Raw genomic sequence first — 437,718 nt, forward strand, 5'->3', positions numbered from 1 at the left:
GGGCAATAAATCTTCCTGCATGAATCCATGAATTTACTCGACGTTACCTGGGAACGCGAAGTGCGCCAGAGCAGCATTGTTATTCTGCCCTGTGACGACAGTTATCTGAAAGGCAGCGACATTAAAGTCTCGGCCATTATTCACCAGCTTGCCTTTGGGGAGGGGTTTGGTAAGCTGATGCATCAGTACCCCGGCCTTACCGAAGCCGATCTGCGGGCCTGCATGCTGTTCTCCTACCTGCGGGCTATACAAAAAGTATAGAGTTCCATTATTTCCGTGAAACCGTTACCCTGCCAGCTACGTGGTCGGCGGGTAGCGGCTCTGCGGCCGAACACATCCTTTTTTCCTATCCCATCGCATCAGGCCCACGTCATTATGACTCGTCTGTTCTACACTTTCCTGTTTATTGGCGCTGTTGGCCTGTCCGATACAAAGGCCCAGCTTTATGTCAACGGCAATCCCATCGATTCTGCCACTGTCTATTGCCAGCTGTTTTGCCAGAACGTGACCCCGTTGTTGCCCGCGCGCGTGGCCATCGACTACGGGCAACCGTTCCAGCTGTATCGGGCTCTTCGGCGACAGAAGATAACAGGACCTGATAAGAAACCCGTTTTTTTTGAATCGGCTGCCGGTGCGCTGAATTTTATGGATCGGAACGGCTGGGAACTGGTTTCCTTTCAGACGAACCTGTCGACGTACACCTACCTGTTGCGGAGACGCCCGCCCCTGCGTCGATAGCCCGGCCGCGCCAGACGGCGCACCGCAACGGTGAGGCTTTTTCATTGCCAACAACGTGGTGGTGGCAAACACCACGCAGGGCTACGTGGCCGCAACCATTGTCTGCAGCTCTGAAAGCCAGCGGCAGGTTACGTTTCGCAACAACGAGTTTTAGTGTCCGGCCCGCTGCGATCGAAGCGATAAAGGGCTCAACAGCGATGGCAGCCGCGGCCTGACCATCTACATGGTTACGCAGTCGGGTACGGTACTGACCATCTGCTAAGGCAATAGCGGGCTGCGGCACGCGTCTGGTCACGAAAGCCGCCTGCTTTCGTTCATCCCTTGCAGCGCCTATTGCGGGGCTCCGATCGTATACCCTTTTCCCACCACAGTCCGAATCAGGGGCTGATCGAACGGACTGTCGATCTTTCGACGCAACATACTGATGCACAACTGCGCACAGTTCGGCTTGACCCGCCCCTGCCAGACCAGCGCCAGCAGCTGCAGACACGACAGTATGTGCCCCGGTCGCTGCATAAGTACAGTCAGCAGCTGATATTCGCGCCGGCTCAGCGGAATGGTGCGCCCCTGCCGATAGGCCGTCTGCCGGGCGATGTTCAACCGCAGATCGCCCACATCGAGCCAGGCCGGTTCGGTCTGGTGCTGCTGTTCGATAGCCAGTAACCAGTCGCTGAGCCCGGCCCCGAAGCGGGGTCGGGGCATAAAGGCCGTGGCCCCGGCCAGCCGGGCCCGCTCCTCTTCTCCTTCGGACCGGGGGGTACCCAGTACCAGCACCGGCACCGTACTGCCCGCAGCCCGCAGCGACCGGATCAGTTCAAAGCCACCAATGCCGGGCAGGTTGGGCGTCAGAATAACGCCCTGGTAGGAACGTTGCCGGAACAGCCGCCAGCCAATAAATCCGTCGTAGGCCACATCAGCGGTGTGCTTTGTGGCGTCGATGGTGTCGAGGATACCCGGAATTTGGCGGGTGTCGCTTTCGATCAACAGGAAATGCATCATCGGGTCTGGATCAGTACACAATCGTCAGTACCCGGCTTCAAGCCCGGCCGTTGCAGGCCAGCCCCTGTTTTACTGCACAAGCAGCGCCCTGGTCAACTGGCCGGGGCGCTGCTTGTGCTGCCTGCCGGACAGTGACTAGCGCCTGATAAGCTTGAGTGTCTGCGTCTGGTTGGGTGTCACGACTGTAAGCAGGTAAATACCGGGGGTTGCACCCAGCCGCACCACATTTCGCTCCACCACATCGGCCTGTTCGATGTGCAGCTGACTGATGGTTTTGCCACGTTCGTCGGCGATGCGCAGGTCGAGCGGTTGCCCCAGGGCTCCATTTACCTCCACCGACACGCTTTGATCGATGCCCGGATTGGGCATCGCCACCACCCGAAACGTCGAGACAACCTCATCGGCCGCGCGCCGGGCCCCCAGCGGACAGCTGCTGACCCAGTTGAATGCATAGGTAGCCTCGCCCGGCGTACCGGCCTGGGTTGCTTTAAGGGTCACCACCGGATTGTCGCGGTAAACGCTCATGGTGTAAGGCCCCGCAGCGGTAGTGGGTACCAGTTCGTTGGCTACCCAGAATGTGATCGGCTGACCGCTGACGCCCGTGTACTGGGGGGTAAACGTTATCCGCCGTTGATTGCCATCGCCGACGGTGCAGGTTACTCCAGTGATGCCGATGAAACTAAAAACAGACGGGGTGCCAGACTGATCGATCCGAACCAGTCTGAAACGGTTATTGGCATCCAGGTAGCGGCCATACAGTCCGTTGTTGAAAATGGTCAGGACAGATGCTCCGAAGAAGCCCAGGCCATTGTCGGGGTTGGGAAGCAGGGTTAGGCGCTGACCATCGTATTTGGCCAGGTGCCCAACTCCGTTCCCGCTGTACTGTACATAGATGGCATGGTCGAACGCCACCATATTGCCGTATACGCCGGGATTGGTATCCGGGTTGTCGATAAGGGTTAACCGCGTCCCGTCGAACTTGACGAGGCATCCTTTGCCACGTGCATCCACATAGCGCCCATACAGCGCGTTATCCATTTCAATCAGGGGCTCAAATGAACCATTGTTGAACGGATCCGTATAGCCGCCCCCATTGTCTGGGTTGGGCATCATGGTTACTGTTTGTGCCGAAAGCACCGGGCTGATCAGGGAGCTACCCACGATCAGGCCGGCCATGCACAGGTGTCTGCGTAGCAATTTATTCATGACCTTATGGAGTTAGAAACTCAAAACTACCCTGAATCCGAGTGAATTGTGTGCCTACTCCGGGGCCATTCAATAAGGTTGTTTTAAAACGACCGCCCGCCGGGCCTTTGCCAGACGAAGGTGGCTCTCAGTTGGCCCGTGGACCGGTTCGGGTGCTGGCGACCCGGCTGTGAAGCGGCTGCATGGACCGGCGCCGGGACGGTGCAGAACCGGCTGGATTATCGGCATCTGTATCGGCTACGACGCTGAAAACCAGTGCCAGCAATGCCAGAATCAACAGGGCATGAATCAGCAGACCCAAGTGAAGCGATGTCAGCCCGAAGGGATCGAATACAAAGCCCAGTCCCCAGGCAGTTAACAGTACGAAGGACGTGTTTTTGCAGAAGGTATACATAACAGTACGGTGGACAGGTAATAATCAGACGCTATTCGTACGCTTCAGCCAGCAGGATGACCCAATCGGCCTACGAAACAAATAACACTATTATTACACTAAGTTATACTAATTCAATAAAACAGAAAACTTGTTATCAGAATTTTCTGGAAAAATTCAATCAAAACGAAATGGTTATCCTACCCAGTTCTGAACATGATCATAGCCGTTACCAGACTGACGGACGACTATGACCAGTTTCAAGGCCGGTATGGCCCGGTCGCTACTTGCGCCAACCGATGTCTCATCCCCAACCGATCGGATCAGACGAGGGCCTGACAGCCTGATCAGTCAAAATTCAGGGTTGAGACGGGCCTGACAACCCGACGCCACACCACTACATCACTATTCCCTCTTTTTTTTTAACATTTTTTTAATTTTTTGCTAGTCAACCAAAACTGAGCAAACTACCTTTTCGTATGTATCCTACTCAGACGTTCCAGGTTATAGCTTCCACATCAACAGAGCCTTATGAGCTATCGTCTACCCCGAAAACCTTCTACTTCTGCATGGGCTAAACTGCCCGTATCGCCTTCGCCCCTGTCGCAGTGGGCCGACGCACTCGACCGCTGTCATACCCTCCACGCTCAGTTGCGGCAACTGCTCGACCCGATCTGTTCGGTATCACCTGATAAAATCCCGGTCTACATCGGGCAGTGTGCCACGGCCGACATGATGGCGCTATGCCTGAAGTTCCGGCGGCTGATGCAGTCGTTGGCCGGGCAGCCACTGCCGCCTTCCGGCTTGCCGGCTTTCGCGGCCCTGCTCCGTGAACACACCCGCCAGCTGTCGCAGCTCAACGAACAGGCCGCCCGTTATCTGCATCTGGCCAGCCAGCGACCCAACTAGCGGCATCGGTGGCCGCCCGGTCAATCTGACTATTCCCAGTTCCGCTCAAGGGCGGCTGTATTTTTCGGGCGGCAGCGCAGGCCCCAGGAAAGGCATGTAGAAGCCGGCAATGATCCGCGCCAGTCGGGGCAGTAGTTCACCATCGTTCGAGAGTACGATGCAGGTATAGCCATCGGCCGGAAACCGCCAGATATCGCCTAAGCCGGGTCCGCCACTATGCCCCGCGTAGACCGTAGAACCTGCCTTTTCGTAGATCCACCCTACCCGCGTAAATTCCGACAGTGAGTCGCCCACCCGATCGCGCCCCAGGGCCAACGGCTCGGCAAACCGCCACGGAAACAGCTGGTCGCGGTCCAGCCCTACCGCCCAGCGGGCCAGATCGCTGATCGACGCGTAGTAGCCGCCAGCCGTGTAGGTGTGCTGGGGGTACAGGAATTTATACCCATAGGTCTGCCCCTGATCGCCTTCGTAGTAGGTAGTGGCCCGTTGCGGAATCAGGCCCGTTCGCCGGTACGACCCGACGGTGGTTTCAAAGTCGAAGCCCCCGTCGGTCATGCCCAGGGGTTTGGTTACCTCGTCGGCCAGCAACGTCGGAAAAGGCTTGCCATACCGTTGTTCGAGCAGGTAGCCGGCAAGCATGAAATCATGCTGGGCATAAGCCTGGCGGGTACCGGTTGGATAGGCCAGCGTTGAATCGCGTAGCGCGCGCACCACCGCAGCCGTGGGCGTGTTCGGATCGCCCGCGAACGCCCGCAACCCGCTTGAATGATTCATCAGGTGCCGTACCGTCAGCCCCCGCCAGGCTGCGGGAATGGAGTCGACATAGCGGCTTACCGAATCGTCGAGGGAGAGCCGGCGTTCGTAGAGCGCCTTCAGCAGCAGCGTCGAGGTCAGCAGCTTGGTACACGACGCGATCTGAAAGTTGGTGTGCGCCGTGACGGGCGTATTCCACTCCCGGTTGGCCACGCCGTAGGTACGCAGCAACACGATGTTGCCCCGGTGAACCACGGCCACCGCCAGACCGGGAACGCACAGCCGGTCCATGGTGGTGCGAACAAAGGAATCGACCCGGGCGGTGGCGGGGCCTGAAATCTGGGCCAGCGTTACCTGTGCCCACAGGAGCAAAATCGATACATAACGAGCGAACGCCATAGACGGATTTGAGGGGGTTAAGCAGCGACCAGACGCTGGTCTTGCCCGCCAAGGACCCTACTGCCCCCGCCCGCGTTGCACCATCTACGAAAAGATTCGTATATTTTTCAGCCCAGCCCCAATCTGTCTGGAACATACGGGCGACCCGATCAGGCCTAGCGGGTGGTGATATCGACAGTCCCCCCGTTTCTGAACAGGTCGTGGCTGATCAGGTAGCCGTCGATCGGCCTGCCATCGACCCGGATCGCCGTCAGGCCCCGCCCCCTGCCGGGCTTGCGGATCGTGAGCGTTTTACCGCTGCTGGTGGTCCAGACCACTTCGTCGAACAGCGGAGCCGTCACCAGATAGCTTGGATCGGTAGCCGAGAACGGATACAGGCCCAGCGCGCTGAACACGTACCACGACGACAGTTCGCCGGCATCGTCCATCCCGCACAGCGCCAGTTCGCCGGGGCCAATACCGTAGAGGGTGTTCAGAATCTGGTCGATGCGCTGCTGGGACTTCTCGGGTTTGCCGATGAAATGGTAAGCAAAGGGCGCTTCGTGGTCGGGCTGGTTGCCGTGGCAGTACTGCCCGATCATCGACTCGACATTGCGGGCAATATAGTGGGGGTTCCAGGGCACGGTAAAGAGTGAATCGAGTTTACGCTCGAACGCGGCCGGGCCGCCGTAAAGGCCAATCAGCCCCGGCATGTCGTGCGGAGCGTAGAAGGACACCTGCCAGGCGTTGGCTTCCCGGTACATGTATTCGTAGTACGGAAACTGCGGATTGAAGGGTGTAATCCAGCTGCCGTCGGCCAGCCGCCCCCGCATAAAGCGGGTTACCGGGTCGAACATGTTGCGGTAGTTCCGGGAGCGCTCCATCAGGACACGGTAGTTGGCCGTATCGCCCAGCTTACGGGCCAGCTGCGCCACCGAGTAATCGTCGTAGGCGTATTCGAGCGTTTTCGACACGCCCGCGCTGGCTTTGGTCTCGACCTGCGGATTGGCGATCACCGGCTCCGAAATAAACCCTTTCTGGATGTATTCGGCCACATGGGGCCGGGCACCACCGGGGGTGTTGGCGTTTTTCAGCAGAATCTGGTAGGTACCCCGCACGTCGAACTGGTCGATGCCGCGCAGGTAAGCCCCGACAATGCTCGAAGTTCCGTGGTCGCCGTGGAAAAACGTGGGAATAAATCCTTTCTTATCGCCGACATCCTTCATCGACTTAATCACGTCGAGGGTTACGTCGGGCGTCAGCAGTCCCAGCAACACGTCTTTGTTGCGGTACGTATCCCAAAGCGACGGTTCGGTATAGTAGCGAAAATTGCCCCGTACCACCTGATTAGCCGCATCGGTAAACTCGCCATTGACATCGCTGCGAAGGGCGGGCCACAGCAGCGACCGGTACAGGCACGAATACAGCATCCGCTGCTGCCTGTCGGTCCCGCCTTTGACCCGCACCGCCGACAGCCGCTGCTCCCACGTCTGGGTAGCCGCCTGCCGAATGGTCTCGAACGACTGGGTACCGATCTCGGCTTCGAGATTCTGCCGCGCATTGGCCACGCTCACAAACGACAGCCCGATGGTCAGTTCAACGGGCTGGCGGCTCCCGTTGCTGAGGTGTACGATGGCATGACCGTCGCGCCGGCCCGAGTCCTGGCGGGTGATGCGGTCGATGGGCGTGTTCAGCCGGGCGTAGAAGTAAATTTTTTCGCCCGTTTGCTGGTAACCCTGCACCGCCGTGGGGCCCACCTGCTCGATCGCCCAGTTGGACACGCGGTTGTTGGCCCGGCCCAGGTCGAAGAGCACTTGTCGGTTGGTCGGGTCGGCAAAGGTGTACTGGTGGTAGCCGCAGCGAAGCGTCGACGTTAGCCGGACGTCGATGCGGGAATCGTCCAGGTAGACCTGGTAGTAGCCGGGGGCTGCCTGCTCGCGCTGGTGGCTGAAGTGCGACGCCAGCCGCCTGCCCGGTTTCGAGAGGGGCAACACCGGAATGTTGCACAGGTTCCAGTGCCCTTTGTTGGTGTGGGTGAAACCGTAGATGAGCGTATCTTCATACTGGTAGCCGGCGCCCGACCCGTATTCGGTAACAGGGCTCAGCTGCACCATGGCGTTGGGCAGCGAACTGCCGGGGAAGGTCAGCCCCGCCCACGAGCGCCACCCCTTCGGGTACACGTAGCCAATGATGGCCGGGTCGTAGAGGGGCGCCGTACCGAGAAAAGGATTGACGTAACGCGTGTAAACGGGTTTGGGCTTTGCCAGGCTGCCGGTGGCCAGCAGGCCCACGAGCACCACCAGGGCAGCGCTCACGCTCAGGAAGTTTTTCATAACGGATGCAGGCAGGCGGGCCACGGAGCCAGTACCGGGGGCGCCTACCGACTAAAGCAGTTTTGCCCCGATTCTATCCCCATGGCGCGCCCAAACCGGCGTCCTATTGCTTCGGACTCAGTTCCACAGCTGGTTGGCCGCCGTCAGAATAATGGGTTCCCGATCGGTTACCACAATGGTATGTTCGTGCTGAACGGCCAGGCTGTTTTTGGCCACCATGGTCCAGCCATCCCCGGTTTCCTCGGCATACCGGGCCCGGGTCGACAGAAACGTTTCGACGGCGACCACCGTATTTTTTTTGAAGCGGTTTTTATTCGACCGGTCGGCGTAGCACAGAATATCGAACGGCGCTTCGTGCAGACTCCGCCCCACGCCGTGGCCGGCCAGGTTGCGGATAACGCGGTAGCCCCGCTTTTTGGCTTCGGTTTCGATCAGCTCGCCGATGTCGGCAATCAGTACGCCCCCGCGGATGCGGCTGATCGCTTTGGCCAGAATCTGTTTCGATGCGTCGACCAGGGCCCCGTGCTGGTGGATATCCTGCCCCACCACAAACGACCCGCCGTTGTCGGCCCAGAAGCCGTTTCGTTCGGCCGACACGTCGATGTTCACCAGATCGCCCTCGCGCAGCACGCGCCGGGCCGACGGGATGCCGTGGCAGACTTCGTCGTTCAGGCTGATGCACGTCCAGCCGGGAAAACCATACGTCAGCTTCGGGGCCGACCGGGCACCACTGGCGTTCAGCAACTGCCCCCCGTACTGATCCAGGGCCAGGGTCGACATACCGGGGCGGGCGTGTAGCTGCATGCGCCGGAGGGTGTCGCCCACAATCTGGCTGATGGCCTGCATACCCTTAAAATCGTCTTCGGATGTAAGCGACATAACGTTGATTGGTTTGTGTAACGGGCGGCTCCCGGTCGAAAACCGGTTAACGGTCCGTTACGGTATCTGCGGCAAGTTAATGCTATTCGTCTTGTTCGTTGCCATCAGCGCCCCACGGCCGACTGGCTTCTAAGGGCGGTCTGGTTATCTTTGGCGTCGAACCAATCGTATTTGTGTACTTTATGTCTTTTTCTACCTCCCGAGAGCTGACCATCCTCAAACTTGACTTATCGGCCAAAGCCAAAAACGGCATCAACTTCATTCTGGCCGCGATCATCGTCTGGTCGCTGGTAACCGTTGTCTGGACACTGCCCTACACCACCAACACCAAAGCTATTTTTACCTTCATCATCGGCTCTCTCCTGCTTCCGCTGGCGTGGCTGTTTTCCCGTTTGCTGGGCACCAGCTGGACCATTCCCGACAACCCGCTGCAACCGCTGGGCCTGTGGCTCAACCTAGCGCAGTTGCTGTATTTCCCCATTCTGATTTTCGTTTTTCTGCGCCACGTCGATTATTTCCTGCTGGTCTACGTCGTCATTACGGGCGCCCATTTCTTCCCCTATTCCTGGTTCTACAGCACGCGCTCCTACGCCGTTATGGCCGGTCTGATTTCGGTTGGAACGATGCTGCTGGGGCTGTACACCCAGCCCGAACAGGCCTTTCTGATGCCGGCGCTGCTGGTTGGCTGTCTGGTCATACTGGTTATCTGGAACGTGGCCGACTACCGAAAAAGTGCGCAATTGTACCAGGCCGCCCTGAACGCCTGACTGGTCGGCATCTCAACTATACGAAAGAACGCGTTGTGCCTGCAGGGACAACGCGTTCTTTGCTTATACGCTTCTCAAAATCGACCATCCGTAGGACAATTTCGGGGGACGCTGTATAACCAGGAATTATATATGGACAGTATTCCAGTAACGGAGCGTAGAGTCGGATTATGCCAATAGTATAAGTGTCTCCAGTCAGGGTGACTTCCGGGCTAACCTATCGAAAGGAGGTAACGGTTGGTCGATCACGTTATCTGAATCCGAAACTGATATGTGTGTCAAGGCAGCTAAGGCCATAGGGCTTGAGTTTGCCGGGGTTGATCTAATACGGGAGAAGATGGGGCAAACTTACGTAACAGAAGTGAATGGCAATCCGGGTACTGGAATCATTCACGTTACAGGTCAAAACTATTTCAATTACTTGATAAAACACATTGAGACACGGGCAAAAAATAACGAAGCAGTAACGATTCCTGTGCCTTTACCTAACGAAGAAAAGAATGAATAACAGGAACAAGAAAGAGAAGAAGAAGCGTCAATTAAAAGATACCAAGAACTTATTAGTAAGAAAAACAATAATCTTTTTTATAATGAAGGAGGACTTTTATCATTTCTAAAAATTAAGTTTAGCAACTAGTAGAAAGCTTATATGGGGACAACCTGATCTAAGATTGTTCCCATATAAGCTTTCTACTATTTAATACACGGATTGTTTTCAATATCGTCTATGATTATACTATTGTAATTGTTCTGTTCATATTCTTCGAATTTTTCTAACAAGAACTTTTTACAAGCAGAATTAGGCAGTTCATTTAAGAAAATTTTGAAGTCTGAATATGACCCAAATATTTGAGGTATAGTTGGGTCGAAAACATACTCGTTTTCCATTGGTGGAGTATATTTAGATCTTATAGCATATTTAATAAATTCAGTATAGTGACTCTCTAAGTAAGATTTCATCATCAAGTTAGCACTAGGATGGAAATTAATTCTTCTAGTTTCTGATGATACTGTGTCCCAGTTGAACGTATAAAGTTGTTTTATTTTACTTTCATTTTCAGGTTCACTTTTTATTGTTTCTTCCATCACTGTCAATAACATTTGTTTTACTTCTTGTACTTCTAAAATCTTAGGGTCTTCATTTCTTAAGTGAAACTTTAGAATTTCGTGCAATATTTTCCCTCTAATTAAACTATCGTAGTCTTCACTAAGAAGGGTCTCTTTGACAAACTGATCGTAATCATTTTCGTTTTCAAAATACGTATCAATATTAAATTGCTTTCTAACGATCAATACTGTGGCTTGATTTATAGCCCTTTCGTAATTATGAATCAATAATAAATTACGAACAACGTCTTTTAATTCTTTTACATTTTCAAATGTTACAATCATATCTATATAGTCTATCATTTCATCTAGTTTTTTATTATTTGTAATTTTTATAAAATAGTCTCTCAATGACGACTCTCCTTTCCTAAGAGAAGTGTTAAATTCACTAATTGAGATCGAACCAGCAAGTTGGTAAAAGAAATATATATTAAAATTGTAAGCTCTAATTATAGATCGGCTTGTTTGCTCCCTCTCTTCATCAAATAAAGTTTTTAAGTTGTCTTTTATATAATCAATTTTATTTAGTGGAATGTTTAGGCTTGCAGCCGTGATATCGTTTACATATTTTTTGAAATTATCTTCTGAAAATTGCCAAGTTTTACTGGCGCGAATAAGTTGAATTAAAATCTTCTCTTCAGAAATGAGCGAGTAAATACTTGGAAATCGATATTTTATAAGCTCAAGCGTAAATAAATCATATAAATCTACTTCGCTACCAATTGTCACATAAGCAAGCTGGAATGAATTCACAAATCTTTTGACATCTCTTAGATTATATAAATATTGGCTTATGAATATCTTTGGTGATGACCGTTTAGACGCACTAAAAAACCCAGTAAATGGGTCCATATCTGGGTTTGGAAATATTCGTTCAAATCTAGTTTTTTCGAGTAAAGGAAGAGAGTCTAATTTGAGGTAGTTTTTCAAAGCTTCTTCCACAATGTTTTTTCTAATAGGAGGTAAAGTAATTTCTAATTGGAAGACTTTCTGTAGAAAGTTTTCTTTGTTATTGTACGTTTTTCCATTTGCCAAAGTATTTAATACGTAGTTTTGATCGAATGCGGCTATAAAGAATGTGTTGGAAAAATCGGCAGTATTTCTAATAAGACGAATAATAGATATTAGCTCATCTGACATTAAACGATCAATGTCATCTATAAAAACAACGAGTCTTTTTCCTGACTTTATTATTGCTTTATTTAGAGAATCATACCTTTCTTTCAAACTTTTTTCCTTACCTGTAAGCTTTTCTATCGATTGTTTTACTATCTTAGAAAATTTTGAGTCATCAATTTCAGTCAGCTTGTCTGAGTAATCTTTTATTTTAGAAATAATATCATTATCGTCAAACTCGTCTTCAATGGCTTCGAAGAAATGAGACAACATTTGTCCAGACTTTTCAAATTTCCATGGGTTAAAATTTACAACCACGCTGTTTTTATCAAGGTTAGATTTGATGAAGTTTAAAAAAGTTGTCTTTCCATATCCCCATTCTGCTATAACCGCAATAGCTATTGCTTTACTTGGAACAGTAGAATTAATTATTTTGGATACGTGTATTGCATACTCCGACCTTAATAGTTTATCATTAGCAGAGTTTATAGTATCAGGTAGGTCTTCCAAAAGTTGAAAATTAGGGTCGGGTTCAAGAGGTGATTTGTTATAAGAGTAGGCAGAGGTTAAGAGTAAAAAACTGGTAAAAATCAAATCTCCCAATGCGACACTTGTATCTCCTATGTTGTAAAAGCTAAACTTATCAGAAGATCTGATTGTTAAATACACTACTAAAAAATAAAGAGTGTAATATAAAGTATAAGAATTCGGATATTTGTTCTCTCTTATATTTGATATGAAATAATATATCCCGTAAACAAAAGTGCATATAGATAAAGTAGAGACGATAAAGTCTACCTTAAAATTTTCGAATAGAGCTATAGAAACAGGTTTGAGAAGTTCTATAATCTTTATCCTGAAGAAGAGAAATATTGTAAGTAAAAACAAAGATGGTCTAATCTTTTTAAAAGAGAAATCGGACAAATAGATTTTCAATAAGCTCATATAGTTATTTTTTATAGTGTGATTCCTGCTTTTGAAGATTTTATAGTTAAGTAGCTTATTAATCCACAACAAGCTATCAGCGTAAATTGTGAGTCTTCAATGTCAACTGTATCATTTGATTTTAGAGAATGTCTAATTCCGCTCTCGTCTCCAGCCCATGCATAGAGACTATTAATTGTATTAATTATGCTAGGATGAATATTAATCAACTCGGAGTTTTTGATTTTTTTTATTGAATCTGTTAGAGTTGCTTTGGGAGATTTAACGACTAGTTTTAATAAAGATTCTAGAGCTGATATAGATTCTTTAGCTGAATTTCTATAATCAGGATTTTCCCTATCAGAAAAAAGTTGAAGAGCCTGTTTAAGATGAGTGTGTACAGTATTTATGTTTGCTGTCTTATCCAGACTATCTGCTATCGTAAATATCTCATTCTCGTTTGCAATTGGCACAAATAAGTCTTCAACAAGTCTATATGTGCAAAGTTCTTTTTTTAGGACTTTATTTATTCCACGGTGGAAGTTGTCTTTTGTTTCTGTATAAACGTCACTGTTAGAAAAGGTTTTAAATTCTTTTATCAGAAACTCTATAAAATCGTAGTATCTGTACCACGTACACTTATCTAAGAATTCATCGCAGATTCTAATAACTCTATCTTCATATTCGTAGTCACTGGGAAAATAATTTATCTTCAAGTTAAAAAAGCCTGCCCAAATTCTAATGAAGAAATTTTTAGGTTTATCGAACTCATCATTATTCGAATCATAGCTTGCCCTATACTCATCACCAAACGTGAGAATCCAACTGTGTATTTGATTCCACAATTGAATTCTGGTTGAATCGTTGATTGAGTCGATTTGAACTAACTTCTTTGTGTATTCGTACCTCTCAGAGAAACTCATTTGTCGAAGATCAACTACCTAGATATTTTTACACCCTATCTTATTACCTATAAAAAACCCCGAAACTGAATCAATTTCGGGGTTTTTTGCCTTTTTGTGGAGACGGAGAGATTCGAACTCTCGTCCAGTCAAGGAAACCGACGTGCTTTCTACATGCTTAGGTCTACTTAGGATTGTCGGGAATCCGCCCGGTGCAGACCAGACCAAGCTTCATCCGTAGGTGCTTTTGTCTTACCCGTTGTCAACACCATTATCCGGGCCAGCGCTGCGAGTCGATGCCTCCTGATCCAGCCAGCAGCACGTAGGCCGGGGAGACAATGGCTATTGCTTAATCCTCCGGATTAGGCAGCCATGGCGTAGTTATACTCGCCAGTTATTGTTTTGACGATTTGTTCGGGTCGGGAAATTCCGTCAACTCCCGGCATGCTTACCCGCGACCTCTGCAAGCTGTCAATTCCGGTCGTCCCCAGAAACGACACCCGAGTGGGGCGTGTATAGGCTAACCCCGCTACGCCCTGTTTAGTTCGTCCCGATCGCTAAAATCCTGTATTCGAATTGCACAACTTTTCCTAAACTTATTCGTACTTAAGATGTTAGACGCGTAGCCAGTTTCCGTATTTTTTTCTCCTACCCTGCCTGCCCCATGACGCTCTCATCCTTCGAAACCGAACTCTACCAACACCTGACCCCTTTTTTTGCCGCCCACGACTTTGCCCTCGTGGCCGACCGCAAACAGTATCGCCGGAAAACCGATACGGGGTTTCAGAACGTCATCTTGTCGCCCGCCTTTTACGGCGACGAAACCCTGCTCGAAGTCAACTTTGGCTGCCGCAACGAACAGGTCGAGCAGATTGCCCAGCAGTTTCTGAACAACCTCACCGATTACCGCAACGAAGCCAATACGGTTATTCTGTCGATCGGCAAGTTCAGCGGGGTGCATTATTTCCGCTATAAGATTCACTCGCCCCGCGAGATGAGTCAGGTGTGCGACGAGATCGAGTCGTTTTTCAGCGAACAAGGCTTTCGCTTCCTCCAAACGGCCTGTAGCCTGGCCCACCTCAACGAGTTGCTGAACGATGACCCCAGCGTGCCCTGCCGTTACGTATATAACCAGACGCACCGCTGTTACAAAGGCATGATTGTGGCCCGGCTGCTGCACAACCCCCACTTCGACGGGCTGGCCGACAGCTACCGGCACCTGATGAGCCGGCAAAGCAACAACCCCTACGAGCTGCTTCATTTCGAGCGGCTCATCACCTACCTCCGCCATTACTCGGCAAACTGAGCAGGCGAGCTACTGCCGGGCAAACGTGGCAATCAGCGACGCTACGCCCGGCGCCAGCGCCAGGCCGGGCTTGTTGTAGGTTTGCCGGTTGCCGGTCAGGCTGGTGCCGGCGTCGGCCTTGAGCTGGTGGGTCATCTGATCGACCAGCACGAACCGGTCGGCCGGGCGGGCGGCCCGCAGCCGCTGGGCATCGGCCGGGCTCAGCTGGGTATCGCGGCCGCCCTGAATGATGAGCACCGGCCCGCCAAACGCCCTGATTTCCTCGGCCGGATCATACCGCATCCAGGACCGGTAGATGGGCTGATAAACCGGCGCAAACTGGGCTTTAAACTGAACACTGCGGGGGTGCACCACCTGCCCGGCCCGCAGCGAATCGAGCAGCCCATCGATTTCGGCGCGGATATCGGCCGGGGCGCCCGGCGGGGCCAGCTGTTCTTTCAGCAGGTCGGCGAGGTTGCGCCCGGCCCCGGCCAGCGAGATCAGCCCGTGTGCTTCGGCCTGCCGCGCGGCCAGCATTCCGACCAGCGATCCTTCGTCATGACCCAGCACCAGCACCCGTTTGAAGCGCCTGTCGGCCTGCAGCAGCCGGATGAAGCCGACGGCATCGCTGACCGTTTCGTCGAGCGTGGGGCCCGCCTTGGGGAGCCGGGCCAGGGCCGCCGTGCGGTTGGTGCCGGCATATCGTTTGTCGTAACGGGCCACGGCCAGCCCCTGCCCCACCAGACTGTCGGCCAGTAGCTGATAGGCATTCGACGCCAGGCCATAAGCACTGTTGCCGTTGCGGTCGGTTGGCCCCACGCCCCCCACAATCAGGAGTACCGTTGGGGGGCCGGCGGGGTGCTGGGGCAGCGTCAGGCTCCCGTCCAGCGTCAGGCCGGTCTGGGCCGGCGTGGTAATGGTATAATGGATGGGTTCGGTCGACTGACCCCAGGTACGGGTCGCTAACAGGCTTGTCAGCCATAAAACAGACAGCAGTCGGGTAAAAGCTGGACGCATTGGAACGTATGGAGGTGGATGGCGGCAAATTACAACCGCCCGCCTTCTTTCGCCACAACTGGCTCCGTGAATCAACCAGACGGTCAGATCGGACGCACCTCGGCCAGTTGCAGCTGCACCGGCCCGATCAGCCCCGAATCGAGCAGGGGCGACTCGGCCGTGTAGTGCTGCCAGGTCGTAAAGGTTACGCGCCCCCCCGCCGGTTTGGGTTGCCCCGCCCGGTACCAGTCGGGCAGTGCCTCGATGGCGCCATTGCTCAGACTGGCAAACCCGCCCGCCCCGCCCCCCGGCGTATAGCGCGCTTCGGGCGGCAGCTGCTCGTCGCCGATTAGCCGGTTGGGCCAGAGGTTCGTCACCTGGATTTCCAGTTGGTTTGTCCCGCTCCTGACCACCCCTGTGATGTCGACCCGGTAGGGCCGTGTCCACAGAATACCCAGCGACTGGCCGTTGACCGCTACCTCGGCAATCACCTCCACCCGACCCAGATCGAGCCACAGCTGCTTGCCCGCGGGCCGTTGGGCATCGGTCAGCTCAACCGACAGCGTGTAGGTTGCCGTGCCCGAAAAATACCGCACCCCCGGCTCGGGGTGTTGGTTGAGGGGTAGCAGCGCGGGCAGGCTGATCTGGGCCGGTGCACCGAGGTCGGGCGGAAACGAAACTGTCCAGGGGCCCGTCAGTGTCCGGTCGGGGGCGAGCCCGGCTATGGTCAGGGAGGTTGTTTGCCCGCCTGTGTCGCGCAGCGTATAGCGGCCGTTGGCCCGAAACAGCAGCGCCGGCCGATCCTGTCCGGCCAGTGCCACCACCGGGAGCGCCGGTTCGGCCGGGCGCGGTTCGGCCGCCAGCTGCCGGATGGCAGCCTCGCTCAGGGCGGTGGGGTGCAGGCGCGGTGGCGTCAGGTCACCGTTGTAATACGAAGCTCCTTCCTGGAGGTAAGCGGGGCACGTACCCGGGTGTACCGTAGCGCCCGATACGGTACCGGTCTGCGCGAGCTGGCCGTCGACGTAGACCGACGGGATACCCGCGCGGTACACAAGCGTTACGTGGGTCCAGCCCGACAGGGGGCGGGCTGCCGCCAGCACCAGCACGGGCGCCCCACCCCCGTGTTGCCAGACCGCCACGCCGTTGCGCCCGATGGTGAGCCCGGCGGTCGCGTGGCCAATGCCGTAGAGCGCCTGGCCGTCGGGCGGGTAAATGGCGTAGTAATCGGTCCAGGGATCGGCAATCTGGCCCATATAGTTGCGGGTGCCGAGCATGCAATTCAGTTCGGGCTTAGCCCACAGGCTGATCGTAAACGAGCCCGACACGGTGGGGTGCAGTTGCCGGGGCGTGGGCGCAAACGGACGCGTTTGCAGCAGCGTCTGGCTGCCCCGCCCGACCGAAACGAGTGCGCGCGCAGGCTGCCCCGGCCAGATCACGATAAAAGCCGAGCCCGAAGGTCCCAGCTGTACCGGCAGCCGCAGGTGGGTACTGCCTACGCGTTCGCAGACGCCCACCGGCACCCGCTCACCCGTAACGGCATCCCAGCGTTCGGCCTGTCCGTTGGTGGTACGGAAGGTGCAGACCAGTTCTTCGGTGGTTCGGCGCTGATTGGCCAGCAAATAAACGTCGGTCTGATCGACCCGCCGGTGAATCCAGGTAATCGGCGCGTCGCCGGAGCGCGAACTGAGCTGCACGTCGGGCCCGACACCCGCCTGCGCCAGCACAGTAGCCAGCGAAGCAGCGGGCCGGATGTGCCGGGGTAGGGATGTATCCCACAGGGCTGCTACAGCCTTCGTAAATACCCCATCGCCCCCCGCATCGGGCCGGAGCCCCGGCGTCTGGGTCGGGGGGGCGCCCACAACCGCCAGCCCCTGCGCCACAAAGGCCGTGAGCCGGCGCACCAGGGCCAGGGTCATACGGCCGGCGGGCGGCAACACCAGCACCCGGTACTGCATACCGTCGGGCAGCGTCAGCCGGCCATCGACCACGCGGGCGCGGGTCAGCAGCGTTTCGGCGTTGATGAGATCGTAGTCGTAGCCCGCCAGCGGTGCGGGGGTCAGCTCGTCGGGGCTTACCCGGGTGTAGGTGCCGGCGTCTTCGCCGACGAAGTAAGCCAGGTCGGCCACGAACAGCCCCTGCTGCAGCAGGTACTGGCAGCGGGCTATGTAATCGAGCCAGCCCCGCCCCACCGACCACCAGGTTGTGGTGCGGTCGAAGTGGATGCCCCACGGCCCCATGGTCATGCCGGGGCGGGCAGTGGGGTGCGGCTGGTGGGCGTAACGGTGAAAAATAATTCGGTTGAGACCCTGCGTGAAGTAGCTATCACCGAGGGCTTTCATGGCAAACGGGTACTCCTGCCAGCGGGCCGATTCGGGCTCGCCCGTAAAAGCCTCGGCCCCGACCACGCGCTGCCCGTTGGTATGCGCAATCGACGCGGCCAGCTTGGTGGTCCGGCGCATCGACCGGTTGTTCTGAAACAGCGTCGACAGGCCATTCCAGAACTCGCCCATGTTTACGTCTACGCGCGCTCCGATCTGCATTTCCTCCATGGGTCCCCGGTCGTAGGGTTCGGCGTAGGCCGTCAGGCCGTGCTGGTGGCAGAGCGTTGTAAACGTGCCGTAGTAGGCATCGGCCATCAGGTCGGCCTGGGTACGGCGCAGGTCCCACAGGAAGCGTTCGGTGGTGTCGGGGCTGCCCACCCGGCGCCCCGTCAGCGCGGGCAGGTACGGCAGCAGGTCGTAGCCGGCCCGGCGGCTGAACTCCTCGGGAAAGCGGGCGGTCCAGTTCTGCATGCCCACCTCGTAGCTATCGATCAGCAACCCTACCCGGCCATCTTTGGCCAAGGGGCCAAGCGTGGGCAGCAGCTGCGCCATCATGTTCGTGAAATGAAACCGGATGGCGTCGGCGCTGTATTTATCGCACTCCAGGCCAATACCGGTATCGGGGGCCGAGCGGTTCAGTTCGCCCACGGGCGTGTAACCCAGGCGCAGGATGGTCCAGTTGCCGGCCGGAGCCGTCCAGCGCAGCACACCGGCCGCATCAACCTGATCCGTCAGGTCGACCAGCGTGGCGGGATCGATAGCCGGTTCGCCACCCCGGTCGGGCGGAGGGGGTGTGCCGTTGAAAACCGTGTTCGTTTTTTTGCGCCAGTCGACTAGCCGGGACGTACCCGATGGCCGTAGCTGCGTAACCGTTCGGGGCGACGTGCTGCTGATGCGCAGGTAGCGCGTCGTAGCGGTTAGCCCGTCGAACACCGTGCGCTCGGGTCCGGTGGCCGCACCGATGGGCATCCGGGCCAGGCTGCGGTAGGTTTGCCCGTCGTCGGATATGGCCAGTTCGAGGGTGATGCCGGGACCACCAAACGCCATAGCGCCCGCAGCCGGGGTGCCAGAGGGGTCGGCCACGGGCTCACTCACCAGCGAAAGCGACCGCAGGGCGTAGGGCTCCCGAAAGGTCAGTGTGAGGGCTCCGCTGTCAGCATTGCGCACGACCACACCACCGGGCTGTTCGCCCGTCAGGCGGGCATACGCCACCGCGCCATCGCCCGTTCGGGCTTCGGCCAGCAGCGCTGTCAGCGGAGCCTCGCCGGGCAGGGCCGGAAACGCCAGCACGCGCACCGCCCGGTAGTAGCCCAGGCGGGTCAGCGGTTGCGGCAGCGCCACGGTCAGCGCCCCGCCCGACACGGCGGTTTCGCTCCAGGTGAGTTGCTGCATGGCCCATTCGGGCGTGATCCAGGGCCCACCGCTCGACGACCAGCCGGGGCAGTTGTGCATGGTAAACTCCAGTCCGAGCCGCTGCGCTTCGCGGATAGCGTGCTGCTTGAGGGCCAGCCACTCGGGACTCAGGTACACCACCGGCCCTTTGGGAATGCCGGTGCCCGCGTCGAAGTTCTGGAAACCGCCCAGGCCAATGGCCTTCATGGCTTCGAGGTCGCGCGTGATGCCGTCGGCCGTTACGTTGCCGTTCATCCAGTGCCACCACGTCTGGGCGCGGGCCGTGCGGGGCGGCTGCCGAAACCCGTCGATCAGCGAATCGGCTCCGGGGTCGGCGGGGCTGGCCTGTATCAGACCGGTGGGCGTAATGAGGGTGAGCAGGCCGGCGGCCGAGCTTGTTTTCAGGAAGGTACGTCGTTGCATCGGTGGGTCGTGTCGTTGCCCAAGAAGCCGAAAACAACCCGTTCCTACCAGTCGGCATGGCCCTAAAAAAAGGCTGGCAGCCGACGAAGCCCCGTGCGGGTGCTTCGCTGGCTGCCAGCCGCCTATACCCGGGTCAGCGTCGAACCGGACCGATTGGCCCCGGCTACACCAGGGCGTGCGACCGTTGCAGCTGCCGGGCCGCTTCGACCATGTGCTCGAGCGCCTGCCGCGTTTCGGGCCACGCCCGGGTTTTCAGCCCGCAGTCGGGGTTGACCCACAGGTTGCGGGCGGGGATATGCACCAGCGCCTTTTCGAGCAGCGTCACCATCTCGGCAACCGTCGGCACGCGGGGCGAATGGATGTCGTACACGCCGGGGCCGATTTCGTTGGGGTACTGAAAATGGGCGAAGGCATCGAGCAGTTCCATCTGCGACCGCGACGTTTCAATGGTAATTACGTCGGCATCCAGCCGGGCAATCGAGTCGATGATGTCGTTGAACTCCGAGTAGCACATGTGGGTATGGATCTGGGTCTGATCGGCCACCCCGGCCGCGCTCAGCCGGAAGGCGTCGACGGCCCACTGCAGGTAGGCCGGCCAGTCGGCCCGGCGCAGCGGCAGCCCTTCGCGAATGGCCGGCTCGTCGATCTGGATGATCCGGATACCCGCCCGTTCGAGGTCCACCACTTCATCGCGGATGGCCAGGGCCAGCTGAAACGCCGTGGTCCGGCGGGGCTGATCGTCGCGCACAAACGACCATTGCAGCATCGTGATCGGGCCGGTCAGCATGCCTTTCATGAACCGGTCGGTGCGCGATTGGGCAAAGGCCGTCCAGCGCACGGTCATGGGCCGGGGGCGCTCCACATCGCCGTAGATAATGGGCGGCTTCACGCAGCGGCTGCCGTAGCTCTGCACCCAGCCGTTCTGCGTAAACACGTAGCCCGCCAGCTGCTCGCCAAAGTATTCGACCATGTCGTTGCGCTCGAACTCGCCGTGTACCAGCACATCGAGCCCAACGGCCTCCTGCCAGCGAATCGCGGCTTCGGTTTCGGCTTCCAGCGCCTGGTTGTAATCGGCAACCGTCAGTTCACCCTTTTTAAAGCGCGCCCGCAGCTGCCGGACGGCGTCGGTCTGCGGAAACGAGCCGATGGTGGTGGTTGGAAACAGCGGTAACCGCAGACTGGCCGTCTGCAGCACCTGCCGACTGACAAAGGCACTCTGCCGATTAAAATCGGCGGGCTCGATGGCCTGCACGCGGGCCGCCACCCGGGGCTTGTGAATCAGGGGCGAGGTGCGCCGGCTGTCGATGGCGGCCTGATTGTCGGCCAGCAACGCGCCCACGCTGTCGCTGGTTGTGGCCGTAGCCAGTTTGCCCAGCGTCACCACCTCATCGAGTTTCTGGCGGGCAAACGCCATCCAGCGCTTCATGGCGGGTGTCAGTACAGCCTCGTTCTGTTCAAGGTCCAGATCACAGGGGCTGTGCAGCAGCGAACAGGAAGGCGCCAGCATCAGCCGGTCGGCACCGAACCCGTCGATGGCCTGCCGAATGAGGTTGAGCGACCGAACAAAGTCATTTTTCCAGATGTTGCGGCCATCGACCACGCCCAGCGACAGGCACTTGACCGTTGCGGCCAGCCGGGTATCGGCCAGCAGATCGCCCAGCTGCGACGGGCACCGCACCAGATCGAGGTGCAGACAGTCGACGGGCAGTTGGGCACCGGTCTGGAGGTTGGCCCCCAGGCATTCAAAATACGTGGCCACCATCAGCTTCAGCCCCGGCACGGCCTGCCGGATGGTCTGGTAGGCCCGCCCGTACGCCTGCTGTTCATCGGGCGTGAGGTCGAGCGTCAGGCAGGGCTCGTCGAGCTGCACCCACTCCGCCCCGTGCCGGGCCAGCTCCTGCAGCAGACTGACGTAGACGGGCAGCAGGTTGTCGAGCAGGTCGATGCGCCGGAAGCCCGGCTCCTTTTCTTTACCGAGCAGCAGAAACGACACGGGGCCGAGCAGCACGGGCTTGGTCGTCAGGCCCAGATCCCGGGCCTCGTCGAACTCCCGGACAAGTTTGTCGCCGTAGCGCCGGAACGACTGGTTGCGGCTGAATTCGGGCACCAGGTAGTGGTAGTTGGTATCGAACCACTTGGTCATCTCCATAGCCGGTATGTCGACTCCAGCGCGCTGGATGCCCCGCGCCATGGCGAAATACAGCGTCAGATCGGGCCGCTCGGCCAGGAGGGGCTGGTAGCGGTCGGGCACGGCCCCCACGAGCAGGGCCGTGTCGAGCACCTGGTCGTAGAACGAAAAATCATTGACCGGCAGCAGGTCGATACCGGCCGCCTGCTGGGTGAGCCAGTTGGCCCGGCGAATGGCCTGGCCGGTGGCCAGCAGCTCGTCGGCGGTGATGCGGCCGGCCCAGAACTGTTCGCAGGCCCGTTTGAGTTCGCGGTGGCTCCCGATGCGCGGGTAGCCGAGGTTATGCGTCAGCATACGTACTGTGTGTTAAAAGGTGTTAGACAAACGCCCCTGAAACACCCACCCGCCAAAAAAACCGGTGGACCTACCCCGTTGGCACAGACCTCCCCCACACCCGCAGCCGGCCAGCCCGACGCGGCCTGTACAACGCACAGCCACGCCACGGCCGGCACGCCTGACGCGCGCGGTGTTGGCACTCTCCCTACGGTAGTAAATCAATGCGTGAACCGGGCCCCGGATCGTGAGGGCACAGCCATTGAGAAGGTCGGCAAGTCTCCTGGCTCGTATCATCGGTACCGCCCTTCTCATCCGGTACCGGACAATGGGCCTGCTGGGCAACGACTTGTTTCTGTTCAGAAACGGATACTTACAGTAGCACGTCTGCTCGTGATTTACACACGATTCCTTTTTTAATTCCTGTGGTGCCTGGTGAAGCGGGGCAACCACCGAAACCGACCATCCGATTGACGGGTGTTACAAAGAACAGCGCAAAGGTATCGAAATAAGCGTGTAAATGCCGAATGGGTAGTTTTTGTTTAGCCGCTAGTGCGCCGACCGGTATCTTTACGGCGTCTTATCCCCTGCCTGACCTATGGCTTTTTTGCTCGTCGGTATCACCCTTCCGACCCTCGCCGACCGGCAGTGGGCGCTGCTGCCCGCCCTCTTCGACGCGGGTCTCGATTACCTCTACGTGCGTCAGCCCGACACCCCTGCCCTGCGCAACCAGCTGCTCACCACCACCCTGCAGCCGTGGCAGTCGCAGCTGCTGCTCCCCTTCGATCGGCCCGCCGGTTTCTTCCGGCGTCACTGGACCGAGCAGGCCCGCCGGCAGGCACCAGCGGACCAACGGGCGTATTCGACCAGCGTGCATAGCCTCGCCGACTGGCCCGGACTGGCGGGGCGCGTCAGCCTCGCGTTTTTCAGTCCCCTGTTTCCCAGCCTCAGCAAGCCCGGCTATAGCCCCACGGTACCGCTGCCGGCGCTGGCCACCCACGTTCAGTTGCTCCGTCAGGCGTCGGTACCGCTGCCCCGGCTGATCGGACTCGGCGGGGTGCAGGCCAGCAACATCGATCAGGTGCGGGCGGCCGGCTTCGACGGGGCGGCCGTGCTGGGCACGCTCTGGCAGGCCCCCGACCCGGTCGCTGCGGTTCGGGACCTGCGCGCCATCTGTTGAGGGGCCGCCGGCCGAATAGCTATCATTCAGCGCCCCTGCATGCCCCCGCGCAGACTGGCAACCCGCTCGTAGCCGTGCGCCAACAGAAAAGCCACGGCTTTCCGGCTACGCTGTCCCGACTGGCAGTACACCACTACGGGCCGGTCGGCGGGCACCAGACCGGGATCGGCCAGCAGCCTAGCCAGGGGAATGGACTGCCCCCCCAGCGACGCCACAATCCGTTCGGCGGGTTCGCGCACATCCACCAGCAACAGATCGGGTTCCGTTTTCAGGCGGTACTGCAGGGTGGCGTAGGTCAGCTCGGGGAGAGTGGGCTCACAACCGGGCAGCGCGTCGGGCAGCTGGCTGCGGTTCTTATTAGCCGGGTCGGCCTCGAACCCAAACTGCCGGAACTGCAGGGTCAGCGCGTCGACGACCAGCAGCTGCCCGCTCAGCACGGTGCCGATGCCCGTACAGAGTTTAATGACCTCACTGGCCATCAGACAGCCCACTACACCGGGCAGTACGCCCAGCACCCCCGCTTCGGCGCAGCCGGGCAAATCGCCCGGGTCGGGATAGAGACAGCGGTAGGTAGGGCCGTCGCCCAGGTTCAGCACCGTTACCTGGCCTTCGAAGCGGTGAATCGCCCCCGACACGAGCGGTTTTCCCAGTACCACGCAGGCGTCGCTGACGAGGTAGCGCGTGGCAAAATTATCCGACCCGTCGACCACCAGATCGTAGTCGGCCAGCGTATCGAGTACCGTGTCGGCGGTAAGCCAGTGGGTGTGGGCCCGCAGTGTGATAAGCGGGTTTTGCGCCGACAGCCGGGCCACGGCTACGGTGGCTTTCAGGTACCCCACGTCGGCGGGGCCAAACAGAATCTGGCGCTGCAGGTTGCTCTCGGCCACGGTGTCGCCATCGATTACGCCGAGTGTACCGATGCCCGCAGCCGTCAGGTACTGCAATACGGGGCAGCCCAGCCCCCCCGCCCCCACCACCAGTACCCGGGCGTTTTTGAGCGCTTCCTGTCCGGCGTCGCCCAGTTCGGGCAGCAGCAGGTGCCGGCTATACCGGCGTCGGTCGGCGTCGGTTAGTGGCATAGCGGCATCAGCGAAGCATCCCAGTCTTTCCAGACCGGCTCGTAGCCCGCCCGGCGAATAACGGCGGCCATCTCGGCGGGCGACCGCTCGTCCGAGATGTCAAACTGTTCCAGCGACTGCGGGTCGACCACGTAGCCGCCGGGGTTGGTTCGGGAGCCGGCGCTGAGGCTGGTGATGCCCAGCGACAGCACATGATCGCGAAACCGCGGGCTTTCGCGCGTCGACAGCGATAGTTCGAGGTCGGGGCTAAACAGCCGGTAGGCGCAGATCAGCTGTACCAGTTCGCGGTCGGTCATGCAGGCGCCAAACGCGTGGCTGCTGACGCCCTCGGCCCCGAGCCGGTCGATGGGGCGCAGGCGGGGAAACGAAAGGCTGTAGCGGGTTTTCCAGTACGTCCGCTCGAGGTAGCGCAGGTGCAGGGCGGTAAACACACTGTCGGTGCGCCAGTCGGCCAGCCCCAGCAGCGCCCCCAGGCCCATGCGGTGGATACCGGCGCGCCCCAGCCGGTCGGGCGTTTCCACGCGGTAGCCGAAGTTGGCTTTGCGTCCTTTGGGGTGGTGCAGGCGGTAGCGATCGGGGTCGTAGGTTTCCTGGTACACCAGCACCGTATGGAGGCCGTCGGCCATCAGCTGTTCGTAATCGATCTGGTCCAGCGGCTGCACTTCCATCGACACCTGGGCAAACCGGCCCCGCAGCTGCCGCAGGGCGTTTTGCAGGTACGGCACGCCCACCGTCTGCTGGGCCTCGCCCGTCACCAGCAGCACGTGCTCGTAACCCATGCCCCGCAACGCATCGGCCTCGCGGCCCATCTCGTCGTCGGTGAGGGTGCGCCGGCGAATTTTGTTGTCGACGCTGAAGGCGCAGTAGGTGCAGATGTTCTGGCACTCGTTCGAGAGATACAGGGGGGCGTAGAGCTGCATGGTTTTGCCAAACCGCTGCTGGGTCAGGCGCTGGCTCTGGCGCGCCATCTCCTCCAGATACGGCGCGGCCGCCGGCGAGATTAGCGCCTGAAAGTCGGCAAGCGACCGGTCGGTACGGGCGAGGGCACGCTCCACATCGGCGCTTGTTTTGGTGGCCCAGGCCGCCCGGGTAGCCGCCCAGGCGTGGTGCGCGAGGATGTCGGTAAACATAAGAAGGGAAACAGACGGTGACTACAGATCCAGAAAGGCAGTGAGGGGGCTGCTGGCGTCGGCCCGGTCGAGTACGGCCCCCAGCCGGGCTTCGTAGGCCAGCCGGCCGGCTTCTACCGCCAGTCGGAACGCGGTGGCCATCTGCACCGGGTTATCGCTGACCGCAATAGCCGTGTTGACCAGTACAGCGTCGGCGCCCAGCTCCATGGCTTCGGCCGCGTGTGAGGGTGCGCCGATACCCGCATCGACCACCACGGGTACGCTGCTTTGTTCGATAATCAGCGCCAGAAAATCGCGGGTGCGCAGCCCCCGGTTAGAGCCGATGGGGGCACCCAGCGGCATCACGGCCGCCACGCCCACCGCTTCGAGCCGCTTGCAGAGCACCGGATCGGCGTGGCAGTACGGCAGCACCACAAAGCCCCGCTTCACCAGTTCTTCGGCGGCCCTGAGCGTTTCGATGGGGTCGGGCAGCAGGTAGCGCGGGTCGGGGTGAATTTCCAGTTTGATCCAGTTCGTTTCGAGGGCTTCGCGGGCCAGTTCGGCGGCAAAAACGGCTTCGTGGGCCGTCCTGACACCCGAAGTGTTGGGCAGCAGGTGCTGGTGGGGCGCGTTGAGGTGCGCCAGCGTATCGTCGGCTGGGTTGGCCACGTCGACCCGCTTGAGGGCCACCGTAACCAGCTCCGAGCCCGACGCCCGCAGCGCATCGGCCATCAGGGCCATCGAACTAAACTTGCCGGTGCCGGTAAACAGCCGCGACGTAAACTGCCGGTCGGCCAGGTAAAAGGGTTGTGCAGTCATAAGGTTGTCGGATAAGCGGTGATGGGTTGAATGCCCGACAGGGCAGCCAGCAGGGCTGGCACCTGGGCGTCGGGATCGCGGGTGATGGCCTGCGAAACGGCAATGCCCGCTACGCCTGTTGCCAGCAGGTCGGGCACGTCGGCGAGCTGAATGCCCCCGATGGCTACCACCGGCAGCGGCATACCGACCGACCGGCAGTAGGCCAGGATGCGGGTGTAACCCGCCAGCCCGAGCACCGGGCTGAGACCGGTCTTGGTGGTGGTGAACCGGTAGGGCCCCAGCCCGATGTAGCTGGCTCCACCGGCCCAGTGCCGGGTAATGTGCTCGGGGGTATTGGCCGTGCCGCCGATGATAACGCCGGGGCCCAGCAGCCGCCGGGCGTCGGCCACGGGCAGGTCGTCGTTGCCGACGTGCACCCCATCGGCGCCGATGTCGCCGGCCAGCGCCACGTTGTCGTTCAGGATGAAACGGGCGCCAAACTGCCGGCAGATGGCCTGCGTGTCGAGGGCCATGGCTTTCCAGTCGGCGGGACGAACGTTTTTCACCCGCAACTGTACCCAGTCGACACCGGCGCGGCAGGCGCGTTCGGCCTCGGCCGGGTGGGCCGTAATGTAGTGCAGCGAACTGATCATGGGATGGGCGGTTAGTGGTACAGAGCGCTTCCCTGTTCAACAAAGGCGCGGGCTTTGGCGGCCATGGCTTCCTGCAGGGCATCGGCCTCGGCCAGCCCCTGCTGGTCGGCGTAGTCGCGCACGTCCTGGGTGATTTTCATGGAGCAGAAATTCGGACCGCACATCGAGCAGAAGTGCGCCGTTTTAGCCCCTTCGGCCGGCAGCGTTTCGTCGTGGTACGACCGGGCCGTATCGGGGTCGAGGGCGAGGTTGAACTGATCCTCCCAGCGAAACTCGAAGCGGGCCTTGCTCAGCGCGTTGTCGCGGTACTGCGCGCCCGGGTGCCCTTTGGCCAGATCGGCCGCGTGGGCGGCAATTTTGTAGGTAATCACCCCGTCTTTTACGTCCTGCCGGTTGGGTAATCCCAGGTGTTCTTTGGGCGTCACGTAACAGAGCATGGCCGTGCCGTACCAGCCGATCATGGCGGCCCCGATGGCCGAGGTGATGTGGTCGTAGCCCGGCGCGATGTCGGTGGTGAGCGGCCCCAGCGTATAGAACGGCGCTTCGTCGCAATGCGCCAGCTGCTTTTCCATGTTGGCTTTGATGAGGTGCATCGGCACATGGCCGGGCCCTTCGACCATGACCTGCACATCGTGCTGCCAGGCGATCTTGGTTAGTTCGCCCAGCGTTTCGAGTTCGGCAAACTGAGCCGCGTCGTTGGCGTCGGCAATAGAGCCGGGGCGCAGCCCGTCGCCCAGCGAAAACGACACATCGTAGGCCTTCATGATGGCGCAGATTTCCTCGAAATGCGTATAGAGGAAGTTTTCCCGGTGATGGGCCAGGCACCACTTGGCCATGATGCTGCCCCCACGCGACACGATGCCGGTTACGCGCCGGGCCGTCAGCGGAATGTAGCGCAGCAACACCCCCGCGTGGATGGTGAAATAATCGACCCCCTGCTCGGCCTGCTCGATCAGCGTGTCGCGAAACAGCTCCCAGCTCAGGTTTTCGGCTTTTCCGTTTACTTTTTCGAGGGCCTGGTAGATCGGTACGGTACCCACCGGAACGGGGCAGTTGCGGATAATCCATTCGCGGGTTTCGTGAATGTTTTTGCCCGTCGAGAGATCCATCAGCGTATCGCCCCCCCACCGGCAGCTCCACACGGCTTTCTCGACTTCTTCGTCGATGCCCGACGTAACCACCGAGTTGCCGATGTTGGTGTTGATCTTGACCAGGAAGTTGCGCCCGATAATCATGGGCTCGCTTTCGGGGTGGTTGATGTTGGCCGGGATAATGGCCCGCCCGGCGGCCACCTCCTGCCGCACAAACTCGGGCGTGATACGGTTGGCTGGCGTATGGGCGCCGAAGCTGTTGCCGGGGTGCTGCTGCCGGAGCGGGTCGGTAGCCGGCAGGGCATCGATGCGCTGGTTTTCGCGAATGGCGATATACTCCATCTCGGGCGTGATGATACCGCGCCGGGCATAGTGCAGCTGGGTCACGGTCTGGCCGGCCCGCGCCCGCAGGGGCGGCCGGATGTGCTCGAACCGCAGCGCATCGAGTCCCGGATCGGCCTGCCGCTGCTGCCCGTAGGCCGACGACAGACCGGGCAGTTCTTCCACGTCGGCCCGGTCGCGAATCCAGGCCTCGCGCAGGCGCGGCAACCCTTTTTTGAGATCGATGGTCACGTCCGGGTCGGTGTAGGGGCCACTGGTGTCGTAGACAGTGACGGGCGGGTTGGGCGTGCGTACCGTACGACCGCCGACCTGACTCACGGTATCGGAAACCCTGATTTCGCGCATGGCGACCTGAATGGCGTGTAGCTGACCGGGCACGTAGATTTTGCGCGAGCCGGTCAGTGGCTGGCGGCTGATGGGCTCAGCCACGGGCGTTGGTTTCGATGACTGGCTCATGGCTATCCTCCCTGCGTGGCCTGAATAAGCGTGATCGAATCGTTTTCGGCCAGCTGGGTCTGTGCCCAGCGGCTGCGGGGCACAATGCGGTCGTTGCAGGCCACGGCCGTGCCGTTGCGGTCGGCAAGACCGAGACTGTCGAGCAGGGCCAGCAGGGTGCCGGCGGGCGGACAGTCGACGGGTTGTGAATTGAGTTGAATGAGCATGGTTTGGCAACCGGTTTTGGTTAGGCCAAACAGCAGGGGAAGAACAGCGCCGACCCGACTCGACAAACGCCAGGGGCGCGCCGGTACAGGCTGGTCAGCCGGATCACTTTTCCCTTCGCAGGCATTATCCTGTTCAGGTTCAAAGGGTATCATCTCAGCCCGCCCGAAAGCGAACACCCCTAAAGTCTGGCTTGAAGTAAGCAGCGGTAAAGGTAACCGTTTTTTAGAACGCCAAAAAAGTAAACGCCACAAAAAAGCCCGCTGCAGCGCAGTCGGGCTTTTCGTGGGATCGGTCAGCGGGCGTTGATAAAGCGGGCCATGGCCGTGGCCAGCCCGGGCGTCAGCGGCAGATCGGGCCGGACGTAGGTTTGCAGGTTGGCCAGCTGGTCGGTACCGTCGACGTTTTTGAGCATATGGGTCATGCCCGGAAAGAGCAGCAGCAGGGCGTCGGGGCGGGCGGCTTTGAGGGCCTTCGCTTCATCGACACCCACCTGCATGTCGCGCTCACCGTTGACCAGCAGCACCTTTCCCCTGAAGCCCCGCAGTTCGGCGGCCGGGTCATAGCGCATCCACGACATCATCAGCGGCTGGGTCGACGGTTGCAGTACGGCCATGGCCACCGGCTCCGGCTGGCGCACCGGCAGACCCGCCCGCAGCGAATCGAGGTCGGCCCAGACGCGCTGCCGCTGGGCCTCGGGCAGCCCACCATACTGGGTTTTCAGTACTTCGGCAATGCTGCGCCCCGCGCCCGAGAGCGAGATGTAGGCCGGCACCCCGGCCCGTTTGGCCGCCAGCATACCCACGAGCGACCCTTCGCTGTGGCCGGCTACGATGACCCGCGAAAAGCGCCTGTCGGCCTGCAGCTGCCGGATGAAGCCCAGCGCATCGCTGACGTAGTAATCGAACCGGAAATCCCTGATGGGCAGCCGCGCACTGCCCGCCAGCTGTTTGGCACCGGCGTAGCGTTTGTCGTAGCGGGCCACGGCAATCCCCAGCCGTGCCAGGCTGTCGGCCAGCATCCGGAACGGAGCCCCCTTCACCGTACCCAGCGTACCGAGGGGTACGGGGCTGTTGCCATCGCGGTCGGTCGGGCCCGAGCCGGCAATGAGCAGCACTACCGGCACGGGGCCTTTGGTGCCGTTCGGCAGCGTAAGGGTGCCATCGAGCGTAAAGTCGATGCCGGCCGGTTCGCTGATGCGGGCCGACATGGGCTCTTCGGTCTGGGCACTGGCCGCGGGCAATAGCCCCAGCAGCAGCATAAATAGTGGTAGAACAGGTCGCATACGCATAAAAAAATGGCGGGTGGCAGGAAAGCGGATTGATCGCACTGGCTATTGGTCGGTTAGCTGTCCGGCCTGCTCCTGCCGGTAATACACGTAGGAATACACCACGGGAATGAGCGCCGTTATAAGCACCATAGTCACCACCGCGCCGATCATGTAGGGCGCCGGCACCAGCAGGGCCAGCACACTGCTCAACAGGCCCCCCGCTACCATCAGCCGGCCACCCAGCCGGTTCGACCGCATCCAGACGCGCTCGCTGCGCAGGGTCCAGGGTGTGCGCACCCCCACATACGGATTCGGTTTGATGGAAATGGTGTAGTTGCCCACGGCCGCAATAAACAGCCCTGTCAGGGCCATGATGGTTACGTTGCCGGTGGCCAGTTGGTCGGTACCGGTAGCCATATAGAACAGTCCGGCCGGCAGGGCCGCCATAAACAGATTGACCACAAACCGCAACCGATCGAGCAGGTGCCGCTTTGCCGCAGGCAGCGACGGGCGGGCAGTTGTGCGCAGCAACCCGTACACGAATACACCCAGCGCCAGCGAGGTCAGCAGCAGGCCGGGCTTACCCATCCAGCCATTGGGCTGGCCAGTCAGATCGAAGTGGGTAGCGAGCCGATCGGGTATCTGGTGCCACACCAGGGCTATATAGGTCAGCGACAGTATCCAGGGAATAGCCATCAGGTATTCGTCGGCACTAGTTTTCTTGTTCATGGTTGACAGGGGGATTTAGATCGTTTCGGATGGAGCGCTGGTAGTCGATGGTTCGGGGGCAGGCACCGGGGCGGTTGATGGCTGCAGGCTCAGCAGCCAGCCCAGCAGTTCGTCGAGCACGGTGGTATTGAGGGTGTAGACCACAAACTGCCCCTGCTTGAGGGAGTCGACCAGGCCGGCCTGTTTCAGCAGGTCGAGGTGGTGCGAAATGCTGGGTTTCGACATGGCAAAACAGTCGGCAATATCGCCGGCATTGCGGTCGCCCCCGCGCAGCAGCTCGAGGATGGCCCGGCGGGTCGGATCGTTCAGGGCCTTGAAAAGCAGGTTCATAGCGGGCCGAATTGGTTGACGGATGAAATATTCGTTTAGTTATTTAGACAATCATCTAACTATATACAAACGGTTCGGCCGGCGGGTGGGCGGTCTGCTGCCGGCCGCCCACCCGTTACTCCCTTACTTTTTAGGCACCACGCTGACGCTGCCGCTGCCTTCGAGGTAGCAGGTTTTTACGTCGGCCGGGTCGTCGATACCATTGATACGCAGCAACCCCAGCAGTTCCTCCTCCGAAATCAGTTCGCGCTTCATGGTCTGGCGCTGCAGCACCCCGTTGTGCACCAGCAGGGCGGGCTCGGGCGTGCTAATCCGGTTAACGAACATCGATCGATACCCCAGCCAGTTGAGGGCATAATCCCAGCCTACCAGCGTACCCACCAGCACCACCCCTTCCGTTACCGACTCGTAGGTGCCGGCCATGGCATTCTGGGCCGCGTCGGAAATAAGCGTGATAAGCAAAATATCACTGATCATGAGCTGCCCCGAGCTGCGCCGGAAAAACCGGATGTAGAGAAAGCAGAACCAGTAGGTCAGCGATCCCCGGATAAGCATTTCGGCCACCGAGCTGCTCGGTACAAACATCGTTTCCCAATCCACTCCCAGTAGTTTGTCCATTTTTCGGCGCGTTTATCTGGGGGTGTGAACTGATTTCGGCGCGTTGGGTTTTCTTTTGCGTCTGCCATTGGGCCGCCACGCTATTTTTTCGACCGGGTGGCCCTGTCCGGGCAGCCCTGCTTATGCTTACAGAACGCGTACGTCACCGCATCGACAACAAAACAAAACCCCTGGGTGCTCTGGGTCAGCTCGAAACGCTGGCGCTCCAGCTGGCCCTCATTCAGCAAACCGAAACGCCGGTCCTGCGCAACCCCCACCTGCTGGTTTTTGCCGCCGACCACGGTCTGGCTGCCGAAGGCATCAGCGCCTATCCGGCCAGTATCACCTACGGCATGGTGCAGAATTTCGTGGCCGGGGGAGCCGCCATCAACGTGTTCTGCCGCCAGAACGGCCTTACCCTGCTGGTCTGCGACGTGGGTGTCGACGGCACCTTCGAGCAGAATACCGAAACACTCGTCAAGTTTAAAGTCCGCGCCGGCACCCGCAACATGCGCCACGAGCCCGCCATGACGGCCGACGAGTGCGCGGCTGCCCTCGACGCCGGCCGGACGCTGGTCAACGGCATTCAGTACCGCGACTGCAACGTGGTGGGCTTCGGCGAAATGGGTATCGGCAATACCTCGGCTGCCTCCCTGCTGATGCATCGCTTTACGGGGCTGCCTCTGGACCAGTGCATCGGGCGGGGCACCGGCCTCGACGACGCGGGCCTGGCCCGCAAGCAGGCGCTGCTGCACGAGGTCGCCGATCAGTATGCGCACCTGACCGACCCGCTGGCGGTGCTGGCGGCTATGGGTGGCCTCGAACTGGCGGCCATGGCCGGCGGTATGCTGCAGGCGGCCGACAACGGGATGGTTATTCTGATCGACGGGTTCATTGCCACGTCGGCGCTGCTGGTGGCCCTGGCGATCAACCCCGCCGTGCGCGACCACTGTGTTTTCTGCCACCTGTCCGACGAAGCAGGGCACCGGCTGCTGCTCGACTACCTGCAGGCCACACCCCTGCTCCGGCTGGGCATGCGGCTGGGCGAAGGCACCGGCTGTGCGCTGGCCTACCCCCTCGTTACGGCGGCCGTGGCCATGCTCAACGAGATGGCCGACATGGACGTGCTGCAGCGGGTTTAGTACCCCGGTCCGGGGATTTTTAGGCGACTGGTTTGTGGCCAGTCGTTGCTGTTCACGGTGGCCGAGTGCCGCCTTTCTGCTTCGCTATGCGCTTGTTTTTTACCGCCCTGATGTTTTATACGCGCCTGCCGGTGCCCAAATCGATCGACCACTCGGCCGACGCACTCAACCGGTCGACCCAGTTTTTTCCGCTTATCGGCTGGATCGTGGGGGCCATCGGCGCCGGCACCTACTGGCTGGGCACCCTACTGTTCCCACCCGGCTACCTGCCCGTGCTGCTGAGCGTGGCGGCTACGGTCTGGGCCACGGGCGCTTTCCACGAAGATGGCTTTGCCGACGTCTGCGACGGGTTCGGGGGCGGCTGGTCGAAGGAGCAGATTCTGACCATTATGAAAGACAGCCGGCTGGGTACCTACGGCACCATCGGGCTGGGGCTGCTGCTGGCCGTCAAGGTGGTTGCGCTGCAGTCGATGCTGACCGTCGAAGCCTTTGGCTGGGCTGCCGCCCTTAAATACGTGGTGGGGCACAGCCTGAGTCGCTTCACGGCCGCATCGGTGATCCGGGCGCTGCCCTACGCCCGCGAAGACGCCGACAGCAAGGCCAAACCCATTGCGCAGGGCATCACGGGCGGACAGCTGGCCGTGGCCGCCCTGTTCGGGCTGGCTCCGCTGGTGGCGCTGATCGTGGTGTCGGGGCTCTGGATCTATAGCCTCTTCCTGCTGCCGGTGGCGCTGGTGCGCGGGCGGCTGATCGGGTTTTTCCGGCGCTGGCTCGCGGGCTATACCGGCGACTGCCTGGGGGCCACCCAGCAGCTCACCGAGGTTGTCATTTACCTGTCGTTCGTGTCGCTGCTCTGGGTTTCGGTCTGACGGCCGGGCACGGCTTAGCCCCCTTCACGGAATTTATCGGGCTATCGCCGATCATTTTCCCGTTTCTGTTGTTCTTTTGTCGTACATCAACCGGCAGAGCCGATCGTTATGCAAATCACAAAACACAAAGTAGCAGCCATCCACTACACCCTGACCGATGATTCGGGCAACGTGCTCGATTCGAGCGAAGGCCGTGAGCCGCTGTACTATCTTCATGGCGAAGGCAACCTGATTCCCGGCATGGAAGAAGGGCTGGAAGGCCGGTCGAAAGGCGATAAAACCAAAATCGACGTAGCCCCCGAAAAAGGTTATGGCGTCCGGAATCCGGCACTGGTCGAAGAAGTCCCCATCCGGGCCTTTGGCGGACAGAAAGTTGAAGTGGGCATGCAGTTCGAAACCAACGAAGGCGAGCTGATTACGGTTACCAACGTAACCCCCGAGACAGTTACGGTCGATGCCAACCATCCCCTGGCCGATCAGAACCTGCACTTCGATGTCGAAGTAGTCGACGTGCGCGAGGCTACGGCCGACGAGCTGGCCCATGGCCACGTTCATGGCCCCGGTGGCGCTCACCACTAAGCAACGGATTCAGACGGGTCCCGTCCGTACCGGGCGACGTACCCTCCGTATTCCCGGCTGGCAGTATCCCTGCCGGCCGGGCTTTTTTTTAGCCTGTCGACGCTGGTCAGTCTTTCGTAAAAATGCCCTTGGCGATCAGGTAGGGAATAATCAGCCAGAGGAGTCCCTTGATTAGAAAGAACAGAAACCCCAGCCAGCCTACGCGCTTCAGCCACTGCTTTACCCGATCGTTCATAAACGGATTGTGTTTAAAGCAAAGATAAGCGCCCGGCCGGCCTTTGCCATACCGACCGCGTTTCCTGCGTATCTTTGCCCCCACATTATGACACAGATAGGGCAGGATATTGCGCAGGCCAGCAGCCTGCTGAAGCAGGGTGACGTGGTTGGCATACCAACCGAGACGGTATATGGACTGGCGGGCAACGCCCTCGACCCCGACGCCGTACTGCGCATTTTCCGGGTGAAGAACCGCCCCGCCTTCGACCCCCTTATCGTGCACACCAACAGCCTTGACCGCGTTACCGACTACGTGGCCGGACTCCCCGACGAGGCCCGACAACTGGCCCGTGCCTGCTGGCCCGGCCCGCTGACGCTGCTGCTGCCCAAACACGCCTGTATTCCCGATCTGGTTACGTCGGGGCTGCCCAACGTAGCCATCCGGATTCCGAACCACCCGCTGACGCTGGCCCTGCTGGCCTCGCTCGACTTTCCGCTGGCGGCTCCCAGCGCCAATCCGTTCGGCTACATCAGCCCCACCTCCGCGCAGCACGTTGCCGATCAGCTCGGTGGTCAGGTACCGTATGTACTCGATGGAGGCCCGGCGCAGGTTGGCCTCGAATCGACCATCGTAGGGTTCGAAGCCGACGGGCCGGTGGTATACCGGCTGGGCGGCATGGCGCTCGAACAGCTCGAGGGCCTCATCGGACCGGTGCGGGTGCAGGCGCATTCGACCTCCAACCCCCAGGCGCCCGGTATGCTCAGCAGCCATTATGCCCCCCGCAAACCGCTGACCCTGCTGGCCCCCGGCAGCAGCCCCGCGCCGGCCCCCCGCATCGGGGCGCTGGCGTTTCGCGAACCCTTCGGCGGTATCGACCCCGCCCACCAGCGCGTGCTGTCGCCCACCGGCGATCTGGCCGAAGCGGCTAAAAATCTGTTTGCCCATTTGCGCGCGCTCGATGCCCTCGACCTCGATCGGCTTTACGCCGAGCCTCTCCCACCCCACGGACTGGGACTGGCCATCAACGACCGGCTTCGACGCGCCAGTGTGCAGCCCTGAGCAGGCCGACGCCCGCATCTGCCTGGTCGATACCGATACATTACAACACCTGCGACTCCAGTTAGTTATACTGGTTGTAGTACCCTCAATCCCGACTGTAGTCGTACGGAGTCGGGCTACCCCGTCTTAACTTTTGTATGACCTACCGAGATACGGCCAATTCATTCCCTTTTCTGCCGGCCGAGGGAACCATGAGTACCCTGATTGCCCAAACCGACTGGGTGGCCGCTGGACTGGGACACCCCGACAGCTGGCCGTCGGTGCTGAAAACCACCCTGTCCCTGTTACTTTCGTGTCGACTGTCCAGCGTGTTGTTCTGGGGCGATGAACTGATCCAGCTTTACAACGACGAGGCCCGGCTCAGCCTGGAGCGCAGTGGCAAACACCCAGCCGGGCTTGGCCAGCGCGCCGACGTTTGCTGGGCCGACATCTGGCCAATGATTGCCCCCCTGTTTGCCCGGGCGCAGCAGGGGCAGTCGGTGGGTGGCGAAAACCAGCGCATGCCGGTTTACCGCAACAATCAGCTTGTTGATGCCTACTGGACCTATAGTTACAGCCCCGTTCGCGACGAGATGGGGGTGGTACGGGGGGTGCTGATTACGTTTAACGAAACCACCCAGACCGTAATGGCCCTGCAACAGGTGGCCGAAAGCGAGGCTCAGCTGCGTTTTGCCATCGATGCCGCCGAACTGGGATCGTGGGATCTGAACCCGCAGACCAACCGATTTACCGCCAACGAGCGGCTGCAAAACTGGCTTGGCTTTACGCCCAGCGCCGATATCAGTCTCGACGAAACCTTCCTCCGCATTGCCGAGCCCGATCGGGAGCGGGTGCAGCAGGCAATGGCGGATGCGATGAACAACCCCCTGACGGGCCATTACGACATCACGTTTACCCTGCTTGGCCAGGCTACTCCTGCCGAGCGCATTGTACGGGCCCGGGGCAAAGTGCGGTTTTCGCCCGAGGGTAAACCCATCCGCTTTAACGGCACCCTGCAGGATATTACCCGCGAAGTGGTTAGTCAGCAGCAGCTCGAGGCCATCAACCGGACGCTGCATCGCAACATCGAGCAGTTTACGTTCGTCACCGACTTCATGCCGCAGATCGTATGGGCCACGCAGCCCGATGGCACCCACGATTTTTACAACAAACGCTGGTATGATTTTACGGGCCTCACGCCCGATGAGTCGATGGGCCAGGGCTGGGCTTCGGTGCTTCACCCCGACGATGTGGAACGCACTACGCAGGTCTGGCAACACTGTCTGGCTACGGGTACGCCCTACGAGATTGAGTACCGGATGAAACGCTTCGACGGAGCCTACCGCTGGTTGCTGGCGCGGGCCCTGCCCATGCGTGCCACCGACACTATCCGTCGGCCGGGCGCCATTGTGCGCTGGTTTGGCACCTGCACCGACATCCACGACCAGAAAACACTGGCCGTCGACCTGGAGCAGCAGATTGCCCAGCGAACCAGTGCGCTGCTGCAGGCCAATGCCGACCTGCAACGATCGAACGAGAACCTCGAACGGTTTGCCTACGTGGCTTCCCACGATCTGCAGGAACCCCTGCGCAAGATTCAGTCGTTTGGCGACCTGCTCCGGGCCGATTATGCCGCGGAACTTGGTGGCGGCCTGCCCTACCTCGACCGCATGCAGCAGGCCGCCAAACGCATGTCGGTGCTGATCCGTGATCTGCTCCTGTATTCGCGCATTCGCCCCGACCGGGATCAGATTGGCCCGGTCGCGCTCAACGCTGTGTTTACCGGCATACTCTCCGACCTCGAGCTGGTGATTCAGGAGTCGGACGCCCTGATCGACGTGGGCGCGCTGCCCACCGTGCAGGGAAACAGCCAGCAGCTGGGTCAGTTGTTTCAGAACCTGATGAGCAATGCCCTGAAGTTCCGAAAACCTGACGTTCCTCCACATGTAACCGTCCGGGCCGCGTATGTGTCTACCGACACGCTGCCCGAAGCCATCCAGGCCCAGCTAAGCCCGGGTGCCTACGTGCAGATCCGGGTTACCGACAACGGCATTGGATTCGACAGCCGCTATGCCGAACAGATTTTTCAGGTGTTTCAGCGCCTGCACAATCGGAGTCAGTACGGCGGTACGGGCATTGGCCTGGCCATTGTACAGAAAGTAGCCGAGGCCCATGGCGGCACCATTGTCGCGACGAGCACCCCCAACCAGGGAGCCACCTTTGCCGTCTACCTGCCGGTGCCGGCCTAGTCAGGCATCGAGCTGGGGCGTGCGGCCCTGCAGCCCACCCGTGTGGATCGCCACGACCCGGGCATCCGGCGCGAAATAACCGCGCCGGGCCAGCTGCCAGATTCCGTAGAGCAGCTTACCCGTGTACACCTGCTCCAGCCGGATACCCGTTCGGGCTTCGAAGCCCCGGATAAATGTCAGCAGCTCGGGCGTGGTGCGGGCGTAGCCGCCAAAGTGAAAATCGGGGGCCCACAGGGCACCCGCCAGCAAAACCGGGTCGGGTTCCAGTCCCTTCAGCACCGGCAGCGCCAGCACCCGGGTCGCAGCCGGCGCGGCCCGCAGCAGCCCAGCCGTCGTGCCGCCCGTACCAACGGCACAGGCCACCACATCGGGCGCCCAGCCCAGCTGCGCTACCAGTTCAGTCATCCCCTCGGCCGTACCCCGAATAGCCAGTTCGTTGGTGCCCCCTTCGGGCACCACGTAGCACGGTCCCGCAGCGGCCTGCCACCGCGCCACCCAGGCCGCATCGTGCCGCTGGTCGTACTCGGCGCGGGACACGAACCAGAGCGTCATGCCGGCGGCTTCGCAGGCCGCCAGGGTTGGGTTGCGCGGACGACTGGCCAGCTCGTCGCCCCGCACGATGCCGATTGTGCGGAACCCGAATACCTGCCCGGCAGCGGCCGTGGCAAACAGGTGGTTCGAAAAAGCCCCACCGAACGTCAGGAGCGTGGGGCACTGCTGCCGGCGGGCTTCGAGCAGATTATACAGCAGCTTCCGCCATTTGTTGCCCGATACCAGCGGGTGCAGCTGGTCGTCGCGCTTCAGAAACAACCGAATCGGGACCGGCTCACCAAACGGATCGGGCAGCAACTCGACGGGCGACGGCTGCACCAAATCACGCAGCTGCCGTTCCAGTTCGTCCATAAAGCCGTATTTTTGTTTTCAACATAAGCCACAACACGCGTGACCGAAGCAGACGACGAATTACCGGAAGACGACGAATTATACGAACATCACCGCATCGTGGTCGATAAGGGACAAAGCCTGGTGCGCATCGACCGTTTCCTGATGGATCGGCTCCCGCACGCGTCGCGCACCAAAATCCAGGCGGGTATCGACGTCGAATCGGTTCGGGTAAACGACCAGCCTACCAAGGCCAGCTACCGGATCAAACCCCTCGACGTCATAACGGTATCGCTGCCGCACCCACCCCGCGAAACCGACATTCTGCCCGAGAACATTCCCCTCAACATTGTTTTCGAGGATGACGACGTGCTGGTGCTCAACAAACCCGCCGGGCTGGTGGTTCACCCCGCCCACGGCAACTGGGACGGCACCCTGGTCAACGCGCTGGTCTATCACTTTCAGAACCTGCCTACCACCCGCAACGGCGCCATCCGGCCGGGTCTTGTGCACCGCATCGACAAAGATACATCGGGGCTGATGGTGATTGCCAAGACCGAGTACGCCATGACGCACCTGGCGCGGCAGTTTTTCGAGCACTCCATTGAGCGTACCTACAACGCGCTGGTCTGGGGCATTCCCGACCCCGCCGACGGTACCATCACGGGCTATATTGGCCGCAGCGCCCGCGACCGCAAGGTGCAGATGGTGTATGACGATGAAACGAAGGGCAAGTGGTCGGTAACGCACTACAAAACGCTCGAAGCGCTGCGCTATGTAACGCTGGTGCAGTGTAATCTCGAAACCGGCCGTACCCACCAGATCCGGGCGCACTTCAAACATATAGGCCACCCCCTCTTCAACGACGCCATGTATGGGGGCGACCGGGTGCTGCGCGGCCAGCCGGTGGGCAGCTTCAAAGCCTTCGTCGAGAACGCCTTCAAGCTGATGCCCCGGCAGGCGCTGCATGCCAAATCGCTCGGTTTCATGCACCCCCGCACCAACCAGTGGCTCCAGTTCGACTCGCCCCTGCCCGACGATATGCAGGCTGCTCTAACCAAGTGGCAGGGTTTGGTCAGCAATTGAGGGAAAAGGCTGGGGTAGCTGGAAAGGGTTACAGGGTTGAAGGGTTGACAGTCGTAGGGTTATACGGTTGCCACCATTCTGTCGATCAGCTGGCTGCCCTGCTCGTTAACGCCCTAACCATGTAACGCATCAACACTGCCGCACAAGCCTCAAACGCGCCAACCACGCAACCGCGTAACCCAACAACAATTCAACCGCGTAACTCAACAACTCCCTATAACTTTACAACGCTACAACTTCCTTTCCCCCGTTCTCGCTATGATTTCGATTCGCCCGGGTACCCGCGCCGATATTCCCCAGGCTTTTGCCCTGGTCACCGAACTGGCCGTTTATGAAAAAGCGGCCGAGCAGGTTTCCAACACAGCCGAACAGATGGCCGAAGATGGCTTCGGCCCCAACCCGCTGTTCGGCATGCTGGTTGCCGAAGAATCCGACAGCCAGAAAATCGTCGGAATGGCGCTTTATTACTTTCGCTATTCGACCTGGAAAGGCAAACGGCTCTACCTCGAAGACATTATCGTGACCGAAGATTACCGCGGCTACGGCATTGGCAAACTGCTGCTCGACGCGACCGTGGAGATGGCTCACGAAACCAAATGCACGGGTATGATGTGGCAGGTGCTCGACTGGAATGAGCCCGCCATCGGCTTCTACCGGCAGTTCGGCACCCGCTTCGACGATGGCTGGACCAACTGCCACCTCGACTTTTAAGAACCCCGTGGCCCGTGGCCCGGCCAGTGATCGCGCCGGGCCACGACAATGACCGGGCGTCAGACCTGCCCCATTCTCGACAAAGACGATTATCTTTGTCGTACTGCGTACCTATTTTTTAAGCATGACGGATCGTCAACGTAAAGCCCTCCGGATCGCGGGCAGTATCTTCCTCAGTTTGCTGCTCATCGCCGGAGTCGGGGCGGGCATCGCTTTCAACAAACGCGAAAGCCTGTTGCAGACCGCCCTCGCCAAAGTCACCCGAAAAGCCCAGCGCGATTACCAGCTCGATCTGAAAATTGGCTCTGCCCGATTCACCGGCCTGACGTCAGTAGCCTTCACCAACATCACGGCCGTGCCCGAAGACCGCGACAGCCTGGCCCGGATCGAGCGCATGGAAGTGTCGGTACGGCTCTGGCCCCTGCTGTTTGGCAAAGTGGGTCTGTCGGCCATGAGCCTCGAAAACGGCATGATCCAGGTTGTCAAACGGGATTCGCTCACCAACATCGATTTTCTGCTGCACCGCCGGCAGGATTCCACGGCCACCACCCGCCCCCAGTCGACCCGCCAGACCGATCTGGCCGATGTAGCCGAAAACCTGATCGACAACATTCTGTCGAAGATCCCCAACGACCTGAACGTCAAGAACCTGTCGTTTACAGGGCGCGACAATGACGATACGCTGCGGCTGCTGACCACAACGGCTACCATCGACAACGAACAGGTGCAGTCGACCATTCTGCTCAACGGCACCGAAGCGACCTGGCACATCACCGGCACCGCCGATCCCGCCGGCCGCGAATACGATCTGGCGCTCTACGCCGACGGGCAGGCCGGTAAGCCCAGGCCCCTCGAACTGTCGTATATCCAGACCCATTACAACCTGCTGCTGCAGGCCGATACCCTGCGGGCGCAGCTCCGCGATGTCGACCGGTCGGGCGGTGAGTTCCGGCTCGACGGGGCCGGGTCGGTGCGGAATCTGCGCATCAACCACCCCGCCATTGCCCGTACCGATGTACTCGTGCCCGATGCCGCCATCGACGCCAAACTTTTTGTAGGCGAAAACTACGTGGGCGTCGATAGCGCGTCGGTGCTGCGGCTGGGCAGCGTGAAGGCGCGGCCGTTTCTGAAATACACCCTCCCCAGCGAATCGGCGGGTACGGGTAAACGGTACGAACTGCAGCTGCACACCGACCCGCTCGAGGCACAGGCGCTGTTCAATTCCTTCCCCCAGGGCCTGTTCGAATCGCTCGAAGGCATGCAGGTGACCGGTAAGCTCCGGTACGACCTGAATTTTGAGCTCGACATGGCGCTGCCCGATTCGCTTAAATTCAGTTCGGGCCTGACGGCCGACGGGTTCCGGATTCTGAAGATGGGGCGCACCGATTTTGGCTCCATCAACCAGCCCTTCGATTACACGCCCTACGAAAAAGGGAAACCCGTCCGCACGATTCATATCGGCCCCGGCAACCCCAATTACACTCCCCTCAACCAGATCGCCCCCGACCTGCGGAATGCGCTGCTGACATCGGAAGACTACAACTTCTTCACCCACAAAGGCTTCAACGAAAAAGCTTTCCGGGTGTCGATTGCCACCAACATCAAGGAAAAATCCTTTAAGCGCGGGGCCAGTACGGTTTCGATGCAGCTGGTCAAAAACGCGTTCCTGAGCCGCAACAAAACCCTCTCCCGCAAGGTCGAGGAAATCCTGATCGTGTGGCTGATCGAGAACCAGCACATCGTGCCCAAAGATCGGATGTACGAGGTGTACCTGAACATCATCGAGTGGGGCCGCAACATTTACGGCATCGGCGAGGCTTCCCGCTACTACTTTGCCAAAAGCCCCGCCCAGCTGTCGCTGGGTGAAAGCATCTTTCTGGCGTTTGTCGTGCCCCGCCCCAAAGCGGCCCTCAACTGGTTTGTGCCGGGCGGCTACCTGCAAACCCGCAACGTGCGGGGCTATTTTCGGCTTATCGGCCGCATTATGGCCAAGCGTGGCCTGACCGCCCCCGACTCCGGCGCCTACGGATTCTACGATGTGCGGCTGCGCGAAGGCCTGCGGCAGGCCGTTGTACCCGTCGATACCGTCAGTACTTCGGACAGCCTGATGGTCGACCCGATTGAAAGTGATATCGACGACGAAGCCGACGGTACGGGCATCGGCACGTTTTTCCGCCGGTTATTCAAAGGTCGCCAGGAGAAAACCACGACCGACGAGCCAGCCACTGTACAGCCCGACAACAACGCCGATGGTGCAGCGCCGGCCGATACGGTAAAAACCCGGAAGCAGCTGCGGCAGGAACGGCGCGAACGCAAACGGCGCGAGCGTGAAGCCCAGCAGGCCCTCGAAAGCGGGCAGTAGCCGGAGGTAGATCAGGCGGGCAGGTACACGGTAAAGGTAGTTCCTTCACCCGGTTCGCTCTCGGCCGTTACGGTGCCGCCGTGGTTTTCGGCCACCTTGCGCACCACGGCCAGCCCGATACCGGTACCGGCGTATTTGTTGCGCACGTGCAGCCGCTGAAACACCTTGAACACCCGTTCGCTGTGCTCGCTCTCGAAGCCGATCCCATTGTCGCTGATGCGAATGGCCCAGTAGTCGTTCCGGCGATTCATGGTAGCCGGCAAATGATCGGGCAACTGATAGGGCGTAATGCGTTCGCACTGAAAGGACACCACCGGTTTACGCCCCTCCACAATGAATTTAAGGGCATTACTGAGCAGATTCTGAAACAGCTGCCGCAGCTGAATCCGGTCGCCGTTGATCATGGGCAGGGGCCCTACCTCGACCAGCGCCCCACTGGTCTGGATCGGATACCAGAGATCTTCGATCAGTTCGTCGATCATGCCCCCCAGCCGCACCGGTGCAAAGGCTTCCTGCTGTGAGCCCACGCGGGCGTAAGTAAGCAGGTCGCGAATCAGGGCGGCCATGCGTTCGGCCGCGTGCTGCATGCGGCTGACAATTTCTTCTCCGTCGGCCCCCAGCTGGGGAGCATGCCGGTCGTGCAGAATCGACCCGAACGAAATAATTTTTCGCAGGGGCTCCTGCAAATCGTGCGAGGCTACATAGGCAAAGGCCTGCAGGTTCTCGTTCGACCGTTTCAGCTCGACGTTTATTTCCTCGAGCTTCTGCCGGTACTGACGGTCGGCCGTCACGTCGACGGTCGATACGACGACCCCATCGCCCGACCGGGCGGTGTTGATGTCCAGCACCCGATCGGCCGCGGTTACTTCGAATCGATCGGGCTGCCCCGTTTCGACCACCCGCCGGAATCGGCTCAGGTTTTCGTGCACATCATCACCCGTCATCAGTTCCAGATAGGTGCGGGTCATGAACTCTTCGGCCCGGCCGCCCCAGAGCTGCAGGGCCTGCCGGTTGGCCTGTACCGTTTCGAAGTCGATGATCTGCCCCCCGGCGTCGCGGATGGTACGGTGGAGCGCAATACCGGTCTGGGCATTGTCCAGAATATCCTGCAACAGCTGCGACTGCGACTGCACCAGTGCCTCGGCCTGCTTCACGGGCGTAATATCGAGCGAGGTCTGGATAAAACCATTGCCGTGGGGAACGCACCGGACATACAGCCACCGGTCTGTATGATCATCCTGGTAATGGGTTTCCTGAACGAGCGGCTCCCGTGTTTCGACTACCCGGCAGAACGCAGTGAACATGCCCGAAGCGCGGTCGCCCGGAAACGTTTCGAGCAGCCGCCGGCCCAGCAGGCTATCGCCGGGTGCCAGATTCCCCAACCGGTCGGCCTCGCTGCTGGCCAGCTGATACTCGAAATCGACGATCTGCCCGGTCTCGTCGCGCACGGCCTGCGTTACCACGATGGATACGGGCGAGTTGTCGAGCACCTTCTGCAAAAGGTCGGCCTGTTTTCTGTTTTCCTCCAGCACCTGGTGGTAGTTGGTGATATCCGAAAACATCACCATGAAGCCATCGTTGAAACGGGTACCGGTTACGTCGAGCCAGCGCTGGGTAGTGGTCGAATAGCGCTCGCGCCGGTTGGTCCTGTTGTTCTCGACCAGATCGACATAATGGTCGAACAGGTCTGGTTCGCGCCCAAAAAGCGTCCGAAACGACTGGGTCGTCAGCTCGTAGCTGGTTAGCCCGGTCATGGGCAGTACGGCCTGGTTGTGGAAAAGCAACTCAAAATCGACAATGTGACCGGCCTCGTCGCGTACCGCCTGCGAGATTATCACGCCCACCGAAGACAGTTCGATCAGCTGTTCGAGAAAGGCCGCCTGCTCCCGAATCTGGCCGGTGGTCTGGGTAATCCGGTCGTGCATAAGGGAGGCCTGTACCTGCCCTACACTGGCCTGGTGTTCGGCCTGCCAGCGCGCCAGCACCAGTTCGGTGATGTCTGTTTCGATCAGGCCGATGCCGGCCGACTGTGTATCGGTGGCCGGCAACACGGTAAGGGTAAGCGAGAGGTAGCGTACTGCCTGGCTGGGCCGGTGATCGACGGGCAGTTCGACGCCGGTCTGCGACTGCCCGGTGGCAAAGACCATCTCGAGCAGCGGTCGGTACAGGTGTGCCGTGGGCTCGCCCAGTACGCTCAGCAGGGGCTGCCCTGCTGCTACATCGCCCGGTTTCGCCCAAAACGTGGCCCAGGCTTCGTTTAGCGTTTCGATTACATAATCAGTTCCGCGCACAATGACCATCGGAACGGAAGAATGCTGAAAAAATGTAGTAAACGAATCCATTAAACGAGTCGGCTTAATGCAACGATCGGTACTGGTTAAAGCTACTAAACCCCCTGCACATTTACCATACCTTTTTTATGGTAATATAGGCAAAAGGGCATATGACTGATTCCAGGGGGTTACTTACCGGTAACAATCAGCGTTTTACCCACATACGTGCTACTGTCGAGCTGATCGAGCAGAAAAGCGGCCACATCGCTCCGACTGATCCGGGGCATGGCAAACAGCGGAAATTTCATGGATTCGGCCACGGCGATTTGCCCGGTGGCGGGGTCGTTGGTGAGCCGGGGAGGCCGCACAATGAGGTAGTCGAGGCCACTGCCCCGCACGGCCTGCTCCTGTTCTTCTTTCTGGGCGATGGGCCCACTCAGCACGGTTCGGATAAACAGTTTACTGGGCAGCGATGCACCGGCAAAACTGTCGCCTACGCCCAGCGATGAGACGACCAGCAGCCGGTTGACAGACGCCTGCTTCATGGCGGCAATGAGGTTGACGGTGCCATCGGCCACGGCCCGATCCGATTGCCCCGGCCGGCCACCCAGCGAACAGATGACGGCATCCTGCCGGCGAACGGCGGGCAGCAGCGCATTGGGATCGAGCACATCGCCCGTCACCACCGTCAGGTGCGGGTGTGTCAGCGGTAGCCGGGCCGGGTCGCGCACGAAAGCCGTGACATAATGCCCCCGGTCAAGTGCCTGCCCGACAGTTGCCAGTCCGGTGCCGCCAGTGGCACCTACGACAAGAATTTGCATGGTAAAACGGGTAGTTAGTTGTTAGTCAACAACTAACCAGCCCGCCATTTGATTAAACCCGGCGCCGGAAATCCCTCAGGAGTCGAGCAGATCGGGCCGGCGGGCACGGGTACGGGCCAGTGCCTGCTCGTGGCGCCAGTCGTCGATTCGGGCTTCGTGTCCCGACAGCAGAATATCGGGTACGCGGTGCCCTTCGAACTCGGCGGGGCGGGTATAGACCGGCGGGGCCAGCAGATTATCCTGAAACGAGTCGGTCAGGGCCGACGTTTCGTCGTTGAGTACGCCAGGCAGCAGCCGGATAATGGCGTCGGACAGCACGCAGGCTGCCAGTTCGCCCCCCGACAACACGTAGTCGCCGATGCTGATTTCTTTGGTCACGAACAGCTCCCGCACCCGCTCATCGACTCCTTTGTAATGGCCGCACAGAATGATCAGGTTCTGCCGCAGCGAGAGCGCGTTGGTTGTCTGCTGGTTGAGCCGGGCCCCGTCGGGGGTCATGTAAATAACCTCGTCGTAAGGGCGATCGGCCTGCAGGGCGCGTATACAGCGGGCAATGGGCTCGATCTGCATCACCATGCCGGCCCCACCCCCAAACGCATAATCGTCGACGCGCCGATGCTTGTCGAGGGTATAGTCGCGCAGGTCGTGGACCACCACCTCTACATAGCCCCCCTGCTGCGCCCGCTGCAGAATCGAGTGCGCAAAAAAGCTGTCGAGCAGCCGGGGCAGGCAGGTAATGATATCAATCCTCATCGGTATCGCTGTCATCGGTATCGCCATCGACCTCGGGTTTGTCGCTATCGTCGGCCATGTAAATGTCCAGCAACCCGTCGGGCAGCACCACATTGAGCTTCTGAGTCGCCCGGTCGACCGTCCGGACGATGTCGCTGTTGATCGGAATCAGGACTTCCTTACCCTGGTAGTCCATGGCAATCAGGTCCTGTGCATTCATGGCGTAGACGCCCTGCACAATGCCCAGTTCACCAGCCTCGGCGTCGACGACCTGATAGCCCACGATTTCGTGGAAATAAAAGCGGGTCGGGTCGGTAATGGGTTCGAGTTCGTCGAGGGGCAGAAAGGCCCCGCAGTTGATGAGCCGTTCGGCCTGCTCGATGGTATCGATGTCTTCGAAAGCCACGATCGCCCGGCTGCCTTTGACAATGGCAATCGACTCGATAAAGTACGGAATCAGTTCGCCCTTCACCTCCAGCAGCACTGAGTCGAGTTCGGCGTATTCACCCGGCTGGTCGACGTCAAGAAACAGCACCAGTTCACCGTTGACCCCGTGGGTTTTGGTGATGTGGCCTACCTGATAGCAATCGTCTTTGGTCATGATTGTTAGTTGGTATAAAAAGAGCCTGTCCAGTAAGGAACAGGCTCTTTGTCAACAGATCGCAGGGATAGCCTATTCAGCTGCCGGAGTTTCGTCGGCGGCTGCTTCGGTGGCCGGAGCCTCCTCAGCGGCAGGTTCCTCAGCAGGGGTTTCTGCTACGGGTTCTTCCACCTTGTTTTTCTTGGCAATCGCTTCAGCGCGGGCTTCGTTTACCTTGCGCTCAGCTTCCAGACGCGCGGCCCGGGCCTGCTCTTTGGTTTGCGTTTTGGTATCGGCTACACCGGCTTTACGGTTCTCCTTGTCTTCTTTCCAGGCGTTGAATTTCTCGTCGGCCTGCTCCTGCGTGATCGCGCCTTTGTTCACGCCAACCTGCAGGTGTTTTTTGTACATCAGCCCCTCGTGCGACAGAACGGCGCGCGCGGTATCGGTCGGCTGAGCGCCCACCATAAGCCAATAAACGGCCCGCTCGCCCTTGAGGACAACGGCAGCCGGGTCAGTGTTTGGGTTGTACGTACCGATTTTTTCGATAAACCGGCCATCGCGTGGAGCTACTGACTCTGCGATCACGATGTCGTACATCGCCATTTTTTTGCGTCCGCGACGCTGTAAACGAATTTTAACAGCCATTTGTGCTTGTTGGTTTTGATGAGGGGGCGCACCCCCCGCGTAAAACGTGGCCGCAAAGGTACGAAAAACTTTCCGGTATTCGGTATGTAGTTTTCAGTTTTAAGCAGTCCGTTCATTGGAGCGTCCGTTTCGGCGGGGCGTTTTCAGCGGGCGGCCGTCAGCGGGCGATATAGCACATTCGCCGATGCGGGGCAGACGCTTCTGAACTGACCCGTTTGCCGGATTGAATCGGGAACCTGTTCGCGCCCGATGGGCCGAAACCCCTGCCGTTCGAAGTACCCGGCCGCCGTTGTGGTCAGCAGATAAACGGCCGTCAGCCCCTCCGCCCGGGCCGCTGCCAGCCGGTCGGCAATCAGGCGGGCCGCCAGACCCTGCCCCCGAACAGCCGGATCGACAGCGACCGAGCGCAGGAGCCCTGCGCTACCGTACGATTCCAGACCCGCCACCCCCACGAGTGAATCGCCCGTTCGGGCCACTACAAAAGCCGCCAGATCGGCGGGCAAATCATGGGTAGGCAGGTTGACCTGACCAAGCAGCGCTTCGAGGGCGGGCCGATCAGCCGCCTGGGCGGGTTGCATTCGTATCATAACAGTACTTCGGTTTTGCAGGCCCTACTACGTTACGCACCTTTTTTTTGTCGGTCTAACCACGCCCGGCTGATGTAGAACGTGCCGAAGGGCACCACCGACGCCAGCAGTACCTTCCAGGTTGTGCGCCAGAACGACCAGCGTTCATCAATACTGACACTGATGGCTGCCAGCACGTAGAAAACAAACAGCAGCCCATGGATGGGACCGATTACCCTGACCAGGGTTGGATCGCCAGCCAGGTATTTGACGGGCATGGCGATGCCCAGCAGGGCCAGAAAAGACAGCCCTTCGAACAGGCCGATGGCATGGAGCCGGCCCAGGCCGGTTTTGAGCGATGAAAACATAAGTTAGAAAAAACGAAGATAAGGCCGTTGCGCCAATGGTGAAAATGGCCAGGGGATAGCAATCAGCAAAACCAGCAGCGCGCCGGCAAACCAGATTACCAGCGTGCGGAACTTAGCCGGATCGGTGGGTTGCCGTTTGGCCGCCGATGAGCCAATGGTCAGCAGCACAACGACCACTGTCATCAGCAGTGGGTGCAGCCAGCCGAAAAACCGGAGCGCGTTTGCCGGATGCGGCTGTGCCCCGGCGCGAAAGGCCGCGACCAGCGGACTCACGAAGTAGAGCGTATAGCCAATCAGCAACTGCACGTGGGCGAAGGTCGCCGTGAGGTGCCGTGCGGTGTTGTCGATGCGCGTAAACGACCGCCGGCCCCTCCAGCCCCGAACACCACGCCCCAGGGCAAACAGTACACTCAGCAGCACCAGCCAGCGCACGACGGCGTGCACCGAGAGTAGAAACAGGTACATAGATCGAACAAAACCGGGTGAAATGGCAGCGGCCGATGGCAGAACATTGTCCGGGTGCCGGTCCGGTGCCACAAAAGTCGGACGGGACAGGCCTGGCGGGTAGGACAAATGCCGCTAGGTACCGGACGGTTCAATCCGTCGCCGAAAGGCACTGGGGGTTAGGCCTTCATAACGCCGGAACAGGCGGCTGAAATACGAGGGGTCGGCAAAGCCCAGCTGGTCGGCAATCATCGCAATGGTATCCGGCGTTTGCGACAGCCGCACTTTAGCTTCGAGCAACAGCGCTTCGTCGATCCAGCGCGTGGGCGCTTTGCCGGTTGTTTCGCGCAGGACTTTATTGAGGTGGTTGGGGGTGATGTGGAGCTGCGCGGCATAGTCGGCCACGCGGTGTTGCCGGCACACACGCTCGGCCAACAACGCCTTGAAGGCGTGCGTGAGCCGGTGGGCGGCCGGCTGAATCGTGGCCGTGACCGGTTGGTACACCTGCGCCACTTCGCTCAGGAAAGCCATCAGATACGATTGGATCAGCAGCCGGCCCTGCAGGCCCCGGGCCTGATAACGCACCAGCATCCGCCGGCTCAGAAACAGCAGGGCCTCCAGCGAGTCGGCCGGCGGGCAAACCAGCAGGTTACCCCAGGGCGTCAGAAACTCAAAGTCGGCCGTACCGGCGCTGGCTACGGGCCGGTCGGCCAGGAAATGGGGATGGACGTGAAACAGGTAGCCTTCGTTCATGTCGTCGCTGCCGAACGAAAACACCTGCCCGGCCGGCACAAACAACAGCGAACCCGCCGTGGCCGTATAGGTATCGTAGCCGATGGTCATGGTAGCGGCACCGGCCGTGAGCAGCAGAAAACTGTGGGCTATCGACCGCGACGGGGGAACGGGCCGGGTTACCTGGCGGTACATCGCTTCCAGCCGGACAACAAAAAACTGACCGGGATCGGCCTGAAGTTGCGCGTCGCGCTCAGCCGACGGCGCCATAAACCGGCGCAGAAAGGCCTGTGTGTCGTAGGTCTGGATACTCATGCCCTGCCGGCCGTGCTCCGGCTACCGAAGCGGATCGCCAACCTGGGTGTCAGCGCCTGGATGCCGGCCATTTGTCAAAAAAAACCGATGTGGTACGGATCGATAAGCCGGGTTCTGTCGGCCGGTTTTGCAACCGGCGTCTTATCATTTATCTGGGATGGCCGTCACCGACCACCTCGTTCGACCTACCCGCTCCGGTTTTCACCCGACCGAGGCCGGGCTGCTGGCGACGAGCAGCCGCGCGTCCGGAGCTTATTTGGTCTTTCAGCCCATAAGGGTTGCCATGCCCCGCCGGTCACCCGCCGGGCGGTGGGCTCTTACCCCACCGGTTCGCCCTTACCAACTTTGTTGAGTGATGGAGCGGTTTAGTGATTGAGTGGATAAACCAGCGTGCGCTTTATTACTCACTCAACCACGCAACTACTCAATCGCCATTAAAGATTGGCGGTATATTTTCTGTTGTCCTGTCTGTCAGCCGGTCGTCGCCAACCGACTGCCTTGCCGTTAGCAAGTATGGCGCTCTGTGCTGCCCGGACTTTCCTCACCGACCCCAAAGGCCAGCGCGATAAGATGACCCGTACCACGTCGGTCGGGGCAAAGGTACGGGTTTCGGGGGTAGGTTGGCGTGTGTGGTTTGTAGTTTGGGGTTTTTGGTTTGTAGTTTTCTGTTTACAGTTTTCAGGGAGTCGTATGTGGGTATCCGTTGAACAGGGTATTGCCCGGCTTTCAGCATGCGATACTGAACGTACCGGCTGCGCACCATATGCCCGTCTGCAAGCATCATCCCCCACCTTGCCCCCACTAGCCCCACCAGGCGGTGGCATTACCCGAATACGGTAAACCGCAAACTGTAAACTACAAACTACAAACCACAAACTGAAAACCACAAACCGTACCCCTCGCCTACTCCAGCCCCTCAACCCGCACGTTGACGCGGCCGGTAGCGTTGACGACGGCCAGCATAGAACCCGGCGTCAGATAGACCTGGTCGGGCTGAATCCGGTCGATGGTGCCGTTGACCGTTACCCCTTTGGCCAGCTGGTTGTTACGGAGTCGCGCCTGCAGTTGTTGCTGTACGTCGGCCAGTTGCGAGCCAACGGGAATCGTCAGCTGTTTCTGGAGCGTTTTGGCAAAAGCCCCCTGCAGCAGCCAGCTGGCCGACCGCTGCAGAATGTTGCGCGTGTCGAGGTCGTAGGTCAGGTCTTTAAGCGAGATGGTCTGTGTCTGGGGGTCGTAGGCAGGCCGCCCTTTCAGGTAGATATGGCCGTTGATGGTGCCCGACAGGCCCGCTTTCACAATCAGGTTATCGTTCTGGCCGTACAGGTCGATATCGGTGAGCGTAACGCTGTAACCGCCCGAGATCGGAAACGTTTTACCCACAAAATTTTCCGACGCCAGCCGGGCCGCTTCTTCGTAGCTTATTTCGCTCAGCAACCCAATCCGGAAGTCGTCGGGCACCTGCGGCACCACCGTCAGGTCGGGCAGGGTCACGGCCGGCCGCACCTCGGGGCGCGCGCCGGTGCTGGTCAGCGTAAAGGCTTCGATCCCGATTGTCGACCGGATCACGCGCCCATCGAACCGCAGCGGAGTAATCAGCACCCGTTTCGGAACCACCTGCAGGTAGGTGCGGTAGGCTTCCGAAATCAGGTACGGCTCCCGCAGCAGATTCCAGGCCCGCAGCACCGGCGTTTTCAGATCGACGTTCTTGCGCACCTGCTGGTCGATGGCCGTGCTGATGCTGCTCAGGTTTTTATCGATGGTGCGGCTGACGAGGCCCGTAATTGGAATATTGAGCCCGATAAACCGCACCGTGGGCTGGCGTACCCAGCTGTAGCCATCGGCCTGGGTCTGGGTCTGTACCGTCCAGTCGGTACCCAGCTCGAATTTGCTGTTAAAGCGCAGGTCGAGCTCGAACTCGGTTTCCTTGTACTGCGTAAAGCCCAGCACCGACACCCCGGCCCGCACCCAGATCCGCAGCGGCACCGTAAACCGAAACAAACTGTCGTCGGCCGCAACCAGGATGGGGGCCCGCTTCCAGACCTTGGTCAGCAATTTATCGCCGTTGTTGTCGTCGGGGCTATTGTCTTCGTAGATCAGCCCGTTTACCTGGGCGTTGAGCTGCCGCTCGACATCGGCCAGGCCAATGCTGACGGGTACGTGGACGGTAGACAGAAAGCGTTCGCTGCGAACTTCCATTTCGGTGAATTTATACGCTTCTTTCGGGGCGGTGGGGTCGAGCCGGATGCCGGACTGACAGCCGGTCAGTAGTCCCATCAGCAGCAGCCATCCGACCCAGCGGCTGCCACCGGCCGGGACGACCTTACCGGAGCGTGACCTTCGTGGCCCCATAGCCAAACTTCTGTTTCTGGGCATCTTCAAAAAACCGAACGTGGCTGTGCTGACCGAGTCGTTTATGCAGCTCGGTGCGCAGAGCCCCCGACCCGACCCCGTGAATAAACGTAATATCGCTCATACTGCTGGCAATGGCGTTTTCGAGGGCTTTGTCGAAGGTATCGAGCTGCAGTTTGAGCAGATCGGCCGCCGAGCGGTTACCGGCCCCTTTGGGCAGCAGCGCTTCGATGTGCAGGTCGACAACCGAGGTGGGGCGTTCGATCGATACGGTGTCGGGATCGTTTTTCGGTTTCAGCATCTCAGCCTTCAGCTCGTCGGGCCGGATGGTCATGGGCTTGGGACGGTTCGACGCCGTCGCGGCTGGGGTTTGATCGGCGGGGTTGGCGTCGGCATCGAGCTGCGTAACGTAACCGGGCTGGTTGAGCACCGGTGCGGTGGCTTTCTGCTTGAAGAAGCTGGCCGCCCGGGCTTTGAATCGCTTCAGAAACGGTGGCCGCAGCGACGACTTGCCCGCCCGGAACCAGAGCCCCTGCACCACAAAGGTGGGCCAGTTTTCGAACGTCGCGTGGGTGTAGTGGTCGTTGAATTTCTGGCTTGACTTCGGCTTCAGCACGCCCGCCTGCAGGCCCCGAAACTGCACCCCGCCCGTGGGCGCGGCCGACTCTTCGCCCAGCGTGTAGGGAAACTCCCAGTCGGTATTGTTGATCAGGTGCAGCGCGTACTCCCGATCGTTGACCGGCATAAACGCCAGATAGATACCCTGGTTGGCCACAATGGCCGATGCGGCTGCCGTTGGAGGGGCCTGTTTCTGGGGCGCAAACGTTGTTGGCCGCAGCAGTTTCTCGGCTTCGAGGGGCGAGACCGTTACCAGGTCCGACCGCATCACTTCAATCCGAAAGCCATCCTCGATTTCAATTTCAATCATGCCGTTGGGCAGAAACCGGGATACCACGCCCTGTTCTTTGGCTCGCAACAGCCGCACTTTATCGCCAATATTCATGTGTTCTGTGTGTTTAACATCGGTTGCCAGACAAACCGGGCGCATTGCCCACGGAGCGCACCGGCCGAATACAAGTAACCCAAACAGACCGCTCTGAGTTTGCCGGGGCGCAAATGTATCGAACGGACTTCCCCCGTAATACTTTTTTTAATGCTTTTGCCGCCGGGCGCGTTAGTAAGGCATTCATCCGTTCTGCCGCTGCCTGCTTATGTGGATTCTTTTTTCGCTGGGTGCCGCCCTCACCGCGGCTACCGTTGTTACCCTCTCCAAAATTGGCATCAAACAGGTCGATTCGAGCCTGGCCTTTGCCATTCAGTCGGTCCTGATCCTGATCGTGTCGTGGACCACGGTGCTGGTGCAGGGCAACCTGAACGAGCTGAGCCGCGTGGACCGGCGCAGCTGGCTGTTTCTGATCGGGGCGGGGGTGCTTACCTGCGTGTCGTCGCTGCTGTCGTTTCGGGCGCTCAAGCTGGGCAATGCCTCGCAGGTATCGCCCATGACCAACCTCTCGCTTGTTTTTGCCGTGCTGCTGGCAGGCCTTTTTCTGCGCGAGAAACTGACCTGGCCAGTGCTGGTGGGCGTGGGGCTGATGGGAGCCGGCGCCCTGCTCATTGCCTTCGGCCGCGAGTAGTCCGGCGGCCCGAAAAACGCCCGAAAAGCCGTATCTTTAAGGCTCGCTAACGCCCACCGCTTCATGGCAGCCCCCGTCAACGAAACCCTCGAACTAGCCCACAATTTCGTTCTTCATACCAACCGCAACGTGTTTCTGACCGGCAAGGCCGGCACCGGCAAAACCACGTTTCTGCGCCAGATCCGGCAGCTGGCGGCTAAACGGCTGGTGGTCGTAGCGCCCACGGGCGTAGCCGCCATCAACGCCGGGGGCGTCACCATTCACTCGCTGTTTCAGCTGCCGTTCGGACCACTGGTGCCGGGAGCCGTACAACGCGACGCCCGCAAATTCAACCGCGATAAAATCAGGCTGCTGCGTACCCTCGATCTGCTGGTGATCGACGAGATCAGTATGGTGCGGGCCGACGTGCTCGATGGTATAGACGCCGTGCTGCGCCGGTACCGCAACCGCGACGAACCCTTCGGCGGGGTGCAGCTCCTGCTCATTGGCGACATGCAGCAGCTGCCGCCCGTGATCCGCGATGAAGACTGGCAGCTGCTGCGCCCCCACTACGATACGGGCTATTTCTTCGGGAGCCGGGCCCTGCGCGAAACACCCTACGTAGCCATCGAACTGACCCACATCTACCGGCAGTCCGACGAGCGGTTCATTGCCCTGCTCAACAGCATTCGCGAAAAGCGCATCACCCCGGCCCAGCTGGCCGACCTTAACGAGCGCTACCGACCCAACTTCGACCCCGACGATGCCGAAGGGTACATCACCCTCTCAACCCACAACCAGAACGCCCAGCAGATCAATACCCAGAAACTGGCCGCGCTGAAAGGCAAACCCCGCCGGTTTACGGCTACGGTCGAAAACGATTTTCCGGCGCACACCTTTCCTACCGACGAGGTGCTGGAGCTGAAAGTAGGCGCGCAGGTCATGTTTATCAAGAACGACCTCTCGCGCGACAAGCTGTATTACAACGGTAAAATTGGCCGCATCACCGCCATCGACGACGAGCTGATCTACGTGCGCAGCCTCGACGACGACACGGAACTGGCCGTGGGGCCGGCCATCTGGGAGAATATCCGCTACACGCTCGACGCCCAGACCAACGAAATCCGGACCGATATCATCGGCACCTTCACGCAGTATCCGCTGCGGCTGGCCTGGGCCATTACCATCCACAAAAGTCAGGGCCTGACGTTCGAGAAAGCCATTATCGATGCCTCGGCGGCCTTTGCCCACGGCCAGGTCTACGTGGCGCTGAGCCGCTGCAAAACGCTGGACGGGCTGGTGCTGCGCGCGCCCATTCCCTCGTCGAGTATCAAAACCGAGCAGATGCTCGAGGATTTCCACGAGCAGGTGCAGCAGCAGACCCCCACCGAACAGCAGCTGCACGACGCCAAACGCCTGAACCAGGAGCAGCTGCTCTACGAACTGGTTTCGTTCGAGGGCATCCATGCGCAGCTGTACCGCTGCCGCCGGGTAGCGGGCGAACACGCCGGTTCACTACCCGACGAACTGCTGCCGCTGCTCACCGAACTCACCGAACTGCTGACCGAGAAAGCCCGCGATGTGGCCCGTCGGTTTGCCCAGCAGCTGCCTACCTACTTTGCCGCCGATACCCTACCCGAAACTCACCCGGCCCTGCAGGAACGCGTGGCCAAAGCCGGCGCGTATTTCGACAGCCTGCTCGGCAGCGAAGCCCTGCCGCTCTTCTACCGATGCCCCACCGATACCGACAACAAACAGGTGCGGGAACTGCTGCTCGACGCGATGGATGAGCTGGAGAAAGCCCTGGTGAGCAAACAGCAAAGCTTCCGGCGGGTGCAACAGGGCTTTGAGGCACTGGGCTATCTGCAGGCCCGCAACCACGCCGAACTCGACTTTGTGCCCCTCCGCAAACAGCACGAGCCTGCCGGCAATGGCGGGGGCGGCAGCCGCGACGACCTCTACGGCGCGCTCATCAGCTGGCGCAACGACCTGGCGGGACAACACAACACCACGGGCTTTATGGTCCTGCCCGGCAAAACCGTTACCGAGCTGGCGCGCACCCGCCCCACCACCATGGATGAGCTGCTGGCCATCAAAGGCTTTGGTAAAACCAGAGCCCGGCAGATTGGGGCCGATGTGCTGCGCATCATTCAGGAATTCGGCCAGCGCAAACCCGCCCGGGAGTCGAAACCCAAAGCCGCTAAAGGCGATTCGCTGGCGACCACGCTGGCGCAGTTTCGGGAAGGCAACACCGCGGCCGAGATTGCACAGGCACGGGGCATGGCCCAGTCGACCATCGAAGGCCACTTGGCTAAACTCATTGCCGCCGGCGAACTGTCAGTCGACGATGTACTGTCGGACAGCAAGCTGAACGCCATCCGATCCTACCTGACCGACCATCCCGACAGCGTGCTGACCGACGTGGTCAGGGCGCTGGGCGACCCCATCACGTTTGCCGACGTGCGTATGGTGCTTAGTTCGATGCGGGTCGAAGAAGCGTAGCGGCTGATCACTACGCCTACAGGCTTTTTACCGGCCGGGCCGGCACCCCGGCTACTACCGTATTGGGCGGCACGTCGCGACTAACCACGGCCCCGGCCGCCACAACGGCGTTTTCACCGATCGTCACGCCGGGCAGGATGGTGGCGCCCGCCCCAATCCAGGCGTTGCGTTTCACCACGATGGGCGCCACCAGCAGCGTTTTCCGGTCGGCGGGATCGAGTGGATGGTTTTCAGTGGTCAGATTGACCCGGGGACCAATCTGCACATCGTCTTCAATGGTGATGCCGCCAATGTCCAGAAAGGAGCAGACGTGGTTTATAAACACATTTTTACCCAGACTGATGAACCGGCCGAAATTGGTATGAAACGGCGGAAAAATCGTGGTAGACTGATCAATCTGGGTACCAATGATATCACTTAACCGGCTACGAACCTGATCGACATCGGTGACGGTGGCGTTCATTTCTACGCACAGTCGGATGGTGCGGGCAACGGCTTCGCCGAACCGGGCATAGTCCGGGTCATCTTTTCGGAGCGGCATACCGGCTCGCAGCCGGGCAAATACATCGGTCGAACGTTCAGGCATATCAGATAAATGGGGTTGAAGCAGTGGCGCCCGGCCCACCCGGGTGCGCGCTGTGCTGACTAAAAAAGGGCCGGGTGTTTTGCGCCCGGCCCCGTCACGATGGTTATCAGCCGGTTACACCAGCTTCTGCATAACCTTATCGGGCGTAATGGGCAGGTCGCGGATGCGCTGGCCGCTGGCGTTGAATACGGCATTGGCCACGGCACCGGCAAACCCGATCAGGGCAATCTCGCCCATGCCCTTGGCCCCCATCGGGTTGATGATCGGGTCAGGTTTATCGATCATGATGGTTTCGATGGCCGGTACATCGGCATGCACCGCCACGTGGTAATCGCCCAGGTTGTTGTTGACAAACCGACCAAAGCGGTGATCGATCATCCCCTCCTCGGTGAGTGCCATGCCGATACCACCCGCTACCCCACCAATCATTTGACTGGCGGCCGTTTTAGGACTGACGATGCGGCCCGAATCAGCCACGCTGACGGCTTTCGTGACCCGCACTACGCCGGTCAGCGGATTCACCCGCACCTGCACGAAGTGCACCGAGAACGAATACATCGAGTAGTTGCCCTGCTCGGGTCCCCCCTTCGAGGCACCGCTTTTCGTGATCTCGGTGAGGTTGGCGGCCCGCATCAGGTCGGTCAGGCTTACCGTCCGGCGCGGCTCTTTTTCTACCAGCAGTGCCCCGTCGGCCAGCGTCAGCTCGTCGGCCTGCCGGCCCGCCAATGCCCCGCCCTGCCGGGTGGCCAGTTGGGTCAGCTGCGCCCGGATCTGGGTGCAGACATCGTGCACCGCCGAACCCACCGCCGACACAATGGCCGACCCGCCCTGCGTGGGCGCTTTGGGCAGCGATGTATCGCCGTATTCGACCTTGATGCGGTCGAACGGAATCCCCAGCACATTGTGGGCAATCATGGTCAGGGCGGTGCCGGTACCCGGCCCGATATCGGTTACGGCACTCTGCACCGTAAGGGAGCCATCGGCGCGGAGCTGTACGCGGGCCGTGGCATCCCAGCGAAACGCGTTGAACGTACCGGTGCTCATGCCGTAGCCCACGAGCCACTCGCCCTCCCGCAGGCTTTTCGGTTCGTTTTTGCGGTTGGTCCAGCCAATCGCTTCCGCGCCCCGCTGGTACGCTTCGCGCAGGTGTTTGCTGGAGTACGGGCGGTTGTGCTCGGGGTCTGTTTCGGTATAGTTGCGCAGGCGAAACTCGATGGGGTCGAGGTTGAGCTTGTAGGCCATTTCATCCATGGCCGATTCCAGCGCAAACGCACCCGTTGCTTCGCCCGGGCCGCGCATCCAGATGGGCACGCTCCGGTCGAGCCGCACCAGGCGGTAGCGCGTGCTGACGTTGGGGCATTCGTAGAGAAACTTGGTCATGTTGACGGTAGCCTCCGTAAAGTCCTCGTAGCTCGCCGTTTCGGCGGTGGCTGCGTGCGCCAGTCCGATGAGTTTCCCGTTGGTGTCGGCGCCCATATTGATGGTCTGCACCGTGTAGGGGCGGTGGCCCACCAGCGTAAACATCTGCGCCCGGGTCACCACCAGCTTGAGCGGCCGGCCCAGCTTGCGGGCAATGGCCACCACAGCCGTTTCCTGAGGCCAGGTACGAAGCCCCATCCCGAAGCCGCCCCCCATAAACTCCGTATGCACGTGCACGTTTTTGGGGTCGATTTTGAACGCCTGTGCCATGGCCTCCTGGGTAGCGTTGACACCCTGCGTTTTGGCATAGAGCATTAGCCTGTCGGGGCCCGTCCAGTGGGCCAGAATGCCGTGCAGCTCCATCGGGTTGTGCACTTCGATGGGTATGGTGTAGTTGGCCTCCAGCGTCACCGGGGCCGACTGGTACGCATCGGCTTTACCGCGCAGGTAATCGCCCTGACCGGGCCGGCCGGGGGCTACTCCCTCGCCCAGGTGCTTTTCTAGCTTTGTGCGGGCCGCCTGTTTCTGGTAGGCCACCTTCACCAGCGAAGCCGCGTAGGTAGCCCGCTCGAATGTATCGGCAACCACCATGGCTACGGGCTGCCCGTCGAACAGGATTTTGGGGCTGCTCAGAATACGGTAGGTTTCTTCGGTCTTGGGTTTAGGCGCCGGGCCGTCGGCCTGTCCGCCCACGGGCGCATCCCAGCCCGGAATGGGGGGCATGTTCTGGTGCGTAAAAACGCCCAGCACACCCGGAGCGGCCAGCGCCCGTTTGGTATCGAGGCTGGTGATGCTGCCGCGGGCAATCGCACTGCCGACGATCACGCAGTAAGCCATCCGGGGCAGTTCGAAATCGGCGAAGTACTGCGCCCCGCCCGTTACTTTCAGTCGCCCGTCGACGCGGTCGATCGGCGGATTTTTCGTTTCGTTGCGCATAATCAGGCGATGTTAGTAGCGGTTTTCAGGGCGTCGATCAGGGTATTGGGGGCCAGCGTCAGTTTAAAGTCATTTTCGCCGTAGCCTTTGGCGCCGGCCATGGCCAGCTGGGCGGCCTGCCGGAAATGGGCTTCCGTGGCGGGCTTGCCTTTCAGGTACCGTTCGGCTTCGGTCAGTCGCCAGGGTTTATGCGCTACGCCCCCCATGGCCAGCCGGATATCCTGGATGGTCCGTTCGCCCCCCCGCTTCCCGCTCAGATCGACCGCTACCCCCACCGACACCAGCGCAAAGGCGTAGGATGCCCGGTCGCGCACTTTCAGGTAGTGCGAATGCTCGGCAAACGGGTTGTCGGGCAGGTCGACCGACAGTATCAGCTCGCCGGGCAGCAGCGTGTTATCGCGCTGGGGCGCATCGCCGGGCAGGCGGTGAAAATCGCGGAACGGAATGGACCGGTCGCCTTTGGGGCCGGTCACGTTGACGGTGGCATCCAGCGCAGCCAGCGCGATGCACATATCGCTGGGGTGAACGGCGATACACTGACTGGCCTTGCTGCTGCCGGCGGCTTCGGTGCCGAAAATGGCGTGCATCCGGTTGGCACCCCCAATCGCGCCACAGCCCGTCGGGCCGTTGGCCTGGCCTTTGTCTGGTCCCGCCTGCACGGGGCCGCGCTTGTTGCAGGGCATCGACGGATCATAGAAATAAGCACAGCGGGTGCGCTGCATCATGTTGCCGCCTACCGTGGCCATGTTGCGCAGCTGCGCCGACGCGCCCGCGTTGAGCGCCATGGCCAGCAGGGGTGCGTGTTTTTTCACGAGCGGATGCTCGGCCACGGCTGAATTTTTGGCCAGCGCGCCCAGGCGCAGCCCGCCGGCGGTTTTCTCGATGGTGGCCAGCGGCAGGCGGTTGATATCGACCAGCCGCTCGGGAATCACCACCTGGCGCTTCATCAGGTCGATGAGGTTGGTACCCCCCGCCAGAAAGTACGTGCCGGCTTCTTTGGCCACGGTCGCCACCGCGCCCTTCGGGCTGGTAGCCCGGGTAAACTGAAACGGATTCATACTTTGCGCCCTCCCTGTTTTACGTCCATAATAGCGGCCACAATGTTGGCGTAGGCCCCGCACCGGCAGATGTTGCCACTCATGTATTCCCGCACTTCGTCGGGGCTGCTGGCGTGGCCCTCCCGAATACAGGCCACCGCCGACATAATCTGGCCGGGGGTGCAGTATCCACACTGAAAGCCATCGTGTTTGATGAATGCTTCCTGCATGGGATGCAGCTGATCGCCACTGGACAGCCCTTCGATAGTCGTGACCTGGCTGCCTTCGGTGGTCATCGCCAGCGTCAGACAGGCGTTTACGCGCTGCCCGTCGACGTGCACCGTACAGGCACCACACTGGCCGTGGTCGCAGCCTTTCTTGGTGCCGGTCAGGTGCAGCTGTTCGCGCAGCAGATCGAGCAGCGTCACGCGGGGTTCGATGCTGAGTTGTTGTGCGGTGCCGTTGATGGTCAGCCGCAGGGGCATCTGCTCAAAAGCGGTAGCCAGCTTTTCATCCAGCCCATTGTCGACAGCCGCGCTGGCGGCAGCGGGTGTCAGCGCCAGTGCGGCCAGCACCGACGACTGCTTGAGAAAATTCCGTCGGGACGAGTCGGCATCACCCGGATCGTCGCTAGTGTGTTGATGCTCAATCATACGAGTCTGTTTAGTAACCCTGCAAAATATGTCGTCCAGTGTACCGGATAGCCGGCTCAGTCAGGCTCAAAAGTGACTGTTACGCTGCCCCTACCCAGGGCAGCCGCCAGTGCGGTGCTCTTCGCGATACGTCCCAGGCTGGTATAACTGTAGGTTGTTGGAAACGTTTTGTAAAAAAGCACCAGCGTAGTTGCCCCATAGAGCATCAGATCGCCCGCCTGAATGGTGCCGGGGGTATGGGCGCTGACGGGCAAACCAGCCGACAGTTGCCCATACTTCTCGTTGCCATTTAGTTCGTTCAGTGTAAGGGTCATTGGCAACCGCGCGTAGAAAGCCGCTGCGGCCGTGGTAGTCAACAGCGCGCCCGAAAACGTTTGATCGCCTACCCTGATGCGGATGGAGTATATTCGGGCAGCAGGGTATCAGCCGAACCGGTTGTACGGGGGCCATCGTTTTCGGTGCCGGTCGGCACCGAACGGATCGGGTTGGTCATAGCAAGAATGAGCAGGAGTGAACCAAGAAATCCAGCTGATTTTTTCCTAGGCAGGCCAGTCAGACTAGTCGTGAGCACCGTTGTACTCGGCCTCCGTTACGGCCTCCAGCCAGTTCACGGCGCCCCCCTTACTGACATTCGGGTTGATGGCCAGGTGGATAAACGCGCCAGTGGGGCCTGCCCCGTGCCAGTGGGTAACCTGGGGTGGAATGGTTACGGAGTCGCCTTCCCGGATGATGCGCGCGGGCTGGCCGGCTTCCTGATAGTAGCCGATACCTTTCGTCACGACGAGCAGCTGGCCGTTGGGATGGCTGTGCCAGAACGTGCGGGCCCCGGGATCGAAGGCCACGCTGCTTACGATGCAGTCGGTTTCGGGGTTAGGGCCCCACCAGCGTGGTTACCCAAACGGTACCGGTAAAGCTGGAGGCTGCCCCCCGGGTCGCTGCCCCTGTGTTTCCTGTTGTTTTCTGCTGAGCCATAATCGATTGCGTTGTTCCCAAAAAACAGACACCCCAAAAGGCAGTATCTGGCCAGGCTTTTCGATGCTTTTTTAGCCATACCAACGGTCGCCGGTCACGTTGCTGGCAAACCGCCGATACGCCTGCAAACCTACCGGAACAAACGGGGATCGTTTATAGCAAAATCAGCGCTTTTTTTATGAAAATCGCACACCCCGCACGTACGTTTTTTTTGATCCGATCTCCTCCCCGATCACCCGAGCAAAATCGTTTTATGCTGACGACCAGCTTTTTGTACCGGTCATGCATCGCCCAATGGGTTAAGCCGTACTTTTGTCAATCAGCTATTGGTTTCAGGGTTTATGAAAACACACCGCAGCCGGGATGCCGGACCACGGGATGCCGGACCACGGAATGCCGGACCACGTCGAACCAGCGAAGCGCAGCCCATCACGATGGTGTACGATATGCCATCTGTCTTGCCGCCCGGCACCACACCGGTTAGCCGGCTTTATTACGAAGACTGGAATATCAAAGTGGTCGATCGGGAGAAAACCGGCTGCGACAATTACCTGACGCCCGACCGCCGTGATTTCTACAAAATCATGTTTATGACCAGCGGCACGGGTCTGAAAACCCTGGGCAAAGCGAATTACTTTATCGACGAACAGACCATTCTGTTTCTGCACCCGAATGAAATCGTCTGCTGGCGAAATGCCTCGCCCCAGGTGGGCAGAGGTATTTTCTGCATGTTCAAGAAGCGGTACCTCGACCAGCACCCGTCACTTAAACTGGTTATCGACCGGTATCGATTCTTCAGCGAGAAAAAGATTTTGCGCCTGTCGGCCGAGTCGGCCCGAATGATTCATCGGCTGCTGACCCAGATGAAAGCCGAAGCCGCCACCGGTGGCCCGCTGGCCGAAGAAGCCATGCAGGCTTATGTACAGCTCCTTCTGGTTGAGAGTCTGAAAGGCACCGACTACGTTCCCGTGGGCGAAGTTACCGGCGACTATCACCACGTGCATGCCTTTTTCGAACTCCTCGAACAGGAAACCAATCTGGCTAATCTGGACAACCCGATCCGTATACGGTCGGCCCGTGCTTATGCCGAGCGACTCAACCTGAACCCGAACTACCTCAATGGCCTGGTAAAAAAACACACGGGGCAACCCATCAGCACGCTGATCAAACAGCGGCTGGTGGAGGAAAGTAAAGCGCTGCTGATTCAGACCGACTGGCCCCTGCAGGCCATCAGTCAGATCATCGGCTTTGCCGACCAGCCCAATTTTAGTCAGTTCTTTAAAAAGTACGTGGGCGTCACCCCAACCGAATTCAGGCGCTCGCCCATATCACCCGACTACGAAGGTCCGGGGCCATCGGGCAACCCTGCCTGACTCGTTACGAGCCGGTCAGTAGCCGCCGTAAAATTTGCGCAGGCCCCACTCGGCGGTCATCAGCACCAGCAGTATCCCGAAGAGCCACCGCCAGTTGATCAGCTCGTTCATCTCTTCGGTGCTGGTCAGCCGGGCGGGGTGCGGCCGGGCGACCAGCGTGTTGACCAGCGCATCGACCTGGTTGGGGCGGTAGAACTGCCCGCCGGTCTGGCTGGCCAGCTGCCGCAGCATGCCATGATCGGCCGTGGTGTTGAGGGCTTCGAGCTGCTGATCGCGCACGACAAACTGCCCCGCCGACTGCTCGTTCTTACCCCGTAGCGATACCGATGCCCGAAACCGGTAGGCTCCTTTAGGCAACTGGCTGATCTCGTACCGGCTGTTGGCGGCCGTGGGCGTGTAGGTGTAGGTGCGGGTCTGGTTGCTTTCGTTTGTCAGTTCGAGCCGCACCGGCACGTCGTAGAGCCGCTCGTAGATGTCGTTATAGAGTTCCGTTTCGAACAGCACCTTCTCGCCCGTCACAAACTCATTCCGGATGGGGTACACCCGCAGCTTGCGCCGGTCTTCCTTCACCGAAATCAGCTGAATGACTTTCTGCATCAGCTCGTCGACCACGTCCTGCCGGTCGGTAAGGGCATATTCTTCGAGCCGCCACGACCACAGGCCTTCACCGGCCAGCACGGCCGTTTTGCGGGGGCTGGTCACGTTGAGCGCCAGCAGCGGTTTGGTCGTACGCACGCTGCCAACCTGCTGCCATAGCACCACTTCGCTGCCCGGCTGCAGGCGGTAGTCGCCGTAGGGCACATACATGGGCGGAAGCTTTGCCAGCAGTTCGAGTCTGGTCGGGTCGAAATTGAGTTGTTTGAAATCGGGATTGAATACGCCCGTCACCTTGTCTGACTGACCGGGCTGGCCCATCACCTGCATCACCGGGTTGGCCGTACTGAAAGGGCCCGTAGCCGACTGGGTACCCAATACGAAAAGTATAGGCGTAGGCTGCGCCAGCAATGGTTGCAGTACCGACGTACCGATGCCGCGGTTGTCGGGCAGCTGGTGCAGAATTAGCAGATCGTATTTTTTGCCGGCGGGGGGCGCGGGGTCGACCGAGCCGGTCAGCAGCCGCACGTCGACTTCGTAGTTTTGATTGCGCTCCAGCATGGCCCGGATGGCGCGAATGTCGGGGTGCGGAGCCAGGCCCAGCAGCAGCACCTTTTCCTTACCATCGATCACGTCGATGTACACATCCTGCCGGTTGTTCTGCGCGGTAAACTCACCCGACTGGGGCAGCACATCGACCACGTAATGCTGCACGCCTTTCTGGGTAGCCGTAGTCTGGAACGTCAGCTGGTTGAAGGTGTCGGTCCGCCCGAACCGGATCGTTTGCCGGCCCAGTTCGCGGGTGCCGCCCGCACCGACCTGCCGCAGCACCACCGTGGCGGCCCCGCCCTGAAAGCCGTTACTGACCACTTCGGCCTGTATGGGAAAGCTGTTGCCGAGATATGCGATTCGGTTGGCGACCACGCCTTTCAGCTGCACATCTTTTTTGGCCAGCGTATCGCCCAGCCCGATGGTGCTGATGGCGAAGGGATACTGCCCGAACGTGGGCGCGAGCCCCTGATTCACGATGCCGTCGGTCACGAGTACCACGTCGGTCAGGTTGCGTCCTTCGTAGTCGGAGCGAATGCCCCCCAGCAGGCTCGACAAGTCGGTGGTGCGCTGGGTGAAGGGCAGTTGCGTCAGGTCGGCGCTGCCGGCGCTCGTGTCGGTCAGGGTACGCACCGACACATCCATACCCTTGTCGGTCAGTTGCTGCCGCAGGGTTTGCAGCGCCGTGAGGGCCCGGTTGAGGGCCGGACGCCCGGCAGCCGCCACCGACTCCGAGTTGTCGACGGCCAGCACGATGCGTGGTTTTTCGGTCAGCGTGCGCAGGCTGCGGATCAGTGGGTTGAGCAGCAGAAAACACAGCAGACTAACTGCCACAAACCGCACCGCGGCCAGCCCGTAGGTGGTGCGCCGGTCGAAACCGCCGGCGGTAGCGCCCCCGGCCAGCAGCGGCAGGGGCCGGTAGAGGGCATAGGCATAAGCGGCCCCCACCCCGACACACACCAGCAACCACCAGGGCGACGACTGAAAAATAACGTTGGACAGCATGAAATCAGGTTTTCAGTATTCAGTTTACGGACAACAGTGTACGGGCTGCGCGCTCCATTCGGGCTCACCTTCGTAAACCGAATACCGAAAACCGGTAATGGCTACGTTAACATCCCCCCGTCGACCTGCAGCACCTGACCGGTGATGTAGCGCGACAGGTCGGATGCCAGGAAGATGGCGCAGTCGGCCACCTCGTCGGGCTGGCCACCCCGTTTCATCGGGATTTGCTGTTTCCATTCCTCAACGGCTTTTTCGTTTATTTCGCCGGTCATCTCGGTTTCGATGAAGCCCGGCGCAATGGCGTTGGAGCGGATGTTGCGCGACCCCAGTTCGAGCGCCACCGATTTGGTGAAGCCGATAATGCCCGCTTTCGAAGCCGCGTAGTTGGCCTGCCCCGCGTTGCCCCGGATACCGACCACCGATGTCAGGTTGATAATCGAGCCCGACTTGGCTTTCATCATGGGCTTGATGGCCGCTTTAGTCAGGTTAAATACCGACTTAAGGTTAACGTTGATAACGGTATCCCATTGCTCTTCCGACATCCGCATCAGCAGCCCATCTTTGGTGATGCCGGCGTTGTTGATCAGAATATCGAGTTTGCCAAAATCGGCGAGTACCTGTGTGATCAGGTCGTCGGCGGCTTTGTGGTCCGACGCGTCGGAGCGGTAGCCTTTCACCTGGCCGCCAAAGGCGCGGAGTTCTTCTTCCAGCGCCTGTCCTTTTTCAACGCTCGACAGGTAGGTAAATGCGATCGACGCACCTTCCTGCGCAAACCGCAGGGCCATCGCCCGCCCGATACCGCGGGATGCCCCCGTGATGAGGGCCACTTTTCCAGTTAGTAAGTTCATTGGTTAACAAGAACGAGTCGGGCTGATGAGCCGGCCGGGTCGCCTTCAGGTGCGCCTGACAACCGATTCATCAGCCCTTCTGCATGTGTATAATGTTGGCCAAAAATAGCGGATTAGGCTATACTGGACAACCGTATTCGTACCGATGCCCGGTACGGCTAGCAGCAGCCACCGCCATCGTAGTGCCAGGTCGAGGGCGAAATAAAGATATCGTCGCGGTTGAGCCGGGCCAGCGCACCCGCCGTTTTGTCGCAAACAGCCAGGGGTTGGTTGGGCAGCAGCACGTGGCCCTTATGGTCGTCGAAGTGATCGTCGGTGCCGTAGTAGATGGCCGTTTTGCCGGTGAAGATGCAGGGACCATCGGCCGGCATGGGGTCTTTGATGGCGCACACTTCCACGCTCTCGATATAGAGCAGCTCGTCGGTAGCGTACTGGCCCGGCGGCAGCACCCGGTAGGCGCGTTTGGCCCGTACCTCCACGGTACCGAATCCGACGCTCGTAATGAGATCGAGGTATTCCTGCAGCGGCACCGAACCGGTCAGGCACAGCGCCCGCAGCCGGGCGTCGTTGCGCAGCTCGTCGGACATGGGCTGTTCGCAGGTGGGGTCCGACATGACGAGCCGGCCATGGGGCTTCAGAATCCGGTAAGTTTCCTGCAGCGCCCGTTTCAGATCCTCGGTCTTGAAGATATTGAACAGGCAGTTCTGGGCGGCTACGTCGACGCTGTTGTCATCGACGGGCAAATCGAGGGCACTGCCTTCGCGCAGATCGATAAAGCTTTTGCTAAACCACTCGTTCTGCGCTTCGGCATCCAGCAGGTTATCCTGGCAGGCCTGAATCATTTCGGGCACCACGTCGACGCCGATGATGGCGCCCGGCCGGCGGCTGAAGTAGGCAAACTGGAGCAGCTCCATCCCACCACCCACGCCCACGTACATAACGGTGGGGCTGTTGACCAGATCGCGGGGGTTCACCGTGCTGCCGCAGCCGTAGTTCATGTCGAGCATCCGCTTGGGCATGCTCAGGCCCGGCAGTTGCCAGACCGGATTTGTGGTACAGCACAGGCCTACCTGTGGCTCTTCGGCAGCCTGCCGGTACACATCAACCGTTGTTTCAAGATAGCTCATGAACCAGAATACGCGTAAACCGGTCCGCTGGATTGACCGGGGGGTTAGTAAACAGGCTTAAATGTACTCATTTGTCCATGGTTCGCCAACCGCTCAGCGGGGTCGATTCAGGATGTAGCGCGCCGTGATGGCCTGCCCGGCGGGGCCGGCACTCAGCTGCGACTGCCAGTTTTGGTAACCTAGCCCGCCGGACGCCGTTTCGCGGTTTACGGTCAGACTGAGCAGGGCCAGCTCGAACATGAACCGGTCGCCCAGCCGGTAGGCCACGCCCAGATCGAGGGCTCCGCCAAACTGATGCACTACGGGGTCCGGGGTGTCCAGCGATCGTAGCTGACCGTACGCCAGCCCGATACGGCCAAATCCGCTGAGCCGCCCCGACCCGGTATACCGCTGGTAGTACGGATTGATGCGGACGGACAGCTGCGCATTGCGCGTAGTGGCCATACCCGCGCCAATCGTCTGGCGGGTCAGGCTAACCGGCAGGCGCAGTCCGATCAAACTGTTTTTGCGCACGAAGTACCCAACCGCCGGACTAATGGTCAGCGTAGTGGTGGTCAGGCGGCCAGCATTGTCCATACCGGTCAGCAGCTCTCCCTCCGTAGAAACCCGGTTGAGCCCGAAGGTGCCTTCGAGCAGCCAGTTGCCCGCGTTGGTCTGTGGCAACACCGCCTGATCGGCTGGCAGGTTGGCCTGCCGGCCAGCGCCCGTCCAGTAAACGAGCCCGGCCCCGAACGAACTGACGGGTGCCGGCAACGCCCCCTGCCGCACCAGCAGCTGCAGCGCCAGCCGCTCGTTCAGCGCGTACATGGCGCCCCCTTCCAGCTGCGGAAACAAGCTGAGCGCGTTGGCCCTGGCTTCCGGGCTGGCTGACTGGCGCAGCACCACGTGCCGCGAATACCCAATCCCTATGCCAGCCCCGGCAAACAGCTGCCAGTTGCCCACGTCAAAATACCGACGCACGTAGGGCCTTAGTTCAACCTGCGTCTGCCTGATTTGTGTCGCATCCGGGTCATTCTCGCCCCGCACCTGGCTCCAGCCTGCCTGCACCCCACCCCCAACCAGCCATCGATCAGACACGAAACGGCCGTATTCCAGATACAGGGCCGGCTGTATCGAGCTGGCCCTGCGCTGGTTTACCGCGTTTTTGGTCGTACTATACGAAGTAGTGAGTGAAGCGGTAAGCACGGCATCGCCCTGCCGGGTCTGGGCCGACGCCCGTGCGCCGAGTAACATAACGGTTACCACTATTAGTCTTTTTAGCATACTACGTTGAGCTATATCAAGATCGGAAAGATATAGACTCAACTGGCTGGTAGGGAGCCCACCAATGCTTAATAAACCTTAAATACACTAAACGGTCGTTGCGCCATTTCGCCGGGGGTTGCTTACCTTGCCCCCTCATCCAGCTACTGCCATGGTTCGTTTTTGTCTGTTTATCGTTGGCTACTGTCTCGCCACGAGCGGGTTGGCGCAGAAAATTTTCGCCCACAACGACTATGCCCAGCCGCAGCCCTTCTCGGCCGCCTATGCCCAGCGCGCCGACTACATCGAAGCCGACGTGTGGCTACTCAACGGGCAACTGGTGGTGTCGCACGAGCGGCCCACGGCGGGTGCCCCAACCCTCGACTCGCTTTACATCCGGCCCATTGCCGCCCTGTTTGCCCAGCACAATGGCCGGGTCAGCGCCGACCGTAGCTATACGTTCAGCCTGATGATCGACGTGAAAGAAAATCCCGACGAGGTGCTGCCTGCCCTGATGAAACTGCTCCAGGCCAACCTGCCGAGTTTCAACCGGGCGGCCTCGGCGCAGGCTGTGCAGGTTATTATCAGCGGCAACCGCCCCAAAATAGACCGATATTTCGACTATCCCCTGCTGCAATTCGACGGGCGGCCGAGCGAAGTGTATGACACCGAAACGCTGCAGCACATCGCCCTGATCAGCGACAGCTTCAGCTCCTACTCGCGCTGGGACGGCACCGGCGAACTGCCCGAAGCCGACCGCGACAAACTGAAACGGGTGATCAAACGGGCCCACAGCGACGGCAAACCCGTTCGGTTCTGGGCCATTCCCGATGGGCTCAATGCCTGGAAGCAACTGAAAAAACTGGGCGTCGACATCATCAACACCGACCACGTAGCCGAAGCCGTTCGTCAGTTGCGCTAGGCAGACTACCCTTACCGGATTTGTTGCCCAAAAAAGCGCAGGGCTTCGAGGTGTACGTCGATATCGCCGGGGTAGTCGTGTTTGCCCCCGATTACTTTCAGCAGCACAACGTCGGGCTTACCGGCTGCGTGGTAGGTATAGCGTTCGACGGTGCGGCCATCGCCCGGATTGGTGTCGGGCAGTTTTTCCAACGTGGGCTGCCCCGTATGGTGCGCCAGTCCGGCCCAGTACGCCAGCGTCTGCCCGGTCGAGCGCACCCGGCCCATATTCATGTTACCCCCCAGCACAACTGCCCCCCCTTCGTAGGGGTTGATGGGGTCTTCGGTCCCATTGACGATCATAACCGGCAGCGCCCGCCCCGACGGCACACAGTCGAGGTTGGTCGAGTCGGGCAGGTTGGCGATAATGGCCGTGATGGCCCGGAAAGTGCGCGGCATGGTCAGGCCCAGCTTGTAGGCCATGTGCCCGCCCCCCGACGTACCGACCACAAATACCTGCTTCGGATCGATGCCGTACTGCTTTTGCAGGGCGGCAATCATACCGCTGAAAAAGCCCTGCTCATCGACATCTTCCTGATTGGCAGCCGCCGGCGAGGCTTTACGGCATTCGTTCCAGAACCGTTTGTATGCGTCGGGATATACCACGAGTGTTTGCTGCCGGCGGGCTACCGGCTCGAGCGTGGGCACGGCCCGCTGCATGGACCGCCCATCGCCCCCCGACCCGTGCAGCACGAAAACCAGACTACGCGGCCGATCGGTGCCCGACGGTTTGGTGTAATGATAAGTCCGGTAATGCGGCCCCACCCGTACCGAATCGGACACGAGCTGCGCCCGTACCACCCCGACTGACCCAAAAACGGTCAGAAACCCTGCCAGTACATACCGCCCATACGAGGCCATTCCCTGAATCATAAGCTGACGTTGACGCGCTGAATCTGTGGTTTTGCACCCCTAACATACGCAAAAGTAAAGGGATGAGGGCGCCTGCCTATACGATAACGCTATTGAACGCTACTGGCCGGCGAAGGGCGTACCGAAGATACCAACGGCCAGTTCGAGCCAGACGAGCACAAACACCACCAGTACCAGACAGCCGATCGCCAGTCGGTAGCCGGGTATTTTGATTCGGTGCCAGACCAGATCGAGGCTCAACCCCAGCCCCGACAGCAACAGACCAGCGGCCAGGAAGTCGGCACCCGTCCACTGCACGTCCGGCGTGAACTGCATGGCAACGAGCGGAATAAGCAGCAACAGCGCGACGCCCAGCGCAATACCAATCAGGCGTTTAGGATATAGTGCCATATAATTGTTGTTTTTATTAAAAGCACTTTGCAAAACAAAGTTAGGAAATTAATCTGCTTGTTTGTACCCCTCCTTCCTAAAAATATCACCAGCGCTAACGTCGGACTTACTGACCTGAGCCGGTCACCTTTTTATAACTTCATGCGTATCCGCTACGCGGTCTCACCGAACGAGCAAGACAGTGCCGCGCTGGGGCGGGCGTTCAGGGTGGGTGTATAACGTGTACGGATACGGCCCCGCCGGCAGCAGAGTTCCCGCCAGTTGCCCATCGAACGGGCGAAACAGGATGGCCGATGACCGATAAATAACCGTTCCCCAACGGTCGTACACGGTCAGCACAGCTTCGGGGTAAGCTTCCAGCCCAATCAGCTGCCAGACATCATTGACCCCATCGTCGTTGGGTGAAAACGCATCCGGGATAAGCACCCGCGCGGCCAGCCGAATCAGCACCGACCGGGTGGCCGTGCAGCCAGCAGCGGTCGTCACGGTTAGCTCGTAGCGACTGTCGCCCGCTAGTGGCCCTACCCTGGGGGTGGCACTGGCGGGGTTGTCCAGATCGCGGGCCGGCGACCACAAAAACGAGATCGGGTCACCCGTCAGGGCTGGGCGCAGGGTCAGCACCGCGCCCGTCGCGGAGAGCAGCGTGTCGGGCAGTAGAATGGTGGGCAGCGGAGCCACAACGACCGTTCGCGAGGCTGTCACAGCGGGGCAGTCCGGCACCGGCGCAACGGTGTAGGTCAGCACGTGGCGCCCCAAACCCGCCCGAAGCGACTCAAAGTAAGCATCCCGAACACCCGGCCCGCTGTATGTGCCGCCGGCCGGACTGCCCAGCAGCTGAACGGGCGGGGCCTCGGTGCCGCAGACCGGCGCGATGGAATCGAGGGTGACCGGCGCACTGGCAACGCCCGTCAGGTCGACCACTGGCGCTGTTCCCGCACACCCGTCGGGCGCTACAGCCGTAACCATATACTGGCCCGGTGCTTTGACCACGAAGCGGGGACCCGTTATGCCCGGCACCGGCGTTCCGTTTTGCTGCCATTGGTAAGCCGCCCCACCCGTAGCCAGCAGCGCCACTGAATCGGCCGGGCAGAGTCGGGTTTTTCCACCAGCGGCCTGCAGCGTGGCCACTATGGGCGCTGACCGGGTCAGGCTGACCGGTTCGGTCGTAATTACGCAGCCCAGCGTTTTGTGGGTCAGCGTCAGGCCGTAGAGCCCCGGCTGGGCCGTGGGCAGCGAATCGGCCGTGCGGTTGGGCAGCGGCACGCCCCCCAGCAGCCATTGATAGCCATACGCGGGGTCGGGCCGGGTGCGGAGCGTTACCTGCCCCGATTGGGCACATAGGCGCCCCTCGGCCGTGATGGCGGCCTCGCCCCCTAACACCGACACCGTCAGGCTTTGCGACCCACTGCTCTGCCCGCACACCGCCGTTGCCGACACCACCAGACTATACTGCCCGCTCGTCTGCACCGCCAGCGTTGCTCCGGTCTGGCCGGCCAGGTTGACGCCGTTCTGCTGCCACTGGTAATGCAGCCCCGGATCGGCAAGGGCCTCCAGCGTAGTCGATTTGCCCCGGCAGATCGTGGTCGACTGCACGTCGGCCGATTGCCCGGTTAACCGCACCGCAGGCGTTGGCACCGCGGCAGGTCCGCAGTCGACGACCAGCAGTTGCAGCTCACGCCGAACCTCGCCGATTTTTACGCCCTGCCGAAACTCCTGCACGCTCACGGCGAAGGCAAACAGGCCCGTCTGGCTGGGCCGCACGGTAAGCTGGCCCGTCTGCGCATCGACCGACAGGGCCGGGTTGCCGGGAATAGCTTTGGTGGCACTGTAACCCGCCCCCCAGGTCACGTTGGGATAGGGCCCGGCCGTGGCCAGATTCTGGGCCGCCGTGGCGCTGCTGAGCGGATTGACCAGCGCGTAGCGCAGCTCGTCGCCATCGGGGTCGGTGCCGGCGAGGCTGGTGGTATAGATTTCGTTGAGACAGGCGACATCGCCATTGAGTGGCCCAAACCGGGGCGACGAGTTGGCAAACGGACGCGCGTCGCGGGTCAGGGGCGGAAATTCGAGGTAGAACGTAAAGCCACTCTGCGCTGGGTTGGCGATGTTGGTAAGTGCGCCCATCCGAAAGCGCGTCTGGAAACCGATGTAGTAGCCGTCGGGCTCGAAATACACGGCCGGATCGAGCTGGATGGTGGTTTCGTAGGTTACTTCGGTCAGGTTGATGCGGTTGGCTTCGGCGCAGCCCGGGTTGGCAAACACCAATGGCTGGCGTACACCGGTCTCACTCACGTTGAAGGTGGCTACCAGCAGGTTATCGCGCCGGCGGCAAATGCCCAGAATCACACCAGCCTTGTCGGGCGCAGCGGTATTGTCGATGTAGGTGGTAACGGTGATCCGGAAGCGCCCCGGCACGTTGTCGATGGTCTGCATCGAGAGGTGCCCGCCCGTCTGATTGCCGGCCCATGCCGGGCCACCCACGCCCCACAACACCCACCCGTAAACCTGACCAAGCAAAAGAAGCCAACGCATACCCCTGATTACTCCCTTATTTTTATCGACTAATACCCCTGTCGCCCTGTAAGTTACGTAAGTTTCGGCGTGTACCCTAGTAGGTCTTACGCCCGAAAGCCGGCCGGCAGCAACACCCCTCAGCCTAGTTGGACCGTCAGGCTTGTTTGCCAGAGGCCGCCATCGACCTGTTCGATCAGCGAAACCGTCCGGAAGAGCAGCCCCGTAGGCAGATCCATTGCCTGTATCCGGGCAAACTGCTCGTCGGTGCAGGTTGCATTGCGGGGATGGATGAGGGTGATGTGGGGTTCTGGCTGGGCAGGACTATCGACCACGCCCCGCAGCACCTGTTCGCGCAATTGCTGGTAGGGCAGATAGGGCGCTACAGCGGGCAGCAACACACCCGCCCCGCCGGCCACGCGCCGGACCGGGCCAAACCGGATCGGGATCGGCGCCTGCCGGAGCCGGACCATATTGGCCAGCACCAAGTCGAGCCGAAGCAACTCGTCATCCCGACACAGGGTAACGTGACTATCGATCAGGGCGTGCTGTACGGGGTTGAACTGCCGCCGGATCATGTCGATGGCACGGCTTTCGGTTGGTGACACAAACAGGGTCAGCTGGCGTCGGATATGGGTCATGGGCAGGCACGGTCGGCGTTAGTCCAGCGCTTTGACCAATCGGTCGGGTGGTCCGGGCAAAGCGCTACGGCCCGGTTGCTACGCCAAAAATACCACTCCACGCGGGTCCGAACTCCGTGGTGAAGGCCCGCTCCAGCACAATCCGGACGGGGGTCAGCGCATTGACATTGTTGATAGCCCGGCGTAGATCATCGACCGCTGTCTGGGCCGTGGCCCCCACCCGGTGGGTAACCAGGGTTGTCGCGGGCAGGTAAACCGGCCGGTTGGTACTGTCGTGCAGGGTATGGGTGTAGCCCAGCTTTCGCAGTTCCTGCGTGATGGCTGTCTGGTTGGTCGATACGTCGAAGGTAAGCAGAACGGGCATGGCTCGGGTCAGTTGGTCACGCCGGTTTATCGGCGATGGACGCAAAAGGTGATCCCCCCCGGCCCAAGCCTACGGCAGGCTGGCGGCAAGCTGACGGTGGTATTCGGCCTGCAGCCCCGGCGGCATTAGGTAATGAATAACCTCGGCCCGGTTATCCCGTGTGTCGAGCACCATACTCAGGTGGTAGACATAGATGGTGCAGACGGCGTTACTGCAGCGTCTGTTGTCGGACAGCAAAAGCGATTCGGCCGCCAGCAGGCAACGCTTGACGGCCCTGAACCGATGCTGCCTGGCCAGTTCGTCGGTTACCTCGAAAAGTTTGTACAGGGTTATGTAGAGCGACACATTGTCGGACAAGGCCATGAAGTTGGTTTCGGCTTCGGGGATGCGGGCGGCCAACCAGGCCCGCAGCGTTGATTGATCCATACTGGATTCCATAGACTGGATACACGATTTTGCCTGATCGTGCCAATGCAGGGCCAGTTCCACCACCAATCGCACAATAACCTGATCCGCTGCCGGTTAGGCCCGCAGGCCGCCCCCGCATAAAGGCAGAACCCTGCCATTCTGAAAGCCTTGTTTTTCAGAATGGCAGGGTTCTGCTTACCGGGCAGAACGGGTGGGCCGTCAGTCGGGCTCGACGTGAATCATTACGTCGTATATGTTGGGCCTGGCCGCCATAATGGTGCGTTTGACAGCGTGGGCAATGTCGTGGCCCTGCCGCACGGTGAGCTCGCCCGGCACATGAATATGCATGTCGACGAAGTATTCGAACCCGGTTTTGCGCACGAGGCATTTCTGCACGGTACGCACCTGGGGTACCGACAGGGCCAGTTGTTCGAGTTCGGTTTGCCAGTCGCCGGCCGGCGTTTCGTCCATGATTTCGCCAAACGAGGGCCGGAAAATATGGTAGGCGTTGACCAGAATAAAGGCCGACCCGACCAGAGCCGCCCAGTCGTCGGCACTTTCGTAGCCCGGCCCGCCGATGAGCGCGATGCTGATGCCGATAAAAGCCGTAGCCGAGGTAATGGCGTCGGAGCGGTGGTGCCAGGCGTCGGCCTTGACGGCACTGCTTTCAACTTCTACCCCCACCTGCGCAATGCGCCGAAACAGCACTTCCTTCACCAGCACCACACCGGCCAGCACAAACAGCGTAAAGGGTTTGGGAATGGCGTGGGGCTCCTGAATGTGCTGCACACTCTGCACGGCAATCATCACGGCGGCTCCGACCAGCGCCAGCGAAACCACCATGGCCGCCAGTGGTTCGGCCTTGCCATGGCCGTAAGGATGATTTTCGTCGGGCTCGCGGGCGGCCACCCGCAAACCGAACCAGACAAATACAGACGTAACGATATCGGTAGCCGACTCAACGGCATCGGCCACGAGGGCGTAGGAGTTACCCAGCAGGCCGGCTGTTCCTTTCACGAGCGCCAGCCCAACGTTTACACCGATGCCTACGAGGGTACTCTGCTGCCCGCGTTCAGCCTGCGTCAGTTTTGACGATTGTTCCATACTCAGTCGGGCGCTGGTTACTGTCAGCTACGCCCCCGCCCCGGGGCCGGCGCAACTGCATCCGATGAAGCGACAACCCGCCCCCCGTGGGCCGATTGCCTTTCCCTAGTAACCGCACTTTTGTCCGATAGGTTTACGGGGCAACGGCTGGCCACCTGCCCCGCTCCTTACCGCGCCAGCACCAGGTGTTCATCATCGAGCGGCTCCCGGTTGTCGAGCATCAGCTGTTCGCTGGTCGATGCCGCGTTCAGGTTCCAGCTTTTCGTTATGGTTTTCACCGGCTTGTCGTTGCCGAATGTGAGCGTTACGGTGGCCACCGCCGGAGCCGCCCCGTAGTAGGTTACGCCCCCCTGGGTCGACGACCAGCTGCCGCCAAATGAGCGGCCGTTCTGGGTTGCCGTCAGGGCACCGTTGCGGGCAAAAACAAACGTCAGGCCGGCAAAATCGCCCGTCTTGTCTTCGGCGCGCTGCCGGTAGCTGCGCACGGTCCAGCTACCGGTAGTCAACACCGGCGCTACGTCGGTCAGGGCGTTGGGGGCCGGCGTTACGGCCGGGGTCGTCGATGGGGAACAGGCACCGAGTAGCATCGGCAGCAGGAGCGCGGTACAGATGGTCAGCGTTTTCATGGTTATCCGGTTTACAGGGTTTGGCTCCTGTACGGACCCAGTGCTCAACGGGTTGCGTGGGGCCAGCCACCGGTGCGACAAACAGCTGATCACAAAATCACGAATCGGCGTGCAACACGAAGCCGGCAAAACCCGTATAGGGGGATATACTCAGGTAATTGTTCACTTGCTGATGACACGCTTCGACTTTTTAAAATCGCTCGGCTTCACCGGTGCCGCGCTGATGGCGGCCCTTACTTCCTGCGTGCATCCCGACGATTCGGTCGTGGACGCGCTGACCATTCCCGGTCCAAATGCCACGACGCCTGGCACCGCCACCACGACCCCGGTAACCACGACCACCACCACGGGCGGTGCCGACCTGAGCACCATCACGAATCGCCTGCTGACCCTCGACCTGAACAGTTCGGCCGCTGCGAATCTGAAAAGCGTGGGGGGCTACATTACCCAGAACGGCGTAGTTGTGGCGCAGGTCAGCCAGGGCGTTTATGTAGCGGTAACGCAGACGTGCAGCCACGAGCCCAAGAAAAATGTCATTTTCAACAAAACTGAATTTTACTGCACCGTCCACGGCGCCCGTTTCGACCTGACGGGTAAAGGCAAAAACAGCTTCGGCAGCCGGGGCATTGCCGTTTATAAAGTAGCCACCAGTGGCAGCACCCTGGTGGTCTATAGTTAATGCATCGTTCCGAACTTGTTCTCCCCGTTTATCCAATGAAACTCCTGCTTATCTCACTCCTTACGCTGTTTACCGTCGCGGCCCCCGGCTGGCAGCTCAATTTCGAGCAGGCCAAAGCCGAAGCCCGGCAGGACCATAAACTTATTCTGCTCAATTTCTCGGGCTCCGACTGGTGCGGCCCCTGCATCAAACTCAAGAAAGACATTTTTGAGTCGGCCGAGTTTGGGCAATTTGCCACCGAAAAGCTGGTGCTGGTCCGGGCTGATTTTCCGCGGCTGTCGAAAAACCAGCTCGACGCCCGCCAGACCGCCCACAACGAAGCCCTGGCCGAACGCTACAACCCACAGGGAAAATTCCCGTTCACGGTGCTGCTCGACCCTACGGGCAAAGTGCTTAAATCGTGGGAGGGCTACCCGGCCTCGCTGACCGTCCCTTCGTTCAAGGCCGCTATCGAAGCCGCCGGCCAATGAGCAGCCAGCCGGGTCTGCACCGACGCGTGCAGCGGTTGATGGGCAACCGGTTCGAGCTGACGGTGGTAAGCGATGATGCCGACTGGGCCAGCGACTGCCTCGACGCGGCCATTGCCGAAATCAGCCGCATCGAACGGCTGCTGACGACCTACGACGAGCGGAGCCAGACCAGTCAGATCAACGCCAGTGCCGGCCGCCGGCCCGTGCGGGTCGATGCCGAGGTGCTGGCCCTGATTCAGCGGTCGCTGCAGCTGTCGGTGCTTACGCAGGGCGCGTTCGACATCACCTACGGCTCGCTCGACAAGCGGCTCTGGAATTTCGACACCACGCTGACGGCCCTCCCCGACCCCAGAACGGCCCGGCGCCTGGTACGGCTGATCGATTACCGCAAGGTGCTGGTCGACCCCGCTGCGGGCACGGTGATGCTTGCCGAAGCGGGGATGCGCCTGGGCTTCGGCGGCATCGGTAAGGGCTATGCGGCCGAGCAGGCCAAACGACTGCTGCAGGCCCGGGGCGTTACGAGCGGCATTGTCAACGCGGCCGGCGACCTGACCACCTGGGGGCTGCAGCCCAACGGCAAGCCCTGGACCATTGGCATTGCCGACCCCGACGCGCCCTACCGCGCGGCCGATGGCGACCGGGCCTTCTCTTACCTGGCCATCAGCGACCGGGCGGTAGCCACGTCGGGCAACTACGAGAAATACGCGATCATCGACGGCCGACGCTATTCGCACACCATCGACCCCAAAACGGGCTATCCTGTAACGGGCATCAAGAGCGTGACCGTGCTGGCTCCCAGCGCCGAGCTGGCCGATGCCCTAGCCACCCCCGTGCTGGTGATGGGCGTTCGGGTCGGGCTCGACCTGATCAATCAGCTACCGCAGGTAGCCTGCATCGTTATCGACGACACCAATCGACTATACACCTCCACCAATATTCGGCTGACCACCGCCGGGCAACCGGCCAACGGCTGAACCAACCAGACACGTATGACCAGACAACGAACCGGCGCGGGGCTACTCCTGACGCTGCTGGCCCTGACGACCACGGCCTGTACCACCGTAAAAGAATACCAGAAAAGCCGTATCAACGATGCCGACATGGAGCTGTCGGCCCGCAAATCGGAAAAGTTCGAGCAGAATTTTTACCTCTACCGCGAAGGCGCGGCCGGGGCCAACGGGGGTAAAAGTGGGGGCGGCTGCGGCTGTAATTAAGCGATACCGACATGAAGAAAATCTGCCTATCGGTAAGCCTGCTGCTCGGTCTGATGCGGGCCGGCTATGCCCAGACAACCGCACCGGCCTACGAAGCCCGCAAGCTGAAAATTGAGGAGCTAAACCTGGTATCGAGCTACTACAACCAGGACGGTAACAACTCGGCCGTGACGGGGGGCATCGGCAGCGAAAAACTAACCGACTACGCCCAGTCGTTCGACCTCGTACTGAAATCGACCGACCGCCGGAACCGGCAGCACAGCCTGGTGTTCGACCTCAACATCGACCACTACACCTCGGCCTCGTCGGACAAGATCGATCCGCTCACCGTGTCGTCGGCGTCGCGGAGCGATACGCATATATACCCCACCGTGTCGTGGAGTGTACACGACGACGCCAGCCGCACCACCAAAGGCATTGCGCTGTCGTACTCCACCGAATACGATTACAAGTCGTATGGCATCAACCTGAGTTTTGTGAAAGCGTCGGCCGATAACAACCGCGAGCTGAGTGTGAAGGCCGGCGCTTTTTTCGATACCTGGACGGTGATTCTGCCGGCCGAACTGCGACCCGAGGGCTACGGCTCGGGGGCCGAGGGCGATACCGACCCCGTCGACCACAAACCCCGCAACTCCTACAACGCCGGCCTGTCGCTTTCGCAGATCGTCAACAAGCGGATGCAGGTGCTGCTGACGGTTGAGCCCGCTTTTCAGCAGGGGCTGCTGAGCACGCCCTTCCACCGGATGTATTTTACCGATGGGTCGGAAACGGTGGAGCGGCTGCCCGGCACACGGCTCAAACTGCCCGTGGGCCTGCGGCTGCACTATTTCTTCGGCGACCGGGTAATTCTGCGCAGCTTCTACCGCTATTACGTCGACGACTGGGGTATGCAGGCGCACACGGTCAACCTCGAAACGCCCATCAAAATTACGTCCTTTGCGTCGGTCAGTCCGTTTTACCGCTACAGCCGGCAAACGGCCGTGCGCTACTTTGCCGCCTACGGGCAGCACGCGCCCACCGACCGCTATTACACGAGCGACTACGACATTTCGGGCTTCACGAGTCAGTTTCTGGGGGCCGGCGTTCGGCTGGCGCCCCCCGGCGGCCTGCTCGGCATCCGGTCCTGGCAGAGCGTCGAACTGCGCTACGGCCACTACACCCGCAGCACCGGCATGGTAGCCAACAGCATCACATTACTGGCGAAGTTCAAATAACGTACCCCCCTCGGCCAGCTGAGCCGCACCGGCCTGACATTCATGGGCATCTGTTTGCCAAAAAGGGCCTGTACGCACTGTACAGGCCCTTTTCTTTGTCGACCAATTGCCTAGGGTTTTCACTAATTTTTGGGCAACTGGGGTTTCCCCTAGTAGACAGACACTCGACCAATCCTAATTTTGCTAAACAAAGTTCAATTTTTGATAGAGCTGTGCCCCAGCTTTGTCATCATTGGTTAAGTAGGTTTGCCTTCCTCTTTTTTTGCCTTACCGATTTGTACATGATCCGCTTACTGATCGCCGACGATCATGCTGTGTTTGCCGATGGCATTGGTGCCCTGCTGGCCGGAACAGCGGATATCAAGGTGGTCAGCTGCTGCTACAGCGTTCCCATGGTGCTCGACACCCTGGCCCGCGAACCGGTCGATGTGATTTTGCTGGATCTGTCGTTTCCGCAACTTACCGACGGGCTCGCCTTATGCGAGCAGCTTGCCGCCCGCCACCCCGCCCTGCACGTGATTGCGCTGACCATGCACGACGATGTGAGCGTTATCCAGCGCATTTTTCGCCAGGGTGCCAAAGGATACGTGCTCAAGAACACCACCCGAACCGAACTCATCCAGGCTGTTCGCACGGTCTATCAGGGTCAGCCCTACGTGAGCCCCTCGCTCCACCCCGTCATGCTGGCGGCTACAGCCGCCGATCAGGCAGCGGGCCGGACGACCAGCCGCCCCACCCTGACCTCCCGCGAAGCCGACGTGCTGCTGCTGCTGCGGCAGGGGCTGTCGACCCAGCAGATTGCCCATCAACTCTGTACCAGTGCCGATGCCGTGGATTTTCACCGGAGCAGCCTGCTGATGAAGTTCAACGTGCCGACCGTGCCCCAGCTGGTGCAAACCCTTGCCAATGCCGTCAATACCGATTAACCCGGCCCCTGCGGCCCCATGCTCCCGTTTATGACCAATACCCCTGCCTGCACAGGCTCCCCGACCCTATTTTCTACTAGTTCCATCACCTTACTCCATTAACCAACCGCTACCCCCTATGATCAACCGTTTTCTAACCGGAACCGTCCTGTCCGGCGCCATCCTGCTCAGCTGCTGGCAATCGGTACAGGCACAGGATCGGCCGGCCAGCCGGCGCCCGGCCGATTCGAACCGGGCTGCGCAGGCCCCCGCCCGGCCGGCAGCCGACAACAAAGCCCTTATTCGGGGCACCGTTTCCGACGAAAAAGGCAACGGCCTACCCGGCGCAACCGTATCGGTAAAAGGCACCCAGATCGGTACGACCACCGATGTCAACGGGGCTTTCGCGCTCACCATGCCCAACGGCGCCAAAACGCTCGTGATTTCCTTCATCGGCATGAAAACGCAGGAGGTGGAGCTGGGCAGCCGCACCAACCTCAACATCACGCTGCAATCGGGCGATCAGTCGCTCGACGAGGTGGTCGTGATTGGCTACGGTACGGCCAAACGGTCGGACGTAACCTCGTCGATCACGACTGTAAAAGCCGCCGACCTGAAAGACATTCCGGCGGCCGGGGTCGATCAGCTGCTGCAGGGCAAAGCAGCCGGCGTTACCGTTACGAGCAACGGCGGCCAGCCGGGCGGTGGTGTATCGGTAAAAGTGCGGGGCGTTACGTCCATCAACAGCAACGACCCGCTGTTTGTGATCGACGGCGTGCCGTTTGTGGGCGGCAACACCTCGGCCAGCAGTGGCTTCTCGGGTCTCGGTGGCAGCGACGGGCAGACCGGCAACTCGGTCATGGCCATGCTCAACCCCAACGATATTGAAAGCATCGACGTGCTGAAAGATGCTTCGGCGCAGGCCATCTACGGCTCGCAGGCGGCCAACGGGGTTATCTTGATTACGACCAAGAAAGGCAAACAGGGCGAAGGCAAAATCAACTACGAGATGTACACGGGCGTATCGGAAGTGGCCCGCCGGCTCGACCTGATGAAGCTGCCCGATTTTGCCCGCTACCAGAACGAAGTGCTGCCGCTGATCGGCAGTCCCCGCGCCGACGAGTTCAAGAACCCCGACCTGCTGGGACCCGGCACCGACTGGCAGGACGCCATGTTTCAGCGCGGCAAGATCAACAACCACCAGCTGAGCTTCTCGGGCGGGCGCGACCGCACCACGTACTACCTGTCGCTCAACTACTTCGACAACAAGGGTATCCTACTAGGTTCCGACTTCAAACGCTACGCATCGCGGTTCAGCCTCGACACCCAGCTGAAAACCTGGGCCAAGGTAGGCATCAGCGCCAACGTGTCGCGCAGCATCCAGAACATCTCGCTGGCCGATGCCGCCGAAGGAACCATCTGGTGGGGGGCCTCGACCAGCCCGCTCACGCCCGTCAAAAACCTCGACGGTACCTGGGGCGGTGGCCAGACGGTTGGCGGGGTGCAGTACTACGGCTCCAACCTGGTGGGCAACAGCCAGTATCGGGGCAATACCAAAACCACCAACAACATCTTCGGTAGCCTCTACGCCGAGTTTCAGCTGCTCAAAGACCTCTCGTTCCGCAACGAACTGTCGTACTCGCTGGGGCAGGACAACAACGTGGCCTACCAGAAAGCCGGCAACGTGGGCACCACGGCCTTCCGCAGCAAACTAATCGACTCGCGCTCCGACAGCTACTACTGGTCGCTGACGAATTACCTGACATACAACAAGTACGTGAAGAAACACGGCATCCAGGCCACGGTCGGGCATCAGGCTCAGAACTCGTACTACCAGGCCATTTCGGGAACGAAGGTCGACCTGCAGGCCAACATCTTCGACCTCAGCACGGGCAGTTCGGACCAGACCACCTGGGGCCTCAACGGCGGCAAGGGTCAGTGGGCCATGGAATCGTACTTTGCCCGCGCCAACTACACCTACGACGATCGCTACTCGGTATCGGCCAGCTTCCGTACCGATGGGTCGTCGAACTTCGGCCCCAACAACCGCTGGGGGTATTTTCCGGGCGTATCGCTGGGCTGGACGGTCTCGAACGAGAAATTTATGAAGGGTTCGATTGCCAACGTGCTGAGCTATGCCAAGCTGCGGCTGGGCTACGGGGCGGTGGGCAACCAGAACTTCCCCGGTGGTGCGCCTAACCCGGCCTACGTGGGCGCGGTGCAGTTTTTCTCGGGTCCGGTGGGCTTCGGCTCGTCGAACATGATCAACGGTATTCCCAACCCGAACCTGAAATGGGAGTCGGTGAAAACGGCCAACGCCGGGGTCGACCTGGGCTTCTTCAACGGCCGCATCGACGCGACGATCGACGTGTACAAGAAGGTAACGTCCGACATGATTATCTTCCTGACGGGTCCCAACCTGATCGGGGTAGGCGATCAGTGGGATGACCTGAAAGCTCCGCTGGGCAACGCCGGCCAGATGACCAACACGGGTGTCGACATCGGCATCACGACCAACAACATCAAGAAGGGCAACTTCAGCTGGAAGACCAACCTGGTATTTACCCAGTTTACCAACCGCTACGACAAAGCGGCCAGCGCGGCCTCGGCTCTCGATGGCAAGGTGTATTACAACAACTACCTCATCACCCACACCACCCCCGGCCGGCCCGTGGGTTCGTTCTGGGGCCTGATGACGGATGGGCTGTTCCGCACCCAGGCCGACCTCGACAAGAGTCTGCCGCAGTTTGGCTACAAGGTGAATACCAACGAAACCTGGCTGGGTGATGTGCGGTACAAAGACATCAACGGCGACGGAAAGATCGACGCACAGGACTACACCTTCATCGGCAGTCCGCTGCCGAAGTTCAGCTGGGGTTTTACCAACTCGTTCAACTACGGTGATTTCGACCTGTCGATTTTCCTGCAGGGCAGTCAGGGCGCCAAAGCGTTCAACTTCCTGCGGTGGCAGCTCGAGGGTCTCAACAACGCCTATACCAACCAGCTCCGCACGGTTACCGACCGCTACACCGAGCAGAATCCTGACGGCAGCCTGCCCCGCTTCACGGCCACCAACAAAAACAACACGGCCATGTCGGATCGCTATGTCGAAGACGCGTCGTACGCCCGGATTCAGAACATCACGCTGGGTTACCGACTGCCAAAGGCGCTGCTCAACCGGGTAAAGATTCAGAACCTGCGCATCTACGGCTCGATCCAGAACCTCAAAACCTTCACCAGCTATTCGGGCTACGATCCGGAGATCGGCTCGTTCAACAACAGCATCAAGCTGATGAACGTCGATATGGGCCACTACCCCAACCCCCGCACGTTTACCGTGGGTGCTAATCTTCAGTTTTAACGTTCATTGGGCGATTGAGGGATTGAGTGGTTGAGTGGGCAAGCCGTCTGGCACCCACTCCCGACACGATCACACTCATGCTCCCAATCGCTCAATCACTCATTTTATTTATGAAACGCAACTTCCTATATGCTGCCCTGGTGCTGCCGGCGCTGCTGTCGGCCTGCAGCAAAGACTTTATCGACCGCCCTTCGCTCTCGGGCACCACAACCGGCAACTACTACAACAATGCCGACGAGGTGCGGGCGGCTACCAGCACGCTCTACAGCGGACTGCCCTGGCGCAACTACGAAAGCCGGGCGCAGGATGCCATCGGCGATGTTATGGCCGGCAACATGTTTACCTACACCGACGTCGAATACCTCAACTTTACCGTTTCGTCGGCCTCCGACCGGATCGGGGCGGCCTGGGGGGCTTTCTACAAGATCATCGGCTACGCCAACGTGATGATCAAAACCTTTGAGGAAAAGAAAGCCGCCGGTGGCGATGCCAGCTACCTCGACCCCGCCATTGCCGAATGTCATTTCATCCGGGGCACCATCTATTTCTACATCGCCCGCACCTGGGGAGCCGCGCCCATCATCACCGACCCCGGCGCTACGGCCCTGTCGGGCAACTTCAACATTCCCCGTTACCGCCAGCAGGATGTGCTGCGCTTTGCGCTCGAGGAGCTGCAGATGGCCGAAAAAGGACTCCCCGACACCGACGCGCCGGGCCGCCTGACCAAGACCGTTGCCAGGGGCATGATGGCCAAGCTGTACCTCTACAACAAGGACTACGCCAACGCCAAAGCCAAGGCCGACGAGGTGATCAACTCGGGTAAGTACACGCTCGTGAACGACTACAACGGGATGTTTACCAAGAGCAGCATGAACAACAACCCTGAGGCCCTCTTCTCCATTCAGCACCAGTTTTCGCAGGACCCATGGGGTACGGGCAACATCAAAAACCCCGACCGCGGGGCCGGGGCCCTGCGTACGTCCGAAGCCGACGCCTGGGAAATGTACGTGCCCTCGCTCGACCTGCTGAACGAATACGAATTTGGCGACCTGCGCCGGAAATGGTCGGTGATGGAACACGGCTGGACCAACCCCACCTGGAAGCCCCAGCGCGCCAACGCCCCCAAATACAACGCCTTTATGGCCAACGGTTTCAAATACGATACCCTGCAGCCGGTTGAAGAGGGTGGTAGCCTGAGCCCCACCCGCGCCAACATCACCAAGTATTTTGCCGGTCCCGGCAAAACCTACGGAGGTGAGCCCGTGCTGGGTCAGAACTCGGGCAACAACGTGGTGCTGCTGCGCTACGCCGATGTGCTGCTGATTTACGCCGAAGCCGTGCTGGGCACCAACGCGTCGACCAGCGATGCCAAAGCCCTCGACGCCTTCAACAAGGTGCGGGCGCGGGCTGGGCTGCCGGCCAAAACAGCCATCACCCTGAACGACGTGCTGCACGAGCGCCGGGTTGAGTTTGCTTTCGAAGGCGACTACTGGTACGACATTCAGCGGCAGGGCTTTGCCAGGGCCAAAGCCATCATCGAAAAGCAGAACCGCGGCTCGAAGGGCAACCCCAACTACATCACCACCTTTACCCAGGACAAGATGTACCTGCCCATTCCGGCCGGCGAAATCGTGCAGGATCCCGAGCTGGGCAAAGACCCCGTTCCGTACTACAACTAATTCGTTGCCGGGTCGGGCGCAGCCACCCGCTGGTACGCGTCTGACCCGCAACCCAACCGTTTTCTAACAAGCATCGCCATGAATTTCCATACAATCAGTCGGCTGGCCGGCCTGTCGCTGCTGACCGCCTGCACCGCCCTGCTGACCACCTCCTGCGAAAAAGACACCGACGGTCGGCCGCCGATCAGTCCCGGCACGCCCGTGGCCACCAAACTCATGCCCGACTCGGCCGCCGGGGGCAGCGTGGTTACGCTGACCGGCACCGGCCTGGGCGACATCCGGACCATCGTGTTCGAAAAACAGGGTGTACCGGCGGCCTTTCAGCCCACGCTAAACACCGCCGAAGCCCTTATTTTCCGGGTACCGTCCGAAGCGTCGGGCGGGATGCAGAAAGTGACCTTTACCAACAGCGCCGGACAGAGCGTTGCCGTACCGTTCAAGGTATTGGCCTACCCCACCGTATCGGACGTATCGGCCTATGATTTCACGAAGGGATCGACCATCACCATCACGGGCAACAACCTCGACGACGTGTCGGCCGTGGCCTTTGCCGATTCGGTAAAAGGCATTTCGGATGCGGCAACGATTGTCTCGAAAGCCAAGAAGCAGCTGGTGGTGCAGATGCCGGCTTCGACGCTCACCCGCGCTACGCTGAGTATCACCAACGGTACGGGCCGCATCCGGACCCGCCAGGAGTTCATCAACCTCGACAAGGCCTATCAGATCGTGGCCGACGGGTATATGAACGGATTCCAGGACAACTCCTGGGGCGATGCCGGCACCATCAGCACCAAAGAAGCCAAGATGGGCACCTCGTCGGCCACCAAAACCTACCAGAAAGGCAACTGGCACCTGATCGGGTTTGCCAACTGGTCGGGCGTCGACTACTCGAAAGACTATACCTACATTGCGGGCTGGGTGAAAGGCGCATCGGCCGATTACTCGCTCTACATCTCGACCGACGTAAGCGCGGGGGGCATGGGCGGCTTCGACGAGAAAAACCGCATCGACGTGAAAGCCGGCACCTGGACGTATTTCAAGCTCAGGCTGTCGGACATGGACTTCTGGTCGGCGGGTAAAACCCTGAAGCAGATCGCCTTCCGGATCAAAGGCCCCGACAAGCAGGACGAAACGTTTTACTTCGACAACATCGTGCTGGTGAAATAAGCAGCCCGGTCCACCAAAGCCACCCGACCAGCAGTTTCCTGACGGCGGGTGGCTTTGTGCTGTCTGGACATTTAGGGCCGGCAGCTGGGGTAAAACGCTCCGGCCGACGCCTTTACCGCCACACAGCGCCGGCCCCGTCTTCTTCCTGGCCAATTGCTTTCCTTTCCTAAACTCCTCCTGCTATGACGTTGCGCATCTGCCGGGCCGTTCTATTCGGCCTGCTCTGTTTTTCATTGGCGCCCGGTTCGGCGCAGCCGCTGGGCCTCTTCGATGGCCATACCGACATTGGCCGGGTTCGCAAAGCCGGCTCGGCCCGCTTCGATGCCCGTACGGGGCAGTATCGGCTCAGGGGCGCCGGCTACAACATCTGGTTCGACCACGATGAATTTCAGTTTGCCTGGAAAAAACTCAAGGGCGATTTTATTCTCTACACCCGGGCCGCACTGGTGGGCAAGGGCGTCGATCCGCACCGCAAAGTGGGCTGGATGGTCCGCAACAGTCTCGACACCAATGCAGCTCACATCAACGCCGTGGTGCACGGCGATGGCCTGACCTCGCTGCAGTTTCGGCGCACCACCGGGGCCAACACCGAGGAACAACGGTCGGCACTCACCCAGGCCGATGTGATTCAGCTGGCCCGGCGCGGCACCACCTACACCATGTCGGTCGCGCGCTTCGGGCAGCCCTTCGTGACGCAGCAGGTTACCGACCTGGCGCTGGGCGATGACGTGTATGTGGGGCTTTTTGTGGGGTCGCATAACGCCGACGTGCTCGAAGAAGGTACGTTCGATGATGTACGGATCAGCCTGCCCGCCCGGCCCAACTTTGTGCCCTACCGCGAATACATTGGCAGTAACCTTGAAACACTCGACGTGGCCACGGGCCGGCGCACCATCCTGCACTACAGCCCCGAATCGCTGCAGGCACCCAACTGGACACCCGACAACCGTTCACTGATCTACAACAGCAACGGCCGGATCTACCGCTTCGATTTTAAAAGCAAAGCCGTTAGCCCTATCAATACCGGCACGGTTACCAGCAACAACAACGATCACGTGCTCTCGTTCGATGGCAGGCAGCTGGGGCTGAGCAGCAGTGTCGACGGCAAGTCCATCGTCTTTACGGTGCCGGTGCAGGGGGGCACGCCCAAACGCATCACGCCGGTGGGCCATTCGTACCTGCACAGCTGGTCGCCCGACGGGCAATCGCTCATCTTCACCGGCGAGCGCAACGGCGATTTCGACATCTACCGCGTAGGCGCCAACGGAGGTCCCGAAACCCAGCTGACCAAGGTCAAAGGCCTCGACGACGGAGCCGAGTACGCGCCCGACGGCCGGCATATCTACTTTAACTCGACCCGCAGCGGCACCATGCAGATCTGGCGCATGAACGCCGATGGCAGCAACCCCGAACCCATCACCAGCGACGGCTTCAACAACTGGTTTCCGCACATTTCGCCCGACGGCAAACAGCTGGTGATGCTGTCGTTCGGCACCGACGTATCGCCCGACGACCATCCGTTTTACCGGCATGTGTACCTGCGCCACATGAACCTGGTAAACGGCCGGCCCGACCCGGCCTCACTGCGCGTGATTGCGTATGTTTATGGCGGGCAGGGCACCATCAACACCCCGTCGTGGTCGCCCGACAGCCGCCGGGTGGCTTTTATCAGTAATTCGGCCCCGCTGCCCGCTTCCACATCCGGCCGCTAACCCCGATCGCTTCAATTCCATGTACCCGATGCTTGTTACCATGACCCGTTTTCTGTTCCTGAGTTTGTTGTTTGTCAGTTCCGTTGCCGGCGCGCAGGTGCGGCTGGCCCGGCTGTTTTCCGATCATGTTGTGCTGCAACGGCAGCAGCCCCTGCCGGTCTGGGGCTGGGCCAAACCGGGCGAAACCGTTACGGTCCGGCTGGCTGGCCAGCAGCAGACGGCCAAAGCCGATGCGGCCGGCAAGTGGATGGTGCGGTTCAGCCCCCTCGAGGCAGGCGGCCCCCATACGCTGGCCGTGTCGGCCCGCTCGGGTAAGGCCGGGGCGGCCGATGTGCTGATCGGCGATGTCTGGCTTTGCTCGGGCCAGTCGAACATGGAGTGGCCCGTGAAGCAGGCGGATCACTACGCTACCGAAAAAGCCACCGCCAACTACCCCCGCATACGCCACTTCCGGGTCGATCACCAGCTGGCGCTCACGCCCCAGGCCGACCTGACCGCGGGCGAGTGGGCTGTCTGTTCGCCCCAGACCGTGGGCGAGTTTACGGCCGTGGGCTATTACTTCGCCCAGGCCGTGGCCCGGCAGGTCGACGTGCCCATCGGGTTGCTGCACACCTCATGGGGCGGCTCGCAGGCCGAGGGCTGGATCAGTAAGGAAGCCATGCTGACCGATCCCGAGCTGCGCACCTACGCCGAACACCTGCCCACCAGCTGGGCCCAGGCCGACAGCCTGGTCGATCAGAAACTGCGCCGGCAACTGCTGGGCGCGGACAACCTGACCCCTACCCCGGCCGACGAACAGCGTTACCGCGACCCGGCCTACGACTTTTCGGGCTGGCGTAAAGCCGACCCCATGGGGCAGTGGGACTGGAAAGACATGAAAGGGTTTCGGGGGCAGGGCTACATGGCCCGCCTGATCGAGATTCCGGCCGAGCTGGTCGGGGTAGAAACCACGCTGAGTCTGGCCCAGAACGACAGCCCCAACCAGATTTACATCAACGGCCGGCTGGTGGCCAACGGGGTGCTGACCGGCAACCGCCGGCTTACGCTGCCGCCCAACACCTGGCAGGCCGGCACCAACCGCCTGCTGATCCGGATGGGCAACATGCAGAACCCGGCGTGGTTCGGGCTGGGCCTGATGGGCTCGGCGAACGATCTGGCGGTCGATGGCAACGGACAGCACATGGCGCTCGGGGGCGACTGGTTTTTGCGACCCGCCTTTGCCGAACCGCACACCTACACCCGGTTCATGAACAATGTAGGCGTCAGTATCTACAACGCCATGATTGCCCCCCTGTTGCCGTTCGGCATCCGCGGAGCCCTCTGGTACCAGGGCGAAACCAACGCCGGCCGTGCCTATCAGTACCGACAAACGTTTCCGCTGCTGATCAACGACTGGCGAAAACGGTGGGGCCATACGTTCCCCTTTTATTTCGTACAGCTGTCGAGCTACGGGGCCAACCAGAGCAGTAACCAGGGCAGTAACTGGGCCGAGCTGCGCGAAGCTCAGACCATGACCCTGCAGCTGCCGCAGACGGGCATGGCCGTAACGACCGATGTGGGCAACCCCGCCGATATTCACCCGACTGACAAAAAAACGGTGGGTCAGCGGCTGGCCGCCGTTGCCCTGAAACAGACCTACGGCCTTGCCCAGCCTGCTGGCTCCCCGCTTTACCAAGCCATGCGGCTGGAGGGCAGCAAAGCCCTGCTTACGTTTACCAACACCGAAGGCGGCCTGACCACCCGGGGACGTTACCCCTACCTGACCGGCTTCGAAATTGCCGGCGACGACAAGGTGTTTCATTACGCCGAAGCCCACATTCGCCCCGACAACACGGTGGAGGTGATGCACCCGGCCGTGACCAAACCCGTAGCCGTGCGCTACGGCTGGGCCGATGCGCCTGTCGATGCCAACCTGTTCAACAAAGCGGGCTTCCCGGCCAGCCCCTTCCGCACCGATACCTGGCCGGGCGTTACCGTGGCCGATAAATTTGACTGATGCCCAGACAGATCGGGATGAGCAAGCCGCATCTTCACCCCGACCGCCAAAGTGGGTTTCCTAAACCCCACCCGTCAGTGTTAAACGACACTCGATCCGCTACTGGCAACCAGGCGAGTCTGCACGTGTTCGGCTGGACGTCGAAGCCTATCGAATCAGCACATCCCGTTGAGTAAATACAATTTGTGCCTTAGTTACTTATCCCTAGATTCCGACTAAATGTGATGGTCACTTGATATCCAGATTCACGCTATCATGAAGTTTGTGCTTTTGACTTCTCTACTACTGATTGCTGGTAGCCCGTTTGCGCAGGGTCAGCGAAGCGATACCATTCGGGTAGTGCTGCAACATAAGCTTGGCAATAGAGATATGGTGCGTAGCACTATACCAACCTCGACCCGGGCCTTCGATTCAGTTTATACAGGGATGCCATCCTGTGAAGCCTCGCGCATTGGCATTGCAGCCATCAATGTCTATCAGCTTTGGTACAGCGAGTATGTATGTGGAAAACGGGACCGGACCACCTTCCTGAAGTCGGTCCGTGATTACAGAATTGACACAACCACCCTCTCCAGGAATTTCATAAAATCGTACGTCGGAATTTTCTCCGGGTTGAAAGGATCGAAAAAAATCGTTGTTGTCGATAGCAACAACAATCACGATTTTCTCGACGACACCGTGTATGCGTTTGATACGTTGACGGTGGAAAAAAGGTACCGGGATGATTCGCTGGAACTGGCTCCTACCGTACTTGTCACCTACGAATTGTTCCGTAATAACCGAATCGTTCAGAAACAGACGGCAGTCAAACTAAAACCATTCGACCTGGCTTATTCCTACCCCAATAAACTGGAAGGGAAACTTCAGGTTTATACGCTGAGCTATAGACAATCTCAGGGCACTTTTTCGGTCCGGGATACTACGTTTAAAGTTGTGATAGCCCCCAGCGTACCGGGCCAACTCGACGACCCCAGAAATTTCTGGATAAAGATTCAAAAAGAAAACCTGGAATACCAGCGCGAATCTCCCGATCGAAACGGAGAGGGCCTCTCCGTCGGTGGGCATCTATTCAGATCAGTGGCGTACAACCCCGAAACCAATACATTGACCCTGGTTTACAACGGGTATGACAAACGCCCGAACGGTGGGTATGTCACAAACCAGATCCCCGATTTAACGGGTACGACCCTGGATAGTGGAACGGTTTCAGTCAAGTCATTTCTGAAACGAAACAAATACGTCCTGCTCGATTTCTGGGGCTCCTGGTGCGGTCCATGCCTTCGAAGTATCCCACTGACTAAGAAGGTGTACGATGCCGCTGATCGTAACAAACTCGAAATTATTGGCGTGGCCAATGAGTATAAGGCCGCAGACTTCGCCAAATCAGCTTCGATCGTACGCGAAAACAACATTAAATGGCTTCAGATTGGTGAGCTGATCGGACAGGCTAATGCGCGACGGTTCAGCCATTTGCTAACGATCAAAAGCTACCCGTCTTATCTGCTCATTTCGCCGGAGGGTCAGGTCGTAAGTCGTGAAGTTGGCGAAGAGGGGCTCCGCAAATTACTTGAAACCCTCGCCAAACTAAACATCGTAGACCGACGGGTTAACTAGCCATTCCCCTGGTGTGGGCCTGACGCTTTCATTGGCTGCGGCAAAGCCGACACCCTTCGCCCGGTCTGTCTTGGAAAATCAGTCCGATTCCACAGCGACAGGAAGGCCATCGGGTTTGGTTACCTAAAAAAAGCCCGGCGCGTTGACCAACGTGCCGGGCTTTTTTTTACTCCGCCACGACGGCGGGGCGCTTCCGGCGTTTGAGCCGCCAGAGGTTACTGCCCGCTTCTTCGGGCGTCTGGTCGCCCAGCAGCACACCCCACGCCCGCAGGCTCTCGACCCGGTCGAAAATCACTTTCATAATGGCGATGGCCGGAATGGACAGAAACATGCCCGACACGCCCGCCAGCGCGCCCCCCACCAGCACGCCTACAATCGATACCAGCGCGTTGACCCGCACTTTGGAACCCACAATAAGCGGCACCAGCAGGTTGTTATCGATAAACTGCACGACGATAAACACGATCAGCACCCCCAGCATGATAGACGGGTCGGGCTGATTGCCAAACGTAACCAGTACCGTCAGTACGGTTGCCACCAGCCCCCCGATGTAGGGAATCAGGTTCAGAATGGCCGCAATCACGCTCAGGAGCAGGGCATATTGCACATTCAGAATCACCAGCCCAATGGCGTTGAGGCCCGCTACGGCGGCCGTTTCGATCAGCAGCCCCACCACATAGCTCTGGATAACGGCCTTTACTTCACTCATTACTTCTTTCACGCGGGCGGTGTGGCGCTCCGGAAACAGCACCACCACAAAATGCAGCAGCATGGTGCGGTAATACAGCAGCAGAAACACGTAGATCGGAATCAGGGTCAGCGTGCCCAGGGGGCCCGTAATCACACCCAGCGTATCGGGGCTCTGCAGTGTATCGAGCGTCTGAGTCTGCGCTTTCTGCAGGTATTTAGCCTGCTGCCGATAACTCACGTTGTACTCGTTACGCACCCAGCGCTGGGCTTTGTGCACCAGCTCGTTGAGGTTGTCGCGCAGTTTGGGCAGATCGTCGGTAAACTCCGAGAGCTGCATCGAGATCAGTACGGCCAACCCCGCTACCAGCACGATGGCCAGCAGCAGCGCCAGACTGATGGCAATAACCTTGTGAACACCCCAGCGGATGAGCCGGTCTTCGATGGGGCGCAGCAACACAGCAATCAGGCCGGCCATAGCCAGCGGCACCAGAATATCCTGCCCCAGGTAGATGGCGGCTGTGATGATTGCCACCGATAGTAGCGACAGGGAAAACTGATGATAATGCGGTCGGGAAGTAGTTTCTGGTAGCATAGCGCGTTTCGAATGGGAGATTGAGTAACGTAACGCTATTAACGCTAAAACGGGCCAGTTATCCTCGACCAGCCGCATCTTTGTCCGGTCGGTACCGGCCAGCAACAGGCTGATCAGGGGGTAGCCGCCGGGTTGAAAATCGCCCGCAGGTCGCGCGGACCAGCCTGAACCCTTATCTTCGATGTTCTTCTTTGGCTGTAAGCAGCCTTTACTCACGTTTGGAAGCGACCGTATGACGCAGCAAAGCAGTCGATCTGCCCCTCCCCCCAAAACCGATTTTTTCAGCCGGCTGAGTGCGCAGTTACGCGACCGGTTTAGCCTGGACGACGACAAGGAAGACGAAGCGGCCATCATCCAGTCGATCAGCCGGGGCGCCGAGTTCAGGGGCGTCAATCTCTGGACCCTGATCTTCGCCATCTTCATCGCGTCGATCGGGCTCAACGTCAATTCGGCGTCGATCATCATTGGTGCCATGCTTATTTCGCCCCTGATGGGGCCGATCATGGGTATCGGGCTGGGCATCGGCATCAATGACCTCGATCTGATTCTGAAGTCGCTGAAAAACCTCGGGATCGCCGTGTTTATCAGCCTGCTTACCTCAACGGTCTACTTCCTGATCAGTCCGCTCCACGTTGCGCAGTCGGAATTGCTGGCCCGCACCTCGCCCAGCGTGTGGGATGCGTTTATCGCGTTTTTCGGGGGGTTGGTGGGCATTGTAGCCGCGTCGCGCCGGGATAAGGTAACCAACGTTATTCCGGGCGTTGCCATCGCCACCGCCCTCATGCCGCCCCTCTGTACGGCAGGCTACGGCCTCTCGTCAGGCAACCTGTATTATTTTGCCGGCGCGTTCTACCTCTTCCTGATCAACAGCGTCTGCATCAGCATCGCCACCTTCCTGATCGTGCGCTTTCTGGGCTACCACCAGAAAGCCTATGCCACGCCCGAGATCGAACGGCGCATTCGCACTACCATCTGGCTGGCGGTGCTGGTCGTAGTCGTGCCCAGCAGTTACCTGGGCTATCAGATCGTCCGAAAAACAATCTTCGAGCAGGAAGCCAAGCGGTTTGTGACCCGAGAGTGCAACTTTCAGTTCCGGCAGGTGGTCAGCTACAACGCCCGCTTCAACCGAAACCAGTCGACCCTCGAGCTGACCCTGGTGGGCGAACCGCTGCCGGCCGACTCCATTGCGCTGCTCAAAGCCAGAATGCTGCCCTACGGTCTCGACCATACGCAGCTTGTTGTTCGGCAGGGTAGCTTCAAGGATGCCGAGATCGATGTCGACGCCCTCAAGAACACCATCACCGATCAGGTCATCAAATACAGCCAGGGCTCCATTGCCCGTAAAGATCAGATTATCGATTCGCTGCGCAGGTCGGCAACGACCTGGGTCTGACGACGCCCATGGTCGTTGCCGACCTGCGCGATGAACTGCGCACGCTGATGCCCGATGTGCAGGCGTTTACAGCAGCCCCGTCGCTGCTGATGACGGGCAACCGCACCCGGCCCGACACGGTTCTGCTGGTGTACGCCCGCTTTTCGCGACGCCATACGCCCGCCGAACGGCGTCGCATCGAGCAATGGCTACAGCGTCGGACTAAAAGCAAACGGGTCAAGCTGCTGGTCGACTAGCGAAAAGGCTCAGAATAGATCGGGCAGATCGACGAGCCACAGCAGCAGCACGCTCAACAGCAGCAGCACCCCAATCAGCAGCGGCAGCCAGTCGGGCTGGCGGGGCGGCTTGGGGGCGGGGCCGCCCGCCGTGCCGGGGGTTGGCTGCACGGAAACCGGCGGCAGGAAGGGCGAAAAGGCCAGGCGGTATTGAGGGTCGATCATAGGCTGGAGCCGACCCGTCTAGCGTGTGTCGACCGGTACAAACCTAGCCGTGCCGCCTTATGATTTCCTGAAAAACACCTTAGAAACTCCTTAGAATCCAATACTCAGCGGGGCAGCCAAATGGCAAATACGGTGGGTTGTCCGGCGGCCGACTGCACCTCGATCTGTCCGCCGTGAAGCCGAACGATACGCTCAACCAGCGACAGCCCTACCCCGTAGCCCCGTACCCCGGCGGTTTGCCGGCTCCGGTAGAAAGGCTCAAAAATATACGGTAGTTCGGCCGCCGGTATGGCCGGCCCCGTGTTCTGAATGCCAATCAGCAGGGCCGACGGGGTGTAGCGGACCTGCACCAGTGCCTGCCCGTCGTCCGAAAATTTACAGGCGTTTTCGGTCAGGTTTCTGAGCGCCGTAGCCAGCAGCGTCCGGTTGCCCGGAACCGTCAGCTGGTCGGGGTCGTCGGGCAGATCGTCGAGCGTTACCACCACATGGTTGCGGGGGGCCATCGCCGACACCACCTCCCGGATATCCCACACCAGTTCGTCTATCCGGACGCGGTCGGTCAGCAATCCGGCGGTATGGTCCTGACTAACCTGCGATAACTGCAGCAGCTCGTGGGTCAGCGCCGACAGCTGGGTCACGTCGTCGAGCACCGACCGAATGGTTTGCCGGTAGGCTTCGGGCTGCCGCTGGTTGAGCAGGCTTACCTCGAGCTGCGAGCTGATCTGGGTGAGCGGGTTCTTTAGCTCGTGCGATACGTTGGCCACGAACATACGCTGCAGCCGAAACGACTCGCCCACGCGGTCGAGCAGCCGGTTGATGGTCGTGGAAAGGCGGCTGATTTCGTCATCGTCGGCGCTGACGGCCAGCCGTTCGTCGCGGTTGTTGGGAAAAATAGCGCTGACAATGTCGTCGATCTGCTGCATGGGCCGGAGCGCATCGCCGGCAAAGAGCCAGCCGGCCAGCCCCGTAATGGCGGCAATCAGGCAGAACAGGCCAAACAGCGCCCACAGCAACCGCCGGAGAAACGCATCGCCGTAGGTGTTGCGGGCCCCGGCCACCACAATGTACTGCCCTGCCCCGGTCGAGAACCGGATGGCCGACACGTAGTAGCGGTTCGACTGATAATCGCGGTGAATATCGCGCCGGATCGAGGCCAGCCGGGCCGAGTCGATATTGAGCAGGTGAGCCTCGTCGGTGCCGAAGATCAGCGAATCGCGCGCGTCGAAGATCAGGATACGCTGTTCCGGGAGCTGGTCTTTACGGATCCGGTTGAGCTGCCGGACCAGCTGCGCGTCGAGCCGGTGCCGGATGAGCAATTCGCCGGCGGTGTAGGCCTTCCGGTCGAGCCGCCGGTAGAAATCCGACGAAATAAAGTACCAGCAAAAGGCGTAAATGCTGACAAAGGTGAGCATCAGAATGCTGCACACCAGACTCAGAAACCGGAACGTCAGTCGATTGCGGATGGTCATACCTGCGGGGCCAGCGTGGCCGTGCCTACTCCTCGTTCAGCATATAACCCATACCGAAGTGGGTATGAATCAGCTTCTTGGAAAAACCACGGTCGATTTTTTTACGCAGGTAGTTGATATACACTTCTACCACGTTGGTGCCCGTATCGAAATTCAGATCCCAGACGTGTTCGGCAATGAGCGGCTTCGACAGAACCCGCCCCTGGTTGCGCATCAGAAATTCGAGCAGGGCAAACTCGCGGGCCGTCAGCTCGATGGCCTGCCCGTCGCGCATCACGGTTTTGGCATCCAGGTTCATCTCGATCCCCCCGTAGCGCAGCGACTGCGCCGTGCGGGTCACCTGCGTGCCTCGCTTGGTAAGCGAACGCACCCGGGCCAGCAGCTCCGAAAACTGGAACGGCTTGGTCAGATACTGATCGGCACCGGCATCGAACCCCATTATTTTGTCGTCGGTTTCGCCCAGGGCCGTCAGCATCAGCAGGGGCGTAGTGATGCCCTCGGCCCGTAGCTGCCGGCACAGCTCATAGCCATTGAGCCCCGGCAGAATCAGGTCGGTGATAATGGCCGCGTAATTGTTTTTCAGGGCCAGCCGCTTGGCCAGCAGGCCATCGTAGGCGATGTCGACTTCAAACTGACTTTCTTCGAGCCCCTGCTGAATGGCCTGCAGCGTTTTGGGTTCGTCTTCAACAACCAGCACTTTCATATCCGATTCGGTTTAGGACCGGGGGTGGGCAGTCTCATGCAGACGGCAGCCCACCTCCGGATGCGCAATATTCGGAAAACCCGGTCAGTTGAACGCTATGTCACGCCCGATCGGCCGACGGGGAGTGTCCACTCAGGCCTCGACCATCGATTCGTTCAGCTGCTCCAGCAGCGTATCGACATCGCGCTGCCGGGCCACCCGGTACCGCGCATACGATTGTCCGGCACCAACCTTTACGGTATAGGCCCAGTTGGGCATCTGCCGGAACATATCCTCGTCGGTGGTATCGTCGCCGATACTCACGATGAAGTCGTAGGGGCGCTGCTCCAGAATCCGCAGCGCCACCGTGCCTTTCGAATGCTGGGCGGGTTTCACCTCGACCACCTTGCTGCCCTGGATCACCGCCAGCGCAACCGCCGACTCGGCTCCCCGCAGCTGCGCGGCCAGTTCAACCGCCTGTCCTTCGATATCGTCGGCCTCGGCGTTGCGGTAATGCCAGGCAATGGCCGTTTCCTTCTGTTCGATAAACGAACCCGGATACCGCGCCACCAGGGGTTCGATCAGCGCCCGGACGGGCATGACCCAGTCGTCGGTGGTCAGGTCGAGCCGCTCCCAGTCCTGATCGGCTTTTTTCAGGAAAGCGCCGTGTTCAGCCACCAGACAAATCGGCACGCCGGCAAACGTTTTTTCGAGAAAGGCCCGGTCGCGGCCGCTGATCACCACCAGGTCATTGCGCTCGGCCAGCTGCCGCAGCGTATCGAGGATGCCATCGGCGGGGCGGGCCTGTGCCGGATCGTTTACGAGCGGGGCAAGGGTGCCGTCGAAATCGAACAGCAGCAACCGCTGCGAGGCATGGCTGAAACCCGCCAGAAACTCAGGAATCGGCAGGTCGGTTTCGATAGTGGGCTGATCGGTCATCGTATGATTGAAGGCAGTGAGAAAGTCGTGACTCCACCGGAACACGGTGTGATTCTGCAGATGTCGGCGCATGGTTTTCATCCGGCGCGTCTGCTCGGCAGGCGGCATCGACAGCGCCTGCTCGATGGCGTCGGCAACCTCCTGCGTATCGGTCGGGTTAATGATGATGGCGTCGGGCAGCTCCTGGGCGGCTCCCGCCAGCTCGCTCAGAATCAGTACGCCCTGCTCATCCTGCCGACTGCCCACAAACTCCTTGCAGACCAGATTCATGCCGTCGCGGATAGGTGTAATCAGGGCCACATCGCAGCCCGTGTAGAGCGCCATCAGCTCCGTAAAGGTCAGCGAGGCATAGGAATACACAATCGGGCGCCAGCCGATACTGCCGAACAAGCCGTTGATGCGCCCCACCGACTCCTCGATCTCCCGTTTCAACTCCTGGTACTGCCCGATCTTGTCGCGCGAGGGCACCACCGTCATCACAAACGTAACCTTGTTCTGCCACTCGGGGTACTGAATCAGAAACCGCTCATAGCCCAGCAGCCGGCTGATGATGCCTTTGGTATAATCGAGACGGTCGACCGAGAAAATAAGCCGGTTGTTGCCCAGCAGCCGCAGATACCGCTCCCGCTTCTCGACCACATCGGGATCGACAGCGGCCTCGTTGAATTTATTGAAATCGATGCTGATGGGGTATTCGCCGACCTGCACACTGCGCTCGGGCAGCACAATGCGCGAACCAATGATGGGCCGGTTCAGTACTTCCGACACGCTTTGCAGAAAATGCTGTTTGTAGTCGGCGGTATGAAAACCCACCACATCGGCCCCGAGCAGACCGCCGATCAGCTGCTGTCGCCAGGCGCGGGGCAGCAGCTTCACGATTTCGTAGGTCGGAAACGGAATATGGAAGAAAAAGCCGATCGTGGCGTCGGGTACGGCCTGCCGCAGCATCTCGGGCAGCAGCATTAGCTGAAAATCGTGGATCCAGACCAGATCGCCGGGTTCGATCAGCGCTGTCAGCTCTTCCAGAAAGCGGGTGTTGGCCTGCTGATAGCAGTTGAAGTCGCTCTCCCGGAATGACGCATAGGAAGGGAAATAATGGAAGAGAGGCCAGATCAGGTTGTTGCTGAAGCCCTCGTAAAAGCCAGTATGGACGGCTTCATCCATAAAGACCGGGTGGGCCACAAACCGATCGTTCTCGAGCGCCGTGGACTGGTATTGCTCCAGGGCGGCATCGCCATGCCCTACCCAGTGAATTTTGGCGGCCTGGCTGCCAGCCGGGTGTCCCAGCTGTTCGGCCATCGACAGCACCGCCGATACCAGCCCACCTGAATTCTGCACCAGTTCGGGCCCATTGTCTGAGGGTTTTACCGCGAAGGGCAGCCGGTACGAAACGATCAGTAAGCGTTTGTTCATCGATTTGTCAGTTTGCATAAAGAGGATTGGCTATGTAACGCGCATGGTACGGCCCACAAAGGTCTTTCGGCGCACTTAGAACCACCTTAACCGGATCTTAGAAACTCCTTAGAAGCCCCACTGGCCCGGCTCCGGCGATTCATCCCATTTTCAGAGGGGTTCATCCCTTTTGGCCCCCATACCCCACCACGCCGTTTAGTTTTGGTAAAAAAAAAGCATGCAACCACCTAGTGTAACCCGCCGGTACGAGCTGATGTTTGTCACGGCCGCCCTCGCTCTCTACGTAGTCCGTACGTTGCTGGTAGCTGCCGATCGCCTGGACGGGCTGATCGGCCTGGCCTCGACAGGCAACGGTATTGCCGCTGGTACCTTCTGGCCCATGCTGGCGCACTACGATCATACCCTGAACCGAAATGTGCCGCTCATTGGCGGGGCGCTGCTCGTGCTGGGGGCCTGGTCGGTCGTGCATCAGGAAGCAGTACCGCGCCTGCAAACCAGCCTGGTCAACCGGCCCGCCTGGCTGCTGCTGGGCCTTGCCGCCGGACTGCTGCTGGCGGGCGTTGGGCTCTACCATTACCTTACCCTGTACGTTCGCTACCAGCACAACCAGGCCGGCGCCATCATCGGTCTGAAAACCTATTCGCTCTTTCGCCTGCGCACCGTGCTGGCCGATACCATTGGGTTTGGGATTCTGATGGGCGCCTACGAGCTGCTGTATCAGTACTACCAGTTTCTGGTTCGCCGAGCGACCCGCGACAGCGAGTCTCCTTCCGGTCTGGTGCGGTACGGCCTGCCCGCGCTGCTGGCGCTGTACCTGCTACATCTGGCGGTTGCCAGTAACCTGCCCGTTACCCTGTGGCGCGGTGACCTGCGCGATGGCCTGCTGCTGCTGGGCTTCGGCGAGATCATACTATTGGCACAGGCTTATCTGTACACCCGTGTGCTGCCCCTGCTGCGGCCACCCCGTGCCACCGAGTCGCAGCTGCTGCTCCGCCTGGGGGGCCTGGTGCTGGGCACAGCCGGGGCCACTGCGGTGGTCTTCCTGGCTTCGCTGAATTTTGGCTTCCGGGTCGTTGATCCTATTCTGGTGTTTATCGCCCTGATTCTGCTCAGTGCCGTTGGCATAGCCTACGGCCGGCAGGCGCTCAACCGCGAAAAAACGGTGCTCCAGGCCCAGGTGTCGACGGGAGCGGCCGAACTGGCCAGCCTGCGGGCCCAGATCAACCCGCACTTTCTGTTCAATGCCCTAAACAGCCTCTACGCCACGGCACTCACCGAAAAAAGCGAAAAAACGGCCGACGGCATTCAGAAACTCGGCGACATGATGCGGTTTATGCTCCACGAAAACAACCGCGACCGCATTCCGCTCGACAAAGAAGTCGAGTACCTGCAAAACTACATTGCCCTGCAGCGGCTGCGCATCGACGAAACCCACCCGATCGACATCCGGGTTACGCTGCAGGAGCCCGATCGCCCGATCTTTATCGCCCCCATGCTGCTGACACCCTTCATCGAAAATGCGTTCAAGTATGGAATCAGCCTGCGGCATGCATCCTGGTTGTACATTACGCTTACCTTCGACAGCACCCAGCTATACCTGAAAGTGCACAACAGCCGGCACCAGCGCCCCGCCGACCCGCCGGCCGCCCCCCGCGGAACGGGCGTTGGCCTCGACAACGTGCGCAAACGGCTCCAGCTGATTTATCCGGGCCGGCACGAGCTGATGCTGCAGACCTCCGATCAGGATTATTTTGTTTCACTCAGGCTGGTTTACTAACTATCGGCCGATTTTCACCAGCCACTCCTCCGCTACGTCATGCGACCTATTCTCTTTACTGCGCTGCTGCTGCTCTGGTTACTGCCGCTCGCCTTTAGCCAGCCGGTTGCGCCCGCCGTTACCCAGCGCATCCGTCAGGTCGAAACAGGCCTGATGCCGGCCGTTCAGCTGGCGGGGCAACCCGACCAGCATTACGCACTGGCCGACCGGATGCGCCACTTCCGGGTTCCGGCGGTAAGCATTGCGCTGGTCAACAACGGGCAGGTCGAATGGGCCCGCGCCTACGGTTTTCTGAGCAGCGACAGCACCCGCCCGGCCAACGCACAAACGCTGTTTCAGGCCGCGTCGATCAGCAAACCAATCTCGGCAATGGGCGCACTGAAACTGGTGGAGCAGGGCAAACTGCACCTCGACACCGCCATAAACCGGTACCTGACAAGCTGGCAGGTGCCTTCGTCGCCGTTTACGGCCGCCCGACCCATTACGCTGCGGGGCCTGCTGTCGCACTCGGCCGGGCTCACCGTGCACGGCTTTAGCGGCTACCAGGCGGGCCGGCCCGTACCGACGCTGGTGCAGATTTTGACGGGCCAGCCACCCGCCAACTCCCCCGCTGTGGTGTCGGATACCATGCCCGGCCTGCGGTGGTCGTATTCGGGCGGGGGCTATGTGCTGCTGCAGCAAGCCCTCGAAGACGTCACCGGCCAGCCGCTGGCGACCTTCATGCAGCAAACGGTACTGGCCCCGCTGGGCATGACCCACTCGACCTTCGAGCAGCCACTGCCCACCAGCCTCACGGCCAATGCGGCCATCGGCCATTTCGCTAACGGCCGCCCCATTGCCGGCAACTGGCGCACCCACCCCGAGCAGGCGGCCGCCGGCCTCTGGACAACCCCCTCCGATCTGGCCCGCTACCTGATCGAAGTGCAACAGGCCTACAACAACCGGTCGAACCGGGTGCTGTCGTCGGCAACGACCCGGACCATGATGACCCCGCAGGTGGGCGATCAGGGACTGGGCCCCGGCCTGGATACCACCCAGGGGGCATTTGGCCACAGCGGTGGCAACGTGGGCTACCGCTGCCTGCTCTACGCCTTTACGCCCAGCGGGCAGGGCGCCGTTGTGATGACCAATTCCGACGCCGGCATGGATCTGGTCAACGAGATTTTTCGGAGCATCGCTCACACCTACCACTGGCCCGCCTACCAGCCCGTTCGTAAAACCGTTATGCCGCTCTCGGCCGGGCAGCTGACCTCACTCACCGGGACCTATGCCGGACTGGGCGACCGTAAGCCCACGCTGACCATAACCGCCGTCGACGGCGGCCTGCAGGTTCGGCAAAGCTGGGATAACGCGACCTTCGTGCTGCTCCCGGAGGCCACCCACCAGTTTTTCATGCGTGAAACCGGCGCGCCGTTTACGTTTACGGTCGATAGCCGGGGGGCGGCAACCAGCCTGCTCGCGTTCGGACGGGATCGGTGGACCAAACTGGACTGATGGCGATGGCCCTCACGGCACTGGCCATCGACGACGAGCCCCACGCGCTCGACATTATCGGCCTGCACGCGGCTAAAGTGCCGTTTCTGGACCTGAAAGCCCGCTTCACCGATGCCTACGAAGGCATTGCGTGGCTCCAGTCGAATCCCGTCGATCTGCTGTTTCTCGATATCCAGATGCCCGACATTTCGGGTATCGAGCTGCTGCATTGTCTGGCGCGCCCTCCGCTCGTGGTATTCACGACGGCCTATGCCGAGTACGCGGTGCAGGGTTTCGAGCTCGACGCGGTCGATTACCTACTCAAACCGTTCTCGCCCGCCCGGTTTCTGAAAGCCTGCACCAAAGCCTTCGACCTGCACGCCTTTCGGATCGGCAACGCCCCCGACCACCTGTTTGTGCGGACGGGCTTCGACGACGAAAAGGTTTGTTTCGACGAGTTACTGTATATCGAGGCCGACGGTAATTACCTGACGCTGGTGCTGCCCACCCGCCGGCTCCTGACCCGCCAGACCCTCGCCGACCTGATGCAGCAGCTCCCGCCCGATCGCTTCGTGCGGGTTCACCGCTCCTTTGGTGTTGCGGTCGATAAAATAACGCGGCTGGGCCGGCAGGATATGACCATTGCGGCCAGCCACCTGATTCCGATCGGGGCGTCGTATGAAGAAGCCGTTGCCCGTTTACGGGCGCGGTTGTGAGGCCGGCCTTGTGGTATGCAGCCGTTGCGTACCTTTAGACCATGGAAACAAACCCCACCCTGGCCGACGATATTGCCCGCCTGGCGCGGCAGGAAGAGGCCCTGCAGTTCGACCATTTCACGGCCCATACCGCCTGGGAGCTGGGCTGCCGGCTCAAGGCCGCCGTTGAAGCGCGGGGCCAGGCCGTGGCCATTGCCATTCAGCTGGCCGGGCAGCCGCTTTTTTTCTACGCCATGCCCGGCACTACCCCCGACAACGGCGACTGGATTCGGCGCAAGGTCAACGTAGTCGAGCATTATCACCGCAGTTCGTATGCCGTGGGGCTGCACCTGCGCCACCAGCAGACTACGCTGACCGACAAGGCCGGTCTGCCCGCGCGCGACTATGCTCCGCACGGGGGTTCGTTCCCGATCCGGCTGCGCGGTTCGGGCCTGGTCGGAACCATTACCATCTCGGGCCTGCCCCAGCGCGACGACCACAGTGTGATTGTGGCGGTACTGGCCGACTACCTGGGTCTGCCGCTTGCCGACATGGCCCTCGACCCACTGAGCTAGCGGTCGCAGATAGCCCGGAAGTCGCAGTATTCACAGGTCGATAGCTGGGTGGTGCGCTGGAATGGTACATCAGGGTCCAGCATGGCCCGTACCATGTCGCGCAGCAGTTCTTCCGACTGCGTAATGTAATCGGCGGGGTTGTCTTCAGCGCTGAAGTTGACCGGGTTCGATTTAAAGCCGCCGTTGACATCGCGAAACGAGTAGAAGCCCGCTTCGACGGGCATCCCGGCGGCCGGATAGATGGTACGCCCCCCTTTGTCGAGGGGTAGTCCGCCCTTTTCGGCAATCGTTTTCAGGGCCAGGTAGCGATACAGCCACAACTGCCTGATTTTGTCTTCCTGCCCGTTTTCCTTCAGCAAGGTCGGCAGGTCGCCTGTTTTCTTTTTCACATCGACGGCACCGGTCTTGTAGTCGACAATCCGGATGCGGTGGCCATAGCGTTCGATGCGGTCGATTTTGCCGGCAATCCGCACCTGCAGGTCGGGCTGTCCCTTGATCATCGACACATCGAGCCGGGTCGAGAGCGTTTGCTCGGTACCCAGCACGGTCAGGTCGGTGAGCTGGCTCTGCTGTCGCTGAAAATCGAGCATCAGCTGTTTGGCCAGATCATACAGCAGCAGGTTCATACCCGACTCCACCACGCGGCCCTTCATACTGTTCGAGAACTCCTCGTCGAGCAGTCGCCGGACATCGGCTTCCTCAAACGTTTTGTTCTGCAGCCGATACTCCAGGTCGAGCCGTTCGAGCACCTTGTGCAGCCAGTCGCCAAACTCGGCCGCACCCATCCGCTCCTCAATGTCGTCGTCTTCGGCAATCCGCACCAGCCGGCTGAAATAAAAGCGCATGGAGCAGCTGATGAACTGGTTGAGCTGCGACGGATACAGGCCCCGTGTCGACAGCATGCTGCGCAGTTCGTCGATCAGGGCCGGCGTTTTGGGTACGGTTGGTTCGGCAGGGTCGTCGGCCAGCAGGTCGCGCTCCCGACCAAAGCGCACCTGTGGCCAGCTCAGGGTGATGGTGTTGCGGGCCTTCGGCACCAGTTCGTGTTCGATCTGACGCACAAACCGGCTGGCTTCGCCTTTACTGCTGCCATAGGCATCGGGCGAGGTCGTATGAATGAGCACGACATCGCTGGCCCGTTGCAGCAGGCGGTAGAAGTGGTAGGCCATCACGGCTTCCTGCTCCCGATACGTCGGCATACCCAGCTTGCTGGCGATATCGAACGGAATCAGCGAGTTCAGCTTTCGCGCCTGCGGCAGCACCCCCTCGTTGACCGACAGCACGATTACGCGGTCGAAATCGAGCGCCCGTGTTTCCAGCATCCCCATCAGCTGCAGCGACCGATCGCCTTCACTCGTAAACGGAATGCTCGTCTGCCGGATCAGTTCGTATAGAAAATGCCGAAAACTGCGCACCGTGACGGGCACGCCGAGGTTGGCTGCGGCCTGCCGCTGCAGGGTAGTTTCGAGCTGCCGGAGCAGCGTATGGAACAGGTAGAGGTACTCGATCTCGATGGCATCCTGACCCGTCCGGTACACCTCGCGCAGCAGGTCGATCAGGTCGTAGAACGACTGGATAGCCTGTATCGGGCTGTCGGCACGCCAGCGCCGGAACAGCACCCGCACCAGGGCATCGTCCTGCCCCAGCTCGATCAGTTCGCGCTCGGTCATGTACACCCGCTGGTCTTTCACGATGTTCCTGGCCATCCACTGAAACAGCGGCTCGGCGGGCAGCACCTCACCCGATTCCGAGAGGCCGCCCGGCCACTGGCAATTGTGAATCCGCTCGTACTGCTTTACAAACGGGTGATTCAGCAGTTTCACGATGTGGCGGTGGTGAAACTTCGGGATGCGCAGGTCGCGGCCGTCGCGGGTCCGGAATTCATGGACCGTGCGCTGCATTTCAAACAGCGTATCGACCAGGGTAAACAGCAGCGAGTGGCGCAGCGAGAGGCCCATCGTGATGTTGAGGTCGGTTACTTTTTCGTCGAGGGCGTAGAGTACCGGCACCAGCAGCGTTTCGTCGGCCAGTACGATGGCGGTACGCAGGGGCTGGCCGGGTGTGGCCGGGTTGCCGGCCGGTTGAGGACTATCAGCGGGCTGTCGGTCGGCGGCCAGCCAGTCCTGGTGAAGCTTACCCGCCACTTTAGCCTGCATACTGGCATTGGGCACCCCCACCACCCGAATGGTTTTAGGCACGTTGAGCAGCGCGTTGGCTTCGTTCAGATCGGCCCGGTTGGTTTCCGAGAACAGCAGCGGGTCGTCGCGGTACCGACGCAGAAAATTACCCGCTTCCTGCATCGGATCGTCGATGTAGTAGCGATCCGAATCCCAGATCAGCTCGGCCTTGCCGGCTTTGGTCAGCACCTGAATAATGCGTTCCTCGGCCGCACTGAGTGCGTTGAACCCCACAAACCACACGCGCTGGTAAGCGGCATTGTCGCGGATGGTTGTTTTTACCGTTTCGGCCAGCTGCCGGTAGGCCATGCCCCGGTAGGCAAGTCCCTGCGCCTGCAACCGCTCCCGAAGGGCATGGTAAGCCGTTTTCAGGTTCTCGAACAGCTGGAAGTACTGGCTGATCGTTTTGGTTTCGGTGATCGGACTGGCGCCTTTGGGCAGCTCCAGATTCCAGGCTTCGAGCCGTTTGATGGCGGAGAGGTTCTCAAACAGCTGATCGGGCTCGATCAGGTACTGGTCGATCCGGTCGAAGTCGGTTAGCAACACCGAGGCCCAGCCGACAAACTGTTCAAACTCGACGGCCGGATCGATTGTCCGAAACACGTCGTAGAGCTCGAACAACAGGTTGACGGAGTCGATCAGCTGCACGCCCGCTCCCTGCGTTATAAAATCATCGACCGCCAGGGTATGGGGGGCCAGAAAAGGCTTATCGGCGTGGCGGGCCAGCTCGTCCAGAAAAACGGTTACCGCCCGGCGCGTCGGCAGAATCACCCATACGTCGCGCAGATCGATTGGCCGGTCGGAATCGGCCGGCTGATGGTGCGTAAAGATGCGCTGGGCCGCCAGTTGAAGAAAGGTCATTGAGCAATCGGGCAGCGTGTGGGGCACTACCGGACTGTAAAGATACACAGCCCTCAGTGCATCCGGTCGCTGCGAACGGCCAGATTCGCCACGATATCGGCCTCTACGGCCAGAAATTCTTTCCAGCGCGCCCGCACCCGCTCGGCGGGCAGGTAGGCTTCGGCCAGTTCGATAAAGGTGCGGTAGTGGCCCGCTTCGGAAATCATCAGTTCGCGGTAAAACTTACGCAGCCCCTCATCGCCGATGTGCTCCGACAACAGCTTGAACCGCTCGCAGCTCCGGGCTTCGATCAGGGCGTTTATTAGCAGGTTGTCGAGCAGTTGCTCGCGGGCGTCGCCGATGGGCCGGCGCAGCCGACTCCGCAGCTGATTGACGTACTCATCTTTGCGCTGCCGCCCCAGCGGAATGTTGCGTTTCCGCAGTTCGGCGAGCACCCGGTGAAAATGGCCCCACTCCTCGGCCACGATCGGCGTCAGCACCGACACGATGGTTTCTTTATCGGCATACTGCACGATCAGCGAAATGCACGACGAAGCGGCTTTCTGCTCGCACCAGGCGTGGTCGATCAGGATGTCGCCGATGTTCATTTCGGCAATGCCGACCCAGCGAGGGTCGGTTGGTAATGCTAATCCAAGAGTTGTCAGTGACATAGACAAAAGCGGCCGAAACAGCCTTGTTTACGCCCGAAAGATACGCATTTGGTCACCGCCACGCCAGTTCTCCCGCCGAACCGATCACGGCTATAAACCGTTTAGGAGGCATGCAACGTATTTCACTGTATTTACTCCTGGTCCTGACGGGTCTGCTCATGGCCTGCAACTCGTCGTCGACAACCAAGACTACTGAAACGGCCAAGGATACCCGCCCGGCTACCCTGCCTACCCTGCAGCCCGGCGAAGCCGTCGCTACGCTGGCCGGGGGCTGCTTCTGGTGTCTGCAGGAAGAGCTGCAATCGCTGAAGGGCGTGCGGGCCGTCGTTTCGGGCTACGCGGGCGGCACGCTCGAGAACCCCACCTATGAGCAGGTAGGCACCGACCAGACCGGCCACGCCGAATCGGTTCAGGTGTATTACGACCCGAATGTGCTGCCCTTTGGGGTGCTGCTCGACGGCTTCTTTGCCGGCCACGACCCCACCACCCCCAACCAGGAGGGTCCCGATGTGGGTTCGCAGTACCGCTCGATTGCCTTTTACCGCACCCCGGCCGAGAAAGCCGCCATCGAGGCTGCCATCAAACGCGCCAATGCGTCGGGTTATTTCCGCGATCCGGTCGTGACGCAGGTGGTGCCCTTCAAGGCCTTTTACCCGGCCGAGGTATACCACCAGGGCTACTACGCTCTCCACCCCGACGAAGCGTATATCCAGCGGGTGTCACTGCCTAAAGTAACCGAATTCCGCAAGCGGATGGCGGCCTATCTGAAATCATCCACGGCGGCTCAATAAGTGCTGTCGACACGATTCAGCTAAACAGCCCCGGTCTGTGCAATGCGCACGGACCGGGGCTGTTGGCCGTTAAAGCGGTTACTAGCCCAGGCTCAGAATCAGTTCAAACTCATCGGGTCGCACGGGCATCACCGATAGCCGCGACTGTTTGATCAGCCCCATGTTGGCCAGCAGCGGCTCGGCCTTGATCTGCGCCAGGGTTACGGGCCGGGCAAGGGGCATCACCGGCTCCAGCTCGACCACCACCCAGCGCAGATCGTCGGGGCTGGTCGGGTCGGGATAGGCTTCGCGTACCACGGTGGCCAGACCCACTACACCGGGCTTCGTTACACTATGGTAAAACAGGACCTGATCGCCCTGCTTCATGGCATTGAGGTTGTTGCGGGCCTGGTAGTTCCGAACGCCATCCCAGACGGCGCGTCCCTGTTCCACAAATTGGTTCCACCCGTAGGTATCGGGTTCTGATTTGACAAGCCAGTAAGTCAAGGTCGTACATAAACGAGCCGACCGGCACCCTGTGGGGCACCGGTCGGCTCGTCGTTGATGGGGTTATCAATAATAATCGTCGTGGTCCTGTCCGGTGCCGAAGGGGTTGCCGTATTCATCCTCCTCGTCTTCGTAGCGCGAGCCGGCGTTCATATACGTCAGCGCTTTCTTCAGAATCATCACCTGACCGGTGTGGTACATATCGTGGTTGATGATACCGTGGAGCATGTCGTAGTAGGTATAATCACGGCCCGGCACGATGTCTTCCAGGAACTCATCGTCGTCGCGTTTGTCGAGCTCGTTGATCAGTTCTTCCTGGCTGAGGCTAAGCTCCATTTCAAGCGCTTCCCACTCAAAATCATCGATTTTATCGGGCAGGGCACCAAAGTTTTTTTCGGGCGTCAGGATATCGAAATCGGCATCGCCCTGCATTTTCTTCACGCAGAAAATGCGCCAGCTGGTCATGTGAAAAACAAGCTCGGCAATGCTGTGCGTATTAGGAGCAATCCGGCGTCCGGCCAGATCAGGTGTCACCCCACGCAGCGCTTCCACAACCGACGGGCCATGCCAGGCCTCCTCGCCTTCGTAGGTGGTATTCAGTAAATCAATGATTCGTATCAGTTCGTCATTCTGAACCATAGCACTTCGTTATTTCCGGGAGAATGGCGGCAAAGCCCGTCGCCTTCTCGTTGTTAATGAATTGTATAACCCACACGCGAGACCAGCGGTTCGGTCGGCTTCTGGCCTGACGCCTGCGGTGGGGTAAGCAACAGGGCCTGATCGCTAAAACGGTTCTACCCGCCGGGATTCAGTATCCTGCCTCAGACAAAGGTAAATTAATATTACCCGTGTCGCGCAAAAAAAAGCCGATCGACACGGCAAAAACTCCTTCGGCTGCCCCCGGCTCCGGCCTGCCCGGCCCCAGCGACTGGCCCCGACGCTGCCCATAGCAGGAACCCATGCTGACCGTACGCTCAGGAAGGCTACCCAACCAATCAGGTACGTCAACTTTTGTAACCTCTTCTATACAAAATATACTTATATTGCTGATATCAAAGTTTTTACTAATTTATTCATAGCCTCTTTCACCTTTACCGCGCTAAAGTTGTCATATTTGCCTAAACCTAAGAATAAGTAATTATTTTCAGTAATAATACTTAATTTTCAGGCACTTGTATCCTATTCGTTGTTTGCTTAACCCATGAAATATGTATCATCAACTGAAAGACGAAGAACTCATACGTGAGTATGTGCTGACGCGACAGAATAACTACTTCGAAACGCTGTATAAGCGGTACGTCAGCAAGGTTTATCGCCGGTGTCTTTCACTGACCAAAGACTCTGCCCGGGCCGAAGATTTTACCCACGACATTTTTTTGCGGGTCTACGGCAACCTCAACACGTTTAAAGAACGTTCGGCCTTTTCGACCTGGCTCTACTCGATCTCCTACAACTACTGCATGGACCAGCTGCGCCATGCCAACCGGACGTCGCTTGTTTCGCTCGACAGCGACCAGGAGTACGAGTTTGCCGATCCCGTCGAGTCGGATGGCGTTGACGGGCAGTTACAACAACTGGCGCAGGTGATGGGAACGATTTCGCCCGACGAGATCCGGATGCTGCGGCTCAAGTATGAGGAAGGGCTCGATATCCGCGAAATCGCCGAGCAGTTCAACCTGAAAGACAGCGCGGTCAAGATGCGGCTCAAACGCACCCGCGACAAGATCCGGCGTCTGTACGACAACCAGTCTTATTAGTCCTGAGCTACTAGTTGAGGTTCAGCCCGATCGTTACACCCAGATAAGGTTTGTTTCGATAGATCCAAAGTGGGTTATCCGAACTGGCCAGGTTTTCGAACCCCAGGGCCAGCCCCGCCGTGAACGTTTTGTAGCCTACTATGCTGGCCAGACCATAGTTCAGGCCGAGGGCTTCGTATTCGTCGGTGATGGCTCCGTTCGTCGTAAATGTACTGACCAGCGCCGACCCAACACTGGCGAATCCGCCGAGTCCGAAGCTGAACGACCGGATCTCCGACCGTCGCTCCTTACGGAAGAACAGCGTTCGGTACCCACCCCGGTCGTACCGCAGGCCCACATACACGCCGATGTTCGGATTGGTGTTGAGTTGACCGGGATGGCCATCCTGCCGAAACCGGTACTTGAAAGGCACCGTAAACAGGTCGACATCGAACGATTTGAGCTGGTAGTTGAACCAGGGACTTTCTTCCTTTATCCGCTTCAGCACCGGGTTGTGATGCACGAACAGAATAGCTGCCGAATCGGTGCGGTCGAGAGTTTCGGGGTCGTAATCGGCGGGGGGGAGCGATGCCGCAATAAACTCGGCAAAGAGGGTGTCGTTCCGCTCATAGAGCCCTGCCTTCGACAGGGTTCTATTCCGTTTTTCCTGCACCCGCCCACCCCTGTCGTAGGTAAACAGCGTCTGGTTGGGCCGCACCTGAAAAATATCGTTCAGCTCCAGAATTTCGGATCGCTGCCGTACACTGGCACAACCGCTCAGGAGCCCCGCCAGGAGGCCGAATATCAGGATAAGTCGTTTCATCGACGCTACTAACAAGGGCCACCCCGGCCCTGTTCCCGCCCCGGTAGATTTACGGGTGGGAACCAGTTGCCCGGATGGCCCCGCTACCTACCGCGCCGTACCGAAATCGGTTACCCAGTAGTGCTTGTACGTACTGGCGCTGTTGTAGGTGTAGCCAACGCCAACCTCCCTGAAATTAGCGCTCATGATGTTTTTGCAGTGCCCCGGCGATTTGAGCCAGCCGTCGACCACCGCCCGCACGGTGGGATAGCCAGCCGCAATGTTTTCGCCGGCGGCCCGCCAGCTGTAGCCCGCCCGGGTCATGCGATCCCAGGGTTGCGAACCGTCGCGACCGGTGTGGCTGAAGTAATTGTTAGCGGCCATGTCGGCGGCATGCCCTTCCGACGCCGTGTTGAGCAGCCCGTTCAGCGTCAGGGCCGGCACGGCCGGATAGGTCGTGGTACCACACTGGCAGGGCTTCGATCGGGCCTGGTTCAGGTAGGTAAGTAGTTCCTGTTGCTGCGCCGTGGTAGCCAGGCGGGCCCCACCGGTACTGGCCGGCGTGGTGGTGCTCCCACCAGCCACATCGGTATAAACCGAAGATGCAACCGGAGCGGGCGTCTGTACGCCGGTTTCGTCGGCCGACTGACAGCCGGTAAGCGCGCCCAGTACAAGCAGTGACGACAGTAGCGAATACGTAGTTTTCATAGGGTAGTTTACTTGGTCGATTTGTTGAGTAAACGGTAGACAATACCCGTTCAGTACATCAACACACCCAAAAAACTACCGTCTAATAAACAAACAGCGCTTTACCAGTCATAACGCCGGCGCTTTCAAAGAGTTAGGCGTAGTGGCTTATTTACGCTGCCAGTTGCTTGTTTCGACCGTAGGACGGAGCAGATACACGTCGAGGAGCGCGTAGGGCCGGGCCAGGTATTCGCGGACCAGCGTCCGGAACGAATAGCCGTCGGGCACATCCTGGGCGGCAAAGGCAATGGCTTCGATGCCCTCGTGGTTGCCGATAAACAGCGCCCGGGTGTTGTGAAAATTCTGGGAGATAATCGTGATCTTCTCTTGGTTGAACACCTCCTTGCAGCGCACCACCGAATCGAAGGTTCGGTAGCCGGCATAGTCGAGGGTCATGACCGATGCCGGTACACCCAGCCGCACCAGTGCCCGCTGCATATCGGCGGGCTCGTTGTAGTATTCAGAATCGTTGTTGCCGCTCAGCACCAGGTATTTCACCTTGCCTTCTTTCCAGAGCCGCGCCGAGGCTTCCATGCGGTACCGGAAAAACAGGTTTTCCTTCCCCGATCGAACAAACTTGCTGGTACCCAGCACCAGCCCTACATCGTTGGCCGGCAACTGGTGAATGTCAAAATACGTCTGATGCCGCGTATTGTAGACGACCCACCAGTTGCTCACCAGAATCAGTACGACGCCCGTAAACGACAGCACGACCAGCCCTTTCACCGTCCGTTTGACCACGCGCACCCACGTACCCTCGGTGTGAGGCATCTCATCGGTGTAATCGGTGGCAAACGTTGTATTCATGCGGTCGGTTTGTCGAGGCAGAAGCCGGATGCTGGCCGGCGTCGTTCTGCGATGTTACGAAAACAATCCCAGCTGCTGGGGTTCTTTCTGGTCGGACGCACTGCTGTCGGTTTCGATCGTATCCAGCAGGGTGGCCATTACCTCGGGCGGAGTATCACGCACCACCCTGGGCTCCAGCAACTTCACTTCTTTAATCCGGGCAAAGGGCAATTTGTTCCCCAGTGCTTTCCAGCCCCGGACTTCGATGAAGCCCTCGGGCTCCAGTATCATCTTCTCGACCGGTCCGCGCTCTTTCACCTGATAGATCAGCTCGATGCGCGGGAAGCGATCGGTGGTTACGGCCAGGTTTTTCGAGCCCTTGCTGTCGCCGATAAAGCTGAATTTCTTATCGAGCGAGGTCGTCTCTACCTTGAACCGTTTTACGTACCACGCTTTCTGATTCGCTTCGTAGTACACCGACGATACAACGGTTTCGGGGTCGAATTTGGTGAGCGACGCAATATCGCCGGGCTCGTAGCGGTTGGTGAGGTCGAAGCTGGTCAGCTCGTACTGCCCGTCTTTGTAGACAACCAGAATACTGTCTTTAGCCTCGAAATTGCCCAGCAGCCGGCCACGCTCGTCACGGTTGAGCCGGCCCATATGCTCATCGTACCAGATATCGACGCCCCCCAGGGTCGACACGCCCCCCGTTTTCTGGGTCAGCTTCCGGACCGGGTACTTGGTCAGGATGTTGCCCTGGGCCGCCCGGTTTTTGATACCCACGCTGGCAAAATCATAGTCGAACTGCTTGATCTTGGCCGAACTCTGGGCGGTCAGATTCACCGTAATGACCTCCGCTTCACCGTTGTCATTCGCACTAAAGTACGTAATTTTTGACTTCGGGTTGCCCATGGTCAGGTCATATTCGCGGTCGCGGGTAACGGCCGTTACGGGAAAACGCTTGGCCATCGAAATTCCCGACTTCCCATCGAGGTAGATCAGGTTGTAGATTTTCCGTTCGTCGTTTTTCTTAAAGACCGACACATACAGAATATCCTTTCCCACAAACACCTTCTCCTGTATTTTGGTGACCAGACATTTGCCATCGCGCCGGAACACAATCACATCGTCGATGTCGGAGCAGTCGCTTACGTATTCGTCTTTCTTGAGGCCGTAGCCGATAAAGCCGTTTTCGCGGTCGACGTAAAGTTTCTGGTTGGCCGCAGCCACCACGTTGGCAGCAATCGTGTTGAACGCCCGAATCTCCGTTTTGCGTTCGCGCCCCTTGCCATACTTTTTCTGCAGGTCTTTGAAGTAGTTGATCGCAAAGCGGGTAATATTGGCCAGGTTGTCTTCCGTCTCAGCCAGTTCCTGCTCCAGCCGGCGCATCAGCTCATCGGCCTTGAACCCATCGTACTTCGAAATCCGCTTGATCTTGATCTCGGTCAGTCGGATCAGGTCGTCTTCGGTAATCTCCCGGTAAAACTGTTTCCTGAACGGCTTGAGCGCTTTGTCGATGGTGGCCAGTACGGCTTCAAACGTTTCGCACTCCTCGATTTTGCGGTAAATCCGGTTTTCGATAAAAATCTTTTCGAGCGAGCTGTAGAGCAGCCGTTCCATCAGTTCACTACGCCGGATTTCGAGTTCGCGTTGCAGCAGCTGCACCGTCTGGTGGGTATTGACCCGCAGAATGTCGCTCACACTCACGAAATGGGGCTTGTCGCCGATAATGACGCAGGCATTGGGCGAGATGCTGACCTCACAGTCGGTGAAGGCGTAGAGCGCGTCGATCGATACATCGGGCGACACGCCGGGCTGCAGGTGCACCAGCACCTCCACGTCTCTGGCCGTATTGTCGACCACGGCGGCCACGTTGCGGCTGGGGGCCTTGATCCGGATTTTACCCAGCTCGGCCGCTTTCACAATCGAGTCGATGAGCTGTGAAGTCGTCACGCCATAGGGCACATCGCGAATGGCCAGCGTTTTCTTGTCGACCTCCTCGATCCGGGCCCGCACCCGCACTTTGCCGCCCCGGTGACCATCGTTGTAATTGCTCACATCGATAAGCCCCCCCGTCTGGAAATCGGGAAAGAGCGTCACGGGTTTGTCTTTCAGAATCTGGATCGAGGCTTCGATCAGCTCGTTGAAGTTGTGGGGCAGAATCTTGGTCGACAGCCCGACCGCGATACCTTCGACGCCCTGCGCCAGCAGGAGCGGAAACTTGACGGGCAGCGTGACGGGCTCGCGCTTGCGGCCATCGTACGATAGCTGCCATTCGGTGGTTTTGTCGTTGTAAACCGTGTCGTGGGCAAACTTCGAGAGCCGCACCTCGATGTAGCGCGGAGCCGCGGCCCCGTCGCCCGTCCGTACGTCGCCCCAGCTCCCCTGCGTATCGAAGAGCAGTTCTTTCTGGCCAATGTTGACCAGGGCTTCGCCGATGGAGGCATCACCGTGGGGGTGATACTGCATGGTTTGCCCGATCACGTTGGCAACCTTGTTGAAACGACCATCGTCCATCTCGCGCAGGGCGTGCAGAATCCGGCGCTGAACGGGTTTCAGCCCATCCTCCACGGCGGGCACGGCCCGTTCCAGAATCACGTAGGACGCGTAGTCGAGAAAGTAATTTTCGTATAACCCCGACACCACCGTCTGGTCGTGGAGGAGTTCGGTAGGTGGATTGATTGGCTGGTCATCGGCCCCGCTGGCATCGGGCGAATCGGCCGCAGCATCGGCAGGCGTAAGGTCGCCGGTCGGGTCGACTGATTCATCCATCGGGTCCAGATTTTCTTCGTTCATCATGAAAGACTACACAATACTATCAATGGAAACTGGTGGCCGAACGGTGGCCGCTCAGGCCCGTTGTTCGACTCCCTAAATATACGCAAAAAAGTTGAAAAAGCCGCTCTGCGTCGTCTATGGCTTTATTTGGACCAGCCCGGGCCTAGTAGCCGCGCCCCAGCCCGACCTCATTTTCGACCGGTTCGCCCCGCTCCAGCCGGTGCAGGTTGCGCAGCAGTTGCTCCACCTTACCCTGATCTTCGTCGGGCTGACCTCCCCCGGTATGCTGGGTCAGCAGCACGTTGGGCAGCGCCCACAGCGGACTATCGGCGGGCAGCGGTTCAGTGTCGGTAACATCGAGCACAGCCCCCGCCAGCCGGCCAGCCTGCAGCGCGTCGATCAGGGCCGCTTCGTCGGTGGTGCTGCCCCGGCCCACGTTGGCGTAAAGACAACGAGCCGGCATGGCCCCGATCACCTCGGCCGAAACAAAGCCGGTAGCCGTACCGGGCAGGCAGTTGATGACCAGATCGGTTTCGGGCAGAGCCGCCCTCAGTTCATCGACCGAGTGGATATCGGCCTGCGCATCGGTGCGGGCCAGCATCGTCACGCGGCAGTCGAAACCCGTCAGCATCTGCCGCACGGCGCGTCCGATGGTGCCCGTACCGAGAATGATGACGCGTTTGTGGCGCAGCAGATCGGTACGCTGTCGCATGGGCGCCCCGACCCACTCGCTACGGCTCTGTAGTACGGCCAGCTCCGGAATCCGGCGGTAGAAGGCCATAATGCCGGCAATCATGGTTTCGGCGCAGGGCCAGGCAAAATAATCGCCCATGTTGGCCACCTTCGCCCGTGTCTGCACCCCCCGGTATTTATCGAACCCGGCCGAGTCGAGCTGCCAGAACGCCAGTTTGTCGGTTAGTCCGGTCAGCCAGCTAACCGGTGGATTACCGAACAGGGCGTCGGCCGTTCGGAGCGCATCGGGCTGGGCGGCATCGGGCAGGTCGCTCCGAAAGATGGGCGTAACGGAAGCCGGAAGCTGACGGCGCAGCAACGCGGTTAGTTGATCGGTCAGGGCTGGGTAGATGAAGAGTTGCATAGGGGATCTACGAAAAAACGGGTCAATTGGTTGCCGGCTGCTCCTGCCACAGCGGGGTGCCGGCGGGCGGAATGCCGCCCAGCGGTTTGCCGCCCAGCGGTATAAACACGACTCGGCCGGCCACGGGAAAACGGGTTTGGGCAATGGGGGGGCCGTAGCGTCGATAAAACTGCCGGGTCTGGTCGGGTGTCAGGTAGTCGGGATAGAGGTTGATGCCGGCAAACCGGTTCTGGCGAAGAAACCGGTCGAGAAACTGCCAGTCGGTTTCGGTGAAGACGCGGCCGGGCGTCAGCAGCCGCGGCCACCCATCGCGCAGAAACGGCTGAATCTGATCGGGATGCAGCCGCCCCAAATACTGGCCTACCCCGCTTTTGTCATAAAACCGCCGGAAGGTAAAGACTGCGTTCTGATCGTAATAAGGGCAAAGACCCTGTTTCTTACCCACCCCGTCGGCCCCGACGGTGCAGAACGGAAAGTCGAGCACGGCCTCGCCCGGCTGGGCCCGCACCACGGCACAAAAGCGCACGACATCGGGCGATACCACCGATACGGGCACGATGCGCCGGAGTCCGTAGGCCGTCTGCCACTCGCTAACCAGCAGCACCAGCAGGGCCGTCAGCCCTACCCTACCCAGCGTGTGGCGGGGCCGGCGTACACCCAGCGCCAGCACGCCCAGCAGCACCGGATACACCAGCGAGGCCCGGCCGCCGTGCCGGTTGTAGGTAAACCATGGAAACACTTTGAGCGTCGGCACCAGCACCGGGTGGTAGAGCAGACACAGCACCAGCATCAGCACCACCGGTGACCAGACAGCCACCCGCTGGCGGTGCTGCCACCAGCCCCAACCGGCCAGTAGCAGCACCGCCAGCCCGGGGCTACCCTGCCCGAAACTTTCGTAGACATCGCGCAGCCAGGGCCCGTAATCGCGGTCGAAGGTGTGCAGCCCCGGCAGGTAGGGAATAACCAGCCGCGCCGGGTGCGACCATTGTGGGGCCGTGGGCACCTCGGCAAAATCGAACGACCAGGCCGTTGTGGCAATCTGGATCGTCAGGGGCAGGTAAAGCCACAGGCTCAGGCCGATGGCGCCCCCCACCAGCCACAGCCGCCGGTCGGCGAGGCCCGCCCGCAACTGGGCCAGCTGCGCGGACGGGCCCGTTGCGCCGGCGCTGGTTGCTACCGGTACACCCGCAATCGGAATCAGTTCCGTATCGTGCCACCAGCGCCAGAGTCCCCAGCCCAGCACCGGCAGTGCCAGCGTGGTGAAGGTCAGTGCGAAACCCGCCACGTAGGCCAGCTCCTGACTGAGTACCTGCACGTGCAGCCACACCCAGACGCCCACAAATACAAGCGATAGCGGCCGGCGGTCGGCCACGTCGAGCAGGAGCCGGAAGGTGGCCAGCATACACAGCACGGTCCAGTGGTCGATGCAGACGTTCATGTGCACCGGAAATTTCCAGACGGCGTAGGCGTTCATAACCGACACGCCCAGGGCCAGCAGGCCTGCCCGCACCACCCCGAACCGGCTTTGCAGCAGCGCCACCGTGCCCCCCGCCGATACGATCAGCGTGTAGAGATAGTACCACTGCAGATACGGGCCGGGGCCGCCGTGCAGGCGGTAGCAGAGTGCATACCAGTAGTCGCGCTCGAAGCCCCAGTCGAGAAAAACCTGCGTCAGGCCGTAGGGATAAAACGTTTGGTTGTTGTGAAGCGTCAGTTGCGGCCAGGGCCACAGGTGCAGGTTTTTGCCGAACACGTAGCCGACATATTCATACTGGTCGGTATCGGTACCGTCGGAAAGGGGGTGGCGGAAATCGCCGATCAGGGGGATGGCCAGGGCTGCGACCAGCCCCGCCACCAGCAGCACGGCTCCCCAGCGCCATCGACCGGGCGGGTGGGTCGGGCGGGCAGTACGGGCAGACCATGACAAGGGGGCAGAACGGTTCATTCGGACGGGTGGGCAGGCAACGGCCTGTTAGCAGCCTGATGGGCAAAAGTCTCGGTAAAGGGCTATTTTTGCAATTCATTCCCACCAGGGGAAGGCAAACCACCGATCTACCAATCGGAAAACAACGCAAAAAACGGATACCCGTTCCGTTTTCCAGACACATGGCCGAATACAATCACCGCGAGACCGAACAAAAGTGGCAGCAATTCTGGGATGAGCACCAGACGTTCCGCGCCAGCACCAGCAGTACCCGACCCAAATATTACGCCCTCGATATGTTTCCGTACCCGTCGGGCGCGGGGCTCCACGTTGGCCACCCGCTGGGCTACATCGCGTCGGACATCGTTTCGCGCTATAAACGACTCAAAGGCTATAACGTGCTGCACCCCATGGGGTTCGACTCGTTTGGCCTGCCCGCCGAGCAATACGCCATCCAGACTGGCCAGCACCCGGCCGTTACGACCGATACCAACATCAAACGGTATATCGAGCAACTCAAAAACATTGGCTTTAGCTACGACTGGACCGGGCCGGTGGCGGGCCGCGAGCTGCGCACCTCCGACCCCTCGTACTACAAATGGACACAGTGGATTTTTATGGAGCTGTTCCGGAGCTGGTACAACAAAGCTGCCGACCGGGCCGAACCCATCGAAACGCTGACGGCGGCCTTCGCCAGCCACGGCAGTGCAGGCGTCGACGCCGTGTGCGATGCCGACGCAACGGCCTTTACGGCCGCCGACTGGAACGCCATGAGCGACGAGGAACAATACCGCATTACGCTCCAGTACCGGCTGACGTTTCTGGCCGACGCGGTCGTGAACTGGTGCCCGGCACTGGGCACCGTGCTGGCCAACGACGAAGTAAAGGACGGCGTGTCGGAGCGGGGTGGCTATCCCGTTGAGCAGAAGCGGATGCGGCAGTGGATGATGCGCATCACGGCCTACGCCGACCGCCTGCTGACCGGCCTCGACACCATCGACTGGACCGAATCGATCAAGGAACAGCAGCGCAACTGGATCGGCAAATCGGTCGGTGCATCGGTGCGGTTTCCGGTGCAGGGTTTAGAATCGGCCGTTGGTGCGGCTGACACCGAAACCAGTACACCGAAAACCGCAAACTACATCGAGGTCTTCACCACCCGCGTCGACACCATCTACGGGGTTACGTTTCTGGTGCTGGCTCCCGAGCACGAGCTGGTATCGTTGCTGACCACCAATGCCCAGCGCGCAGCTGTCGACGCCTACGTAAATGCCGCCAAACTCCGCTCGGAGCGCGACCGCATGGCCGACACCAAAGGCGTATCGGGCGTATTTACGGGCAGTTACGCCCTGAATCCGGTCAACGATCAGCCCGTCCCCATCTACCTGGCCGATTACGTGCTGGCGGGCTATGGCACGGGTGCCGTTATGGCCGTACCCTCGGGCGACCAGCGCGACTACGGTTTTGCCAAACACTTCGAACTGCCCATCATTCCCGTCCTCGACGCGCAGCAGGGCCTCGACCAGCAGGCCGACAACACCAAAGAAGGGCACTACATCAATTCGGGCATCATCGACGGCCTGACCTATAAAGAAGCTACCGCCAAACTGATCGGGTTTCTGGAGGCCAAAGGTCTGGGTAAGGGCAAGATCAATTTCCGGATGCGCGACGCGGTGTTTAGCCGGCAGCGGTACTGGGGCGAGCCCGTACCGGTCTACTTCAAACCCGACAGCACGGGCGAGCCACTCCCCTACCTGATCGACGAAAGCGACCTGCCGCTTGAACTGCCCGAGGTCGATAAATACCTGCCCACTGAAACCGGCGAACCCCCGCTGGGCCGCGCCGAAGGCTGGCAGTATCAGGGTCAGTACGAGTACGAGCTGAGCACCATGCCCGGCTGGGCAGGTTCGTCGTGGTACTGGTACCGCTACATGGACCCGCAGAACGAAACTGCCTTTGCCTCCAAACAATCAATCGACTACTGGCAGAACGTGGATCTGTATGTGGGCGGCACCGAACACGCCACCGGCCACCTGCTCTACAGCCGTTTCTGGAATAAATTCCTCTACGACCGTGGCTACGTGCCGCAGGATGAGCCGTTCAAAAAGCTCATCAACCAGGGCATGATTCAGGGACGCAGCAACTTTGCCCACCGGCTCAAGGGTACGGGCGTCGAAGGTGTAGCGCCCGTATTTGTATCGCTCAACCAGCTTGGCGATCAGGACGTGACGTCACTCCATGTCGATGTCAACAGCGTCGATAACGATGTACTCAACGTCGACGCGTTCCGGGCTGCCCGCCCCGACCTGACGACCAGCCCCGACGGCCTGCCCGCTCAGTTCATCACCGAGCCCGACGGCAAGTTTGTAGTGAGCGCCGAAGTCGAGAAAATGTCGAAGTCGAAGTTCAACGTGGTGAACCCCGATGATATCGTGGAGCGCTACGGGGCCGATGTGCTGCGGCTTTACGAAATGTTCCTTGGCCCCCTCGAACAGGCCAAGCCCTGGAACACCAACGGCATTGACGGCGTGTATCGCTTCATCCGGAAATTCTGGCGGCTGTTCTACAAAGACAGCGCCACCGGCGACAGCCAGTGGATCGTTACCGACGAGTCGCCTACGCCCGCCGAGCTGAAGGTGCTGCACAAAACCATTCAGAAAGTTGAAAACGACGTTGAAACCTACTCGTTCAACACCTCCGTATCGGCCTTTATGGTGTGCGTCAATGAGTTGACTACGCTGAACTGCCACAAACGCGCGGTATTGCAGGAACTGGTGCTGCTGCTGTCGCCCTATGCACCCCACATCGCCGAAGAACTGTGGACCGCCCTCGGCAACGAAGCGGGTTCGGTATCGTTCGCCACCTTCCCCGTGTTCAACCCCAACTACCTGGTCGAAGACACCTTCGATTACCCCATCCAGATCAACGGGAAGGTACGGACTACGCTGAGCTTTGGGCTCGACCAGGCCCCCACAGCCATCGAACAGGCGGTATTGGCCGATGAGGTGGTGCAGAAGTGGCTCGAGGGCAAAACGCCCAAAAAAGTGGTGGTGGTGCCCAAACGCATTGTCAACGTCGTGATCTAATGGGCTGACCCGCCACCCATTCCGGCAGGCTAGCAAACAGAAAATATGCATATTAGTGGCGCCATTCCGCAAACGGAGTGGCGCTTTTTTCGTTATGCCCACCCACCGACTTCGCCAACTCGTACTACTCCTTTTTTTCCTGTCGGGCTTTGCCGCCCTGCTCTATCAGGTTGTCTGGCAGCGCCTGCTCGTATTCTACACCGGCTCCGACACCGTCAGCATCAGTCTGATCGTGTCGGCCTTCATGACGGGGCTGGGGATCGGGTATCTGGCGGGGGGGCAACTGGCCGACCGGGCCACGCCGGGCCAGAACCTGCGCTACTTCGTGGCGGCCGAACTGGGTATCATGGCCTTTGCCCTGCTGAGCAAGTGGATCCTGTACGATTTTCTTTACGCGTCGGCCCCGCCCCCCGGCGAAACGCCGGTACTGCTGTATCTGGTGGTGTTCGGCGTGCTGCTGATTCCGACCGGCCTGATGGGCGTATCGCTGCCGGTGCTGGCGCGAGCGTTCCGCTTCGGCGACCTGACTGATCAGACCCGCTACATCAGTCTATTATATTTCATCAACACCCTTGGGGCTTCTGTGGGGGCGCTCGTTACCGGCTTTGTGCTGGTGCGCCGGCTGGGATTCGAGCATGCCCTGTGGGTAGGTGCCGCCCTCAACGCAGTCTGTGTGCTGGGGGCCTGGCTGAACCGACCCCGTGCCCAGCCCATCGCCGAGGTTGCTGGCTCCGCCCCGGTTGGTGACACCGCTCCTACCGATTCGTCGGCTACCCGTCTGTTTGGGCTCTGGTCGGTGCAGTACTTTATATCGGGGCTGGCCGCGCTGTCGCTCGAACTGATCTGGTTCCGGGTACTCGAAACCCTGATCAAATCGGTATCGCTCACGTTTGCGGTGCTGCTGGCCATTTACCTGGGCTCGATGGCGGTGGGTACACTGGTGGGTACGCGCTGCATGGCATGGCCCGCCCGGGTGCGCGAACGCGCCTTTCTGCTGGCGCAGGCGGGTCTCTATGCCTACACGCTGGTGTCGATTGCCCTGTTCGTAAACGGCGTGGGTCAGTGGCCTGCCCTGCGCGTCCTGAATGAGTACTTTCTAAGTGGCGAACCCGTGCTGAGCCCCCGCTTCAGTGTAATCACCTACGGCTTGGTGCCGCTTTTTCTGCTTTTCGTCCCCACCTTTCTGATGGGATTCAGCTTTTCACTGTCGCAGTCGCTTATTCATACGCAGGCCGGTCTGGTAGGTCGGCGGGTGGGCTGGCTCCAGTTCGTCAACATCGTCGGGTCGGCGCTGGGCGCCTGGGCCGTTACGTGGCTGGGCTTTCCTCTGGTGGGTACGGCGGTGCTTGTGCGCTGCCTGGGTGCCCTGGGGTTCGTGTACATAGCTATCTTGCTGTGGCGTCGGTCGGGGCCGGTACTTGCCCCGATAGCGCTGGCCGGTTTACTGCTCCTCGGCAGCTGGCAGATGCCCGGCAACGCGCGTTTCTGGCAGTTGCTCAATGGGCTGGCCGATGCGCGGCAGTTTTTGTTCGACGAAAACGAATCGTCGGTATCGGTCATCAAAACCACCCCCGATCAGAAAGCCGGCACCGTCTTCGTCAACGGCCTCAGTCAGAGCGGCCTGCCCTTTCAGTTCGACGAGGTACACACCTGGCTGGGTGCCCTGCCGATGCTGATTCATCCGCGTCCCGAGCGGGTAGCGGTGATTGGGCTGGGATCGGGCGGCACCGTAAACGGCATCGCCGGCCGACCCGAAACCCGGCAGATCGACTGTTTCGAGATCGCCACCAACCAGGCCCTGGTGCTGGCCCGGTATGCGGCCGTGTCGGGCGATACGGCGGTAGAGGCTATCCTGCGCGACCCGCGTCTGCAGCTGCGCCTGCACGATGGACGCTATGCTATCCGCAACGGCGGGGTTCAGTACGATGTCATCGAAGCCGACGCGCTGCGCCCCATCTCGGCCTATTCGGGCAACGTGTATTCCCGGGAATACTTCGAGCTCATCCGCTCCCGGCTGAAACCGGGTGGGCTGGCGGTTACCTGGTGCCCCACGGCGCGGGTGCTCAACACCTTCCGGGCGGTTTTTCCGTATGTCGTGTACGGCGAACGGCTGATTCTGATTGGCAGTAACCAGCCCATTCAGCTCGACTGGAACCAGATTCGGCAGCGCGCGGCTGTGCCCTTCACCGACCGGCACTACCGGCGGTCGGGCATCGATATGGGCGCCCTGATCAGTCGCTATCAGCCGCATACGGGTCCACTCCCCCGCCCGACCGTGGTCGCTACCGAGATCAATACCGATCTGTTTCCAAAAGATGAATACAGCATTCGCGTGGCCGACCGGGCCAGTTTTTAAGGGTCGGAACGGTTAGATTGGTAACAACCACACCCTGCCGTGCATCCGTTTGGCTTATCTTTGGCCAAACTCCTGACAACTGACGTTTTGAAAAGCTGTTTACGCTGGTTGCTGTGCCTGTGTCCGTTGCTGGCCAACGGGCAGGCCGATACCCTGATTCAACGGGGACGCCTGTTTTCGGTGACCCCCCTGCTGGGCCTCTCGGCGCCCGATCAGGTGGTACCGGCCACCGGTAAGGTGCCGCTGGGTGCCGAGTTTACCTACAGCTGGAGCACCACCAGCCGCCGGGCCTGGGAGCAGGGCCACAGCTTTGCCAACGTGGGCATCTACGCCAATTACATCGCCTTCCGCAACCCGGCGGTGCTGGGTCGAACGGGGGGGGCGGGGCTGTATTTCGAGCCGCTGATTGCGCCCGCCCACCGCGTCTACTATGCGGTGCGGCTGTCGGCGGGCCTGACTTACCTGACGCGGGTGTACGACCCGGTGACCAACCCTACCAACCAATACGTTAGTCTGCCCGTCAGCTCCGAAATCGGCGCAGCGTTCAGCGTGTTTTATCGCCTGACCGACCGGGTCCAGCTAACGGCCCGGGGGGTATATAACCACATCTCCAACGCCGGAACCCGGCAGCCCAACCAGGGTATCAATATCCCGACAGTGGGGCTGGGCGTGGCCTACGCCCCCCGCCCGCTGCGCTACCCCGACACCCGCACCTGGCGAACACCCGCTCCCGCCCACCGCTGGATGGCGCGGGCCCTGCTGCTGGGCTCGGTACGGGTGCTGCCCCAGACCACCACCACGCCCGAAATGGCCCTGCCCATGCTCGGGCTGAACTTGGTGGGCGGCTACCGGCTCAGTAACTCGCACGTGCTGTCGGGGGGGATTGAAGTCACCGACGACCGTTACTTCAAGGAGCAGATCAAACGCTGGGGGTATACCGACCAGCGCTACGTGCAGGGCAGTATTCTGGGTGGCTACGAATTCTGGCTGGGCCGCTATGCCTTCACGGCGCACATGGCCTGGAACGTGGTACGTCCGCAGCCCTACAAACCGGCCAGCTACCAGAAATACGGCCTGCTCTACCGAACCGACCGGGGGCTTACACTGGGCTTTCACGTCAAGGCCTACGGCGAGAGTACCAAAGGCTTTCAGGCGGCTGCTGGCTGGACATTCTGAGCCGCGGGATTGGCCAGCGCAGGCCGGTTGCACCCGGTTTACGCGTACTTTTGGCCCACAATCAACAACGTATGAATCGACCACTTATCAGCCTGGGCCTGATCGTCAGCCTGTTGGGCTGTTCTCCCAAAACCTATACGCGCCTTTCGGCCGGCCAGGGCAGTTCGTTTTTCAGCTACAAGCCAAACCAGACGCCTAAAATTTCGGCCCACCGGGGCGGTGGCGATCTGAAAGGATACCCCGAAAACTGCATCGAATCGTTCGATTACCTGGCCCGGCAGATGCCCGTGATTATCGAGTGCGACATCGATCTCACCAAAGACAGTGTGCTGGTGATGATGCACGACCAGACCCTCGACCGGACAACCACCGGCACCGGCCGCCTGATCGAAAAAACCTACGCCGAACTGGCAACGGTACGGCTCGAAGACAACCTGGGCAACCCGACGCCCTACCACATTCCGACGCTGGAGCAGGTACTGCGCTGGGGAAAGGATAAAGTCACGTTTACGCTCGACGTGAAACGGAACGTCTCGTTCGAAAAGGTGGTCGACATGATTCACCGCACCGGGGCGGGCAATTATGCCGCCGTGATTACGTATAACGCGGCCGATGCCGCCAAACTGCACCGGCTCGACCCGTCGCTGATGATCTCGGTCACCATCCGGAACCGGGCCGAATACGACCGCCTGCATGAACTGGGCGTACCCGATAACCGCATGATTGCCTTTGTGGGTGTCAAAGAACCCGATGCCGAGCTGTACCAGTTTCTGCACGGTAAACAGATTGCCTGCATTCTGGGTACGCTGGGTAACCTCGACAAACAGGCCGTAGCCAAAGGCGATCAGGTGTATCGGGGCTTTGCCAGCCGGGGCGCCGATATCATGTCGACCGATCGGCCGCTGGAGGTGTGGCGGGCGGTACGGTAAATCCGTATCCAGCCTGAAGTCGCATCAAAACTGATAACAGCGTCGTTGCCGCTTCAGGCTGAAGTTTTTTCCAGTAAACGAAAACAAAGCATCGAGGCCATACCAGATGCTGATTTCGTGCGCCCCACCGGTTGAAAACCGAAGTGATGAGACGGTTATATCATAACTATACTGGACCATCATATTGGCCACGTGAAGCGCAAAAATACCGATCAATGCGTCGTTCTGATACGTCTGTCCCGTACGGCGAAGCGGTATACCCCGGTACCAAAGGCCCAGCATAACCGGCGAATAAATCAAGTTCAACCCTACGTCCAACTGTACATTATTACCCTGCTGGCGCACATACCCCGTTAACCCAATCGACTGATCGCGGTTTTGCTGATGGCCCAGTCCCTGGTTACCCAGTGTGCTCGTGAAAGGCAACCGAATACCGGCCATGCCGGTCAGGCGCTGTCCCAGCCAATCACCCCTCGCCTGCGACCGACCCATGTGATGCATGGAAGCGCCCATCCAGTAGGTTGCCATGTCATCGCCGAGTTCGTGTTCAAAGACCAGTCCACTCGAAAAATCCAGGCTCTTCTGCGTCAGCGTCCCCTGTGCCAGCGGGTCGTTAGTGATCTGACTAACTAAGCCGCCCGGGCCGTATTGGTCGGCAAAAGTCATTCCCGAAGGTGTAAACTGAGTACCGATATAGGCAGCCTGAATGCCCATTACCAGCCGCGCTTTTTCCTGTAGCAGCGGAACTGTATAATTCGCCATACCACTCAGCTGCGTTGCCCGAAACGAGCCGCCCTGATGGTCACTTATAAGTTGAGCGCCCAGCCCAACCCGCTGATCTTCGGCATAGGTATCGATCGAAAAAGCTGCCGTCTGGTAATTACCGGGTAGTGCTGGCCATTGGTTTCGGTAATTGGCCACTAAACGGGTCGTACCTGTAGCACCGGCAAAAGCCGGATTATGGTAGAGGGGGTTGGCGTAGAATTGGGAAAATTGCGGATCCTGCGCGAATGTAGCCCGTGAACTACCGACCAGCAGCAGGCTGGTACCAAGCAACGTAAGTAAGCGCATTGATGAACGATCTGGTGTGGGGGAGCAAAGAAACGCCGTAAACTGGGTTTTGCCAATAGAATAGGTATCTAATCGTCAGGGGCGCCAGCAAACATGATTATATTGCCAGCTCAGCGCCACACCGCCCCTTCTCAATGATTTCTTCTGTAAACTCCCTGCCCTTTCGGCACTGGCTGGCCATCGCTTTTCTGCTGGCCTCACTCCCTCTGTTTGGCCAGATCGGACCATCAATCAAGCCCAAAGACGGCCGATATGATATTTGCTTAAGGGAAGGGCAAACGAAAGTTACCGTTACCATTCTACTCGATGTGCCAGCGGGAGCTTCCTGCCCACTCAAAACGTATCGGATTGACTGGGGCGATGGTATCGTGGACCCATACCCATTCGATCCGGCCAAGCTCGAACTGACCCACGAATATGATGTCAAGGACTTTGTGGACCAATGTCGTAGCGACCTCGATCGTACCATTAAATTTAGGCAAACCGACAACTGTGGTACCGGTAACCCCGCCAACAACAGTTTCGATTTCACACTGCGCAACATACCCCGTCCGCGATTTACGGCCCCAGCCGTTTGTGCGGGCCAGACAACCACATTTACTAACCAGACCTGCCCGCAAAGCAGTCAGTACTCGTATAACTGGCTTTTTGGCGACCAGACCGCAGCAAGCCCTACCGGCAGCCACACCTATGCCAACAAGGGAACGTACACCGCTACCCTGAGCGTATCGGGTGTCTGTGGCCCCAGTACCCCCTTTTCGGCGCCAGTGACCGTACTTGATAAAGCGCAGGCTGCCATTAAAGACTCGGGCGCCGTGCAGACCAGCAACGATACCCTCTTTTTATGCCTCTCGTCGGGTGCGGTTCTCCGTTTCGACGGTACGCCCTCGACCGGCGCCACAACGTACGCCTGGTCAATTTCCGGACCCGGTCAGACGGCCTATCTCGACAAGACAGATCCACAATCCCCAAGACCAAAAGCCCAATTTCCACGCGCCGGCGACTATATGGTGACGCTCACGGTCGACAACCCCTGCCGTATTCCAAACCGTATCCAGCGTGTGGTTCGGGTTCTCGATCTGGCCAGTCCAACGTTAAAACCCCAAAACGACACCTGTCAGGCTTTCACCTACCGAATCGGCAACCCAATTGCCGGGGCTACCTATACGCTCAATGGCCAGACCTTCGACCCTCAAGCGGGCATTCCGCTGGCATTATCCGACGCGCCCTACGTCGTCTCAGCCTCAACCGCCAACGTTTGCGGCAGTCGGCCCGTCCAGATTTCGTTCCGGGTCAGCGCGGCTAAACCGGTTCGTATTGCGTTGCCCCGCACGTCAACTGTATGCGCCGGCAGTGGCCCCATTCGGCTGCGCGCCGACCGCCCCGGCGGTGTCTGGACGCTAAAAAATCCAATAACGGGCTTTACGATCAACGCCCAGCGGGCCGATACGAGCCTGCTTCTGGGTACTAACGGCACCGTTCAACTGCTCTATCGGGTTGGGCTGGGAGCCTGCCAAGTACTGGATTCCGTAGTCGTAACAGTGTCGGGTGTACAGGTATCGGTATCCGATCTAAGCGTGTGTGCGGGCCAGGCTAAAGTAAAGCTGCCCGGCACGCCAGCCGGCGGTAGCTGGTCGACTCCCAACTGCACAAACTGCATCAAGAATGATTCACTTCTGCTAACCGGGCTCACTACCAATCAACTGGTAGTAACCTACCAAGTCAGCGGTGCCGGGGGGTGTTTGGCATCGGGTACGTTTGCCGTTCGGGTTGGACAGCCTAAAGCTGCCTTTGCGATCGTTGGTCAGTGCACCGACAAACCCATTACCGTTACCAACAACTCAACCGGCGCCGATACCTTCGAATGGTTAGTCAACAGCATGACCGTTGCCACAGGCCGCCAGCCAACGCTTGTTCTGCCCCCCGGACAACAAACGGTAGTGCTGCGCGCCCGCTCTGGCAGTTGCGAAAACCAGGCCCAGCAATCGCTTACGCTTATTTCTCCCCCAGCCACACTGCGCCTGACAACCCCCACAGCGGCCGGTTGTGCCCCCCTGCCCACAACCTTCAGCGTAAACCCAGGGCCCCAGCCAGGCGTAGCCTACCAATGGCATTACGGCGATGGCGCATCAGCTGCCGATTTTTCAGCTGCCAGCCATACCTACCAGAACACCACCCAGACCACCCGTGTCTTTACAGCCACACTGACGGCCAGCAATGCCTGTGGCACGCAGGAGGCAACCACCAGCCTTTCTGTACGTCCCCTGGCCTTTGCCGAAATCGGAATCGATTCGACAACTATTCGCTGCACACCAGCGACTATACGGTTTGCCAATCGGTCGATTGGCCAGGGTCAGACAAGTTTGTGGGACTTCGGTGATGGCTCAACCCGGCAAACCTTGCAGGATACAGTTTACCACTTTTTTGCCGCTCCTGATTCAGCCCGTACCTTCCGAATCCGGCTGTTCGTTCAGAATAGTTGTGGGCGCGATACTGATGCTGTCAGTATTCGGGTTTACCCAACCTTTGTCAAACCGGGCATTGGCCTATCGGCCGACCGGCCGTGCGCGGGCGAGCCTGTTCAGTTTACAGATGCCACCGTACCCCGACCAACCGCCTGGGTGTGGCGTTTTAGCGATGGCACAATCGAGACTACCGAAAAAACCTTGCATCGGTTCGCTGAGGCCGATAAGCTGTATACGGTTACCCTGACGGCCTACACCCCCTGCGGCTACAGCAGCAAGACAGTTTCGCTGACTACCACGCCCCCCCCCACCGCCAGTTTTTCAATCAACAGTCCTTTTTCGTGTCAGGGGCAATTGCTTGCCGTGACCAATACGAGTGACCCAAGATACCGTTTCCGCTGGAGTTTTGGTGATGGTTCTCCCATCGATTCAGTCAACTATTCACCCCAACATATATTTTCAGGTATCCAGACAAGTGCTACGATCAGCCTGACGGTGATTGGTTCATCGAACGGCTGCGCAACCACTCAAGCCAAAACCATCAGCATTCGCCCGCGCCTTAAACCAGAATTTAGTATCGAGGGCGGTAATACTATTTGTACCAGTAATCCGATTCGATTGATAAGCGCAGAACCCAACGCAACGCAGTATCGCTGGCAAATCGGAAGTGGTCCCGCCCTGACAACACCAACACCAGAGGTCACTCTGCCACCAGGCCGTCACGACATAACACTGACCGTTAGTTACGACGGCGTGTGTGCTGACTCAAGTCTACGCACTGCGGCTATCCACGTGTTACCCTGCGAGGCTGTGGCGCCAGAGGCTTTTACGCCTGGCCCCGACTCGTACAGTCCTGTCTGGACAATCTTTGGCGATGAGGGAGCTACCCGTATCCAGCGGCTTCGGATCTGGAATCGCTGGGGAGAGGTCATTTTCGACGCATCTGATATTCCATTAAATAGCCAACAACCTGGCGAATGTTGGGATGGCACGAACCGCGGTGTACCGATGCCGGCTGGCGAGTATGCCTACGAAGCAGAAGTATTATTTAGGGGCAACAGAACAAAGAAACTAATTGGCAGCGTAGCCCTTGTCCGTTAGCGCCAATTCGATACTGCTACCTGATCGATGGTCCGACTAGTGGCAAACTAAGCTGGTAGTGCTGCCCATTTGTATTTACATCGCTTCTGTACTTACCTTTGTCGTCACTTCATTCCCCAAAAAAGCGGCACGCCCTGTGCCGCTTTTCCTGAAAACACAAATCTATAAAGTCGATAGAATTCAAGCACTATGAGTCAATCCAACGACCTTGTGAACGCTGCCCCGGCTCTTGACCTGACCGGACTGACCCTCACGGTGCAGGGTGCCAATGCAGCGCAGCAGGCCGAGGCTCTGCGCCAGTCGTTCCCCTCAGCGACCATTCAGCTGGCCAACACTACCCCTGCCCGCTCACCCCTGCTGCGGCCCCGCACCCGTACCGAGATTGCCATTTATGTGTTCTCGGCCCTGGCGCTCATGCTGGTGGGCCACTTGCTGTTCAGCTACTTCACCATCGACCGACTGACGTTGCTGGCCAGCCAGGTCGACCTGACGCCCGAGATTTTTTACTTTATCCTGGCGGGCTTCGTTGCGCAGATGATCGACGGGGCGCTGGGTATGGCTTATGGCGTTACGGCAACCACTTTCCTGACCAGCGTGGGTATCAGTCCTGTGTTTGCCACCGCCAGCGTGCACAGTTCCGAGATTTTTACCTCGGGGGTGTCGGGTTACATGCACCTGAAGTTTGGCAACATCAACAGCCGGCTTTTCAAGGCCGTTCTGATTCCGGGTGTGATCGGAGCCGCGCTGGGAGCATTTCTGATTACGAAACTGGCCGATCTGGAAATCGTGGCCAAATACCTGAGCCCGGCTATCTCGGTTTACACGGCCATTCTGGGTGTGCTGATCCTAAAGAAAGCCCTGACCAAACGGATCAAGAAACGGCCCGTTCGGCAGATCGGGCTGCTGGCCTGGTTTGGTGGTTTCGTCGACGCTATCGGGGGCGGAGGCTGGGGGCCCATCGTCAACTCGACGCTGATTGCTGCCGGCCGGCACCCGCGTTACACGATTGGCTCCGTTAACCTCGCCGAATTTTTCGTTTCGTTTGCCTCCTCGCTAGTCTTTGCCCTCTTTGCTGGTTTAAGCAACTACGGCATGGTAATTTTGGGCCTCATCCTGGGTGGCATGATTGCCGCGCCCATTGCCGCCCTGCTGTCGCAGCGGCTGCCCGTCAAAACCATGATGGTGCTGGTTGGGCTTGTGGTGATCATCGTTAGCCTACGCAAGATTATTCTGTTCTTTTAGCGGGAAGAGACCAGCGAAAAGAAGATAGACAGGTGCGTGTGCTGCGTTTTGTTTCTCAGCAACATCTTTCTCCTTTCCTCGCTCCTCTTTCTTCCAACTCTATGAAAAAACAAACCAAAGCCATCCGGACGCAGGCTGCCAAGTCGCAGAATCGTGAACACTCGGTTCCCCTGTACCTTACGTCGAGTTTTGCCTTCGAGAGTGCCGAGCAAGGTAAAGCGCTCTTCGACGAAAGCATCGAAGGCAACATCTACAGCCGGTTTTCGAACCCCAACGTGACCGAGTTCGTCGACAAGGTCTGTATGCTCGAAAACGCCGAAGAAGGCATTGCCACGGGTACCGGCATGGCGGCTGTGTTTGCCAGTATGGCAGCCCTGCTCAAATCGGGCGACCGGATCGTTGCCTGCCGCGCTCTGTTCGGCTCGGCCCACCAGATCATTACCCAGATTCTGAGCAAGTGGGGCATCACCTATACCTACGTCGATGCCACGGCGACGGAAGCCGACTGGGAGGAAGCCATCCGGGGCGATGCCGACAACGGCATCCCGACTGCGCGTATGGTGTACCTCGAAACACCCTCGAACCCCGGCCTCGAACTGGTCGACCTGACGATGCTGGCCCGCCTGAAACAGCAGTACGGCTTTATCCTGAATGTCGATAACTGCTTTGCCACGCCCATTCTGCAAACACCCATCGACCTGGGAGCCGATCTGTCGATTCACTCGGCCACGAAGTTTATGGACGGACAGGGTCGCGTGCTGGGCGGTATCGTGGTGGGGCGCGCCGATCTCATCCAGCCCATCCGGTTCTTTGCCCGCCATACCGGCCCGTCGCTGTCGCCTTTCAACGCCTGGGTGCTGTCGAAAAGCCTCGAGACGCTGGATCTGCGCATGGAACGCCACTGCCGCAACGCGCTGGCGCTGGCCGAAGCCCTGGAAGCACACCCCGACGTAGCCGTGGTCAAGTACCCGTTTCTGCCTTCACACCCGCAGTACGAACTGGCCAGGCAACAGATGTCGGCCGGGGGCGCCATCGTTACCATCGAGCTCGAGGGTGGTTTCGACCGCGTAAACGCCTTTTTCGACGCGCTGCAAATTCCCACCCTGTCGTCGAACCTGGGCGATTCGCGGACTATCGTTACCAACCCCAACACCACGACCCACGCTAAACTCAAACCCGACGAAAAAGCGGCTCTGGGTATCACGCCCGGTCTGATCCGGATTTCGGTTGGGCTCGAAGCCATCGAAGACCTCGTTGCCGACTTCACGCAGGCCGCCGAAAAATCGGCCAGCGCTGTCAACGCCACCGCAGCAACCGAGTAGCCGGCCACGTTGACCGGCTCATCTTTTAGGCGGGAGGTTCGGTGCCCGATTCTCCCGTCTGTGACCATACTCCACTACTGTTATGCAACAGCGCCTGACCTTCCTGTTTTTTCTGCTCCTCAGCACCCTCACCGGCCTTCGGGCGCAACAGCGCCCCCTGCGGGTTGGGGTGGCGGGGCTGGTGCATACGCATGTGCACCAGATCCTGAAAACGTATGGCAAACCGGGAGCAATCGAGGTAGTGGGTATTGCTGAACCCAACCGGGCGCTGGCCGAACGGTATGCCCAGCAATATGGCTTTCCGATGAGCCTGGTGTACCCAACCGTACAGGCCATGCTCGACAAGACCCGGCCCGAAGCCGTTACCGATTTTGGCCGCATTGTCGATCACCGCAAAACCGTTGAGGCCTGCGCGCCCCGCGGTATCCACGTGATGGTCGAGAAGCCCCTCGCCACCAGCTACGCCGACGCGAAGGCTATGGCGGCCCTGGCGCGGAAACACCAGACGCAGCTGCTGACAAACTACGAAACCACCTGGTATGGCAGTAACCACAAAGCCTACGCGCTGGCCAACACCGGCAACGCCCTTGGTGACCTGCGTAAGATTGTGGTGCACGATGGACACGAGGGGCCAAAAGAAATTGGGGTCAATGCTGAATTCCTCGACTGGCTGACTGACCCCGTCGCCAACGGAGCCGGCGCCCTGTTCGACTTTGGCTGCTACGGTGCCAACCTGTCGACCTGGCTTATGCACAACCAGCGGCCCACCTCGGTTTTGGCCGTAACGCAGCAGATCAAGCCCGATATCTATCCCAACGTCGACGACGAGGCCACGATTGTTGTAACCTATCCCCGTACCCAGGCCATCATTCAGGCGTCGTGGAACTGGCCCTTTGCCCGCAAAGACATGGAGGTCTATGGTCGCACGGGCTACGTGATCACCATCGACGGCACGCGGATGCGGGTGCGGCTCCCCGACCAGAAAACGGAGCAGGCGCTGGAAGCCACCCCAGCCGATGCACCGGCGCCCGATCCGTTTACCTATCTGGCCCGGCTGCTGCGGGGCGAAACTAAACCCGACGAATTGACGTCATTAGCAAATAACCTGATTGTGATGGAGATACTGGACGCGGCCCGGCAGTCGGCCAAAACCGGCCGGGTTGTTTTGCTGGAGCCCAGCCGCTGATTGTAGCCAACCGCCGGCCGGTGTTGCCCCCGTCCGGTTACCTTAGTTTACTTGTCAATTGTATGCAAACCGAACCATCCATACACACGTTTGACAGCCTGACCCAACAACTGACGGGGTTGTCGGAAGTCGATGCGCTGCGCAAACTGGCCGAGCTGTTTCCGGGCCAGGTCGTTTTCTCGACCAGTCTGGGCTACGAAGATCAGGTCATCACCGACATGATTCTGGCTAACGATATTCCCATCCGGATTTTCACGCTCGACACGGGTCGCATGTTTTCGGAGACCTATTCGGTCTGGAAAAAAACCAACGACCGCTACGGCGCTCACATCGACACGTACTTCCCGCAGTCGGCTGCCGTTGAGCAGCTGATGAGTCAGAAAGGGCCCTACAGCTTCTACGATTCGGTGGAAAACCGGAAAGAGTGCTGCGGCATCCGGAAAGTAGAGCCTCTGAACCGGGCGCTGGCCGGGCAGAAAATCTGGATCACGGGTATCCGGGCTGATCAGTCGGCCAACCGGCAAACCATGACCCAGGTCGAGCGCGACGACGCCCACGATCTGTTTAAATTTCACCCGCTAATGCACTGGAGTTTCGAGCAGGTGCAGCAGTACGTACGCGACAACCACGTGCCCTACAACCCCCTCCACGACCGGGGCTTTGTGAGCATCGGCTGTCAGCCCTGCACCCGCGCCATCCAGCCCGGCGAAGATTTCCGGGCCGGCCGCTGGTGGTGGGAAGACAACTCGAAAAAGGAATGCGGCCTCCACACGCACGAAGAAGCGTTTAAACCATAGCGATTGTGCGGTTGAGTGCATGAGCGATTGAGTGATTTTTCACGGCAGGTCCAGTCACTCAACCACTCATGCACTCATGCACTTATTCACTCAATAAACATGGATTATCTAGATCAACTTGAGTCGGAAGCCATCCACATTCTGCGCGAGGTGGCGGGGCAGTTTGAACGGCCTGCCCTGTTGTTTTCGGGGGGTAAAGACTCCATTACGCTGGTGCACCTGGCCCTGAAAGCCTTCCGGCCCGGCAAGTTTCCGTTTCCGCTCGTCCACATCGACACAGGACACAATTTTCAGGAAGCCCTCGATTTTCGCGACGATCTGGCCAACCGCCTGGGCGAAAAGCTTATCGTGCGTTATGTGGAAGACACCATCCGGACCAAAAAGCTGAAGGAACCTACTGGCCGCAATGCCACCCGCAATGGCTTGCAGACCTTTACCCTGCTCGACACGATCGAGGAGTTTGAATTTGACGCCTGCATCGGCGGAGCCCGGCGCGACGAAGAAAAGGCGCGGGCTAAAGAGCGCGTGTTTTCGGTACGCGATGAATTTGGCTCGTGGGATCCCAAGCGGCAGCGCCCCGAACTCTGGAATCTATACAACGGCCGGATTCACAAGGGCGAAAACGTGCGCGTGTTCCCCATCTCGAACTGGACCGAACTCGACGTCTGGAACTACATCCGGCGCGAAAAGATAGACCTACCGAGCATTTATTTTGCCCACGAACGGGAGTTGATCGTGCGCGATGGCAAGCTCATGGCTACGGCCGGGGGCGTTATCAAACCCGAAGCCGACGATCAGATCGTGACGCGCCGGGTCCGGTTCCGCACCGTGGGCGACATTTCGTGCACAGCAGCCTCCGAATCAGGTGCCGACACACTCGATGCCGTCATCGACGAGATTCAGGCCACTCGTATCTCCGAGCGGGGCGAAACCCGTATGGACGATCAGCTAAGCGAGGCCGCCATGGAAGACCGCAAGAAAGGCGGCTATTTTTAATTGTGGATGAGCGAATGGGTGAATGAGCGAGTACCTTTTGGTTGGCTCGTTTATTCGCTCATGTACTCATTCACTCAATCACTCATTGAGTTCATGGACCTTCTCCGATTTATTACCGCCGGTTCGGTCGACGACGGCAAGAGCACGCTGATCGGGCGGCTGCTTTACGACTCCAAATCTATTCTGGCCGATCAGCTCGAAGCCATCGAACGCGCCACCAAAGGCCGCGACGATGGATCGGTCGATCTGGCGCTGCTCACCGACGGCCTCCGGTCGGAGCGCGAACAGGGCATCACGATCGACGTAGCCTACCGCTACTTCCAGACCCCCGCCCGCAAGTTTATCATTGTTGATGCGCCGGGGCATATCCAGTACACCCGCAACATGGTGACGGGCGCGTCGAACTGCCAGCTGGCCGTTGTACTGGTCGATGCGCGGCACGGTGTGGCCGAACAAACCCGCCGGCACTCGCTTATTGCCAGTCTGCTCGGCATCCCGCACATCGTGGTGGCGGTCAACAAAATGGATCTGGTCGATTTCTCGCAGGATGTGTTTTCGGATATCTGCATCCACTATGCCGAACTGGCGCAGAAACTCCAGGTCAGCAACGTGACTTACATCCCGATGTCGGCACTGAACGGCGATAACGTGGTCGACCGGTCGACGGCGATGCCCTGGTACGAGGGCCCGACGCTGCTCGAGCACCTTGAAACCGTTGAACTGACCAACGACCTGGGCACCCAGTTGCCCGGCCGGTTTCCGGTGCAGTACGTGATTCGGCCGCAGACCACCGAGCTGCACGACTACCGCGGCTACGCCGGTAAAATTACCAGCGGCCAGTTCCGTACCGGCGATTCGGTGACGGTGCTGCCCTCGGGCGAAACCTCGACCATCGACGCCATCGAGATTGCAGAAACCCGGCTCGCCGAAGCCGCTTCGCCCCAGTCGGTAGTGCTGCACCTGGCCACCGATGTCGATATCAGCCGGGGCGACCTCATTGTCCGAACCGATCAGCTGCCCATCAGCAGCCAGACTGTCGAGGCCATGGTCTGCTGGATGGATACCAAAACATTCAGCGTGGGCAACAAATACGTATTGCAGGTGGGCACGGCCCGCACCCGCTGCTCGGTACGCGAGATTGCCTACCAGCTCAACGTGAACACCTACGAGCAGATCGAGGGTGTCGACAGTCTGAAACTTAATGATCTGGCCAAGGTAGTGCTGCGCACAGCCCAGCCCATCAGTTTCGACCCTTACCAGCAAAACCGCACCACCGGTGGCGCCATTCTGATCGACGAGACCAGCAATGTAACCGTGGGGGCCTTGATGCTCATCGGCGAAGCCTGATCTGAACTGGGCATCGCGTAGCAACCCAGCTAGTCCAGTTGCCCGGGGGCGGTCCGACGACCGCCCCCTTTCTGGTTACAGGCACTGTCGTGTCCGGGTGCGCACAGCCACTGGCGGGCGACGCGGCTAACCAGTTTCTGCCCTATCTTTGCGCCTTCATTGACACCGGGGCTGCCCAGACCAATACCGTAGCTGCAGACCGGACCCACTTGCATGATCGACTTTTTCAGGAAACCCTTTTTCAGTGACTTTCGCGTTATTTTCGGCCTCTACGCACTGCTTACCCTGTTTGCCAGTATACGCATCGTTTTCTGGGAGGGCTCCAACAACTACGATATTTTCTACTACTCACTGGAGCACCTGATTCAGGCCAAGAGTCTGTACCAGGTGTATCCCGAGCAGTATTCCGATCACTACCACTACGCCCCTACCTTTGCGGCTCTTTTCTCGCCCATTTTCGCCCTGCCCTACTCGGTGGGTCTGTTTATCTGGCATTTTCTGTTTACGGGGGTATGGTTGTACGCCATCTACCGCCTGCCCCTGACGCACCAGCAAAAAGCAGGGGCTTACTGGTTTAGCCTGCATGAGCTGTTTACGTCGATGGTCAACAGCCAGACCAATCCCCTCATTGCGGCCCTGTCGATCTTTGCGTTTTTAAGCTTCGAGAAGAAACAGCCGTTCTGGGCTGCCTTCTTCATTATGATTGGCTTTAACATCAAGATTTACAGCCTCGTAGCCGCCGGTCTGTTTATTGTTTACCCCCAGAAAATCAAGTTTCTGGCCTCAATGGTATTCTGGACCCTGGTGCTGGCTGCGCTGCCCCTGCTCTTTACTACTCCCGACCGACTGCTGTGGCAGTATGAACTGTGGGTGAAACAGCTGATGATCAAGTCGGATGGAGACATGTGGCTCAACATTTCCATTCACCACCTGGTACACCTGCTGTTGGGCCCCAACGTATCCACGGCCCTCATCATTGGCGCGGGCGTGGCTGTTTTCTGCACCGTGTACGCGCAGGTCCGGCAATACAGCCAGCTGGCGTTCCGGCTGATGCTGCTGGGCTCGGTGCTTATTTTTCAGGTCATTTTCAACCCCGTTTCGGAGTCGCCCACGTATATCACCGCCGTTACAGGCATTATCTGCTGGTGGTACGTAAGTCCGCAGTCGCGGCTCGACTGGGGGCTGATGATTCTCTGTTTCGTACTGACGGTTATGTCGCCCAGCGATATTTTCCCCGCTTACCTGCGCGACAGGTACGTAGTTCCCTATGCCCTCAAAGCCCTGCCGGTTGTGCTGATCTGGTTTCGCCTGATCTGGAACATGCACCACCCCCGCCATGAGCGCCTGGAAACCTTAACAAATGATCAGGTAGTCCAGTTAACCTAACAATCCGTTTTCCGATACCGATATACCCCTATGGCCGCCACCTGGCTCGACTTCTGGCAACAGCAGAATGAGTTCGACGACGCCATGTCGACGAACTACGCTTACTTTCTCGACCGGGTCGAGCAGTACGTCACGCTGACCCCGTCGACCCGCGTGCTGGACATCGGCTCCGGACCGGCCAACCTCGAAGATGCCTGGCATAACCGGGTGGGGGCCATGCACGGGCTCGATATTTCTAAGCGTTACAACGCGCTGGCCCGCGCCAAACATGCTAATCACCCGACCGTTTTTTTTCACGATCTGTCGGCCACCGATTACCTGAACTTCGACGCCGTTGCCGGCCAGTCGTTCGATTTGATCATCGTGATGAGCGTGGTCCAATACTACCGTGACCCCGCCGAAATTGAGCAGTTGCTGCGAACCATCCGCGACCTCGCGGCTCCGGGCGCCAGAGCCCTGCTCTGCGACCTGATTGTGCAGGAGGGGCTGCTGGGCGATATGATTAGTGTGCTGCGCAGGTCGTGGCAGGAAGGCAAGTTATGGTCGACACTGAGTTTACTGGCCCGGCTGCGCTTCTCCAGCTATTACAGGGTTCGCCAACAGCACGGCCTGCTGGTGGTACCCGAATCCCAGTGGCTGGCGATGTGCCGGAAACTCGGGCTGCAGGCCCGTTTTCTCGACGAACCCATTACCATGCAGTGGGAGCGTCGGAATCTGCTCATCCAGTTCTAGATACAGACCAACTTTCGGCCCGACCCTATACTGGTTAAACCCGGCCCGACGTTTGTTGTCTGACATCCAGCTAAACTTTACACTGTCGCCATGAAACCATTCCTGTCACTTCGTTTTCAATCCCTGGTCGTAACGCTGCTCTCGTGTCTGGTGCTGACCACCGCCTGTAAGAAATCGGGCTCGGGCTCCGATGTCGACCCGCGCGATCAGTACGTAGGCACCTATGATGGCGGTTATCAGGCTTCTACCTTGATCAACAACAGTCTCGAAAGCAGCCGTGAATCGGGCACGCTGGTCATCAACGTGACCAAATCGCAGGTCGACAATCAGCTGTATCTGGCCCTGACCTTCAACAACACAACGAAGCAGAACCTGACTGCCGAACTGAGCGGTGCCAGCTTCACCATCATCGACAAGCAGAAGGAAACCATTGCTTTCGACGGCAAATCGTACGACGCCAACTATTCGGCCACCGGTCAGTTTGTGACAAATACCATTGCCATCAACACCACGGCCGAAACGTTGCAGGCCGGCATCACGATTACCCGCCGGGGCGGACTCACCGGTACTAAGAAATAAGTACTTTAGCGGCCGGTTCCTAACTCCGGTTGTTTCATGAAAACATGCATACTCACCGGCCTCATGGCCGGTTTTTTTTGGTCCGCATCGGGCCAGTCGACGGCGGTGCTCAAACCCACTCGCCCAACCACTGCTACCACCCTGCAACCGGCTACGGCCGAATCGGTCGGGATGAGCACCGATCGGCTGCACCGGATGGATGCCATTATCAACGACTACATTGCGCAGGGCCGGCAGGCGGGCGTGGCGGTGCTGGTGGCCCGCAACGGGCGCGTGGTGTATCACCAGGCCTACGGGCTCGACGATGTCGCGGCCAAAACGCCCCTCAAACGCGACGCCATTTTCCGAATTGCCTCGCAAACCAAAGCCATCACCACCATTGGTCTGATGATGCTCTTCGAGGAAGGTAAGTTTCTGCTCGACGACCCGATCTCGAAATACATTCCGGCGTTTAAAAACCCTACCGTACTCGATAAATTCAACCCCGCCGATTCGTCGTACACAACCGTGCCGGCCAGGCGCGAGATCACGATCCGGCAGCTGCTCACCCATACATCGGGCATTAGCTACGCCCAGATCGGCACGAAAGAAGCCGTGGCGATCTACGCAAAAAACCGCATTCCGAGCGGCATTGGCACCCCGGATGGTACCCTGGCCGACGCCATTAACCGACTGGCCAAACTGCCCTTACTGTTCAACCCCGGCGAACGCTGGAGCTACGGCCTGAACACCGATGTTTGTGGCTACCTGATCGAAGTACTGTCGGGTCAGCCTCTCGATCAGTACCTGCGCAGCCGCCTGTTCGAGCCGCTGGGCATGAACGACACGTACTTTTACCTGCCTAAAGATCGCCAGAACCGGCTCACAACGCTGTATACCGAAGATTCGATCCGCACCCTGCGCAAGCAACTGACCCGCGGGGGTATGTCGCCCGACTATCCTAAACTGGCGGGTACGTATTTTTCGGGCGGGGCCGGTCTCAGCTCGACCCTGGCCGATTACGCAGCCTTTCTGCAGATGCTGCTCAACGGGGGCGAATACAACGGCAAACGGTTGCTGAGCCCGACGACCATCCGGCTGATCACCAGCAATCAGATCGGCGACCTGAACCAGGGAGCGGGAAAATTCGGGCTGGGTTTTGGTCTGACCACCGAGCGCAGTTCGGCTCGCCTGCCCGTTTCGGAGGGCACCTACGAGTGGGGCGGCTATTTCGGTACGACCTATTGGGTCGACCCCAAAGAAGGGATTGTGGCGCTGATTTACACCCAGAAAGCACCCAATTCATACGGCGACCTGTCCGATAAGTTCAAGGTGCTGGTGTATCAGGCCATTCTGCAGTCGCAGGCCATCGGACGGTAGAAGCGCCGGTACCGGTGCTTTTCTGGCTGTTTTACCCCCAACGCACACCCAATGATGATCCGCCTGACACTTGCCCTGCTTTTCAGCTGTCCTTTGCTCCACGCCCAGACTGCGGTGTCGACTTCAGCTGGCGCTACCACCGCCGTAACCACTACCATGACGGTTACCAAACCGTCGTATTCGCCTGCGGAGCAGGTGCTGGCCACGATCGAACAAAAGCGATTCGATGCCCAGGTTAGCAAAGACTACGCCGTGCTGGATCAACTCCTGGCCGACGACCTGTTCTATTGCCACTCCAACGGCGGCACCGATACCAAGGCTTCGTACATCCAGTCGATTCGCGATGGCAAGTCGAAATACGACGCCATCGATATCGAGGATCTAAAAGTGCGTGTGTATGGCAATACGGCCGTGCTCAATGGCATCTGTGTCATCAAAGCCACTAACAACGGCGAAACCATCAACACCCGGCTGCGCTACACCGATGTGTATGTCCGCAAGGGAAAACAATGGCAGATGGTCAGCTGGCAATCGCTCAAATTCCCGCCGGCCAAGTGATGGAGGTCATGTAGTGTTTGTTAGTTTGTAGTTTGTCGTTCAAACAACAAACTACAGACCACGCACTACAGACTACAAACCACAAACTACAGACCCCAAACTACAAAAAAGCAGCCCTCAGGCGCGAGCCGACTCCAGGAGTCAGTCTGCGCCTGAGGACTGCTTTTTTTAAGAACACCTACTCCACTTTCAGAAAGGCCCGGAGTTCGGTCGCGTCCTGCGGCTTCATGCGGCCGGCCAGCACGAGCCGGAGCTGCCGCCGGCGGAGCGCGCTGTTGTAGCGGTCTTTTTCTTCCTCGGTTTCGGGCACCACGGCTGGCACTTCGATCGGTCGCCCGCTCTGGTCCACAGCGACAAAGGTGTAGAACGCGCTGTTGGTGCTAACCCGGATGCCCGCCGGAATATCCTCGGCCCACACTTCGATAAAGACTTCCATCGACGAGCTGAACGCCCGGGTAACCTGTGCTTTCATGGTCACGATATTGCCCAGCCGAATGGGTTCGGCAAACGAGACATTATCGACCGAAGCCGTTACCACGATGCGGTTCGAATGTTTCTGGGCGGCAATGGCAGCCGCGATATCCATAAAGTGCAGGAGCCGCCCCCCCATCAGATTATTGAGCGTATTGGTATCGTTGGGCAGTACCATTTCGGTCATGACGGTACTGGACTCCCGGGCAAATTTGGGCTGGGGCATTGCAGAATGCGTACGTTTAGTTTGTGCGTGTAAGTTGAGTGCAAACCAACGACGGAAACCGCAAACGGCCAAAGAAACCCGCATCAACTCCCTATCTAGCCCCCTTGTGTCGACACTGCTTTCGTTTATATTTGTAAAATACCCCGTTAAACTTATACGAATCCAATGGAGCGTCTGGTCGATTACTTCGCGCACATTCCCTCATCGCACCGCAGCCTGCTACTGGTAGGCGGCATCACGGTTTTCTGGCTTATTGAAAGTGCCGTGCCGCTGTTTCACTTTCCCTACCGCAAGCTGCACCATGCCGGCATCAACCTGTTCTTTACGCTGACTACCGTTGTCATTAATTTCTGCCTGGCGTTTCTGCTGCTGCGCACCAGCGACTGGGCCGTTGCCAACCACGTCGGCCTGCTCGGCTGGCTTCAGCTGCCCCTTTGGGCCGAAGCCCTGGTGGGTTTGCTCGTGCTCGATCTGATTGGTGCCTGGCTTCCGCACTGGGTCGAACATAAGGTACCTTTTCTGTGGCGTTTCCACCTGATTCACCACACCGATACGTTTGTCGATACCACGACCGCCAACCGCCATCACCCCGGCGAAAGTGTCATTCGGTTTTGTTTCACCCTGGTAGCCGTTCTGCTCACCGGCGCCCCCATGTGGCTGGTATTTATGTATCAGGCGCTGTCGGTGGTATTGTCGCAGTTCAACCACGCCAATATTGAGCTGCCCCGCTGGGCCGACCGACTGCTGGGACTGGTGGTGGTGACACCCAACATGCACCATGTGCATCACCATTACGTGCTGCCCGTAACCAACACCAACTACGGCAATATCTTTCCCTACTGGGACCGGCTGTTTGGGACCTATCTGGCCAAGCCAGGCCGCGAGCTGCGTTACGGGGTCGATACGCACCTGGCCAGCCACGAGCATTCGGCATTGGGCAACCTGCTCAGGATTCCGTTTCAGCCCTACCGCCCACCCGTCGGCGAAGCGCCTGCCCACCCGACCACCAGCCCATCGGAAGCCCTTTCTCAGCCCGTCGGTCAATCGTAAATCGGAACTAAACGTATCGAAATCGGTTTATGGATGAGAAACAAGTTCAACTAATAAACAGATTAAAATCATGGCAGCAGGCTCGCACGCCGTAGAGGCAACTGATGCAAATTTTGACGAACTGATCAATTCCGATAAACCGGTACTGGTCGATTTCTGGGCTGAATGGTGTGGTCCCTGTAAGATGATCGGGCCCGTTGTTGAGCAACTCGCCGGTGAGTACGAAGGCAAAGCCGTTGTCGCTAAAATGGATGTCGATCAGAACGCCCGCATTCCGGCCCAGTTCGGTATCCGCAGCATCCCCACCCTGATGGTCTTCAAAAATGGCCAGATGATTGAGAAAGTTGTCGGTGCTGTTCCCAAAAACGTTCTGGAGCAAAAGCTACAGGCCGCTCTGTAATTGCGCACACCGCCTGACGGCTAAGCCGGGCTTTTGTCCGCTCGGGCGCTCAGGCGAATTCATAAAAAAGGGGGGCGTCAACCTAGGTTGACGCCCCCCTTTTTTATGGTCAGTACGGGTATTCAGCTGACGGGGCTGCCGTAAACTGAATACCGTGTACCCATACCTTATACCAGCATCCGCATCGGGTTTTCGAGCAGCTCTTTGAACGTCTGCAGGAAAGCGGCTCCGCTGGCGCCGTCGACCACGCGGTGATCGCACGACAGCGTTACTTTCATGACATTGGTTGGTTTGGCAACCGATGCACCCGTGTCGTCTTTCTCGAACTTCACCGACTGCTTGATAGCCCCAACCGCCAGGATACAGGCATCGGGCGGGTTGATAATCGCGGTAAACTCATCGATGCCGAACATACCGAGGTTCGAGATCGAGAACGTGCTGCCTTCCCAGTCCTTGGGCTGCAGTTTCTTGTCTTTAGCCTTACCCGCCATCTCCTTCACCTCGCCCGAAATGGTCGACAGTGTCTTCTGATCGGCGTTCCGCACCACGGGTACCAGCAGGCCTTCGTCGACCGCAACGGCTACGCCGATGTTAACGTAGTTGTACCGGCGGATTTTGTCGCCCAGCCACGACGAGTTGACCGTTGGGTGCTGTTTGAGCGCCACGGCGGCTGCTTTGATGACAAAGTCATTAAAGGATACTTTGACCGGGCTAACGCCGTTGACCGTACCGCGCAGGTCCATTGCCTTATCCATGTTGATCTCCATGGTCAGGTAGAAATGCGGAGCGGTGAACATGCTTTCGCTCAGGCGACGGGCAATCGTTTTGCGCATCTGGCTAACCGGCGTATCGACGAAATCGCCGGTAGCGGGGGCAGCTGCGGCCGGCTGGGGAGCCGGGGCGGGCGCGGCTGCCGGAGCCGGTGTAGCGGCTGGTGCTGGCGCAGCGGCTGGTTTCGGCGCTGGCGCGGCCGAACCGGGAACAAACGCTTCTACGTCGCTCTTCACAATGCGGCCTTCGGGACCACTGCCTTTTACCTGACCCAGGCTGATGCCTTTATCTTCGGCAATGCGTTTGGCCAGCGGAGACGCCTTCACACGCCCGTTGGCACCAGCTGCTTCGCCGGTTCCACCCGCATACGACAGGTCGCTGTCGGCGTTGGCGGGCAGCGATGCCTGCGGGTTCTGTTCGGCCGTTTCGCTGCCACCGGTAGCAGTGGCTGCCGGCTGGGCGGGCGTACCGCCATCGAGCAGTACTTTAAAATTGGCGCCTTTTTCGCCCACAATGGCGATGATATCATCGACAGCTACCGACGAACCTTCTTTCACCCCGATGTAGAGCAGCGTGCCTTCTTCGTAGGCCTCGAGATCCATGGTGGCTTTGTCGGTTTCGACTTCGGCCAGTGCATCACCGGCTTTCACCACGTCGCCTTCCTTTTTGAGCCAGCTGACGATGGTGCCCTCGGTCATGGTGTCGCTCATTTTGGGCATCCGGATCACCGTGGCGTTGACGTTCTCGGCCGGCGCTGCCGATACCGCGTTGGCATCGGGAAGCTTGGTGTTCACGTCGGCCGGGCTGGCTGCTCCGCTTGGGGCTGGTGCTTCTGCCGGAGCCGCTGCGGGTGCCTCGGCGGCTGGCTGGCTACCACCGCTCGATCCGTTGAGCAGCGCTTTGTAGTCTTCGCCATCGGCACCAATTACTGCCAGCACCCCGTCGACCGGAACCGAAGCCCCTTTTTCGACGCCAATGTAGAGCAGCGTGCCTTCTTCATACGATTCCAGGTCCATGGTTGCCTTGTCGGTTTCGACTTCGGCCAGCACGTCGCCAGACTTTACTTTATCGCCCACTTTCTTGTGCCACTCCGCAATGACCCCTTCGGTCATGGTGTCGCTCATTTTGGGCATTCGGATTAATTCAGCCATAGCCAGCTATCAGTATATCGGGTTTTCAACGAGACCGGGTTACAGGCCAAAATTAAGGTATAGCCTGTTAGAATACGCAATCGGAGCCGGTTTTCTCACCGAATGCGCCGTTTGAATCGACATTAATCCTACTCGACCCAAAGGACCAGCCCTTTGAGGTAACTGCCCTCGGGGTGAAACAGGCTGACGGGGTGGTCGGCCGGCTGGCTCAGGTGGTGCAGCACCCGCACCTGCCGACCTGCTTCGATGGCGGCCGCCACAATGGTATTGTAAAACAGCTCCCGGTCGATGACCTGCGAGCAGCTGAACGTAAACAGAATACCTCCGCTGGCCACCCGGCGCAGCCCTTCGGCGTTGAGCCGCTTGTAGCCCTGCACCGCCCGGTGCCGCGCTGACAGACTCTTGGCAAAGGCAGGCGGATCGAGTACCACCACATCGTACTGGTGATCGTGGGCTTTCAGGTAGTGCATGACATCATCGGCGTAGGCTTCGTGCGCCGACGCTTCGTCAGCCGCACTATTGGCGTCGATGTTCTGCCGCGTCAGTTCGATGGCTTTCTTCGACACATCGACCGAATGCACCAGACTGGCCCCGGCTTTGAGCCCGTAGACCGAGAAACCACCCGAGTAGCAAAACGCGTTGAGCACCCGTTTGCCCGGCGCGTAGCGGGCCAGCAGGGCCCGGTTGTCGCGCTGGTCCAGAAAGAAGCCTGTTTTCTGGCCCGTGATCCAGTCGACCAGAAAGGTATGGCCGTTCTCCAGCACCGGATGCGGTACCGGCACCTCGCCAAACAGGTAGCCATTGGTAACAGTAGCACCGTACTGGTCGGGCAGCGTTTCGGCACTTTTATCGTAAACGGCCTTCAGCTCATCGCCAAAAACGGCCCGCAGGGCATCGGTAATCAGCGCCCGTTCGCGGTGCATGCCGATCGAGTGGGCCTGCAGCACCGCCACCCCATCGTACATATCGAGAATCAGACCCGTGCAGCCATCGCCCTCGCCATGTACCAGTCGGTAGCAGTTGGTATCGGGCGTCAGCACGGCCTGCCGAATGGAGCGTATGTGGCGCAGCTTATTGGTCCAGTACGCCACGTCGGGCCGTACGGGACCGCCGGCCGTAGCGGCAAAGGAAAACAGGCGCACCGCAATGCTGCCGTCGTGGTAGTGTCCCGTGGCCAGGTAATCGCCCTTTTTGTCATGTACGTCGACCAGGTCGCCATCGTTGAGGTCGCCCTCGAAGCGGCCGATCGCCCGCGAGAACACCCAGGGGTGAAACCGCCGGACGGCTTCGTCGCGCCCTGCCTGTAGATATAATCTGGAAACTGTCATTCGTTTGTTGAAAGACCGCAAAGATACGCCGATTTCGGCCGAACCCCTACGCCCCGGCTGGTGCACCGCTATACCCGCTCGCTGTTGAGCAGTGTGGGCTCCTGCTTCGACATCCGCTCGCGCAGGGCCGTAACGGGTTTTTCGAAATACCGATACAACAGCGACGACAGGCCAATGACCAGCCCCCAGAACAGCCAGACCTTCAGCCAGCCCACCCGCGCCGAGGTGGTCGGAATCCGCTCGACCAGGTTGAGCATGATGGGGGTCAGGTTAAGCAGGTACATCGAATACGAAATCAGACTGATGTGGGTAACGATGCGGGCCAGTCCGAAACGGGTCCAGAGGCCAGTAGGTTGCCGCCAGCCATCCATATACGGCATCAGCAACGCCATACTGAGCCCGATGAGCGGGAAATAAACTGTACGTTTATAAAACACGTAGGCCGGATATACGCCCGCCTGCACGTAGTATTTCAGGATCAGGATCGACGCACTGAACGATGTAAGTACGGTCAGCAGCAGGCCCAGCAGTACGAGCCGCTGGCGCGTGGTCGGGCTCGTCCAGAACGTTGGGTAATACTGCTTCACGTAGGCCGTCAGCACACCGTAGGCAATGGCATCGAGCCGGGTCAGTACAATGCCGCGAAAGCCCAGTTCGCCCTCGGCAATGGGGTGTTGCACCGCCAGTATCAGCCGCAGGAGATTGGTACCGACAATAACAAGCAGAATGGTGATGAGCACCACCCGCTGCCGCGGCCACCGGGCGGGCAACACGTAATGCATCAGCAGCAGCAGTACGGGCAGGGTCAGATACGACCACTCCTCGATGGCCAGACTCCAGGTTTCGGGAAAGAAATCGGGGATGGCGGTGGCGAAATTCTGTACAAACAGGTAGTAGGAAACCAGCACGCCTTTGGCCGGCAGGGTGTGGTGCAGGCCACTACGCCAGGCCCGCACCAGCGCCATCACGATCAGGCCCGTCAAGACCAGGTAGTAGTTGGGCAGCGTGCGGAACCACCGGCGGGTCCAGAAGTTGAGCAGCAGTCCCCCGTCGAACCGGTTGTTTTTTTCGTAGGTCCGGATCAGGATCCCCCCGATCAGAAAGCCGCTCAGCACAAAAAACAGCTCGACCCCGTCGGGCAGAATATGGTGCCAGAAAGCTCCGTCGTAATAGTCCTTAAGCGCCACGGTCGAGTGGGCATCCACTACAATCAGCACGGCAATAGCCCGCATAATGTCGAGACCAAACACGCGGTTGGCCGTCGATGTACTGGGCCGGAGTAGATCGTTTAGCATACAGACTGCAAAGCTAGCGCATCTATACCGATAATACCCTTACCCCACCCACGCTTCGCCTGAGCGGACCAAGGGCCCGCTACCGAATTCGCCGGCGGGTGCTAAGTTTGCAGTTTGTTTCGTAACCCAACTGCCCCATGGTTCCTGACTTCGCACTGAATGCCGTTTATCGGTCGCCCTTCCGGTTTTCGCAGGCCGATGTAATCGATTTTGCCCGCGTTACGGGCGACAACAACCCCCTGCACCTCGATCCCGAGTTCGCGGCTGCCACCCCCTTCAAGCGCCCGATCATCCACGGGATGCTGGGGGCCAGCATATTCACCAAAATTCTGGGCACCGAGTTTCCGGGTTATGGCTCGGTTTATCTGGGCCAGACACTGGAGTTTCTGCGCCCGATGTTTGTCGACACTGACTATGAGGCTGTGTTTACGGTGCGGAGCATCAACCCCGACAAGCACACCGCCGAGATTGCCGGCGAGCTGCGCGATGCCCAGACGGGTAAGGTGGCGACCCGGGGCGTGGCTACCCTGATGCACCGGGAGAAAATTTAAGTAAGTCATCCAGACTACCAACGCAACGAAGCCCTGCCGTCGTCAGACAGCAGGGCTTCGTTGTGATAAATCGTCGGTCAGCGATTATGCTTTTTCGGCGGTGTTCTTGGTGTCCTGAACTTCTGCCCGAATTGCCTGAGCCAGCGTTTTCAGGTCCTGCATACCTTTGCGAACGCGGGTACCGGCAGCCTGGTTTTTTTTCTCGTAGAACTTCTCGAAATCGCTTTCCAGCGACATCACCAAATTCTTCACTTCATCGAAACGTGCCATAGCGCTTTGTATGGGGTTAAGTTAAAAAATGCCCAAATCCCGCTAAAAACGCGGTTTTGGTGGAAATTTAGTCATAATGCCATACAGCGCAATAGGCTCAACAAAAAATTAGCTGAAAAATGCAATTTCCAGGCAAAAACCCTACTCAGTGGCTGATTCGGCCGAAACTTCGAGGATTTCGGGCGAAACGGCGGGGCCACCTGGCTTGTAGTCGCCTTTCTTGATTTTTTCAGCAACAAGCGAGAACGCTTCGAGGGTCCGCTGCACATCGTCGAGGCTGTGAGCCGCCGTCGGAATAATACGGAGCATCACGATTTCTTTCGGAACAACAGGATATACCACGATCGAGCAGAAGATACCGAGGTTTTCGCGCAGGTCGCGGATGATAGCCGTTACCTCCGGAATGCCCCCCTGAATGTTCTGAAGCAGTACGGGCGTTACGGGCGACGTGGTTTCACCAATGTTGAAGCCCCGCTCGCGCAGGCCGCTCTGCAGCGCCCGCACGTTGGTCCAGAGTTTATCGCGGAACTCGGCCGAGTTGCGAATCATTTCGAGCCGTTTCAGCCCACCCACCACATACGGCATCGGCAGTGCCTTGGCGTAGGTCTGCGAGCGCATGTTGTATTTCAGGTACATGATGATGTCGTGGTCGCCGGCAATGAAAGCCCCGATAGCGGCCATCGATTTGGCAAAGGTCGAGAAGTACAGGTCGATCCCATCCTGGCAACCGAGCATCTCGCCGACGCCGGCGCCCGTGGGGCCCATGGTACCGAAACCGTGTGCGTCGTCGACCAACAGCTTGAACTCGTATTTTTCTTTCAGGGCCACGATCTTGTCGAGGCTACCCACTTTACCCGACATACCGAATACACCTTCGGTAATAACCAGAATGCTCCCGCCTTTTTCGGCCGCTTTCTTGGTGGCGCGCTGGAGGTTTTTCTCCAGGCTGGCCATGTCGTTGTGGTTGAACTTATAGTATTCACCCATTTTGGCCTTGTGGAGCCGGATTCCGTCGATCAGACAGGCGTGGCACTCGGCGTCGTAAACGATCACATCGCGGTGATCGACCACGGCTTCGATGGCCGACATAACCCCTTGGTAGCCGTAATTGAGCAGGAATGAATCTTCTTTACCGACAAACTGCGCCAGTTCTTTCTCGAACTGCTCGTGCAGGTCCGAATTACCCGACATCATGCGGGCGCCCATCGGATAAGCGAGGCCCCACTGAGCGGCAGCGTCGGCATCGGCCTTCCGAACCTCCGGGTGGTTACCCAAACCAAGGTAGTTGTTCAGGCTCCAGTTGAGGACGTCTTTGCCCTGGAAACGCATGTGAGGGCCAAGTTCACCTTCCAGCTTCGGGAATGCGAAATAGTGGTGGCCATTAAAATCACGAGCCGGTGACCCAATAGGTCCCAGATTGGTGCGCAGTTTCTCAAATAAATCCACTTTCTACTATCGTTTATTGGGCTAAACCCCTGTTTTTTTCGAAGTAAGTGCAAAAATACGAGTTAGTTTTGGTAGGCCAAATCTGGGGGGTAAAATTCAATTTGACATCCGTTTTGTAACAATTCGTTTACTTTGCTCCCGGTCCGTTTTAACGGGACCCATTTCATCAGCCAACAGGGCCCGTCTGGCGCACGTGAGCGCTTCTTTTATGACTCAGATCCGCAAAATCCTAGTTGCCAACCGGGGCGAAATTGCCCTCCGAATCATGCGTACCGCCCGGGAAATGGGCATTCAGACCGTGGCTATCTTTTCAGAGGCCGACCGCAACGCGCTCCACGTCCGCTACGCCGACGAAGCCGTTTGTGTTGGGCCTGCTCCGTCGGCCGAGTCGTACCTGCGGGCCGATGTAATCATCGAAGCCTGCCACCGCCTGGGTGTCGATGCCATTCACCCCGGCTACGGATTTCTGTCGGAAAATGCTTCCTTTGCCCGGCAGGTGCGCGACGCTGGCCTGATCTTTATCGGCCCCTCGCCCGAGGCCATCGAGATCATGGGCAGCAAACTGGCTGCCAAAGCCGCCGTGGCCGATTACCAGATTCCCATGGTGCCCGGCACCCCCGCTGCCATCACCGACCGGGCCGAAGCCAAAGCCATCTCAGGCCAGATCGGCTATCCCATTCTCATCAAAGCCTCGGCGGGTGGCGGTGGCAAGGGCATGCGCGTTGTCGAGAACGAAGCCGAATTCGACGAGCAGATGGACCGCGCCGTGAGTGAGGCCATCTCGGCTTTCGGCGACGGATCGGTGTTTATCGAAAAATACGTCACCTCGCCCCGCCACGTCGAGATTCAGGTGCTGGGCGATCAGCATGGTAACATCATTCACCTCTTCGAGCGGGAGTGCTCGGTGCAGCGCCGGCATCAGAAAGTGGTTGAAGAAGCGCCATCGGCCATTCTGACGCCCGCTATCCGCGAAGCCATGGGCCAGGCCGCCGTCGATGTGGCCCGCGCCTGCGGCTACTATGGTGCCGGCACGGTTGAGTTTATTGTCAACGATACCCTCGACTTCTACTTCCTGGAGATGAACACCCGCCTGCAGGTCGAACACCCCGTTACGGAACTGATTACCGGCGTCGACCTGGTGCAGGAGATGATTTACATTGCCGAGGGCAAACCACTGCGCATCCGGCAGGACGATCTGACGATCAAGGGCCACGCCATCGAGGTCCGGGTATACGCCGAAGACCCGACCAATAATTTCCTGCCCGATGTGGGTACGCTCGACACTTACGTGCGGCCGCAGGGCAACGGCGTGCGGGTCGACGATGGTTTTGAACAGGGCATGAGCATTCCAATCTATTACGACCCAATGATCGCCAAACTCATCACCTATGGCGACACCCGCGACGATGCCATTCGGAAAATGATCCGCGCGATCGATGAGTACCAGATTTCGGGCGTGCAGACCACCCTACCCTTCGGGCGCTTCGTTATGGAACACGAGGCTTTTCGGTCGGGCCAGTTCGATACGGGGTTTGTTGGCCGCTACTTCACGCCTGACAAACTCGATACCGCGCCCGACACCGCCGAAGCCGAACTGGCCGCCGTGCTGGCTGCCTACCTGTTTCAGCAGCAGCGTCCGCGCTCATCGGGCACCCCAACCCAGGTACGCCCAACCAGCAACTGGAAGAAAAACCGGCTCTGACGGCGGGCAGGCGGCCCATCCGTGCGCATTGGCTCCTGACGAACAGCCTCCCGGCTATGGCGTGGTCCATAGTCGGGAGGCTGTTCGTTTTGCTGGCTGTACCCGGTCGCTGGGGCGTTGCCAGTATGAAGCGGTGGCGCTGCTGTGCCCGGGAACCCCATAAAATAGGAAACCGCTCCCAAGTGGGAACGGCTCCATGAGTACAACAAAACCACAGTAAAGCTGCCGGTCAATATGGCCAGACAGAGTGCCTGTGGCTCTGTCGTTGTGTCTATGTTCGGTTTACGGTATTCTGTTTACAGTGCCCTGGTCATGAATTAACCGCAATCTGTAAACCGAATACGGGCCACCGGTTTTACGCTTCGATCAGGAACTCATCGTGCTGGCTGATGTCCAGACCCGATTTTTCGTCTTCTTCCGAAACGCGCAGGGGCAGAATCATATCGGTTACTTTCAGCAGCAGGAACGACATGGCAAAGGCGAAAGCCGATACGGCTACCAGAGCGATCATGTGGTTGATGAAGAGCGAGGTTTGACCGAAGGCCAGTCCTTCGCTGCCTTCTGCAACGGCCGAGTTAACGGCCCGGCTGGCGAAAATACCCGTCATAACCATACCGACCATACCGCCTACACCGTGGCAGGGAAACACGTCGAGCGTATCGTCGAGCGTCGATTTGGTACGCAGGTGAGCAACGTAGTTCGATACAACCGAGGCTACTGTGCCGATGAAAATAGCGGTCGGGATGGTAACGAAGCCGGCGGCCGGGGTAATGGCAACCAGACCGACTACGGCACCGATACAGAAACCCAGCGCCGATACTTTCTTGCCTTTAGCCGAATCGAACAGAACCCAGCCCAGACCGGCCGCGGCCGCAGCCGTGTTGGTGGTAGCGAAGGCCGATGCTGCCAGTGCCGAAGCGCCTACTGCCGAGCCGGCGTTGAAACCAAACCAGCCAAACCACAGCAGACCCGTCCCCAGCAGTACGAAGGGTACGTTGGCCGGTGGAAAATAGCTCGACTCGAGGTGCGACTTCCGGCGCTTCAGGTACAGGGCACCCGCCAGCGCGGCCCAGCCAGCCGACATGTGTACGACGGTGCCACCGGCAAAGTCAAGCACACCCAGTTTGAAGAGGAGTCCTTCGGGGTGCCAAGTCATGTGCGCCAGCGGTGCATAGACCAGCAGGCTGAACAGGACCATGAACAGCACATACGACCGGAAGTTGATCCGCTCCGCCATCGACCCCGTTACCAGGGCCGGCGTGATAACGGCAAACTTCAGCTGGAAGAAGGCAAAGACTACCAGCGGAATCGTGGGGGCCAGCGACCAGGGCTTACCATCGAGTACGCCTTTGAACATGAAGTGATCGAACGGATTGCCCACAAAACCACCAATGCTGGAGCCGAAGGCAAGGCTGTAGCCAACCACTACCCACAGTACGCTGATTACACCCATCGCGATGAAGCTTTGTAGCATCGTCGAGATCACGTTTTTGTTATTCACCATACCCCCGTAGAAGTACGCCAGGCCCGGCGTCATCAACAGTACAAGGGCCGTGGCCACGAGCATCCAGGCCGTGTCGCCCGAATTGATACCTTCGGTGACGATCTGAGTCGGCACACCGTTGAAGCCGGGCATAACGCCCAGGAGAGCTACGATTCCCAGCAGGATGAGCGGGATGTAATTTGGCTTTTGCATGGAGTTTGAGAGGTTTTTGTTGTACTGAAAAATGGTTGGTTAAGTACGGGTTATTGAGGGGGCACTTGTTAAAACTTGAAGATGGCAGCCATACCCAGCGTGGTCTGCGAAGGCGTCAGCGACCCGTTGTTTTTCTCGAATTTGTCGGCCGAGTAGCTGTCGACCCGCAGTTCGGGTTTCAGCAGCAGGTGTCCGTCGGCAGCGGTGATGTTGCCGGTAATGGTGATCGAGTTCACGCTGGCACCGTTGCCGGCCGCATCGGTCAGCGCGCGGGCGCCGTTTTTGTTGTCGAATACTTCGTAGCGGGCACCCAGACCGAAATGGTCGGTAAAGGCGTAGTTAGAATAGACGGCTACCCCACCCCACGTTTTGGCGCTCAGCGTACCGCCGTATCCCTGGTAATCGCCTTTCTGCGAACCCGTTGCGGCATTCAGACCCAGAAAGAATTTAGGGGTTACCTGGTAGGTCGTCGTTAGATCGAACAGGGCGTAGTTGGCATCCTCAGCCGAAACGGCCACCGTGCCGTTGGGGTTAGTCGTTGCTTTCGAGGCTTCGTTCGAGTAGATCGCGTTGAGATAAACGTTCCAGCCCGCTGCCGGCGACACGAACAGCTGCCCGATCAATCCTTTCTTCTTGTTGTTGTCGTAGAGGTTGTCGACGTTGTTGACCAGCCCCAGCATCAGGTACGCCTTGTCGCTGAATGCATACTGCGCTTTTACGCCGATGTGATAGAACGGACCGTTGTTGAAGAGGTTCGAGAGCGAGTAGTTGTAGTTGACCGGTGCGTCGATTACCTCGTAGCCAATGTGCGTACCGAACTGACCAGCCGTAAAGGAGAGTTTCGGCGTGGCCTTGTAAACAAGGTAAGCCTGTTTGATGGCCAGCGACGTGGAGCCGGGGCCAAGCGGCCCAATGTAGTTGCCGTAGTTGCCCAGATCCGAGAATGGGCCAAACGTCAGGTCAAACACAGCATCGACCTTATCGGCCGAATACATGGCTTTGGCCTGCACCAGACCGATCCCGAACTGACCGGCCCGCTGATCGAACGCCCGGGCGTTGCCGACGCCGGCGCCGTTCAGGCCCAGGTTCGACTGACTCTTGGGGTTGTTTAAGTTCCCGAAATAATAGGTATCCATGTAACCCGAGAAGGTAAATTTCCCGGGCGTTGTGGCGGTTGAATCCTGCGCCTGAAGCGAATAACCACAAAGCAAAGAAATAGCAAGTAAAATTCGTTTTTTCATCATTAATGTTTCGTGTAGTACTATCAGTTAGGCAATCTTATTCTGTGGCAAATTTTACCCACAAAAGATTCCCATACAAGCTTTTGTCCTAAAAAAATGTCCTAAATAGTAGAATAAAGCGTAAAAAATTCAAATAATCCCAAATTTTATGGTCTTAATGCTCAATTTCGCTTAAAATTCGCACCATATAACATATTCTGCCTTTTTATAAATTTTCAAAATATAATTCGCTTTGAAATAAAGGTATTTTTCGGGTGTAGATTCCGGCAGGGCAAAAAAAAACCAGACTGCTCGGGTCAGTCTGGTTCAGCGGGCCGGGTAGGCCCTGATTACGGAAATACCTATGCCGGGTGCTTACGCTTCGGCATGCAGCCAGGCCTTCTTGGCCAGCAGGGTTTCTTCGTCTTCAACGTGTTCGGGATCGGGTACGCAGCAGTCGACGGGGCAGACAGCTGCGCACTGTGGCTCTTCATGAAAGCCCATGCACTCGGTGCATTTGTCGCTTACGATGTAGTAGAACTCGTTCGAGACAGGAGCCTGTGGGGCTTTCCCACCTACTACCGTGCCATCGCCGAAGTCAACCTCCGTCAGTTCAGTACCGCCCCCCCAGGTCCACTCGACTCCGCCTTCGTAGATGGCCGTATTTGGGCATTCGGGTTCGCAGGCACCGCAGTTGATGCACTCGTCGGTGATCATGATGGCCATGAGTAGTACAGATTTATAGTAGCCTGAAAAATTGTTCCTTGTTTTGGACAACAAATATAATTATTTAAAGGTTGGGGCCAAACTAAAATTTAATCACTTCCGTTGATGGGGTATTCCATTTGTTAATCCGATTCATGCTTTTATCTGAACGCCTGCAAACGTTCGTAGCCCTGGGCGACTTCCTCAGCCGGGCCGATTCTGAACCCGAACTCGACGAGATTGCCCAGCGCGCCTACCACCGCAATAACTGGTTCACCCCCGCCAATACGCATCACGCCCTGCAGGCGATTGCCCAACAGTTTCTCACGGCCGACGCCCTCAACAGCTGGGTAAACGGGTATGGATTTGATCCGGCCCGTCCCTTTCACCCGGCTTATACCGGTTCGGCACCCCTGTCGGTAGGTGTAGTCATGGCCGGCAATATTCCGGCGGTTGGTTTCCACGATATGCTGTGCGTACTGCTGGCGGGCCACCGGCTGATGGCAAAACTCAGCACGCAGGATTTTGTACTTATCCACTATTTAATACAAAAAATAAAGGAGCTGAATCCTGCGTTCGATGGCTTCATCGAGGAGGCCGAGCGACTCAATGCGGCCGATGCCTACATCGCCACCGGCAGCGACAACACCGCCCGGTATTTCGATTACTATTTTGGCAAAAAGCCCCACATCATCCGCCGGAATCGTACGTCGGTGGGTTTGCTGATGGGCGAAGAGCAGCCAGCCGATTTCGCAGCGCTTGGCAGCGATCTTTCCGATTACTATGGTCTGGGTTGCCGCAACGTATCGACGCTGCTGGTACCCGAAGGGCCGCACGGCGAGCCATACGACTTTACGCCCCTGCTGCGCACCCTCGAACCCAACGGCAGTATCTACCTCAACAATCACAAGTACCAGAACAATTACGACTACAACAAGTCGATTTACCTGATCAACGGGGTTCGCCACTTCGATAACGGCTACCTGCTGGTGACTGAAAGTGACGCGCTGGTCTCGCCCATTTCAGTGGTTTATACGCACACCTACAAAACCCTGGCCGATGCCCAGGCCTGGCTGGCCCAACGCGCCGACCGGATTCAGACCGTGGCTACTGCCAAAGGCTGGCTGGCGGGCAGTGTTCCGTTTGGCCTGACGCAGCAACCCGGCCTTACCGATTATGCCGACGGGGTCGATACGATGGCCTTTCTGACCAGTCTCTAATCGTCAGTCTCATCCTTACGATAAAAGCGGGGCCCCGACCTGATCGGAGCCCCGCTTTTGTAGGCTTTCCTGTTGATGATAAATGGGTGATCCTTACCGCTGGCTGTTGCTGTTGACCCGTTCGAGCCACCGTTCACCCTGGGAGTAGCGGGCTTCCTGCACATCGGCCAGGTCCTGCTGTGAGTTGACCAGTACACCCCATACATCGGAGAAAAAGCGGTTTTCCCGACGCATGCGTTCAAAAAAAGCAACGGCCTGCGCGTGTGTCATTCCCCCGGTCGAGCGGGCGATGTTCATCAGCACGGCAAAAACCTCCTCCGCCATGCGGGCATCACCGCATACATAGTAGTGACAGTCGGGCTGGGCCAGTACCCGCCAGAGTTCCTGACTCTGCTGCTCGATCAGGTGCTGTACGTAGATCTTCTTCTCGCCCATCCGCGAAAAGGCCACGTCGAGGTGAGTCAGTACGCCGGCTTCGTGCCAGGTCTCCAGTTCTTCCTGATACAGATAATCATTCAGATCGTGGCAGCCGAAGTAAAGCCGGGTTTGCCCAACCTGCCCGATCAGCTCGTCGGAGTCAGCCATGTCGACCAGGTCGGCATCGGCCAGCAAGGCTCGTAACTGAACCTCCCGGTGCTGCAAAAAGCCAACCAGTGGCGCCAGTCCGGTTCCGGGCCCGACCAGCAGCATGGGCACCCGTGGATCGATCGGGGGGCGGAAATTGCTGGTTCGCACGGCCAGCCGGAGCCGGTCGCCGGGCTGCAGACCGGCCAGAAAATTTGAGCAGAGTCCCGGCCGCACCAGTCCGGTACTGGTTGGCGCATGCACCACCCCAACCGTAATGTGAATTTGCTGCGGGTGTACCAGCGAGCACGACGACACCGAGTAAAGCCGTGGTTTCTGGCGCGGCAGAATCTGAATAAGCTGATCGAAGCTAACGGCCGCCGATGGAAAAGCGTCCAGCAGGTCGGCAACAGTAAGGTACTGGTCGATCAAATACACTTTCAGCGCCTGCCCGGTTGGTTTGTCGGCGTCGCGGGTCAGCAAGCTGAGCCAGCCCTCCAGCTTGGCCCGATCGGCGTCGGGAGGCAGACTCTGTAACAGCAGGGTCAGTAGTTCGGTAATGGGTTCGCGCAGCGACAGATCGACCTCATCGGTGAGCACATCACCAATACGGACGGGCGACGGATAAGCCGTCGTCCCCGGAATAGCCTGTCCGTTGCTGTCGACCAGCTGGGTTATAAACCACTGAGTCGGGTCGGCATTGAGTCGCCGGCACAGGCGAGCCACCAAATCGGCCGGGTTACGGGGGTAAATGGCAATATGATCACCTGTTTCGTACGACAGGTCTGTATCGACGATGTCGAACGACAGGAACCGGGTGGAGCGGCTTCCGGCAATCACCTGTTTAAGCAGTTCCCGGTTCTCGACCACGCGGACCTCGGTGCCCGGCATCACCCGGGGGTGTTCGGCCTGAATCAGATCGGCCGCGCCCTCGGTCAGCAGCGTTACGGCCGTACGCTCTTCGGTTTCGGTCTGACGGCCCGCGCTGGTCGGATCTTCGCCAAGGAGCCGGGCCACCAGCTCGAGCCAGTGCCGGTAGGTATCGGCCTGTCCTTTCAGCTCATCGCCGAGGTGCAGGCTAACAGCCCGGTTACCGCCAATGCGGGCCAGCTCGCGGTCGAGGGCGATACCGGTGGCGCAAAAGTTGGGATAAACGGTGCTGCCCAGCCCCATTACGGCGAACGAAAAACGCCCTACCGAGCCCATCGGCAGCTGCCGGATCGCCTTCAGAAAACCAGTTGCATTGCCGGGAGCTTCGCCATTGCCGAAGGTAGACGCCACAACCAGCACCAGCCGCTCGTGGGCCAGTGCAGCCGGCTCAATCTCATCGAGCGCCATTACGCGGGGGTGATGGCGCCCCAGTCGCCGGGCCATCTGGCGGGCGTAACTCTCGGCCGTGCCGGTCTCCGAACCGAACAGAATAAGGGGCCGGTCGGTGACACCAGCGTCGGCATCGCCGTCTTCGCCCGAGATGGTCAGTTCGTCGCCCAGCACCGCCCATTTGTCGGCGGTGTAATGGTAGCTTGGGTTCAGGAAGAAATCGCGCATCTCGTGGTGCCAGACGGGCGTGGTGCTCCCCCCGGCCGCCGGTGTTACCCACGACCACTGCGCGGGGCACTCCCGCCCCGCCCGTTTCTCGCGCAGGTCGTGGGCCAGAAACTGCCGCGCTGCCGTCTGATGGTCGACGAGCGTAACCCGGGCCTTCGAATACGAATGCAGCACAGCCGCATTAAGCTCCAGAAACGTACGATCGCGCCAGAGGCTCTGCTCACTGGCCGTATCGAGGCCCATGGCTTTGGCAATGGGTTCGGCCTGGCCATACCGATCCTCTTCCCACAGATTGCGGGCAATTTCGGTTTCCATAAACCAGCCGTTGAAGGGCACACAGCCATACTGCACGCCCCCGATGGCCATTCTGAAATTGGCAATAACCGGAATAGCACACCACTGCAGTTTCAGGGCATCGATGCCCGGGTAGTCGGGGTGTTCGATCGGGATCTGGAGCAAATCGGCCGGGTCGAATTCGTACCGGCGGGGCGCATGCCCGGGCACATCGATTACCAGCGGCAGGCAGTCGAAAGCCGTGCGGTCGGCCGGGGGTGTCCACCCCTGCCGCATAATGGCCTGCGTAAGTTTCAGGTTGGCTTTGTCGCCCAGAATAGTGCCATCGGGCTGCTCGTAGGCCGCATACCGGATATACTGGCTGTTCCAGATCCGGGGTCCCCAGCGCTCACCGGGCTTGCGGGGCCGGAATACGTTCATCACGATCTGCACGTTGCCCCCGTTGGTTGCCATGCGGGCGTGTTCGACACACTCCTGAAACATGGTGTCGGGGTCGTTGACATGGCGCAGGTCGCGCACGATCATGTTGCGCCAGGCAATGCGCCCGATGCATTTGGAGGCATTACGCCAGGCCAGCTGCGCGCCATAGGCCAGCTCCTCGTAGGTCTGAATATACGTGCCCGTTGTCCGGATTTCGCGTTCGATGGCCTGCAGGCGCTGCTCGGTATTGGCCGGCTCCCAGGCCAGCTCGTCGCCCACCTGCCGGATAAACTCGGTAGCCTCGTCGATGAGCCGCTGCTGGTTGAGCATCGGCTGCCGCAATACCGCGCTTACCCGGTTGAGCAGGGTTATCCAGGCCGTCGCTTCCTCATCGGTGAAGTCGGGCACGCACTGCTGCATAACCGTAATCAGCGGAGCCGCAATGCTGGCGTAGGCATCGGGCGGAATGCGGTGGCTGGTGTGAATCCGGCTGAGTTCGCGCAGTTCAAACGCTACGTCCTGCCCCGCTTCGAGCGACTTCAGCAGAAAGGCAATGGTCTGCATCAGGTGGCGCGACAGACTGTCGATATCGGTACGGCCGAAATAGGCCATGATCTGCGGGTGACTTTCGAACAGCAGCCGGTAAAATTCGACCCCATTGCCCAGCGCATCGGCCGCCAGGCAGTCGCTTGTCCGACGCATCTGCCGGATCATATCGGCCGACAGCGAGGCATCGTACCGACGGGTGGCTACCTCAACGGCGGGCAGAATATGCAGGGTAAAAAACCGGTAGGCTGCCGAATGTACCCCTTTGGCCAGGTTTTCCCGGTCGTATTCTTCGAGGTGGGGCACCTGGGTCAGCATCCAGCTCCAGACCCGGCGGGCGGTTTGCCAGTGGGTTGGGCGCATGCCCAGATCAACCAGCAGCTGAGCCAGGGTATCGAACGGCTGACGCCCCTCCAGCGGATCGGGGTAGGCTCCGCGGTAGCTTTCCCGCAGTATGCGTTCGGTATGCGGGTTGATTCGGCGAACACTCCCGTCGAACAGCTCGGCAAAGTACCTGGGCACTAGGTCGATGGCTTCGCCAAAAGCATCGATCAGGTCGGGTTCTTCGTGCAGCAGCCGCTCGAAGAACATATCGATCAGCATGTCCTGATAGGCCAGCAGCTTATTCCATATATCCTTGACAATCACCTGCTCAACCGGTGTCAGGGGGGTGGCGAGCGGGTCGTCGACCGAAGCCGAAGGCGGTGGTGCTGCGGCTGCTGCGGGGCGTTGTAGCCGCCCCCCTTCGCCCAGCTGCCCAACGGGGCTGGTGCCGGTATTGGCCGGGATTTTCAGCAGGCGTACACTCAGCTGTAGCCCGGGGGCTTCGGCCCATCCGGGCAGCGGCAACTCAAGAACGGCCGAACGCGATCCGTTCAGACTGCGCAGCGGGTCAATGGTTAATTTCCCAACCGACTGCCAGGGCAGCGTATCGTTGCCGCGCGCCTGGATTGTTACAACGAGCTGGCCACGGCTCTGATGCCGCATGTTGACCAGCCACTCGGGTTTACGGCGCCCCTGTAGGGTTTGTTCGACCAGCACACGGCCCGTTTCATCGAGCGACCACACGACACCCCGGTATTCATATCGATTTTCCGGATAGTGGCTGATAAGCACCTCCGTAATGTGCAGTGAGTGGGGGTCGTCATTACCGCTCCCCTCTCCCAGACCCGGGTCGTTTGTTGTAACCGTATTCATTTTATGCGTTTATGGGTAGTAATCAAGCGGGCGTTGGGGGCGTATGCTGGCCACCGGGTTGGGAATACCAGAAAACTGACCAGAAAAAAAACCGGGTTGGCAACGTGCTATGCAGATTGGCCCGATTTGTTAACAAGGTAGTTGTATGATCGACGCTGCAAAAATAGATCGTATCCGATTAAGAGACAATTGACTATTACTATACTATACTACAGGCATTTACGTCACAAAAGCCGCTACGCAATCAAACCCGGTTCAATCGGCTCATTAACTCGGAGCGGTTGGCACGGCTCACCGGAATCACTTTCCCATCGATAACGATTGTGTTTTCCTCGATGTCGACAATTTTACGCAGATGTACGATGTAAGACCGATGCACCCGTAAAAACTGAGAGTTCAGTTTTTCTTCCAGGTGCTTCATGGTCATGTAAACAATATGGGTGTGGGTGTTGGTGACGATTTTGACGTAGTCGCCGATGTTCTCTATATAAGCAATGGTGTTGAGTGGCAGGCGCACGAAGCGCCCGTCGCTCTTCACATAAATATCCTGCGGCTCCGACGATACGCTCGCCTGCTGCAGATCGTATAATTCTTTTACTTTGGCAACAGCGGTTTCGAAGAAGGGTAAGGTAATGGGCTTCTGCAGGAAGTCGGTAACCTTATACCGAAACGCGTTGAATGCATATTCTGTTTTGTTGGTGGTCATCACCACAAACGGGCTGAAGGAGAGCTGCTCGAGCAGTTCGAAGCCCGACATCTCCGGCATTTCGACATCGAGCCAGAGCAGATCGACACGCTGCCCCGACAGAAACTCAAGTGCCTGACTGGCCGATTCGAACGCGCCGAGTACCTGCAGGTCGTCGTGTTGCTGGCAGAGCCGGTACAGCGACTTGCGGGACAACGCTTCGTCTTCGACAATGATGCAGGTCAGTGGCATGAATCAGGCTTGTGTCAACTTTTGTAATTCGCGTTCGATAACGGGCAGCATCGTATCCATACCCGCCATCACGTTCTGGCAATGCATTTCAATAATGTCGGGACGGGCCGTGGCGTTCACGTTCTTTTCGATCAGCGTTAATTCTTCCTCCAGCCGGGTCAGTCCCACCATACCCATGGCGGGTTTCAATTTGTGGGCCAGACGACCAATGGCGGGCCAGTTTTTTTCTTCACACAGGCGGGGAATCAGGTTTATTTCCGGCACAACATCGCTCAGGAACGTGGCAAACATGTCGGATGCGTAGGCATGGTCGTCGCCATACAGCTCCGTGAGCCGCTTCTTGTTGAGGTTGGGCGTTGCGGGTGCAATACTACGTTCTTTTCGGGGGGCCTTCGCATAGTGTTGCAGAATTGCGAGCAATTGGGCCGGGTCGAAGGGTTTGGTCAGGAAGTCGTCCATACCGGCTTCTATGGCCGTATGCTTATGATCGAGCATGGCCGACGCCGTCAGGGCAATGATTGGAACATGCTGGTTGGGGTTCTGCGAACTCCGGATGGCCACCGTCGCTTCATAGCCGTTCATGAGCGGCATCTGAATGTCCATCAGAATAATGTCGAACGGCTGACTCTTGGCCATTTCGACTGCCCGAGTCCCATCGAGCGCCAGCGCAAACGGAATCATCCACTTGTTGAGCAGGCTGCCGATGTACTTCTGATTCATCACGTTATCTTCGGCCACCAGCACCCGACACAGGGGCATATCGCCGGTTGGCACCACAGGCTTTTCGGCTACCGGCTTAGTTTCGGCTGTCGTAACGGCCTTGCCGAATGGCAGGGAGAAAAAGAACTGACTGCCCCGCCCCACCACGCTCTTCACCGAAATAGTGCCGCCCTGAATCTCGACCAGCTCTTTGGTGATGGCCAGTCCCAGCCCGGTGCCTTTGTGCTTATGCCCGTGCGGGTTGACCTGCCGGAATTTCTGGAACACCAGATCCAGTTTTTCGTCGGGAATACCGATGCCGGTATCGTTGACCTCAAAATCAATCCAGTAGCCCTGTTCGTCTTCCCTGCCAACTTTGGCAATAATCTGAATGCGCCCCTCCTCGGTAAACTTCTCGGCGTTGCCCACCAGGTTCATCAGAATCTGGTTGAGCATCAGATCGTCGCCCACTACGTTGCCCACGATGCGCGTGTCGAGCAGCACGTCGACACTGATGCTGCGGCCGTCGAGTTTCATCTCAAACACTTTCTGGGTGGCTCGCAGCAGGCCCGCCAGATCGAACGCCCGGGGGTGAACTTCAATACGCCCTGCTTCGATCTTCGTCATGTCGAGCAGATCGGATATCAGGCTGTGCAGAAAATCGGCTGAGGTTTTCAGGATGTCGATGTATTCGCGCTGCTGCATACTCGGCTGCGTGTCGAACAGCAGGTGCGACATGCCGATGATGGCGTTGAGGGGCGTCCGGATCTCGTGGCTCATGTTGGCCAGAAACTGCTTCTCGGCCATCCGGGCCTCTTCGGCAATCTGCTTGGCCCGGGCCAGCTGCTCTTCCAGTTCCTTACGCTCGGTCAGGTCGTAGTGGATACCGATCGACCCGGCCACGTCGCCCTGCTCGTCGAAAATAGGCACGTCGCTGACCAGCGTCCAGATGCGGCTGCCGTCTTTACGGCACAGCTGCAGCTCATACGAACTGGCCACCCCACTTTCGCGCAGCAACTGCTCGGCTTTGAACTCGGGGGCCACCAGCAGGTCGATGGCATTTTTGCCGATCAGTTCGCCTTCGGTGTAGCCCAGCATGGTGCAGCAGCGATCGTACACGCGTACGATCGTCTGCTGGGTATCGACTTCCAGCAGGCCCAGCTCCATGTTGTTCATGATACCGCGGTATTTTTCCTCACTGCGCCGGATCAGTTCGCGGGCCTGGAATTTCTCCGTTACGTCGGTATACTTCCAGAGGTAGCCCATGTAACGCCCCGCCTGGAAAATAGGAATGCCGTCGCGTTCGAGCATCCGGCCGTTGGTCAGGCTGATTTCTTCGCCCACGCAGATTTCACGCCGGCTCAGCAACTCGTCGATGCGGGCCAGAAACTGGGCCGAATCGGGCAGCAGGGTTGCCGCCATCCGAATCGGTTCTGCATGCGGCATATCGATCAGTTCGTCGGGCGTGACGGGTAATCCGAAAATTTCGCAGTACAGCGGATTGGCCAGGATGATGCGTCGATCTTCGTCTTCGACCAGCACCCCCGACTGCAGGTTGGTGATAAGGGTAGCAAAGCGCGTCTGCGTGGTTTTGAGCGCCAGCTCAGCCGCTTTCCGGGCCGACACGTCGCGGGCCACAGCCACCATCTCATTGATGTAGGCCTGCGTTTCGATCAGCCGTACAGTCTGCCCAATCCAGATCGTGCGGCCGTCTTTGGTCAGTACCGGAAATTCGTTGTAGGTGCTGTCCTGCTGCCGCAGCTGCATATCCTGATAAAAATCGGCCAGCTGCTGCCAGTATTCAGGGTGAACGAAGCGCGTAAAGTGTGCGCCTACGAACTCGTCCTGCGAATAGCCCAGCAGCTTTTCGATCATCGGGCTCACAAAGGTGAACACCCCACTGGGCGACATTTTATAAATAATATCCTCGACTGATTCGATCAGCTGCCGGTAGCGCTGTTCACTCTGGTGCAGTTCTTTCAGTTTGGCCTGAATTTCCTGCTCTAAGTTATCGTTGAGCCGTTTCAACTCCACGTTGGCATCGTAGAGTTGCAGTGCTTTTTCTTCCAGAATCGCTTCTGCCTGCTGCCGGGCCGCTTTCTCGCGCCCCAGTCGCCTTTTCATCAACTCCAGTTCGTGCATAATCAGTTTTTCTGAATATCGAACCGCACCACGCTACCATCGCCCGACAGGTCGGTTTTGGTAACCGTTGCCGATTCGCCGTAATAGGTCAGACAGCCCTCAATCATGCCGTGGGCAAAATCGGCCATCTTCCGTTCCGATTCATAGAGCATCACCAGCTGGCTGTCGGATGGATGCTCCATGGAAAAATGAGGCAGCTCGGCGTCGGGGTACAGTTTCCGTACCTCCACATGAATATAATGCTGCACGGAGTTGAGCAGTGCAAAAGCCGAATCGGCCCGTTCAACGAAAGGCCGATAAATCCGGGAAAACGACGTAAACATGTACTGACCATAAGCCCGCAGGAGTTCACTGGGGGTAAGACCGGTGTGCTGACTCAGCTTATGCAGAATCGTTACCATTTCGGCATGATCGTAGGTACCGATGGTCGTATAAATCCCCCCCGAAGGCAGATTTGATTCGGTCAGCAGCTCATCGACCAGCTGATAACCAAACTTATTCTCAACCATTTCGAGCAGTTCGGTAAAGACAATTCCTTTCATGAAACGTACAGGTTTCTCAAGTAGTTGATACTGGGCGTAAGTGGCGACACTTTAGTTACTGGGATAGCAAATAAGTATATTTTCATAGATAGCCGTGCAATTCTTTTACCAAAAAACGTACAAATATGCCAGTTCGTCGAAATGTGCATCCATTAGGCCGTGTTAACAGTTTATACTCATAATCTTTGTAACAGTTAACCAGCTTCATCCTAGCTCCATAGTAGTACTTGTATGAAAACCAAGTTAAACGACGAAGAAGTAATCAGACAGTACCTGGGTACCAGCCCAAACGATTGCTTCGAAACTTTATATACCCGCTACGTTCGCAAGGTTTACAACCGTTGCTTGTCCTATACTAAAGATTCAGAGAAAGCGCAGGACTTTACCCACGACATTTTCATCCGCGCCTTCTCACGGCTCGACCGCTTTCAGGAACGCTCGTCGTTCTCTACCTGGCTCTATTCCATCTCGTATAACTACTGCATGGATCAGATTCGGGTTGCCAACCGGATGAGCGTGACATCACTGGAAGACGACCTCGACTATAACCTCGCAGTTTCTGACGAGTACGAGCAGAAGGAAGAAAGCCTTCAGCAGCTGTCAGAAGCAATGAGCACTATTTCGCCACAGGAAGCTATGATTTTGCGCATGAAGTATCAAGAAGGTCTTGACATTAGCCAGATTGCCAAGAAGCTCAACCTAAACGACAGCGCCGTTAAAATGCGGTTAAAACGTTCGCGGGACAAAGTTCGTCGGCTTTGTGGCGACTCGCTTTTCTGATTCAGCAACAAACAAGCCAACCCTGTTTACGGTTGTAAATTTTTGGCAACTAGCATTTAAAAAAATCCGTTCCCTTCCGGAAACGGATTTTTTTATTGATCAATAAAAAGGCGAGCAGGCACGTTCAGTCAGGCAGGTTGAATGCTTTTTTTACAGCCTGGTAATCGTTAAGGTCGAGTGCACCCACACGGCCGGAAGCTACTCCTCCCGGAATAATAACGTACCGCATTTGCTGGTTCGAAAGTGCATAGGATGCCCTGAGTTCGATCCGGCCCACGTAGATCCGCTGGTGCACGGTGTACGTCGTTGATCCCAGCGTTTCGGCATAAGGCAGCGTCAGCACGCGCCCGCTCTCGCTCCAGTACACCCGGATGTCGGCCTTGTCGAGAACCTCCTGCGTGATCCTGGGCGCCGTGATGGTACCGACGTAACTGGTTCCGCTCCCGCTAAATGACGTAGTAATCCAGGGTGAATAAATAACGTTGGCCGTACCCACCGGCCCCGCGGGCCCCTGCGGCCCGGCCGGACCGGCTGCCCCCGTGGCGCCGGTATCGCCTTTGGGCCCCGGATCGCCGGCTTTGGGCTGACAGCCGGGCAGTGTGGCTAAACTACTGATAAGGGCGATGGCCGCCAGTAAACTCGTTGCTTTTTTCATGATAAGTTGTGAATATAAAGTAGGAATGGTGGTAACATCAACGTATGGTGCCACAAGCTGCACAACTGCGTTTTGCTGACTTCTGAAACGCAGCTGGCCCCCCGGGCAGTAACATGCCGGCGAACTGGAGACACTGGGCAGGCCGTCATTTGGATCAGACCGTACCGCACGCCGGCCAGGTTCCGAAATCCCGATCCGTTTAACCCAGCTGAACAGTCAGGGACGTGCCTGAACCAGCAGATCGGACTGGTTCAGCACCGTGGCCAGTCGGGTAGTAAGCCGGGCGGTTACCCGGCGCCGGTGCAGCGCCAGTCGGGGCCGCGCCAGGGTATCGGTCTGGCATTCAAGCTGGTTGGCATCATAATAGTGTACAATAACCAGTGGCTTCGGTCCGGGCAGAGTTTCGACCACCCAAAAACCCCGGTCGGGTACGTGGCCCTGTCGCCGGTGCGCTGCTGGCAGCCGGGTGACCGCAGCCTGTTCTGTGGATGCGCGGTTGAGCCTGGGGGCCTGCGACCAGGCCGAATGCAGCGATGCGCCCATGAGCAGTGAAATCAGTAGCCAATGCGTTTTCATGATTGATAGCCTGTTTAGGATATGGAACAATGGATGAGTTTAGCGATCGGCGTCGCCTGTCTGGGCCGGCCCATCGGCCCCGCGCCGGAATGTGCTGCGAACGCTGGCCAGCCCATTGCCATCGCGGATAATGCGCGACACCCCCACCGGAATCAGCGTATTGTCAGGGTCGTTTTTGCCCGTAATGAGCAGCGTCGTGTATAAATCCTTGATACCATCGGGCGTGATCTCCCCCGAAAAAATGCGGACCTGTTTAGCCGTTGCGTTGCCCGACACCAGGTCGATCTCGGCGAAGAAGGTAAAGGTGCTGCCGTTGCCAGCCAGAAAGCCCCCTACCCCGCTGCCCGTGCTGCCCGCGTTTTTCAGATCGACAGTGGCCGTCAGATCGGTGCTGTTCTGGTTGGAGAAGCGCAGAACAAGGTCGGCAAACGCATGCCCCACGGCATAGGTATCGTCGGGCCCATAGGGACTGACAAGCTGGTGGGGCGACGAAATGTAGATTCCTTCGATCGAGGGAGGACGCTGCCCTTCGTTGATGGGCATACCCCGCGCCCGCAGTTTCTCGATGTCAGCGGGCGAAATCAGGTTCTGGATACTGGCCGAAAAACCTTTCGTGGGGTCGACGGGGTCGTTCTGACAGCCGGTCAGACTGACCAGCACAACGGCCGGCAACAGGGCTAAACATACCAAACGATGTAAAATAATCATGATCCATCCGGATTAGTAGTGAATAAGTCAATCGACTGACGATCAATCTGATTGCCCACCAAAATTCCGACAGCCTCGCTCCATCTGAAATCCCATGATCGGGGTACCGGGAAACTACGCAGCGGTAGCCGGCAGGGTCGTTTACCCCAAAAAAAGCCCCCCGGCGGGTAGCCGGGGGGCATCACAGTTGGGTCGTAAGGGCGGGGCCTGGTCAGGGTCGGTATTTGGCGATGGCTTCGGTGACCGAGTGGACATGCAGCTTCTCATAGATCCGTTTGATGTGGGTACGAACCGTTTCAATACCGATCGACAACTCGGCCGCCACCAGTTTATAACTCATTCCCTGCGCCAGGTAGTGCAGCACCTGACTTTCGCGGCTCGTAAGCTGTTCGATAGCTTCGGCGGGCGCGCCCCGCCCCGGAAACGTCTGGATCACCTTGCGGGCAATGCTGGGCGACATGGGTGCCCCCCCGGCATACACCGACCGGATGGCCTCGAGCAGCTGGTCGGGCGGAGTCTGTTTGAGCAGGTAGCCCGATGCCCCGGCACACAGGGCCCGAAACACGCGGTCGTCATCGTCGAATACGGTCAGCATGAGCACGTCGATCGCTGGAAATTCGCGGTGCAGCCCGGCCACGGCCTGGATACCCGTTCGGCCGGGCAAGTCGATATCCATCAGCACCACGTCGGGTTGCAACTGGTATACCTGGTCGTTGGCACGCAGGCAGTCGCCAAAGGCCCCCACGAGCGTGCATTCTTCAGCGTCCTCGACCAGCGTGCACAGGGCTTCGCGCAGGGGCGTGTTGTCTTCGTAAATCAATACCCGAATGGCCATACCAGCGTCCGTCAAAAATCAATTCGTCACTATCTATTGAACTCAGGTTCCGGTTGGGCAGTGGCCCGATGCCTCAAACCGGCATCCGCAGCACCAGCGTCGTTCCCGTGCCTACGCCCGAGGTCACCGTGAGCGTACCATTGAGCAGGGCAGCCCGCGTGTGCATGTTTCTGAGGCCATTGCCGCCCGCCGGATTTTGCCGCTCCGGCTTGTCCACGCAGAAACCGCGTCCATTGTCCTGCACGGTCAGCTCCAGCAGGCCGGCTACCCGTTGCAGGGCAATGCGCACCCGGCTGGCTTGCGCGTACCGGGCCACGTTGGTAACCGCTTCCTTGTAGATCAGAAAAAAGTCGCGCCGGCACTCGGCCGACAGGCTCAGTTGCCGCACCTCCGGTGCCACGTCGATGTGCAGTGTTACGGCCTGCTCCGATGGGTCGGTATCACTAAAGAGCCCACCGGCCACATCGGTCATGCGGGCTACAACCTGCTCCATGGAATCGTGGCTGGGGTTGATGCTCCAGACAATATCGCCCATCGACTCCATCACCTGCCGGGCCGTTTGCCCGATGCGGTCGAGGGTATCCTGGGTTTTAACCGGGTCGCGCAGGGCCGACCGATGGGCCGTCTGACTCAGAATACTGATCGACGACAGGTAGCTGCCCATATCATCGTGCAGGTCGCGGGCAATGCGGTCACGCACGTGCTGAAGCCGTACCAGCTGCCGCAGGCGGTACCGGTAGAACAGGTACATCGCAATACCCATCACAACCAGCCCGTAGGCAAACAACATTGGCGCAAACCACCATTCCTGCCACAGCGCATTATCGATCTGAATGGCGCGCCACAGCAACGGCTTACCATCACGTCGTCGCAGGCGTATGCGATACTGGCCGCCCGACAGATTATCATAATAAAAGGTGCTGTGGCTATCGACGGAAAACCAGACCGTATCGCGCCCCTGCAACTGAAACCAGATGGCTTCCGTACCCTTCGGGCAAGTCAGATCGATACGGAGTCCGTGCTCGCGAGCGGGCAGGTGCAACGTTGGCCCACCGCCCGTCGGCTGTCCGTTGATGCCCACCTGCACGGCAATGGGCTGTTCGGCCCGGGCGATACCCAGCGTCAGCCCCACGAGCACCAGCCCGGTACGAAGCCCTTTCATCGTTAAATGGTCGAAACGGCGGATGCGCCCACGGCGACCGATCGGCGTCGGCTAAACCAGAATCCGGCCGTGTACAGCAACTTGGCTGCAATGCCCGCCAGAAACATCAGATCGTAGGTCCGCAGGGCCAGCGTCCGGGAGTAACTGAGCAACGGCTTTACAAAAAAATAGAGCGGAAAGGCCGTCAGACTAATCAGCAGCAGACCGGCGTTGATCAGAAACAGCGAATCGGTGCGGAGCGATGTCGATCGCGCGTCGGCCATTCGTTGCTGGCAGTAAACCGTTGCCAGCCCCGCCACCAGCAGACACTCAACGCCCGAGGCCACGCTGCTGATGCCGTTGTCGACGCCCTCACCAATCCAGCCATTGAGCAGACACAGGCCTGCGAATACAGCCCCTCCCCACCGGGCAGCGAACCGCAGCCGGGCCGAATCGAGCATCAGCCCATACATCAAGCCCATGGCCAGCGCATCGATAGCCAGGCTGATTGCGCCCAGAAAATTCTGGGGAATGTGCTGCTCCAGCAGGTATGCCGACACCAGCGCGATAGCAAACCGGTAGGCCATTAGCCCCGCAAAAATGCGTTCGGGCACCTGCAGCCACCGCCAGCGCAGCAATGCCATCAGCAGCGGCAGTATCACGATGCGCATCGACAGAAACGCGATAAAGTGCGATACAGAGGGGAAGTTCATGGCAACCGTATGGTTAGACCGACGCGTTTCCGTACGGTGGGTCGGGATAGGTTGGGGGGTCGGGTTGGGGACCGGGAATAGCGCCAGCTATGTAGGTGGTGGTGTTGGCACTTACCAGCAACCGGTTATCGACCGCCACTCCGCCATGATTAGTCGTGCCAGTGTCGGGCAGGCGGGTGTCGAATGCCCCTTCAACGATCAGGCGAATTTCACCATCCTTGTTGGGTCCCTCGGGGTTGCGTGTCAGCCCGAACGATATCCGGATGCCTTTGCAGTTGGCAAAGTCATTGTCCATCAGGCACTTCAGCTGTTCTTTGCCAATGTAGAACGACTGAATGTGCAGCATCTTCTTCACCTTGGCAGGCGGCAGCAGTTTATCGCGTTTGGCCGGTGCCTCACCGAGCGCCTTGCTCAAGGCTACATAGCCTTTCTTCAGGTTAGCGGCCAGTGCCGGATCAACCGGCAGCAGACCATTGTCATAATTCGCAAAAGATGCCGGGTCGCAGGATGCGGGATTGGGTGTGTGTGTCATAGGACTCCGTAGGATGGTGAAGCCAAGGTAAGCGTTAGTTTATGTCGACCTTCATTTTATTTTTACTGATAATCAAGTCTTTATCGAACGGCAAAATCAGTTCCTCACCACCTTACCAGCTACCCAAATGCCTACTATTCTCGTTAAATTCCAGGATCGGGTGTCGATAGCAGCCCTTATCGACGCTTATCCCAAACAGTTCGACCTGCGCAGGCAGGCGGCTGTTCAGGATACCCTAAACCAGTACGCCAGGGCACTCAGCTACCCTCTCGACTGGCCGATCGATAAATACCGCACGCAGTTCGACTTTTTTTTTGAGCTGGTTCGATCGACGGGAATCCCCCTCCGATTGCCCTTCGATGAACTCCCGTCCGACTGGCTCCCGGACGTACTATCGGCGGCTGGATCGCTGGCGGAGAAAACCGACACGCCCGACCGCTATGATTATGTCAACCTCATCAACTACACTAAACTGGTCTGCCCGGATCCGGGGAAAGCCGAGCGCCTGCTCAAGCGACTCAAGCGGTTTGTTCCTGCCAAACCCAGGTCAGCCGAGCCAGGTCCCATCGAGTTTGTTTACCTGCGCTCGCCGGCGGTACCGGTCCAGGCCATTCCCAGTACGGACCGCAAGGCTTTCCGGACCACGCACGCCCAGGATCAGTTGCGCGTTGACCTATGCGATGTAGCGATCCCCGGCCCCACTCGCCAGGATTTCTGGTCGCAGCTTGATCTGGCCACCTACTGGTCTACACCCGGACCAGTTGTCAAGGCGGTTACGATTCATGATCTCGAAATGGCCATGCCAGCCAATACCCGTACCAGCCTTCCCATTCAGAAACCAGCCGCAGCCTGGCTCCGGGAGAGTACGACCCAATTCAATGAACTTCACGGCTGTGCGGTTGCCGGCCTGCTGGTCAATGCCTGGAGCGCAGCCGCTCCTCCTTTCTCATCGGGCAGCATCAACGGGGTCTGCGGCCCATCGGTTCAGCTCAATCATTATGGCACCGATACGGTCGATCTGGACGATCCTCAGTACGATAACGCGCTGCTGGCCGCTATTTTCATGGCCCGAAACCGACCGGGCGACGTAATCGAGATCGTCATTGCCAACTTTGCCAACGGCAACATTCTCCCCCTCGAGACCGACCCGATGGTGTATGACCTCATCAAAGTGGCTACTGCCAGTCGGCTCAAGCTCACGGTGGTCGAGGCAGCGGGCAACAACAGTGTCGACCTGGACGCCTACGACCAAACCCAGATCGAACCGGGCCGACGCCCAGGGGGTACCCGTACCGTTCGGCTTCCGGCCAACGTTACCGAGATTCAGCAGTGGCAGCAGGCGCTTACGCTTCGATTCACCAATCGCTATTATACCTACAAGCCCGGCTACGACTCGGGGGCCATACTGGTTAGCGGAGCCCTGCCCAACCCAGACCACGCCCACCGAATCAATCCCTTTACGTTTGGCAGCCGCATCGATTGCTACGGACCGGCCGAGAAAGTACTGTCGACCTATTCGGCACCGACCCAGCAGACCGGGTACATCTGTAAGACATCGGCGGCTACAACACTGGTGGCCGGCCTGATCGTTGCCATTCAGTCGCGCAAAACGGCTATCATCAAAGCGGCCACCTTTCGGCAGGCACTCCGTAATGCGGCTAATCTGCCAACAGCCAATGCCCCCGTTACCATACCGAGCGCCAGCGCGCTGGCTGCCACCGTCTGATACTTTCCTCAAAGATAGCGGGGCCGGTACCGGCGCGGTATCCCATAAACGGGTGATGGGCCGGCGCTGCCCGCTGGCAACACCGACCCATCACCGGCCCGGCCGATCCGGCGGGGCTACTGATAAATACGGACGTAATCGACTTCCATGCGCCGGGGCCAGATCGTAGTATCGACGCCTTTGGCCCCGCCCCAATTGCCCCCCACGGCCAGATTGAGAATCAGAAAAAACGGCTGGTCGAACGGCCAGGCCGCTTCTGAACTGCCCAGCGCACTTTTATAGACGGTGAAGTAAGCCCGGTCGTCGACAATGAATTCAATCTTGTCGGGAGTCCAGTCGATGGCATACACATGGAAAGCCGTGGTGGCGTCTGTGAGCGTAACGGTGGCCGTTTTCTGGGTGTTCTTCACGTGGTTATACTGCTCACTGTGAATAGACCCGTGTACGACGCCCTCGTCGTAGCCTACGTGCTCCATAATGTCGAGTTCGCCACAGCGGGGCCAGCCGGCCGACGCGATGTTTTTGCCCAGCATCCAGACCGCCGGCCACGTACCCAGCCCGGCGGGCAGTTTGGCGCGAGCCTCGAAACGGCCGTACTGCCAGGTTGTTTTCCCCTGCGTAAGCAGTCGGGCCGAGGTGTACTGACTACCCTGCCAGGGCTCACGCCGGGCTTCGATAATGAGATTTCCCCCCTCGACCCGGGCATTGTCGGGCCGGCGGGCCGTATAATACTGCAGTTCGTTGTTGCCCCAGCCGTTGCCGCCCACATCGTAGGCCCATTTAGTGGTGTCGGGCAGGCCGGGTTTGTCGAATTCATCCTGCCAGACCAGCTTACGCACCACCGGCGCCGTTGTGCTGGCGGGTGTAGCAACGACCGGCGCAGGCTGCGCTACGGGGGGCGTCAGCGAGTCGGCTCTGGAGCAGCCACTCACCAACAGCATGGGGGCCAGTACGAGGCTGGCCGGGAGGTTTTTTAGCAACATACCGGGAAAGATAAGCCTTTTTCCCGGACTCCTTCACTCAGCGCCCAAAAGCCCAGGTCAGGAAATCGGGCATAATGGCGTGCCAGGTTTCCTGGTTGTGCTGGCCGCCCTGTACTTCTACGTAGCGGATATCGGTGTCGCGCCGGTAGCCTTTCTTTACCAACTCGTCGATCAGGTCGGTGGTGTCTTCGATCGCGTCGATGATGCCGTTGTTATTGCGGTCGCTGGTTTCGTCGTCGGTACCGGTTTCGAACCAGAACTGGAGCGGCTGCGCGCCCCCGCCCTGCCGCACCAGCTGATGCGCAATACGGTCAGTCTCGTCGGAATAGGCCCCGTCGAATGCCTTACTGCGCCACCAGAACGAACCCGAAAACACACCGACCCGGCTGAATCGCTCAGGATGATGATACACGATATCGAACGCCGACAGCCCGCCGAGCGAAAAACCCGCAAATACCGACTGCGCCGGTTCGGTGCTGACATGGTAATGGCGGCTGACGTAGGGAATCAGCTCCGTCAGCACAAAATCGGTGTACAGGGCGGCTTTGCTGCCCCGCTGCATGTAATCGGCCTGGGCTGCGGTGCCATATTCCTGAATGCGGTCGCCGGCATCGATGGCGACGAGCACAAAGGGCCGGATGGCCTGCCGGGCGTAGAGCGAATCGAGCACATCGCGCATCCGGAGTCGTTTGAGGTCCTGCCCGTCGTTGAGGTAAAGAACGGGGTAAGGCGCCTGCGCGGTATGGTAAGCGGGGGGCAACACGATGGTTAGCCGCACCTGGCGGTTCAGCGGTACGGAGACCAGCGAGTCGTCGCGGTGGAGTGTCACCGACGAAACGGCGGTCTGGTGAGGGGCCGGTACTGGTTCAGCCATACAGGAAAAAAGAACTAAAAGCAGGAGTATCACAACAGACAAAGTAGCCCTTTTTTTCGACACCCTCACGCCCGGGGTTGGCCATACGGGCTATTTGCCCTATTTTCAGCCGAAAATTCCTATCGTCTCTAAACTAACTACTACGTTGCAGGAAGACTATCGGAAGTGGTATTCGCACCACCTGGGCCGCGACATGGAGATGCTGGTATATGGCAACTGGGGCTACCCCGTGGTGCTGTTTCCGACCTCCATGGGCCACTACTACGAGTATAAAAACTTTGGCCTGACCGAAACCGCCCGATGGTTTGTTGAGACGGGTAAGGTGAAGCTGTACTGCATCAGCAGCATCGATAAGGACAGCTGGTATGCCAAGCACCTGCACCCCGGTGCCCGCATCTGGAACCACGTGCTCTACGACCGGTTTCTGCACGAAGAACTAGTGCCGGGCATTCAGCGCGAATGCAATGTCCGGAAGATCGGCGTCGCCGGGGCGTCGTTTGGCGGCTTCCACGCCCTTAATTTCGCCTTCCGCCACCCCGAACAGGTAGGCCACCTGTTCACCATGGGAGCCGCTTTCGACATCCGGTCGTTTCTGAGTGGCTACTACGACGATAACGTTTATTTCAACAACCCGCCCGATTTCATGCCCAACGCGCAGAACCCCGAGTTCTACCACATGAACATCGTACTGGGTACGTCGGCCTACGATTTCTGCAAACCGTCGACAACGGGCATGTCTGATATACTAAACCGGAAGGGCATCCGGCACCAGCTCGATATTGCCCCCTGGGGCGATCACGACTGGCCGGTCTGGAAAGATCAGTTTCCGCGTTATCTGAGTCAGATTTAACGGGCAACTTACCCACTGGCTCAGGAACATCGGCCCAAAACCTTGTTATACAGGATAGGCGGGGTCTGCCGCCCACAATCTCCCAACAATCAACCCCGGCCGGCACCCGTTGCCGGCCTTCCCAACGATGAAAAAAATAGGCATTCTTTTCGGCCAGGAAAACACATTCCCGCAGGCCTTCGTGGATCGGGTCAACGAGAAACAAAGCGATTTTACGGCTGAGTTTGTGCGAATCGATCAGGTCGAACAAAGCGTACCGACCGACTACGCCGTCATTATCGACCGCATTTCGCAGGACGTTCCGTTCTACAAAGCGTTCCTGAAAAACGCGGCCCTGACGGGGACCGCCGTCATCAACAACCCGTTCTGGTGGAGCGCCGACGAGAAATTCTTCAACAACGCGCTGGCCGTTCAGCTGGGGGTTCCCGTTCCGAAAACCATTCTGCTGCCCTCCAAGGAGCGTCCCGACGATACGAACCACAACTCGTTCCGGAACCTGCAGCACATGGACTGGGACCGGATTTTCAACCACATTGGCTTCCCGGCCTTCATGAAACCCCACTCGGGCGGAGGCTGGAAAAACGTCTACAAAGTCGACAATCCGGAGCAGATGTTCCGCGCCTACGATGAAACCGGACAGCTGGTGATGCTGTATCAGGAAGCGATCGACTTCACCGACTATTTCCGGTGCTACTGCATTGGCGGTAAAGACGTCCGGATCATGTCGTACGAGCCCCGCAATCCGCACCACCTGCGCTACGCGTCGGAGATGAAAACAACCGGCGACGCGGGCAAAAAACTGCTCGAAACCATGACCGACTACGTGCTGAAGCTGAACCACGGCCTCGGCTACGACTTTAATACGGTTGAATTTGCCGTGCGCGACGGCATCCCCATCGCCATCGACTTCTGCAACCCGGCACCCGATGCCGATGTGCATTCGGTTGGGCAGGATAACTTCGAGTGGGTCGTTGAAGCGGCTGCCAACATGGCCATCGAACGGGCCAAAACCGTGCAGGCCGGTAAAGACAACCTGACCTGGGGTACGTTTGTGCGCCATTCGATCGGTGCGCCAGCCGCTGGTACTGCCCCTACGCAGCCAGCCCCGAAACCGGCTCCAAAGGCGGCCAAAGCCGAAGCACCGAAGCCAGCGAAGGAAGAGAAGCCAGCCAAAGCGGAGAAGACCGTGAAGGCCGAAGCACCCAAGGCTACCAAAGCCGAAAAACCCAAGCCAGCGAAGGAAGAGAAGCCTAAAAAGGGCAAGAAATAGCCGGCATCTGATGAAACGGCATTATACCCGCCCGGTCTGCACCTACTTGTCTGGTGTGGACCGGGCGGTCTGTTAGGGGCGCTGCTGCTCGTGCCGGTCCAGTTCCTGCAGTACATCGGCCAAGGTTCGAAAGCGGTTGGCGTCGCCAATGAGCCGGAGGCCGGTCATGATCAGGGCAAAGCCGCCCGTGCTCACCCAGAACCACCAGGCATCGCCAGCCTGCCGCAGCCCCCAGCCGTGCAGCACAACCGATAGGCCGCTGCCCAGCAGCATGGCACCAATGCCGCCGTAAAGCCAGAATTTTATAATCAGTTTTTTCTCCCGTTCGCTGCGCATAGGCCTTTTTTTGGTTCAGTATAAGGCGTTAACAGCCGGCAAGGGGCTGAAGTTGGCAAAATTGGTGCCGGTTACGAAATATCTGCCCATATTGTCCTATAGAATCAGACGAATACAATTCCTGCCTACGTTTGTAGTAACAAACCCAACGCGCCCATATGAAATCAACTCGTCTTTTTGGTCCATTATTTCTGCTGACGGTCGTATTGCTGCAAGCCTGCAGTTCATCGAGTACTAGCGACCCAACTCCAGCCCCCGACCCCACGGCCGGTCTGCCTTCGTATCTGGTGGTGCCCACTTCCCTAGCGGGCTACAAAGGCTCGGGTCAGGTTACCGTAACGGGTGGCGGTCTCAACCTGAAAGCCGAAGGTACCGAACAGTTCAAATCGGCAACCAACACGTTTTCCGGCATTACCGGCGCCATCAACAGCCAGGGCAACACCACGGTTTACGTCAACTTTGGCCAGGCCAAGGCCTACTCCGACAATAACCTGGTGGAAGCGCAGTACCAGTCGAATGCTGTACTGACGCTGCTGAAAACAACGGCTCCCGGCACCTACCCGATGGGTAAGAGCCAGACCCCGGCGGCCAATGGGGGCCTCGCCGATCTGGTCATGAACCTGCCCGGCCCACAGCTCTACGTAACCAACAGCGGCAACCTGACCGTTACGGAGTCGACCGTTGTCAAAACAGAGGGTGCCCTTACGCTGAACCGAGTTAAAGGCACGTTTCAGGCGCAGGTTTACCGCGATGGGTTCGGCATCAGCCGCGACGATCAGACGCCCACCCTCAACGGCACCTTCGACCTGCTGTTGCTGAAATAATTATTTCTCTGCTTCAGGCAGGCATCGGCCGCCAGCACCGATAGAATCCGGTGCTGGCGGCTCTTTTGTTGGCCGCAGATACGCAGGCCAGCCCCGGGCCAGACAAGCCCATGACCCTGCGGCCGCACCACGATCGGCTACGCGGGCCAGGCCGGCTGGCAATTCTCCCGCTTTCGCGGTATATTGGATGAACAACCACCACGAAAAGCTGCCAGACCGGTCATGAACGGAATCGAACTGGATTTTTACCTGAGCCTGGGCTGCTTTCGCATGCACCAGGATATTTTCACCTGCCGCTACCTCCCCAAAGACGATCAGTTACATACCGTACACTGGCTGCGCATCGACCTCGACGCGGTAGTGCTGGGTCCCAAACAAAACCGCATCCTGCGCCAGAACGCCCCGTTTCGGGTCAGCGTGGTGCCCATGACCACCATCACCGATGAGCACGAAGCGCTCTACGCCCGCTACCGGGCCAGCATCGATTTCGACGCGGCCTACTCGGTAACCCAGTGCCTGCTCGACGGCGCCACCTCAACCGTTTTCGAGAGTTATGCCATCGAAGTACGCGATACCGATACGCTTATTGCCGTGGGTGTGTTCGATCAGGGTACCGACTCGATTGCCGGTATTCTCAATTTTTATCATCCTGACTACCGCAAGTACAGCCTGGGCAAGTTTCTGATGCTGCAGAAGTTGCTCCATGCCCGTGCGCAGGGCCGCTCTTACTACTACCCCGGCTACGTGGTGAGCCACTACCCCAAGTTCGACTACAAACTGTTCGCCTGCGAACCGGCTACGCAGCTGTATGATCCGGACCGGGCCATCTGGGTGCCTTTTTCTTGGGCCATTGTCAACGACGCACCGGTCCTGACTCATTCCAGCCCTCAGCAACCCTTCTAGCCTGCCCTTGCTTTAGTGCGTCAGCCAGCTGTCGGGCACCGGGGCCGGGGCCGATCCGTTGAGGCTGTAGAGCAGCTTCAGCGTAAAGCCACCCCCGCCCTCGATAAAGTCGACCACCAGCGGATGCGCACCGCGGCTCAGGGCCACCTGCCCACTTTTCTCGATCGGGTGATGATTGCCGTCGTTGTCGACCACCAGCCGGTCGGCGATGCGTAGTATACCACCGTCGTCGCAGGTAAAGAAAAAGCTGTACACCCCGGTTTCGGGCACGGTCAGCTGCCCCCGAAACTGAATACCGAAACTCGGCGCATTGACCGATCGGGGCACCACCAGGTTGTTGATGCTGTACGTACTGTCGGGCTGCCGTCCCTGCATGCCTTTCGTTTCGCGGAACGATCCTTTGTAGTAAGCACACTGCAGGCCCGGCGCGGTGGCTGTCGGCGACACGGCTGTTGCGTAAGCCTGCTGCTGGTAGCGCAGCGCATACACATCGCCGTGCAGGCCCGAGGGGGTGAAAGCCGCTACCTGCACCGTCTGCGGTTGGCTGATGGTTAGGGCCTCCGGCAGTTGGGGCGAGTTGGCCGTTGGCTGGCTGCCATCCGTCGTGTAGCGCAGGGTATAGCTGGGAATGGGTTTGTCGATATGCAGGGTTGCCTGATCGACAAATACGTTTTCCTGGGTAAAGCCCTGCAAATCGGGCAGCCGGTAGTGAATACCCATGGCCTCCATACGATCGTACTGCCGCAGCAGTCGCCGGGCGTAGGCCGGGTAGTCTTTTTGCCGGCTCCACCCCAGTTCAGCCAGCGCCGTCATGCGCGGCATGGCCATGTACTCGACCCGGTTCGTGGTCGGTATGTATTCGGTCCAGATGTTGGCCTGCACCCCCAGAAACTGCCGGGCCTGGTCGGGCGTAACGCCCTCCGGTATAACCGGCATCCCATACACGGCCGGCACCGACTGGGCACTGGGTGGCGTATCGAAATACAACGTGCTGACGGGTGTCATTACCACCGCGTTGCCGTTGCGGGCGGCCTTAAGCGGAGCATCCTTCACCCAGCTGCGCCAGTACATCACGGCGGCCGATGCACTCAGGCCGCCTTCCAGGGCATCGTCCCACACCATGAGCTGTCGCCCTTTACTGCGCACGAACCCTTCCATCCGGCGCACGAAATAGCTCTGCAGCTCCTCGACCGTTTTGATACCTTCGCGCTGCATCAGCGCCTGGCAGGCGGTCGATTGCGCCCAGGTCGTTTTTTCTACTTCATCGGCTCCGATATGGATGTACCGACTCGGAAACACGTTCATTACTTCAGTCAATACCGTTTCCATGAAGGTGTACGTCTGGTCGTTGCAGGGGCAGACGGGCACCGAAAACGTTTTCCCCCACCCCTGCTGCCCGGTGCAGCTCAGGTACGGATAGGCCTGAATGGCGGCCGTCAGGTGGCCGGGCATGTCGATTTCGGGAATGATCTCGATGTGCCGCGCGGCCGCGTAGGTTACCAGCTCGCGCAGCTGGGCCTGGGTGTAAAACCCGCCGTATTCGGTTTTGCCAGCCCGCTGCCGCAGATGCGCCTTGGGTAAATCAAAATCAGAGTTGGTGGCGGCCCGCTTCAGCACCACCGAATCCTGGTTGTTGAAGGTGCGCCAGGCGCCCTCGCTGGTCAGCTTCGGAAAGGCTTTTATTTCCATTCGCCAGCCCTGATCGTCGGTCAGGTGCAGGTGGAAGGTATTGAACTTGTAAAAAGCCAGCCAGTCGATAAACTGATGCAGGTACTCGATGGAAAAGAAGTGGCGCGACACGTCGAGGTGCATACCCCGCCAGGGATAGGCCGGCTCATCGCGGATCTCGACCGCCGGCAGCGACAGCGCCATGCCGCTGGCTCCGCCCGGCCGCTCAATGGCATCGGGCAGCAGTTGCCGGATGGTCTGCATGGCCCGGAACATACCCGCCGGCTGCGAGGCCGTGAGCGTAACCTGCCGCGGTGTGATCGAAACGGTATAACCTTCGGAAGCCGTTATGGCTTTGCTGTAGGCCAGCACGATTTTGTTCGACGGTGTAGCGGTACCGCCTTTCCGGCCCAGACCGGGCGCCAGCAGTTGCCGGAGGTAGCTGGCTTCGTTTTTAAACCGGTCCTGCGACCCATCCATCACAATAGCCGTCGACCGGCTGATTGTAAAAGTACCCGTAGCGGGTTTCAGATAGTCCGGATACGGAATGAGCGGATAGCGCTGGGCAGCGTCCTGCGCCATACTGGCGCTCGAAACAACCAGTAACAGCAGGCAGGCAAGTACGTTGGTTTTCATGCTGGCGGGGGCAAAAAAGCGCGGCCGACCGATGGCGTCGGCCGCGTATCAGAACGGATACGGTTAGCAGAGAATAGGTCTTATTTCGTCAGTACGCCCAGTTCGGCAACCGACACGCGGGTGTCGGTGCCGCTGGTTGTTTCGAGGGCCTCGAATTTCAGGTAGCGCACCGGATGCGGCTGCCCGAAGCGGATGGTTTGCCGAACGGGGTTGTTGTTGATGTTGCTGAAGGCGCCTTGGCTCACCGGTGCCGACCACGTTTGCCCGTCGGCGCTGACCGACACCGCATAGCGATATACGATGCCGTCTTTTTTGCCGTCCTGCCGGGGCAGGTAGGTGAAGCCGTGCAGGGGTAGCGACTCGCCCAGATCGAGCACCACGGCCGTTGGACCCTGGGTGGCTTTCGGCACTTGCTGGTAGGTATCGCTGTTGCCATCGATCATCTCCACGGCGTGTTTATCGGCCGCGGCTGCATTGACCGACTGGACCGACCACTTCTGTTGGCTGATATCGAATTCGGCCGTAACGGGGCTACTGGCCCGGCTCATGTTATCGACGAAAGCACGGGCTTTGACGATGCCCCCCGCCGGCAGTGCAAACGGCTGGGTAAAGCGGGTACTGCGGGCCGTGGGCTCCGAGCCATCGGTGGTATAGGTCAGTACCGGGTCGGTGGTGCGGGGCGACCGAATCGTAACCAGCCCCTCCTTCGACCGACTGATTACCGGTGTTACGATCAGTTCGGGCGCGTTGTACACTTCGATGTTACTGATGAGGGGAGCGGCCTTGGCTTCGTCGATGCTGATGCGCAGCTTCGTTGTCGTCAGGGTCGGAAAGCGGAGTATGCGCCGGTTGCCGATGGTCGTGCTACTGGCTACGGCTTGCCAGGCCCCCTGCTGCCAGGCCAGCAGCCTGAACGCCTTCACGCGCTGCCCCAGGGCGATATGCTCCTGAATCAGCAGCCGGTTCAGCGTGGTGGGCTTGCCGAGGTCGATGTCGAGCGTGGCCGGTCTGGCGCCATCGGCCGCGGCCCAGTAGGTGTCGAGGCTTTTATCGAGGGCATTGGCCGGAGCAAAAGCCGCTTTTTTGGCAAAAACGCTGCTGGCCACGATGGGTTTGCTGCCAGCCAGGTTGTGCGACGCCTTATCGGTATAGGCCTTGAGTTCCATGAGTCGTTTTTCATCGTTTTCATGTACCAGCCCCCGCCGGTCGACCGGCAGGTTGAGCAGCCAGTTGCCGTTGCGCCCGACCGAGCTGTAGTAAATATCGACCAAGTGCTCCAGCGATTTTACTTTACTGTCTTCGCTGGCGTGGTAGTACCAGCCGGGCCGAATCGAACAGTTCACTTCCGTGGGTACCCAGTGCGTGCCATCTTCATGGCCGGCGGTCAACTCCCAGTAGTTCGGATAGCCCGGGTACACCTTGTCGCGGTTGAGCGTACTCCAGTTGGTTTCTCCCCCGTAGCCGTCTTCGTTACCCACCCACCGGATGTCGGGCCCGCCATCGCTGAAAATAACCGCGTTGGGCTGGTACTTCCGCACCGTAGCCACAAAGCCCGGCCAGTCGTACACCTGCTTTCGGCCGTTGGGCCCTTCGCCATTGGCCCCGTCGAACCACACTTCAAACACATCGCCGTACTGCGTCAGTACTTCCCGGAGCGTATTCTTGAAAATATCATTGTACTGGGGTGTGCCGTAGGCCGGGTGGTTGCGATCCCAGGGCGACAGGTACACACCGAATTTGAGACCATACTCTTTACAGGCTGCCGACAACTCTTTCAGTACGTCGCCCTTACCATTGCGCCACGTGCTGTTTTTAACCGAGTGCTCGGTGTAGTTGCTGGGCCACAGGCAGAAGCCATCGTGGTGTTTGGCCGTGATGATAATGCCTTCCATGCCGGCGGCCTTAGCCACCCGCGCCCACTGCCGGCAGTCGAGCTGCGTCGGGTTAAACTGGTTGGGTGTTTCGGTACCATGCCCCCACTCCTCGTTGGTGAAGGTGTTCATGTTGAAGTGTACGAAGGCGTAGTACTTCATCTTGTGCCAGGCCAGCTGGCGGGGCGAGGGTACCGCCCCAAACGGAGCCGGCGTCTGGGCAGGGGCCGCCAGCGACAGGGTGGCCAGCGTGGCCAGTATGGCAAGTGAACGCATCATGCTTGGTAGGCTAATCGGGTAAGGTGCTACATATACAACGCTCCCCTTCGGGCCGTTTTGCCAATTGGCAACGCCCTCAACAGGAGCTTAATTTACTTCAACCGGTCGAGGACGGGCGTGGCCACCGTCGTTACCGACTGCAGCACGGTGGGATTCGTCTGATCGAATACAACGATGGTATTGGTTCCTGTTTTGAGCCAGCAGCCCGGCACGTAGAGGGTCTGCTGGGGACCTACCTGCCAGAACCGGCCCAGGTTATAGCCGTTGACAAACACGATGCCTTTGCCCCAGGTCTGCGTATCCAGAAACAGATCGGCCGGCTGCTTCATCGTAAAGGTACCCGTATAGAGCGTCGGCCGGTCGGCTTTGGCGGGTCGGGTAGCCGCGCTGCTTAGGTCGGGCATGCTCGCAAACGGCAAACGATAGTGTTGCCAGCCGCCCGTAAGCACCTGATCACCAAGCTGCACTGGGGCGACGACTCCTTTGGTATTCTCGTTGATACGGGCTCCGTAGTTGATGCGTCCCATGTTCTCAACCAGCAGTTCGAGCGTACCGTTGAACGGCACATCGACCGCCAGTTCGTACTGCTGCATAACCCGGTTCAGTTCGCCCACTTTCCGACCATTCACGTAGACCGTTGCAAAATCACGCAGGCCCGGTACTTTCAGCACGCCCTGCGTTGGCTGGGTGAAGCGTCGGCTGTAGAGTACGTAGCCATGTCCCTGGTCGAGCGCTTCGAAAGTCAGGGGCCCATCGGCCACCACGGGTTTGATTGTTTTTTTCAGCTCGTTCAGGTCGACGGCTTTCGTGAGGGCGATCGGGGGCAAGGTCGTTACGGGCAGGCGGGCGGGCACTGCCGGTATGGCATAACCCGCATACTGCTTCATCAGTGTCCGGATGGCCTGATACTTGGGTGTATCCCAGCCGGCTTCACTCACGGGGGCATCGTAGTCGTAACTCGTGATATCGGGCTGAATATCGTGTTCGTCGTTGTAGTTGGCGCCGGCCGTGAAGCCGAAGTTAGTGCCGCCATGGGCCATATACAGGTTAAAACTAACCCCGTTTTTCAGGTACGTTTCGGTTTGGCGGGCAATCGATTCGGCGTCGATCTGCGTGAAGGGTTCGGCCCAGTGGTCGAGCCAGCCGGGGTAGAATTCCGCCACCATATACGGGCCTTTGCCACCGTGGTGCGCATCGACGGCCTTGCGCAGGTTGTCGATATTACCCTCACCATTTGCCGTGGGCAGTACCCCCGGCAGGCCGCCACCCGCAAACAGGTTCGACCCATCGGAGGTGAACAACGGAACCGTAAAGCCAGCTTCGGTCAGTTGCTGAGCAATGGCACGCTTGTACTGTTCGTGCTTCGCCAGCGGAATGTCTTTGCGCTGGGCCACATACGAGCCAAACTCGTTTTCGGCCTGTACCATAATGATCGGTCCGCCGTTGCTTACCTGCAGGGGCTTCACCTGATCGGCGAGTTTGTTGATGTAGACCCGGCACGAATCCAGAAACGGCTTGTTGTACGTCCGGATCGTCAGGCCGGGGGTTTTCTGAAGCCACCACGGGTAGCCGCCAAACTCCCACTCGGCGCAGGCATAGGGACCCGGGCGGAGCATCACAAACAGGCCTTCCTCCTGCGCTGTTTTCAGAAACTGAACGAGGTTATGGTTGCCCGTCGAGAAGTCCCAGACCCCGGGGGCGGTGTTGTGAAAATTCCAGAATACGTAAGTTGCCACCGTATTGAGCCCCATGGCTTTAAGCATCTTCAGGCGATGCCGCCAGTAGGGCTGCGGTATGCGGGCATAGTGCATTTCGCCCGCGTGAATCTGAATCGGCTTTCCGTCGTATTGAAACTGCCCATCGGCAATGGCGAAGGTGTGGCTTTTTTGCGCTACCCCCGTGCCCGACAGCAGCATGCCTGCGGCCACGGCCAGCAGTCCCCTCCAAATACCCTTACAAACTGACATACGTAACTGGTTGATCATGACGCATCGGTGGTGTGCACGTCGGACACGGCACCAATACGATTTGGGCGTAACCCCCATTAATTGTGGCAATTTAATAAAAATTTTTAAAATATAATTTGGCTATATGGTGTGTTGACAGATGGTTTATTACCCCTCTTACCCCGTCAATCGGGCTTTTTCTGATCGTCCCTCAAAGCCGTTGACGAATTTATAACAGGGTATGTCTGTGTATATAGCCTGAAAACCATACTAGTTGAGTAGTCACGCCTATGTTTATCGGATTGACACAGTGCCTCTGCCAAAGGATACAGCGCCCGTGAAACAGGTTAAACAACCTCAGCCGACCGTGGCAATGGCCAACCACCCCGACGCGCTTGCGCATCCTGATGACCAATCGGGCGGAATCGGCCATAAAAAAAGCCTTCACATCGACTGTGAAGGCTTTCAAAGAGAGCCAGTGGAGGGATTCGAACCCCCGACGCGCTTGCGCATCCTGATTACAAATCAGGCGGAATCGACCACTATCCGACACTGGCAACGGTCATTGATTGTGGGGCAAAACTAAGCATTCTGGCTGTTTTGTCCAAATCCGTAGCAGGCTGGCAGGCCTGTTTTTTCCGGCCTGCCAGCCCACACACGCTTAATCCTGCGCTTCCCGCATTTCCTGCCGGAGGCTATCGAGCTGTTTCTCAGCGTCGGCGATCTTCTTGTCGATATCGGCGCGCAGCTTATCGGCATTTTTCGAGCGAGCGAAAAATTCGATGTTATTGCGGTACGTGGCGATGTCGTTTTCGATGGCCGTCATACGCCGGCGGATATCGCTCTCGCGTTTGTTACCACCCGAGTGACCGTAGTCGCCACCACGGTTGTAGTCGCCCCGGTCACCCCGATCGCGGCCACCGCCCCGGTTGCCACCGCGCGACAGCTCGGCTTCGCTTTGCTGAATGATCCGCTCTTTGTCTTTTGCCGGAATCTTACCCGTTGCACCCACCAGGGCGTTCACGGCATTGATGTAGCGCTTCTGGATCGACTGCATGTCTTTCTTCGGCACAAACCCAATGGCATTCCATTCTTTCTTGAACTCGTTCAGCTGCGACAGATCGGCGTTTTCGGTAGCGGCTGCTTCGATACGCTCGATCAGCGCTGTTTTGCTGGCCAGATTGGCTTCGAATTCGCGTTCGGTATCCTGATTCTTCGAGCGCTTCTTGTTGAAGAACGCATCGCAGGCGGCTTTGAACCGGTCAAAAATCGAGTTCTTCTGCTTCTCGGGTACCTGACCGATGTTTTTCCACTGCCGCTGCAAGTCGATAACCGTCTGGGTTACGTCGGGCGACTCTTCACCCGAGGCCAGAATAGCTTCTACCTGTTCGCACAGTTCGGTTTTGAGCCGCAGGTTTTCTTCGCGCTTGCTCTCAAGCTGCTTGAAGAATTCGCCCTTGTTGTGGAAGAACGTTTTCAGGGCTGCCCAGAATTTTTTGCTCAGCTCCTTGCCTTCGTCGCGGGGCATGGGGCCTTTAATCGCGTTCCAGCGGTCCTGCAGGGCCATTACCGCCTTCGTTTTATCGTTCCAGTCGTTGATGCTGCTCGACGTAAACGAAGTCATGGGCACCAGTTCTTCGTAAATAGCCGACTTCTCCTCGTAGAGCTGAGCTGACTCTTTCCGTTGCTCATTGGTCTGGCCCCGGCGTTTGTCATAAAGTACGTCGAGCGCTGCTTTCATACGCCCCCACAGCACTTCCTGCTCCGCGCGGGGCGCCGGGCCAATGTGCTTGTACTCTTCGAACAGTGCGTTGGCTTCGTCGATCATCTGCCGCGTCACCGGCGACTCACCAGCCGCGGCTGCCATAGCTTCGACCTTCTCGATCACTTCGGTCTTGAGGCCCGTGTTCCGCTTGCGGTCGAGGTCTTTCAGCTCGAAATAAATATTCCGGTTGCTGTAGTACCGGTCGACCAGGGCGTGGTAGGTAGCCCAGAGGGTAGCATTGTGCGGGGAGTTCATGTTCCCGGCCGCTTTCCACTCGTCCTGAATTTTCTTAAACTCGTTCCAGCTCGTTTTGGGGTCACCGGCGTTTGCTTCGTCGGTCTCAACCAGTTCGCGCAGGCGGGTCAGCAGTTCGGTTTTAGCCGCGAAGTTGCCGTCTTTTGCTTTGTCGAGATTCTGGAAATACGTGTTTTTCTGACTTTTTATCTGCTTGTACAGCTCGTCGTAGCGCTGAACGGCTTCGTCGTATTTAAACTCGAAACCATCTTCCGAACCCGTTTCAGCCACATACGCCTGTTGGGCCACCTCCCGATCGGCCCGCTTGAGCCCATCGAAATACGGCTTACTTTCCTTCAGCACCCGGTCGGCTTTCTTGAAGTCGCCCGGCGCCACCGTTTCTCCGCTGATGGCCGCCAGCTGCGCTTCGAGCAGGCTGACAAACTCGGCTTTGGTAAGCTGGCTGTAATCGGCGGCTGGCTGCGCGTGCGCATCGTCGTCGCTCTCTTCGGCCTCCGCTACATTGGCATACTCCGCACTGATAGCGTCGGCAGGTGTTTCGGCTACCGACTCGGCGGGTGCCGCATCAGTTGCCGCAATCGGCTGTTCATCAGCAGCTTCTGCGACATTATCTGTAACCGCTTCGGGCACGTCGGCAGTCGGCGCGTCTTCATCCGCGGCTACCGGCTGGGCGGGTGTTTGGGCCGCCGGCTCGTCGGCGGGTGCCGGTTCCGTATCCGGAGTGTCGGCCGGAACCGGTGCGTCGGCCTCAGCGGACACAGCCTCGGGGGCCGTGTCGGCGAGGGGTTGGGTAGCCGTAGCGTCCGCTGCATCCTCACCAGCAGCCTGCGGCTCGGGAGTCTGAACGGTTTCTTCGGGCGTATGTGCGGCCAGCGCGTCGGTCGACGGGGTGGGGTTTTCCGACGGCTGGTTGATTTCCTGTTCCTGATTTGCCATGTTAAAAACGTACCGATTACTTTTGCAAAACTACATAAATATGCGAATTTTCCTGTTTTTGACCGCTGGAAAAGGCGTTTAACCCGGATTCGATCATGTCTGCCCAAATCAGCGATTTACGAAAGGAATATACCCGTACTGGATTAGATATAGTAGACGTACTGACCGACCCCATTGCGCAGTTCCGACGCTGGTTCGATGCGGCTCTTGGCGCGGGGGTTGCCGAGCCCAATGCGATGCACCTCAGCACCGTTGGCGCCGACGGCCGGCCCGATGGCCGCATTGTGTTGCTCAAAGACGTTTCCGAAGCCGGCTTCACCTTTTATACGAACTACGAAAGCCGAAAGGGCCGCGAGTTGCTGGCCCGTCCTGTTGCCTGCCTGACTTTCTTCTACCCCGACCTGGAGCAACAGATCCGGATCGAAGGGCGGGTCGAGCGGGTGAGCGATGCCGAATCGGATGCTTATTTCGGCAGCCGGCCCCGCGGCAGTCAGCTGGGAGCCTGGGTGTCGCCCCAGAGCCAGCCGATTGCCGACCGCTCGGTGCTCGATGAGCGGCAGCAGCAGTTCGACGCTCAGTTTGGCGACAGGCCCATTCCACGCCCGGCCCACTGGGGTGGCTTTCGGGTCGTGCCCGACGCCATCGAGTTCTGGCAGGGCCGCCCCAGCCGCCTGCACGACCGCGTCCGCTACCGCCGGCCCGCCATCGATGCACCCTGGCACATCGACCGGCTGGCTCCCTAGCCAGCGCTTCTCCAGACTCCTTGCGCCACAGCATCAGGCCTGCTGACCCCCCGGGCTATACGCGTTACTGACTCATAGCCCGTTACCCAGCCCGAAGCGCCTACTACCGCCGGCCTTATGCTGCGCTACAACGGCCAGCCCCCGACTTGACATGGGGCTGGCCGTTGGCATGTACAACCCCGTTGCACCCGGCGCTTTTTCAACTGGGCACTAAAGAGAATTCTCTGGTGCGGCCGATGACGACCGGACAGCCGTGTCGCGCCCATACCCACCAGGCGCCCCCCTGCTGGATTCCTACGCCCGGAAAAACACCGCCTTTTCGACTTTGCTATAACATTCGGGTCGGTGCCCCGTGGTGGCGCCCTGCTGCGAAAAACCAACGACTCCCCTATTGACCGGTTCAGGCCGGCCCGGTAACAATCCCCCTCTGGGCCGGTTCGGTCTGGCGGCAGCGGCTGATCCGTATTCCCGTTCGGTTGGGTTGCACGGCGCCCCGGAGATGCCTTCCCGAAGTGGCTCTACTGCCAATCGGCCCGGCGTACCTCAACAGCTTCCCGAAAAAGTATTTCCGGTGATCAACAGGCAGGTAGTCTTAGGTGCAGAAACGCTTAGGGACGTAGTACCGGCTGGCTGGCAATCGAATCGCCATCCAGCGGTACGACCTATTCCTAAACCTCTCTTCCTTTTCCTGACTTGTTATGATTACCGAATCCGAAACGCCTGTTTCCAGTACCCGGAGTCTGATCAGTGTAATCGGAGCGTCGTCTGTCGGCACGCTGATTGAATGGTACGACTTTTACATCTTCGGTTCGCTGGCAACCGTGCTGGCCACTAAGTTTTTCCCCGAAGGCAATCCCACGGCCGCTTTTCTGTCGACCCTGGCCACGTTTGCGGCCGGCTTTGTCGTGCGGCCCTTCGGAGCGCTTTTCTTTGGGCGGCTGGGCGACCTGATCGGCCGTAAATACACCTTCATGGTTACACTGCTCCTGATGGGGGGCGCAACGTTTGCCATTGGCCTTATACCAGCCTACGAAAGCATCGGCTTTCTGGCCCCAACCCTGGTGCTGGTGCTGCGCCTGTTGCAGGGACTGGCCCTCGGGGGCGAATACGGCGGGGCCGCCACCTACGTAGCTGAACACGCACCGGCCGGGCAGCGCGGCTACTGGACGTCCTGGATTCAGACCACGGCGACCATTGGCCTGTTCGTATCACTGCTCGTTATTCTGATCACCCGCAAATCGATGTCAAAAGAAGCCTTCGACGACTGGGGCTGGCGCGTACCGTTTCTGGTGTCGATTCTGATGGTGTTTATCTCGTATGTGATCCGACGCAACATGAGCGAATCGCCCCTGTTTGCCAAGGCCAAGGCCCAGGGGCAGACATCGGCCAATCCGCTCAGGGAAAGCTTCGGCAATAAACTCAACTTCAAATTTGTACTGTTGGCCCTGTTTGGGGCCACCATGGGGCAGGGCGTGGTCTGGTACACGGGCCAATTCTACGCCATGAACTTTGTAAAAACCGTCTGTAACGTCGACGCCATTCAGTCCGATGAACTGATGACGGTAGCGCTGCTGATGGGAACGCCCTTTTTCGTTGTTTTTGGCTGGCTGTCGGATCGGATTGGCCGCAAGGGAATCATGATGGCCGGCATGCTGGTTGCCATTCTCTCCTACCGGACGCTGTATGAGAAAATGTACCAGACCACTAACCTCAAAAACAAGCAGGAGATTGCGGCCAGCTTCCGGGTCGACTCAACGGTGGCGCCCGATCCCAACGTGGCCGGCGGTAGCATTCAGACCAAAACCAGCCGACGCGCTTATACCGACGGCACTCAGCTCACCGAAGTCGTCAGGCTGAAGATAGCGGCCAGCCCCGCTGCCAGCCCGGCCAAACCCGAGGTAAAGAAAACCATACTGATCAACGATGCCGACCGCTGGACCCTGATCTGGCTCGTGTTTATCCAGGTACTTTTTGTCACCCTCGTGTACGGCCCGATCGCGGCCTTTCTGGTCGAGATGTTCCCGGTCAAAATTCGCTACACGTCGATGTCTTTGCCTTACCACATTGGCAACGGGGTTTTCGGCGGGCTGCTGCCGGCGGTAGCCACCTACCTGGCTACGGGGGCCAACGAAGCCAATACGACCGCCGAAAAAACCGGGGCGGCTCTGCCCTACGCGGCCCCTTACCTCGAAGGGCTGTGGTACCCGATCATCGTGGCGGCCGTGAGTCTGCTGATTGGGCTGGTGTACGTCAAAAACCGGCCGCAGGTTGTCGATTAGCCAACCGAGCCCGGCTTCGTTTTCGAACCAGGCCGGGCCCGAAAAAGCCCTTGATCCGGCTACTGTCTTTCATCTTTTTTTCTGACACCGTCACCGTCTTTCCCCAATCTGGTATGAATGCAATCAAACGTTATCTGGGTGTACTCTGGCTGGGCCTGGCCGCGCTGGCCGGCTATTTCGGTCTAACCTCGCTGGGCCTGCCCAAACTGGCATCCGGCAAAACAGACGATCTTGTTTTCGGCATCATCATCGTTTTTGTCCTGATGCCGCTTATTGTGGGTGGTCTGGCCTGCTTCGGGCTGTACGCGCTGAAGGGCGAATACGACGACTAACCACAGGGGGCCGGGTCGATGAAACCCAGCCATCAGCCTGTTCAACCCGCTTACGTCCAGACCACTCGGTTGCCGGTCGGCAGCGATCAGCGGGGTATCCGCTTTCTGGCCCCTGCCATCTCCGGCAACACGGTATTGCCAGCCCCTGCCCGATCAACGCCTGTTTCCCGCTATGTAACCGACTTAATGCCTGAACCGCTATGCCTTCACCGACCCGTTCCTATGCCGATGAACACCACCGCAGCCTGACCGATCCGGCGGGCTTCTGGGCCGATCAACGGCACCGCATTCCGTGGTACGCGGTGCCGACCCAAATCCTGTCGACCGACGACGAGGGACTTACCCGCTGGTTTGCCGACGGGCTGCTGAACACCTGCTATGCTGCCCTCGATTACCATGCCGACAACGGCCGGGGCGATCAGCCGGCGCTTTTCTACGACTCGCCCGTTACCGGCGCGAAGCAAACATTCACCTACAGTCAGTTGCGCCAGCAGGTTGCACAGCTGGCCGGTGCCCTGCGGGCTGCGGGCGTAACCGCGGGCGATACGGTAGTCATTTATATGCCCATGGTACCCGAAACGGCCATGGCGATGCTGGCCTGTGCCCGCATCGGCGCTGTACATTCGGTGGTATTCGGCGGCTTTGCTCCCCGCGAGCTCGCCATCCGCATCGACGATGCCCGGCCGAAGCTGATCCTGTCGGCGTCGTGCGGCATCGAATTCGACCGGGTAATTCCTTACAAACCCCTGCTCGATGAGGCTCTCGCGCTGGCCACCCACCGCCCCGCCGGCACGCTGATTTTGCAACGGCCCCAGTGTACGGCCGTCCTGCAGCCCGGCTTCGACCACGACTGGCAAGCCACCGTTGCGATGGCCCAGCCCGCCGACTGTGTACCCGTGCGGGCCACCGATCCGCTCTACATTCTCTACACCTCGGGCACCACCGGCAAGCCCAAAGGCATTGTCCGCGACAACGGGGGGCATGCCGTGGCCCTGGCCTACAGCATGGAAACGGTGTTCGATCTGGCCCCCGGCGACGTTCTGTTTACGGGCTCCGACTTTGGCTGGGCTGTAGGCCACAGCTACTCGGTCTACGGCCCCCTGCTGCGGGGCTGCACGTCGGTTATTCTGGAGGGCAAGCCCGTGCGCACGCCCGACGCGGGTACGTTCTGGCGACTCATCGACGACTACCGCGTCAAGGTGTTGTTTACGGCCCCGACCGCCTTTCGGGCTATCCGCAAGGAAGACCCTGAAGCGGCCCTGCGCCTGCCCTATGACCGGTCGTCGCTGCGGTATGTTTTCGTGGCCGGCGAACGCTGCGACCCCGCCACGCTTCACTGGCTCGAACAGGTGACGGGGGTGCCCGTGATCGACAATTGGTGGCAGACCGAATCGGGCTGGCCCATGCTGGCCAATCCGGTCGGTATCGAGCGGCAACCCGTAAAAGCCGGCTCGGCTACCTGGCCCATGGCGGGCTACGACCTCCGGATTCTCGACGAAGATGGCTATCCGCTCAGCGCAAACCAGACCGGGCTGGTCTGCCTGAAACTACCCCTGCCCCCGGGCTGCCTCCCCACACTCTGGCACGATACGCCCCGCTTTCGGGAAGCGTACCTGAATCAGTTTCCGGGCTACTACGTCTCGGGCGACGGCGGCTACATCGACAAGGACGGCTACGTGTTTATTATGGGGCGAGTCGATGATGTGATCAACGTGGCGGGTCACCGACTGTCGACTGGCGAGATGGAAGAACTCGTTGGGGCGCACCCGGCCGTGGCCGAATGCGCCGTGGTGGGTATCGCCTGCGAGCTGCGCGGGCAGCGCCCCGTCGGGCTGGTGGTACTCAAAGACGGACAGTCGATCGAACGCCGGGCGCTGGCGCAGGAACTGGTCGATCTGATCCGGAGCCGGATCGGGGCCATCGCCTGTTTCCAGCAGGCCATTCCGGTCCGGCGGCTGCCCAAAACCCGCTCGGGCAAAATTCTGCGCAAAACCATCCGGCAGCTGGCCGATGGCGAGCCGTTCAGCATGCCCCCCACGATCGACGACCCGGCTATTCTCGACGAAATACGAACCGAGCTGCAAACCGCCCGCATTGGGCTGGCGTTTAACGCCTGAGCCTGTCTGAAGCCGGTCGGCAAACTTTGCCCGCACCAAACGGGTCAGTTTTCCGACCACTGCTTTACCTTAGTGGCTCAATACAATAGTTCCTTCGTTACCTCATACCCTCATGCGTATCCGAACCTTTGACGAATATCAGGCCGCCTACCAGCAAAGCGTTACTGATCCTGAAGCGTTCTGGGCCGAAATAGCCCAGCATTTTCAATGGCGAAAACCCTGGACCAAAACGCTACAGTGGAATTTTGACGAGCCCATGATAAAATGGTTTGTGGGCGGCAAACTCAACATTACCGAAAACTGCCTCGACCGGCACCTGGCCGACAAAGGGGATAAACCAGCCATTATCTGGGAGCCCAACGACCCCAACGAAGCCGGGGTTACGCTTACCTACCGCATGCTGCACGATCAGGTATGCCGGTTTGCCAACGTACTGAAGCGGAACGGCGTCGTGAAGGGTGACCGGGTCTGTATATACATGCCCATGGTGCCCGAACTGGCCATTGCCGTGCTGGCCTGCGCCCGCATCGGCGCCGTACACTCGGTAGTGTTTGGTGGTTTTTCGGCCCAGAGCATTGCCGACCGCATCAACGACGCCCAGTGCAAGCTCATTATCACCGCCGACGGGGCCTACCGCGGCAACAAGGAAATTACCCTTAAAAACACCGTCGACGACGCCCTGATGGGCTGCCCCAGCGTGGAGCGCGTGATTGTGCTGACCCGCACCCGCACCCCGGTATCGATGCTGAAAGGCCGCGACGTGTGGTGGGAACAGGAACTGAAACAGGTAACGGCCGACTGCCCCGCCGAGGAGATGGATGCCGAAGATATGCTCTTCATTCTGTACACCTCCGGCTCGACGGGCAAGCCCAAAGGCGTGGTGCACACCTGCGGGGGCTACATGGTCTACGCTGCCTACACCTTCCAGAACGTGTTTCAGTACGAAGCCGACGGTCCGACGGGTCAGCAGGTGCATTTCTGCACCGCCGACATCGGCTGGATCACGGGTCACAGCTACATCGTATATGGTCCGCTGGCCTGCGGTGGCACCACACTCATCTTCGAAGGCACACCCACCTACCCCGACGCGGGCCGTTTCTGGGATATCGTCGACAAACACCAGGTCAACATCCTGTACACGGCTCCTACAGCCATCCGGTCGCTGATGGGCTTTGGCCTCGATTACGTAACCAAATACGATCTGAGTTCACTGCAGGTGCTGGGCTCGGTGGGCGAACCCATCAACGCCGAAGCGTGGCACTGGTACGATGATAACATCGGCAAAAACAAGTGTCCCATCGTCGATACATGGTGGCAGACCGAAACGGGCGGCATTCTGATTTCGCCCCTGGCCGGCATCACCAAAACCAAACCCGCCTTTGCTACCCTGCCCCTGCCGGGTGTGCAGCCGCTGCTCGTCGATGAGTCGGGGCAGCCGATCGAAGGCAACGGTGTCAGCGGCAACCTGTGCATCAAATTCCCGTGGCCGGGTATGCTCCGCACCACCTACGGCGATCACGAGCGCTGCCGCCAGACTTACTTCTCGACCTACCCCGGGCTGTACTTTACCGGCGACGGCTGTATGCGCGATGAAGACGGTTACTACCGCATTACGGGCCGCGTCGACGACGTGCTGAATGTGTCGGGCCACCGCATTGGTACCGCCGAGGTCGAAAATGCCATCAACATGCACACCGGCGTGGTCGAAAGTGCCGTGGTGGGCTACCCCCACGACATCAAAGGGCAGGGCATTTACGCGTACGTCATCACCGATCAGGTGCCCTCGGCCCACGATGCCGAACTGACCAAACGCGATATTCTGGCCACCGTAAGCCGCGTGATCGGGCCCATTGCCAAACCCGACAAAATCCAGTTTGTAACGGGGCTGCCCAAAACCCGCTCGGGCAAAATCATGCGCCGGATTCTGCGCAAGATTGCCGAGGGCGATACGAGCAACCTTGGCGATACCTCGACCCTGCTCGACCCGATCGTAGTCGATGACATCAAAGCGGGCGTGATCTAAGCCGTACCGCCACCTGACTGGCCGTGGCGCTCCGTACCGATTCGGGGCGCCACGTTTTTTTGCCTCCCACCGCATTCGACCCTATGCTGATTGTGGACTATTCACCCAACTGGCCCCGCGCCTTTGTCGCCATCCAGACGGTGCTGGCCACCGCCCTGACCCACATCGACCTACGGATTGAACACGTCGGCAGCACGGCCGTGGCGGGGCTGGCCGCCAAACCCATCATCGATATCGATCTGCTGCTTGGCCCCAGCGTCGATCTCTCTACCGTAGCCGACCGCCTGGCCCCGCTCGGCTACGTACACGTGGGCGACCAGGGCATTCCGGGCCGGGCCGTGTTCAGGCGCCCGCCCGGGCCCACTCCGCACCCGATTCTCGATACAATTCCCCATCACCTCTACGCCGGCCCCACCAACAGCCCCGAACTGAACCGGCATCTGCTGTTTCGGGATTACCTGCGCCAGCACCCGGCCGACTGCCGGGCCTATGCCCGGTTGAAACGCGATCTGGCCGAGCGGGCGGGTCAAGACCGCAAACGCTATGCGGCCCTGAAAGAGCAGGAAGCCAGAGCCTTTGTCGAAACCACGCTGGCTAACGCCCGCGACGGCCTGTAGTTCATACCCCGGCTTCGTACCAAACCAGTACCCCACCCGCATGGGCAAGCCTTTTTTTTAATACAACCGACTCAATAAGGCCGATTTGGTGTTGTGGACCCGGAAGCCATCCGCTTCAGCATACCACCTTCCTCACTATGCAACTCCTCTACAGTTACCTGCGCCGATACTGGGGCCTGTTGGCGCTGGCCCTCTTGCTGGCGGCCATCAACCAGATTTTCTCACTCCTCGACCCCTACATCTTCCGCAAGATTATCGACCAGTACGTGGTCAAACCGGGCGGATCACTGCGACCCCTCAGCTTCTGGAGTTTCCTGAAAAACGGGGCTGGCCTGCTGATTCTGCAGGCACTCGGCGTGGCCATGGTCAGCCGGATTGCCAAGAATTTTCAGGATTACTACGTCAACGTCATCACGCAGCGGCTCGGCGCGCAGCTCTACACCGATGGCCTGCGCCACTCCCTCGACCTGCCCTACCAGGTTTTCGAGGACCAGCGCTCGGGCGAAACGCTTGGTAAACTTCAGAAAGTCCGGTCGGATGTTGAGAAGCTTATCCAGTCGTTCGTCAACGTGCTGTTTACATCGGTGGTCGGTATCGTGTTTGTGATGTGGTATGCCGCCACGGTGTACTGGCCCATCGCACCCGCTTATTTTCTGACCATTCCGCTGCTGGGTGTAGTGAGTTCGCTGCTCAGTAAAAAAATCAAGACGGTGCAGCAGACGATCGTGGCCGAAACCACGGCGCTGGCCGGCTCTACCACCGAGAGCCTGCGCAACATCGAACTGGTAAAAAGCCTGGGACTGGCGCAGCAGGAGACCGAGCGGCTCAACGCCACCACCGGCAAGATCCTGAAGCTCGAACTGAAGAAAGTGCGCTACATCCGGTCGCTGTCATTTGTACAGGGTACGTTCGTCAACCTGCTGCGCAACGCCATTATGCTGCTCATGCTGTTTCTGGTGGTGCAGGGCCGTATTACGGTGGGTGAATTCTTCTCACTCTTTATCTATTCCTTCGCCATTTTCGGACCCCTGCAGGAACTGGGCAACATCATCAACATCTACCGCGAAACCGAAGCTTCGCTGGCCAACTTCCAGCAGATTCTGGACACCCCGCGCGATGTAAAGCCCGCCCATCCGCTGCCTGTCGGAACGCTCCAAACGCTGGCTTTCGAAGCGGTTCATTTCAAACACCTCACGGCCGAAACACCCGCCCTCGATGGCATCTCATTTCGGGCCCGCGTGGGCGAAACCATTGCCTTCGTAGGACCCAGTGGGTCGGGCAAGACCACCCTCGTCAAATTACTGGTCGGGCTTTACCGCCCCCTGAGCGGACAGATTCGCTACAACGGGATGGCCGGCGATGCGGTGAACCTCGACGAGCTGCGCGAACAGATCGGCTTCGTTACGCAGGATACGCAGTTGTTTGCGGGCAGCATTCGCGAAAATCTACGCTTTGTAGCGCCCAACGCTACCGATGCCGAATGCCTGACGGCGCTGCATCAGGCCGCGGCCGACTCACTGCTGGCGCGGGCACCCCAGGGGCTCGACACCGTCATTGGCGAAGGTGGCGTGAAAGTTTCGGGGGGCGAGAAACAGCGGCTGAGCATTGCCCGGGCGCTGCTGCGTAAGCCCAGCCTGCTCGTTTTCGACGAAGCCACTTCGGCCCTCGACTCGCTCACGGAGGAAGAAATTTCGCGCACCGTGCGTGAGCTCTCCGGCTCGCATCAGCACATCACCATCCTGATCGCCCACCGGCTTAGCACCATTCTGCACGCCGACCGTATTTTCGTGCTCGAGCAGGGTCACGTGGCTGAATCGGGCCGACACGATGAGCTGATTGCCCAGAAGGGGCTTTACTACGCCATGTGGCGGCAGCAGATTGGCGAACGGCAGGTTCGCTGATCCAGTAAATGCTTCTTAAACAGACGGCCGCCCGCTAACCCCAACTGGGTCTGGCGGGCGGCCGTTCGATGAATACGGTTGTAGGGTATGCCCAATTGGGCTTAATTCAGCGGGAGGTAAGACAGATCGAGGCCGCTGATTTGGGGTCTCGACCGTACTGTAACGCTGCTCTGCCGAAGGCTGCGCTGTGTCCAGTAGGGCTCCAGATGCTGCAGCTCTTTGGAGAGATGAGTGACATTGAGCGATTTGGACAGGTAGGCAGCACCGCCCAGCGCATAACAGCGCGACTTGTGCTCATCGTAGAGTGAGCCCGACAGCACCGCTACCGGAATAGCTTGGAAATCTTCGTCCTGCTTCAGTCGGCGCAGCAGTTCGAAACCGCTGAACAGGGGCATGTCCAGATCGAGGATGATCAGATCGGGAAGCCGGCCATCGAGCTGGTGGGTTAGCTGGATGAGCAGGTCGGAACCACTCTCGAACGCGCGAACCGCACAGCGTTCGTAGTGACTAGAAAAAACAGATTGTATCAGATAACGATCATCGTCATCATCATCGACAAGATATATCAGCGGATTTGACATCGTAATCAGTAAACCGTTTTTAAATAAAAAACTAAACTTCCTGCAGGCTTAAGGCAAAGATAATGCCGCTTGAATAACGTGACAAATGAACTTCGTTTAATAAAAACCGCAATTCTGTAAACTTAACGTTGCAACCAATCATATGTGCTTTCGAAAAACCCCGTTTGATACGTACAAATACTCAATACGTCCATTCACGGGAAATACTCATTCTTTTCAACAAGCGGCTCGCCACGACGATGTTATAGAACAAATTTACCAAACGGTAAGGCTATACGTGGAGGTAAGTTATCTGCTCAGCAGGATTTACGATATGGACCTGGTAATGGCGCGACTTTTGTAACCAGACAGTAACTGTTTCTTGGTTACTCACCCGTTTTTTTTACGCCGGCCCATCACTTTTTTTTGTCGGTCACCTCGTTCCCAGATTTGAGAATCGGGCGTCTACCGGATAGACGTCACCACTATCTGCCCGTTCATAAAGTGGCTGGTAAAGACGCCGGCTTTCGGAGCATGCCTGAGCAGCCTGACTACGTCTTACGCTTTTTTTTGCGGGCCGACGGGAAGAGTACATTATTGAGGATAAGCCGATAGCCCGGCGAGTGCGGGTGCAGGTTCAGATCGGTTGGGGTTCGGAAACCACCGCCCCCCCGGATCCCCTCGGGATCGTGCCCGCCGTAGAATGTCCACTGCCCTTTTCCCACTTCCCCATAGATGTAGCGGTCGGAGCTTTTGCTTTCGCCCATCACGAGCGTACTGGGCTTGACGGCCGTTTTGCGGAAAGCAGTCGTCTGCCCGAAAAACTCCTTGATGATCGACTCGTGGTTCTGCGTCAGCATGGCCGGAATAACATCCCACTTGGCCGAAAAATTGAACAGCTCGAAAAAGCCCCCGGGGCTGTCGTAACCCCGCAGACCAGCCGAGTTGATATCGGAAAAGGAGGAAAAACCCCGGTAGCCATTGTCGCCATCGAGGGTAAAGTTCTCGAAGGCCAGGCACTTGCCAAAATCGAGTTTCTGCTGCGCTCCCGCGTCGACTCCATCGCCGTCGTAGGCACTACCCACAATATCGACTCCCTCGGCAGCCAGGGCGATGTCGAGCGTTTCGGCGCCCGAGCACATGGCAAACAGATAGCCACCGCCCGCGCAGAACCCCTTGATGGCCTTGGCCACGGCCAGTTTCATCTGCGACACTTTGGCAAACCCGTATTTGCGGGCAATGTCTTCCTGCGCCCGGATATCGGCCAGGGTCTGGCGGTGCAGGTTGCGGCCAAACTGCCCCGTAAAGTCTTCGTGGTGCAGGTGCAGCCAGTCGTATTTGGGCAGGTCGCCCTTCAGTATTTCTTCGTCGTACACAACCTCATACGGTATCTCGGCATAGGTCAGTACTAGCAGCACGGCATCGGTATTCTCGAACTCCGACGGGCTGACCTTGATGGGCGAATAAACAATGATCTTGGCCGCCTTCTGCAGCGTTACCACGTTCATATTCAGATCCGGGTCGGCAAGTTGCTGGCGCAGCGCGGCTGCCCGGCTGTCGGAGAGCGGCTCGAACGATACGCCCCGCACCCGGCATTCGGTTTCGACAGCAGCTGTCTGTTTCACCAGAAAGCTGCCGCCCCGGTAGTTGAGCAGCCAGTCGACATCCTGATCGGCTTTGAGCACACCATAGGCAATACCGTAGGCCTTGAGGTGGTTGGTTTGCCGCTCGTCCATCGGAATCAGAATCGACCCGGCACGGGCCAGCAGCGACCCGCCCAGCAACAACAGCAGTACGTAGTAATTCATCGGATACGAAACGAGAATCGGCGGAAGAAACGACTTCAGCGCAGGACGGCGGGCGGGGCAGGCAGCCGGCTGACTATCAGCCGACTGCCTTCGTACGAAAGATACCTATTCCAGTCGGTAAAAGCCAGCGTTTGGGCAGCGGGGTTTATCAATTGTTGCCCGGCCGGACGAAATCGGCTATAAGGGCAGCGCCGGCCCTCCTGTTACGCCCGGTGGTGTGTATCTTGCCGACTGCACCCTCACCCTGCCGCCCCCATGCTGATTCGTTTCGGTCACCTGTTTAGCCTGTTGTTGCTGCTGGGCAGTTGTTCGCGCCTGACAACGCCCTCCGCCCCCCCAACCGGCGCCGGACGCACTACGCCGGCCGACCTGGACCAGCCGGGCGTACCCGAACGACTGGCGCAGCAGCGCCGGCAGCAGGTCAGCGAGCTGACCTATGCGCTCTCGTTTGCCATCCCGGATACGAAGCAACAGCCCATTGCGGCTACCGAACAGCTGCAGTTTGTCTGGACCCAGTCGCGGTTACCATTGCTGCTCGATTTCAAGGAGCAGCCCGACCATCTGCAGTCGGTGACGGTCAACGGGAAAACAAGCCCGATCGTATTCCGCAACGAACACCTGCACATTGCGCCCGACCTGCTCCGGGCCGGACGCAACCAGATCGACATCCGGTTTACGGCCGGCGACCTGTCGCTCAACCGCAACGACGACTACCTCTACACACTGCTGGTGCCCGACCGCGCCCGCACCGTGTTTCCCTGCTTCGATCAGCCCGACCTGAAAGCGTCGGTGCAACTCACGCTGAGCCTGCCGGCCGACTGGCAGGCCCTGGGCAATGCCCCTCTGCTCGACTCAACCCGGGCCGATGAGCGCAAAACGCTCCGCTTTGCCGCGTCTGAACGCATCCCGACCTACCTGTTTTCGTTTGTAGCGGGTCGGTTCACGGCGGTTCGGCAAACGGCGGGTGGCCGGGCTATGACGCTGCTGCACCGCGAAACGGATCCCGTAAAACTGCGGCTCAGCCTCGACTCGGTGTTTTCGCTCCACGCCCGATCGCTCCGGTTTATGGAGGAGTACACCCAGCGCCCCTACCCCTTCGCCAAATTCGACGTGGCGGCCATTCCCGATTTTCAGTACGGCGGCATGGAACACGTAGGCGCCATCGATTATAAAGCATCGGCCCTGTTTCTCGACAACGGGGCCACCCGCGATCAGGTGCTGGCCCGGGCCTCGGTCATTGCCCACGAAACAGCCCACATGTGGTTTGGCGACCTGGTCACGATGCGGTGGTTCAACGATGTGTGGCTGAAAGAAGTGTTTGCCAACTTCATGGCCGATAAGATTACGGCCCGGGTTATGCCCGAAGTCAACAACGACCTGAAGTTTGTGATCGATCACGTACCGGCCGCCTACGCTGTCGACCGCACCGAAGGCGCTAACCCCATTGGCCAGCCGCTGGCCAATTTGCAGGAGGCCGGCTCGCTCTACGGCGGCATCATCTACCACAAAGCACCCATTATGATGCGCCAGCTCGAAACGCTGATGGGCCCCGACAACCTGCGCGACGGCCTGCGCGATTACATCCGCACCTATGCGTTCGGTAATGCCACCTGGGCCGATCTGATTACGCTGCTCGACGCCCGCACGCCAACCGATCTGCTGGCCTGGAACCGGGTGTGGGTCGAGCAGACGGGGCGCCCCGTTGTCCAGTTTCAGCTTACCCCCCGGCAAGGCCGGATCGGGCAGCTCACGGTAGCGCAGCGGGGCGAGGATGGTTCCGACCGGGTATGGCCTCAGACCTTCACGGTGGCGCTGGTCTATGCCGACCGGGTCGAGACCCTGCCGGTCAGCCTGACGGGGGCCAGCACCACGGTGCCCGAAGCTGCGGGCAAGCCCCTGCCGCAGGGTGTGGTGCTCAATGCCGACGGACAGGGCTACGGCCGCTTTGCCATCGATCCGCCCATGCTGACGGCCCTCCAGCGCCTGTCCAGCCCGGTTATGCGGGCGGCTGCCTACATCAACCTGTACGAAACGATGCTGGCCGATGCGGGCGTGCGCCCCACACGGCTGGCCGGTGCGCTGCAGCCCCTGCTGCTCACCGAACCCGACGAATTGAATCTGCGGCTGCTGAGCGGGCAACTGTCGGACATTGTCTGGAATCTGACCCGGCCCGATACCCGGCCCGCCCTGGCGTCGGCCCTGGCCCAGACGGCCTGGCAGGCCATGGAACAGGCCAAAACACCCGGCAGCCGAAAAGTGCTGTTTCGGCTGTACCAGTCCGTCGCCTACAGCGCCGAGGCTCAGCAACGGCTCTATACCATCTGGAACACCCAGCAGCCGCCCCCGGGCGTTACCCTTACCGAAGACGACTACACAGCGCTGGCGCTGGCCCTGGCCGTACGCGACTATCCGGCCGATAGCCTGCTGAACCGGCAGCTCGCCCGCATCAAAAATACCGATCGCCGGCAACGCCTGCAGTTTATGATGCCAGCGCTCTCGGGCAACGTGGCCGACCGCGACGCTTTTTTTGCTTCGCTGGCCACCGAGGCTAACCGCGAACACGAAGCCTGGGTGACAGCTGCGCTGGGCTATCTGCACCATCCTCTCCGCGCTGAAACGTCGGTGCGCTACCTGCCTAAAAGTCTCGATCTGCTCGAAACCATCCAGCAGACCGGCGACATTTTCTTTCCTGAGTCCTGGCTGCGGGCAACACTCTCGACATATCAGACCCCCGAGGTGGTTGCGCTGGTGCGGAAATTCCTGGCCGACCGGCCCGAATACAACGCCCGCCTGAAAGCCAAACTGTTACAGGCTGCCGATGGCCCCATCCGGGCCAGCCGCCTGCTCTATGGCACCCGACACTAGCAGCCAGCCGGCCCGGTTTATTCCATAAAAAAAGCCGCCGACCCGTGGGTCGGCGGCCTGTTCAGCGCCCGTTTCGTGGCACTGACGTTTATTCGTTGTTACCCGCGGCAGCGGCTTCGATAGCAGCCTGTGCTTCCAGCGCTTCAATGGCAGACCGGTTCTTCTCGGCATACTCGTCGCGCTGCTGTTCGAAGTGGGTGAAAATGTTCGTAACGGCATCGACGTTTTCGGCTACTTTGCCGTGCATCTCGCCCAGGTTTTTCTCCAGAAACGAATCGTTCAGACCGTTCATGTTATCGACCTCAATTTTGCCGATTTTCTCGATCAGTGCGGTCTGGCTGTTTTGCAAATCTTCAAGCTCACGAACAATCTTGTTCATCAGCTCAAACTTCTGTAGTTTATCCATGATTAATTGGTTTCCCGTAAATGACTACTGTATTAACCACGGCAGCAGATAAAGGTTTTACCGGACAGCGGTTGGCGAACGCCCTAACGCATTCCATGGCCAATCACTGGTGACAAGCACCAGCCGACTCATCACCAATAACTATAGCCTTATCGATTAAATCAATTTGATCTATAAGCCATTTTCCGGTAATCTTGCAAACTGGCCGACAGGCAAAACCGTGCCCCTACAGCATCATCACTCAGCTCTGAATTCAGTACCTATATGGAAAATCAACCCCAGAAATTAACGACGGCCTCCGGAGCCCCGTACTTCGAGAACGAAAACTCGCAGTCGGTTGGCCCCCGCGGTCCGCTGCTGCTGCAGGATTATATTCTGCATGAGAAGATGGCCCACTTCAACCGGGAGCGGATTCCGGAACGGGTTGTTCACGCCAAAGGATCGGGGGCTTTCGGTACGCTGACGGTAACCAACGACATCACTCAGTACACCCGTGCCAAACTGTTCAGCGAGGTAGGCAAGCAAACCCCGCTTTTTCTGCGCTTCTCAACCGTGGGGGGCGAGAAAGGCTCGGCCGATACCGAACGCGACCCCCGCGGCTTTGCCCTGAAATTCTATACCGAAGACGGCAACTGGGATCTGGTGGGCAACAACACCCCCGTGTTCTTTGTGAAAGACCCCAAGAAATTCAGCGACTTTATTCATACCCAGAAACGCGACCCCTACACCAACATGAAGTCGGCCACGATGCAGTGGGACTACTGGTGCCTTAATCCGGAGTCGCTGCACCAGGTTATGATTCTGATGTCGGACCGGGGTACGCCCGATGGCTACCGGCACATGAACGGTTACGGGTCGCATACGTTTTCGATGATCAATGCCAACAACGAGCGGGTCTGGGTGAAATTCCACTTCAAGACCCTGCAGGGCATCAAAAACTTCACCGACGAAGAAGCGGGCGCCATGCGCGGTCATAACCCCGACTACGCGCAGGCCGATCTGCTGAAAGCAATCGACAAGGGCGACTTCCCGCAGTGGGCCATGAAGATTCAGGTGATGACCGACGAACAGGCCAAAACCTACAAATGGAATCCCTTCGATCTGACCAAGGTATGGCCCCATGCCGACTTCCCCCTGATCGACGTAGGGGTGATTGAGTTGAACCGCAACCCCGACAACTATTTTCAGGATGTGGAGCAGGCGGCTTTCGCGCCGGCGCACATTGTCGATGGCATCAGCTATTCGCCCGACAAGATGCTGCAGGGCCGGCTGCTGTCGTATCCCGATGCGCAGCGCTACCGGCTGGGCGCCAACTATGAGCAGATTCCCGTCAACCGCTGTCCTTTTGCGGTCAGTAACTACCAGCGCGACGGGCAAATGCGGGTCGATGGCAACGGCGGGCGCAACCCCAACTACTTCCCCAACAGCTTCGATAACATCCGGCCCGATCCGGCCTATGCCCAGCCGGGCTGGGAATTGGAAGACTCGCTGGCGGGCTGGTTCGACCGGAATGCGGAAGGCGAAAACGATCACTACACCCAGCCGGGAAACCTGTTCCGGCTGATGAGTCCCGAGCAGAAGCGTAACCTGGTCAAAAACATCGTGCATTCGATGAACGGGATCGAAGGGCCCAGGCGTGAAGATATCATCTACCGCCAGCTGTGCCACTGGTTCCGCGCCGATGTATCGCTCGGCATGGGCGTTGCGCAGGGGCTCGGCCTGAACATGGCCGCCATGCAGAACGCCATGTCTCATTTTGCCTGAGCCAGCCGCAGCGGGCTACTCTATACAAAGCGCCGGACCCGTGGGTTCGGCGCTTTTGTTTGGTTGCCGGGGTCCTATCTTCGCAAGAATCGGGTTTCACGACCAGCCCTGTCGATCGAACTTTGTGCCGATTTCAACCCGTACAAGCATGACAAGCAGCGCGCATACCTACCAGCAGATGGCTCAGGCCATCGACTACCTGGCCACCACGTACCGGGAGCGGCCGACGCTGGCTCAGGTGGCCCGGCAGGCCAATCTGAGCGAATTTCATTTTCAGCGTTTATTCACCGAGTGGGCTGGTATCAGTCCCAAAAAATTCAGTCAGTACCTTACCCTCGACTACGCCCGGCAGCAGCTACGGACGGGCGCCCCGCTGGCCGATGTCGCCTACGATGCCGGTCTGTCGGGTACGGGGCGGCTGCACGATCTGTTCGTCCGGATGGAGGGCATGACACCCGGCCAGTACCGGCAGGCCGGCGCGGGCATGGTGCTGCAGTATGGCACATACGACAGTCCGTTCGGCCCCTACCTGCTGGGCCTGATCGGGGGGAGTGTGGCCCTGCTGCATTTCCGAATGCCCGATGACGACCCCGATCCGGTTATCGTACAGCGGGCCTGGCCCAACGCCACGCTTCGGCACGATCCGGCAGCCGGGCAGCCGATTGCCGACCAGATTTTTCCGGTCGATCGACTGGTCGACGGTGTTCGTCAGCCCCTGTCGGTACTGCTGCGCGGATCGGCGTTTCAGCTGGCCGTGTGGGAAGCCCTGCTTCGCATTCCGGAAGGCCGGCTGGCCAGTTACGATCAGCTTGCCACGGCCATCGGCCAACCCGGAGCCGTGCGGGCCGTAGGTACGGCGCTGGGCCACAATCCGGTCGGCTACCTGATTCCCTGTCACCGGGTTATTCGCAAAACGGGCCTCGTTGGCGGCTACCGCTGGGGCGTCGTCCGCAAGCAGGCGCTGCTGGGCTGGGAAGCGGCCCGGCACTGATCCACACCCACCGCCTAATCGGATCACAACACCTATGGCTTACCCCCTCGAACACCACGACGTTTATGTAAACGACCCCATGCTCGGCTCGGTGCGCCTGCACGTGGTTCAGGCTGGCCCGACGGATGGTCCGCTACTGGTACTGCTCCACGGCTTTCCGGATTTCTGGTACGGCTGGCACCGGCAGATCGGGCCGCTGGCCGACGCGGGCTACCGGGTCTGGGTACCTGATGGGCGGGGGTATAACCGGAGCGACAAACCCGCCGGTATCGAACCGTACCGCATAGATCAACTCGCAGCCGATGTGCTGGGTCTCCTCGAGGCAGCCGGCCGGCAACGGGCGGTGGTAGTCGGTCACGACTGGGGAGCGGCCGTGGCGTGGTGGCTGGCCCTCACTCGGCCCGATCGTATCGAGCGGCTGGTTGTGCTCAACGTACCTCACCCCTACGTATTCGGGCGATTTGCCAGCACCCGCCCCGCCCAGATGCTGCGGAGCTGGTACATCGCGTTCTTTCAGCTGCCCCGGCTTCCCGAGTGGTTGCTGGAACGGGGGCGGTGCCGGCCCCTGGTGCAACTATTGCGCTGGAGCAGTCGGCCGGGCACCTTTGCCCGAACGGATCTGACCGCTTACCAGCAAGCCTGGTCGGGTTCGCTCCGGAGCATGATTGGCTGGTACCGGGCGGCCGTCCAGCGGCCACCCACCCGCCCTGCCAGTGGCCGGATTCGGGTGCCTACCCTGCTGATCTGGGGCGCCCGCGATGCCTTTTTGCTGCGCGATATGGCCCAGCCCAGCATCGACTACTGCGAACAGGGTCGGCTGGTATGGCTCGAAACGGCTACACACTGGGTTCAGCACGAAGAGCCCGAGCGCGTTACGGCCCTGATCCTGGCTGGCTAACCCACACTTCGGCGCAGGATCGCCACAGCCTGCTCCAGTTCGGCTTCATTGCTCGAGGCAAACCCCAGCCGGGTGCCGTTGAGCCGTTGCCCCGGTGGGTTGTGCCCGATGCCCGACGCCATGAAAAGGCCCGCCCGCCCGGCCCGTTCGGCCAGAGCTTCCATATCGAGGGCCGGATCGAACATGGCCCAGACCGCCAGCCCACCGGCTGGTTTCTGAAACTCGACGACCGACGGCAGGGCCGCGCCGAGCAGTGTACAGAACTGATCGCGCCGGGCAGCATAGGTGCGCAGGGCCTTGCGAAAATGGCGGGCCAGATCGCCGGATTTGAGCAGCTGCGCCACGGCAAACTCCAGCATCGGGTCGCCCTGCCGGTCGATGATGCGCCGAAGCCGGGCCAGTTCGTCAATCAGGTCGGCAGGGCCCACCACATACCCGATCCGAAAGGCGGGTGCAATCGACTTGGTCAGCGATCCGACGTAGACAACCATGCCGGCCCGGTCGGCACTGGCCAGGGGCAGAATGGGGCGACTCAGGTAATGAAAATCGTAGTCGTAATCGTCTTCCAGAATGGCAAAGCCGTACTGCTCGGCCAGTTGCAGGAGTTGCAGCCGGCGATCGGGCCGCAGCGTTACGGTGGTCGGGTAATGATGGTGGGGGGTTACGCACACGAGCCGAACGGGGCTATGCGCGCAGTACTCCGCCAGCGCAGCTACATCGAGGCCGTGCTGATCGACAGGAATCGACACAACCGTGGCACCGGCCTGGCGGGCATTCATGGTGGCGCCGGCCCAGTGCGTATCGCCCACTACCACCACATCGCCGGGACGCAGCAGCACCTGACAACTCAGATGCATACCCATAATGCTGCCCCGGGTAATCAGCACCTGTTCGGCGGTAGCGCGCAGGCCCCGCGTTTCGTTGAGATGCCGGGCCAGTTGCTCGCGCAGCAGCGGATGCCCTTTGGTATCGCCGTAGCCAAAGTGATGCTGCGGATTGCCCCACCGAAAGTAACTGCGGTAGGCCCGGCTCAGCGCATCGACCGGCGCCAGCCTCACATCCGGAAAACCATCGTCGAGACGTAGTCCGCCCGGACTGCTCAGCACGGGTCGGGTCAGGTGGGGCCGGGTGGTGAGGGCATAACCGGGCTGCCGGGCGGGATCCGACCCTGGCAGCATCGGGCCCAACCCCTGCGGCCGATGCCGGTCAATGGGCCCGGCCACAAAGGTACCACTGCCTGCCCGGCTCATGAGCCACCCCTGCGCCAGTCCCTCTTCGTAGGCCGCCACCACCGTTTGCCGGTGCAGCCCGAGCTGAGCGGCCAGCTGACGGCTGCCGGGCAGGCGCTGCCCCGCCACCAGCGTACCCGCCTGAATGTGCCGGGCCAGCTGATCGCTTAACTGGAGAAAGACGGGGGTAGCCGACGCCCGGTCGATGGTGAGCAGGGTGGTGGGAAAGGCCATAACCGGACTAGTGGTTTTCTGAAAACTGGTCGATCTGACTAGTCCGGCAAAGCACGACGTTTGGGGTATCAAACGCAACTGATCGATGCAAACACCACGCACTACGCCCAGCCGGCTGGCCAAACGTGCCGACTATGACCCGGCCACTATCTATGCTATTCTCGACGATGCCCTGTTCTGTACCGTAAGCTACGTGGCCGACGGGCAGCCAATGGCTATCCCGACCGCGTTTGCCCGGCACCAGAACAAGCTGTATATCCACGGATCGGTGGGGAGCCATTTCATCCGCCAGATCGCAGCGGGTGGCCCTGTCTGCATTTCGGTGATGCTGGTCGATGGGCTCGTGCTGGCCAAATCGGCCTTCCACCACTCGGTTAACTACCGGTCGGTGGTTGTGTTTGCCAGCGCCGAGCCCGTGACCGACGAGGCCGAGCAGCTCCACGCGCTGGCCCTGATAACCGATCATCTGATACCGGGCCGCTGGACCGATCTGCGCCCCACTACGACGAGCGAACTGCGTAAAACCACGGTGCTGGCCTTTTCGCTCAACGAAGCATCGGCCAAACTGCGCACGGGTGGTCCCAGCGACGATCCGGCCGACGAACACCTGCCCACCTGGTCGGGCGTGATTCCGCTCGAAACCCACCGGATGGCTCCGGTTGCCCGCCCGGGCGACGAGGCCCTTCCGCTGCCCGACTATCTGGTGGCGAAGCGCTAGGCGGTGCGCTTTTTCAGCGCACTGACCACCTGCCCGACCATATCGTCAACGTAGTCGATGAGCTGCTCAAGCCGGGGCGACTGCTGGTAGGCTACGGCCTGCTTTTCCAGTTCGCGGATTTCGTCTTTCAGCCGGTTGATTCCCAGACTGTCTACGGACGGCTTGAGCCGATGGGCGATTTTCTGCACCATCTCGAGGTTGTTATTGGCGTAGGCCGACCGGATCTCCTGCACCGACATGGGTCCATGTTCGATAAACAGATCGACCATTTTGTTGATAAAGCCGGCGTTGCCCCGGGCAATTTGCTCCAGCTTGGTCAGGTCGAAGAGGGGTTCGGCGGTGGGTTGGGGCGGCAGCACGGCGGGAGCGTCTCCGACTGCCACCGGTTCCGGCCGGGTCGGTTCGGCAACAGCCGGCGCCGGCAACCCGATTGCCGGCGTCATGCTGTCGGCGGGTGCAGCATCGTCGGCCGGTGCGTCGGTCTTCGTCTTGGGCAGCCATTTGGCCACTACCGCCAGCAGCTGATTTTCGTCGAAGGGTTTCGACAGGTAATCGTTCATGCCCGAACTGGTGAACTTCTCGCTATCGCCCTTGATGGCAAAAGCCGTCAGGGCAATGATGGGCAGATCGGGGCCGATGCTCGTACGAATTTCACGCGTGGCCTCTACCCCATCCATAACCGGCATCTGCACATCCATCAGCACCAGATCGACGGGCTGCTCTTTCAGCTTCTCGATGGCTTCCAGGCCGTTCTGCGCTTCTTCGATAATCACTTCGTAGTGCCGCAGAATGGTCGACGCCACCAGCCGGTTCATCTCGTTGTCGTCGGCCACCAGAACGCGTTTGCCCCGCAGCAGACTGGTGTCGGTGTTTTCTTCCTGACGGCTTGGCAAGTTCTCGGTCGTTCCCTTGCGGAAGGAAATGATAAACGAGAACGTAGTACCTACGCCCTTGCGGCTCTGCACCTGCAGGCTGCCCCCCATCAGTTCGACCAGTTGCTTACAGATACTGAGACCCAGTCCCGTACCACCGAATTTGCGCGTTACCGACTCATCTTCCTGCCGAAATTTCTGGAACAGGTTTTTCGTAAACGACTCTTCCATGCCAATACCCGTATCGGCCACGGCGATTTCCATTGTCTGCTGGTTTTCATCCTGCGACACAATGCGGCACTGAATGTCGACGCTGCCCTTTTCGGTAAACTTGATGGCGTTGGAAATCAGGTTGAGCAGAATCTGGTTCAGCCGGTAGGGGTCGCCGATCAGCACCGGCCACAGCCGTTCGTCGCAGAACGAGTTGGTAAAGGAAAGCCCTTTCTCTTCGGCCTTGTGCATCATCACCTGCATGGCGCGCCCGATCATAAGCCGGGGTTCGAAGCCGATTTTTTCGAACGTGAGCTTACCAGCCTCAATCTTCGACAGATCGAGAATATCGTTGATGATGATCAGCAGATTCTCCGTGGCCGACTGAATGGTGTTGAGGAAGAAGGTCTGCTCCGGATCGAGCGCCGTTTTGGCCAGCTGATTCGACATACCCACGATCGCGTTCATGGGCGTCCGGATTTCGTGGCTCATGTTGGCCAGAAACAGCTCTTTGGCCTTAGTCGACGCTTCGGCGGCTTCCTTGGCCAGTGTCAGTTCGAGTTCCAGCTCCTTCTGACGCGTGATGTCGATGTGTGTACCGATGATTTTCAATGGCTTGCCTGCGTTATCGCGCTCAGTAACCACCCCCCGATCAAGTACCCAGTGAATTGATCCATCCTTGTGGATCATGCGGTACTCCTGATTATGGTGACTAATCAGCCCCGATTTATAGTTACGGTCGTTATCCTGCAGAATTTTTACGTCGCCCGGATAAACCCGACTCCACCACAGATTGGCCACGTTGGCGAACTCCTGGGTGTTGAAACCCAGCAGACTGTTGCCCGGATTGGAGAAATAGGTTTTGCCCGTTCGGAAGTCATGCTCCCAATAGTTGTCGCCTACGTTGGTAAGCGCCATGCGCAGGCGCTCTTCGTATTCTTTGAGCGTACGCTGCACCACTTTGTCGGCCGAGATATCTTCGGTCATCGAAAAGTAATACGTTAGCTTGCCCTGATCGTCCCGAACGGGTTGTGCCCGGGTTCGGCCCCAGAACCAGCTGCCGTCTTTCTTGTAATTGATCGTTTCCACATCGAACGGCTTTCCCTGACCAAAGGCATCGGTCATTATACGCAGACTGTTGCGGTCGGTAAAGGGACCGCGGCAGATCTCGATCGGCGTACGCCCGATTATTTCTTCGCGGGTGTGGCCCGTCAGTTTCATAAACCCTTCATTGACCCAGAACACATTGCCGTCGAGCCCGACAAACGTGATTCCGTTCTGGTTGGCACTGGCAACCATCGACAGCCGTTCGAGTTCCGCTTCGTTTTTTTTACGCTGCGAGATATCGCGAATAAAAGCGCAGAACGATTCGTCGTCACCCTGCCGGATCGGAATAATATAGAGTTCGATCGGGAAGGTGTCGCCGGCCCGGTTGATGGCTGGCAACTCCATCTGTTTGTTCAGTACGGGCCCGTGCCGGTTTTCGACGTAGCGTTTCATGCCCTCGTCGTGGTGCCGGCGGTGTTCGGGCGGAATAATGATATCGGAGAGCGGCTGCCCGAGCACGGCCTGAGCCTCCCAACCAAATACTTTTTCGGCCTGGGGGTTCCAGAAGGTAATATGACCGGCCAGATCGATGGTTATGATGGCGTCGAGGGCACCATTCATAATCAGGCGATTTTTCAGTTCGCTTTGCTCAATGGCATCCTGACTGCGTTTGCGCTCGGTGATATCGGTATAACTCCACAAATGGCCCCGGTACCCTTCGTCGATATAGATCGGGATGTAATCGCGCTGCAGCACGGTGCCGTTGGCCATTTCGATAACCTCCCCCGTCACCAGCTTTTTCTCGCGCAGTATGCGGGCAATGTCGCTCACAAAGACGTCGGGATGCCTGAACAAACCCTTGATTTCTTCGGCCGTGTTGCTACAGTCGAGGCCCTGCAGGTGGTCGGGAGCGACGGGGATACCAAACAGGTCGCAGAAAACCTGATTGGTGTACACAATGTGGCGCCGTTCGTTTTCGAGCAGCACACCACTCTGCATGTTGGTGATAAGCGAGGTAAATACCTGTTCGGCGCTTTTGCGCTCGTTGACCTGCTGGGTCAGCAACCGGGCAATGCCCAGCAGGTCGTCACTGTCTATTGTCGATTCGATGCCCGAAATAGTCGCAATGGCTTCCTTTAATTTTTCGACCGACATCTTTTTGACCTCGATCTCATGCGTCAGGCGTTTGTTAAGCTGCGTATGTTCTTCCTCGCTGATCGTAAAGGCCCGGATGGCCAGGTCGCGGTCGCGCTCAAGGGCTTTGTACGACTCATCGACGATGGTCAGGAACCGGGCAACTGCTGGACTTTGCCGAATATCTTCGGGCAGGTAACGAGCGATCTGCTTGGATAGAAGCTTGTTATAACTCATAAAATGCCGTAATCGTCATAGTCTGGTTATGCAGGTGACAACTACCCCCTTCGCCGAAAGGAGAAATCTCACCGTACGAGTAAAAGCCAGCGATGGGTACGTTACTACCAAGTGTATCGCAGACCGCTTCTATTTCGGCATCAATTCGCGGGCCATAGATCAGTTTACGCCCCACGCAGCTGACCAAAATAGCCAGATCGGGCTTCTGTTCGCGGTTGCCGATGGTTTGCCCGGCCGCCATAGCGGCTGCCGCCGTCAATTTATCAAAATCGGCTTTCATAAACCGCACGGTCGATCCTTCGGGCACGTCGCCGGCAAAGGTCATGCTGTGCGCAGCTTCATCAATTGACAGAATAGTCCGGACAATGGGCCTGTCGATACCCGGAATGGTAACCGACAGCGGAAACAGCAGGGCCGACCCGGGCAGATGCTCGGCATCGGGTCCAAGGTATTTCTTGTACATTTCGAGGGCGTTTTCGCCTTCGATTTCATAGAGTACGTTACGGTCGGATCGGGTAATGGTTTTTTCGACGCCGAAGCCATCCCAGCCCCCTTTCGATCCGTGGGTAACCACCAGTCGGTTGCCATAAAAACCGATGGCCACGATCATGCCCTCTTCGGGTGGACCATTGAGACCCACCAGCGTCGATTTGAAGTTTGCCCCATCGCCCGCCAGCCCGCCGGTAACCAGCACATTGCCGGCGCCCGCCTTGAAGCCTTTTACCAGTTCGCTGCCGTTGACCAGATTGCCATCCGACAGAATCATGATATACACCAGGTCGTCGGCAGCCAGTGTACGGGCCAGTTGCTCGGCTGCGTCATAACTCGTTTCAAACGCACTGATATTCACCGATGCTGTAGCCAGGCGGGTATGCGAAAAAGCCATGGCCGTGGCCACCAGCGTATCGTCGAAAACCATATCCTGATAAATCTCACCAGCGGTACTGCAGAGAGCAATTGCAGCATTCGGGTAGCGGGCCTGCACCCGATCGTATATGTCGGGTTGCTGCAGGATTGCCTTGGCTGCGTAGCAGAGCACCAGCTGCGCATCGTCGGCCGCGAGCGTTTGCCCCACGGCGGGCGGAGACCAGGTGTTGTCGATAAAGTGCGAAATAGCTGAATTCATGAGCGTATGGGTACGAAAGTATGAGTCGGATTAAACAAGCGGACCCCACACAATCATACCAACGCCAAACACTAATCTAAACACTTCATTATCAGATAATTAAAACCCTGTAAAACAACTTCGATTCTCAAAAATAGACACAGGTCCGTTTTTGAGAATCGAAATGAATCCTAATCCAGCTCGCCCGTCTGAATCATCTTGTAAATGGTACTCTTACCGATATCGAGAATGCGAGCGGTGGCGCCTACATCGTCGTTGGTTTTGCGCAGCCAGTACCGAATGATATCGCAGGTATGCTGCCGGAGTGTTTTGTGTTCGGCGGTGTTGATACCGTCGTCGCTCAGGTTGCTGAACGTAATATCGTCGGCCCTGACTTCCTGTTTCTCACACATAACGGCCGCCAGTTCGACCACCGATTTAAGCTCCCGAACGTTGCCCGGGAAACTGTAGCGGAGCAGTTTTTCGCGGGCATCGCTGCTGAGCAGCAGAGAGCCCAGCTTGTTCTCGCGGGCAAATTCGTCGAGAAAATAGCGCGCCAGAATAAGCACATCGTTGCCGCGCTCGCGCAGGGGTGGCAACGTTATGGGCAGACCGATAATCCGGAAATAAAGGTCTTCGCGAAAGTTTTTCTGCCGCACCTCCTCGGCCAGATTCTTATGGGTGGCCACGATCACGCGGACATCGAGTTTGATTTTTTCGTTGCCGCCCACCCGTACCACTTCGCGCTCCTGCAACACCCGCAGCAGCTTGGTCTGCATGTTCAGGTCGATTTCGGCTACTTCATCGAGGAAGATGGTACCGCCGTTTGCCTCCTCAAACTTACCGGCTTTGCGGGCCATAGCCCCTGTAAAGGCGCCTTTCTCGTGGCCAAACAACTCGCTCTCCATCAACTCTTTGGGGATAGCGGCCATGTTGATGGCCACAAAGTTTTTCTTGCGCCGATCGCTGTTGTAATGAATGGCTTTGGCCACTACTTCTTTACCGGTGCCGGTTTCGCCGGAGATCGATACGTTGATGGGCACTTTGGTAGCCTTCTCCATCATGCCAAACACTTTACGCAGCGACTCATGCTGCCCGATAAGCGTTTTTTCGAAGGAGAAGCGCTGCCCCAGCTCTTCGCGCAGGTTTTCTACCTCTTTTTTCAGCTGCTGATTTTCCCGGATCCGGATAATGCTGTTCCAGAGCAGCTCGGTCGTGTTTTCATCTTTAACCAGGTAATCAGTCACGCCTGCCTTGAGCAGGTTAACGGCAACGGCAATGTTTTCCTGGGAACTGACCACAATCACCGGCAACAGCGGATTATTGTCACGAATGCGCTGGTAGAGTTTATCGCCGGTCGTGTCGGGCAGCGAAAAGTCGAGAATGATCAGGTCGGGTTGCAGATACAGCTTGTCGAGACAGTCGCGGCCGTTGCCGAAACGCGTAACCCGGTAATCAGGATTATGACTCAGGTGATACACCAAAATCTCGCCATACATCGGATCGTCTTCGACGATAAAAATAGAATAGACTCCAGCGTCAGTCATAGTCGATAACTTCAGTAAATGTAGCGCCCTCAGGGCCGGTCAGGTTAAGAAGACGAGGAAGGTCCGCATCTCACAGGTAGTCTGTAAACCAGTGCATCTGCCGTGCCAGCATGCTACTGGTTTTGTGGAGTATTGGCACAAGAATTGAGCCATCATTCAATCAGTAAATTTCCGGTTGGTACCAACGGCCCCGGATCAACTTCTCCCTATCATAGACGTCGACATGCCTGCCCTGGAAACCACCGCCCCCCGCCACCGGTATGCCATGATTGTTCCCTGCTACAATGAGGAAAATCGCTTCCCATTCGCCCATTTCCTCGATTTTGCCCGGAAAAATCCCGACGTGCTCCTGTGCTTTGTCAATGACGGCAGCAAGGATAAAACCCTGGCGGTGCTGCGGGGTATCCAGGTCGAATCGCCCGGAAACATCTGCCTTTATTCCATGAAAAAGAATGGAGGCAAAGCCGAGGCTGTTCGTCAGGGCATGCTGTATGTGCTACACTCCTTTAATACCGATCTGCTCGGTTTTCTGGACGCCGATCTGGCCACCCGCCCCGAGGAGTGGCTGCAGATGGCCAAATACCGCGATTTGTACCCGCAGTTTGGTTCGATCATCGGCAGTCGTATCAGGCGGCTGGGGGCCAATATCAACCGCAATGATCAGCGTTCGCTGCTTAGCGCCGTGGTTCGATTTATTATCCGGTTGATTCTGGGTGTCTCCTTTCAGGACACCCAGTGCGGTGCCAAGATTTTCCACCGTCACCTGGTACCCTTTTTGTTTCGCGATCCCTTCATGACGCCCTGGCTGTTCGACGTGGAGATTTTCATGCGGCTGCGCAACAAATTCGGGAAGAAGGCGCTGCAAACGGGCGTACTGGAGTTTCCGCTGATGCACTGGAGCGAAGTTGGCGACTCCCGACTGACCCTGCGCCACTCGATCCGGATTCCGAAACAACTCATTGGGCTTTACCTGCATTACCACGCGTCGGGTTTGTTCATCGCCAAATCGGGTTATTCGGTGTTCGACATCAAGAATAGTCATCCCCGGCTCAGCCGGATTCTGGGCAACCTGAGTCGCTGGCTGGTGGGCGTCAGCGGCCCCGAAGGCAGCAAGCAGAGCCAGGATATGCAGCAGCCTACCATCGTCTGAACAACCGCCTTCGCCGTCAGCATCTTACCGAAAATCCGCACCCGTTGCCGGCTGAACCCCGTCTGGCTCCGTCACGCCGGCACCAGCCTCCTCTAGCCAAATTCCTATGAAAATCGCGTTTGTTTCGCCCTACCCACCCAGCCAGGTCACACTCAATGAGTATGGCTACCACCTGATCCGAAGTTTTGTCGGTAAACCCGGTATCGACGCCATCTATGTACTGACCAATCACCTCGACGACAACAGTCGCTACCGGCAGTATGCCATGGATGGTCTGACCCTTATTCCGTGCTGGACGTTCAACAGCTGGTTCAGCCTGATCCATATCCGGCAGCAGCTACAGCAGCTCAAACCCGATGTGGTGATCCTGAACCTGCAGTTTATGACCTTCGGCGAGGGTAAAATTCCGGCGGCTCTGGGGCTGCTGACCCCCTGGGCCTGCAAACAGCTCGGCATTCCATCGATCGTTATCCTGCACAACATTGTCGAAACCGTCAAGCTCGATACCATCGGGATGGCCAACAGCCAGTGGAAAGGCGATCTGTTCCGGTGGATTGGCAAGCAGCTTACCACGTTTATTCTGAAGGCCGATCTGGTGGGTGTGACCATCTCGCAGTACGTCGATATTCTGAAAGACAAGTACAACGCCCGCAATATCATTCTGCTGCCCCACGGCAACTTCGAACTGCCCGAACGGCATCACCTGCCCGATCCGCTCACGGAAGTCAACCTAATGGCTTTCGGCAAATTCGGCACCTACAAAAAAGTGGAAGTGATGCTCGACGCACTCCGGATACTGGAGAAGCAGCACCCGACGCTGCGGTTCAGAGCCACGGTGGCCGGCACCGACAACCCCAACGTGAAAGGTTATCTCGACCGCGTTCGGGCGCAGTATGCCGATATGCCCAACATCACCTTCACGGGCTACGTGCCCGAAGAGCGGGTGGCCCACATTTTCCACGACAGTACGTTTGTCATTTTTCCCTACACCACCACCACCGGCAGCTCAGGTATTCTGCATCAGGCCGGCAGTTACGCCCGGGCCTGTATTCTGCCCCGGATCGATGATCTGGAACGGGTGGTCGATGAAGAAGGCTACGGCGGGGCTTATTTCGAAACCGACAACGCCGAAAGTCTGGTTGCCGCCGTCAATTCACTGCTGGCCGACCCCGAGCGCCGGATGCGCATCGAAGATCAAAACTACGCGGCTGCCCGTGGCTTACCCATGAACGAGCTGGCCCAGTGGTATCTGTCGCACATCCGGCCCCTGATCGAGACCGGCGAGCTGGTTCATTAGCGGCCTACCACTTCCAGAGCAGCCGGTACGTAAACCAGTTGAATTTGTAGCCGGTGCCGGCCGACGAAGCCACGTTGCTGGTCTGGTATTTCAGCCCCGTTTCGAAGTGATTGGAGCGGTACCCCAGCTCGGCCTGCAGCCGGAAGGCGGGCTCCCAGGCCAGCCGTTCGATCTGCTGGGCTCCGCCGGCCGCCTGCAGCTGAAAGTAATGCCGGGCCAGGTGGGGCAGCGCCGTGCTGTAGTCGGCAAAGAGTTCGGTGCTCAGATACCGGTCGGGCGAGAAATAAGCCGTAATGGCCGGGTTGCTGAAATGCAGGGCCGAAAAATTGAGCCCCACCTTCACCGTCGGCTCGGTACGCAGCAGGTGATAGAGCGACCCGAAAAACAGGTAGCGCTGGTTTTGGTCGGTCAGCACACCCGCGCTACCCTGCGAAAAAATACCCGTCCGGCCCGAGAGCAGAATGTGGGTCACGTAGCCGAGGTTATGACTTCTGACGTTGCTGCCCAGCAGGCGGGCGGTGTAGTTCAGGATTTCGGAATTATACACCAGCCCGATCATCCGGCGGTCGTTGGGCTGATACTGAATCGTCTGCCGTCCGGTTATACCCGAGAAAGCGTCTTTACCTTCGGGCTTGATCACCTGCAGGTGCACGTCTGATTGACCGCTCCAGGCCAGGCCGAACCGTTCGTTGACGGTGATGTGGCCAAACTGGGCGCTGGTGCGGGTATTTTCGGCCGATGTAATAGTCGACACCCCGGCGCTGTACCGAAACCGGAACCGGCGCCCTTCGCCCTGCTGATACCAGATCGAACTCTCGAGCCGGGTGTTTTTGGCCACATCGCTAAACAGCACAAATTCGGCCCCGGCGTTCTGCATGCGGGTTGCCCGTAGCTTTTGCCCAAACGCCCCGTATTCGCTGGCTGTAAAGAGCGTATCGTGGGTTTTCATGATTGTTTCCGAGCGGGCAATCTCTTTTTTACCCAGCAGCACTTCGGCGTATTCCTGCACGTAGTTTTTATCGGGGAATGCCCGCACCAGACTGTCATAGTTCGCCAGCCCTTTGGCATAATTGCCACTGGTGGTATAAAGTCGGGCGTTCAGCACGAGCCGTTGCGCCGGGCTGAGGTTTTTGCTGACGGTGGCCAGAAAGCGGGCGGCATCGGTGGTCCGGCTGTTCCAGAGCAGGGCGTTGAAGTAATTGACAGTGGCGTTGGTGTTCGATGAGTTTCGGGCGTAGGCCTCGGCCGCATACACCAGCGCTTTGGCCGGATGATGGTCCATAAACAGCGCGTACGACAGGTTGATGCGGGCAATGGTCAGCTCGTGGTTGAGCTTGATGAGCTGCTGATAGCTGGCCACGGCTTTCTTGAATTCGCGGTTCTGCAACTGTAAATCGCCCCGAAACAGAATAATGCCCGCATCGGCAGGATTTTTGGACAGGATGGAATCGAGCTGCTGTATGGCCATGCCATAGTTCTCCTGCTTCCGAAAAGCGGCCGCCCGCTGGATAAGCGCTTCGCGCTGCTGCCCATCAAGCGCCTGCGCCTGAACCCGGCGCACCATCCCGAAACCGGCCAGCAGACAGAGTATGAGTATCCTGTTCTTAGTCATTGCCGTAGCGGTAAATACACAACTAAACTGTCAGTCAACGATGAGTCTTACGAGTGGATCTTTCCAGATTCTGGACTACAAAACAGATTGTTTCCGAATCAGCCTGTCCGGGGCGCTGACCGGCGCCGATGTACAACAATTGCGGCAGGAGGTGGCGCAAAGCATCGAAAACGGCTACGGCGTGGTTTATATCGACGCCAAGGGCGTTTCAGAAACCGACCTGTCGGGCATCAACGAAGTCATCAACGCCCATTACACCCTCGATAAGGCGGGCAAAAAACTTGTCTTTCTCTACCAGAAAGGCTCGCCCGTCGAAACCTGGGTCGAAACAACCGGCCTCGACAAATTTGTGGCTACGGCCCGGGTTCCGGCGGCCTAGCGGGCTGCCAGCTCCGGGGCCAGACCGACACCACCAGCAGGGCATACAGCACGCTGCCCATGCAGGCAAAGCACAGGCTCCAGACCGTATTGTAGGCAGGCTGAGCCACCACCCGAACCGCCAGCACCAGCCCCGCCACCAGCACCAGCGACCGCCAGTAAGCCACGGCCGTGGCCGGTGTTGGTGTTGGCCGGGCGGGCAACTGCCCGATCAGCCACTGCACCACAACCAGGCCAACCACGCTGCTCAGGATCTGCATCCACAGGAACCCGGGCAAACATTGGCCCAATAAACACTGATCGACCTGCAGACCAGGCAGTTGTTTCACAAATGCGCCGTCGTAGTGGGTGAAGGCATCCCAGAAAAAATGCGTCAGCACCCCCAGCGCAACCGATACCAGCACGGCCAGCGGGTGCTGCCGGGCATAGGTGAGCCAGTCGACCGGAGCCAGGGCGTTGAAGCGGGCCCGGTACCAGCCGGGCAGGTGCCGCACCAGCGCGCTGCGCACGTAGCGATGAAAGACAAGGCTCAGCAGCACCGCCACGGGTATATCGAACAGCCAGAATCCAGGCCAGGTATGACCGATATTCTCGGCCACCTTCATGCGGATAATAAACTCGAAGTCGGGCGCCATACTGCCCATCACCAGGCCCGTCAGCGAAAGCCGATGGGTATAGCGAGTAAGCGGGATGACGAGCGCAGGATGTGCGAACGTGAATGGCATTGGCACTTTTTAGTGCGGTATGGAACCGGGCCGGAACCGCGGGCTGCTACGCGCTGACGTTACTGATGATGGTGGCAACCTCCCGGCGCGTGGCATTTTCTTTCAGCAGGTAATCGAACGAGCCATACCGGATCGCATCGACCGCTACCTGCAGGTCTTCGTGCGCGGTGCAGAAAATGACGCCGATGTTTTCGTTATGCGCCTTCACCCGTTGCAACACAGTCAGGCCGTCCATATCTTCCATCTGATAATCCAGAAAAATCAAATCCGGATTCAGATGCAGATGGTCGATACCGTCCTGACCGCTTGAGAACGTGTGAATGGTTTTATGACCCAGGTCGTCCAGTAGCTGCTCCAGCATGGCAGTCCAAAAGGGGTCATCATCAACAATAAAGATGGTTAGCATAGCGGTTGTAGACTGTGATCTGACATTCGCTGTGTCCCTCTCCAATTTGATGCCAAACCCTACCGGTTAGTCACCTTAAGCCATATAAACAGTCTGTTTATAAACGCCAATCCCGCTGACGGGCTCCACTGAACGTTTTATGGTGCAGATTCGCTCCTACCGCCCGGCCGATTTCGAGCCGCTCCTGTCTATTTTCGACACGCACGTTCCCGCAGCGTTCGGCCCCGGCGAACGTGCCGATTACAGCCACTTCCTGCGTACCCACACCCTGCCCTACATGGTGGCCGAACACGAGGGAACCGTTGTGGGGGCCTGCGGCTATACCGTTCGGGACGACGGCGTTACGGGCGTAGTGGTCTGGATTCTGACCGATCGGGCTGCCCGCAGACAACGCGTTGGCACAGCGCTGATGACTTGCGTGATGGCCCGGCTCGCGGCCATACCGGGCCTGCGGGCCATCGAGTGCCGCACCTCGCAGGTAGCCTGGCGTTTTTTCGAGCCCTTCGGGTTCAGGCTGCAGTTCACCACCCCCGATTACTGGGCCCCGGGCATCGATCTGTATCAAATGACCGCTCCACCGATGCCCGGGCAGCCGGCTGGCTAATCGTCGCCTTTGCGCTGGTACACCAGCAGCGGCAGGTTGGTGCGGCCTACCAGCCGGCTGGTGATACTGGGATTGAGGAGTCCCGACAGAAAATCGCGCTCGCGGGTGGTCAGCACCAGCAGGCTCGGTGCGTGCGTTTCCAGATACTGCCCGATCCCGCCCGATACGCTGCTGGCCCGCACCGTATCGAGCGCCAGCGGTTCGGCTCCGTAGACAGCCTGTAGCTGCGCCAGCATCTCGGCATCGTCGACCAGGTTTGGCTGATTTTCGGCTTCAACGTGCAGAATCCGCAGGCTGGCCTCGAATCGGTGCGCCAGCTCGACCACCTGCCGGAAGGTATCGTCCTCATCGAATTCAAGGGGCGTGGCAAATACGATCGACTGGAGCTGGCTCTCCTGATCGATTTCAGCGAGCTCGTCGAGGTCGCCCGTCGGCACGATCAGCACGGGACAGTGGGCACCCCGCGCAACGCCCGTAGCCGTGGTGCCCAGCAGCCGGTCGAAGAAACCACCCAGGTGGCTGCGGCCGGTAATGATGAGATCGACCTCGTGATCGGCCGCTACGTCCAGAATCACGTCTTTGACCGCTCCCCACCGGAGTTCAATGCGGCAGTCGATCCCATCGTGCCGAAATCCGTCGGCCAGGGCCGAAAGCTGGCCGCGCAGGGCCGGCTCCAGATCGGGCAGGTCGGGGCCGGGCAGCAGTGCGCCCATGGCCGGGTCGAGGCCAAGGCCTACTTCGCCCGCCAGCGGCATGGTGGCACCGGTAGCGGTATAGGTCTGCACATGCAGCAGCACCAGCGTAGCATCGTAGGCACTGGCCAGCCCTTGCGCCCAGTTGATGGCGTGGGCGGTCGAATCACTGAAGTCGGTTGGGAGCAGGATCGTTTTCATCGGAACAGAGGGTGTTTTACTATGCAACTTACGACCCTGCGCCTTGTTCGATGCTCGACAGGTATTGCGGCTTTATTATGTTTTTCGGGACTGGCTGCACGGGCCGCCCGGGTTTGGCTGAACGCTGAACCGCCCGTGGTGGTTATAAACCTGCGGTCGTGCCATTGGGCATGTCCTTCTGTTTTCGTTTGTCTATGCGTATCAAGTCGTTAACCCTGCTGCGGCAGGAAGCTGCCCAGAGCGGCAGCTCGACCCTGAAGCGGTCGTTGGGTGCCTTCAACCTCGTTGCCATTGGCATCGGGGTTATTATCGGGGCCGGATTATTTTCCCTCACCGGCCTGGCAGCTGCCAACCACGCCGGGCCAGCCGTCACGCTGTCGTTTGTGGTGGCCGCCGTCGGCTGTGCGTTCAGCGCCCTGTGCTACGCCGAATTTGCCGCTATGGTGCCCGTATCGGGCAGCGCCTATACCTACGCCTACGCCACGCTGGGCGAGCTGTTTGCCTGGATCATCGGCTGGGATCTGGTACTCGAATACTCGGTGGGAGCCGCTACCGTGGCCATCAGCTGGTCGCAGTACCTGAACCGGTTTCTGAGCCAGTATGGGCTGCACATTCCGCCACAGCTGATGCTCTCGCCCTTCGAAACGGCCACCGCAGCCGATGGCACGGTTGTGTCGGGCCTGCTGAATTTGCCGGCGGTCCTGATCGTGGTGGCCATTACGGCTATCATTATCCGGGGCACCTCGGGCTCGGCCCTGTTCAACGCCATTGTGGTGAGCCTCAAAGTGCTGGTGGTGCTGGTGTTTATTGCCCTTGGCTGGCAGTACATCGACCCGGCCAACTACCAGCCTTACATTCCGGCCAATACGGGCACCTTCGGCGAGTTTGGCTGGAGCGGTGTGTTGCGCGGAGCGGGCGTGGTATTCTTCGTGTTCATTGGCTTCGATATCGTGGCCACCATGGCGCAGGAGTCCAGGAATCCGCAGCGCGACATGCCCATTGGCATCATCGGTTCGCTGGTGGTCTGCACCATCCTGTTTGTGCTTTTTGGCTACGTGATGACAGGTATGGCCAACTATACCGAGTTCAAAAACAGCGCGGCCCCGGTAGCCATTGCCATCGACAAAACACCCTATCCCTGGCTGGGGCAGCTGATTATAGGCGCCATTCTGATTGGCTACACGTCGGTTATTCTGGTCGATCTGCTGGGACAGTCGCGGGTGTTTTTCACCATGAGCCGCGACGGCCTGCTGCCCTCGGCGTTCTCGAAAATTCACCCCCGCTTCCAGACGCCCTGGCAGTCGAATATCCTGCTGTGCGTATTTATCGCCCTGTTTGCGGGCTTTGTCCCGATTCGGGTGGTGGGCGAGATGACCAGTATCGGTACGCTGCTCGCCTTTGTGATGGTATGCGTGGGTATTCTGATTCTGCGCAAAACCCAGCCCGATGCTCCCCGCACCTTCCGCACGCCCTGGGTACCGGTGGTGCCCATTCTGGGTATCCTCACCTGTCTGGTTATGATGGTGTCGCTACCGGGCGATACGTGGCTGCGGCTGGTGGTCTGGCTGGCCATCGGACTGGTGATCTACTATAGCTACGGACGTCGTCGCAGTCACCTCAACCCCGGCAACGCCACACCCCCACCCGCCGACACCCCAACGCCGGAAGGCATCAACTAAAAGCGGGACGCTCCGCTGAGAGCGTCCCGCTGTTTACGATCATCGGCATCGAGGGGGCTTCACCGGCCCCCTTTTTTGCGTTTGCCAACGCCCGCGTTTTCCGAGACTTCGCCGGCAAAGCCCGCCCAGTCGATCGCATCGTGGCCTTTGGCAACCGTAGCCGTCAGCTACTGGTACACGATCTGGAAAAACGGTTTACGGTTTACAGTTTACCGTTAACGGTTTACTGGATTCGCCGGGAATCAGGGGCGTTTGCGACCGTATCCGAATAGGCAGTGGCCAGGGAATGACTTGCTCCATACACCCGATAGGCTCGACCAGAGAGCGGGTAAACGGTAAACCCGAAAACTGTAAACTGTATACTGTAAACTTTACTTCGGCTGATGATACACCAGCACGGGCACAGTCGATTTCTCGACCAGGGCGGCTGTGCGGTTAGGATGGATGAGTTTGTCGAGGAAGCCGCCCTGGGGGTAAAGTTCCATTACGAGCAGATCAGCCGTATGGTGGTCGAGCTGGTCTTCGGTCAGTACCTGCAGCGTAGCCCCGAAAGCCTCAACCAGCGAGTCGGTCTGAATCGACACGTCGCTGAGGTTTGTTTTGGGTTGCATGGCGTAGCCAATGGTGTGCACCTGCACCGGCAGCACGGCCTGAGTCGCGTCGTCGTCGGGCGTGGGCACTACCAGCACCGGGCAGGTAGCCGCGCTGGCCACGTCGGTCACCGAGCTGCCAGCCAGCCGATCGAAAAAGGTGTTGAGCGCACTGCGCCCCATCACGATCAGATCGGCCGAATGGTCCTGAGCCGCCTGAATAATCTCGTCTTCGACCGAGCCAATCCGCCAGTCGGCCCGCACCGACAGCCCCTCCTGGTGTAACTGATCGGCCAGATCGGTCAGGTGGCGCCGGCTGATATCCTCCAACTCGAGCGATGCCGTCATGCCCAGACCCGGATCGGTTGCCGTGGGCAGGGTGGTGTCGGGCAGCATGGGCTGGTACACGTGCAGCAGCGTGATGGTGGCACCCGTTTTAAAGGCAAACAGCCGCGCCCAGGCCAGCGGGGCGCTTGTATTCATCGAAAAATCGGTAGGGAATAGCAGGTTGGTCATGCGGTCGTATCGGTTCTTTAGGGGAGAACAAACGAAACGGGCAACATTCCCGCCCGGCGGCCGATTTTGTTTGCCGGCCTAGCGGCCCGATGCCGTTGCCGACCCGGTGGGTGGCAGAATCAGACCACTGTCGGGCTCGACCCGGTTCATGGTTTCGACGGCCAGCAGCTGCTTCATGGTGCGGTCCATGCCCTCGGTCGAGCCGTCGAGGAAAATCACGTTCCCCTTGCTGTTTTCGGCAAAATGCTTGATGGCTTCGGTCCAGATCGAGAACAGGATAAGTGAGGCATCGAGGTTGGCCTCGGTCATTACCTTGGCCGACTCGGCCATCCCCTTGGCCACTTCTTCGCGGAACAGAGCCACGCCCTGCCCCCGCAGTTGTGAGGCCGTTTTCTCGGCTTCGGCCGAAATCTTGATGGCGTTCCCTTCGGCTTCGGCTGCTTTGGTTTTCGTAATCAGCAGCGCCTGGCCCTCATTTTCGGCCGCAGCCTTCAGGTTCGACGAAGCCACCACCTGCGCCATCGACCGCATAATCACTTCGTCGAAGGCAATGTCGTTGAGCTGCAGATCGGTGAGGTGGTAGCCCCAGCTTTCGAGCAGCCCGTCGATCTGACTTTTTACGTGTTCGATAATTTCGCCCCGCAGCCCCAGAATTTCGGCCTGCCGCTTAGTGGCCACGAAACTCCGGATCGAGCCTTCGATGGTGCGGATCAGCGCCTGCATAAACGACGATTCGTCGATAAATTTAAAGGCTACGTTTTTAATCGTTTCGTCTTCCTGATTCAGCACCGAATACACGAGCATGGCCTTGAAGTTGACGTTGGCCTGATCGGCGGTGATGGCCTGGAACGCCAGTTCGACCGAGCGGTTCTGGATGGAGATGCGCCGGTAGATGGCTTCGATAAACGGAATTTTAAAGTTCAAACCCGGCCGCAGCACCCGGCTGTATTTGCCGAATACGGTAATCACGGCCACGGTACCCTGTTGCACAACCACAATGCCCAGGAACGCAATCACGGCCAGCAGCAGGAGCAGAATCAGCAGAAAATTCATGGTGAGGTCTGTTTAGGTTTATGACCGGCAACCTACGGGCTTTTACCCACATACACCCACAAAATCCGGATAATCGGCCCAAACAACGGCAGACCGTACCGCAGCCGGGATGGTCATAAAAAAACGGGCGCCCGTGGGTGCCCGTTTCGTCATATTGGCCTGGCAGCCAGTCAGAGCGCCACCTCGGCCGGCGTATCGACGTCGACGACCGGGCGGGGCCGGTGGTGCTGCCGCCCGTAGAGTACCCCGGCCAGCAGCAGACCGGCAAACGCCAGCCCCGCCCCGACCCACTGGGGCGATGCGTAGCCCAGACCAGCCGCAATCGGCAGCCCCCCCAGAAACGCCCCGAGGGCATTGCCGATGTTGAAGCCCGCCTGCGTTACCGACGAGGCCAGCATGTCGGAGCCGTTGGACGCCCGGATCATCAGAATCTGAATGGGGGCCCCCAGCGAAAACGAGATGGCGCCCGTAATGAACGTCATTACCAGCAGTGGGCCCTTGAACGGCGACACGTAATAAACAATGATCAGACACAGTACCATCAGCCCCAGAAACAGCATGGTGGCTTTAACGGGCGAAATCCGGTCGGCGAGCAACCCCGACAGCAGGTTACCGACGGCCATGCCCACACCCGCCAGCACCAGAATCCAGGTGATCTGACCCGGCTCGAAATGGGCCACTTCGGTCAGCAGCGGGGCGATGTAACTGAACCAGGCAAACAGCCCGCCGGTGCCGATGGCCGTGATTCCCAGAATAAGCCAGGGCTCCGCAAACGTGAACAGTTTGAGGTCTTTGCGCAGATTCGACTCGCCCACGACCGGCATAACGGGCAGCAGCCGGTAAATGCCCAGCATGGTTGCCAGACCTACCACCCCGATAATGACAAAGGTGAGCCGCCAGCTCAGGTAGTGCCCGATATAAGTGCCCAGCGGCACCCCCACGATGTTGGCAATGGTGAGCCCGGCAAACATCATCGAGATCGCCTGCGCTTCTTTGCCCTTGCCCGCCAGTCGGCTGGCAACCACGGCCCCGACGCCGAAGAAAGCGCCGTGGGGCAACCCCGACAGCAGTCGGGTAACGAGCATGACCTCGTAGGACGGCGCAAACGACGACAGCAGGTTAAAGACGGTGAACAGGGCCATCAGGCCCAGCAGAATTTTCTTGGGCGGGTAGTTGCCGGCTATGGCTACCAGCAGCGGGGCGCCCAGCACCACGCCCAGGGCATAGGCCGAAATCAGGTGGCCCGCCACCGGAATCGAGATATGCAGCGTCCGGGCCAGATCGGGCAGAATCCCCATCATCACAAACTCGGTCATCCCGATCCCGAAACCGCCCATCGTCAGCGGCAGCAGATTTTTTTTCATGCGTTTTGTTCTCCAGTGAAGGCCAGTGCAATTTGGGTGCCACTGACCTTCTGTTTTAAGCCTTGCTTATTGGAGAAATACAAAACGCCCCTTTTCGTTTCCGGCGCTGAGAATGTTCTAATTTCTTTCCCATTCCGTACAACCGGCACGGCCCGCGTGGCTAGAAACTCAGCCCCAGCCGCACCGCCAGCCGGTTATACACCCGGTGTTCGTCGCGTCGGATGTCGTTCCAGCCCAGCGGGCGGCTGGCGTCGACGGTCTGGCGCTTGTAGCTCATCGACAGCACCACCCCGCCCCTACCGGGTTTGCCAAACCGCAGGCCCACGCCCGGGTTCAGCATCAGGCCACCCCGGGTCAGCTCGTTGCCGCTCGACGCCTTATCGAGCCAGGTAAGGCCATAGCCCACATCGGCCAGTACAAACACGTGGGTGCTTTTCTGATCGGTGCCGACCGGACCGGGGCGGGTAAGGTCGTAGCGCAAGCCCGCGCCCACCGGCAGCAGCAACGCCTGGGCATACCAGTCGACGCCAACGATGCCACCCACCGCCAGGCGGGGCGTAAGCTGTGCCCCGTTGAAGGTGAGCAGACTCAGGCTAACTTTATTCTCGACAATGGTGTTTGGCGAGCCCACGGCAGTTGGGTAGGCCACCCGGCCAAACAAGCCGCCCACCTCGGTGTAATTGACAAACGGGTGGGTCGGCCGCGGGGCCTCGAACTGCGCCCGGCCCACCGACGCTGCGCCTGCCAGCAGTGCCAGCAGGCAAACGATTGTGCGAATGAAACGCATATCAGGTCAGGGGGTTACGATTAACGGGAATTTTGCTCAGCAACCGCAGCCGGGCGGGGTTGCTATAGTCGAACTGGTAGAAACCATCCTGCCCGATCAGCAGCAGCACTTTCTGCCCCGACACCGTGCCGAGCGGAATCACATCATAGGCCTGCAGGTCTTCGATATACTGCTGCAGGTTGCGGTCGACCTGGAGCGGATCACTGACATTGAATGATTTCAAACCGTAGGCCCCTTCGCAGATAAACAGATTGGGGAAGTCGACCCCCAGGCCGTGGGGGTTGCGCATGGGGTAACTTTTGATGAGCCGCGGGCTGAGCAGGTTGGAAATATCGACCACATCGAGCTGATTGGTAAAGCCGGCGCACCGGTTACCCGAGCGCAGCGTTACGTAGGCCGTATTGCCGTTCACCACCACCGGGTCGCACACCCGGGCGTGGCTGAAGGTCGAGAGCTGCCGGGGCTGGGCCGGGTTGCTGTTGTCGTAGATAAGCATGCCGGTCTGGGAGCCGATAAACAGTTTATCCTGGTACGGAAAAATCGTTTCGATACCCCACCCCATCGATACGGTGCTGCTATAGACGGGTTTGGCCGGCTGCCGCACGTCGAACAATTTCATGTCGGACTGACCCACCGCGTACAGGTATTTGTCGTAGAGCGCGAAGCGGGCCATGGAGCCGCCGGTGCCGCTGCTGCTGCTGCCCCCCGTGCTCCCCGACTTCTGATCGTTGGCGGCCGCGCTGAAAAACGAAGCTGCGCCCCACCAGACCAGGGGTATGGCCGGCGTGGCTTCACAGTTGGTAGCCACGGTCTGGGTCACGTAGTCGACACGCTGATCCTGAATAACCTGGTTATTGTTGATGTTATTGAAATACCACCAGCCCCCGTCGAACTGCCCCTGCGTAAACACGTTCTCGGCGCGGGCCACCTCCCGAATCGCGCTCATGTCGGCAATGTCGAACGTAACCAGATCCATATAGCTGTCGGCGTAGAGGTACTGATCGCGGATGGCGATATCTCCGTTGCCGGGAATACTGATGAACGCAACTGGTTTGGGCGCCGAGGGGTTGCGGTTGTCGATGACGTGGATGCCCTGTTTGAGTTCGTTGATAAACAGGTAGCCGTCTTTCGTGTAAATCTTGCCGGGCTGGATCAGCGATTGCGGGCTGGCCACGCTAACCCCCTGGCGTACCTGGGTAGTGGTCAGCGTTACGGGAGTGTACTGCCGGAACGTACGGGTTTCGGTACACTGGTCGGTACAGGCGCTGGTCAGCCACAGCAGCGGAAGCCAGATCAGCAATAAGTAGCTTTTTTTCATAGGAATACGGTATGTTAGACACCTCACTGTACCGCATGACCCTTCCCGGGCCGGGGTAGTTGTAAGCCCCTGTGTGCGTGCATGCTTATTTCGTAAACGGTCGGTTTTCGGTCTGCCGAAACAGCTTTTCCGGGACTCGGCCAAAACCTTGCCCCTCCACCACCGGTTCATACCCCGTGCCCCAACCGGCACTAACTCAACGAAGCTATGAAACAGACACTCTTGACGCTGGCCCTCGGCCTGACCATTGGCATCGGCAGCGCCTGTGCCCAGGCCGCCAGCCCCAAAGCGGGTGCCGCTAAATCGAGCGCGGCCATGAAACCCGCTACCGGCCAGGCGCCCCCCAAAGGCACCGGTACCGACGCCACCACCGATCCCGTTACGAAACAGAACAACAAACCCATTCCGCCGTCGGTGGTGCCCGCCCGCACCAAAGCCGATGTTCAGAAAGAAGCATCGGGGAAAGTACGGCCCGGTAGCCACGATGCCCAGTGGGACACGCCCGTTGGGCGCAAGCAGGCGCCCAAAAACCTCGGCCCCGCCAAGAAAGACGGCAAATAGCCCTTTCAGACAACCCACTTAAAAAACCCCGCTGGCCGCACGTTTGTGCGGCCAGCGGGGCTTTTTGATAACAGGATGGCCTGGCCGGAAATCAATCAGTGGGCCACAAGCCAGTTTTCGCCCACACCGATGCCGGTTTCCATCTTCACACCCATCGGAATGGCGTTTTTCATGATATGATCGACCCGGTCGCGCAGTAGTTCGATTTCGTCGCGGTGGGCGTCGAACACCAGTTCATCGTGTACGGTCAGAATCATTTTCGACTTCAGGTTTTCCTGCCGCATGAAATCGTGAATCTGAATCATGGCGATCTTGAGCATATCGGCTGCCGATCCCTGGATGGGGGCGTTCACGGCGTTGCGCTCGGCAAACATCCGGTCGGTCTGGTTGCGCGAGTTGATGTCGCGCAGGTAGCGCCGGCGCCCCAGAATAGTTTCGGCATAGCCAAAGCCCCGGGCTTTCTCGATGCACTGATCGATGTACTCTTTCACGGCCGGGAAACCGGCAAAGTATTCCTCGATGATCTGCCCGGCTTCTTTGCGCGGAATCTTGAGCCGCTGCGCCAGCCCAAACGAGGAGATGCCGTAAATGATGCCAAAGTTGATGGTTTTGGCTTTCCGGCGCATATCGCCCGTCACCTCGTCGAGCCCGACGTGGAACACCTTGCTGGCGGTCTGCGTGTGAATGTCGACACCGTTGTTGAAGGCTTCGAGCATGGTCTGATCGCCACTGAAAGCCGCCATGATCCGCAGTTCGATCTGCGAATAATCGGCCGACATAATCAGGAATTCGGGCCCGCGCGGCACAAAGGCTTTGCGGATTTCCTGCCCGCGTGGCGTCCGGATCGGGATGTTCTGCAGGTTGGGGTTGGTAGATGAGAGTCGCCCCGTGGCCGCCACCGCCTGGTTGAACGAGGTATGAATGCGGCCCGTGCGTTTGCTGATCAGCAGCGGCAGCGCGTCGACGTAGGTATTTTTGAGCTTGATGAGTTCGCGGTAGTCCAGAATTTTCTGCACGATCTCGTTGTCGCCTTCCAGCTTCGACAGCACCTCTTCGCCGGTGGCATACTGACCGGTTTTAGTCTTTTTGGCGTTCTTGTCAAGCTTGAGCTTGTCGAACAGGATTTCACCCAGCTGCTTGGGCGAGCCGATATTGAACGTTTCGCCGGCAATGGCGTAAATCTCCTGCTGCACCTGCCGCATGTCGGTTTCGAGCGTAGCCGACAGCTCGGCCAGGGCAGCCGTATCGATGGTGACGCCTTCCAGCTCCAGGTCCGTCAGCACCTGCACCAGCGGCATCTCCACCTGATCGAACAGTTTGTGGAGGCTGTCTTTTTCGAGCCGGGGCGCAAAGGCCTGCTGTAGCTGCAAGGTAATATCGGCATCTTCGGCCGCGTAGTCGACTACCTTCTGTATATCGACATCGCGCATGGTCAGCTGCCCTTTCCCCTTCTTGCCAATCAGCGATTCGATCTCGACAGGCTGGTAGTTCAGGTACGTCATGGCCATCATATCCATGTTGTGCCGCATTTCGGGCTCAATCAGGTAGTGGGCAATCATGGTGTCGAACAGCTTGCCCTGCACCGCCACGCCGTACTTCTTCAGCATCAGCAGATCGTATTTCAGATTCTGCCCGATTTTTTCAATCGCCGGATTAGCAAATACCGGTTTGAACTGATCGACCACGGCCTGAGCCTCGGCCCGGTCGGCAGGCACGGGTACGTAGAAAGCCTCGCCCGGCTGATAGGCAAACGACAGTCCTACCAGATCGGCTTCGACGGGGTCGATGGCGGTGGTTTCAGAGTCGAAGCAGAAGCGCTCCTGCTGGCTCAGAAAATAGACCAGGCTGGCGCGCAGCTCAGGCGTGTCGACCAGCCGGTAGTCGTGCACCGTCGACAGAATGGTTTTGCGCCGTTCGGGCTGCACCTCGTCGATCTCGTAGTCGGGATACACATCGAGGTAAGCGGGCTGCTCACGAACCGTATTCTCGTCGGTGGTGGTTGTATCGGTTACGGCAGTGGGCGTGGCATCGGCCCCCGACGCAACGGGCGTTTTAACCGCCGTTCGTTTCGGTTTCGGCGCGGGCGTTGCGGCCGGGCTGTCGGGCGATCCGAAGTCGAATGGCAGATCATCGGCCCCCGATGGCGTTACCGCGCCCATGTTCGGAAACGGCAGAAACGCCGGCGTATCCCCACCGGGCGAGTCCACGCCGGGCGAATCCACGCCGGGCGCATCGAAGAGGTTCATCTGGCCGGCGGGGCTCTGAAACGCGGGGGGCAGCGGTTTTTCATCGTACGAGCCGCCCAGCAGCCGGGTTTTCATCTGCCGGAACTCCAGCTCATCGAGCAGGGCTGCCAGCCGGGGTTTGTCGTATTCGGTATGCCGCAGTTTGTCTTCGTCGAACGGTACCGGCACGTCGAGGTGAATCGTAGCCAGCTGCTTCGACAGCATGCCCTGCTGGGCGAAGTTGACGACATTTTCCTTGAGTTTGCCCTTGAGCTGATCGGCGCTGGCAATCAGGTTTTCGACCGAGCCGAAATCGGCAATAAGCTTCTGCGCCGTTTTCTCGCCGATGCCCGGAATACCCGGAATGTTGTCGACCGAGTCGCCCATGAGGCCCAGCATGTCGGTGACCTGCTCGATGCGCTCGATGTTCCAGCGCTCCAGAATCTCAGCTACGCCCAGTTTCTCGGCGGGCTTGCCCATAAAGGCCGGCTTGTAGATATGGATATGCTCCTCAACCAATTGCCCGTAGTCTTTATCGGGCGTCATCATATACACCTCAAACTCGGCCAGAGCGGCTTTTTTGGCAATCGTCCCAATGATATCGTCGGCTTCGTACCCATCCAGAATCAGAATCGGAATGTGCATGGCTTCGATGATCTGCTTGATATAGGGCATAGCCACGCTGATGTCTTCGGGCTGCGACTGCCGCGTGGCCTTGTACATCGGAAACTGCTCGTGGCGGAAGGTTTTCTTCGACGAGTCGAAGGCCACGCCGATGTGAGTTGGTTTTTCTTTCGACAGCACCTCGATCATGGCGTTCATGAAGCCAAACACCGCCGAGGTGTTGACCCCCCGCGACGAAATGCGGGGCGATTTGCTGAAGGCAAAATGGGCGCGGTAGATCAGAGCCAGCGCGTCTAACAAAAAGAGTTTCTTGGTTGGTTTGGCCATTCGGAAGCGTGTACGAATCAGGGGTCAAAGGTCGGTAGAATGGCCCAAAAAGCCGCTACCAGTCGCGGGTATACCCGGTATAAATTAACAGCCACCACCCGGTTTTGATTCCGCCCGAACGGCATCCGGCCGACACAAAAAACGTCCTCTCCGAACCGAAGAGGACGTTTGTCAGGTGCGTACCGATCGGGCTGCTACGGCAGCAGCAACCGGTCGATGATATGGATAACCCCGTTGGTCGCCGTGATATCGGGGCCGGTAATGGTCGAGGCTGTACCGCCGTTGCTTTTACCGGTCACGGTCAGGGCCGTGGTGCTGGCCCCTGCCGTAACCACACCGCCCTGGGCCGTGGTCAGGCTTTGTCCGGCGCTCACCAGCGGAGTGTAGATCCGGCCGTTGACCAAGTGATAGGTCAGGATTTTACGCAGGGTGTCGACGTTCATGGCATTGATATCGGCCACCGTCCGAATGGTGGGCCGGGCTGCGGTAAAGGCCGCATCGGTGGGCGCAAAAAGAGTAATGGGTCCCGTGGCCGTCAGCGAACTGATGGCCCCTACCCGACCCACGGCTGCGTTGAGAAACGTGAACGAAGCCGTAGGCAGCAGCGTAGGAATACCCTGAATGGTGTTGACGATATTGCCGAACAGGGGTGGCAGCAGTACCCGGTCGATGGGGTACACGATGCCGTTGCTGGCCGGCGTACCCGACGACAGGATACGGGCGCCGTTGATCGAGAATACCGTTGCCGTGGTTGAGGTAGCGGTAGTCGACGTGGCCGATGTCGAAGTGGTGCGCGAGATATAGGCTGTACTGCCACCGGCCGTAGCCTGTGCGTTGTTGACACCCGTCGGGATGGCCGAGGCCTCGAGCCGGCTGCCAACCAGGTGGTATTGCAGAACCGACTGCAGCACCGGCAGGGGAGCATTGTTGATGCTGTTCAGATCGGCATAGCCAAAGGCTTTAAACGCGTCGTCGGTTGGGGCGAAGAGCGTGTAGGTGCCGGGCTGCCCCAGCGTTGCATCCAGCCCCGTCCGCTTCAGGGCCGCGTTGAGCAGGGTAAATTTGTTGCCGGCGCTGCCATTGCCGTTTACAAGCAGGTCGTTGATCGACGAGAGCGTCGGCGTGTTGTCGGTGGTCGATTTACAGGCTGTCATGCAGCCAAACAACACCAGAATCAGAAGAGGAAGAAGCGCGGTACGCCGGCCCGCAGCGGGTTGAGTCGTAAACATCGGTCAGCTAATGGGTGAATCGTCGAGGACATTCGTTGCCCCCGTCTCTCAAACCCTGCCCCCCCTGCATTTGTTGTTCATTGGTGAGTGAATGACCGGATTTGGTGTATGATTCACCAAATGATGGTTGTTAACCCTTTTCTTAGCCCCACTTTCGACCAGGCCGTACTATGATTCATGTTCCCCTCCGACTACCCGTTCCGGCGCTGCTGTTGCTGGGTCTGGTCAGCTGCTCATCGCCCAGCCGGCAGCAGGAAGCCACCGCCACGGCCGACTCGGCCCTCCGTGCGGCCGAAACCACGCCCGTTTCCGAAACCAGCTGCTATCGCCAGACCCTCAACGGCGATACAACCACGCTGCAGCTGGTACTGACCGGCGACCGCGCCACGGGCGACATCCACATCCAACCGGCGGAGAAAGATCGGGCCGACGGCTCCTTCAGTGGCACCCGCACCGGCAACCAGATCCGGGCCGACTGGCAGCGGTCGGGCGAGGGCATGACCCAACGCTACGACCTTGACCTCACCCTGTCGGGCGACTCCATTTCGTGGGGCGAGGGCGAGCGCGTGGAGCAGAACGGCCGGTGGGTGCTGAAACAGCCCGGCGGCACCTACCGCTATCGGCTGGCCAAAACAGACTGCCCGTGAATGAGCCCGACGGATTCTTTTGCGGTCTATCCATTAGTAACCCCCTGTATCATCGTTAGTAGAAATGAGCCCCCCGGCCACACACTGGCCGGTTAACCAACTTATCATGCAACCAATATCCCAACGTACCATGCATCGACTACTACTGCTGCTGGCCGTATCGGCACCGGCCCTGACAGTCTGCGCACAGCAAACCACCACCAGTCAGACTACGGCTTCGGCCAGCGGCCCCGCCGACCAGCGCGGTCTGCCCCCCGTCGAAACCAAAAAACCCAACAGCAATTACAAGCCCGCCATGCCGGGCCAGACCCGGGTAGCGGGGGTTAAAACGACAATGCCTTATGAGGGCAAGGTGCTGACGGAAGACTTGAAAAGCCCCTGGGGTATCACCAGCCTGCCCGACGGACGACTGCTTATCACCGAGCGGGAAGGAACCATGCGGATCGTAGGCATGGACGGCGCCGTAAGCAGCCCCATCACGGGCCTGCCCAAGGTAAATTCAAACGGGCAGGGTGGTCTTCTGGGCGTGCGGGTCGACCCTGACTTTACTACCAACCGGATGGTGTACTGGGTCTTTTCGGAACCCCGCCCCGATGGCAACCTGACGGCCGTGGCCAAAGGTAAACTGGCCGCCGACGAGAAAACGATTCAGAACCCAACCGTTATTTACCGGGCCACCCCCGCCTACAAAGGCACGCTGCACTACGGTGGCCGAATTCTGATTGCCCCGGACGGCAACCTGTTTATCAGCACTGGCGAACGTTCGGACCTGGTGACCCGCCCGCAGGCTCAGTCGCTCAATTCGGGCCTGGGCAAAGTGATCCGCATTACGAAAGATGGGCAGCCGGCTCCCGGCAATCCCTTCGCCGGGCAAACCGGCGTTCGGCCCGAACTGTATTCGTACGGCCACCGGAACGTACAGGGGCTGGCCTTGCAACCCGGCACGGGCGATCTGTGGGAAGCGGAGTTCGGTCCGCGCGGGGGCGACGAACTGAATCATATTCAGGCAGGCAAGAACTATGGCTGGCCAACCATTACCTACGGCATCGAATATGCCGGCCCGAAAGTAGGCGAAGGCATTCAGCAGAAAGAAGGTATGGAGCAACCCGTGTATTACTGGGACCCCGTGCTGTCGCCGAGCGGTATGACGTTCTACACCGGCGACCTGATGCCCGAGTGGAAAAATAACCTGTTTATCGGCGGACTCAGCAGCATGCACATTGCCCGACTGGTGATCGAGAACGGTAAAGTGGTGGGCGAAGAGCGGCTCCTGCCCGACGAACTCCAGCGGTTCCGCGATGTAACGCAGGGTAAAGACGGGGCGCTCTACGCCATCACCGACCAGGGCCGCCTGTACAGGGTTGCCAAGAAATAGCGCCCGGGACTTGGGGCGGAGCGGTTGTACGGGGCCCCAATAGCCCCGTCGCCGACGCTGCCCCAACACCCCCAATAGTCATCCAGTGGGCCCTGCTGCCAACCCCTGACCCGGGCACGGCGGTAGGGCCCAACCGCGTTTGGGGGGTCTGCTATCCCTACACCCTGCCGGACGCAGCCCACCCTTTATGTCAGTGGTCGGCTTTCAGCTGCCCCTGCATCACGCGCTCCATGTGCCGGATCTTGGGCATCGACACCGACTGAATATACACCTGCCAGGGGTGTTCCTGCACGTAGTTCTGGTGATAGCCCTCGGCCGGATAAAACATCGTGAACGGCACCACCTGTGTTACGATGGGCTTTTTGACCCGCTCGTCCAGCGTCAGCTGCCGGATTTTGGCGTCGATCTGACGGCGTTCGGCCTCGGTACGGTAAAACGCCACCGACCGGTAGTGCGTCCCCACATCGGGGCCCTGCCGGTTCAGGGTGGTGGGGTCGTGCATGGCAAAAAACGCCTGCAGCAGGGTCGAATAACTTATCTGGCGGGGATCGTAATACACCTGCACCGATTCGGCGTGGTCGGTCTGGTCAGTGCTGACATCGGCGTAGGTCGGGTTCGGAAACTGACTGCCCGCGTAGCCCGACACCACCTCGCGAACACCCTGCAGCCGGTCGAAGGCTTCTTCGGTAGCCCAGAAACAGCCCCCCGCGAAGGTAGCGACGGCTTCACCGGGTTTCGGCACCGGCAGCGGAGCCGGTTTGGTATCGGGGGTCTGCCCCGTCGAGCAGGCCAGCAGCATAAAGGTCAGGAGGCCCGGCAGCAGGCCCTTCAGGGATCGATTCATTATTCCTGAAACAACGAAACGCCCCGATCCATTCACCCCATACCGCGCCGGGCGCCGGGGCAACCGAATCGGGGCTATTGATGAGGTTGTGGCCCTTTACGCCACCTTACAGCTGACGCCGTCCATGGCTTCGAGCGCCCGCAGCAGCGCGTTGGCCGGGTGCACTTTCAGCGTGCGCGACTGCATGCTTACTTCGATCCGCTCGGCCGGGTCGACCACCTGCAGTTGTAGCGTACAGGTGCCGGGGTGGGCATTTACCAGTTCGTTGATCTGGCTGACCAGCTGCGCACTCAGTGCATCGAGCGTGAGCGAAACGCGCAGTTCCTTGCAGAACTTCTCCCGCATTTCGGTCAGCAGCCGGATGTTTGAGGCTTTAAATTCCAGCTGGTCGGAGTTCCATTTGTTCTGCGTTTTGCCCGTGATGTGCAGAAAACGGCCTACCTCTACGTACTGTCCCATCCGCACGTAATCGTCGCCAAACAGAGCCAGTTCGATCGACGTGCTGTAGTCTTCGAGCTTGAAAATGCAGAACGGATTGCCGTTTTTGGCAATCTTGGTTTGCAGCGCCGACACGATACCCGCCACCTTGATTTCGGGCGTTCGGGTTTCATACAGTTTGTCGAGCGTACAGTTGCAGAAGCCGTCGAGCTCCAGTTTAAACTCATCGAGCGGGTGGCCGGTGATGTAGAAGCCAACCACGTCTTTCTCAAACTTAAGCTTCTCGATCTGATTCCACTCGGGCACTACCGGCGGCTTGGGCCGCGACAGCATGGGCTCGCCCCCCATCATGGCGCCAAACAGCGACTGCTGGGCCGCAGCTTTCTCGGCGTGGTAGTTGTTGCCGTAACGGATGATTTTCTCCAGAAACGAGCTGTTTTCGGTGGGTGGCACCTCGAAATACTGCGCCCGGTGGTACTCATCGAGTGCGTCGAAAGCGCCCGCGTAGGCCAGCGATTCAAGCGTTTTCTTGTTGACCGTCCGCAGGTTTACCCGGATAATGAAATCGAAGATATCCTTGAAGGCCCCACCGGCTGAGCGCTCCTCAATGATGGCTTCTACGGCCGCGTCGCCGGCCCCTTTGATACCAGCCAGCCCGAAGCGTATTTCGCCCTTTTTGTTTACCCCGAACACCCGCTCCGACTCGTTTACATCGGGGCCCAGTACCGGAATACCCAGGTTTTTACACTCTTCGAGGAAGAACGTGATTTTTTCGATGTTGCCCAGACAGGACGTCAGGACAGCTGCCATGTACTCGGCCTTGTAGTAAGTCTTGAGATAGGCGGTCTGGTAGGCAACGAAGGCGTAGCAGGTCGAGTGCGACTTGTTGAACGCGTAGGACGCAAAGGCTTCCCAGTCGGTCCAGACCTTCTCGCATATTTTCAGGTTCAGCCCATTGGCCGCGCAGCCGTCCATAAACTTGCCCTTCATCTTGTCGAGCACGTCTTTCTGCTTCTTACCCATGGCCTTCCGCAGTACGTCGGCGTCGCCCTTGGTGAACTTGCCCAGTTTCTGCGACAGCAGCATCAGCTGCTCCTGATACACCGTAATGCCGTAGGTATCGGCCAGGTACTCCTCCATTTCGGGCAGGTCGTACTTGACTTCTTCCAGGCCATGTTTCCGCCTGATAAACGTCGGGATGTACTGAATCGGGCCGGGCCGGTACAGGGCGTTCATGGCAATCAGGTCCTCGAAGCGGTCGGGCTTCAGGTCCTTCATGTACTTCTTCATACCGTCGGATTCGAACTGGAAAATAGCGTTCGTTTCGCCCCGCTGAAACAGTTCGTAGGCCTTCGGATCGTCGAGCGGAATGTCGTCGATGTCGGTTTCGACGCCGTTTATAATCAGACCGCCGTGGTTCTGCTTGATGAGCCGCAGACACTCCTTAATGATGGTCAGGTTGCGGAGGCCCAGAAAATCCATCTTGATAACCCCGGCATCCTCAATCACCTTTCCCTCATACTGAGTGATGATGAGGTTGGTATCTTTCGAGGTCGAGACGGGTACGATATTCGACAGATCGTCGGGCGCGATAATGATCCCGGCGGCATGGACGCCCGTGTTACGCACCGTACCCTCCAGCCGACGCGCCTGCTGCAGCACGTTCTGCACCTTGGCGGTATCGATCAGCTTCATGGTGCGGCCCACGCTCTGATCGCCCGATTCGAGCGCCCGCATCCGCCGAACGTTTTCGACTTCTTCGGGCTGAATGACGTTGGAAAGCCCTCCGGGCCCGTCGATCGGATCTTCGAAGATCCGCCGGAGCGTCATGTTGTAGGTCGGCTTATCGGGTACGAGCTTCGCCAGGGCGTTGGCATCGGAGAGCGGCAGGTCCATCACCCGGCTCACATCTTTGATGGCCGATTTGGCCGCCATGGTGCCGTAGGTAACGATAGCCGCTACCTGCTGCTTGCCGTATTTCTGCACCACGTAGTCGATTACCTTCTGCCGGCCTTCGTCGTCGAAGTCGGTATCGATATCGGGCATCGATTTCCGGTCGGGGTTCAGGAACCGCTCGAACAGCAGATCGTACTTGATGGGGTCGATGTTGGTGATGCCGATGCAGTAGGCCACAGCACTCCCGGCGGCACTGCCCCGGCCGGGGCCCACCATCACGCCCAGGTCGCGCCCGGCCTTGATAAAGTCGGCCACGATCAGGAAGTACCCGGCAAAACCCATGGTCTTGATCGTGAACAACTCGAAGTCGAGCCGTTCCTGCACATGGCTTTCGATTTCGCCGTAGCGTTTGCGGGCGCCCTCGAAGGTCAGGTGCTTCAGAAACTCCCACTGGTTGGCGACGTCGTCGGTATGCAGCTGAAACTCGCCTGGAATCGGGAAGTTAGGCAGCAGAATATCGCGCTTCAGCTTCAGCGTTTCGACTTTGCTGACGATCTCGTTGGTGTTGTCGATCGCTTCGGGCAGGTCGTGAAACAGCGTCGTCATCTCCTGCGTGCTCTTGAAGTAGAACTGATCGGAGAAAAAGGCAAAGCGCGTGTTTTTGGGCATAGCCTCGTCGTCGCTGAACTCCTTCATCGACGGCGTGCTCTGCTTCTCGCCGGTGTTGACACACAGCAGAATATCGTGGGCTACCCAGTCGTCCTGATCGACGTAGTGCGAATCGTTGGACGCGATAATCTTGACGTTGTGTTTACGGGCAAACTTGACCAGCACCTCGTTGGCTTTAATCTGGTCGGGAATTTCGTGGCGCTGCAGCTCCACGTAGTAATCCTCACCAAACCGATCGAGCCACCACTTGAACTCGATTTCGGCGGCCTCCTCCCCTTTTTTCAGGATCGTTTTAGGTACAATGGCCCCGATGCAGCAGGTCGTGGCAATGAGCCCTTCCTTATACTGATCGATCAGCGCCTTGGTTACGCGGGGGTACTTGCCGTAGAGCCCTTCCATATAGCCCAGCGAACAGAGCTTGGCCAGGTTCTTATAGCCCGTGGCGTTTTTGGCCAGCAGCAGCTGGTGGTACCGGATATCCTTCTTTTCCTTGGTAAACTGCTTGACGGTATGGTCTTCGACCACGTAGAACTCACAGCCCACAATGGGTTTGATACCCTGCTTGGCCGATTCGGCCACGAACTCGAACACGCCGAACATGTTACCGTGGTCGGTGATGGCCACTGCCGGCATGTTGTCGGCTTTGGCTTTCTTAACCAGCTTTTTGATGTCGGCCTGCCCGTCGAGCAGCGAGTACTGGGTGTGGCAGTGGAGATGAGAAAATTGCATAAGTTACTGACTATCTGACCGGATTCTGTCTGCTTTTCTAATAAAACGGACCAGGATTATGCCGGTATCTGACTGGATTCGCGTTCTTAAAAATAGGCGAATCCAGTGGGTAGATGACTACACCAGGGTGAGAAAATTTGCGGCTTCGTTACAACCTGTTGATCCTACACCAGTTGCCGAACAGCCTGAATGATCGACTGCCTGACGGCCGCCCAGGTCATGCCGTTTAGCGATATTGGATCGGCCTGCTCCTCAGCATCGTCGAAGTAGGTCAGCGAACGCACGACGTAGCCGGGGTCGCTATTGATATACTTCCGCGTAAAACAGGAAAGCAAGTCTGTCAGGCTAAAATGGTTGAGCAGTTCGGCAACATCCCAGAAGTCTTTCTTTGCCCCCCGTCCGCTTACAGCATTCAGTTTCATGGCAATAACATCCTGAACCGACCAGAAGCGAATCTGTCCAATGAACTCATAGGGCTGAAGCAACGGATACTGATGAGCCAGCAAATCAACTTTTATAGTTCGGATAAACAGGCTGATTGAGTTTTTAGACTCGTCGGTAACAATCGCTTCGGGGAACCGGTTCAGTAGCTCTTTGCTTAGTTCATCCGTCAAAAAAGACTGATTGGTAAACAAATCGAGGTCAACTGATAGTCGATGGCCGTAGCGAAGTGCCAGGTTTGTTCCGCCTGCCAAGGCAAAACGATTCAGCGAAGGCAACTGCATCAGCTGGGTCAGTAATTCCAGGGTGTGGGGTTCGACTGTTGCCGGGTGTAACATCGGAACTGATCAGGGGTAAGATCAAAGATAGCGCAACAGAAAGAAAGCGTCTTTTTTTTCAGATAAGCCACCTGCACCACCTCAGCTTTCACCCGTTCCCGACCGTAGAAACGCAGTAAGGCAACGATGTCGGCCCACAGCCCATAATTCATCACTTTTTCGATAACGAACCGCGCGTTTCGCTCGTAGTCAAGCGACTTCATATCAACGTCCCAGAAGGCCGTCCCGGAAAGGTCAGGAGTAGTCATATCCGGTAATCAACTGATAGTTAACAGTTTCCTGCAATACACCTGCCCATCGAGCAGCGAGTACTGGGTGTGGCAGTGGAGATGAGAAAATTGCATGGGGCTGCGGTTTACTGGCTTAAAAATAACCCATTCCGGACGAGCGGGATTCACTCAGCCACCGGAAAATTTAACCCGTTCCCCCTAACCCACTGATGGTGACACCGCTGGCCCACAAAACTGGCTGGGTGCACCGCCGGCTTTCCCTGCCTGGGTTATCGTACGTCCAGGGCATCTTTTTCTGGCCTGGGTGCCCACACAGATGAGCGATTAACGGGCTATAACCGCTTACTTTGGTACATCCGCCCGTTTTTCGGGCTCATTCCGCGCCCATTTGTACGCTTTTTGTTATACCTCCAGCGTATTCGCCCCCGATCAGCCATCGGTAGCCGAACCGGCAGCCGACAGTCGCCTGTCGCAGCCTTTACCCGCGTATTCATTCTGACTCTTTTTTAACCAGCTATGCTGATTGCACCCACCCCTGGCAACGAATCTGACCGGCTACAGGCGCTCTATCGCTACGAGGTGCTCGATACGCCCGCTGAACTCGACTATGAACGGGTTTCGCACATTGCGTCGCAGCTCTGCCACACCCCCATTGCCATGGTCAGTTTTATCGACCGCGACCGGCAGTGGGTCAAATCAGCCTATGGTATCACCATCGACACCATTCCGCGGGAGGTATCGCTCTGCGCCCATACGGTGGCGGGCGCCGAACCCCTGCACGTACCCGATACCACCCACGACGACCGGTTTGCCGACAACCCCGCCGTAACGGGCCCACCCAACATTATTTTTTATGCCGGCTTTCCCCTGCGCTCCACCGAGGGACTAGCCATCGGGTCGCTCTGTGTAATCGACCATTACCCCCGGCAACTAACCGAGTCGCAGGCCCTGGCCCTGCAGGCCCTGGCCGATCAGGTGGGACTGCTGCTGGAACTACGGCTTACCAATAACCAGCTTGAGCAGGCCCGGCTCGAGGCCGAAGAACTGGCCCGCCAGAAAGCCCAGTTGCTGGCGACCCTCAGTCACGAAATACGGACGCCCCTGCATGCGCTCGAAGGCTACACCCAGCAGGTACTCGACCAGCACCCGCGCCCCGATCAGCAGAACAGTCTGCACCACCTCCAGTCGATTGGCCGGACGCTGGTCAGCCTGGTCAACAACATTCTCGATTACAGCAAACTGCAGGCAAATAAGCTGCTGCTCGAGTCGCTGCCCTTTTCCGTGCGCACCCTGATCCAGCATGCCATCGACATCAACGCCTGGCAGGCCAGCCAGAAAAAGCTGTCGCTCGTCGCTCATATCGACGACGCCATGCCCGATCAGCTACTGGGCGACGCCACCCGACTGCTGCAGGTGCTGCTCAACCTGCTGGGTAACGCCCTGAAATTTACCGAGAAAGGCGAGGTCTGCGTGCATGCTTACGTGCTGGAACACCGGGGCACCGACCTGACCCTGTCGATCGAAGTAAGCGATACCGGCATTGGTATTGCCCCGCTGGCGCTGGCGTCGCTCTTCAACGAGTACACACAGGTATCGGCGGCTACCAGCCGGCTATACGGCGGCAGTGGCCTCGGGCTGGCCATTTCGCGGCAGCTGGTCGATCTGATGGGCGGCAAACTGGTGGTGCAGAGTCAGGAGGGGCGCGGCAGCCGCTTTGGTTTTCAGCTGACGATGCCGGTCTACGAAGCGCCGACCCCCTGCGGCCTCAGTGACTGGACCCGGGGCCGGCTGCTGGGTGTCGACGACAGTTTGTTCAACACCAAAATGCTCGAGTACCTCGTTGCCCAGGAAGGCGGACAGATCGATACGTTTACCTCGCCCCTCGACGCGCTCGAAGCGGCCCGGCAAACCGACTATTGCGGGGCGCTGCTCGATCTGAACATGCCCGATCTGGACGGTTACGAAATGGCTAAACAACTGGCCGTTATTCAGCCGGGTATGCCGCTCATTGCCGTTTCGGCCGACGACAGCGACGAAACCGTCGAACGAACCCGGCAGGCGGGGTTCAGCGGCTACCTGCGCAAACCGTTTCTGCCCGGCCAGTTGCTCCAGATACTGGTCGAGGTGGTACAGCAACCCCACTAAACGCACCGTGGCGGGCCGGTTTCGACACCGACCCGCCACGGGTAGACTGGCAGGCAGCTGACAGACCGTTACTTGGTCATCCAGCTGAAGCCGTCATCTTCGATCAGTTTCATGGCGGCTTCAGGACCCCATGAGCCAGGTTCGTAATTCGGAAAGTCGGTCGGCGCCTGACTGCCCCAGGCTTCGATAATGGGCGTTACGGCTTTCCAGGCCGCTTCGACCTGATCGGCCCGCATAAACAGCGTCGCATCGCCGGTCATGGCGTCGAGCAGCAGCGTTTCGTAGGCTTCGGGCTCCTGTCCCTCATAGGCCGTTTTGTAGCTGAATACCATCTCCACGGGATCAATAGCCAGGGTCTGGCCGGGGCGCTTGGCCTGGAACTGCAGCCGGATATCCATACCGGGCTGAATACCGATCAGCAGCCGGTTGGCCCGCCAGTCTTTCGTCGCTTCGTCGGGGAAGGCGTAGTGGGGGGCGGGCTTGAACTGAATGGCAATAACAGTGGTTTTTTCGGGCAGCACCTTGCCGGTCCGCAGATAGAACGGTACGTTCTCCCAGCGCCAGTTATTGACGTAGAGTTTAACGGCGGCAAACGTTTCGGTGGCCGAATCGGGCGCAACGCCTTTTTCTTCCCGGTAGCCCGGCACCGCTTTGTCTTTTACCGTGCCCGGTCCGTACTGGCCCCGAACGGCGTTGTTGGGGTCGATAGGGCGGATGGCATTGAGCACCTCCACGGTTTTGTTGCGCACCTCGTTGGCATCGAACGAAATCGGAGCCTCGGTGGCCACCATACACATCACCTGCAACAGGTGGTTCTGAATCATGTCGCGTAGGGCGCCCGAGCCTTCGTAGTACCCACCACGCCCTTCCAGCCCCACCGTTTCGGCGGCCGTGATCTGCACGTGTTCTACGTACTGCCGGTTCCAGATGGGTTCGAAGAGGGAGTTGGCAAACCGGAGCGCCAGAATGTTCTGTACGGTTTCTTTGCCCAGGTAGTGGTCGATGCGGTAGATCTGTTCTTCGGCAAACAGCCCACCCAGCAGGGCGTTTAGCTCGCGGGCGGTCTGGAGGTCGTGCCCGAATGGTTTCTCGACCACGATGCGCACCCGCGACTTGTCGCCACAGAGTTTGAGCTTACCCAGGTTGGTGGCAATGCCCGGCACGAGCTGGGGCGCAACCGCGAGGTAAAACAGCACACTTGCCGATTCGCCCCACTCGGCTTCTTTCTTGCCCACGAAATCAGACAGGGTTCCGTAGGCGTTTTCGTCGCCGGCATCCATCTGCAGGTACGAGATGCTGGGCGCAAACTGATCCCAGGGCCCGTCTTTCCGGCGCGAGAATTGTTTAACGCCATCGAGCAACCGCTCGCGGAAGCTTTCGTCGGTGTACGGACTGCGACCGAGACCCACAACAGCGAACCGCTCAGGCAGGTATTTCTCGATAAACAAATTATAGAGCGCGGGTGTAAGTTTGCGGAGATTGAGATCGCCACTCCCACCGAAAATAAACAAAACGGTAGGACCCGGCCGCTGGTTGGTTGCTGGAATCATCGATTAGCAGGTTGTCGTCAGACCAAAAGTCGCTGCAAGATACCGACCTTCGGACAAACACTCACACCCAGACACGGTTTCTTAACAGAGTACATCCCCCATCTTACCTCCTATGACCATCGCCATTGGCTCCGATCATGCCGGCTTCCGTTACAAAGAAGCCATCCGACAGTACCTCGCCGAACGCGGCCACACCGTGCTGGACAAAGGTACGTATGCCGAAACGCCGTCGGTCGATTACCCGCTCTATATCCGGCCGGTAGCCGAGGCCGTTGCGGCCGGCGAGGCCGAACGGGGCATCGTGCTGGGCGGCTCGGGCAACGGCGAAGCCATTACGGCCAACCGCGTCAAAGGGGTGCGCTGTGCCCTCTGCTGGAATGAAGAGTCGGCCCGGCTGGGCCGGCAGCATAACGACGCCAACGTGATCTCGCTCGGCGAACGGATGATGACCCAGGAAACGGCCCTGAAGCTGGTTCAGATCTGGCTCGACACGCCCTTCGAGGGCGGACGGCACCTGGCCCGGATTCAGGAGATAGACGCGTAGGGCGTCATGAACAAACCCAGTCGACAGATCGGTTACTTCTTATCCAGCCAGTATTTCTCCGACGGGCTCCGCACCACTGCGTCTATTCTGCTGCCATCGCTGGCCATGGCCCAGCTGGGGCAGCTGCAGACCGGCATGGCCATGTCGATCGGGGCGCTGAGTGTGAGCCTGAGCGATGCCCCCGGCCCGGTGCAGCACCGGCGCAACGGCATGCTGGCCACGGTACTGGCGGGCTTTCTGGTGACCATCCTGACGGGCTTTGCCCGGCTGAACGATTACACACTGGGGCTGGAAATTCTGCTGCTGAGCTTTGTCTTCTCGATGTTCACGGTCTACGGCGCCCGGGCCACCGCTGTTGGCACGGCGGCACTACTGGTCATGATTCTGATGATCGAGCGGCCCCTCGACCCGCTGGGTGTTCTGAAAGAAGCCGGTCTCATTCTGGCCGGCGGTGTCTGGTACACCACCATGAGTCTGCTGATTTCGCGGCTGCAACCCTACCGGCTGGCGCAGCAGGCGCTGGGACAGAGCATCCACGAAGTAGCCAAGTTTCTGCTGATCAAGGCCGACTTCTACACCATGTCGACGCACCTCGACGACGACTACCGGCACCTGGTCAGTCAGCAGGTAGCGGTGAGCGAAAAGCAGGATGCCGTTCGCGAAATTCTGTTCAAGAGCCGCCGGTTTGTGGCCGAAACCACCCGGACCGGGCGGTTGCTGGTGCTGACGTTTGTGGATGTGGTCGATCTCTACGAGCAGATCGTGGCCATGTTCTACGATTACCGCGCCATTCGGGAGCGGTTTGGGCATACGGGTGTGCTGGGCATCATTGCCAGTCTGATCCGGCAGCTGGCCGACGAACTCGACCACATCGGGCTGGCCGTGCAGTCGCCCGTTCCGAATCGCCCCGCCTTCGACCTAACCCCGCAGCTCGATCACCTCAAACGTACTATCGACGAGCTGGGCGATAGCGAGGGCAGCACGCTGGTACTTAAAAAAATTCTGGTCAGCCTCCGTAACCTCAACCTACGACTGTCGGCCATCCGCAACAACCTGCGCTCACCCGATGCCCCCACCGTCGACCTGGGCAACCTCGAGTATGGGCGCTTCGTGTCGCACCTGGAAATCGACCTGAAGTCGATTCGCAACAACCTGTCGTTCGATTCATCGGTGTTCCGGCATTCGCTCCGCGTGTCGCTGACGATGCTGACCGGCTTTGTGCTCACCCAGCTGATCGAGTACGGCCATCACAGCTACTGGGTACTGCTGACGATTTCGGTAATTCTGAAACCGGCCTTCAGCCTCACCAAGCAACGCAACTATGAGCGCATCGGCGGCACACTACTGGGGGGCCTCATCGGCGCCCTCATTCTGACCCTGATACCGGATAAAACGATTCAGTTTATCTGCATGGTGCTGCTGATGATCGGCACCTACAGTGCACAGCGGGTCAATTACATTGTAATGGTGATCTGCCTGACCCCTTTCCTGCTCATCCTGTTCAACTTTCTGGGTATCAACTACCTCGGCGTAGTCGAAGAGCGGCTACTGGATACCCTGCTGGGTGGCATTCTGGCGCTGACGGCGGGCTACCTGCTGTTTCCGCGCTGGGAGTCGGATCAGGTGCTGGCGCCGATGCGGGCCGTGCTGCGGGCCAACGCACGCTACCTGCAACTCCTGCTCGACAGTTTGTCGGGGCGCCTGCCCGGCGTGGTCGACTATAAGCTGGTGCGCAAGGATGTGTATGTTACCTCGGCCAACCTGTCGGGCGCCTTCGACCGGATGATGTCGGAGCCCAAACGCAAGCAGCGCAACGAAAAGCTGATTTATGAGTTTGTGGTGCTGAACCACATACTGTCGGCCAACGTGGCCACGATTACCTCTACCCTTCTGGCCGAGCCCATTCCGCCCGCGGCCACGCTGCAGCGCCCGATCAAGCGGGCGCTGTTTGCCGTCAGCGAAAGTATGCGCAAACTGGGTGCCCCGGCCGAGCCGGGCCTTGCGGCTCCGCCCACAACCGACGCGCCCCCGCCCGCCCCCACCGACGATGCGCAGCTGATTGAACACCTGCAGTTTATTCAGCAGGTCAGCAGCGACATTGGCAAGGTCGTCGATAAGCTACGGCAGTAACCGGGTCTGGCGCCTGCCCAACGGCCGTGCCGAGTGACGGACGAAGCCGTTTAGTGGCTGTGGGGAGCCGGGGCCTTGCGGGGTTCGGGCGAGATAAAAATGGTGAGCCAGGCCCGGCGCGCCATCCGGAAGAACCAGGGCGTCAGCAGCAACAGCGTCGGGATCAGGCCAATCAGGTAATAATCGAGGTCAACACCGAGGGCCTGCACCACCAGCCAGAACGAGAGGATGATGTAAGCCGTGTAGAAGGCGTAACTGACAAACATCGAGCCCCAGTAGAATCCGGGTTCGGGATTCAGATTTTCGCCACAGTGCGGACAGGCTTCGTTCATGCGGTCGAAATGGCGGCTGAACGCGGAGTTGGTAACGAAGAAGTTGCCCTCCTGGCAGCGGGGGCATTTATTGAACAGAATACCGTTCAGACGGCTGTGGGTGGTAGCCATGGTGATCAGAAATGGTTGAGCCAGACAACGCACCGAATGCCGGTAACAGGCTGATGCTGTCTGGTTCACAAACGTACGACCCGTGCGCCGGGCAACCCAATACGCATCGGGCCCGGTATGGTACAAATCAACGATACCCGGCCACTTCGCGCCTAAAATCAGCGGGCGTTCGTCCCGACTGTTTTCGGAAAAACCGCACGAAATAGGAGGTATCGGCAAAACCCAGCGCAAAGCCGATTTCCTTCACCGATTCGGCCGTGTGGGTAAGCAGGCGCTGGGCCTCGATCAGCAGCCGCTCGGCCCAAAGCTGACTCGCCGTTTTGCCCAGCACCCGCTGGCAGATGTGGTTGAGGTAGTTGGGCGTTACATTCATCTGCGCTGCGTAATCGCTTACCCGGCGCATGGTCAGAAAGCTTTTTTCCAGCAGCTCCTCGTACTGCCGGATCCGGTCGTACAGGTAGGTATCGGCGGTGGGACGCTGCTGTTCGTAGCGCCGGTTAGCCTTTTCGAGCAGGATGTGTACGTACGACAGAAATACGTCGGCCCGGTTGGCTTCCTGCCGGCTATACTCGGCAAACGTCAGGTCGAACAGCTGGCTGAACTCGGCGCCCTGATCGGTCAGGTCGAGCAGGGGCTGGTGCTGATGCGAATGAAAGAAAGGATACTGAAAAAGCCGGCCCTGGTAGCGGCCCTGAAAAAACTGCGGGTCGAAAAACAGGTTGAATCCCCGCACATCGGGCGAGAGCTCCCAGCTGTGTACCTGCCCCGGGGTGAGAAAGTAGAGCTGGTAGGGGCCAATGGCATACGTCCGGAAGTCGATGGTGTGGGTACCGCTACCCGCGTAGATCCACATAAGCAAATAGAACGTATGCGCGTGCGGCTGATCGATGCCGTTGAACTCGGCCACCAGCTTTTCGAGCGGGGTCATGTAGAACGGCGTATTGGGCTCATGGCGCGGAAACGCCTGTAGCCTGTAAACGGGTACCTGAACGGCCATCAGCGAAGCATGTAACGGGGTTAAACCAGCGCGATACCGTCGTCACGGATCACAATCCGGCGCTCGCGGTACAGCGTACCGATGGCCTTCTTAAACGTTTTCTTGCTCATTTCGAGCGTTTCGTAGATCGCACGCGGGGGGCTGTTGTCGGTCAGGGGTAAAAAGCCCTGCTGCTGCTTCAGGGTCTCGAGAATGCGCTGGGCGTTGGGCTCTACATGTGCAAAGCCGGCGGGCTGCAGCCGCACGTCGATGCGGTCGTCGTCGCGGACACGTTTGATGAACCCCGGCATCCGGTCGCCAACCTGGACGGGCCGGAACACTTCGTTGTGGTAAAGCAGCCCCCGGTAGCGGTCGTCGATAATCACGTTGAAGCCCAGATCGGTACGTTCGTAGACCAGCAGGTCCACCGCGTCGCCTTCGTGCAGCGCCGACACATCGGGATCCAGGAAGCGGCTCACCTTGGTGGAGCCCACCAGCCGGCCTGTTTCTTCGTCCAGATACAGAAACACGACGTACCATTCGCCTACCGCCATGGGTTTGCTCTGCTCACGGTACGGAATCAGCAGATCCTTCTCAAGGCCCCAGTTCATGAACGCGCCCACCGAACTGACGGCCACCACCGGCAGGGGGGCAAACTCGTCGCGCAGGATGTGGGGGGTCAGGGTGGTGGCAATGGGACGGTCTTCCGAATCGGTATACAGAAAGACATCGATATCGTCGCCCACGGTCAGCCCCGCTGGAATATACTTGTTGGGGAGCAGGATATCGTCGCGGTCGTCGTGGGGGCCGTCGATGGGGTGGCCCAGAAAAAAGCCGACGCTGGTTTCGCGCAGGACCGTGAGTTTATTGATACGACCGAGATCAAACATAGGCGGCAAAAAGACTGTGTGCTGCAAAAGTAGCGAATAATGCGGTGGGGCGGGCCCACGAGACTGGGGCGCGGGTTGTTCGGGCGGGCAAAAGGGCTCAAATCATAACCTGAAACGGCTCAATTTAACCGTGAGTCGATTGCGGGGCGGAGGCCGGCCACCTTTGACCCAGTCAATCACCCAACGCCACTCCGCTTACGCCATGCTTCGTTCGATTCTGCTCCTCACGCTTTTTGCCGCCCTCCTCACCCGGGCTCATGCCCAGTCGATATCCGGCCTCGTTCACGACGCACAGGGTCAGCCCGCTCCGCTGGCCGTACTCAAACTGCTGTCGGCCACCGACTCCAGTTTTGCGGGCGGTACGCTGACCGACAGCGTCGGTCGCTACCAGTTTACGGCTGTTCGGCCGGGCACCTACCGGGTGCAGGCTTCGTTTGTCGGGCAGGGGCAGGCCCGCTCCGACCGCTTCGTAGTAACGGGTACGGAGCCCGTAAGCCTGCCGCTGCTGCGTTTGCAGGCCGGCACGCAGGTACTCAGTCAGGTAACGGTTGCCGCCCGAAAACCCATTGTCGAGCAGCAGGTCGACAAAACCGTGCTGAACGTAGCGGCCGATGCCACGGCTGCGGGCAAAACGGCTTATGAGGTGTTGCAACAGGCTCCCGGCGTACTGATCGATCCCAACGAGAACCTACAGCTGGCGGGTAAACAGGGGGTCAATGTCTACCTCGATGGCAAACCCGCCAACCTGTCGTCGGCCGATCTGGCCAATCTGCTCAAAGCCACACCCGCGTCGAGTCTGGCCACGGTCGAATTGATTACTAACCCATCGGCCCGTTACGATGCGCAGGGCACCGCCGGCATCATCAACCTCCAGTTTCGGCGCGGCCGCGGTCAGGGACAGGGTATCAATGGCAGCCTGACGGCCGGCCACAGCCAGAGCACCCACGGCCGCAGCAATCTGGGGGCCGACTTCAACGCCCGCCTTCGCGTACTGAACGTATTCGGCAACGGCGGGCTGACGCGCGGCTACCAGCTTACCCGGTTCACCACCCGGCGCGCTTACGGTACCGATGCGTCGGCGCGGCAGCTGACCCAGACCGGCTTCGATACCGACGGCTGGCGATCATACACCTACCGGCTGGGAGCCGATTACGCGCCCGACAGCCGGCAAACGCTGGGCCTGCTGCTGACTGGCAACGGCGGTGCTACCCCGTTTGGCACGCAGAGCCGCACCGACATCGGCGATGCCCGTAGCCGTATCGACACCAGCCTGACCAGCCGCACCGACAACCCGGCCCACAACGACCGCTTCGGAGCCTCACTCAACTACCAGTATGCCGATACACTGGGCTTCTCGCTGACCGCCGATGCCGACTATACCCGGTTCAGTAACCAGAGCCCGAGCACCATTGCCAGTCAGTATGCGCTGCCACCGATTGCCGGCCCCGTGGGCACCACGTTCGATGCCGACACCCGCATTCGCATCGGCACGCTGAAACTAGACCTGAGCAAGCGCTGGAAAGCCAGCGGGCTGCTGCTGGATGCGGGGCTGAAGCGGACCCAGGTAGCCACCGATAACCAGTTGCTGGTGGCTGCCTTCGCCGACAGCCAGCCGGCCCGCCCCGATACGGGTCGGTCGAATACCTTTCGCTACGACGAGCGGGTGAGCGCGGGCTACGCTACCCTGACCCGAAGCCGCGCCAGGCTGACGGCTCAGGTGGGGCTACGGGTCGAGTACAGCCGCATTCGGGGCGTATCGACCGATCTGCGCGCCAATCGCCTGGCCCGTCCCGATACGGGTTACCTCAACGCCTTCCCCTCCGCGTTTGTGCAGTATCAGGTTTCGGACAACGGTCAGCTGGGACTTACCTACGGTCGACGGATCGAACGGCCCAACTACCAGGATATGAACCCGTTCGTGTATCAGACCGACCCTTATTCGAGTCAGCGGGGTAATCCCTACCTCCGACCCCAATACACGCACGCGATTGAACTAAGCTATACCTACCGCTACGCGACCACGATCAAGCTAAGCGCCAGTCGTACCAGCGACCTGTTTACCGAACTGACCCGCCAGCAGGACGCCGTAGCGTACCGTACCGTCGACAACGTGGGCCAGCTCGACGCGCTGACGCTCTCGGTCAGCTCCCCCTTTACCCTCACCAGCTGGTGGTCGGGTTACGTTTACGCCGGGGCTACTCTCAACCACTACACGGGCGACCTCCCCGACGGGCGGCTCGACACCCAGGCGGTGGCCGCCAACGCCTACATGCAGCACAGCCTTAAACTACCCCATGCTATCGGCCTGCAGGTATCGGGCTTTTACAGTGCGCCCACCCGCCAGCTCATTTTCCGGAACCGGGGGCTGGGCAGCCTGAGCGTGTCGGTGCAGAAGCGGCTCTGGCACGACCGGGCTACGCTGACGCTGGGGGCCGATGATCTGCTCAACACCATGCGCTGGCAGCAGTCGGTAGCGTTTGGCTCGCAATCGTTCGAGGTCTATCGGAAGTGGGAAAGCCGCCGGGTCAAACTGCAGCTTACTTACCGATTTGGCAACCAGTCGGTCAAGGCCGCCCGCGATCGCTCGACGGGCAACGACGCCGGCCGTATCCGCGTCCGCAGTGCCGAATAAGCAGTCGATTGCGCTTTGACAAGTTCACTATCAAAACCAAAACCATCAATCCCATGAAAACGCTGTTGCTTACCCTGGCTACCCTGCTGCTGACGGCCCTCTCCGGCCGCGCGCAGCCCGCCCCGTCACGCGTCTCGTTCCGGCTTAAAAACAACCTGGGCTACACGCACTCGTTTCTGATCACTACGCCCGGACAGGTGCCTTATACCCTCCTGCTGAAAGGCCATGAAACCCGGCCGCTCAGCTGGCCCGTGGGCACCAGCCTTTCCTTCGGCCAGACCGGGCGGGACACCGCCGAACAGATTCTGACCGTATCAGCGGCCGATGAAGGGCAAACCCTGTACACCGATCCAACGGCCCACCAGGCCACCGCCCCCCGGCCCGACAACGTGCGGCTGCGGTTGCGCAACAACAGCTGGCGGCCGCGCAAGGTAGCCCTCATCAGTTATGCACCCGGTCAGAACGGAAACAGCACCAACATTGTCTGGCTGGCACCAAAGGCGGTAACGGTCCAGTACCTGCCCGAAGGCGCACGCCTGTATCTGGCCAGTAACGAGCAGGTAGATGTGGTGATGAGCGGCAAGCGCATCGACAGCGACAAACCCTTTTTAGTGGTCAGTCGAACCGATGGCAACAAAACATTCAATATGTTTGAGTGAGTCCGGCCGGACGCGGCCAGTTCACCGGCTTGCGCCCGTTTTTCACCTACCGTTCGTTTCCGCCCCCATGTCATTTTATTTCAGTGCCTATTCGACCCCGCTGCTGTTTGGCTTCATTCAGGGCTGGCTCTACGCTATTCTGCTCTGGGTGCGGGGCCGGCGCAACGAGCGGCTGTCCGACTGGCTGCTGGGCTGGCTGCTGATAGCACTCTGTTTCGATATATGGGAGTATATGCTGGGCTTCGGCGGCATCGAGATCCTGTGGCGTCAACTGGCGTTTTTTCCCCGAAACCTGTCGCTGCTGCTGCCCCCTCTTTATTATTTCTACCTCCGCAGTCAGGTCGATACGACCTTTCGGTTTACCGCCCGGCACCTGTGGCATACCCTGCCGTTTGGGCTCAACACCGCTTATCACCTGCTCGTATTTGCGCAGGGGCCCGCTTTTATGGCGCAGTGGGAGACCCGGGTGCATGGACCTCTGTACATCGATATGCTTGTGTTTGTGATCGATACGGGGCAGCACCTGCTGTATCTCTACTGGTCGATGCAACTCTACCGGGCCTACCGGCAGTGGATCAAAACGCAGTTTTCCGATCCGGACACCATCAGCTTTCGCTGGTTCCGCAATTTTCTGGTGGCGCTGGTCTCTACACTGACCATCAGCTTTACCATGACGATGGTTGATCTGTGGCTCGACCTGAGTTTCTGGCAGGACTGGTGGGGTAATCTGGCCGGAGCCGTGCTGATCTATTACGTCAGCATATCGGGCTATGCCCAGTGGCAGCCCGGCCGGCGCCTGACGTTCCGCGAACCCGACGCCGAACCGAGCCCGGCGCCCTCCCCGGTCGCCAATCCACCCGAGACATCGGCCGAGCCAACCCGCACGCTGCTGCCCGAACTGGAGCCGCTGCGCCAACGCCTGTTAGGGCTGATGAGCACCGACAAACCGTATCTGGAGCCAGACCTGTCGCTGCCCGACCTGGCCCGGCGGCTGCATACCAACCCGGTGGTGCTGTCGCAGGTAATCAACGCCGGGCAGGGCGTTAACTTCAACGATTTTGTGAATGAGTACCGGGTAGCCGAGTTTAAGGCGCAGGTACGGCGGCCCGATCGGGCCCATCTGAGTCTGCTGGGGCTGGCGCTCGACTGCGGCTTCAATTCGAAGGCCACCTTCAACCGGGCGTTTCGGAAAGCCACCGGCCAGTCGCCCCGCGAGTTTGCCGATTCGCCCCCTACAGCCCCGGCCCACGCCGACCAGTAGGCGAATGGGCGCCCGCCAGTGTCCAAGCAGGTCTGGTCAGGCGCGCCCTGTTCAATGCAGAACCGTCAGCAGATGCCTTTTTCTTTTGCCGGCACCCGCTGACGTTCGGACCTCAACGGATTGTTAATGTCGATGCATCTAACCCCTTATTGAACACAACGGAATCGATAACGGCGGTGACGGCTCCGTACTGAAACCGGAAAGGCACCAGTATGCCGTCAACGGCGCGGTAATCGCTTACGTCTGTACTGGTATTTCCTACCGTCGTTCGTAGCTTCAGACCGCTGTCTGAGTCGAAAAATGAGTACCAGCCAGCCCCGCCGGGCAGACTGTGCTTTATGCGGTATGCTTCTTTTCCAGCAATTGTTTCTTTACCCTCCAGCACAGACATGACACCCGAAGCGGCATAATCCAGTTCCGGAAACAATCGGTTTGTCCAGATTAATTCTTCAGCAGCCTTGCCCGTTACAGGCTTATCGTTTTCAAGTACTTTTTCACCATCGACCCGACGTAGAAACAGCACGGTTCCGCCCGCATTTGCCACCTTGCTCAGCGATTGATGCTGGTTATTCTGCTGCACCGTCAAACTCGTTTTGGAGGCACCGCTACCGATCGACCCACTACTGGCCATATCTCTGATAGTCAATAACTTTTCTTTACCGCCAATTACTTTTACGTACCGCTCCAGCACATCGGCAGCCGTAGGCGTACCCTGTCCGAATACCGTTACCAATTGCCCCAGACAGAGCGCCAGTACACACATTACCTTTTGCATATGTAGTTGTTTTGGATGGATGAAATTGATTATTGGATGTAGCCCTAATTTTTCGATACGAGCCCAGGAGCCGGCGCTGGCGTCAATGGCTGATTTATTATTTTTTCCACCATCCCAATTGCCGGCTGTATTTCTATCGAAACAGGCCTATTTTTTCGGCATTGACTGCCTATTTTTTCTGCTCTATCGTGGGTCAATCGGCTTAGCTGTACTATCTATTGGTGACCCTATCCGTGCTACCTACCCTATCTCCTCAATTCATTCCCGACTATCCTGTACGGCCCCAATAAAGTTGGACGCTGGCCCACCCAAATTACTTTAGTTTACAGATAGATTAACTACAATTTATGATCAATAAATCAGCGGATCTGGCGCCCGATAATACGATCGATCCTAGCGTTTTTCGGCAACCATTTGAGTTATCGGCAAACTGGTAGCACCGGCAGTGCCAGGTCATTCAGGCGTCCCGATTTATACCCCTGTCTGTCAACTGACATCGTGTTTCCGGTGGCGGCAGCGCTGCGTTTTTAATCCGTCGGGCAAAACCATTACTCGCATCCGTCGTTTTATTTTCATACACCAGCCTTCGCTGTCGCTACCGACACGGGCTGGTTTGTTCATAAAACACAACGACACAATGAGCACGCAACAAAACCTCAACGGAAAGAAAGTAGCCATCCTGCTGACAGCAGGCTTTGAAGAAGTAGAAATGACCAAGCCCCGCGCGGCCCTCGACGAAGCCGGCGCAACCACCCATATCATTTCGCCCAAAGGTGGTGAGGTGAAAGCCTGGGACTCGACCGACTGGGGCGATTCATACGATGTTGATCTGGGCCTCGATGCTGCCGACCCGAACCAATACGACGCCCTGCTGCTGCCCGGTGGCGTAATCAACCCCGACACGCTGCGGCAAAACGACAAAGCCGTTCAGTTCGTGAAGCATTTCTTCGCGGCCAACAAACCCGTAGCGGCTATCTGCCACGCCCCCATCATGCTGATCGAGGCCGGCGTTGTCGACGGCAAGAAATTAACCTCGTACCCATCCATCAAAACCGACCTGAAAAATGCCGGTGCCAACTGGGTCAACGAACAGGTAGTAACCGATGGCAACCTCGTAACGAGCCGCAATCCCGACGATATTCCGGCCTTCAACGAAGGCATGATTGCCCTGTTTGCCGACGGTGTGAAAGTCAACGCCTGACAACCGGCCAATCCGTAATCAGAAAGGGGACATCGCGTTGTGCGGTGTCCCCTTTTTGTTAGTAGCTGTTCCTGGGAGCGGATTAGTCGATTTTCATCCGAAACACTTCGTATGGCCGTTTCCGGGTCGATTTGCCGCCGTTGTTTTTAGCCATGTGATCGATCTGCGACGTAGTGATGTAGAGGTAGCCGCCCTGAATAGCGTAGCTGTCGGGCCACTGCAGCAGCGTTTTGTCGGTCACGAGCGTTTCGCGCTTGAGGGGGGCTTTAGTGCCAGGGCCCGCGTCGAGTCGCAGCATGGTATAGTTCAGAATATCGCCCAGGTAGAGCCGGTTTTTGCTGTCGATAATCATGCCGTCGGTAGTGGCATACCGGCCCAGTGTGTCCACTTTGCTGCTCAGCACCTTGTCGGCAATTTTTTCGTCGCGCAGGTATTTCGTTTCGATGCGGTACAGCTTATCGTCCGACAGGGGCTTGTAGTAGAGCCAGTCGCCATCGGGGGTGAGCGCCAGCCCGTCGGAGTTGAACTTGACGGGTCCTTTGTCGTCGCGCAGCAAACGACCGTCGATTATAAATTTAAACGCCGGGTCGACTTTAACCGAGGGGTCACCCTGTAATGTCATTCGAATTTTGCCACTGTTGATGTCGATTACGGCCACCCCGCCCTGCTGCGATTCGGTCACGTACACGATTTCCCGCTTCGTATCGACGCGGATATCGTTGAGGTAGCTCTGTGGCCCCACGATGCCTTTAAACGAATAGCTCTTGATGACTTTATTGGTCGCCAGGTCGAAACAGACCAGTTTGTGGGCATCCTTATACACCCCCTGTTGCTTGGGGCTGGCCGGGTCGATTACCCACAGACGGTCTTTATCATCGACGTATTCCGACTGCACGCACACCCATTTGTTGGTGGGGTCCTGGCCCATCTTCCAGCTGTTCCAGCTCGCGTCGGGATAGGGTTTTACCGAGCCATCTTTCTGCACTTCAACCAGCGCGTATTTGTAGGTGTCGGTCCAGTAGGGGTAGTTGATAAACATACGCCCTGTTTTGGATACCGCTACACCCGTCAGCTGATAGGTATCGTCTTTAAATACGGGTTCCAGCTTTGCCGTCTGGGCCGAAACCGGGTGGGTAATGGCCAGCAGGGTAAAAACCGCTGCGCCCATCCATGATTTTGTGTTCATACCGTTGTGTAAGTCGTTTGTATTCGTGTGTACACAACCGCAGGAACGTGGCAAGGTTTCTTTTTTCTAGGCGCTGGTTATGGGCCGGTCGGCTACGCCCCGTGCCCGATGGGCCAGCACATGCTCGGGGTAACCGACCCCCACCAGATACAGTCCGTTGGCGGGCGCGGGTCGGCCGGCCACCGTTCGGTCGCGGGCCAGCAGAATCTGATCGAAGGCCTCCAGGCTGAGCCGCCCCTGCCCAATCGCAAGCATCAGTCCGACAATGGTACGGACCATGCCCCACAGAAACCGGTTGGCTTTGATATGAAACGTCAGCCGATCGCCGGGGCCGGTAGTCCAGTAGGCAAAGGCAAGCGCACACCGAAAATGCGTTACGTTGGCCCGCACCTTACTCAGGCTTTTGAAATCGGAATGGCGCAGCAGCACCGCGCAGGCCTCATTCATCCGATCGATATCCAGCGCGTGCCGGAAATGAAGCGCCAGGCCGGGCATAAACGCGTTCTTCTGGCGCGAAATGCGGTATTCGTAGTAGCGCGACACCGCCGAAAACCGGGCGTGATCGGTGGGGCCAACCGGGAAAATGGCCCGCAGGGCAATGTCGTCGGGCAGCACGCAGTTGAGCGAATACAGCAGGGCATCGGTCAGGTCGAGGGGCTCGTCGAGGTCCAGGTGTACAAACTGCTGCTCGGCATGCACCCCCGCATCGGTGCGGCCGCTGCCCATCACCGCGACCGGCTTGCCCAGCCGTTTCGACAGCGCCCGTTCGAGGGTATGCTGCACACTGGTTCCGTTGGCCTGCGTTTGCCAGCCGTGGTAGGCCGTGCCGCGGTACGAGAGCTCGATAAAATAACGCATAGACTGCAAAGGTACGCCCATCGGTGGTTTTTGGGCCCGCGCCCCAGCGCACAAAAAAATGGGGGCTGGCCGCACCTGGCGACCAACCCCCTACGGTGGGTAAGCTGTGTGGGCCCATGCAAGCTCCGGGTATCTGATTAGCGGGGACCGCGCCGGCCCCGTTCGCCCCCCTGGCCGGGTGCCGACTCCCGGTCGCCGTTAAACGACCCATTACCGGGGTTCTGATGCTCCTGGCGGGGCGTTTCCACGCGGGGTGCATCCATCCGGGGTGATTCTGCCCGGTTCGCACCCGGGCCGGACTGATCGATATTGGGCGCCGGGCTTAGCGGCTGCTGGTAGCCACCCCGTCCGCGCGAGGGCTGATAGTCGCCCGGCGTGGATGCGCCCGGTGTGGATGCGCCTTGGTTACGCGGCTGTTGCGGCTGCGAGCCAACGTCGGTACGGCCGCCACCGTAGTTGCCCCGGTCGGGGTTACCGGTCGATGGCGTGTAGGTGCCCCGGCTCGGGTAGCTGGGTCGGGTAGTCTCGGGCTGCGGGGCTGGGCTGGGGGCATTGTAGCCCCCGTTGGCTGGTCCCGCCGGCGGGGCATCGGCGCCCGAACGGCCGTTGGAATACCCGTTGTTATACCCCCCGGTAGCCGACCGGTCGTTGCCATAGCCCCGGCCGTTGTTGTAGCCACCATTGTTGTTATACCCTCCGTTGCCAGGGCGACCATTCTTGTCGTTGCCATTGCCATAGCCCCCGTTGGGGTAGGCGCGGTTGTCGGGCCGGTTGTTGCCGTAGGGATCGTTGCCGTAGCCACGCCCGTTGCCGTAGCCGTAGTTACCGCTGCGGTTGCCGTTGTAGCGGTCGTTGTCATAGTTGCGGTAGCGACCGTCGGGGTGGTAGAAACCAACCGAGTTGCCGTTGATGACACTGCGGCCGGGCCGGTCGAGCCGGTCGATGCGGTAGACCGTAACGGGCCGGCGGGTGATACGCTCGATTTCGGCGCGCTGCGGTCCGTACACATACGCCCGGTTGTTGTACCGGTACACGTTGTTGATCACGACCGTGTTCTGGTAGATGGCGTACCCCCGCGGCCGGGCCACCCGGTAGCTATACCACTGCGGGCTGTTGATGTACACCTGCGGCACGAAGGTCCAGTACGGAGCCGGAATATTGACCGTTACGTTGATATCGACGCCGGGGCCCAGCGGTGCCCAGCCGTAGTAACCACCACCCGACCGCCACGATACCCAGGCCGGCCCCCACTCCGAATCCGGAATCCAGGCCCACCCGCCGTACTGCTGGTCGAAAATCCAGCGGCCGTAGTGGAACGGTGCCCAGCCCCACGGATAGTCAGACACCCAGGTATTGCCAAACTCCGTCACAACCCAGTGGCCATCGGTCGCGTAGGGCTGAAAGCCGGGGGCAGCGTCGGGAATCCAGACCGTGCCGTAATACGGGTGCTGCACCCACTGCCCGTAGGGGGCCAGTTCATTGTAAAACGCCTGCACCGGAACATTGACCCCGGGCTGCGCCGATACCCGCGCCACGGGCGAGACACTGATCGTGGCGAAGACGAGCAGCAAACTGGCAACTATGTGTTTGGGAACGTTCATGGCTGTAAGAAAAAAACGCCGTGCCGGAAGCAGCACATCCGTTTGATGCATTTCGATAACCATCGTTTAATGCCGCCGGCAACTTTCTGCGGTTTAGCATTCTTCCCCGTTCGCTCCCGGCTGGCATCCCCCTTTTATGGGATTGGATTGCCCTCCGGCGGAGCGCACTTTTGTCGTGAGCTCCGGCTTCTTCCACATCCCAACCCAACCACCTGACCGAAGCCGCTGCAGGGCCCGTAGGGCTTCGGTCAGTCCCTTTCTTTATCCAGCAGGACTGTCTCCGCCGGTCTGTAAACGAGGTGGAGCGCGTGTAGCCCGGTGCGCTAACCGGGCCCCTTCCAGACACCTTTCTAACCAAACCAGTACCGATGACTAGTATCGCCACTTGCAACGAGATTTTTTTGCAGACGGTCCGAATTGCGGCTGGTGCCCCGGGCGTCATTGCCCGTTCGGGCGCCATCCTGCACCTGGCCATGTTCGAGGCCGTCAACAGCCTCAGCGGCACGCCTTACGACAGCTACCTGAACGCACTGACCTGCCTTCCGGACCCCAACGCCCGCCCCGAACTATCGGCAATCTACGCGGCTCAGCGTGTGCTGACCCAGCTGGCCCAGGATAGCCACGTGGTAGCCGCCACCCGACAGACCGCCGTGCAGCAGACCGTGAACCTCTCGTTCCAGACGCTGTTTCTCGGCATCCAGGCCACAGCCGCCGAGCATGCCGGCAGCCGTACGTATGGCGAGTGCCTGGCCGATGCGGTGCTGGCCAGTCGGCAGGCCGATGGCTACGATCAGGGGGGCGTATCGAACGGCAGCATCCTGCCGGGCTACTGGCGCCCTACCCAGCCCAACACCACGGGCGTTACCCCACACTGGGGGCGGGTGCGGCCCTTTTCTAGCTGGCCGTCGCCCCACGCCTTCCGCCCCACCCTGCCGGGTGGTTACGCCACCATGAGCGACCTGCTGGCCAGCCCCGAGTACGCGGCTCAGGTTGAAGAGGTTCGGCTGCTGGGTGGCGCCAACTCGGCCGGGCGCACCGACGAACAGACCCAGATTGCCTTTTTCTGGGCCAACGATCTCGACGGTACGTCTAAACCGCCGGGACAACTGTACAGCCTCACGGCCACCATTGCCCGGCAGCGCAACCTGTCGCTGGTCGAAACCGCCCGGTTGTTTGCCCTGGTGGGTATGGCCATGGCCGATGCCGCCGTGGTGGCCTGGGATGCCAAATACGAAACGCCCATCGACCTGTGGCGCCCCGAAACGGCCATTCACGAAGCCAATGCCGATGGGAATGTGGGTACCGTGCACGACCCGACCTGGCAACCTCTGTCGCGAACAGCGCCGGCTCAGGGCATGACCAGTGCGCCCGGCCAGCCGATGCCCGCCAATGTAGTCACGCACTTTTCGCCGGCCTTCCCGGCCTACGTATCGGGGCATGCCACCTTCGGCGCGGCCCACGCAGCCGCTATGCGCATTGCGCTGGGCACCGACAACATCACGTTTATAGCTACTACCGAGGACCCCAACGCCACCGTCCGGCAACGGTCGTTCAACAGCCTTACGGCAGCGGCCCTCGAAAATGCCCGCAGCCGGGTGTATCTGGGCGTGCATTTTCAGTGGGACGGCGACAACGGTTTTCTGTCAGGCACCCGGGTTGGCGAGCTGGTAGCGACGCAACTGCTCAAACCCCGTATGCCCATGCCCATGGCGGTGCCGGCCGGCCAGCCGCAGACGGTCTGAGCAACCCCCACAAACGATTGCGCCCCTGATCCGACAGCCGGCATCAGGGGCGCAATCATTTATGTGTATTGGTTCAAAGCCAGTTTTTACGCCGGAAGATATACACCGTCAGGGCCGACGAGAGGGCCATCAGGGTCAGGGCAAAGCCGTAGCCGAAGCGCCAGTGCAGTTCGGGCATACTGTCGAAGTTCATGCCCCAGATGCTGGCCAGCAGCGTGGGCGGCAGAAACACCAGCGACACCACGGTGAAGATTTTCACGACCCGGTTCTGCTCCAGGTCGATCAGACCGAGGTAGGTATTCTGCAGAAACTCCAGCCGCTCGAAGATGAAGTTGGTGTGGTCGATCAGGGAGTTGATATCTTTAATCAACGTCCGCAGCCGTTGCTGTTCCTCATCGGTAAACCAGCCGTCGGAGCGGATCATCGACGAAATCACCCGCTGCTTATCGACCACGTTTTCCCGGATGGACATGGTCAGCTCCTGGTAATCGTTGATGTTGAGCAGCATCTCCCGGTCGAGGTTGGCGTCGAGATCGAGCATGCGGTTGATAGCCTTGATTTCGCCCGACAGCAACTCGACCAGATCGGCGTCGTAGTCGATGCGCGACTCGAAGATGTAGATCAGAATCTGCGCGCCATCCTTAAAGCCCGCCCGACGCGTTTTGATGCGCTTCACCGTATCGGCAAACGACTTCAGATCCGCGTTGCGGTACGTAAACAGGGTATCATCTTTCAGGATAAAACTAACCGGCACCGTCACGTAGCGCTGCTCCTGGTCGGGTACGAGAAAGTTGGAGTTGGCGATCAGAAAGTCGTCTTCTTCGATGTAGCGCGAACTGCTCTCAATCTCCAGCTGCTCCTGCTGGCTTAGAAAATCGACGTCGAATTTCTCCTCGATACTTTTGATCTCCGCCGGGGTTGGGTTCTGCAGATCGACCCACAGAGTGCGCTCCGTATCGGAGAAAGAGTCGATATCGCGGATTTTGCGAACGAAGGTTTCGTCCTGCTGGAAGATACGGATCATACAGGTTGCTGAAGCGGGTCACAAATCGTACTGGCCGCAAAGGTCATAAAAAAAACCGGAGCGAGTCCGGTTTTTCAGGGTTCAGGGTTTGTTGTTCAAGGGTTGACGTAATCGCGTTCTGCAAGCTTACACGGTAAACAACAACCCCTGCACTCACTTATTGAACTTGGCTTTGTACATCTGGTACAGGCGCTTGTGGCGATCGTCGAGGTTGACCTTGCGCCCCTGGATAAACACGTGCTCGACCACATTGGTCCGCATGTCGAGGGCGTCGCCGGCCGATACGAACAGGGTGGCGTGTTTGCCTTTCTCGAGCGTGCCGACCATGCTGTCGATACCGAGAATTTTGGCGTTGTTGGCCGTTACCATCTTCAGCGCTTCTTCGCGGTCGGTTACGCCGAAACCAGCCGCCGTGCCGGCCTGAAAGGCCAGGTTACGGGCCCGCCACCACTCGTCGGCATAGCTCAGGCCCACCAGTACGCCGGCTTTCTGCAGCATGCCGGGCAGGCGATACGGCAGGTCGACATCTTCGTCTTCGCGGTTGGGCAACCGGTGCAGTGCGCCCAGAATAACCGGCACGCTGTTGTCTTTCAGAAACGTAATCACGCGGCTGGCGTCTTCTCCGCCCACGATCACGACCTTCTGCACCCCCATGGCTTTGGCCCACTGCACCGACTCAACGATGTCTTTGGCGTAGTCGGCCCGGATGTACAGGTTCTGCGCACCCGTAAACAGCCCTTTCATGGCTTCGAGCCGCAGGTTTTTGGGCAGCGGATTGCTGATGGCGGCATAGGCTTTGGCATCGGCAAAGGTGGCTTTCAGGGCGCTGATGGCCGCTTCGCGTTTCTCGTTGCGTTTGATCACGAGCGAGAAATCGTCGAAGTTGAATTCGCGGGCGTAGTAACCCGGCCAGTTGAGCCACAGCCCGTCGTCTTTCCTGAGGGCGGCATCTTCCCAGTTCCAGCCGTCGGTCATCATCACGCTCGAACTGCCCGACACGGTGCCCCCCTGCGGCATGGCCTGCGTCAGCAGCACGCCGTTGTTGCGGATGGTCGGGATGATTTCCGAATCGGTATTATAGGCGATCAGCGCCCGCACGTTGGGGTTCAGAATGCCGACTTCTTCCTTATCGACCGTGGCCCGTACCGACGCCACTTCCTGCAGCCCCACGATCGACGCGGGCGAAATCAGACCGGGGTAGATGTGTTTGCCCGTTACGTCGATGACTTCGGTGTCGCTCGTGAGCTTAAACTTCACCAGCGTACCATCGACCACGTTGGTCAGCACACCCTTGTCGAACAGGATGGTGGCGTTCTGAATGACCTGCCCGTTGCCAAGGTGGGCGGTGCCCCCCATCAGCACGATGGGGTGATCCTGCGCCCGGGCCGGCGCCGGATTCTGGCCAAAACTCGTGAGCGAGGCCAGAGCAAATATGGGTATGAGTAGTTTTTTCATCGCTTTTGTTCAGTGTGTTGTTTGTTGTTTGTCGTTTCCGGGTAGCTGACCCGGCAGGGATTCGAACGACAAACCACCAACCACAACCTTATTTTTCTTCTCCTTCGGCCAGTATGCCTTCAACATCTTCGCAGTGCCACATGCGGCTCCGGCGGAAGGTGGGGCGCGTGGTGGTGGCACCTCCTGCTTTGGCCGTCATGCTTTTCTGAATCAGCCGGGCCCGTTCGGCCTGCATGGCTTCGCGTTTGGCGTCTTCGTCTTTCAGGCTGAAATACACCGCCCCGTCGATGATAGTCAGTTCGGGCCGGGCGTAGATGGCCAGCGGGCTGGCATTCCAGAGCACCAGGTCGGCGTCTTTACCCGCCTTCACACTGCCCAGCCGATTGTCGAGGTGGAGCAGTTTGGCCGGGTTGAGCGTCACCATTTTCCAGGCATCCTCTTCGCTGATACCGCCGTACTCGACCGCCTTAGCCGCTTCCTGATTCAGCCGGCGCGCCATTTCGGCGTCATCCGAGTTGATCGACACCGTTACGCCCTGCTTGTGCATCAGGGCCGCGTTGTACGGAATGGCATCGTGCACCTCCATTTTGTAGGCCCACCAGTCGGCAAACGACGAGCCGCCGGCCCCGTGCTGCGCCATCTTGTCGGCCAGTTTATAGCCTTCCAGGATGTGCGTAAAGGTGTTTACTTTGAAGCCCAGCGAGTCGGCCACTTTCATCAGCATGTTGATCTCCGACTGCACGTAGGAGTGGCAGGTGATGAACCGTTTTTTGTTCAGAATCTCGGCCAGCGTTTCCAGTTCGATGTCGCGACGGGGTGCGGTAGCTTTGGCTCTCTCTTTCGCACTCAGTTTGTTGTAGGCAACCCAGGCGTTGTCGTATTCACGGGCGCGGGTGAAGTGGTCCATGTAGACCTGTTCGACGCCCATGCGGGTTTGCGGAAACCGAACCCGGACCGCATCGCCCCAGTTAGCCTGCTTCACGTTTTCGCCCAGGGCAAATTTGATGAACCCATCGGCTCCTTTGATGAGCATATTCTCGGGGGCCTCGCCCCATTTCAGCTTCACCAGCGCCGACTGCCCGCCGATGGCGTTGGCCGAGCCGTGAAGCAGCTGCGACGTGGTAACGCCACCCGCCAGCTGCCGGTAGATGTTGATATCTTCGGAGTTGACCGCATCGGCCATGCGCACCTCCGCCGTACTCGACTGCGAGCCTTCGTTGACCGACAGTAGGGCAATGTGCGAGTGCTCGTCGATGATACCGTTGGTGAGGTGCTTACCCGTTCCGTCGACCACGCGGGCACCGGCGGGGGCGGTCAGGTTTTTACCGACCTGCGTAATCTTGCCGTTCGACACCAGTACGTCGGCACCACTCAGAATGCCGTCTTTCTCGTTGGTCCAGACCGTGGCGTTGCGAATCAGCATGGTTTCGGCCTGGGGCTTCTGCAGGTTGCCCATGCCCACAAACGGATACATAACCGCCGTGGCGCTGGCGGGCAGGGCCGTGGTCGAGCGGGCCATGGTGGCCGTGGCACTGGTAGCGGTGCTGCTCGTAGCGGTCGTCGACTGGGGCGCATCGGCCGTGCGCGTAGCCGACCACGTTACGACTTTACCCTCGGGTGTTTCGCCATCGCCCTTAATGGTGTTGCCAGTGCGGTAGCCCGTCAGGCGGGTCGTGCCGGGTTTTTTCTTGTCGAGCTGTACCTGCATCGTCACGAAATCACCGCTCACACTTACTTTGGGCGTCAGTTTGGTGGTATCGGCCATCAGCTGATACTCCGGCTTCTCCATGGTTTTGCCGGTGATGTTCAGCTTCATGTTCTGCCCGTTGCCGAGCGTCATGGTCCAGACGCCCCGCAGGTCGGCGGCATCTTTCTGCCCTACCACATACTGTTTGCCGCGAATCCAGTTTTCATAGATCACGTTGTCGGGCGAAAACAGGTTGCCCGAGGTGATAATGAAGTTGGCAATGCGGCCTTTCTGCAATGTACCAACCTGATCGTCGGCACCGATGAGTCTGGCGGGGGCCAGGGTGAGGGCGTCGAGCGCCCGCTCTTCGGTCAGGCCGTTTTCAATGGCTTTGCGGATGTTACCCCAGAAATCGGCTTTGTTGCGCAGACCGGCCGTGGTAATGGCAAACGGAATGCCCGCAGCCGCCAGCTTACCGGCATTCATGGGCGCCATTTCCCAGTGCTTCAGTTCGGCGATCGATACGTTGTCGGCATCCCAGGGGTCTTCGACATCGTAGGGCTGGGGGAAATTGACCGGCACGATCAGCGATGCGCCCGTGGCTTTCACTTCGCTCAGACGCTGGTATTCGTCGCCCCCGCTGCGGATAATGTACTGCTTACCGAATTCGTCGCCAATCTTGTCGGCCCGCAGTACGCCGAGTTTGTCGGTCACCTCGAAGATAGCCGGCAAGGCCAGGTTGCGGTTCAGAGCCGCCAGCGACAGGTTTTCCTGCTGCCCGCTGCCCGCCCGTTTGTACCAGTCGGCATCGTACATGGCCTGCCGAATCAGCGCTACCGTGCCCATGATCGAGTTGGGGTAGGTCTGGTTAGACGTGCCGCGGTTGAACGAATAGTGGGTGGTGGCGCCCGGTTTCAGTACCACCATGTTTTCCCGGTCGTCGGCCAGTGTCACGAGTGCTCCCGTGCCGCGCACAATCCCATCGTGGGGGTGGGTCAGCACCGCGCCATACCCGATCTTCCGCAGTTCGTCGGCTTTGGCAGCATTGGCTTTGAACAGCAGACTGGCGTCGTTTTCGGGCTGTACCGACTGGTTCCAGTAGTAAGCACCTTTTTTGTTTGATTCGAGCTGCGGGGCACTGCGACCACCACCGGGTTCGCGCCGGACTTCGGGCATCCCGTAATCCGAATCCAGTTCGACCAGTGCGGGGTAAATCCGGCGGCCGTTGAGGTTGGTAGCCACCACACCGGCGGGCAGCTTTACGTTGGTGCCCACCGCTTCGACGCGTCCATCGCGGATCAGCAGGGTGGCATTCTGGAGGGTTGTTTTCGGGTCAACGACGATGGTGGCGTTGGTGAAGGCGTAGAGCCCCGGCCGTTCATCGTGGACCCCGTTTTGGGGGAAGGTTGTCTGGGCAATGGCACCGGAAGCCAGCGCCATCACAAACAGTCCCGAGAGGACATGTTTTCTCATAGAATTCGGTTGATGATTGGGTTTTACCGGCCAAAAGTAGCGAATACGAGGGGGTATTATGGCAGCTATCCCAAATAAAATTTCGTCTCCCTGGATCTTCATTCATCAGGAGTTACTTATCGCCACGAGTGTCCCGAACACCAGCCCAGCCTCCTCTCGACGCCCCCCGCCCCGACTATATGCGCCCACGGAACCATCAAAAAAATCGACGGGGTGTTTGCCAGCTTATACTGCTGGCAAACACCCCGTCGATCTGAATGCTGCATGGCCGCTGGCCTGGCGGTTTTACAGCGCTACACTACCTTATCGCTGCCCGACAGGCCGGTCGTAGCGGCTGGTATTATCTTTCGATTCGGTACCGGTTTTGGCCCCGTAGCCCGATGCAACCACACCGATCAGGAGGCCGATAAAGCCAAAGATGGCGGCTTTCGAACCAGCTGATGCAGCGCCATCGGCCACTTCGCGGGTTTTTACTTCGGCCTCTTTCTTTGTTTGCTCGAATTTCACCCGGGCCTGCTCGTAGGTCTTCACCCAGTTGTCGACTACCTGACTGGCCTCGGCCCGGCTTTTACCGGTCCGTTTCATCACCACGTTGATGGCAGCTTCCCGGTCAATCTGATCAGCCACGCCTTTTCCCCGTTTGATGAACACGTCGAGCACGTTGTCGGCAGTTTCGTCGGCCTGTTGCGGGTTTTCGGCAGCCGTTTCGGCGGCTCCCTTGGCCTCATCTACCGCCCGATCGGCCTGCTTTTCAAGGGCTTCGGGGCGCAGTTGTTTTTTACCCGTTTCGCGCAGCACCTGATCAATCTCGCCCTTTAAGTCGCTCAGATCGATATCTACCCCGTTTGCTTTAAGCTGATCCTGCACGGCATTGCCCAGTTGGGGCGCAGCCGCTGCCGCGGCCGAACCCGCGGTCCGGACGATGCCCCCCACCAGGCGGCCGGCGCCACCAATCAGGCTGCCCAGCGTTGTGGTCAGGAAATAAATCGTCAGCAGGGTAGCCACGCACCAGGTCAGTACGCCATGGATAATGCCATCGAACAGCCGGGGCGCACTTACCAGCCGACCCGCAATCCAGCCCCCCAGAAACAGGGAGATCAGGCTGCTCAGTATATACCAGATGGCACTGCCAATACCCAGTCCAGCCGTTGGGTTCTGCTCTTCGACGGCATCGATCGTACCGAGCCCGATACCCAGCCCAAGCAGCGTCAGCAGCATCTGACTGACAATAGCTACCAGAACACCGGCAAAGACGGCACTCCAGGAAATACGTTTGTAGGCCGGCAACGGAGCGTACCGGGCCGGGTTTTGTGCGGAGATTGTGTTTTCCATTTTTTCGTTGAGTGTTTATATACGTTGCTTGTTCCTTAAGCGCTCGTTGCCGGGTAGTGGCCACCTGCCCATTAAGTATAAATACACAACGGCGTTAAGTAGTTGCCATAACAAGGCGAACCAGGTGTTGTTCATTTTTTCATGGCTTTTAAATTGCAGCGGAGCACCCGCGCTGGCAACAGCCCAGCCGTGTACCGCCCATTTCGGCCCACCAGGCAACCGCTGAACCAGACCGAGCCGGCTACCCCTGCTACCACTTGTACTAACCCGCTATTCACTCCGCGACGCTGCCGTCTCGGTGACAAACGCTTCCCCAAAATCACTGTTATCATGGCACTCGCCCGACTTTTAGGCTTCCTCCCTTTCTGCTTCAGCACAGTGCTGGCCCAGACCAGCGACATGTCTCAGACCACCCGCGACCGGATTAATTTCAATGGCATGACCATTCCGGCTACGGGGGTGCTTTACGGCGTGGCGGGCGATCCGGGCCAGCTCATCGGTACGGCCTACCTCGACTCGACCTGGCAGCGGGGTACTGTGCAGTTTTACGGCCGGCTTACGCCCACTACCGATTCGCTGGCGGGGCTGCCCATGCGCTACAACGGCCGTACGCATACGCTCGAACTACGGCCCAGCCCCACCGACCTGCGCGCGGCCCGGGCCGAGTCGATCCGGCAGTTCCGGGTCAGCGAGGCCGGTGGCCGGGTGCGCCAGTACCGCAACGTGCGTGAGTACCGGGGCGATGCCGACCGCCTATCGGATTTTTTCGAGGAAGTGGTGCCGGGCCGGCTTACGCTGCTCTGCCACCCAACGATCTACCTGAAGCGGGCCACTTACAACGTGGCGCTCAATACGGGCTCGAAAGACGACGTACTGCTGCCGAAAATAGACTGGTATGTGGGGCAGAACGGGCAGGCCACCCGCCTGACCACCAGCCGCAAAGCGCTGCTGGCGCTTATGGCCGACCGACAGGCGCTTGTCGACGAGTGGCTCCGGACGCACAACCCCGACCTGAAAACCCGCGATGGCCTGTCGGCACTGTTTGTCGTTTATAACAGCCAGCCCTAGCGGGCCAGACGGGATGGGTAGGCAGCAGCCAGCCGCTTTCTTTTCCGGGTATATTGCCACACCGTTATGCCTGTCACCAGCCCTGCTTCTGTTGCGCCAACCCGGCACCGCGCCCCTACCCACTGGCCGTTTCGGCTGCTGCATGGTTTTCTGGTTGGCATGCCCCTGTTGGCAGTACCCATGGGCATCTGGCTGGTGCAGTACCCCTACCCCATGCTCGACCTGATGCTGGCGTCGATCTGCCTCGGGCTTTTCTTTCTGCTGCTTGTCTGCCAGGAACGTCTCGGCCAGACCCGTAGCATTCAGCTGCTGACGGATCGGCTGATCGTGCGGAAAAGCAATCTGACCCGCATCGAACAGCCTTACACGGCAATCCGGTCGTACAACCTGCGAACAAGCGGAGCCGAGGGTCAAATCTGGACCGAGCTGACGGTGTACCTGGCCGACGACTGGTTCAGCCTGCGATCAACTGATTTTCCGGCATTTGACGAACTGGCAGCCCGCCTTACCGAACAGGGCACGGCCGTCCCCTACCGACCGGTTGTCTCCCGCCCCGAAGCCCGGCGGCTTACTTTTTTGCTGGGCCTGCTGGGGCTGGTCGGCGCGGGGCTGGTCCTGACCGGTTTTCTCCAGTACACGCCCCCACCCGCCAGGCCAACTCCGCTGGTCCCTGTTAGCAGTCAGGTGCAGTCGCTGCTCGTCGACCAGGGTAAGTTTCGCATCAACGGCTACGTCATACGGCTGACGGCTTTCCCGGAGTTTAGGTTCTACGCCCGCCGGGGCGATTTCAGCGATACGTTGCGGTGGCTGCCAGCTATCGTCAAGCCCGGCTCAGCCGTACAGGTGCTGGTGAAGGAGCCGGATGTGGCGCGTCGACTGACCCGGCAGCAACCCCTCACCTTTGCCGACCGCTACGCTTATTACCGCTCGATTCGGGTCTACGGCATCACCACCGAAACAGGCTTTCGGCTACTGGCGCGAAACAATGCCCGGGACAAACCACGCAGTCGGCCTTACGTACGGCTGGGCGTGTTCGTCCTGCTGGCGCTGGTGTGTCTGAGTGCGGGTATTGGGTTATGGCAGCGCGCCAACCGGCTGTAGCACCCTTAAGGGCACAATCGTCGGGCCGCCCGCCCGGTGGCAAAGCTTCTTTCCGTACCTTAGCGGCCCCTTAGCCTGCACCCTGGTGGTGCCTTGACGAATCCCGTATGCAACAGAAAATCCGGCGCGAAGACGCCCTCGACTACCACGCCAACGGCCGGCCCGGCAAGCTGGAAGTGGTTCCGACCAAAGCCTACTCCACCCAGCGCGACCTCTCGCTGGCGTATTCGCCCGGCGTGGCCGAACCCTGCCTGGCCATCGCCGAGAACGTCGACGATGTGTATAAATATACGGCCAAGGGCAATCTGGTGGCCGTGATCAGCAACGGTACGGCTGTGCTCGGCCTGGGCGATATAGGCCCCGAAGCCGGCAAACCTGTGATGGAAGGGAAAGGCCTGCTGTTTAAAATCTACGCCGACATCGACGTGTTCGATATCGAACTGAATACCAAAGACGTCGACGAGTTTGTGCGGACGGTGAAGGTATTGGAGCCCACCTTCGGGGGCGTCAATCTGGAGGATATCAAAGCGCCGGAGTGCTTCGAGATTGAAGAGCGACTCAAGAAGGAGCTGAACATCCCGATCATGCACGACGATCAGCACGGCACCGCCATTATCTCGGGGGCTGCGCTGCTCAACGCGCTCGAACTGGTGGGCAAACCCATCGCCGACGTCCGGATTGTGGTCAACGGGGCCGGCGCATCGGCCATTTCATGTTCCAAACTATACCTGGCGCTGGGTGCCCGGCCCGAAAATCTGGTGATGTGCGACAGCAAGGGTGTGATCCGCGCCGACCGCACCGACCTCGACGAGCGCAAGCGGCAGTTTGCCACCACCCGCGACCTGACCACGCTGGCCGAAGCGTTCGTGGGGGCCGACGTATTTATCGGCCTCTCCAAAGGCAATGTGGTCAGCCCCGATATGGTCCGGTCGATGGCCGACAACCCGATCGTGTTTGCGATGGCCAACCCGACACCCGAAATCAGCTACGAAGACGCCACGGCCGCCCGCCCCGACATTATCATGGCCACGGGCCGCTCCGACTACCCCAACCAGGTGAACAACGTGCTGGGCTTTCCCTACATTTTTCGGGGAGCGCTCGACGTGCGGGCTACCGAGATCAACGAGCCCATGAAGCTGGCGGCTACCATGGCCCTGGCCGAACTGGCCAAGAAGCCGGTGCCCGATCTGGTGAATCTGGCCTACGGCACCGATAACCTGCTGTTTGGCCGCACTTATATCATTCCCAAACCCGTCGATCCGCGACTGCTCGGCACGGTGGCGCCGGCCGTGGCGCGGGCCGCCATGGCGTCGGGCGTGGCCAAACATCCCATTACCGACTGGGACGCCTATGAAAGCCAGCTGGCCCGCCGGCTGGGGCAGGACAACCGCATATCGCGGGCCATCAGCAACAAGGCCAAAACCAACCCGAAGCGGGTGGTCTTTGCCGATGCCGAAAACCTGAAAGTGCTCAAAGCCGCCCAGCAGGTGCGCGACGAAGGCATTGCCCACCCCATTCTGCTGGGGCAGGCCGACATGATCCGGCAGATGATCAGCCAGAACAACCTCGACCTGGGCAACACCCCCATCATCGACCCGCGCGCGCCCGAACAGGCCGATCTCATCAAACGCTTCGGCGATTTGTTTTTCGAAAAGCGGCAACGGAAAGGCATGACTATTTCGGAAGCGCAGAAGATGATCTACTACCGAAACTACTTCGGCGCCATGATGGTCGAAACGGGCGAAGCCGACGCGCTGATCTCGGGTCTGACACGCAACTACCCCGACACCATCCGGCCGGCGCTGCAGATCATCGGTAAAGAAGCCGGTGTGGAAAAAGTAGCCGGGATGTATATCCTGCTCACCAAACGCGGGCCCCTGTTCTTTTCCGACACCACGGTCAATTTCAACCCGACGGCCGACGAAATCGTGGCCATCACCGAAATGACCGCCCGGGCCGTAGAGCGCTTCAACATCAAGCCCCGCATTGCGCTGGTCACCTACTCGAACTTTGGGAGTGCCAAGGGCGACGATGCCGAAAAAATGCACCAGGCCACCAGCCTGCTCCAGAAAAAACGCCCCGATCTGATTGTCGACGGCGAAATTCAGGCGCACCTGGGTTTCAACACCGAGCTGCTTCGGCAGAACTACCCGTTCAGCAAACTGGTCGACGAAGGGGCTAATACGTTTATTTTCCCCAACCTGTCGGCGGCCAACATTGCCTACAACCTGATGAGCGAAGCCGCCGGTTTCGACGCCATCGGCCCCATTCTGCTGGGTATCGACAAGCCCGTGTATGTGCTGCAGCTGGGTTCGTCGGAGCGCGAAATCGTCAATATGGTAGCCATCGCCGTGGTGGAGGCTCAGGGAAAAGAATAACCGGCGGAGGGGGTACGCCCGCGTACCCCCTCCGACCACTCATCAGTACCAAAAACCGAATACCGACTGTATGTCACGCATTCTTACCGGTATCCAGAGCAGCGGTCGTCCGCACCTGGGTAACATTCTGGGCGCCATCAAGCCCGCTATCGACCTCTCGAAACAGCCCGGCAACGAGTCGTTTCTGTTTATTGCCGACCTGCACTCGCTCACCACCATCAAAGATGGGCCGCAGCGCCGGGAGTTTACCCGCGCTGTGGCGGCTACCTGGCTGGCATTTGGCCTCGACACCGACAAAAACACGTTCTGGCGACAGTCGCGGGTGGCCGAACATACCGAGCTGGCGTGGCACCTGAGCTGCTTCACGCCCATGCCGATGCTCAACAACGCCACCTCGTTTAAGGAGAAGTCGGACAAGTACAGTGCCGTGAACGCCGGCTTGTTTGTGTACCCCGTGTTGCAGGCCGCCGACATTCTGCTGTTCGACGCCGAAATTATTCCCGTTGGCAAGGATCAGCGGCAGCATATCGAGATGACCCGCGACATTGCCAGCGCCTTCAACCGGCAGTACGACAGTGAGGTGTTTGTGCTGCCCGAAGCCCGCATCGACGACCGGCTGATGACTATTCCGGGTGTCGACGGCCAGAAAATGAGCAAGTCGTACAACAACTACATCGATATTTTCCTGCCCGACAACGATCTCTGGAAAGTAGTCAAGAAAATCAAGTCGGACTCGACGCCCCTCGAGGAGCCCAAGAACCCGGATACCGACATCACCTTCCAGCTCTATTCGCTACTGGCCACCGAGGCCGAAATCGCCACGATGCGGGCCAACTACGAAGGCGGCAACTACGGCTACGGCACGGCTAAAAAAGCGCTGTTCGAACTGCTGTCGGACCGCTTTGCGGAGGAGCGCCGGCTGTTCAACTATTATTTTTACGAGAACCCCGAAGCCCTCGAAGCCGAACTACAGGCAGGCGAAGCCAAAGCCCGCGCCATTGCCGGCCGCACCATCGAACGCGTCCGCGACAAGCTGGGCTTTAACTGAGGTGGTGTATAGTTTGTGGTTTGTCGTTCGTGGTTTGTGGTATTCAGTTTACGGTTTACAGGGTTCCGTTTTCCGCTGCGCTGGCTACTTAGACCCGGTTAGGAGCAGTGGCCATAAAGCGAAACCAGTTTTCTGTTTACGGTTTTCTGTTTTCCGCTTTGCGAACTACCTAAACCAGTCAGGGCACAGAACATAACCAGAAAACTGTTTTCAGTTTACAGTGCTCAGTTTACGGCTACGCGAACCACTCAACACCGATCAGGGAAGAAGCCATAAAACGGTGAGCTACAAACTGAAAACAGTAAACTGAAAACCCCAAACCACAAACTTCCCATGTCTCCTGACGAACCAATTGCCGAACTGGCGGCCCTGATCGATCATGCGCTGCTGCACCCCACCCTCACCGAAGCGGAACTGCGCGACGGCTGCGCGCTGGCCCGCCGGTATGGCGTGGCATCGGTCTGCATCAAGCCCTACGCCGTGCCGCTGGCCCACACGCTGCTGGCCGGGTCGGGCGTGCGCGTCGGTACGGTGGTCGGCTTTCCGTCGGGGGGCCATGCCACCCCCATCAAGGTAGCCGAAACGCTGCAGGCCTGCCGCGACGGAGCCGTTGAAATCGATATGGTGGTGAATCTGGGGGATGTGCTGGACCAGCGCTGGGAGGCCGTCGAAACCGAAATACGGGCCATCAACGATGCCTGCCGGGCCGAGGGGGCCATCCTGAAAGTGATTTTTGAAACCGACTACCTGCCGGCCGACTCGTTTATCATCGAGTTGTGTCGCATCTGCACCCGCGTAGGCGTGGCCTTCGTGAAAACCTCGACCGGCTTTGGTTTTGTGCGCGGGGCCGACGGGCGCTATGGGTACGTGGGCGCTACCGAACCCCACCTGCGGCTGATGCTCGACCACGTGGGGCCGGGCGTCGGCGTGAAAGCGTCGGGCGGGGTACGCACGCTCGACGGCCTGCTGGCCCTGAAAGCGCTGGGCGTTACCCGGCTCGGCACCTCGGCCACGGCCGCCATTCTCGACGAAGCCCGGCAACGGGCCGGCCGGCCTCCCCTGTCTGAACCGACGCCCACCACAACGGGCTACTGATTCCTGAACCCCTAATCGACTCAATGCTATGCTGCAACTTGGTTTTGTCTCGGCGATCCTGCCCGACTACGATCTGAATGCCGTTCTGAAATTCGCGTCGGAACACCGGTTCAAGTGCGTCGAACTGATGTGCTGGCCCACCCAAAACGCCGATACCCGCCGGTATGCCGGGGTGTCGCACATCGACGTCGACAACCTGAACGTCGAACAGATTCAGACCCTGACCAACCACTACGGCGTGTCGGTGTCGGGACTGGGCTACTACCCTAACCCACTCGACCCCGAACAGGGCGAACTGGCCCGCGAACACATCAAGAAGCTCATTCGGGCGGCCGCGCGGCTGGGCGTGCCGGTCGTCAACACCTTCATCGGTCGCAATACGGCCCTCAGCGTGGCCGACAACCTCAACCTGGTGGCCGAGCACTGGCCAGCCCTTATTCGGGAGGCCGAAGCCTGTAACGTAAAAATCGGTATCGAAAACTGCCCCATGTGGTTTACCGACGACGAGTGGCCGGGGGGCAAAAACCTGATGACGACGCCCGCCATCTGGGATCAGGTGTTCGAACGGCTGCCCTCGCGGGTGCTGGGCCTCAACTACGACCCCAGCCACCTGATCTGGCAGATGATGGATGAAGTGAAACCCATATACGCCTACGCCGACCGGCTCCACCACATTCACCTCAAAGACGTAAAACTGTACCGCGACCGACTGGACCGGGTCGGCATTATGGCCAATCCGCTGCAGTACCACTCGCCCAAACTACCGGGCCTGGGCGACGTGCGCTGGCGTGACTTCTTTGCCGCCCTCACCGATGTGCGCTACCGCGGACCAGTCTGCATCGAGGTCGAGGACAAAGCCTACGAAGCGAACGCCGACGATGTGCAGACCGCCATCCTCACCGCCCGCAACTACCTGAGTCAGTTTCTGGTACTGTAGGCCTGGCGGGGGCAGTTTACGGTTTGTGGTTTATCGTTTGTTGTTTGTGGTCTGTGGTTTCTCCGGGAAAGACCTGGAGAGCATGAGCGACCGTAACCCAGCCCATCCACCGAAAACTGCCCCCCCTGTAAACCGTAAACGATCTAACCACGACCCCTGTAAACTGAATACGGAAAACTGAATACCCAAAATTGACATGATCGAAACGCTCAACCGACTCGACAGCCAGTTGTTTGTCTGGCTCAACAACCAGAGCGCCCCCTGGCTCGATCCGGTCATGATCACATTTACCGAGCGCAACACCTGGATTCCGTTCTATGTCGTGCTGATCGGCTGGCTCGTTTACCGGTTTCGGCAACAGGCGCTGCCGATGCTGCTGACGATTGGGGCTGCGGTAGCCATGGCCGATCAGGTAGCTTCATCGCTGCTGAAGCCCCTCACCCACCGGCTGCGGCCCTGCCATACTCCCAGCCTGCAAAAACTCATTCACCCGGTACTCGAGTGTGGCGGGCTATACAGCTTCGTTTCGTCGCACGCGGCCACCACGTTTGCGCTGGCCACCTCGCTCTGGCTACTGCTGGGCCGCCGGTATCCGGCCCTGGCGGGCGTGTTTGTCTGGGCTGCGCTGGTATCGTACAGCCGCATCTACGTGGCCGCCCATTTCCCGCTCGATGTGCTGGCCGGTACGGGGCTCGGCGTGCTGTCGGCCTGGTTCATGGTCTATTTCTACGGACGAACAACGGGCGGCCAACAACTGGCCCGGCTGAATCAATCGCGGAAAAGTCGAATCTACTGAGCGGGGTGCCGCTTTTTTCCGTACCTTTGCGGAAAATTTATCCGGTACCGATGGCGGCATTCAATCCGGTGAAAATTTTTTCGGGCTCGCAGTCTACCTACCTGGCCGAAAAAATTGCGCACTACTACGGCAAAGATTTAGGCGGGTATACCTGCCGGCGGTTCAGCGACGGTGAGATGTCGCCAAGCTTCGAGGAGTCGATACGGGGTTGCGACGTGTTTCTGATTCAGTCGACACCGCCCCCCACCGAAAACCTGATGGAGCTGCTGCTAATGGTAGACGCTGCCCGGCGGGCCTCCGCTCACTACGTAACGGTGGTGATTCCTTACTTCGGCTACGCCCGGCAGGATCGGAAAGACAAGCCCCGCGTGGCGATTGCGGCCAAACTGATTGCTAACATGATTACCGCTGCGGGCGCCGACCGGCTGATGACGATCGACCTCCACGCGGGCCAGATTCAGGGGTTTTTCGATATCCCGGTCGATCATCTGGAAGGTACGTCGGTCTTCGTTCCCTACATCAAAAGCCTGGGGCTCGATAACCTGGTGATTGCCTCGCCCGACGTGGGTGGTGCCAACCGGGCCCGGACTTTTGCCAAGCATTTCAACGCCGACATCGTACTGTGCGACAAGCACCGCAAACGGGCCAACGAGATAGCCTCGATGCAGGTGATCGGGGATGTGGAAGGCGCCAACGTCGTACTCGTCGATGACCTGATCGATACGGGGGGTACGATGGCCAAAGCCGCCCAGATCATTCTCGATAAAGGCGCCAAGTCGGTACGGGCCGTGTGTACGCACCCGGTTATGTCGGGCAAGGCCCACGAGAATATCGCCAACTCGGTGCTCGATGAACTGGTTGTTTCGGACACGCTGCCGATGAGCCAGACCAACGAAAAAATCCGCGTGCTGTCGGTGGCCGAACTGTTTGCCAAAGCCATTGGCCGCATTCGGGACCACGAATCGATCAGCTCGCTGTTTATACGAAACTAGTTTTGGGTTTACGGTTCACAGTGCTCAGTATACTGTAAACCGTAAACCGATCAAAGACCTGCCGGATGCCCACGTCCGGTTTCCATTCATCTTAATCGCCGGCGGTGGGCCGTTGGCAACGTTTTATGAAATCAATCGAGATTGTAGGGTATCAACGAGCGAATCTCGGCCGCACGGAATCACAAGCGATTCGGGCCGAGGGCAATGTTCCGTGCGTATTGTATGGTGGCGACACGCAGGTGCACTTCTACGCACCAGCGATCCTGTTCCGCGACCTGATCTACACGGCCAACGTATTTGAAGTAAAACTGAACATCGAAGGCGTCGAGTATCGTTCGATTCTGCAGGAAGCTCAGTTCCACCCCGTGAGCGACGTGCTGCTGCACGCCGACTTCCTGGAAGTAAAAGACGGCAAAGACGTTAAAATCGCAGTTCCTGTTCGGCTGGTAGGCACCGCCCCCGGCGTACAGAAAGGTGGTAAACTGGTAACGCGCGTTCGGAAACTGCGCGTGAAAGGCCCCATCGAGAACATCCCCCAATTCATCGATGTCGACGTATCGAAACTCGACCTCGGTAAATCGGTTCGGGTTGGTCAGATTCCGGTTGAGAACATCGAGATGCTCGAAGAAGCCTCGAACCCGGTGGCCAGCATCGAAATCCCACGGGCACTGCGCGGTCAGGTTTCGGCCAAGTAAGCCCCGCGTCACGACGCATTCGGCAACCCCGCTCAGCCTTGAGCGGGGTTGTTTTTTTTAGCCCCCTACCGCCTGCATAATAAACGCGGGCGACGTATCAGGAAAGCCGCGCCGGGTCGTTCTGCTTGAAACCGTATGCGTATGCGCCCCTCAACCACATTCTGCAGGCTATCCTGTTGGTTAATCAGCACGCTGGTGGGCCTGTCGTGCAGCCGCGAAAATCTGCTGACCCTGCCCGCACCGGCGCCCGCCGTTGCGGGTACGTATGTCCGTCAGTTCAACGCTACGCCCCTCCCGATTCCCGGCGATACAATCAGACTAATCCTCCGCAGCGTTTCCAGCGATACCGTCGATGTGCGGATGGAGGGTATCAGCAGTGGCCGGGTCCCCGTTACCGTGCAGTACGGCCGGCTGCCGGTGGTACAGGACTTTTCCATCAATGCCTGCGTCAGCTATGTTGTGCGGCTCAATCCCGGTAAAGACTCCAGCCTGCTTTACATGACCTGTTCGCAACCCAACGTGCTGCAGTACGCAGCGTCGCAACGCCCATATTTCAGCGGCCTGTCAACGCGCTTCAGAAAATTGTAAGGGGCGCCGTGCAACGGGCGCCGTGCAACGGGTGCCGGGCAACGTGGGTTCAGTGCGAACGGCCCGCCACGTCGTCGGACCGGTGGGGAGCGGGCAGGGAGTCGATTTGCCGCTGCTCCAGTTGTTCGATCTTTTCGCGTAGCTGGCGCACCTCGCTAATCAGCAGCCGCAGGTCGCTTTCGTCCTGGGCCTGTTCCTCTTCCACAAAAAAACTCGCTACGTAGCCCGTAAACGTACCGAACAGCCCCACCCCGGCAATCATCAGTACGGCCGCAATCAACCGCCCCACGGTTGTAACGGGGTAGCGGTCGCCGTAGCCAACCGTGGTGATCGTCACAAACGCCCACCACAGCGCATCGCCAAACGTTTTGATATTGGCCTGGGCACTGTCGCGCTCGATGTAAAGAATAGCGATAGCTCCGCAGACCATCAGCAGCAGCGCCGTCAGGAGCACCACCGCCAGTGTGCCGTTGGCCCGCTCGCGATACCGGTAGTTGAGGTAATCACGCGCCGACCGAAACACCCGGAGCAGCCGCAGAATACGCAGAATGCGTACCAGCTGCCCCAGCCGAAGCCAGCCCACCGCCGGTATGCTGGCCAGCAGATCGATCCAGCCCCAGCGCATAAACCGCCATTTGTCGGGAGCGCGGTAGAGCCGCCAGCCAAAATCGTAGAGAAAATACAGGCAGATGCCGGTATCGACCCAGTCGAGCAGGTATTGTACCGAGCGGGGCAGTACCACCAGCTCGCGCACCAGCAGCGCCAGCACCACATAACTTGACAACAACAGCATGAACCACTGGTGCCGGGGCGGCCCGTTGGGTTCGGGCGGGGTATCGGAGGCCGACGTTGCCATACGCGTACAGACGGATTGGTTATCCACCCGACCCGGCTCCTACTGGCGGCCAGCCCCGGCGGTCGATGCCGTCTGACGGGAGCGCGGGGGGTGCAGGGGCGAAATACGGTCTTTTTTCCGGATGAATCGCCACATATCGGTCAGCAGCGCCGGGTAGATGGTGGCGCCAACGCTGTAGTATGTTCCGTTGAAGTTCTGATCGATGCTGGTCTGGAACACCGAGTAGCGATAGCCCGCCTGCAAACTCAGCCCCACCCAGCGGGTAGCTTTCCACTGCCCGTAGGCACCGATCTGCACCGGAACGAAGAAATCGCGCCGGGTACGGTCGATGGGTAGGTCTTTGCGCAGATCGCGGGGCAGCGCGTAGGCCACCCCTCCGCCCGCTTCGACCGGAATGCTCACCATCCAGCGTCGATTATTGATCATGTTCCACCAGTACTGCATACTCACAAACCACATATCGGTACGGGTATAATACGACAGGTTCACGCGCCGGGCGGCATCGCGTCGCCAGTCGATCAGCCGCAGGTAGGTCGCGTAGCTGATCCAGTAATACCCCAGGGTGAGCTGATGCTTCTTGGCGCCGAACTCAATGCCGGCGTTGATACCCCACACGTTTACATGCTGGCTTTCGAGAAAGGAATCCCGAAAGTCGAGGTTGAACGCCGGCGCCAGGTGTCGACGCGCCGGCCGAACCGTATCCGTCGGCGCCAGCGAGTCGACAGGGGTCAGGCGAAGGGAAAGCAGCAGCAGGGTCGTGGGCAATAGCATGACCATCAAACAGAACAACCCGTTCTTCGGTTTAGCGGGCGGTCAGAACTCAACGTGGGTGCGCAGGGCCAGCAGGTGTACGGGTCCCCGGTCGGCATTATAGCCGGGATGCTGGATCAGCTGATAATCAAGCGTCAGGTAGAGTGTTCGGGCCATCCGGGCGCTGTAATACGCTTCCAGGCTATTTTCGGTCTGGTAATGGGGCAAACGGCCGTCGCCCAGCATGAAACCGTAGCCCCCGGCATTGAGGTAAGCCCGGTGATCGGGCGAAATGCCGTTGACTGCCACCGACAGGCCGATCCCATCGTTGGGGCGACGCCAGCGGTGCCCGCCAATCAGTCCGCCCACCGTCAGGCTGCGGTCGATCTCGGTAAATGCCCAGGTGGCCGTGCGGCCATCGTTCCAGCTCGCCCGCACAAACAGGCCGCCCACGTTGCCCAGCGGCTGCTCCAGGTTCAGGCCGAAGCCGTATTTGATGCCGCCGTAGCGTTCGCCCGTCAGCACAAACGGCGGGTCGCCCACCGATCCGGTTTGCTGCAGCCGCTGTGTGGCCTCGGCATAGGCCGGTGCTTTGGTTCGGTTGCGGAAGCCCAGCACCCGCACGATGCCCGGCCGGGGCAGCAGCCGGTACTGCTGTTCGTATTCAAGGGTCAGCGCATTGGACTGCCCCACGCGCCAGTCAAGTACGTTGCCGTTGGCCGTTTTCGGCATCAGGCTGACGGCGGCCCGCAGGGCGTAGGTGGGTCGGATGTATTCGCCCGCCACCGCGTAGGTGTACCCCCGGGTATTGGCCGGGTAATCCCAGGCCCCCAAGCTCATCAGCGACCAGTTCATGAACTGGCTGCGGGGGTCATGGGCGTAACGGTTGTTGTCGAACATATCGGCCACCGAAAACTTACCCGCCGTGATGACCACGCGCGACGCCGGCAGACTCCCCTTGACCTGGTTGGCACCCGACTCGGTTTCGACCGCCGTGGGGTCGTTGCCGATGGGAAACACCTGTTCGATGTAGAAGCGGGCTATGTAGAGAGCGGGCCGGGCACTGCCGATCCGAAAGGTTTCGCCGTTGGGAAAACCCGCCACGCCGACGGCCGGCGCGTACAGACTTTCGTCGTTGGGCGACTGGCTGTTACGATGGCCCACCCCGCGGCCACCCGCAATTTCGGGGTTCAGATACAGGCCTGCCCCGCGCCAGAGCCGCCGGCCGATAAACAGCGTAGTTGTTACCGACAGCGCCGTGTCGGGCTGTTCGCTCAGGGTGTTGCGGCCATCGTAGCCCGCGCCGTGAAAGCCGGCATGCCCCTGCACAATGGTCGTAAACTGGTAGTGAAGACTCCAGTTTTTAAGCGAGTCGAGGTAATTGTTGTTGTTATCCTGCTGCGCCTGCGCGAGCCCCGCCCACAGCACACCCGCCAGTATGCCAAGCCATCGACCGGCTAAATGCCCGCCTAGAGGTTGGCCCGCAGCAGGTAGCCGACCCCCATTGCCGTCTGTATGAGTTTGTGCTCGAAACCGTGGTCGATCTTCTTCCGGAGAAAATTGATGTATACCTCTACTTTGTTCGTTTTGACGTTGGTGGGTGAGTCCCATACTTTCTCCAGGATCTGCGTTTTGGTGACGACCCGACCCGCGTTTTCGATCAGATACGAGAGCAGCTGAAATTCGCGGGCGGTCAGTCGAATTCGTTTACTGGCCCGATAGGCCACTTTCTCAGCGACGTTGAGGTGTAAATTGGCGGCACTGATAACCGTTGGGGCATGGAGCCCACCGGTGCGCCGGCGGTGCAGGGCATAAAGTCGGGCCAGCAGCTCGTCGGGATCGGCCGGTCGCACCAGGTAATCGTCGGCGCCGGCGTAGAGCCCCCGCGCCTTGTCGGCGGCCGACGCCAGCCGCGACACCATCAGCACCGGCGTAATGTCGCCTTCCTTGCGCAGCCGCCGAACCAGATCGAAACCATCCAGATCGGGCAGTTCCGCATCGACTACCAGCATATCATAGCGCCCGTGCAGGGCCGCCGATATACCCAGCCAGCCCGTGTCGACCAGTTCGAGCCGGTAGGGATGGCGATCCAGCAGTCGTTTTACGGATGCCTGATAGTCAGCGTCGTTTTCAATCAGTAAAATTTTCATACGTTCAGCACAACGTTCCCTATACACCTGCCGGAGTCTACACTGGCTCCGACAGGGGCAAAGGTGAGCGGCCGATCTTAAATCAAGTTTAAAGCGTCATTAAATTACGAGTAAATCGTCGGCCGCGCAGGCCCGGCAAACCAGCCTGCTTTTTTTAAGAAATCCTTAATTTTTCTTTAATGGAAGATTAACGGGGCCGGCGGTACTTGCACCCCGGATCGAGGCCATCTGTCTATTCTGCTCTCATCCCGCTGTATGATCTACCGTTCATTTCGTAACTCCCTGGCAGGTAGTGGCCTGCTTGTTTCACTGGCGCTGCCGTTGACACCGCTGCGGGCCCAGACCACCCCGCCCGCCACCACGGTGCAGACCGCCGACACGCTTCGTCAGAGCCTTCAGCAACTCGAAGAGCAGTTTCTGACCCGCAACTATCAGCTGATTGCCCAGAAATACCAGGTCGACGTAGCCGGGGCTGGTATCACCCAGGCAGGTCTGCGGCCCAACCCGTCGCTTTTTTTCCAAACGAACCTGTTCAACCCCAATACGGGTAAGGTGCTGCCCCTGGCCACGCCCTCGCGGGCTGATCTGAACAACCAGGTATTCAACAGTGGGTATTTCTCGGTGCAGCTGCAGCAGTTGTTTCTGCTGGCCGGCAAGCGCAGTAAGCTGGTGGCCCTGGCCGAGAGCAATCGGTCGCTGGCGCAGCTGGCCTTCCGCGATGCCCTCCGCAGCCTGCGCTACCAGCTCTATACCACCTACGCCAACCTGTATTACGACCTGCAGGCGATAAAGCTGTTTCAGGATGAACTAGGCCGGCAACAGCGGCTGGTCGAATCGTACCGAGTGGCGCTCCGGACGGGCGGGGTAGCGCCCTACGAAGTGACGCGGCTGGAAGTGGCCACGCGCGACCTGCAGGCTAATATTGCCAACTACAGCACGCAGATTGCCGACGAACAGGCCACGCTGCGGGTGCTGTTGCGGCAGCCCAGCGGTACGTTTATCGTGCCGACCGAACTGCCCAGCAATACCCCGGCCCTGCCGGCCCTCAACACCGCCCTCGACTCGGCCCGTGCCAACCGACCCGACATTAACCTTACCCAGGAGCAGATCACCAACGCGCAGCGCAGTCTGGCCGTCGAAAAATCGCGCCGAACCCCAGACCTGACGGCGGGCATACTCTACGAACGGTACGGCAACGCCTACATCAATTTCACGGGGCTGCAACTGGGTATCGACCTGCCCGTGCGGAACCGCAATCAGGGGGCCATCCGGGCGGCTGAGCTAACGCTGGAGGCCAACACGGCTGCGCAGGAAAATCAGCAAACCGTGGTGCAGAGCGATGTACTCAACGCCTTCGATAAACTCAACACCTACTACCGGCAGGTCGAGGGGCGCCCGGCCGGCTACCTCGACCGGATTCAGAATCTGTCGGTAGAGGCCACCAGGGCGTATAACGTCCGGGCCATTGGGCTGCTCGATTACCTCGATAAAATCCGAACCTATCAGCAGGCCCAGCTCAACAACATCAACCTGCAGAATAACCTCTTCCAGGCGCAGCAGCAGTTCAACTACGCCACCAATACCCGCTTTTTTTAAGGGTATCCGATCCTGGTGTGGGGCGTTCGTGCCCGAATTGGCCCCACACTCGTATCTTTACCCGAACTGACAGGTACCCAACATCCGCACGCATGTCGCTAAAAGGCCCCATTCTGATTATTGAAGACGATGAAGATGACCAGTTTCTGATTGGTGAAGCTCTAAAGGCCCAGGGGTTGCCCAACACCCTGCTTTTCTTTCCTAACGGGCAGGAAGCGCTTCATTTTCTGGAATCGACCCCACTCCAGCCTTTCCTGATCCTGTGCGACGTGAATATGCCCCTGATGAACGGGCTAGAGCTGCGCCGGATCATCAACACCAGCGAAACCCTGCGCCGACGTTCGATCCCCTTTGTCTTTCTGACTACCGCATCGAATTCCACCCTGGTGGGTCAGGCCTACGACGAAACCGTGCAGGGCTTTTTCCAGAAAGCGTCGACCTACGATGAGCTGCAGACCCAGATTCAGCTCATCGTTACCTACTGGCGGCACTGCCTGCACCCCAACCGATTCGTTTAAACCCGGCCGCTTTGCCCCACGCCCGGTAACCGGGTGGTAACAGGAAGTGCCGCTTGTTTAAGTGCCTGATCTGGCGGCAACTATTGCGGCTGCTGTACCCTGACGCCAACCGGCGGATCGCATTAACCGATTGTTTGGTTCTGAAAAACGACGAAAAGTTGCCGTTTGTCGAATAGTCCGAACGGATCGCCGTTGGCTGCGCCACCTTTGTGAGCCAGTCCGCTACTTCCATCCCACCGGTGGTTCTGCAGCTGACCCTATCACAACTGCACTATGCAACCCTATCCATCGATCGATTGCCGGCCGCTTTGCCAGCTTACCTGGCTGAGCCAGCCTAAGGCGAAAACACTGCTTCTGACTTCTGTTCAACAGGCGCTAACCCAGACAACGCGATGATCAGGCAGGCAACTCCATTGATGCACGAGACGCTGGTGCGGCAGATGAGCCGGTATCTGACCGATACACTGCGCAACCACCCTGAAATAGAACCTTTCGTTCGGGCTGTCAACGAATCGTATATCGACTACGAACGCAACAGGGTCTACCACGACCTCGTACCGGAGCCACAACCCGTTGCCTACACCGGGCAGCAGGCACCCGTTCAGACCCTGATTGCCGCCATGCAGGCACTGGCAGCGCGCGAGCAGCTCGACCCGTTCCCCCTGACCGAAGACAACCTGCTGGGTATTGTTGAGTGCGTGGAAACGCAGATAACGGCCCGCAACATGATGGCGACCGAACTGAAACAGGCCCAGCTGGAAGCCGATCAGGCGGCCCACGCCAAATCGGCTTTTCTGTCGACGATCAGTCATGAGCTGCGCACTCCGCTCAACGCCATTGTGGGCCTGACGTACCTGATGCAGCAGGAACCGACCACGCCCCCCCTGTCTGATCACCTGCGCATGCTGCAACAATCGGCCGACTCGCTGCACCGGCTGGTCAACGACATTCTGGATTTCAACAAAATTGAGGCTGGAGCGCTGACGCTCAGCAAAACGACCTTCGATCTGCGGCAGCTGCTGTCGACGCTGCAAAAGGACTACCTGCCTAAAGCCGGCGAGCGCCACAACGACATCCGGCTTCAGATCGACGACTCGCTACCGCAGCGCGTTGTGGGCGATGCCGTTCGGCTGGGTCAGATCATCAGCATCCTGCTCGACAATGCCATCAGGTACACCGAACACGGCCACATTACGCTCGAATTGCTGCAGCAGCAGCGCAGCAGCCGCCAGGTCGATCTGTACGTGGCGGTGAGCGATACCGGCGTTGGGATCGAACCCACCCGGCAATCGATGATCCTGGAATCGTTCAGTCAGTCCAATCGGTCGCTGAACCAGTCGTTTGTTGGTTCTGGGCTGGGCATGGCGCGGACACTGCTGCAGCTTTTCGGGAGCGATATTTCGCTGCACAGCGAACCGGGTAAGGGCACCACGTTCTCGTTCCGGATTGCGCTCGAACTGGGGCCCGATGAATACCGGTCGGGTGCGGTTGTCGATCTGGAGCCGAACCCACAAACGCTGAACGGGCTTCGGGTGCTGCTGGTCGATGATTATCCCATCAATATCTGCCTGGCCAGCCGGCTGCTCGAAAACTGGAAAATAGTGGTTGAAGTAGCCGAAAACGGTCGCCTGGCGCTCAACAAGTTTACGCCCGATCGGTACGACCTGATTCTGATGGACCTGCAGATGCCCGTTATGGATGGCTATACGGCCACCCGCGAAATCAGGAAGCAGGACCCGTTTATGCCCATTGTGGCGCTGACGGCCTCGGCCACGCCCGCCGATTACGAGCGGGCTGTACAGGCTGGTGTTACCGATTACGTAACCAAGCCGTTCAATCCCAAAGTACTGTTCCAGAAAATGGCCCGGCTGTCTGGCCGGGCCTAGGGTAACCAGGCTGGCACGTGCTCAAAACACATGCCAGTAGTCAAATATGTCAACAGCCGACGCTGGTCTGTGGCGCTTTACAGCAGGTTGAGCCGGTTCATCAGTTCAGGCTTGTTGGCCCGGCTGATGGGAATCACTTTTTTATCGACCACCAGGTTGTTTTCCTCGATGTCGACGATTTTGTCGAGGTGAACGATAAACGAGCGGTGCACCCGCAGGAAGGGAGAGCCCAGCTTTTCTTCGAGGTACTTCATGGTAGTGTGCACCACGTGGGCCTGCGTTTTGGTGACTATTTTTACGTAGTCGCCCACGTTCTCCACGTACAGGATCTCGGTGTACGGCAGCCGGATATAACGACCGTCGGTTTTGATATAGATTTCCTGCCGCTCGGTCGACACGGCCGTTTTGCGGTTGTTCAGATCGAGCACTTTTTCAACCGCAATCTTGAAACGGGGCTGAGTAACAGGCTTCTGGAGGTAATCGGTCACCTGATACTGGTACGCATCGAAGGCGTATTCGGTCTTGGTGGTTGTCATCACCACCTGGGGCATGGAAGTCAGATTTTCGAGCAGGTCGAAGCCCGAGAGCCCGGGCATTTCTACATCGAGCCAGATCAGATCGACCTCTTCGGTCGACAGAAACGCCAGCGCATCTTCCGCATTTTCGAATACTGCCAGCAACTCCAGCGAGCCGTGCTGTTCGCAGAGCCGCTGGAGCGATTTACGGGCCATTACTTCATCTTCAACGATTATGCACCTTGGCTTCATACCTTAAGCTTAACTAATTCCTGTTTCAGCACCGGAACACTCCGGTCCAGATCGCTCTGCACATCCTCCCATTTTTCCTGCAGGCTGGCCCGGTCTGGCGCGTCTTTGGCCTGCCGCTCGATGCCCAGCATTTTTTTCTCCAGCCCGGTCAGGCCGACCATGCCAAGGGTAGGCTTCAATTTATGAGCCAGTTTTCCTAATTCAACCCAGTCTTCCTGTAAAATTAGCGACTGAATCAGTGGGAAGTCGGGCAGCACGTCGGACAGGAACACCTGGAACATCTCGGCTGCGTAGGCCTTGTCGAAGCCATAAATCTCATCGATCCGCGCGTGATCGAGCAATGGCGAGCTGGTAAGGCTCTCCCCCGCCTGGGAACCGGTTTCGTTTATAGCCATATACCGTTGGATTGTGCTTAGTAAGAGGTTGGGCGAGAACGGCTTCGAAATGAAATCATTCATGCCAGCCTTGGCGGCCTTGTTTTTCTGATCGATCATCGCCGACGCCGTCAGGGCTATAACCGGCGTATGCTGGTTTGGGTTCTGCGTGTTTCGAATGGTAATGGTGGCTTCATAGCCATCCATCACCGGCATTTGCAGGTCCATAAGGATCATCGTAAACACCTGCTGCTGGGCGTTGGCTACGGCCTGCTTCCCGTCGGACGCAATAACGAACGGGATGGCCCACTTTTCGAGCAGACTGCTGATGTACTTCTGGTTCATCACATTGTCTTCGGCAACCAGAATCAGGCACTGCCCCGGATCGGTCAGGGGTGCATCGATCTGATGCTGTTCGGGCTCGCGCAGCACCAGCTTCTCGTCGGTTGGTTCGAAAGGCAGCGCAACGGTAAAGGTAGTGCCCAGGCCGGGGGCGCTCGTCACCTCGATCGTTCCGGTCAGCAACTCGACCAGCTGCCGGGTGATGGCCAGCCCCAGCCCTGTGCCTTTGTGCTTATGCCCCTCGGCGTTGACCTGCCTGAACTTCTGGAAGATAAGCTCCAGCTTTTCGGCCGCAATGCCCACGCCCGTGTCGGTAATGCTGAACTGAATCCAGTGGCGGGCGGGCTCCTCCCGAATCAGTCGCACATCGATCATGATCTGGCCCCGCTCGGTAAACTTCTCGGCGTTGCCGATAAGGTTGAGCAGAATCTGGTTCAGCAGCAGGTCGTCGCCGATGTAAGCCTCATGGAGCCGCTCGTCGATCGTCATATCGAGTTCGATGGGCCGGCTCTCGAGTTTGATCTGGAACACGCGTTGCAGCGTCCGGAGCGTACCGGCCAGATCGAACGGATGGGTATGTACATCGATCCGGCCCGCTTCGATTTTGGCCATGTCGAGCAGGTTCGAGATCAGGCTGTGCAGAAAATCGGCCGATGTTTTCAGGATCTCGAGGTACTCATACTGCTGCCGGGTAGGACGGGTGTCGAACAGCAGGTGGGCCATGCCGATAATGGCGTTGAGGGGTGTCCGGATTTCGTGGCTCATGTTGGCCAGAAACTGCTTCTCGGCTTCGCGGGCGTCTTCGGCTACGGCCCGGGCTTTGGCCAGTTCTACCTCCAGTGCCTTGCGTTCGGTAATGTCGTAGTGTACCCCCATCGAGCCCACCACGTCGCCATCATCGTTGAGGATGGGCGCACCGCTCACAATCGACCAGATGTGCTGCCCATCCTTGCGCACCAGCTCCAGTTCATACGAACTGGCCTCCCGGCGCTGCCGGCGGGCCTGGTTCTCCGCCACCACATCCATATATTTGCCCGGAGGCAGCAGTTCGGTTGCCTTGCGCCCGACCAGCTCGGCCTCCGTGTAGCCCACCATATCGCAGAAGCGGTCGTACGCGCGCAGAATCACGTGCTGGTTGTCGACTTCTACCAGGCCCAGCTCCATGTTGTTCATGATGCCGCGGTATTTTTCCTCGCTTTTCCGGATCTGCTCGCTCGCCTTGAACTGCTGCGTCACATCGCCATACTTCCAGAGGTGCCCGCGGTACTCCCCTTCCAGAAAAATGGGTACGTAGTCGCGCTGCAGCACGCGTCCGTCGGCCATATGAATCAGCTCATCGGAGACCAGTTCCTGCCGGTCCAGCACCTCCGTAAGGCGGGCAACAAACGCGTCGGGATTGGCAAACAAATGCTTCGATTGCTCAGCGGCCTGCGTACAGTCGAAACCAACCAGCTGCTCGGGTGTCAGCGAGAACGAGAACATATCGCAAAACTGCTGGTTGACCAGTATAAGCCGGCGTTGTTCGTCCTCGACCAGCACGGCCCGCTGCAGGTTGGTAATCAGTGTCGACAGCCGGGTCTGGGCCGTCAGCAGGTTTTCCTGAATCATCCGGTTTTCGGTGATATCACGGGCCACTGCCACCAGATTGACCACGGCCCCGTCGCGCTCGATGAGCCGTACCGACTGCCCGATCCAGACGGTCTGCCCATCGCGGGTGAGCGCCGGGAAATCGATATAGGTACTGTTGAGCCGCTGCTCCAGAACGCGCTGGTAAAACTGCACGAGCCTGGTGCGGTAGTCTTCCCGAACAAACTCGGTAAAATGCCGGCCCAGTGTTTCGCCCACGCTGTAGCCAAGCCGGCTTTCCACGGCCGAACTCATAAACGTGAAATAGCCTTCGGGTGAGATTCGGTAAATGACATCCTCGACCGAATCGATCAGTTCCCGATAACTTTCCTCGACCTGCCGCAGCGCAGTGATGCCCTCGACTACCTGTTGCTCCAGATTTTCGTTCAGGCTCTTCAGTTGCAGATTGGCTTCGTAAAGTTCGAAGGCTTTAACTTCCAGAATGCGTTCTGCCTGTTGTCTGGCAGCCTGCTCACGCGCCAGTTTGCTCCGTAAAAGTGTTATTTCGTCCATTTTATACGTACAAGCGTTCCGCTTATCGACTCATTCCGGTTTGAACTACTGTAGGCTGCCTGTTTCGAGCCGAAACGACAATCCATTTAATCTGATTGCTATTCATATTACTATATTAATAGCAATCGGTTTCTGACGCTTTGTACTGGCTTTTCTGGAAACCGGCAATCCATTTCTGATCGACAAAAAACCAATAACAGGATACACAATCAACTACCAATCAATTTATTGACCCTCAATTAAAGCAAACCGATCGTTTTAACTCAGCTAATTAGCCAGGTTATGGCACTGGAAACGAACACGCAGAATTGTCGATTCCTACCGCCAGTATGTATGGTTTCTGCAGGCTTTTTTTTACCCTGACCCGAATTAAAAAATCCCGGCTGTAATACAGCAAAATTTCAGCCAGCCCGTTTGCAAGCTAATTTAATGTGCGCTAATTCTATATAGTTTTCAGGATACGCCTGTAAACCGGTTTAGGGAGTTCGGTTTCTGGTTACGAGCAACCCGCTCAGGGGCAAATTTTTACCCCCGGGCGGGCGCTGTCCAACGGCCTGTAGATTTTCAGCCTGAATGGATGGGACCGGCGTGATTTAGAGGCTCTACAACGATAAAGCCCGCCGACGAACCGATGCCTGCCCCAAACGACCACGTGCTATTGGTCAACGGCAGCCTCGACGAATGTCTGTTCAGTCGTTTGCGCGATACCGACCCAGCCCATAATTTGCCTGGCGTAGCGCTTTGGATTCGTCCCCATACTGCACCTGCCCGGCCCCGATCTGGCCCCAGACGCAGCGACGGGGTGCTCCATCCTCTCGGATCGGGCACCCCGTCGCTGTTTATACCTGTATCGTTCCGACGCGGTTAGCGTTTAGTTACGCGAACCGAGATACGCCGGTTTTTAGCGCGTCCTTCCTCCGTTTCATTGCTGGCCACCGGGTACTCCTGCCCGTAGCCTTCGGCAGCCAGGCGGTCGCTGCCGATTCCCATGTTTTCGAGTTCGGCCCGCACCGAGTTGGCCCGCTCGCGCGACAGCGCCAGGTTGCTACCGGCGTTGCCCGTGTTGTCGGTGTAGCCGCCCAGTTTGATGTGCACCCCGGGGTAGGCTTTCAGAATCTCGGTGATGTTTTTGAGCTGCTCCTGCGACTCAGGCTTCAGGGTAGCTTTGCCCGTTTCGAACGTCAGCCGGTCGAAATCGAACCAGGTTTCCTTGTCGATGGGCTGTTCGCTCTTAATGAACGTCAGCAGCTTGTTTTCGATGCCGTATTCCGGAATGTTCAGTTGGACGCCGTTGGTGAGGGTTTCGGCCCGGAAGGCGCCCAGTTCGAGGGGCGCGCCATTGCGGTTGGGCGTACTAACCTTTCCGTTGTCGGCCGCGGTCGATTCTTCGAGGGGTACTTCGGTACCGGCCGCCATTTTGCCTTCGGTTTTATAGCCCGCCGTTTCCGACGATTTGACGGCGATGTAGGGCGCAATAACCAGCGATACGATCGACATCAGCTTGATCAGAATGTTCATCGACGGCCCCGACGTATCCTTGAACGGATCGCCCACGGTATCGCCCGTTACCGACGCTTTGTGCGGCTCCGATTTCTTGTAGAACATCTCCCCGTTGATCAGCACCCCTTTCTCGAACGACTTTTTGGCGTTGTCCCAGGCCCCGCCGGCATTGTTCATAAAAATACCCATCAGCACGCCCGATACCGTGACGCCGGCCAGCAGCCCACCCAGCACTTCGGGGCCGAAGATGAAGCCAACCACCACCGGCACCGTGAGCGCAATGGCCCCCGGCAGTACCATTTCGCGGATCGACGCCTGGGTTGAAATGGCTACGCACTTTTCGTACTCAGGCTTGCCGGTCCCTTCCATAATACCCGGAATTTCGCGGAACTGCCGCCGTACTTCCTCGACCATAGCCATGGCCGCCCGGCCCACGGCCGCAATGGCCAGCGACGAAAAAATAAACGGAATCATGGCGCCCACGAACAGCCCCGCCAGCACGTCGGCCTTGTAGATGTCGATGGCCGAGATGCCCGAAATACCCACGAACGCGGCAAACAGCGCCAGCGCCGTCAGGGCCGCCGAGGCAATGGCGAAGCCTTTACCAGTAGCCGCCGTGGTATTCCCCACCGCATCGAGAATATCGGTGCGGCCGCGCACTTCTTCGGGCAGGTAACTCATTTCGGCAATACCACCGGCGTTATCGGCAATGGGACCAAACGCGTCGATCGCCAGCTGCATGGCGGTGGTGGCCATCATGCCCGCGGCCGAAATGGCCACGCCGTACAGGCCCGCAAAGTGGTAGGACGTGTAGATACCGGCTGCCAGCACCAGAATGGGCAGCACCGTCGACTCCATACCGACCGACAACCCGCCAATGATATTGGTAGCCGCCCCCGTGGCCGACTGCCGGATAATCGACAGCACCGGCCGGCGCCCCATGGCCGTATAGTATTCGGTGATGGTCGACATGAGCGCCCCCACGATCAGGCCCGTTACGATGGCGTAGAACACATCCATCCGCGTAAACTCAACCCCGCGAATTTCCATGGTGGTTGCGGGCAGGTAGGCCGTAACCAGAAAATACGAGGCCACCAGCGTCATCAGAATCGACGCCCAGTTGCCGAGGTTCAGCGCGCCCTGCACATTGCCCTGATCGTCTTTGACCCGCACGAAGTACGTAGCGATAATGGAGAAGATCAGCCCAACGCCGGCAATCACCATGGGCAGCACGATGGGCGCATGCCCCAGGATGTTATCGGCCGCCGGAATCCTGATTTCGCGCCCCAGCACCATGGTCGCCAGAATGGTTGCCACATACGAGCCAAACAAGTCGGCGCCCATACCGGCCACATCGCCTACGTTATCGCCCACATTATCGGCGATGGTGGCGGGGTTGCGCGGGTCATCTTCAGGAATACCAGCCTCGACTTTACCCACGAGGTCGGCCCCGACGTCGGCGGCTTTCGTATAGATACCACCGCCAACGCGGGCAAAAAGCGCGATCGATTCGGCACCCAGCGAGAAACCGGCCAGCACTTCGAGCGCCCGTTCCATAGGCAGCCCGTTGACATCGCCATCGCCCCCAACGTAGAGGGTATAGAGAACAATAAATAAACTGCCCAGGCCCAGCACGGCGATACCGGCTACGCCGATACCCATTACCGAACCGCCCGTAAACGATACCTCGAGGGCTCTGGTGAGACTGGTCCGGGCGGCATGAGCCGTGCGGACATTGGCCTTGGTGGCGATGTTCATACCAATGTAGCCGGCCAGCGCCGACAGGAACGCACCGAGTACGAACGACAACCCAATGATCCAGCTCGAGTTGGGCACCAGACTGCCCATATAGGCCAGCAGAATGGCCACGATAATCCCGAAATAGGTAAGTACGCGCCACTCCGCCTTGAGGAAGGCAATGGCTCCGTCGGCAATGTAACCGGCAATCTCCTGCATACGGGCATCGCCAGCCTCCTGCTTCGATACCCACATAAACTTGGTGAACATCACCAGCAACCCGACAAGACCCAATAAAGGCACCAGATAGATACTGTAATTCATGCGTTTAGCGTAAAGTTTAAGAGATAGGACTATCGGCAAAGATAGAATTTGACCCTACATTACCTACCCGACGCCGGCCCACATGTTGAATTTTTCGGATATTTTTTTCGGTTTTACCCAGAAAAGCGACGGCGCACGAAAATCGGTGCACAAATACGGTGGAGCGGTTAACTTTGTCGACCTGCTGACTCAAACCGTTCTGTCTGTGCGCTCCCTGAAATCCCGCTTTTTACTGGCCACTGCGCTGGCTGTTACCACCCTTTCGTTCGCTCAGGTTCCCTACGGCCCCACCCGGCCGGCCGCGCCCGGCGACATTCTGTCGAACCTGAAAAAACTGAATGTGCTGGGCTCGGTCCTCTACGTGGCCGCCCACCCCGATGATGAGAACACGCTCTTTCTGGCTTATATGGCCAAGGACCGGCTCGTTCGGACAGCCTACCTCTCGCTGACCCGGGGCGACGGCGGGCAGAACCTGATCGGCCCCGAGCAGGGCGAAAACATCGGCATCATCCGGACCCAGGAACTGCTGGCCGCCCGGCGCGTCGATGGGCCCGATCAGTACTTCAGCCGCGCCTATGATTTTGGCTTCTCCAAATCGACCGACGAAGCGGTGCGGACGTGGGGGCAGGACAAAGTACTGGCCGACGTGGTCTGGATGATTCGCAAACACCAGCCCGACGTCATCATCACCCGCTTTCCGCCCGACGCCCGGGCGGGGCACGGGCACCACAGTGCCTCGGGTTTTCTGGCCGAAGAAGCCTTCAAGATTTCGGGCAACCCCGCCAAATTCCCCGAGCAGCTGGCCTACGTGAAACCCTGGCAGGCCCGGCGCATCATGTGGAATATGTTTATTCCGGGGGCGTTTCTGAGCAATAAAAAACCCGACGAAGCGGGTAACCTGATCGGGCTGGAAACGGGTATGTATAACCCCCTGCTGGGCCGCTCCTACGGCGAAATTGCGGCCGAAAGCCGCAGCCAGCACAAAAGCCAGGGGTTTGGCGTACCGGCCAGCCGAAGCCCCAAAGTCGACTACCTGCTGCTCAAAAACGGCGATCCGGTCGAGAAAGACCCGTTCGATGGCGTTGATCTGACCTGGAAACGGGTGCCCAATAGTGGCGCCGTGCAGACGCAGGTCGATCAGGTGATCAGTGCGTTTCAGCCGGCCAACCCCGGTGCGTCGGTACCGGGCCTGGTGTCGCTCTACAAAGCCCTCGGGCAGCTCGACACCACCAACACCTACGTGCGGGCCAAGCGGCAGGAGGTACAGACCCTGATCCAGCAGTGTCTGGGTTTGTGGCTAGAGAGTAACCCCGCCGATTATGCCGCCACACCGGGCAGCCCGGTTGTTGTCAGCATCAACGTGTCGAATCGGAGCACCGTGCCGGTAACGCTGGTGGGTGTACGTTACTCGACCGGTACCGACAGTACCCTCAACACGACCCTCAAACCCAACGACGTGCTGGCCTTTCAGAACCGCCTGACGATTCCGAAAACGCAGAAAATCTCGCAGCCCTACTGGCTCGAAAAGCCCATCGATAAGGGCTTATTCCAGGTCGACAATCAGCAGCTGATCGGTTTGCCCGAAAACCCGCCTGCCGTCAGCACCGCGTTTACCCTCGACATTGCCGGCCAGCGGTTTGTGTATACCCGCCCGGTGGTTTATAAATCGACCGACCCCGTAGACGGCGAGGTGTACCGGCCGTTTATCATCCAGCCCGACGTGATGGCCAACCTGACCGAGCGGGTGTTCACCTTTGCCGACAACACGCCCAAAACCGCCGAGGTGGTGCTCACGGCCGGGCGCAATGCCGTATCCGGTACCCTCACGCTGACGGCGCCGACCGGCTGGCGCATTAGCCCGGCTTCGCTGCCGTTCGACCTGAAAACCAAGGGCGATGAGCAGCGGCTGTCGTTTACGGTAACGCCCGCGGCCAACGCGCAGAACGGCCGGTTGCAGGCCACCATGACCACCCGCGACGGCGATACCTTTACGAGTGGCCTGCGCGTAGTGGCCTACAAACACATTCCGACCCAGACGCTTTTCCCCCCCGCCGAAGCCCGGCTGGTGAAGCTCGATGTGAAGGTGGCGGCCAAAAACGTGGGTTATATTGTAGGGGCGGGCGATGAAGTACCGGCCGCCCTGCAGCAGATGGGTTGCCGCGTTACGGTGCTCACCGCCAGCGACCTGAGCAAAGACCTCTCGGCCTACGATGCCATCGTGACGGGGGTGCGGGCCTATAACACCGACAGCTGGCTGGCGCGCTACCAGCCCCGCCTGATGGACTATGTGAAAAACGGCGGCAACCTGATTGTGCAGTACGTAACACCCGTGGGCGGATTTGGCCGCAACGAAGCGGCTCTGCCCCAGCTGGGCCCCTACCCATTCAGCATCAGCCGCGAACGCGTAACGGAAGAAGACGCCAAAATGACGTTCCTGAACCCCGCCCATCCGCTGCTCAACAAGCCTAACAAAATCACCGATGCCGATTTCGCCGGCTGGATTCAGGAGCGGGGTATCTACTTCGCGCAGGACTGGGACAAGGCCTACGAACCTATTTTCTCGGCCAACGACACGGGTGAAGCCCCCAAGCAGGGCAGCCTGCTGTATGCTACCTATGGCAAAGGACACTTCATGTACACGGGCCTGGTTTTCTTCCGGGAACTACCCGCCGGCGTACCCGGTGCCTACCGGCTGTTCGCCAACATGATCTCGGCTGGCAAATAAGCTAGCTCACCACTGAGTACCTCATGATTCGTTCGTGCTTTTACGCGCCAAATCATGACAGGCATCATCATGATGGTTACGCTATTTCAACTAATCTACCGATGGTCGTGCAACTGTAAATAAGAAAAAGCGGTCAACAGGGAAAAGTATACGGCATAGCAACTTAGTTGAAAAAAAGTATCGATATCAATTCCCTAGTTTCGTGAATAATCTAGCCTGGCGAAGCGTTCTGCAGATCATCTTGATCGGGTGTTCTATTCATCCGGTTTTTAGCCAGAGCAATTCAGGTCCTGCTCAAAAGCAAACGCACGCAGAGTTACGTCGACGTTACAAGTCGATTGTCGGCTGGCTACGGACGAGTGCTGTACCAATAAAAACCGTTGAAGCAGAACAAGGATTCGCAGATTTGCAGCCATTGAAGCAAGTGCTGGCAACTGCGCAGTTTGTAGGGTTAGGCGAAGAAACCCACGGTACCCGTGAGTTTTTCCAGGTCAAACACCGGCTGCTTGAGTTTTTTGTTCGGGAAATGGACTTTCGTGTCATTGCCATTGAAGGCAGCTACGCAGCACTACAAAACATCAACGATTACGTGATGGGCAGAACCGATGACGGGGCGAAGGCGCTGGCCAGTCAGCAATTTTGGACTTTAGACACAGAAGAGGTACGAGCTATGATGGACTGGGCTCGGCGCTACAATGCAAGTGTCCAATCGGATAAACGCATCAAATTTGTAGGAGTAGACATTCAGTATAATCAGCCCGGAAAAGATAGAATCCTTTCTTACCTGAAATTGGTAGCTCCGGAACGAGTTGCAGCAACGGAAGCCTTTTTGAGGACTGATCTGGACTTGCTAAATACTGTCCTTGAAGACGCCAATCGGCAGCGTAGAGCTAAAGATTCACTTAAAACCCTTCGAGTTCATTATGAATCGTTACAGCGTTTCTTGGATGAGAATAAGGCTGACTTAATTGCGCACTCCAGTCAGGCAGAGCACGAACAGATATGCAACTATGTGGGCGTAATAACACAGTATATTGATGCACACAGTCGCTCCGATACAGCAGAAAGTGTAGCACGGGATGAGTACATGGCCGAGAATTTTCAACGTTTTGTAAACCGGGAACCCGCCGGAACGCGATTTGTACTTTGGGCACACAACGTGCACATCGCAAAGGGGCGTACCAAATCCTTTAAGCCGCTTGGGGCTTGCCTCAGGCAATTCTATGGGGACAAATACTACGCGCTTGGTTTCAGCTTTAATCATGGCTCGTTCCAGGCACGGGAGGCCCAGTCCACCCATTCGTCGAAAGGAGGACTATTAACATCGTTTACTGTACCGCCTGCCCTAGCAGGTTCAGTGGATTGGTATTTGACTCAAACCCTGCAAAAGATGTATGTTGTCGACTGGCGAGCCACCCCAAAGAATGAGGATGTCATAAACTGGCTAAAATTACCTTGTCCAATGCGTAGTGTAGGCGCCATCTATAGCGCTGGATCAGATACAAGTTTTTTTTATCCGATCATACTCGACCAACACTTCGACGGCTTGTTGTTTATAAACAGTACCACTCGGGCAAGGCCGAATCCTTCAGTTAAGCGGGTAGCCGGGCGCACTGATTGAACAAACTCTTTACGTTTGATAAATCAACTAACAGCCCTTCATAGTATCAAACCTATGCATGCAATATTAACCACCCAGCTGCCGCAGACGCAGGTACTGGAGCAGCATAATCGTTTTGCCATCGCAGATGGCGCCCGTGCCGATCAGCCGCATGGCCTCCGATAGCGGCAGTTCGATGCGCTCGATCTCTTCCCCGGCATCGACCCCGCCACCGGCACCCCGGACGGTATCGGCCGAGAACTCGGCGAGATAGAAATACAGCTTTTCGGTTACCGAACCGGGACTCATATACGCTTCCATAATGGCCTCCACGCGGTCGATGCGGTAACCAGTTTCCTCCTCCGTTTCGCGCCGGATCGCCGTCTCCGGGTCGTCGTTGTCGAGTAGCCCCGCACAGGCCTCGATCAGCATCCCCGACGGATTGCCGTTGACAAACGTAGGCAGGCGAAACTGCCGCGTCAGCACCACCGTATCGGTATGCGGGTTGTGGAGCAGAATCGTGGCCCCATTGCCGCGGTCGTAGGCTTCGCGCTGCTGCCGGGTCCACTGCCCGTTGCGCCCCCGGTAGTCAAGGGTGTAGCGCTTCAGCACATACCAGTTGTCCGACAACAACGTTTCGTCGGTGATGCGCACATAATCGGCCGCGATATTGTTCATATTTGATCGTTTCTGTTTATTTTTGAACAAAAGAACAACGGATTGATGAATTTCCAACAACGAAGAGCCTTAATTTTACAGGCCGTTGAGGAGCGGGGTACGGTCGATGTGCCGGATCTGGCAGCTCTGCTGGCGACATCGGCCATGACCGTCCGGCGCGATCTGGCCCAGCTGGCCGACGATGGGTTGCTCTACCGCACCCACGGGGGCGCCATGCGGCTGGCCGACGCCACCGTTTCGTTTGCCCGCAAAGCCGTATCGCACCCCGAGCGCAAAGAAGCCATCTGCCGGCGGGCGGCTGGGGAAATCCAGACCGGCGACGTAATCTTTATGGACTGCGGCAGCACCGTGGCCCAGCTGTGCCCGTTTATCCGGCATCACCGCATCACGGTCATCACCAACTCGCTGCCCGTGGTGTCGGCCCTGAGCGGCTCGCTCGTCACCATCAACCTGATCGGTGGCGAACTCGACCAGGCGCGGCAGGCGGTTCACGGGCAGATGGCTACCGACCACATCGGCCGCTACCACGCCGACCGGGCCTTTCTGGGCGTGGATGGCATTTCGCTGGCCAACGGGCTGAGCGCATCGGGCGAGCAGGAAGCCAGTCTGACCAAAGCTATGGCGCAACAGGCCGACCGGGTCTACCTGTTATGTGATTCCTCGAAGCTGGAAACCGAGAAATACCTGTATTTTGCACCGTTGAGCCTGTTTGATGTGCTGATCACCGATTCCCAGGCATCGCCTTCGGTGATCGACGCCTATCGGCAGGCCGGCATTACCGTCTTCCAGTAACCCTCTTTTCATCAAACAACCGCAACCCGCTTCATGCGTACACCGCTACTGACCGGCCTGCTGGCTCTCTCACTGGCCGGCACTCACGCCCAGAAACCCACAACCGACAGGGCCAAGCCAGCCGAATCGACCACCGACGCGCCCCTGAGCCGTACCCTCAACCTCGACAAACAGGTCGTTACCAACGGCCAGGTCACCATCAAAGGCCAGCGCGTGCCCTACAAAACCACGGCCGGCACCATTCCCGTCTGGGATGAGGAAGGCAAGCCCGCAGCCGGCGTCTTTTTCACGTATTTCGAGCGTTCCGACGTAGCCGACCGCACCGCCCGCCCCCTTGTCATCTCGTTCAACGGCGGCCCCGGAACGGCTTCGGTCTGGATGATGCTGGGCTATACTGGCCCCCGCATTCTGAAAGTAGACGACGAGGGTTACCCCGTGCAGCCCTATGGCCTGCGCGACAACCCCCACTCGATTCTCGACGTGGCCGACATCGTGTACGTCGACCCGGTCAACACCGGCTTTTCGCGCCCCGCCAACAAGGACGTGCCAGCCGCCAAACTGTTTTTCGGTGTCAACGCCGATATCAAGTATCTGGCTGAGTGGATCAACACCTTCGTGAGCCGGTACAACCGCTGGGCATCGCCCAAATACCTGATCGGCGAGAGCTACGGCACCACCCGCGTATCGGGGCTGGCGCTGGAGCTGCAGAACAGCCACTGGATGTACCTCAACGGGGTAGTGCTGGTGTCGCCCACCGACCTCGGCATCGAACGCGACGGGCCGGCCAAAGGGGCGCTGAAACTCCCCTACATGACCGCTACGGCCTGGTACCACAAAGCCCTGCCGGCCGATCTGCAAAAGAAAGATTTAACCGAGGTGTTGCCCGAAGTCGAAGCTTTTACCATTTCGGAATATATGCCGGCGCTGGCGCAGGGCGGCTCGATCAGCGATCAGAAGCGCAAAGACATTGCCGCCAAAGTGGCCCGGTACTCGGGCCTGTCGGAGAAGGCCGTAATGCAGCAGAACCTCGACATTCCGACCAATTTTTTCTGGAAAGAGCTGCTGCGCGACAAAGGCTTCACGGTGGGCCGGCTTGACTCGCGCTACCGGGGTATCGACGCCAAAGACGCCGGGCAGGGCCCCGACTACAATTCGGAGCTGACCTCGTGGCTGCACTCGTTTACGCCCGCCATCAACCTGTATATGCGGGAGGAACTGAACTACAAGACCGATCTGAAGTACTACATGTTTGGCCCCACCTTTCCCTGGGACAACACCAACAACCGGACCGGCGAGAACCTGCGGCAGGCCATGGCCCAGAACCCTTATCTGCACGTGCTGGTGCAGTCGGGCTACTACGACGGCGCCTGCGATTACTTCAACGCCCAGTATAACCTCTGGCAGATGGACCCGGGCGGCCGGCTCAAAGACCGGATGGGCTGGGAAGGCTACCGCAGCGGCCACATGATGTACCTGCGCCGGGAAGACCTCGCCACCAGCAACGAGAACCTCCGCAAGTTTATCCAGAAAAGCACCCCCAAACCCGGGCAGCCGGCGAAGTTTTAAAGCCAGTGGTATACGGTTTTCGGTATACGGTTCTCAGTTTACCGTTTTCGGCCTTTGCCTGAGGGCCAATACTATAGAAAAGAAGTTTCTCTGCGCTTCACTCACCGGCATTCCCGGGGCTGTGCTTCTGTTTTCTCCTAAGCATCCAGGCAAGCAGAGCCGCCAACCATCGACTGCTTTGATTACTGAAAACTGTAGACCTTAAACCGAAAACTGTAACCCTTCTCCCCCATGTGGCACATCTGGATTGATACAGGTGGCACCTTTACCGATGGCCTGGCGCAGACACCCGATGGGCAGTTGCGCCGGGCCAAAGTGCTTAGTAACGGTCGGTTGCGGGGCCAGCTCATCGGGGGTCGCGTGGCAGCTCCCTGGCTTACCGCCCCACTGTTCGCCGGGTATCAGCTGTATCACCTCGGTACCGGCCAGACCGGCTGCGTGGCGGCACTGACCGCCGACGGCCGGCTAACCGTAGACGACCCAACCAACGGCCCGCTGCCCGATGGTACCATCGAACTCTTTACGGGCGAAGAAGCACCCGTACTGGCCACCCGGCTGCTTACCCAGACCCCGCTCGACAGGCCTTTTCCGCCCCTCGACATGCGGCTGGGCACCACCAAAGGCACTAACGCGCTGCTCGAACGCAACGGCGCGCGCGTAGCCCTGGTCGTCACGCGCGGCTTTCGCGACCTGCTCACCATTGGCACCCAGCAGCGCCCCAACCTCTTCCAGCTGGCCATCCCCCCCGCCGAGGTTCTCTATGAATCGGTGGTGGAGACCGCCGGTCGGTTGTCGGCCGGGGGGGCGGTGCTGGAATCGATGACCGATAGCGACCTGACCCAGCTGATCGACCAGCTGCGGGAGGCCCGGCCCGACGCCATTGCCCTTTCGCTGCTCCATGCCTACCGCAACCCGGCCCCCGAGCGGCAGCTGCGCGAAGCCCTGCACGACGCCGGCTTCACCACGGTGATCTGCTCGACCGACCTGTCGACCACGCCCGGTTACGTGGCCCGCACTCAGACCACCGTGGTCGACGCGTACCTGCGGCCGGTGCTGCAGACCTACCTGACCAACGTGCAGCAGCAGCTGGGTGGCTGGCCCGTACGGGTCATGACCAGCGCGGGCAGTCTGGTACGGGCCGATTTGTTTCAGCCCAAAGACAGTCTGCTCAGCGGCCCGGCGGGCGGGGTGGTGGGTGCCAGTGCCGTGGCCGCCCGGCTCGACCGGCCCGGCGTACTCACCCTCGACATGGGCGGCACCAGCACCGACGTGGCCCGCATCGACGGCCTGCCCGACTACCGCTTTACCACCCGCATCGGGTCGTTCGACCTGCAACTCCCTTCCCTGGCCATCGAAACGGTGGCCGCCGGGGGCGGGTCGATTTGCTGGTTCGACAGCCTGGGCAGCAGTGGCCAGCTGCGTGTGGGCCCACATAGTGCCGGCGCCAGTCCTGGCCCGGCCTGCTACGGCGCCACCCCACCGGACCAGTCCCCACGCCTGACTCTTACCGATATCAATCTGCTGCTGGGCAAGCTGCACCCCCGCCAGTTTGGCATTCCGGTTTTTCCCGAGCAGGCCGAACGCGCGCTCCGGATCGTACTGGATCAGATCCGCCGGCAGACGGGACAACCTGTCGATGCGCTGACGGTGCTGCGCGGCTTCGAGCAGATCGCCAATGAAACCATGGCCGGTGCCATCCGCACTATTTCGGTGGCGCGCGGGTTCGATCCGCAGCCCTACCCATTACTTGTATTTGGCGGGGCGGGGGGCCTGCACGGCTGCGCCATTGCCCGTATGCTGGGCATGCATACGCTGCTGCTGCCCTTCGACGGGGGGTTGCTCAGCGCCTACGGTATCGGTCAGGCGCCCATCGAGCGCGCAGCCACCCGGGCGGTGCTGCAACCCCTTTCGGCCGTGCGCGACCAGGTGGGCGAGCTGGTGCATGCCCTGACGGGCGAAGCTACCGAAGCGCTGCGGCAGGATATTGGCCCCGACACCCCGATCGAGCAACGGTCGGCACGGGCGTTTTTGCGGCTGCAGGGCCAGGAAGCCACCGTCGACGTACCTGCCGACGGCCCGCTCGAAGCCGATTTTCGCAGCCAGTATGCGCAGCTATATGGCCACTACCCCGCCGGGCGCTCCATCGAACTGGCCAGCCTGCGGGTAATCGTCGGCACGGCCAGCAAACCCCCGGTAGTCAGCGGCCCGCCCGTCAGTCACCGGCAGGCCGTACCCGTGTTTCAGACCGAACGCTACCCCGCCTACGACTGGACCCAGCTACAGGAAGGCGATACCGTGCGGGGGCCGGCCCTGCTGCTCAACACCACCTCATCGGCGTTTATCGAGCCCGGCTGGCGCGTGATTGTGCAGGCCAGCCGCGACCTGGTAGCCGACTACATCGCCGATGACGACGACGTTGCCGCCGACGAGCACCAGAACGACGTCATCGAACTGGAACTGTTTACGCAGCGGTTCCGGGCCATTGCCGACGATATGGGGGCGCAGCTGCAACGTACCGCCTTCTCGACCAACGTACGCGAGCGGCTCGACTTCTCCTGCGCCCTGCTCGATGCCGATGCCCGGCTGGTGGCCAACGCCCCCCACATTCCGGTGCACCTCGGCAGCCTGGGCGTCTGTGCCCGGCTGTGTCTGGCGGCTCTGCCACTGGGGCCCGGCGACGTGCTCATCACCAACCACCCCAAATACGGTGGGTCGCACCTGCCCGATGTGACGCTGATGCAGGGCGTTTTTACCGATCCCGTACCCGGCAGCGACCCGCAGTTGATCGGCTACGTCATCAACCGGGCACACCACGCCGAAATTGGCGGTAAGGTGCCCGGCTCGATGCCCCCCGACGCGACGACGCTCCCGGAAGAAGGCGTGGTACTGGCTCCGCAGTACGTAGTGCGCCACGGGCAGCTGTTGTGGGACGGTGCCGATGGGCTGGCGCGGCAATTTACCGGGGCGGCCTACCCCACCCGCTCGCTGGCCGAGAACCGGGCCGACATCGAGGCTGCACTGGCCTCGCTGCGGGCCGGCGAAACGGCCCTGCGGCAGCTGGCCCGGCAACAGGGCCCCGACCGGGTCCGGCACTACATGAACCAGCTGCAGGCATCGGCTACCCGGGCCATCGAAACCGTGTTGCAGCCCCGCGTCGGACAGTCGTTCGATGCCACCGAAACCCTCGACGACGGGCACCGTATTCAGGTCCGGCTCGACGTGCGGGCGGGCAACCACCTGCGCATCGACTTCAGCGGTACAAGTGGCGTGCACCCCTTCAATCTCAACGCCAACCTGTCGATTCTACACAGTGCGGTGCTGTACGTGCTCCGGCTGTGGGTCGACACCGACATTCCGCTCAACGAGGGGCTTATGGCCCCGGTCGAGCTGGTGCTGCCCGAAGCCTCGCTGCTGAACCCGGTTTTTCCGGCCGACGATGCGGGTGGGCCGGCCGTGGTGGGCGGCAACACCGAAGTCAGCCAGCGGCTGGTCGATACGCTGCTGAAAGCCCTTGGTCTGGCCGCCTGCAGCCAGGGCACGATGAACAATTTTCTGTTTGGCCAGTCGGATTCGGCCACGCCCTTCGGCTACTACGAAACCATTGGCGGGGGAGCCGGCGCTACCGTGGGCGCCCCCGGCCGTTCGGCGGTGCATCAGCACATGACCAACACCCGCCTGACCGACCCCGAAGAACTCGAACGACGCTACCCGGTGCGGCTGCATCGGTTTGCCATCCGAACCGGTTCGGGCGGGGCGGGGCACTGGCGCGGGGGCGACGGACTGATTCGGGAGATTGAGTTTCTGGAGCCGGTACAGGCTACGCTGCTCAGTCAGCACCGCGTGGTAGCCCCCTACGGCCTGCACGGCGCTGAGGCCGGGGCCGTAGGCCGGCAAACGCTGATCGGTACCGACGGGCGCGAAACCGCACTGCCCGGCGGGTTTAGCCGCGCCATGCAGGCTGGAGAACGCATCCGGATCGAAACGCCGGGCGGTGGCGGGGCCAATGCCCAATCCACACCCGACGCCTTCCCGCGCGTGTAGCCAATCGAATGCCAATAGCCTGCCAAAACCGGACACCGCAGCCCGCCTGCCGTGTCCGGTTTTTTTGTTGACAACACAAAATCAGCCGATTAGCCGGCGGATTACTGGTCGCCGTTCATCCGATTTAACCCTGCCGTAACATCGGCACACAAATGATCTTTTTTTGATAACAAACCCGTAACGCCTGGCCAACACAGAACGTGTCTCTTTGCACCCTGAAAAACAACCCGTGTTGACGGCATGAAGAACGCTCTATTTTCTTTCCTCTTTTTTCTCGCTCTGCTTGGTGTCGGCCTGACGCCCGCCGGAGCACAAACTACGCAGACGTCCATCTCGGGCGTCATCAACGATCCCAAACAGGGGGCCGTACCGGGCGCTACCGTTCGCGTCCGTAACGAGTCGACCGGCTTCTCGACCGGCACCGTCACCAACGCCCAGGGCCAGTACGTCTTTAAAGAACTACCCTTGGGTGGCCCGTACACCCTGACGGCCACCTTCGTGGGCTATGGCGAACAGACCCGCCGGGGCTATATGCTCAATCAGGGCGACGCCATCCGCATCAACCTCACGCTGGCCGAAGCCGACCAGACCCTCGACGTGGTGCAGGTGGTAGCCTCGGGCCTGAAAAACAAAACCGACAACCTCGGAGCCGCCACGGCCATCTCGGCCAAGTCCATCGCGTCGCTGCCCGTCAACGGCCGGAACTTCACCACCCTGACCGACCTCTCGCCCCTGAGCCGGGGCAGCAGCCTGTCGGGACAGCTGGGCTCATCGACCAACTACACCATCGACGGGATGACCGCCAAGAACCCCACCTCGGCCGGATCGACCACGAGCCGCAGCGGTGCCCCCTACTCGATTTCGATCGAAGCGGTGCGCGAGTTTAAGGTGATTACCAACCAGTATGACGTGGTCTACGGCCGCGCCGGTGGCGGGCTGGTGAGCGCCGTTACGAAAGCCGGCACCAACAAGCTGACGGGCAGCGTGTTCAACTACACCCGCGCCAACTGGCTGGCGAGCCGCTACGATATCCGCGGCAACGAACGGGTCAACAAGTTCTCGACCAACCAGTACGGTTTCTCGCTGGGCGGTCCGATCATCAAAGACAAACTGCATTACTTCGTGGTCTGGGATCACCAGCAGGATTCGCGCCCGCTGATCATTGCCGATGTGCAGACGCCGACCGACGAGAGCCGGTTCCGCGTGACGCGCACCACCCTCGACCGCTTCGTCGATATTGCCCGCAGCAAATACGGCGTGGCCACGACACCCCAGTACGGCACGTTCGACAAAAAGCGGGGCTCGGATGCCGGTTTCGCCCGGATCGACTGGCAGATCAACGCCAATAACCTGCTGACCGTGCGCGACAATTTCACCAGCGACCGCAACAAGCTGGGGCTGACCGATAACACCGCGATCAACATTTACGAGTCGACCGGTAATGATTTTAACTGGGACAACAGTTTGCTGGCGACCCTGCGCTCGTCGATTACGCCCCGCGTGACCAACGAACTGAAGCTGCAGCACCTCTACACCTACCAGAAAAGCTCGCCCGGCGATCAGCTGCCGGCCGCCAACATTCCGCGTGCTATTGTCGAGAACGTAACGTCGGTACTGAGCGACGGCACTACGGGCTCGACCAACATCCAGATGGGTGGCCACCGCTTCGCGCAGGAAGGCTTCGACAATAACGTGCTGCAACTGGTCGACAACCTGTATTACAACACCGACCGCGTGCAGTACACGTTTGGCCTCGACCTGATGTACACCCGGGCGCATTCGCTCTACGGCAGCGAGGTAAACGGTCGTTTCCATTACACCGTCGACGGCAACCAGTCGGCCCTCGACAAGTTTCAGAACCTGCAGCCGTACCGCTACTACCGCGAGGTACCCCTCGTGGCCGACCCCAGCGTGGTGGGCAAAACCCTCAACGCCGGTGCCTACGGCCAGCTGACCACCAAGCTGATGCCGGGTCTGGAAATGACCGCCGGACTGCGGTTCGACTACGCCCACTACCCTACTGCCCAGTTTAACCAGGTGGTATTCGACGAGCTGGGACTGCGCACCGACAACAAGCTCAAGTCGTTTATTGCCCAGCCCCGGCTCCAGTTCAACTGGGACCTCAACGAACGGCATACCGACTTCATCCGCCTGGGCGGGGGTGTGTTTGCGTCCGATATCAACAACTACGCGGTGATCAACAACCTGACCTTCGACGGCAAGCACTTGGCCACGGTCGATGTGCGGGGGGCCAACGTACCCACGCCCGATTTTGCCGCTTATCGCAGCAACTACGCCAGCATTCCATCGCTGGCCCAGTTCCAGCTGCCGACCATTAACCTGACCGGCCCCGACGCCCGGGTGCCTGTGCTCTACAAGGCCAATATCTCGTATAACCGCTACCTAACCGAGAAACTGAAGGTAGGCCTGTCGGGCTATATGTCGCTGGCCCGCCACAACTACGTCTACGTCGACCGTAACATGGTGGTCGATCCGTTTTTCCGGCTGGCCAACGAAGACAACCGGGGTGTTTACGTGCCGCTCAGCACCATGCCCGCCAACGGCGCCGGCGACTGGCTCAACGGACGCATCAGCCAGAAACTGGGCCGGGTGCTGGAACTGAACAGCCAGGGTAAAGTCAATCAGTTTGCCGTGGTGCTCGATGCGACGTACCAGTATTTCCGCGACGGCGAGATTACGGCCAGCTACACCTGGAACGATACGAAAGACAATACCTCGTTCAACGGAAACGTAGCCAACACGGCTACGCTGGTGCTGCCCGTGAAAGACGATCCGCGCAACCTGAGCCGCCTGAGCTACTCCGACAACCAGTTCCGGCACAAGGTCGTCGTATACGGTACGCTGCCTACCTTCTGGGGCGTATCGGTTGGGTTCCGGTATTCGGGTATCGGCGGTACGCGCTACTCGCTGCTGTCGGGCGCCAACAGCAACGCCGACTTCGTGTCGGGCACCAACGATCTGGCCTTTATCTTCGACCGCAACAGCGAAAGCGTGCCGGCCAACGTGCGGCAGGGTCTGCAGGCGGTGCTTGATAACCCCAACGCCAGCCAGAGCATCAAAAACTACATCAACGCCTACTCGGGCCAGATTGCGGCCCGCAACGGCGGTATCAACGGTTTCTTCGGCACACTCGATCTGCGCGCCAGCAAGAACATCCGGATCTACCGCAACCACAGCGTGACGCTCTCGGCCGATGTGTTCAACATAGTGAACCTGTTCGACCGCTACAAGGGCAACAACGGCTCGCTGGGTTCGCAGGCGCTCTACGCGCTGGGTATTCCGGCCAGCAACGGCAACCCCGCCGTATCGCCGTTCGACCGCACCAACCAGCGCTTCGTGTACCGGGTCAATACGGCCGGGGTGGTTACGCCCTCGGGCGATCCGTTCCAGGTGCAGATCGGCGCGCGGTATAGTTTCTGATAACCCGGCTGCCACCAACCGAATCGGATCGGGCGTCCGATCCGATTCGGTTGCTTACCTTCGCCATACACCCAGTCATTCTCCTCTTTTCGAACAGCCTCTTTTTTAACCCAGCTCAACGCAACACCCCACTCCTATGCAATCGACCCTTCTGATAGCCCTGCTCCTGACCGGCACTGCGGCTCTGGCCCAGCCGGCTTTCGACCGCGAAGGCCACCGCGGTGCCCGCGGCCTGATGCCCGAAAACACCGTGGGCGCCATGAAAAAAGCCATGGATTTGGGCGTCACGACGCTCGAACTGGACGTCGTGATCTCGAAAGACCGGCAGGTGGTGGTCTCGCACGATACCTACATGGCGGCTTCCATCGCGCTGAAGCCCGATGGTACGCCCGTGACGCCGGCCGAGGAGAAAACGATTTTACTGTATGCTCTCCCCTACGCCGAGATTGCCCGCTACGACGTGGGCAGCAAGCCGCACCCGCAGTTTCCGGAGCAGCAGAAGCTGGTGGCCCACAAGCCGCTGCTGAGCGCCCTGATCGACTCGGTCTACGCCTACGCCCGCGCGACCCGTAAACCGGTGCCGATGTTCAACATCGAAATCAAATCATCGCCCACCACCGACGGTACGCACCACCCCGCCCCGGCCGATTTTGTGGCGCTGGTCATGGCCGTCTGTCAGCAGAAAAAACTGGGCGACAAGCTGCTGATTCAGTCGTTCGACGTGCGGCCGCTGCAGGTGCTGCACCAGAAATACCCCAACGTGCGCCTGTCGTACCTGACCTTCAACACCAAATCGGTAGCCGAGAATCTGGCCACACTGGGCTTTACCCCCCAGACCTACAGCCCCATCTACAAAAACGTAACGGCCGAAACAGTGAAAGCCAGCCACGACGCCGGAATGAAAATTGTGCCCTGGACGGTGAACACCAAAGCCGAAATCGATGCCCTGCGCCAGCTTGGTGTCGATGGCATCATCACCGACTATCCCAATCTGTTTTAACCCAACCCTACCCCGACAAGCGCGCCGACCATCCCCGATGGCCGGCGCATCTTGTTTGCGGGGGAATAACCGTCTGAGCCATCTCTCCCCCGTTGCAGTAGAATACGGGGGCGCGGGCGCTTCTCGTGCCTGAATCGTTCGCCCTTTACACCATGTATCGACCCCTCTTTCTGGCCCTGCTCCTGACCGCATCGACGGCCTTCGGACAGGCTTACCGCGACCGGCAGGACTGGATCAGCCTCTTCAACGGCAAAGACCTCACCGGCTGGGACGCCAAGATTGCCGGCTACCCCCTCAACGACAACGTCGGCCGTACGTTCCGGGCCGAAAATGGTATGCTTCGTATCGCCTACGACCAGCCCGCCTACAAACGGTTCGACAAAAAGTACGGCCACCTGTATTACAACAAGCCGTTTTCGCACTACATCCTCCGCTTCGACTACCGCTTTCTGGGCGAGCAGGTGCCCGGGGGCGACAGCTGGAACGTGCGCAACAGTGGTGTCATGATTCACTCGCAATCGGCGCAGAGCGTCGACCTGAACCAGACGTTTCCCGTTTCGCTCGAGGTGCAGTTGCTCGGCGGCCTGGGCAAAGGCCCCCGCCACACGGCCAACCTCTGCACCCCCGGCACCCAGGTGCACACGGGTGGGCAGCTCAACACGCAGCACTGCATCGACTCCGACTCCAAAACCTACGACGGCGATGGCTGGGTAACGGTGGAAGTGGTGGTACTGGGCGATTCGGTACAGCACCGGATCGACGGAAAGACCGTGCTGGCCTACGGCCACGCCGAAGTGGGGGGCGGTTTCATTGGCGAGGACAACTGGGCCGCCAATGGCTTCGCCCATCCCGACGCCTGGATGAAACGGGCCAACACACCCCTACGTGAGGGCTTCATTGCCCTCCAGAGCGAGAGCCACGCCATCGACTTCCGCAACATCCGGCTGCTCAATCTGAAAGGCTGCATGGACCCCAAAGCCACCAACTACAAAGCGTATTTCCGCGAAGCCGACCCGGCGCAGTGCCGCTACAAATAGCCGGGCCGGGCCGCACCGATCCGGGCGGGTGTCCATTCCCTCAAAACCGACCGGTTCCGGGCCATCGGCCAAACAAATCGGCTGGCGCGTGGTTAGAACAGACAGATTGACCCCGAACCATCGGCTGGTCGACCCTATCACTAATCGCATCAATGTTATGGCGTTGAAACCCAATATCGGCCTCGACCAGAAAGTGCTGGATCAGGAAAACGAACTCCTTAATGCCTTCCTGGCAGACCTTCACGTTCTCTACATCAAGACCCGCAAGTTCCACTGGGACGTAGCCGGCCCGAGCTTTAAAGAATACCATGAGTTTTTCGAGGAGCAGTACAACGCCCTCGAAGAAGAAATCGACCTGGTAGCCGAGCGGATCCGTCAGCTGGGCGGCCGGCCGCTGGCAACCATGAAAGATTTCCTGGCCACGGCTAGTCTGAAAGAAGACCACGATGGTCATATCGATACCAAGGAAATGTTCAAGCGGCTCCTGGCCGACCATGAGCAGGTTATTCGCGAACTGCGCGACGACGTAGAAACCACCGACGAAAAAATGGGTGATGCCGGTACCGCCGACTTCCTGACGGGTCTGATGGAAGACCACGAGAAGCAGGCCTGGATGCTGCGCAAATACCTGTCGTAGTCTTTGCTGAGTCCCCTCTGCCGGGGTTGCCGCTACCGATTCGTCGGGTGTGGTAGCCCCGGTTTTTTGTTGCCCCAACCTGAAAAATGGCTAGTTTGCACGTCTACCGTACGCATCTATGCCTAAATCATTATCCCTTCGCAGTGGCCTTGGCAGTATTCTGTTCTGGTCGGTTATTTCGGCGGCTTTCATCGGTCCGGGTTCCGTTACGGCCTGTGCCATGGCGGGGTCTCGGTTCGGCCTGCAGCTGCTCTGGGTACTTACGTTTGCCACGCTGGGCACGGTCTGGTTGCAGGAAGCGGCCGCCCGCCTGACCATCGCTACCGGCCGCGACCTGGGTCAGATCATTGTCGACACCTACGCCGGCCCGCGGGGGCGTCGGGTGGCGTGGGCGCTGTTCGGTGCCATCTTTCTGGGCTGTGCGGCCTATCAGGCCGGCAACATTCTGGGCGCGGTGGCGGGACTGGCCCTGCTGACGGGCCTGCCGGCCCCGCTGCTGACAGCCGGTGTCGGGCTGGCGTGCGCGGGACTGCTCTGGATCGGCTCCACGCAGGGGTTGGCCAACATGCTGGGGCTGGCCGTGTTTGCCATGGGGGGCGCGTTTGTGTATGTCGCCTTCGGCACGCCCGTTACGCCCCTGGCCCTCACCAAAGCCCTGCTGGTACCGGCCGTTCCGTCGGGTTCGCTGCTGCTCATCAACAGCCTGATCGGCACCACCATCGTACCCTACAACCTGTTTTTCGGTTCCAGCATCGTGCCCCCCGGCGACGATGCCGCGACCCAGTCGCTGCCCGAAATGCGGCTCGGCATCTGGGTCGCCGTGGTGCTGGGCGGCATTATCTCGGTGGTGCTGCTGCTGGCCGGCCTGCTCATACCGGCCGACTTCTCCTACCCCCACATGGCCGACGTGCTGGCCGGGCAACTGGGCCCCTGGGCCGGGTCGCTCTTTGCGTTCGGGCTGTTTGCGGCCGGCTTTGCCTCCTCGCTGACGGCCCCACTGGCGGCTTCCGTGACGGCGCAGAGTCTGCTGGGAATACCTAAAAACAGCCCGGCCTTTCGCGGTATCTGGCTGGTGGTACTCGGCACGGGACTGGTGTTTGGCTTACTCAACGCAACCCCCATCCCGATCATTGTGGCCGTGCAGGCGATCAACGGCATCCTGCTCCCGTTCGTGACGGTTTTTCTGTTCGTGGCCGTCAACAACCGGGCGCTGCTAGGCTCGTTCAGTAATTCGCCCGCGCAGAACCTGGCCATGGGCGTGGTGGTGCTCGTGACAGCGGTGCTGGGCGCCTGGAACGTGTGGCTCGTCGTGAGTGGTCTCTAGGCAGCCGCAGCGTCGTTACGAAATTGTGAAGCCGTGGCCTATTTGGCCGGCGGGGGCTACCTTTGTTTTATTCCCCAACCTCCCCGACGTATGGACACACGACGCGATTTTCTGCGCAAGGCAGCCCTGCTGGCCGGCAGCACGGCCTTCATCGACGGCCTGCCCGCTTCCATTCAGAAAGCCCTGGCCATTGCCCCGGCTCCCGGCACCACTTACCTCGATGCCGAGCACGTGGTGATTCTGATGCAGGAAAACCGTTCGTTCGACCACTGCTACGGCAGCCTGCGCGGGGTGCGCGGTTTCAACGATCCGCGGGCCATCAGCCTGCCCAACCGTAACCCTGTCTGGCTGCAGACCAATGCCGCCGGGCAAACCTACGCGCCCTTCCGGCTGAACCTGCGCGATACCAAAGCCACCTGGATGAGTTCGCTGCCCCACTCATGGACCAACCAGGTCGATGCTCGCAACGGCGGCCGCTACGACAGGTGGCTCGACGCCAAACCGTCGGGCAACCCCGCCTACGCGCACATGCCGCTGACGATGGGCTATTACAACCGCGACGACATTCCATTCTACTACGCTCTGGCCGATGCCTTCACGGTCTGCGACCAGAACTTCTGCTCATCGCTGACCGGCACTACCCCCAACCGGCTCTTTTTCTGGAGCGGCACCGTACGCGAACGGCCCGACGCGCTGGCCCGGGTGCGCAACGAAGACCTCGACTACGACAAACCGGCCGACTGGACCACCTTTCCCGAACGGCTGCAGGATCAGGGCATTTCATGGCGCATCTACCAGAACGAAGTCAGCCTGCCCACGGGGCTAAGTGGCGACGAAGATGCCTGGCTGAGCAACTTTACCGATAACCCGCTCGAGTGGTTTTCGCAGTACCACGTGCGGGCGCTGCCGGCCTACCAGCGCTACCGGACTGCCCAGCTGGCCACCCTGCCCGCCGACATCAGCGCCCTCGAACAGCAGCTGGCTACCCTGCCCGACACGACCGACGCGGGCAAAGCCGCCCGCCGGACACTGGCTCACAAAAAACGCTGGCTCGCCACCCTGACCGCCGAAACCCCGCTGTCGCTCGACCAGCTGTCGGCGCGGGAGCGGGCGCTGCATGAGCGGGCCTTCACCACCAACGTGGGCGATCCCGACTACCGCAGCCTGACCACCCATACCTATACCGACGGCGATACCCAGCGTACGGTTCAGATTCCGAAAGGCGATGTGCTGCACCAGTTCCGGACCGATGTGCAGCAGGGCACGCTGCCTACCGTATCGTGGGTGGTGGCTCCCGAAAACTTTTCCGACCACCCCGGCGCCCCCTGGTACGGGGCCTGGTATCTGTCTGAAATGCTCGATATGCTGACGCAGAACCCGGCGGTCTGGCAGAAAACCATTTTCGTGCTGGCCTACGACGAGAACGACGGGTATTTCGACCACGTGCCGCCCTTCGTAGCTCCGCATCCGCAGCAACCCCACACGGGTAAAGCATCGGCCGGCATCGACACCACGGGCGAACACGTCAGTCTGACGCAGGAACAGCAGCGCCGGGTAGCCAACCCGGACCGCGACGCCCGCGCCAGTGCCATTGGCCTCGGCTACCGCGTGCCGCTGGTAGTGGCCTCGCCCTGGAGCCGGGGCGGCTACGTAAACTCGCAGGTGTTCGACCATACGTCGGTGCTGCAGTTTCTGGAAGGCTTTATCGGCAAGAAATTCGGCAAAGACGTGCGGGAAACCAACATCAGCCCCTGGCGTCGAACCATCTGTGGCGACCTGACGTCGGTGTTTCGCCCCTACGCCGGCGAACCCATCGACCTGCCCAAACCGGTGGAGAAAGATGCCCTGATCGAGAGCGTTCATAAGGCCCGGTTTCGGGATGTACCCAGCAACTTTCACCCCCTCAGCCCCGACGAAATCCGGTCGGCAGGGCAGCCCGCCGAATCGGGGTCGGTGCTGCCCCGCCAGGAGCCCGGCACCCGCCCCGCCTGCCCCCTGCCCTACGAACTGGTGGCCGACGGGCACTACGATGCCACCAGCGGAACCTTCTGCCTGACCCTCGAAGCCAGCAACCGGCAGTTTGGCAAACGGGCCGCCGGCGCGCCGTTTATGGTGTATAACCTGGCCGACCACAGCGTGCGCAATTATGCCGTGGCGCCCGGCGATGGGCTGACCGATACCTGGCCCGTTGCCGCCGGACAACCCTACGCGTTTCGGGTCTACGGCCCCAATGGCTTTTACCGGGCGTTTCAGAGTGAGGCTGCGACTGCTCACCCCAGCCTGTTGGTTCGGCCCCGGGTGCTGGCCACCGCCGGCACGCCAGCCCAGCCAGCCCTGCACGTTCGGGTAACGGGCGTGCCGACGGGTACCCGCCTGGAACTGGTCGATCTGGCCTACAAAACGGGAGCCGCTCGGGTGCCGCTTACCCGCTCGACCGCCACGGGCTATGCGGGCGATCTGACGCTGCCCCTGCTGGCCAGTCAGGGCTGGTATGACTACCTCATTCGCTTTGCCGACGGTACCGAGCAGCAACTGGCCGGCCGGGTCGAAACGGGGTTGCCCAGCAGCAGCGACCCGGCCATGGCCTAGTAAACACGCCCCCCAAAGGCAGTAAACTACAGGACCGACGCGCCCGGGCTGATCAGCTCGGGCGCAAGCGTCAGTTCCTGCCTCAGCGCCGTCAGCTGGCGCGCCTGCCGACGCACGACGCCTTCGCCCACCGTGTCGTCGCGGTATTTGTCGCGTTTGATACATTCGGTCAGCGGGGTATCCACGAGCTGGTAGGTCAGTTCGACGGGTTCGGTATGCCGGGTCAGCAATTGCCGGAACGCATCGATGTAGCGCCGGTGCAGGTTGGTGTTGTCGATCAGGATGTTCCAGCCCTGCGCCAGCCCGTTCAGGATGGCCGTTTCCTGTAGAATCGTGACCAGCTGCTCAATACGGCTTTGCTCGTTGCGCGACCAGGTTTTATTGTACTCCTCCAGCGAAATGGTCAGCAGACTCCGGCGCAGATCGTCGCGGTTGATCCGCAGGTAGTCGGGATGGGTTCGGCAAAACTGCCGGGCCAGCGTTGATTTACCACTTCCGCTGATTCCAATCAGCATCAATACCTTCTTCATAGAGTTGTAGTGGGCCACCGGTTGGTGCCGGGGCGCTTTCAGCCTGCAAATACGATCATTCCGCTGACCTGTTGCACTATTAAGAATAATTCTAAACAAATACTTGCATGCACCGGCGCGGTAGCTACCTTTGCATTAATTTATAATTAGTCTAAATAATGACAACATTCACTACCTATACATCGCTCTTCTTTGTGTTACTACTCCTGTGCTGCCGCCCGCTCCAGGCGCAGCCCGGGGGAAACCTCAGTGGTACCGTTCGCACCCGGGATGGACAGCCAGCCGCTATGGTCAGCGTTAGCCTTACCAACAGTCGCCGGGGGGGCGTTACCGATACCGACGGTACGTTTCTGATCCGGGGCATCCAGCCCGGCACACACACGGTCCGGATTTCGTACATGGGTCTGGCTCCGCAGCAGCAGACGGTGGTGATCAGCGCCGGCCAGACCACTACCCTGCCGCTGGTGCTCACCGACGATGCCGCCCAGCTCGACGCGGTCGACGTAACGGCAACCAACAAAGTCGTGTCGTTGGGTAAAGCCAGTATCGCCCCGCTCGACCTGCCGCAGACCACGGGCACCGTTAGTCGGGTTGTCATTGAAAACCAGCAGATTTCGCGGCTGGGCGATGCGCTCCGCAACGTGAGTGGCGTGGCGCTGACGCAGCAGCGGGGGGGCGTGGCCGAAACGTTTACCGCCCGCGGCTACAGCATCGGCGTAGCCGGCGCGTCGGGCAGTATCTTTAAAAACGGCGTTATCACCAACACGGCCGGTTTTCCCGAAGCCAGCACGCTCGAATCGGTGGAGGTGCTGAAAGGCAGCTCGGCCCTGCTCTACGGCAACGTATCGGGTGGCCTGATCGTGAACATGGTAACCAAGAAACCGAAGTTCAATTTCGGTGGCAACGTATCGCTGCGGGCCGGCAGCTTCAACCTCTACAAACCCATCATCGACCTGTACGGTCCGCTGGCCAAAAACCTGGCGTTTCGGGTGGTGGGCACCTACGAAAACGCACGGAGCTACCGCGATGTGGTGAAAACCGAACGCATCTACGTGAACCCGTCGCTGCTATACAAACTGGGCGACAACACCTCGCTGCTGCTGCAGGGCGACTACCTGAAGTCGAACCTGACGCCCGACAACGGCATCGGCTCGCTCAACGCCAACCGCGATGCCGAAATTCCGACAACGGTACCCCGCTCACGCTTCATCAACACCAGCTGGACCTACAATAACCTCGACCAGACGGGTGGCTCGCTGACGTTCGACCACGCGTTCAGCAACCGCTGGAAACTGATCGCCATCGGCTCTGCCCAGCGCACCGACGTAACGGCGTTCGGGGCTGCCGTTCCCAACAACAACGTGCAGGCCAACGGCGACTGGATTCGGGCGCTGAGCCGTACCCTTACCCGCGAAACAAACGCCACAGGGCAGGTAAACCTCAACGGCCGGTTCAGCACAGGCAGGCTGACCCATCAGCTGCTGGTGGGTACCGACTATACAGCCATTGTTAGCCAGAGCAACTCCTTCTCCATTACGAGCAACGGTAAAACCGTATCGACCTACGACACCATCAACATTCTGAATCCGGTAAAATACACCCAGCGTACCGATATTCCCGACAGCCGGGTGCTGGTGCGTACGACCTCGCCTTCCTACCGGTATGGCCTATACGTACAAGACCTGATAGCGCTTTCGGACCGTGTGAACGTACTGGCGGGGCTGCGGTGGTCGTCGCAGAACACGGTGCAGACCACGCTGCTCAACCAGGTAACAGGCGTTGAAACGCGCGGCACGGCCGTCGACAAAATCGATCAGGCGTTCTCGCCGAAGGTGGCGATCATTTACCAGCCCACGCGCAACACCTCGCTCTTCGGCAGCTACGCCAACAACTTCACCATCAACACCGGGCTCGACATCTACGGGCAGGTGCTGAAACCATCGATTGTGGATCAGTATGAGGTGGGATTTAAAAACGAACTGCTGGACGGACGCCTGACGGCCAACCTGAGCCTATACCGGATTCAGAACAGTAACTTTGCTCAGACGGCGCTGACGCTGGCCGACGGCACGCCCAACACCAATACCAACATCAAGGAGTTTACGGGGCAGACCACAAGCGATGGTTTTGATATCGACCTCAACGTCAACCTGTCGAAAAACGCCTACGCCATCCTGGGCTACGGCTACAACTACATGCGTTACACGCAGGCATCGACGGCTGTGGGCGCCCCGGTGCAGGGCGAACGGCTGACCAACAACCCCGCCCACACGGCCAACGCTACGGTATTCTACACGGTTACGACGCCGGGCCTGCGCGGCCTGAAACTGGGAGCCTCGGCCTTCTATACCGGCGCCCGCTACGGCGGCAACAACAACACCGTGGGGCAGACACCCGCCTACAGTCGGCTGATTCCGCTCACCGGCTTCACCACCATCGACCTGACAGCCGGCTACGACCTGGGTCCGGTCTCACTGCTGGTCAAGGTCTCGAACATCACCAACGCGCTGAATTACCTGATCCACGACCGCTACAGCATCATGCCCATTCCGCCCCGCCAGCTGACGGCGACACTCGGTTATAAATTTTAAGTTTGTCGTGTGAGGTGTGTCGTGTGAGGTTTGTGGTTTGTGGTTTGTCGTCTGTAGTTCGCCAGTGAGCACAAACGACCAACCACAAACACCCAAACGACGAACGACCAACCACAAACACCCAAACGACGAACAACCAAACGACCAACCACAAACACCCAAACGACAAACTACTAACGACAAACCACCAACCACTAACGTCAAACCACCAACCCACATACCATGCTTCGCACCCGAATACACCTGATCATGGCGCTGCTGCTGACCAGTTTTTACAGCCTTGCCGGCGGCACGCAGCCTTTTGCCGACACCACCCGCGCCTTTGCCGTGCCCACCCTGACCCGCACGCCCGGCGGTACGGTAGCCCTCTCGTGGACCGAGAAAGACCCCGCGGGCGTCGTGTCGTTCTACTGGGCCGAGTCGACCGACAAGGGACAGACGTTTGGCGCTAAAAAACTTATTTTCTCGGCACCCGGTCTGGGCAATTCGCGGCTGATGCGGCCGAAGCTGCTCTTCAAGAAAGACGGTACACCCGTGGCCGTGTTTGCCCTGCGCGGACCCGAGTCGGCAGCCGCTGTAGCAGCCGCCCCCAGCCATGACCACGGTGCGCCCCAGGCTAGTGCGCCCCAGGCTGGTGCTGGTCACGACCACGGTGCCGCCCCGGCTGCCAAAGCCGGCGACGGTGCTGCCCGTGGCAATGCGCCCCGTGGCGGTGGTCGACCCAGCGATTTGCAGATCGTGTACACCTACTCGACCGACAAGGGCAACACCTGGACGACTCCCCAACCCGTTCACGCCGACAAAACGCCCAACATTGTGCGCGGTTTCTTCGACGCCACCGTACTGGCCAACGGCGAAATCGGCGTGGCCTATCTCAACGACATTCAGGGACAGGCCCACTCCCGCGATCTGCGGTTCGTATCGTCGACCGGCACCCGGTTCAGCCCCGAGCGCATTCTCGATCCGTTCGTGTGCGACTGCTGCAACATCAGTCTGCTCGTCGACAAGAGCGGGGCGCTGCAGCTCTACTACCGCGAGAATCAGGATAACATCCGCGACATCGCCCGGATGACCTCGACCGACAACGGGGCCACCTTCACCAAACCCGCCATTCTGTTTGCCGACAACTGGCAGATCAACGGCTGCCCGCACTCGGGGCCCACCTCGAGCATGGGTAGCGGCACCAACCTGATTGCCTGGTACTCGGGCACCACTAGCGATCCCGGCATCCGGGTAGTCAATCAGCAGGGCAAACGATTGTTTGTGCTCGACGAACCCACCGCCCGCAACGCCTGGCTAACCCCCGCCCCCAACGCGTCGGTGCTGCTCTGGGAGCAGAATCAGTCGTCCGAAGCGGGTGTTCAGTCGGTTATCGCCTACAAAACCATCACGGGCAACACCAACCCGGCTACGCAGCTGGTGGCCGACGCCCGCAACGTAACCAACGCCAGCGGACTGGTAATCGACAACCAGCTGGTGGTTGCCTACGAAATCAAAGGTCCCAACAATAAAAACGCGCTGGGCCTGTCGCAGGTGCGCCTGTAACGACAAGTAACAAAAGCCAAACCACGAAACCGGAAAGGCCCGCCCCAGTTGGAGCAGGCCTTTTTTTTTGTGCTTACTTACCCTGCAGCCGAAGCCACTCCTGATAGGCTCGCTGCTGATAGTCGTCGACGGTTTCGACCTCGTCGGGCGTAATGGCCTCGCCAAAGCCGTGCTCACTGGCTTCGGCCAGGCGGACTCTTGCCTGGTAGTCGCGCGTAGCCTGCTGTATCGACCTGTAGAACGATTCTTTATCGGCCTGGTCGGGCAGCGCCTGAATACGCGCCTGAAAATCCCCGTAGTCGACCAGCGTGGCCAGCAGGGCGTAGAACCGGGGCAGCTCGTCGGGCGTGATCGCCAGCCGGGGAAAGTGATCGGCCCTGGCCAGCGTACCGGTCAGGCCGGCGTTGAGCAGGTTTTGCAGGTCGGCTTTCCGACGCGCCATAATCTCGAACTGGCCGTTGCGGTCCGACCAGCTTATGGCAAAGAAACCAAGTGTAGAGGCTATCCACATACAACAAGCGGGTTCAGGGGTGAAACAGATTGGCCGGGGGAACCGGCATTTCCGTCAGGAAACGGGGCAGGGTGATGCGGCTGGCAGGCAGGCCGATGCGGTACAACTCGCCCGCCGTGCCGCTGATCAGGTACGGCTCCGCAATCGACTCGCCCAGCGCGTCGCGCATGGCTTTGTTGGCCCGGTTGATACTCTGATCCCGCGTGCTTCCCGCCAGCGGAGCAACCACCCTGTCGATCCGGTCGTTGAGCGTATGCCAGTTCGTGGCGCTAGACACCTGCCGGTACAGATACATCAGTTCGGCCCGGTGGTCGCCCAGCTCTTTCATCCGGACGCCCTCAGGATGGCGCAGGAAGAAAAGGTACATCAGTTTGGAGAGGTGCGGCATGGCTACATCGAGCTTGCCGAACTGGGTGAAGGTGATGTTCAGATCGTCAGTCACCACCAGATCACTGACCGAGGCCTTGCGCCGGAATCCCTGCTGCAGCAGCATCTGCTCGCGCAGGCTGCTGAAGGCTTCCAGCCCGTCAAAAATCAGGCGGGGGTTCACCGCAACCGCTTCGAAGCGGGCGCAGCACCTGTCGCAGATATCGGCCGTTCGCAGTTTCAGAGCCACTTCGATTTTCTGTTCGCAGAAATCGTTCATGCAGCCAATCGGACGTTCGTGAAAATACGTGTGCTCACCGATGGCGGGCAGCTGCATGGCATCGCGCAGCACCGTAGCCCAGACCTGGTAGGCGACCGGGTACTTGTGGTGGCTGGTAATATAGTGTTCCCAGTCGCCGGTATGGATAAACGAGTTGTGGTGCTCGTCGGTGCCGCTAAACCAGTTGAGGGCGTTTGGCCGGGGCGTCAGCAGCATCACCGGATCGTCGGCCGGCACATCGGCCCACCGGCGATACCAGTGGCAGACGTCGAACATCTCCCGCCACGACAGGGGCGCGTTGCGATCGAGGGCGTACAGCCGTTGCTCGAGGGGCTGGTAGGCATACTTCAGCGACTTGTAGTGCCGGCTCAGAAAGGGAAACTCCTCCGAATCGACCACCTGCTCCACCGCCCGAAAGGTCAGCGTGGATGGGTTGGTCGACTGCAGCAGCGACAGCACCGCAAAGAAATCGTTGGCTTCGTAGTCCGGTGTCCGGAGCAGGTGAATGGTCATGATGTGGAAATAGAAGCAGAAAGTACGGCAAAAAAAACAGTCGACTCAACTACCGGCGGCTTAGTCGAAGAAATTGGTCGTGGCGTCGCGGCCCGACATACCCTGACTCCGTTTCTTATAAAAGGCGGCCCGGCTGCTGCTGTCTTTCCGGAACATGTCGCGCAACCCTGCCCGATCGGATGTGAATGTCAGGTGAGCCTGGATAGCAAGGCTGCCGGCCACCTCATCGACGGCATGGTTGGCCCCCATGTAGGTAAACACCCAGTCGTGCTGGCGGGTGAGCCGCTCGATCAGCCGCTTGATTTCGGGGCCGCTGTAGTCGGTCGACGCGTTTTCCATCCCATCGGTGATAACAGTGATGAGGGCGGTATGGGCGCCCTGCCCGTCGAGCTGCCGTTCGAGCCGCAGCAGGCTATGACCCAGCGCATCGTAGAGGGGCGTACTGCCGTGCGGGCGGTACTGGGCCGGGTCGAGAGGCCGGACGTGGGCAACCGGCTGACTGGCAATGAGGGTGTTGATGGTCCGACTGCCAAAGGTAACGAGCGAGACAAACTGCGCTTGGGTCGGCTCCGTTTCCTGCGCGGTGCGGATGGTGTGCAGCACTTCGTCGAAGCCGGCAAGTACAGCGTCGGTCAGGGCATGCATCGATCCGCTCTGGTCGAGCACGATCAAATTGTGTACGGGGTGTGGCGTAGTGGTCATATGCGTTGTGTTGTTTAAATGAACAGCACAAAGGTACGACCGCTACGGGCCAGCCATTCACGCCTGCAAGCTTGCAGCGACCCCGCCAAACGCCCACCGGCGACCCTGGTGAGGATCGCCGGTGGGTCGGGTTGGTCAGGAAAGTACGTTTTTCAGTCCCTCGTCCAGCACAAACGGCTGGCTGCGCAGGCGCTTGCCGGTGGCCTTGAACAGGGCGTTGCCCAGCGCCCCACCCGCGGGCGGCAGGGCCGGTTCGCCCAGGCCCGTCGGGTCGATCTCGTTTTTCACAAAATGGACCTCCACGGCCGGAATTTCGTTCATCCGGATCAGGCGGTAGGCGTCGTAGTTGTGCTGATCGGGCTTACCGTCGGTAAAGGTCAGGTTGCCGTATAGGGCGTGGCCGATGCCATCCACGATGCAGCCCGTAATCTGCTGCCGGGCCCCGCTCTGGTTAATCACGATGCCACAGTCGGCTGCGGCATACACTTTCTGCAGCACGGGTTTGTCTTTCTGCATCACCACCTCGCCCACCTGCGCCACGTAGGACCGGTGCGAGAAATAAACGCTGAAGCCCTGCGCCACGGGTTTCCCCCCCACCATTTTTTTGGTCCCCCAGCCCGATTTCTCGACGGCCAGCTGAATCACACCTTTCATCCGGTCGACGTCGTACTTCACGGCACCCGCCGGTTTCTGCTTGGCCTTATCCAGCAGCTCGAGCCGGAACTGCGCGGGGTCTTTGCCGGCCGCCTGCGCCACTTCGTCCAGAAACGACTGCTCGGCAAAAGCCAGGAAGTTGGTGATGGGCGCGCGCCACGGCCCGGTCGTCACCGACGATTTGTGGTCGACGCTGTCGATCAGCAGGTTGTCGACCGCACCGGCCGGGAAATTGTCCTCGCGGGTGGCGTTGCCGGCGTTCAGACTGGCGCCCCGCAGCTTGTAGCCAATCAGGGTGCCCCCGGCGTCGAGGGCCGCTTCGAACCGGTAGCGCACGGCGGGCCGGTAGCTGCCACCGGTCATATCGTCTTCGCGTGACCAGATAACTTTCACGGGCGCTTTCATCAGCCGCGACACCTGTACGGCTTCAATGGCGTAATCGGCTTTAAGTCGCCGGCCAAAGCCGCCCCCCATCCGGGTCAGTTGTAGCGTCACGGTGTCGGGCGAGATGCCCAGCAGCTTGGCGGTTTCGTTGCGGGCCAGTTCGGGCGTTTGGGTGGGCCCGATCAGCTCCACGCCGTCGGGCCGGACATGGGCGAAGAAATTCATCGGCTCCATGGGGTTGTGCGGCAGAAACGGGCACTGGTATTCGGCCGTAACGACTTTGGCGGCTCCTTTGAACGCAGCCTCTACGTCGCCGTCTTTCCGGCGCACGGTGGCCTTATCGCCATCGAGCAACTGGCGAAACAGGCGGTTATGGTCGGCCGTACTCTCCACGGCGTCGGTTTTAAGCCAGTCGATCTTCAGCGCGTCTTTGGCTTTCTTCACCTGCCAAGTCGATTTACCCACCACAGCCACGTTGTTGTCGAACGTCACCACGTCGATAATGCCGGGCATGGCTTTGGCGGCCGCGCTGTCGACACCCTTGAGCGTGTAGCCGAAAGCGGGCCGCTGAATCATGGCAAACAGCATGCCCTCGCGGTACACGTCGAGCCCAAACAGGGGCTTACCGGTCAGGATACCCGGATTATCGACGTTTTTGATGGTCTGCCCGATCAGTTTGAATTCGGCGGGTTTCTTCAGCGGCACATCAGCCGGTACGGGCACCAGCGCGGCTTCGGCCGCCAGGTCGCCGTAGCTTAGTTTACGATTCGTGGAGGGGTGCAGCACAAAGCCCGCAGCGGTCGAGCAATCGGCGACGGGCACGTTCCAGCGCGTGGCGGCTGCCGTCAGCAGCATCTGTCGGGCGGTGGCACCGGCTTTCCGCAACCGGGTCCAGGAGTGCGGAATGGAACCGCTGCCCCCGGCCACCTGCCGTTCGAATTTCTTGGTATCGAGCGGAGCCTGCTCCACCACCACCCGCGTCCAGTCGGCATCCAGCTCTTCGGCTACGATGATCGGGAAAGCCGTTTTGATGCCCTGCCCCACCTCGGGGTTGGGCGACAGAATGGTGATGATGCCCTGCGGGTTGATCGACAGGTAGCTGTTGAAACCCGCGCCGGGCGTCGCCACGCCGGGCATGGTAACGCCGGGCGTCGCTACGCCGATGGCCATACCGGCGGCTTCGGTATCGGCCCACTGGAAGCCCAGCAGCAGGCCCCCGCCGGCCGCAGCGGCCAGTTTCAGAAAACCCCGGCGGCTCGAATTGGTCAGATCGGTCATGATTTGCGGGTGGTTTTAGCCGGTGCCGGGGTGCTGGCAGCCAGTTGAATGGCTTCGCGGATGCGGTGATAGGTGCCACAGCGGCAGAGGTTGCCGGTCATGGTAGCGTCGATTTCTTCGGCTGTCGGCTTCGGATTGCGTTTGAGCAGGGCGGCCGCCGTCATGATCTGGCCAGCCTGGCAGTAGCCACACTGCGGCACATCGACCGCGTCCCACGCTTTCTGCACGGGGTGTGTGCCGGTGGCCGACAGCCCTTCGATGGTCGTGACGCGGGCTTTCCCAATGGCCGATACGGGCAGCGCACAGGAGCGGGTGGCTTCGCCGTCGAGGTGTACCGTGCAGGCGCCACACTGGGCGATGCCACAGCCGTATTTGGTGCCGACCAGCCCGAGGTGATCGCGCAGTACCCACAGCAGCGGGGTATCAGGGTCGACATCAGCCCGGTAGCTGCGGCCGTTGATTTGCAGCGTGAATACTGCCATAGGTAAAGAGGTTCAGGTGAAGCTACTAATTTACGAAAAACCCCAATGCGCGGTATGCCAGCGGCTTAGCCAATTGGCTTTCAATCTGGCGGCCGATGGCCCGCAGCCGGGAGCCAACGTTCAGCCGGATCGAGTGGTAGGTCGTGTGAGCCAGCGCACAGTCGAAAAATTAAAAGCCCATTCGACTCGATGAATTCAAATGACCGGTAGATTTGGCTATTCTATGAGCTTTTTCTATTATTGGGAACGCTCTACACTTTCCACAAATTAATGCGAACAGTTAACAAGGCTTTGAATACATGGTTTTTAGAAACTTTATAGATGGTATTGTAAAGCAAGAATTGATAATAAGTTCGGATTTATTTACTCAACAGGTAAAATAACATTCCGATCCCCTCCAATTGTTGCAAAGAATTTAGGAATGACTATACGCTTTTAAAATAGCAGAATAAAGAAGAAATTATGAGCAAAGTCGATAGAGTAGCAATTAAACCAAAGTTCGAACAAAAAGTAGTAAGAACAATGCTTAAAGAAAGTAGGGCAGGTAACTTCGGTTTGGCGTCATGGCGAATGACAAAACGCACCATCAAATGCAGATTATCCATTGCAATCAGTACCTGGCTTTACAATACGCCACTAAGTTGTTGAAATAATTCAACGAATTAGTCCATTGCTCGGCCTCAGCTATCGGCGGATGAAACACAGAACATCGCTATAACGCCAATTTTTTTCCATCATCAATAATTCTATGGATAATATACTAAAAGAACCGATAGAAAACTATCTGTCACAAAAGAAACAACCTTTCGCAGCTAATCAATTCGCTGACAAACTTCGCAATAAGTTTCCGGATTTAATTTTTGAAATTATTCCAGATAAAACCCGTTATAAAGTTGTTGGTTCACCAGGTAAAGGTAATTGGACAGACAACCCCTGGATTGCCATTTTAGACACTCTCATAACTGAATCCCCTCAATCAGGATTTTACCCAGTCTTTCTTTTTAAAGCAGATATGAAAGGGGTTTATTTATCATTAAACCAAGGAGTAACAGAAGTAAAAGACAATTACAAAAGAGAAGCAAAAAATGTTTTGAGAGTGAGAGCTGATGACTTCAGAGCAAAAATTGACATTTCAAACAATGACTTACTAGAAATCAACCTTAGCTCCAATAGTACGAACGCCAAACTTTACGAAGCAGGCAATATAATTGCAAAATATTATTCAGCAGACAGTTTACCTAACCAAGAACAGTTAACAGCAGACATTTTACGTTACTTACATCTTTACGAAGAATTAACTTTTAATGATACACAAATCAATGAAAAAAAACACTTAACCTCAATTGAAAAAAAACAGTATCGTCTTCATTTTAGAATAGAGCGTAATTCTAGTATTTCAAAAAAAGTAAAAGCACATAAGGGCTATACTTGTGAGGCTTGCAATTTTGCCTTTACTAGTAAATATGGAGAATTGGGCAAAGAGTTTATTGAAGCACATCATCTTACACCAATTGCTACTCTTGGCATCGGACAGTTTAAAATTAATATAGACACTGATTTTGCAGCATTATGCAGTAACTGTCATAGTATGATTCATAGACTTGACGATCCCAGTGACATAAACAAACTAAAAGAAGTAATCCAGAAAAATCAGAAGTGAATATTACTAACAAAATGTTGGCAATATTGGGGCTTGCCTGAACTCGCCATCAACTTTGGTAATTCTATTTTCATTTCGTCACAGGCTCGAAACAACGCTGTTCAACATTTATAACACTCATAAACAACATCACTATATTTGGCTAACGTTCAGGACGTGATGAAACGCTGTTACCCCAACACCCATAAGCGCCAAAACGTTACCGGTCGACGGAAAAGTACAGGGCAGGCGTTAGGTAGTGTCCGCCCCCCCGCCTACCGGTCCCACGTCAGCCAGTCGTCGCCGGCTTCCTCGACCGGGGGGGCGTCGGCGGGTTTGACAAATCCGTATGATACCAGACTTTTTCCGTTGGGCATCCGGTAGGTCTGGGCGCCGTCGAAGCGCAGATCGGGCGCTGCGTGCTGTCGCAGGGTTTCGTCCGGTACCTCGCGGGCAATGGCCGCCACGGGCCGCAGCGTCGTTACCCCCGTATTGCTGACCCAGCCGGTCTCGTTGCTGCGCTGCAACACCACGTTGAGCAGCCCGCCGGGACGGAGCACCTGCCGGAAGCTGGCAAACGCCCGGTCGAGGTCGACGTATTCCAGAAACAGGTGGCAGATGATCAGATCGACCGAAGCGGGCGGTATGGCAATGGGCTCCTGATTGATATCGGCCTGCAGCAACACCAGGTTGTTCAGGATCGGGTCATAGCGCTCCTGACAAACAGCCAGGTAAGTCGGGTTCAGGTCGACGGCGTAAACGGTCTGGGCATCGACAAAATGGGCGAATCCGTTCCCCGTGCAGGCGCCGTACACCGCTACGGTTTGCGGATTGCGCTGCGCTACTTTTTCGCCCGTAATCTCATTCAGCAACGCCAACTGGCCCACGGTTTCGTGGCTCATGTGGCGCTCATAATCGGCGTAGGGAACAGTACTCCAGGGGTTCATGGGTATGTTATATTCAGTCCGTTTGCTGACTCGATCGTCAACGGAGCAATGGTCTTCAGTCAACCGGATGCTGCCGGAAATACGTCAGCGTGAGGTCGTAAAAATGGCGGGCGTCGTGGAGCAGTAACGTAGCTTCCTCAATACTAATAAACGCATGCATGTCATAATCAGCCGATTGCCTGGACGCAAATGAGTTACCTACGATCCGACTGGCTTCGACGTCAAATAGCGTTGTTTTCACGAATAGTTCGCTGAACTTACTTCGGGCAGCGGAATGCTTTTTCGTGTACACATCTTTAGACGCCAGTAGTGCACTCACGCAGTAGAAAACAGCATAATACGCCCGGTTGGCTGCCGCTAGGACTCGCTCCCCCTCTACTAAAAAAGCAGCGTCTTCCAGCGCTGAGGCTGCCCGGTTCAGACACAGGGTTATTTCTTCCTTCATACGTAGATACCATCTTTTCTGACCTCCTGATAGATGGGGCTGAATGAATCCCGATAGCGACTGTACGGTACGGGCAACGGCGACACCACAAGCCCGTAATCGAGCAGGAAGCGGGTTTCCAACGGACTGATTCGCCGAATCTCAGCGAACGTGTCGACCTGCTCATCAGTCAGGACGACCAGCAGGTCGATATCGGATTCCTCGTTGTAGTCGCCCCGCGCGTAGGAACCGTAGAGCACCACATCGTGCAGCCGATCGCCATACAGCGCCTGTAAGGCGGCTTTGAATTCGCGCACGATAGGTTCGATAGCCGGGTTGATGGTCGCTTGCATACCGGGCAAAGCTAACGGATTCCAGAACCGTTCACAACCGTGGCTCAGGTCAGGCGCTGCGGCTCCGTCGCGACGGCTGCGCCCCGGAAACGGGCCCGGAAGTACAGGTACGACCCGATCACGAGCGCCACGTAGACGACGGCCAGCCCGTAAGCCCCATTGATAAAAAAGTCGAGGTAGCTGATGCTCCCCTGCCCGAAGTTTTTGTACAGCAGCACTCCCACGCTGCCCAGATAGCCGTACCAGTCGGCCAGGGTAACGATGAAACCAACCGTGCTGACGTAGCGAAACGACGCCACCAGCCGCTCGAAATACAGACCGTTGCAGGGTACGTAGCCCATGTAGAGGCCCAGCCCGGTCAGCAGAAACCAGTTGCCGGCCGACAGGCTGCCCGTGGTATAAGCCCAGGTGCTGAGGCCCACCAGCGCCCCACCCGCCAGCATAATGCCGTTGAGCAGCGTAAAGGCCCGGAAGTTATCGGTTACGCGCTGCAACAGGGCCATCATCACCAGCACCCCCAGGGCCACCAGCGTTTCGGTGCGGGCAAACAGGGCGGGGTTGGTCACGCCCGCCCCTTTCATGATTTCGGGACCGAAGTTGTCGCGGAAATCGCGGAAGGCCGTCAGCAGCACATACGAGGCAATGAGCAGCACCAGCCCCGGACCAAAATCACGCACAAAAGCCCGGCGCTCCGACTGCGACATGGGCCGGCGCTCGGTGCGCAGGGCGCGGTCTTCGGCGGTGGGGGGCGGCAGCAGCGTCAGACAATAAATCGACCCGAGCATGGGCCCCACAAACAGCGACCCCGTTACGAACGGCAGCCAGAACTCCGACACGCCCCACTCGGCCCGCAGGGTGAGCGCCACCGTTTTGACAAAGCCCGACGCGAAAATAAATGACGCTGTCAGGCCGGCCACCAGCGCGTCGGTTTGCCGGCGACCCTCCAGAAAGCCCAGCATGATGCCGTAGACCATGCCCAGCGGCAGGCCGTTCAGAAACAGAAACACGATGTTCCAGGGGGCCGGCACCAGCGCAAATCCCAGCAGCGCCAGCAGCGCCACCCCCACAAAGAGCAGAATGCTGCCCGCCCGCCGGGCCGGCGTCATCTCCGAAACAACCTTGATACCCAGCCCTTTTGAGGCCGCATAGCCCAGCACCTGCGCCGTCACAAGCCAGATTTTGTAGCTAATCCCGGCAAACTCTACACCCTCGAACGTTACGGCCGTGATGCCTTTGCGAAAGGCATACATGCAGGCGTAGGTGCAGAAGGCCGCCGTGGCGCCAAACAGGGTAAATGCGGTGGGGTTGCGAAGGAAGGTGGGTGATGACATACGAGAGGCAGCGATTACCGGGCACAACTGGCAAGCTAACTATTCTTTCAACACGGGCGTACACTGTCTGGCGCATACACCCCGCGCCCCTGCTGCTGGCACAGGTACAGGTAATGGTCGAGGCCGGGGGTGGGCCAGTCGATTTCTTTGGCGCGTTCGTCCCAGCCCCGCACCTGCAGAATTTCCCGGAAATACGGGTGCTGTTCGAACTGCGCGGCTTCGTCGGCTTCCATGGCGCCCCCCTGAAAGGCGAGCGTTTTGGTGCTGGCTTCCGACAGGCGGGCGCGGTAGTCCGGATGCTTGTAAACCAGGTAGCGCTTGGCGTCGACGTGGTGTTCGATCAGCTGGGCAATCTTTTCCGAGAAACCGCGCTGCCGCAAAAAATCGGCCCCCAGCCGCTCATGATCGACGGTGCCGTACCCATCCATATAGCCTTCAGCTGACTCCACGGGCAGCAGGTGTCCGATGTCGTGCAGAAAAGCCGCCACCACGGTTTCTTCGTCGGCCCCGGCCTGTTCGGCCAGCTGGGCGCACTGCAGTGCATGCTCGACCTGCGTAACGGGTTCGCCGTAGTAGGCGTCCTGGCCACCGGCGGCAAAAAGCTGGGCGATCGTTTTCATGGAGGGGTTGGGTAGTTTGGGGTATGGGGTTTGTCGTTCGGGGTTTGTGGTATTCAGTTTACGGTTTACGGTTTTTAGTATTCCGGCGCCTAAGCAGGAAGGATTGGTTTTCGGTATTCGGTTTACAGTTTTCCGGGGAAGGCTCGGGGAAAGTTCAGTCTTCAGTATTCAGTTTACCGTTTTCCAACGCCTGACCGGTTGAGGACCGTTCACAGTATTCAGTCTACAGTTTTCTGGTGCCTGAGCGGGAGAGGTTCGGTATTCAGTTTTCTGGTGCCTGACCGGCTGGGCCGATATGGTGACGGTGCGCTACCTACTGAAAACTGTAAACTGAAAACCACAAACTGAAAACTGAAAACCCTCCCTGCCTCACAGCGGCACGTAGGTGCGGTTGATGGTACCGTCGTCGTAGAGGTCGAACAGGGCGTAGCCGGCTTTGGTCTGATGAAAGGTGTCGCTCTCCCACCAGTTGCCGCTTACGGCGCCGTTGCAGAAATAGGTTACTCCATTGTAATCGACCCGGTCGAGCAGGTGCATGTGGCCGCTCAGGCAGGCTTTCACGTTGGGGTACTGGTGGAAGAGCGCAATCAGGTCGGTGGCGTCGGTGTGGTTCCAGCTGCCCGGAATCTGCCAGTTGCCGTTTTTCACGTTGCTTTTGTCGTAGAACACCGTGGCCGACACGATCGGGATGTGCGAGAGTACCAGCACCGGCGTGTTGGGGCCAGTAGCCGTCAGGTCGCGCCGGAGCCAGTCGAGCTGCTCAGGGTCGAGGTGGGCGGTGTACCAGGTGCCATCGGGCGTCTGCTGCACACTGTCGAGGATAACAAAATGCCAGCCCCCACGATCGAACGAGCGGTAACGACTGGCCAGCTTCATCTGCTCCAGCGCCCACTGCTTCCCATACAGCGGCTCGCGCCGGGCTTTCTCAAAACCCCACACATCGTGGTTGCCAATGCAGTATTCGATCGGCAGCGAACTGTCGGCCCGGACCACCGTATGCCAGGCGTCCCACTGCGCTTTCACCGCGTCGCGGTCGCGGCCCAGGGCGTCCATAATGGTGTCGCCCCCGTGCAGCACAAAACTGGGCTTGTCGGCCTGGTTCTGGAGGTGGTGCAGACAGCGGGCCACGCCCTCCATGGGCTTTTTATCGGCAAAAATGTGGGTATCGCCCAGGTAGCCGACGCGCAGGCTACGGGTGGGCGCTGCGGTGGCGGCTGGCAACAGGCCGGGGCCGGCCAGTGGCAACAGCCCGGCCGTTTTGAGTAGGGATCGACGGTTCATCAGTACGGGTCAGGTTTGTTTGGTTGTTGACAGGTTTTGGTACGGGTATCGATTGGGGCCGGTATCGGTCGCGGTGCCGGGCGGGGAGATAAGGGGTCGGGAGCGGGTTCTTACTGCCGGGCGACCGGCGGAATCGGTCAGGGTGCGACCGGTGCCCCAAAAGCCGCCCCGCCCGAATACAGGTCGTGGTGTACCCGCTTCCCGCGCGCACACCACGAACCTTAACTTCTGACCGTCAGCGGCTTATTTCAGTAGCCACATCATTTCATTGATATCGTCTTTACCCGCATACTGGCTGGTAAGGGCGGCCGTGTAGTTGGTGGTATTGAACGAGCGCTCGGAGGTCGGATACTGCCACCGCTTCGGAATCCGCTGGCTGTTGCCCGTGCCGGGGCCGACCAAAAACGTGGGTACGCCCGTCCGGCGCTGGTTGTAGAAGGCTTCGAGCCCCGACTGCTGGAAAAACGCCAGGTATTTCTGCGTCAGAATCTGGTTCAGGCCCGTAGCGGTGTTGCCGGCGTAGGCCACGGCAGGCTGGGCGTAGTAGGTGCCGAAGCTAACCGGCACCTGGTAGGCACTAAAATTCTTGTAGCCCCCATCGGCCGAGAAATACACCGTATTGGCCCCATCCTGCAGCCCGTAGAACGCCCACGACGCCTGAATACCGTTTTTGTAGTAGGTCTCGGCGTTGCCCGGTGCCCAGCCCCGGTTGATGCCTTCGGCCAGGCTGAACTGCACTTCGGGGTAGCCCAGCAGGATAAACGGCTCGGCCGTATAGGTGCTGTAGTAGCGTTTGCGGTTCTGGAACGAATACTCGCCCTTGTTGGCTTTCGACGACATATCGGCCAGGTCTTCGCCCGACGAAGCGCCCACGAAAGCCGCAAAGTCAGTTGGCTTCAGCCCGGCCGCCAGTTTGGCCGGTGCCGGTTCGGCCACCATAAACGTGCGGGGGTCGCTCAGGCTCGTCAGCGTACCGAGATACGTAGCCGCCATGTTTTCCCGCGTGGCATTCTGGCCGAAGTTGTCGGGGTTGCGGTTGTATTTGTTGAACTGGCTGTTGTAGACGTACTGCAGGTTATCGGTCGACGCCGTCATGATCGGGTACTTCGTCGGGTTGGCCAGTATATCGGCGAAGCGCTGCTTCACCTTCAGATCGGCATCGTTTTCTTTTTTCGACAAACTCACCAGCACCCGCAGCTTGTAGGCGTTTACTACTTTCTGCCACTGCGAGAGGCTGTTGCCGAGGTAGATATCGCCCTGCAGGTTGTTGTCGCCTTTGGCGATGAGCGTGGCCATGTCGTCGTTGGCCGAATCGAGCCAGTTGAGCACCTGTACGTACACCGCTTTCTGGCTGTCGTAGGTCGGCGTCAGGTTGTCGTTGCCGGCCAGCGCACTGCTCAGCGGCAGATCGCCCACGCGCTGCGTCATGTTCACGTAGAAATAAGCCCGGAAAAACTTGCCCAGCGCCGAGTACGGATTTATATCGGCCAGCCCCGCCTTTTTGGCTTCTTTCTCCATCTGCAGCACGTTGTTGAGCGTGGTGTAGTTGAGGCCGGTGGTGGTCCAGGCGTAATCGTTGGTGGCGTAGTAGTTGTAGTTGCTGGCGTAGAACTGGTTCCAGCGCTGGTAATCGTTCCAGGCCCCGCCACCGGTGGCACTGTACATATCGTTGAGCACGCCGTTGAAGACCAGCGACGCGGGGGCACTGGTGGGCCGGTTGGGGTCTTTTTCGAGTTCGTCGAACGACTGCTCGCAGCCGGTGGTCAGCAGGGCCGAGCCCAGCACCAGCAGCGATACTATATATGACTTGAGATTCATGGGATAACGGAGTTGGGGTTTACCGGCGACGGGTCAGGTGCTGCCGGGGCAGGGGCCCGACCCGCGGCCGGTAAACCGGGTTAGAATACCAGGTTCAGGTTGATACCGTAGCGACGGGTGGTTGGCGTTTGCAGCGTGGAGACACCGCCCGTCACAAACTGATCGAGGTCGAGGTCTTTGCGCTGGGCGAAGTAGAGCAGGTTGCGGCCCACCACCGAAAGGCTGGCCTGCCGCAGTCCCAGCCGGCTCACCAGCGCCGTGGGCAGCGAATAGCCGATAACCACTTCGCGCAGCTTGGCAAAGCTCCGGTCGATCAGCACGGCTTCGTTCTGGCCGTAGACGCGGGCGATGTAGTCCTGCGCAAACGTTTTGGTGGTGTTGGGTACGTACTGCAGCTCGCCGTAGTTGATCACGTTGCCCAGCGCATCGTAGTTGATGGTACCCGTACCGATCTGCACACCGGGGCCCACGTACGACTTGATGCCCTGCACGTCCTGAATCCGGGCGGTACCCAGCGCGCCCTGCACCGTTTCGATGTTGCGACCACCCTGGAACGTTTTCTGCATCACGTAGTCGGCAATAACGCCCCCCACCCGGCCGTCGAACTGGAAGCTGAACGACAGGTTTTTGTAGGCGAAGCGGTTGTTGATGCCCCACACAAATTTGGGGTTGGTGTAGCCCAGCAGCTGTCGCACGGGATTCACGATGGGCCGGCCACCGGCGTCGTTGATGAGCTGACCATCGGGGGTGCGCACAAAGGCGCCCGAGTAGAAAGCGTCGGTACGGTCGCCAACGCTCAGGTAACGGCTGCCGCTGCTGCTGCCCACGAAATAATCGGAGCCCAGGGTGTTAATGCCGCCCTCGGGATACACAGCCTTGAGCCGCTCCACGTAGGTCGAGTAGTTGGCCACCACATCCCAGCTCAGCCCACCGCTCGTGCGCAGGGCCTTGCCCGTTACCGACACCTCGACACCCTGCTTCCGGGTGCTGATGCCGTTGACCAGCCGGGCCACGTAACCCGTGGTTTCCGAGGTCGGCAAGCTGAAAATCCGGGGGCCGTCGTTGCTCAGGAAGTACGCGCCGTCGACAGCGATGCGGTTGTTCAGGAACCGCAGGTCGATACCGGCTTCGAACTGCGACGTCGAGTTGGGCTTCAGGTCGGGGTTGCTGATGGTGGTGGTGTAGAAAGCCGCCGGGCGGTTGTTGTACGACAGCGGAACCGAGTAAACCGACGCATTCTGGTAGTTTGGCCCGCCGTAGGCCGAGGCATAGTTGTCGCCGTAGCCCACCGGATACGACAGACCGGGCGTGGCGCCGATCGTCGGCTGAGTCAGGCCGTCTTTTACGTTGGCATACGACGCCCGGAGTTTCACAAATGAGATGGCCGCCGGCAACCGCAGGTAATCCGACACCACCGTGCTCAGGGCAACCGATGGGTAGAAGTAGGTGTTGTTTTTGGTCGGCAGGGTCGAGAGCTTATCCATCCGGCCCGTAGTCGAGAGCGTCACCTTGTCGCGGAAAGTGAAGTCGGCCGAATAATAGGCCGACAGCACGCGCATATCGGCTTTGAAGTTTGAGGCAAACACGGGGTTGGCCGAGTTGGCAAAGTTATACACGCCCGGTACGTTCAGGTAGTTGGTGCTGGCGTAGTCGGAGTTGACGTTGAAAATCCGCGCTTCGCCCCCCGCCAGCGCACTGACAGCCAGTCCGTTCGGCAGGGTCTTGTTGTACTGCAGCAGCAGCTGGTTGATGTTGTCGAACAGGTTCCGGCGATCTTCGCGGTAGTCGCCCCGCCCCTCTTCGCGGCCGTAGGTCGTGGCCGAATACGGCAGTTTCTCGGTGCGCAGCAGGTTCCAGGTCGTTAGCTGGGTTTTAGCCGTCAGCTGCAGGCCATTAGCCAGCTGGTAGCGCAGCGAGGTGTAGCCGTAGAGATCGTTTTTGTAGTGTCCCCGCAGCCAGTACTTGGCCAGAAACCAGGGGTTGTTGTAGCGCTGGTATTCGGCATAAATCTGCTGCACCCCTTCTTTTCCGGGCTGCCAGATCTGCTTCATATCATCCACGTTCCAGTCGGCACCACCCCAGGCAATGATGTTGTAGATCATCGAGTTGGGGCCGTAGTTCACGTCGGGGAAGTTGGGGGTCGACTGCCGGCTGAAGTTGACATTGGCTTCGAACCGCAGCCGGGGCGAAAAGTTGTAGCCCAGGGCGGTGTTGAAGTTGGTGATGTTCAGCCGCGTGTTGGGCACCAGCCCGCGCTGGTAGTTATGCGACAGCGAAAAGCGCAGGTCGTACTTCTCGCTCGACGACGAGATGGCCACGTTGTTGGTCGACAAAAAACCCGTTTGCAGAAACCGGCTCAAGTTGTCTTTGCCCCGGGCCACGAACGGCGTTGGCTGCCGGTTGCTGGTGAACGTAGATCCGTTGGGAAACTTGGTCGTGAACGACTGCCCCGGCAGCACCGGACTGTCGTACTGCGGAATGAGCTGGCCGTTGAGGGCGGGGCCCCAGATATCGTAGTCGCCGTCGTTGAGGCCGTTGCCTTTCCCGTCGCCGAAGGCATACACCCCGTGGTCGCCGGGGCCGTATTCGTCCTGCACCTTCGGAATGGCGATAAAGCCCTGATCGAACTGCTGACTCGTGTTGAGTTCGACCGAGAAACCGCGCTTGTCTTTCGAGCCGCGTTTGGTGGTAATCAGGATGGCACCGTTTTTACCCCGGAACCCGTAGAGCGCCGACGCCGAAGCGCCTTTCAGAACGGTATAGGTTTCGATATCGTCGTTGCTGATGTTCCAGGTGTCGGAGTTGATGGGAATCCCGTCGACCACAAACAGCACATCCTGGTTGCCCCGCAGCGAGATGGTTGGCCGGCGCAGCAGCTCGGCCGACGCCCCGATCGTGAGTCCGGCCACCTTGCCGACCAGGTTGTTGATGGGGTTGGGCTCGCGGGCTTTCACCAGCGACGCGCCATCGACGGTCTGAATGGCGACGCCCGTCTGGCGGATGTCTTTTTTGATACCGAGGGCCGTCACGACTACTTCGTTGAGGTTGGCCGTACCCGGCGTCAGCGCCACGTTGAGCACCGAGCGATTGCCGGGCGTGACGGTCTGCGATTCGTAGCCGATAAACGAGAATGACAGCGTGACGGTGCCGGCATTGGTCAGGTTGAGCGAGTAGGTTCCGTCTTCGCGGGTGGTGGTACCCGTAGAGGTGCCTTTGATAACGACCGATACACCCGGCAGGGGTTGCTGATCATCGGCCGAGGTAACCCGGCCACTGAGCGTCTGGGCCATGACCGCAGCGGTGGCCAGGGTCAGCAACAGCCCTGTCAGCAGCCAGCGGCTGATGGGCGTTGCTGAGAACGAGAGGAAAGGTGCTTTCATAAAATTTGCAGGTTAGTAGACAGCTATCAACCGCAAAAGTACCCATCCCGAAACCCGGCCCTAATTATTGACTATCAAGCATTTATAAATTTATTAAACGAAGATTTTACGCAAATCTAACATACCGGCAGTCGCCATTTTATTAATTTTTTCAGTATATGCCCGCCCAAACCCCGAATCCACTAACAAACTAGCTGTCAGCAAATTACCTGATCAGGCTACGCGCCGAACCAGTTTCTAATATTGGCTTCGGCATACCCGGCCCCCGAACTCATGCCCTTCCCGCCGATTCCCGTAACAATCCGGATATTTGGCGCCACCGCGTGGTCGAAAATTTCGGCCGGCGTCTGGCTGTAAAAGCCCGCCCAGGTTTTCCGAACCGTTAGCGGAACGTTTATAATGCGTCGGGCCTCGTCGAGCATCAGCGTGTTGATGTGGTCCTGCGTATGGTAGCCCAGGTCTTCGGCTTCGGTGGCCGCGGCATACTCGTGCGAATCACCCACGATGATCGACCCGTCGGCCGTCTGTTTAAACAGGATATGAATACCCCACCGCTGCAGTTCGGCCAGCCGGGGCGATACCGGCGCCAGCCGCTCGTAGGACGGGCACGCCTGAAACGCTTCGTAGCGCCGGATGGTGAGCCCGGTCAGGATGTTGCCGGGCAGGTGCAGTCCCGCCACCGGTTCGGCCAGCAGCATCTGCAGCTTGCTCACCACCAGCCCCGCCTGCGCCAGCACCTCCGGAAACAGCAGCCGCACCTCGTGTCCTCCGCAGAGCAGCACCTGCCCTCCCTCGACCGAGGTGCGGCTGGCCAGCCGCACCCGCACGCTGCTGCCCACCGGCTCGCAGCCAATGACCAGCGAACCCGGCCGGTAGTCGACCCCGTGGGCCTGCTGCGCGTGGGCAATCAGCCGGTGAATCATCTGCTCGGGTTCCACACTCAGTTCATCCGGAAAAAACAGCCCGCCCATCACGTAGTCGGGGCGCAGCACCGGGTACCGGGCCAGCACCTGGGCATTGCTCCAGAGTTCGCTGCGGTAGCCGATCCGGGCGTACCGGTCATGCAGTTCGTTGGCCACCTGCCACTCGCTGTGGTCCGAGGCCACGTAGACCGTGCCGTTGGCCCGCACCGAAATATCCGTTTCGGCCTGAATAGCGCGGTAGATGTCCAGACTCCGGCGGCCATACTCGAACCACGGCCCCGCCAGCCCCGAGGGCACCACCTGCCCGAAGTTACGCACCGTGGCCCCGACGGGATAGCGGTCTTTTTCGAGCAGCAGGACCCGGAGGCCCGCCCGGGCCGCGTGGTAGGCATGGAAGGTGCCGAGCGTTCCGGCGCCGATAACGATAAGGTCGAAAGCAGGCATAAACGGGGGAATCAGGTAAGGGGGACGGTGTGCAGACCGGCTGGAGAAGCCGACAGGCTACACCAGCCCATTCTGTTCGAGCAGGGCCGGCAGGTCGCGCAGGGAGTTCAGCAGCTGATCGTGCGGGTAGGGTTCGAGCTGTGCGCGGGTGTGGGTGCCATTGGTCAGGCCCAGGTTCAGCGCCACGCCGGCCGCCTGCCCCGACTGCAAATCCGACGGGGTGTCGCCCAGGTTGACCACCGCCCGGGCATCCGTAACACCCAGCAGCGCCATGGCCCGCTGAATCATGAGGGGCTGCGGCCGGCCGTGCGGCACTTCATCACTCGCAATCGACGCCTGAATCAGACTGTCGGGCCCGCCCAGCCGGTTGGCGTCGAGGCCGTTCAGCCAGCCCAGCTTGTCGAGAATGATATCCGTAACAACGCGGTAAAAGCCGGTGGTGAGAGCAATGGCAATACCCCGCTCGCGCAGGTAGGCAAACGTGTCGAGGCAGCCCGCCGTGGGGGTGGCCCCGTGGGTGCGGTAGTGCGTTTCGAGCACCTGCCGAAAGGCATCGTACGACGCGTCGACCTGCGATTGAATCGATGCGTGCCCCGCGCCCAGCTGTTCGGTCCAGAGCGTTTCGAACACAAACCGTTTCGACAGGCCCTGCATGGCCAGGATGCGCTCATCCGACACCGTGAGTCCGGTCTGCGCGGCCGCTTCGGCAAAACAGCGTTCTACTTCGTGGTGGTCGGTCACGGTGGTGCCGGCCATATCGAAAACCACAAGCTGGATAGCAGCCATACAATCAGGGGTAGTTAGGTTGGCGAAACCGGCAGAAGCCTGCCGGTTTCAACGGGCAAAAGAACACAATCGGCTCAACCTACCAATCGGGTATGCTGTTAAGAAACCATGAAGTTGCCCGCTACCCAACCGCACCAGCCCCAGCGAACGCTAGGCTTCGCGAAGTTTCAAAATGAGGTTTGTTTTCAGCTCGTGGAGTCCTTTTTCGAGGCCGACCGGATACGTGTGGGGGTTCACAAACCGCTTCACGCCCGGGTGCAGGCCCGCCAGCTGCGTTTGGACCCGCGCCCGAACCGTATGAATGTCGGGGCTGTCGTACACGCGCTGCCCCGCGTCGAACACCGGTACGAGCAAATCGTCGAAGGCAAGCGTAGCCTCGAAGCGACGGCGTTTGGTGAAATCGAGCGGGTCGATCATCACATCCTCCCCGGCCGATTCATCCTGACCGTGGCTCTGCTCGTCGAAAATCATATCGGCCAGAAAGCCCCGCTCATCGCGGAACCGGCGCACCTGCTGAACGCCCGGCGTCGACACCTTGATAGCCTGCTCCGACAGTTTCATTTTGTAGTCCCAGCCCGGTGTGCCCGTTTCCCGGCGCAGGGCCGCCAGCTTGTACACGCCCCCCAGCGCCGGCTGATCGTAGGCCGTAACCAGCTTGGTACCAACGCCCCAGACCGTAATCTGGGCGCCCTGCTGTTTCAGACTGGCAATAATCGTTTCGTCGAGGTCATTGCTGGCCACGATGGCCGTGTGGGTAAAGCCCGCTTCGTCGAGCAGCTTGCGGGCTTCGATACTCAGGTACGCCAGATCGCCCGAGTCGAGCCGGATCCCACTCAGCCTGTGCCCGCGCGCTTCGAGTTGCCGGCCGGCTTCGATCGCGTGGCGCACCCCCTCCAGCGTATCGTAGGTGTCGACCAGCAGTGTCACGTTGTTGGGCAGCACATCGGCATAAGTCATAAAGGCATCCAGCTCCGTATCGAACGACATTACCCAGCTGTGGGCGTGGGTGCCGCGTACGGGAATATCGTAGAGCTTGCCGGCCAGCACGTTGGAGGTTGCATCACAGCCGCCGATGTAGGCCGCCCGCGAGGCCGTCATGCCCCCGTCGATGCCCTGCGCCCGGCGCAGCCCGAACTCCAGCAGCGTATCGGCACCGGCCACCAGCCGCAGCCGGGCCGCCTTGGTGGCGATCAGCGTTTCGAAGTTGATGAGGTTGAGCAGCGGGGTCTCCAGCAGCTGACACTGCAGAATCGGACCGCGCACCCGCACCAGCGGTTCGTTCGGAAACACCACCGTTCCTTCCGGAATGGCGTCGACCGTACAGGTGAGTTTCAAATCGGCCAGATAGTCCAGAAAAGCGACATCGAAGAGGGGTTCGCCGTCGTTGCCGGTCAGGGTACGGAGGTAGCGAAGGTCTTTTTTCGAGAAACCGAAATGCTCGATATAGCCAATCACGTTGGTTAGTCCGCAGGCCACCGTGAAGCCGCCACCGAAGGGGTTTTTCCGGAAATACAGGTTGAAAACAGCCTCTTTTTCAGCCGTTCCAGACTTCCAGTAGCCGTAGGCCATCGTAACCTGATAAAGGTCGGTGAGCAGGCTCAGGGACGTATCGTATAGTTTATTGGTCATGCCGCGAAGGTACACGCCGACACGGCAGAACGAAATTATCGGACGAGAAAACAATTAATCCCGTAGATTGGTCTGATATTTGTGAAGGCAGATTTTCGCCAGCCTCTCTGCTTTCTGTGTTACCATCCTTGCCTGTAGAAACCCACCATGCAAAAGTTAAGCCTATCACAGTCGCTCCAACAGAAGCTGTCTCCTCAGCAGATTCAGTTCATCAAACTGTTGCAGATTCCAACGGCTGAACTCGACACCCGCATTGAGGAGGAACTGGAAATCAATCCGGCCCTGGAAGAGGGCATGGACGAAGAATTTGATACCAAAGAAGAAGATCCCTTTGCCGACGAATTCGACGACGACTACAAGGAGCGCAACGACGATCTGGATATCGACGGATACCTGCAGCAGGACGACTATGCCGGCTACAAGATGCAGGGTGACGGCAACTACAACGAGGAAGAGCGCGATATGCCGCTGGCCACCTCGTCGAGCCTGCTCGACTCGCTGCTGCAGCAGTTCAGTTTTCTGAACCTGACCGACGACCAGCGCGTGATCGGGCAGCAGCTGATCGGCTCCATCGAAGCCGATGGCTACATCCGGCGGTCGATGCAGGCCATTGTCAACGACCTTGCTTTCTCGCAGAACGTCTTCACCGACACCGAAGAAATCGAAGCGGTACTCCATAAGGTACAGACCCTCGACCCCGCCGGTATTGCCGCCCGCTCGCTGCAGGAGTGCCTGCTGCTTCAGCTCCAGCGCAAAGACACCTCCGATCCGTACATCGTGCTGGCCATCCGGATCGTCGAGGATTTCTTCGAGGAGTTTTCCAAAAAGCACTTCGACAAAATCCAGCGCCGGCTCGCCATCAGCGACGAATCGCTCAAGCGCGTCATCGACATCATTATCCGGCTCAACCCCAAACCCGGCTCCGTCGAAGACAGCTCAGGCTCGGCCCAGTTTCTGATTCCGGATTTCATTCTGACCAATAACAACAACAAGCTCGAGCTCACGCTCAACTCCAAAAACGCCCCCGAACTGCGCATCAGCCGCTCGTTTGCCGATATGCTCGACACCTACGACAAGAGCAGCAAACAAAACAAGTCGCTGCGCGAAACGGTGACGTTTGTGAAGCAGAAACTCGATGCGGCCAAGTGGTTTATCGACGCCATCAAGCAGCGGCAGCAAACCCTGCTCCGCACCATGAACGCCATTGTTCGGTTCCAGTACGACTTTTTCCTGACCGGCGAAGAATCGAAACTGCGGCCCATGATCCTGAAAGACATCGCCAGCATGATCGACATGGACGTGTCGACGGTGTCGCGGGTGGCCAACAGCAAATCGGTACAGACCGAATTCGGCATCTATCCGCTCAAGTACTTTTTCTCGGAGGGTATTTCGACCGACTCGGGCGAGGATGTCAGCAGCCGCGAAGTGAAAAACATTCTGCGTGAACTGATCGACAACGAGCCCAAGATGAGCCCCCTCTCCGACGACAAGCTGGAGAAGATTCTGAACGACCGCGGCTATAACATTGCCCGGCGCACGGTGGCCAAATACCGCGAGCAGCTGAACATTCCGGTGGCCCGGCTGCGCAAACAGCTCTAAGGCAGCCCGAGCCCGGGGCAGGGCTCCCGTCCCGCGTTTTCGGTTGGCAGGCAACCGACTTACGCCGGCGATGCCGTACTTTTGCGTCCCGGTTGTTCGGGGCGGGCGCCCTGGCTCCCGCCCCGAAACGCCGTCTACCGAAAACCGCATTTCCAACCGTTGACTACCCCGCTTGCCCGTTTTCTGTCTGTTGTCTGCCATCCGCTGCTGATGCCGACACTGTTGTTTGGCATTTTACTGTTCCAGGCGCCGTCGGTGCTGGGCGTCGATGTCTTCACCGATTCGCTGCGGGGCAGTTTGCTGGTGTTGCTGTTTATCGGCACGTTTGCCGCCCCCGCCCTGCTCATCTATTACCTGTTTCGCAGCGGCTACGTGCAGTCGCTCTACCTGACCACCCTCGCCGACCGCCGGCTCCCCTACTTTCTGACCGCTATCGTCTACACGGGCGTTACGCTGCTGTTCGGCTTTCGGATGCAGGCTATCTCGACCCTGGCGCCCGATATTGCTGTGCTGCTTGGCAGCATTACGCTCTCGATTCTGCTGGTGGCCGTCATTAGCCTCTACTGGCAGATCAGCGCCCACGGCGTCGGCATCGGCGGTGTGGTAGGGGCCATCGGCGCCATCGTGGCCCGGTTCGGCGTGATCGAGCTGTTTCCGACCCTGGCGGTGCTGGTATTGCTGACGGGCTTTGTGCTCAGCGCCCGCCTGCACCTCAACGCCCACACGCTGGCGCAGGCCCTGGGCGGTCTGGCGCTCGGCACGCTCGTCAGCATCGCAACCGTGTGGTGGCTTCTCTAGGGCCGCCCGCGCCCCGGCCGGCCTGACCGGCAGTTGCCCTCATCCCGCTCGGGCAAATCCGATTCAATTGCTAACTTGACCGCCCGATCGGCAGCGGCCACGGGCGGGCATGCCTATCAATGCCGGCGCCCCGCCCCCCCGCCGGCCCCCGATCGACAACAGAACCAAGACCTATGTACGAGAACCTGCTTTACGACATCAGCGGTGGCGTTTGCCGCATCACCCTCAACCGCCCCCAGGTGTACCACGCCCTTAGCCCGGCCCTGATTCAGGAGATTACGACCGCCATCGAAGCCGCCGGTGCCGACCCGGCCGTGCGGGTGGTGGTGCTGACCGGCGCCGGCGACCGGGCGTTCTGCTCGGGGGCCGACCTGAAGGCGGGGGCCGCCAGTGCCGCCCAGAGCGGTACGGGCCTCAACCTCGGCGACATGCTCCGGGTGGGCTACAACCCCATGATCCGGGCCATGCGCAACCTGCCCAAACCCATTGTGGGCCGCATCAACGGTGTGGCGGCCGGCGCGGGCTGCTCGCTGGCCCTGGCCTGCGACGTGCTGGTGTGCGCCGACGAGGCTTATTTCAGCCAGATCTTCGTCAACATCGGCCTTATGCCCGACGCCGGCTCCACGTTCTTTCTGCCCCGTCTGGTGGGCCCACAGCGCGCGTTTGAGCTGTGCAGCACCGGCCGGCGCGTCTACGGCCCCGAAGCGGCCCAGATCGGGCTGGTGGGCCGGTCGGTACCAGCCGCCGAACTCGATGCTGCCGTGGATGCGGTGGTAGCTTATTATGCCTCGGCACCGACCCTGGCGATCGGTACGATGAAAAAAGTTTTGAATAATTCGCTCTTCGCCGACCTCGACCAGCAACTGGAACAGGAAGCTGACAATCAGGATCATTTGGGCCGTTCGGCCGATGCGGGCGAAGGGATTGGGGCGTTTCTGATGAAACGTTCTGCAAATTTTTTGGGCAAATAGGTTGACAGGCGCCTTTTTTCTCTCTACTTTTGCACTCCCAATCAACGGGAAACGCACTCCGGTGCAAGTCGCATTCGTAGCTCAATTGGATAGAGCACCTGACTACGGATCAGGAGGTTTGGGGTTCGAATCCCTACGAGTGCACGAAGCCGCTTCAATCGAAGCGGCTTTTTTTATGGGCTTTTTGGTGAAGGTGCAGGCGATGGCGGCCTAGGTGAATAACTCAAACTCTATATCGAATTCAAATCGTTTAGGAGGACGGGCAGTGACCTATAACGTCCTATCATCGCAAACCAACAAATAAAGTGGGTGAATAAAGCAGATCCAGTACAGGGCTGGCATCAAAGTAAGGCTCGCCGTTAAGGAGACACGAAAGACGTCTATTGACCCGTGAATAGCTCTATAATATTAGTATCTTGCCTTGATAATAGCAAGCTATAAACAAACGGAATATGAGGTGTTCCGTCGACGTTGTGTCGCCTTGCATCAACAAGGCGGGGAACAGGTCTCCATTGCTCAGCCACTGGGCTTAACACAAGGATTGGTCAGTCGCACCTTGGCCAAGTTTTACTGACAAGGGCAAGAGGTCCTGGCCTAGCGAAAACCACCCGGGGCCACCACTCGACTTACCGATGAGCAACTTATTCAGCTCGTTCAGGAGCTAAACAAAGGCGCCAACCATCATGGTTTTCCGGGCCACATCTGGATGAAGCCCCGCGTCAATTAGTCAGGCCGCCGGGGCGGTCATCAAATGACTTTTTGGGGTTAGTTACGACCTATCCCAGGTAGGTAGGCTACTCAAAAAAGTGGAATGGATTCGGCAAAAGCCCCAAACCAAAGCCAGTCAGCATGGCCCACAACGAGTCCAGCAATGGCGAGAGGAACGCCTTTCCGAGCGCAAAAAAAGCCCAAACTGAGGGGCGCGTGATATTGTGTGTGGATGACTCAGCCTGTTACTTGTTGCCCATGCTGAGTCTGACTTGGGTCCCTCGGAGGAGAACACCGGTTCTGCAGGAGAAGGCCGGTCGAGAACACTTGAGCTTAATTGCTGCCATTGCTCCCAATGGTCGGATTTACGTGGCGGGCCAAGACTGCTCCTTCACCGGCGACGACATCGTATGGCTTCTTAGTAAACTTTGTGGGCGATACCACAAGCGGGACCTGCTTATCATCTGGCAGTGCCGCCTGTGCGGATGGGGCATCGATTCATCGGGGAGAAGCGGTAAAAGCCTTTTTAAAGCAACGCCCTGGTCGAGTTCATTTAGAATGTTTGCCCGCCTACAGTCCAGAACTAAACCCAACCGAACTGGTGTGGAATCAGCTCAAACAAGGGCTAAAAAACCGGGTGTTTCTTTGCTTAGTGGAGCTGACGGCAGCTGTGCTCGAATAGGTTCGTCTACTAGTGAAAGACAGAAAGTTGGTTCAGGCGTTCTTCAGGAAAAAGGAAGTGGCATTCTTTACAACCTAATTCACGCATCAATAAAAATCAAATGGTTGGGATTCAGTTGCATCAATCATTACGTCAATATCAACTCGGCGAATTGAATAGAGGTCAAAATCATGAAACCTTCACCAAAGATTATAACACATCTTGTTACACAAATAACCAGATACCAGTAAATTATAATGTAAGTAGAGGCAGCAAAATCCCAAGATGACTACAAAACTAAATTTATGAAGCAGTTACTAATCGTATTTTTAATAGTAATTTTAGAAGCTTGCCAAGCTAAAAAAGGTAAGATTACTTTTTATGTTGAGAATGGAAGTCAATTAGATTCTTTGATCAATTTCAAGGTGTCAGTTAACCAGAACATTAGAATTGACACAGTTTTCAAGTATTCCACTGTTACTCCAAATTATGACACTTTTATTATTGATGAAGTAATGAAAGATAGTGTTCTTATTAGTGCAAGTACAAACACGGGAGCAAATAGACAGTTTAAAATAAAATTCGATAAAAATGCTTATATTTTTCTCGCCTATGTACATGATTCAATAACAACAGAAAAACAGCAAAAGGTAATAGAACAAATAAAGCAAGAACTTAATGGTTACGACCCAAATTTTTTTATAGAGAAGAAAGCTATTCGAGAAAAAATTCAATATACAGAACCTACGTTGTATTAGTAAAAATACCCTCAAGTTGGGCGCGTTTTTTTTATTGGTGCGTACATTAGCTCGTAAAGTCATTAGTTCACCGAAGTTGCTTAGATCTATAGATAACTATACCTAACTGACGTGAACTTTACAGACTTACTCCCGGATCAATAACGATCACAGACAGTCGTGATTAATCAGTACGCAAGTTTGCTACGTGATTTACGCCAACTAGGTTTGGTTGGAGCTGAGCAGTGGATAAACGGCCGTTTCGTTACGCGAAAGCCTATGCCTAACGAACTTGATCTTGTTACGTTTATCCCGTTTCTGCAATACAACCGGGTTGAACGCGAGTTGCGGGGGCGGTTTACGGCCTACGCTCACCTTGATGCGTGTGCTGTTCGGGTGTTTCCCGATGACCATCCGAGCCATTTTCAAACTAATTAGGACAAGGTTAAGTGGCTGTCGCTGTTCACCCGATCGCGGAAAGATACCCTAACCAACAGTCAACACCCAAAAGGATGCGTTTGCTTAACGCTTAACTGACGATGCAACCAACTGACAACGCCTTCGGTGATATTGAAGACCTGCTGAACCGCATTGCCCGGCTCAACAAACTCATCCATACTCACGAAAGCCAGCCTGAACTCGATCAGCTGGCCATTGAAGGCTACCGACGCCTGCGTCAGCAGTTTACCGGTGAGCTGAATGATTTGCTGCGCGACAGCTACGAGCTCAGCGTATCGGTAGTCGGTAGTGGCCTGACCTTATTACATACGCCACGACTGACCCTACGACCACATACCCAAACACGAACGGCCAGTCGATTGCCCCGGTACACGCTGGGCAATCGACTGGCCGTTCCGCATCCAGCCGGGCATCAAGCCATCAGTGTTTTTCCTTTACCTGCTTTTCGAGCTGTTCGATTCGCTTCTGCTGCTCGATCAGGTGCAGCGTCAGTTCTTCGTTTTTCTGGACCAGCGTGGTCAGCAGCGTCAGCAGGTCGGTGCCTTTGTCGACCATCTGCCGGGCGCTCGGGATACCGGGCAGGTGTTTGTGGGTCCGCACGTACTGCTCCACCTCGGCCAGCGGCTGCGGCTGGTAGCCGGGTTCGAAGACGTAGTCGGCCCACTGGTCGGTGCTGGCCGGCTGCACCCGCGTAGTCACCGCCGACAGCTGCCCCGACAGCAGCACATCGCCCCGGTCGCTGACGGTTAGAAACTTGCCCGCCGTAGCCCCCGATACGGGCGACTGGGCCGTGAGGTTGGTCAGGCGCAGGCCGCTCCGCCCGTCGACACCGGCCGTCAGTTCGAGCCGGTTCTGGGGAGTCGAGGTGCCGATGCCGACGTTTGCCCCATTGCCCAGCACCAGCGCATTGGAACTCAGCACGCGGGCGTTGGCCCCGATGGCGGTGGCATTTACCAGTCCCACGCCTACCCCCACAGCATTCGAGCCCAGAAAGGTATTGTCGGTGCCCTCGAGCGCATCGAAGCCCGCGTTGGGCCCGATGATCAGGTTGCGGCTGCCCCGGCGGCTGCCCTGTCCGGCGTTATAGCCGATAAAGACGTTGTCGCTGCCGTCGGTGTTGAGTTTGCCGGCTTCGTAGCCCACAAAGGTGTTGTGGCTCCCCACGGTGTTGGGCGCGCCGGCGCGGTAGCCCAGGTACGTATTATACGAGCCCGAGGTATTGCCCTGCCCCGACTGCGCCCCCACAAACGTGTTGTAGGTGCCGCCGACAACGGCGCTGGTACTTTGCCCGATAAAGAGGTTGTTGGTGCCATTCACCGACTGGATACTGACCACCTGGTTGTCGGGCGTGATGATCTGGCTCTGGGCAAATGCCTGGGTCACGGTGCCGAGCACACAAAGCGTAAGGGTATGGAGAAGTTGGCGCATGGGGATGGCGTTACGATTGATAGGAATACGACGGTTCGGCGTCTGGAACGAATGTACAAAATTTAATAGATTGGACCGGAAGAACCCCGGCCTGGGTTCTCCGACTGTCAGGGAGTAAAACAAATACTATGCCTACCGTCGACCGGCCGGGTGGATGGGCGTACAATACGGCCACACAGGGGGTTAACTGCTTACCACTCATCACGAAAAGCCCCGGCCCCGTATTGACCCATTCGTGCATGCTGTATCTTTACAACAGTCTGGTACCTACAGGGGTCCGGACGCCCGCCTATGAACGCCCGTCTATCCACCCGCCACGGTTTTCTGGCGCTTGCCTTCGCTACGCTGCTGACGGGCTGTGCCCCAACAGTGGCCCCTACCTACCAGCTCGAACCGGTGTCGGGCGCGGTCACCACCATTGACGGCCGCCCCGTAACGCGGGTCGACGACCGGGGCGTGGGCGTGGTGGCGTCGTTCGAGCGCGAAGACCTGTCGTTTGTGGTGTTCGATGTCGAAGTAAAGAACCAGACCGAGCGCCCCATTGACGTCGACCCCGCCGACTTCCGGTTTGCGGCTCTGGGCGTCGATCAGGATACCCTCTCCGACCCGGCCGACAACAACCGCCCGTTTATCCACGAGATAGCCAATCCGGCCTATGAGCTGGGGCGCGTGGCCTTCAACCGAAAGCTCGAAGAAAAGCGCCTGAAACGGGCCAGGGTGTTCAACACCATCGCACTGGTAGCCGTTATTGCGTCGGATGTAGCAACGTCCAACAATAGCCGCACCTACGGCGAATACGTAACCAAACGGATCACGCACGACGTTGCCTACCAGGCCATTGCGGCCAAACGCGTGATCGACCAGGGCACCTTTGCCAATCGGATGCAGCGCTACGACTACGAAGAATACCGCTGGAACCAGCTGGCCCTGAAACGCAATACGCTGCAGCCCGGCGAATCGGTCCGGGGTATGGTCTACATCCCGAAAGTACCCACCGCGCATTACCTCAACCTGGCCTACACCCTCCCCGAGGTAGCCACCGTCCCGATTTTGTTCCGGCAGCAGCAACAGCAGCAGCCGGGCCGGCGCCGGCGCTAACGCAGACGCTTACCAGTCGTCTTCCTCATCGGCCAGCGCGCGCTGTGCCTGCAACAGCTCATTGAGTGTTTTCTGGTTCTGCTGCTGCCGGGCCAGGGCAATACCGGCTTCGTAGAGGCCGGCCGCCCGGTCGCGCTCGTCGAGGGCAATGCAGAGCGCGGCTGCGTGGTAATAGGTAGGCAGGTAATCGGGAAACCGGGTCAGCAGGTCGTCGAAACAGGCCATGGCCTGCCGGGGCTCGTCGGCCACGTATTCCATCGCCAGGGCGTAAACATTGAAGGGATCACCGGGTTCATCCTGTATAAATCGAATTAATTGTTGGATACGGGCGTTATTCATCGGCTAGAGAAAATTAGTATGCATGCATACTTTTTTTGATACAGTTCGTATTTTAGCCCCCAAATTAACGGGTAGCCTGCCGGAATCCCAGTACGCAGCCCGCTGCCAGTCGCCTGTTGGCGCGCTGGCGATGCGGCTCGCGGGTTACCCAGCAACCATTCAAACAAAACCCCACAGGCATGAAAATTTTAGTGTGCGTGACGAGTGTGCCCGACACCACGACCAAGATTACGTTTACGGACAACAACACGAAGCTCAACAAAGCGGGTGTAACGTTTATCACAGGTCCGTACGACGACTACGCGCTGGCCCGGGCCGTTGAACTAAAAGAAAAGACCGGGGCTACGGTTACGGTGCTGAACGTAGGCGAAGCCGATGCCGAGCCCGTAATCCGGAAATGTCTGGCCATCGGTGCCGACGACGCCATCCGGGTCAACGCCGAGCCGACCGACGCGTATTTCGTAGCCGAGCAGATTGCGGCCATTGCCAAGGAAACCACCTACGACCTGATTCTGATGGGTCGCGAATCGATCGATTACAACGGCGGACAGGTGCACGGTATCGTGGCCGAGATGCTGGGCATCCCCTCGATTTCGCCCGTAATGGTGCTCGACCTCGACGGCGATACGGCCAAGATCACGCGCGAAATTGAAGGCGGTAAGGAAGAAATCGAAGCCAAACTGCCGCTCGTACTGGGCTGTCAGGAGCCGATTGCCGAATGGAAAATCCCCAACATGCGCGGTATCATGACCGCCCGGACCAAACCCCTCAAGGTAGTCGAGCCGGCAGGCACCGAGAAACTGACCGCTGTCAGCAGCTACGAACTGCCCGCTCCGCGTGGTGCCGTTAAAATGATCAGCGCCGACAATGCCGAAGAACTCATTCAGCTGCTGCACACCGAAGCCAAGGTTATTTAAAGAAACGTTTTGACGTGGCAGCGTCGTACCGTTTTAACGTTGCTACCGCCGGATGCTGGGGTAACCCCTGACAGCGGAGCCAGCTTTGTAACGCTACAATTACTAAACGCTGCAACGGAGAACTACGAACCATAAACCACCAACTGAAATTATGTCTGTTCTCGTTTTTGTCGAATTAGACGAAGGTAAGCTCAAGAAGTCCTCCCAGGAGGCCATTTTTTACGGCGCGAAAGTAGCCGAAATGACCGGTACGTCGGCCACAGCCATTGTTGCGGGTCCGGCCGATGCCGCCGAGCTGGCTACGGCCGGCCGGTTTGGCGCCACCAAGGTGCTGCATGCCGCCGATGCCCGCCTGGCCGAGCCCAATGGCATGGCCTACGCAACGGTTGTGGCAGCCGCAGCCCAGCAGGAAGGTAGCACGGTTATTGTACTGGCCAAGTCGTCGCTGGCCGATGCCATGACGGCTCGGCTGGCCGGAAAACTGAAAGCGGGTCTGGCAGCCAATGTCATCGAACTGCCCGACCTGAGCAACGGTTTCCGGGTAAAAAGCAGTATCTATACCGGTAAAGCCTTTGCTTACAATGAACTGAAAGCCCCGGTCAAGATTCTGGCGATCAAGAAAAACACGATCACCCCAACCGAAACCGACGCAACGGCGACGGTCAACGCGTTTACGCCGGCGCTCAACGATGCCGACTTTGCCATTCGGGTGAAGAATACGGAGAAAGCCACGGGCGACATTCTGCTGCCCGAAGCCGATCTGGTGGTGTCGGCCGGTCGCGGGCTGAAAGGCCCCGAGAACTGGGGCATTGTTGAAGATCTGGCGAAGGCGCTGCACGCGGCTACGGCCTGCTCGAAGCCCGTTTCGGACCTCGACTGGCGGCCCCACCACGAGCACGTCGGTCAGACGGGCATCAAGGTGAGCCCCAATCTGTACATCGCCTGTGGTATTTCGGGAGCGATCCAGCACCTGGCTGGCGTAAACTCCTCCAAGGTGATTGTTGTTATCAACAAAGACGCCGATGCGCCGTTCTTCAAATCAGCGGATTACGGCATCGTTGGCGATGTGTTTGACGTGTTGCCGCGGCTCACGAAAGCAGTTCAGGCCCTCAAATAAGGCCCGTACTGGTCGATAGCCGCTGGAAAAAAGCACGGTTGCCAACGGCTATCGACTAAGTACGAACGATCAAAACTGCTAAATTTGCGTTGTGGATAAGATTAAACTGGAAATATTAGCCCTCTCACCCAGTCAGACGCAAACGGGTTCCTTTGCCCTGTTGCTGGGAGAAGAGTATGGGAATCGCCGATTGCCCATTCTGATCGGCATGTTTGAAGCGCAGGCTATCGCTATCGAGATCGAGAAAATTGTGCCCAACCGGCCCATGACGCACGATCTGTTCAAGCAGATGGCCGAGCAGTTTAAATTTACTGTGCGCGAAATTGTTATTTCCGATCTCCGCGAGGGTATCTTTTACGCCCGTATCGTGTGCTTCGACGGGGTACGTGAGACATCGATCGATGCCCGCCCCTCCGACGCCGTGGCCATTGGGATTCGCTTTGGCGTGCCCATTTACACAAACGAGTCGGTCCTTTCGGAAGCTGGTATCACCAACACACCCGCCGAAGAAGAAACGCAGGAAGAACTGGTCCGTTCGACCAGCCGCCCGTCTACCCGTTCGTTTGGCGATCAGCTTAAAAATGCTTCGCAGGAAGAACTACAGCGCATGCTCGACGATGCGCTGGGCAACGAGGAGTATGAGCGGGCGGCCAAAATCCGCGACGAGCTGAGCAAGCGTAACTAAGCGTCTTATTTCTTTTTTCGCCGTTTTATCACGAGTTCCCGATACCCATACGTGGGGTCGGGTTCTCGCATATAATCCAGTTCGGGCAGCACACCGATCAGCAGTTCGGCCGTTGTATAAATGCGGCAGCCAGCCATCAGGTGCCCGCCCAGCGTACGCCCGGTCGAGTCGGATACCGACAGATGCAGGTGACTGCCTGCGGTGGCCAGCGTACCCGTCAGCGAAACGATCTCGAAGTGCCCGTGCCAGTGCGTGGCCTTGTCCTGGTTAGCCAGCCGCAACGACACGTCGGTCAGGCTGCCCACGCAGGTAAGCACGGCACCGGCCCCGATCCGGTACTGGGTTACCAGCGCATCCAGCGCTTCTTTCAGATCCTGCCCCGGCCGCAACCGAAACGATAAGGTTTGCATGGTGGCCGCTTCGACAGGGGGCAGGGCGCGACTGGCGGGCTGTCCCTGCCCATCGGTGGGTAAACTGGTCATAACGGTACTGATCAGGAGTAGCAATAAAAGCGAACGCATCCTTGTTATCTGGTTGTGAAACCGATTTGTGGCATGCGAAACTACCATTTTTGGTCTGTTCTGACCTTGTTTCTTTTCCTGACCGTTGTCGGACTGGCCCCCGCCGGTGCCGATATTCCCCGCCCTTCCCGGTACGTCACGGTCGACTACAGCACCATCGACGCCTATGCCCGTAACACCCCGGAGTCGGCGGCCCGTACGCTGCAATCGCTGAGTCAATATCTGACGGCCCCCGCCCGCAGCGATCTGGCCCGGGCCCGGTCGGTTTACAGCTGGATTGCGACCCACGTGCGCTATGACGAGTCGGCGTTTTCGGGCCGCACCTACGCGTCGGAAACGGCTTATGCCAACCGGGTGCTGGCCAGCCGCAAAGCCGTTTGTACGGGATTTGCGCTGCTTTACAAAGAATTGCTTACCCGGGCTGGTATTCAGGTCGTCAACATCAAAGGATACGCCCGCACCAACGACAGCGAAGCCGGGATGCCGATAGCACGCATCGACCACGAATGGAACGCCGTTCAGCTCGATGGCGACTGGTACCTGCTCGATCTGGCGTGGGCCCTTACTACGGCCAAAACACCCGGCACGGCCAACGATTTCTATTTTCTGACCGAGCCGGCTGCCTTTGCCGCCAATCATTTCCCGGCCGACAGCCGCTGGCAGCTCTTGACCAACCCCATCAGCAAATCGCGCTTCGACCAGTTCCCGAAGGTGTACGATGCTTATTTCCGGCTTGGTTTCGATACCGGGTTTCCGCAGGCGGGCCTGCTTCAGGCGGGTGACGTGCTCACGCTGACGCTGTCGAGCGATGAGCCGGTCGAATTCAGCTGTGCGCAGGGTGCGCTGGGCGGTCCGGTGCTGACAGCCACGCCTGTAACGGTGCGCCAATCGGGTACTACCTACCGGCTGTCAATTCCGGTGAATCGGCCCGGCAAGTCGACGCTCTGTTTATTTGCCAAACCCAAAGGTGCCCCTACCGAGCGGCTAAAATCATACGAAGGTATTTTGTCTTTTACCGTCGTTAGCCGCTAGACAACCTCCTGTTTTCCCAGTCAGCCCGGCCTTTACTGGTATGGCTGCCCGTTGGATAACGAAGCGCCCCTGGCATCAGGTACGTTCAACGACATGGGGTTTGACACCAATAGCCGGCCCCCGTATCAACTCAACTAATGGAGTCGATACGGGGGCCGGCTATCGATTTGTAGTATACGCCACCCGACCAGGGCCAGTTGGGCGAACGGGCCGGACGTTACCAGCGTCCGGCCCGTTCGCGGCATAGGTGAGCAATACCGCCATGCACCGGCCCGCATAGCCAGCCCCGGCTCAGCCTGCTGGTCTAAGCCCCTGAACACAGAAAAGCCGGAGCGTTGGCTCCGGCTTTTCTGTATGGCGTTGATCTGATGCCTATTCGATACCGAACGTTACATCCGACCGGCGACCGCTGTTACCAGCCCGGCGCGTCGCTTTTTTGCGGGGAGCGGGCGGAGCCAGCAGCTTAGTTTTCTGAGCGTCCGTCAGGGGCTTCAGGTCCGTGATGCTGTAGCTGTTGTCGCTGATGGTGGTGTTGAAGCTACCAACCGTTTGCTCAGGCTGACCGTTGCAAGGCAGTTTGGTAACAGTGAACACAGCGCGGAAGTACTGTACCTGCGGACGTACCCGGCGGCCTTTGAAGCGAATGGCGTTGCCACTTTCTATTTTCGCTTTTTCAGCCTGCAGTTGCTGGGCCAGACCACCTGGCAGATCGCGGAGGTTCAGGATAACCGTGTTGGTATCGAACTCGATGGCGCTCGTTGCCAGTTTGCGGTTCAGACCTTTGTAGCGCAGGCGGGTAACCGTGTCGCCAACCGAGGTGATCGTACCGTTACAGTAGCAGACGTTAGCCACTTCGCGGGTGTATGGGGTCCGGTAGTATACTTCCAGACGCTCCAGCCGGTGACGGTATTCGCAGTCGGGGTTGCCAACTTTCGGAGCCAGCACCGAGAAGCTCGTCGTAGCCACTTCACTCATACAGGTACCGCACTTTGCCGTCTGGCGGTTGTGTACCGTTACGTAGTAGAAACCGGGGCTAGGCTGACCGTTCGAGAAGTACGCGGTTGGGAACGTCAGGGTGGTGTCGGTGGTGTTTTCAACCTGGGCGATCACCTGATCCGTTGCATTGGCAACTACCGAATCCGGACGGTAATACAGACGAGCCGTGAACGTTTCGTTCTTCGGGCTCGGAGTCGTGCTGCGCCAGCTGATCACCGGGGCCGTAGCCGTCGTGTTGATCGTCTGACCCGTACGCTGTGCCGTTGCGCTGTCTACGTAGGCCAGCGAAGCACCTTTAAGCGATGCGTTGTTGAACCGGACATTCAGCTCGGGAATCTGTTCGCAGGTGGGGCAAACAACCGGAGCCTTGGGGATAAGCTTCTTCTGAACGAACCCTTTCCGAACGGCCAGACCGGCGCTGAAACCACCGTGCTTACGCTTGAATTCATACAGCTGATCGTCGACACCGTTGATGATCAGGTAGTTCAGCTGCGTGAAGAAGCCTTGTGCCTGAACACCGATGTTCCAGTTGTTGCGCAGGGGGAAGAAAACGCCCAGCGAAAGCAGACCACCGGGGTGATACAGCCGGGTGCTAGGGTTAACCGAGCGGATCAGGCCACCACCTTCAACAAAGGATCCCGTTTGGGGCGGAATCGACAGGGTCGATGGCGTAAAGGCAGTGATCGTAGCGGCTTCCGTGCGGAACAGACCACCGCGCAGACCCAGTTCGAGGAACGTGGTTGCATCGGGGTTCCGGCGGCTCCGGGCGATCGTGAAAGCCAGAACGGGACCAACCGTCAGGAACATATCTTCCGAAGCCCGCTGACGAATCGTAACCTGATCGCGGTTGAAACCACGGCTCTGGGCCAGATTGTAGAGGTAGTCGCGGTAGATGCCCCGGGTGAGGTAGTTCTGGTAGCCGAACGCGGTACCAACACCGAAACGCAGACGGCGGGTAGCCGGCGTCAGGTAATAATCGACGTTGCCGGTTATGTTAAAACCAGCCCCGTTGTAAAGACTGTTGTCGCGCTTGGTGGGGCCGAACGTGTTTTCCCACGTACCGCAATACGCAAAGTTTGGACCTGCGAACAAGCCAACCCGCCAGGGGGAAAGCCGACGGACCAGGATAAAGGTCTGAAAGGTGGTATCGCAGTCGTCGAGTTCAGCCACATCGCTGGCCTGAGCCTTGAAATCGGCACGTTGCAGCGTGTCGGTGTAAACACCTTTACCCAGGCGATAGATGTTTTCGCGTGGGTACGCCGTACTCGTCCGGGTATTCGTCCGGACCGTATCGGCCGACGTTTGGGCTTGGGTGCTGTTTAGTCCAGCACTACTCAGCAACACGAGTCCAGCCAGCATCCGCAGGGGGTGTCGTTGGATAAATGTTCGCATAGGGTACGTAATTGAATTTTGACGCAATGTTTCACACTAACTTTTAAATCGCTCACAAGTCACAGTAGAAACTTAGTGAACGGTCAACCCATTAACCGGCAAGTCGGCAATATGTTTTGGTTCACCCGGTCGTTTTATTTTTACCCCACAGCTATAGAAAAGGCTGTTTTGGTAACCTGATCGCCGTGGATCAGTATGGATCGAGGGTCCTGACTCCGATGGTCAATAGCCGGATTCGACAGTGGTGATGACCAGCCTATAGGGCGCTTTGGACGGTCAAGTATAGGCATTAAGTCCATATATGCCAATAAATTTGCCCGTAAGTGGTCCTTTTTCCCAACTTCGTATTACTTATTCTCCTTTTTCTCCACTAGTGGTCTGTTTTTGCGGGTTAGCCGGCCATGCATGATCGCTCAGTCAGATCAAGTCATGAGCGGCCTTTCATAAACTCCCCCGTTACCTGGCGGACCATTCCGGGCAGCGAATTGAGGCAAAACAGGACGCCCCGATCAATTAGCGCCCGGGCCTGATCGCCCGTGGTAGCCGTGGTTCCGGCAATTAAACCCGCCTTATTTATTTTTTCAACGGCCCCGGCAATCGTGCGTTTTACATCTTCATGGGCGGGCCCGTCGTAATGCCCCATGCTCATGGCCAGATCGCGGGGGCTGATCACAAAGCCATCGATCCCGGCCACGGCCAGCAGCTCATCGAGGTTGTTGACGGCCTCGATGTGATCGAGCTGGGCCAACACCAGCAGCTGTTCGCTGGCATTGCTCAAATAGTCGGCCTGCGTCTGTGTCCCCTGCAGGTAATCGGCCACCCGAACTGCCCCGATCGGGCGCTGACCCAGGGGCGGATACTGCACCGCCTGTACCAGTTCGGCAGCGTCCGCCGGGGTATAAACGCCAGTCGCCAATATGCCCAGCAGGCCCGCATCGAGGAGTCGCTGCATCATCAGCGGTTCGGTACGGCTCACCCGGGCCATGGGCGTCGTGCCGCTGGACTCGCAGGCGCGGGCAATGGCCTGGGCCTCCCCCACCGATAGGGCGCCGTGAACAGTATCGATCAGGTACACGTCGATACCAGCCAGTCCAAACAGCTCGGCCAGGGTGGGGTCGGCACTAACAGACAGGACGCCCAGGGCCGGCTGACCCTGTTTCATACGCAATCGGGCAATGTTGTTTTTCATAGCAGGCAGAACAGACCGGGCCAGTCGGGCCACGGTGTCTGGGCTGCTAATTACGGATTTGTCGCCATAGAACCCCAACACAAACCTGAATTCCTGAACCGGAACAAAACGTATGCCTCCGGCCAAACAATGGGCAACCGGGCATTTTATAGGTATCGGCAATCGGTTTCTGAAAATTTACCGACACTTTCGCGCCACAATTTTCTCATCTATGACACCTGCTACAATTTTGCTGATCGACGATGAGCCACGTCTGCGCCAGCTGCTGGCCCGGATTCTGCAACTCGAAGGCTATTTGATACTGGAGGCCGACTCGGCCCGGGCGGGGCTGAAAGTGCTGGAACAGGAACCCGTTCATCTGGTCATCAGCGACGTGAAACTTCCCGATAAGAACGGGATCGACCTGGCGGCTCTGATCAAGCAAAAGTACCCGGCCACCGAACTGATCGTACTGACCGCCTACGGGACGATTGCCGACGGGGTAACCGCCATCAAAAACGGCGCGTTCGATTACATAACGAAGGGCGACGATAACGACCGCATTATTCCGCTGGTGAGCCGGGCCGTTGAAAAGGCCAGCCTGCAATTCCGCATCCAGCAGCTCGAAAACCAGATCAGCCGCCGGTTTGGCTTCGACACCATTGTGGGACACTCCAGGCGCATTCAGCAGGCCGTCGAACTGGCCCGTAAAGTGGCCACTACCGACACGACCGTTTTGCTCACCGGCGAAACCGGCACGGGTAAGGAAGTATTTGCCAAGGCCATTCATCAGGCCAGTCCCCGCCGGTCGGGTACGTTTGTGGCCATCAACTGTGGCGCACTTGGCAAAGACATTCTGGAAAGCGAACTCTTTGGCCACCGGGCCGGGGCCTTTACGGGCGCCAGCCGCGATCAGAAAGGGCTGTTTGCCGAAGCAGACCGGGGCACAATTTTCCTGGACGAAATTGGTGAAATGCCCCTCGACCTGCAGGCCAAGCTGCTGCGGGTACTCGAAACCCACGAGTTTCTGCGCGTGGGCGATACTAAACCCACCAAAACGGATGTGCGGGTACTGGCGGCTACCAACCGCAACCTCGAACAGGAAGCCGCCGATGGCCGATTCCGGCTCGACCTCTATTACCGGCTGTCTGTATTTAGTATCGAACTGCCTCCCCTGCGCGAACGACGCGACGATATTGCCGCCCTGGCCGAACAGTTTGCCCGACAGGATGCCGCCAAGATCGGCCGGCGCGACATCCGGATGAGCGACTCGTTTTTACAGAAGCTCCAGCAGCACAGCTGGAAGGGCAACATCCGGGAATTGAAAAACGTGATCGAGCGGGCGGTCATTCTGGCCGATGGCCCCGAGCTGACCCCCGATCTGCTGCCCTATGAATTACAGGACAACCAGGGTACGACCGACCCGGGCGACCCGGCCAGTCTGGAGCTGGCTGCGGTGGAGCGGCAGCACATCCGGCGGGTGATGCGGCAAACCGGCGGCAACAAAACCGAAGCCGCCCGCCTGCTCGGTATTGGCCTGACGAGCCTGTACCGTAAATTGAACGAAATGACTGATTAACGTTTCACCTGTTTACCAATCCCCGTTTCTTCCCGATTACCGTAGCGCATGTCTTCCACTCACAACGCATTAAACAAAGTAACGGCCCAGGGTCTGCTGGTAGCCATCGGTATTGTGTTCGGCGATATTGGCACCTCGCCCCTCTACACCCTTTCGGCCGTGATGCGCGGACGCTCCCTCTCTGAGATACTGGTGCTGGGCACCTTTTCCGCCATCTTCTGGACCCTCACGCTGCAAACCACCCTCAAGTACGTCATCATCACGCTCCGCGCCGATAACAAGGGGGAAGGCGGCATTTTTTCGCTCTATACGCTGGTCCGGCGCTTTACGGGCAGCTGGCTGCTGTACCCGGCCGTTATCGGCGGATCGTTTCTGCTGGCCGATGGGCTCATCACCCCGCCCATTTCGGTATCATCGGCGGTAGAGGGGCTGCTTATCTTTTATCCGCAGCTCAACACCGTTCCCATCGTAATCGGTATTCTGATTGCGCTGTTCGTAGCCCAGCAGTTCGGCACCCAGCAGCTGGGTCGGCTGTTCGGGCCGGTCATGCTGGCCTGGTTCTCGTTTATCGGTGCCATGGGGTTCTGGTCGCTGCTCGATGCGCCCTCGGTATTACAGGCGCTCAACCCCATCTGGGCCGTGCGGTTGCTGACCCAGTTTCCGAGCGGGTTCTGGCTGCTGGGCGGTGTGTTTCTCTGCACAACCGGGGCCGAAGCGCTTTACTCCGACATGGGCCACTGTGGCCGCGGCAACATCCGGGTTAGCTGGGGCTTTGTGAAACTGATGCTGGTGCTGTCGTATGCCGGGCAGACGGCCTGGCTTATGCAGCACCTGGGCCAGCGGCTGGGCGAAACCAGTCCGTTCTACAGCATTGTGCCGGCGCCCCTGCTGGTGTTCAGCATTGGCCTGGCTACCCTCGCCACCATCATTGCCTCGCAGGCCCTCATCAGCGGCTCGTTTACGCTCGTGGGCGAAGCCATGCGGCTGAACCTGTGGCCCCGGCAGCGGGTGGCCTATCCCTCCGACGCGCGCGGCCAGCTCTACGTGCCGTTTGTGAACTGGGGTTTGATGGCAGGCTGTATCCTGATGGTGCTGTATTTCCAGAAATCATCGAATATGGAAGCGGCCTTCGGGCTGGCCGTTACGCTGACCATGCTGATGTCGACGGTACTGATGAGCACCTACCTGCGGGTGAAGCGCGTCAACCCCATCCTGATTGTACTGATTACGGCCCTGTTTTTAGCGGTCGAAGGGATGTTTCTGGCGGCCAACCTGGTCAAGTTTGAAGAAGGGGGCTGGATTTCGGTTACGCTGGGCCTGCTGCTGATGGCCATGATGCTGTTCTGGCACCGGGGCGAAAAGCTCAAGGCCCGGCTGACCCGCTACGACTCGCTGCCCAACCACCTGCCCATTCTGAAGGCCCTCAGCAACGATACCAACATTCCCAAGTTTGCTACGCATCTGGTTTACCTGACCACCGCCGATGATTACCGCAAGGTGGAGTCCGAAACGCTGTACTCGATCCTGAACCGGGCCCCCAAGCGTGCCGATGTGTACTGGTTTCTGCACGTGTGCGTAGAAGACGAGCCTTTCGTGATGCGCTACAAGGTCGATGCCCTCGAAGCCGACGATGTGTACTTCGTTACCTTCTACCTGGGTTTCCGGGTGCAGCCCCGGATCAATCTGCTGTTCCGGCTGGTGGTCGAAGACATGGTCCGGAACGGGGAGGTGACCATCGACAGCCGCTACCGGTCGCTCAACGCCCACCGCATCGCGGGCGACTTCCGGTTTGTGCTGTTCCGGTCGTTTCTGTCCATCGAGAATGAGCTGTCGCTTTCCGATCGCATCACCCTGTTCGGGTATTTCCTGCTGCGCAACATTGCCCTGCCCCCGCAGATGGCGTATGGGCTCGACACCAGCAACGTGCTGACAGAAGAGGTGCCGCTGGTGTTTACCACCCCGAAAACGCAACGGATGGAACGGCTGCCGAGCACGTACCATCCCAAAAACAGGTAAGAACAGCCTTACGGGTACCCCACTTTGACAAGCCGACCCTACCATTTTGGTAGGGTCGGCTTTTTGTTTCGCCCGCCCGCCACGTTTCAGACAAAAACAATACACTGGTAAACAACTACTTACCAACACAGCAACGCTTTTCTGGCAGTTTTGGAGCATTTCTTGGCATATCCCCACCGACAACCTGTCTACTTCTACTGCTCATGCTGACAACACTTATCCTCTTCGTCTCGGGCCTGCTCTGCTTCGCGCTCTTCTACAAGGCCATCGACTGGTTCGAACACATTTAACCACCGCTTCGGCGGCTTACGCATGCTTACCCTCCTGTTTGTTATTGCCCTGCTGGTTTTCGCCTACATGCTGTATGTGCTCATCAAACCAGAAAAATTTTAACGGCTCAACTGCTTCTTCGTTGTCGGCCTCCGGGCCAGATCGTTTACTGAAATCTTCGTATGAATACTGAATTGCTGGGCGTACTGCTCATGTATGCCCTCACCGTTGGCCTGGCGCTCCTGCTGGGACGCTTCATCGCCCGCATCTTCACCGATGGCAAGGCGTTCGGGTTTATGGCTCCCCTCGAACGGCTTATTTTCCGGCTGGCCGGCATCGACCCCGACCGCGATATGACCTGGAAAGAAAACCTGGTGGCGCTGCTAACCATTAACCTGGTCTGGTTTGTCTGGGCCTTTGTGTTGCTGCTCACCCAGGGCAGCCTGCCGCTCAACCCCGATGGCAACCCCTCGCAAACGCCCGATCTGGCGTTCAATACGGCCATCAGCTTTCTGGTCAACTGCAACCTCCAGCACTATTCGGGCGAGTCGGGGCTGACTTACCTCACCCAGCTGGGCGTAGTTACCTTTCTGCAGTTTGTGTCGGCCGCCACGGGCATTGCCGCCCTGCTGCTGATCGTACGGTCGTTTCGGCCCGAGCGCACCAGCCTGTCGGGTAACTTCTACAACTACTTCGTCAAGTCGCTGACCCGGCTGCTGCTGCCCCTGAGCGTGGTGATGGCCCTGCTGCTGGCCCTCAACGGTACACCGGCGAGTTTTGCCGGCAAAGACACCGTGGTGACCATGCAGGGCGATACCGTAGGCGTTTCGCGGGGGCCGGCCGCGGGTATGATTGCCATCAAGCACCTGGGTACCAACGGCGGTGGCTGGTTCGGCGCCAACTCGGCCCACCCGCTCGAAAACCCCAACTACGTAACCAACATCATCGAGGTGGTGGCGCAGATGATTATTCCAATCGCCATGCTGTTTGCGCTGGGCCTGCTCATCAACCGCCGGAAGTTTACCTGGATCGTTTATACGGTGATGACCATCGGGATGCTATGTCTGCTGGTGCCTACCCTGATCACCGAATTCAGCGGTAATCCCGCCATTGCTCAGTTGGGGGTATCGCAGCCTACCGGCGCGATGGAAGGCAAGGAAGTTCGGTTCGGGCCGCTGGCTTCGGCCTACTGGAGCATCGTTACCACCATTATCTCAACCGGTTCGGTCAACTCCATGCACGACAGTTCGATGGCCCTGTCGGGTACGATGGAACTGCTGGGGATGATGACCAATGCCTTCTACGGCGGCTGCGGGGTCGGTTTCCTGAACTACTACTACTACCTGATTATCGCCGTCTTTATTGCGGGGCTAATGGTAGGCCGAACCCCCGAGTTCTTTGGCCGCAAAGTCGAAGCCCGCGAAATAAAGATCGCGTCGCTGGTGGCCCTGCTGAGTACACTGCTGGCCAAAGGCGGTACTGCGCTGGCCGCCTACCTGTTCGTGTCGCATGGCAACGCCGACTGGGCCGTGCAGCCGGCCAACTGGCTCAACAACCCCAGCTATCACGGCTTCTCCGAAATGCTGTACGAGTTTACGTCGGCCAACGCCAACAACGGATCGGGCTTCGAAGGGCTGAGCGACAACAACCTGTTCTGGAACATATCGACGGGCTTTGTGCTCATTCTGGGTCGCTTCATTCCGATCATCGGTCCGGTAGCCATTGCTGGGCTGCTCGCCCAGAAGAAATATGTACCCGAATCGAGCGGTACGCTGCCCACCGATACGGCCACGTTCGGGCTGATGACCTTCGCCGTTATCGTCATCATCACGGCCCTCTCGTTCTTCCCGGCCCTGGCGCTGGGTCCGCTGGCCGAATACTTCAGTCTGAAATAAGGCGTGTGGCAATGAAAGCAAGCACCTCGGAAAGAGTCATCGGTGTAGCGGGCTGTACATTACCTTCAGAACCGACATGCTGGTGGTGGGGCGATGTTGGCACATCGACGGAGTGGGCGTTATCCCAGCGATGGAGAAACGTTCCGTCGGCAGCCTGCCAGTGATAAGCATAATCAACCCAACCCGTTTGCAGTACATAGTTCTCCCGAACATGCAGTACAGACAGATCAGCGAACGTAATCGACATACGAAGACGACGCGTAGCCTTTCCCGGCCTGATTTCCTGATCGCTCGTATGGTCGATAATAAGCCGGAAGGGCGTCAAATCATGCATCAGTCGATTAGGGTAGCCAATTGCCGTTCGATTTCACGCAGTTCAATCACCTCCGAACGCCAGTCAATGATATCGTCTTCACGCTCAAACAGGGGATACTGCGTCAGCTCATCGAAGCGCTTGTCGAACTCGTCGTAACGCAGGCCATACTTGGCTTCAAACGCACTGATTCGTTCGCTGCAGCCCTTGAGTTCGAGCAGCAATTCCTCCTGCAGCTTTTTAACAGCGTACGCGGTGCTGGACGCGTAACCGGCACGCCTGAACAATTGCTCGATGTGCTCCTGATCAGCCTGCCCTGCCGTCGTCCTGATAAAGCCCAAAGCTCCCATAACCAGACATCTGTTTTTTCAAAGATACCAAAAATGGCCACTCAGAAATCGCCGTCCCTGTTTAAATCCGACCTGGTCGGTGCGGCACTTCGCCAATCGTTTATCAAACTCAACCCAGCCCTGCTGATCAAGAACCCCGTTATGTTTACGGTGGAAGTCGGCACGCTGATCATGCTGCTCGTAACGGGCTACATCGCCGTATCGGGCGATACCACCCAGGGTAGCCTGGGCTACAACATCACCGTCACGCTGATTCTGCTGCTGACCATTCTGTTTGCCAACTTCGCCGAGGCCATTGCCGAAGCACGGGGTAAGGCGCAGGCCGAATCGCTCCGCAAAACCCGGCAGGACACCCCCGCCCGGCGCATCCGCACCGACCGGCCCAACGAACCCATCGAAACGGTATCGTCGGCCCAGCTTAAAAAAGGCGACGTGTTCCTTTGCGAAGCCGGCGACCTGATCCCGACCGATGGGGAGATTATCGAAGGGCTGGCTACCATCGACGAGTCGGCCATTACGGGCGAGTCGGCCCCGGTGATCCGCGAAGCCGGGGGCGACCGCTCGTCGGTAACGGGGGGTACCAAAGTGCTGTCCGACCGCATTAAGGTGCTCGTAACGACCCAGCCGGGGGAGTCGTTTCTGGACAAGATGATTGCCCTCGTTGAAGGGGCCAGCCGCCAGAAAACCCCCAACGAAATTGCCCTGACGATTCTGCTGGCTGGCTTCACGCTCATCTTCGTTATCGTGTGCGTAGCCCTGCAACCCTTTGCCGCCTACGCCAACACGCCTATCACGATTGCGGCCCTGATCGCGCTGTTTGTCTGCCTGATTCCGACCACCATCGGCGGGCTGCTCTCGGCCATCGGCATTGCCGGTATGGACCGCGCCCTGCGCGCCAACGTACTGGCCAAATCGGGCCGGGCCGTCGAAACAGCCGGCGACATCGACACGCTGCTGCTCGACAAAACGGGCACCATCACCATCGGCAACCGCAAAGCCACCCATTTCTACCCCGCTCCGGGCGTCGACCTGACCGATATGATCCGGGCAGCTGCCCTTAGCTCGCTCGCCGACGAAACGCCCGAAGGCAAGTCGATTGTGGAACTGGCCCGCTCCGGCCCCGACGGTGTCGACCTGACCCGGGGTCTCAGCACCACCGGTGCCACGCTGATCAAGTTCACGGCCGAAACCCGTTCGTCGGGCATCGACCTGCCTGTCAGTACCGGCGTGCAGCGCATTCGCAAGGGTGCCACCGACTCGATCCGGACCATTGTCGAGCGGGCGGGCAACCCCTTCCCCGCTGCGGTAACCGAACAGGCCAGCACGATTGCGGCCAATGGCGGCACGCCCCTGGTGGTGATCGACAATGAGCAGGTGAAAGGCGTAGTCGAACTGCAGGATATTATCAAACCCGGCATTGCCGAACGGTTCGACCGGCTGCGCAAAATGGGTGTAAAAACGGTGATGGTCACCGGCGACAACCCGCTCACGGCCAAATTCATTGCGGGCAAGGCCGGCGTCGACGATTTCATTGCCGAAGCCAAACCCGAAGATAAAATGAACTACATCCGGCAGGAGCAGCAAAGCGGCAAACTGGTAGCCATGATGGGCGACGGCACCAACGATGCCCCGGCCCTGGCCCAAGCCGACGTGGGCGTAGCCATGAACTCGGGCACGCAGGCGGCCAAGGAAGCCGGCAACATGGTCGACCTCGACAACGACCCGACCAAGCTAATCGAAGTGGTTGAGATTGGCAAACAGCTGCTCATTACGCGCGGCACGCTTACCACCTTCTCGATTGCCAACGACGTGGCCAAGTACTTCGCCATTGTACCGGCCCTGTTCGTGGCCAGTATTCCGGCCCTGCAGCACCTTAACCTGATGAAGCTGCACAGCCCCGAGTCGGCCATCCTGTCAGCGGTCATTTTCAACGCGGTCATTATTCCGATGCTGATTCCGCTGGCGCTGCGGGGCGTCGATTACAAGCCCATCGGCGCATCGGCCCTGCTTCGCCGGAACCTGTTCATCTACGGATTCGGTGGTCTGGTGGCCCCGTTCATCGGCATCAAACTACTCGATCTGGTGGTCGGTCTGTTCATCTAAGTCAACGGCTCCGGTCGCCCGGCCGGAGCCACCAACGTCATTCATACCGGGGATTTCGGATTGCCGCCCCCCGTTTTTACCAACAATTCCATGAAAACGCATCTGTTTCCCGCCATTCGGCTCACGGTTGTTCTGGTTATTTTGCTGGCAGTGGTGTACCCCCTTGTGGTGGCAGGCCTGGCCAAACTAACGCCCGGCGGGGGTAACGGTGTCACCGTATCGGCCAATGGCCGGGTGGTGGGCTACGCCCTGATCGGGCAGAAATTTACCGAAGACCGCTACTTCAACAGTCGCCCCTCGGCCGTCGATTATAATGCAGCCGGCTCGGCCGGCTCGAACAAAGGCCCGTCAAACCCCGATTACCTGAAAACGGTACAGGCCCGCATCGACACCTTTCTGGTGCACAACCCCGGCGTCGACAAAGCCCGGATTCCCGCCGAACTGGTGACGGCTTCGGGCTCCGGCCTCGACCCCGACCTCTCGCCGGCAGCGGCCGACATCCAGGTAGCCCGCATTGCCCGCGTACGCAACCTGCCCCCCGCCCGGGTGCAGCAGCTGGTGGCCGACCACACCAAAGGCCCGCTGCTGGGTCTGTTTGGCCCCGCCACGGTCAACGTGCTGGCGCTCAACGTAGCGCTCGACCAACTGAAGTAATCCAGCCATGGATCGACAAGGAATTGGTATCGTACTGATCTACGGCCTGGCCCTGCTCCTGGCCGTACTGACCGGTCGCTACCTGTGCCGCGTGTTTGGCACCCGTCGGCCGGCCGCCGACTGGCTCAGCCCGCTGGAAAATCGGCTGTTCCGGCTGAGTGGCATCGACCCCAGCCAGCCCATGCGCTGGCAACAGTATGCCCTGACCCTGCTTACCCTCAATGGCCTGTGGCTCGTGTATGCTTTCGTGCTGCTGCTGTTTCAGACCCGCATCCCGATTGCCAACCAGGGGGGCATTCAGCCGATGGACTGGACGCTGGCCCTCAACACGGCCATCAGCTTTCTGACCAGCACCAACCTGCAGCACTACGCGGGCGAGACGGGCGTCACCTACTTCACCCAGCTGGCCGTGCTTACCTTTCTGCAGTTCGTGTCGGCGGCTACCAGTCTGGCCGTAGGGGTAGCGGTGGTGCGGTGCCTGCAAACCGGGTCGGGCGCCTTCGTGGGCAATGCCTATCAGGATGTGGTGCGGGCCCTGACGCGGGTATTGCTTCCCCTGTCGGTGGTGGCAGCCGGGCTGCTGCTGACGACGGGCGTGCCGATGTCGCTGGCGCCCTACACCACCATCCAGACACTGCAGGGCGACACCCAGACCATTGCCGGCGGGCCCGTAGCGGCCATGCTACCCATCAAGCACTTAGGGTCTAACGGCGGTGGGTTTTTCGGCACCAATACGGCGCATCCCCTCGAGAACCCCTCCTACGCCAGTTACATCGTTCACCTGATCGATGTGCTGCTGCTGCCCATGGCGTTTGTCTGTTTCGTCGGGTTTTTCCTGCGTCGGCGTCGGCTGGGGGTACTGCTGTTCACGATCATGACGGTCGGCTGGCTCCTGATCACCCTCCCGATCATCCAGCAGGAACTGGCGGGCAACCCCGCCCTGACGGCCCTCGGCATCGATCAGTCGGCGGGTAGCCTGGAGGGGAAAGAGATGCGGTTTGGCACGCTGGCTTCGGCCTTCTACTGCGGGGTCAACGCGGTGATTCCGGCCGGTACACTCACGTCGATGCACGACAGCTATACACCCCTGTCGGGATTGTTTATGCTGCTGGGCATGCAGCTCGATGCCTTGTATGGCGGAGTGGGTTCCGGCTTCCTCTACCTGTTTCTGTACATCGTGCTGGCGCTTTTTGTCGGCAGTCTCATGACCGGCCGTACCCCCGAACTGCTGGGCAAGAAAATCGGGCTGACGGAAATGCAGCTGGCGGTTGGCATACTGGTACTGCTGCCCCTGCTCTACCTGGGCGGCACGGGTGTGGCCGTAGCCCTGCTCAACGCCAATCCCGACCTGGGCTGGCTCAGCAATCCCGGCTATCACGGTTTCACCACCATGCTCTACGAATACGTATCGTCGGCGGCCGGCAACGGATCGGGTTTTGAAGGCCTGGCCGACAACACCCCCTTCTGGAACCTGTCGACAACGGTGGTGATGGCAGGCGGCCGCTTTGTGCCGCTGCTGGGGCCGCTGGCCATTGCCGGTATCCTCTACGCTAAACCGTACACGCCCCCCTCGGCCGGTGTACTCCCCATCGACTCCGTCACGTTTGGGGTACTGCTGGCCGCCATTATGCTTATTACGGGGGCGCTGTGCTTTTTTCCGGCCCTGGCCATTGGCCCGCTGGCCGAATACCTGACGCAACACCCTTGACGCCGGCGGGTTACAATATCCGATGGCTCTGTACAACAAAACCAATGTCTGCCTCCGTGCGGACCCAACCCAATCATGAAGTACCTCTTTTTGCCCGTTATGGCCCTCACCGCGGGCTTTTTTCTGAACGCAACCACCTCTCTGCTGGCACAGTCGGCAGACAGTACCACGACAACCCCGGCTCAGGCCACCACCCCTGGTCTAAGCCTGTCGGGCTATGTGGAAGCCTACTACACCCACGACCTGACGGCACCCAAAACCAGCCAGGAACGACCCGGCTTTATCTACAACCATAAACGCAACCGTGAAGTCAACATCAACCTGGCCTTTCTGAAGGGCGCCTACGCCGGCGAACGGGTGCGGGCCAACCTGGCGCTGCAGGTGGGCACCTACGCCCAGTACAACTATGCCGCCGAGCAGAGCCTGATCCGTAACATCTACGAAGCCAACGCCGGGGTGAAGCTCAGCCGGACCCGCGATTTGTGGCTCGACGCCGGTATTTTCTCGTCGCACATCGGCTTCGAGAGTGCCGTCTCCAAAGATTGCTGGACCCTGACCCGGAGTATGCTGGCCGAAAATTCGCCCTACTACCTCGCCGGGGCCAAACTGACCTACAATACCCCGAATGGTAAGTGGACCCTGCTGGGGTCTGCCCTCAACGGCTGGCAGCGGGTGGCGCGCCTGCCGGGCTATACCGGCCCGGCACTGAGCACCCAGGTTCAGTTTAAGCCCAGTGCCAACCTGGTGCTCAACTGGAGTACCTTCGTGGGCGCCGACCGGCCCGACTCGCTGCAGCAGCACCGTGTGTTCAATAATTTCTACGCCCTCATCAACCCCGCCGGCAAGGTGGGCGTTATTCTGGGCTTCGACATCGGCGCCGACCGCAAACCCATCGTTGCCAATGGGCAGCGGGCCGGCAGCGGTTCCTACGTCTGGTATTCGCCCGTGGTCATTGCGCGGGTGGCCACCGGCAGCCGCAGCTACCTGGCCGGCCGGGTCGAATACTACCACGATCCAGCCGGCGTCATTATCGGCACCGGCACCCCCAACGGGTTTCAGACGCTCGGCTACTCGGTCAACTACGATTATTCGATTCTCCCCAATGCGTTGTTCCGCATCGAGGGGAAGGTGTATAACAGCCGCGACGCCGTTTTCGAAACGACCACCGGCCCGGGAAAAACCAATGCCTCACTGACGACCAGCCTGGCAGTCTGGTTCTGAACCACCAGTCAGCAGGTGCCAACCCGTAACCAGCGCCCGCCGGTCTCCTGTCTGGAGGCTGGCGGGCCACCATCGTATGGACATCGACAATCAGGATCAATCGGCCGAGCATTTTCTGCGGCTTATTCAGGCGTCGCGCCGGGGTAAGTTCAAGGTGTATATCGGCATGAGCGCGGGGGTGGGCAAAACCTACCGGATGTTGCAGGAAGCCCACGCGCTGCTGCGGGGTGGTATCGATGTCCGGATTGGCTTCATCGAAACCCACAACCGCGCCGAAACGCAGGCCCTGGTGGCCGGCCTGCCCGCCATCGCGCGCCGGACACTGTTCTATAAGGGGCGTCAGCTGGAGGAGATGGACGTTCAGGCCGTTCTCAACCTGCATCCCGAACTGGTGCTGGTCGACGAGCTGGCCCACACCAACATTCCCGGTTCGAAAAACGAAAAACGCTGGCAGGATGTGATCGATATTCTCGACGCGGGCATCAACGTGATCAGCGCGGTGAATATTCAGCACATCGAAAGCCTGTACGACGAAGTTCGCGCCATCACGGGCATCGACGTATCGGAACGGGTGCCCGACCGAGTGCTGCACCTGGCCGATGAAGTGGTGAACATCGACCTTACGGCCGACGAACTGATTGCCCGGCTGCGCGACGGCAAGATCTATGAGCCGGCCAAGGTAGAAACGGCCCTGCGCAACTTTTTTCAGTCTGACCGGATTTTGCAGCTACGGGAGCTGGCCCTGCGCGAGGTGGCCACGGCCGTCGAGCGCAAAATCGAAACGTCGATGCCGCCCAATACCACGGCCAAAGCCGAGCGGTTTCTGGCGGCCATCAGCAGCAACCACGACATTGCCCGGCGGGTGATTCGCAAGACCGCCCGGCTGGCGGCCTATTACAATTCGCGCTGGTACGTGCTGTACGTGCAGACACCCGCCGAGAGTGCCGACCGCATTAAACTCGATACCCAGCGGCACCTCATCAACAACCTTAAACTGGCCACCGAACTGGGGGCCGAACTGATTCAGGTGAAAAGTCCCGACATTGTCAACAGCATCATGGCCGAAGTCGAGAACCGACACGTCACCACGGTCTGCATCGGCAAGCCGCACCTGAGCCTGATTCAGATCATTCTCCGCACCAATGCCTTTAATCAGTTACTGAACAAACTCGCCGGCTCCAACACCGATCTGATCATTCTGTCCTGATCGCGGCCGCTTCCGTCTTTTCACCCGCTCACGCTTCGCCCCTTGCTCCCCCATGTCCGTCAAAGCCAAACTTTCCGCTGCCCTTTGGTTTCTGTTTGCCATCACCCTGATGCTGGGCGGGCTGGGAGCCTACTACCTGCAGGAGCTGTCGAGCGACTCACAGGCCATTCTGCAGGACAATTACATCTCCATCGACTACGCCAGCAATATGCAGAAGGCGCTGGCCAACCTGACTGAGTCGCCCGATCTGCGGCAGCCCATCAACGACCCCGAGTCGCTGGCCGATTTCGAAGCCAACCTGCGCCGGCAGGAGCGAAACATTACCGAAGTGGGCGAACGGGATGCCACCCGCACCATCCGGCGCGAATTCGACCGGCTGCGCCGGGGCCAGACCGACCGCCTGACAGTGGGCCGGATCCGGCAGGCCCTGTTTCAGCTCGACGACCTGAACCGGCAGGCCATTATCCGGAAAAACGAAACGGCCAAGCAGACAGCCAAGGATGCGCTGCTGTGGCTGGCCGCCATCGGTACGCTCTGCTTCCTGATTCTGTCGTCGTTTATCGTGAGTTTTCCCGGCTACATTGCCAACCCGCTGCGCGAACTGACGCGCGGTATCCGGCAGGTGACGAGCCGCAACTTCGAGGAGCGGCTCCACTTCCGGTCCGACGATGAGTTTGGCGAGCTGGCCCGGTCGTTTAACTCCATGGCGCAAAAACTCGACGAGTACGAACACTCCAATCTGGCGCAGGTGCTGTTCGAGAAGCAGCGTATCGACACCCTTATCCAGATCATGAGCGAAGGCATTATCGGGCTGAGCGAAACCCGCATGATCCTGTTTGCCAACCCGGTGGTGTGCCGGTTGCTGGGGGTCAGCGAAGCCGACATCAAGGGCAAATACGCGCCCGACGTAGCAGCCGCCAACGACCTGATGCGCACGCTGATTCAGGATCTGATGACGGGCCAGTTTACCGAACAGACCAACAGCAAGCTGCTGAAGATTTTCGACAACGGGAAAGAAAGTTATTTCAACAAGCGGATCCATACCGTAGCCGTAACCCGCACCGGCGAGGAAGAAGCCGGACCCGCCGGCTACGTGATCGTACTGGAAAACGTGACGCCTTATAAAGAACTCGATCTGGCCAAAACAAACTTTATCGCCACCGTTTCGCACGAGCTGAAAACCCCACTCTCGGGCATCAAAATGAGCCTGAAGCTACTGAGCGACGTGCGGATCGGCCTGCTCAACGATGAGCAGACCCAGCTCATCGACAGCGTACGGGCCGACACCGACCGGCTGCTCAACCTGACCGGCGAACTGCTGAATATGGCGCAGGTCGAATCGGGACAGATTCAGCTGACGATGCAGCCAGTGGCCCCCGCCGACATCATTGCCTACGCCACCAATGCCCTGCGCATGCAGGCCGAGCAGAAACAGGTGCGCTTCAACGTCAGCCTGCCGGCCGGGCTGCCGCTGATGAAAGCCGACCCCGACAAAACGTCGTGGGTGCTCATCAACTTCCTGTCGAATGCCGTGCGCTACAGCCCGGCCGACAGCGCCGTCGACGTGTCGGCCGGGCGCGTGGGCGATGCGATCGAGATTCGGGTGCGCGACTACGGGCCCGGCATCCGGCCCGAACACCAGGCCCGCGTGTTCGACCGGTATTTCAAGGCGTCGGCACTGGCACCGGCCTCCCCGCAGCCCCTCCGGCCGCCGGCCAGCCCGGGTGCCGGTCCCGCCCTGCCCAGCGGCACCGGCCTCGGTCTGGCCATTTCAAGCGAGTTTATTCAGACCATGCACGGACAGATCGGTCTGGATACCACCGTTACTACCGGCACGGCATTTTACTTCCGGCTGCCGATTGCCTGAGCGCGGGCTTTTTCCCACGCCCGAAACACGCGGCCGTAGACCTTGCTGCGCTCCGAATCGGGCTTCACGGTATCGCCGAAGGCCACCCGCTGCGCGGCTTCGTCGAGCGACTTCACCAGACCGACCGCTTTGAGTGTGAGCAGAATGCCCCCCATCGAGCCGCTTTCGTTGCTGGCATTGAGCCGCACCGGTATGCCTGCCATGTCGGCCAGCATCTGCACCCAAAACCGCGACTGCGCAAAACCGCCGTTGGCGTGTATAACGTGGGCCGCACCCGTATGCCGGGCCAGCAGCTGGTTGATGCTGAGCAGGTTGAACAGCACCCCTTCGAGCGCTGCCCGCACAAAATGCGCCCGGGTGTGCTGCCAGTCGACCTGCAGATAAGCTCCGCGCACGGCCGAATCCCAGAGCGGGGCGCGCTCGCCCTGCAGATACGGCATAAACAGCAGCCCGTCGGCACCCGGCGGCACGGTTTCGGCTTCCGCCAGCACGGCATCGGTATCCTGCAGGGTCAGTTTGTCGCTTACCCATTCCAGCACGTTGCCGCCATTGTTGGTGGGGCCGCCGACCACGTAATGATCCTGATCGAGCCAGTAGCAGAACAGCCGGCCTTCGTCGTCGCGCAGGGGTGTCCGCACGGTCTGCCGGATAGCCCCGCTGGTGCCGATTGTCAGGGTGGTTACGCCCCGCTGGATAGCCCCCGCGCCGAGGTTGGCCAGACAGCCGTCCGATGCCCCGATGACCAGTGAAACACCGGCCGGCAGGCCCGTAGCCGTTGTATCGGGCGATGCCAGCAGCGGGCGCTGGTGGGTAGTAGGCACGGGTGTCGACAGCTGCGACGCCCGGACACCGGCGAAGCGCAGGGCGTCGGCACTCCACTGCATGGCCCCCGTATCGAACAGGCCCGTCGCCGTCGCCATCGAGTAGTCGATCTCAAACTGCCCTGTCAGTCGTCGCCAGAGGTACTCTTTTATCGAGCCCATATAGGCGGCCCGGTGCAGCAGTCGCGGATCGTGGGTACGCAGCCAGGCCAGCTTACAGAGCGGCACCATGGGGTGAATGGGGGTGCCCGTTTGCCGGTAGAGCCGGGTGCCCAGATCGGCCTCGGTCGTTCGCAGGGTCAGGGCTTCGGCCTCGGCCCGGTTGTCGGACCAGAGCAGGGCGTGACTCAGCGGAGTCCCGTTGGCATCCATGGCCAGCAGGCTGTGCATGGCGGTACTGAACGCCACGTGGGTGGCCGTATGGCCGGCCGCTGTAACCTCCCGGTTAACGTCGGCCAGTACCTGTACCAGCGCGGCCCAGATATGGGTAACGTCCTGCTCGGCCCAGCCGGGTTCGGGATTCAGGGTATCGACGGGCGCCGAGGCATGGGCCAGGATATGGGTCAGATCGTCGGGCAACACGGCCAGAGCCTTTACGTTGGTGGTGCCCACGTCGACCCCAATAAAACAATACATAGATGAACAGGCTAAAGTAGTCGCTCAAAACAACGCATTTTTAGGGGTTTCGCCGTGCGCGTACCCTCGAAAAAAGACCCCACGGGTTATCTTTGACCATGTATTTGCTTCGTCTGGCCGCCCCCCTCCTGCTGGCCGCCCTGTTTCTCACCGCCTGCCAGTCGGGGGCCGATCAGCAGACGGCTGCGACGGCCGCCCCGCCCGCCGAAACGACCCTTACCGGTGCCCAGCTGGCTACGGCCTACTGCGGCAGCTGCCACCAGCGCCCCGATCCGGCGCTGCTCGACAAAAAAACCTGGCAGCAGGGTGTCTTACCGCAAATGGCGCTCCGCCTGGGGCAATCGACGCAGCAGATGCAGGCGCTGGGCCAGTTCAGCGACCAGACCGAGCTGACCCGCATCCTCGAAGCCAACATTTTCCCCGAACATCCGACGCTGCACGAGCGCGACTGGCAGAAGCTGATGGCCTACTATACCAGCCTGGCGCCCGACAGCCTGCCCAACCAGCCGGCGCACCCGCCCCTGCGGGCCGACCTGTCGCTGTTTAAACCCGAAGCCGTGCGGTCGCCTGTGCGGTCGCTCGTGACCCTGCTGCGCTACGATTCGCTCAACCGGGCTATCTGGGCCGGCACTGCCAGCGGGCAGTTGTTTCGGCTCGATACGCAGTTTCGGCCGCTCGACTCACTTACCCTCACCAGCCCGCCCGTCGATCTGCAGCCGCTGGCGGGTGGAAGCCTGGCAATACTCCAGGTTGGGGTGCTGAACCCAAACGACCGGCTGGCCGGCTCGTGGGGCACGCTGAAAACCGGCACCCGGCAGCCGGCCACGGCCATTCAGAACCTGGGGCGACCGGTGCAGGCAACCACCGCCGACCTGAACCGCGACGGCCGGACCGACCAGGTGATCTGCCAGTTTGGGCATTACCTCGGCCGCCTGACCTGGCATGAGCAAACCGCCACCGGCTACCGGGAGCATGTGCTCGATCCGGCGCCCGGTGCCCGCCAGACCATCGTGCGCGACCTAGACGGCGACGGCTGGCCCGATATACTGGCGCTGCTCACCCAGGGCGATGAGCAGGTGGCGGCTTATTATAACCGGCACAACGGTACGTTTCGGAAAGTCACCGTCCTGCGTTTTCCGCCCGTCTACGGCTCCAGCGCCATCGACCTGGTGGACATGGATGGCGACGGCCACGATGATCTGGTGTACACCAACGGCGACAATGCCGATTACTCCATTGTGGCGAAACCCTACCACGGCGTCCGGATTTTTCGCAACGACGGGCAGTTCCGGTTCCGGCCCGTGTGGTTCTACCCGCTCCACGGCGCTACCCAGACCCTCGTTCGCGACTTCGACCAGGACGGCCGGCCCGATCTGGCTACCATTGCCCAGTTTCCCGACTACGACGATCGGCCCAATGCCAGCTTCGTGTATTTCGGCAACCGGGGCAACGGTCAGTTCGAACCCCGCACCTTCCCCAACGCGGGCCGGGGCCGATGGCTCGTTATGGACGCGGGCGACGTGGATCAGGATGGCGACCTCGATCTGCTGCTGGGCTCGTTTTTCCGGCCCACCGGCCCCGCCCACGCCGATCTGATGACCCAGTGGCGGCAACCCGGCGCGGGCCTGCTGCTGCTGCGCAACCAGTTCCGCCCCTGATCATAACCAGACAACGCCTGCCTACCCAGCCCGATGGCCGGATAAACAGGCGTTGTAGCCCGGTCTAACAAGTTCGTCTTCCCGTCGACCAGGGGTGCCCGGCCAGGGGTGCCCGACTAGGGGTGCCTGACTAAGGAACGTAGGTTTCGAGCACCGTCATATCGCCGTCGGGTACGAGCGTTACCTGCCGTACCGACGCCGGAATCAGGGCGCACTGCCCCATGCGCAGCGTCACGTTGTAGCCACCGGCCGCCTGAATGGTCAGCCCGCCCGATACGCAGATCAAAATTACGAACGAGTCGATGTGGGTGTAGTCATGCGCCACCTCCTCGGTAAACGTCAGCACGTTCGTTACGAAGTAATCGCTCGTCACGGCGTTGACGCTTGCATTCGCTTCGGGCGTGTAGGGCGTTTTGTAGTGATCGTAATGACGGTAGTCGATAGCATCGACCGCCAGGTCGGTATGCAGCTCACGCTTCTGCCCCGTGGTCTGGTCGACCCGGTCGAAGTCGTAGATGCGGTAGGTGGTGTCGGAGGTTTGCTGGATTTCGGCCAGCAGCAGGCCCTTGCCGATGTAATGCACACGGCCGGCGGGCAGAAAGAACACGTCGCCGGGCTGGGCCGGTTCAATGTTCAGCAAGTCCTGAATGGTATTGTCGGCCACGGCCCGTACGTATTCATCTTTGCTGACCTCCCGGTTGAAGCCCGAGTTGAGTCGGGCACCGGCGTCGGCCTGCATGATGTACCACATCTCGGTTTTGCCAAAGCCGCTGTTGCGTTCGGCCGCCAGCTTATCGTCGGGGTGCACCTGAATCGACAGGTCATCGTTGGCATCGATAAACTTGATCAGCAGCGGAAAGCGGTTGCCATACTGTGCATACACGTGCTCGCCCACCAGCTCACCCTTGTAGGTGGCTACCAGATCGCGTAGCGACTGCCCTTTCAGGCTGCCTTCGCTTACCACCGATACGTTTCCCTCAACATCAGACACCTCCCAGGTTTCGCCACAGTTAGGCAGTGGCGAGAAGTCTTTGCCCAGTATGGTTTTTATTTTTTGCCCACCCCAGATTTTATCTTTAAAGATGGTCTCAAATGTCAGCGGATACAGCATGGTGTTTTGTGAGGTTGATCTTATGAGTACACGAACCATCGTTCGTTCGTAGCAAAACAACCGCATTCGGGCCAAACTGTCACACTTTGCGGCCGATGTTTTTGCAACCGGCCAGCCCTGTCCGGCCAGCCGGTTGCCGGGATCTGTCAGCGCCGGCGGGCCGGCACCTGCTGCAGCAACCACATGGCCAGCGACTTGCCCGCCTGAAAATTGCGGTATTCTGCCGGAATGCGCCGACCATCGACATACTCGTTGTAGAGCCAGGGATCGCCCACCACAAATACGGTGCCCTTACCCACCTTTGCCGTGGCCATAATTACCGTATCGCCTTTGCGCAGCACGGGGGTAGCCGGTGCTTTGACCGTCAGGGGCGCCAGTTCTTTGATGTAGATGGTACCGGCATTGCCCAGCTGGGGATGATTGGCCGGAATGGTCAGTTTCCCCCCTGCCCACTCGGTTCCCTTCACGGGGTTGACCTGTTCATCGCCAAACTGCACCCCGAAACGCCCCGCCAGTTTGTTGGTATGGGGCAGATCGGCGTTGGCGCTATCGTTGGCCATGAGCGCCAGCACCCCGCCCGCCCGCACCCAGGCAACCAGCGCATCGGCGTCGGCATCGCTCATGTAGTGAGGGCTGGTCGTTTCCTTGCGGGTGTCAGGATCAACGATAATCAGCACATCGATCCCGCGCAGGGCACTGGCCGACGGGGCCGCCGGCTGACTAATCGTTTTGGCCCCCAGTTCGCGAAACGTGTTTCCCCAGAGCCAGAAGCCCGAGTGCATCCGGTCTTCCCAGGTGTAGTGAAACGGCTCCATGGCGCCACCGTCGCCTTTGCGAAACTCGTGGTTGAAGTAGGTATCGACGGCCACGGTTTTGCCCTGCCCAACCGCATTTTCGTCGGCAATCTCCAGCTCGACACTGGCCAAAATGAAGGGGCCTACACCTTTCAGGTCGTTTAGGCGAATGGGCTCGCTCAGGTAGTATTCGTAGCTGCCGTCGCGGTACGGGTTGCCACCCAGTCCGCCCACGCTGACGGTGCCGTTGAGCGATGGCAGACCCGTTTTGGCGTCGGTTTCGATAAACGATTTAAGCATACCAGCGTAACCGCGCCGGGCGGCTGCCAGCATCGGGGCCGGGAGGTAGCCCATTCGAACCCCCTTGGCCAGGGCATACACAAACATGGCCGAGGCCGAAGCCTCTACGTAGTTGCCCGCCCGCGTGCCCTGATCGAGCATCTGGTACCAGACGCCCGTTTTGGGGTCCTGGTACCGCAGCAGCACCGGCATCAGGCGCTGCAGGTAGCCGATGAGTTCGGCCCGGTGCGGGTTCGCAGCGGGCAGATAATCGAGCACGTCGACCAGCGCCATGGCGTACCAGCCCACCGAACGCCCCCAGAAATTGGGCGAGGTGCCGGTTTTGGGGTTGGCCCACTTTTGCTGCCGGCTTTCATCGTAGCCGTGATAAAGCAGCCCCGTTTTGGGGTCGATCAGGTTTTTCTCGATCAGCGCAAACTGCCGGGCCACATCGTCGAAATGGCGGGTGGCCGAATCAGCGTTGCGGTCGTAGAGGGCGGTATATTCGGCGTAGAACGGCTCGGCCATGTAGAGGCCGTCGAGCCACATCTGGTTGGGATAACGAAGCTTATGCCAGAACCCACCCGCCTTGGTGCGGGGCTGGCGGGCCAGCTGCATCCGGAGGGTGTCGGCAGCCCGTTTGTATTTCTCGCGGCCGGGCTGGGTCTGCTGCGCCAGCATCAGCAGCGCGCGGCCGGTTGTGACGTTGTCGAGGTTATAATCGTCCATCCGGTAGGTCCGGATGGGTCCCTTGTCGGCCACGTAGCGGTCGATGTCGTGCAGGATATAATTGTAATAGCGGGCGTCGGCGGTGCGGTCCCAGACCCGTTCGAGGGCTTTGAGCATCAGCCCCTGCTCGTAGTCCCAGCCAGCCGGCTTGTTTTCTTTAACAGCAATCGAATCGGGGAAGCGCTGCATAAACGCATTGGCCATACGAATCGACCAGGGCTCGGCCGCCGGGCTGGTTTGGGCAACGGTAGATCGGACGGTCAGTGCCAGTAAGGCCAGCGCAAGACAGAGCCGGGCCGGTAGTGAGTTTACCATGGGTGGTTAAGGAATATTTTTGCCTGTAAAGCCACCAAAGCCGCCTTTTTTACCCCTTTTTCTGCCTTACAGTACCCCCGACAGCATCTGGACGTAACCCGTTATACCACCCTCGATTTCGTGCAGATACAGAAATTCATCGGCCGAGTGCGACCGCCCGGAGTGGCCGGGCCCGCACTTCAACGAGGGACAGTCGAGCACGGCCTGATCGGAGGTGGTGGGCGACCCATAAGTATGCCGGCCCAGGGCCAGCCCCGCCTGCACAATAGGATGGTCGACCGGAATACTCGATGGCTTCAGCCGCACCGACCGGGGCTGTACCGTCGACACCAGGTTAGCCTGAATCGTGTCGATCACTTCCTGCAGGGTGTATTGCTCGGTCACGCGCACATCGATCGTGAAGGTGCACTGGTCGGGTACCACATTATGCTGCGTACCCGCCTGAATAATCGTTACCGACATCTTGATGGGTCCCAGCGTAGGCGACACGTTCGGAAACTGGTAGGTTGTCAGCCAGTTGATATCGCGGAGTGCGTGGTAGATGGCATTGTCACCTTCTTCCCGGGCCGCATGCCCGCTTACCCCGTGGGCCACGCAGTCGAGAACCAGCAGGCCCTTCTCGGCAATGGCCAGCTGCATTTCGGTGGGCTCGCCCACGATGGCAAACGCCAGGGGCGGCAGCAGCGGCAGTACCAGTTCCAGCCCGTCGCGCCCCGACACTTCTTCCTCGGCACTGGCCACCAGTACGATATTATAAGCCATTTCGGGCTGGTCGTAATAGTGTACAAAGGTGGCAATCAGCGACACCAGACAGCCCCCGGCGTCGTTGCTGCCCAGCCCGAACAGTTTGCCGTCCTGCTCCAGTGGCGTAAAGGGGTCGAGGGTCCAGGCGGTGTTGGGTTTCACCGTATCGTGGTGCGAATTGAGCAGCAGCGTGGGTTTAGCCGGGTTGAAATGGCGGTTGCGGGCCCAGACGTTGTTTTTCAGCCGCTCGGTCGGGATGTGGCGCTCGCGCAGGAAGGCGTCGATCAGGTCGGCGGTTTTATCCTCCTGCCGGCTAAACGACGGGGTGGCAATCAGGCGTTTCAGCAGCGCCAGCGCATCGGCCGACAGGTGGGCCGGTATGGCGGGCAACGGGGGCGTAGCAGTCATAACAAACGAATGGGTAGCAGCCCCAAAGATACGGCATCCGGTCAGGCTTCGTAGAATTTCACCCCATTGTCGCGCAGAAAGGCTTTAATCTGATCGGCATGAATACAGATGCCGACGTTCAGGAACGGGTAATTCGAGACCAGGCTCCGGCGATTTTTAACCAGCACTTCGCGGTCTTCGATGTCGAGGCCCAGGTGCAGCTGGTCGGTAGCCGACTGCATACCGTAGACCAGCCCGCCGGCGTCGAACAGCGGACCGCCACTCTGCCCCACCAGTCCCGGTGTGCTCATCTCGATTTCGACGATGCCTTTCTTGTTGGGCAGCAGCCGGGTAATGATCCCGTCGATCGGAAACGAGACATAGTGCGTTGGCTCCTCGCTCCATTCAATATCGTCGACCCGGGGGTTGTAGCGGAAATTGGTGAAATCGGGAAAGGGATAGCCAATCCGGCAGAGGGTGCGGCCGGGTTTGATGCGGCTGGTATCTTTCAAAAACGTAGCGTAGCCCGTATAAAGCCGCTGCCGGAAATTTTTGAACTGCACCAGCGCCAGATCGACATGCTCGTTGGGGTGCGGGGTAATAACGGGCGGCTCATCGCCATCCACGCAGTTGATAAAGCGATTGTGGAGCTGTTTGATGGTGCCGTCCTGGATGTTGAACTTGGTTTGCAGATCGCGCATGAGCCGGCTGCGGTCGGGGTGGTTCCGAAGCTCACCCTCCATGCCTTTGTAGCGCCGGTAGGCTGCGTTGATCTGCGCCGACCGCAGGATGTTGATCGCTACGTGGCGGCAGGTAACGGCAAACCCGTCTTCGTTCACAAAAAACAGCGTGGCGCTTCCCGGCACCACCGGGGCATGCCCATGAAACCGGGCAATCGAATGAATCGGACGGATGTAGGATTTAATGCGCTCGATGGCGTCAACGTACATAAGACAATCGCAAAGTCAGCGGTGAGAGTAATCAGGCCGCAATATACGCACACACGGCGTAGCCCGACGGGTAGTCCGGCTACCGGCATCGTTCTTCCCATACAGGTTTGGGCTCCCTGCCCACAAACGAACGCGGGCTCCGGTTGCCAGCCAGTGCCAGCGCCGAAGCCCGCATTCGTCAGGTACTGATTTGTTTACAGTTTGGTCACCGCTACATCGATCCGGCGGTTTTTTTGCCGGCCGGCGGGTGTCGTGTTGGGGGCTGTCGGCCTGGTATCGCCGAAGCCCTGCGTAGCTACCCGATCACCCGCTACTCCGGCCGCCACCAGCGCCGTTTTCACTGCGGCAGCCCGGTCGCGCGACAGGGTCAGGTTGGTGGCCGCATTGCCTACATTGTCGGTATGCCCTTCCACCCGGATAGCCAGCCCCGGATACGCTTTCATAATCTCGATCAGGTCGTCGACGTGCCGACGCGAGGTGGATGTAATACGGGCCGAGCCCGTTTCAAACGTCAGGTTGTCGAACGTAAAGGTGCGCTCCGGGTTTTTAGGTTTGCTGGCCAGAAACGTGGCCAGCTGTCCGTTGAATGACCGTTCGGCCACCTTGAGCCGCCGGCCGCCGGGGAGTTCTACCTGCGTGATTACATCGGGGGCTGTGCCGGCACCAGCACTATCGACCCGGGTAGCGGTATCGGCCGAATCGCGCATACCCAGCGCACCGGGCGCCGTCGAGTCGGCTACCTGGCCGTGGGCGTCGATAACACTGGCCCGTGTGGCTGCCGATGTATCTTCCACGGCGTTGGGTTCGGCCCGGGCCGTGCTGTCGGTGCTTACGCCGTCGATGCTGTTGGCATTTTCGTGGCATTTCTGCACCAGCAGCGCAATGATCAGCAGCGCAATGGGGAAGATAGCCCAGCTGAGCCAGCGCACGTTTTCGCGCTGCCGGTCGCCATCGGGGCTTTTCGGAATGTTCGGACTCGTTATGGTGCCGCTGAGGTTATCGGTACCCTGCACGCGGGTAGCGTGCCCGGCCGGCGTTGCCAGCGACTCGAAGCCCAGCAAACTGCCCAGGCTGGCCAGCCCCGTCGGCAGGGCTTTGGTAAACGCGCTTGCCTGGCCGGCCAGCAGGGTACTCAGATTGAGGGCCGACAGCCCTTTTTCCTGCTCCTGCCGTCCCAGCGCCCCCATGAGCACGGTGGCCGCCAGCGCCAGTACTGTTTCGGCCGAGCCAGCCTGCACGCCACTGTATTCGCCCAGCAGTTGTCCGGCGCGACTCGTATTGGTACCCAGCACCTCGCTCAGAAAACTGCGTCCCGTTGCCACTGCTTCGGCCGTTTCCTGTTTGGTATCGCTTACCTGCGATATGTCGTAGGGCATATTGGCGTAGTTGCCTTTTTCGAGGAAATTTACCAGTTGCGCGGCCCCGCCCGACGACTGGGTACGTTTGGCCAGACCACCCAGCAGTACCGGAATGGCTCCCTGTGCCGCTTTGCGCAGCTGATCGGGCTGCTCGCCCAGTTGTGCACTAAGCTGATCGATTACGCCGGGCGTAAACTGGTCGGAAAGAAACGTCAATAAGTTGAGCGCCATATCGATTGAAACAAGCTAAAGGTAAATGGATGGGTATGCCAACAAAAAAAGGTGTATGGACAAACGGCTCCGCAGAAACCGTTTGTCCATACACCCTACTCGTTTCGGACCCGTTTTGTTATAACTGCGGGATGCGCAGCACCTGATCGGGGTAGATCAGATCGGGATCTTTCAGCATTGGCTTGTTGGCTTCGAAGATAACGCCGTACTTCATGGGATCGCCGTACACTTCCTTGGCGATTTTCGACAGCGAGTCGCCCGACTTAACGGTATAGTATTTTCCTTCAGGAGCAGGTTCGTCAACGGTCAGTTGATTGTCGACAGCCGATACGCCTTCGACGTTTCCAACGGCCAGTGCGATTTTCTCGGCATCTTCCTGCGATTTCACCGAACCGATCAGGGTTACAGTATCGCCTTTGGTTTTCACCGTCAGGGTTTTGTAGGCCAGACCCAGTTGCTTCACATGGTCGAGCAGGGCCTGCGCCCGAACGGGCTCAACTTTTTCGGCCTGTGCCGGATCGGCTGGTGCCGCTTCCTGATCTTTGTGGAAGATTTTTTCTCCAACTCCTTTAAAAAATGACAGTAAGCCCATTGACTTTGTACGGTTTGAAATGGAACATGATTTAGAATCGGCAGGCAAATACGCGAACCTTTTCACCCTAAACAACAGCCTCAGGGCCTGAATGTTCGTTTTTTAGCCATCGGCAAACTGTACTTTCCGCCGAAATAGTTTTACTCCTCTACCGCAAATGGGTGTACTTTCGCGTTTTAGAGAAAAACCTGTTTATTTTTTATTGACTCTGTTTAGTCGCTTACGCATGAAACAACTCAAACTAACGGTGCTGGCCCTGCTACTGGGTTCGGCATCGGTCTTCGCTCAACAAACTGTAGAAGGAGGTATCAAAGGGGGCGCCACGTTTACCAATGGCCACACCACCATCCCGGCTGTTCCCATCAACGCGGCCCTTTCGGTGCCTCAAATCGAAAACAAAGGCAACGGCACCGGTGTCGGTTACTCGTTCGGTATCTGGGCCCGCAAAAACTTCAATGGCTTCTTCGTACAGGTCGAAGCCGACTACAACCGCTTTGTGCTGAAGCAGCAGGCTGCTTTCTCGGTACCGGCAGTACTGGCCGCCAGCCTGGCCGGCACTACGCTGCCCGCGCAGGTTCCGGCTACTACGCCAACGGCTATCGCCCTCACCTCGGAGTCGGTGCTGGAATCGGTCAACGTACCCATTCTGTTCGGAAAGAAGTTTGCCAATGAGCGCCTGCGTGCCTACATCGGCCCCAACCTGCTGTTTACCAACAAAGCCACTGCCACCCGGCAGGGGTCGGGTACGCTGCTGGGCCAGAACCTACCCCTGACGGCTACCACCTCCGACCTGAAAAAGCCCAACCCGGCCAGCCCTACCGAATCGGTGCTGGAGGTAAAGCCATTTACTTACGCGGCTGAAGTCGGCCTGGGCTACACCATTGGCAACCTCATCGATATCGATGCGCGCTATGCCGTACCAGTGGGTGGGATCTACAAAAACAAAGACATCAAAGGCTACCTCGGTATTGCAACCCTTTCGGTCGGTGTGAAACTGTTCTGATCAGCCTGACGACACAGCAAGACGCCCGCTGCAGCTTCTCCGTAGGCTGCAGCGGGCGTCTTGCTTTCCGGCTGGTTTCGGGTTTACATGAACGTTTCTCCGATGGATCTAAGCTGCAGAAACAGCGGCAACAGCGTCCGGGTTTTTTCAGTCAGACCGTACTCAACCCGGGGGGGCACTTCTGCGTGAACCGTTTTAAACAACACGCCGAGATGGACCAGTGCTTTCAGCTCCTGAATGAGTACTTTCTCGCTAACCTCCGGGATAAGCCGGCGCAATTCGCCGTACCGCAAATCCTGGTTGATGAGTTTGTAGATGATGTTCAGGCGCCATTTACCGCAAATAATTTCCTGCGTTTTGTTGAGGATTAGTTGCGTGGACTGCGTCTGACTCTGGTATAATTCCTGTTCGATCATGGACGATTAAGCACTAACCTTTTGGTAGGTAACCTATTGATTAGTAATACCTTACAAGTTCTTTAACAAAGATATGAAGTTTAAGGAAAAATACGGAAGACCGTTCGCTCAAGTCCGGTTCACTGGCAAACACCCCCATCCTTAACTCCTTGCCTATCAATCGATAAATACGCGACAAAAGCTCTGGCAACAACCGCAAATTTTTACCGGCATCCGACGCCGGCTGTAGTTGCCGTATCTTTGTGACCGTTCCCCTTTATACGTATCCGTTCATTTGAAGACTTTACTCGTCATTGCCGGTCCCACGGCCGTCGGGAAAACGGCCCTTTGCGTGCGACTGGCCCACCACCTGCAAACCGACGTTGTTTCGGCCGACTCCCGGCAGTTGTACCGTGAACTCACCATTGGAACGGCCAAGCCTAGCCCAGCCGAAATGGAAGGGGTACGGCATCACTTCGTGGATTCTCACGCCATTACCGACGTGGTTACGGCCGGCCGCTACGAGCGCGCCTGCCTGGGGGTGCTGACGGAGCTGTTTACCCAGAAAGACGTCGTCATTCTGTCGGGCGGTACCGGTCTTTACATCCATGCTGTCTGCTTCGGTCTCGACGACATGCCCCCCGTCGATGCGGCCCTGCGCGAGCAGCTGCGGTTGCGCTGGCAGACCGAAGGGCTGGCTCCGCTCCAGGCACTGCTCCGCCAGCTCGACCCGGTTTACGCCGGCATGGCCGATCTGCAAAATCCGGTGCGCGTAACGCGGGCGCTGGAGGTATGCCTGACCACGGGTCTGCCCTACTCGTCGTTCCGGCAGCAGCAGCCCGCCGAGCGCCCCTTCCAGACGATTCTGGTTGCCCTCGACCGCCCGCGCGCGGAACTGTACGACCGGATCGATAGCCGGATGGATGCCATGCTCGACGCCGGCCTGATCGATGAAGTGCGGGGGCTGACCGCCTACCGCGATCTGCCGGCCCTGCAGACCGTTGGCTATCAGGAAGTGTTTCCTTACCTCGACGGCACCTATGGGTACGACGAGATGGTACGCCTGCTCAAACGCAACTCCCGGCGCTACGCCAAACGGCAACTCACCTGGTTTCATAACCAGGCCAGTTACCAGTGGTTTTCGCCAACCGACGATAGGGCCATTCTGACGCTGCTGGGGCGCTGATCGGGCCAGCTGGCCCAATCAGCGCCATGGCGTTACTGCGCCCGGTAGGCCAGCATGCCGCCCGTCACGTTGCGGACGTTGTTGAATCCGTTTTGCTCAAGAATCTGCTGGGCTGTCTTGCTGCGGGCACCCGAGCGGCAGTGAACAATCACTTCTTCATCCTGCAGGCCATCGAGCTGGTCGAGTTCGTAGGGCAGATCGCCGAGCGGAATGAGCCGCGCCCCGATGTTGTCGGCTTCGTATTCGTGGGGCTCACGAACGTCGATCAGGTTGAGGGTTTCGCCTTTCTCGAGCCGTTCTTTCAGCTCCTGTACGGTAATGTCCATGGTTATTCTGCGTTAAAAAAAGATACGTACGGGGTAAACATCCCAACCGGGCGCAAGGTGCCGAACCGGGCAAACTTGCTAACCGCCGGGCTCAATGCTGCATAATAAGTTTGCGGGTTACGGTTTGCTGGCCGTCGGACAGCCGCAGCAGGTAGAGCCCATCGGGCAGGTCGCCCAGATCGGCCGACTGCTGCCCGCGCGTGGGCTCGATGCGGTGGCGCAACTGACCGCTCAGCGTAAGCACGTCGATTTGCCGGATGCGGGGGTTATCCCACCGGATCGGGCCGTTCGTGGGGTTCGGGTAAGCGTCGAGTTCCTGGCGTTGCTCGGGCTCGGCTGCGGTAGGCTTGCTGTCGGTTTGCCCGCCCATGACCGGCCGGATCAGAAACGCGCCCGACAGCGCCAGCGCCGGCGAACTGAGATTACGCTCCCAGGTTGCTCCTCCGTTGTAGAACAGTTGCCGGCCAAACGGGCTGTTCTTATCGAAGCCCAGCCTGAAAATGGTGGTGTCGGCGCTGCTGATCTGCTGATAGCCAACGTAAAAGGTGTCGGTCACGGCCACGCCCTTGCTGAACGTGAAATCGACGAAGCCATTGCGGGTATCGGGGTAGCGCGTGCTGAACGTCTGCTGGTAGAGGGCCGTACCGGGCCGGCCATTGCTGTTGCCGTAGATGATAATTGAAAACGGCTGCCCCGCCTGGTTGGTCCGAAGCGGTACGATGCAGGCCCGCACGCCCGATACCACATCGGCCTTGTTCAGAATAAACTGCACGGCCCAGCGTTCACGCGGCCCCACCTGCGCGGCATACTCCCAGGTGCCATCGTCGTAGGCGTAATAATCGGCCAGCGTGGCCTGCCCCGACAGCGTATCGTTCTGCCGCAGGTTTACGCCCGGGATCGACGGGTTCTGATCGTCGGTCGTGAGCAGGTCGAATGTGTAACGGAGCGATAGCGAGGTCGACGTACCCACGCTGCTGACGGGCAACGGCCGGGCGCTTTTGCGTTGTGAACTGAGTGCCGGAATCAGCACCGCCCCCGTCTGGGGATCGTTCTGCAACAGTCGCCCCGACACCTCGTCGCGCACGCGAAACCCAAAAGTGGTAAAGTTGAAATTGTTGTTGAGGTTGTTGATATCCGAGGTAACCGAGTCGGCTGTTTCACCGGCCGGATTGGCCAGGTACTGCGGCAGCGGCATGGCCGTGTAGCGCTTGAAAAATGAACTCAGCGGCTGCCGCATCGTTACGTCGCGCACAAACCGATCGGTATTCCGTCGACTCTTGTTCAGGTACACGTAATCGACACTCCAGGTGTCGAATGGGCCCGACAGCCGCCCGTACGACCGGAACCGAAAGGCGAATCCGGCGTGCAGAAACGCGGTCTGGTCGACCTTTACGTAGGCCATCGTGAAATTATTGCTGGGCGATCCACCTTCGACCCGCCACACGCTTCGCCACGTACCGGTTCGGTCGAGAAACTGTACCGTGAGCGAGTCGCCCAGGTCGGGTGCTTCGCCGAGGCCCCGGCTTTGCCAGTAAAAACTGAGGTAGATGGAGTCGGACAGGGCCAGCCCGCTCAGGTCGATGGGCAGCGAGGCCAGCGTATCGGTATAGCCTTGGGCCAGCTGGTTGTTCAGCACGTAGGGGCGGCCATTGGCGGCCAGCCCGTCGAACGACGCTACGCCGGCCGACGGCTGGTTGATGGCCAGCGTATTGTTCAGGTATACCCCGCTGCCGGGCTGCCAGCGGGCGGCACTGGGCCGGTCGATACCGGGGCGGCTCGTGGTCGTTGAAAAGTCATCGAAAAACGGCAGGCGAAGGGGTGTCTGCGCCCGGCTGTCGATGGTCGGCAGACCAACCAGCAGACTCAGCATCAACCAGCGAAAGACGCAGCCCCACGGGCCAACCAGACTCAAAGCGTTCATTGAACAGGCGTAGACATGACGGCACGGGCGCCGGAAATACTAGTTCTCGATGGGGCCAACTACCCACAAATCCATGGTTTCGCCCACCCGAATGCGTTCGCCGGGCCGTGCTTCGGGCCGCTGGCGCACCACCGTGCCGACTTCCTTTTCCGGATCATCGACCGATATTTTGGTGCCTACTTTCAGGTTTGACCCCCGGATAGCAGCCTGGGCCTCGTCGAGCTGTAGGCCTACAACGTTCGGAATATCGAACATCGTATTACCCAGCCCGTCGCCAATCTCCAGGTCGATGCGCGAGCCTTTGGGGACCATGGTTCCGGCGGCAATTTCTTTGCCATTCAGCAGCTGCCGAAGCACCGAATTTTTGGCCACGTCGGGCACGTAGGTCTTGTCGCCCTCCTGCAACCCCATCGACTCCAGCATGCGCACGGCGCTCCGGTCGATCATGTTGACCAGCTCGGGCATGGCCACCATGGGTGCTACCCGCTTGGTTACCTTGAGGTAAATCTTGCGCCCCTCCTTTACCTTGGCGTTGGCATGGGGGTACTGCTCGATCACGGTCAGCGGCTGCGCCCCGGCCACAAACGTACAGTCGGTTACCTCATAGCGCAGGTTGCGGTCTTCGAGGATGTTGTGCATCTCGTCGAGGCTCAGCTTCGACACGTCGGGTACCGTAATGGTCTGCCCGTGGTTGGTCGTGTAAGGCAGGTACAGGAAAAAGAATCCCAGGAAAAGGGCCGCGATCAGGGCCAGTATAATACCGACCTGTACCAGCAGATCGGGCAGTGAACGGGTACTGATTTTAGCCATTCAGGTTGGTCATAAAGAAACGGGTGGAGACGCGGCCAGCGCCCCCCTGTGCTCAAAACTAACGAGAATACCGGGGGTTCAGCGATACCCGGCCAGCATTTTTTTGATGTATTTGCCCACAATATCGAATTCGAGGTTGACCGTATCGCCTGGTTTCAGGACCCTGAAACCCGTGTGTTCGTAGGTATACGGGATAATCGTAACCCGAAAACGGTCGGGCTGCGAGTTGAATACCGTCAGGCTCACCCCGTTGATACAGATTGATCCTTTCTCTACCGTTACGTTGTCGGCTACGGCGGGGTCATACTGAAAATCGAACAGCCAGCTGCCGTTCAGGTCCTCCACATGGGTACAGACTCCGGTCTGGTCGACGTGCCCCTGCACGATATGCCCATCAAAACGGCCATTGGCGGGCATGCAGCGTTCCAGGTTCACCACCGAGCCCGGTGCCAGCAAACCCAGATTGGTTTTTTTGAGGGTTTCGTCGACTGCCGTAACCGTATAGCTGCCATCGGCCACACTCGTTACCGTCAGACAAACGCCGTTGTGGCTCACACTCTGATCGATGGTCAGCTCCGGACTCATCGTCGACTCGATCCGGAACGTCAGGTTGGTCCCTTCGGCCTCGATGGCCGCTACCGTACCTGTAGTTTCAACAATACCCGTAAACATAATACTCGTCGTGAAGGGATTCCGCAGAACCCTGTAGTTGGTTGATGGGCAGAACGGCGGGCGCTCAGGGCCGCGGGATGGGTCTGCCGGTTATGAACAAGGAACTGCCGAAGGGGGTTCGGGGCAGCCACCGGTTTTCGAACGTCACCAGCCGGTAGAGTGTCTGGTTGACCCAGGGGGCCGGCAGGTACACATCCGACCGGGCCGTTTCGGGTGCGCGCTTGCCGAGCCGCAGTTCCAGCTGCTGCCACTGCCGCATGGCCAGAATCAGGGGCGACAGCAGCAGGCTCCAGTAGGTCGAGGTTTGGAGTGCCAGTCCGGCCAGTGGTAACAGCCGCGCCAGATCGGCCCGCACGAACCGCCGGCTACTCCCCACGGCCAGATCGTGCTGACCTTTGAATACCCCAAAGGCGTTGTTGTTGCTGATCAGCAGGCCATCGGCCGCCAGCCTTGCTCCGAAGTTGGCCAACAGCCGGGTCAGGCCGGCATCGTCGAAGTAGCAGAACACGTCGTTGCAGACAATGGCGTCGAAGGGGAGCTGGGCTGGCCAGTCGGCCAGATCGTTGAGGTTGAGCAGCGACACATCGAGCCCGCGCTCGTGGCAGAAGGCCACCGCATCGGCCGAGCCGTCGATGCCCGTCAGCCGGTCGTAGCCCTGCGCCCGCAGGTAGTCGAGCAGTCCGCCGGTGCCGCAGCCGGCATCCAGAATCCGGATATCGCGCCGGGCGCCGAACCGCTGCCGCAGGGCCGCCCCCACCCGCTCGTGCAGGTGTCGATACCACCAGAGCTCCCGCTCAACGGCGTACATCTTTACGTATTCGTCGGTATGACCAATCATGACAGGCAGAAACTAAATGCGGTCGAAAGCAGCAGCGCCGGTGTCAGCCACGCAGCTTTATCGGACTTGACGACAAAAGCGGGCAGCCCGCTCTGACTCATAAACAGCTTGCCCAGGTATTCGCCCAGCACGCCCAGAAACGCGAACTGAAGCCCCAGACCCAGTGCCATACACAAGACCACAATGCCCCAGCCGGGTACGGTCCATGCCCCCCCCACGTAGCCCAGCGCCAGGGCTAAGCCCGCCAGCAGGCTGAGCCCCGTAAGCGCCACGCCCAGCATCGTGAAAAACCGGATGGGCCACAGCGAATACCCAACAAACACGTTGACAAACAGACTGATCAGTTTACGCGTGGTATAACCCGACTGCCCATCGGCACGGGGCTGATGCGGCACCTCTACACTGCCGACGTTGCGCGTGACCCGAAAAATCAGCCCGTCGATGTAGGGATAAGGCCCCGGATACCGAACGATTTCGTCGATCACGCCACGCCCGATAAGCTTGAAGCTCGACAGATACAGGCCCGACGGCTTACCCAGCGACAGGGTGGTCAGGCGATTGACGAGGCTGCTGCCCACATTCCGAAACCAGTGGTGCTGTTTTCGGGCGTAGCGGCTGTAAACCACATCGTAGCCCCCCCGGCGGGCCTCATTGAGCAAGGTCAGAATAGCCTCGGGCGGATTTTGAAAATCATCGTCGATCAGCACGGCGTAGTGGCCCCGGGCGTGGGTCAGGCCGCACAGTACGGCATTGAACTCACCGAAGTTCCGGCGCAGACTGATGGCCCGCACCACCGGATACCGGTCGGCCAGTGCGTTGCATACCTGCTCCGATCGGTCGGCACTGCCATCATTGACCAGCACTACCTCGTACGACAAGTCTGCCAGGCAGGTAGCCAGGTGCTCCACCAGCGGACCAATGGTTCGCTCACTGTTATAAACCGGAATAATAACCGATACTTCCATGACGTTGCCAGGCGGCTGACGACGGGACTACCAACCGAACCGCAACCAGCCGGACGCAAAGGTATCAGGCCATAGGCTAACTTATGCCATCGATTTACCGCAGGAGGCCCGAAAAAGGCGGAGCATCTACGTGGCAAACCCATACCGGCTGGCTACTTTTGTTTAAGTAAGTACGGCGCCGGGCATGTCTGCCTTGGTTGACAGATCCCGTCCGTCGCCTGCTGCCTTGCTTTTTCAGTTTGCCCATGCCCGGTTTATCCGCTGCTCATCCCTTTTTCGATGTCATCCTGGCCGATAATCCCGTTGGTATCATCGTGCTCGAAGCTGTTTACGATACCGATGGTCTTTTCCTGGATTTTCGGTTTCGCTACGTCAACCCCGCGGGGGGCAGAATGCTGGGGCAGTCGCCCGATCAACTAACCAATCAGCTCCTCCATGAGGTAATTGCCGACGTGGATAGCCGCCCCTACTGGCGGTTGTATAAGCAGGTACTCGAAACGGGCGAAACACTGCACCTGACGGATACGCGCTATGAAGTCGATGGGGTGAGCACCTGGTTCGATCTGCTGGTCAACCGCATCGACAAATCGGTACTGGTTCGCTGCACCGATGTTACGGCACGTCAGCACAGCCAGGCCACGTCGGCCTCCACCACCACCATCCTGGTCGATGTGCTCGACACCGTCAACGAATCGATATGCGTACTGGAGCCTGTCAGCGATAAAGCTGGCACCATCGTCGATTTTAGCTACCGGTTTGCCAACGAGCCCTACGCCCAGTATTGGGCAGAAAGCAACAACGTACTGATAGGCAGCCGTTTCAAGAACTCGGTACACCACCACGCCTGGCCCGATCTATTCGACGCGCTAACCCAGGTTGTCGACACCGGGCAGCCCTACCAGACCGACTATTCGGTGGGCGAGCCTGGCCACCTGCGCTGGTACACGCTGCAGGCTTCGCGCATGCAACGGGGGCCGGTCGTGCTTACCCTCCGCGACATTTCGGAGCGCAAGGCCCGCGAACTGTTCGAGATCGAGCAGAATCAGTCGCTGCAAAAGGCCGTCGCCAACCTGGAACGATCCAACCAGGATCTGGCTCAGTTTGCCCAGGTGGCCAGCCACGACCTGCAGGAGCCCCTGCGCAAGATTCAGGTGTTCAGCGATATTCTGCAAAACCAGCTGGCCGACAGTTTATCGGAAGGCGAGCGCGATATGGCCCAACGGCTGCAGCTTTCGGCAAAACGGATGCAGCAGATGATTCGCGACCTGCTCAACTATTCCCGCCTGTCGAGCGATGAGGCTACGTTCGAACCAACCAGCCTGCAAAAGGTGGTTGCCGATGTTTGTACCGATCTGGATATGCTTTTGCAGGATAAGCAGGCCGACGTGTCGGTCGGCGAGCTACCGGTGGTGCAGGGCAATGCCTCGCGGCTGCGGCAGCTGTTTCAGAATTTGCTCGCCAATGCGCTGAAATTTCAGCCGCCCGGCCAGATACCCCGCATCCAGATCGCGTCGGAACTGGCCCCGCCCGATCAGTTGCCCGGAGCGCTCAAACCGGGCCGGCCATACTACCGCATAACCGTTACTGACAACGGCATCGGGATGGATGTTGAGCGGTATCGCAATAAGTTATTTCGCTTGTTTCAGCGGCTTCATGAGCGTCGCTCCTATTCCGGAACGGGCATTGGTCTGGCCGTTGCGCTGCGTGTGGCCGAAAGCCACGGTGGATTCATCGATGTGGCCAGTACGCCGGGAGAAGGCAGTACGTTCTCGGTCTACCTGCCGAGCTGAGGCTGGGGCAGGTTATTGGTATCGAGCCAGAACGTAAATGTCCGGTCGAGCAGTTCGTGGGTCGACTGGTAGCCGCCCGGTTTTACCAGGTAAGCGTTGACACCAAGTCGGTAAGCCCGGTCGATATCGGATGGATTATCGGAGGTACTGAATGCTACAATGGGCACCGTTCGGGTTCGTTCGTCGGTGCGGATGCGTTCGACGATATCGAAACCGCTCATGCCGTTCAGGTTCAGATCCATCAGAATCAGGCGCGGCACCGGCTGCGGGGTTTTCTCATCGGGTTCGCTGCCATACAGGTATCGAATGGCCGATGTGCCACTATCCAGAATTTCGTATCGAATCGGGCGGGCCTGCCGACGCATCAGCCGGGCAAACACGTCAGCTTCGTCTGGATTATCTTCAACGTACAGAACATCAGTCATTCGCTACACGGTCTTTGTTGGGAACGAAACCCAAAAACTGGTCTTCCTGTTCGGTTCGGAGTGAAACCAGATTTTGCCCTGGTGCCGGTCGATGATGCGCTTCACAATAGCCAGCCCCACCCCAGAGCCCGTAAACTGCCGGGCATTGTCGAGCCGTTTAAACAGTTCGAACATATGGTCGGCCTGTTTCATATCAAATCCGATGCCATTATCGGTGACCTGATACACCACTTCCGACTCTGTTTCGTAGCCGTCGATCTGGATTCGGGCATCGGTGGTCATCCGGGTATACTTGGCCGCATTGGTCAGCAGGTTCTGAAACAATTGCCGTACCATCACCGGATCGCCGTAGATCGGCGGCAGCGTGCCCAGCTGGATCGACAGGCTGCGATCGCGCTCCTCGACCTTTACATCGTCGAGAATCTGGCTGATCGTCAGGGCCATATCAACTTCCTGCCCGTTGATCGGCAAACGGCCCATCCGCGAGTAGTACAGGATGTGTCGAATCAGCGCCCGCATGCGGTCCGATGAGTCGATTATTTTCTGGAACAGCTCGCGGCCATCGTCGTTGAAATCGCGTCCGTATTCTTCGAGCAGAATTTCGGTGTAGCACCGGATCGACGAAAGCGGGGTGCGCAGATCGTGCGACACCGTGTAGCTGAAGGCATCGAGTTCATCGTAGGCTTCTTTCAGCCGCTGGTTCAGCAGCCGTACCTCATTGGCCTGCCGGCTGATCATCTGCAGCACATCTTCCCGCAGTTTCAGCACGGCCGCCACATCGGTTTCCGACCAGCTCTCCGACTTGCCGCGTACCGTTTCGACCCAGGCGGCAAAACTCTGCCGGGGGCTCAGCCGGCCCTGCCCGCTGGCATCTACCGTCACGGCTTTTTCGGGATTGCCGGCCCAGGTTACCTGCTCCAGGTGCTCAGGCTTGAACCACAGGATGTATTCGCCCAGTTCGTGCGACAGCACCAGCGCCAGCAGCCCGCTCCCAACCGACGCAAAATCGGCCGCAGGCGGGTACACAGCCGACAGTTCACTGGTTTGGAGAAACGCTTCGGAGTCGGTGGTTTTGAGCCAGCCCATCAGCGCCTGAACAGCTTCTTCATTGGGTGTCTGCCCCATCCGAATCAGCTTGCCCCCGAAACACAGCACCGCGCCCCCCGCCTGTGCCAGGTCGAGCAGCGTCACGCTATGCTGGGTGAGGGCCTGCACTACGTCGTTGTCCTGAACGAGCTGCTGCTGCAGCTGCATGTTGGTTTCGCGGGTTTTATTCAGCTGTACCTGGTCTTCTTCATCGCGCCGGAACTCAAGCGCGGCCGACAGGAGCTGACTCACGAAACGGGCCGTTTGCCGGGCCGAATAGTCGACGAAACGGGGGGTGTAGTTGTGACAGGAAATAAGCCCCCAGAGCTGCCCCCGATACAGCAGCGACAAACTCATCGAAGCCGCCACACCCATGTTGTGCAGGTATTCGATATGGATCGGCGATACAGCCCGCAGGCCCGCGTGGGTCATGTCGAGCGGCTGGCCGGCGGGCCAGCCGGGCACCGTCAGGATGGGTGCGGGCGTACTGCCGGCGTCGGCAATGAGCCGAACCAGGTTTTTACGGTACAGCTCACGGGCCTGTGCCGGAATATCCGACGCGGGGTAATGCAGCCCCAGAAAGGGCTCCAGATGGTCGTGGCGCGCTTCGGCCACCACCTCGCCATGCCAGTCGGGGCTGAAGCGATAGACCATTACCCGGTCGAAACCAATAATCGTTTTGATGCGCTCGGCCGTGTTCTGCAGCAGCTCGGGCAGATTCCGGCTCGACTGCACTTCGGTCAGTGCCTGCGTCATCAGCAACTGGTTGATGGTCTGGGTTTCGAGCGATGAAGCCGCCGGCTCCCACTCAAGCAGAATCAGCCCCTCGTGCTCATGGGTGATCAGGTTCCAGGCCCGGCCGTTGATCTGAATGCGATACGGATTGAGCGTGTCCCACGAGTGATTGCGGGCGCCCACGTTGAGCAACTCGACAACCACCGACGGCGCCACATCGGTCCCCTCGAGCAAAGCCGCGATTGGTTTTCCCAGCAACTGCGCGGGCGATTGCCCGTTGAGTTCGGCACTGTTGGCACTGATGTGCACAATCGTGTAGGTTACCGGCTGCACGGCAACGAGACAACCGTGCGACTGAACATAACCCAGTATATGAATGGGCTCCTGTTCGCAGCTCAGTATGTCGGGAATAGCGTTAACCACGTTGGATTATAAAGCAAGAAAACAAAACACAACCAGGCAATCGATCGACCGCTGGCGTTTACAACGTATAGGGGGGCAATATACGTCGAATGACTGCCCAACCGGGGCACGCAGCCAATTTTAATATGGCCACGACCGGGTGTTCAGTGCTGCAGATCGATTCGGCGAAACCCAAAACGAATACCCAGCGCCGTGTAGGCCAGGATGATAACCGATTCGATCACCTGCTCGAGCCGATGCTGGCTATAATATCCCGAACGGTATTCATCGATCCAATCGACCAGCAGGGCCACATAGACGGCCAGTACGAGAAGGGCGCCCAACGTGACCAGAACGATGAATAAAGAAGAATGCGGTTTCATAAAAAAAGCGTTTCGCCCAGTCAATACTACAACCAGAGGCCGAGTAGGTAAGACAGTATTTGATGGAACGGGTTTAATGCAACACAAACTTTTTTTTCGTTTACAATGATTCAACCGGTGTCTGCTATTGGCCGGTCGACACCGGAATGCCCAACTGGTTACATACAAGACCCGTGCTGTTCGTTGGTACAGGTTTTGCATCAGCGTATATCCGTATTAGTACTTAAACCTGCCGGCCGATGCAAAAACTTACCATCAATGTCAAAACGATTACCTGGGCAACACTGATTGCGCTTTCTCTGTTAAACTGCTATGCTCTGTTTCATTTTACCAGACAGCTGTTCCACCTGCTTCTCGACTAAGCATTTCTACACATAATCACCTATCTGACAGCACCATAAACAATCGGATCGTAGCCGTCACTCCTGACCCGGCCGATCCGATTTTTTTACATCCCGATTCAGCAGCCTTTCTTTCTCCGTCGGGCAAACCGACGCGGGTAGCCGGCAACGCCTGTCCAGATTCTGGAAATCCTCCCCGTTTCAGGGACAACGGCTGCCCATCCATGGCTCCAGCCCTGGTACCACTAATTATACCAAACCCACCATTTGGTTTACTGCTATTGAAAAATCGGCGCGAACCGACGCATGGGAACAGCTCGCCACACCGATACGCGGCCGGGTAGGTGCGGCCGGTTCGTTTGTCTATCTTTAGGCATCAATTCACAGAGCTGACACCAGCGTTTTCAGGGGGCGCGAACATCAGGGGTTGCGGAGGGCCAGTCCCCAATCGGTCCTGTACCGCAGTCAGCTGCGCCCTTGACGCTGACCAGCCCCCCGACATCGGGGGTTATCTGCGGCTATTGCCAGCGACCTTCTCTTCCCGCAATCGATTATGGAAAAATCACCCAACAGCGAGCAAAAGCCCGGCAACCCCGCTGAGCAGCAAGCCGATCATACGCCCCGTAGTGGCGAACGGCCCGGACAGGGCTCAGAAACCGCCCCCGACCATTACACAGCAGACGCGGGTAAACACGACGCTGACAAACGGATTTTTCCGGCCCCCGACAACGTGGGCGCCAAAGACCGGAACCCGGTGCTGGCCCAGCCGCCCGAAGCCTTCACGGGCCTCAAACTGGGCAAGCCCGCCACCGTAGCCGCCGGCATCACGGCCGTGCTGAAATCCATGGCGTTTTCGTGGGGCGAAGCCGGCGTAGGTCGCGGCACCCACGCCCTGCTGACGCTGAACCAGAAAGACGGCTTCGACTGCTCATCGTGTGCCTGGCCCGATCCCGACGATCACCGATCAGTGGCCGAGTTCTGCGAGAACGGCGCCAAAGCCACGGCCTCCGATGCCGACACCCGGCGCGCCGACCTCGCTTTTTTTGCCCGGCACAGCCTGGCCGAGCTGTCGCAGCTGACCGACCGCGATCTGAACAATACGGGCCGGCTGACGCATCCGCTGGTAAAACGGCCGGGCGCCACGCACTATACGCCCATCAGCTGGCCCGACGCGTTTCAGCTGGTAGCCGACGAACTCAATGCCCTACCTTCGCCCAACGAAGCGGTGTTTTACACCTCGGGCAAAGTGCCCAACGAGCCGGCTTTTCTGTACCAGCTGTTTGTTCGGCAGTTTGGCACCAACAACCTCCCCGACTGCTCCAATATGTGCCACGAGAGCAGCGGTTCGGCGCTGAGCCCGACGCTGGGCCTGGGCAAAGGCTCGGTGACGCTCAACGACATCCACGAAGCCGAAGTGATTCTGATCATGGGCCAGAACCCCGGCACCAACCACCCCCGTATGCTGTCGGCGCTGCAGCTGGCCAAACGCAACGGCGCCAAAATCATTGCCGTCAACCCGCTGTATGAAGCTGGCCTGAGTCACTTCAAAAATCCGCAGGATTTCATGAATCCGCTTCGGGCGGTAGGTACGCTGCTGGGGTCGGGCACCCCCATTGCCGATCTACACCTGCAGGTGCGCATCAACGGCGATATGGCCGTGCTGCGGGGTATTATGAAACACCTGTTGCGGTCGGAAGAAATGAACCCCGGCCAGGTAATCGACCACGATTTCATTGCGCAGTATACGGCCAACTACGATGCTTTTCTGGAGACGATCCGGACTACCAGCTGGAACGATATCGAGCAGCAAAGTGGGCTAAGCCGCAACCAGCTGCTCGAAGCCGCCAACCTGATCGCCCCCAGAAAAAAAATAATTACGTGCTGGGCCATGGGCCTGACCCAGCAGAAAAACGGGGTCATGACCATCCAGGAGATCGTGAACCTGCAGCTGATGAAGGGAGCGATGGGTAAGCCCGGGGCCGGCACCTGTCCCGTACGCGGTCACTCCAACGTGCAGGGCGACCGCACCATGGGTATCTGGGAGCGCCCCCACAAGGCGTTTCTGGATGCGCTGTCCAGCGAATACGGCTTTGAGCCCCCCCGCGAACACGGCCTCGACACGGTAGAAGCCATCAAGGCCATGTACGAAGGCAAAACCAAGGTGTTTTTCAGCCTCGGCGGTAATTTCCTGTCGGCCACGCCCGACACCGAACTGGTAGCCGACGCCATGCGCAAACAGCGCCTGACGGTGTTTGTGAGCACCAAACTCAACCGGGGTCACCTCGTTACGGGCGACACGTCGCTGATTTTGCCCTGCCTCGCCCACGTCGACATCGACCGGCAGCGGTCGGGCCCGCAGTTTACTTCGTGCGAGAACTCGATGGGCGTTGTCAGTCAGAACAAAGGCGTGCTGGAACCCCTCGACCAGTCGATGCTGAGCGAAGTAGCCATTATTTCGGGCATCGCCATGGCCACACTGGGCAGCCGCTCGTCGGTCGACTGGGTGGGCTACACCGACAACTACGACACCATCCGCGAGGCCATTTCGCGGGTGATTCCGGGCTTCGACAAGTTTAACGAGAAAATTCGCAAGCCGGGTGGCTTTTACCTGCCCAACGGCCCCCGCGAACGCAACTTTACGACCGAAAACGGCAAGGCAAACTTCACGGCCACTAGCCTGGAGGCCCACCCGCTCGAACCCGATCAGCTGGTGATGATGTCGATCCGGAGTCACGATCAGTTCAACACCACGATCTACGACTACAACGACCGCTACCGGGGAGTGTACGGCGAACGGCGGGTCATTTTCATGAACGCCGGGGACATGCAGCGCCGGGGCATCCGCGAGCGGCAGCTGGTAAACATCACCAGTCACTTTGCCGGGCAGGAGCGCCGGCTCGAACGTTTCGTGGCCATCCCGTATGACATTCCGGCCGGCAACACCGCGGCTTATTACCCCGAAGTAAACCCCCTGATCCCGTTGGCCAGCGTTGCCGATAAAAGCAACACGCCCACCTCAAAATTTGTGGTGATTACGGTGGTGGCCGTGGCCGAGCAGCTGCCCGAAAACAGCACGGTGGCCGTACCGCTTACGGCTATGGCCTAGGCCGGGTGCCGGACAAGGCCGATAAAATCGGGGGCACGCGACTAAAAACAGATGGCAGGCCCTATCTTGGGGCTTACCATCTGTTTTTTTTGATACCCGTGAAACAACTTCTTCTGGCTTCGCTCCTGTCGGCCACCCTGCTGGGTTGCCAGTCCAACCAATCCGACTCGGGGCGCACGGAGGGCAACAGTGCCTTCGCCACCGTGCTCGACGACTACTACGAACAGCGCCTGAAGCTGTTTCCCCTTGAGGCTACCTCTCAGGGCGACAACCGCTATAACGACCAGCTACCCAACGACATCTCGCCTGCTTTCCTCGACTCGACCCGGGCCTTCTACACCCGCATGCTCGACCGGCTCAAACCATTCGACCGCGCTACCCTGTCTGACGACGACAAGATTTCCTACGACATCCTGACCCGCGAACTGGCCCTGCAACTCGAACAGTATACCTACCAGCAGGAGCAGATGCCCTTCAACCAGTTTACCGGGCTGACCCTCACCTTTGGCCAGCTGGGCAGTGGCGAAGGGTCGCAGCCGTTTAAAACCGTAAAAGACTACGACGACTGGCTCAAACGCGTGTCGGCCTTTACGGTCTGGGGCGATACGGCCATCGTCGACTTTCGGAAAGGCATGGCCGCGGGCCGGGTGCTGCCCCGAAGTCTGGTGCTGAAAATGATTCCGCAGATGACCGATCTGGTCGTAACCGACCCCACCCAAAGTTTGTTCTACGGCCCCATCCGCAAATTGCCCGCATCGTTCAGCCAGGCCGACAAGGACCGGCTGACGGCGGCCTACCGAAAAGCCATCAGCGAACAGATCGTGCCGACTTACCGGAAGCTGGGTACGTTTCTGAAAACCGAATACCTGCCCAAAGCGCGCGCCACGTCGGGCATCGACGCCACGCCCAAAGGCCCCGAACTGTATCGGTACCTGGTCCGGACCTGGACCACCACCAGCGACAGCCCCGATTCGATCTACCAGGTCGGGCAGCGCGAAGTGGCCCGGATTCGGGGCGAGATGGAGAAAGTAAAAACACAGGTTGGTTTCAAGGGAACCCTGGCTCAGTTTTTCGATTACCTCAAAACCGACCGCAAGTTTTACCCCTACAAGACCCCGGCCCAGGTGCTGGCGGCTTTCCACGCCATTCAGGCACGCATTGAGCCCAACCTGAAAACCATGTTTACAAACACGCCGAAGTCGAAATTCGAGATTCGGCAGACCGAGAAGTTCCGTGAAGCGTCGGCCAGTGCCGAGTACAACCAGGCGTCGGCCGATGGCAGCCGGCCGGGTATCTTCTACGTCCCGATCCCCGATGCCACGCAGTTCAATACCACCTCGGGCATGGAGTCGCTGTTTCTGCACGAAGCCATTCCGGGCCACCATTACCAGGTGTCGCTGCAGCAGGAAAATACCCGGCTGCCCAAGTTCCGGCGCTTTGCGTGGTACGGTGCCTACGGCGAAGGCTGGGCCCTCTACTGCGAATCGCTGGGCAAAGAACTGGGCCTCTACACCGACCCCTATCAGTACATGGGCGCCCTGGGCGACGAGATGCACCGCGCCGTTCGGCTGGTGGTCGATGTGGCGATCCACAGCAAACAAATGACCCGCGAGCAGGCCATTGCCTACATGATGGCCAACGAACCCATTTCGGAGCAGGGCGCCACGGCCGAAATCGAACGCTATATGGCCATTCCGGGTCAGGCCCTGTCCTACAAAATTGGTGCGCTGAAAATCAGGGCGCTGCGCAGCAAGTACGAAAAACAGCTGGGCAGCAAGTTTTCACTGGCTGCTTTTCACGACGAATTCCTGAAAGACGGCTGCATGCCGCTCGATGTGCTGGAACGCAAGATGGATGCCTGGGCAGCCCGGCAGTAAGCAGCCAAAAAGGCCTGCTTTTTCGGCCCCGGCCGGTGGTACAAAGTTAATCGCTTTTACCACCGGCCGGGGCCAGTGCGTTACCGGCACCCGAACCTCAACAAACTGAACACCAGCGGCCTGCCAGCGCCACGCTGTACTCGCAGCAGGATCGCTGCCGGAGTGGCCACGCCCAGACCCATGACCGAACCCGGTCGAAGCCACGCCCGACCCGGTGAACCACAGGCTGGTTTTCGAATTTTTACCTAGCCCTTAGTCACCAATTCATCCATTTATGGTCTAATAGTTGCAGGATTTCACTACTGGTTCCCATTTTCTGCTGTGCAGACGCCCCTGGAAACCGGCAGTAACAATTCCTCGCAAACCACTCAACTCTACTATGTCAACCGCTCAACTCTACTCGCCCTACCGCATTGTTTCGTATCAGGATGCATCGCCGGAAGTGCAGCAGATTTATGACGAAACCAAACACGACCTCGGCCTGCCCTTTGTGCTCAACTGGTTTAAATGCCAGGGCAACAATCCGTTACTGCTGCGGGGCAACTGGACCAAACTGCGTTCGACACTGATTCAGGGCGTGGTACCGAACATCATCAAGCAGCTGATTATTTACAACGTTTCCTCCCAGCGGGGCTGCCAGTACTGCGCCAAGGCACACTCGATTTTTGCCAACACCATGGGCAAGTCGTTCGGCGAGAACTTCATTATCACCGAAAACATGGACAGTGAGCTGATTCCGCTTAGCTACCGGACGGCCGTAAAAGTGGTGACCAACGCGGCCTTGAATTCGGCCGGCGTATCGGAAGCAGATTTCCGGACGCTGTACGAAGCCGGTTTCGACGAACAGGAAGTGCAGGAACTGATGGCGCAGGCTGACCTGGTCAATATGCTCAACACGATTGCCGACATTTCGGGTATCCGTATCGATAACGAACTGCTGGAAATCGACGTCTAACGAACGATTTTGTCAACACCACTCGATTTCAAGTACCGCATTATTTACGAAGCCCTGTCGCGGCTTTCGGGCACCCTCAGTCGATCGGCTACGCTGGACGATGTAAGGCAGTGCCTGCAACGGCAGCTCAAGTATATCTTCGACTACCAGCTCACCCGCTTCTGTTTCTACCAGCAGGACTACCATATCGTGTTTTCGCTGTCGCCGGCGGGTTCGCTGGTACAGACCGGGGCGGGTGGCCTGCTCTGGAAAACCGAAATCGAACAACGCCTGCGCCCTGTACCAACGATCAGCAACCACATCGGCGAATCGGACGATTGCCTGAACACGCTCCCGTTCACACTGCCCGACCTGCCCACGGAGCGCTGGAGCTGGCATACCAGCTTTTCGGTCGATTCGGGCATGATCGTATCGGTGTATTCGGGGGCCGATCGTCGGTTCAACCCCTCCGATGTGCCCACCCTGCGCGTAGTACTCGAAACGCTGTACGGCCGGCTGCTGTCGATTCGGCTGATCGAAGAACTGGGGCAGCGCCGACACGAGATCGAGCAGACGCTGCTCGACCTGCAGGACAGGAACCGGACCATTGCCCGGCTCGTCGATTCGCAGGAAACAATTATCCAGCTGCGCACGCGTGAGCTGGAGCAGAAGAATGCCAAGCTGCTGGCTTTTTCCCGCCAGCATACCCACACCATTCGGGAACCCCTGTCGCGGATTCTCAGCCTGGCCTATCTGGCCGATGTGCTGTCGCCGGAGGAGGTTGTCGATGAAATTATTCCATCACTGGCCACCACAGCGGCTGACCTGGATAAGGCGCTGCAACAGGTGATTCAGGAGATTGACCGCGAATTTGACTTCCCAGACTAACACCAAACGAATCGTATGACGCGAACGATCATGCTCGTCGACGACAGCAGCATCTGTAACCTCATGTTGCGAAAAGTACTCGGACGACTGCCGTTCGAGATGGAGATGCACGATTTTACCAATCCGGTACAGGCACTCGAGCAGGTACAGCGGCTCAACCCGGCGGTTATCATGCTCGACCTCAATATGCCCGAACTCGACGGCTGGGGTTTCCTGGAACAGATGAAGGCATCGGGTCTGACCAACAAAGTCGTTATCCTGACGTCATCGACCAGTCAGATCGACCGGACCCGGTGCGCCAATTTCAATAATGTGCTGGCTTACCACAACAAGCCTCTGTCGGCCGATGTGGTCAATCAGCTCAGCCAGACGTTCAGCACGGAGTTGCACCGGTAGCGCCCCCCAATCGTCCTATAAATGCCCTGTTTCGTAGCGTTTTGGTTGGGCATCGCGTCGTAGCTTTGCGCTGTTCCCGCCCGGCGGGTTTCGGCCGGTGCGGTTGATCTCACGCCAACCACCTTATACGGCTATGGACGATTTTCTGGCGGCCCGCTCGCAGATGGCCCTTTCGCTGGGGTTCCACATTATTTTTTCCTGCATCGGCATGACCATGCCTTTTTTCATGGCCGTGTCGCACTTTTTCTGGGTTCGCACCGGCGAGGTGCGCTACCAGAACGTCGCCAAAGCCTGGAGTCAGGGCGTGGCGATTTTTTTTGCCACGGGGGCGGTCTCCGGCACGGTTCTTTCGTTTGAGCTGGGGCTGCTCTGGCCTACCTTCATGAAGCATGCCGGCCCCATTTTCGGTATGCCTTTTTCGCTCGAAGGAACCGCTTTCTTTATCGAAGCCATTGCACTCGGCTTTTTTCTCTACGGCTGGAATCGGTTTCATCCCTGGTTTCACTGGTTTACGGGTGTAGTGGTGGGGGTCAGTGGCCTGGTTTCGGGTATTCTGGTGGTAGCGGCCAATGCCTGGATGAACAGCCCCGCCGGTTTCGATTTTGTGGATGGGCAATACCTCAACATCGACCCCATGAAGGCCATGGTCAACAAAGCCTGGTTTTCCGAAGCGCTCCACATGTCCATTGCGGCTTTTGCGGCAACGGGCTTTGCCGTGGCAGGCATTCATGCACTCATGCTGCTGCGGAAAACCAACGAGGCCTTTCACCGGACCGCCTTTTCCATTGCCGCCACCTTTGGCTGCGTGGCAGCTCTGCTGCAGCCCCTCAGTGGCGATTTGTCGGCCAAAGACGTGGCCAAACGCCAGCCGGCCAAGCTGGCGGCCATGGAAGCGCACTTTCACACCAGCCGGCGTGCGCCCCTGCTGGTGGGCGGTCTGCCCAACCCCCAAACCCAGACGGTCGACTACGCCATCGAACTGCCCGGCCTGCTGAGTTTGATGGCGTTCGATGACCTGAATGCCGAAGTCACCGGCCTCGACCGGTTTCCAGTGGCCGATCAGCCCCCGATTATTATTACCCACCTGGCGTTTCAGATCATGGTCGGTATCGGTATGCTTATGCTGGGTATGGCCGGGCTGTATCTGCTGGGGCGGTGGCGGTTCCGACACTGGCTGTCGAGCCGCTGGCTGCTGATCCTGTTTGCGCTGGCCACACCCCTGGGTTTTCTGGCCGTCGAAGCCGGCTGGACCGTTACCGAAGTGGGCCGGCAACCCTGGATTATCTACAACGTGATGCGCACGGCCGACGCCGTTACGCCCATGCCGGGCATTGCCTACACTTTCTACCTCTTCACGGGCGTCTACGTTTCGCTGGCGCTCGTGGTCACGTTTATGCTCTACCGGCAGATCCGCATGGTGGGGCAACGCTACAACCAGTCTGAACCATCGCTCCACCCAGTCCACTGATCCCATGCTCTACGTTGTCATTGCTTACCTGTGGGCGGCCATCCTGCTGTATCTGCTGATGGGTGGCGCCGATTTCGGGGCCGGTATCGTCGAACTCGTTACGTCGGCCGCCAACAAGCGCAGCACCCGCAAACGGATGTACCAGACCATCGGGCCCATCTGGGAAGCCAACCACATGTGGCTCATCATTGCCATCGTGATTCTGTTTGTGGGTTTCCCGGCTATTTACACCACGGTGTCTATTCATCTGCACATCCCGCTGACGATCATGCTGCTGGGGATCATTGCCCGCGGCACCGCCTTCACGTTTCGGAACTACGACGCGGTGGTCGATGGTATGGCGGTTGTTTACGACCGGATTTTCATGTACTCCAGCGTGATTACCCCCCTGTTTCTGGGCATCATCGCGGCCAGCGCCGTGGCCGGTACCATCGATCCGCAGGCGGGCGATTTTCTGTCGGCTTATGTGTTTAGCTGGCTGAGTTTCTTCTCGGTGTCGGTCGGGTTGTTTACGGTGGCCATCTGTGGCTACCTGGCGGCCATTTACATCATCGGCGATACCGAATCGCCTGCCGAACGGCAACGCTATATCCGCAAGGCGCAATACCTGAACGGGGCTGCGGTGGCGTGTGGCGGACTGGTGTTCGTGGCCGCCTGGCATGATCACGTACCGCTTATCGACTGGGTATTTGGCCACTGGGCAGGTCGCCTGGCCATCCTGGCCGCCACCCTTTCGCTGGTTGTCATGTGGTATGGGCTGGCTCACGGTGACCGCTACCGGGCCCGGCTGCTGGCTGGCTTTCAGATTACCATGATTCTGCTGACCACCACCTACCGCCATTTCCCCAACATCGTACTGCTGAAGCACCAGGGCTCTCTTTCGCTGCTTCAGCACCAGGGGCAGGCCAAAACCATCGATGCGCTGGGCGTGGCGCTGCTGGCCGGCAGTGTACTGATCCTGCCCGCTCTTGGCTACCTGCTCTACAGTTTCCAGAAAACGGCAGCCGCCCACCCGGCTTCCGAACAGGTCTGAGCCGGACACAGACGCAGGCCGGGCGCCGAATCGGCCCCTTCTGGAGCTGACCCGACGCCCGGCCTGCTGTTTACTGGTCAGGCTACTGGCGAATGATCTTTACGGTTTCGGTCTGATCGACTGTCGAGACACGCAGCAGGTACAGCCCCGGCCCGTTGCCCAGCGGTACGGTCTGCTCCTGGGTGCGGTCGGCACGGTCGATCAGGGTGTCGCTCACCAGACGCCCCCGGCTATCGACCAGCCGCATCCGCAGGGCCTGTCCATCGGCTCCGCTGACCATCACCTGTACAGACGCCTGCTGGGTTGGGTTGCCCAGTACCACTACACCCAGCTTCTCGTGGCGGGATTCTGGCGCAGCCTGCCGGGCATTTGTGTACGTACAACCAGCCGGGCAGGCCTGTCGCAGATTGAACGTATAAGACGTACCGTATACGTAACTGCCGTTGACCAGCTGGCGCACATCGATCTGAATGGGAGCTGCATCGCAGGCCGTTCGGGCGCCCTGATCAATTGTCACCGCGCAGGCGGATGTCCAGTCGGTTACACCAATGGCGCGAAATTCGACCGTCCCCCCCTGGGCATTACCACCAGCTGCTGTCAGCCGCATGGCCCCGGTCGTGGTCAGCTGATTGCAGTCGTAGACCGGCATCGTAGCGCGCAAGGGGCTGCCGTCGAGGCTGCTGCTGCCGCAGGTAGGCGACGCCGTTCCATTGTCGGAAACGATGATCCGGAACGTGGTAAAGGCGCTTCCGCCACTGTTGTCGAAGGCGGTAACGGTCACCGAAATGGTTTGGGCAACCGATATGGGCCCCGACGTGAAGCGGCCACTGCTGTAGTTGAAGCCATCGGGCAGTCGTGAAGCCGTGTAGAGCAACTGATCGCCGTCGGCATCGAAGAATGTGTTCTGCGGAATAATGTAATCGAACGGCTGCCCAACCCGGGTCACCTGATCGGGAATCCCCGCGTTGACAACCGGAGCCCGGTTGCCCGGCTGAATACCGGGGCACCCCTGTATGGGACATACCTGCCGGATATTGAAAATGTACGATTTGCCGTAGACGTACACCCCGTTGACCAGTTGCCGCACCTGAATCTCGAGCGGAGCCGCATCGCAGGCAGTCCGGGTTTCGCGGTCAACAACAACGCTGCAGTTGGTTGTCCAGTCGGTGATGCCGATGGATTTGAATTCAACCGGCCCACCCCGTGGGTCGCCCCCCGTGGCCGTGAACTGGATGCGCCCCGAAGTTGTAAGCTGCGCGCAGTCGAACAGGGGAATGGTAGCCCGCAAAGGTGACCCATCGACATTATTGCTTCCGCAAACAGGCGTAACTGGTACTACGTTCAGCAAATAACTGGTGCTCACCGAGGCCCCCGCCGGGTCGCGCGCCGTCACCTGAACCGAGAGCGGGCTGCCCACCGTGCTGCTGGGCGTACCCGAGATGATGCCCGTGCCGGCGTTGATGCTCACCCCTGCGGGCAGCGGGCTGGCCGAGTAGGTCAGCGCGTCGCCGTTGGGGTCGCGGAAGGCTTGAGCCGTAGCCGTGCTGTAGCCCACGCCCACCGTAGCTGTCTGCGGGCTGGTGATGCCCGTGCCCGTCAGCACCGGCGCCTGGTTGGCGTTGACCACGTTCAGCACGTAGCTCGTGCTCACCGAAGCCCCCGCCGGGTCGCGCGCCGTCACCTGAACCGTAAAGGGACTGCCCACCGTGCTACTGGGTGTGCCCGAGATGATGCCCGTGCCGGCGTTGATGCTCACCCCTGCGGGCAGCGGGCTGGCCGAGTAGGTCAGCGCGTCGCCATTGGGGTCGCGGAAAGCCTGCGCCGTAGCCGTGCTGTAGCCCACGCCCACCGTAGCCGTCTGCGGGCTGGTGATGCCCGTGCCCGTCAGCACCGGCGCCTGGTTGACGGGAATGGCCGTCACCATCAGGTCATCGATGGCCAGACTATGATCCGTATCGAGCAGATCGAGCAGCCCTTCGGCATCGTTCACATCGGACCAGCGCAGCAACACAAATTCGTTTACACCCAGGGGCGTGCTGAAGGTAATTATCCCGCTGAGACTCGACCGGTTGGCAGTCGAATTGCCATCGAGTATGGCCGTGGGGCCGGTATTGTTCTTACTCACAAAATTCAGGTCGGCAACCGGCGTGTAAGCCGCGCCCAGTACATCGCCAACGAGCAGCCCCAGTGCATTGAGCAGATTAAACGAGGCCCCCTGCCGGGTATAATCGAATTGCAGCACCTGCGCACTGCCATCCCCATCGCGGTACCACTGCTCACCCGTGTACGCCACCGACAGGCCCCGCAGGGGCATACCCGTGGTGTTGCGAATCAGCAGGCCGTAGCGAATGGGTGTCAGTACGGCGTTGGTCAGGTTGCTGTTCGACCCCAGTGCCCGATCTGTACTGCCCGACGGGCCGAAACTGTATTGCCCGGCCAGCGGTACCAGATTAACGACGTTGGGCGCCCCGGTGGACGTTTGCAGCAACAACTGGTTGGTATAAATCCCATTGGCGTTTGTGCCGACCAGCGACCCCAACGTGGCACCGATGGTGATATTGCCCGTCGCCGGCAAGCCATCGAAGGTCTGGGTGAAGCTACTGGGCGTTGTACCGAGCGGCACGCTCAACGAAACAAACGGGTCCTGCGCAACACTGGTCAGGCTTTGCAGCCATAGACACATAATCAGCAGCGCTCCCACGATCAGCGAGCGGTGGCTGTGCACCCGTGCCAGCGGAATCGGATTGGTCAGGGAGGGTGTTACCGCACCGGCGAGTCGATTCAGCCAGTCGGTAATTCGGTAGAATGTTGTCGTCATGACAAGAGGGAAATAGATGAGTAGTCAACAGCAAACAGGCGCATGTCCGGCGGTAATGCCGGCACCGTAAAGGCAGCTGTGTCGGGTCGTGGGCAGCGATGGGTCTGAGCGTAGCGTCTGAATCGCTTCCCGGCCCGGTAACCATGGGCGGGATGGTGTGGCCGATCGCAGCCTTGCTCTGCAGCGATCGCCAATTCGGATTGCAGTACTCGGCGCTTTGGGCAAAGACACAGCCACCGACCCCGGTTGGGGCCAGACTGACAGGCAATAAATAGAGGGGAGATTGGTTAGTTGAACCAGCTTCGGTCAACGTCGCACCACAACGTGTAGGCGTCTGCCATAAACAAACAGGATCAGGTTAATAGATTCGTGACTGTATCCTTTGGTACGGTGGCAGTAATGTGCTGACAAATCCAGCCTGCAGGCCTGGCAACAGCACTCCTCTTTTTACGTAAAGACTCACTTTACGGATTTACTAAAACACCTGGTAAACACGACTAGTGAACACCTCATTGTCACGCATCTACGTAAAAGACAATTTTCATTTCGAGACCCATCAAACTACTCTACTTTTTTTACATTAAAACGCCTATTTTAAAGAAGTTAGCTTCATATTAAAACGCATTTTTCTTAAAAAAATATCAATAAATTTTTTAGCTTTTTTTTCAAAATAGATTCACTTTTTTCACATTTAAGAAACATGTACAAAGATGTAAAAGCGTCGCTTTATACATCTTTGATTTGACTTGATCACCGGCTGCGCCCGCGCAATCCTGTTCCGGATCGGCGCGTCAGCTCATAAACGGGCCGGGCGCCGAACCAACCCCTGGTGGAGTTAGTCCGGCGCCCGGCCCATGCTGTTTGGTATTGACCCGGATCAGGGGTTCAGGACCACAATTTTCAATACAAAGCTTGTACTGACCGATGCCCCCATTGGATCGCGCGCCGTCACCTGAACCGTGAACGGACTACCCGTTGCCGCTGTCGGCACGCCCGATATCACCCCTGTATTTGCATCGATCGTTAGCCCGGCCGGCAGTGGGGTTGCCGAGTAGGTCAGTACATCCCGGTTCGGATCGCGGAAGGCCTGGGCTGTAACGGTTCGGTAGAGCCGCCCCACGACAGCCGTCTGCGGATTGATGATGTTCAGTCCGGTCAGTACGGGAGCCAGGTTGACTGTTATCACGCGCAGTACGAAGCTCGTGCTGACCGACGCCCCAAACGGATCGCGGGCTGTTACCTGGATCGTAAATGGACTGCCCACCGTGCTGCTGGGCATCCCCGCGATGACGCCTGTACTGGCGTTGATGCTCAGCCCGGCCGGCAGCGAAGTCGCCGAGTAGGTCAGCACGTCGCCATTAGGATCGCGGAAGGCCTGGGCCGTAACGGTCCGGTACATAAACCCGACGGGTGTTGTCTGTGGCGTAATGATGCCCAGACCAGTCAGTGTGGGCGCCTGGTTGGCATTGATGACCCGTAACACAAAGCGGGTGCTCACCGATGCCCCTGCCGGGTCGCTTGCCGTTACCTGGATTGTGAACGGACTACCCGCCGTCGTCGTGGGCCGACCCGATATAACACCCGTCAGCGGATCGATACTCAACCCGGCTGGCAGGGAAGTCGCCGAGTAGGTCAACACGTCGCCGTTGGGATCGCGGAAGGCCTGCGCGGTAATGGTCCGGTACAATCCGTTGAGCGTTACAGTCTGGGGGGTTATAATGCCCAGCCCCGTCAGTACCGGTGCCCGGTTGGCGTTGACCACGATGAGCACATAACTCGCGCCGACCGAACTGCCCGCTTTGTCTTTCGCCGTTACCTGCACCGTGAACGGACTGCCTACCGTGCTACTGGCAACCCCCGAAATGATTCCTGTAGCCGGCGCTATCAGCATCCCGGTTGGCAGACCAGTGGCGGAGTAGGTCAGGGTTTCGCCATCCGGATCGCTGAACGCCTGAGCGGTAGGCGTCGTGTAAAAAGCCCCGGTGGTAGCCGTCTGCGGAGACGGAATTGTCGTACCCGTCAGTACTGGCGTCCGATTCGGATTCAGGATCTGTAAAACAAAGTCTGTATTCACCAGGCCGCCAAGTAGATCCGTGGCGGTAACGGTAACGGAGAAGGGACTTCCAAGTGTAGAGCTGGGCGTCCCCGTGATGATCCCGGTGGTTGCATCGATGGTCAGTGAAGCTGGCAGACCCGATACCGCATACGTCAGCAGATCACCATTCGGATCACTGAATGCCGCTGCCGTAACCAGGCTAAAGCTTACCCCCACTGTGGCTGTCTGGGGCGAGGGAATACTCACACCCGTCAGTACAGGAGACAGGTTGGCCGCTAGCACATTCAGCACATACGTCGTGCTCACGCTGGCCCCCAGCAGGTCGGTCGCTGTTACCGTGATAGTCTGCGGATCGGTCAACGCCGTCAGGGGCGTGCCGGCGATGATGCCCGTCAGGGGCGCGATCACAATGCCCGTGGGCAGACCAGCCGCCGTGTAGCTGAGCACATCACCCACCGTGGGATCGCTGAAGGCCTGGGCCACCGAAGTGCTGTAGAGTTGGCCCACCACCGCTGTCTGGGGCGAGGGAATGCCCACACCCGTCAGCACCGGTGCCCCACTGTTGACTACGTTGAGCAGGTAGGTCGTGCTCACGCTGGCCCCCAGCAGGTCGGTGGCCGTGACGGTCACAGTAGTTGGCGAAGTCAGGGCCGTCAGGGGCGTACCGGCGATGATGCCGGTGACGGGCGCGATGACGATACCTGTGGGCAGACCGGCGGCTGTGTAGCTGAGCACATCACCCACCGTGGGATCGCTGAAGGCCTGGGCCACCGAGGTGCTGTAGAGTTGGCCCACCACCGCCGTCTGGGGCGAGGGAATGCCCACACCCGTCAGCACCGGTGCCCCACTGTTGACCACATTTAACAGGTAAGTCGTGCTCACACTGGCCCCCAGCAGATCGGTCGCCGTCACCGTTACAGTAGTTGGTGAGGTCAACGCCGTCAGGGGCGTGCCGGCGATGATGCCCGTCAGGGGTGCAATCACAATACCCGTGGGCAGCCCGGCGGCTGTGTAGCTGAGCACATCACCCACCGTGGGATCGCTGAAGGCCTGGGCCACCGAGGTGCTGTAGAGTTGGCCCACCACCGCCGTCTGCGGAGAGGGAATGCCCACACCCGTCAGCACCGGGGCCCCACTGTTGACTACGTTGAGCACATACGTCGTGCTCACGCTGGTCCCCAGCAGATCGGTGGCCGTCACCGTGATAGTCTGCGGATCGGTCAACGCCGTCAAGGGCGTGCCGGCGATGATGCCGGTGACGGGCGCGATGACGATGCCCGTGGGCAGACCAGCCGCGGAGTAGGTCAGCACGTCGCCGTTGGCGTCGGTAAAGGCCTGGGCCACCGTGGTGCTGTAGAGTTGGCCCACCACCGCCGTCTGCGGAGAGGGGATCGTGCTGGCCGTCAGCGCTGGAGCGACGTTAGCCGCTACCACGTTCAATAGATAGGTCGTGCTCACACTGGCCCCCAGCAGATCGGTGGCCGTGACGGTCACAGTAGTTGGTGAGGTCAGGGCCGTCAATGGCGTGCCGGCGATGATGCCGGTGGCCGGCGCGATCACGATACCGGTGGGCAGACCAGCCGCGGAGTAGGTCAGTACGTCGCCGTTGGCGTCAGTAAAGGCCTGGGCCACCGTGGTGCTGTAGAGCTGGCCCACCACCGCCGTCTGCGGAGAGGGGATCGTGCTGGCCGTCAGCGCTGGAGCTACGTTGGCCGCTACCACGTTCAATAGGTAGGTCGTGCTCACACTGGCCCCCAGCAGATCGGTGGCCGTCACCGTGATAGTCTGCGGATCGGTCAACGCCGTCAGGGGCGTGCCGGCGATGATACCGGTAACCGGTGCAATGACAATACCCGTGGGCAATCCAGCAGCCGTGTAGCTGAGCACATCACCCACCGTGGGGTCGCTGAAGGCCTGGGCTACCGAGGTGCTGTAGAGCTGACCCACCACCGCCGTCTGCGGAGAGGGTATGACCACGCCCGTCAGCACCGGTGCTCCGCTGTTGACTACGTTCAATAGATAGGTCGTGCTCACGCTGGCGCCCAGCAGATCCGTCGCCGTCACGGTCACGGTGGTTGGAGAGGTCAGGGCCGTCAATGGCGTGCCGGCGATGATGCCGGTGGCCGGTGCAATCACAATGCCTGTGGGCAGACCGGCAGCCGTGTAGCTGAGCACATCACCCACCGTGGGGTCGCTGAAGGCCTGGGCTACCGAAGTGCTGTAGAGCTGACCCACCACCGCCGTCTGGGGCGAGGGAATGCCCACACCCGTCAGCACCGGGGTCCCACTGTTGATTACGTTGAGCAGGTAGGTCGTGCTCACGCTGGCCCCCAGCAGATCGGTCGCTGTTACCGTGATAGTCTGCGGATCGGTCAACGCCGTCAGGGGTGTGCCGGCGATGATACCGGTAACCGGTGCAATGACAATGCCCGTGGGCAGCCCAGCGGCTGTGTAGCTGAGTACGTCACCCACCGTGGGATCGCTGAAGGCCTGGGCCACCGAAGTGCTGTAGAGCTGACCCACCACCGCCGTCTGCGGAGACGGGATACCCACCCCCGTCAGCACCGGCGCTCCGCTGTTGACCACATTCAACAGGTAAGTCGTGCTCACGCTGGCCCCCAGCAGGTCGGTGGCCGTCACGGTCACAGTAGTTGGCGAAGTCAGCGCCGTCAGGGGCGTACCGGCGATGATGCCGGTGACGGGCGCGATGACGATACCTGTGGGCAGACCGGCGGCTGTGTAGCTGAGCACATCACCCACCGTGGGATCGCTGAAGGCCTGGGCTACCGAAGTGCTGTAGAGCTGGCCCACCACCGCCGTCTGGGGCGAGGGAATGCCCACACCCGTCAGTACCGGCGCTCCGCTGTTGACCACGTTGAGCAGGTAGGTCGTGCTCACGCTGGCCCCCAGCAGGTCGGTGGCCGTCACGGTCACAGTAGTTGGTGAGGTCAACGCCGTCAGGGGCGTGCCGGCAATGATGCCGGTGACCGGTGCGATGACGATGCCGGTGGGTAATCCAGCCGCGGAGTAGGTCAGCACATCGCCGTTGGCGTCGGTGAAGGCCTGGGCTACCGAAGTGCTGTACAACTGGCCCACGACGGCGGTCTGCGGAGAGGGGATCGTACTAGCCGTCAGCGCTGGAGCTACGTTAGCCGCTACCACGTTGAGCAGGTAGGTCGTACTCACGCTGGCCCCCAGCAGATCGGTGGCCGTGACGGTCACGGTAGTTGGCGAGGTCAACGCCGTCAGGGGCGTGCCGGCAATGATGCCGGTGACCGGTGCAATGACAATACCTGTGGGCAGACCAGCCGCGGAGTAGGTCAGTACGTCGCCGTTGGCGTCGGTGAAGGCCTGGGCTACGGTGGTGCTGTAGAGTTGACCCACCACCGCCGTCTGCGGAGAGGGGATCGTGCTGGCCGTCAGCGCTGGAGCGACGTTAGCCGCTACCACGTTGAGCAGGTAGGTCGTGCTCACGCTGGCCCCCAGCAGATCGGTGGCCGTGACGGTCACGGTGGCCGGCGAAGTCAGGGCCGTCAGGGGCGTACCGGCGATGATGCCGGTGACGGGCGCGATGACGATACCGGTGGGCAGGCCAGCCGCGGAGTAGGTCAGTACGTCGCCGTTGGCGTCGGTGAAGGCCTGGGCTACCGAAGTGCTGTACAACTGGCCTACCACCGCCGTTTGCGGAGAGGGGATCGTGCTGGCCGTCAGCGCTGGAGCTACGTTGGCCGCTACCACGTTCAATAGATAGGTCGTGCTCACACTGGCCCCCAGCAGATCGGTGGCCGTGACGGTCACAGTAGTTGGCGAAGTCAGGGCCGTCAGGGGCGTGCCGGCGATGATGCCGGTGACCGGTGCGATCACGATACCGGTGGGCAATCCAGCCGCGGAGTAGGTCAGCACGTCGCCGTTGGCGTCGGTGAAAGCCTGCGCCACCGTGGTGCTGTAGAGTTGACCCACCACCGCCGTCTGCGGAGAGGGGATCGTGCTGGCCGTCAGCGCTGGAGCTACGTTGGCCGCTACCACGTTCAATAGATAGGTCGTGCTCACACTGGCCCCCAGCAGGTCGGTCGCCGTGACGGTCACGGTGGTTGGCGAGGTCAGGGCCGTCAGGGGTGTGCCGGCGATGATGCCGGTGACGGGCGCGATCACAATGCCCGTGGGCAGCCCAGCCGCGGAGTAGGTCAGCACATCGCCGTTGGCGTCGGTGAAAGCCTGCGCCACCGAAGTGCTGTACAACTGGCCTACCACCGCCGTCTGCGGAGAGGGGATCGTGCTGGCCGTCAGCGCTGGAGCGACGTTGGCCGCTACCACGTTCAATAGGTAGGTCGTGCTCACACTGGCCCCCAGCAGATCGGTGGCCGTGACGGTCACAGTAGTTGGTGAGGTCAGGGCCGTCAGGGGCGTGCCGGCGATGATGCCGGTGACCGGTGCGATGACAATACCGGTGGGCAGACCAGCCGCGGAGTAGGTCAGCACATCGCCGTTGGCATCAGTGAAAGCCTGGGCCACCGTGGTGCTGTAGAGTTGACCCACCACCGCCGTCTGCGGAGAGGGGATCGTGCTGGCCGTCAGCGTCGGGGCCGCATTATTTACTACATTCAGCAGGTAGGTCGTGCTCACGCTCGAGCCAATTACGTCCGTCGCCGTGACGGTCACGGTGGCCGGCGAGGTCAGGGCCGTCAGGGGCGTACCCGCAATGACACCCGTTACGGGGTTCATCACAATACCCGTAGGCAGGCCGGCGGCCGAATACGTCAGTACGTCGCCTGCCGTGGGATCGGAGAAAGCCGATGTCACCGTCGTGCTGTAGAGTTGCCCGACGGTGGCTGTCTGGGGCGACGGTATGCTCACACCAGACAGTACCGGTGCGCCCGCCACAGGTGTTGCCAGGACCGTCAGGTCGTCGATGGCCAGGCTGTGATCGGTATCTAACAGGTCTAACGCGCCGGTTTCGGCATCATTCACGTCAGTAAACCGCAGCAGAATGTATTCATTTACACCCAGTGGCGTCGTCAGGTTGATGACGCCGTTGATCACGCTTCGGTTGGCAGGCAGTGTTCCATCGAGCACCGTAGTGCCACCCGAGTTGTTGGGACTGGTAAAATCGAGCGCTGGTACACTAACGTATGATGTGCCCAGCAAATCACCCACCAGCAGGCTCAGTGTATTCACGAGGCCAAACGAGGCATCCTGACGTACATAATCGACAGTCAGCTTCTGTGCCGCCCCATCTCCGTCGCGGTACCACTGTTCGCCCGTATAGCTTATACCCAGACTCTGCAAGGGTTGCCCGGTCGTGTTCCGGATCAGGACCCCGTAGCGGATCGGCTTTACCAGCGCATTCGTCAGGTTTGAGTTCGAGCCCAGCGCCCGATCTGTACTGCCCGACGCCCCAAAACTATACTGCCCCGACAGCGGCACCACACCCACTACGTTGGGAGCGCCGACCGAGACCTGCGTGAGCAGCTGGTTGGTGTACAGCCCGTCGAGGCCGGGTGCCGACAGGGCACCGGTCAAGTCGATCGACAGGCTACCCGTTGAGGGCAATCCATCAAAGGTCTGGGTGTAGCTGCTGGGCGTAGAATTGACGGAGACACCCAGCGACACGTAGGGTGTCTGGGCGCCGGCCGTCAGGCTTATCAGGCCTGATAAACAGACCAGCATTAGCTTCATCGGCACATTGACCAGCCAGGCCGCCCGCCTGTAGCGCCCTATCGATAATACCGCATTCAGCCAGCTGTTGATTTCGGTTATCAGGCGAACGAGCCAACCGATTCGTACTTGTGGAGGCATAACAGAATAATAAAAGCGTGATGGGAAGAGGTACGTTTTTTCCGACCGCACAACAGACCGTGAAGGGCTGTTGGCAGGGCGAGTCGCCGTCGGGCAAACCCCAGCCAGATGCGACTTACGGTGCCGATTGACGAACACAGCCCAAAGCGTGCTGTGCAGACTACGCTGTTTCCGCAGAGACAATGGCGTAGCCACTGACCCGTAAAGGGTCAGACCAGGGAGCAGACAAAACGGATTGATAAACTAGTCGAGACGGAGGTGTTCGACGGGATGAACTAGGGCGTATTGGTTGGTCATGTATGGAGCGGATATCGGTTCATTGACTTCGTTGGCAAACCACTTCAATTGATTAAGTACAGTCACCTTAATTGCGTACAAACCTGATACCAGTTTATTACTAGTTTTCATTTTTTTACATCGTTCAAATAAAATTGAACATTTGCCCGCTCCTGCCTACTTATTCACGCCAAGTAGTTATCTCCCAAAAAAAACCTGCCAAGGGTACGCCATTGATTCACAAACCCGTATTCAAGGCCTCCTCGTTGTTTTTTGGTTGCAGAGGTTTTCATATTACCATTAATCAATCACGCAAAAACAAACACACAAATGGTCTTTTCTACAGACAAATTGTCTAGTTTATAGACGTTAATCTGTTCATGGAAAATACCATCGATTCGGCTGGTTTGCTGCGGTAAATCATCGTGCCAATTGACAGGGCGCAGTTTGGATCACCGATCGGAACGGAATCTTTGCCGATACAATCCGTCTCCGATGCAAACGATCCTGATCCCTGTCGATTTTGGCCCCCTGGCCTATCCGTCCGTTTATTTTGGTTTCGATCTGGCCCGCCGGCTCGGGGCGCAACTCCTGCTGCTCCATGTCGTTGCCCCCGCCCCACCTATCCCCGCCGGAGTCATGCCCCTGCTCGACGAGCCGATTCGGGGAAGCCTGCTCTTCGATCAGATGCAAACCGCCATGGCCGAATGCGCAGCCACCGTTCAGCACTACCGCCGGCAGCAGGGGTATCTGGACGTTCCGTTTGAGACCGATGTGCGGGTGGGGCCGGTGGTCGATACCATCCTGCACGAAGCAGAAACCGCTATCTGCGCCGGCATCATCATGGGTACCACGGGAGCCACTACCCGCTGGCAGCGCTGCATTGGCTCCGTGACGTCGGGGGTCGCCCAACGGGTCAGCCGCCCGCTCTGGATTATACCCGGTCCTGTATCGCTTCAGCCTATCCACTCTATTGCTTACTTCGCCGACCTGCGCGGCAACGAGTTCAGCTGCATTCATCGATTGCTGAACCTGAGCAGTCTGCTCCATGCCCGGCTGGAGGTCGTGCACGTTTCGCCACCCGATGAGGCCGCGTTGACGGTTTCGGAAGCCTTCATCCAGGCGTTCGAGCAGGCCATGCCCGCCGACCGCCTGACGTTTCAGCATCTGGCCTATGATTCGGTGCCGGGTTGCCTCGAAGCCTACGTGCAGCGGCATCAGCCCGATATGCTTGTGCTGGCTCACCAAGACCGAACATTCCTCGACACTATTTTCCACAAAAGCCTGGTCCGGCACGTTTCACTTACCGCCCGGCGGCTGGTACTGATTATCCCGAAAAGTCCTCTAGTGCATCACGCCAGAGCCTGACTGAACCGAAACCCAACCGTTCAGACTATTTGCTTCTTCTTATTAAAATTTTTTAAAAACTTAGTCGTACCTTTTGCCGCCCGTCCTGCGGGCCTTTCAGTTTCGTTCCAGTGCCTAACGACCCCAAACATTCATGAATCGATTGCTCACGATCGGCCTGCTGGCGGCCGGTATCCTGACCGTACGACCCAGCCTGCGGGCGCAACCCGCCAAACCAGCCGGTTATGTTATCATTGGCTACCTTACGGGCAGCGGCTGGACCAAAGAACAGGTCGAAGCCCAGAAAATGACCCACATCAACTACGCCTTTGCCGAGCCGGCGGCCAATGGCGAACTGGCCCCGCTGACGGCTAAGGACTCGGCCAACCTGGCGGCTCTTACATCGCTGCGGTCGGTCAACAAAGACCTTAAAATCCTGATCTCGATTGGCGGCTGGGGCGGGTGCAAATACTTCTCGAACGTGGCGCTCGACGAGGCCGCCCGTTCGCTTTTTACCAAAAGCTGCCTGGCCGTGCTGCGCAAGCACAAACTCGACGGCATCGACATCGACTGGGAGTACCCGGCGCAACCGGGCGCGGGCAATATCTACCGCCCCGAAGACAAACAGAACTATACGCTGCTGTTTAAAGCCCTGCGCGCGGGCCTCGACGAGCAGGGACAGCGCGACCGGCGTACCGGTGCCAACCACTACCTGCTGACTACGGCAACCGGCGTCGATACGGCCTTTGTGAACCATACCGAACTGGGGAAAGCGCAGCAGTACCTCGACTTCGTCAACATCATGACCTACGACATTTACCACGGCAACGACAAGGTGACGGGGCATCACAGCAATCTGTACCAGTCGAAGTCGGGCAATCAGTCGCGCAACAGCATGGCCGACGGCGTGGAAGGTCACATCCGGGCGGGTGTGCCGGTGAGCAAAATCGTGCTGGGCCTCCCCTTCTACGGCCGGGGCTGGCACGACGTAGCCGATAAGAACCGGGGCCTCTACCAGCCCTCGACCGGGAAGCATGATTTTATTGGTTACGACGTACTGGTCGATCAGTATATCAACAAAAACGGCTTTACCCGCTACTGGGACGACGACGCCAAGTCGCCCTACCTCTGGAATCCAACGAGCCATACCTTTATTTCCTACGCCGATCCCGAAACGTTTGCCTCGCGCATCGACTTCGTCAAACGCAGGGGGCTGGCGGGCGTCATGTTCTGGGAGTATGTCTATGAGTTACAGCAGAAAAAGCTGCTCAACACCCTTGTCAACGGGCTTCCGCTGCGCCGTCAGCAGCCCTAGCCTGAACGGCTGCCCGTACCAGAGAGCCATTCCGGAAGCCCCGCCCCACTGAGTAAGTCGGGCGGGGCTTCCTCTTTCTAGGACGGCCATGGCCCTGTTTTCAGGCGGAACCATCGGCTGGCTTTTTGTCTTATACCAGCCATGTCTGCACTCATCACCTGCTTCGGCGAAATGCTCTGGGACCTGCTACCCGGTACGCGGCAACCCGGCGGAGCCCCCATGAACCTGGCCACCAGTCTGCATAGCCTTGGCCTCGACACCCGACTCATCAGCTGTGTGGGCACCGACACGCCCGGCACCGAACTGCTCGCGTTTCTGAGCAGACGGGGCCTCTCAACGGATTTTATCCAGACCACCCCCCACTACCCGACCGGACAGGCCCGGGCTGCGGTTTCGGCCAGTCAGGAAGTGCTCTACACCGTATCGCAGCCGGCCGCCTGGGATTACATCGAGTGGTCGCCCGCGCTGAGCAGTCTCGTACGCCGGTCGGATCTGTTTGTTTACGGCAGCCTCACGGCCCGCAACGCCTGTAGCCACGATACCCTGCTGGCGCTGCTGGCCGACGCGCCCCGCACGGTTTTCGATCTGAACCTGCGCCAGCCTTACGACGATCAGGATACTATCGAGTTGCTGATCCGGCAGGCCGACATCGCCAAACTGAACGAGCATGAACTGGTCGAGCTCTCGGGCTGGTATGACTACGAAACCGATCTGGAGCAGGCCATGCGGCAGGTACACGCCCGCTACGGCCTCGACGTGCTGTGCGTAACGCTGGGCAACCGGGGGGCGGCCCTGCTCGACAAGCGGGGTTTTGTACAGCAGCCGGCGATGGACGTTCCGGTGGTCGATGCCATTGGCGGGGGCGATGCGTTTCTGGCGGGCCTGCTGCATCAGCTGCTGGCGGGTGCCCCGGCCCGGCAAACCCTGGCCTTTGCCTGTGCTGCGGGGGCCTACGTGGTTTCGCAGCAGGGCGCCAACCCACCCTTCACCGCCGACACGATCCGGCAATTCCAGTGTCCGCGCTAAGCCCGACCCCATGACCGATCAACAACCAACCGGCAACCCCGAACTGCTGCGCGAGCTGCTCCACTACCGGATGCCCTACGGCAAACACAAAGACCAACTCCTGCGGAGTTTGCCCATGCCTTACCTCGAGTGGTTTGTGCGGAAAGGCCTTCCTGCCGGCAAACTTGGCTTACTGCTGCAAACGCTTTACGACATCAGACTAAACGGCCTCGACTACCTGCTCGACGGGCTGGCTGCCCAAAAATAAGCCCCTGCTGTGGGCAGGGGCTGGTTACGGATTGGTCTAGAACAGCTTTTCGTTGGGCGGTTTGACACCCTTCAGCCGGATGTAGACCGTTGTCTGACCCCGGTGGTGCGTCTGGTGCTCGAAGGCTTTGTCGAGCACCACCTCGCGGGTCATTTCGCGGGGGCCCATCTTTACGGTTTCGGCCAGCTGCGCGTCGCTCAGGTCGTTGAGGCCGGCCAGCACGAAGTCGTAGCTGTCCATGACCGCTTTGGTCAGGGCGGCCTTCGTTTTCAGCTCGCTCATTTCCTCCATTTTCTTGCCCTGCATGGGGCTGGCCTTGCCCGAGGCCAGTGCGCCAAAGTTGTAATTGGCGTTGGCCAGGTGCAGCATCTGTTCGGCAAACGAGCGAATCTCGGGCGTCGGCTTAAAGTTGACACCGTCTTCGGGCATGGCATCCAGATACTCTTTGGTGTACTCTTTGGCGCGCTGCCAGTCGGCGATCCGTTGCGTGCGCCCCACCGCGGGAACGGTTGCCCAGGCCGCTGAGCAGAAAAACAGCAGCCCAATCAGGCTGACTAACAGGGTAACAGGTTTCGGGTAGTGCATTGGTTCAGGGGGTTTATGAACGGGCAAGCTACCCATTTTTTCGTTCGAACAGTCAGGGGTCTTATCGCCTGGTAAAGCGCCGAACCTCAACCGGCCGGCCAACGCCTTCGACAGGCAGCTCGAGCGGTGAGGACGATTCCTGCCCACCAAGGTCGACCGTTATGGATTTGACCAGCACGCGCGGCAGCCGGCTGCAGTCCTGCACCTGTACCGTATAGCGCCCGGCGGGCAGATGAAACAGAAACTGACCATCGGCCTGGGGTCCGATCGACGCCAGCCGCTGCTGGTCGGTATGGCCATACACCTCGACCAGAAACCGATCGTACCGGCAGGGCTCACTGGCGTAACTGCCCGCCGGCTGCTGGCAGCGCAGCCGACCGCGCAGCCCAAACGTGCGGGCCAGCGGCACCTCCCGACTCACCGGGCCACTCACGGGCAGCGTCTGATCGAACAGCACCGGGTCGCCAACGCGACTGGCCCAGAGCGTCGAAACGTGGTACAGACCCGGCGGCAGATGCCGGTAGCTGATGCGCCCCCGGCTGTTGGTAAACAGGGTGTTGCCGTTTACCCGCACCAGCAGGCTGTCCATCCAGGGTTCGCCGGTTTCGCGACGCCCGTTGCCATTCAGGTCCTGATAAAACGTCAAGTCCAGTTGCCCGTTCCGGCGCCCCCGGGACTTGCGAAACGTTTTGCTGACTTCGAGCCGATACTGGCTGAACGCGTATTCGGGCCGCTCGGCATAGGGGCTGCCGCTTCCCGTGAGGTTCAGCGTCAGGGTAGGCGTTACATCGTAGAACACCTGCCCTACGGCCGTGTAGCGCGACTCGTTGGTCGTTTCGCTGTGGCTGTAGCTAAGCCCGACCGAGCCCCGCAGCTGCCGCCACTGCATGGCGTAGGTCGGCGTAATCGACAGCAGCCGCAGATCGGCCGGGTTGCGGTTTTGCAGGTCGAACAGGTAATAAGGCCCCCGCTGCAGGTAGCCCAGCAGGCTGAATGCGCCAACCTGCGCCATAACCGTGAAGCGCTCGCTGCGATAGCCCGACGCGCCCGGTTCAGATCGGTTATAGAGCAGGCCCAGATCATACGAGAAGTCGATATGCTGCCCGGCTCCCCGGTACACCGCTACATTGGGCACCAGCCGGTACGATTCAGTGCGCTGACTGCCCGGACTGTTGCGGTCGTGCTGCGCAAAATAATAGGGACGCAATCCGAGCATCAGACTGCCGACTCGCTGCGTGACTCCGGCTTCGGCCACCACATTGCCGTAGCCAACCCGCCGGGCATCGACCGGACTGCTGAACACCAGCCGGTCGTAGTCGATGTAATTCAGCCGGGCCAGCAGGTTGGTGCGGGGAGTCGGTGCCCAGAACAACTGACCGTAGAGCAGCGTAGCCCCCCGCTGAATACCCGAATAAGCCGGACTGCTTTTGTAGGCCCGCACCTGCGCACTGAACCGCTCCTGCTGGTAGGTGTAGTGAAGCTGCCCCGCCCAGCCATGGGTGGCCGCGCGGTCGGGACGCTGGCGGGCAAACTCGCTGCTCTGGCCCAGCAACAGCTGCACCCGGTGGTGTTCGCCGGCATCGTACCGGAAGCTGCCGTAGTGCAGCCAGCCGGCGCGGTGCGTAATCTGCTGCGTGAAAAAACTACTGCTCAGGGCATAGCTGGCCCCCGGCAGGCGATCGAGCTGCCGATCGTAACGGGCCGAAAAGACGTTGCCCGTCCAGGCGTCGCCGGCCGTCTGAAGCCAGTTGGGATTGGGGTTTACGGCCCACAGGGTGAGTTGTTCGCGCGCGTCGCCCAGGGCCACGCGCAGCCCCCGGCCGAACAGCGGGAGTTCGTGGTAATCGTAGAGCGTACCCAACCGGGCCGCCAGCCGCCGGGCCGTCAGACCCACGTAGGAGTTCTGCAGTTGCTGGATGTGGTCGGAGCCGTAATTGAGGTAGTTGAGCTGAAAGTCGAGCTGCGCCCGGCCGATGGAGTCGATGCCCCAGACCCGCAGTTCCCGGGCCCACTGCTGCGTGTTGTTGCGGGCCAGGGCCGTTGCTACCCCATAGCCGGGCTGCCGATCGTCGTAACCCGCCACGTATCGTTTCTGGTCGGTGGCTACCACCAGCCGGTACATCAGTGAGCCCGTAATCTGGCCCTGCCCGTCGCGCAGCGTCACCACCAGCTCATAGGGCAAGTCGACCGACCAGCGCACCAGCGGCCGCAGGGGTATATACAGGCTCGTATCCTGACCCGATCGAAGCAGCACCGGCAGGGGCATGCCCGCCCGGTTGAGCCCTTCCGGCATCGAGGCTATATCGATTGTGTAGCGGGCCGATGTGGGCCGATTATGTACCAGCCGAATGGGCAGGCGCCCGGGTTCGCCGGCGGCCAGCAGCACCAGCGTTTCTTCGGGCTGCGAGAGGGTTACGGCGGCCTGCCGCCTGCCAACAACCTGAACCCAGAACCGAAAGCTTCGCTGCCCGCCCCCATCGTCGTAAACGGTCAGATCGATGGGCTCGGCACCGGCCGCGACGGCCTGACTGACGAGCCCTTTCAGCAGCACGGTCGTGGTTTCGCCCGGGGCCAATCGCCGGGCGTCGGGTACACTCGATACCAGCTGAACAGCACGGGGCAGCCGCAGCGACAGGCGAATCGTCTGCGGTTCCGCACCCACGTTCTGCACCGTAAGCCGATTAATAAAGGTAGCACCAACCGCGGCCGAAACCGTATCCCGGAGCAGTGTACTTTTTATATACTGCGCCCGACTTTTTTGCGCGCTGGCTACCCAAAAAAGCGCCTGTATAACAAAAACAAAACGCCAGCTATATGCAGATTTATATCTGCTTCCGATGAACAGATGAACTAGTCTCATAATGGCGTAGATGTTCATGTATTGCATTGAACAAACTAACCCCCAAGGGTTTAGCAGCACATAACCATCAGACCACTGCAAAAGGTTAGCCAATCGAACGATCAGCTATTTTCAAATTTTCTTAAAATAAACTCCATATATAGAAGCAACTTTTTTTATGTCATTTATTTATTTTTTTACACACCAATTGCACAGTTTTTGGTATGCATTAATCTAGTAAATCATTCTTTTCATGTTCACACATTTTCTAGATAAGCTATGCGTACATCAATCAAATCGATCCTTGGCATTACGGCGCTGGCATTCGCCGGATTAGCCTTTTCGGCCCCTGCGGCTCAGGCCCAGTTGACCAGCGGCAACGCCATCGTTACGGTTACCGTGGCCGATGTACTGGCGCTGCAGGTAGCCAACCCGGCCGTGGCCCTCTCGCTCGGCAGCGTTACCGACCTCGCCAATGGCAGCACATTCACGGCTACGGCACAGTTGGTGGCCAACAGCAACCGGGCTTTCGACATCAAGGTCAAATCAGACGGTGATCTGGTAGGAACACTGACGGCAGCTGGCAGCAGCATTCCGATCGCGAATCTGCGGGTACAGGCATCGCCAACGCTGGCCAACACCTTTACAACGGCACTGACCATGTCGAGCTCCGACCAGCTGCTCATTACGAATGCCACCGCCGGTCTGGCCAAAGCCTACGATGTAAAGTATTCGATGGTAGCCGGCTCGTCGGACTACAACGTACCGACCGGTGCTTACATCGCCACGCTGACTTATTCCATTTCGGCCCACTAGCCGCTGCTTTCTTTCGTCCGCGCCATGCATTTCCGCCCCCTGCTCAGCCGTAGCGGGCTTGTTATCCTGCTGGGTCTGACCGTCTTCTTCGACGGTTGGGCCCAGGTGGGGTTTCAGGCCTCCCCTGTCCGGCTTTACTTTGAACAGCACAAACCCGGCGATCAGACGCAGGTGGTGCACATCACCAATACCGAACCCAGACGGCTGGTTCTGCAGGCCGGCTGCGCCGACTGGCGTCGGGATTCGACGGGCAACAAACAGTTTTTTCCGGCCGGCACCCTGCCGGCTTCCTGCTGCGCCATGGTACAGGTATCGCCTTCGGTCATCGAACTGGGGCCCGGCGAAAAAAAGGATGTGCTGGTTACGATGCGCCCGACGCCCGATGCCACCCGGCAGGGCATCCGGCACGGTATGCTCCTGCTTACCCAGATCAATGAGCGCGAGGGGATGGGGCCGAATGCCACATCGCAGGTCGTTATCCGGGGCGAAATCGGCATTCATCTGTATCTGACCCCGGCCGAGAGCGCTGGCCCGGATATTGCCATTGCCGACATGTCGGTGCTGACCCGGGGGAAAGAGCAGCAGCTGGTGGTGCTGGTGCAGAACAAAGGCGGCACCCTGCTCGAAAGCAACCTGCGCCTGGAATACCTGAATCAGGACACCATGCAGGAAGTGAAAGCCGCCCCCGTGCCCGTCAATACCATGCCCAACGATGCCATTCGGGTTAGTGCGGTGGTGCCGGCAACGCTGCCAAAAGGCAATTACCTGGTGGTCGCCATTCTGGACAGTGGTCCGTCGCTGCCGCTGAAAGTGGCCGAACTCGAAACAACGCTTAAGTAGTATGACTAGTCTCCGTCGGTTTCTATGCCTGGCTTTACTGCTCGTGGCGGCAAAGGGATTTGCCCAGCCCTACGTTGCCCCCATGGCCGACCTACCCGACGGCCCCCAGGCTGCCCCCACGGCGCTTGGCATCACGATTCTGAGCAATCCTACCCTGGCGTTCACCACCCTGGCCGATTACCAGAACGGCATCCAGCTGGATCACAATACCCTGCAGCTCACCGTATCGCTGGGGCTAAGCTGGTCTATTCAGGTGCGGGCCTCCGGCGACCTGACCGCGGGCGTCAACACCATTCCGGTCTCGGCCCTGGGCGTGCGGCCAATCAGCCTGAGTAGCCGTCCCGAGATTCAGCTGAACACAACCAATCAGGTACTGGCAACCGGTACGGCGCTATCGGCGCTGACCAATGCGCTGATGGTGATCCGCTACCGCACCATCACGCCCTCGGCTTTCCTGAAACCAGCCGGCAATTACACCACCACCCTGACGTTTACCTACACGGCCCTCTAGCCTCAGACGGTCTGGGAAAAGAGCGGAGTACCCGCGGGCTTCGCCATCAGGTAGCGGTCGAGCGCCATGCAGATGGTACGCACGTAGGGTTTACCGGCCGGCAGAACGCGCAGTTCCGACGCCGAATAGTCGATCAGGCCATCGACCCGGAATGGCTCAAGGCGTTGGATCAGGGCATCCCACTCCGCATCTGTCAGGTCGTTGCGCAGCAACGGAGCGCGAAAGCGGCACATCAACCCCATAATCTGGCGCCGTACCCGGCGATCGGCCGGGGTGAGCAGATGCCCCCGCATCACGGGCAGTTCGCCCCGTGCCACCCGCGCCTGATAGGCTTCTATCGCTTTCTCGTTCTGCATAAACGCCGTGCCCACGTCGCTGATGGCCGAAACGCCCAGCCCGATAAGCACCTGCGTGCGGCTGGTGGTGTACCCCATGAAGTTACGATGCAGCGTACCCGCCTGCGCAGCCTGCCAGAGCGGATCGGCCGGCAGCGCAAAATGATCCAGGCCGATTTCGTGGTAGCCAGCCTCCGTGAGCTGGCTGCGGGCGGCATCGTAGAGCGCCAGTCGCTCGGAACCCGTAGGCAGATCGGCCTCGCGGAAGCCGCGCTGCCCCGTACCCTTCACCCACGGCACGTGGGCGTAGCCGTAGAGCGACAGCCGGTCGGGGCGCAGGCGCAGGGTGTGCCCGATGGTGGTCTGGATCGACGCGATTTGCTGAAACGGCAGCCCATACACCAGGTCGTGGCTGACAGACGTATAGCCAATGGCCCGCGCCTTCTCCGTAACGGCCTGCACCTGCCCGACCGACTGCCGCCGGTGAATGGCCCGCTGCACCACCGGATCGTAGTCCTGCACGCCGAAACTGACGCGCCGAAAGCCGGCATCGAACAAAACCTGCAGATGCTGGGGGGTGGTATTGCCGGGGTGCCCCTCCCAGCCAAAATCGGGCCATTCGACCGGATCGGCAAGCGCCATCAGGCCATCCAGCAGCCGTTTCAGCTGGGCAGGCGCGAAAAAGCTGGGCGTTCCTCCGCCCAGGTGCAGCTCGGCCAGCCGCGGCCGCTCCGGAAACCACGCACAATACAGCGCCCACTCGGCCAGCACGGTGTCGATATACGGTATTTCGACACCGTGGTTGCGGGTAATGCGCTTGTTGCAGCCGCAGAACGTACAGAGGCTTTCGCAATACGGGAGGTGGATGTACAGGCTGATACCGTTGGTGTAGTTGCTCTCGGCAAAGGCGGTGGTCAGGCGCTGCTGCCAGCCCGACGGACAGAAAGCCACTGTATTCCAGAAGGGTACGGTCGGGTAGCTGGTGTAGCGCGGACCAGCCACGTTGTATTTGGCAGTAAGGGAAGCAGTCATGGAGCGGGGCCGCCCGGCTGGTGGGCAGCAACACCGCAAAAATCGGTGCGCTGACCAGGCGGCTAAGCGACCAGAATCAGGCCTCGGGCTGATTTACGTCAGCGGGTCGGGCAGCGCACCAAAACACCTTTGCCAAACTTTTGGCCCGCATGATCCCCGTTTCATCCGCTCCAGCCCGCTGCTACCACTGCGGCACCGACTGCCCCCCGGGCAGTGACCCGCTCCTCATCGACGACAAAGCGTTTTGCTGCCTGGGCTGCCAGACCGTGTATTCGGTGCTGAGCGCCAGCCAGCTTTGCCAGTATTACGAGCTGAGCCAGGGCGACGCCCCCGGCCGGGCAGCCATTGCCCCCGCCCTCGACCGGTTTGCCAGCCTCGACCACCCCGACATTGCCGCCCAGCTGCTCGACTTCCGGAGCGATACGGTGGCCCACGTTACGTTTTTTGTACCGGCCATTCACTGCTCGGCCTGCCTGTGGCTCCTCGAGCACCTCTACCGCATCGAACCCGCCATTTCACAAACGCGCGTCGATTTTCTGAAGAAACAGGTGCAGCTGGTCTTCGACCCGGCGCAGCTGACCCTGCGCCAGGTGGCCGAACAGCTCACGGCCCTCGGCTACGAGCCGCTCCTCAGCCTGACCGATGTGGTGCAGGCAGGCAAACGCACCACAAACCGCGCCCTGCTTTATCGCCTGGCAGTGGCCGGCTTTGGGGCGGGCAACATCATGCTGTTCAGCTTTCCCGAATACCTGGGCCTCGACGATCCGGCGTTTCGGCACTGGTTCGGACTCATCAACCTGATTCTGGCAACGCCGGTGGTTTTTTATGCTGGGTCGGGCTACTTCAAATCGGTCTGGAGCAGCCTGCGCCACGGCCTCATCAACATCGACGTGCCGATCCTGCTGGGGATTCTGGTGGCCTACGGGCGCGGTGCCTACGAGGTACTGGTGCTGGGCGGGGCCGGCTATTTCGACTCGGTGGCGGGGCTGATCTTTTTCCTGCTCTGCGGGCACTGGTTCCAGCAGCGCACCTACGACTTTCTGGCGTTCGACCGCGACTACAAGGCTTATTTTCCGCTGGCTGTACAGCAGCTCACCCCCACGGGCGACGAACAGACGGTACCGGTAGCCGACCTGCGCCCCGGCGACCGAATCCGGGTGCGCCACGGCGATCTGATTCCGGCCGATGCGCTGCTCTACCGGGGGGAGGGCCTCATCGACTATTCGTTTGCTACCGGCGAATCGCGGCCCGAACGGCGCGAGCCGGGGGCACTGCTGTATGCGGGCGGGCGGCAACTGGGAGGCAGTATCGACCTCGAACTGGTGAAGGCCGTATCGCAGAGCTACCTTACCCAGCTCTGGAATAACGACGCTTTTCGGGAGCGCCCGGCCAGCCGGGCACGCACCTTTGCCGATGCCGTTGGCACTTACTTTACCCTGACGGTGCTTGCGCTGGCCACCCTGATCGGAGCCTACTGGTATGTCGTGGCTGGGCAACCGGCCACGGCGGTCAACGCCTTTACGGCCGTGCTCATTGTGGCCTGTCCCTGCGTGTTGTCGCTGTCGTACCCGGTGGCGCTGGGCCACGGGCTGCGCCGGCTCAGCCAGTTGGGCCTTTACCTTAAACAGGCCGGCGTGATCGAGCAGCTGGCGGCCTGCGACACCATCGTATTCGACAAAACCGGTACGCTCACCACCACCGACACCGTCTCGGAACACTTCTCGCCCACCCTTACCGATACCGAGCGCCGGCAGATCGGGGCCCTCATCAGTCAGTCGGCCCACCCGCTGAGTTTGCAGCTCCGGCAACACCTGGGCGACGCATCGGCGGTGGCGGTAGCGCAGTTTTGCGAAACGCCCGGGCAGGGCCTGTCGGGCCGGGTCGATACCCACCAGCTCTGCGCCGGCCGGGCGTCGTTTGTCGGGCCGGCGCTGGATGCCGCCGACGACCGTACCGAGTCGGCGGTACACATCAGCATCGACGGTCTGTACCGGGGGCATTTCCGGTTTGCCGGGCAGTGGCGGCCCGGTCTGGCGGCCCTGCTCGATACCCTGCAGCAGCGCGGCTACCGGCTTTTTCTGCTCTCCGGCGATTCGGCCGGCAGCCGCAGCAGCTGGCAGCCCTGGTTTGCCGACCATAACCTGCAGTTTGGCGCCACCCCAACCGGGAAACTCGGGTTTATTCGGCAGCTGCAGCAGGCGGGGCACCGGGTGCTGATGATTGGCGACGGTCTCAACGATGCCGGGGCGCTCAAACAGGCCGATACCGGCATCGCCCTGACCGACGATACACTCCGGTTCACCCCCGCCAGCGACGCCATTCTCGATGCCCGCTCCCTCACCCTGGTACCGGCCATACTCCGCTACAGCCGGTTTGCCATGCGCCTGATCCAGGGCAGCTTCGTCATGTCGCTGGGGTATAACCTCGTGGGGCTGTCGTTTGCCGCCACGGGCCAGCTCGCTCCAGTAGTAGCAGCCATACTGATGCCCCTCAGTTCGGCAACCATGGTGCTCATCGGTACGGTGGGCATGCGCAGCCGGCGCCTAGAAAACCCCGCCCCACAGCCCCTTCAGCGGTCGGTGCGGTAGCGGCTCAGAAACGGAAGCCGGGCGCTTACGGCCTGCAGCCAGGCGCGGGAAAGCCATTCGTGCGCAAATACGGTTGGGTGGATACCATCCCAGATCCAGTAAGGCGCTGGTTTTCGGGCCATGGCCCGCTCCAGCACCGCCGGATAGTCGACCAGTACGGCATCGAATTCGGCAGCCAGCCGGCGCACAACCGCCTGCCGCTGCGCTACATCGGCGCGCCAGAAATCCCAGTTGTCGGCCAGCGGCCCCACGGGGTAAGCAAACGGCAGCCCGAGCACCAGCAGCTGACGGGGTTGCTGCGCGCGGCTCTCGGTTAGCAGCTGCCGGTACATAATTTCGAATTGGGCGGGGGTGGTGGCGCGGGCGGGCTCGTGCAGCGTGGCCCAGGCATCGTTGATCCCGATCAGGATACTCAGCACATCGGGCTTCAGCGCCAGCGTATCGGTAGCCCAGCGCTGGTGCAGGTCGCCGATGGTATTGCCGCTAATGCCCCGGTTGTAGAACTGACAATCGCGCTCCGGAAAGTCGGCCCCGATGCGGCTGGCCACGCCATAGGCATAGCCGTGCCCCAGCGTATGGTTCGGGTCGGCGGTTCGGCCCCGGTTGCCATCGGTGATCGAATCGCCCTGAAACAGGAACGTCAGCCCCTGCTCGGCGGGCGGGATAAGCCGGGCCGGACCAGCGGCTGCCAGCGCCAGTCCGGCCCGGGTGTTGAGCGATACAAACGTGCGTCTGTGCATCCTATTGATCCGTGCATTAGTTCGTAAAGCCGCTAGCTCATAGTGATGGCCTTAACGATTCCACAATATACACTGCGCAATGGCAAAATTTACAGATTTGCTCGCGAGGCAATAACTACGCTAAAAGAGTTGCTGTATGCCCCTTTCTCACCAATTATAGCCCAATAGTACTTACAACTAATCTAATTATATGTAATGGAAGACCCTTTTACTGTTTTTAGAACTTGATATTAAATACCAGAGGGAACATTAGGCGTTACAGAATTGGCGTATTACTTAGTGTAGGCTGAATAGTAACGTCTATTTAAGCTAGAGTATCGTAAGCCATTAGATTAAATGATCAATGGAAGGCAGGATAGTTTCTTCACTGTTTATACCTAGAAAGTGAAACAAATTGTGATATATTGAAAGGGTAAAAATTCAACAGTTTTATCTACTCTGGTTTCCACTCGATCGGGAAAACTTGAACCAAAGTCATTGTTGATTCTGTTTTTAATAAAATGAGCATAGGCATCTACATGAGATTCCCACATAATTCCAAAGTGTTTGTTTATAGTGTAGTGAATTCCTAGAAAAGGACTCAGGCCTAAATAGTGGTCACGTTGTTTTTCAGTATATTGGTTTGTGTTCGGTGGTAAATTATCTGATCCACTGTAGTCGTATATTAAATCCGCTCCACGCAAGAAATAGAACTTGTCGTTGATATTAGTCCTTCTTTCTAATCCAGGTCTATTTCGGATAGTAAATTTTTTTATCAATATATTATTACCAAGCGAACCTGTTTGCTTTCGAGTTATTAAGTATCCACTTATACCTAAACGGAAATACGTTTTTTCACCAGTTCTTCTTTTTATTATGAATGATCCACTTTCTCCATTAAGAATGTGTTGGGAAATTATAGTTGGTAATGTGGTCAAATGCGCTGGAGCATCAGTTGAATGTTGGCTAAATACAACCAACTCACCGAAGAAGATAGCGTATACTCATAGTCTTTAACAATGCGACGCAAATAATTA

Annotated in this window: 346 protein-coding genes, 2 tRNA genes, 2 other RNA genes, 2 pseudogenes and 2 riboswitches; of the genes and pseudogenes, 163 read left to right on the forward strand and 189 right to left on the reverse strand. The window is 59.2% G+C overall.

Annotated elements, in window-relative coordinates; translation table 11 throughout:
- Positions 1–27: 27 nt before the first annotated feature.
- Together ACYVAC_RS11770 and ACYVAC_RS11775 are read left to right on the forward strand one after the other, a co-directional pair.
- Positions 28–261 (forward strand): DUF433 domain-containing protein, encoded by a 234-nt coding sequence (locus ACYVAC_RS11770; RefSeq protein ID WP_461097879.1) that lies wholly within the window; start codon positions 28–30, stop codon positions 259–261.
- Between the two features lie 114 nt (positions 262–375).
- Entirely contained in the window at positions 376–738 is a 363-nt protein-coding gene (locus ACYVAC_RS11775) for a hypothetical protein (RefSeq protein ID WP_461097881.1), read from the forward strand.
- A 330-nt stretch (positions 739–1,068) separates the two neighbouring features.
- Here ACYVAC_RS11775 and ACYVAC_RS11780 read toward each other — a convergent pair whose 3' ends face one another.
- The 3 genes from ACYVAC_RS11780 to ACYVAC_RS11790 form a co-directional block, all read right to left on the reverse strand.
- Positions 1,069–1,737: a response regulator transcription factor gene (locus ACYVAC_RS11780; RefSeq protein WP_461097882.1), complete on the reverse strand. Its 669-nt coding sequence runs from the start codon at positions 1,735–1,737 to the stop codon at positions 1,069–1,071.
- A gap of 135 nt (positions 1,738–1,872) precedes the next feature.
- Positions 1,873–2,943: a T9SS type A sorting domain-containing protein gene (locus ACYVAC_RS11785; RefSeq protein WP_461097884.1), complete on the reverse strand. Its 1,071-nt coding sequence runs from the start codon at positions 2,941–2,943 to the stop codon at positions 1,873–1,875.
- Positions 2,944–3,070: 127 nt separating this feature from the next.
- A complete protein-coding gene (locus tag ACYVAC_RS11790; protein ID WP_461097885.1) occupies positions 3,071–3,337 on the reverse strand; it encodes a hypothetical protein in 267 nt (88 codons plus the stop codon).
- Positions 3,338–3,847: 510 nt separating this feature from the next.
- On the opposite strand from ACYVAC_RS11790, the gene ACYVAC_RS11795 reads away from it, so the two are divergent.
- Positions 3,848–4,225 carry a hypothetical protein gene (locus ACYVAC_RS11795; protein ID WP_461097886.1) on the forward strand — a complete coding sequence of 126 codons (378 nt, stop codon included), beginning with the start codon at positions 3,848–3,850 and terminating at the stop codon, positions 4,223–4,225.
- Positions 4,226–4,270: 45 nt separating this feature from the next.
- Here ACYVAC_RS11795 and ACYVAC_RS11800 read toward each other — a convergent pair whose 3' ends face one another.
- From ACYVAC_RS11800 to map, 3 genes are all read right to left on the reverse strand, one after another.
- Entirely contained in the window at positions 4,271–5,377 is a 1,107-nt protein-coding gene (locus tag ACYVAC_RS11800) for a serine hydrolase domain-containing protein (RefSeq protein ID WP_461097887.1), read from the reverse strand.
- A 155-nt stretch (positions 5,378–5,532) separates the two neighbouring features.
- A complete protein-coding gene (locus tag ACYVAC_RS11805) occupies positions 5,533–7,689 on the reverse strand; it encodes a GH92 family glycosyl hydrolase (RefSeq protein WP_461097888.1) in 2,157 nt (718 codons plus the stop codon).
- A gap of 117 nt (positions 7,690–7,806) precedes the next feature.
- A complete protein-coding gene (gene map / locus ACYVAC_RS11810; protein ID WP_461097889.1) occupies positions 7,807–8,568 on the reverse strand; it encodes a type I methionyl aminopeptidase in 762 nt (253 codons plus the stop codon).
- 182 nt (positions 8,569–8,750) lie between these two features.
- Here map and ACYVAC_RS11815 point away from each other — a divergent pair, with 182 nt between their 5' ends.
- Positions 8,751–9,335 carry a DUF7010 family protein gene (locus tag ACYVAC_RS11815; protein WP_461097890.1) on the forward strand — a complete coding sequence of 195 codons (585 nt, stop codon included), beginning with the start codon at positions 8,751–8,753 and terminating at the stop codon, positions 9,333–9,335.
- A 181-nt stretch (positions 9,336–9,516) separates the two neighbouring features.
- On the forward strand, positions 9,517–9,843 hold the full coding sequence (locus tag ACYVAC_RS11820; RefSeq protein WP_461098224.1) for an ATP-grasp domain-containing protein: 327 nt from the start codon (positions 9,517–9,519) through the stop codon (positions 9,841–9,843).
- 185 nt (positions 9,844–10,028) lie between these two features.
- Here ACYVAC_RS11820 and ACYVAC_RS11825 read toward each other — a convergent pair whose 3' ends face one another.
- From ACYVAC_RS11825 to ssrA, 3 genes are all read right to left on the reverse strand, one after another.
- Complete coding sequence (locus ACYVAC_RS11825) at positions 10,029–12,227, reverse strand: KAP family P-loop NTPase fold protein (protein WP_461097891.1); 2,199 nt, start codon at positions 12,225–12,227, stop codon at positions 10,029–10,031.
- Positions 12,228–12,514: 287 nt separating this feature from the next.
- The gene (locus tag ACYVAC_RS11830; RefSeq protein WP_461097892.1) at positions 12,515–13,405 is read right to left on the reverse strand and encodes an AbiJ-NTD4 domain-containing protein; all 891 of its coding nucleotides are present in this window, start codon (positions 13,403–13,405) and stop codon (positions 12,515–12,517) included.
- A 94-nt stretch (positions 13,406–13,499) separates the two neighbouring features.
- Positions 13,500–13,873: a transfer-messenger RNA gene (gene ssrA / locus ACYVAC_RS11835) on the reverse strand.
- Positions 13,874–14,048: 175 nt separating this feature from the next.
- On the opposite strand from ssrA, the gene ACYVAC_RS11840 reads away from it, so the two are divergent.
- Entirely contained in the window at positions 14,049–14,690 is a 642-nt protein-coding gene (locus tag ACYVAC_RS11840; protein ID WP_461097893.1) for a hypothetical protein, read from the forward strand.
- A 9-nt stretch (positions 14,691–14,699) separates the two neighbouring features.
- Here ACYVAC_RS11840 and ACYVAC_RS11845 read toward each other — a convergent pair whose 3' ends face one another.
- The 3 genes from ACYVAC_RS11845 to metE form a co-directional block, all read right to left on the reverse strand.
- Positions 14,700–15,686: an alpha/beta hydrolase gene (locus tag ACYVAC_RS11845; protein WP_461097894.1), complete on the reverse strand. Its 987-nt coding sequence runs from the start codon at positions 15,684–15,686 to the stop codon at positions 14,700–14,702.
- An 83-nt stretch (positions 15,687–15,769) separates the two neighbouring features.
- Positions 15,770–19,801, reverse strand: a complete 4,032-nt coding sequence (locus ACYVAC_RS11850) for a glycosyl hydrolase (RefSeq protein ID WP_461097895.1) — start codon at positions 19,799–19,801, stop codon at positions 15,770–15,772.
- A gap of 163 nt (positions 19,802–19,964) precedes the next feature.
- Positions 19,965–22,283 carry a 5-methyltetrahydropteroyltriglutamate--homocysteine S-methyltransferase gene (metE, locus tag ACYVAC_RS11855; protein WP_461097896.1) on the reverse strand — a complete coding sequence of 773 codons (2,319 nt, stop codon included), beginning with the start codon at positions 22,281–22,283 and terminating at the stop codon, positions 19,965–19,967.
- Positions 22,284–22,518: 235 nt separating this feature from the next.
- A riboswitch (cobalamin riboswitch) is annotated at positions 22,519–22,740 on the reverse strand.
- 120 nt (positions 22,741–22,860) lie between these two features.
- On the opposite strand from metE, the gene ACYVAC_RS11860 reads away from it, so the two are divergent.
- Positions 22,861–23,442: a thiamine phosphate synthase gene (locus ACYVAC_RS11860; RefSeq protein ID WP_461097897.1), complete on the forward strand. Its 582-nt coding sequence runs from the start codon at positions 22,861–22,863 to the stop codon at positions 23,440–23,442.
- A 26-nt stretch (positions 23,443–23,468) separates the two neighbouring features.
- Here the strand turns inward: ACYVAC_RS11860 and moeB are convergent, their stop codons facing one another.
- The 10 genes from moeB to ACYVAC_RS11910 all read right to left on the reverse strand — a co-directional run bounded on the left by moeB (position 23,469) and on the right by ACYVAC_RS11910 (position 32,121).
- Complete coding sequence (gene moeB, locus ACYVAC_RS11865) at positions 23,469–24,521, reverse strand: molybdopterin-synthase adenylyltransferase MoeB (protein WP_461097898.1); 1,053 nt, start codon at positions 24,519–24,521, stop codon at positions 23,469–23,471.
- Positions 24,512–25,651: a 2-iminoacetate synthase ThiH gene (gene thiH / locus ACYVAC_RS11870; RefSeq protein ID WP_461097899.1), complete on the reverse strand. Its 1,140-nt coding sequence runs from the start codon at positions 25,649–25,651 to the stop codon at positions 24,512–24,514. The genes moeB and thiH overlap by 10 nt, the downstream gene beginning before the upstream one ends.
- 21 nt (positions 25,652–25,672) lie before the next feature.
- Positions 25,673–26,449, reverse strand: a complete 777-nt coding sequence (locus ACYVAC_RS11875; protein WP_461097900.1) for a thiazole synthase — start codon at positions 26,447–26,449, stop codon at positions 25,673–25,675.
- A complete protein-coding gene (thiE, locus tag ACYVAC_RS11880) occupies positions 26,446–27,081 on the reverse strand; it encodes a thiamine phosphate synthase (RefSeq protein WP_461097901.1) in 636 nt (211 codons plus the stop codon). The genes ACYVAC_RS11875 and thiE overlap by 4 nt, the downstream gene beginning before the upstream one ends.
- An 11-nt stretch (positions 27,082–27,092) precedes the next feature.
- Positions 27,093–28,970: a phosphomethylpyrimidine synthase ThiC gene (gene thiC / locus ACYVAC_RS11885; RefSeq protein ID WP_461097902.1), complete on the reverse strand. Its 1,878-nt coding sequence runs from the start codon at positions 28,968–28,970 to the stop codon at positions 27,093–27,095.
- A gap of 2 nt (positions 28,971–28,972) precedes the next feature.
- Positions 28,973–29,176, reverse strand: coding sequence for a sulfur carrier protein ThiS (gene thiS / locus ACYVAC_RS11890; protein ID WP_461097903.1), 204 nt, complete (start codon positions 29,174–29,176; stop codon positions 28,973–28,975).
- Positions 29,177–29,269: 93 nt separating this feature from the next.
- Positions 29,270–29,367, reverse strand: a riboswitch (TPP riboswitch).
- Between the two features lie 102 nt (positions 29,368–29,469).
- Positions 29,470–30,459, reverse strand: a complete 990-nt coding sequence (locus ACYVAC_RS11895) for an alpha/beta hydrolase family protein (RefSeq protein WP_461097904.1) — start codon at positions 30,457–30,459, stop codon at positions 29,470–29,472.
- 48 nt (positions 30,460–30,507) lie between these two features.
- The gene (locus ACYVAC_RS11900; RefSeq protein WP_461097905.1) at positions 30,508–31,173 is read right to left on the reverse strand and encodes an SdpI family protein; all 666 of its coding nucleotides are present in this window, start codon (positions 31,171–31,173) and stop codon (positions 30,508–30,510) included.
- A gap of 15 nt (positions 31,174–31,188) precedes the next feature.
- Positions 31,189–31,503: an autorepressor SdpR family transcription factor gene (locus tag ACYVAC_RS11905; RefSeq protein WP_461097906.1), complete on the reverse strand. Its 315-nt coding sequence runs from the start codon at positions 31,501–31,503 to the stop codon at positions 31,189–31,191.
- A 123-nt stretch (positions 31,504–31,626) separates the two neighbouring features.
- Positions 31,627–32,121 carry a DUF421 domain-containing protein gene (locus tag ACYVAC_RS11910; RefSeq protein WP_461097907.1) on the reverse strand — a complete coding sequence of 165 codons (495 nt, stop codon included), beginning with the start codon at positions 32,119–32,121 and terminating at the stop codon, positions 31,627–31,629.
- A gap of 122 nt (positions 32,122–32,243) precedes the next feature.
- On the opposite strand from ACYVAC_RS11910, the gene cobT reads away from it, so the two are divergent.
- The 3 genes from cobT to ACYVAC_RS11925 all read left to right on the forward strand — a co-directional run bounded on the left by cobT (position 32,244) and on the right by ACYVAC_RS11925 (position 34,690).
- The gene (cobT, locus tag ACYVAC_RS11915; protein WP_461097908.1) at positions 32,244–33,242 is read left to right on the forward strand and encodes a nicotinate-nucleotide--dimethylbenzimidazole phosphoribosyltransferase; all 999 of its coding nucleotides are present in this window, start codon (positions 32,244–32,246) and stop codon (positions 33,240–33,242) included.
- Between the two features lie 86 nt (positions 33,243–33,328).
- The gene (locus tag ACYVAC_RS11920; RefSeq protein WP_461097909.1) at positions 33,329–34,111 is read left to right on the forward strand and encodes an adenosylcobinamide-GDP ribazoletransferase; all 783 of its coding nucleotides are present in this window, start codon (positions 33,329–33,331) and stop codon (positions 34,109–34,111) included.
- 108 nt (positions 34,112–34,219) lie between these two features.
- Positions 34,220–34,690: an FKBP-type peptidyl-prolyl cis-trans isomerase gene (locus ACYVAC_RS11925; RefSeq protein WP_461097910.1), complete on the forward strand. Its 471-nt coding sequence runs from the start codon at positions 34,220–34,222 to the stop codon at positions 34,688–34,690.
- A gap of 106 nt (positions 34,691–34,796) precedes the next feature.
- On the opposite strand, the gene ACYVAC_RS11930 is transcribed toward ACYVAC_RS11925, so the two are convergent.
- Positions 34,797–34,925: a hypothetical protein gene (locus tag ACYVAC_RS11930; RefSeq protein WP_461097911.1), complete on the reverse strand. Its 129-nt coding sequence runs from the start codon at positions 34,923–34,925 to the stop codon at positions 34,797–34,799.
- An 87-nt stretch (positions 34,926–35,012) separates the two neighbouring features.
- Between ACYVAC_RS11930 and ACYVAC_RS11935 the strand changes: the two genes are divergently transcribed.
- Positions 35,013–35,966, forward strand: a complete 954-nt coding sequence (locus tag ACYVAC_RS11935) for an L-threonylcarbamoyladenylate synthase (protein ID WP_461097912.1) — start codon at positions 35,013–35,015, stop codon at positions 35,964–35,966.
- Between the two features lie 137 nt (positions 35,967–36,103).
- A complete protein-coding gene (locus ACYVAC_RS11940; RefSeq protein ID WP_461097913.1) occupies positions 36,104–38,194 on the forward strand; it encodes a sensor histidine kinase in 2,091 nt (696 codons plus the stop codon).
- Here the strand turns inward: ACYVAC_RS11940 and ACYVAC_RS11945 are convergent, their stop codons facing one another.
- Positions 38,195–39,097 (reverse strand): 1-aminocyclopropane-1-carboxylate deaminase/D-cysteine desulfhydrase, encoded by a 903-nt coding sequence (locus ACYVAC_RS11945; protein ID WP_461097914.1) that lies wholly within the window; start codon positions 39,095–39,097, stop codon positions 38,195–38,197.
- Between the two features lie 39 nt (positions 39,098–39,136).
- Here ACYVAC_RS11945 and ACYVAC_RS11950 point away from each other — a divergent pair, with 39 nt between their 5' ends.
- The 3 genes from ACYVAC_RS11950 to ACYVAC_RS11960 all read left to right on the forward strand — a co-directional run bounded on the left by ACYVAC_RS11950 (position 39,137) and on the right by ACYVAC_RS11960 (position 43,235).
- Positions 39,137–40,162: an RluA family pseudouridine synthase gene (locus ACYVAC_RS11950; protein ID WP_461097915.1), complete on the forward strand. Its 1,026-nt coding sequence runs from the start codon at positions 39,137–39,139 to the stop codon at positions 40,160–40,162.
- A gap of 258 nt (positions 40,163–40,420) precedes the next feature.
- Positions 40,421–40,873 carry a GNAT family N-acetyltransferase gene (locus ACYVAC_RS11955; RefSeq protein ID WP_461097916.1) on the forward strand — a complete coding sequence of 151 codons (453 nt, stop codon included), beginning with the start codon at positions 40,421–40,423 and terminating at the stop codon, positions 40,871–40,873.
- Between the two features lie 124 nt (positions 40,874–40,997).
- A complete protein-coding gene (locus ACYVAC_RS11960) occupies positions 40,998–43,235 on the forward strand; it encodes a biosynthetic peptidoglycan transglycosylase (RefSeq protein ID WP_461097917.1) in 2,238 nt (745 codons plus the stop codon).
- An 11-nt stretch (positions 43,236–43,246) separates the two neighbouring features.
- On the opposite strand, the gene ACYVAC_RS11965 is transcribed toward ACYVAC_RS11960, so the two are convergent.
- From ACYVAC_RS11965 to ACYVAC_RS12020, 12 genes are all read right to left on the reverse strand, one after another.
- Positions 43,247–45,577, reverse strand: a complete 2,331-nt coding sequence (locus tag ACYVAC_RS11965) for a PAS domain-containing sensor histidine kinase (RefSeq protein WP_461097918.1) — start codon at positions 45,575–45,577, stop codon at positions 43,247–43,249.
- Between the two features lie 119 nt (positions 45,578–45,696).
- Positions 45,697–46,329, reverse strand: coding sequence for an NAD(P)-dependent oxidoreductase (locus ACYVAC_RS11970; RefSeq protein WP_461097919.1), 633 nt, complete (start codon positions 46,327–46,329; stop codon positions 45,697–45,699).
- Positions 46,330–46,404: 75 nt separating this feature from the next.
- Positions 46,405–47,082 (reverse strand): tRNA (guanosine(37)-N1)-methyltransferase TrmD, encoded by a 678-nt coding sequence (trmD, locus tag ACYVAC_RS11975; protein ID WP_461097920.1) that lies wholly within the window; start codon positions 47,080–47,082, stop codon positions 46,405–46,407.
- The gene (gene rimM / locus ACYVAC_RS11980) at positions 47,072–47,662 is read right to left on the reverse strand and encodes a ribosome maturation factor RimM (RefSeq protein ID WP_461097921.1); all 591 of its coding nucleotides are present in this window, start codon (positions 47,660–47,662) and stop codon (positions 47,072–47,074) included. Before rimM ends, trmD begins: the two co-directional genes overlap by 11 nt.
- 72 nt (positions 47,663–47,734) lie before the next feature.
- A complete protein-coding gene (locus tag ACYVAC_RS11985; RefSeq protein WP_461097922.1) occupies positions 47,735–48,289 on the reverse strand; it encodes a 30S ribosomal protein S16 in 555 nt (184 codons plus the stop codon).
- Positions 48,290–48,432: 143 nt separating this feature from the next.
- Complete coding sequence (gene arsN2 / locus ACYVAC_RS11990) at positions 48,433–48,876, reverse strand: arsenic resistance N-acetyltransferase ArsN2 (protein WP_461097923.1); 444 nt, start codon at positions 48,874–48,876, stop codon at positions 48,433–48,435.
- A 32-nt stretch (positions 48,877–48,908) separates the two neighbouring features.
- Entirely contained in the window at positions 48,909–49,223 is a 315-nt protein-coding gene (locus ACYVAC_RS11995; protein WP_461097924.1) for a DUF3817 domain-containing protein, read from the reverse strand.
- A 3-nt stretch (positions 49,224–49,226) separates the two neighbouring features.
- Complete coding sequence (locus tag ACYVAC_RS12000; RefSeq protein ID WP_461097925.1) at positions 49,227–49,688, reverse strand: hypothetical protein; 462 nt, start codon at positions 49,686–49,688, stop codon at positions 49,227–49,229.
- Between the two features lie 114 nt (positions 49,689–49,802).
- Positions 49,803–50,714 carry a helix-turn-helix domain-containing protein gene (locus ACYVAC_RS12005; RefSeq protein ID WP_461097926.1) on the reverse strand — a complete coding sequence of 304 codons (912 nt, stop codon included), beginning with the start codon at positions 50,712–50,714 and terminating at the stop codon, positions 49,803–49,805.
- A gap of 87 nt (positions 50,715–50,801) precedes the next feature.
- Positions 50,802–51,296: RNase P RNA component class A (rnpB, locus tag ACYVAC_RS12010), an RNA gene on the reverse strand.
- 321 nt (positions 51,297–51,617) lie between these two features.
- Complete coding sequence (locus ACYVAC_RS12015) at positions 51,618–52,988, reverse strand: DUF4403 family protein (RefSeq protein WP_461097927.1); 1,371 nt, start codon at positions 52,986–52,988, stop codon at positions 51,618–51,620.
- A 46-nt stretch (positions 52,989–53,034) separates the two neighbouring features.
- Positions 53,035–54,066, reverse strand: coding sequence for a Smr/MutS family protein (locus ACYVAC_RS12020; RefSeq protein ID WP_461097928.1), 1,032 nt, complete (start codon positions 54,064–54,066; stop codon positions 53,035–53,037).
- Positions 54,067–54,274: 208 nt separating this feature from the next.
- Here ACYVAC_RS12020 and ACYVAC_RS12025 point away from each other — a divergent pair, with 208 nt between their 5' ends.
- Positions 54,275–54,697: an EamA family transporter gene (locus tag ACYVAC_RS12025; RefSeq protein WP_461097929.1), complete on the forward strand. Its 423-nt coding sequence runs from the start codon at positions 54,275–54,277 to the stop codon at positions 54,695–54,697.
- A 63-nt stretch (positions 54,698–54,760) separates the two neighbouring features.
- Entirely contained in the window at positions 54,761–57,178 is a 2,418-nt protein-coding gene (locus ACYVAC_RS12030) for a helix-turn-helix domain-containing protein (RefSeq protein ID WP_461097930.1), read from the forward strand.
- 16 nt (positions 57,179–57,194) lie between these two features.
- Here the strand turns inward: ACYVAC_RS12030 and ACYVAC_RS12035 are convergent, their stop codons facing one another.
- The 6 genes from ACYVAC_RS12035 to ACYVAC_RS12060 all read right to left on the reverse strand — a co-directional run bounded on the left by ACYVAC_RS12035 (position 57,195) and on the right by ACYVAC_RS12060 (position 62,651).
- Positions 57,195–57,764 carry a DapH/DapD/GlmU-related protein gene (locus ACYVAC_RS12035; protein ID WP_461097931.1) on the reverse strand — a complete coding sequence of 190 codons (570 nt, stop codon included), beginning with the start codon at positions 57,762–57,764 and terminating at the stop codon, positions 57,195–57,197.
- Between the two features lie 114 nt (positions 57,765–57,878).
- The gene (locus ACYVAC_RS12040; protein WP_461097932.1) at positions 57,879–60,119 is read right to left on the reverse strand and encodes a xanthine dehydrogenase family protein molybdopterin-binding subunit; all 2,241 of its coding nucleotides are present in this window, start codon (positions 60,117–60,119) and stop codon (positions 57,879–57,881) included.
- Between the two features lie 2 nt (positions 60,120–60,121).
- Entirely contained in the window at positions 60,122–61,177 is a 1,056-nt protein-coding gene (locus ACYVAC_RS12045; RefSeq protein WP_461097933.1) for an FAD binding domain-containing protein, read from the reverse strand.
- On the reverse strand, positions 61,174–61,809 hold the full coding sequence (locus ACYVAC_RS12050) for a (2Fe-2S)-binding protein (RefSeq protein ID WP_461097934.1): 636 nt from the start codon (positions 61,807–61,809) through the stop codon (positions 61,174–61,176). Before ACYVAC_RS12050 ends, ACYVAC_RS12045 begins: the two co-directional genes overlap by 4 nt.
- Before the next feature lie 56 nt (positions 61,810–61,865).
- Positions 61,866–62,165 carry a cyclophilin-like fold protein gene (locus tag ACYVAC_RS12055; RefSeq protein WP_461097935.1) on the reverse strand — a complete coding sequence of 100 codons (300 nt, stop codon included), beginning with the start codon at positions 62,163–62,165 and terminating at the stop codon, positions 61,866–61,868.
- 201 nt (positions 62,166–62,366) lie between these two features.
- Entirely contained in the window at positions 62,367–62,651 is a 285-nt protein-coding gene (locus tag ACYVAC_RS12060) for a cupin domain-containing protein (protein ID WP_461097936.1), read from the reverse strand.
- 471 nt (positions 62,652–63,122) lie between these two features.
- Here ACYVAC_RS12060 and ACYVAC_RS12065 point away from each other — a divergent pair, with 471 nt between their 5' ends.
- Positions 63,123–64,154 carry an AraC family transcriptional regulator gene (locus tag ACYVAC_RS12065; protein ID WP_461097937.1) on the forward strand — a complete coding sequence of 344 codons (1,032 nt, stop codon included), beginning with the start codon at positions 63,123–63,125 and terminating at the stop codon, positions 64,152–64,154.
- 15 nt (positions 64,155–64,169) lie between these two features.
- On the opposite strand, the gene ACYVAC_RS12070 is transcribed toward ACYVAC_RS12065, so the two are convergent.
- The 4 genes from ACYVAC_RS12070 to ACYVAC_RS12085 form a co-directional block, all read right to left on the reverse strand.
- A complete protein-coding gene (locus ACYVAC_RS12070) occupies positions 64,170–66,302 on the reverse strand; it encodes a vWA domain-containing protein (protein WP_461097938.1) in 2,133 nt (710 codons plus the stop codon).
- Positions 66,303–66,403: 101 nt separating this feature from the next.
- Positions 66,404–67,150 carry a 3-oxoacyl-[acyl-carrier-protein] reductase gene (gene fabG, locus ACYVAC_RS12075; RefSeq protein WP_461097939.1) on the reverse strand — a complete coding sequence of 249 codons (747 nt, stop codon included), beginning with the start codon at positions 67,148–67,150 and terminating at the stop codon, positions 66,404–66,406.
- Positions 67,151–67,308: 158 nt separating this feature from the next.
- Positions 67,309–68,277, reverse strand: a complete 969-nt coding sequence (arsM, locus tag ACYVAC_RS12080; protein ID WP_461097940.1) for an arsenosugar biosynthesis arsenite methyltransferase ArsM — start codon at positions 68,275–68,277, stop codon at positions 67,309–67,311.
- Between the two features lie 93 nt (positions 68,278–68,370).
- Positions 68,371–69,510 (reverse strand): hypothetical protein, encoded by a 1,140-nt coding sequence (locus ACYVAC_RS12085; RefSeq protein WP_461097941.1) that lies wholly within the window; start codon positions 69,508–69,510, stop codon positions 68,371–68,373.
- Between the two features lie 181 nt (positions 69,511–69,691).
- On the opposite strand from ACYVAC_RS12085, the gene ACYVAC_RS12090 reads away from it, so the two are divergent.
- Positions 69,692–70,441 (forward strand): phosphatidylinositol-specific phospholipase C/glycerophosphodiester phosphodiesterase family protein, encoded by a 750-nt coding sequence (locus ACYVAC_RS12090; RefSeq protein ID WP_461097942.1) that lies wholly within the window; start codon positions 69,692–69,694, stop codon positions 70,439–70,441.
- A gap of 11 nt (positions 70,442–70,452) precedes the next feature.
- Here the strand turns inward: ACYVAC_RS12090 and ACYVAC_RS12095 are convergent, their stop codons facing one another.
- From ACYVAC_RS12095 to ACYVAC_RS12130, 8 genes are all read right to left on the reverse strand, one after another.
- Complete coding sequence (locus ACYVAC_RS12095; protein WP_461097943.1) at positions 70,453–71,352, reverse strand: CE1 family esterase; 900 nt, start codon at positions 71,350–71,352, stop codon at positions 70,453–70,455.
- Between the two features lie 99 nt (positions 71,353–71,451).
- On the reverse strand, positions 71,452–71,742 hold the full coding sequence (locus ACYVAC_RS12100; protein WP_461097944.1) for a hypothetical protein: 291 nt from the start codon (positions 71,740–71,742) through the stop codon (positions 71,452–71,454).
- Positions 71,743–71,904: 162 nt separating this feature from the next.
- Positions 71,905–74,271, reverse strand: a complete 2,367-nt coding sequence (locus tag ACYVAC_RS12105; protein ID WP_461097945.1) for a gliding motility-associated C-terminal domain-containing protein — start codon at positions 74,269–74,271, stop codon at positions 71,905–71,907.
- Positions 74,272–74,390: 119 nt separating this feature from the next.
- Positions 74,391–74,891, reverse strand: coding sequence for a 2'-5' RNA ligase family protein (locus ACYVAC_RS12110; RefSeq protein ID WP_461097946.1), 501 nt, complete (start codon positions 74,889–74,891; stop codon positions 74,391–74,393).
- Between the two features lie 64 nt (positions 74,892–74,955).
- Complete coding sequence (locus tag ACYVAC_RS12115; RefSeq protein WP_461097947.1) at positions 74,956–75,255, reverse strand: hypothetical protein; 300 nt, start codon at positions 75,253–75,255, stop codon at positions 74,956–74,958.
- A gap of 69 nt (positions 75,256–75,324) precedes the next feature.
- Positions 75,325–75,681 carry a DUF7674 family protein gene (locus ACYVAC_RS12120; RefSeq protein ID WP_461097948.1) on the reverse strand — a complete coding sequence of 119 codons (357 nt, stop codon included), beginning with the start codon at positions 75,679–75,681 and terminating at the stop codon, positions 75,325–75,327.
- Between the two features lie 201 nt (positions 75,682–75,882).
- Entirely contained in the window at positions 75,883–76,767 is an 885-nt protein-coding gene (locus ACYVAC_RS12125) for a cation diffusion facilitator family transporter (protein ID WP_461097949.1), read from the reverse strand.
- Positions 76,768–76,934: 167 nt separating this feature from the next.
- Positions 76,935–77,393, reverse strand: a complete 459-nt coding sequence (locus ACYVAC_RS12130) for a hypothetical protein (protein WP_461097950.1) — start codon at positions 77,391–77,393, stop codon at positions 76,935–76,937.
- A gap of 172 nt (positions 77,394–77,565) precedes the next feature.
- Here ACYVAC_RS12130 and ACYVAC_RS12135 point away from each other — a divergent pair, with 172 nt between their 5' ends.
- The 12 genes from ACYVAC_RS12135 to ACYVAC_RS12190 all read left to right on the forward strand — a co-directional run bounded on the left by ACYVAC_RS12135 (position 77,566) and on the right by ACYVAC_RS12190 (position 93,404).
- On the forward strand, positions 77,566–78,072 hold the full coding sequence (locus ACYVAC_RS12135; protein ID WP_461097951.1) for a Rieske 2Fe-2S domain-containing protein: 507 nt from the start codon (positions 77,566–77,568) through the stop codon (positions 78,070–78,072).
- Positions 78,073–78,107: 35 nt separating this feature from the next.
- The gene (locus ACYVAC_RS12140) at positions 78,108–78,542 is read left to right on the forward strand and encodes a thioredoxin family protein (RefSeq protein WP_461097952.1); all 435 of its coding nucleotides are present in this window, start codon (positions 78,108–78,110) and stop codon (positions 78,540–78,542) included.
- Entirely contained in the window at positions 78,539–79,516 is a 978-nt protein-coding gene (locus ACYVAC_RS12145) for an FAD:protein FMN transferase (protein ID WP_461097953.1), read from the forward strand. Before ACYVAC_RS12140 ends, ACYVAC_RS12145 begins: the two co-directional genes overlap by 4 nt.
- 15 nt (positions 79,517–79,531) lie before the next feature.
- The gene (locus ACYVAC_RS12150) at positions 79,532–79,756 is read left to right on the forward strand and encodes a DUF4266 domain-containing protein (protein WP_461097954.1); all 225 of its coding nucleotides are present in this window, start codon (positions 79,532–79,534) and stop codon (positions 79,754–79,756) included.
- Positions 79,757–79,767: 11 nt separating this feature from the next.
- Positions 79,768–80,970 (forward strand): DUF3570 domain-containing protein, encoded by a 1,203-nt coding sequence (locus tag ACYVAC_RS12155; RefSeq protein ID WP_461097955.1) that lies wholly within the window; start codon positions 79,768–79,770, stop codon positions 80,968–80,970.
- 281 nt (positions 80,971–81,251) lie between these two features.
- On the forward strand, positions 81,252–81,896 hold the full coding sequence (locus ACYVAC_RS12160; RefSeq protein WP_461097956.1) for a response regulator: 645 nt from the start codon (positions 81,252–81,254) through the stop codon (positions 81,894–81,896).
- Between the two features lie 118 nt (positions 81,897–82,014).
- Complete coding sequence (locus ACYVAC_RS12165; RefSeq protein ID WP_461097957.1) at positions 82,015–85,236, forward strand: SusC/RagA family TonB-linked outer membrane protein; 3,222 nt, start codon at positions 82,015–82,017, stop codon at positions 85,234–85,236.
- Between the two features lie 110 nt (positions 85,237–85,346).
- Positions 85,347–86,915, forward strand: coding sequence for a RagB/SusD family nutrient uptake outer membrane protein (locus ACYVAC_RS12170; RefSeq protein ID WP_461097958.1), 1,569 nt, complete (start codon positions 85,347–85,349; stop codon positions 86,913–86,915).
- Between the two features lie 78 nt (positions 86,916–86,993).
- A complete protein-coding gene (locus tag ACYVAC_RS12175) occupies positions 86,994–88,082 on the forward strand; it encodes an IPT/TIG domain-containing protein (RefSeq protein ID WP_461097959.1) in 1,089 nt (362 codons plus the stop codon).
- A gap of 182 nt (positions 88,083–88,264) precedes the next feature.
- Positions 88,265–89,794 carry a TolB family protein gene (locus ACYVAC_RS12180; protein ID WP_461097960.1) on the forward strand — a complete coding sequence of 510 codons (1,530 nt, stop codon included), beginning with the start codon at positions 88,265–88,267 and terminating at the stop codon, positions 89,792–89,794.
- Between the two features lie 28 nt (positions 89,795–89,822).
- Complete coding sequence (locus tag ACYVAC_RS12185; protein WP_461097961.1) at positions 89,823–91,790, forward strand: sialate O-acetylesterase; 1,968 nt, start codon at positions 89,823–89,825, stop codon at positions 91,788–91,790.
- A 255-nt stretch (positions 91,791–92,045) separates the two neighbouring features.
- The gene (locus ACYVAC_RS12190) at positions 92,046–93,404 is read left to right on the forward strand and encodes a TlpA family protein disulfide reductase (RefSeq protein ID WP_461097962.1); all 1,359 of its coding nucleotides are present in this window, start codon (positions 92,046–92,048) and stop codon (positions 93,402–93,404) included.
- A gap of 166 nt (positions 93,405–93,570) precedes the next feature.
- Here the strand turns inward: ACYVAC_RS12190 and ACYVAC_RS12195 are convergent, their stop codons facing one another.
- Positions 93,571–94,686: an AI-2E family transporter gene (locus tag ACYVAC_RS12195; protein ID WP_461097963.1), complete on the reverse strand. Its 1,116-nt coding sequence runs from the start codon at positions 94,684–94,686 to the stop codon at positions 93,571–93,573.
- A gap of 232 nt (positions 94,687–94,918) precedes the next feature.
- Here ACYVAC_RS12195 and ACYVAC_RS12200 point away from each other — a divergent pair, with 232 nt between their 5' ends.
- Entirely contained in the window at positions 94,919–96,079 is a 1,161-nt protein-coding gene (locus ACYVAC_RS12200) for a TIGR00341 family protein (RefSeq protein ID WP_461097964.1), read from the forward strand.
- A gap of 8 nt (positions 96,080–96,087) precedes the next feature.
- Positions 96,088–96,315: a hypothetical protein gene (locus ACYVAC_RS12205; RefSeq protein ID WP_461097965.1), complete on the forward strand. Its 228-nt coding sequence runs from the start codon at positions 96,088–96,090 to the stop codon at positions 96,313–96,315.
- Positions 96,316–96,324: 9 nt separating this feature from the next.
- Here the strand turns inward: ACYVAC_RS12205 and ACYVAC_RS12210 are convergent, their stop codons facing one another.
- The 4 genes from ACYVAC_RS12210 to ACYVAC_RS12225 form a co-directional block, all read right to left on the reverse strand.
- On the reverse strand, positions 96,325–96,519 hold the full coding sequence (locus ACYVAC_RS12210) for a hypothetical protein (RefSeq protein WP_461097966.1): 195 nt from the start codon (positions 96,517–96,519) through the stop codon (positions 96,325–96,327).
- A 104-nt stretch (positions 96,520–96,623) separates the two neighbouring features.
- Complete coding sequence (locus tag ACYVAC_RS12215; RefSeq protein ID WP_461097967.1) at positions 96,624–97,988, reverse strand: sensor histidine kinase; 1,365 nt, start codon at positions 97,986–97,988, stop codon at positions 96,624–96,626.
- Positions 97,989–98,013: 25 nt separating this feature from the next.
- Positions 98,014–98,691, reverse strand: a complete 678-nt coding sequence (locus ACYVAC_RS12220) for a response regulator transcription factor (protein ID WP_461097968.1) — start codon at positions 98,689–98,691, stop codon at positions 98,014–98,016.
- Positions 98,692–98,823: 132 nt separating this feature from the next.
- Complete coding sequence (locus ACYVAC_RS12225) at positions 98,824–101,022, reverse strand: bifunctional alpha,alpha-trehalose-phosphate synthase (UDP-forming)/trehalose-phosphatase (RefSeq protein ID WP_461097969.1); 2,199 nt, start codon at positions 101,020–101,022, stop codon at positions 98,824–98,826.
- Between the two features lie 217 nt (positions 101,023–101,239).
- Between ACYVAC_RS12225 and ACYVAC_RS12230 the strand changes: the two genes are divergently transcribed.
- Genes ACYVAC_RS12230 through ACYVAC_RS12245 form a run of 4 tightly spaced genes read left to right on the forward strand, consistent with a single transcriptional unit; the run spans position 101,240 to position 105,542 of the window.
- Positions 101,240–102,799: a sensor histidine kinase gene (locus ACYVAC_RS12230; protein ID WP_461097970.1), complete on the forward strand. Its 1,560-nt coding sequence runs from the start codon at positions 101,240–101,242 to the stop codon at positions 102,797–102,799.
- A gap of 39 nt (positions 102,800–102,838) precedes the next feature.
- Positions 102,839–104,293 carry a serine hydrolase domain-containing protein gene (locus ACYVAC_RS12235; protein WP_461097971.1) on the forward strand — a complete coding sequence of 485 codons (1,455 nt, stop codon included), beginning with the start codon at positions 102,839–102,841 and terminating at the stop codon, positions 104,291–104,293.
- A gap of 5 nt (positions 104,294–104,298) precedes the next feature.
- Positions 104,299–104,988 (forward strand): LytR/AlgR family response regulator transcription factor, encoded by a 690-nt coding sequence (locus ACYVAC_RS12240; RefSeq protein WP_461098225.1) that lies wholly within the window; start codon positions 104,299–104,301, stop codon positions 104,986–104,988.
- Positions 104,989–105,029: 41 nt separating this feature from the next.
- Positions 105,030–105,542, forward strand: coding sequence for a heme-degrading domain-containing protein (locus ACYVAC_RS12245; RefSeq protein ID WP_461097972.1), 513 nt, complete (start codon positions 105,030–105,032; stop codon positions 105,540–105,542).
- On the opposite strand, the gene ACYVAC_RS12250 is transcribed toward ACYVAC_RS12245, so the two are convergent.
- Positions 105,539–108,580 carry a PD-(D/E)XK nuclease family protein gene (locus tag ACYVAC_RS12250; RefSeq protein ID WP_461097973.1) on the reverse strand — a complete coding sequence of 1,014 codons (3,042 nt, stop codon included), beginning with the start codon at positions 108,578–108,580 and terminating at the stop codon, positions 105,539–105,541. The two genes, ACYVAC_RS12245 and ACYVAC_RS12250, sit on opposite strands and share 4 nt — an antisense overlap.
- 53 nt (positions 108,581–108,633) lie before the next feature.
- Positions 108,634–109,230, reverse strand: coding sequence for a MiaE family protein (locus ACYVAC_RS12255; RefSeq protein WP_461097974.1), 597 nt, complete (start codon positions 109,228–109,230; stop codon positions 108,634–108,636).
- A 110-nt stretch (positions 109,231–109,340) separates the two neighbouring features.
- On the opposite strand from ACYVAC_RS12255, the gene msrA (ACYVAC_RS12260) reads away from it, so the two are divergent.
- Complete coding sequence (msrA, locus tag ACYVAC_RS12260) at positions 109,341–110,021, forward strand: peptide-methionine (S)-S-oxide reductase MsrA (RefSeq protein WP_461097975.1); 681 nt, start codon at positions 109,341–109,343, stop codon at positions 110,019–110,021.
- Between the two features lie 81 nt (positions 110,022–110,102).
- Here msrA (ACYVAC_RS12260) and ACYVAC_RS12265 read toward each other — a convergent pair whose 3' ends face one another.
- Positions 110,103–110,507, reverse strand: a complete 405-nt coding sequence (locus ACYVAC_RS12265) for an EVE domain-containing protein (protein WP_461097976.1) — start codon at positions 110,505–110,507, stop codon at positions 110,103–110,105.
- A 66-nt stretch (positions 110,508–110,573) separates the two neighbouring features.
- Positions 110,574–111,146 (reverse strand): DinB family protein, encoded by a 573-nt coding sequence (locus ACYVAC_RS12270; protein WP_461097977.1) that lies wholly within the window; start codon positions 111,144–111,146, stop codon positions 110,574–110,576.
- Between the two features lie 569 nt (positions 111,147–111,715).
- Between ACYVAC_RS12270 and ACYVAC_RS12275 the strand changes: the two genes are divergently transcribed.
- Positions 111,716–112,264: an RNA polymerase sigma factor gene (locus tag ACYVAC_RS12275; RefSeq protein ID WP_461097978.1), complete on the forward strand. Its 549-nt coding sequence runs from the start codon at positions 111,716–111,718 to the stop codon at positions 112,262–112,264.
- 10 nt (positions 112,265–112,274) lie between these two features.
- Here ACYVAC_RS12275 and ACYVAC_RS12280 read toward each other — a convergent pair whose 3' ends face one another.
- The 6 genes from ACYVAC_RS12280 to ACYVAC_RS12305 all read right to left on the reverse strand — a co-directional run bounded on the left by ACYVAC_RS12280 (position 112,275) and on the right by ACYVAC_RS12305 (position 120,397).
- On the reverse strand, positions 112,275–113,066 hold the full coding sequence (locus tag ACYVAC_RS12280; RefSeq protein ID WP_461097979.1) for a hypothetical protein: 792 nt from the start codon (positions 113,064–113,066) through the stop codon (positions 112,275–112,277).
- An 87-nt stretch (positions 113,067–113,153) separates the two neighbouring features.
- Entirely contained in the window at positions 113,154–113,753 is a 600-nt protein-coding gene (locus tag ACYVAC_RS12285; RefSeq protein WP_461097980.1) for a CAP domain-containing protein, read from the reverse strand.
- Between the two features lie 147 nt (positions 113,754–113,900).
- Positions 113,901–114,599 carry a SanA/YdcF family protein gene (locus ACYVAC_RS12290; RefSeq protein ID WP_461097981.1) on the reverse strand — a complete coding sequence of 233 codons (699 nt, stop codon included), beginning with the start codon at positions 114,597–114,599 and terminating at the stop codon, positions 113,901–113,903.
- 54 nt (positions 114,600–114,653) lie between these two features.
- Positions 114,654–117,374, reverse strand: coding sequence for a DNA gyrase/topoisomerase IV subunit A (locus tag ACYVAC_RS12295; protein ID WP_461098226.1), 2,721 nt, complete (start codon positions 117,372–117,374; stop codon positions 114,654–114,656).
- 145 nt (positions 117,375–117,519) lie between these two features.
- Entirely contained in the window at positions 117,520–118,452 is a 933-nt protein-coding gene (locus ACYVAC_RS12300; protein ID WP_461097982.1) for a D-2-hydroxyacid dehydrogenase, read from the reverse strand.
- A 22-nt stretch (positions 118,453–118,474) separates the two neighbouring features.
- Positions 118,475–120,397, reverse strand: a complete 1,923-nt coding sequence (locus tag ACYVAC_RS12305) for a hypothetical protein (protein ID WP_461097983.1) — start codon at positions 120,395–120,397, stop codon at positions 118,475–118,477.
- Positions 120,398–120,558: 161 nt separating this feature from the next.
- Here ACYVAC_RS12305 and leuS point away from each other — a divergent pair, with 161 nt between their 5' ends.
- From leuS to ACYVAC_RS12325, 4 genes are all read left to right on the forward strand, one after another.
- Positions 120,559–123,462 carry a leucine--tRNA ligase gene (leuS, locus tag ACYVAC_RS12310; protein ID WP_461097984.1) on the forward strand — a complete coding sequence of 968 codons (2,904 nt, stop codon included), beginning with the start codon at positions 120,559–120,561 and terminating at the stop codon, positions 123,460–123,462.
- A gap of 94 nt (positions 123,463–123,556) precedes the next feature.
- Positions 123,557–125,818, forward strand: coding sequence for a fused MFS/spermidine synthase (locus ACYVAC_RS12315; protein WP_461097985.1), 2,262 nt, complete (start codon positions 123,557–123,559; stop codon positions 125,816–125,818).
- Positions 125,819–125,905: 87 nt separating this feature from the next.
- Positions 125,906–126,994, forward strand: a complete 1,089-nt coding sequence (locus tag ACYVAC_RS12320; protein ID WP_461097986.1) for an acyloxyacyl hydrolase — start codon at positions 125,906–125,908, stop codon at positions 126,992–126,994.
- Positions 126,995–127,065: 71 nt separating this feature from the next.
- Positions 127,066–127,923, forward strand: coding sequence for a glycerophosphodiester phosphodiesterase family protein (locus tag ACYVAC_RS12325; RefSeq protein WP_461097987.1), 858 nt, complete (start codon positions 127,066–127,068; stop codon positions 127,921–127,923).
- A 24-nt stretch (positions 127,924–127,947) separates the two neighbouring features.
- On the opposite strand, the gene ACYVAC_RS12330 is transcribed toward ACYVAC_RS12325, so the two are convergent.
- Positions 127,948–128,994 (reverse strand): PorP/SprF family type IX secretion system membrane protein, encoded by a 1,047-nt coding sequence (locus tag ACYVAC_RS12330; RefSeq protein WP_461097988.1) that lies wholly within the window; start codon positions 128,992–128,994, stop codon positions 127,948–127,950.
- A gap of 134 nt (positions 128,995–129,128) precedes the next feature.
- On the opposite strand from ACYVAC_RS12330, the gene ACYVAC_RS12335 reads away from it, so the two are divergent.
- The 12 genes from ACYVAC_RS12335 to ACYVAC_RS12390 all read left to right on the forward strand — a co-directional run bounded on the left by ACYVAC_RS12335 (position 129,129) and on the right by ACYVAC_RS12390 (position 144,064).
- Positions 129,129–132,560 (forward strand): PKD domain-containing protein, encoded by a 3,432-nt coding sequence (locus tag ACYVAC_RS12335; protein ID WP_461097989.1) that lies wholly within the window; start codon positions 129,129–129,131, stop codon positions 132,558–132,560.
- Between the two features lie 189 nt (positions 132,561–132,749).
- The gene (locus ACYVAC_RS12340) at positions 132,750–133,802 is read left to right on the forward strand and encodes a sulfite exporter TauE/SafE family protein (protein WP_461097990.1); all 1,053 of its coding nucleotides are present in this window, start codon (positions 132,750–132,752) and stop codon (positions 133,800–133,802) included.
- A 101-nt stretch (positions 133,803–133,903) separates the two neighbouring features.
- Positions 133,904–135,124 carry a trans-sulfuration enzyme family protein gene (locus ACYVAC_RS12345; RefSeq protein ID WP_461097991.1) on the forward strand — a complete coding sequence of 407 codons (1,221 nt, stop codon included), beginning with the start codon at positions 133,904–133,906 and terminating at the stop codon, positions 135,122–135,124.
- 82 nt (positions 135,125–135,206) lie between these two features.
- Positions 135,207–136,310: a Gfo/Idh/MocA family protein gene (locus tag ACYVAC_RS12350; protein WP_461097992.1), complete on the forward strand. Its 1,104-nt coding sequence runs from the start codon at positions 135,207–135,209 to the stop codon at positions 136,308–136,310.
- A gap of 62 nt (positions 136,311–136,372) precedes the next feature.
- Positions 136,373–137,107 (forward strand): phosphoadenylyl-sulfate reductase, encoded by a 735-nt coding sequence (locus ACYVAC_RS12355; protein ID WP_461097993.1) that lies wholly within the window; start codon positions 136,373–136,375, stop codon positions 137,105–137,107.
- 93 nt (positions 137,108–137,200) lie between these two features.
- Positions 137,201–138,103 (forward strand): sulfate adenylyltransferase subunit CysD, encoded by a 903-nt coding sequence (cysD, locus tag ACYVAC_RS12360; protein WP_461098227.1) that lies wholly within the window; start codon positions 137,201–137,203, stop codon positions 138,101–138,103.
- Between the two features lie 93 nt (positions 138,104–138,196).
- A complete protein-coding gene (locus tag ACYVAC_RS12365) occupies positions 138,197–139,450 on the forward strand; it encodes a sulfate adenylyltransferase subunit 1 (protein ID WP_461097994.1) in 1,254 nt (417 codons plus the stop codon).
- 213 nt (positions 139,451–139,663) lie between these two features.
- Positions 139,664–140,836 (forward strand): glycosyltransferase family 87 protein, encoded by a 1,173-nt coding sequence (locus ACYVAC_RS12370; protein WP_461097995.1) that lies wholly within the window; start codon positions 139,664–139,666, stop codon positions 140,834–140,836.
- A gap of 30 nt (positions 140,837–140,866) precedes the next feature.
- Complete coding sequence (locus ACYVAC_RS12375; RefSeq protein ID WP_461097996.1) at positions 140,867–141,568, forward strand: class I SAM-dependent methyltransferase; 702 nt, start codon at positions 140,867–140,869, stop codon at positions 141,566–141,568.
- Positions 141,569–141,658: 90 nt separating this feature from the next.
- Positions 141,659–142,147 (forward strand): hypothetical protein, encoded by a 489-nt coding sequence (locus ACYVAC_RS12380; RefSeq protein ID WP_461097997.1) that lies wholly within the window; start codon positions 141,659–141,661, stop codon positions 142,145–142,147.
- A gap of 36 nt (positions 142,148–142,183) precedes the next feature.
- A complete protein-coding gene (locus tag ACYVAC_RS12385) occupies positions 142,184–143,506 on the forward strand; it encodes a serine hydrolase domain-containing protein (protein ID WP_461097998.1) in 1,323 nt (440 codons plus the stop codon).
- A 51-nt stretch (positions 143,507–143,557) separates the two neighbouring features.
- Positions 143,558–144,064, forward strand: a complete 507-nt coding sequence (locus tag ACYVAC_RS12390) for a nuclear transport factor 2 family protein (RefSeq protein WP_461097999.1) — start codon at positions 143,558–143,560, stop codon at positions 144,062–144,064.
- A 178-nt stretch (positions 144,065–144,242) separates the two neighbouring features.
- Here the strand turns inward: ACYVAC_RS12390 and ACYVAC_RS12395 are convergent, their stop codons facing one another.
- Complete coding sequence (locus ACYVAC_RS12395) at positions 144,243–144,761, reverse strand: acyl-CoA thioesterase (RefSeq protein ID WP_461098000.1); 519 nt, start codon at positions 144,759–144,761, stop codon at positions 144,243–144,245.
- A gap of 165 nt (positions 144,762–144,926) precedes the next feature.
- Here ACYVAC_RS12395 and ACYVAC_RS12400 point away from each other — a divergent pair, with 165 nt between their 5' ends.
- Entirely contained in the window at positions 144,927–145,811 is an 885-nt protein-coding gene (locus ACYVAC_RS12400) for a sterol desaturase family protein (RefSeq protein WP_461098001.1), read from the forward strand.
- Positions 145,812–145,881: 70 nt separating this feature from the next.
- A complete protein-coding gene (gene trxA, locus ACYVAC_RS12405) occupies positions 145,882–146,211 on the forward strand; it encodes a thioredoxin (RefSeq protein ID WP_461098002.1) in 330 nt (109 codons plus the stop codon).
- A gap of 167 nt (positions 146,212–146,378) precedes the next feature.
- Here the strand turns inward: trxA and ACYVAC_RS12410 are convergent, their stop codons facing one another.
- The 3 genes from ACYVAC_RS12410 to ACYVAC_RS12420 form a co-directional block, all read right to left on the reverse strand.
- Positions 146,379–148,133: a pyruvate dehydrogenase complex dihydrolipoamide acetyltransferase gene (locus tag ACYVAC_RS12410; RefSeq protein WP_461098003.1), complete on the reverse strand. Its 1,755-nt coding sequence runs from the start codon at positions 148,131–148,133 to the stop codon at positions 146,379–146,381.
- 128 nt (positions 148,134–148,261) lie between these two features.
- Positions 148,262–149,461 carry a class I SAM-dependent rRNA methyltransferase gene (locus tag ACYVAC_RS12415; protein WP_461098004.1) on the reverse strand — a complete coding sequence of 400 codons (1,200 nt, stop codon included), beginning with the start codon at positions 149,459–149,461 and terminating at the stop codon, positions 148,262–148,264.
- A gap of 68 nt (positions 149,462–149,529) precedes the next feature.
- Positions 149,530–150,756: an acyltransferase family protein gene (locus ACYVAC_RS12420; RefSeq protein ID WP_461098005.1), complete on the reverse strand. Its 1,227-nt coding sequence runs from the start codon at positions 150,754–150,756 to the stop codon at positions 149,530–149,532.
- A 137-nt stretch (positions 150,757–150,893) separates the two neighbouring features.
- Between ACYVAC_RS12420 and ACYVAC_RS12425 the strand changes: the two genes are divergently transcribed.
- Positions 150,894–151,307, forward strand: a complete 414-nt coding sequence (locus tag ACYVAC_RS12425) for a MaoC family dehydratase (protein ID WP_461098006.1) — start codon at positions 150,894–150,896, stop codon at positions 151,305–151,307.
- Between the two features lie 84 nt (positions 151,308–151,391).
- Here the strand turns inward: ACYVAC_RS12425 and ACYVAC_RS12430 are convergent, their stop codons facing one another.
- Entirely contained in the window at positions 151,392–151,577 is a 186-nt protein-coding gene (locus ACYVAC_RS12430; RefSeq protein WP_461098007.1) for a histone H1, read from the reverse strand.
- A gap of 141 nt (positions 151,578–151,718) precedes the next feature.
- On the reverse strand, positions 151,719–153,023 hold the full coding sequence (locus ACYVAC_RS12435; protein WP_461098008.1) for an aminotransferase class I/II-fold pyridoxal phosphate-dependent enzyme: 1,305 nt from the start codon (positions 153,021–153,023) through the stop codon (positions 151,719–151,721).
- A gap of 208 nt (positions 153,024–153,231) precedes the next feature.
- Between ACYVAC_RS12435 and accC the strand changes: the two genes are divergently transcribed.
- Positions 153,232–154,725: an acetyl-CoA carboxylase biotin carboxylase subunit gene (gene accC, locus ACYVAC_RS12440; protein ID WP_461098009.1), complete on the forward strand. Its 1,494-nt coding sequence runs from the start codon at positions 153,232–153,234 to the stop codon at positions 154,723–154,725.
- Positions 154,726–155,080: 355 nt separating this feature from the next.
- Here accC and ACYVAC_RS12445 read toward each other — a convergent pair whose 3' ends face one another.
- The 3 genes from ACYVAC_RS12445 to ACYVAC_RS12455 all read right to left on the reverse strand — a co-directional run bounded on the left by ACYVAC_RS12445 (position 155,081) and on the right by ACYVAC_RS12455 (position 158,367).
- Entirely contained in the window at positions 155,081–156,421 is a 1,341-nt protein-coding gene (locus ACYVAC_RS12445) for an ammonium transporter (protein ID WP_461098010.1), read from the reverse strand.
- A 68-nt stretch (positions 156,422–156,489) separates the two neighbouring features.
- Positions 156,490–157,662 (reverse strand): porin, encoded by a 1,173-nt coding sequence (locus ACYVAC_RS12450; protein WP_461098011.1) that lies wholly within the window; start codon positions 157,660–157,662, stop codon positions 156,490–156,492.
- Between the two features lie 354 nt (positions 157,663–158,016).
- Complete coding sequence (locus ACYVAC_RS12455) at positions 158,017–158,367, reverse strand: 4Fe-4S dicluster domain-containing protein (RefSeq protein WP_461098012.1); 351 nt, start codon at positions 158,365–158,367, stop codon at positions 158,017–158,019.
- 134 nt (positions 158,368–158,501) lie between these two features.
- Here ACYVAC_RS12455 and ACYVAC_RS12460 point away from each other — a divergent pair, with 134 nt between their 5' ends.
- On the forward strand, positions 158,502–159,566 hold the full coding sequence (locus ACYVAC_RS12460; protein ID WP_461098013.1) for an acyl-CoA reductase: 1,065 nt from the start codon (positions 158,502–158,504) through the stop codon (positions 159,564–159,566).
- Positions 159,567–159,659: 93 nt separating this feature from the next.
- Here the strand turns inward: ACYVAC_RS12460 and ACYVAC_RS12465 are convergent, their stop codons facing one another.
- The 4 genes from ACYVAC_RS12465 to ACYVAC_RS12480 all read right to left on the reverse strand — a co-directional run bounded on the left by ACYVAC_RS12465 (position 159,660) and on the right by ACYVAC_RS12480 (position 168,455).
- The gene (locus ACYVAC_RS12465; protein ID WP_461098014.1) at positions 159,660–164,135 is read right to left on the reverse strand and encodes a nitric oxide synthase oxygenase; all 4,476 of its coding nucleotides are present in this window, start codon (positions 164,133–164,135) and stop codon (positions 159,660–159,662) included.
- Positions 164,136–164,379: 244 nt separating this feature from the next.
- Positions 164,380–165,072: a LytR/AlgR family response regulator transcription factor gene (locus ACYVAC_RS12470; protein ID WP_461098015.1), complete on the reverse strand. Its 693-nt coding sequence runs from the start codon at positions 165,070–165,072 to the stop codon at positions 164,380–164,382.
- 3 nt (positions 165,073–165,075) lie between these two features.
- Entirely contained in the window at positions 165,076–167,913 is a 2,838-nt protein-coding gene (locus tag ACYVAC_RS12475; protein ID WP_461098016.1) for a PAS domain S-box protein, read from the reverse strand.
- Positions 167,914–167,915: 2 nt separating this feature from the next.
- Complete coding sequence (locus ACYVAC_RS12480; protein ID WP_461098017.1) at positions 167,916–168,455, reverse strand: heme NO-binding domain-containing protein; 540 nt, start codon at positions 168,453–168,455, stop codon at positions 167,916–167,918.
- Positions 168,456–168,686: 231 nt separating this feature from the next.
- Between ACYVAC_RS12480 and ACYVAC_RS12485 the strand changes: the two genes are divergently transcribed.
- Entirely contained in the window at positions 168,687–169,235 is a 549-nt protein-coding gene (locus ACYVAC_RS12485) for an RNA polymerase sigma factor (protein WP_461098018.1), read from the forward strand.
- 124 nt (positions 169,236–169,359) lie between these two features.
- Here the strand turns inward: ACYVAC_RS12485 and ACYVAC_RS12490 are convergent, their stop codons facing one another.
- From ACYVAC_RS12490 to ACYVAC_RS12520, 7 genes are all read right to left on the reverse strand, one after another.
- Positions 169,360–169,890, reverse strand: coding sequence for a collagen-like protein (locus tag ACYVAC_RS12490; protein ID WP_461098019.1), 531 nt, complete (start codon positions 169,888–169,890; stop codon positions 169,360–169,362).
- Positions 169,891–170,106: 216 nt separating this feature from the next.
- Positions 170,107–170,466 (reverse strand): hypothetical protein, encoded by a 360-nt coding sequence (locus ACYVAC_RS12495; protein WP_461098020.1) that lies wholly within the window; start codon positions 170,464–170,466, stop codon positions 170,107–170,109.
- A 39-nt stretch (positions 170,467–170,505) separates the two neighbouring features.
- A complete protein-coding gene (locus tag ACYVAC_RS12500; RefSeq protein WP_461098021.1) occupies positions 170,506–171,174 on the reverse strand; it encodes a hypothetical protein in 669 nt (222 codons plus the stop codon).
- A 211-nt stretch (positions 171,175–171,385) separates the two neighbouring features.
- On the reverse strand, positions 171,386–172,024 hold the full coding sequence (locus ACYVAC_RS12505) for a response regulator (RefSeq protein ID WP_461098022.1): 639 nt from the start codon (positions 172,022–172,024) through the stop codon (positions 171,386–171,388).
- A 58-nt stretch (positions 172,025–172,082) separates the two neighbouring features.
- Positions 172,083–173,171 (reverse strand): sensor histidine kinase, encoded by a 1,089-nt coding sequence (locus ACYVAC_RS12510; protein WP_461098023.1) that lies wholly within the window; start codon positions 173,169–173,171, stop codon positions 172,083–172,085.
- 2 nt (positions 173,172–173,173) lie between these two features.
- Positions 173,174–173,863 carry a hypothetical protein gene (locus tag ACYVAC_RS12515; RefSeq protein WP_461098024.1) on the reverse strand — a complete coding sequence of 230 codons (690 nt, stop codon included), beginning with the start codon at positions 173,861–173,863 and terminating at the stop codon, positions 173,174–173,176.
- A gap of 13 nt (positions 173,864–173,876) precedes the next feature.
- Positions 173,877–174,395, reverse strand: a complete 519-nt coding sequence (locus tag ACYVAC_RS12520) for a hypothetical protein (protein ID WP_461098025.1) — start codon at positions 174,393–174,395, stop codon at positions 173,877–173,879.
- 127 nt (positions 174,396–174,522) lie between these two features.
- Here ACYVAC_RS12520 and ACYVAC_RS12525 point away from each other — a divergent pair, with 127 nt between their 5' ends.
- Complete coding sequence (locus ACYVAC_RS12525) at positions 174,523–176,121, forward strand: S8 family serine peptidase (protein WP_461098026.1); 1,599 nt, start codon at positions 174,523–174,525, stop codon at positions 176,119–176,121.
- A 116-nt stretch (positions 176,122–176,237) separates the two neighbouring features.
- On the opposite strand, the gene ACYVAC_RS12530 is transcribed toward ACYVAC_RS12525, so the two are convergent.
- Positions 176,238–177,104, reverse strand: coding sequence for a glycoside hydrolase family 16 protein (locus ACYVAC_RS12530; protein ID WP_461098027.1), 867 nt, complete (start codon positions 177,102–177,104; stop codon positions 176,238–176,240).
- A 37-nt stretch (positions 177,105–177,141) separates the two neighbouring features.
- On the reverse strand, positions 177,142–177,978 hold the full coding sequence (locus ACYVAC_RS12535; protein WP_461098028.1) for an alpha/beta hydrolase: 837 nt from the start codon (positions 177,976–177,978) through the stop codon (positions 177,142–177,144).
- 145 nt (positions 177,979–178,123) lie between these two features.
- On the opposite strand from ACYVAC_RS12535, the gene ACYVAC_RS12540 reads away from it, so the two are divergent.
- Positions 178,124–178,828 (forward strand): esterase family protein, encoded by a 705-nt coding sequence (locus ACYVAC_RS12540; RefSeq protein ID WP_461098029.1) that lies wholly within the window; start codon positions 178,124–178,126, stop codon positions 178,826–178,828.
- A gap of 127 nt (positions 178,829–178,955) precedes the next feature.
- Entirely contained in the window at positions 178,956–180,098 is a 1,143-nt protein-coding gene (locus tag ACYVAC_RS12545; RefSeq protein ID WP_461098030.1) for an ATP-grasp domain-containing protein, read from the forward strand.
- Between the two features lie 72 nt (positions 180,099–180,170).
- Here ACYVAC_RS12545 and ACYVAC_RS12550 read toward each other — a convergent pair whose 3' ends face one another.
- On the reverse strand, positions 180,171–180,434 hold the full coding sequence (locus ACYVAC_RS12550) for a hypothetical protein (protein ID WP_461098031.1): 264 nt from the start codon (positions 180,432–180,434) through the stop codon (positions 180,171–180,173).
- A gap of 158 nt (positions 180,435–180,592) precedes the next feature.
- Between ACYVAC_RS12550 and ACYVAC_RS12555 the strand changes: the two genes are divergently transcribed.
- Both ACYVAC_RS12555 and ACYVAC_RS12560 read left to right on the forward strand, forming a co-directional pair.
- Positions 180,593–181,258, forward strand: coding sequence for a hypothetical protein (locus ACYVAC_RS12555; RefSeq protein ID WP_461098032.1), 666 nt, complete (start codon positions 180,593–180,595; stop codon positions 181,256–181,258).
- 222 nt (positions 181,259–181,480) lie between these two features.
- The gene (locus ACYVAC_RS12560) at positions 181,481–182,161 is read left to right on the forward strand and encodes a GNAT family N-acetyltransferase (protein ID WP_461098033.1); all 681 of its coding nucleotides are present in this window, start codon (positions 181,481–181,483) and stop codon (positions 182,159–182,161) included.
- 12 nt (positions 182,162–182,173) lie between these two features.
- On the opposite strand, the gene ACYVAC_RS12565 is transcribed toward ACYVAC_RS12560, so the two are convergent.
- From ACYVAC_RS12565 to ACYVAC_RS12585, 5 genes are all read right to left on the reverse strand, one after another.
- Positions 182,174–184,465: a family 20 glycosylhydrolase gene (locus ACYVAC_RS12565; protein ID WP_461098034.1), complete on the reverse strand. Its 2,292-nt coding sequence runs from the start codon at positions 184,463–184,465 to the stop codon at positions 182,174–182,176.
- A gap of 80 nt (positions 184,466–184,545) precedes the next feature.
- Positions 184,546–186,615, reverse strand: coding sequence for an alpha-L-fucosidase (locus ACYVAC_RS12570; RefSeq protein ID WP_461098035.1), 2,070 nt, complete (start codon positions 186,613–186,615; stop codon positions 184,546–184,548).
- Between the two features lie 92 nt (positions 186,616–186,707).
- Positions 186,708–188,582 (reverse strand): glycoside hydrolase family 35 protein, encoded by a 1,875-nt coding sequence (locus ACYVAC_RS12575; protein WP_461098036.1) that lies wholly within the window; start codon positions 188,580–188,582, stop codon positions 186,708–186,710.
- 452 nt (positions 188,583–189,034) lie between these two features.
- Positions 189,035–189,118: transfer RNA gene (locus ACYVAC_RS12580), tRNA-Thr, on the reverse strand.
- Positions 189,119–189,222: 104 nt separating this feature from the next.
- On the reverse strand, positions 189,223–191,517 hold the full coding sequence (locus tag ACYVAC_RS12585) for a DUF349 domain-containing protein (protein ID WP_461098037.1): 2,295 nt from the start codon (positions 191,515–191,517) through the stop codon (positions 189,223–189,225).
- 95 nt (positions 191,518–191,612) lie between these two features.
- Here ACYVAC_RS12585 and pdxH point away from each other — a divergent pair, with 95 nt between their 5' ends.
- The 7 genes from pdxH (at position 191,613) to ACYVAC_RS12620 (ending at position 201,529) form a co-directional block, all read left to right on the forward strand.
- The gene (gene pdxH, locus ACYVAC_RS12590; protein ID WP_461098038.1) at positions 191,613–192,260 is read left to right on the forward strand and encodes a pyridoxamine 5'-phosphate oxidase; all 648 of its coding nucleotides are present in this window, start codon (positions 191,613–191,615) and stop codon (positions 192,258–192,260) included.
- A gap of 698 nt (positions 192,261–192,958) precedes the next feature.
- The gene (locus ACYVAC_RS12595; RefSeq protein WP_461098039.1) at positions 192,959–194,539 is read left to right on the forward strand and encodes an MFS transporter; all 1,581 of its coding nucleotides are present in this window, start codon (positions 192,959–192,961) and stop codon (positions 194,537–194,539) included.
- A gap of 113 nt (positions 194,540–194,652) precedes the next feature.
- Positions 194,653–194,871, forward strand: a complete 219-nt coding sequence (locus ACYVAC_RS12600; protein WP_461098040.1) for a DUF6814 family protein — start codon at positions 194,653–194,655, stop codon at positions 194,869–194,871.
- A gap of 200 nt (positions 194,872–195,071) precedes the next feature.
- On the forward strand, positions 195,072–196,988 hold the full coding sequence (locus ACYVAC_RS12605; protein ID WP_461098041.1) for a propionyl-CoA synthetase: 1,917 nt from the start codon (positions 195,072–195,074) through the stop codon (positions 196,986–196,988).
- 112 nt (positions 196,989–197,100) lie between these two features.
- Positions 197,101–199,011, forward strand: coding sequence for an acetate--CoA ligase (gene acs / locus ACYVAC_RS12610; protein WP_461098042.1), 1,911 nt, complete (start codon positions 197,101–197,103; stop codon positions 199,009–199,011).
- An 83-nt stretch (positions 199,012–199,094) separates the two neighbouring features.
- On the forward strand, positions 199,095–199,628 hold the full coding sequence (locus ACYVAC_RS12615) for a GrpB family protein (protein ID WP_461098043.1): 534 nt from the start codon (positions 199,095–199,097) through the stop codon (positions 199,626–199,628).
- Positions 199,629–199,765: 137 nt separating this feature from the next.
- The gene (locus tag ACYVAC_RS12620; protein WP_461098044.1) at positions 199,766–201,529 is read left to right on the forward strand and encodes an ABC transporter ATP-binding protein; all 1,764 of its coding nucleotides are present in this window, start codon (positions 199,766–199,768) and stop codon (positions 201,527–201,529) included.
- A 101-nt stretch (positions 201,530–201,630) separates the two neighbouring features.
- On the opposite strand, the gene ACYVAC_RS12625 is transcribed toward ACYVAC_RS12620, so the two are convergent.
- Positions 201,631–202,110 carry a response regulator gene (locus ACYVAC_RS12625; RefSeq protein ID WP_461098045.1) on the reverse strand — a complete coding sequence of 160 codons (480 nt, stop codon included), beginning with the start codon at positions 202,108–202,110 and terminating at the stop codon, positions 201,631–201,633.
- Positions 202,111–202,640: 530 nt separating this feature from the next.
- Positions 202,641–203,897, reverse strand: coding sequence for an asparagine synthetase B (locus ACYVAC_RS12630; protein WP_461098046.1), 1,257 nt, complete (start codon positions 203,895–203,897; stop codon positions 202,641–202,643).
- Between the two features lie 255 nt (positions 203,898–204,152).
- On the opposite strand from ACYVAC_RS12630, the gene ACYVAC_RS12635 reads away from it, so the two are divergent.
- Positions 204,153–206,762, forward strand: a complete 2,610-nt coding sequence (locus tag ACYVAC_RS12635; RefSeq protein WP_461098047.1) for a M1 family metallopeptidase — start codon at positions 204,153–204,155, stop codon at positions 206,760–206,762.
- Between the two features lie 88 nt (positions 206,763–206,850).
- Here ACYVAC_RS12635 and ACYVAC_RS12640 read toward each other — a convergent pair whose 3' ends face one another.
- Positions 206,851–207,168 carry a hypothetical protein gene (locus ACYVAC_RS12640; protein WP_461098048.1) on the reverse strand — a complete coding sequence of 106 codons (318 nt, stop codon included), beginning with the start codon at positions 207,166–207,168 and terminating at the stop codon, positions 206,851–206,853.
- A 264-nt stretch (positions 207,169–207,432) separates the two neighbouring features.
- Here ACYVAC_RS12640 and ACYVAC_RS12645 point away from each other — a divergent pair, with 264 nt between their 5' ends.
- From ACYVAC_RS12645 to ACYVAC_RS12655, 3 genes are all read left to right on the forward strand, one after another.
- Positions 207,433–208,932: a catalase gene (locus ACYVAC_RS12645; RefSeq protein ID WP_461098049.1), complete on the forward strand. Its 1,500-nt coding sequence runs from the start codon at positions 207,433–207,435 to the stop codon at positions 208,930–208,932.
- Between the two features lie 148 nt (positions 208,933–209,080).
- Positions 209,081–209,923: a bifunctional transcriptional activator/DNA repair enzyme AdaA gene (locus ACYVAC_RS12650; protein ID WP_461098050.1), complete on the forward strand. Its 843-nt coding sequence runs from the start codon at positions 209,081–209,083 to the stop codon at positions 209,921–209,923.
- 34 nt (positions 209,924–209,957) lie between these two features.
- Positions 209,958–210,821, forward strand: a complete 864-nt coding sequence (locus ACYVAC_RS12655; RefSeq protein WP_461098051.1) for an alpha/beta fold hydrolase — start codon at positions 209,958–209,960, stop codon at positions 210,819–210,821.
- On the opposite strand, the gene ACYVAC_RS12660 is transcribed toward ACYVAC_RS12655, so the two are convergent.
- Positions 210,818–212,284, reverse strand: coding sequence for an aminotransferase-like domain-containing protein (locus tag ACYVAC_RS12660; protein WP_461098052.1), 1,467 nt, complete (start codon positions 212,282–212,284; stop codon positions 210,818–210,820). The genes ACYVAC_RS12655 and ACYVAC_RS12660 overlap by 4 nt on opposite strands.
- Before the next feature lie 85 nt (positions 212,285–212,369).
- Between ACYVAC_RS12660 and ACYVAC_RS12665 the strand changes: the two genes are divergently transcribed.
- On the forward strand, positions 212,370–213,002 hold the full coding sequence (locus ACYVAC_RS12665) for a pyridoxamine 5'-phosphate oxidase family protein (protein ID WP_461098053.1): 633 nt from the start codon (positions 212,370–212,372) through the stop codon (positions 213,000–213,002).
- Here the strand turns inward: ACYVAC_RS12665 and ACYVAC_RS12670 are convergent.
- From ACYVAC_RS12670 to ACYVAC_RS12680, 3 genes are all read right to left on the reverse strand, one after another.
- Positions 212,999–216,502, reverse strand: coding sequence for a PAS domain S-box protein (locus tag ACYVAC_RS12670; protein ID WP_461098054.1), 3,504 nt, complete (start codon positions 216,500–216,502; stop codon positions 212,999–213,001). The genes ACYVAC_RS12665 and ACYVAC_RS12670 overlap by 4 nt on opposite strands.
- Positions 216,492–217,628, reverse strand: coding sequence for an FIST signal transduction protein (locus ACYVAC_RS12675; protein ID WP_461098055.1), 1,137 nt, complete (start codon positions 217,626–217,628; stop codon positions 216,492–216,494). Before ACYVAC_RS12675 ends, ACYVAC_RS12670 begins: the two co-directional genes overlap by 11 nt.
- A 170-nt stretch (positions 217,629–217,798) precedes the next feature.
- Positions 217,799–219,154: a sigma-54-dependent transcriptional regulator gene (locus ACYVAC_RS12680; protein WP_461098056.1), complete on the reverse strand. Its 1,356-nt coding sequence runs from the start codon at positions 219,152–219,154 to the stop codon at positions 217,799–217,801.
- A 223-nt stretch (positions 219,155–219,377) separates the two neighbouring features.
- Between ACYVAC_RS12680 and ACYVAC_RS12685 the strand changes: the two genes are divergently transcribed.
- Positions 219,378–220,304: a glycosyltransferase gene (locus tag ACYVAC_RS12685; RefSeq protein WP_461098057.1), complete on the forward strand. Its 927-nt coding sequence runs from the start codon at positions 219,378–219,380 to the stop codon at positions 220,302–220,304.
- A gap of 106 nt (positions 220,305–220,410) precedes the next feature.
- Complete coding sequence (locus ACYVAC_RS12690; RefSeq protein WP_461098058.1) at positions 220,411–221,601, forward strand: glycosyltransferase; 1,191 nt, start codon at positions 220,411–220,413, stop codon at positions 221,599–221,601.
- A 4-nt stretch (positions 221,602–221,605) separates the two neighbouring features.
- On the opposite strand, the gene ACYVAC_RS12695 is transcribed toward ACYVAC_RS12690, so the two are convergent.
- Entirely contained in the window at positions 221,606–223,213 is a 1,608-nt protein-coding gene (locus tag ACYVAC_RS12695) for a tetratricopeptide repeat protein (protein ID WP_461098059.1), read from the reverse strand.
- 40 nt (positions 223,214–223,253) lie between these two features.
- On the opposite strand from ACYVAC_RS12695, the gene ACYVAC_RS12700 reads away from it, so the two are divergent.
- Positions 223,254–223,592 carry an STAS domain-containing protein gene (locus ACYVAC_RS12700; protein ID WP_461098060.1) on the forward strand — a complete coding sequence of 113 codons (339 nt, stop codon included), beginning with the start codon at positions 223,254–223,256 and terminating at the stop codon, positions 223,590–223,592.
- Here ACYVAC_RS12700 and ACYVAC_RS12705 read toward each other — a convergent pair.
- Complete coding sequence (locus ACYVAC_RS12705) at positions 223,567–224,316, reverse strand: DUF4184 family protein (RefSeq protein WP_461098061.1); 750 nt, start codon at positions 224,314–224,316, stop codon at positions 223,567–223,569. The genes ACYVAC_RS12700 and ACYVAC_RS12705 overlap by 26 nt on opposite strands.
- 46 nt (positions 224,317–224,362) lie before the next feature.
- The gene (locus ACYVAC_RS12710) at positions 224,363–224,722 is read right to left on the reverse strand and encodes a response regulator (protein WP_461098062.1); all 360 of its coding nucleotides are present in this window, start codon (positions 224,720–224,722) and stop codon (positions 224,363–224,365) included.
- A 139-nt stretch (positions 224,723–224,861) separates the two neighbouring features.
- Between ACYVAC_RS12710 and ACYVAC_RS12715 the strand changes: the two genes are divergently transcribed.
- On the forward strand, positions 224,862–225,326 hold the full coding sequence (locus ACYVAC_RS12715) for a GNAT family N-acetyltransferase (protein WP_461098063.1): 465 nt from the start codon (positions 224,862–224,864) through the stop codon (positions 225,324–225,326).
- Here the strand turns inward: ACYVAC_RS12715 and ACYVAC_RS12720 are convergent.
- Positions 225,323–226,219 (reverse strand): universal stress protein, encoded by an 897-nt coding sequence (locus ACYVAC_RS12720; protein WP_461098064.1) that lies wholly within the window; start codon positions 226,217–226,219, stop codon positions 225,323–225,325. The genes ACYVAC_RS12715 and ACYVAC_RS12720 overlap by 4 nt on opposite strands.
- Positions 226,220–226,413: 194 nt before the next feature.
- Between ACYVAC_RS12720 and ACYVAC_RS12725 the strand changes: the two genes are divergently transcribed.
- Positions 226,414–227,898 carry an amino acid permease gene (locus tag ACYVAC_RS12725; RefSeq protein WP_461098065.1) on the forward strand — a complete coding sequence of 495 codons (1,485 nt, stop codon included), beginning with the start codon at positions 226,414–226,416 and terminating at the stop codon, positions 227,896–227,898.
- A gap of 371 nt (positions 227,899–228,269) precedes the next feature.
- Here the strand turns inward: ACYVAC_RS12725 and ACYVAC_RS12730 are convergent, their stop codons facing one another.
- The 5 genes from ACYVAC_RS12730 to ACYVAC_RS12750 all read right to left on the reverse strand — a co-directional run bounded on the left by ACYVAC_RS12730 (position 228,270) and on the right by ACYVAC_RS12750 (position 233,526).
- The gene (locus tag ACYVAC_RS12730) at positions 228,270–229,004 is read right to left on the reverse strand and encodes a universal stress protein (RefSeq protein WP_461098066.1); all 735 of its coding nucleotides are present in this window, start codon (positions 229,002–229,004) and stop codon (positions 228,270–228,272) included.
- Positions 229,005–229,082: 78 nt separating this feature from the next.
- Entirely contained in the window at positions 229,083–230,057 is a 975-nt protein-coding gene (locus tag ACYVAC_RS12735; RefSeq protein ID WP_461098067.1) for an SPFH domain-containing protein, read from the reverse strand.
- A gap of 170 nt (positions 230,058–230,227) precedes the next feature.
- Positions 230,228–231,421 (reverse strand): MFS transporter, encoded by a 1,194-nt coding sequence (locus ACYVAC_RS12740; RefSeq protein ID WP_461098068.1) that lies wholly within the window; start codon positions 231,419–231,421, stop codon positions 230,228–230,230.
- Positions 231,422–231,581: 160 nt separating this feature from the next.
- The gene (locus ACYVAC_RS12745) at positions 231,582–232,208 is read right to left on the reverse strand and encodes a hypothetical protein (protein ID WP_461098069.1); all 627 of its coding nucleotides are present in this window, start codon (positions 232,206–232,208) and stop codon (positions 231,582–231,584) included.
- A 1-nt stretch (position 232,209) separates the two neighbouring features.
- Complete coding sequence (locus ACYVAC_RS12750; RefSeq protein ID WP_461098070.1) at positions 232,210–233,526, reverse strand: LVIVD repeat-containing protein; 1,317 nt, start codon at positions 233,524–233,526, stop codon at positions 232,210–232,212.
- Between the two features lie 207 nt (positions 233,527–233,733).
- On the opposite strand from ACYVAC_RS12750, the gene ACYVAC_RS12755 reads away from it, so the two are divergent.
- Positions 233,734–234,087: a hypothetical protein gene (locus ACYVAC_RS12755; protein WP_461098071.1), complete on the forward strand. Its 354-nt coding sequence runs from the start codon at positions 233,734–233,736 to the stop codon at positions 234,085–234,087.
- A gap of 95 nt (positions 234,088–234,182) precedes the next feature.
- Here ACYVAC_RS12755 and polA read toward each other — a convergent pair whose 3' ends face one another.
- Positions 234,183–237,263, reverse strand: a complete 3,081-nt coding sequence (gene polA / locus ACYVAC_RS12760; RefSeq protein WP_461098072.1) for a DNA polymerase I — start codon at positions 237,261–237,263, stop codon at positions 234,183–234,185.
- 194 nt (positions 237,264–237,457) lie between these two features.
- Positions 237,458–238,492, reverse strand: a complete 1,035-nt coding sequence (locus ACYVAC_RS12765) for a fasciclin domain-containing protein (RefSeq protein ID WP_461098073.1) — start codon at positions 238,490–238,492, stop codon at positions 237,458–237,460.
- A 170-nt stretch (positions 238,493–238,662) separates the two neighbouring features.
- On the opposite strand from ACYVAC_RS12765, the gene ACYVAC_RS12770 reads away from it, so the two are divergent.
- Positions 238,663–239,139, forward strand: coding sequence for a hypothetical protein (locus ACYVAC_RS12770; RefSeq protein WP_461098074.1), 477 nt, complete (start codon positions 238,663–238,665; stop codon positions 239,137–239,139).
- A gap of 130 nt (positions 239,140–239,269) precedes the next feature.
- Positions 239,270–240,514 (forward strand): PQQ-dependent sugar dehydrogenase, encoded by a 1,245-nt coding sequence (locus tag ACYVAC_RS12775; RefSeq protein WP_461098075.1) that lies wholly within the window; start codon positions 239,270–239,272, stop codon positions 240,512–240,514.
- 190 nt (positions 240,515–240,704) lie between these two features.
- Here ACYVAC_RS12775 and msrA (ACYVAC_RS12780) read toward each other — a convergent pair whose 3' ends face one another.
- The 4 genes from msrA (ACYVAC_RS12780) to ACYVAC_RS12795 all read right to left on the reverse strand — a co-directional run bounded on the left by msrA (ACYVAC_RS12780) (position 240,705) and on the right by ACYVAC_RS12795 (position 246,117).
- The gene (msrA, locus tag ACYVAC_RS12780) at positions 240,705–241,358 is read right to left on the reverse strand and encodes a peptide-methionine (S)-S-oxide reductase MsrA (RefSeq protein WP_461098076.1); all 654 of its coding nucleotides are present in this window, start codon (positions 241,356–241,358) and stop codon (positions 240,705–240,707) included.
- A 96-nt stretch (positions 241,359–241,454) separates the two neighbouring features.
- Complete coding sequence (gene dnaE, locus ACYVAC_RS12785; protein ID WP_461098077.1) at positions 241,455–245,090, reverse strand: DNA polymerase III subunit alpha; 3,636 nt, start codon at positions 245,088–245,090, stop codon at positions 241,455–241,457.
- A gap of 164 nt (positions 245,091–245,254) precedes the next feature.
- Positions 245,255–245,869: a nucleotidyl transferase AbiEii/AbiGii toxin family protein gene (locus ACYVAC_RS12790; protein WP_461098078.1), complete on the reverse strand. Its 615-nt coding sequence runs from the start codon at positions 245,867–245,869 to the stop codon at positions 245,255–245,257.
- On the reverse strand, positions 245,824–246,117 hold the full coding sequence (locus ACYVAC_RS12795; RefSeq protein WP_461098079.1) for a DUF6922 domain-containing protein: 294 nt from the start codon (positions 246,115–246,117) through the stop codon (positions 245,824–245,826). The genes ACYVAC_RS12790 and ACYVAC_RS12795 overlap by 46 nt, the downstream gene beginning before the upstream one ends.
- A 498-nt stretch (positions 246,118–246,615) precedes the next feature.
- Here ACYVAC_RS12795 and ACYVAC_RS12800 point away from each other — a divergent pair, with 498 nt between their 5' ends.
- Complete coding sequence (locus tag ACYVAC_RS12800; protein WP_461098080.1) at positions 246,616–248,244, forward strand: GAF domain-containing hybrid sensor histidine kinase/response regulator; 1,629 nt, start codon at positions 246,616–246,618, stop codon at positions 248,242–248,244.
- A 68-nt stretch (positions 248,245–248,312) separates the two neighbouring features.
- On the opposite strand, the gene zwf is transcribed toward ACYVAC_RS12800, so the two are convergent.
- A complete protein-coding gene (gene zwf, locus ACYVAC_RS12805) occupies positions 248,313–249,794 on the reverse strand; it encodes a glucose-6-phosphate dehydrogenase (protein WP_461098081.1) in 1,482 nt (493 codons plus the stop codon).
- 112 nt (positions 249,795–249,906) lie between these two features.
- Between zwf and rpiB the strand changes: the two genes are divergently transcribed.
- Both rpiB and ACYVAC_RS12815 read left to right on the forward strand, forming a co-directional pair.
- Entirely contained in the window at positions 249,907–250,338 is a 432-nt protein-coding gene (gene rpiB, locus ACYVAC_RS12810; protein WP_461098082.1) for a ribose 5-phosphate isomerase B, read from the forward strand.
- Between the two features lie 6 nt (positions 250,339–250,344).
- Entirely contained in the window at positions 250,345–252,468 is a 2,124-nt protein-coding gene (locus tag ACYVAC_RS12815) for an FUSC family protein (protein WP_461098083.1), read from the forward strand.
- 50 nt (positions 252,469–252,518) lie between these two features.
- Here the strand turns inward: ACYVAC_RS12815 and ACYVAC_RS12820 are convergent, their stop codons facing one another.
- The 3 genes from ACYVAC_RS12820 to ACYVAC_RS12830 all read right to left on the reverse strand — a co-directional run bounded on the left by ACYVAC_RS12820 (position 252,519) and on the right by ACYVAC_RS12830 (position 254,777).
- Entirely contained in the window at positions 252,519–252,911 is a 393-nt protein-coding gene (locus ACYVAC_RS12820) for a DUF983 domain-containing protein (protein WP_461098084.1), read from the reverse strand.
- A gap of 127 nt (positions 252,912–253,038) precedes the next feature.
- Positions 253,039–253,908 carry a helix-turn-helix domain-containing protein gene (locus tag ACYVAC_RS12825; RefSeq protein ID WP_461098085.1) on the reverse strand — a complete coding sequence of 290 codons (870 nt, stop codon included), beginning with the start codon at positions 253,906–253,908 and terminating at the stop codon, positions 253,039–253,041.
- A gap of 20 nt (positions 253,909–253,928) precedes the next feature.
- Positions 253,929–254,777, reverse strand: coding sequence for a CvfB family protein (locus tag ACYVAC_RS12830; RefSeq protein ID WP_461098086.1), 849 nt, complete (start codon positions 254,775–254,777; stop codon positions 253,929–253,931).
- A 202-nt stretch (positions 254,778–254,979) separates the two neighbouring features.
- Here ACYVAC_RS12830 and ACYVAC_RS12835 point away from each other — a divergent pair, with 202 nt between their 5' ends.
- The 3 genes from ACYVAC_RS12835 to ACYVAC_RS12845 all read left to right on the forward strand — a co-directional run bounded on the left by ACYVAC_RS12835 (position 254,980) and on the right by ACYVAC_RS12845 (position 259,329).
- Complete coding sequence (locus tag ACYVAC_RS12835) at positions 254,980–257,409, forward strand: outer membrane beta-barrel protein (RefSeq protein ID WP_461098087.1); 2,430 nt, start codon at positions 254,980–254,982, stop codon at positions 257,407–257,409.
- Between the two features lie 53 nt (positions 257,410–257,462).
- Positions 257,463–258,068, forward strand: a complete 606-nt coding sequence (locus tag ACYVAC_RS12840) for a hypothetical protein (RefSeq protein WP_461098088.1) — start codon at positions 257,463–257,465, stop codon at positions 258,066–258,068.
- Positions 258,069–258,135: 67 nt separating this feature from the next.
- Positions 258,136–259,329: a helix-turn-helix domain-containing protein gene (locus tag ACYVAC_RS12845; RefSeq protein ID WP_461098089.1), complete on the forward strand. Its 1,194-nt coding sequence runs from the start codon at positions 258,136–258,138 to the stop codon at positions 259,327–259,329.
- 112 nt (positions 259,330–259,441) lie between these two features.
- On the opposite strand, the gene ACYVAC_RS12850 is transcribed toward ACYVAC_RS12845, so the two are convergent.
- Positions 259,442–260,104 carry a hypothetical protein gene (locus ACYVAC_RS12850; protein WP_461098090.1) on the reverse strand — a complete coding sequence of 221 codons (663 nt, stop codon included), beginning with the start codon at positions 260,102–260,104 and terminating at the stop codon, positions 259,442–259,444.
- A 637-nt stretch (positions 260,105–260,741) separates the two neighbouring features.
- Between ACYVAC_RS12850 and ACYVAC_RS12855 the strand changes: the two genes are divergently transcribed.
- Positions 260,742–261,305 carry a type 1 glutamine amidotransferase domain-containing protein gene (locus ACYVAC_RS12855; protein WP_461098091.1) on the forward strand — a complete coding sequence of 188 codons (564 nt, stop codon included), beginning with the start codon at positions 260,742–260,744 and terminating at the stop codon, positions 261,303–261,305.
- 82 nt (positions 261,306–261,387) lie between these two features.
- Here ACYVAC_RS12855 and ACYVAC_RS12860 read toward each other — a convergent pair whose 3' ends face one another.
- From ACYVAC_RS12860 to ACYVAC_RS12870, 3 genes are all read right to left on the reverse strand, one after another.
- The gene (locus tag ACYVAC_RS12860) at positions 261,388–262,491 is read right to left on the reverse strand and encodes an L-dopachrome tautomerase-related protein (RefSeq protein ID WP_461098092.1); all 1,104 of its coding nucleotides are present in this window, start codon (positions 262,489–262,491) and stop codon (positions 261,388–261,390) included.
- A 66-nt stretch (positions 262,492–262,557) separates the two neighbouring features.
- Entirely contained in the window at positions 262,558–263,349 is a 792-nt protein-coding gene (truA, locus tag ACYVAC_RS12865; RefSeq protein WP_461098093.1) for a tRNA pseudouridine(38-40) synthase TruA, read from the reverse strand.
- Between the two features lie 137 nt (positions 263,350–263,486).
- Complete coding sequence (locus ACYVAC_RS12870; RefSeq protein ID WP_461098094.1) at positions 263,487–264,950, reverse strand: DUF6600 domain-containing protein; 1,464 nt, start codon at positions 264,948–264,950, stop codon at positions 263,487–263,489.
- Between the two features lie 368 nt (positions 264,951–265,318).
- On the opposite strand from ACYVAC_RS12870, the gene ACYVAC_RS12875 reads away from it, so the two are divergent.
- Positions 265,319–266,692: a vanadium-dependent haloperoxidase gene (locus ACYVAC_RS12875; protein ID WP_461098095.1), complete on the forward strand. Its 1,374-nt coding sequence runs from the start codon at positions 265,319–265,321 to the stop codon at positions 266,690–266,692.
- 73 nt (positions 266,693–266,765) lie between these two features.
- Here ACYVAC_RS12875 and corA read toward each other — a convergent pair whose 3' ends face one another.
- The 4 genes from corA to ACYVAC_RS12895 form a co-directional block, all read right to left on the reverse strand.
- Positions 266,766–267,716 carry a magnesium/cobalt transporter CorA gene (gene corA / locus ACYVAC_RS12880; RefSeq protein WP_461098096.1) on the reverse strand — a complete coding sequence of 317 codons (951 nt, stop codon included), beginning with the start codon at positions 267,714–267,716 and terminating at the stop codon, positions 266,766–266,768.
- Positions 267,717–267,869: 153 nt separating this feature from the next.
- The gene (locus ACYVAC_RS12885) at positions 267,870–269,171 is read right to left on the reverse strand and encodes an amidohydrolase family protein (protein ID WP_461098097.1); all 1,302 of its coding nucleotides are present in this window, start codon (positions 269,169–269,171) and stop codon (positions 267,870–267,872) included.
- An 88-nt stretch (positions 269,172–269,259) separates the two neighbouring features.
- The gene (locus ACYVAC_RS12890; RefSeq protein WP_461098098.1) at positions 269,260–272,331 is read right to left on the reverse strand and encodes an amidohydrolase family protein; all 3,072 of its coding nucleotides are present in this window, start codon (positions 272,329–272,331) and stop codon (positions 269,260–269,262) included.
- Positions 272,332–272,634: 303 nt separating this feature from the next.
- A complete protein-coding gene (locus ACYVAC_RS12895; RefSeq protein WP_461098099.1) occupies positions 272,635–273,663 on the reverse strand; it encodes a YrzE family protein in 1,029 nt (342 codons plus the stop codon).
- 330 nt (positions 273,664–273,993) lie between these two features.
- On the opposite strand from ACYVAC_RS12895, the gene ACYVAC_RS12900 reads away from it, so the two are divergent.
- From ACYVAC_RS12900 to ACYVAC_RS12945, 10 genes are all read left to right on the forward strand, one after another.
- Positions 273,994–274,731 (forward strand): hypothetical protein, encoded by a 738-nt coding sequence (locus tag ACYVAC_RS12900; RefSeq protein WP_461098100.1) that lies wholly within the window; start codon positions 273,994–273,996, stop codon positions 274,729–274,731.
- Between the two features lie 66 nt (positions 274,732–274,797).
- Positions 274,798–275,832 (forward strand): hypothetical protein, encoded by a 1,035-nt coding sequence (locus ACYVAC_RS12905; protein WP_461098101.1) that lies wholly within the window; start codon positions 274,798–274,800, stop codon positions 275,830–275,832.
- Between the two features lie 107 nt (positions 275,833–275,939).
- Entirely contained in the window at positions 275,940–278,210 is a 2,271-nt protein-coding gene (locus ACYVAC_RS12910) for an NADP-dependent malic enzyme (protein ID WP_461098102.1), read from the forward strand.
- Positions 278,211–278,280: 70 nt separating this feature from the next.
- Positions 278,281–279,258: a tryptophan--tRNA ligase gene (trpS, locus tag ACYVAC_RS12915; RefSeq protein ID WP_461098103.1), complete on the forward strand. Its 978-nt coding sequence runs from the start codon at positions 278,281–278,283 to the stop codon at positions 279,256–279,258.
- 333 nt (positions 279,259–279,591) lie between these two features.
- Entirely contained in the window at positions 279,592–280,353 is a 762-nt protein-coding gene (deoC, locus tag ACYVAC_RS12920) for a deoxyribose-phosphate aldolase (protein WP_461098104.1), read from the forward strand.
- A 28-nt stretch (positions 280,354–280,381) separates the two neighbouring features.
- Entirely contained in the window at positions 280,382–281,290 is a 909-nt protein-coding gene (locus ACYVAC_RS12925) for a sugar phosphate isomerase/epimerase family protein (protein ID WP_461098105.1), read from the forward strand.
- A gap of 196 nt (positions 281,291–281,486) precedes the next feature.
- Complete coding sequence (locus ACYVAC_RS12930; protein WP_461098106.1) at positions 281,487–282,086, forward strand: phosphatase PAP2 family protein; 600 nt, start codon at positions 281,487–281,489, stop codon at positions 282,084–282,086.
- A gap of 50 nt (positions 282,087–282,136) precedes the next feature.
- Complete coding sequence (locus ACYVAC_RS12935) at positions 282,137–283,078, forward strand: ribose-phosphate pyrophosphokinase (protein WP_461098107.1); 942 nt, start codon at positions 282,137–282,139, stop codon at positions 283,076–283,078.
- Between the two features lie 125 nt (positions 283,079–283,203).
- Positions 283,204–283,773 (forward strand): 50S ribosomal protein L25/general stress protein Ctc, encoded by a 570-nt coding sequence (locus ACYVAC_RS12940; protein ID WP_461098108.1) that lies wholly within the window; start codon positions 283,204–283,206, stop codon positions 283,771–283,773.
- Between the two features lie 141 nt (positions 283,774–283,914).
- Entirely contained in the window at positions 283,915–284,361 is a 447-nt protein-coding gene (locus ACYVAC_RS12945; RefSeq protein WP_461098109.1) for a hypothetical protein, read from the forward strand.
- A gap of 49 nt (positions 284,362–284,410) precedes the next feature.
- On the opposite strand, the gene ACYVAC_RS12950 is transcribed toward ACYVAC_RS12945, so the two are convergent.
- From ACYVAC_RS12950 to ACYVAC_RS12965, 4 genes are read right to left on the reverse strand one after another with little or no spacing between them, the layout of a single operon-like run.
- The gene (locus tag ACYVAC_RS12950; protein ID WP_461098110.1) at positions 284,411–285,217 is read right to left on the reverse strand and encodes a potassium channel family protein; all 807 of its coding nucleotides are present in this window, start codon (positions 285,215–285,217) and stop codon (positions 284,411–284,413) included.
- A gap of 39 nt (positions 285,218–285,256) precedes the next feature.
- Positions 285,257–285,988 carry a hypothetical protein gene (locus ACYVAC_RS12955; protein ID WP_461098111.1) on the reverse strand — a complete coding sequence of 244 codons (732 nt, stop codon included), beginning with the start codon at positions 285,986–285,988 and terminating at the stop codon, positions 285,257–285,259.
- Positions 285,989–286,030: 42 nt separating this feature from the next.
- Positions 286,031–287,395: a carbohydrate porin gene (locus tag ACYVAC_RS12960; protein WP_461098112.1), complete on the reverse strand. Its 1,365-nt coding sequence runs from the start codon at positions 287,393–287,395 to the stop codon at positions 286,031–286,033.
- Between the two features lie 41 nt (positions 287,396–287,436).
- Positions 287,437–288,117, reverse strand: coding sequence for a response regulator transcription factor (locus tag ACYVAC_RS12965; RefSeq protein WP_461098113.1), 681 nt, complete (start codon positions 288,115–288,117; stop codon positions 287,437–287,439).
- 255 nt (positions 288,118–288,372) lie between these two features.
- Between ACYVAC_RS12965 and ACYVAC_RS12970 the strand changes: the two genes are divergently transcribed.
- The 3 genes from ACYVAC_RS12970 (at position 288,373) to ACYVAC_RS12980 (ending at position 292,117) form a co-directional block, all read left to right on the forward strand.
- Positions 288,373–289,713: a TolC family protein gene (locus ACYVAC_RS12970; protein WP_461098114.1), complete on the forward strand. Its 1,341-nt coding sequence runs from the start codon at positions 288,373–288,375 to the stop codon at positions 289,711–289,713.
- Positions 289,714–289,805: 92 nt separating this feature from the next.
- Positions 289,806–290,231 carry a response regulator gene (locus tag ACYVAC_RS12975; RefSeq protein ID WP_461098115.1) on the forward strand — a complete coding sequence of 142 codons (426 nt, stop codon included), beginning with the start codon at positions 289,806–289,808 and terminating at the stop codon, positions 290,229–290,231.
- A gap of 392 nt (positions 290,232–290,623) precedes the next feature.
- A complete protein-coding gene (locus tag ACYVAC_RS12980; RefSeq protein ID WP_461098116.1) occupies positions 290,624–292,117 on the forward strand; it encodes a response regulator in 1,494 nt (497 codons plus the stop codon).
- Positions 292,118–292,194: 77 nt separating this feature from the next.
- Here ACYVAC_RS12980 and ACYVAC_RS12985 read toward each other — a convergent pair whose 3' ends face one another.
- From ACYVAC_RS12985 to ACYVAC_RS12995, 3 genes are all read right to left on the reverse strand, one after another.
- The gene (locus ACYVAC_RS12985; RefSeq protein WP_461098117.1) at positions 292,195–292,884 is read right to left on the reverse strand and encodes a LytR/AlgR family response regulator transcription factor; all 690 of its coding nucleotides are present in this window, start codon (positions 292,882–292,884) and stop codon (positions 292,195–292,197) included.
- Entirely contained in the window at positions 292,881–295,739 is a 2,859-nt protein-coding gene (locus ACYVAC_RS12990; RefSeq protein WP_461098118.1) for a PAS domain S-box protein, read from the reverse strand. Before ACYVAC_RS12990 ends, ACYVAC_RS12985 begins: the two co-directional genes overlap by 4 nt.
- 864 nt (positions 295,740–296,603) lie before the next feature.
- Complete coding sequence (locus tag ACYVAC_RS12995; protein ID WP_461098119.1) at positions 296,604–299,300, reverse strand: sodium-translocating pyrophosphatase; 2,697 nt, start codon at positions 299,298–299,300, stop codon at positions 296,604–296,606.
- Between the two features lie 205 nt (positions 299,301–299,505).
- Here ACYVAC_RS12995 and ACYVAC_RS13000 point away from each other — a divergent pair, with 205 nt between their 5' ends.
- Complete coding sequence (locus ACYVAC_RS13000; RefSeq protein ID WP_461098120.1) at positions 299,506–302,025, forward strand: PIG-L family deacetylase; 2,520 nt, start codon at positions 299,506–299,508, stop codon at positions 302,023–302,025.
- 202 nt (positions 302,026–302,227) lie between these two features.
- Positions 302,228–303,646: an erythromycin esterase family protein gene (locus ACYVAC_RS13005; protein WP_461098121.1), complete on the forward strand. Its 1,419-nt coding sequence runs from the start codon at positions 302,228–302,230 to the stop codon at positions 303,644–303,646.
- Between the two features lie 66 nt (positions 303,647–303,712).
- Here ACYVAC_RS13005 and ACYVAC_RS13010 read toward each other — a convergent pair whose 3' ends face one another.
- On the reverse strand, positions 303,713–304,303 hold the full coding sequence (locus ACYVAC_RS13010) for an NUDIX domain-containing protein (RefSeq protein ID WP_461098122.1): 591 nt from the start codon (positions 304,301–304,303) through the stop codon (positions 303,713–303,715).
- A gap of 45 nt (positions 304,304–304,348) precedes the next feature.
- Between ACYVAC_RS13010 and ACYVAC_RS13015 the strand changes: the two genes are divergently transcribed.
- From ACYVAC_RS13015 to ACYVAC_RS13055, 9 genes are all read left to right on the forward strand, one after another.
- Entirely contained in the window at positions 304,349–305,095 is a 747-nt protein-coding gene (locus ACYVAC_RS13015) for a DeoR/GlpR family DNA-binding transcription regulator (RefSeq protein ID WP_461098123.1), read from the forward strand.
- Positions 305,096–305,128: 33 nt separating this feature from the next.
- Positions 305,129–306,661, forward strand: coding sequence for a S10 family peptidase (locus tag ACYVAC_RS13020; protein WP_461098124.1), 1,533 nt, complete (start codon positions 305,129–305,131; stop codon positions 306,659–306,661).
- Positions 306,662–306,892: 231 nt separating this feature from the next.
- Positions 306,893–310,702, forward strand: coding sequence for a hydantoinase B/oxoprolinase family protein (locus tag ACYVAC_RS13025; protein ID WP_461098125.1), 3,810 nt, complete (start codon positions 306,893–306,895; stop codon positions 310,700–310,702).
- Positions 310,703–310,942: 240 nt separating this feature from the next.
- A complete protein-coding gene (locus tag ACYVAC_RS13030) occupies positions 310,943–314,143 on the forward strand; it encodes a TonB-dependent receptor (RefSeq protein WP_461098126.1) in 3,201 nt (1,066 codons plus the stop codon).
- 136 nt (positions 314,144–314,279) lie between these two features.
- Positions 314,280–315,143, forward strand: coding sequence for a glycerophosphodiester phosphodiesterase family protein (locus ACYVAC_RS13035; RefSeq protein ID WP_461098127.1), 864 nt, complete (start codon positions 314,280–314,282; stop codon positions 315,141–315,143).
- A 152-nt stretch (positions 315,144–315,295) separates the two neighbouring features.
- Positions 315,296–316,180 carry a 3-keto-disaccharide hydrolase gene (locus ACYVAC_RS13040; RefSeq protein WP_461098128.1) on the forward strand — a complete coding sequence of 295 codons (885 nt, stop codon included), beginning with the start codon at positions 315,296–315,298 and terminating at the stop codon, positions 316,178–316,180.
- Between the two features lie 157 nt (positions 316,181–316,337).
- Positions 316,338–316,817, forward strand: coding sequence for a Dps family protein (locus tag ACYVAC_RS13045; RefSeq protein WP_461098129.1), 480 nt, complete (start codon positions 316,338–316,340; stop codon positions 316,815–316,817).
- Positions 316,818–316,935: 118 nt separating this feature from the next.
- Positions 316,936–318,141, forward strand: coding sequence for an NRAMP family divalent metal transporter (locus ACYVAC_RS13050; RefSeq protein ID WP_461098130.1), 1,206 nt, complete (start codon positions 316,936–316,938; stop codon positions 318,139–318,141).
- Positions 318,142–318,231: 90 nt separating this feature from the next.
- A complete protein-coding gene (locus ACYVAC_RS13055; protein ID WP_461098131.1) occupies positions 318,232–320,730 on the forward strand; it encodes a phosphocholine-specific phospholipase C in 2,499 nt (832 codons plus the stop codon).
- A 26-nt stretch (positions 320,731–320,756) separates the two neighbouring features.
- On the opposite strand, the gene ACYVAC_RS13060 is transcribed toward ACYVAC_RS13055, so the two are convergent.
- Positions 320,757–321,260 (reverse strand): AAA family ATPase, encoded by a 504-nt coding sequence (locus ACYVAC_RS13060; protein ID WP_461098132.1) that lies wholly within the window; start codon positions 321,258–321,260, stop codon positions 320,757–320,759.
- A gap of 158 nt (positions 321,261–321,418) precedes the next feature.
- Between ACYVAC_RS13060 and ACYVAC_RS13065 the strand changes: the two genes are divergently transcribed.
- Both ACYVAC_RS13065 and ACYVAC_RS13070 read left to right on the forward strand, forming a co-directional pair.
- Complete coding sequence (locus ACYVAC_RS13065) at positions 321,419–323,851, forward strand: TonB-dependent siderophore receptor (protein ID WP_461098133.1); 2,433 nt, start codon at positions 321,419–321,421, stop codon at positions 323,849–323,851.
- 222 nt (positions 323,852–324,073) lie between these two features.
- The gene (locus ACYVAC_RS13070) at positions 324,074–325,396 is read left to right on the forward strand and encodes a sialidase family protein (RefSeq protein WP_461098134.1); all 1,323 of its coding nucleotides are present in this window, start codon (positions 324,074–324,076) and stop codon (positions 325,394–325,396) included.
- Positions 325,397–325,469: 73 nt separating this feature from the next.
- On the opposite strand, the gene ACYVAC_RS13075 is transcribed toward ACYVAC_RS13070, so the two are convergent.
- From ACYVAC_RS13075 to ACYVAC_RS13095, 5 genes are all read right to left on the reverse strand, one after another.
- On the reverse strand, positions 325,470–325,907 hold the full coding sequence (locus ACYVAC_RS13075) for a hypothetical protein (RefSeq protein WP_461098135.1): 438 nt from the start codon (positions 325,905–325,907) through the stop codon (positions 325,470–325,472).
- 13 nt (positions 325,908–325,920) lie between these two features.
- Entirely contained in the window at positions 325,921–327,066 is a 1,146-nt protein-coding gene (locus tag ACYVAC_RS13080; protein WP_461098136.1) for a hypothetical protein, read from the reverse strand.
- Between the two features lie 60 nt (positions 327,067–327,126).
- Entirely contained in the window at positions 327,127–327,768 is a 642-nt protein-coding gene (locus ACYVAC_RS13085) for a vWA domain-containing protein (protein WP_461098137.1), read from the reverse strand.
- 135 nt (positions 327,769–327,903) lie between these two features.
- Entirely contained in the window at positions 327,904–330,084 is a 2,181-nt protein-coding gene (locus tag ACYVAC_RS13090; RefSeq protein WP_461098138.1) for a xanthine dehydrogenase family protein molybdopterin-binding subunit, read from the reverse strand.
- Positions 330,081–330,566: a (2Fe-2S)-binding protein gene (locus ACYVAC_RS13095; protein ID WP_461098139.1), complete on the reverse strand. Its 486-nt coding sequence runs from the start codon at positions 330,564–330,566 to the stop codon at positions 330,081–330,083. The genes ACYVAC_RS13090 and ACYVAC_RS13095 overlap by 4 nt, the downstream gene beginning before the upstream one ends.
- Positions 330,567–331,314: 748 nt before the next feature.
- On the opposite strand from ACYVAC_RS13095, the gene ACYVAC_RS13100 reads away from it, so the two are divergent.
- The gene (locus tag ACYVAC_RS13100) at positions 331,315–332,226 is read left to right on the forward strand and encodes an MrcB family domain-containing protein (protein WP_461098140.1); all 912 of its coding nucleotides are present in this window, start codon (positions 331,315–331,317) and stop codon (positions 332,224–332,226) included.
- A gap of 254 nt (positions 332,227–332,480) precedes the next feature.
- Here ACYVAC_RS13100 and ACYVAC_RS13105 read toward each other — a convergent pair whose 3' ends face one another.
- The 11 genes from ACYVAC_RS13105 to ACYVAC_RS13155 form a co-directional block, all read right to left on the reverse strand.
- Entirely contained in the window at positions 332,481–333,152 is a 672-nt protein-coding gene (locus ACYVAC_RS13105) for a class I SAM-dependent methyltransferase (RefSeq protein WP_461098141.1), read from the reverse strand.
- Between the two features lie 55 nt (positions 333,153–333,207).
- Positions 333,208–333,597 carry a HEPN domain-containing protein gene (locus ACYVAC_RS13110; protein WP_461098142.1) on the reverse strand — a complete coding sequence of 130 codons (390 nt, stop codon included), beginning with the start codon at positions 333,595–333,597 and terminating at the stop codon, positions 333,208–333,210.
- Positions 333,594–333,929, reverse strand: a complete 336-nt coding sequence (locus ACYVAC_RS13115) for a nucleotidyltransferase domain-containing protein (RefSeq protein WP_461098143.1) — start codon at positions 333,927–333,929, stop codon at positions 333,594–333,596. The genes ACYVAC_RS13110 and ACYVAC_RS13115 overlap by 4 nt, the downstream gene beginning before the upstream one ends.
- Positions 333,930–333,973: 44 nt before the next feature.
- Positions 333,974–335,260 (reverse strand): DUF5690 family protein, encoded by a 1,287-nt coding sequence (locus tag ACYVAC_RS13120; protein WP_461098144.1) that lies wholly within the window; start codon positions 335,258–335,260, stop codon positions 333,974–333,976.
- Between the two features lie 47 nt (positions 335,261–335,307).
- Entirely contained in the window at positions 335,308–335,880 is a 573-nt protein-coding gene (locus tag ACYVAC_RS13125) for a phosphonate degradation HD-domain oxygenase (RefSeq protein WP_461098145.1), read from the reverse strand.
- Between the two features lie 369 nt (positions 335,881–336,249).
- Positions 336,250–337,161: a metallophosphoesterase family protein gene (locus tag ACYVAC_RS13130; RefSeq protein ID WP_461098146.1), complete on the reverse strand. Its 912-nt coding sequence runs from the start codon at positions 337,159–337,161 to the stop codon at positions 336,250–336,252.
- Positions 337,162–337,404: 243 nt separating this feature from the next.
- Positions 337,405–338,979, reverse strand: a complete 1,575-nt coding sequence (locus ACYVAC_RS13135) for a SusD/RagB family nutrient-binding outer membrane lipoprotein (protein ID WP_461098147.1) — start codon at positions 338,977–338,979, stop codon at positions 337,405–337,407.
- Positions 338,980–339,059: 80 nt separating this feature from the next.
- Positions 339,060–342,359, reverse strand: coding sequence for a SusC/RagA family TonB-linked outer membrane protein (locus ACYVAC_RS13140; protein ID WP_461098148.1), 3,300 nt, complete (start codon positions 342,357–342,359; stop codon positions 339,060–339,062).
- Positions 342,360–342,577: 218 nt separating this feature from the next.
- Complete coding sequence (locus tag ACYVAC_RS13145) at positions 342,578–343,726, reverse strand: TIGR03364 family FAD-dependent oxidoreductase (protein WP_461098149.1); 1,149 nt, start codon at positions 343,724–343,726, stop codon at positions 342,578–342,580.
- A 57-nt stretch (positions 343,727–343,783) separates the two neighbouring features.
- A complete protein-coding gene (locus tag ACYVAC_RS13150; RefSeq protein ID WP_461098150.1) occupies positions 343,784–344,512 on the reverse strand; it encodes an HAD family hydrolase in 729 nt (242 codons plus the stop codon).
- A gap of 150 nt (positions 344,513–344,662) precedes the next feature.
- The gene (locus tag ACYVAC_RS13155) at positions 344,663–346,141 is read right to left on the reverse strand and encodes a nicotinate phosphoribosyltransferase (RefSeq protein ID WP_461098151.1); all 1,479 of its coding nucleotides are present in this window, start codon (positions 346,139–346,141) and stop codon (positions 344,663–344,665) included.
- Between the two features lie 147 nt (positions 346,142–346,288).
- On the opposite strand from ACYVAC_RS13155, the gene rpoN reads away from it, so the two are divergent.
- From rpoN to ACYVAC_RS13195, 8 genes and pseudogenes are all read left to right on the forward strand, one after another.
- Entirely contained in the window at positions 346,289–347,740 is a 1,452-nt protein-coding gene (rpoN, locus tag ACYVAC_RS13160) for an RNA polymerase factor sigma-54 (protein ID WP_461098152.1), read from the forward strand.
- Positions 347,741–347,899: 159 nt separating this feature from the next.
- Entirely contained in the window at positions 347,900–348,538 is a 639-nt protein-coding gene (locus ACYVAC_RS13165) for a hypothetical protein (RefSeq protein WP_461098153.1), read from the forward strand.
- A gap of 173 nt (positions 348,539–348,711) precedes the next feature.
- Positions 348,712–349,509 carry an enoyl-CoA hydratase/isomerase family protein gene (locus tag ACYVAC_RS13170; protein ID WP_461098154.1) on the forward strand — a complete coding sequence of 266 codons (798 nt, stop codon included), beginning with the start codon at positions 348,712–348,714 and terminating at the stop codon, positions 349,507–349,509.
- Positions 349,510–349,579: 70 nt separating this feature from the next.
- Positions 349,580–349,653: transfer RNA gene (locus ACYVAC_RS13175), tRNA-Arg, on the forward strand.
- Between the two features lie 662 nt (positions 349,654–350,315).
- Positions 350,316–350,426 carry a hypothetical protein gene (locus ACYVAC_RS13180; RefSeq protein ID WP_461098155.1) on the forward strand — a complete coding sequence of 37 codons (111 nt, stop codon included), beginning with the start codon at positions 350,316–350,318 and terminating at the stop codon, positions 350,424–350,426.
- Positions 350,427–350,779: 353 nt separating this feature from the next.
- Positions 350,780–350,899: pseudogene (locus ACYVAC_RS13185) on the forward strand (transposase); the annotation flags it as partial.
- Between the two features lie 284 nt (positions 350,900–351,183).
- Positions 351,184–351,636, forward strand: a complete 453-nt coding sequence (locus ACYVAC_RS13190; RefSeq protein ID WP_461098156.1) for a hypothetical protein — start codon at positions 351,184–351,186, stop codon at positions 351,634–351,636.
- A gap of 159 nt (positions 351,637–351,795) precedes the next feature.
- The gene (locus tag ACYVAC_RS13195) at positions 351,796–352,053 is read left to right on the forward strand and encodes a DUF6932 family protein (protein ID WP_461098157.1); all 258 of its coding nucleotides are present in this window, start codon (positions 351,796–351,798) and stop codon (positions 352,051–352,053) included.
- Positions 352,054–352,494: 441 nt separating this feature from the next.
- Here ACYVAC_RS13195 and ACYVAC_RS13200 read toward each other — a convergent pair whose 3' ends face one another.
- Positions 352,495–353,502, reverse strand: a complete 1,008-nt coding sequence (locus tag ACYVAC_RS13200; protein WP_461098158.1) for a hypothetical protein — start codon at positions 353,500–353,502, stop codon at positions 352,495–352,497.
- 291 nt (positions 353,503–353,793) lie between these two features.
- On the opposite strand from ACYVAC_RS13200, the gene ACYVAC_RS13205 reads away from it, so the two are divergent.
- Positions 353,794–354,600: a hypothetical protein gene (locus tag ACYVAC_RS13205; protein ID WP_461098159.1), complete on the forward strand. Its 807-nt coding sequence runs from the start codon at positions 353,794–353,796 to the stop codon at positions 354,598–354,600.
- Between the two features lie 9 nt (positions 354,601–354,609).
- On the opposite strand, the gene ACYVAC_RS13210 is transcribed toward ACYVAC_RS13205, so the two are convergent.
- Positions 354,610–354,939, reverse strand: a complete 330-nt coding sequence (locus tag ACYVAC_RS13210) for a tetratricopeptide repeat protein (RefSeq protein WP_461098160.1) — start codon at positions 354,937–354,939, stop codon at positions 354,610–354,612.
- Between the two features lie 179 nt (positions 354,940–355,118).
- Here ACYVAC_RS13210 and ACYVAC_RS13215 point away from each other — a divergent pair, with 179 nt between their 5' ends.
- The 3 genes from ACYVAC_RS13215 (at position 355,119) to ACYVAC_RS13225 (ending at position 357,658) form a co-directional block, all read left to right on the forward strand.
- Entirely contained in the window at positions 355,119–355,856 is a 738-nt protein-coding gene (locus ACYVAC_RS13215) for an electron transfer flavoprotein subunit beta/FixA family protein (RefSeq protein WP_461098161.1), read from the forward strand.
- A 151-nt stretch (positions 355,857–356,007) separates the two neighbouring features.
- On the forward strand, positions 356,008–356,973 hold the full coding sequence (locus ACYVAC_RS13220; RefSeq protein WP_461098162.1) for an electron transfer flavoprotein subunit alpha/FixB family protein: 966 nt from the start codon (positions 356,008–356,010) through the stop codon (positions 356,971–356,973).
- Positions 356,974–357,064: 91 nt separating this feature from the next.
- Positions 357,065–357,658 (forward strand): bifunctional nuclease family protein, encoded by a 594-nt coding sequence (locus ACYVAC_RS13225; protein ID WP_461098163.1) that lies wholly within the window; start codon positions 357,065–357,067, stop codon positions 357,656–357,658.
- A gap of 5 nt (positions 357,659–357,663) precedes the next feature.
- On the opposite strand, the gene ACYVAC_RS13230 is transcribed toward ACYVAC_RS13225, so the two are convergent.
- The gene (locus tag ACYVAC_RS13230) at positions 357,664–358,140 is read right to left on the reverse strand and encodes a PPC domain-containing DNA-binding protein (protein WP_461098164.1); all 477 of its coding nucleotides are present in this window, start codon (positions 358,138–358,140) and stop codon (positions 357,664–357,666) included.
- Positions 358,141–358,245: 105 nt separating this feature from the next.
- Here ACYVAC_RS13230 and ACYVAC_RS13235 point away from each other — a divergent pair, with 105 nt between their 5' ends.
- Entirely contained in the window at positions 358,246–359,211 is a 966-nt protein-coding gene (locus ACYVAC_RS13235; RefSeq protein WP_461098165.1) for a transglutaminase domain-containing protein, read from the forward strand.
- Positions 359,212–359,583: 372 nt separating this feature from the next.
- Here the strand turns inward: ACYVAC_RS13235 and ACYVAC_RS13240 are convergent, their stop codons facing one another.
- Positions 359,584–361,566, reverse strand: a complete 1,983-nt coding sequence (locus ACYVAC_RS13240) for a hypothetical protein (RefSeq protein ID WP_461098228.1) — start codon at positions 361,564–361,566, stop codon at positions 359,584–359,586.
- Between the two features lie 460 nt (positions 361,567–362,026).
- Positions 362,027–362,788 carry an HpcH/HpaI aldolase family protein gene (locus ACYVAC_RS13245; RefSeq protein ID WP_461098166.1) on the reverse strand — a complete coding sequence of 254 codons (762 nt, stop codon included), beginning with the start codon at positions 362,786–362,788 and terminating at the stop codon, positions 362,027–362,029.
- A gap of 211 nt (positions 362,789–362,999) precedes the next feature.
- Between ACYVAC_RS13245 and ACYVAC_RS13250 the strand changes: the two genes are divergently transcribed.
- From ACYVAC_RS13250 to kdpA (ACYVAC_RS13265), 4 genes are all read left to right on the forward strand, one after another.
- Positions 363,000–364,346, forward strand: a complete 1,347-nt coding sequence (locus ACYVAC_RS13250) for a sigma-54-dependent transcriptional regulator (RefSeq protein ID WP_461098167.1) — start codon at positions 363,000–363,002, stop codon at positions 364,344–364,346.
- Positions 364,347–364,394: 48 nt separating this feature from the next.
- Entirely contained in the window at positions 364,395–366,362 is a 1,968-nt protein-coding gene (locus tag ACYVAC_RS13255; RefSeq protein WP_461098168.1) for a KUP/HAK/KT family potassium transporter, read from the forward strand.
- Positions 366,363–366,674: 312 nt separating this feature from the next.
- A complete protein-coding gene (locus tag ACYVAC_RS13260) occupies positions 366,675–366,755 on the forward strand; it encodes a potassium-transporting ATPase subunit F (RefSeq protein WP_461098229.1) in 81 nt (26 codons plus the stop codon).
- A 59-nt stretch (positions 366,756–366,814) separates the two neighbouring features.
- Positions 366,815–368,527 carry a potassium-transporting ATPase subunit KdpA gene (gene kdpA, locus ACYVAC_RS13265; protein ID WP_461098169.1) on the forward strand — a complete coding sequence of 571 codons (1,713 nt, stop codon included), beginning with the start codon at positions 366,815–366,817 and terminating at the stop codon, positions 368,525–368,527.
- Here kdpA (ACYVAC_RS13265) and ACYVAC_RS13270 read toward each other — a convergent pair.
- Together ACYVAC_RS13270 and ACYVAC_RS13275 are read right to left on the reverse strand one after the other, a co-directional pair.
- Positions 368,514–368,861, reverse strand: a complete 348-nt coding sequence (locus tag ACYVAC_RS13270; protein WP_461098170.1) for a toxin-antitoxin system TumE family protein — start codon at positions 368,859–368,861, stop codon at positions 368,514–368,516. The two genes, kdpA (ACYVAC_RS13265) and ACYVAC_RS13270, sit on opposite strands and share 14 nt — an antisense overlap.
- On the reverse strand, positions 368,861–369,190 hold the full coding sequence (locus tag ACYVAC_RS13275) for a hypothetical protein (protein WP_461098171.1): 330 nt from the start codon (positions 369,188–369,190) through the stop codon (positions 368,861–368,863). The genes ACYVAC_RS13270 and ACYVAC_RS13275 overlap by 1 nt, the downstream gene beginning before the upstream one ends.
- Before the next feature lie 33 nt (positions 369,191–369,223).
- Between ACYVAC_RS13275 and kdpB the strand changes: the two genes are divergently transcribed.
- From kdpB to ACYVAC_RS13305, 6 genes are all read left to right on the forward strand, one after another.
- On the forward strand, positions 369,224–371,293 hold the full coding sequence (gene kdpB, locus ACYVAC_RS13280) for a potassium-transporting ATPase subunit KdpB (RefSeq protein WP_461098172.1): 2,070 nt from the start codon (positions 369,224–369,226) through the stop codon (positions 371,291–371,293).
- A gap of 90 nt (positions 371,294–371,383) precedes the next feature.
- On the forward strand, positions 371,384–371,947 hold the full coding sequence (locus ACYVAC_RS13285) for a K(+)-transporting ATPase subunit C (RefSeq protein WP_461098173.1): 564 nt from the start codon (positions 371,384–371,386) through the stop codon (positions 371,945–371,947).
- Positions 371,948–371,954: 7 nt separating this feature from the next.
- Complete coding sequence (gene kdpA, locus ACYVAC_RS13290; protein WP_461098174.1) at positions 371,955–373,655, forward strand: potassium-transporting ATPase subunit KdpA; 1,701 nt, start codon at positions 371,955–371,957, stop codon at positions 373,653–373,655.
- A 75-nt stretch (positions 373,656–373,730) separates the two neighbouring features.
- On the forward strand, positions 373,731–374,876 hold the full coding sequence (locus ACYVAC_RS13295; protein ID WP_461098175.1) for a porin: 1,146 nt from the start codon (positions 373,731–373,733) through the stop codon (positions 374,874–374,876).
- Positions 374,877–374,952: 76 nt separating this feature from the next.
- The gene (locus ACYVAC_RS13300) at positions 374,953–376,083 is read left to right on the forward strand and encodes a sensor protein KdpD (RefSeq protein WP_461098176.1); all 1,131 of its coding nucleotides are present in this window, start codon (positions 374,953–374,955) and stop codon (positions 376,081–376,083) included.
- Positions 376,084–376,135: 52 nt separating this feature from the next.
- Entirely contained in the window at positions 376,136–377,950 is a 1,815-nt protein-coding gene (locus tag ACYVAC_RS13305) for a sensor histidine kinase (RefSeq protein WP_461098177.1), read from the forward strand.
- Here ACYVAC_RS13305 and ACYVAC_RS13310 read toward each other — a convergent pair.
- The gene (locus ACYVAC_RS13310; protein WP_461098178.1) at positions 377,926–379,407 is read right to left on the reverse strand and encodes a gluconokinase; all 1,482 of its coding nucleotides are present in this window, start codon (positions 379,405–379,407) and stop codon (positions 377,926–377,928) included. The two genes, ACYVAC_RS13305 and ACYVAC_RS13310, sit on opposite strands and share 25 nt — an antisense overlap.
- Positions 379,408–379,505: 98 nt before the next feature.
- Between ACYVAC_RS13310 and ACYVAC_RS13315 the strand changes: the two genes are divergently transcribed.
- Complete coding sequence (locus tag ACYVAC_RS13315; protein WP_461098179.1) at positions 379,506–381,065, forward strand: FG-GAP repeat domain-containing protein; 1,560 nt, start codon at positions 379,506–379,508, stop codon at positions 381,063–381,065.
- A 130-nt stretch (positions 381,066–381,195) separates the two neighbouring features.
- Here ACYVAC_RS13315 and ACYVAC_RS13320 read toward each other — a convergent pair whose 3' ends face one another.
- The 6 genes from ACYVAC_RS13320 to lysM form a co-directional block, all read right to left on the reverse strand.
- Entirely contained in the window at positions 381,196–382,176 is a 981-nt protein-coding gene (locus ACYVAC_RS13320) for a type I phosphomannose isomerase catalytic subunit (RefSeq protein WP_461098180.1), read from the reverse strand.
- A gap of 146 nt (positions 382,177–382,322) precedes the next feature.
- Positions 382,323–384,293 (reverse strand): DUF4350 domain-containing protein, encoded by a 1,971-nt coding sequence (locus tag ACYVAC_RS13325; RefSeq protein WP_461098181.1) that lies wholly within the window; start codon positions 384,291–384,293, stop codon positions 382,323–382,325.
- 66 nt (positions 384,294–384,359) lie between these two features.
- A complete protein-coding gene (locus tag ACYVAC_RS13330; protein WP_461098182.1) occupies positions 384,360–385,445 on the reverse strand; it encodes a M20 family metallo-hydrolase in 1,086 nt (361 codons plus the stop codon).
- Positions 385,446–385,486: 41 nt separating this feature from the next.
- A complete protein-coding gene (locus ACYVAC_RS13335) occupies positions 385,487–386,374 on the reverse strand; it encodes a S1 family peptidase (RefSeq protein WP_461098183.1) in 888 nt (295 codons plus the stop codon).
- A gap of 194 nt (positions 386,375–386,568) precedes the next feature.
- Entirely contained in the window at positions 386,569–387,963 is a 1,395-nt protein-coding gene (locus tag ACYVAC_RS13340; protein WP_461098184.1) for a DUF937 domain-containing protein, read from the reverse strand.
- A gap of 118 nt (positions 387,964–388,081) precedes the next feature.
- Positions 388,082–388,555 carry a peptidoglycan-binding protein LysM gene (gene lysM, locus ACYVAC_RS13345; RefSeq protein ID WP_461098185.1) on the reverse strand — a complete coding sequence of 158 codons (474 nt, stop codon included), beginning with the start codon at positions 388,553–388,555 and terminating at the stop codon, positions 388,082–388,084.
- Positions 388,556–388,781: 226 nt separating this feature from the next.
- Here lysM and ACYVAC_RS13350 point away from each other — a divergent pair, with 226 nt between their 5' ends.
- The gene (locus tag ACYVAC_RS13350; protein ID WP_461098186.1) at positions 388,782–389,558 is read left to right on the forward strand and encodes an outer membrane beta-barrel protein; all 777 of its coding nucleotides are present in this window, start codon (positions 388,782–388,784) and stop codon (positions 389,556–389,558) included.
- A gap of 83 nt (positions 389,559–389,641) precedes the next feature.
- On the opposite strand, the gene ACYVAC_RS13355 is transcribed toward ACYVAC_RS13350, so the two are convergent.
- On the reverse strand, positions 389,642–389,974 hold the full coding sequence (locus ACYVAC_RS13355; protein ID WP_461098187.1) for a winged helix-turn-helix transcriptional regulator: 333 nt from the start codon (positions 389,972–389,974) through the stop codon (positions 389,642–389,644).
- A gap of 274 nt (positions 389,975–390,248) precedes the next feature.
- Between ACYVAC_RS13355 and miaA the strand changes: the two genes are divergently transcribed.
- Positions 390,249–391,139: a tRNA (adenosine(37)-N6)-dimethylallyltransferase MiaA gene (gene miaA / locus ACYVAC_RS13360; RefSeq protein WP_461098188.1), complete on the forward strand. Its 891-nt coding sequence runs from the start codon at positions 390,249–390,251 to the stop codon at positions 391,137–391,139.
- Positions 391,140–391,171: 32 nt separating this feature from the next.
- Here miaA and ACYVAC_RS13365 read toward each other — a convergent pair whose 3' ends face one another.
- The 6 genes from ACYVAC_RS13365 to ACYVAC_RS13390 all read right to left on the reverse strand — a co-directional run bounded on the left by ACYVAC_RS13365 (position 391,172) and on the right by ACYVAC_RS13390 (position 396,671).
- Positions 391,172–391,465, reverse strand: a complete 294-nt coding sequence (locus tag ACYVAC_RS13365) for a rhodanese-like domain-containing protein (protein WP_461098189.1) — start codon at positions 391,463–391,465, stop codon at positions 391,172–391,174.
- A 91-nt stretch (positions 391,466–391,556) separates the two neighbouring features.
- Positions 391,557–393,386, reverse strand: coding sequence for a T9SS type A sorting domain-containing protein (locus tag ACYVAC_RS13370; protein ID WP_461098190.1), 1,830 nt, complete (start codon positions 393,384–393,386; stop codon positions 391,557–391,559).
- A 39-nt stretch (positions 393,387–393,425) separates the two neighbouring features.
- Entirely contained in the window at positions 393,426–394,196 is a 771-nt protein-coding gene (locus ACYVAC_RS13375) for a PASTA domain-containing protein (RefSeq protein WP_461098191.1), read from the reverse strand.
- Between the two features lie 78 nt (positions 394,197–394,274).
- Complete coding sequence (locus ACYVAC_RS13380) at positions 394,275–394,868, reverse strand: riboflavin synthase (RefSeq protein ID WP_461098192.1); 594 nt, start codon at positions 394,866–394,868, stop codon at positions 394,275–394,277.
- A 64-nt stretch (positions 394,869–394,932) separates the two neighbouring features.
- Complete coding sequence (locus ACYVAC_RS13385) at positions 394,933–395,706, reverse strand: class I SAM-dependent DNA methyltransferase (protein WP_461098193.1); 774 nt, start codon at positions 395,704–395,706, stop codon at positions 394,933–394,935.
- The gene (locus ACYVAC_RS13390; RefSeq protein ID WP_461098194.1) at positions 395,703–396,671 is read right to left on the reverse strand and encodes a glycosyltransferase family 2 protein; all 969 of its coding nucleotides are present in this window, start codon (positions 396,669–396,671) and stop codon (positions 395,703–395,705) included. The genes ACYVAC_RS13385 and ACYVAC_RS13390 overlap by 4 nt, the downstream gene beginning before the upstream one ends.
- A 245-nt stretch (positions 396,672–396,916) precedes the next feature.
- On the opposite strand from ACYVAC_RS13390, the gene ACYVAC_RS13395 reads away from it, so the two are divergent.
- Positions 396,917–398,461, forward strand: coding sequence for a sensor histidine kinase (locus ACYVAC_RS13395; RefSeq protein WP_461098195.1), 1,545 nt, complete (start codon positions 396,917–396,919; stop codon positions 398,459–398,461).
- On the opposite strand, the gene ACYVAC_RS13400 is transcribed toward ACYVAC_RS13395, so the two are convergent.
- The 3 genes from ACYVAC_RS13400 to ACYVAC_RS13410 all read right to left on the reverse strand — a co-directional run bounded on the left by ACYVAC_RS13400 (position 398,446) and on the right by ACYVAC_RS13410 (position 401,453).
- On the reverse strand, positions 398,446–398,886 hold the full coding sequence (locus ACYVAC_RS13400) for a response regulator (protein ID WP_461098196.1): 441 nt from the start codon (positions 398,884–398,886) through the stop codon (positions 398,446–398,448). The two genes, ACYVAC_RS13395 and ACYVAC_RS13400, sit on opposite strands and share 16 nt — an antisense overlap.
- A gap of 3 nt (positions 398,887–398,889) precedes the next feature.
- A complete protein-coding gene (locus tag ACYVAC_RS13405; RefSeq protein WP_461098197.1) occupies positions 398,890–401,130 on the reverse strand; it encodes an ATP-binding protein in 2,241 nt (746 codons plus the stop codon).
- 143 nt (positions 401,131–401,273) lie between these two features.
- On the reverse strand, positions 401,274–401,453 hold the full coding sequence (locus ACYVAC_RS13410) for a hypothetical protein (RefSeq protein ID WP_461098198.1): 180 nt from the start codon (positions 401,451–401,453) through the stop codon (positions 401,274–401,276).
- Positions 401,454–402,386: 933 nt separating this feature from the next.
- Between ACYVAC_RS13410 and ACYVAC_RS13415 the strand changes: the two genes are divergently transcribed.
- The 7 genes from ACYVAC_RS13415 to ACYVAC_RS13445 all read left to right on the forward strand — a co-directional run bounded on the left by ACYVAC_RS13415 (position 402,387) and on the right by ACYVAC_RS13445 (position 411,535).
- Positions 402,387–404,939 (forward strand): FdhF/YdeP family oxidoreductase, encoded by a 2,553-nt coding sequence (locus ACYVAC_RS13415; protein ID WP_461098199.1) that lies wholly within the window; start codon positions 402,387–402,389, stop codon positions 404,937–404,939.
- 98 nt (positions 404,940–405,037) lie between these two features.
- Positions 405,038–406,816 (forward strand): DUF885 domain-containing protein, encoded by a 1,779-nt coding sequence (locus tag ACYVAC_RS13420; protein WP_461098200.1) that lies wholly within the window; start codon positions 405,038–405,040, stop codon positions 406,814–406,816.
- A gap of 379 nt (positions 406,817–407,195) precedes the next feature.
- Positions 407,196–407,771, forward strand: coding sequence for a carboxymuconolactone decarboxylase family protein (locus ACYVAC_RS13425; protein WP_461098201.1), 576 nt, complete (start codon positions 407,196–407,198; stop codon positions 407,769–407,771).
- A 9-nt stretch (positions 407,772–407,780) separates the two neighbouring features.
- On the forward strand, positions 407,781–408,638 hold the full coding sequence (locus ACYVAC_RS13430) for a hypothetical protein (protein WP_461098202.1): 858 nt from the start codon (positions 407,781–407,783) through the stop codon (positions 408,636–408,638).
- A 15-nt stretch (positions 408,639–408,653) separates the two neighbouring features.
- Positions 408,654–409,034 (forward strand): response regulator, encoded by a 381-nt coding sequence (locus ACYVAC_RS13435; protein ID WP_461098203.1) that lies wholly within the window; start codon positions 408,654–408,656, stop codon positions 409,032–409,034.
- A gap of 133 nt (positions 409,035–409,167) precedes the next feature.
- Complete coding sequence (locus ACYVAC_RS13440; RefSeq protein ID WP_461098204.1) at positions 409,168–410,502, forward strand: cytochrome ubiquinol oxidase subunit I; 1,335 nt, start codon at positions 409,168–409,170, stop codon at positions 410,500–410,502.
- 4 nt (positions 410,503–410,506) lie between these two features.
- Positions 410,507–411,535 (forward strand): cytochrome d ubiquinol oxidase subunit II, encoded by a 1,029-nt coding sequence (locus ACYVAC_RS13445; RefSeq protein ID WP_461098205.1) that lies wholly within the window; start codon positions 410,507–410,509, stop codon positions 411,533–411,535.
- A gap of 82 nt (positions 411,536–411,617) precedes the next feature.
- Here the strand turns inward: ACYVAC_RS13445 and ACYVAC_RS13450 are convergent, their stop codons facing one another.
- A complete protein-coding gene (locus ACYVAC_RS13450; protein WP_461098206.1) occupies positions 411,618–414,353 on the reverse strand; it encodes a putative Ig domain-containing protein in 2,736 nt (911 codons plus the stop codon).
- 877 nt (positions 414,354–415,230) lie between these two features.
- The gene (locus tag ACYVAC_RS13455) at positions 415,231–422,205 is read right to left on the reverse strand and encodes a putative Ig domain-containing protein (protein WP_461098207.1); all 6,975 of its coding nucleotides are present in this window, start codon (positions 422,203–422,205) and stop codon (positions 415,231–415,233) included.
- A 771-nt stretch (positions 422,206–422,976) separates the two neighbouring features.
- Here ACYVAC_RS13455 and ACYVAC_RS13460 point away from each other — a divergent pair.
- The 4 genes from ACYVAC_RS13460 (at position 422,977) to ACYVAC_RS13475 (ending at position 426,416) form a co-directional block, all read left to right on the forward strand.
- The gene (locus tag ACYVAC_RS13460) at positions 422,977–423,849 is read left to right on the forward strand and encodes a universal stress protein (RefSeq protein ID WP_461098208.1); all 873 of its coding nucleotides are present in this window, start codon (positions 422,977–422,979) and stop codon (positions 423,847–423,849) included.
- A 133-nt stretch (positions 423,850–423,982) separates the two neighbouring features.
- Positions 423,983–425,143, forward strand: coding sequence for a glycoside hydrolase family 18 protein (locus ACYVAC_RS13465; protein WP_461098209.1), 1,161 nt, complete (start codon positions 423,983–423,985; stop codon positions 425,141–425,143).
- 141 nt (positions 425,144–425,284) lie between these two features.
- Positions 425,285–426,169 carry a carbohydrate kinase family protein gene (locus ACYVAC_RS13470; RefSeq protein ID WP_461098210.1) on the forward strand — a complete coding sequence of 295 codons (885 nt, stop codon included), beginning with the start codon at positions 425,285–425,287 and terminating at the stop codon, positions 426,167–426,169.
- A 10-nt stretch (positions 426,170–426,179) separates the two neighbouring features.
- Positions 426,180–426,416 (forward strand): DUF3820 family protein, encoded by a 237-nt coding sequence (locus tag ACYVAC_RS13475; protein ID WP_461098211.1) that lies wholly within the window; start codon positions 426,180–426,182, stop codon positions 426,414–426,416.
- Between the two features lie 36 nt (positions 426,417–426,452).
- Here ACYVAC_RS13475 and ACYVAC_RS13480 read toward each other — a convergent pair whose 3' ends face one another.
- Both ACYVAC_RS13480 and ACYVAC_RS13485 read right to left on the reverse strand, forming a co-directional pair.
- Positions 426,453–427,001: a DinB family protein gene (locus ACYVAC_RS13480; protein WP_461098212.1), complete on the reverse strand. Its 549-nt coding sequence runs from the start codon at positions 426,999–427,001 to the stop codon at positions 426,453–426,455.
- A 61-nt stretch (positions 427,002–427,062) separates the two neighbouring features.
- Positions 427,063–429,663, reverse strand: coding sequence for a COG1470 family protein (locus ACYVAC_RS13485; protein WP_461098213.1), 2,601 nt, complete (start codon positions 429,661–429,663; stop codon positions 427,063–427,065).
- 456 nt (positions 429,664–430,119) lie between these two features.
- On the opposite strand from ACYVAC_RS13485, the gene ACYVAC_RS13490 reads away from it, so the two are divergent.
- Genes ACYVAC_RS13490 through ACYVAC_RS13500 form a run of 3 tightly spaced genes read left to right on the forward strand, consistent with a single transcriptional unit; the run spans position 430,120 to position 432,007 of the window.
- Positions 430,120–430,656 (forward strand): hypothetical protein, encoded by a 537-nt coding sequence (locus tag ACYVAC_RS13490; protein WP_461098214.1) that lies wholly within the window; start codon positions 430,120–430,122, stop codon positions 430,654–430,656.
- Positions 430,657–430,680: 24 nt separating this feature from the next.
- Entirely contained in the window at positions 430,681–431,496 is an 816-nt protein-coding gene (locus ACYVAC_RS13495; RefSeq protein ID WP_461098215.1) for a fimbrial biogenesis chaperone, read from the forward strand.
- Between the two features lies 1 nt (position 431,497).
- The gene (locus ACYVAC_RS13500; protein ID WP_461098216.1) at positions 431,498–432,007 is read left to right on the forward strand and encodes a hypothetical protein; all 510 of its coding nucleotides are present in this window, start codon (positions 431,498–431,500) and stop codon (positions 432,005–432,007) included.
- Between the two features lie 2 nt (positions 432,008–432,009).
- Here ACYVAC_RS13500 and hemN read toward each other — a convergent pair whose 3' ends face one another.
- Entirely contained in the window at positions 432,010–433,374 is a 1,365-nt protein-coding gene (hemN, locus tag ACYVAC_RS13505; RefSeq protein ID WP_461098217.1) for an oxygen-independent coproporphyrinogen III oxidase, read from the reverse strand.
- 149 nt (positions 433,375–433,523) lie between these two features.
- Here hemN and ACYVAC_RS13510 point away from each other — a divergent pair, with 149 nt between their 5' ends.
- The gene (locus tag ACYVAC_RS13510; RefSeq protein ID WP_461098218.1) at positions 433,524–435,962 is read left to right on the forward strand and encodes a heavy metal translocating P-type ATPase; all 2,439 of its coding nucleotides are present in this window, start codon (positions 433,524–433,526) and stop codon (positions 435,960–435,962) included.
- Here ACYVAC_RS13510 and ACYVAC_RS13515 read toward each other — a convergent pair.
- The 3 genes and pseudogenes from ACYVAC_RS13515 to ACYVAC_RS13525 all read right to left on the reverse strand — a co-directional run.
- Positions 435,944–436,702, reverse strand: coding sequence for an SGNH/GDSL hydrolase family protein (locus tag ACYVAC_RS13515; protein ID WP_461098219.1), 759 nt, complete (start codon positions 436,700–436,702; stop codon positions 435,944–435,946). The two genes, ACYVAC_RS13510 and ACYVAC_RS13515, sit on opposite strands and share 19 nt — an antisense overlap.
- Before the next feature lie 377 nt (positions 436,703–437,079).
- Positions 437,080–437,619 carry a hypothetical protein gene (locus ACYVAC_RS13520; protein ID WP_461098220.1) on the reverse strand — a complete coding sequence of 180 codons (540 nt, stop codon included), beginning with the start codon at positions 437,617–437,619 and terminating at the stop codon, positions 437,080–437,082.
- Positions 437,616–437,718: pseudogene (locus ACYVAC_RS13525) on the reverse strand (IS5 family transposase); the annotation flags it as partial. The pseudogene ACYVAC_RS13525 and the gene ACYVAC_RS13520, both read right to left, overlap by 4 nt.

The sequence above is a fragment of the Spirosoma luteolum genome (genome assembly GCF_054778875.1).

Coding starts and splice junctions, on each gene's coding strand:
- ACYVAC_RS13455 (WP_461098207.1), bottom strand. CDS start 422,205: ATGCCTCCACAAGTACGAATCGGTTGGCTCGTTCGCCTGATAACCGAA.
- ACYVAC_RS12485 (WP_461098018.1), top strand. CDS start 168,687: ATGAAAACCAAGTTAAACGACGAAGAAGTAATCAGACAGTACCTGGGT.
- ACYVAC_RS12300 (WP_461097982.1), bottom strand. CDS start 118,452: ATGCAACTCTTCATCTACCCAGCCCTGACCGATCAACTAACCGCGTTG.
- ACYVAC_RS12000 (WP_461097925.1), bottom strand. CDS start 49,688: ATGTACCTGTTTCTACTCTCGGTGCACGCCGTCGTGCGCTGGCTGGTG.
- ACYVAC_RS12130 (WP_461097950.1), bottom strand. CDS start 77,393: ATGAAAACGCTGACCATCTGTACCGCGCTCCTGCTGCCGATGCTACTC.
- ACYVAC_RS11800 (WP_461097887.1), bottom strand. CDS start 5,377: ATGGCGTTCGCTCGTTATGTATCGATTTTGCTCCTGTGGGCACAGGTA.
- ACYVAC_RS12065 (WP_461097937.1), top strand. CDS start 63,123: ATGAAAACACACCGCAGCCGGGATGCCGGACCACGGGATGCCGGACCA.
- ACYVAC_RS11815 (WP_461097890.1), top strand. CDS start 8,751: ATGTCTTTTTCTACCTCCCGAGAGCTGACCATCCTCAAACTTGACTTA.
- rpiB (WP_461098082.1), top strand. CDS start 249,907: ATGACCATCGCCATTGGCTCCGATCATGCCGGCTTCCGTTACAAAGAA.
- ACYVAC_RS13470 (WP_461098210.1), top strand. CDS start 425,285: ATGTCTGCACTCATCACCTGCTTCGGCGAAATGCTCTGGGACCTGCTA.
- ACYVAC_RS12495 (WP_461098020.1), bottom strand. CDS start 170,466: ATGAAAACGCATTGGCTACTGATTTCACTGCTCATGGGCGCATCGCTG.
- ACYVAC_RS12460 (WP_461098013.1), top strand. CDS start 158,502: ATGCTTTTATCTGAACGCCTGCAAACGTTCGTAGCCCTGGGCGACTTC.
- ACYVAC_RS12825 (WP_461098085.1), bottom strand. CDS start 253,908: ATGGCCGTTCAGGTACCCGTTTACAGGCTACAGGCGTTTCCGCGCCAT.
- ACYVAC_RS12015 (WP_461097927.1), bottom strand. CDS start 52,988: ATGGGACTACTGACCGGCTGTCAGTCCGGCATCCGGCTCGACCCCACC.
- ACYVAC_RS13395 (WP_461098195.1), top strand. CDS start 396,917: ATGCCCGGTTTATCCGCTGCTCATCCCTTTTTCGATGTCATCCTGGCC.
- ACYVAC_RS11845 (WP_461097894.1), bottom strand. CDS start 15,686: ATGCGTCCAGCTTTTACCCGACTGCTGTCTGTTTTATGGCTGACAAGC.
- ACYVAC_RS11970 (WP_461097919.1), bottom strand. CDS start 46,329: ATGCAAATTCTTGTCGTAGGTGCCACTGGCGGCACCGGACTGGCAACT.
- ACYVAC_RS11995 (WP_461097924.1), bottom strand. CDS start 49,223: ATGTTTTCATCGCTCAAAACCGGCCTGGGCCGGCTCCATGCCATCGGC.
- ACYVAC_RS12925 (WP_461098105.1), top strand. CDS start 280,382: ATGCTGCAACTTGGTTTTGTCTCGGCGATCCTGCCCGACTACGATCTG.
- ACYVAC_RS12230 (WP_461097970.1), top strand. CDS start 101,240: ATGCAACCACCTAGTGTAACCCGCCGGTACGAGCTGATGTTTGTCACG.
- ACYVAC_RS13015 (WP_461098123.1), top strand. CDS start 304,349: ATGAATTTCCAACAACGAAGAGCCTTAATTTTACAGGCCGTTGAGGAG.
- ACYVAC_RS13445 (WP_461098205.1), top strand. CDS start 410,507: ATGCTCTACGTTGTCATTGCTTACCTGTGGGCGGCCATCCTGCTGTAT.
- ACYVAC_RS12520 (WP_461098025.1), bottom strand. CDS start 174,395: ATGACACACACACCCAATCCCGCATCCTGCGACCCGGCATCTTTTGCG.
- ACYVAC_RS13100 (WP_461098140.1), top strand. CDS start 331,315: ATGGATAATATACTAAAAGAACCGATAGAAAACTATCTGTCACAAAAG.
- ACYVAC_RS12480 (WP_461098017.1), bottom strand. CDS start 168,455: ATGAAAGGAATTGTCTTTACCGAACTGCTCGAAATGGTTGAGAATAAG.
- ACYVAC_RS12245 (WP_461097972.1), top strand. CDS start 105,030: ATGGAAACAAACCCCACCCTGGCCGACGATATTGCCCGCCTGGCGCGG.
- hemN (WP_461098217.1), bottom strand. CDS start 433,374: ATGACTGCTTCCCTTACTGCCAAATACAACGTGGCTGGTCCGCGCTAC.
- ACYVAC_RS12790 (WP_461098078.1), bottom strand. CDS start 245,869: ATGTTACACCCGGCAACAGTCGAACCCCACACCCTGGAATTACTGACC.
- ACYVAC_RS12600 (WP_461098040.1), top strand. CDS start 194,653: ATGAATGCAATCAAACGTTATCTGGGTGTACTCTGGCTGGGCCTGGCC.
- ACYVAC_RS12630 (WP_461098046.1), bottom strand. CDS start 203,897: ATGAATTACTACGTACTGCTGTTGTTGCTGGGCGGGTCGCTGCTGGCC.
- ACYVAC_RS12180 (WP_461097960.1), top strand. CDS start 88,265: ATGACGTTGCGCATCTGCCGGGCCGTTCTATTCGGCCTGCTCTGTTTT.
- trxA (WP_461098002.1), top strand. CDS start 145,882: ATGGCAGCAGGCTCGCACGCCGTAGAGGCAACTGATGCAAATTTTGAC.
- rimM (WP_461097921.1), bottom strand. CDS start 47,662: ATGACCAAAGACGATTGCTATCAGGTAGGCCACATCACCAAAACCCAC.
- ACYVAC_RS12955 (WP_461098111.1), bottom strand. CDS start 285,988: ATGCTATTGCCCACGACCCTGCTGCTGCTTTCCCTTCGCCTGACCCCT.
- ACYVAC_RS12095 (WP_461097943.1), bottom strand. CDS start 71,352: ATGATTCAGGGAATGGCCTCGTATGGGCGGTATGTACTGGCAGGGTTT.
- ACYVAC_RS12415 (WP_461098004.1), bottom strand. CDS start 149,461: ATGACAGTTTCCAGATTATATCTACAGGCAGGGCGCGACGAAGCCGTC.
- ACYVAC_RS11935 (WP_461097912.1), top strand. CDS start 35,013: ATGACACAGATAGGGCAGGATATTGCGCAGGCCAGCAGCCTGCTGAAG.
- ACYVAC_RS13510 (WP_461098218.1), top strand. CDS start 433,524: ATGATCCCCGTTTCATCCGCTCCAGCCCGCTGCTACCACTGCGGCACC.
- ACYVAC_RS13335 (WP_461098183.1), bottom strand. CDS start 386,374: ATGTACGTTGACGCCATCGAGCGCATTAAATCCTACATCCGTCCGATT.
- ACYVAC_RS12375 (WP_461097996.1), top strand. CDS start 140,867: ATGGCCGCCACCTGGCTCGACTTCTGGCAACAGCAGAATGAGTTCGAC.
- ACYVAC_RS12945 (WP_461098109.1), top strand. CDS start 283,915: ATGCGCCCCTCAACCACATTCTGCAGGCTATCCTGTTGGTTAATCAGC.
- ACYVAC_RS13385 (WP_461098193.1), bottom strand. CDS start 395,706: ATGATTGGTCATACCGACGAATACGTAAAGATGTACGCCGTTGAGCGG.
- ACYVAC_RS13215 (WP_461098161.1), top strand. CDS start 355,119: ATGAAAATTTTAGTGTGCGTGACGAGTGTGCCCGACACCACGACCAAG.
- ACYVAC_RS12950 (WP_461098110.1), bottom strand. CDS start 285,217: ATGGCAACGTCGGCCTCCGATACCCCGCCCGAACCCAACGGGCCGCCC.
- ACYVAC_RS12715 (WP_461098063.1), top strand. CDS start 224,862: ATGGTGCAGATTCGCTCCTACCGCCCGGCCGATTTCGAGCCGCTCCTG.
- ACYVAC_RS13325 (WP_461098181.1), bottom strand. CDS start 384,293: ATGGTAAACTCACTACCGGCCCGGCTCTGTCTTGCGCTGGCCTTACTG.
- ACYVAC_RS12655 (WP_461098051.1), top strand. CDS start 209,958: ATGGCTTACCCCCTCGAACACCACGACGTTTATGTAAACGACCCCATG.
- ACYVAC_RS13240 (WP_461098228.1), bottom strand. CDS start 361,566: ATGCTGGCTGGACTCGTGTTGCTGAGTAGTGCTGGACTAAACAGCACC.
- ACYVAC_RS12645 (WP_461098049.1), top strand. CDS start 207,433: ATGGAAAATCAACCCCAGAAATTAACGACGGCCTCCGGAGCCCCGTAC.
- ACYVAC_RS12500 (WP_461098021.1), bottom strand. CDS start 171,174: ATGATTATTTTACATCGTTTGGTATGTTTAGCCCTGTTGCCGGCCGTT.
- ACYVAC_RS13380 (WP_461098192.1), bottom strand. CDS start 394,868: ATGTTTACGGGTATTGTTGAAACTACAGGTACGGTAGCGGCCATCGAG.
- ACYVAC_RS13375 (WP_461098191.1), bottom strand. CDS start 394,196: ATGGCTAAAATCAGTACCCGTTCACTGCCCGATCTGCTGGTACAGGTC.
- lysM (WP_461098185.1), bottom strand. CDS start 388,555: ATGGGCTTACTGTCATTTTTTAAAGGAGTTGGAGAAAAAATCTTCCAC.
- leuS (WP_461097984.1), top strand. CDS start 120,559: ATGGCCGAATACAATCACCGCGAGACCGAACAAAAGTGGCAGCAATTC.
- ACYVAC_RS12340 (WP_461097990.1), top strand. CDS start 132,750: ATGAGTCAATCCAACGACCTTGTGAACGCTGCCCCGGCTCTTGACCTG.
- ACYVAC_RS11965 (WP_461097918.1), bottom strand. CDS start 45,577: ATGGATTCGTTTACTACATTTTTTCAGCATTCTTCCGTTCCGATGGTC.
- ACYVAC_RS11895 (WP_461097904.1), bottom strand. CDS start 30,459: ATGCGACCTGTTCTACCACTATTTATGCTGCTGCTGGGGCTATTGCCC.
- ACYVAC_RS13030 (WP_461098126.1), top strand. CDS start 310,943: ATGAAGAACGCTCTATTTTCTTTCCTCTTTTTTCTCGCTCTGCTTGGT.
- ACYVAC_RS12690 (WP_461098058.1), top strand. CDS start 220,411: ATGAAAATCGCGTTTGTTTCGCCCTACCCACCCAGCCAGGTCACACTC.
- ACYVAC_RS12045 (WP_461097933.1), bottom strand. CDS start 61,177: ATGAATCCGTTTCAGTTTACCCGGGCTACCAGCCCGAAGGGCGCGGTG.
- ACYVAC_RS12720 (WP_461098064.1), bottom strand. CDS start 226,219: ATGAAAACGATCCTGCTCCCAACCGACTTCAGTGATTCGACCGCCCAC.
- ACYVAC_RS12285 (WP_461097980.1), bottom strand. CDS start 113,753: ATGAAAACTACGTATTCGCTACTGTCGTCACTGCTTGTACTGGGCGCG.
- ACYVAC_RS13055 (WP_461098131.1), top strand. CDS start 318,232: ATGGACACACGACGCGATTTTCTGCGCAAGGCAGCCCTGCTGGCCGGC.
- ACYVAC_RS13190 (WP_461098156.1), top strand. CDS start 351,184: ATGAAGCAGTTACTAATCGTATTTTTAATAGTAATTTTAGAAGCTTGC.
- ACYVAC_RS13295 (WP_461098175.1), top strand. CDS start 373,731: ATGAAGTACCTCTTTTTGCCCGTTATGGCCCTCACCGCGGGCTTTTTT.
- ACYVAC_RS12680 (WP_461098056.1), bottom strand. CDS start 219,154: ATGACTGACGCTGGAGTCTATTCTATTTTTATCGTCGAAGACGATCCG.
- ACYVAC_RS13250 (WP_461098167.1), top strand. CDS start 363,000: ATGACACCTGCTACAATTTTGCTGATCGACGATGAGCCACGTCTGCGC.
- ACYVAC_RS12140 (WP_461097952.1), top strand. CDS start 78,108: ATGAAACTCCTGCTTATCTCACTCCTTACGCTGTTTACCGTCGCGGCC.
- ACYVAC_RS13155 (WP_461098151.1), bottom strand. CDS start 346,141: ATGACCAATAAACTATACGATACGTCCCTGAGCCTGCTCACCGACCTT.
- ACYVAC_RS12345 (WP_461097991.1), top strand. CDS start 133,904: ATGAAAAAACAAACCAAAGCCATCCGGACGCAGGCTGCCAAGTCGCAG.
- ACYVAC_RS12025 (WP_461097929.1), top strand. CDS start 54,275: ATGTGGATTCTTTTTTCGCTGGGTGCCGCCCTCACCGCGGCTACCGTT.
- ACYVAC_RS13400 (WP_461098196.1), bottom strand. CDS start 398,886: ATGACTGATGTTCTGTACGTTGAAGATAATCCAGACGAAGCTGACGTG.
- ACYVAC_RS13355 (WP_461098187.1), bottom strand. CDS start 389,974: ATGATCGAACAGGAATTATACCAGAGTCAGACGCAGTCCACGCAACTA.
- ACYVAC_RS13415 (WP_461098199.1), top strand. CDS start 402,387: ATGGAAAAATCACCCAACAGCGAGCAAAAGCCCGGCAACCCCGCTGAG.
- ACYVAC_RS11945 (WP_461097914.1), bottom strand. CDS start 39,097: ATGGACGAACTGGAACGGCAGCTGCGTGATTTGGTGCAGCCGTCGCCC.
- thiH (WP_461097899.1), bottom strand. CDS start 25,651: ATGTTTACCGACATCCTCGCGCACCACGCCTGGGCGGCTACCCGGGCG.
- ACYVAC_RS13330 (WP_461098182.1), bottom strand. CDS start 385,445: ATGACTGCTACGCCCCCGTTGCCCGCCATACCGGCCCACCTGTCGGCC.
- ACYVAC_RS12030 (WP_461097930.1), top strand. CDS start 54,761: ATGGCAGCCCCCGTCAACGAAACCCTCGAACTAGCCCACAATTTCGTT.
- ACYVAC_RS12040 (WP_461097932.1), bottom strand. CDS start 60,119: ATGCGCAACGAAACGAAAAATCCGCCGATCGACCGCGTCGACGGGCGA.
- ACYVAC_RS12350 (WP_461097992.1), top strand. CDS start 135,207: ATGCAACAGCGCCTGACCTTCCTGTTTTTTCTGCTCCTCAGCACCCTC.
- ACYVAC_RS13200 (WP_461098158.1), bottom strand. CDS start 353,502: ATGCGCCAACTTCTCCATACCCTTACGCTTTGTGTGCTCGGCACCGTG.
- thiE (WP_461097901.1), bottom strand. CDS start 27,081: ATGATCAGTTCGCTGCACTACATTACGGCCCACCCGGCCGAGGCCGAA.
- ACYVAC_RS12910 (WP_461098102.1), top strand. CDS start 275,940: ATGCAACAGAAAATCCGGCGCGAAGACGCCCTCGACTACCACGCCAAC.
- ACYVAC_RS12855 (WP_461098091.1), top strand. CDS start 260,742: ATGAGCACGCAACAAAACCTCAACGGAAAGAAAGTAGCCATCCTGCTG.
- ACYVAC_RS12085 (WP_461097941.1), bottom strand. CDS start 69,510: ATGTTACTCGGCGCACGGGCGTCGGCCCAGACCCGGCAGGGCGATGCC.
- ACYVAC_RS11860 (WP_461097897.1), top strand. CDS start 22,861: ATGGCTTTTTTGCTCGTCGGTATCACCCTTCCGACCCTCGCCGACCGG.
- dnaE (WP_461098077.1), bottom strand. CDS start 245,090: ATGCAATTTTCTCATCTCCACTGCCACACCCAGTACTCGCTGCTCGAC.
- ACYVAC_RS12515 (WP_461098024.1), bottom strand. CDS start 173,863: ATGAACTTCCCCTCTGTATCGCACTTTATCGCGTTTCTGTCGATGCGC.
- ACYVAC_RS12325 (WP_461097987.1), top strand. CDS start 127,066: ATGAATCGACCACTTATCAGCCTGGGCCTGATCGTCAGCCTGTTGGGC.
- ACYVAC_RS12620 (WP_461098044.1), top strand. CDS start 199,766: ATGCAACTCCTCTACAGTTACCTGCGCCGATACTGGGGCCTGTTGGCG.
- fabG (WP_461097939.1), bottom strand. CDS start 67,150: ATGAACTTACTAACTGGAAAAGTGGCCCTCATCACGGGGGCATCCCGC.
- ACYVAC_RS12700 (WP_461098060.1), top strand. CDS start 223,254: ATGAGTCTTACGAGTGGATCTTTCCAGATTCTGGACTACAAAACAGAT.
- ACYVAC_RS12555 (WP_461098032.1), top strand. CDS start 180,593: ATGAAATCAACTCGTCTTTTTGGTCCATTATTTCTGCTGACGGTCGTA.
- ACYVAC_RS12105 (WP_461097945.1), bottom strand. CDS start 74,271: ATGCGTTGGCTTCTTTTGCTTGGTCAGGTTTACGGGTGGGTGTTGTGG.
- ACYVAC_RS13120 (WP_461098144.1), bottom strand. CDS start 335,260: ATGTCATCACCCACCTTCCTTCGCAACCCCACCGCATTTACCCTGTTT.
- ACYVAC_RS11785 (WP_461097884.1), bottom strand. CDS start 2,943: ATGAATAAATTGCTACGCAGACACCTGTGCATGGCCGGCCTGATCGTG.
- ACYVAC_RS12585 (WP_461098037.1), bottom strand. CDS start 191,517: ATGGCAAATCAGGAACAGGAAATCAACCAGCCGTCGGAAAACCCCACC.
- ACYVAC_RS13060 (WP_461098132.1), bottom strand. CDS start 321,260: ATGAAGAAGGTATTGATGCTGATTGGAATCAGCGGAAGTGGTAAATCA.
- ACYVAC_RS13315 (WP_461098179.1), top strand. CDS start 379,506: ATGTATTTGCTTCGTCTGGCCGCCCCCCTCCTGCTGGCCGCCCTGTTT.
- ACYVAC_RS12470 (WP_461098015.1), bottom strand. CDS start 165,072: ATGCCACTGACCTGCATCATTGTCGAAGACGAAGCGTTGTCCCGCAAG.
- ACYVAC_RS11920 (WP_461097909.1), top strand. CDS start 33,329: ATGCGCTTGTTTTTTACCGCCCTGATGTTTTATACGCGCCTGCCGGTG.
- acs (WP_461098042.1), top strand. CDS start 197,101: ATGCGTATCCGAACCTTTGACGAATATCAGGCCGCCTACCAGCAAAGC.
- ACYVAC_RS12625 (WP_461098045.1), bottom strand. CDS start 202,110: ATGTCAAATCCGCTGATATATCTTGTCGATGATGATGACGATGATCGT.
- ACYVAC_RS12210 (WP_461097966.1), bottom strand. CDS start 96,519: ATGATCGACCCTCAATACCGCCTGGCCTTTTCGCCCTTCCTGCCGCCG.
- ACYVAC_RS12070 (WP_461097938.1), bottom strand. CDS start 66,302: ATGCTGTCCAACGTTATTTTTCAGTCGTCGCCCTGGTGGTTGCTGGTG.
- ACYVAC_RS12215 (WP_461097967.1), bottom strand. CDS start 97,988: ATGACCATCCGCAATCGACTGACGTTCCGGTTTCTGAGTCTGGTGTGC.
- trmD (WP_461097920.1), bottom strand. CDS start 47,082: ATGAGGATTGATATCATTACCTGCCTGCCCCGGCTGCTCGACAGCTTT.
- ACYVAC_RS12220 (WP_461097968.1), bottom strand. CDS start 98,691: ATGAAAGTGCTGGTTGTTGAAGACGAACCCAAAACGCTGCAGGCCATT.
- ACYVAC_RS12820 (WP_461098084.1), bottom strand. CDS start 252,911: ATGGCTACCACCCACAGCCGTCTGAACGGTATTCTGTTCAATAAATGC.
- ACYVAC_RS12380 (WP_461097997.1), top strand. CDS start 141,659: ATGAAACCATTCCTGTCACTTCGTTTTCAATCCCTGGTCGTAACGCTG.
- ACYVAC_RS12565 (WP_461098034.1), bottom strand. CDS start 184,465: ATGAAAACCAACGTACTTGCCTGCCTGCTGTTACTGGTTGTTTCGAGC.
- ACYVAC_RS12240 (WP_461098225.1), top strand. CDS start 104,299: ATGGCCCTCACGGCACTGGCCATCGACGACGAGCCCCACGCGCTCGAC.
- ACYVAC_RS12740 (WP_461098068.1), bottom strand. CDS start 231,421: ATGAAAAAAAATCTGCTGCCGCTGACGATGGGCGGTTTCGGGATCGGG.
- ACYVAC_RS12970 (WP_461098114.1), top strand. CDS start 288,373: ATGATCTACCGTTCATTTCGTAACTCCCTGGCAGGTAGTGGCCTGCTT.
- ACYVAC_RS12535 (WP_461098028.1), bottom strand. CDS start 177,978: ATGGCTGAACCAGTACCGGCCCCTCACCAGACCGCCGTTTCGTCGGTG.
- ACYVAC_RS13110 (WP_461098142.1), bottom strand. CDS start 333,597: ATGAAGGAAGAAATAACCCTGTGTCTGAACCGGGCAGCCTCAGCGCTG.
- ACYVAC_RS12465 (WP_461098014.1), bottom strand. CDS start 164,135: ATGAATACGGTTACAACAAACGACCCGGGTCTGGGAGAGGGGAGCGGT.
- ACYVAC_RS12330 (WP_461097988.1), bottom strand. CDS start 128,994: ATGCGCTTACTTACGTTGCTTGGTACCAGCCTGCTGCTGGTCGGTAGT.
- ACYVAC_RS12975 (WP_461098115.1), top strand. CDS start 289,806: ATGTCGCTAAAAGGCCCCATTCTGATTATTGAAGACGATGAAGATGAC.
- ACYVAC_RS12390 (WP_461097999.1), top strand. CDS start 143,558: ATGATGATCCGCCTGACACTTGCCCTGCTTTTCAGCTGTCCTTTGCTC.
- ACYVAC_RS12195 (WP_461097963.1), bottom strand. CDS start 94,686: ATGCTACCAGAAACTACTTCCCGACCGCATTATCATCAGTTTTCCCTG.
- ACYVAC_RS12765 (WP_461098073.1), bottom strand. CDS start 238,492: ATGTTTACGACTCAACCCGCTGCGGGCCGGCGTACCGCGCTTCTTCCT.
- ACYVAC_RS13440 (WP_461098204.1), top strand. CDS start 409,168: ATGGACGATTTTCTGGCGGCCCGCTCGCAGATGGCCCTTTCGCTGGGG.
- ACYVAC_RS13095 (WP_461098139.1), bottom strand. CDS start 330,566: ATGGCAGTATTCACGCTGCAAATCAACGGCCGCAGCTACCGGGCTGAT.
- ACYVAC_RS13105 (WP_461098141.1), bottom strand. CDS start 333,152: ATGAACCCCTGGAGTACTGTTCCCTACGCCGATTATGAGCGCCACATG.
- ACYVAC_RS12710 (WP_461098062.1), bottom strand. CDS start 224,722: ATGCTAACCATCTTTATTGTTGATGATGACCCCTTTTGGACTGCCATG.
- ACYVAC_RS11850 (WP_461097895.1), bottom strand. CDS start 19,801: ATGCAACGACGTACCTTCCTGAAAACAAGCTCGGCCGCCGGCCTGCTC.
- ACYVAC_RS12490 (WP_461098019.1), bottom strand. CDS start 169,890: ATGAAAAAAGCAACGAGTTTACTGGCGGCCATCGCCCTTATCAGTAGT.
- ACYVAC_RS12665 (WP_461098053.1), top strand. CDS start 212,370: ATGCAAACACCACGCACTACGCCCAGCCGGCTGGCCAAACGTGCCGAC.
- ACYVAC_RS12545 (WP_461098030.1), top strand. CDS start 178,956: ATGAAAAAAATAGGCATTCTTTTCGGCCAGGAAAACACATTCCCGCAG.
- ACYVAC_RS13390 (WP_461098194.1), bottom strand. CDS start 396,671: ATGGAAGTATCGGTTATTATTCCGGTTTATAACAGTGAGCGAACCATT.
- ACYVAC_RS12685 (WP_461098057.1), top strand. CDS start 219,378: ATGCCTGCCCTGGAAACCACCGCCCCCCGCCACCGGTATGCCATGATT.
- ACYVAC_RS13145 (WP_461098149.1), bottom strand. CDS start 343,726: ATGCCTGCTTTCGACCTTATCGTTATCGGCGCCGGAACGCTCGGCACC.
- ACYVAC_RS12940 (WP_461098108.1), top strand. CDS start 283,204: ATGAAATCAATCGAGATTGTAGGGTATCAACGAGCGAATCTCGGCCGC.
- ACYVAC_RS11840 (WP_461097893.1), top strand. CDS start 14,049: ATGACGCTCTCATCCTTCGAAACCGAACTCTACCAACACCTGACCCCT.
- ACYVAC_RS12110 (WP_461097946.1), bottom strand. CDS start 74,891: ATGACCCATATCCGACGCCAGCTGACCCTGTTTGTGTCACCAACCGAA.
- kdpA (WP_461098169.1), top strand. CDS start 366,815: ATGAATACTGAATTGCTGGGCGTACTGCTCATGTATGCCCTCACCGTT.
- ACYVAC_RS13010 (WP_461098122.1), bottom strand. CDS start 304,303: ATGAACAATATCGCGGCCGATTATGTGCGCATCACCGACGAAACGTTG.
- ACYVAC_RS12175 (WP_461097959.1), top strand. CDS start 86,994: ATGAATTTCCATACAATCAGTCGGCTGGCCGGCCTGTCGCTGCTGACC.
- ACYVAC_RS12020 (WP_461097928.1), bottom strand. CDS start 54,066: ATGAATATTGGCGATAAAGTGCGGCTGTTGCGAGCCAAAGAACAGGGC.
- ACYVAC_RS12885 (WP_461098097.1), bottom strand. CDS start 269,171: ATGAAAAAACTACTCATACCCATATTTGCTCTGGCCTCGCTCACGAGT.
- ACYVAC_RS13340 (WP_461098184.1), bottom strand. CDS start 387,963: ATGGCGCTCAACTTATTGACGTTTCTTTCCGACCAGTTTACGCCCGGC.
- zwf (WP_461098081.1), bottom strand. CDS start 249,794: ATGATTCCAGCAACCAACCAGCGGCCGGGTCCTACCGTTTTGTTTATT.
- trpS (WP_461098103.1), top strand. CDS start 278,281: ATGTCACGCATTCTTACCGGTATCCAGAGCAGCGGTCGTCCGCACCTG.
- ACYVAC_RS12420 (WP_461098005.1), bottom strand. CDS start 150,756: ATGCTAAACGATCTACTCCGGCCCAGTACATCGACGGCCAACCGCGTG.
- polA (WP_461098072.1), bottom strand. CDS start 237,263: ATGGCCAAACCAACCAAGAAACTCTTTTTGTTAGACGCGCTGGCTCTG.
- ACYVAC_RS11830 (WP_461097892.1), bottom strand. CDS start 13,405: ATGAGTTTCTCTGAGAGGTACGAATACACAAAGAAGTTAGTTCAAATC.
- ACYVAC_RS12570 (WP_461098035.1), bottom strand. CDS start 186,615: ATGATGCGTTCACTTGCCATACTGGCCACGCTGGCCACCCTGTCGCTG.
- ACYVAC_RS13435 (WP_461098203.1), top strand. CDS start 408,654: ATGACGCGAACGATCATGCTCGTCGACGACAGCAGCATCTGTAACCTC.
- ACYVAC_RS12185 (WP_461097961.1), top strand. CDS start 89,823: ATGCTTGTTACCATGACCCGTTTTCTGTTCCTGAGTTTGTTGTTTGTC.
- ACYVAC_RS13500 (WP_461098216.1), top strand. CDS start 431,498: ATGACTAGTCTCCGTCGGTTTCTATGCCTGGCTTTACTGCTCGTGGCG.
- ACYVAC_RS12835 (WP_461098087.1), top strand. CDS start 254,980: ATGCTTCGTTCGATTCTGCTCCTCACGCTTTTTGCCGCCCTCCTCACC.
- ACYVAC_RS12675 (WP_461098055.1), bottom strand. CDS start 217,628: ATGAATTCAGCTATTTCGCACTTTATCGACAACACCTGGTCTCCGCCC.
- ACYVAC_RS12895 (WP_461098099.1), bottom strand. CDS start 273,663: ATGGAAAACACAATCTCCGCACAAAACCCGGCCCGGTACGCTCCGTTG.
- ACYVAC_RS12235 (WP_461097971.1), top strand. CDS start 102,839: ATGCGACCTATTCTCTTTACTGCGCTGCTGCTGCTCTGGTTACTGCCG.
- ACYVAC_RS12115 (WP_461097947.1), bottom strand. CDS start 75,255: ATGCCCGTTCTGCTTACCTTCGACGTATCGACCAACCAGACAGCCATC.
- ACYVAC_RS11985 (WP_461097922.1), bottom strand. CDS start 48,289: ATGGCTGTTAAAATTCGTTTACAGCGTCGCGGACGCAAAAAAATGGCG.
- ACYVAC_RS12255 (WP_461097974.1), bottom strand. CDS start 109,230: ATGTCACTGACAACTCTTGGATTAGCATTACCAACCGACCCTCGCTGG.
- ACYVAC_RS12150 (WP_461097954.1), top strand. CDS start 79,532: ATGACCAGACAACGAACCGGCGCGGGGCTACTCCTGACGCTGCTGGCC.
- ACYVAC_RS12890 (WP_461098098.1), bottom strand. CDS start 272,331: ATGAGAAAACATGTCCTCTCGGGACTGTTTGTGATGGCGCTGGCTTCC.
- ACYVAC_RS12530 (WP_461098027.1), bottom strand. CDS start 177,104: ATGTTGCTAAAAAACCTCCCGGCCAGCCTCGTACTGGCCCCCATGCTG.
- ACYVAC_RS12605 (WP_461098041.1), top strand. CDS start 195,072: ATGCCTTCACCGACCCGTTCCTATGCCGATGAACACCACCGCAGCCTG.
- ACYVAC_RS12400 (WP_461098001.1), top strand. CDS start 144,927: ATGGAGCGTCTGGTCGATTACTTCGCGCACATTCCCTCATCGCACCGC.
- ACYVAC_RS12120 (WP_461097948.1), bottom strand. CDS start 75,681: ATGGATCAATCAACGCTGCGGGCCTGGTTGGCCGCCCGCATCCCCGAA.
- map (WP_461097889.1), bottom strand. CDS start 8,568: ATGTCGCTTACATCCGAAGACGATTTTAAGGGTATGCAGGCCATCAGC.
- ACYVAC_RS11940 (WP_461097913.1), top strand. CDS start 36,104: ATGACCTACCGAGATACGGCCAATTCATTCCCTTTTCTGCCGGCCGAG.
- ACYVAC_RS13450 (WP_461098206.1), bottom strand. CDS start 414,353: ATGACGACAACATTCTACCGAATTACCGACTGGCTGAATCGACTCGCC.
- kdpB (WP_461098172.1), top strand. CDS start 369,224: ATGGCCACTCAGAAATCGCCGTCCCTGTTTAAATCCGACCTGGTCGGT.
- corA (WP_461098096.1), bottom strand. CDS start 267,716: ATGATCCGTATCTTCCAGCAGGACGAAACCTTCGTTCGCAAAATCCGC.
- ACYVAC_RS12705 (WP_461098061.1), bottom strand. CDS start 224,316: ATGCCATTCACGTTCGCACATCCTGCGCTCGTCATCCCGCTTACTCGC.
- ACYVAC_RS13350 (WP_461098186.1), top strand. CDS start 388,782: ATGAAACAACTCAAACTAACGGTGCTGGCCCTGCTACTGGGTTCGGCA.
- ACYVAC_RS11790 (WP_461097885.1), bottom strand. CDS start 3,337: ATGTATACCTTCTGCAAAAACACGTCCTTCGTACTGTTAACTGCCTGG.
- ACYVAC_RS12290 (WP_461097981.1), bottom strand. CDS start 114,599: ATGAATACAACGTTTGCCACCGATTACACCGATGAGATGCCTCACACC.
- accC (WP_461098009.1), top strand. CDS start 153,232: ATGACTCAGATCCGCAAAATCCTAGTTGCCAACCGGGGCGAAATTGCC.
- ACYVAC_RS13495 (WP_461098215.1), top strand. CDS start 430,681: ATGCATTTCCGCCCCCTGCTCAGCCGTAGCGGGCTTGTTATCCTGCTG.
- ACYVAC_RS13205 (WP_461098159.1), top strand. CDS start 353,794: ATGAACGCCCGTCTATCCACCCGCCACGGTTTTCTGGCGCTTGCCTTC.
- deoC (WP_461098104.1), top strand. CDS start 279,592: ATGTCTCCTGACGAACCAATTGCCGAACTGGCGGCCCTGATCGATCAT.
- ACYVAC_RS12510 (WP_461098023.1), bottom strand. CDS start 173,171: ATGAAAGGGCTTCGTACCGGGCTGGTGCTCGTGGGGCTGACGCTGGGT.
- ACYVAC_RS12100 (WP_461097944.1), bottom strand. CDS start 71,742: ATGGCACTATATCCTAAACGCCTGATTGGTATTGCGCTGGGCGTCGCG.
- ACYVAC_RS12800 (WP_461098080.1), top strand. CDS start 246,616: ATGCTGATTGCACCCACCCCTGGCAACGAATCTGACCGGCTACAGGCG.
- ACYVAC_RS11900 (WP_461097905.1), bottom strand. CDS start 31,173: ATGAACAAGAAAACTAGTGCCGACGAATACCTGATGGCTATTCCCTGG.
- ACYVAC_RS12090 (WP_461097942.1), top strand. CDS start 69,692: ATGGTTCGTTTTTGTCTGTTTATCGTTGGCTACTGTCTCGCCACGAGC.
- ACYVAC_RS13150 (WP_461098150.1), bottom strand. CDS start 344,512: ATGGCTGCTATCCAGCTTGTGGTTTTCGATATGGCCGGCACCACCGTG.
- ACYVAC_RS13020 (WP_461098124.1), top strand. CDS start 305,129: ATGCGTACACCGCTACTGACCGGCCTGCTGGCTCTCTCACTGGCCGGC.
- ACYVAC_RS12190 (WP_461097962.1), top strand. CDS start 92,046: ATGAAGTTTGTGCTTTTGACTTCTCTACTACTGATTGCTGGTAGCCCG.
- ACYVAC_RS12640 (WP_461098048.1), bottom strand. CDS start 207,168: ATGGATAAACTACAGAAGTTTGAGCTGATGAACAAGATTGTTCGTGAG.
- ACYVAC_RS13260 (WP_461098229.1), top strand. CDS start 366,675: ATGCTTACCCTCCTGTTTGTTATTGCCCTGCTGGTTTTCGCCTACATG.
- ACYVAC_RS13050 (WP_461098130.1), top strand. CDS start 316,936: ATGCCTAAATCATTATCCCTTCGCAGTGGCCTTGGCAGTATTCTGTTC.
- ACYVAC_RS12930 (WP_461098106.1), top strand. CDS start 281,487: ATGATCGAAACGCTCAACCGACTCGACAGCCAGTTGTTTGTCTGGCTC.
- ACYVAC_RS13065 (WP_461098133.1), top strand. CDS start 321,419: ATGACAACATTCACTACCTATACATCGCTCTTCTTTGTGTTACTACTC.
- ACYVAC_RS13425 (WP_461098201.1), top strand. CDS start 407,196: ATGTCAACCGCTCAACTCTACTCGCCCTACCGCATTGTTTCGTATCAG.
- ACYVAC_RS12160 (WP_461097956.1), top strand. CDS start 81,252: ATGATCCGCTTACTGATCGCCGACGATCATGCTGTGTTTGCCGATGGC.
- ACYVAC_RS13245 (WP_461098166.1), bottom strand. CDS start 362,788: ATGAAAAACAACATTGCCCGATTGCGTATGAAACAGGGTCAGCCGGCC.
- ACYVAC_RS13480 (WP_461098212.1), bottom strand. CDS start 427,001: ATGCACTACCCGAAACCTGTTACCCTGTTAGTCAGCCTGATTGGGCTG.
- cobT (WP_461097908.1), top strand. CDS start 32,244: ATGCTTACAGAACGCGTACGTCACCGCATCGACAACAAAACAAAACCC.
- ACYVAC_RS13025 (WP_461098125.1), top strand. CDS start 306,893: ATGTGGCACATCTGGATTGATACAGGTGGCACCTTTACCGATGGCCTG.
- ACYVAC_RS12730 (WP_461098066.1), bottom strand. CDS start 229,004: ATGACCAACCTGCTATTCCCTACCGATTTTTCGATGAATACAAGCGCC.
- ACYVAC_RS12035 (WP_461097931.1), bottom strand. CDS start 57,764: ATGCCTGAACGTTCGACCGATGTATTTGCCCGGCTGCGAGCCGGTATG.
- ACYVAC_RS13255 (WP_461098168.1), top strand. CDS start 364,395: ATGTCTTCCACTCACAACGCATTAAACAAAGTAACGGCCCAGGGTCTG.
- ACYVAC_RS12735 (WP_461098067.1), bottom strand. CDS start 230,057: ATGAATTTTCTGCTGATTCTGCTCCTGCTGCTGGCCGTGATTGCGTTC.
- ACYVAC_RS11875 (WP_461097900.1), bottom strand. CDS start 26,449: ATGACTGCACAACCCTTTTACCTGGCCGACCGGCAGTTTACGTCGCGG.
- ACYVAC_RS12845 (WP_461098089.1), top strand. CDS start 258,136: ATGTCATTTTATTTCAGTGCCTATTCGACCCCGCTGCTGTTTGGCTTC.
- ACYVAC_RS12430 (WP_461098007.1), bottom strand. CDS start 151,577: ATGGCACGTTTCGATGAAGTGAAGAATTTGGTGATGTCGCTGGAAAGC.
- ACYVAC_RS12770 (WP_461098074.1), top strand. CDS start 238,663: ATGATTCATGTTCCCCTCCGACTACCCGTTCCGGCGCTGCTGTTGCTG.
- ACYVAC_RS13210 (WP_461098160.1), bottom strand. CDS start 354,939: ATGAATAACGCCCGTATCCAACAATTAATTCGATTTATACAGGATGAA.
- ACYVAC_RS12145 (WP_461097953.1), top strand. CDS start 78,539: ATGAGCAGCCAGCCGGGTCTGCACCGACGCGTGCAGCGGTTGATGGGC.
- ACYVAC_RS13275 (WP_461098171.1), bottom strand. CDS start 369,190: ATGGGAGCTTTGGGCTTTATCAGGACGACGGCAGGGCAGGCTGATCAG.
- ACYVAC_RS13070 (WP_461098134.1), top strand. CDS start 324,074: ATGCTTCGCACCCGAATACACCTGATCATGGCGCTGCTGCTGACCAGT.
- ACYVAC_RS12270 (WP_461097977.1), bottom strand. CDS start 111,146: ATGGTTCAGAATGACGAACTGATACGAATCATTGATTTACTGAATACC.
- ACYVAC_RS11770 (WP_461097879.1), top strand. CDS start 28: ATGAATTTACTCGACGTTACCTGGGAACGCGAAGTGCGCCAGAGCAGC.
- ACYVAC_RS12860 (WP_461098092.1), bottom strand. CDS start 262,491: ATGAACACAAAATCATGGATGGGCGCAGCGGTTTTTACCCTGCTGGCC.
- ACYVAC_RS11955 (WP_461097916.1), top strand. CDS start 40,421: ATGATTTCGATTCGCCCGGGTACCCGCGCCGATATTCCCCAGGCTTTT.
- ACYVAC_RS12650 (WP_461098050.1), top strand. CDS start 209,081: ATGACAAGCAGCGCGCATACCTACCAGCAGATGGCTCAGGCCATCGAC.
- ACYVAC_RS12695 (WP_461098059.1), bottom strand. CDS start 223,213: ATGACTAAGAACAGGATACTCATACTCTGTCTGCTGGCCGGTTTCGGG.
- ACYVAC_RS13370 (WP_461098190.1), bottom strand. CDS start 393,386: ATGAACGCTTTGAGTCTGGTTGGCCCGTGGGGCTGCGTCTTTCGCTGG.
- ACYVAC_RS13460 (WP_461098208.1), top strand. CDS start 422,977: ATGCAAACGATCCTGATCCCTGTCGATTTTGGCCCCCTGGCCTATCCG.
- ACYVAC_RS11780 (WP_461097882.1), bottom strand. CDS start 1,737: ATGATGCATTTCCTGTTGATCGAAAGCGACACCCGCCAAATTCCGGGT.
- ACYVAC_RS12575 (WP_461098036.1), bottom strand. CDS start 188,582: ATGTCAGTTTGTAAGGGTATTTGGAGGGGACTGCTGGCCGTGGCCGCA.
- ACYVAC_RS12305 (WP_461097983.1), bottom strand. CDS start 120,397: ATGAACCGTTCTGCCCCCTTGTCATGGTCTGCCCGTACTGCCCGCCCG.
- arsM (WP_461097940.1), bottom strand. CDS start 68,277: ATGAGCTATCTTGAAACAACGGTTGATGTGTACCGGCAGGCTGCCGAA.
- ACYVAC_RS12595 (WP_461098039.1), top strand. CDS start 192,959: ATGATTACCGAATCCGAAACGCCTGTTTCCAGTACCCGGAGTCTGATC.
- ACYVAC_RS13090 (WP_461098138.1), bottom strand. CDS start 330,084: ATGACCGATCTGACCAATTCGAGCCGCCGGGGTTTTCTGAAACTGGCC.
- ACYVAC_RS12370 (WP_461097995.1), top strand. CDS start 139,664: ATGATCGACTTTTTCAGGAAACCCTTTTTCAGTGACTTTCGCGTTATT.
- ACYVAC_RS13270 (WP_461098170.1), bottom strand. CDS start 368,861: ATGCATGATTTGACGCCCTTCCGGCTTATTATCGACCATACGAGCGAT.
- ACYVAC_RS12755 (WP_461098071.1), top strand. CDS start 233,734: ATGAAACAGACACTCTTGACGCTGGCCCTCGGCCTGACCATTGGCATC.
- ACYVAC_RS12205 (WP_461097965.1), top strand. CDS start 96,088: ATGGTCGTTGCCGACCTGCGCGATGAACTGCGCACGCTGATGCCCGAT.
- ACYVAC_RS13310 (WP_461098178.1), bottom strand. CDS start 379,407: ATGTATTGTTTTATTGGGGTCGACGTGGGCACCACCAACGTAAAGGCT.
- ACYVAC_RS13365 (WP_461098189.1), bottom strand. CDS start 391,465: ATGGACATTACCGTACAGGAGCTGAAAGAACGGCTCGAGAAAGGCGAA.
- ACYVAC_RS13125 (WP_461098145.1), bottom strand. CDS start 335,880: ATGAAAACGATCGCCCAGCTTTTTGCCGCCGGTGGCCAGGACGCCTAC.
- ACYVAC_RS12250 (WP_461097973.1), bottom strand. CDS start 108,580: ATGACCTTTCTTCAACTGGCGGCCCAGCGCATCTTTACGCACCATCAG.
- ACYVAC_RS12155 (WP_461097955.1), top strand. CDS start 79,768: ATGAAGAAAATCTGCCTATCGGTAAGCCTGCTGCTCGGTCTGATGCGG.
- ACYVAC_RS12005 (WP_461097926.1), bottom strand. CDS start 50,714: ATGAGTATCCAGACCTACGACACACAGGCCTTTCTGCGCCGGTTTATG.
- ACYVAC_RS12840 (WP_461098088.1), top strand. CDS start 257,463: ATGAAAACGCTGTTGCTTACCCTGGCTACCCTGCTGCTGACGGCCCTC.
- ACYVAC_RS13305 (WP_461098177.1), top strand. CDS start 376,136: ATGTCCGTCAAAGCCAAACTTTCCGCTGCCCTTTGGTTTCTGTTTGCC.
- pdxH (WP_461098038.1), top strand. CDS start 191,613: ATGTCTGCCCAAATCAGCGATTTACGAAAGGAATATACCCGTACTGGA.
- ACYVAC_RS12410 (WP_461098003.1), bottom strand. CDS start 148,133: ATGGCTGAATTAATCCGAATGCCCAAAATGAGCGACACCATGACCGAA.
- ACYVAC_RS12295 (WP_461098226.1), bottom strand. CDS start 117,374: ATGAACGAAGAAAATCTGGACCCGATGGATGAATCAGTCGACCCGACC.
- ACYVAC_RS12980 (WP_461098116.1), top strand. CDS start 290,624: ATGATCAGGCAGGCAACTCCATTGATGCACGAGACGCTGGTGCGGCAG.
- ACYVAC_RS12165 (WP_461097957.1), top strand. CDS start 82,015: ATGATCAACCGTTTTCTAACCGGAACCGTCCTGTCCGGCGCCATCCTG.
- ACYVAC_RS13035 (WP_461098127.1), top strand. CDS start 314,280: ATGCAATCGACCCTTCTGATAGCCCTGCTCCTGACCGGCACTGCGGCT.
- ACYVAC_RS11805 (WP_461097888.1), bottom strand. CDS start 7,689: ATGAAAAACTTCCTGAGCGTGAGCGCTGCCCTGGTGGTGCTCGTGGGC.
- ACYVAC_RS12870 (WP_461098094.1), bottom strand. CDS start 264,950: ATGAACGTTCCCAAACACATAGTTGCCAGTTTGCTGCTCGTCTTCGCC.
- ACYVAC_RS13220 (WP_461098162.1), top strand. CDS start 356,008: ATGTCTGTTCTCGTTTTTGTCGAATTAGACGAAGGTAAGCTCAAGAAG.
- ACYVAC_RS13170 (WP_461098154.1), top strand. CDS start 348,712: ATGTACGAGAACCTGCTTTACGACATCAGCGGTGGCGTTTGCCGCATC.
- ACYVAC_RS12985 (WP_461098117.1), bottom strand. CDS start 292,884: ATGAAGCCAAGGTGCATAATCGTTGAAGATGAAGTAATGGCCCGTAAA.
- ACYVAC_RS12450 (WP_461098011.1), bottom strand. CDS start 157,662: ATGAAAAAACGAATTTTACTTGCTATTTCTTTGCTTTGTGGTTATTCG.
- ACYVAC_RS13230 (WP_461098164.1), bottom strand. CDS start 358,140: ATGACCAGTTTACCCACCGATGGGCAGGGACAGCCCGCCAGTCGCGCC.
- ACYVAC_RS11910 (WP_461097907.1), bottom strand. CDS start 32,121: ATGGACAAACTACTGGGAGTGGATTGGGAAACGATGTTTGTACCGAGC.
- ACYVAC_RS12830 (WP_461098086.1), bottom strand. CDS start 254,777: ATGTTTGATCTCGGTCGTATCAATAAACTCACGGTCCTGCGCGAAACC.
- ACYVAC_RS12750 (WP_461098070.1), bottom strand. CDS start 233,526: ATGAAAAAAAGCTACTTATTGCTGATCTGGCTTCCGCTGCTGTGGCTG.
- ACYVAC_RS12135 (WP_461097951.1), top strand. CDS start 77,566: ATGACACGCTTCGACTTTTTAAAATCGCTCGGCTTCACCGGTGCCGCG.
- truA (WP_461098093.1), bottom strand. CDS start 263,349: ATGCGTTATTTTATCGAGCTCTCGTACCGCGGCACGGCCTACCACGGC.
- ACYVAC_RS13285 (WP_461098173.1), top strand. CDS start 371,384: ATGAAAACGCATCTGTTTCCCGCCATTCGGCTCACGGTTGTTCTGGTT.
- ACYVAC_RS12615 (WP_461098043.1), top strand. CDS start 199,095: ATGCTGATTGTGGACTATTCACCCAACTGGCCCCGCGCCTTTGTCGCC.
- ACYVAC_RS12995 (WP_461098119.1), bottom strand. CDS start 299,300: ATGAATTACAGTATCTATCTGGTGCCTTTATTGGGTCTTGTCGGGTTG.
- thiS (WP_461097903.1), bottom strand. CDS start 29,176: ATGCTCATTCAACTCAATTCACAACCCGTCGACTGTCCGCCCGCCGGC.
- ACYVAC_RS13465 (WP_461098209.1), top strand. CDS start 423,983: ATGAATCGATTGCTCACGATCGGCCTGCTGGCGGCCGGTATCCTGACC.
- ACYVAC_RS12795 (WP_461098079.1), bottom strand. CDS start 246,117: ATGACTACTCCTGACCTTTCCGGGACGGCCTTCTGGGACGTTGATATG.
- ACYVAC_RS12355 (WP_461097993.1), top strand. CDS start 136,373: ATGCAAACCGAACCATCCATACACACGTTTGACAGCCTGACCCAACAA.
- ACYVAC_RS12280 (WP_461097979.1), bottom strand. CDS start 113,066: ATGAAACGACTTATCCTGATATTCGGCCTCCTGGCGGGGCTCCTGAGC.
- ACYVAC_RS13135 (WP_461098147.1), bottom strand. CDS start 338,979: ATGAATCTCAAGTCATATATAGTATCGCTGCTGGTGCTGGGCTCGGCC.
- ACYVAC_RS12315 (WP_461097985.1), top strand. CDS start 123,557: ATGCCCACCCACCGACTTCGCCAACTCGTACTACTCCTTTTTTTCCTG.
- ACYVAC_RS12725 (WP_461098065.1), top strand. CDS start 226,414: ATGCGTATCAAGTCGTTAACCCTGCTGCGGCAGGAAGCTGCCCAGAGC.
- ACYVAC_RS13475 (WP_461098211.1), top strand. CDS start 426,180: ATGACCGATCAACAACCAACCGGCAACCCCGAACTGCTGCGCGAGCTG.
- ACYVAC_RS13115 (WP_461098143.1), bottom strand. CDS start 333,929: ATGCAAGCGACCATCAACCCGGCTATCGAACCTATCGTGCGCGAATTC.
- ACYVAC_RS12850 (WP_461098090.1), bottom strand. CDS start 260,104: ATGCAAAAGGTAATGTGTGTACTGGCGCTCTGTCTGGGGCAATTGGTA.
- arsN2 (WP_461097923.1), bottom strand. CDS start 48,876: ATGATACGAATGCAACCCGCCCAGGCGGCTGATCGGCCCGCCCTCGAA.
- thiC (WP_461097902.1), bottom strand. CDS start 28,970: ATGAGCCAGTCATCGAAACCAACGCCCGTGGCTGAGCCCATCAGCCGC.
- ACYVAC_RS12815 (WP_461098083.1), top strand. CDS start 250,345: ATGAACAAACCCAGTCGACAGATCGGTTACTTCTTATCCAGCCAGTAT.
- ACYVAC_RS12455 (WP_461098012.1), bottom strand. CDS start 158,367: ATGGCCATCATGATCACCGACGAGTGCATCAACTGCGGTGCCTGCGAA.
- ACYVAC_RS12170 (WP_461097958.1), top strand. CDS start 85,347: ATGAAACGCAACTTCCTATATGCTGCCCTGGTGCTGCCGGCGCTGCTG.
- ACYVAC_RS11905 (WP_461097906.1), bottom strand. CDS start 31,503: ATGAACCTGCTTTTCAAGGCCCTGAACGATCCGACCCGCCGGGCCATC.
- ACYVAC_RS12965 (WP_461098113.1), bottom strand. CDS start 288,117: ATGAAAATTTTACTGATTGAAAACGACGCTGACTATCAGGCATCCGTA.
- ACYVAC_RS13130 (WP_461098146.1), bottom strand. CDS start 337,161: ATGAACCGTCGATCCCTACTCAAAACGGCCGGGCTGTTGCCACTGGCC.
- kdpA (WP_461098174.1), top strand. CDS start 371,955: ATGGATCGACAAGGAATTGGTATCGTACTGATCTACGGCCTGGCCCTG.
- ACYVAC_RS12365 (WP_461097994.1), top strand. CDS start 138,197: ATGGACCTTCTCCGATTTATTACCGCCGGTTCGGTCGACGACGGCAAG.
- ACYVAC_RS13490 (WP_461098214.1), top strand. CDS start 430,120: ATGCGTACATCAATCAAATCGATCCTTGGCATTACGGCGCTGGCATTC.
- moeB (WP_461097898.1), bottom strand. CDS start 24,521: ATGCCACTAACCGACGCCGACCGACGCCGGTATAGCCGGCACCTGCTG.
- ACYVAC_RS12560 (WP_461098033.1), top strand. CDS start 181,481: ATGAACGGAATCGAACTGGATTTTTACCTGAGCCTGGGCTGCTTTCGC.
- ACYVAC_RS13075 (WP_461098135.1), bottom strand. CDS start 325,907: ATGTGGATAGCCTCTACACTTGGTTTCTTTGCCATAAGCTGGTCGGAC.
- rpoN (WP_461098152.1), top strand. CDS start 346,289: ATGCAAAAGTTAAGCCTATCACAGTCGCTCCAACAGAAGCTGTCTCCT.
- ACYVAC_RS12275 (WP_461097978.1), top strand. CDS start 111,716: ATGTATCATCAACTGAAAGACGAAGAACTCATACGTGAGTATGTGCTG.
- ACYVAC_RS13140 (WP_461098148.1), bottom strand. CDS start 342,359: ATGAAAGCACCTTTCCTCTCGTTCTCAGCAACGCCCATCAGCCGCTGG.
- ACYVAC_RS12905 (WP_461098101.1), top strand. CDS start 274,798: ATGCCTGTCACCAGCCCTGCTTCTGTTGCGCCAACCCGGCACCGCGCC.
- ACYVAC_RS11775 (WP_461097881.1), top strand. CDS start 376: ATGACTCGTCTGTTCTACACTTTCCTGTTTATTGGCGCTGTTGGCCTG.
- ACYVAC_RS13045 (WP_461098129.1), top strand. CDS start 316,338: ATGGCGTTGAAACCCAATATCGGCCTCGACCAGAAAGTGCTGGATCAG.
- ACYVAC_RS13040 (WP_461098128.1), top strand. CDS start 315,296: ATGTATCGACCCCTCTTTCTGGCCCTGCTCCTGACCGCATCGACGGCC.
- ACYVAC_RS13515 (WP_461098219.1), bottom strand. CDS start 436,702: ATGCACAGACGCACGTTTGTATCGCTCAACACCCGGGCCGGACTGGCG.
- ACYVAC_RS12335 (WP_461097989.1), top strand. CDS start 129,129: ATGATTTCTTCTGTAAACTCCCTGCCCTTTCGGCACTGGCTGGCCATC.
- ACYVAC_RS12525 (WP_461098026.1), top strand. CDS start 174,523: ATGCCTACTATTCTCGTTAAATTCCAGGATCGGGTGTCGATAGCAGCC.
- ACYVAC_RS12670 (WP_461098054.1), bottom strand. CDS start 216,502: ATGAGTTATAACAAGCTTCTATCCAAGCAGATCGCTCGTTACCTGCCC.
- ACYVAC_RS12050 (WP_461097934.1), bottom strand. CDS start 61,809: ATGATTGAGCATCAACACACTAGCGACGATCCGGGTGATGCCGACTCG.
- ACYVAC_RS12875 (WP_461098095.1), top strand. CDS start 265,319: ATGACTAGTATCGCCACTTGCAACGAGATTTTTTTGCAGACGGTCCGA.
- metE (WP_461097896.1), bottom strand. CDS start 22,283: ATGCTGACGCATAACCTCGGCTACCCGCGCATCGGGAGCCACCGCGAA.
- ACYVAC_RS12395 (WP_461098000.1), bottom strand. CDS start 144,761: ATGCCCCAGCCCAAATTTGCCCGGGAGTCCAGTACCGTCATGACCGAA.
- ACYVAC_RS12660 (WP_461098052.1), bottom strand. CDS start 212,284: ATGGCCTTTCCCACCACCCTGCTCACCATCGACCGGGCGTCGGCTACC.
- ACYVAC_RS11925 (WP_461097910.1), top strand. CDS start 34,220: ATGCAAATCACAAAACACAAAGTAGCAGCCATCCACTACACCCTGACC.
- ACYVAC_RS12550 (WP_461098031.1), bottom strand. CDS start 180,434: ATGCGCAGCGAACGGGAGAAAAAACTGATTATAAAATTCTGGCTTTAC.
- ACYVAC_RS11795 (WP_461097886.1), top strand. CDS start 3,848: ATGAGCTATCGTCTACCCCGAAAACCTTCTACTTCTGCATGGGCTAAA.
- ACYVAC_RS13080 (WP_461098136.1), bottom strand. CDS start 327,066: ATGACCATTCACCTGCTCCGGACACCGGACTACGAAGCCAACGATTTC.
- ACYVAC_RS12745 (WP_461098069.1), bottom strand. CDS start 232,208: ATGCGTTTCATTCGCACAATCGTTTGCCTGCTGGCACTGCTGGCAGGC.
- ACYVAC_RS12935 (WP_461098107.1), top strand. CDS start 282,137: ATGGCGGCATTCAATCCGGTGAAAATTTTTTCGGGCTCGCAGTCTACC.
- ACYVAC_RS13320 (WP_461098180.1), bottom strand. CDS start 382,176: ATGCTGTATCCGCTGACATTTGAGACCATCTTTAAAGATAAAATCTGG.
- ACYVAC_RS12900 (WP_461098100.1), top strand. CDS start 273,994: ATGGCACTCGCCCGACTTTTAGGCTTCCTCCCTTTCTGCTTCAGCACA.
- ACYVAC_RS11960 (WP_461097917.1), top strand. CDS start 40,998: ATGACGGATCGTCAACGTAAAGCCCTCCGGATCGCGGGCAGTATCTTC.
- ACYVAC_RS12125 (WP_461097949.1), bottom strand. CDS start 76,767: ATGGAACAATCGTCAAAACTGACGCAGGCTGAACGCGGGCAGCAGAGT.
- ACYVAC_RS12200 (WP_461097964.1), top strand. CDS start 94,919: ATGACGCAGCAAAGCAGTCGATCTGCCCCTCCCCCCAAAACCGATTTT.
- ACYVAC_RS12425 (WP_461098006.1), top strand. CDS start 150,894: ATGGTTCCTGACTTCGCACTGAATGCCGTTTATCGGTCGCCCTTCCGG.
- ACYVAC_RS12475 (WP_461098016.1), bottom strand. CDS start 167,913: ATGCACGAACTGGAGTTGATGAAAAGGCGACTGGGGCGCGAGAAAGCG.
- ACYVAC_RS13085 (WP_461098137.1), bottom strand. CDS start 327,768: ATGACCACTACGCCACACCCCGTACACAATTTGATCGTGCTCGACCAG.
- ACYVAC_RS12635 (WP_461098047.1), top strand. CDS start 204,153: ATGCTGATTCGTTTCGGTCACCTGTTTAGCCTGTTGTTGCTGCTGGGC.
- ACYVAC_RS12445 (WP_461098010.1), bottom strand. CDS start 156,421: ATGCAAAAGCCAAATTACATCCCGCTCATCCTGCTGGGAATCGTAGCT.
- ACYVAC_RS12990 (WP_461098118.1), bottom strand. CDS start 295,739: ATGGACGAAATAACACTTTTACGGAGCAAACTGGCGCGTGAGCAGGCT.
- ACYVAC_RS11930 (WP_461097911.1), bottom strand. CDS start 34,925: ATGAACGATCGGGTAAAGCAGTGGCTGAAGCGCGTAGGCTGGCTGGGG.
- ACYVAC_RS12775 (WP_461098075.1), top strand. CDS start 239,270: ATGCATCGACTACTACTGCTGCTGGCCGTATCGGCACCGGCCCTGACA.
- ACYVAC_RS12385 (WP_461097998.1), top strand. CDS start 142,184: ATGAAAACATGCATACTCACCGGCCTCATGGCCGGTTTTTTTTGGTCC.
- msrA (WP_461098076.1), bottom strand. CDS start 241,358: ATGAATCGATCCCTGAAGGGCCTGCTGCCGGGCCTCCTGACCTTTATG.
- ACYVAC_RS13300 (WP_461098176.1), top strand. CDS start 374,953: ATGGACATCGACAATCAGGATCAATCGGCCGAGCATTTTCTGCGGCTT.
- ACYVAC_RS12225 (WP_461097969.1), bottom strand. CDS start 101,022: ATGAACAAACGCTTACTGATCGTTTCGTACCGGCTGCCCTTCGCGGTA.
- msrA (WP_461097975.1), top strand. CDS start 109,341: ATGCAACGTATTTCACTGTATTTACTCCTGGTCCTGACGGGTCTGCTC.